Below are 461,373 nucleotides of genomic sequence, written 5' to 3'. Positions count from 1 at the left end.
GATATCCGAATTCAACATGGCGCTACGCAGTTGGCTTTCCAGTTGCTGAATCTCTGAGATGTGATTCATGGTTATTCCTAAGGCCTAATGAGTGACGGCAAAGAGGTAAGGAGGTCTAAAAAATACTGACTTTGGCACACTTGCCACAGTACCAGGAGTTCTGCCATTGATTCAGTGCCGCCTGGTATTGCTGCATCGACTTTCGCCCTCCCAAGTAGTTTTTCCACAGCCAATCGGCGCTCAGGATCAGAGTAAAACAGGAGACAAAAAAGCACAGCACCCCCAGCCAAAAACTGCTCCAGTTGCTGCCTGCCTGAAACCCCAGGTAGCCGCCCAAGAGTAGTCCGGGGAAAGCCGCCAGAAATAGCACCAAGGGCTGAGGGTCAGATGGCGGCGAGCAGCGCTTGGCCAGTTCGGTTCGCAGTTGGGCGCTACCTTCGATTTTTTGTTTTCCATGCACTGAGAAGGGTTGGTTGTTCCACACGGGTTTGGCCGAGGCGCTGACTGAAACTTCTGTTGTGCCTTCGGCATGAATGGCTTTGAAGTGTCTGATATTGTCTGAGCCGCAATGTCTGCAACGCATTGATTGTTCTCCTTAACTTGGGCTAACTGGATCCCTGATTCTTCTCGTCCAAACAACAGCCTTCGGGTAACAAGCCTTTGCTGGTCGCCGAGTCATGGTAAAGCTTTTAGCCTCGGCGGTGAACCCGAAAACCAGCTACAGGCACTCTTTTTATCCGTATTCGCAGCGTTTGGGTAAACTCATATAAATTAACTTCTATGCACTTATGATGAAAATATATTCATTGGATGCTGGAAGTGTGAAAGATAGTTCATCTGCGGACGGCCAATTTCATATTGATCGATTGGATTGCCAATACAAATTTCGCCGGAATGTTTGCTAAAGCAGAGCGGTTTCAATATTTGAGCCGTATTTGGCTTAACTTAGTCTATACATCTGCCGAGGTAGACTTTATCTATTTACAATAATCATACAGGTTTGGCCCCATATTTAACTCATTGAGATTAATGAAAATACATTAGGAATTTATATTCCTTGAATATTAAATGGTTCAAAAAATAAATAAAAAATAATTGAACCAGGGGGCGTAATGACAGCAGCAATATCGGCAGTAGAAATCACCAGGGGCTCGGCACAGTGGAAGGCGGCAACCCGCTTCGACAGCACGGACTGGGGCTGGGTGATCATCAGTATAGGCATGGCCATTGGCGCGGGGATAGTATTTCTGCCCATTCAAATAGGCTTGATGGGACTTTGGGTATTCCTGCTATCGGCCATTATTGGCTATCCAGCCATGTATATGTTTCAGAAACTATTTATTAATACCTTGGTGGAATCTCCCAAATGCCGGGATTATCCGGATGTGATTTCCGGTTATCTGGGGAAAAACTGGGGAATATTACTGGGTGTGCTCTATTTCTTGATGTTGGTGATTTGGGTATTGGTTTATTCGACCGCAATTACCAATGACAGCGCTTCTTTCCTGCAGAGTTTTGGCCTCACCAAACAGCTGTTGTCCGATAATCCTTTCTACGGGTTGGCACTGGTTTGCATCCTGGTGAGTCTGGCATCCAGAGGCGAGGCGCTGCTATTCAAGGTTTCATCCTTTATGGTACTCACCAAATTGAGCGTGATAGCGATACTGGGTTTCATGATGATAGAGCAGTGGGATCTGAATAACATAGGTGCGGTTCCCACTCCCCAGAGTGGCTTCAAAGACACTATCGTCATGCTGCCATTTACCCTGTCATCGATTCTGTTTGTGACCAACCTGAGCCCTTTGGTGATCTCCTATCGCGCCAGGGAAAAGTCGATAGAGGTGGCGCGCTACAAGGCTCAGAGAGCGATGAAGTTGGCCTTTGGCATTTTGTTTGTGGTGGTATTTTTCTATGCCGTGTCTTTCAGCCTGGCCATGGGGCATGACCAGGCGCTAAAAGCCTACGATGAGAATATCTCCGCCCTGGCCATGGTGGCTCAGGGAATCCCCGGAGACACCATCAAGCTGTTCAGCCTGATCCTGAATATTTTTGCCGTTATGACAGCCTTCTTTGCGGTTTACATGGGGTTTCGTGAAGCCTGTTATGGCCTGACCATGAACTTGCTGAGGCGCACCACTGCGGAAGAGAAGATCAATACCAAGTATGTCAATCGCGGCATTATTTTGTTCACCATACTGCTTGCCTGGGGCGCCATCTGTTTCAATGCGCCTGTGCTCAGCTTTACCAGCATCAGCAGCCCGATCTTCGGCCTGGTGGGATGTTTGATCCCGGCTTACCTGGTCTATCGGGTGCCTGCGCTGCATAAATATAAGGGCTTGTCTCTCTACATAGTTATCGCGACCGGCGCCTTGCTGTGTCTGTCCCCCTTGCTGACATTCAGTTGAAGCCTTGTCGTAAGGCCTTGAGCAGGTTGGAGTTCCTGCTCAAGGCATACCCAGCTTCACCCCTAGGTTTTGGGACGTAATCCATCACGCAATTCACTCTATCTCTGGTCGTTTAAGGAATCCTATGCACGAGTATTTGCTGTTTTCCCTGGGCGTATTACCGCTCTTGGTCATGATCCTGCTGATCCTGAAAATCAAGATGCCGATACATCAGGCGGTGTTAATCACTCTGTTACTGACCCTGGCCGAGGCAACCATTTTCTGGCATACCCCGGCACAGACATTGGGCTCGGCCATGGCTTATGGGGTTATCAAAGGCTTGTGGCCAATAGTGATAGTGATCCTGGGGGCCATCTTCAGCTATAACCTGATGCTTCAAACCCGCAGCATGGAGGTACTGAAAAACCTTCTCGCCGGGATCAGCGACGATAAGCGGATCCAGGTGTTACTGATCTCCTGGTGTTTTGGCGGATTTCTCGAGGCCGCCGCCGGATACGGTACTGCAGTGGCGATTCCTATCGGGATATTGATTGCTTTGGGTTTCAAGCCGCTGAAGGCGGCGATTGCTTCTCTGGTGGCCAACACAGTGCCTACGGCGTTTGGTGCCGTGGGGATCCCTGTGTCGATTCTGGCTGAGCAGGTAAACCTGCCTGTGACTGAGCTGAGCGGCACAGTTATCGCGCAGCTGGCACTGTTTACCTTGCTGCTGCCTTTTGTGATTGTCGCCATCATAGGGGATGGACTCAAGGCGATACGGGGAGTGTTTGGTATTTCGCTGGTATGCGGAATTGCAACACTGCTGCCGCAGTACTTTGTCGCCATTCATCTGGGGGCTGAGTTGCCCGCCTTTGCCGGCAGTTTGGTCAGTTTGCTGGTGGTGGCCTTGATGGCTAAAAAACGCCAAAAGCCCACCCCGGCCGCTTATCGTATCGACAATGACCAGTGCCGCATCACCGGCCACTACAGTAGCGGACAAATCTTCAAAGCCTGCGCCATCTATCTGCTGATCTTTGTGTTTATTCTGCTGTGCTCGCCGCTGTTTCCGGAAATCAAGAGCCTGCTGACTCAGGTGTCTTCCAAGCCGGTATTTCCGCTGGCCAATGGGGTGGAGCTGAGTTTGACCATTGACTGGATTGCCACGCCGGGTGTCTTGATCATTCTGGCGACCTTTATCGGCGGTACCCTTCAGGGAGCCTCATTGGCCAGCATGTTAAAGGTGTTCAGCGCGACGTTAAAGCAGCTGAAAACCTCCATCATAGCCATCACCGCCATAGTGGCGATGGCAACCGTGATGGATGTCAGCGGTCTGATAACAGATATGGCCCATACCCTGGTGAATATTACCGGAGGGGCATATCTGTTTATCGCCCCCTTGATTGGCGCGTTGGGGACTTTTGTCACCGGCAGCGATACCAACTCCAATGTGCTGTTTGGTAAGTTGCAAACAGTGGCTGCGGAAAAGCTGCAGGTGGATCCGCTGTGGCTGGCTGCCGCCAATACCTCCGGAGCTACGGGCGGGAAAATGATCTCGCCCCAGAGCATAGCCATTGCCGTGTCGGCGACCCGGATGGAGGGCCAGGGCAGCGCTATCATGTCCGGTACCATCAAATACTGTATGGCTTACATCCTGATCCTGGGGCTTAAGGTGGGCCTGGTGTATTACCTGTTTATGAGCTGATTTCGGAGAATTTCTTCGACGAGGAGTTTACGCGAGGAGTTATTGTCTCGCGTACTCTTTGTGCAAAGAGAGCTTGCCGCTAACAGGCCAGAGTAATGGCAGTATGCTTGTTACTTGCCCGCCTGCTTACAGCCAGCCCTTTTGTTTGGCGATACGGGCGGCATCGATACGATTGGAGGCTCCCAGCTTGTTGATGGCTTCCGACAGATAGTTGCGTACCGTGCCTTCACTGATGAAGAGTGCGGCGGCAATCTCGCCACTGCTCTTGCCCTCGGCGGCCAGTCGCAGGGCGCGGCGTTCTTTGTCGGATAGCGGGTCTTGCTCCCCAAGAGCCAGCATGGCCAGTTCGGGGGCAATGACTTTTTTACCCTGCATCACCTTGGCTATGGCCTCGACCAGTTCCTCCACCGGAGCATCCTTTAGCAGGAAGCCGCAGACACCGGCCTCCAGCGCCCGTTTGATATAGCCGGCGCGGCCAAAGGTGGTGATGATAATGGTCTTCAGCGCAGGTTGCTCTCGGGCGACCCAGGCAGCCAGCTCCAGCCCTGAAGTGCCGGGCATTTCGATATCTGTCAGCAGCAGTTGAAAATCCTCGGTCTTGAGCAGTGCCAATGCCTGGTCGCCATCCGTGGCCTGAGTGACGCTGAAGTCCCCGGAGAGTTGCAGCAGGCCGGCAAGCGCGCCGCGAACCATGGCTTGATCTTCCGCCAGCAATATCTTCATACCTGGCCCTCCAGAGGATTTTTGTGTTGCTCTTGGGCGAGCTTGTCCATGTTCTCGGTAATCTCGGTCTTCACTGTGCTCTTTGCTTTCTCAATGCCCTCTCCCTGGGCCGATAACAGCTGTTGTCTGGGCAGCAGTAAAAGAGCGCTGAAACCCTTTGCTGTATCGATTTGCAGCTCGCCACCCAAGAGGGCAAGCCGCTCGGCTATGCCTTTGAGGCCGTTCCCCAGAGTGGGTTTGAACCTTATCGTGCCGTTGTCTCTCAGGCAAATAGTAAGTTGAGGCTCCAGGGTAAAGCTCAAGTGTGCCTCTGTGGCATCACTGTGCCTGAGAATATTGCTCACCAGTTCGGTCAGGATCAGTATCAGTTGGCTTTCTGCCAGTGGCGACAGCACAGGCAGTTCCCCCTCCAGGCTGACCGCCAAGCCTTTTTCGCGCAAGCGCCGACAGAGTTGGGCGCAGCAGCTATCAAGCCCCTGATGCCGATAGTCGGCCACAGCACGGCGAATTTGGCTCAGGCTGTCACGGGCAATCTGCGCCAGTTCAGTGAGTTGTTCTCGACTGGCTTGCAGATCATTTTTTTGCAGCAGCTTGTTCGCCAGCTCGGCCTTGAGGGCGATGGAAGAGAGTTGATGTCCCATGAGGTCGTGCAGATCTCTGCCGATACGCTCCCGCTCCAACATGGTCGCCAGGGCACGGATCTCCTCTTCGCTACGGCGGGCTTGTCGTTTGGCCTGTTGGCGTTTGCGCTCGGCGACCCCAAGCAGAGAGATAGCGGCTGTCAGGCCGCAGCCATAATAGACAAAATAGAGGCCGTTAAAACCCAGCAACTGATTCAATGCCAGTAGCACCAGGGCAATCAGCAATAATGCCGGCAAGAGCAGCCTGAGAGGATAAAAAAAGCCGATAAAGAAGGCGGCGAAGGTAAACAGCGACAAAGAACCCGGGTTGGCGGGGGTGATCAAAATAGCCAGTAGGATGATCCCCAGAATTGGCCAGTGCATTTTAGCCCTATCGGCGCCATAGGCGCGAAAATAACAGTAGATAAAGGGCGGCAAAACCAGCAGGCTGGCGAGCCATTGCCAGGGTGACACCGGCATAATAAACAGTGGGATAAAGTAAAAGGCCAGATTGACAAGATAGTATTTGGCCAGTTTGAGTTCGGTTTGAGTCTGTGGATCCTGCATCGGTTGTCCTCGCATCTCCAGCGCAAATAATGGCGTGTATCGGTGCACAAGTAAACCGGATCCCCGGGCGGAGATCCGGTCAAGACCTTAAGGTGGTGCGAATAAGCCCCAGTGGCGCTCTGGTTCGCACCTTCCCTTATTGCTGCGTTTGTTTTGACAGAAGAAAACCCGCCCAGGCGTAGTCAGGATCCAGTGCCAGCGCTTGTTGCCAACTCTGGCTGGCGGCTTTGGATTGCCCCTGCTGTTGCTGTATCACTCCCCGCCAGGTGTAGGCTTCGGCGTGACCCCAGCAGATATCGCTGCAGGGATTGGCATAGAGTTTCAGGGCGCGTTCAATTTCCTGCAGGGCTCTGTCGCTGCTGCCACCATACTCGACTGGCGTATAGAAACTGGAGATGGCGCCAATGAGCGCGACTCTGGGGCTGTTGGGCGCCAGTTGTCTGGCATCTTGCAGAGACTTGCCTGCAGCTTTCCCCAGAGTTGCCGACTGGCTTGGATTGGCGGTTATCTGCATACCATAAACAGCAGACAGAAGTGCCAGAGCTTCGCCGTCCTTGTTGAAGTTCGGTTGAGCCAGGCTTTCGGCCGCAGTGGCCAAGGCCAGATCCCGGGTCTGAAGCTGGCCAAGTACATTGGCGCTGACAGCCAAACGATAGTTAGCGTAGGCCTGTTGATATCCCTGACTGTTGTCGGCGTAGAGGCTCAAGGTGTCAATGTCGATTTGATTTGCAGCGGCATCGATTTCATCAATGGTGGCTGCCTGGGTTGAGAGGGCCAGACTCAGGCCCAATAACAGTGTGAGTTTACGCATCATTCGCTCCTTGGATGAACAGACTCGAATCTGAGTCGGGTTTAGTATTCCCGAGAGCCTGAATTGGCGGTATTCACAAAGGTCATAAGTTGCAGGTGACAAATGTCATCAGTCTCCCCGAAGGGTTTACTTGATAGCCGCCGGAGCTCGGCTTGGTCGATACAGATACCTGCATAAGGTAAGTGGTTTGTGTTTGTTTGAACGCCTTTACAACCAGTGTCTTACTGATTTTTCCACAGAGAAAAACATCCAACAGCCGAGTAACTTACTCTCCAAAAAACTAACTTCAAGTTGTGAGCACCTGCATAGTTAAATTGATTAACCTGAGTAGAATCCGCGCGCCAATAACATATGCGTAAACACTATTTGGGGAGATTATTGATGAAGTTGAGTAAAGTCGGCCTGGGGGCCACTCTGTTGATCTGCTCGCAACTGGCGGGTTGTATGGGGCAGATGGGGCTGTCAGGCATGCTGACTAAAGGCAATTTGAGTGCGGTGGACAACCGTTACGGCCGCGCCGGTTTGTACCTGTTGTTGGCGCCCGTCTATGGCATTACAGCCACCGCCGATCTGTTTATTTTCAATAGCATTGAATTCTGGACCGGCAAGAATCCCATTACCGGCAAGTCACCGGCCTTGGTGGATATGCCGGCCGATGCCGTTTTCAAGATCAATCATAAGCTGGATAAGGATCTGACCACGGCGCCGGTAAAACTGAGCCGTGCCAGCATGTCAGCCATAGATGACAATACCCTGGCGATGACGCTGAGCTATGAAGATGGCACCGAGCAGGTAATGCTAGGGCGCAAGCAGGGGGAGATGGTGGACTTCTACCTGGATCAGCAATTCATTGCCAGTGTTAGCATAGCTGAAATGGAGAGTTATGTAGCGGCTCGCTCCTGAGCGCTTTTGGGGCTGCTAGAGTCCTTAACTTGATGATATCCCGGGTTTTGACTATCCATTCTTGACGTCAAAGCCCGGTTTTTTTTATGCTACTGCGGCTTGGCAACAAAGTTCTTCAGAAGCATTCCGTTGCCAGTCCCGTACTCAGATTCAGGCGCTGGCGTGGGTAACCAGATAGCCCATATAGCCGCAGTAACCCAGCAATAATATGGCGCCTTCGCGACGACCGATACGAAAACCGCTCCAGGCAAAGGGCAACACCAACAGTGCCAGGGTTAGCATCACGCTGAAGTCCAGGTTGCTAAAACCGGCTGAGCTGATAGGATGCACCAAGGCCGTGACCCCGAGGATCCCCAGCAGGTTGAACAGGTTGGAGCCAACCACATTACCTATGGCGATATCGCTCTGGCCCTTGAGTGCGGCCAGAATCGAGGTCACCAATTCCGGCATGCTGGTGCCTATGGCAATAATGGTCAGGCCGATCACTACTTCGCTGATGCCGAAGGTACGGGCCAACTCGACCGCGCCATCGACAAACAGTATGCCGCCGCCCACCAACATGCCGATACCGGCGATGATAAACAGCAACGACAACAGAGGGTTCTTGGGGCCTTCAATAGGTTCATCAGTCTCTTCGCCCTTGCTGCTGAAATAGCTGAGCAACAGATAGCCTACCAGTAAGCTGGTCAGTACGGCGCCGTCAATCAGGCTCAGTTCACCGTCGAGTACCAGCAGCCACATCAAAATAGAGGCGCCTATCATCAGCGGAATGTCGCGTCTGACCATTTGTGACTGTACCCCTATCGGGCGGATCAGCGCGGTCAGTGCCAGGATCAGACCGATATTGGCGATATTGGAGCCCACCACGTTACCCAGGGCAATACCCGGACTGCCGGCCAGTGCTGACTTAACGCTCACTGCCAGCTCGGGCGCGCTGGTGCCGAAGGCGACGATCGTCAGGCCGATCACCAGCGGGGTGATCCCCAGACGCAGGGCGATGACGCTGGCGCCGCGAACCAAGGCTTCTGCTCCCAGAGTCAGGATCAAGAAGCCGCCGAGAATAGAGAGTGCAATCAACATTAAAAACCGCTTTTCCTGTCAGTAAGGTGCCATGCAGAACGGCACCGATGAATGTGTTTGGGCTGCCAGCATAAGGTTTTTCCCCCCGAAGGCAACCTCTTTTTGACAGAATATGTCACAAAAATCCCGGCCGAAGCCGGGATAATCAGATAAACCAAGGAGCGTCGGCTCTAGATTTCATCTTCCCAGACAACCTTGGCACCGCGAATGCCTTCCATCCGGCTGGCGTATCTGCTCTCCAACACATGGCGCTTGATTTTCAGCGTCGGAGTCAGCACGTCGTTTTCTATGGTCCAGGGCTCCTTGACCACCAGAACCGCTTCCACGGTTTCATGGGATTCCAGGTTGGGGTTAACCGCATCCACAGTGGCCTTGAGCGAGGCGCGCACCTCTTCTCTGGCTTGCAGCGCCGCCCCTTCAGAGAGTTGCACCAAAGCCACAGGGTGAGGCAGTCCCAGGCCGATGACACAGATAAGTTCCACATGGGGATCCTGCGCCAACTTACGTTCAATCGGCACTGGCGCCACATACTTGCCCTTGGCGGTCTTGAAGTTATCCTTGACCCGGCCTGTGATGCTGACGCAACCGTCGGCATCTATGGCGCAGAGATCGCCGGTGAGGAAAAAGCCCTCTTCATCGAAGGCGGCGGCTGTGGCTTCCGGCGCCTTGTAGTATTCACGCATCAATCCCGGGCTCTTCACCAGCAGTTCGCCATTGGCAGCCTGCTTAACTTCGCAGCCGATCACCGGCTTGCCTACTGTGCCTATCTTACTGGCATCGAAGGGGAAGTTGATGATTGAGTAGGCGCAGTTTTCTGTCATGCCCCAGGCTTCGCAGATATCCAAACCTATGCTGTGATACCACTCCACCAGTGACGGAGGTATCGGCGCCGAACCTGAACCGAGCAAACGACACTTGTCCAGCCCTAGGCCCTTATGGATCTTGCGTTTGACCAGATGGCTGATGAGGGGGATCTTCAGCAGCAGATTGAGCCTGGCGTAGCCGACCTTATCGATAATGTTCTTCTGGAACAGGGTCCACAGGCGAGGTACCGAGAAGAACACGGTTGGCCGCATTCGCTGCACATCGGCAACAAAGCTGTCGAGGCTTTCGACAAAGGCAACGCAGGAGCCGGAATAGAAGGAGGAACCCTCTATCGCCACCCGCTCTGTGATATGGGCCAGCGGCAGGTAGGATAGCAGTCTGTCTTTACCATCTGTCTTGAGATCGCGCACCACGGCATTACAGGTCCAGCCGTAGCTGCCGAAGGTTTGGATGGCACCCTTGGGCTTGCCGGTGGAACCTGAGGTGTAGATCAGCGTCATCACCTGCTCGGCTTCGGGATAAGGGGCATCCACCAGAGGTGTACCGAGATTCAACAGCTGCTGCCAGTGATATTGAGCCGGCATGGTGTCATAAGGCATTGCCAGGCGCAGAATATCACCGCCGACACCGGCTTCCTGATCGGCCCAGTGATCCAGCTTACCCAGCATGATGGCCTTACAGCCACTGTGTTCCAGCACGTAGCGTATGGTATCAGCATTGGCAGTGGGGTAAATGGGCACACTGATATAGCCGCCGTGCATCAGCGCCAGATCGGTAATGAACCATTCGGCGCAGTTTTTCGACAGCACGGCTATCTTGTCGCCGGGTTGCAGCCCCAAGTGACGCAGGCCGCCGCAGAGTTGTTGCACCTTGGCCTGTACCTGACGCCAGGTCAGATCCTGATATTGGCCGTTGATCGGCTGCCTGAGATAGATCTCATCGCCTTGAGTCTCTACCCAGTGGTCGAGCATTTCCACCGGGCTCTTGAATGATGCTTCCATGGGGTGTCCCCTTTAACTGTTCTTGTTATCTGCGTAGCTGCAGCTTCCCCCACGGCGGCTGCAACGATCTGATTATCTGTTAGTTTCGCTATGCAGTGGCCAAACCAGTATGGCGACAATTGTGATCTGGCGCAATATTTAATCGGTTGTTTGAAAAGCTTCACAGTTCGGGGATGGGTTCACGCATCCGCTGCCACCAGTCGGCAGCGGCGACTATCTGGCCCTGCGTGTCTATGGCCGGGTAGGGAATGCCTTTGCGCCGACAGGCTTTGGCATAAATGGGGTGGCCTTGCTCAAACAACATGGTCTGGCAATAGTCATTGTCCAGCTTGCGGGCGCCATAGAGCCCGGCCTCCTGCCGCTGACGCTGCGCCTCATACAATAGCAGCGCCGACGCCACCGAGACATTGAGGGATTGCACCATGCCGACCATGGGGATCACTACCTGCTCGTCGGCTAGTGCCAGGGCTTCGGCGCTTATACCATCACGTTCATTGCCGACAATAAAGGCGGTGGGGCGGCGGTAATCCAGCTCCCTAAAGTCACGGGCCTGAGGGCCGAAATGGGTGGCGACCAGCTGCATCCCGCGCGCCTTGCAGGCCTTGGCAGCCGAGGCGAAGTCATAGTGTTTAATGGTTTTGACCCACTGCTGGCTGCCGGAGGCGGTATTGCCGGACAGGCGCATATCGGCATCGGGCCAGACTGCATGAATTTCGTGGATACCCACAGCATCGGCACTGCGCAGCGCGGCGGAAATATTGTTGCTCTTGTGGACTTTGTCCAGGATCAGGCTCAGATCCGGCTGGCGCATATCCAGCATTTGGTTGATGCGAGCGAAGCGTTCGGGGCTCATTGGCGGGGGATCCTATATGAAAAAGGGCGCCGTAGCGCCCTGTATTGGGGATGGAACTCAGAGTTCCATCACACCGTCCATTTCGACCAGAGAACCCTTTGGCAGCTCTTTCACGCCGATGGCGGCGCGGGCCGGGTAAGGCTGGTTGAAGTAACGGCTCATGATTTCGTTGACCGTGGCAAAGTTGCCCAGATCCAGCATATAGATATTCAGTTTGACGATATCGGCCATGGAACCGCCGGCGGCTTCACAGACGGCCTTGAGGTTGTCGAATACCCGTACAACCTGGGTTTCAAAGTCGTCACCGGCCAGTGCCATGGTGGCTGGGTCCAGCGGGATCTGCCCGGACAGGTAGACTGTGCTGCCCACTTTGACTGCCTGGGAGTAGGTGCCGATAGCGGCGGGAGCCTTGTCTGTTGCTATGATGATCTTCTCTGCCATAACGCTCTCTCTTTTTTCTGTTATCAACGGTTACGGGATGTACGCAGAACCTCGGGCAGTACCCTGATTCGGCGCATAACATTTGCCATGTGGATCCGGTCGCGAACCGAGATGCGCAGGTTGATCAGATAGACGCGGCCATCGCGCTCTTCGGTGCTGAGATTGTGAATATTGGAGCCTTCGGCGGCAATGATATTGGTGATCTTCGCCAGCGCGCCCTGATGGTTGACGATTTCGACCCTCAGGTTGGCCTGGAATTCGACGCCATCGACGGCATCCCACTGCACCGGAATATACTTGTCCGGCTCGCCCTGATAGCCGCGGATGTTGGCGCAGTTTTCCATGTGCACCACCAGGCCCTTGCCCGGGCTCACGTGAGCAATCACGGCATCCCCAGGAATGGGGCGGCAGCAATTGGCGAAGGTAACCAACATGCCTTCGGCGCCGCGGATCGGCATCAGCTTGTGCTCGTCATGTTGCTTCTGCGGCTCTATCTTGTCGCCCTTGAGGCGTTGGGCTATGACTATGCTCATGGCATTGCCAAGACCTATGTCGGCCAGCAGTGATTGCAGATCGGCGTGTTTGGTGTCTTTGACTACCTTGTCTATCTGAGCCGGATCTATCTGTTCCAGCTTGGTTTCGCCCAGTGCATGGTTCAGCAGACGCCTACCCAGGGTGCTGGCTTCGTCCTGCTTGAGGCTCTTGAGCACCTGACGGATTTTGGCGCGGGCCTTGCCGGTAACCACGAAGTTGAGCCAGGCGGCGTTGGGGCGGGCGCCCTTGGCGGTGATGATCTCGACCGTTTGCCCGGAAATCAGCGGCTGACTCAACGGATAGGCCTGGCGGTTGACCCGGGCGCCGACACAGGTGTTACCCACATCCGTGTGCACCTCATAGGCGAAATCCACTGCGGTGGCGCCTACCGGCAGTTCCAGAATGCGGCCCTCGGGAGTGAACACATAGATCTCTTCCGGGAACAGCTCTGTCTTGACGTTTTCAACAAATTCAAACGAGGTGGAAGCACTCTGCTGCAGTTCCAGCAGGCTTTGCATCCATTTGCGGGCGCGCAGCTGGGTAGTGGTACCCGAGGCGCCGGTCTGGCCACTCTTGTACATCCAGTGGGCCGCAACCCCTTTATCGGCCATCTGATCCATGTCTTCGGTACGGATCTGAATTTCCACCGGTACCGCATGGGGACCAAACAGCGAGGTATGCAACGACTGATAGCCGTTGGCCTTGGGAATGGCGATATAGTCTTTAAATCTGCCCGGACGCGGCTTGTAGAGGCCGTGCATTACTCCGAGCACCCGATAACAGGTATCTATGGAGTCCACTATCAGGCGGAAGGCATAGATATCCATCACTTCCTGGAATTGCAGCTCTTTGCTGCGCATCTTGTTGTAGATGGAATAGAGGTTCTTTTCCCTGCCCTTGACCTTGCCCTTGATACCCACATCTTCCAGGCGGGTACGAATGGCGGTTTCTATGCTCTGGATCAGTTCCTTGCGGTTACCGCGGGCGGCACGAACCACCTCTTTGAGTACCCGATAGCGCATGGGGTAATAGGCCTGAAAGCCGAGATCTTCCAACTCTGTCTTGATATTGTGAATACCCAGACGGTTGGCAATGGGGGCGTAAATTTCCAGGGTTTCGCGGGCAATGCGGCGACGTTTGTCGGGCCGCAGGGCGCCCAGGGTGCGCATATTGTGGGTGCGGTCGGCCAGTTTGATGAGGATCACCCGGATATCCTGGGTCATGGCCATCATCATTTTGCGGAAGTTTTCCGCCTGGGCCTCTTTCTTGTCGCGGAATTTGATCTTGTCTAGCTTGGAGACACCTTCCACCAGCTCCGCCACCGAGGCGCCGAACAGTTCGGCCAGATCCTGATGGGTAACTTGGGTGTCTTCTATGGTGTCGTGCAGCAGGGCGGCCATCAGCGTCTCGTGGTCGAGACGCATTTCGGCCAGGATGCGGGCAACCGCAACCGGATGGGTAATATAGGGTTCGCCACTGGTGCGCATCTGCCCTTCATGGGCATCACGCGCCACCTGATAGGCCTGCTTGAGTAATTCTACCTGCTCCGGCTCCAGATAACTGGCGGCAGACTCCTTGAGACCTTCAAACAGATACAAGTGGCTGTTCTCCTAAGAATATGCCTTAGAGTGAAGAGTTACCTTCTGCAATCGCTGCCACGGCAGCAATTTCAGCTGCTTCGCGCTCACGTACGCTCTGGCGCTCATCGGCATCCAGAGTCGCTGAGTTAACCAGTCCCTGTTCGATTTCGCGCAGTGCGATAACAGTGGGTTTGTCGTTTTGCTCTTCAACCAAAGGATCTTTACCCTGGACGGCGATCTGACGGGCACGACGCGCCGCAACCATGATCATATCAAAACGGTTGCCGATTTGTTTAACGGCGTCTTCTACAGTAACGCGAGCCATGTGTTGAAACTCCAGTGATTTGAATGGAAAAAATGACGCAAAATTGTACACGAAGGCAATTAATCTGCCAACAGACCCTTAAGCATATCATTGTGAGTATTAATTTGACTAGCACGAGTCAGGCGTTGCGAGCGAATGATCGCGCTCAGATCCCCCAGTGCAGTCTCAAAATCGTCGTTGACTATGATGAAATCATACTCTTTATAGTGCGACATTTCTGACACCGCCTGTGCCATGCGGGAGGCGATGACTTCGCTGCTATCCTGACCGCGCCCGGTCAGACGGCGCTCCAGTTCTTCGCGGGACGGTGGCAGAATAAAGATGCCGATGGCCTTGGGCATCAGTTTCTTCACTTGCTGGGCACCCTGCCAGTCGATATCCAGGAACACATCTATGCCCCGTTCAAGCGTCTCTTCAATGACCTTGCGGGAAGTGCCATAAAAGTTACCGAAGACTTCGGCCCACTCGAAGAAGGCTTCTTCGGCAATCAGCGCCTTGAACTCCTCCACCGACACATAATGATAGTGCTGGCCGTGAACCTCTCCCGGACGGGGCTGGCGGGTGGTGTGCGATACGGAAACTTGTTTGTCGGCCGGTTTATTGGCCAGCAGGGCTGCAATCAGTGACGATTTGCCCGCTCCACTGGGGGCCGAGACAATAAAAAGGTTTCCGCGTGCACTCATAATATTTGGGTTCCAAGTCTTTGGCTGTAAAAAAGCCGGTGGCTGATGAGGGAAGCTGCGAACTATGCGCTGTCGGCACTCTGGCTTGCGCCAGCTACAGGTGTTCAAGGCAGCTTCCTTAAGGGCAGCTATTATATAGGCAGGCAATGCTGCCATGCCAGTGGCGCTGACAATTGCCATCAAATTCGTTAGGCTGCCATCAATAAGTCGGTCGATTTTTTAAGGGGTTCTGTGCTGTATAAATCGCTCATCTGTATTCAGGGTTACGACAATGGTCTGCGACACGCGGCCATCAGTGGCGCCGTCTATCTTTTGTTACTCGTGCTGGGGGGGCTTTTTGGCGGCGGCAGTTTCATCTGGGTGCCCGGGATTTTACTGGCGCCCGTACTACTGCTCAGTTGCCGTCGTCGCTTTGGTGATGGCGGCCGTAACCCCTGGTTGTCACTGATAGCCCTGCTGCCTTGGCTCATTCTGCTGTTGGCCCTGAGTACCGACCAGGATGGCAGTTATCTGATAGGTGCCCTGGTGCTGGCTTTGGCGCTGCATGCAGGTTTGGCGCTGTTGCCTGGTGGGAATCGCGGCCGCGGCGCCCGCAGTAAGCGAGACTATGTGCAGGGATACTGTGGCCCTGTGCCTTTGAGCGCCGAGCGTAAGAGCAAGATAAGACGGGTCGAGCCAACCCTGGGCAGTGATGTTCATGGCTATGCAGATAACCACGCTCAAGGCTATTCAGATGATCACGTTTATCAGAGTAGCGACCAAGACGATAACCAACCGCATCATAGCGGTGCCGGGTATAGTGCCGCGGGGCAGCAGCCTGAGCACCCTCTTAGCCAAGCGCCTGAGCCGGCAAGCTTTGCTGCTGCCAATAGCGACCATGACATCAGTCATGACGCCATATCCTATGGACCTGGCCGCAGCCGTTATTTCGACTCGGCGCCGACCGAGGTCGATACCTCAGCGATAGATACAGAGCCTGGCTGGCATACAGATAAGCAAGCCCGCCATAAGGTCAATAGCGCTGAGCCTGGGGTTGATGATGAGGTCGACCGCACCGGCTCCTTGTCTGTGTTGCTGCTCTCCTGGCGCGATGCCATATTGCAACTTTGGCAGCGGCTGGGCGGCCTCTCGGCCGCCCAGCGTAAGGGCCTTGCCATAGCCGCGCTGGTCACAGCGCTGTTTGGCTTGGGATTGATCATATGGCTGCTGTGGCCTCAGGCTAAGCCTAATGACGCATCAGGCCGTGAGACTACTGAGATTGCGGCCGAAACTTCCGACAGGGTGACTGTGCGCCTGCCGGACAGCTTCAACCTGTCGCTCGATGGCGACTTGCTGCGTATGAGCTGGCTTGGCGATACCGACGCCCCTGGCCCCTTGTGGGATCTGGCTACCGCCAAGGGCGATCGCCGCTGCGCCGAGCTGGTGTTCAACAATGGCATTGGCTATCGGCCCATGTCGGTCGTTATCGGCGATAACGGCAAGGTCGAAGCGGCCTTCAGCCCTCTGGATAGTCAGGTGATTGTTCAGGATATGGCGCGGCGGGGCTCGGTTAAGCTCTGCGGCTATGACTTCAGCCTCAAGGGCAGTCAGGCGGCATTGGGTTCTGTTCCTGCCTTCCGGCAGCTTATTGAATAGGGCGCATGTTGGTGCACGGTTAACCACAGCTTTGGTTCATCAGAGCTGTGATTCTGTTATACTGCCTCGCTTCTTTCGGCTCGGCTTTCTTCGCGGCATATTCGACAGTTTATGGATACAAAATTAACTCTGGTGATTATGGCCGCCGGGCTGGGAAGCCGTTTTGGCGGTGATAAACAGTTGGCGGCATTGGGGCCCAATGGGGAAACCATGCTGCAATTGGCGCTAAGCTCAGCCATCAAGGCCGGGTTTGCCCGCGCCGTGCTGGTTATCCGCCCTGAGCTTGAAAGCGAGATCTGTCGCCAGTTAAGCGGTTTCCTGCCTTCCGGGTTTGAGTGGCACCTTTGTTATCAGACGCTGGACGATCTGCCACAGCCGATATCGGCAAGGCAGACAGGGGATATCACAAAGCGCCACAGTAACAGGCAAAAACCCTGGGGCACGGCGCATGCCCTCTGGAGTGCCAGGCATCTGGTCGATGGCCCCATGGCAGTGATCACCGCAGATGATTATTATGGCGATCATGCCTTTGTGCAGTTGGCTGAGGGGCTTAGGCAACATCCCAATGAATGGATGATGGTGGCCTGGCCGCTGGGACTGACCTTGTCCGAGCATGGCGGGGTGAATCGTGGCCTGTGTGAGGTCAATGGGAAGGGTTACCTGACTTCGGTGCAGGAGTGGCTCGATATTCGTCAAGGCACCCATGGCCTTGAGGGAGAGCTTCAGGGTGAACGCCGGCCGATAGCCGCCGATGCCTTGGTATCCATGACCTGCTGGGGCTTTTCGGCGAATATATTTGCCGCACTGGAGCTGGGGCTCAGACGCTTTTTGGCAACCCATGGCGATGATCTTAAAGCCGAGTGTTATCTGCCTGCGATAGTGCAAAATGCAATTGAGCAGCCAGACCCAGAGCCGTGCCAACAACAGCAAAACCTTGCCACCCGTAGTGTCAGGGTGGAAACCGCCCGCGAGGCCTGGTTGGGAGTGACATATCCCCAGGACGCCGCCCGGGTGAAACAGCAATTACAGGAGTTAATGGGTGCTTGAGCTTATCCGGCAGCAGGTGCTGCCTCACTTCGGGATCCCTGACAATGCCAAAATCAGCCCACTGGGCAATGGCCATATCAACGACACTTTTCTGATCCGCAGCGCCGATAGCGAACTTGTGCTGCAAAAGATCAACACTCAGGTATTTCGTGCGCCCAACGCCTTGGTCAATAATGCGGCCAAGGTCAGCGAGCATTTGAGTCAGTGTGCTGCGCAAGGCGGCTATCAACTGCAGCTGATAAGGCCTGTGATGACCCGCGAGCAGCAGTTGGCGGTGGATCTCGGTGAACAGGGATTCTGGCGCGCCATCAGTTATCTGCCTTTCAGTCAGAGCATCGAAGTGGTGCGCTCTGAGGCCGAGGCCGAACAGGCGGCGCGGGCCTTTGGCCATTTCGCCCGCGCCCTGAGCCAAGTAGACCCCCATGAACTGGAAGATGTGATCCCTCTGTTTCACCATCTGCCGGGCAGAATCGAAGCGCTTTCCAAGGCGGTTGCCGAGGACCCGCTTGGGCGCCTGCAGCACTGTCGGCAGTGGGCAGAGTTGGCCTTGTCCCAGCAATCGTTGCTTGCGGAGCTTGAAGATACCTGTGCCGGTTTGCCGCTGCGGATTTGCCACAACGACACCAAGATCAACAACATGCTGTTCGACAAGCGTGATATGTCCAGCATGGCCATCATAGATCTCGACACCTGCATGAAGGGTTTCCTGATGTATGACTTCGGCGACATGGTGCGCACCTTCTGCTCGCCCGAGGCTGAAGATTCCACTGCACTCGATAAGGTTAGAGTCAGGCCCGAAGTGTTTGCCGCCATCTGCCGGGGTTACCTGGCAGAGCTGGGCGAGGTGTTGACGCCACTGGAGCGCCAGAGCCTATGGCTGGGTGCCCGGGTGATTTGTCTTATGATAGGTGTGCGTTTCCTCACCGACTATCTGTTGGGGGATAAGTATTTCCATATCCATCGCGAAGGCCACAACCTGGACAGAGCCGCCAACCAGTTCACCCTCTATCTCAGCTTATTGCAGCAGAGCGAGGCCCTTAAGGCGTGTTTGGTTTGATGAAAGTAAGCGAGACTGAGTGACCTCTTGGGTTATTCTTGCTCATTTTTCCGTGGTTTTTTAAACACGAACTCCCTATGGAAATTCAGATATTTTAACTGCTTAGGGTGCAGCTGCCCGATGTTACAAGGGTATTTTATGTGCCATTTTTGCAAGATTGGCTTCAGCCTCTCAGGGGCCGCCAGCAACATTTCGCCTTTGCAAGAAAAGCTAATATCCCCATTGTTAAAGAGTATATCCACATGGGGTGAAAGCAATAGGCCGTTATAAGGATCCAGGCGTTCTTTATTGTCGGCTACGGCCCATGGTTTGATATGGCTAGCGATGAGATAATGAGGCTCTGATACTCCAGTAACTCTGCACCCTTGCTCGACTCGCTCTAATTGCCTTCTATAGGTTCCATGGCCTCTTCTAGCATCAATTAACTGTTGTTTAGTGGTCTCTGATCCACTAGAGCTATTAATGGATTCTATGTCTAGGTCTCTAAAGAGGCGATCAATATCAGATCTGCGGGTATAGTCCCATTCATGTTTAAGGCACAGACTCAGCAGTTGCCTAGCAAATGAATTGCTGATCTCTGCCAGGTAGCAACATTGGTTACCATTTCCATTCGCCTGAAGAGGTGAATACTTAGAGGGAAAATGAGGAGCGAGGTCTTGCAGAAAATCTTTTGGCCGTAAAGGGTTAGAAAGCCTTTGCCAACGAATCAAGACCAACCATCCTTCATCGCTCCACTGACTTCCTGAACTTCCAAAGTCAGGTTTAGGGGCTGTTTGACACGTTTGGGTGACTGAGCCTATGGCTTGTAGTTTTGCGTTGGCGTAGGAGAAAACAATATCACCAACTTGAGTTCTAGGTAGATTGTCGTAGCTGTAATTTCTTTGTCCATTCGTTTTACATTTGGGAGACCAAATGTAACCATCATCAATCTCTTGCTTGAAGGTTTGTTTGTGATTAACCCACCAATACATCCTTGTACACCAGCCCTACCTATTTAAGTTGAAATCAGGCTAAGTGATTGTTTTTATTTTTACAAGTACCTGATTGAATGCTTGTCAGACATTGTGATGGTTGTATCTCTAATAGACGATGAGTTTGGGTACTCATTTTTAATCAGTCTTTACTACAAGAAATCGAGGCAGGCATTGCGCTTTGGATGAATGCAGTAGATATCGTGTTGTAGTGATGTTTGAGGGGATGTGGCGCTGCAGGCCTCTTTGGTCGCGCGTTTTACCTTGGCCTCGACCACACTGCGGTTTCGGCGGTCATTGGGGCAGAAGTCTGACTCGTTGCCGCAGAGAGAGGTAAGGCGCCTTTAATCACAAATGGCAGCAGGGGACGATTAATTCTTTGCTGTGCTTAAGATCAAATGCTTATCTAAAACTCTTGCCATTCGGGTAAAGGCAATTTCTTTTCCAGTCTAATTCAGGCAGAATTTCGCACTTGAATTTGAAGGGCTTTTGTCTTTAGCCCAATAGGATAGGACGTCTTTGTCTGCCCCTCATTCGTTGGCGGCGGGCAAGAGAACAAGGACTGGAAATGGAACTCCCATTACAGGTAGTGCAGGACCTGGCCCCGGATCAGTCATCTCTGGGGGCTGCCAAAAAGCTGCTCAATACATCCAAGTGGCCCATGTTGGGCGTAGCCTCTGAACTCAATAGTATTTGGGGGCAGTGCCAGGGATCGGGTGCCAATCCCTACCTCACCATGGCAGATGTGGTCGACCATGGCTACAAGTGTACCTGCCCATCTAGAAAATTCCCGTGTAAACATGTGCTTGCATTGATGTGGATCTTCAGTGAAAGCCAAGACAGCTTCAATGAGTCAACCCCGCCCGATTGGGTTGGGGAATGGTTGTCCCGTCGTCGTCGCAGTTCTGCCACCGCAACTGAGGATAACAAGCCCTCGGTGGCGAAGAATATCGCCACCGCCGGTGATGAAGAGCCAATGCTCAGCCCGGAGCAACTCGCCAAGAATGCCGCGCAAAAGCAAAAGCGGGCTTTGGCGGCGCAGCAAGCCAGCGAGCAAAGCATACGCGAAGGGTTGGCTGAGCTTGAGCTGTGGATCCGCGATCAACAGCGAACCGGTCTTTCCGGACTGCTTAAGGATTTACGCCCCAGGGTTCGACGCATTGCCGCAAGGTTGGTGGATGCTAAAGCGAGTGCCTTGGCATCCCGAGTCGATGAATTACCGTCCTTGTTGGCTGGACTGCCGTTTGAGCGGCAACTGGCCCGGCTGATAGAAGAACTGGGGATCTGGGTCTTGCTTTCCCGGGCCTGGCGAATCAATCCGCAGGATCCCGATGTTCGGCGGGCGCTGGTTGGGGCGGAAAATCGAGAACAGCTGCTGGCCAATGTCGCAACCGGGGTCAGTGGCCGCTGGTTATGCCTTGGTGAGCGTATCGAAACCCGACGGGACGGTTTGGTTAGCCATGCGACCTGGCTTTGGCCACTGGATGGCCAGTGTAGCTCAGGCGCCATGTTGCTCGACTATTATCCAGCCACGGCAGGCAAACGTGAGGCCAGCCTCAGGGCCGGTACCTTGCTTGAAGGGGAACTGGTCTTTTATCCCTCCAGGGCGCCGCAGCGCGCCATATTGACCCGGTACCAGATTCTGGCACCAGAAGCCGTATCCTGGCCCGCAGCCTCGGCTATGACACCAGAGCAAGCCTTGTTTACGCTGCGGCGCACCTTGCCATGGGAAACTTCAGTGCCCTTGGTGTTGGGCCCATGCAGTTTGCAGCAGACAGAGGACGGCGGTTATTGGCTCAGTGTCGAGGAGCAGCTAATTCCGGTGAAGGGCAGAGACTTGCCACCCTTGGCACAGGGAGACTTGCAAGGGGCCTTTGTCTGCTGGCGTGGTGATGGAGCCGAACTTCTGTCTGTTTGTACCAGTGCCTGGGGGGTGATCTCATGCTAAATGCTGAAACCCTACAACAGGATCTGGCACAGATTGACGAACTCAAGCAGCGTTGGTTGATAGGTGATGGCGGCGCGCCGATTTTGCTTCCTGAGCATTGGACCGTGCCCGCCGATGCCGACGATGACGAGCGCACCCTGATGGCGCTGGCTTATTGCAGCCAGTATCCCCTGTTGCAACAACCCCATCCCCCCGGGCCGCGTAAAACCTTGCCCGGCTTGCCGCAACTGAGTCTGTCCCTATTACCCGGCCAATGTCGCCCGGCATTCAGGCAGTTACTGGCGCTGACCACCACATCCGGCAGTCAATATCAGGCGCTGTTGGCGCTGCTGGTGAGTCGTGGTTTTTCCCCTCATCCCGAAGACTGGCTGCCCGGTCGACAGGATGCAGAGCTGCCGCCTGAGTTTGAACCTTGGGTTTGCTGGGTTACCGATGCCAGGGATGAACCGCTTACCGAAGAGAGCTGGCCCGATAAAAGCCCGGCACAGAGGCTGGCTGCGCTTAAGCTGCTGCGGCGCCGGTCGCCGGATGCCGCTCGTGATTTGCTGGCAAGCATGGCCGCCTCGGAAGCCGCCGATAAACGCCTGAATCTCTATCAGGTATTGGCAGATGGACTGAGCTCGGCAGACTTGCCCTTATTGGTATCTCTGGAAAAAGACAGATCCCAGAAAGTGAAGGAACTGGCCAATCAATTGCAGATGCGCTTAGGTCAGGGCAACCAGCAAGCGGAGGATGAGACACTCACAGAGCTGGTAACTTGGCTGTCACTGAAACCTCGGGGGCTGCTACGGCGCGAAACTGTGTTGCTTGCTCCTGTGCTGAAAAACAGTGTCCAGAATCGTGACCGCTGCGCCGCACTGAAGAGCGTTTCCTTGCCTTTGCTGGCAACTGGGCTGGGCATGAGTCTGGAGCAGCTTTTGTGCCAGTGGTCCTTTGCCGACAACGCCGGTAAGGGGCTCAATAGCCCCAATCAGGCCTTGCTGCTGAATGTTGCTGCCAGTTTGCCCGAGGAACAGGTGTTGTTGGTGGCCAATCGGCTGCTCGATTGGGCCGTTGAGGAAAATGAAAATCCCATGGCTGAACTGGGTTTATTGGTATCCAGGTTAAACGAGCAAGCCAAGGTCAACCTGGCTCAGACGCTACTGTCCAAGGCTCCCGGCGATCTGCTCCCCAATGCTCCGTACGCACTATTTAGCAGTGAATGGCACTGGCTGAGTGTCGCTGAGTTCAGCCGTTGCAAGGCCACGGCTGAACTGCTTAAACAACTTAAAACCCTGGTACAAGCCAAGGATGCGGACGAGGTGGAACGGCAACTCTCTTGGGTGATGCAACAATTGGGTTTGTGCCTGAACCTCGAGTGTGCTCAGTGGCTGCTGGCCGAGACAAAGACGCTGGGGATATCGCCCATGCACCCAATACTCGACTATTTGAAATTTAACGTAAGTTTGCAACTAGAAGGATGAAAAGATGAGTGACGTATTAAGGCAACCGGCGGAAGTCATTTATCAAGCCGAGCTGGATGCTCTGAAAGAAGAAGATCATGGCCAAAAGCCTGAGAATTGGCAACTGACGCCTAAAAGTGTGGTCAAGTATCTACTCGGTGGCACTACGGATTCCGGGGTGTCTATCAGCCCCAAATACATAGGCAATCGTCGCCTTATCGAAACAGCGGTTGCGACTTTGGCCACTGACAGGGCGCTGTTGCTCCTTGGGGTACCGGGTACTGCCAAGTCCTGGGTGTCCGAGCATCTGGCTGCGGCTATTTCGGGCAACAGTACCCAGGTGATCCAATGCACTGCAGGCACAGATGAAAACCAAATTCGTTACGGTTGGAACTATGCTCAGCTGCTTGCCAAAGGCCCCAGTAAGGACGCCTTGGTGCCGACACCACTGTTCCGGGCCATGGAGTCTGGTACCTTGTGCCGTCTGGAGGAATTGACCCGCATGGGTTCGGATGTCCAGGATACCCTGATAACCGTATTGTCTGAAAAAATGTTGCCGGTGCCCGAGCTGAACGATGCTGTGTTTGCCAAGCGAGGTTTCAATATCATAGCTACCGCCAATAACCGCGATAAAGGTGTGAATGAGCTGTCTTCGGCACTCAAGCGGCGCTTCAACGTAGTAGTGTTGCCGCTACCCGATGATATGGAGCAAGAAGTAGAGATCATTCGTCGCCGGGTGGTCGAGATGGGTCAAAGCCTGTCACTGCCGGTGCCCGCCAGTGCCAGCAGTGAAATTGAGAAAGTGGTAACTATCTTCCGCGAACTGAGAAGCGGCGCTACCTTGGATGGCAAGATGGCGCTCAAGGTGCCTTCGGGGAATCTGTCCACTGCCGAGGCTATTGCCGTGATGGTTGGCGGCTTGAGTCAGGCAGCCTGGTTCGGCGATGGTCAACTGGGAGCTGCTGACGTGGGAGCCAATCTGGTGGGCGCCATAGTGAAAGACCCTGTGCAGGACAAGTTGGTACTTGAGGAGTATCTCGAGACTGTGCTGAAAAAACGCAGTGATTACAGCTCCTATTACCACAGCATCAATGAACTGCTGTGAGCCGTGACCGCCAGAGAACACTTGCCCATGAAAAATATCCATTATTTTGGCATTCGCCACCATGGTCCGGGCTCGGCCCGGCGGCTGGTGGCGGCGCTGGAGCGGTTGAACCCGGCGTTGGTTCTGATAGAAGGACCGGCTGATTGCAGTGAACTGGTGCCATTTTTGGCCAGTGACGAGATGAAACCGCCGGTGGCTCTCTTGTCATTTGTCACCGATGAAACAGGCCACAGCCTCTATTATCCCTTTGCTGAATACTCGCCCGAGTATCAGGCGTGCCGCTGGGCATTGAACACCAATACCGAGGTACGTTTTATTGATTTGCCTGTATCTGTACAGTTGGCATCCAGGCTGCAGGATATTGAGCCTGAGTCGGAAGATGACGACGATACAGCGACAGAAGCTGACGATACAGATTCAGCCTCTCTTCCTGAAGATTCCACCGCGCCTTACGAGGGCCGGCTGCGTCAGGATCCTGTCTCAGCACTGGCCTTGCTTGCCGGTTATGAGGACGGTGAAAGTTGGTGGAATCATGTCATAGAACAGGGCAGTGATGACGATCCTGAGCTGTTTGATGCGTTGGCCCAGGCCATGGCCGAGCTCAGGAGTGCCATGCCCAACGACAGCTTGAGAGAAGCCCAGCGAGAAGCCTTTATGCGGCTGCAAATTGCCGAGGCAGCCAAACAAAACGCGGGACCAATCGCTGTGGTTTGCGGTGCCTGGCATCTGCCGGGGCTGAAGACCAAGGTTAGCCAGAAAGAAGATAAGGCACAATTGAAAAGCCTCCCGGCAAAACTGGCGCCCAAGCGGGTGAGTTCAACCTGGATCCCCTGGACCAGCCCAAGGCTCGCCAGTGAGTCTGGCTATGGGGCCGGGGTGGCCGCGCCCATGTGGTACAGCCACCTGTGGCAACACGGTTATGACGAGGTCTCTTTGACTCGTTGGCTAACCCAGGTTGCCGACATGTTGAGAGCGGCCGGGCTAATGGTTTCAACCGCCGCTGTGATTGAGACCCTGCGCCTGTGTCATAGTCTGGCGGCCATTCGCGCTCGTCCCAGTCCTGGATTCGAAGAGGCGCGGGATGCATCTATAGCCACTATGTGCGGCGGAGAAGCCAGGTGGTGGCAACAGATTTCGCAGCAACTCCTGCTCGGCTCCCGGGTGGGTGAAATACCCGCAGATGTGCCTTTGGCCCCCCTCTTGGATGACTTGCAGCGTTGGCAAAAGAAAACCCGTCTCAAGAGCGAGGCTTTGCCGCGGGAGCTTTCTCTCGACTTGCGCAGTGAGTCGGGCCAGCTGAAATCCTGGTTTTTGCATCGCCTGAGGCTGCTCGATGTGCCTTGGGGCGAGCAGGGCAGTGCCGGCGCCAGCCGAGGAACTTTCCGTGAGCGTTGGGTGATCGCCTGGCAACCTGAGTTTGCGGTGCAACTGGTTGAAAATCAAATCTATGGCAGTTCACTGGTACAGGCGGCAGCCGAACGTACTATCCAGCGCATGCGGGAGCAAAGACAACTGGGTGAGCTGGCAAACCTGGTGTTGGAGGCCTTGGAGGCTGAATTGCCCCGAGCGGTAGAGCTGGGCTTCGAACTGTTGGCCGAGCGTGCAGCACACACAGTCGAGGGCTTGGATCTGCTGGATTGTTTGCCTCCTCTGGTGGATATCAGCCGCTACGGTACCTCGAGAAACCTATCGCTGGCGCATGTCAATGAGTTGATTGAACGCTTGGCGGTGCAGGCATCTTTATCCTTGCCCATTGCTGTTCGCCAGTTGAATGAGGACGAAAGTAATCATTACCGGCTGGCCGTAGGCAGAGCACATGCCCAGTTGGAGTTGGCACAAGTGGCAGATTCTGTCATGGAGGGCTGGTGGCAGGCGCTAATCGAAGTGGTCAATACCGGCCTATGTGATGCGGGAGTCCGCGGGCTTTGCTGTCGCCTGCTGTATCAGGCCAAACGCCTGGATGAAGACTACCTGGCGCAATTAATGGCGAAAATGTTGTCACCGGCCAATCCGATTGCCGAAGCCAAGGGGTTCTTCGAGGGCTTCTTCAGCGGGGCTGCCGAACGCTTGCTTTACGACCCCAGATTGCGACAGTCGGTGGACAATTGGCTGCTGTCGCTTGAGGAAGAGGCGTTTGTCGAGAGTCTGCCGTTGCTGCGGCGGGTATTTGCCGAGTTGGATGCCATGGAGCGTCGCCGACTGCTGGATAGTCTCAATGCCAAAGCTGTGGCAAAAGGCACTGAGTATTCCGTTAATGATGCCTTGGTACCGCTCTGGTCTGCCCATCTGGAAGGGCTGGGCAAGTTGCTTGCAGGAGACAATCAATGGATGAATTGATGAGACAGCGTCGCTGGCAACTGGCCCTTGGCGCAGAATTGGAACAGGCGCCCCTCAATGGCAGCGACAAACGTTTGAATGAGGCGTTGTCGGCACTCTATGGTGACGGCAAACATTCAGAGGCACGTCGCGGGGGCTTGGGCGGCTCAGCACCCAGGGTGGCGCGTTGGCTTGGGGATATTCGCGAATTTTTCCCTGCTTCTGTGGTGCAGTTGGTGCAGCGGGATGCCTTCGAGCGCTTGGGCCTGAAACAGATGCTGATGGAGCCCGAGTTCCTGCAAGCTATGGAGGCCGATGTGCACTTGGTTGCGGATCTCGTCAGCCTCGGGGGCATGATGCCGGCGCAAACCATGGAAACGGCGCGGCAGGTCATTCGCAAGGTGGTAGATGAACTCCTGGCCAGGCTGGAACAAAAAACTGCCGAGGCTATTCGTGGTGCCGTGGATAAAAGCAAACGCAGTTTTCGTCCCCGTCATGCCGACATCGACTGGCACAGAACCATCAGTGCCAATTTACGCCACTACCAACCTGAGCTTGGCACTGTGATGCCGGAAAAACTGGTGGGCTATACCCGCAAGCAGCGGCGACAGGTGGATCTGGACGAGGTGATCCTTTGCGTCGATCAGTCCGGTTCCATGGCGACATCTGTGGTGTACAGTTCCATTTTTGCGGCTGTGATGGCCTCCATTCCAGCGGTGAAAACCCGGTTGGTGTGTTTTGATACTGCGGTAGTGGACCTTACTGATGAATTGGCCGACCCGGTGCAAGTGTTGTTTGGCGTGCAACTGGGTGGTGGCACAGATATTAACCAAGCGGTAGCTTACTGCGCCGACAAAATTGAGCGCCCATCCAAGACTCACCTTATCCTGATCACGGATCTCTATGAAGGGGGCAATGAAAAGGAGCTTAAGGCTCGGGTTGCTGAACTGCTGCGCCGCGAAGTGAATGTGATCACCCTGTTGGCGTTGAGCGACGATGGGCGTCCGGCTTATGACAACCAAATGGCTGCGGATTTTGCCGCAATCGGCAGCCCGGTGTTTGCCTGTACGCCGGACAAATTTCCCGAGTTGATGGCTACGGCGCTAAAAAGGGAGGATGTGCTGCAATGGGCGGCAGACGCCGGCATAGCCACGGTTAGAGCGACTGAGTAATACCATGAAGAAGCAGGCTGATGCCTGCTTTTTTAATCCAAAGGTTCAGGCCGAAGCTTTCCCTTATCTCACATCACAGCCAAGAGCACGCTGGGCGCTGCTCGTGGATCCGTCACCTGCGCCTCGGACAAGGCCACTGTCTTTCATGCTGCCATCACGGTAGCTTCGCGGTTAAAAAATCTATCATGGCGCTGACCTTGGCCGGCAAGTGCTTGCGCCTGGGGTAGACGCAGTAAATAGCGTGTCGGGGCAGCCGATACTCGGGCATCAGGGCGACCAGGCGGCCCTTGGCGATATCACCTCTTACAATAAAGTCCGGCATGTTGGCTATCCCCAGGCCTTGGAGAATCGCGCTGTGAATCGCATCGCTGTTATTGACCTCGAAGTTGCCCTTGGGCTCAATTCTGACTTCGCCGCCCGATTGCTGCTGGGGGCTTTGAAAGCGCCATTCGCTGCCACCGCGAAACAGCGAATAGAACAAACAGTTGTGTTGGCCGAGCTGCTCCGGCGTTTGCGGCGTGCCGTGGCGCTTTAGGTACTCGGGAGAGGCCACCAGGAAGCTCTCGCATGGCGCGATGCGCTTGGCAACCAGGCTGGAATCTGCCAGTTCACCAATGCGCAGCGCCAGATCAAAACCTTCGGCAATCAGATCGGTATGGCTGTCGCTCAACTCAAGTTGCAGGCGAATATCAGGAAAACGCTGCAGAAATTCAGCCATCAGCGGCGCGACATAGCGGCGGCCATACACCATGGGCACAGACATCCTCAGCAGCCCCTTGGGGCTGTGTTGCAGCTCGCCTATGGCATCTTCCGCCTCCCTGGCGAAACGCACCGCATGGCGCACAGAGTCATAGTAGCGCTCGCCTGCTTCCGTCAGGCTGAGCGAACGTGTGGTGCGGTACAGGAGTTGCACCCCGAGGCGCGTTTCGAGCTGGCTTATCCGCTTGCTGATCGCCGACTTACTGCTGCCGAGCTGCTTGGCAGCGGCCGAGAAGCTGCCGGACTCCACCACAGCGACAAACACCGGCAGGGCATTGAAGTGATCCATCTTGATAGTTGAGTTTTTGGAAACTGTATTGCGACATTATCGGTAATTATCCTAAATGGCAAAACAATGTAGAGTGGCGTCTGCTTGAAGGACGGCGACAGACGCCCTGTCGAGCCCGAATAATGCCCGCCATTGGCTGGCCAAGATTGATTCGCACACGCCGGAGAAGAGAGATGCAAGGCAGCCGCAACCGAGAATCCAATATGCCGCTATCCTGGGGAGCCGCCCTGGTGGCATTCGTTGCCGGTGGCTTACTGGCGCTGATGATCCAGCTTAACAGCCAGTTGGCCTCGGCCGGCTCACCCCTGCTGGCTTCCTGGATAGCCCATGGTACCGGGGCGTTGACCGCCCTGTTGTTATGGCTATTTATGGGAAGGCGAAAGGCAGCCCCATCGCCAGGGGGGCCTGAGCAGAATAAGCAGCCAAAGCGCACCTTGCCACTTTGGGCCTGGCTTGGCGGTCTGCCCGGCGCCATGACTGTGATTTTGGCGGCCATCTGTGTCAACTCTCCCCTGGGGCTGGGCGGAACCCTGGCACTCCTGCTGCTGGGGCAGTTACTGTTCGGCGCCATCAGTGATTCTCGAGGCTGGTGGTTGTTGCCAAAGCGGCAACTGCATCCACTCGAGTGGCCGGCATTACTGCTGGTACTGGCCGGGGCGCTGTTGCTGATATTTTCCGCTCACGCTTAATTTTTACCTGGGGATAAGATGATGTTGTCACTGTTTTTGTTGTTGGCGCTGGCCAACGGCGTCATGGTCAGCCTGAGCCGCAGTTTTAACGGTGCACTGGCGGCAAATAAAGGCGCGCTGCAGGCATCGTTGCTGAACCACCTATTGGGTTTTTTACTGCTGACCTTGGTATTGGCGGTTTATACCCTGTTTCAGGGCGGCGCAGTATGGCAGCTGCAGGCTACGCCGGCTTACACTTGGCTCGGCGGCGTGATAGGCGCCTTGTTTGTCGCGACCAGCAGCTGGGCTCTGGCCAGGCTTGGCGCCATGGCCTGTGCCCTGTTGGTGATTTCCGGACAGATGCTGACCGGTGTCTGGCTCGACAGCCTTTCCCGTGAGTTGGGCTGGCAGGCCTGGCTGGGGGCGGCGCTGATCCTGGCTGGTGTGATACTGCAGCGCCTGGCGGCCAAGGCGCAAACCCGTCGAGTCGGCAGCGGGTTGGACGCCGCCGACGTCAAGGCGTAAAATTCGCAACTTGTGTCCTGCATAACGCTATGTTTTCGGGCTATGGCTTTTGGTTTAAAGAAGAATGGGGAAACAGGAGAGAAGAATGCCGTACTCTAATAGTCAGGCTTATCAGTGGGTATTGTTCGATGCCGATGAAACCCTGTTTCAGTTCGATGCGCCGCGTGGGCTCAAGCTGATGTTTTCCCGTCAGGGGGTGGATTTCAGCGATGCCGACTATGCCGAGTATCAGCAAACCAATGCGCCGCTGTGGGTGGCCTACCAGGACGGCAAGATCAGCGCCAGCGAGTTGCAGCTGACCCGTTTCAGCCATTGGGCCAAACGTCTCGGGCGCACACCTTTTGAACTCAACAGCGCCTTTATGACGGCAATGGCCGATATCTGTGAGCCGCTTCCCGGTGCTGCCGAGCTGCTTGATAGCCTCAAGGGCCGTGCCCGCTTGGGGATTATCACCAATGGTTTTACCGAGCTGCAGCAGGTGCGGTTGCAAAAGACCGGTTTTGCCGAACACTTTGATCTGTTGGTTATTTCAGAAGAGGTCGGCTTGGCCAAGCCGGATCCGGGTATCTTCGAGCATGCGCTGGCCAAGATGCAGCAACCCGAGCGTAAGCGGGTATTGATGGTGGGTGACAACCCCCATTCGGATATTCTCGGCGGCCTTCAAGCCGGTCTGGATACCTGTTGGCTCAACGTTAAGGGCGAGGCGGCGCCCGAAGGGATTAAGCCGCATATCGAGGTGCGTTCACTGAGTGAACTGCAAAGGCAACTCTGTAGCTGATCCGCATCTTACTTAAAGTATTTTTAAACCCAAGGCCCGCCATTATGCGGGCCTTGGGCATTTCTGCACTGCCGAGAAAAACCGCCGTCCACCAGTTAATACCTTTAGGGGATGCTGATACACCTTTAGAGCGGCTGTTAAAAACATGATCTAAGTCAATTGATAATTATTCTCATTCGTATAATATTACGCAACTTTGTTGATTTGGGGAGATATCTGAGTGAAACCGACTTATCTGGCAGTTGTTTTGGCGGCCCTGTTGAGCCCGCAGTTGATGGCGGCAGAAACAGAAGAAGCGCAGGAGCCGGCTGCAGAAAACATGGAGCGCTTGAGTGTGGTAGGGGTTAGGCAGCGGCTGGAGCAAGCCGGCACCCTGGCCAACACCATAATGAAGACAGAGGTGATAGACGCCAGCATCATAGAAAACAAGAATGCCGTTAACCTGTCGGAAGCTATAGATAACTCTCCCGGGGTAAAAGTCTCCAACGAATGCTCCATGTGTGGTGTGAAACGCATCATGCTCAACGGCATGAAAGGGGAGCAAACCACAATTCTGGTGGATGGTTTGCCGGTGCATACCATGATTTCCGGTTATTACGCCGTCGATGCCATTCCTACCACAGGGATTGAACGCATCGAAGTGGCCCGCGGCGCCGGGGCTTCACTGATTGCCCCTGAGGCGATTGGCGGCACCATCAACATCATCAGCTATGAGCCGACCGAAAACGGTGCCGAGCTGGATATCGCCGCCGGTGAAAATGGCTATCGCAAAGTGGGCTTCCTTGGCAAGGGCGTCAGTGAAGATGGTCGCACCCGGGCGACGCTGGTGGCTCAGTATGACGACAGAGATCAGTTCGACGCCGATGACAACAAGGTCAACGAGGCGCCATTGCAGGAAAACCGCAGCGTAACCGCCAGAATTTCCCAGGATATCGGCGACTTTGACAACCTGGTGTTGCGAATTGCCAATATCCAGTCGGAGATCTTCGGTGGCCCCATGCTGGGCAGCAACTTTGCCGATGGCACAGCTTCCAGCATAGGCAGTGTACTCTCAGGTTTTGATGATAAGCCCAGTGAGCCGCAGCAGCTGTTTGAAGACGGTGATATCCGCAAGCGCTACAAGGGCAAGGCCTGGGAAACTACCGAATGGATCAAGACAGAGCGCAACGAGGCATCGCTTGCCTGGCTGAAGGAGTTCAGTGACGACTGGAACATGCACCTGGCGGTAAGTTATGCCGAGCACAAGCAGGATTCCTTCTACGAGGGGTTCGATTATACCGCCGATGACAAGATGTGGTTCTTCGACGCCAGATTCAACTACCTGCTCAACGACAGCCATTTGTTGACCTTTGGTGCCGATCTGCGTACCGAAGAGATGCGCTCCCACTCCCGCGCCGGCAGCGCCAACCCTGACTATGTCTCCGACTCTTTTGACTATGATGTCAAGGGCCTGTACCTGCAGGATACCTGGCAGGTGACCGATGATCTCGAAGTCGCCATGGCGCTGCGTTACGACAGCATCACTGCCGACTTTACCGACCCCAGCAAGCCGGGCACAGAGTTGGACGAGTCGATACTCTCGCCCAGAGTGGATATCCGCCTGCGTCACAATGAGCTGTGGACTTCGCGTCTGTCTGCCGGCCGTGGCTATCGGGCGCCGTTGTCATTCTTCGAGACTGATCACGGCATTCTGGATGGCTCATTGGGGTTTGATATCGACATCGACGAGCTGGAACGTTCCAACTCGGTGAACTATGCCCTGAGCTATGAGGGTGACAGACTCACCTCCACCGCCTCTGTGGCCTGGACCGAAGTCGAGCATCTGGCGGCGCTGACCACCAACGACCAAGGGATTCCGCTGCTGACTCAACTGGATGAGAAGGCCAGCGTGGTGACCACAGACATCGCCCTGGGCTATCGTTTGACCGATGACCTGACGGTTAACCTTACCGGCGAGCACTTCGACTATGACTCGGTATTCAAGTCTTCCTATGCCGTGGCACCGGTCGAGGAACGGGTGACCCTGAGCGTGGATTGGGACGTCAACGACTGGGAATTTTTCGCCAACCTGGTGTGGATTGGCGGCCGAGATCTGTCGCAGTACGGTTATGAAGGTTACAACCGCCTGGATGCCAACGGTAAGGTGGATCCCGACTCGAAGAAGCGTACCGATGCGCCGTCCTACTTTACCCTGGACTTGCGTGCCAGCTATCAGTTCAACGACAACCTGTCCTTCTATACCGGGGTCAGCAACCTGTTTGACTATACCCAGGCCGGTGACGAGGAAAGCCCCTTGTTCTATGACGCCGAAGGCGCCTTCGATGTGGGTTACATCTATGGTCCGCTGCGTGGCAGAGAGATCTATGCCGGCATGAAACTGGTGTTCTGATTATGAAGCGCCTGGCCCTGGGATTATTGCTGCTGTGTGCCATGCCGTTGCAGGCCTCACAGCTGACTCGTGACTATCAGTTTCAGCCCCTTCGCGGGCAAGAGCAGCAGACGCTGGCACATCTCGAGGGCCAGAGTGCTGTGTTGATGTTCTTTGAGCCCGAGTGCCCCTGGTGTGTTAAGCAGGCGGCGGTGCTGAAAAAGTTACATCAGCTGTGCCCTGGTCATCTGCAGCCGGTGGCGCTCGGCGTCAATGGTAATCAACTCGCCCTGAAACGGGCGCTGTTCCGCCTCAACTTTCCGTTTGAGGCCTATAGAGCGCCACTGGAGTTGGTCAGAGACATGGGCGGCATTCCGGCAACACCTATCTTGTTATTGCTGGACAGTAAGGGCAGGCTGATTAAGGGTTATCGTGGTTTGACCGGGGAAACAGAACTGCAGGCGCAGCTCTGCCCGGCGGCCTGAGTGAGCCAAATTCAAACCTGACCCCATCGAGATAAAAATGCCCGGCATCGAGCCGGGCATTTTGTTGTCAATCTTAAACCCCTCCCATGGAGGTGGTGATTTATGGTGGCTGTTTGGGTGCCCAATTTCAGGGGTGCCAAAATCAGGCGCTTGGGTTGTTAATCCTTGACCGTCAGCAACTCTCTTACTTGGGCGCCGACATCGCGCTGGAACTCATCGGCCTGATCGAACACTCCCAACATCTTGATAAAGCCGTGAATCGTGCCCGGGTAGCGCTGATAGTGCACGGCTACGCCGGAAGTCGCCAACTTGTCGGCGTACAGACAGCTGTCGTCGCACAGGGGGTCGCATTCGGCGCAGTAGAGTAAGGTAGTGGGCAGCTTGCTGTGGTCGGTTGCCAGCAAAGGGGAACAATAGGGATGAATGGCATCGGCTGGGCTGCGTAGATAGTGGTTCCAGTAGTACTTCATGCTGTCCTTGTGCAGCAAAAAACCTCTGGCGTATCTCTCCGCCGAGGCCGTGTGCCAGCCGTACTGCACCGGCGGGTAAACCAGCACCTGGCAGGCGAGATCCGCCGAGTCTTCATCGCGGCACCTCAATGCCACTGCAGCGGCGAGATTGGCACCGGCGCTGTCGCCGAAGATACCGATTCGCTTGGGATCCAGTCCCAGTCTCTCGGCGTGTTTGAATACCCACAGGGTCGCCGCGTAACAGTCATCCATGGGGATGGGGAACTTGTGCTCCGGCGCCTTTTGATAATTGACGGCAATCACCACTACGCCGCAATTCTTGGCCAGTGCCCGGCTGAAAGGGTCGTTGATTTCTATGTTGGATACCATCCAGCCGCTGCCGTGAAAGTAGATCAGCGCCGGTTGGGGTTGTTCGCTGTGTTTGGGGCGGTAAATCCTAACCGGCAGGTCGGCGGTAGGGCCGGGAATAAATCTGTGTTCAACGGCGGCCATCTCTTCCGGTGGCCTGGCCGGGGGAATATCGCTGTGTTCCTGATGACGACCGGCGTCGGGCGGCAGATCTTCATAGGGCGTGAAGCCTGCGGCATAGGTTTGCTGCAGGAAGGTTTCAACCTGGGGATTGAGTGGCATACGGGTACTCCATTCAGCAAGGGGATCAGGCCTTGTAGGTCACCTCTGTGACCCCTTTGAGCCTGGGACGGTTGGCTTCGGCTTGTGTCAGCGGCCTCACTTCCCGAAGGGAGTTGTGGCAGCGCGGCACCAGCGCCTGATATTCCAGGGTATTGAGGTGTTTCCAGTGCAGATCTTGCTCTGTGACATCGCGGATATATCGGGCGGGAGAGCCTGCCAGTAACTGCCGCGGTTGGCCTTTAAAGCCGGCTTTGATAAAGCTCATGGCGCCGACTATGGTGTCTGGCCCAATCTCAGCGCCATCCATGATCACACTGTTCATGCCTATCAGGGCATTGCGGCCTATGATGCAGCCGTGCAGCACGGCGCCATGGCCGATATGGCCATCTTCGGCGACTATAGTGTCTTGATCGCAATAGCCGTGCATGATGCAGCCATCCTGCAGGTTACTGCCGGCCTTGAGGATCAGCCGACCATAATCACCGCGAAGGGAAGCGTGGGGGCCAACGTAGACATTGGCGCCGACTATCACATCGCCTATCAGTACGGCACTGGGATGAACAAAGGCGCTGGGGTCGACAACAGGGATCAGACCTTCAAATGCATAACAGCTCATGGCATTTTCCTGTTTGGCTTGAGGGTGGGACATCCTTGTCCCGGTTGGCGTGCTTTCCTTAAATCATTTGCCTTTCCAGACAGGATCGCGTTTTTCGGCAAAGGCCTGCGGCCCTTCCAGCGCGTCTTCTGAGTGCAATACGGATGGATAGTGTTTCAGCTGGCCGCTGCGGATAAAGCGATAGGCTTCTTCCACCGGCATTTCGCTGGTGGTGCGATAAACCTCTTTCAGGGCGGCGATGGCCAGAGGAGCACTCTGGGTGATCTCCTGCGCCAACTCTCGGGCGGTTTCCATCAGTTGGCTGTTGTCCACTACCCGGTTGACTATGCCCCAGCGCAGCGCTTCCTGGGCATCCATGCGGCGGCCGGTCATCATCATCTCGTTGACGATCGCAGGCGGGATCAGCTTGGGCAGGCGCAGCATGCCGCCGCTATCCGGTACTATGCCCAGTTTGGCTTCCGGCAGGGCGAAGCTGGCGTTGTCACTGCAGACTATCATGTCGGCGGCCAGGGCCAGCTCGAAACCACCACCGAAGGCATAACCATTGACGGCGGCGATAACTGGCTTGTCCAGATCGAACAGCTCGGTCAGACCGGCAAAACCGCCCGGACCAAAGTCGGCATCCGGGGCTTCACCCTCGGCGGCGGCTTTCAGGTCCCAGCCGGCAGAGAAGAAGCGCTCACCGGCCCCTGTGATAATTGCTACCCGCAGTTCCGGATCGTCACGGAAAGCGATAAAGGCTTCACCCATGGCAAAACTGGTCTTGGCATCTATGGCGTTGGCCTTGGGGCGATCCAGGGTGATTTCCAGAATATGGCCATTGCGGCGTATGTGTAACGATTCGTTCATGCTAATACTCCATCTGGATAAAAATTAAAATATCACTGAGTATGTGCGAAATACAGTTAACGCTTATCACCAGCCTAAGGCCATAACTATTTATGGTTTAAGCAGATATTACCCAGCTACGACAATTTTGGTAATAAAGGCATTACCAATTACTTTCTTGGTTTTTACGGTTTGCTTTTTAAGCCTTCGATATTTAGAAGGCTTAAATTTAAAACTTGATAGTTCGATTAACTATTTGTCAGCAAAGACTCTTCTTTTTTATTTTCCCCGAACAGGTTCTTGGTAAGCTTTTTCTTATCTCAAGGAAAGAAGGCACCTTGAATTTAGCCATGTGTTCTTCACAATATTCGAAGAACTCTTCTTCGGTAATCGTCTGGTTTTCATGCAAGACAATAAAGGCCTTGATGGCTTGATCTCGAATGGAATCCTTTACCCCAATAATGGCGACATCGGCAATTTTGGGGTGCTCTGAAATAATGTTTTCCAGTTCGACACAGGAGATATTTTCGCCACAACGTTTGATCATGTTGCAGCTGCGATCGATAAAGTAGAAAAAGCCTTCCTCATCGACGTATCCTGAGTCACCTGTGTGCAGCCAACCGTCGGCGGAGAGTGTCTTGGCGGTCTCTTCCGGCAATTTGTAGTATTCACGAAACAGTGTCTTACCCGGTTCGCCCTTGATGCAGATCTCCCCGGTTTCACCGGTAGGTAAGGGGCGCCCCTGTTGATCGCGGATCTCCACTTGATAGCCCATGCCGACCCGGCCGATGGAGGGCCAGCGCCGCTTGTCACCTGGGCGGTCGCCTATGACGCCGACTATGGTCTCTGTCATGCCGTATGAGGTAAACAGGCGCACGTTAAAGCGCTCGACGAAGGCGTCTTTTTCCTGATCAGACAGATTGAGGTAGAACAATACCTCACGCAGGCAATGCTGTTTCTCCCAGGGCATTGTAGGCTGCATCATCAGGGTGCGGATCATCAGCGGGATACACTCAGTGACAGTGGCACGATACTTACATATCTGACCCCAGAAGGCACGGGCGCTGAATTTTTCCAGCATCACAAAGGTGGCTCCCGCCGAAAAGGCCGCCATGGCTGCGGTGCACTGGCAGTCGATATGATAGGCGGGCATGGGAGTCAGGTAGATATCATCGTCCCTGAGGGCACATTGCCAGGCGGTGTAGTAACCGGCGAATCTGAGGTTGTAGTGGGTAATTACCACCCCCTTGGGGCGGGAAGTGGTACCCGAGGTAAACAGGATTTCGGCAACATCGCTGCTGCTCAATGGCACTCTGTGTTGCAGTTCATCGGGTTGTGCCAGCCTTAGGCGGTGGAAATTGAGAATGCTGGCCGGTGCAGTGGCCGACTCGTCGGCTATCAGCAGTATCTGCTGCAGCGGTGAACCGGGATCTTGCTGCAAGCCGCTGTAGAGTGATTGATACTCACTGCTGGTAACCACCAGAGAGATAGCGCACTTGTCCAGAATATAGGCGGTTTCTTCCTGCAGCAGATGGGTGTTTATCGGCACCATGATGGCGCCTATCTTGGCCAGACCGAACCAACAGAAGATGAATTCGGCACAGTTGTTGATATGCAGCGCCACCTTGTCGCCCTTGGCGACGCCCAGCGAATGAAACAGGTTGGCGGTGCGGTTGATCTCTTTATTGAGCCCGGCATAACTGTATTCCTGGGCCAGCCCTTGAAGGTTTTCGACGATAAGCGCCGTTTTCTCTCCATAGTTGAGGGCCAGATCATCCCAGGTCTGACGTAAATCTTGTCCAGCTATTATATCCATTTGACACCTTGCTCAATAAAACGGGTTATGCAGCGAAGGCCTGTAAATACCGGCCTTCGCACGACTTCAGGAGTTATTTTTCTCCCTTGATTTTGGCCAGCCCTTTATTCACCAACTCCTGGATAGCAGCTTCGTCATAACCGATATCTTTGAGAATGGCATCGGTATCCATGCCGTGGCTTGGCATGCCGCGCCAGATCTGGCCTGGGTTGTTTTTGAATTTGGGCATCACATTGGGACCCTTGCAGGTACGGCCGTCCATGGTTTGCCACTGGGTGATAGACTCACGGGCGATGTACTGAGGATTGGACTCGAGATCTTCGGCGCTGAGTACCTTGGCACAGGCAATTTTCAGCTCGGCGAAGCGCTCGCGCACTTGTTCTATGGTGCGTTGGCCTATGTAACGCTCCAGTGCATCTTCAATTTCCTGCCCATGTGGGCATTCGATGCGGTGGATAAGCTGGGTGCCTTCCGGTACCGCTTCCGTGTGCAGCAGGTGGCCAAGACCTATGTCTTTGAACAGCTCTTCAATCTGGGTGACGCCGACCATTTCCATCACTATGTAGCCGTCTTCACACTTGTACAGACCACAACCGGCATAGTAAGGGTCACGGCCCTTGTACTGACGTGGTGCCATCTTGCCGCCGTTGAAGTAGTCCATCATGAAGTACTGGCCCATGCGTAACATAACTTCATACATGGCCACGTCGATGCTTTCGCCAACACCCGTTTGCTGCGCCTTGTAAAGGGCTGCCAGCGCAGATGTGGTTACTGTCATGCCTGAAAAATAATCAGCCGTATAAGGGAAGGCCGCCATGGGTTGGTCGACATCGCCGTTTTGCATCAGATAGCCACTGAAGGCCTGGGCTATGGTGTTATACGCGGCCAGGTGAGTGTATTCCTCGGTGCCGTACTGACCAAAGCCTGATAAGTGAGCGATAACTAACTTTTTGTTGCGTTCCCACAAGACTTCATCCGTGATGCCACGACGGGCGAAGGCCGGACCCTTGCTGGCTTCGATAAAGATGTCTGTGGTTTCCATCAGCTTGAGGAAGGCTTCGCGCCCTTCATCCTTGAAGATATTCAGCGACAAGGCATGCAGGTTACGGCGTGACAGCTCAGGATAGTTGGGTTGCACCCGGATAGTGTCTGTGTAAGCCACGTTTTCAATCCAGATAACTTCGGCGCCCCATTCGGCAAACAGCTGCCCGGCAAATGGGCCGGCAATCTCTATGCCGGAGAACACGACTCTGACACCCGAGAGAGGGCCAAATGTTGGCATAGCTAAATGATGTGACATGATCTGTTCCTTCTATCGATTCTTGGCATTGATGGCGCAGATGGTGCTGCGCCATACCGACCGGCCGGTTTCACCGGGAGCAGGGAGATAGGCAAACCCGGCCGGTACTCATGGGCAACTACCTGTTGCGATACTCTTTCAGCACAGCACGACCCAGAGTCAGGATCTGCATCTCGTCTGAACCGCCGGAAACTCTGTCTACCCGCAGATCGCGCCAGAAGCGGCTGATGCGGTGCTCACCGGCAATGGCGTAACCCCCGAAGACCTGCATGGCATGGTCAACCACCCGGAAGGCGGCATTGGCGCAGTAGTATTTACACATGGCTGCGTCACCTGAAGTCATGATGCCGTTGTCGGCTTTCCAGGCGGTGTGATAGATCATGTTGCGCATGTTGTTCAGCTCGATGGCCATATGGGCAAACTTCTCCTGGATCAGCTGGGTACGGCCGATGGCCTCGCCGAACTGTACCCTTTGGTTGGCGTACTTGGCGGCATCTTCGAAGGCGCAGTAAGCCGTGCCATAGTTGGTGCAGGCCACCAGGAAACGTTCGTCATCGAATTCTTCTTTCACCCGCAGGAAACCGTTGCCTTCGGTGCCGAAGAAGTCTTTCTCTTCCAGCTCAACATCGATGAATTGCACTTCGCAGCAGCTGTCCATCTTCAGGCCGAGTTTGGGAAGCTTGCTGACCTTGATGCCAGGTTTGGTCATGTCGACAAAGAACTCGGAGAACACAGGTTTCTCGGAAGCTGAGTCTTTGGCCATCACCACCAGGAAGGGGCAACCGGCGGCACTGGTGATAAAGCACTTGGTACCATTGAGGTAAATCTTGCCGTCGCGGCGGGTATAGGTGGTTTGCAGGCTGCCAACATCGGAACCGGCTGAAGGCTCGGTGATGGCGGAGTTCCACATCTGTTTGCCGGTACCCAGGAAAGCCATAATCTTGTCGATCTGCTCTTGGGTGCCGTGTTTCAGTACTGTGGTAAAGCCGGCCAGTTGGAACAGGACATAGGTGGGGGCACCGAGGCGGCCCAGCTCTTCCCAGATAACCGCCAGGGTCATCAGTCCGGCTTCGAAGCCACCAAACTCTTCCGGCAATAACAGACTATCTATGCCCATTTCTGCCAGTTCTTTTACAAATCTTTCTGGATATTGACTATTTTCGTCACACTCGGAGAAATATTGTTCCCAGTTTTCTCTCTCCATTAAGTCACGAACACCTTTAACAAATAATTCCTGCTCATCAGTTAAACGATAATCCATGAAAAGTCCCCTATATAAATACATTTGTTCAAAGTAAGGTGTGAGGTGAATCTATAATCCGATCAACTCTTCCAGTTATTTTTTCGTGAATCTTTCAAGAATGAGATAATGATCATTATGTTCACGAAAACGAGAGGTGCACCGCCGGCAATAATGGCTGTTTGCAGTGGTTTTAATCCGCCCAAAGCCAACAAAACAATACCGATAACACCGACCAATACAGACCAACCTACACGAACCCAAACCGGTGGTTCATTATCCGCATCAACCCCTTTACAGGTAGACATGGCCAAGGTGTAAGAACAGGCGTTAATTAATGTTACTGTTGCCAGGAAACACAGAATAAAGAACATCCACATGGTAATGGTGCTCATAGGCAAAGCGGCCCAGGTTTCAATAATGGCCCTGGCGGCACCATACTGTTCAATCAGGGCAGGCATATTGACGATATTTTCGTTCATCAAATTAAGTGTGTTACTGCCGAGTATGGTCCACAGCAACCAGGTAGAAGCTGTCAGACCACCTACCATGGCCAGACACAGCTGACGCACGGTTCTGCCGCGGGAGATCTTGGCCAGGAAGATACACATCTGGATGCCGTAAACTACCCACCAGGCCCAGTAGAACACTGTCCAGTCCTGAGGGAAGCTGCTGTCACTGACAGAGGCTGTGTAGAACAGCATGCGGCCCATGTTCATCAGCAATACCCCGATGGAATCGGTGAAGTAGTTCACTGTGAACGTGGTGGCACCAATGATGAGTACCCAGGCGAGGATGATGATGCTCAGGTAGCTGCGCAGGTCACTGGCAATCTTGATCCCTTTTTGCAGACCAAAGGCCACACAAATGGCGTTGAAGATGATCCAGGCTGAAATAATGGTGGCATCCACTTCTATGGTGCGCGGAATACCGAACAGATACTGAATACATTCGGTAACCAGAGGTGTCGCCAGACCCAGACTGGTACCCATGGCCAGGATCAGCGCGACGACATAGATGTTGTCTATTATGGTGCCTATGATGCCTTCACACTTCTTGCCCATGATGGGATAGAGGGTGCCGCTTGGGCGTACCACGTCCATCTTCTTCACGAACAGGAAGTAACCCAGAGCCACGGAGAAGAAGGCGTAACCGGCCCATGGCAGCGGTCCCCAGTGGAACAGACTGTAAGCCAGTCCAAGTTCTTTGGCCTGTACCGACAAAGGTTCCAGTTCAAATGGGGGATAGCTGACATAGTAGTAGATCTCCAACGAGCCCCAGAACAGCACTGCGGCTGAAGTACAGGAGGCAAACATCAGGAAGATCCAGCTTCCGGTACTGAATTCAGGTTCTTCATTACCGAGGCGGTTGTTGGCATAAGGACCAAACAGTAACCAGAGCCAGCCGGCCAACATGACTATCATGTACCATTCAAATGCCCAACCCCAGCTGTGGGTTAAGTAATGGAAGACTGCGCTGATTACTTCATTGGCGGCATCAAGGTCTCTCACAGTAAAGTAGGAGAGAAGGATCACTACCAATAGTGAAGGGAAAAATATCTTCGCTTCAATACCAGCCTTTTTGATCTTTTTATTTTCACTCATCAAAATTCTCCATACCCAAAAGTCTTTAACTGATTTTCAGGAAAGGTGAGCCCGTGAGGTTTAATTAAAAACCCCAGATTAATAAAAAATGATTTGGGTTTGAGCTACTGGCTAAATAGCTCAGTTATTAAAACCAATACTGCAAGTGAATGTTGAATCGACCATTCCACTCCTTATCGCTGTCTTTCAGGCCCAGACTATTGTCACCCAGCCACACAACGTTTTTGGCATGATAATAATCGACGTACACAAAGAATTGTTTGTAAGAAAGTGAGACCCCAGTGCTATTCAGTACTGAGTCGTCAAAGTTGGATTCATCTGGTGTCAAAATACTGAAGTCGTTGTAGAAGGTGAATTGGCCACCCCATTGGGTATCGACTACTTTTGACAGGTTGAATGTCATGATGTCGCCTTTGGCTGCTACTTCATAGAAGCCATTAACTGCACCAACACCAATTTTTGAAGTATCTATTTGACCATCATCATATTGATCAAAGTCATACTTCAAATATTGAAGTTGTACACCCCAGCCACGATATTTTGCATCCAGGTGTACGGCATAGTTGAGGTTGTCTCCTGATTCATCGGCCACCGGATTATAAAGTTGGCCGTATTCAACGGAGGCTCCCAAGAGCACCTGCCAGTTGTCATTTTCCCATCTGTAGCTTTCGCGCAAGCTGACAGTGTTGTATTCCTTGTTGTTATAGGTTGTGCCGTCTATGGTGCCCGAACCTATGGTACCAGCGAAGTTACGATAGTCGCTGCCCTTGTAGAGAGAGCTCTGGATGAAGGAAAAGTCTGTTTCGAAGTTATTGAATTTATGGTTGATATTGAATCCAACACCATAGTCATCTTCGAAGCCAAGGTAGTAGTTGAGACTGTACCACCAGTTATGGGAAGCAAAGTTCTTGTTACCGAATGCCTTGCTGACCACACCGAGCTGTAGGGTCAGATCTTCATTGGCATTCCAATAGGCATAACCGTTTTTAAGATAGTCGTAACCATCGGCAAAGCGATATTCGGCGACAAAACCATAGTTTTCAAAATCCTGGGAGAGTTTTATTCCCAAGGTGTTGAAATCGAAATCACCACCCGTAGCTTTTGAAGCGTCACTAAAATCTTTAATGCTGTAGTTCGCTCTTATTGAACCACTGATGTCCACCGCCAAACTTGGCGCACTAAGCGTTAATCCTAATAACATCAAGCTTAGATTTTTTAGCTTAAACTTATTCATTAACCACCCTCCGTTTTTAATTTGAACCGATTATGGTTTCGGTCATGAATAAAAAAACATTCCCGCATCACACTTTTGGTCAATGGATTGTTACCTTGCTCGGAAATGTGTGATGCAAATCAATAAAAACGGTAAAAATGAACCATTGAAGGTCGTTATATAATCAGGTTTTGTTTAATTTGGTTGAAAAATTGGATGTTGCTCACAAAAAGTGGCTCAACAAACGAATTTGTTTGGTCTTAATTGAAAATAGCTTGTATTAATAAAATGACGCTGATGGATTGTGAGAGGTTTATTTAATTAATCTGATAATCAATTAAGCAACTCTAAATTTGGTTAAGGTGAACTAATCTATTATCCATACATATTGATATCTAAATGGATGTGGACTTTTATTCCCTTTCGTTACCCAGGAGGGTGCGACTTTGTGTGATGCAAGCCTGAAATTTTATTAATTATGGGTTTCAGATCACCAATGTTGAGGAATGTAAACCAGTAGAGACGAATGTTTATAGTGATACTTAGACTGGAGATAAGATGAAGATCATTGCATGTTATAAGCTTGTCCCGGAAGAGCAGGATATCAAAGTCATTCCCAACCTTCCTGTAGATACAAGTAATGTAAACAAAAAGATAGGCCAATTCGATCTGTGTGCCGTTGAAGCTGCGGTACAAATCAAGGCAACCCAGAGCGATTGCAGCATTACGGCGTTGAGTATAGGCGCAGATGCACTGGCCGCCCCCAAAGCTTGCAAAGATATCCTCTCAAGAGGCCCGGACGCGCTGACCCTGGTTTGCGATCCCAAGCTGGAGCAGGCGCTGCCCCATCAAACTGCCCGAGTCTTGGCTGCTGCTGCCAAGCAGGAAGGGTTTGAGCTGATCCTCTGCGGTGACGGTTCGGGTGACCTCTACGCCCAGCAGGTAGGTTTGCTGCTTGGTGAATTGCTGCAAGTACCTTGCATCAATGGTGTCAGCAAAATTCTGGAAGTCGCCAACGGTATGGTCAGGGTTGAGCGCGAGCTGGACGACGAAGTTGAAGAGTTGGAGTTGTCGCTCCCTGCCGTGTTGGCCGTTTCTGCCGATATCAACGAACCTCAAATCCCTTCAATGAAAGCCATTCTGGCGGCGGGCAAAAAGCCGGTCAACAAGTTGGCTTATGCCGAACTGGCGCTGGAAGAGATCCCGCAGCTCGTGGAGCTGGTGTCTATTACTGCGCCTGAACAGAAGGCCCGCAAGCAGATCATTATCGAGGGTGATGATGAAGGCCAGGTTGCCGAGTTTGTCGGCCATATTGGCAATGTGTTGAATTGAGGGGGATGAAATGAACAAGCTAGCAAATGTTTGGGTTTTCAGCAGCGAGGCTGCTCGTCTGCCCGAAGTCATGGCCGCCGGTCTGCAACTGGGTGACAGTGTTTCTGTATTCGTCTTGGGTGGTGCCGATGAGGTTGCCAGGGCTGCAGCATTGGGCGCAAGCAAGGTGTATCACCTGGGCGAGAAGGACTCAAACCGCATAGTGGAAGAGTACGCCTTGACCATGGCCAAGGCGATTGAAGCCGAAGCGCAGGCGTCCCTGGTCTTGTTGCCAGCCAGCCGCCGCGGCAAGGCGTTGGCCGCCAAGCTGGGTGTGCGCCTGAGTGCCGGGGTTTTCAATGATGCCGCCGAACTCACAATCGATGGCGAAGGCCATGTCGGTGCCAAGCATCTGGTCTACGGTGGCCTGGCCATCGGCGAAGAGAAGATCACCTCTCAAATTGCTGTGGTGACTCTGTCCGCCGGCGCCTTCAAGGAGTTGCCAGCCGAAGAAGCGGGCCGCAGCGCCGAAACGATCACTCTGGAATTTGTTGCCCCTGCCAATGGCATTCGTTGCCTGGCACGTCGGCCAAAGGAAAAATCCAATATCGACCTGGGTAAGGCCAAGCGCGTTATCGGTGTGGGCAATGGCATAGGTTCGCAGGATAACCTGAAGCTGATTGAACAGCTGGCCGCCAAGGTTGGTGCCGAACTGGGCTGCAGCCGTCCGATTGCCGAAACTGAAAAGTGGATGGAGCGTGAGCGCTACATTGGGGTTTCAGGTGTGATGATCAAGCCTGATGTCTATATGGCCATAGGGATTTCCGGTCAGATCCAGCACATGGTTGGCGTCAACGACTCCCTGACCATTATTGCTGTCAACAAAGACAAGAATGCCCCCATCTTCCAGTATGCGGATTACGGCATTGTCGGTGATATCAACAAGATAGTTCCAGCCCTGCTGAACAGCTTCAAAGGCTAACTATCTGGCCCGGCTACCGGCTCAAGGGGCCGGTAGTCTCGAATTCAAGAGAGGATCAGCATGTCAGAAGATGCATTTGACGCAATCATAGTGGGAGGCGGGCTCGCCGGCTGCGTTGCTGCCTATGTCCTGGCCAGTCAGGGCGCCGATGTTCTGGTGATTGAACGCGGCAACTATGCCGGGGCCAAGAATATGACTGGCGGTAGACTCTACGCCCACAGCCTGGAAAAGATTATGCCCGATTTTGCCAAACGGGCGCCGCTGGAGCGTAAGGTTACCAAGGAAAAAGTATCGTTTCTCACTGATGATACTGCAGTAACCCTGGACTATCACAACGGCCGTGGTCAGGAGTCGGTAGAGGAATCTTATACTCTGCTCAGGGGCACTTTCGATCAGTGGCTGGCCGAACAAGCCGAGGAAGCCGGTGCTCAGTTTATTACCGGTATTCGGGTTGAAAAAATCCTCAAGGAAGACGGTAAGGTCATAGGGGTGGAGGCCGATGGCGACTCACTGCTGGCCAAGACAGTGATTCTGGCTGAAGGGGTCAACCCTCTTCTGGGGGAACAGCTAGGCATGGTTAAGCCCAAGGTGCAATCCAGTGCCATGGCGGTCGGAGCCAAGGAGCTTATCGCCCTGTCAGAGCAGCAGATACGGGATCGCTTTAATGTCAGCGGTGATGAAGGCGTTGCCTGGCTGTTTGCCGGTTCACCCTCCAATGGTCTCTTGGGCGGGGGCTTCCTTTACACCAATAAAGACACTGTTTCTTTGGGGATTGTTTGTGGCTTGCACCACATAGAAACCTCTTCCAAGACAGTGCCGCAGATGTTGGAAGACTTCAAGAATCATCCGGCGATCAAGCCTTTGATTGAAGGCGGCAAGTTGCTTGAGTACTCAGGCCACGTGGTTCCCGAGGCCGGACTGAACATGCTGCCCAAGCTGGTGGATGACGGTGTCTTGATTGCCGGGGATGCGGCAGGCTTCTGTCTCAACGTGGGCTATACGGTCCGCGGAATGGACTTGGCTATCGCATCCGGTGAGGCCGCCGCCAGAGCCGTACTTGCCGCCAAGGCCAAGAATGATTTCAGTGCCGCCGGACTCGGTGCCTATCAAACACTGTTGGACAACAGCTTCATCATGAAAGATCTCAAGCTGTACCAGAAATTACCCGCCTTTATGGAGAACCCAAGGATCTTCAATCAGTACCCCAAGCTGGTCGCCGACATTATGCAGGAGATGTTCACCATAGATGGCAGCGCCTCGCAACCTCTGCGCAAGACCCTGATGAAGCATGCCAAAGAAGTGGGTTATATGAATCTGATTAAAGATGGTATTAAGGGGATGACAGCGATATGAGCGAGCCAGTCAATGTTGATGTGAAATTGGGGGTGAACAAGTTCTATGTCGATGAGGGACATCCACATATTGAGCTTGTTGAAAACCCGGATATCAATGAATTCCGTAAGTTGGTTAACGCCTGCCCAGCAGGACTCTATAAAATTCAGGACGACGGCAGCCTTAAATTTGACTCTGCCGGTTGTTTGGAATGTGGCACCTGTAAAATGCTTTGCGGTGAAACCATTATCAAGAAATGGGAATATCCCAGAGGTACATTCGGTATTGAATATCGTTATGGCTAGTGCCGCTTGAAAACCTTAAATCTGAATTTAAGTTAGTTTTCTAACGAGCTCGATTGTGCAAAATGAGAGCATGCACTTTTAATGTTGTTAGGCCTGTTGAATAAACAGATTTTGATAATGCTTAACTTGAAGCGCTGTGCTCTTATTTGTTTTAACTTTTAACCTGTTTAAAGATTTGTCTGCGACTTATGTAGTTTGCTAACTGTAACCGTTTTCTCACTTTTGAGCTTCAGATTTGTTTTAGTCCCATTTTTTATTCAGTATTTCTCGACTGAGAAATCAGGCTGAAGATTAATGGCACATTTTGTGAACGAATAAATCAACCATGTTTATTGGTTTAATATAAGAGATTAGCATATGAAAGCTAAAAAGTTCGATGAAATGGAGTTTACGCCATTACATAAGAAAATCATGTTTTGGGGCAGTGGTGGTCCCTTCCTCGACGGTTATATTCTGGTCATTATTGGCCTGGCGCTTGAGCAACTGATCCCTGAAATGCAGTTGGATGCCAACTGGATAGGCCTGGTTGGGGCATCTACCCTGGTGGGCCTATTTGTCGGTACCGCACTCTTTGGTTACATCGCCGACCTATTCGGTCGTAAGTTAATGTTTCTAATAGATATCATAGCGATAGCCGTGTTATCTGTCGCCACTATGTTCGTTTCATCGCCGATAGAGTTAGTGGTGATGCGCTTCCTTATCGGGGTAGTGATAGGGGCCGATTACCCCATTGCCACCTCCATGGTGGCCGAGTTTTCCCCAACCAAGAAGCGGGCCTTTACCATGGGCTTCATAGCCTTGATGTGGTATGTGGGCGCTACTGCGGCCAATGCGGTAGGTTATCTGCTTTATGAAGTTGAAGGTGGCTGGCGCTGGATGCTCGGCAGCGGCCTGATCCCTTGTCTGGTAATCCTGCTTGGGCGTTTCCATCTACCCGAGTCGCCACGCTGGCTGCTGCGCAAGGGCCGTATCGCCGAGTACAAACAAGTTATGCAGCAGTACTTTGGCGGCAATATTCATATTGAAGCGGAAGAGAAGATCGATACCCAGTATCGTAAGCTGTTCGAAAAACGCAACTTCACCATGATCATCTTTATCGGCACAATTTGGACCTGCCAGATCATTCCCATGTTTGCCATCTACACCTTTGGGCCGCAGATAGTCGGGGCCTTGGGTTTTTACGATGGCAAAGACTCGGCGCTTGGCAACATTATTATCAGTACCTTCTTTATCATAGGTTGTATTCCGGCCATGTATTGGCTGGATTCCATGGGCCGTCGACCACTGCTTATCATCAGCTTTGCCATGATGACCTTGTCACTGGCCATGCTGGGACTGGTTTCCTCGCCTGGTATCTGGGTAGTGATTGCGGCCTTTGGCATGTACGCCTTCTGCTCCGGAGGCCCTGGGATCTTGCAGTGGCTCTACCCCAATGAGTTGTTCCCTACCGATATCCGCGCTTCGGCCGTGGGTGCCGTGATGTCTTTCAGCCGTATAGGCACCATACTCTCGACCTATGCCTTGCCTGTGTTTATGAACGCTTATGGCGTTTCCTGGACCATGATGGCCGGTGCCGGTATTTCACTGTTGGGCTTGGTGGTTTCCATCTTGCTGGCACCGGAAACCCGTGGCATGACCCTGGCGGACACCAGTGTTGCAGGATTTGTAAAGCACTGACTTATCAAATACTAAGAAATCGCCGCCTCATGGGAGGCGGCAACGGCTTCAACGGTCGGCGACATAAGGGTTGTGGCGCCGCTCTTCAGCAAAAGTGGACATGGGGCCATGACCGGGAATAAAGCAGGTATCTCCCCCCAGTGGCCAGAGTTTGTTCTTGATGGAATCCAGCAGCGCCGCGTGATTCCCGCCGGGAAAATCGCAGCGGCCTATGGAGTGTCTGAATAGCACATCGCCAACCCAGGCCAACTTGGCCGCCGGGGCAAAGAATACCAGGTGGCCTGGTGTATGGCCCGGGCAATGAATCACCTGAAGTTGTAACTCGCCGACCCAAATAGTGTCATCCTGCTCAAGAAAACGGTCTGGATAAAAGACATCACAGTGGGGAAATTGATATAGACGACATTCCTCCGGCAACATATCAAACAGAAAAGTATCATCCTTATGAGGGCCGAGTATTTCGGCCGATGAACTCTTAGCCAATAATCTGGCCGCGCCGATATGATCTATATGACCATGGGTCAGGAGTATCTTATCCAGCTCCAGTTTATTGTCTTCAATAAAGCTTGTTATCTTTTCTACTTCACCACCTGGATCTATTACAGCGGCCTTGTTGCAACCATCTTGCCAAACAATACAAGCATTTTGTTTGTAATGAGTTACAGGAATAATTTTGAAATTTACATTTTGAGTCATTTATATCTCCACAATTATATAACTATAAACTGAGTTTACTTGTCGATAGATTCTATTGATTGATATTGCTCAATAAATCAAAAATTATTTTCTGTGATTTTATATTTAAATTAATTAAATGGATTGCTTCAGGCTTTAAATTTATACCTTATTGTTCAATAATCTATTTCACTTGGATTATTGTGAAATGGCTCAAAGGGATTGCGGGCTAATTTCTATAATATTGACCATGTTCCAGCATTTCTCTCTGGATTGACTCGAATATGCCTGGGGTTATACTGCCGTAGGTACCTGTCGCAGAGTTTAGACAGGCGTCCTGCTTACTGATGAAAACTTGCTGAGGTATCGATGAACTATCGACTGACAAACGAACAAGAAGCATTTATTGCAGGAGTAAGAGACCTGATGTCACAGGAGGACTGGGAGCGCTATTTCTCCGCCTGCGACGACAACAATGAATATCCTGAACGTTTTGTCAAAGAGCTGGCCAAGCTGGGGCTGGACAGTTTGCTGCTTCCGGAAGAATACGGCGGCAGCGATGCCGGTCTGGTGACTCTGGCCTTGATCTGGGAAGAACTGGGGCGCCTCGGTGCGCCAACCTATGTGCTTTATCAGATGGCGGGTTTTCCCACTATATTGCAGGAAGGTACCCAGGAGCAGATCGACAAGATCATGGCCTATATAGGTACCGGCAAACAGGTGTGGAACTCGGCGGTCACCGAGCCGGATGCCGGCTCGGATGTACGCAGCCTGCAGACCACTTATACCCGAAAGAAGGGCAAGGTCTACCTCAATGGCACCAAATGCTATATCACCAGTGCCGCCGAGACCCCTTACCTGGTGGTGATGGCCAAAGATTCCGCCAGCTTCGAGCCAGTTTTCTCCGAGTTTTTTGTCGACATGAGTAAACCGGGGATCTCTGTCAGCCACTTGCCCAAGCTGGGACTGAAGATGGACAGTTGCTGTGTGGTGGAGTTCGACAATGTAGAGCTGGAGGAAAAGGACTTTTTCGGTACCGAAGGCAACGGGTTTGCCAGGGTGAAGAAGGAGTTTGATCTGGAGCGTTTCCTCATAGCCTGCAGCAACTATGGTTGCGCCTATTGCGCCTTCGAAGATGCCGCCCGTTATGCCAACAAGCGGGTACAGTTTGACTTGCCGATCGCCAAGACACAGCTGATCCAGGAAAAGTTTGCCTATATGTCGGTGCAGCTCACCAACATGAAGAACATGATTTATCACACCGCCTGGAAGGCCGACAACGGCCAGATGACCCCGGGCGATGCCGCTAAGTGTAAGCTCTACTGCTCCAAGGCGGCCTTCGATGTGGTTGACAATGCCATGCAGGTGTTTGGCGGCCAGGGGATCACCGGCGAGCATCGCATCAGCCGCTTCTGGCGCGATCTGCGGGTCGATAGAGTTTCCGGCGGCTCGGAAGAGATGCAGGTGCTGACGCTGGGTCGGGAAGTGCTCCGGGAGTATGTCTAGTCTTTAGGTAAAGACAGATACCGCCCACAATGTGGCCGAGTTGGCCTTCCTGTTGGCCAAGCTGCAACCGTTACCTATCTGAAGTCTTACTGTAGTTGGTACTGGATAACTCCGTCCTGGGTCAGGCGGAAGATCCACAGGGAGTCGCCTTCGCGGTAATACCAGCTGTTGGCCAGGCCTTCTTCGGCTTTTAACTGAGAAGTGAACTCGCTCATTGCCGCGGCGGGCAGACGGAAACTGCCGCTGGAGCTGTTGTTGTCCAGATCATTGTTGACCTTTATCTCCGTGGCCGAGGGCGGCAATATCGGTGGCAGCCAGCCTCGCTCGAATACTCCTTCAGCCCGTGCTTCGGCCTCGGTGGGGTATTGTTCGCTGATGACATCGCTGCAACCCCAGAGTAAGGCGGTTAATGTCAGCATGGAGCTGATGGAAAGGGAACGCATCAGTGGTTTCATCTTGGGCTCCTTGTCAGTGAAATGGCGTTTTACTGTAACAAAGGCGGCCTGTACCTAGTCTGAAGCCAAGTGAATTGATGGGTGAGCACTGAACTCAGTGTCCACCCATCGGCTGGTTAATGCTTACCACAGCTTGGATGTATAACACCTTCAGTGTTGTTGCCAAGCCCGAGGAAATCGAGGATATGTGGGGTCACGCCATCGACCTGCGTCATGGCGGTTTGGCTTAAATCTCCCTGGCAATAGGGGCTAATGCCCGGGTTATCCAGGCTGTTGTTGAGGATCAGAAAGGTATTGCGCTCGCCGGTACTCTGGCCGCCATGACCGGTTCCCAAACCGCCGTGATCTGAAGTCACCAGAATCAACCACTCTTCGTCCTGATAGTTGGGCCTTGAGGTCAGCGCTTGCAGCACTTGGGCTATCTGCTGATCTTCGTCGCGTATCTTTTGCTGATAGGTGGGATGCAGTGGTGCATAGGCATGGGTATGAATATCTGTGTTATGCAGATAGTAGAAGATGGCCGTGGGTGGGTTTTGCCAGCCCAGCCACTGTTTGACCGTGTCTGTAGCCTGTTGTGAGTTCTTGTTGGCATTGCTGACCACGAGATCGGCCTTGGCGGGTTTCAGGTTGTGGGTCAGATTGAACCAATCGGCAACCAGCGCCGTGGTTGCGGTAGGGTAGGCCTGCTTTATCAGATCAAAGACATGAGGTTTTTGCAGCACAAGGCTACTGTCGTTGGAGTGGACGCCGTGTTTATCGGCCCAGAATCCGGTGAAGACGCTGGACCAACCTGGCCCACTGAAGGTGGACTGGTGTCCACCGGCCAGCAGATTGTTGTGAAAGGCGCCTGTTGCAATCAGGCTATCCAGTGCCGGCGTCTCGGCGCAATCCTCACATTGGATGGCATCGCCCCTCAAACCGTCCAGTCCTATCACCAGAATGTGTTTATTACCGGGTATCGGGTTCTTGATGCCGTGGCTGTCGAAGCGCTCATAGTAGTCCATCGGCTGTTGCCCCTTATTGAGCTGCAGGCCACCTACGTCGGCGGCTCTCTGGCTGCTGAGGCTGCAATTACCGCTTTGGGTGTGGTAGTTGAATGACTGACACCAATAGCTTCTCTGATCATCGACACAGGCATCGGCACAGGCCTCTGCGCTCAGGCCGGGCAGCTGTTCGCTGTTGTACCCGGGTAAAAAGGCTTGCTCCACATGAACAAACTGTTCGAGTGAACTTGGCTCTAAGCTGTAATGGGCATAGGGGTTACCGGGATAATCTGTCTTGAGTCCACCGACATCGGCCGCGCGTTTGTCGCTGAGATCGCAGGATTGATTCTGTTTGTGATAATCAAAAGAGACGCACCAACTGCGTCCTTCCTCAAGACAGGCACTGGCACATTGAGCCGCGGTTACCCCGGACAACTTCTCTGAGTTGTAACCGGAAATCGCAGCATTGTCTGTCATCTCAAACCTGGACAGCGGATTGTCGCTCGCCTGGGCGCCGGCCGCGGCCAGCAGCAATAGGCTGAGACTCAGGGGTGAAGTTTTCATTGTTAGCTCCTTGCTTTATAGGGAAGGCAAGTGGGTATCTGCCTCTTCCCCGGTTATGGGTTCCCGGTTTATTTCAGTGAAAGCTAATGACGGGGCTGTGAATCCTGATTCAGTTTTAGTTAATTACGGCTAGGCAAAAGCAAGCCCCGGGTCACCCGAGTGTCATTGCCTCTGTTGAGAATGGCTGCATTCGAACACAGACGAGGACCTATGAAATGCGCTCCACCTTAGCTTGCCTGTTGCTGCCCATAATGGCGGCGACTCCAGCCCTGGCCGAAGAATCGGCTCCGTTGCAATTTACTCTGAATACTGATGGCGGCATCAAGGTCGCCAATCACGACAAATCGGCCACTTTTCAGTTGGGTGGTCGCTTGCAATTCGACTATGACGCCACCGAATCAAAAGATAACCAGCTCGATACCGAGGACTTCGATGTGCGCCGGGCACGTTTGTATGTCAAAGGGCATGTCGGTGACTGGGGTTACAAGGCGCAGTTCAACATTGCCGAGAGTGACGGCGGCAAGGGAGGCAATGCCGAAGATCTCTATCTGAGCTACCTGGGATTTGGCAAACAGGCGCAGATCACCATAGGTAAACAGGCCGAGCCTTTCGGCCTGGAACGCCTGATGAGCTCCAAGGATATTTCAGCCCTCGAACGCAGTGCCATGACTGAACTGCACAGTCCGGGCCGGGCGCTCGGGGTCAAACTGCACGGTGTCGGAAGCAACTGGACCTATGCCCTGGGGGTATTTGAGTCAGATGGCGACGGTGGCAACGACTTCGAACATAAGGCGATGACAGGTCGCTTTACTTATACCCCCTACCAAGTAGGTGATGCCGTTATTCACTTAGGCGCCAGCTACACCCAGCGTGATGCCGATGTCAGCGAAGATGAGGTCAAGGGCTATGGCCTGGAACTGGCGGCCAGTAGCGGCCCTTTGCATTTGCAGGCGGAATACTTCGGCAGCGAGTTCGGCGATGAAGATCTCGACGGTTTCTATGTTCAGGGCGGCTGGGTGATTACCGGGGAATCCCGTCCTTACAAGCAAGGCAACTTCGGCCGGGTCAAACCGGGCAATGCCTATGGTGCCTGGGAGCTGGTATTGAGGTTCGAACAGGGCGACGGCAATTATGGTGATATTGGCCTGGACAAGAGCACTCAAGTGTACGACGGCAATATGTACACCCTGGGGGTGAACTACTACGCAGATAAAAATGTCCGTTTGGGCCTCAACTACTCCAAGGGTGAAGCCGAGGACCTGCTGGGGAACGAGTTCAGCGGCAGTGAACTGCGGGCCAGGTTCCAGTACGCCTTTTAATTCAATGGCTGCGCCTGGGGTTGTCACAGTTCTGTCTTGATATGACGTAATAATGACGTTTCTGTTACGCCGGCAGGCGCAGGTTTAATAGCACAGCGAGGAAAACAAGATGAACAAGCTCAATCAACTGCTGCTCACTCTGAGCCTTACCGGGGCGGCTATTTTCAGCCAAAGTGCGCTGGCATTGGAGTCGCTGAAAATAGCCTTGATCCCATCGGAAGATTCCCGCGCCATGATCAAACAGTCACAGGCGCTGATGGATGAACTGGGTAAACAATTGGGGATTAAGGTCGAAGGCTTTGTTGCTACCGACTACAACGGGGTGATAGAAGCGCTGAGAGCCAAGCATATTGATATCGCCTATCTGGGTCCCTTCTCTTATGTCAAGGCGACTCAGGTCACGGATGTTGAGGCCTTTGTGGTGGCCGAAACCAAGAAGAAGGGCGCTGTGGCCTATCACAGCCAGATCATCGCCAGAGCCGATTCAGATATCAAAGATATTCAGGATCTTAAGGGTAAAGACTTCGCCTTTGTCGACCCTACTTCCACCTCAGGTTATGTGTTTCCTATGGTGGGATTGAAGCATGCCGGTATTGAACCCAAAGACGACTTTGCCAACCTCATCTACACAGGGGCTCACGATGCCAACATACTGGCAGTGAAAAATCGCCGGGTGGATGCTGCGACTGTGGCCGACAGGATCCTCAGTGCCGCCGTCGACAAAGGCATGATCGGCAGTGAGGAATACCGTGTGGTTTGGCGCTCGCCGGCTATCCCCGAGTCTCCCATGGTTTGGCGTAAAGACCTGGCCGAAGAAGACAAGCAGAAGATCCGCACTGCCTTCCTGAGCCTGAAGAATCTGCAGTTTGGCGATCAGGGTGAGGTCAATCGCTATGTGGCTACAGATGATGCCGCATACGATGTTGTCCGCGAAGCTGCCAAGTTGGCACGGCAGTAATGGCAGGGTCAGAAAGATGATTGAAGTCAGAAACTTGAGTAAAGCATACGGCGAGACCCGGGTATTGGAAGATATCAACTTCAAGGTCGAAGCCGGTGAGTTTGTCGTGGTACTCGGCCCCTCGGGGGCGGGAAAGTCCACGCTGCTGCGCTGCATCAACCGCCTGACGCCGCCTTCCAGCGGTGAGGTGTTGATCGACGGCGAGTCCTATCCGGTGGGAGACAAGCATGCCTACCGAATATTATCTCAGCGAATTGCGATGGTGTTTCAGCATCATAATCTTGTTGATCGTTTATCTGTAATCAAAAACGTGCTCACCGGGCGCATGGCCAAGATCCCCTTCTGGGCCTGTCTGTTGCAGCTGTTTCCCAAACAGGATGTGGAGGCGGCATTGAACGCCATCGCCCAGGTTGGACTGGAGGAGAAGGCCTGGAATCGCGCCGATAACCTCAGCGGCGGCCAGCAGCAAAGGGTTGGCATCGCCAGGGCGCTGGCCCAGGAGCCTGACCTTATATTGGCCGACGAGCCAGTGGCCAGTCTCGATCCCAAGACCTCAAGGCAGATCCTGGGGTATATCCGCGAAGTGAGCCGCAAGAACAACATCGCCGTGCTCTGCAACCTGCACCAGATAGATTACGCCATGGAATTCGGCCAAAGGATCATAGGGATCTCCGGCGGCCACATAGTCTTCAACGGCAAGCCCGAGGAGCTGACCCCCGAGATAGTGGCGCAGATCTATCCCGGCCTGGAAGATGAAGGCATTGCCAAGTTGGTCAGTCGCACCGCCGAGGAACTGCGGCGCAAGAAGGCCGGCGCACCGGTGTTGAAGGAGGCCCTATGTTGAAACAGTATCGATTTGTGGCCAATGCGCCACGTGGCCCCATGGGCTGGTGGGTGTTGCTGCCCATAGCTTTGGTCTCGCTGGCCACACTCAGCTGGACGGTGACAGGCACAGACACTGAAATTGGCAAATTAGTGCAGGGACTGCCCTGGATAGCCGACTTTATCGGCCGCATGTTGCCTCCCAATCTAAGCTATATCACTGACAACCTGATAGACCCGGCGCTGCAGACCTTGCAAATTGCGCTGTTGGGGACTTTGTTGTCCATAGTGTTGGCCGTGCCGGTCAGCTTACTGGCTGCCCGTAATCTGTCACCCAACGCCTGGCTCTATCACAGCAGTCGTCAGGTGCTGAACGTGCTCAGGGGCATAAATGAAATTATTCTGGCACTGATCTTCGTAGCCGCCGTTGGCCTTGGGCCCTTTGCCGGTGTGCTGGCGTTGGCAGTGCATGGTGCAGGCATGGTGGGCAAGTTCTTCTCTGAAGCGATTGAAGAGATAGATCAGGGCCCGATAGAGGCGATGCGCGCCTCAGGTTGCTCGACGCCGAAAATCGTGCTGTTCGGCATACTGCCACAGGTATTGCCGGCATGGATCGGGGTGGTGCTGTACCGCCTGGAAGCCAATATCCGTATCTCCACTATTCTGGGAATGGTCGGCGCCGGAGGCATAGGCTTTGAGCTGATGACCACCATGAAGTTATTCGAGTATGAGAATACCGCCGCTTGTGTGCTGGTTATCCTCTTGCTGGTGTTTGCTACCGACATCATCTCCGCCAGATTACGCAGTTTTATTCGCTGATTTCAGGACCACAACAAGATGTACAGATATCACAATCCTGTAGAGATAATTACAGGGCTGGGGGCCCTGCGCGCCCTTGAATCCCGGGTGGCACAACAAGACTACGTGCTGCTGACCCACCCAGGGCAGACGTTTACGACCATGGCAGAGCGGGTGATTGCCGCAGCCGGTAGGCCTCCACGGGCTTGCTTGACCGATGTGGAAGACAATCCTTCACTGGCCAACCTGCAGCGTCTGTGTCGGCAATTACAGGCCCTGCCAGCCAAGCCAGCGCTGCTGTTGGCGTTGGGCGGTGGCTCGGTGATAGATGCCTGCAAGGTACTTTGTGCCACAGGGGGCGATTTTGACCGCCTGAGAGCCATGCTCAATGGAGCCGAGCCCGTGGCGCCCTTGCCCTATATCGCGATTCCCACCACCTCGGGTACCGGCAGCGAAGTGACCTGCTGGGCCACGGTTTGGGATCCCGAGATGCAGCGTAAGCACTCCTTGGCGCACCCGGCGCTTTATGCCCGGAGCGCTTTGTTGGAGCCCGAGTTGACCTTGAGTTTGCCACTGAATCTCAGCATTTCTACCGCACTCGATGCCCTGTCTCATGCGCTGGAAAGCCTGTGGAATCACAACCGGAATCCGCTGAGCAGCCAATATGCAGTGAGAGCAGCACAGATGATTTTATCTCAGCTACCTAGGCTTAAGCTTTGCAGTCATGAACTGGCACTACGGGAGACACTGCAGCTGGCCTCCCTGTTTGCCGGATTGGCGTTTTCCAATACCAAGACCTCACTGGCACATAACATCTCCTACCGGGTGACGTTGGAAAAAGGGGTCAGCCACGGCCAAGCATGCAGCTTTACTCTGCCGATGATCATCCGCGCCATGAGTGGCGATACCCAGGTACAGCCGCTGTTGGAGCAGATTTTTGGTTGCCAGCCACTATTGGCCGCAGAGCGGTTGGAACAGCTACTGCTCAGGCTGGGTATCGATGTTGACCCCAGACGTTATGGTTATCGGCCCCAGCAGTGGCTGGCACTGGTAGCCGAAGCGGCCGATGGTCAGCGAGGGCGCAACTTCAGCGGCGACCCGCAGCGCCTGTTGGCGCTCTATCAACAAAGTTTTCAGATGGATGAGGTAATTTCATGTCAAAAGTAGCGGGTGTGATATTCGATTGGGCCGGAACCACAGTGGACTTTGGTTCCTTTGCACCGACCAGTATCTTTGTCGAGGCCTTTGCCCAGGCCTACGATTTCGAACTTTCACTCAAGGAAGCCCGTGGCCCCATGGGGTTGGGTAAGTGGGACCATATTCGCGCTCTGGGTGATACTCCAGCCATCGCTGAACGCTGGCTGGCGCAATTCGGCCGTCCTATGAGTGAGGAGGATGTCGATGTTATCTACCGGCGTTTTATGCCGTTGCAAATTGCCAAGGTCGGCGAGTTTGCCGACCTTATCCCGGGGACGCTGGAGACAGTAGCCTGGCTCAGGCAGCAAGAGATCAAAATAGGTTCTTGCAGCGGTTATCCTAGGGAAGTGATGGCTGAGTTGTTGCCGGCGGCCAAGGCGCGCGGCTTTGTTCCCGACTCTGTGGTCGCTACCGGTGAACTCAGTGCCGGTGGCCGTCCAGGCCCTTGGATGGCGCTGCAAAACGTGCTCAATCTGGGGATTGCCGATGTTGGACATTGCCTCAAGGTGGATGATTCGGCGCCTGGCATTCACGAAGGGCGCAGTGCCGGCATGTGGACTGTAGGTCTGAGTCTTTCCGGTAACGAATCCGGTATGACACTGGCAGACTTTCTGGCTGCTACAGAGGCCGACAAGGTGTTTGCCCGCCGTACCGCTTCTGTCAATCTGGCTGCTGCAGGGGCGCACTACATCATTGATACTATTGCGCAGTTGCCTGAGGTAGTGCTGGATATCAACGCCAGATTGGCACGGGGTGAGCGGCCCTGATATTCAAGCAAAATCACTGTTAAGCAGCCCTTATTCTCCAGCAGGAAAGGGCTGCTTTTTTGTATGGCTGGATTGCGTTTAACCAGTGCCGGCAAGCCGGGATCAAACATTTATCTGGGTATCCTTGTGCTGGGCGACTAGGGCTATCAGGGTCTTTATCATGGGGGAGTTGAGCTGTTTATTGTGTACCACCAGGCTGCTGCTGGCCTTGAGCTGGTCACTGACAATCCGCTTGGTTACTATCTGTTCGTGGGGCGTATGCTCATCCTCGGCCACCACAGAGATACCCAGGCCCTGGGCGACAGCTTCGCGCACCGATTCGCGGCTGCCCAGTTCATAGGCAAGCTGAGGGACAATGCCCGCGTTTTTCAGCGCGCCAAGAAACAGCTTGCGGGTCAGGGAACCTGGCTCGCGGATCAATAGCTCCTCATTGGCAAAGTCTTCTATGCTCAGGGTGTCCTTACGACACAGCCGATGGTCTCTTGGCAAAATCGCCATCAGCTTATAGCGATAATAATGGAAAGCCTGCAGCCCTGGCTGACTCTGTGGCAGGACAAAGAAACCGGCATCCACAGCTTCTGTCTCCAGCAGTTGCAATACCTTGTTGGAGGCGGCAAAGGTGATATTGACCTTGATGTTGGGGTAAATAAGCCGAAACTCGCGCACTATGGCCGACAGTCTGACAGGGTTGACGGCGGCGATATGCAGCTCGCCGGTTTGGCTTATGCTGTGGGAAAGCAAAATAAACTCGGCTTCTTTCAGCTGGCTGAGTATTGCCCTGAATGAAGGCAACAGTGCCACCCCGAGCTGGGTCAGGCGATTATTTTCCCGCTGGCGCAGAAATAGCTTGGCGCCATAGGCTTCTTCCAAAGAGGCTATCTGATTGATGATAGAGGGTTGCGATACTTGCAGGTGTTCGGCGGCCTCTTTAAAACTGCGCTGCTGCGCCAGAGCACAGAAGGCGCGGATCTGAGCGAGTGAAATTTGAGGCTTGGACATCTTTTCACGAGTAAACAGGGGCTGATGGCATAATTTTGCTACCAATTTATGACGCCACTATGACATGACCTGGATACAACCAGGATATAAGAGCAGAGATCAGAGCTGTTGCAGGCTGGCCAGCAAACGGTCCATCGCCCGATAACCCAGGGCCTGGGCCAGATGGCGTCGCTCGACCATGGGGCTGAGCTGCAGATCGGCTATGGTGCGCGCCACTCGTTGCAGCCGATGAAAGCTGCGCACCGATAATCCCAGCTGATTGACACTCTGTTCGAGAAACGCCAGATCGCCGGGTTTGAAACCTGCCTGCTTCAATGCCTTACTGCCCAACTGGCTATTGAGTACGCCGGCGCGGCTGAGTTGTAGTTCCCGCGCTGCCGCTACTCTGGCGGCTATCTGCTCACTGGTTTCACCTTGCGCCGCATCTGAAGTCAAGGCGCCTGGCGGGAGTTTTGGCACCTCAATGGTGAGGTCGAATCTGTCAATGAAAGGGCCTGACAGCCGGGCCAGGTAACGGCGGATCTGCTCTGGGCTGGCGCGGCTTCCCGGGCCGGCATCTCCACATGGGCTGGGATTCATGGCGGCGATGAGTTGAAAACGGGCATCGAAGCGCAGTTTGGCTGCGGCGCGGGAGATGATGACATGGCCGGTTTCCATGGGTTCACGCAAGCAGTCGAGTACCTTGCGGGGAAACTCGGCAATTTCATCGAGAAACAGCACTCCCAGGTGAGCCAGTGAAATCTCGCCGGGTTTGGGAATCGAGCCGCCACCCACCAATGAGATGGCGGAGCTGGTGTGGTGCGGAGCACGAAACGGGCGGCGATAAAACTCCCCCGGCTCAGTAGCCATACCGGCCACTGAATGAATCGCAGCCACTTCCAGCGCCTCTTCATAACTCATGGGGGGCAGGAGTGAGATTATCCGGCTGGCCAGCATGGTTTTGCCTGTGCCAGGTGGCCCCAGCATCAGCAGGTTATGCCCGCCGGCGGCAGCGATTTCCAGCGCTTGTTTGGCTTGATATTGGCCTATGACCTCCGACAGGCAGTCACTCGAGTTCGGCTTGGACTGTTCCAGCCATTCGGTTCCCGGTACTATCCCCGGCAGGGTTTGCTGTCCATGCAGATAGGCGGCGATATGTTGCAGGTGCTGGGCCAGGCAACACTGTTGATAGCCCACCAAATCCGCCTCACTGCGGTTATCCTGTGGCAACACCAGTTTGATGCCTCTTTGACGGGCGGCGATGATCACCGGCAGGATACCAGTGCAGTGCCTGACCTCACCGGACAGCCCAAGCTCACCGACAAATTCATGATCGTCCAGAGATTTCAGTGGCAGTTGCCCGGATGCTGCCAGAATACCAATGGCAATAGGAAGGTCGTAACGTCCACCTTGCTTGGGCAGATCGGCCGGTGCCAGATTGATGGTTATCCTGCGCATGGGGAATTCAAAACCCGCATTGATTATGGCGCTGCGGACTCTTTCTCTGGCTTCCTTGACCGAAGCTTCCGGCAACCCCACCAGATTGAAGGCCGGCAGGCCGTTGGAGAGGTGAGCTTCGACCAGTACCTGAGGCGCCTCCACACCTTTGGCGGCTCGGGTGGCAACTCTGGCTATGGGCATAACAGTTCCTTTGTAGTGCGCTTCCCTGATTCAGTAGAGTGTAGCAGTTGCCTGGATTTACAGTGGCTTGAGGGAATAGCGGTTCTGGCCTTATCGACAGAGGTTTCCAGAACCCGGGAATGGACTGCACCAATAGCTATCACCCTGGAAGGCGGGATTAGATGACTTTCTTCATACACCTTAGACTGGTGTCTGTTTCATTGGAGAAGCAGAAAATTTGGTCGACCAAAGTGTAGTGCCACACCACTTTATAGTCAGTCGCCAGCAAGAGCTTCAACAGTGACAGTGCAGGGTTGGCAAACAAGACTTCCAGCGAATCGGCTGAGACAGGGTAGACTTTAACCTGTTCGACCTGAACTGCATTGTCGTGCAGTACCAGCCTGGAGACCTTGCCGGAAAAGAGTATTTTCCCATCCGTTTTTTCTTTGTTGTCACTCAGTTGCAACAGCCCCCAGAAGCTTTCTGAATCAATATCTATGTAGAGGGAAAAAGTGATGCGCTTGACCTGCTTATCAGGGCCTTCTACTTCCTTGATCATCTGGTACATGCCATCTATGTCCTGAACCTCGTGATAGTCATATAGAAGGTTAATGATGATGGAACTCAGCAAGAGGGCTAGAGGGATGGTGATTGGCAGCAGTTTCTTTAACTTTGGCATACAGTTCCATCCTTCAGCTTATTGAGTATTGAGGCATCTGCATAACTGACATAGGTATTAATACTGTTATGCGATTTATTAATGCAGTCGATCGAAAATAAACCTGATCTATGGCTCAAGATAATAGTGTCTCTGTTATCCTTTATTGTTCTCCCAATTTCATAGAAGTCTACAGTGCCAATGAGTTGATAGTTTAGTTCTTCAATGACTGAGTTTATGGCTTGCTTGTCTATTGTGTTCTTGATCCTTGATATAGTAATTATCTTATTTATTCCGTTGGTGTATATTTTTATTCTGGGTGGTGTGTGTGTCAGCGCTTTTGTTATTGCGAATGGTACAAAGAATAATGCCAATGATATGCTTGTGATATACAGAATTCGTCTTAAGCTGAAGTTGGTCTTTTGTGGGGTAGGCGTTACCGCTTCGGTATAAACGGGATTGATGTTGTCATTGATGAACTCCAGCTGGATATTGCCCTGAAGTGTATCAAGGCCGTAACCAAAACCTTTCTTGGTGAATATAATGTTGTTGCCGGAAATCTCTCTGAATATTCTTCTCAGATTGGCAATGGCAACTGGAATGGAATTTGGGGAAACAATTCTTCCATGCCAGCCGGCATCCAAGAGTTTATCTCTGCTTACTGCTTGGCCTCGACTGAGGTATAGCTCTTTTAATATATAAAATTCTGGAATTGAACATTTATATCCTTTGGTGTCTGTTTTGATAATTGGGTTGTCGTTGTTTTGGCGAGCTGTGATTATTTTCCTACCTTTAGTGATGTCCATTTTTATTCCTATTGTTTTTGTTTTTAATTTAAGTTTCTACATGTTTTACGTCCTAATAATAAGTAATAAAAAATCCTGTTGTTGAGATAATGTTTCATTAATCAATAGAGTGTTAATTTTGCAAGTTATTGATTCTTAAGCTCAATGCTTGTGTTGTCAATAGTGGGTATCCCTTAGGCTCCATTTATTAGTTTTTATAACTGCGGGATTAACTCCACTGGTGAGAATCTCTGCCTTGATCCCGCAAAATGCATAGTGTTAACCGAATGCTGGTCTGTTTGTCGGGTTGTTGCTGTTCAGTGCTATCAAGGGGGAAACATGCTTACGCAGCAGAGATGTGACAATACGGATTCCGGCAATGAGCCGGGCAGCATAGGCAAGCTGTTTAATGAGTACAATAACGCACCATTAACTGAAGCTCATTTTCAGGAGATAGTTGCCAGAAAAATAAGCGGCTGTGCCCAAGAGGTGGCTTATGAAGTATTATTCAGGCCTGGAAAGCTATGCTTAAGTGTGGAAGGCTTCTATGCCAATCTGCATCAAAAAGAGCTATTGAATTTATCTCTGGAGCAGTTGCATCAATTGGCGGCTATTGATTACAGGCATCTCGATGTTTTGGCCCTGGCTGGCCACAAAATTGCACGGCTGTTTATCAATATAGAAGCTAGAATCATCTCATCTTTAGAGGCTGAATTGGTTTGGCTAAAAGAAACATTGAAACAACAAGAGGTGGAGTTGGTTGTTGAAATTACGGAACGTTTGTCAGCCAAGATTGCTACAACTGCTTTTGCCAGTATCGCCAAGTTACATGATTTTGGTGTTAAATTTGCTTTGGATGACTTTGAGCCTAAAGGTGATTTGAGACGGCATTGGATTAATACTGCTTGCGTCGATTATATCAAATTGATCCTTCCCCGCGGTTTTGAAAAATCAGAAAAAGTCAGGCTGGATTTTATTGACTATATATATCAATTAAAAAATCAGGCTCAGGTTAAGGTGATTGTTGAAAAGGTAGAGACGCTGGAGCAATTTTTGGTGATGGAGTTGGTACCCTATGATGGTTTGCAGGGATACCTGTTTTCCCAGCCGGAAAAGCTGGCGCAAATAGAGTTGCACCAGCATGCCTTTGGGTGACATCGCAGGCGCGAATTCACTTGTTTAACGGATAAAAAAGGTCACTGTCACGGCAAAAATTTCTCGTTATCTGAATGTAAAATCTACTGGTAGATTGTGTGAGACTTCTCTGTGCTGCCCCATGGGATGGCACTTTACTCACACAAGGAAACAAGATGAAAAGCTTAACTCTGCTGCTGGCCGGTATGTTACTCAGTGGTGCTGCCCTGGCAGCCGATGAAGAAAACGCCCTGCCTCAAGCCAGTGAAACCGATATTCAACAACTGCAGCAAGCCTGTTTGCAAATGGCCGATGAAGACGCGGTGCCAGCCGAAGAACGTCAGGAATATCTGCTGACCTGCGTTAATGATCAACTCAACGAAATGGGTTATCAGCTTCTGGAAAGTTTGCCAGAGGTTAATTAATCTCCACAAGGGCAGCCCATCTGTGTTTTAATTCTCCGGTATACGATATGCATTGTTTGCTGGGGGATGGATGCCTTGCTGTTGAGTCTATTTAATACGTGGTGGGGTGATTTATTCACTCCACCACGTAAACTCCTTTCCCTTTTTCTGCTTTTGCTGATGGTTTTTCTAAACTACCCGACCAAGGTATTGGCTCAAGCTCATCCGTTACGGGTTAGCTTTATTAATCCAGGCTCTGCTCAGGAGAGTTTCTGGGGCGATATAGATAAGCTGATGTTGGTGGCGGCGGCCGAGCTCAACATTGAGTTGGAAATACTGCATGCCAACAGGGATCATTTCAGGATGATAGCCCTGGCACAAGAGTTGGCGGCTCGCGAGCAATTGCCCCGGTATGTCATTTTGGTCAATGAAAAAAATGTTGCCGCAAAAATGCTGGCAGCCTTTGAAGGGCTCCCCTTTAAAACGCTACTGCTGCTCAATGATATTGAGCCCAAGGCGCGTCATTCATTGTTGCAGGAGCCTTATTGGCAGCAGCATTTGCTGCCACCATTGGTTCCGGACAATGAACGAATAGGTTTTCTGACCGCCCAGGCGCTGTTAATGCAAATGGGGAATAAGCGGCAGGGCAAGGTATTATTGATCTCAGGTGACAAGGGGACACCGGCGTCTATCGAACGGACTCAAGGAGCTTTAAACGGTTTTCGGCAGGCGGGGATAGAACCGCTGCAACTCGTCTATGGTCACTGGCAAGAGCAGAGAGCTAGGGTGCAGACCCAGGTGTTGCTGAATCGTTACCCCGGGCTGGAAGGGATTTGGACCGCCAACGATCATATGGCCTTTGGTGCCATTGCGGCATTGGAGGACAAGGGGCTCAGGCCTGGAGAGGATATTTTCATCGCCAGTATCAACACTTCCTCCAAGGTACTTGATTGGCGTAGTCAGGGGCACATCAGTGTCTTGGGCGGCGGTCATTTGCTGGCGGGGGCAGAGGCGCTCATGCGCATCCGTGACGACAGCGAGGCCAGGCCATGGAATGAGAAGGTTCCCCCAATGTTCAGGCTTCTGGTGCCGGGCACTGAGCCTTTCAATCTGCTCGAGCAACGAAATTGGCGGGCACTGCTCGCCTGGTACCAACAGACATCGGAAGTAACGCATTGAAACAAAGCTCCGTCATCAGTCACAAGATGACCCTGGTTATCATAGGTGTCAGTTCATTTTTTGCCTTGGTGACCATGGCGGCCCAGCTGTTCTGGAACTATCAGGATGGCGTTGAAGGCAGCAATCGCAGGTTACATGAATATGTCGAGGCAAATCTGCCCGGCATGGCGCAGGCCATTTGGGATGTGGACCATAAGCTGCTGCGGGACATACTGATTGGCATAGGCATGCAGCCCTATGTTTCCGGCGCGTCTTTGTCCAGTGCCGACGGGATTGCCCTGCAGGTGGGAAATAATCAGGCCCAGGATAATGAGACCTTTCTATTTCCAATCATCTACCGTCAGCAACAGATAGGTGAGCTCAAGGTTCAGCGCAGCCGCAACCAACTCTATTATGAGTTGTGGCGACAGATGATTCTGATCGTCGTGGGTAATGGCTTGAAAACCCTGCTGATGATCTATGTGATCCTGACGCTGGTACGTAGCCTGGTTACCGGAAGATTGGCGGCACTGGCCGCATACGTCAACCGCATAGATTTGGGGCAACCGCGAAAAGTGCCCTTGCCCGATGCGGTTGGTGCGGCGAATCAGGATGAAATTGGCAGTGTCGCCCGCGCCATAGAGCAGATGTATCGACGTATTAGAACCGATTTTGCCCGCAAACGTTGGCAACAGAGACATCTGGCCCGGGGGCAAAGGCAGTTGTCTGAGTTGGTAGAGCTAAGCCATAAGGAGCTGGCTTGGCAGGCCAGAGCCAATGAGTTGTTGGCGGATCTGTCATTACAATTTTTGAAGTTGCAGCCGGGAGAAGTCAATCAGGCCCTGGCCGATGTTGGTCGTCAGATTGCCGAATTGTTTGCTGTCGAACGGGTTGCCTTGTTGGAGATAAAGGAGCAGCAACTCTGCTACCGCAGTGTCTGGAGCCGCCGGGGTGACCCTCAGGCTTCACGCTACATAGATATCAGTGAGTTGAATCGTTTTTCAGAGCAGCTCAACTCCCGCCAGATGATGGTGGTGGAAGATGTGGAAACCCTGAGGCCAGAGGCGGATGCGGAATATCGTCTGCTCAAGCAGTTGCAGTTACGTTCCCTGGCACTGTTTGCCATTACCGATGGTCACGATCTGTTGGGGGTATTGTCGCTGAGTAATGGTCAATCACCTCAGCCGTGGCCGCAGTCCCGCCGTGCCATGCTGACCCAGTTTGCCGCTGCGCTCAATGAACTCTTGGTCAGGGAGCGCAGGGATTTGCAGATGCTGGGGCTGCAGCGGGAGCTGTTGGGGCTGAATCACAAGCTCAAGCAGCTGTCGGAAACCGATGAACTTACCGGGTTGGCCAATCGCCGCCCCTTTACCGAATCCCTGGCGCGGCTGCTGGCCTCGGAAGAAGCCGGTGCACTGATCATGCTGGATGTGGATCACTTCAAGGCCTTCAACGACAGTTTCGGTCATCCGGCCGGTGACGGTGTGCTGCAGCGCCTGGCGCAGACCATGCAAAAAGCGCTTCCTGAATCAGCCTTGTTGGCCAGGGTCGGCGGCGAGGAATTTGCTTTGGTCTTGCCGGGAGTCGACCGCCGGCAAGCCAAGGATTTGGCTGAAACCCTGTTGAATCGAGTCAGGGCGTTGCAGATCTCTCACGCAGCATCGCCAGCAGGCATAGTCACCATAAGTCTTGGGCTGGCACTTCTGCCCCGGGATGAACAGGATTTGAGTGAGGTTATTCGAGTGGCAGACAAGGCGCTTTATCAGGCCAAGCATTTGGGACGCAACACTTGGTTTCTGGCGGAATAACACTTGGTTTCTGAAGGAGTAACACGGGGGATCAGTGGCCGGTGAATGTTTGCAGTAACAGCTGCAGTTCGCCGCTTTTTTCCAATTGGGTTACACCGGTATTGAACTCTTCCAGCAGCGCCATCTTGTGTGGGCTTTGCCTGGAAACCAGCATATAGAAGGGTTCTGGCCGAGTGTTGGGAATGGCTTGCGTTGCCAGCCCTATGACCTGTGGATCGCGATCCATCAGTTTCAAGGTGCCGCTGAAAATCTCCAGTCGTGCCAGAAAGAAGTCACACCGGCCCCGGATCAATAATTCGGGGATCAACGGCAGATCTTTGCTCAGGGACAATGGCTGAGAGTTGTCCCAACCGAAGTTACGATAATTGAAACCACGAATGCCGCAAACTGTGCCAAGCTGTGCCAGCTCGGTCAGTGAGTTGAACCTCAAGCCCTGCGGGAAACGACGCTTGAGAAAGACCACCCCTGGGGTGAGATAGTAATAGGAGCGCGACAGCAGGAACTTTCGCCGTCGCTCGGGATTGGCCGAGGCGCTCATGGCTGCGTCTATCTTGCCCTGTTCCACTTCCAGCATGCACCTTGGCCAGGGAAGGGTGATGATTTGCAGCTGCCAGCGTGGTGGCGTAAACAGCCGATAAAGCAGCTGAATGTCATAGCCGTCACTATCGTGGGTCTTGTAACCATCGACTCTGGAAAAGTAATTGAAGGGGGGAAATTCAGACTCTTCGACACATATCCTTAACTTAATGCCGTTAGAGTCTTCTTCAGCCATTGAAACCGGTGAGATAAGCATCACTGTCAAAAATGCCGCAAACGGATATAATGTGAACTTCATTCCGGTAAAAGAGGCCTGCAATGGGTTTCTTGGAGTATAGCAAAGCCACTCAATTCGCCATGTAATTGTCCATACCGGTAACCAGTTCGCCTTTCTGACCTCCCAGTCATTCCATTTTCGGGCCTGGATAAGGGCACGGCATAGAAGCGCTTTGTAACTAACCTAAGGTGTTGTATGAGTTTATTCGATAATTTGGTGATTATCTTTTGCCTGATCGGAACCAGCTGCTTTTTTTCCATGTCTGAAATTGCTCTGGCCGCATCCCGTAAAATCCGTTTACGGCAGATGGCCGAGGAGGGAGACTTGCGCGCCGAAAAAGTATTGGCGTTGCAAACCACTCCGGGCAGTTTTTTCACCGTAGTGCAGATTGGTCTCAATGCCGTCGCCATCATGGGCGGTATTGTCGGTGAGTCTGCTTTTACCCCTTACTTCGCAGCAGCTTTGGCCCATGTGATCCCTCAGGCTTGGGTCGGACAGCTAAGCTTTGTGTTGTCCTTCGTGCTGGTGACCAGCCTGTTTATTCTGATTGCCGACCTGATGCCCAAACGGGTCGCCATGGCCTTACCGGAGAAAGTGGCGGTTAACTTGGTGAACCCCATGCTGATATGCATCACCCTACTGCGCCCCTTTGTGTGGATCTTCAACGGCATGGCCAACGGTATCTTCAAGCTATTGCAGATCCCCACTGCCCGCAATGATGAGATCACCCCGGACGATATCTACGCCATCATGGATGCCGGCGCCGAGGCCGGTGTGTTGGATAAGGGCGAGCAGCAGATGATAGAGAATGTGTTCGAGATGCAATCTGTCAGTGTTACCTCGGCGATGACCGCCCGTGAGAGCCTGGTGTATTTTCTGCTGCAGGACGACGAAGACACTATCAAGAAAAAAATCGCCGAAGATCCGCACAACAAGTTTTTGGTCTGTGATGGTCAGCTGGACAATATTAAAGGGGTGGTAGACGCCAAGGAGCTGCTGATCCGGGTGATCAACGGTCGCAAGATAGATTTGAAAGATACCTCGTTAGTGCGCAGCAGCCTGATCATTCCCGACACCCTGAGCCTGTCGGAAGCCATGGAGTACTTCCGTCATCACAGGGCCGACTTTGCCGTGGTGATGAATGAATACGCCCTGGTGGTGGGGATAGTGACTACTGACGATCTGCAAAGCGCGGTAATGGGCGCCTGGTCGCTGCATGAAAGTGAAGAGCAGATAGTGCCCCGCGACGCCAACTCCTGGCTGGTGGACGGGGTGACGCCGATAACCGACGTGATGCGTGCCTTTGGTATTGAGGAGTTCCCGCAAAACCAAAACTATGAAACCATCGCCGGTTTTATGATGTATACGTTACGCAAGATCCCCAAGCGCACAGATTCGGTTAACTACGCAGGTTATAAGTTTGAGGTGGTGGACATAGATGCCTACAAGGTAGACCAACTGCTGGTCACCCGGCTCTTGCCTCAGGAAGATCAACTGCCCAAGGATGAAGAGTCACTCGATATTTAAGGTAAGCTCGAAGGGCGTGGCATGCAGACCATCGACTGAGTTATGCATCTTGCAGAGGGCTCAGTCATAGGCGGTAAAGCACGCCCGACTTTCAAAGCCGCGAGCTCGGGACGAGTACTCCAGTGACTCGTCCGCCGCTTAAGCTAAATCACTTCCAGAAACGCACTCACCAAGGGATCCTGGCGCCGCTTGGCCTTGCAGCAGCACCCCAGTTCAAAGGGGGCTATCTCGGCCGGTGAGGCCAGGGTTTTTATCCTCTCGCCCAGTGGACTATTGGCTACCACGACATCCGGAGTGATGCTGACACCGCAGCCCAGAGCCACCATGGGCACTATCGCCTCGTGGCCCGATACCTGGGCATAGATATTGGCCTTGATCCCCATCGCCTTGAACCAGCGTTCGGCCCGTAAACGCCCGGGGCCGTGGTCGGGCACGATAAAGGGCAGTTGCTCCCAGGGAATAGGGTTTTGCGCCAGCAGCGACTGCAATTGACAGTTGATGGTGGGCGCGATAATCGATAGTGGCACCTCTCCTATGGGGGCAAAGTGCAGGCTCGGCGGAAAGTCCTGCGGCAGAGCGGCGATGGCGATATCCGCCCTCTGCTGCTGAATTTCCTGCACCGCATCTGCGGCATCACCTGTGGTGAGTTTGATATCGACCAGGGGCTGCTGGCGGCGAAACTTATCCAATAGGGCCGGCAGGTGGCTGTAGGCGGCTGTGACTGAGCAATAGAGTTGCAATGTGCCCCTCAGCAGCTTTTGCTGCGGATCCAGCTCGCGGCGCAGCTCCTGCCACTGAGTCAATGTCTGGCTGGCGAAGCGGCGAAAGGCTTCGCCTGCGTGGGTCAGGGTAACGCTGCGGTTGTCCCGCTCCAGCAGCTTGCTGCCCACTTCATCTTCCAGCCTTTGCAAGGTGCGGCTTAAGGTTGAAGGGCTGACATGCATCCGGGTGGCGGTGCGGGAAAAATGCAGGGTGTCGCAGAGATCCAGATAGAGTTTTATCGCCCGAATATCCATGCCGTTTTGCCTCTCTTATTGTTGCGTTTTGTGCAACATGACATGCCGAATATATCATTTCAAGCAATTTAAACCATGGGCTATAGTGATTTGCATCACTAAGCCGTTTCGGCTTGGTCCCAGGAATTCGGTTAAACAGGTGGCTAAGATGGCAAATTACTTCAATACCCTGAATCTGCGGCAACAGTTGGCACAGCTGAGCCAGTGCCGTTTTATGGAGCGCAGCGAGTTTGAAAACGGCTGTGACTATATCAAGGACTGGAATATTGTCATCCTTGGCTGTGGTGCCCAGGGGTTAAATCAGGGGTTGAACATGCGTGACTCAGGGCTGAACATCGCCTATGCCCTGCGTAGCGAAGCCATCGCCGAGAAACGCGCCTCCTGGCAGCGAGCCACCGAAAACGGTTTCAAGGTGGGCACCTTCGAAGAGCTGATCCCCGGGGCCGATCTGGTACTGAACCTGACACCTGACAAGCAGCACACTCCAGTGGTCAATGCGGTAATGCCCTTGATGAAGCAAGGTGCGACCCTGTCCTATTCCCATGGCTTCAACATAGTGGAAGAGGGGATGCAGGTGCGCCCGGACATTACTGTCATCATGGTGGCGCCCAAGTGCCCCGGTACTGAAGTGCGTGAGGAATACAAGCGTGGCTTTGGGGTACCGACACTGATCGCAGTGCATCCTGAGAATGATCCCAATGGCGACGGCCTGGAGATAGCCAAGGCCTATGCCAGTGCTACCGGCGGCGATCGCGCCGGCGTGCTGCACTCCTCGTTTATCGCCGAGGTGAAGTCGGATCTGATGGGCGAGCAGACCATTCTCTGCGGCATGCTGCAGACGGGAGCGATTCTGGGTTATGACAAGATGGTGGCCGATGGCGTTGAGCCGGGTTATGCCGCCAAGCTTATCCAGCAGGGCTGGGAAACCATCACAGAGGCGCTCAAGCATGGCGGTATCACCAATATGATGGATCGCCTGTCCAACCCGGCCAAGATCAAGGCGTTTGAGATTGCCGAAGAGCTTAAGGTGTTGCTGACTCCGCTGTTTGAAAAACATATGGACGACATCATCAGCGGCGAGTTTTCCGCCACTATGATGGCCGACTGGGCCAATGACGACGCCAATTTGCTGCGCTGGCGTGAAGATACCAATAACACCGGCTTTGAAAAGGCGCCGACCTGCGCCGAGCAGATAGATGAGCAGACCTATTTCGACAAGGGGATCTTCCTGGTGGCCATGATCAAGGCCGGGGTGGAACTGGCGTTCGATACCATGGTGGATGCCGGGATCATCGAAGAGTCGGCCTATTACGAGTCGCTGCATGAGACGCCGCTGATTGCCAACACCATAGCCCGTAAACGCCTCTATGAGATGAACGTAGTGATCTCGGATACCGCCGAATATGGTTGTTACTTGTTCAACCATGCCGCCGTGCCGCTGCTGCGTGACTATGTCAACGCCCTCTCCCCCGAGGTCCTGGGCGCCGGTCTCAAGGATTCGGGCAATGGGGTTGATAATCTGCGTCTGATCGAGGTCAACGAAGCGATTCGCCATACGGCCGTCGAATATGTCGGTGCCGAACTTCGCGGTTACATGACTGAAATGAAAAGGATAAACCTGCAAGATTGACGTAAGCGTTAGCTTGATTGCCGCCGGCGGCAATCAAGCTGTTTAGGCGAGCCATTGGCGAGGGTGCCATAGCCAAGCCAAGTTGGAAGATTTTCAGGTTGTGAATTTTTTTGTTGTGTTCTGAAAACACTTTATGGTAATGGTTAATAAGTGCGCTGCCAAAGGGCTCGCCAAGCAGATAAATTGAATACAGGAAACTGTCTGAGAAATGTTTAACTTAAGCGCCAAGCTCCTCCTCGTGATTATTACCGTCGTGATTATTCCATCACAGCGGGGGCGGCTCGTGGCGCGACGACAGACCAGATAGGGTCAGAAATTGCAAACAAACCCCCCGCTCCGAAAGGACCGGGGGGTTTGTCGTTTCAGGGCCATTGAAAACTTAAACAGCAGCAAAAATAGGCGAGATAACAAGATGGAACAAGGGCAGAAGATCAGCGGCAGTGAAGCGGTTATCAAGGTATTGGCCGCCCATGGGGTGAACACGGTTTTTGGTTATCCCGGCGGCGCCATCATGCCTATCTACGATGCTCTCTACGACAGCCAGGTCGAACATCTGCTCTCCCGTCATGAACAGGGCGCCGCCTTCGCCGCCGTCGGTTATGCCCGCTCAAGCGGCAAGACGGGCGTCTGCCTGGCCACCTCGGGTCCGGGGGCTACCAATCTGATCACCGCCTTGGCCGATGCGCTGTTGGACTCAGTGCCGCTGGTGGCCATCACAGGCCAGGTTTCCACCTCCGTGATAGGCACAGATGCCTTTCAGGAGATGGACGTGCTGGGCATGAGCCTGTCATGTACCAAACACAGTTTTATGGTGACCCGCGCCGATGAACTGGTTGCTACCCTGTACCGCGCCTTCGAAATCGCCGCCTCCGGCCGTCCCGGTCCTGTGCTGGTGGATATCCCCAAAGACATCCAGCTTGCCCAAGTGGAATACAAGGCGCCGTTGCAGGCGGTGCCCGATGAGCCGGAGCTGGACCGGGCGGCTTTGGCGGAAGCCAACGCCTTGCTGGCGGCCGCGCGCCAACCCATGTTGTACGTCGGTGGTGGCGTCGGTATGGCGGGCGCAGTGGAGCCGCTGCGGGCTTTTATTCAGCGTAGCGGTATTCCTTCGGTGGCAACGCTTAAGGGGCTGGGCGCCATAGCCCACGGCACTCAAGGTTACCTGGGGATGCTGGGGATGCACGGCAACAAGGCCGCCAATCTGGCGGTGCAGCAGTGCGATCTGCTGCTGGTGGTCGGTGCCCGTTTCGATGACAGGGTCACGGGTAGGCTGGAGAGCTTTGCCAGCAAGGCCAAGGTGATCCACCTGGATATCGACGCCGCCGAACTTGGCAAACTGCGCCAGCCGGATGTGGCCATGGATGGGGACTTAAGAAGCATATTGACGCAACTGGCGCCGCAAGCGCTGCAGATAGCGCCCTGGCAGGCGGAAGTCGAGCACCTGCGGGCGCAGCACCAGTGGGATTACGCCCATCCTGGTTCACTCATCTATGCGCCGGCCATGTTGCGTCGTCTGGCCAACAAGCTGCCGAGCGACTCTGTGGTGAGCTGTGATGTCGGCCAGCACCAGATGTGGGTTGCCCAGCATATGCATTTTCGCCGCCCGGAAGATCATCTTTCCAGTGCCGGGCTTGGCACCATGGGCTTTGGCTTGCCGGCGGCCATAGGCGCGCAGATGGCCCGGCCGGATGCCACTGTGGTCACGGTTTCCGGCGACGGCTCTTTCATGATGAATGTGCAGGAGCTGACCACCATCAAGCGTCGTAAACTGCCGGTGAAGATACTTTTGATAGATAACCAGAAGTTGGGCATGGTGAAGCAGTGGCAACAGCTGTTTTTTGAAGAGAGATACAGCGAAACCGACCTGTCCGATAACCCCGACTTTGTTACCCTGGCGTCCTCCTTCGATATCCCCGGACGCACCATCTACTCGGCCGATGAGGTTGAGCAGGCACTGGATGAGATGCTCAGTGCCAAAGGCCCCTTCCTGCTGCACGTCGCCATAGACGATGCCTTTAATGTCTGGCCGCTGGTTCCCCCCGGCGCCTCCAACTGTGAAATGATGGAACAAACGGAGAAGCGATCATGATCCATAATCTGGAATTGACCCTGGAACAACGCCCCGAAGTACTGGAACGTGTATTGCGGGTAACCCGCCACCGCGGCTTTACCGTCCGCGATATGCATATGACACTGGCCGAGGATCAGCGCCTGCAGCTGGCAATGGCGGTCGACAGTGACAGAGCCATAGAGCTGCTGAGTCGTCAGTTGACTAAGCTGGTAGACGTGGCCCGCTGCACTGTGCGGCCCGCAAGCAGCCTTTCCCGTACCGTCAACGGCTAACCAAGAATCATCAGAATAAGCGTAAGGAATTGAGCAATGCCCAAACTCAGATCAGCAACCAGTACCGAAGGTCGCAACATGGCCGGAGCCCGAGCCCTTTGGCGTGCCACAGGGGTCAAGGAAGGCGACTTCGGTAAGCCCATTATCGCCATTGCCAATTCCTTCACTCAGTTTGTTCCCGGTCATGTGCATCTGAAAGACATGGGCTCCCTGGTGGCATCGGCCATCGAAGAGGCCGGCGGCATCGCCAAAGAGTTCAACACCATAGCGGTCGATGACGGCATCGCCATGGGCCATGGCGGCATGCTCTATTCCCTGCCTTCCCGTGAACTGATTGCCGACAGCGTCGAATATATGGTCAATGCCCACTGCGCCGATGCTCTGGTGTGTATCTCCAACTGCGACAAGATCACCCCCGGCATGTTGATGGCGGCGCTGCGGCTCAATATCCCCGTGGTATTTGTCTCCGGCGGGCCTATGGAAGCGGGCAAGACCAAACTGTCCGATAAACTTATCAAGCTGGATCTGGTGGATGCCATGGTGGCGGCGGCCGATGACAGGGTATCCGATGCCGACAGCGAGAAAATCGAACGCAGCGCCTGCCCAACCTGTGGCAGCTGCTCCGGCATGTTTACAGCCAACTCGATGAACTGCCTGACCGAGGCGTTGGGGCTGTCGCTGCCGGGCAACGGCTCCATGTTGGCGACCCACAGTGATCGACGCGAACTGTTTCTGGAGGCGGGCAGAAGAGTGATGGCGCTGGCCAAGCGTTACTACTCGGATGATGATGCCTCGGTATTGCCGCGCAATATCGCCAACTTCAAGGCGTTCGAGAATGCCATGACCTTGGATATCGCCATGGGCGGTTCTTCCAACACTGTGCTGCACCTGTTGGCGGCGGCTCAGGAAGCCGAAGTGGATTTCACCATGACGGATATCGACCGTCTCAGCCGCAAGGTGCCGCACCTTTGCAAGGTGGCACCTTCGACCGCTAAATACCATATGGAAGATGTCCACAGAGCCGGTGGCGTAATGGGGATCTTGGGTGAGCTGGAACGCGCCGGTTTATTGCATACTGATGTTAACCATGTGGCTTCCGATGATGGCTCGCTTGAGTCTGTGCTGGCCAATTATGATGTGATGCGCACCGAGTCTGCGAAGGTAAAAGACTTCTTCCGCGCCGGTCCCGCGGGGATCCCTACTACCCAGGCCTTCAGCCAGGATTGCCGCTGGACATCACTGGATACAGATCGCCGCGAAGGTTGTATCCGCAGCCGCGAGTTTGCTTTCAGTCAGGAAGGGGGCTTGGCGGTACTGTCCGGTAATCTGGCCGAGCATGGCTGCATAGTGAAAACCGCCGGGGTGGATGAATCCAACCTGAGGTTCAAAGGCGTGGCTAGGGTATATGAGAGCCAGGACGAGGCCGTTGCCGGGATCCTCGGCGGTGAAGTGGTCGCCGGGGATGTGGTGGTTATTCGCTACGAAGGCCCCAAAGGTGGCCCTGGCATGCAGGAGATGCTTTATCCCACCAGTTACCTCAAGTCCCGCGGTTTGGGCAAGGCCTGCGCCTTAATCACAGATGGCCGCTTCTCCGGCGGTACGTCCGGGCTGTCCATAGGCCATGTGTCACCGGAAGCCGCCTCAGGGGGCACTATCGCCTTGATTGAAAATGGCGATGCCATTGAAATCGATATCCCGGCCCGCAGCATCACGCTTAAGCTGAGCGATGCTGAGCTCGCCCGGCGCCGTGAGGCGATGCAGGCCAAGGGGCCTTTGGCCTGGAAGCCGTTGGCACGGGTGCGCCCTGTGTCGCTGGCGCTCAAGGCTTATGCCATGTTGGCCACCAGTGCCGACAAGGGCGCCGTGCGCGATCGCACTAAGTTGGAGGGCTAGTATGTTGGCGCTGGCATCCAAGAGTCAGCTGTCGCTGGCCAACTATTATCTACAGAAGATCCTCTTGTCCCATGTCTATGATGTGGCGCGGGTTACCCCGCTGTCGAGTCTGAACAAGCTGTCGGCCCGTTTGGGCTGCCAGGTGTTTCTCAAGCGCGAGGATATGCAACCGGTACACTCGTTCAAGCTGCGCGGCGCCTATAATCGTATCGCCGCCTTGAGCCCCGCTGAGTGCGAAAACGGAGTGGTATGTGCCTCGGCCGGTAATCACGCCCAGGGTGTTGCCATGTCGGCTTCGAGTCGCGGGGTCGACGCCGTGATAGTGATGCCTACTACCACCCCGGACATCAAGATAGATGCGGTGCGCCGCCTCGGCGGCAATGTGGTGCTTCATGGGCAGTCGTTCGATCAGGCCAATCAGTATGCCATGGCGTTGGCCCAGGATGAGGGGCGGGTGTTTATTCCCCCCTTCGATGATGAGGCGGTGATCGCCGGGCAGGGCACGGTTGCCCAGGAGATGCTGCAGCAGCAAAGAGATCTTGAAGTGGTGTTTGTGCCAGTGGGTGGCGGTGGCTTAATCGCCGGAATTGCCGCTTACTACAAAGCCGTAATGCCTGAGGTGAAGATCATCGGCGTCGAGCCGGAAGATGCCGCCTGTCTCAAGGCGGCGCTGGAAGCCGATGAACCTGTGACGCTGGAGCAGGTGGGATTGTTTGCCGATGGGGTGGCGGTTAAGCGTATAGGTCAAGAGCCTTTTCGATTGGCGCGGGAATATGTCGATGAAGTGGTGACTGTCAGCTCAGATGAAATCTGCGCCGCGGTCAAGGATATCTTTGAGGATACCCGCGCCATTGCCGAACCGGCCGGTGCTTTGTCGCTGGCCGGGCTAAAAAAGTATGTCGGTGACAAGGGCAAGGGCGAGAAATTGGCGGCGATTCTCAGCGGGGCTAATGTGAATTTTCACAGCCTGAGATATGTGTCTGAGCGCTGCGAACTGGGCGAGCATAAAGAGGCGGTGCTGGCAGTGACCATTCCGGAAAGGCCTGGCTCCTTCCTGCATTTTTGTGAACTGCTGGAGCGGCGGGTGATGACAGAGTTCAACTACCGTTTCAGCGGGCGCGATCGCGCCGTGGTCTTTGCCGGGATCCGTCTTAGCGAAGGTGTCAGCGAGCTGCAGGCGATTATCTCATCTCTGGAGAGTGCCGGTTTTGCGGTGCAGGATCTTTCTGCCGATGAAGCGGCCAAACTGCATGTGCGTTATATGGTGGGCGGCTTGCCACCCGAGCCTTTGGAGGAAAAACTGCTCAGCTTTGAATTCCCGGAGCATCCGGGGGCATTGCTGCAGTTTCTCACGACGTTGAAGAGCAAGTGGAACATCAGTCTATTTCACTATCGCAACCATGGCGCCGCCTTTGGGCGGGTGCTGGCCGGCTTTGAAGTGCCCAAGGCCGATGAAGCCGCCTTTGGTCGGTTTCTGGATGAGTTGGGGTTTGTCTGTCAGGACGAGACGGATAACCCCGCCTACCGGCTGTTTCTGGCGCGCCCAGGCCAGTGAGATCCTGAAAGGGAAAAGGTCGACTGTCTTCGCCAAAAGCAGGGGCAGTCCGGCGGTCAGTTTTATGCTATGGTCTTGAGTTATTATTCTAATCCGTACCCTGAAACCTCTTGTAAGGAGAGCCAAGATGTTTGCTGCACCCTCGGTTAGCGCTTTCAACCCTCCCCGCCGGATCCTGATGGGCCCCGGCCCTTCGGATGTCTATCCTCAGGTATTGGCGGCGCAGTCGCGGCCGACGGTCGGGCATCTGGATCCTCTGTTTGTGGCCATGATGGATGAGCTCAAGAGCCTCATTCAATATGCGTTTCAAACCCGCAACGAGATGACTATAGCGGTATCTGCCCCGGGCAGCGCCGGTATGGAGACCTGCTTCGTCAACCTGGTGGAGCCGGGCGAAAAGGTGATTGTCTGCCGTAATGGGGTGTTTGGCGACAGAATGCGCCAGAACGTCGAGCGGATTGGCGCCGAGGCGGTGATGCTGGATTTCGAATGGGGTACAGCGGTTGACCCAGAAGTGGTGGAAGCTGCGCTGAAGGCGCATCCCGATGCCGCCTTCCTGGCCTTTGTGCACGCCGAAACCTCCACCGGCGCGCTTTCCGACGCCAAAACACTGTGCGCCTTGGCGCGTGAGCACAGCTGTCTGTCGATTGTCGATGCCGTAACTTCCCTCGGAGGCGTCGAGCTCAGAGTCGATGATTGGGGCATAGATGCCATCTATTCCGGCAGTCAAAAGTGCCTCTCCTGTGTGCCTGGGTTGTCTCCCGTGTCTTTCTCACCGGCCGCTGTGGCCAAACTCAAGGCGCGCAAGAGCCCGGTGCAGAGCTGGTTCCTGGACCAGTCCCTGGTGATGGGTTATTGGAGCGGTGATGGCAAGCGCAGTTATCACCACACGGCGCCTGTTAATGCTCTGTACTCACTGCACGAAGCGCTGCGGTTACTGGCCGAAGAGGGGCTGGAAAATGCCTGGCAGCGCCACCGGGATATGCACCTTTTGCTGCGTCAGGGGCTTGAGTCCATGGGGCTTGAATTTGTGGTGGCCGAGCAGAGCCGCTTGCCGCAACTCAACGCGGTTTATATCCCGCAAGGTGTCGATGATGGCGCCGTGAGAAAGCAGCTGTTGGATAACTATAATCTGGAGATAGGTGCCGGCCTCGGCGCCTTGGCCGGAAAGGCTTGGCGTATCGGCCTGATGGGTTACGGTGCCAGACGGGAAAATGTTGCCTTGTGCCTGCGGGCCCTGGCCGAAGTGCTCAACTGATCCTATAGATAAACGCCCCGTTCAATGACGGGGCGTTTTCGTTTCAGCCTTTACTCACAGCCCCTGTGAACCAAGGTTCCAGGCGGCGATAGCTGTGGCTGCCGACATAGATAGCCAGGGCCGACAGCAGCCCCCCCAGCAGGGTCGAGGTCAATACATCGACACTCCAGTGCATTCCCAGCAACATGCGGCTCAGCCCCATCAGCAGCGCCCAGCAGATAAGCAGCGCCGGAAGCCAGAGATTATTGTGCCTTAGCAGAAAGAAACTGCTGCACATAGTCAGGGTCACGGCAAAAATGGTATGGCCGGAGGGAAAGGAAAACCCAGTTTCTATCTGCCAGTGGCGCTGGATCTGTGCCGAGATGGGCATATCCAGCGGTGATACCCCGGGAAGAACCTGTGCCAGCAGTTCCCTGCGGGCGTACTTGTCTATGCTGTAGAACTCCTTGATATCCAGATGCTGCTGGTGGGACAGCCATTCGATATAGGGCCGGGATTCTGCAAATACCAGCTTGAGCTGTTCATTGAGCAGCAAACACAGCACCAAGCCCAGCGAAGTGCAGAACATCATCTTCAGCCAGCTGCCCCTTGGCAGGATAAAAAAGCTGATGGCAAACACCAACAACACGGTGCTTACGCCCCAGGGCGCCGAACCGGACACGGTTAACCAGTACCAAAACTGAGCGGCGGCGCTATCGAGATTGAGCCAAGGGAAGAGCGGCTCTGACAGGGAAAACAGCGCCAGCGGCAAGCTGAGCAGAAACAGCCAACAAATGGCCAGAGAGGTCAAAGGGACGGCTGCATATTTCATTAATACACCCTTATCGGAACGGACAAACCGCCATTGTGCCAGAGGGGAGGAACGCGGCAAGCATTAATGGCGTCCTCCGTCGAAGTAGGCCCTTTGGGCGGCAGTTTGTCAGCACACTTGTAAAAAAACGGCTGCCCAAGTGTGGCAGCCGTTGGTTGGCAGTAAATACTACTCTTCAATTTGTTGGTGACGGGTGAGGTACATTAGCACCAGCATGATCAGTACCAACAGTCCGGTTCCCATCAAGAGGGCGTAATCTTCCAACTGGAGTATGGAGTAGAGTACGCCGTAGAGACTCGCCAGCATGGCCGCAACTATAGCTCCTTGGCGTCGACTGCCACTGGCACTGGCGACATAAAGTGGAATGCTGAGCAGGGGAACCGCCGCGGCCACCAGATAAGCGGTTAAAAACAGCAGGTGTTCTGACAGCGACAGCAGCAATAGATAGAAGAGGCACATGGCGCCACCCACCATCAGATACTGTACTGCGCTGAGGCGTGACTTGTTGCCCAGCTCGAAGATCAGCAGCAGTATGTAGGTCAGTAAGATAAAGAGTATGCCGTACTTGAGTGACCTTTCTATCTTGCCGTAGTGAGTCACGGGTTCGAACAGGGTAACACTGGCACTGATCTCGGTAAGATCCCGGCCATCACTGGCGCGGAATACCTGAGGGAAGTTACGACTCAGATGGCTTATCTGCCAGTTGGCATCAAAACCTTCAGTGCTGAGATTACGGCTGGCGGGCAGGTAACCCTGGAAGCTGGGATGCGGCCAATCGGCATGGATATCTATCTGGCTCAGTTCCGCCAGCGGTAGTACCTCCAAGCCTTCAGAACCCCTGAGGCTGAGCTGGAAGGTCAGTTGATATTCACCTTGGCTCGGATCCAGCGCTATGGTGCGATGAAAGCCGCGGCCAAGGCCGCCTGTGTTATCCAGGCCTGTACCTGACATCAAGCTGGGCATGCCCTGCTCTCCAGCCAGATTAAAACGGCTGACAGTCTCAATAGCCTGGTTGGCTGAAACGCCGAACACCAGCCGGGCCTGGTTATAATCAAAGCCGAGTAAGCCTGGGATATTGACCTTGGGCAGTTCGAAGTTGGCCTGACCCTTGACTTGTCCCAGATATACGAGTGACTGATAGATACCGCGATGGCGGAATTCGTGCTGCAGACCGGCATCCAGTGTCATGCCTTTGGGCAGGATCAAGAGTTCATCGCTGTAAACCTGGCGACTGCGGTGCTGTTTGCCGTCGATATTGCTGTCGGAGATCACTTCATAGCGAAACGGCAGTACCAAAACCGGACCGGCCAAGGTTTGGGAATCGCCCCAGGTGTGGCCTATCTCGCGCACCACTTGGCGATAGAGGCTTTCTCTGTCCTGGCTGAGATCCTGGATCATCCCAAGCGGTATCAATGACAACAGGCCCACCATGGCCACAGCAAAGAGTTTGAGCGTTAATTTGGATTTGAATTGAGGCAGCGCCGCTTGGCCGTTTTGTTTCTTCATCACGCTTTTCAGCAGCAGATAAGCCCCGAAACCCATGGCACCAAGAAAGGCCAGCGCTACCACCAGGACGATAATTTCAAACATGAGGTATGTTCCTTTAACCTATAGTGGCAGTATTAGAACAGATTTGACCTGACATATCATGACAAGTCACTGATCAATAATGGCGAAATTATGGCACGGCCCTTTTTGCCCCGGTCTGATTTGGCTTCTTGGATGTTATGCTCAAGGGATTCTGCTGTTACTGTCACATTTATTATGACAATGTGGTCGTGATTGAATCATCTATAATGAGTGTGAATCAATGCTGCAGTCATTTAAAATAACCGCCTATACAATCTGCTGTGAAGATACCTATGAAGAACTTTTCCAAAATCTGTTGGTTGCCGTTTTTTTTCAGTTTGCCCCTGCATGCTGAACTGGCCGATTTTGATGACTATGGGCCGCTGCGGGTCTATGCCCAGTCTCCCCTGCAATCCAGTAGCCTGGCCCCCATGTTGCGCTCGGGCTTTTCCATGGCTGAGGGACAAAAAGAATGGTATCTGACCGGTAACATCGCCAGTGTGTGGGCCGAGACGGACGATTATCTGGCCGATTACTATCACAACTCCTTAACTGGTGGTCTCAAGTGGCAAATCGATGACCGTTGGATGCTGGACGCCAATTACACTTGGCGTTTCAGTGGCAATAACCACTTGGATTCGCTGACCATGTGGTTCCACGATTCCTTCGGTTTCGATCAGAACGGTCGTGAGCATCAGCCGCGAAACCAGAATCAGATTTACTCCAAGCAACACGGTATCGATCTCAGTGATTTTGGCGGCAAGACGATGAATAACGCCTTCAACGTCTATCTGGGGTATCAACTGCTGCAAAATGAGCACCACGGCCTGTCTGTGGGGGGCAGCCTGTATTACAACTATGTGGGCTCGGGGCCTTTTGCCAATGAGAACTTTGAACAGGCGTTGCAGCTTAATTACAGCTATCGCAACGGACGGCACAACTTCCATTCAACACTTGGTCTGAGCTTTCGTCAGGACGAAGAGGTGTTGTCGGATGTACCCTATAAGTCCAACGCTTTGATGGTCGGCCTGGGCTATGAATACCGTGTCGGGCGTCATGGCTGGATGCTGGAGTACCACAGATACGAGGGAATGGCCGAGTCGGATGACGACTTCTCTGAAGCCTCAAATGAAGCCTTGCTGGGCTACCGTTATTATCTGGATCGCAGCGCCATAGAGTTCACTGTGATTGAAAACTTCCTCAACATGGATAACAGCACGGATATCGCCTTTACTCTGGGCTATCGGCATATGCTCTAATTTAGCCGTGTTAAAACATAAGGCCGCTCATGAGCGGCCTTATCCATTTTGGGGTGAGAGGTATTACTCTGCCTGTTCAGCCTTGGCTTCCAGTGCCTCGACTCTGGCTTGCAGGGCTTCCAGCTTTTCGCGGGTCTTGAGCAATACATGCTGCTGCACTTCAAACTCTTCCCGGGAGACCAGATCCAGTTTCAGCAACTGGTGTTGCAGTACTTGCTTGCTGCGCTCTTCAAACTCGCCGGCAAATTGCTTCAGCCCTGAAGGCAGGTTTTCGCTCAGCTGTTTGGCCATTTCTTCAATTTTCTTGGGGTTGATCATCTCTTTAATCCACTGGCAAGGTTTTAACTGATTGTAACTTATAGGCCGTACTGAACCCAAGGTTAACCTAAGGAAGGTGCGAACAAGTCCCATGTGTGCTCTGCGTCGGCTTACAGGCCGGATGCAAGGCGTGGTTCGCAGCAAATGGCCCTAGTCCTTTGCAAGAAGCACTTCCCTAAGGGGATTTTGGGGCTGCCTCCGGCACTGATTCTGGTATGATCTCAGCCTCTAAACCTTCCTTGTGTGAGATATCGATAACCCATGAAGCTCAATCCTGCCCAGAATGAAGCCGTCCATTATGTTTCCGGTCCCTGCCTGGTATTGGCTGGAGCCGGCAGTGGCAAAACACGGGTTATCATCAACAAGATAGCCCATTTGGTGCAGAAGTGTGGTTATCAGGCCAAGCATATCGCCGCTGTGACTTTTACCAACAAGGCAGCACGGGAGATGAAAGAGCGGGTGGCTCAATCCATGGGCCGTAAAGAAGCAAGGGGGTTGTGGATCTCTACCTTCCATACCCTGGGGTTGGAAATCATCAAGCGTGAACACAAGACTTTGGGCCTAAAGGCCGGGTTCTCTCTGTTTGACGATCAGGACACCTTGGCTCTGCTTAAAGAGCTGACCCAGGACGAGCTACAGGAGGACAAAGATCTGCTGCGGGCGCTGGCGACCATGATCTCCAATTGGAAGGGGGGCTTGGTGATCCCGGATCATGCCCGCAAGATAGCCAAGGGTGAACAGGAACAACTGTTCGCGCTCCTTTATCAGCGTTACGCCCAGCATATGAAGGCATACAATGCGCTGGATTTTGACGACCTTATCCTGCTGCCGACCCTGTTGCTGCGGCATAACGCCGATGTCAGAGTCCGTTGGCAGGCGAGGATCCGTTACCTGTTGGTAGATGAATATCAGGATACCAACACCAGCCAGTATGAACTGGTTAAATTACTGGTGGGAGAGCGGGCACGTTTTACTGTGGTGGGCGATGATGACCAGTCCATCTACTCCTGGCGCGGTGCCAAGCCACAAAACCTGGTGCTGCTGGGCAAAGACTTTCCCGAGCTCAAGCTCATTAAGCTGGAACAAAACTATCGCTCCAGTCAGCGAATATTGCGGGCGGCCAATATTCTGATCGCCAACAATCCCCATGTGTATGATAAGTCGCTGTTCAGTGAGTTGGCCTATGGCGAGCCGCTGCGGGTACTGTTTGCCTCCAACGAAGAGCAGGAAGCGGAACGGGTGGTGGCCGAAATTATTCGCCACAAGTTTATGGGCAAGACCAGTTATGGCGAGTACGCCATTCTCTATCGGGGAAATCACCAATCCCGTTTGTTGGAGCGGGCGCTGATGACCAACCGTATTCCCTACAAGCTCAGTGGTGGTACCTCATTCTTTGCCAGAGCCGAAATCAAGGACATCATGGCCTATCTGCGCTTGGTGGTGAACCCGGATGACGACAATGCCTTCCTGCGTATCGTCAACCTCCCTAAACGCGGAATTGGTCCGGCAACTTTGGAAAAACTGGGGAATTTTGCCAATCAGAAGCATATCTCCATGTTTGAGGCGATTTTCGACGCTGAATTGAACCATCATCTGCCATCGGCGGCTATGGGCTCACTGTATGAGTTTGGTCGTTTCATTGTCGATACCGGTGAAATCGCTCAGCGTGGTGAAGGGGTTGATGCCATCAAGCAGTTGATCCGCAAAATCAACTATGAAGACTATCTCTACGAAACCAGTGCCAGCGCCAAGGCGGCCGAGATGCGGATGAAAAATATCTCCGAGCTGTATCGCTGGGTGACAGAGATGCTGGCCGGTGACGATCTGGATGAGCCCATGAGCCTACCCGAAGTGGTCAATAGGCTGACGCTCAGGGACATGATGGAAAGAAACAATGAGGATGAGGGCGGCGATCAGGTGCAGTTGATGACACTGCACGCCTCCAAGGGGCTGGAGTTTCCCTATGTGTTTATGGTGGGAGTGGAAGAGCGGATTCTGCCGCATCAAACCAGCATAGATGAAGACAATGTCGATGAAGAGCGGCGTCTGGCTTATGTTGGCATCACCCGGGCCCAGAAAGAGCTGTGGTTTATGCTTTGCCGTGAGCGGCGCCAATTCGGCGAAACCATGCGTTGCGAACCCAGCCGCTTTTTGATGGAACTGCCTCAGGACGACCTTATCTGGGAAAACCGCAAGCCGCAGCAGAGTGAGCAGCAACGGATGGAAACCGGCAAGGCCAATATTGCCAACCTGCGGGATATGTTCAAGAAGTAAGCCTTGGCTTCAAGACCCGACTCAGGCGCAAACCTGGGTTGCCGTATCTATGACCTCGGTGTTGTTGCTGTCAGCGGCGCTCAAGCGACTCCCCAAGGCTTGTCCCTGGCCTGAGTTAAAGCCCATTTGCGCCAGTTGCTGTTTCTGCTCTTGGGTATTGACGCCATCCAATACCAATTCAAGCTCCAGCGCGCCGGCACTCAAGCGTATCGCTTTGAGCAAGCGTCTGTGGTGGGGGCTTTGCAGATGTGACACCAGGCAGGCATCCAGTCTCAGCACATTGACAGGCAGGAAGGATAGGCTGATCAAGGGGCTGTAACCACTGCCGTAGCCTGTGATCCCCAGAGTGACCTGCAAGCGTTTGAGCACTTCAAAGCCGTTGATATGGTTTTCCAGATCCCGTGACAAGGATTGCTCGTTGAAAAACAAGCAGAGGTCGTTAAGCGGGAAGCGGCAGTTTCTCAGACAGTTTTTCAGACTGCGCAGCGCGTGTTTATGTTTGAGGTGCTGGCTACAGATGGCCAGATGCAACTTGGTACCTGCGGCCAGTTGCAGCTTGGGAAGTTCGCTGTTCAGCGCCTCTATCGCATACCTGTCCAGTTCCAGCTGTAAGTTGGCTTGCTCTGCCAAATTGGCGAGTTGTTGCTGTTTGATTTTGCCGTGTTGTGGATGAGGCCAATACAGGCGTACATCCAGTGCCTGTAGCTGCCCGGTCTCAAGATCCTGCACCGGGAAGTAACTGAGCCGAATTTGCTGGGTATCCAGGGCGTTTCTCAGTTCATTTTCCAGGCTCACATCCTGCATCAGTTGCTGATGCGATTTCTCATCGAATACCACATAGCAACCCTTGCCTCGGGTCTTGGCCATATACATGGCGGTGTCGGCATCCCGCAGAATGGACTCGCTGGTGTCATCTCTGTGAGGACCACTGACGGCTATACCGATACTGGCGCCTGAGTTGAACTGTTTATCGGCCAACTCGTAGGGGCGTGACAGCTCTTTGAGGATCCGCTCGGCGACTTCCTTGGCATCGTCGGCCGTGCGTAACCCGTCCAGCAAAATCACAAACTCATCGCCACCGAGACGGGCGAGGGTGTCGTTGTCGCGAATACAAAACTTGAGGCGGATGGCTGTCTCAACCAGAAACTTGTCGCCTTCCAGGTGCCCCAGGGTGTCGTTAATCAGCTTGAAACGGTCGAGATCGACGAACAGCAGAGCGAATTTGTCCTGCATGTGTCGGCGATTATGCTTAACGGCCTGGCTCAAACGCTCCATAAACATCAGCCGATTGGGCAAGCCTGTCAGGGCGTCGTGTTTGGCATCATGCAGCAGTTGTTGCTCTGCCTTTCGGCGCTGGGAGATCTCTTTTTGTAACTCTTGGTTGGTGGTGGCCAGCTCGCGGGTGCGCTCCAGGATCTTTTCTTCCAACTCTTCGTTGCTGCGTTTCAGTGCCTCGGTGGCCAGCTTACGCTCTATGGCCGTAGCTATATGCTGCGACACAAAGGTCAGCAGCTCAAGATCCTTGAACTGATAGTTCTGGTGCATGCTGAAGCTATAGATAGTCAGGGCGCCGGCAATTCTGTCCTGAATAAACAGTGGCACACCAATCCACTGGTGCATGCTCTGGGTGTGATTGAGCTCAGGAGCCTTGCTGTATATCTCTTTGGCGCACACCAAAGATTGGATATCACTCTGATCCAGTAATACGGGACGTTTCAATCTGAGCAGGTATTCCACCAGTCCGTCCATTAAGGGACGGCATTTGGGTGGCTGGTCACTTAGCTGGGAAACATAGAAGGGAAAGTGCAGCTCAGTTGCCGTGTCGTCCAGCAGGGCTATGTAACAGTTATTGGCGGGCAACAGATGACTGAGGACCCGGTGCAGCTCGGTATAAAACTCGCTGTCATCCAGGTTGGAGGAGGAGAGTTCGGCGATTTCAAACAGAGACTTTTGCAGTCTCTCGGCGCGGCGCCTCTCATAGACTTCCTGTTTCAGCTTATCGTAGGCCTGGCTCAGCTCCTGGGTTCTCTGGGTGATGGCTTGTTCCAGTTGTTCATGATGCCGTAATCGCTCCATGGCCCCGGCTATGTGGTGGCTGATGAAGGCCATCAGCTCAAACTCCATCTCGCCGTAGGAACTGGCAGGATTGTAGCTCTGTACCACCAAGACACCGATTGCTCTGTCATTTTGCATTATCGGCACGCCGAGCCACTGATGACAGGGAGAGCCGAGGGACATGATTTCCCCGGCGGCGGCCAGCTCTTCAGCTTTGCGCTCATCACACAACAGGGGCTTGGCCGTTCGCAGCACATAACCGGTGAGACCCTGCATCAGAATTTCAGATAGCTCCTGTTCCGGATAGAGCTCAGAAGGGTGGGAGTCTTTTTCATCGGAGAAAAACGGCAGTTCCAGATGTTGCCTCTGGGCATCGAGCAGGGAGATATAAAAGTTGTCGGCAGGGATCAGTTGCTGAAGGTGCAAGTGCATGCCTTGGTAGAAGCTCTCCATTGAGGTTGCCTTATTGGCAATATTGGAGATCTCCAGCAGCGCGTTCTGAGTGGCTTCGGCTCTTTTGTATTTGGCCGCCAGTCGTCTGAGTCTGGCAACCCTTTTTTCTAAACTCGAGACTTCCTGAGCCGAATGCTGATGGAGAGTTTCATCCCTAAACATGTTATCCGCCAAGGAATAATTGCAATATAATTGTTGTGTGGTTTTCAATCAAAGGATAGGAATAGCATGAAATACGGTATTATCCAAGTCAATTTTTTGGCTGGTGTCGGATAATTGTTGTGCTATTTAAGTCAAAACTTGAGCAAACAGCCGAAAAAAAGCAAATCAGGTGTAGACGCGGGGAGTAAATCCTCCTACTATATGCGGCGCTGACACGGCGGGCGCCCATAGCTCAGCTGGATAGAGCGCACCCCTCCGGAGGGTGAGGCCGAGGGTTCGAATCCTTCTGGGCGCACCAGTTTGATTCAACTGCTGTGCCAGTCAGTGAAAGAAATATCAGTGGTGATTGTAGCTCAGTTGGTAGAGCCCCGGATTGTGATTCCGGTTGTCGTGGGTTCAAGTCCCATCAGTCACCCCACTTCTTTCGTGAAGCGAGTCAGCTTCAAATCTTACGGTGATTAGCGCAATTGATAGCGCCTCCCGGTTTGGAAACCAGAGTGGAGCAGAGGGTGACCCTCTTCCTTTCAAGGTGTCCAATAAAACAATATTTCGGTGATTAGCGCAGCCTGGTAGCGCATCTGCTTTGGGAGCAGAGGGTCAGAGGTTCGAATCCTCTATCACCGACCAAATTTGATTTATCTGACTTAAAGTCGGGTAAAAGCTGGAAAGTATTTCGGTGATTAGCGCAGCCTGGTAGCGCATCTGCTTTGGGAGCAGAGGGTCAGAGGTTCGAATCCTCTATCACCGACCAAAACACTTAAGCCCCTGAGAAATCAGGGGCTTTTTGTTTTTATCTTGATAGTTTCGAACTTGTGATGACCTTAAAGATATTCTCATGGGTACAAGTGGAGTTCAGTGATTAGCGCGGTCTGGTAGCGTATCCTGACTTGGAAACCAGAGTGGAGCAGAGGGTCAGAGGTTCGAATCCTCTATCACCGACCAAAACATTTAAGCCCCTGAGAAATCAGGGGCTTTTTTGTTGATTTCTTAGTACTCAACGCCTTCCTTTTTTCATCTTCTAGATGCTTAAGTGTCTTGGGTCTTCGCTGTCTCTAGCAGCTTCTGGTAAAGGAAAGGCCCCCCGAAGGGAGCCTTATATCAGTTACGCAACATTCACCGGCGGTGAAATAAAGCCTTGGTATGCTTGGGTCTTGAGTGGCGTAAAGCGCTCCAACTGACCTTTCTCCTGAATACCTGTGACTATCACATCGATTTCCAGTCCTCGGGCCACGTTCACCAGTGCCCGGCACAGTTCGCTGTTGTGCTGGTTTTCATCATATTGTGCAAAGGATTGATCCAGCTTGACGTAAGCCGGCCGCAGGCTTTGCAAATAAGACATGGAGCCGAACTGACGGCCGAAGTGGTCTATCCCTATGCTGGCGCCATTGTCGCGGATAACGGTACACAGCGCCTGGCAGGCATCGATATCGGTATAGATGGCGGCTTCCGGTAATTCAAAGGCCAACCGGCTTGCATGGCGACTGTTACGCAGGAAGTGATTGAGCCATTCGTGGAACTTGGGATCGCTGATGCTGTGATGGGTGAGGTTAACCGCAACTGCTTCGGCATTTTTCTCCAACAACTCATCTTCGCTGATCTTTTCAATCAGGCAGCGGTCGAGCAGGCTACCCAAGGACAATAGCTCGACATAAGGCATGAACTGGCCGGCGTGTACCAGTTTGTCACCTATCTGCAGCTGACAGAAAAGCTCCCGCTGCAGTACGTTGTCTGAGTCCTGATAGTGCACTGGCTGCCAACGGAAACGGAACTGCTTACGGTTAATTGCTTCGGTAAGCTTGTCGCGCCATTGTTCGCGACTGAACAACTGCTGCTCATTGGTCTCCAACCAGTGATAAACCTTGCCTTCCTTGAGGGCGATTTGCAGGGCATTGTCCGAGCGTGCCAGCAGTTCTGAGCTGTTCATCTGTCCTATGCGCTCGGCAATACCTATGGCGTAGTCTTCATTGGGTTTGCAACCCGCCTTGACCATTTCCTGGTTGATGGTGCGGATCAACGTCTGCAGATACTTACTTAACTGTTCACGCTCAACATTGGTGACCAGGAAAGCAAATTCATAGGCGGCGATACGGGCAATGACAGATTCACAGATTTCGCCCAGCTCATGCTGCAGTTTTTCCGAGAGTAGCTTGATAGTTTCGTCTCTTACCTGATAGCCATACTTGCTATGCACTTCTTCGAGCCAATCGAACTTGGTCATCATCAGGGCACCGCTGCCGGGTTCACCGAGCCAACCACCAATTCGGCCCATCATATATTGACGGTTGGGTAGGTTGGATACCTGATCCACCAGATTCTTCTTCCTGAGTGCGGTAACTTCTTCGTCCAGAGAGCTGAAGATCTTCTTCAACTGGGCCGACATGCTGTTGAAGGCGTTAACCACATCCCTGAGTTCCAGGGTTTTGGGGAGCGGCATATCCGGGCCGAATTCCCGTTTGGCAATGCTCTTGGCGTGTTCGGCAATGGCATGCAGTGGACTGAGGATCCAGGTCAGGCCCAGACGGGCGAATAGAATGGCGACCAAAAACAGGATTGAAAAGGCTATCAGGGTGTGGCTCATAATGCGCCACAGTTCATGGTAGCCGAAACCCGGGTGCGCGGTAATTTCCAACTTGGCCAACTGCAACCAACCCGAAGTGATGGTGCTTTCCTTGCGTAACGGGGTGAAGATCCCCAGATCGATAAACCATTGGGGCACATCTTCGATGCGGATATTGTTATTCCAGACCTGCTGTTTACCGTCGACCAACCAGGTGAGTTTCACCTCTTGGTAATAGCCACCCTCGAAGATGACATTCACCATGGTTTCTGCGGTGGCGAGATCACCGGCCTCCAGCGATGGAACCAACATCAATCCCAATGAATGGCTGACATTATTGAGGTCCGACTCCATCTGCTCGGTCAGAAAGTTCTGGGTCTCATTGAATTGCACATAGCCCACACTGGCTACAACCAAGAGAAACAGCCCAAACAGTAACGAGTATATCTGTCGAAACAGTGTCATTGCTGTAGCTACTCCAGTTTTAATTTTGGCTGACGTAAGCGATCAGCCCCTAATCTGTGTCTCAGGTCATTCCACTTTTCCAAGCGAGCGGATGAGCCTGCCAATACACCGCGTCCTTTCTCTTTGTTTAGCCACAATTGCTTACCGTTAAAGCTGTACACAGGGATCAGGTCTCTGCGTTGAGTTGCCGGTTTGAGCTCGCGATCCAGGTTGTCCAGAATAAGAGGAACAGAGGAGGGCGTCTCATAATAGGCCAGCACCATATGGTACTGATTAACACTGGTTGCCTTAACCATGGTGATGCGCATCTTGTCTTCAGGTATGCCCAACTGCAGCAGAGTGAAGTATTTGGCGATGGAGAAGTCTTCACAGTCACCACCATTTACTCCGATAAACTCTAAAGGGGTGGCCCAGTAGTTGGCCATCCCCCAGAGCTTGATATCATCTACAAAGCGAAACAGGTTAAAGAAGTTGTTTACCTTGGTGATTTTCCCCATATCGTCCAACCCTTGCGCCTCGTCCAATATCTTGAACCAAGCTCTGGCTCTGAGGCCTGCCCGCTCGCCATAACGAGCTTCCAGTGTCCTGGTAATGCTGTTGGGGTCGAGCTGTTGGGTTGAAGCGGCGTACAGGCATGACACTGCTAGAGTCGATGCCAGTACTGTGTAATGGCAGACCCGTCTGAGCAGTGAATACTGGTTGAGCCTGCCTGTCATATGGGGATATCAAGGTCCTATTTCACTTCTTGATCCACAGTGTAGATGTTCCACTTCATATCGGCCATAGTGTCTTCGCCTGTTACTTCGGCGATCACTCGGCGGTTACGTTTGTGGGCCAATTGCGTATCTGTTGGATCTACTGGTCTATCGTAACTGTAACCTATGGCTGTCAGTCTATCGGCAGTGATACCGAATTGATCTTCAAGCACTTTGGTTACGGCGTTTGCCCGATTCTGTGACAGCTCGAGGTTATGCTCATAGCTGCCGGTACGGCTACAGTGTCCTTCAATCGTCACCTTGGTGCTGGGATATTGCTTCATAAAGTCAGCAATAACACCAATTTGATCATAGTACTGAGGATCTATGTAGAAGGAGTCGTTGGCAAAGAGTATTTTCAACTCGGAACGCTCATTGATAGGCTTGATCTTACCACAACCATAGTTATCAATGTTGGCACCTTCAACGGTACCTGAGCAGCGCTCACGGGCTTCGATAACACCGTCTCTGTCATTATCATTGAGATCGTTGACTTGAGCTGTCGGCTGATCCATGGAAACAGTGTCACGCATTGAGCAGCCCGCCAGTATGGCGACGCTAAGCAGGGTGATAAAGAGTTTCATTATTTAACTCCTCCTTCATATTCACGCTCCCCTTTCCATACATCGGGGCGGGTGACTCTAAGCGAGTCTAGTAGTTGACCTGTGGCATTGAGTACGCGGTATTTGGCAATCACTTCGTCGTACTCGGCGGTCAGATAGTCTTTTCTGGCTTCAAACAGCTCATTCTCGGTATCCAGCAAGTCGAGCAGGGTGCGCTGACCCAGGTTGAACTGCTGTGAGTAGGCGACTTGAGTGTCTTTGGCGGCAATGACATGCTCGCGAATATACTGCTTCTGTGGCCCCAGGAACTCATAAGCGTTCCAGGCAAGGTTGGCGCCTTCAACCACTTCACGATAGGCGCGCTCACGGATCTCTTTAGCTTCACCTATCTTGTAGCTGGCCTCTTTCTCGCGAGCCAAGTCGCGGCCACCGGCGAACAGGTTATAACGAACCCTGACCATGGCCAGAATGTCATTGTTGTAGCCGCCGACATTTTGGCTGGCGATACGGCTAAAACCGTCTTCACCGTCCAGGTTGTTGTTCAGGTTGCCTTCCACTTCCAACGTGATCTTGGGGTAGTAGTTGGACTGAGCCGACGACTTCTCATACTCGGCGGCGCGAATATCACTGGCGGCCGACTTGAGAATAGGATGGTACTCCTGAGCCATCTTGATGCTGGCATCTATATCTGCCGGCAACATATCGGCATCCGGAACCGGTACTATCAGGTCTTCCGGCTGCTGATGGGTGATGCGGAAAAACTGACTCTTGGCATCGAGGAAGTTATTGCGCGCCGACACTACGTTGGCGTTGGCACGGGCCAGACGACCTGTGATTTGCGACAGATCCGCGGTAGAACCCAGGCCCGAATCAGTACGCTGCTTGATCTGCTCGTAGATATCCTGGTGGCTCTTGAGGTTCTTCTCTGCCAGTGTCAGCACCTGCTCGGTACGTATGTAGTTGATATAGACCTTGGCAACATCCAGCGCCATATCTTCGGCAGCGGCAAACAGCGCCCATTGATCGGCACTGGCTTCAAAGCTGTATCTGTCGACTTCACTGCTGGTAAAGAAGCCGTCGAACAGCATCTGCTTGATGCTGACACCGAATTCGCCTCGTTTGAGTTCAATTTCATCATCCAGGGTGCCGGCCAAACGACGCCGAGTGGCCGGACTGTCTGTGTATTCATAGCCGTAGCCACCGGTAATATCTACCGTTGGCATATAACCGGCTATGGCCTGGTTCACCTGCTCTTCACGAGCCTTGAAGCGGTTAAAGGCGAGCCGTAGTTCCGGGTTGGTATCCAATGTCTGCGCTACGGCTTGTTCCAGGGTCTGACCAAACCCTGCCGTGGGCAACATCAGCCCGGTAATCGCCAGTGCCAAGGCACTGGGTTTCACCAGCCGAGTAACTTTCTTGTTCATGCTAAACCCTCCAGGTTTATTGTGACTTTGAGCCTAGCGTTCTCTTAACGCTGTTTCTTTGGCCCTTAGAATGGGATTAAGTATGTACTCAAGGACAGTTCTTTTCCCGGTAATTACGTCAACAGAGGTCAACATGCCGGGAATAATGGGCATCTCAGTGCCATCGTCTTTAATTAAACTGGACTCTTCGGTCCGCACTTTTACCAAATAAAAGCTGTTGCCTTCTTCATCCTGAGTAGTGTCTGCACTTATCTGTTCCACTGTGCCTTTCAACCCGCCGTAACGGGTAAAATCATAGGCGGTAACCTTAACTATGGCGGGCAGCCCCGGATGCAGGAAGGCGATATCCTTTGGTAAAATTCGGGTTTCGATCAGCAGTTGGTCTTCGGAAGGAACTATCTCCATGATATCGATACCCGGTTGAACAACTCCACCCAATGTATTGATATTTATGGTTTTAATGGTTCCATTGACCGGTGAGGTTATGACGGCTTTGCTGACTTTATCCTTGGTTCCCACTTGGGCCTCATTCATTCTTGCCAGTTTGGCCTGCATCTCATTCAGTTGTGCGCGGGAGTCGGCGGCGTAAACCAATACCGCTTCCCGGCGTTTGAGTATGGCCTCATCCATGTTGGCCTTGAGCTTGGGACGCATTACCCTGAGGGTCGCCAGTTCGCCCTGAATGTCGTTCACTGTACGTTCTAGCTTCAAGAGTTCCACCTCGGGCACTATGCCTTTCTGTGCCAGAGGTTTGGTCAGTTCCAGCTCGCGGCTGACCAAGCGATAACTGGTGCTCAGGGTGCCGATTTTTGAGGTTAACTCTTCGGTTTCCTGCTGCCGCTGCTGGATTTGCCTTGCCTGGATTTCGACCTGGTTGCTGAGGTTGTCCAGACGGCCGGCGTATTCATCCTGTTGGCGCTTGACCAATTCAGGCTCCTTCTCGGCCAGTTCGGCAGGAAATACCAGCGGGATCTTGGTGATCTTGAGCTGTTCCCGCCAATCGTTGGCCATGTCTGAGATAAAGATGCTGTTCAGCTCGGCCTGCAGGCGAATAACGTTGGCCTGCAGGCTGTAGACCTCTTGCTCCTGCTGGGCGGCATCGGAACGGAAACGTGTGTCATCGATGCGAACCAAGGGCTCACCCTGTTTGACCAGCATGCCTTCTTGAACGTACATCTCTTTCAAAATACCGCCATCCAGACTTTGAATGACCTGTACCTGGGAAGAGGGGATCACTTTACCCGTGCCCTTGGTAACTCGGTCGAGAGAAGCGAAATAGGCCCAGGTCAGGAAGCAGAGCATCATTGTCGCCAGCGACCAGATAATCAATCTGTGGCTGGTGGGAGCATCTGTCATCATGGCGCCGTAGACATCGTCTACCATTTCCAAGTCATCAGAAGTCAGGTGCTTATTCATATTACTTGCCTCCTGCCATCAGCCCTTGGTTGAGCTTTTCGAGCACCTTATCCTTAGGACCGTCGGCAATGATGTGGCCTCTATCCATCACTATGATGCGATCCACCAGATTCAGCAGGTGCATCTTGTGAGTGATGATCAGCAAGGTTCTGTCTCGGCTGACATTATGCATTGAGCGCATGAATTGCTTCTCGGCTCTGGCATCCAGGCTGGCTGTGGGTTCATCCATCAACAGCACGGGTGGGTCATTGAGTATGGCTCTGGCCAAGGCCACGGTTTGCCGTTGGCCCCTGGACAGAGAGTGGCCGCCTTCACCTACCTGTTGATCCAGGCCTTCCGATTCCATATCGGTAAACAGGTTGACCCCGGAAAGCTGTACCGCTCGGATCAACTGGTGCTCGGTGACCTGACGGGTGCCGAAGAGAATATTGTCTCTGACCGAACCGTGGAACAGGGTGACATCCTGTGGTAGATAACCGAAGTTACGGCGTAGATCGCTGGGGTGGATCTGGGCACTGTCTATGCCATCGTATCTTAGGCTGCCGTTACTGGGTTTGAATAACCCTACCAGCAGCTTGGCCAAGGTGCTCTTGCCGCTGCCATTACGGCCAATAATGGCTATCCGCTCGCCCGGGCGGATCCTCAAGGCGAAGGGATGCAATACAGGTTTTTCCGAACCAGGGTAACTGAAGCTGAGGTCGTCGGCTTCTATCTTGCCCATCAGGCGCTGTTTGCTGACCAGGTGGCCTTTGTTTTCAAACTCGTCTTCCTGGGTCATTATCTGATCCAGCTGTCTCAGCGCGCTGGCAGTCTGGTTGGCTCTAGTCATCAAGCCGGCCAGTTGCGCCATGGGCGCAACTGCTCTGCTGGCAAGCATCACAGCGGCAATGATCCCACCCATGGAAATATCATTGTCGGCAACCCGGTAGACGCCGAGAATGACGACACTGACGACGGTCAACTGCACCACAAAGTTGGCAACGTTGGCCACTGAGTTGGAGAGCTTTTTCGATCTCAACTGCCAGTTGGCAGTGTGGCCTATCATCTGCTGCCAGGCTTTTTGTACCAGGCCTTCCGCGCCGTATGACTTGATGGACTCCAGAGAGGCCAGACTTTCGATCAGATGGCCGTGTTTGAGGCTGGCAAATTTATTGCTTTCCTCAATGGCAGTCTTGAGCCTGGGCTGAATGATCAGGGTATAGCTGATGATGATTAAGCTGGCGACTAATGGGATCAGTGCCAGATCGCCGGCGACCAGATAGATGATCAACATAAACAGCAGGGCGAAGGGCAGGTCGACCAAGGTGGTGATGGTCGCCGAAGTAAGGATCTCCCTGATGCTGTCAAACTCACCTAATTGACGCGCCATGCCGCCGACACTGGCCGAGCGGTTTTCGAGGGGAATGCCGATTGCCTTATAAAACAGTCGCGACGAGACTATGATGTCGACTTTCTTACCGGCAACATCGATAAGGTAACTTCTCAGCTGCCTCATGACCAAATCAAACAGATAAGCAATACCGGCTCCGATGGCCAGTACCCACAGTGATTCGAATGCCAGGTTGGGCACCACTTTATCGTAGACGTTCATGATAAACAGCGGTGAAACCAGGGCAAACAAGTTCACCAGGATTGAGGCAATCAGGGCATCACGATAGATGGGGGCCGAGTCTTTGATGGTTTGCAGTAACCAGTGTTTACTGTGGTCGTGATGATAAACATCAAACCCCATATCGCCACGGTACTGCTGTTTAACCAGAAACAGATAGCCTACATAGAGGGTTTCCAGCTCCTCCATGGACAGGCGTTGTTCGCCGCCGGTTTCTGGTAATTGGATCACGGCATGCTGTTGCTCCAGATCCAGCTCGCGAAGAATGCAGGCTTTCTTGTCTTTCAAAAGCAAGATACAGGGAAGCTGAATAGCAGTAACCTGATTCAAGCCTTTACGGGAAAGCTTGGCGGTTAGGCCGGCCCTTGCAGCTGCCTGAGGCACCAGTTCCGGGGACAGAATAGCCGAAGACAGGGGCAGGCCTGCCGCCAGAGACTCACTGGAACAGGGGCTGCCAAAGTATTCCGTCAATAGAACCAGACTGTCGAGCAGGGGATCCACAGTGACTCGCTGGGAAGCCGAGATAGTCCATTGCTCAGGTTTAGGTGAAGCGGATGCGGTCACAGAACGACTTATCCTTTCGTTTTATATGATTAATTCTAGTATCAGCCATGCTAGCCCATATTGCGAATTGCAATATGGGCTAGCATTCAAACAACAGAGCTTTTAAAACACTGAATCCAGCGTTTTTTGCTCATCCAGCCCACTGGAGCTGGTTTGACTGACATAGGAGGAACCAGGGTTACCCGATTGAGTGTCGACAATCAGAGGACCATCGCCGCTGTTCCCCAGTAAGCCATTGATAATGTCGCTTTCATCACTGCCGTATGTCGCAAACAGGTCGACACCGTCGAGCACTATGTGCTGATCGAATTCACCATCCAGATCCGCATCGATCGAGATAGTGGTATTGCCATCAGCAACACTGAATTCGAAATATTGCTCCAGTGAGTTGTGCTCTTCACCCAACAGCAGATCACTGAGGTTCAGCTGATCTTTGTTGAGCTCAAAGTCAGTGATATGGTCGGTGCCGGTTTCACCCGCTTTCCAGCTGAAGGTATCTACGCCTTGGCCACCGGTGAGCCAATCATCACCATTGCCGCCAACCAGCAGGTCGTTGCCATTACCACCGAACAGCATGTCATTACCATTGCCGCCGTAGAGTTCATCATTACCGCCTTGGCCAAACAGAATATCGCTTCCGTCACCGCCGCGGATGATATCACCCTTGTCGTTGGCACTTGACTTATCAAAGAGGTTTGGATGCTCGCTGATATAGTTGTGAATTTCAGCATCGGTCACATCACTTTGGCCCAACTCGCCGGCAATAAAGGCTTTGAGCGCGCTGTAACCCTGACCTTGAATGCCATCAAAGCGAATCACGTCACCGAAGATGATGTCATTACCCGCACCGCCATCCAAGGTATCTGAGCCAGGCATATTGGTGATTTCATTGCCGAGAATCGCGTCGGCAAGTTCATCGGCATCGATGTTGGTCTGGACGTTGCCATCTGTATCGTAAGACTGCAGGTCATCCTCATCGATATTGGAGCCCATTCCTATGGCTTCAACCGTGACACCCAGGCCAGAGAGTAGAGCAAAACCAGCTTCGGAATTCGCCGTAGTGTCCGAATTGGTACTGCTGCCGGTACCAGCCAAGGCATAGTAATCATAGTTACCTTGGGCATCGGGTCGCATGGCTCCAACAGGGCTTCTGCTCACGTTGTTAAAGTCTTCTACACTGAACACGTTACCGCTTTCGTCAATTACTACATGTCCGTTAACGGTATAGACTTGGCCGAATACGTAGGCTGCGCCAATGACTTGTGACAAGCTACGATCATTACCACTCCACCACGTGTCGTAGATCTTCGGGTTCCCACCGGCATTGGCGTTGTAGTAAGTTGGTTTGCCGTCAGTGATAAAGAAGGCCAGGTTAGTGGCACCGCTATTATCTTGAGCATCGCCATTGGCGAACCAGTTGGCTGTGGTGGTGAAGACATCCTCATAGTTGGTGCCGCCACCGCTGCTCATGTCATTCAGGGCATTCTGAAGAGTGCTCAATGCATTGGGGTCATTGAGATCTACACTGATGCTGCCCTTGGCATGAGTATCAAAATCGACCAAGAATATTTTCACGGTGCCGCTTTGCTCACCACCTGCACTGTCTTTGAGAGTTTCAAATACCTGTGCCAACTGGGACTTCATGGTATTAAGTGTGCTGGTGTTGATACTCCCCGAGCTATCGACCATAAAGGCGATATTGTAATCCTGCCCGGGAACCACGACTGTGCCATCCAGGTCGCCGATAACGATATCTTCGGCGTTACCCAAATTGACCGTTTGATCGCCTGGACCCGCTTCAGTGACCTGATAGTTAAATACAGGCACCACCGCAATATTGCCGGTGTAAGAGTCACCATCGGCATCGGTTACCGTTACTGCAAAGTCCAGGTCGCCGTCTTCGGTGCCCTGCATGGTCTGGTACTGATAGAAGTCCCAGTGGCCTGTACCTGGGGTGAATTCCAGCTTAAAGACCAAGTCGCCCGAGTCTGTTTGGCCCAGCAAAGTATTGCCTGAAAGGGTCACTTCAACGGCTTCCCCGCTGGCGGTAACCAGGGACGTGTCGGTCACACCTGCCAATGCAAGGCTGCCTTGGCCATCAGCGCCCCATTGGGCCGTTACTTCACCGGAAGCATAGGCGATTGCCGGGGCATTGCCTGTACCAGTGAATTCTATGGAGGAAATAGTGAAGTCACTGTTGTCTCCATGGCTGGGGGCTGTGCCGTTGTCGGTTGCCTTGATAACAACTCTATCAAAGCCACCATCCTGCACGTTAAAGTCAGCCGCATAGTCACCGTTGCTGGCATCAGAGCTGAAGGTTTGGGTCGATATAAGTTGGCCATCACGCCAGAACTCAACCACACCGCTTTCAAGCTCACCTCCGAAGATGTTGGCAAACTCTATCTTCATGCCGAACGCCAGGGTGTTGGGATCCAGATCTATGATGACTTCTTCAGAAACGCCGGTGCCATCAGCAAATTCACGGAAATCTACTTCGTTGGCTATGTTGTGGTATGGCGAGCCAACACTGGCAACCCCTATGCCTGAACTGCTGCCGTTAATATTTGCCGAGGTCAGAGTGTGGTCGGTAGATGAGGTAAAACCTCTGGCAGTGATGGTGAAACCATTAAAGTCCAGTTCCCCTCTATTACCTGTGTAACCGGTCAGATCGAAGGCGCCTATGAGAGTATCCGGAATATCGGTTGCCGTAGCCGTTACCGGAGCTGTATCAGGCATGTAAGGCGCATCATCTTCGACGCTGACCACGAAGCTACCGGAGACAGTACCGCCATTGCCGTCATTAACACTGACACCAAATGTCAGATCTTTAACATCTTCAATGCTGGTATCGGGGTGATCTATTGGTCCCAACAGATTGACCTGATAGTCCCAATCACCACTGCCATTACCCGCTGGCGGTGTCAGTACCACAGTCATTACTGCAAGGTTACCTACAGAGCCTGTCAGGGTGTGAGTCGCAACGTCCCACTGCCAGGTAACAGCCTGGCCACCTGAGGTGATACCACTTGGTGGTGTCAGGCTAACAGTCAGTGCATCACCATCCACATCCTGAAGCTGGATAGTGCCATTTGCAGTGGCACTGTCAGTGGTATCACTGCTGCCGTTTGAATCCGGCAGGCCATTGGTCAAGCCTTCCTCAGAGACAACAGCATTGGTAGTGGTAACGATAGTCGGTGCGTCGTTGACACTGTTGACCTTGATGGTCAGGGTTGCAGTATCACCATTGTTGGTCACATAGGTGATAACGGGCACAGTACCGTTCCAGTTGGCTTCCGGAGTAAAGGTATAACTACCATCCAGATTGATAACCAGAGTGCCACCCTCAACAGCGACATCTTCTCCTGCGCTGTAGACCTGGCTATCCCCGGCTACGGTAAAGCTGGCCAGTTCAATGTCTTGGCCATCGCTGAACTCACCTGTGTCATTGTCAAAAATGTTGCCGGTTGCCAGCTGATCTTCATTGATTTCTTGATAATCATCCACAGCAGACGTGTACTTCTCGACTTTAACATCCAGAGTCGATACTGCGGTTTGGTTGTTGTTATCTGTACCAACAATCTCAATACCTGAAATCTTCAGAGAGTCGACATCTATGTTGTGGGGGAGATTCCCTATCAGCTCAGCGTTGACTATGATATTGCCTTCACTGCCTGCCGCTATGGCAGACCAATCCAGACTGATCTTCAATACGTCTTTATTTGGACCATTACCCGGCATTGAAGCTATCAGGTACTCACCCTCAAGGCGCCAGCTCAATGGGAAGTTTTCTCTTATCCCTTCCACTGTAATACCGCTGAAGTCACCATTTTGATAGTTGAAGCCGAAGTCTGAAAGTTCACTGTCACCAGCCTTGAAGCGCAGTGACTGTTGATCGGTATCCAGGTTGTCATCCTGCAAACCAAATTCATCCAGACTGGCCAGTGCATAGGAGGTAATAGCGACTGGAGCGCCTCCTGGAGCATCCAGGTGAATATCCAGATTGCCGTTGGCCTGATCGCCGTCACTGTCAGTGACCACTACACCAAAGTCCAGATCCAGAGGCTCTGTGGAGCTGACGATCTCTTGAGCGGTTGTGCCGGTCAGTTGGAACTTGGCACCGTCAGGCGTTACAGCACTCAGCTCGATATAGGCGATAGCGCCCAAATCACTGATAACTTCGTTGGGGCCGATTTCGCCCTCACCCAGCAGTTGACCGTTGGCATCATAGGCCTTGTAGTGCACCAGCACAGGGTCGTTATTACCGACGTTGAAGTTAAAGCTGGCACTGGCTACTGTGTCTGCATAGTCAACGATAAGGGTCTCACCACCTGAAACCCAAGGGTTAGCCACCCCAAAGCCGTTGTCTGTACCATTGACATCGGCCAAGTCTCCGTTGCCATCACGGCCATAAAGCGTGAAAGCAACTTCGGCATCAGAGGGCACTTTGCTTGGATCGTTGTATATGTTGTAGGCACCGGTAGCGTTGTCATAAGTGACATACACGGTACCGCTGATGCCTCCTTTACCTCCGTCCAACGCGCCAATGTCTATCTCTTCCAGCTTGTCTATGCTCTGCAATATATCCAGCTGATAGCTGTCGCTGTTTGGATCTGTGTTGAGGGTAAAGATCAGCGTCTGATCAGGGTTAGACGCATCATAGGCCGTAGCAGGGCTTTCATCGCTTGTATAAGCGAACAGTTGATCCGGGTTGTTTGGATCGACAAAGAAGAAGACTGTTTTGCCTCCGGCCGTGATATCAGAAGCACCAAAGTAGGTTTGAGAACCAGCATCCCAGCCGTTTACGTTGCCGCTGAGATCGGCACTATAGTCTTTATCTGCTCCTGATGTGTTCATGACCCCAGTATAGGTGCCAACAGTGTTGACCCCATCCAGGATAGGTTCAACATCGACAACAGGTGAGTCGTCTTCAACTGTAACCTGGAATGAACTTGAGTCTGTCGCTCCTGAACCATCCGCGACATCAATGCCAAAGTTCAAATTGAGCACATCTTCAACATTGGCTACAGGATGATCCAGCGGAGCATGCAGTGTGACCTCATAACCCCAAGTACCACTGCTGTTACCCGCAGGAGCCGTGAGCGATATGGTCATCACCACAGTTGAACCGGCAGAGCCTGTCAAAGTCTGAGTACTGGCATCCCAACTCCAGGTTACATCGACGCCTCCGGAGGTTATACCTGATGGGCCGCTAAGCGTAACTTCCAGCTCATCGTTGTCAGGATCTTGCAGCTCAATGGTACCGTTGGCTATCACTGCATCTGTTGTATCTGTGTCGCCTACATCATCCGGCGCACCATCGGTCAGCCCCTCTTCAGATACGGCAACATTGGTGATGTTACCTATGCTTGGTGGGTTCTGGGCATCAAGAATGGTGGTGTCGGCGCTGTTGTTGGCACCAATGCTGGCATCGGCACCGCTGACACTGTCGATGGTGACGGTGAAGTCTTCGGCGCCTTCATAAATACCGTCGTTAATGGTGCTGATATCCAGCGGCACACTGGTGCTGCCGGCCGGAATGGTGACACTGGCGACGCCGGTGAAGTCGCTGCCGTCCTCGGCCACGCCGGAGTAGGTGAAGTTGACTACCACATCCTCGTCGGCGACCTGGTCGATGCTGACGGTGAAGGCGGCAGTCTCACTCTCGGTGACGCTGCTTTGATCGGCGACGATGCCGACCACAGGCGCATCCTGGGCATCGAGAATGGTGGTGTCGGCGCTGTTGTTGGCACCAATGCCGGCATCGGCACCGCTGACACTGTTAATGGTGACGGTGAAGTCTTCGGCGCCTTCATAGATACCGTCGTTAATGGTGCTGATATCCAGCGGCACACTGGTGCTGCCGGCCGGAATGGTGACACTGGCAACGCCGGTGAAGTCGGTACCGTCCTCGGCCACGCCGGAGTAGGTGAAGTTGACCACCACATCCTCGTCGGCCACCTGGTCGATGCTGACGGTGAAGGCAGCAGTCTCCCCCTCGGTGACGCTGCTTTGATCGGCGACGATGCCGACCACAGGCGCATCCTGGGCATCGAGAATGGTGGTGTCGGCGCTGTTGTTGGTAGGACTGATAGTCGCATCGGCACCGCTGACACTGTCGATGGTGACGGTGAAGTCTTCGGCGCCTTCATAGATACCGTCGTTAATGGTGCTGATATCCAGCGGCACACTGGTGCTGCCGGCGGGAATGGTGACACTGGCGACGCCGGTGAAGTCGGTGCCGTCCTCGGCCACGCCGGAGTAGGTGAAGTTGACTACCACATCCTCGTCGGCGACCTGGTCGATGCTGACGGTGAAGGCGGCGGTCTCACCCTCGGTGACACTGCTTTGCTCGGCGACGATGCCGACCACAGGCGCATCCTGGGCATCAAGAATGGTGGTGTCGGCGCTGTTGTTGGCACCAATGCCGGCATCGGCACCGCTGACACTGTTAATGGTGACGGTGAAGTCTTCGGCGCCTTCATAAATACCGTCGTTAATGGTGCTGATATCCAGCGGCACACTGGTGCTGCCGGCCGGAATGGTGACACTGGCAACGCCGGTGAAGTCGGTACCGTCCTCGGCCACGCCGGAGTAGGTGAAGTTGACCACCACATCCTCGTCGGCGACCTGGTCGATGCTGACGGTGAAGGCGGCGGTCTCACCCTCGGTGACACTGCTTTGATCGGCGACGATGCCGACCACAGGCGCATCCTGGGCATCGAGAATGGTGGTGTCGGCGCTGTTGTTGGCACCAATGCTGGCATCGGCACCGCTGACACTGTTAATGGTGACGGTGAAGTCTTCGGCGCCTTCATAGATACCGTCGTTAATGGTGCTGATATCCAGCGGCACACTGGTGCTGCCGGCCGGAATGGTGACACTGGCGACGCCGGTGAAGTCGGTACCGTCCTCGGCCACGCCGGAGTAGGTGAAGTTGACCACCACATCCTCGTCGGCCACCTGGTCGATGCTGACGGTGAAGGCAGCAGTCTCCCCCTCGGTGACGCTGCTTTGATCGGCGACGATGCCGACCACAGGCGCATCCTGGGCATCGAGAATGGTGGTGTCGGCGCTGTTGTTGGCACCAATGCCGGCATCGGCACCGCTGACACTGTCGATGGTGACGGTGAAGTCTTCGGCGCCTTCATAGATACCGTCGTTAATGGTGCTGATATCCAGCGGCACACTGGTGCTGCCGGCCGGAATGGTGACACTGGCGACGCCGGTGAAGTCGGTGCCGTCCTCGGCCACGCCGGAGTAGGTGAAGTTGACTACCACATCCTCGTCGGCGACCTGGTCGATGCTGACGGTGAAGGCGGCGGTCTCACCCTCGGTGACACTGCTTTGATCGGCGACGATGCCGACCACAGGCGCATCCTGGGCATCGAGAATGGTGGTGTCGGCGCTGTTGTTGGCACCAATGCCGGCATCGGCACCGCTGACACTGTCGATGGTGACGGTGAAGTCTTCGGCGCCTTCATAGATACCGTCGTTAATGGTGCTGATATCCAGCGGCACACTGGTGCTGCCGGCCGGAATGGTGACACTGGCGACGCCGGTGAAGTCGGTGCCGTCCTCGGCCACGCCGGAGTAGGTGAAGTTGACTACCACATCCTCGTCGGCGACCTGGTCGATGCTGACGGTGAAGGCGGCGGTCTCACCCTCGGTGACACTGCTTTGATCGGCGACGATGCCGACCACAGGCGCATCCTGGGCATCGAGAATGGTGGTGTCGGCGCTGTTGTTGGCACCAATGCCGGCATCGGCACCGCTGACACTGTTAATGGTGACGGTGAAGTCTTCGGCGCCTTCATAAATACCGTCGTTAATGGTGCTGATATCCAGCGGCACACTGGTGCTGCCGGCCGGAATGGTGACACTGGCAACGCCGGTGAAGTCGGTACCGTCCTCGGCCACGCCGGAGTAGGTGAAGTTGACCACCACATCCTCGTCGGCCACCTGGTCGATGCTGACGGTGAAGGCGGCGGTTTCACCCTCGGTGACACTGCTTTGATCGGCGACGATGCCGACCACAGGCGCATCCTGGGCATCGAGAATGGTGGTGTCGGCGCTGTTGTTGGTAGGACTGATAGTCGCATCGGCACCGCTGACACTGTCGATGGTGACGGTGAAGTCTTCGGCGCCTTCATAGATACCGTCGTTAATGGTGCTGATATCCAGCGGCACACTGGTGCTGCCGGCGGGAATGGTGACACTGGCGACGCCGGTGAAGTCGGTGCCGTCCTCGGCCACGCCGGAGTAGGTGAAGTTGACTACCACATCCTCGTCGGCGACCTGGTCGATGCTGACGGTGAAGGCGGCGGTCTCACCCTCGGTGACACTGCTTTGCTCGGCGACGATGCCGACCACAGGCGCATCCTGGGCATCAAGAATGGTGGTGTCGGCGCTGTTGTTGGCACCAATGCCGGCATCGGCACCGCTGACACTGTTAATGGTGACGGTGAAGTCTTCGGCGCCTTCATAAATACCGTCGTTAATGGTGCTGATATCCAGCGGCACACTGGTGCTGCCGGCCGGAATGGTGACACTGGCAACGCCGGTGAAGTCGGTACCGTCCTCGGCCACGCCGGAGTAGGTGAAGTTGACCACCACATCCTCGTCGGCGACCTGGTCGATGCTGACGGTGAAGGCGGCGGTCTCACCCTCGGTGACACTGCTTTGATCGGCGACGATGCCGACCACAGGCGCATCCTGGGCATCGAGAATGGTGGTGTCGGCGCTGTTGTTGGCACCAATGCTGGCATCGGCACCGCTGACACTGTTAATGGTGACGGTGAAGTCTTCGGCGCCTTCATAGATACCGTCGTTAATGGTGCTGATATCCAGCGGCACACTGGTGCTGCCGGCCGGAATGGTGACACTGGCGACGCCGGTGAAGTCGGTACCGTCCTCGGCCACGCCGGAGTAGGTGAAGTTGACTACCACATCCTCGTCGGCGACCTGGTCGATGCTGACGGTGAAGGCGGCGGTCTCACCCTCGGTGACACTGCTTTGCTCGGCGACGATGCCGACCACAGGCGCATCCTGGGCATCAAGAATGGTGGTGTCGGCGCTGTTGTTGGCACCAATGCCGGCATCGGCACCGCTGACACTGTTAATGGTGACGGTGAAGTCTTCGGCGCCTTCATAGATACCGTCGTTAATGGTGCTGATATCCAGCGGCACACTGGTGCTGCCGGCCGGAATGGTGACACTGGCGACGCCGGTGAAGTCGGTGCCGTCCTCGGCCACGCCGGAGTAGGTGAAGTTGACTACCACATCCTCGTCGGCGACCTGGTCGATGCTGACGGTGAAGGCGGCGGTCTCACCCTCGGTGACACTGCTTTGATCGGCGACGATGCCGACCACAGGCGCATCCTGGGCATCGAGAATGGTGGTGTCGGCGCTGTTGTTGGCACCGATGCCGGCATCGGCACCGCTGACACTGTCGATGGTGACGGTGAAGTCTTCGGCGCCTTCATAGATACCGTCGTTAATGGTGCTGATATCCAGCGGCACACTGGTGCTGCCGGCCGGAATGGTGACACTGGCGACGCCGGTGAAGTCGGTGCCGTCCTCGGCCACGCCGGAGTAGGTGAAGTTGACTACCACATCCTCGTCGGCGACCTGGTCGATGCTGACGGTGAAGGCGGCGGTCTCACCCTCGGTGACACTGCTTTGATCGGCGACGATGCCGACCACAGGCGCATCCTGGGCATCGAGAATGGTGGTGTCGGCGCTGTTGTTGGCACCAATGCCGGCATCGGCACCGCTGACACTGTTAATGGTGACGGTGAAGTCTTCGGCGCCTTCATAAATACCGTCGTTAATGGTGCTGATATCCAGCGGCACACTGGTGCTGCCGGCCGGAATGGTGACACTGGCGACGCCGGTGAAGTCGGTGCCGTCCTCGGCCACGCCGGAGTAGGTGAAGTTGACTACCACATCCTCGTCGGCGACCTGGTCGATGCTGACGGTGAAGGCGGCGGTCTCACCCTCGGTGACGCTGCTTTGATCGGCGACGATGCCGACCACAGGCGCATCCTGGGCATCGAGAATGGTGGTGTCGGCGCTGTTGTTGGTACCGATGCCGGCATCGGCACCGCTGACACTGTCGATGGTGACGGTGAAGTCTTCGGCGCCTTCATAGATACCGTCGTTAATGGTGCTGATATCCAGCGGCACACTGGTGCTGCCGGCCGGAATGGTGACACTGGCGACGCCGGTGAAGTCGGTGCCGTCCTCGGCCACGCCGGAGTAGGTGAAGTTGACCACCACATCCTCGTCGGCGACCTGGTCGATGCTGACGGTGAAGGCGGCGGTCTCACCCTCGGTGACACTGCTTTGATCGGCGACGATGCCGACCACAGGCGCATCCTGGGCATCGAGAATGGTGGTGTCGGCGCTGTTGTTGGCACCAATGCCGGCATCGGCACCGCTGACACTGTCAATGGTGACGGTGAAGTCTTCGGCGCCTTCATAGATACCGTCGTTAATGGTGCTGATATCCAGCGGCACACTGGTGCTGCCGGCGGGAATGGTGACACTGGCGACGCCGGTGAAGTCGGTACCGTCCTCGGCCACGCCGGAGTAGGTGAAGTTGACCACCACATCCTCGTCGGCCACCTGGTCGATGCTGACGGTGAAGGCGGCGGTTTCACCCTCGGTGACACTGCTTTGATCGGCGACGATGCCGACCACAGGCGCATCCTGGGCATCGAGAATGGTGGTGTCGGCGCTGTTGTTGGCACCAATGCCGGCATCGGCACCGCTGACACTGTTAATGGTGACGGTGAAGTCTTCGGCGCCTTCATAAATACCGTCGTTAATGGTGCTGATATCCAGCGGCACACTGGTGCTGCCGGCCGGAATGGTGACACTGGCAACGCCGGTGAAGTCGGTACCGTCCTCGGCCACGCCGGAGTAGGTGAAGTTGACCACCACATCCTCGTCGGCCACCTGGTCGATGCTGACGGTGAAGGCGGCGGTTTCACCCTCGGTGACACTGCTTTGATCGGCGACGATGCCGACCACAGGCGCATCCTGGGCATCGAGAATGGTGGTGTCGGCGCTGTTGTTGGCACCGATGCCGGCATCGGCACCGCTGACACTGTCGATGGTGACGGTGAAGTCTTCGGCGCCTTCATAGATACCGTCGTTAATGGTGCTGATATCCAGCGGCACACTGGTGCTGCCGGCCGGAATGGTGACACTGGCGACGCCGGTGAAGTCGGTGCCGTCCTCGGCCACGCCGGAGTAGGTGAAGTTGACTACCACATCCTCGTCGGCGACCTGGTCGATGCTGACGGTGAAGGCGGCGGTCTCACCCTCGGTGACACTGCTTTGATCGGCGACGATGCCGACCACAGGCGCATCCTGGGCATCGAGAATGGTGGTGTCGGCGCTGTTGTTGGCACCAATGCCGGCATCGGCACCGCTGACACTGTTAATGGTGACGGTGAAGTCTTCGGCGCCTTCATAAATACCGTCGTTAATGGTGCTGATATCCAGCGGCACACTGGTGCTGCCGGCCGGAATGGTGACACTGGCGACGCCGGTGAAGTCGGTGCCGTCCTCGGCCACGCCGGAGTAGGTGAAGTTGACTACCACATCCTCGTCGGCGACCTGGTCGATGCTGACGGTGAAGGCGGCGGTCTCACCCTCGGTGACGCTGCTTTGATCGGCGACGATGCCGACCACAGGCGCATCCTGGGCATCGAGAATGGTGGTGTCGGCGCTGTTGTTGGCACCAATGCCGGCATCGGCTCCGCTGACACTGTCAATGGTGACGGTGAAGTCTTCGGCGCCTTCATAGATACCGTCGTTAATGGTGCTGATATCCAGCGGCACACTGGTGCTGCCGGCCGGAATGGTGACACTGGCGACGCCGGTGAAGTCGGTGCCGTCCTCGGCCACGCCGGAGTAGGTGAAGTTGACTACCACATCCTCGTCGGCGACCTGGTCGATGCTGACGGTGAAGGCGGCGGTCTCACCCTCGGTGACACTGCTTTGATCGGCGACGATACCGACCACAGGCGCATCCTGGGCATCAAGAATGGTGGTGTCGGCGCTGTTGTTGGTACCGATGCCGGCATCGGCTCCGCTGACACTGTCAATGGTGACGGTGAAGTCTTCGGCGCCTTCATAGATACCGTCGTTAATGGTGCTGATATCCAGCGGCACACTGGTGCTGCCGGCCGGAATGGTGACACTGGCGACGCCGGTGAAGTCGGTACCGTCCTCGGCCACGCCGGAGTAGGTGAAGTTGACCACCACATCCTCGTCGGCCACCTGGTCGATGCTGACGGTGAAGGCAGCAGTCTCCCCCTCGGTGACGCTGCTTTGATCGGCGACGATGCCGACCACAGGCGCATCCTGGGCATCGAGAATGGTGGTGTCGGCGCTGTTGTTGCTGCCTATCTCCAGTTGTTCAAGGCTATTATCGACGTCAGTAACACCACTAATGACGACGCTTAGATTTTCGCTATTTTCATAGACACCATCGTTAATGGTATTAACCGTAAAGCTTTGCTGGCTATCACCGGTAATGGTCACGCTTGGAGGTAAATTATCAACATCTGCCGCAGATGCTGTACCACTCCAATCAAGTGCAAGGGTAACCGAAGCACCACTAGGAAGGGTTACCGGGTTACCGTTGGCATCGACCAAAGTCACTGTATAAGTGATTTCACCACCTTCAGCGACACTGGTTTTGTCTACGCTGATCTGGGCAAAAACGGTGTCGGTAGTGTCATTTACCAGTGTGGAAGCTGTGTCACTGGTATCCAGGTTTTCAAAATTACCACCTTGTGCACTATCTATACCTACGGTCAGAGTTTCCGCATCAACAAATACATCATCGCTGGGAGCGTCAACGGTTACAGTGCCGGAGGTTTGACCGGCTGCAATGGTGATGCTGGCGCCGTTGGACAGGGTCAGTACCAGGTCGGTTTCAGGGGCATTATTGACCGTGGCGGTATAGGTGATCTGGCCGCCTTCATTCACTTCAGCCGGGGCGGTCAGGGTGACCGCGGTGGTATCTATGGTGTCATTGACCTGTGTATCGACACTATTGCCGAGGTTCAGGTCTTCATAGTTGCCGCCCTGGGCGTCGGTGATGCCGACCGTGAGGATTTCACCGTCCTGATAGACATCATCAGTCGGTGCATCAACGGTGACAGTGCCTTCGGTCTGACCGGCCGCAATGGTGATGCTGGCGCCGTTGGACAGGGTCAGTACCAGGTCGGTTTCAGGGGCATTGTTGACCGTGGCGGTATAGGTGATCTGGCCGCCTTCATTCACTTCAGCCGGGGCGGTCAGGGTGACCGTGGTGGTATCTATGGTGTCATTGACCTGAGTATCGACACTATTGCCGAGGTCCAAGTTTTCATAGTTGCCGCCCTGGGCACCGGTGACATTGACCGTGAGGGTTTCACCGTCCTGATAGACATCATCAGTCGGTGCATCAACGGTCACGGTGCCGGACGTCTGACCTGCCGCGATGGTGATGCTGGCGCCGTTGGACAGGGTCAGTACCAAGTCAGTTTCGGGGGCATTATTGACCGTGGCGGTATAGGTGATCTGGCCGCCTTCATTCACTTCAGCCGGGGCAGTCAGGGTTACCGTGGTGGTATCTATGGTGTCATTGACCTGAGTATCGACACTATTGCCGAGGTCCAAGTTTTCATAGTTGCCGCCCTGGGACTCAGTGACACCGACATTCAGTACTTCACTGTCCAAGTAGACATCATCGCTGGGGGCGTCGACGGTAACACTGCCTGAAGTTTGGCCAACAGGGATCACTATCGTTGCGCCGTTGGACAAGGTCAGAACCAAATCACTTTCCAGAGGAGCATTGTCTACAACAGCAGTGTAGGTAATGCTGCCACCCTCGTTGACTTGGGTTGGCGCCAACAAGGTTACAGTGCTGGGAGCAACTTGAGTCAACTCGAAGGTGTTTTGTGACAAGCCATCTTGCAGTGTAATGGCATCAGCTTCGACGCCCGCTGAATCGTAGCCACTGGCAGCCAGAGTTTCTGCCCCACTTCTTGCCAAGGAAACAAAGCCGGACGTCCCCTCATTCCCTTGAGCTCCACCGGCAGCAGTATCAGGCAATGAAGCGGTTGGATCTTCTCCCGCAGCGATAAGGGCCTGTAGCTGAGCAATTTCAGAATCTGTTGCAGAATCGGCACTTTGCAACGCTTCCTGAGGGACTTCAGCTTCACTTCCAAGACTGCTTCCGTCACTGAGCGAGAGCTCTATTTGTGCATCATTATCGACAAAAACTTCGCTTCCCTGCGCGACGAAGTCGCCCTGTTGTAGTGGCACTTGCTGGCCATTTGACATGACATAAGCCTTGCCATTCAAAGTCTTAACTTGACCATCTTGTGTAGTGATAAGTGCTTTCATGTCCCGCCCCCGGCGCTTGCAATATCCGTATCAATAAAGTTGCAGCCCAATAGGTTTGGGTTGCAAGTTGGCAAATAGTGTAAATCTCTTGGGTGCGATTTTAGATTAATTAGTTTCAAAGGTCAATTTTTTGACGCTATTTGCAAATTTGTTAATTTGCTGATTTAAAAGAAATATTTTTTGCTGTTGATTAATAAAAAAACAGGAGCCTGCGGCTCCTGTTGATTCTATTGAAAAAATTATTGCTTAAGGTTAGGGAATTAATTGTTCCTCGGATGAATAAGTATAGTTAGGCTCTGGAAGAGAAGCCTGAACAACAGGTTGAGTGACCAACAATGCACCGTCGGAGATAAGGGATTGAATAATCACACCTTCATCTGTAGTTCCATACTCTGTGGATAGATCCACACCATTGAGAACTATGGTGACACTGTCCCCTCCGGCACCTGTTGTGTCGACACTTATGATGGTGTTGCCACCCACAAAGCTGAAGTCCAGGTAATCATCCAAAACCCCGTTTTCTTCATTGACCAAGATGTCTGATAAATCCAGTGCATCAGTGTTAGGGTCGAAGTTATAGACTTCATCAGTGCTGCCATCTGCAGACCCTGCATCCCAGATCAATATATCTCTGTCATTGTCTATACCTGCATCCAAGCGATCACTGCCGGGGCCGCCAACCAGATAGTCGGCACCTGTACCGCCAAAGATGTAGTCATTGCCGGCGCCACCCAGTAGTTGGTCATCACCTTCCAGACCATAGATGGTGTCATTTCCTTCGCGACCGACTATTTCATCGCTTTGGTTTGCCCCGGTGAGCGAGTCACTTTGAGTGCTACCAAAGATGAGATTATCTATGTCGTCGGTTCCTGTTACCGTAATGGCATCATCAGGTAGCAGCTCGTGAGTAAATACAGCTTGTACATACCTGGCCTGATAACTGCCTCCATCATTGTCGAAGTAAGTAATTGTCCATAGATCGCCTGCTTGGGCCGGATTCAAAGTCAGGTAGTCGGCGAGAGTTACTGAGTTATCCGATTCTTGCACTATCTGATCGTAGCCAATACTGGCCTTCATCAAGCCTGAATCCGCATCATAGAACCAAGTCTGTTCGACGCTATCGACGGGATCTGCCAACAGCACTATGAAGGTTATGCCGTTAATGGTAAGCCTGACTGAGACCTCTGTTTCCCGCTTACTGCCCGCGGTAGTGTCAATGTCTCTCTCATCTCCGGGAATTGGAATGGCAAAGGGCGATTTCTGGTAATCGGTAAACAGATCCAGGCTACCATTGGCTGGATCTAAATTAATGGCATCGGCGAATCCGCCACTGATACTGAGGACAGCATCCTGATCATTCCCTGAGGTCAAAGGCGATGAACCATCACCTATGGTGACACTTTCCCCTCCCAAGCTGTTACCCGGCACAGCATGGATGATGAAGTCGCCATCAACCTGATCTGTACCTGAGTTGACTGTGAAGGTCAGAGAAATATCCAGTTGTTCCTCTATGTCACCGTTATCCCCCGGCATATAGACCAGACTGCCCAACTCTGTGGCAGATAAGGCCTCAGGATTGTTAAAGTCATACTGCACCAGCATCTGGATGTCTTCATCCCAATACCAAATGGAGCCTATCTCGGCGGTTTCCCCCGGATCGATAAACTCAAGGCTCAAGTTTGTTATGCTAATGTCATCCGTGGCATCTACATCGGTTGGAACATCAATATTCAGCGGATAACCGGCAAGATAAGGATCCGAGAGTTGCAATAGGGAGGCCGGAACCCAGATCTCTTTGGCAAATTCGCCTTCAACCGGGTCGTTGGTACCATTGATGGTGATTGTCACGGTTTCAGTATCGGTGCCGCCGTTGCCGTCATCGACCGTGACATCAAAGCTCAAGGTGATGGTCTCGCCGACGGCGAGGAACTGCACCAGGCTGTTGGCGATGTCATAGATCCAGCCGGAGTTATCGACACTGAAGCCGGCCGCCAGCGCATCCTGGGTGGCCTGATCCAGGGCGCCGCCGCTCCAGAGTACATCGCCGTTATAACTGCTGCCGACGCTGTGGCTGTCGTTGATGTCGACATCGGTGAAGCTGAGGACGCCGCTGTCGCTGAGCATCCCGGCTACGACATCGACATCCTCGGTGACCGCGCCGCTCATATCGATGCTCAGCACCGGTGCATCATTGGTGCCGGTGATGGTCACTGTGACGGTGTCGGTATCGGTGCCGCCGTTGCCGTCATCGACCGTGACATCAAAGCTCAGGGTGATGGTCTCGCCGACGGCGAGAAACTGCACCAGGCTGTTGGCAATGTCATAGCTCCAACCGGAGTTGTCGACACTGAAGCCTGCCGCCAGGGCATCCTGGGTGGCTTGATCCAGGGCGCCGCCGCTCCAGAGTACATCGCCGTTATAGCTGCTGCCGACGCTGTGGCTGTCGTTGATGTCGACATCGGTGAAGCTCAAATCGCCGCTGTCGCTGAGCATCCCGGCTACGACATCGACATCCTCGGTGACCGCGCCGCTCATATCGATGCTCAGCACCGGTGCATCATTGGTGCCGGTGATGGTCACTGTGACGGTGTCGGTATCGGTGCCGCCGTTGCCGTCATCGACCGTGACATCAAAGCTCAGGGTGATGGTCTCGCCGACGGCGAGAAACTGCACCAGGCTGTTGGCAATGTCATAGCTCCAGCCGGAGTTATCGACACTGAAGCCGGCCGCCAGTGCATCCTGGGTGGCTTGATCCAGGGCGCCGCCGCTCCAGAGTACATCGCCGTTATAACTGCTGCCGACGCTGTGGCTGTCGTTGATGTCGACATCGGTGAAGCTGAGGACGCCGCTGTCGCTGAGCATCCCGGCTACGACATCGACATCCTCGGTGACCGCGTCGCTCATATCGATGCTCAGCACCGGTGCATCATTGGTGCCGGTGATGGTCACTGTGACGGTGTCGGTATCGGTGCCGCCGTTGCCGTCATCGACCGTGACATCAAAGCTCAGGGTGATGGTCTCGCCGACGGCGAGAAACTGCACCAGGCTGTTGGCAATGTCATAGCTCCAGCCGGAGTTGTCGGCACTGAAGCCGGCCGCCAGTGCATCCTGGGTGGCTTGATCCAGGGCGCCGCCGCTCCAGAGTACATCGCCGTTATAGCTGCTGCCGACGCTGTGGCTGTCGTTGATGTCGACATCGGTGAAGCTGAGGACGCCGCTGTCGCTGAGCATCCCGGCTACGACATCGACATCCTCGGTGACCGCGCCGCTCATATCGATGCTCAGCACCGGTGCATCATTGGTGCCGGTGATGGTCACTGTGACGGTGTCGGTATCGGTGCCGCCGTTGCCGTCATCGACCGTGACATCAAAGCTCAGGGTGATGGTCTCGCCGACGGCGAGAAACTGCACCAGGCTGTTGGCAATGTCATAGCTCCAACCGGAGTTGTCGACACTGAAGCCTGCCGCCAGCGCATCCTGGGTGGCTTGATCCAGGGCGCCGCCGCTCCAGAGTACATCGCCGTTATAACTGCTGCCGACGCTGTGGCTGTCGTTGATGTCGACATCGGTGAAGCTCAAATCGCCGCTGTCGCTGAGCATCCCGGCCAGCACATCGACATCCTCGGTGACCGCGCCGCTCATGTCGATGCTCAGCACCGGCGCATCATTGGTGCCGGTGATGGTCACTGTGACGGTGTCGGTATCGGTGCCGCCGTTGCCGTCATCGACCGTGACATCAAAGCTCAGGGTGATGGTCTCGCCGACGGCGAGAAACTGCACCAGGCTGTTGGCGATATCATAGCTCCAGCCGGAGTTGTCGGCACTGAAGCCAGCAGCCAGGGCATCCTGGGTGGCTTGATCCAGGGCGCCGCCGCTCCAGAGTACATCGCCGTTATAACTGCTGCCGACGCTGTGGCTGTCGTTGATGTCGACATCGGTGAAGCTCAAATCGCCGCTGTCGCTGAGCATCCCGGCTACGACATCGACATCCTCGGTGACCGCGCCGCTCATATCGATGCTCAGCACCGGTGCATCATTGGTGCCGGTGATGGTCACTGTGACGGTGTCGGTATCGGTGCCGCCGTTGCCGTCATCGACCGTGACATCAAAGCTCAGGGTGATGGTCTCGCCGACGGCGAGAAACTGCACCAGGCTGTTGGCAATGTCATAGCTCCAGCCGGAGTTATCGACACTGAAGCCGGCCGCCAGTGCATCCTGGGTGGCTTGATCCAGGGCGCCGCCGCTCCAGAGTACATCGCCGTTATAACTGCTGCCGACGCTGTGGCTGTCGTTGATATCGACATCGGTGAAGCTCAAATCGCCGCTGTCGCTGAGCATCCCGGCCAGCACATCGACATCCTCGGTGACCGCGCCGCTCATGTCGATGCTCAGCACCGGCGCATCATTGGTGCCGGTGATGGTCACTGTGACGGTGTCGGTATCGGTGCCGCCGTTGCCGTCATCGACCGTGACATCAAAGCTCAGGGTGATGGTCTCGCCGACGGCGAGAAACTGCACCAGGCTGTTGGCGATATCATAGCTCCAGCCGGAGTTGTCGGCACTGAAGCCAGCAGCCAGGGCATCCTGGGTGGCTTGATCCAGGGCGCCGCCGCTCCAGAGTACATCGCCGTTATAACTGCTGCCGACGCTGTGGCTGTCGTTGATGTCGACATCGGTGAAGCTGAGGACGCCGCTGTCGCTGAGCATCCCGGCTACGACATCGACATCCTCGGTGACCGCGCCGCTCATATCGATGCTCAGCACCGGTGCATCATTGGTGCCGGTGATGGTCACTGTGACGGTGTCGGTATCGGTGCCGCCGTTGCCGTCATCGACCGTGACATCAAAGCTCAGGGTGATGGTCTCGCCGACGGCGAGAAACTGCACCAGGCTGTTGGCAATGTCATAGCTCCAGCCGGAGTTGTCGGCACTGAAGCCGGCCGCCAGTGCATCCTGGGTGGCTTGATCCAGGGCGCCGCCGCTCCAGAGTACATCGCCGTTATAGCTGCTGCCGACGCTGTGGCTGTCGTTGATGTCGACATCGGTGAAGCTGAGGACGCCGCTGTCGCTGAGCATCCCGGCTACGACATCGACATCCTCGGTGACCGCGCCGCTCATATCGATGCTCAGCACCGGTGCATCATTGGTGCCGGTGATGGTCACTGTGACGGTGTCGGTATCGGTGCCGCCGTTGCCGTCATCGACCGTGACATCAAAGCTCAGGGTGATGGTCTCGCCGACGGCGAGAAACTGCACCAGGCTGTTGGCAATGTCATAGCTCCAACCGGAGTTGTCGACACTGAAGCCTGCCGCCAGCGCATCCTGGGTGGCTTGATCCAGGGCGCCGCCGCTCCAGAGTACATCGCCGTTATAACTGCTGCCGACGCTGTGGCTGTCGTTGATATCGACATCGGTGAAGCTCAAATCGCCGCTGTCGCTGAGCATCCCGGCCAGCACATCGACATCCTCGGTGACCGCGCCGCTCATGTCGATGCTCAGCACCGGCGCATCATTGGTGCCGGTGATGGTCACTGTGACGGTGTCGGTATCGGTGCCGCCGTTGCCGTCATCGACCGTGACATCAAAGCTCAGGGTGATGGTCTCGCCGACGGCGAGAAACTGCACCAGGCTGTTGGCGATATCATAGCTCCAGCCGGAGTTGTCGGCACTGAAGCCAGCAGCCAGGGCATCCTGGGTGGCTTGATCCAGGGCGCCGCCGCTCCAGAGTACATCGCCGTTATAACTGCTGCCGACGCTGTGGCTGTCGTTGATGTCGACATCGGTGAAGCTGAGGACGCCGCTGTCGCTGAGCATCCCGGCTACGACATCGACATCCTCGGTGACCGCGCCGCTCATATCGATGCTCAGCACCGGTGCATCATTGGTGCCGGTGATGGTCACTGTGACGGTGTCGGTATCGGTGCCGCCGTTGCCGTCATCGACCGTGACATCAAAGCTCAGGGTGATGGTCTCGCCGACGGCGAGAAACTGCACCAGGCTGTTGGCAATGTCATAGCTCCAGCCGGAGTTGTCGACACTGAAGCCTGCCGCCAGCGCATCCTGGGTGGCTTGATCCAGGGCGCCGCCGCTCCAGAGTACATCGCCGTTATAACTGCTGCCGACGCTGTGGCTGTCGTTGATGTCGACATCGGTGAAGCTGAGGACGCCGCTGTCGCTGAGCATCCCGGCTACGACATCGACATCCTCGGTGACCGCGCCGCTCATATCGATGCTCAGCACCGGTGCATCATTGGTGCCGGTGATGGTCAAAGTGACGGGTTGTGAATCACTGGCGCCAAAGGCATCGGTGACTGTTAGTGTGAAGCTCAAGGTGATGGTTTCGCCGACGGCGAGGAACTGCACCAGGCTGTTGGCGATATCATAGCTCCAGCCGGAGTTATCGGCACTGAAGCCGGCCGCCAGCGCATCCTGGGTGGCTTGATCCAGGGCACCGCCGCTCCAGCTCGCATCGCCATTGTAGCTGCTGCTGACAACATGGCTGTCACCAATATCCACATCGGTGAAGCTCAGGCTGCCGCTGTCACTGAGCATACCATTGATGACATCAAGATCTTCAATGAAGGCACCACTTGCGTCAGCGCTGAGAATAGGTGCGTCATTGGTGCCTATGATGGTAATAGTGACCAGTTGCTCGGCGCTGGCGCCATACTCATCTGTCACCGTGACAGTGAAGGTTTCAGTGCGAATCTCGCCTTCCAGTAAACCATCAACGGCGGCGTTATCGAGCTGATAATTCCAGGCGCCGGTGGCGGCATCAACACTGAAGCTGCCAAGTGGGCTGTCGGCACTACCGGACCAAGTCAGATCTGCACCGTTGTCCACATCGCTGGCGCTGAGTTGGCCACTGACACCCGGAGTTCCGGGATCGACGCTGCTATCGTCAAATTGACCGGCTTCACGCACAGTGCCGTCGGCATCGCCCTCGCCAGGAGGGTTAATTATCGGGCCATCATTGGTGCCGGTGATGGTCAGAGTGACTAGCTGTGAATCAGTGGCGCCAAAGGCGTCTGTGACCGTCAGCGTGAAGCTCAAGGTGATGGTCTCACCGACAGCGAGAAACTGTACCAAGCTGTTGGCGATATCATAGCTCCAGCCGGAGTTGTCGGCACTGAAGCCGGCAGCCAGCGCATCCTGTGTGGCTTGATCCAGTGCGCCGCCGCTCCAGCTGACATCGCCATTGTAGCTGCTGTTGACAACATGACTGTCACCAATATCCACATCGGTGAAGCTTAAGCTGCCGCTGTCGCTGAGAATACCATTGATAACATCAACATCTTCAGTAATGCTGCCGCTGCTATCGGCGCTGAGAATGGGGGCGTCATTGGTACCTATGATGGTAATAGTGACCAGTTGCTCGGCACTGGCGCCAAGCTCATCCGTTACAGTAACAGAGAAGGTTTCGGTGCGAATTTCGCCTTCCAGCAGGCCGTCGGCTGCAGCGTTATCGAGCTGATAATTCCAGGCGCCAGTGGCGGCATCAACACTGAAGCTGCCAAGTGGGCTGTCGGCACTACCGGACCAAATAAGCACGGCACCATTATCCACATCGCTGGCGCTGAGTTGGCCACTGACACCCGGGGTACCTGGGTCTATGCTGCCGTCATCGAACTGGCCGGCTTCTCGCACAGCGCCATCGGCCTCACCCGGCTGAGGCGTGCTGATCACAGGCACATCGTTGGTGCCAGTGATAGTGATAGTCAAGGTCTGGACGCTGGTATCACCATCGGCATCGGTCAGCAGATAGGAGAAGACTTCCGTCAGGGATTCTCCCTGAGCGAGCGCCTGAACCGCTTGTGCTGCAGAATTGATTTGATAGTTGTAACTGCCATCGGCATTGAGGGTCAGCAGGCCGTAGCTGCCTGAAACCTGGCTTTGATTGGATACGGCATTATCAAGGTTGCCGCCACTGCCAGCGGCTGTTACCTGTGCGGTATCGCCGCCCTGAACATCGTTGTCGAGCAGATTGCCACTAATGGCCAGTAGCGAGTCTTCATCTACACTGTTTACGTCATCCTGGCCGCTTGGAGCGTCATCCAGTACCGAGATGGTAAGGGTATTACCGACACTGTTTCCTTCTAGATCGGTCAATATCAGGTTGAAAGCCTGGGAGAAGTCATCACTTGAACTGTGGTCAACCGCGGAATTGAGGGTAAAGCTGTAGCTGATATTGCCGTTTATCAGGTCAATGGCGTTGATGGTGAGCACGCCGTATTCGGTATTGATACTGACAGGGCCATTAAAAACTCCGCCTGAGACAATGGCAACCCCATCCAGGGTCAAGCTTGCCACGCCAGCCGCGGCACTAAAGCTCAAGTTACCGGTTTGGGTCAAGGCGGCGGGTGATGGAGTGGTCCCTGTTGGCAGGTTGGCATCTGAGAGTGTGGCTGCGCCGCTATTGAGCGTGGGGCCTGTCAGGGGAAGGTCCTCAAGCAGTATTTCTTCTTGAGTGGTAATGGCGGTTTGGTCAAAGCCACTGGTGTCGTAGCCTGCGCTGGCCAATAACTCTGACCCGTCCCTGTCTACGGCAACATAGCCGAAATCACCTTGGTTACCGGTTGTTCCGGCCCCGGCTGCGGTAGCAGGCAGATTTGCCGTAGGGTCGTCACCTGCAAGTATCTGAGCCTGCAGTGCGGCTATCTCGGCATCGACTCCACTGTTGGCGAATTGGGCGACATCTGCGGCCGCTGTATCCGGCTGAGGTTGAGCGCTGGGCTGCGCATTTTTCTCTGTCAGCCTTGTACCATCGGCATATTCGATAGTGAAGGTATCGTTTGTGGTGAAGATGATCTCTTCACCATTGCGGATGAGATCCCCGATACTCAAATCGCGGATATTGCCATTTTCGTCCTTGGCCTTGAGTTGTCCAACCAAATTGGTGACAACCGCGTCTTGCTTACTGATTGCGACGCCCATAACTCATACTCCTTTGCACGCAAATACTGACGGCAAGGTCACTCTGTGCCCACGAGCGTCAGCTAAAGGTATTAATTATTAAGTCTGAGGTTGAAACTGAGGCTGTCAAATATGTGACATTGATCGCGGTTAGGAGGTTGTTAAGAGACAATTTGTCCGCTTTGGAGAATCTATCTCGCATTCATGCGGTTACGGTATGCGTGCAGATAATCTTGTGATGGCTAATAAAAAAGCCACTAAATAAGTGGCTTTTTTATTACGAAAAGGTCTAGCGATTAGTCGCTCTTGGCGGCTTGCTTGTAGCTATTGAAAGCCCCTTGATGATCGGCCAACTGCTCTTGAAGTCTGGCCAAGGCCAGCCAGTATTCCTTGCGGGGCAGTAAGTGACACAAGCGTTCCCATGCGGCTCGGGCCAGACTGAATTCACGGCAGAGTTCATGAATTTGGGCCATGCAGTGTTGGTAGTCGGCATGGTTCTCTAGCTTGGGTTCCAAGTTCTTCAGCAGTTTCAGGGTTTCACTGTCCTGGGCTTCAAAAACCTTCGGCAAAACTTCAAGTACAGAGGCGCAAGGTTCCTTCTTTAGCGCCTTGTTCAGTAGTTTCAGGGCTTCGTCACGGCGGTTGAAGCTGGCAAGCCCCAAGGCATATTGTGCCATATTGGCTTGTTGGCTGCGTTCCTGGCGGCTAAGCCAGTGCCAACACTTTTCCAGTTCCTGCTCGCTGCGAAGGGCTGCCTGGGCCAGCAAAGCATTATTTACCCTCTGGTTCAGGAGCTCGTATTCCTCATTATCCAGGATCTGCTTTTTGCGCAGCGCCGGCAGTAACAGTTTCAGAGCCTGCCAGTCAAGCTGGCTCTGGTAAAGCTCCAGTGCCAGTTGCAGTACCGGAGCCTTGCTCTTGCTGCTGGGTTGCAGTTTGTCCAGCTGCTCGCGGGCCTTTTCCAGCTCGCCTTGCTGCATGTAGTAGCGCACTCTGGTGGTGGTTACCGCCTGGGTCGCCAGTGGCAACTGGGCGGCCTTATTCAGGTAGTCGTCCCGCTCTTCATTCTTGAACTGTCTTTGGGCCGCTCTGGCGGCAGCCAGATAATTGAGAGCCGGCAGTTCACCGGCTTCGGCGCCTTTTTGCATCGCTTTTTCGGCCGCTGGCCAATCCTCTTCTGCCAACGCCAGTGCGCCGGTGAGCGTGTACTTGCGGGCGGCATTGCGGCGCCAGCGCCGCGGCAGGTAACGACTGCTTAATACCAAATTCAGCACAGTGACCAGTAGCCATTCCAGCAACTGCAGTAGAGCAAAGAAGATGATGAGTGCCATAACGGCAAACAGCAGATTGGTTTCCAGCTGCCAGTCCAGAAAGGCGATATAGACATAGCCTGTTTTGCCGGCAAAAAGTGGACTCAGACAGGCACCAGCCAGAATAATCACCAGATAGATGAGTACTCTTATCATAGTTCAGCCCCCGGCATGAGTTCGCCATAGGTGACCAACTGTTTGAGTTGAGCGCTGGATTCAAATTTTGTCAGATTGATAGGATCCAGTTGCAGACTGGACAAAGCATTGATTGCAGTCAGCACCTCTTCAGTGCGTGGATCGTCGAGATCGAAATATTGCTGGATCCACTTGCGGGCCATGGCCAATGACTGGCGGTAGTTGAGCTCATCATATTGATAGAGGGCCAGTTGCGACTGCAGCAGCTTATTGCGGATATTCTCGAATAAATACCATTCCTGCTGGGGAGACAGCAGCGGAGTGATATCCGAGCTTATCTTGCGAATAGTGAAGAAATCTTCCTTCAGTGCGCTCCAGGTCTTGGACAGGTTGCTCTGCCAATCACCTATGGAGTCAGACATCTTGTTTTCTGCTTCCTGCTCCATTTGCTGGCTGCCGACACGATTGAGTGGCAACTTGTCCAACTTGGTGATAATACCATCGAGGGTGAACACTGTACCTGCGATATCGGTATTCTTGATGGCGCTGACCGCCGCCATATCGTTGGCGAGGGCACGACGCAGAGGCATGAGTGAAGGCTCCTGCATGGCAGCAATTCGCTCATCGGCAGCCTGTAACAGGCCGGTTGCCGTTTGCGGATCTTTCTCCAACCACAGTTTACGTCCCGCCATCCGCACCAGATATTCGGCTTCTGCCGCCATCCAATGGTTGGGGTTACGCTGTGCCAGAGTGGCGATACGGGTTTGCATCTGCTGCTGGGCATCGCTCAGTTGTTCTATGGCACCTTGCTGCTGTTGATTTTGCTGCCGGTCGCTTCTCAGTTGCTGCTCCAGTGCCTGCAATCTGGCCTCTGGAGCTTGTTTGACTTGTTCTAGAGTGGTTGCCAGTTGCGCATTGGCGGCTTGCTGTTGCTGCAGTTGCCAAAAGAGATAAGCACCTATGGCGCAGGCCAGCAGTGCCAGCAATAGGCTCAATAGCAGCGTCAGTCTCAGGGGCCATGAGCTGCGCTTGGCTGTCGCCGCTGGGGTTTCTTGCTCTGTGGTACCCAAGGGTTGGGTAGGCAGTGCGGGGGTATCGCTCCCGACTTCTGGCTTACTGTTATCCATTAATGCAGTCCTTTAACGCGACAATAGGGCTGGAAATCGGGAGGGGGGAAAACTAGAGCCTCAATGCCTTGAGTACGGCTTTACTGTTGGCTGCCGTGGCATCGGTCACTTGAGTTAATCCGGCGACCACGGCCTTATCTACCACCCGAATACTGGGAACTATAATATGACATGCTTGCAGCCAAGCAAAATACTCTTTTGGCAGCAGTCGGATAAGGTTCATCAGGCTCTCGGCGCTGCTGAGTACTATGGTATCTATTCCAAAGTCTTGCCATTCCTTGACCAGTTGTACTGCATCATAGGCAGGACAAGTGCGGCGGTAGACTTCCCAGAATTGAACCGACGCCCCATATTGCTGGAGTGTTTGTCCCAGTACTTCCCGGCCACCGTTGCCGCGAATAATGACCACTTTCTTGTGTTTTACCGCTTCGGGTTGCAAACCCGGCAGGGTTAACAGGCCTTCGGTCTGTTGATTGTCATCCGGCGCTTTATGACCCTGAATGTCATACTGTGCAAAGGCCTCGAAAGTGGCTTCGCCGACGGCAAAATATTGAATGTGTGACGGCCAGGGAGCATTGAGAGCCTGAGTACCGAAATGCACCGCATTGGTGCTGACAAACACAATGATGTCGGCATCAAGGACCTCGGCAGGAGAGATACCTTTATCCTCCATGGCCTCAACAGCCAAGAGAGGGGTTACCATAAAAGGTATGCCCCTTTCTGTCAGCGCCTGTTCCATGGCGTGATTGCGCCCCTCGGGGCGCGTCAACAACACTCTCATGGTGCCGCCTTGTTATTTGCCGTAAACGGCATCCAATATGGTTTTGGCGCCTTTGCTCAGCAGTTCTTCTGCCAGGGCGTTACCCAGGGCTACGGCCTCGTCTTGGTGACCGCTGACTTGACCTGTGATCACCTCGGAGCCATCCGGATTACCTACCAAGCCTCTGAGGCTCAGTTGTTCGCCCTGGATTTCGGCATAGGCACCAATGGGTACCTGGCAACCCCCTTCCAAACGTGTGTTCATTGCCCGTTCTGCCAGTACGCGATAGCGGGTTTCTTTATGCTCAAGCGGTGCCAACAAGGCTTTTACCCGCTCATCGTCGGTGCGACATTCGATGCCCACAGCACCCTGGCCGTTGGCCGGCAATGATTCTTCGGCGCTGATAAAGCTGGCGATACGCTCTGATAATTTCAAGCGGATAAGCCCGGCAGCAGCCAGAATGATGGCATCATATTCACCGGCATCCAGTTTACCCAGACGGGTTCCCACGTTGCCGCGCAGATCTTTGATGATAAGATCCGGGCGACGGGCTCTGAGCTGACACTGACGACGCAGGCTTGAAGTACCCACAACCGCGCCTTGAGGCAGTTCATCTATACTCTTGTAGCTGTTGGAAACGAAGGCATCACGGGGATCTTCACGTTCGCAGATCACTTCTAGCCCCAGCCCTTCGGGAAACTCAACCGGCACATCTTTCATGGAATGCACAGCGATATCCGCCTGGTCTTCCAGCATGGCGACTTCCAGCTCTTTAACGAACAGCCCCTTGCCGCCCACTTTGGCCAGAGGAGTATCCAGGATGACATCACCCTTGGTGCTCATTGGCAGCAGTTCTACTGTCAGCCCGGGGTGAATGCGTTCCAGCTCGGCTTTGACAAATTCTGCCTGCCACATGGCGAGAGGGCTTTTACGTGTTGCTATGCGAATGCGATTTTCTGACATGCCAATCTTTTCCGTGAGAGTACGTTAAATGCGCCAATGCTAACATTGCCCATTGGAGAATGGCACCGAACGCTGCTCAATCTTTGAAGTGGGCACGTTAAATTTTCGCCAAATAGTGTGATCTTGATCTCATTACTTGCCTGCTACCTTAAAAGTGTTAGCATGATCATCTAACTGGTTCAGGGATAGTGAAATTCGGATGATCGAGCGTCAGCGACAATACGCCGAATACGCCGAGCGCCTCAATCGAGTGCGTTTGGCCCGTGCTCAGGCGCTGTTTTCCCCACTGCAAAGGCATCTGTTTAACCTGATCCCTCTGTTGTTGCATCAGCATCACAACCGCTTGCCCGGATACAACGGCCCCATGACGCCCTGCGGTATCAAGGGGTTCCAACACTCAGTCGAGCTCAAAGAATCGCTCGCTACTCTCAAGTTGCCACTGCTCGAAGACTCACAGCATGCCAGTCCTGTACTGGAAGGGGTTTACGTAATGGGCAGCACCGCCAGTTTTGGCCAGAACCCCAAGAGTGATGTAGATGTCTGGTTGGTCTATGACGCCGGGCTAACCCAGGAGGAAGTGGAACTGCTGCGGGAGAAGAGCCTAAAACTCACCCGCTGGTTTGCCGGCTTTCAATTCGAGGTGAACTTTTATCTGGTACACCCGCGGCAGTTTTGCCGTGATGACACTTGCTATCAGGACGCCGAATGGGAGCTATTGGGGCATGAACACAGCGGCAGCGCCCAGCATTGGTTGCTGTTGGAAGAGTTCTATCGCAGCCATATCCGCCTGGCCGGCAAGACAGTCGCCTGGTGGCCCAATGCCCAACCCTGTAATGACTTTCTGTTCCTTGGTGATGTGCACCAACTGCCGGCCAATGAGTATTTTGGTGCCTCTTTATGGCAGCTCTATAAAGGTCTGGACAAGCCGCACAAGGCCCTGCTCAAGGTGCTGCTGCTGGAAGCCTATGCCAGTAATTATCCACAAACCAATCTGGTCAGCGAATGGGTGTGGTTGAGAACTCTGGCCGGTGACTTTTCCAACGCCAACGATGCCTATCTGCTCCTGTATCAATATATCGAATCTTATCTGCTTAAAGTGGGAGACGAGCGTCGGCTGGAGATAGTGCGCCGCTGCTTTTACCTCAAATGTGGTATCAGGCTCAGTGATGTCGAGCAGTGTCACGATTGGCGCTACCACAAGCTCAAGCAGTTGGTTGAACAGTGGGAATGGCCCCAGAGCCTGCTGACCACCCTGGATGATTGTGAACACTGGCACAGTGGCCAGTTGCAGTGGTTCAACGCCCAGCTCAACGAGTTGATGTTGGCCAGCTACCAGACCCTGCTGCATTTCGCTTCGACCCACAGGCTGAGCGAGTACTTTAAAGTGGAAGATTTGGGGCTGCTGACCCGTAAGCTGCACACCTATTTCAGTGAGGACAAGCAGCAGATACTGCGGCTCAACCGGCTTTGGAGTCAGTCGCTGGCAGAGCCGAATCTGACTATAGTCCGCAGCGAGCAGGATGGTCGTTGTCATCTCTATCGTCTGTCACCGGAGCCGCGGCAGTTTATGGGCGAAGTGGCCATCTATCAGGCAGATAATGCCGCCTCTTTGATGATTTGGGCTTGTCTCAATGGGGTGGCCACTGTCAATAGCCGCTGGTTTGAATACGGCGCGGGTCGTCTAAGGTGCCGGCGTCTTAACCAGGTGGCCGAACGGCTACTGCCTTATACCGAAGACAAGAAGTGGCGGGTGTCGAAACTGGATCTGTGCCAGCCTTGGCACTATCGCAAGTTGGTGTGGATTCTCAATCTGGAGCAGGACCCCAGCGAGCATTGGCAGGGCCAGACCTTGATGCTGGAACTCATGGGCAGCAACCTGCTGGCGACAGGAAAACCGGCAGCCAGTTTACTGGGGTCGGTGCAACTGATGAGCCTCAACTCCTGGGGGGAATGGCATTGTCACAGCTTTGTCGGTGAGCAGGCGCTATTGGAGGCCATTGCCTTTGCCACTCCAGGTATGAGAAGGGCGCCACAACAGGTGGCCTTCGATGTCGTCAGTGCTTCGCAAAAGCTGCAGTCCCAGCTGGAACAAACTGTCGTGGATATTCTCAAGCAGGTGCACCGACTGATAAAAGATGCCTGTCCGTCAAAGACCCTGGTGCAGCCACTGCAACTTGGTGAAAAGAAATATGGCCTGTTTTTCGATGCCAAGGGCATGAGTTACCGGGATCTCAGCGATGTGAAGTCCCTCTATCGTCAGTTGGCCAGGGGCGAGTTACAGAGTTTGCCAAGACCCGAGCTTGCCGACGACCCTTGGGTCAAGGTGCCTGAGGTTATCCAAAATTATGCGGTGAAAGGGGTGATACAGTATTTTCTGCGCAGCCGGGAAGACGAGTTGGACGTGTTTGTATTGGATGAAGGAAATGGCTTGAGCCACTATGTGCACAGCAATCCGGATGTCAGTGAATTGGTGAATACTGTTACCCAGCATTACGCCTTTGGCGAAGTCCTGAGCCTTAAAAATCACTTCAACTTTCCGCAGTTTTTCCGCTTGGTGCGCCAGAGCGGTAATCTGGATGTGGTGCCTTTCGGGGTCACGGCAAGGGCGGCGCAGACAGAGTTCTGACCGCCCCTAAATCATCAGAACGACAGCTCTATTCCGCCCTGGCGGCTGATGGACTCTCTGACGAAGGGCATAAACTCGCCGCCATTGCGCTCATCTATCCATTTACCGTCGACATAGCCAAAGTGATAACCACCGAAACGGGTTGCTACCCAGATCTGGTGCAGCGGCTCCTGCTTGTTGATCACGATTTTGGAGCTGTCGGCGAACTCGAGTTGCAGCACATTGCCTGAAGCGTCGATATCAACATCGGCATCCTGCTCATCGATTGCATTCTCAATTGCGGTTTCTATCCGGTCGAACATTTCATCGGCGAGCTGATGATATTCGGTATCTGTCATTGCCATGGAATATCTGTCCTTTGCTTTCATCAAGATGAATGCGATTATAAGGCTAATGTAATCCTGCTGCCCAGATGTTGAGTAAAATGAGACTGTTTTTATCCCTGATGCTTGCTAGCCTGTTGCTGCTTGGTTGTGGTCAAAAAGGCGCGCTATACAAGAGCCCGGATCTGCCGGACAACCAATCCCAGGCGGAACAAACCGAGCAACCCCAGCAATCGACAGAGGAAAACTAATTGGATCATTTTCAGTATCAAGCTCAGGCTCTGTATGCCGAAGACTGTGCCGTGGCCGATTTGGCGGCTCAATATGGTACGCCTTTGTATGTCTATTCGCGGGCGACACTGGAGCGCCATTGGCATGCCTTTGACAGAGCCGTGGCCTCTCATCCGCACCTTATCTGCTATGCGGTCAAGGCCAACTCCAATCTGGCGGTGCTCAATGTGTTGGCGCGCCTTGGCAGTGGCTTTGATATTGTCTCAGGCGGAGAACTGACCCGGGTAATCACCGCAGGTGGCGATCCGGCCAAGGTGGTGTTTTCCGGTGTTGGCAAGACAGCGGCGGAAATGAAACTGGCACTGGAGCTTGGGATATATTGCTTCAATGTTGAATCCCGCGCCGAGCTTGAACTGCTCAACGAAGTGGCAGGCTCTTTGGGTAAACAGGCGCCGGTTTCCTTGCGGATCAACCCGGATGTGGATGCCGGTACTCACCCCTATATCTCTACCGGCCTGAAAGAAAACAAGTTCGGTATCGCCATGGATGAAGCCGAGGAAGCCTTCCTGCAGGTGCAATCCTTGCCGCACCTGGCCATCAAGGGCGCCGACTGCCATATCGGCTCACAGCTTACTGAACTCAGGCCGTTTCTTGATGCCATGGACAGAATGCTGGCATTGATTGATAGGCTGGCAGAAAAAGGCATAGTGATTGAGCATCTGGACGTGGGCGGTGGCCTGGGGGTCACTTATGATGAAGAAACCCCGCCACAACCGGACAAGTATGCCGCCGCGTTGCTCGAGCGTCTGGGTGAACGACCACTGAAGCTAATTTTCGAACCGGGCAGGGCGATTGCCGCCAATGCCGGGATCTTTGTCACCCAGGTGCTGTTCCAGAAAGAGAATGCCGGCAAGTATTTTGCGATAGTGGACGGTGCCATGAATGACCTTATCCGCCCGTCACTCTACAGCGCCTGGCAGCAGATTATCCCGGTGCAGCCAAGAGAGGGTGAAAGCCGGGAATACGACATAGTCGGCCCAGTGTGTGAAACCGGGGATTTTCTGGGTAAATCACGCGCCTTGGTGCTGCAAGCCCACGACCTGCTGGCGGTGCGTTCCAGCGGTGCTTATGGCTTTGTGATGTCCTCCAACTACAACACCCGTCCGCGAGCGGCTGAAGTCATGGTCGATGGCAGTGAACATTATCTGGTGCGTGAACGGGAAAAGCTGGAACAACTGTGGCAAGGTGAGCACTTGCTGCCGTAAACTAGTGTGAGTACTTTCCCGCTGTAGGCGTTGGAACCTAGGAGTAATCTTGATCCACTTCACTAAGATGCATGGTCTGGGCAACGACTTTATGGTCGTCGATGGCGTGACTCAGAATGTGTACTTTTCGCCGGAGCAGATCCGGCGCCTGGCCGACCGCAACTTCGGTATCGGTTTCGATCAACTGCTGCTGGTCGAGCCGCCCTATGATCCGGATCTGGACTTTCATTATCGTATCTTCAATGCCGATGGCAGCGAGGTCGAACAGTGTGGCAACGGCGCCCGCTGCTTTGCCCGCTTTGTTCGCAACAAGGGCCTGACCCAGAAATACAAGATCAAGGTCAGCACCTCATCCGGCAAGATGACCCTGCGCCTGGAGCGCGATGGCAATGTCACCGTCAATATGGGCGTACCTATCTTGGATCCGGCGCGGATCCCCTTCAAGGCCAAAAAGGCCGAAAAGACCTACCTGTTGCCTACCGAAGGGCAAACCTTCCTCTGCGGTGCAGTCTCCATGGGTAACCCCCACTGCGTGCTGGAAGTCGAGGATGTGGCTGCCACAGATGTCGATGTTATTGGCGCGCAACTTACCAATCACGAACGCTTCCCCAAAGGGGTCAATGTCGGCTTTATGCAGGTGCTCAACAAGGGCCATATCAAGCTCAGGGTTTATGAGCGCGGCGCCGCTGAAACCCTGGCCTGTGGCAGCGGTGCCTGCGCGGCTGCTGTGGTTGGCCAATTGCAGGGCAAGCTGGGCAACACTGTGCGGGTCGACCTGCCCGGCGGCACCCTGACAATCAAATGGGAAGGTGAGGGCAAGCCGCTGTGGATGACGGGCCCGGCCGAACAGGTATACGACGGACAGATACAGATATGACAGACGCCAAAGCTAAGCTCAATCCACCTTTTGATGAGCAGATCATCCGTGAATATCTGTTGGATAATCCGGAGTTTTTCTGCCGTCACCCCGAGCTGCTGCTGGCTATGCGTCTGCCCCACGGCGAGCGTGGCACAGTTTCTCTGGTAGAGCGGCGGCAAGAGCTGCTGCGCAGCCGGGTACAACAGCTGGAAGAGGAGATCACCGCGCTGCTTGGCATGGCCAGCCGCAATGAGAAAATCTTCCGCTTCAATACCCAGCTTTCATTGAAGTTACTCGATTGCGAAGATATGGGTGAGCTTAGACAGGTGCTGTGCGCCGAGCTTAAAGAAGCCTTTAACTTCAGCCATGTCCGCCTGATTACCGTGCATGATATCGACTCAGAACTCTCGGCCATCTGGCGTAAGCGCCTGCAGCACGGCTATTACTTTGGTCGCCTGACCAAGGAGGAGTCCAAGCGTTTGTTCGGCTCCGAAGTCGGCTCAGTGTCACTGGCACGGTTGTCGGAACAAAATGGCCAGGTGATCTTTGCTATCGCCAGTGCCGATGTGACTCACTTCCATCCGGAGATGGACAATATGCTGCTGGATCAGTTGCGGCAGCTGTTGGACCATCTGCTGCCCAAGCTCTGATGGCCGTTAAACAGGATTCTCCCTGGCTTGGCCGCTTCGAGCGCCATCTCAGTGCCGAGCGGCAGCTGTCTCCTTACACAGCCCGCAACTATCTGCGCGAACTGCAACGGGTTGCCGGGCTGCTGCCGCAGGATATTGACTGGGACCAGGTAACTGATCCCCAGTTGAGTGCTGTGTTGGCCAAGTTACATCGTCAGGGGCTCAGCCCCCGCTCTTTGTCTCTGTGCCTGTCGGCGGTCAAGCAGTTCTACGAATTTCTGCTGCTTGAAGAGTTGGTCAAGAGTAATCCCGCCCGACAACTGAGCGCCCCGAAACAGAATAAGCCGCTGCCCAAGAATCTCGACGCCGACAGCATCAGTCATCTGCTGGATATTGAGGTGACAGATCCCCTCAGTGCCCGTGACAAGGCGATGATGGAGCTGTGTTACTCCTCCGGGCTGCGTCTGGCCGAGTTGGCCTCGTTGGATGTGCCGCAACTGGATTTCGCCCAGCAGCAAATCAAGGTGATGGGTAAAGGTGGCAAGGAACGGCTGCTGCCTGTGGGCTCGGTCGCCATTGCCGCATTGCAACAATGGCTGGATTACCGCCGGGATATTCCCTGTGAAGATCAGGCGCTGTTCGTGACCGCCAAGGGCAAGCGCTTGGCGCATCGCAGTATTCAGGCGCGCATGGCGCGCTGGGGGCGGGAGCAGGTATTATCCGCCAGGGTGCATCCCCACAAGCTCAGGCATTCCTTCGCGACCCATATGCTGGAATCCAGCGGCGACTTGCGGGCAGTGCAGGAGCTGCTGGGACACGCCAATCTGGCGACCACCCAAATATATACCAGTCTGGACTTTCAGCATCTGGCCAAGGTGTATGACGGCGCTCACCCCAGAGCTAAAAAGGACAAGTGATGCAGGTGTTTCTTCGCCCCGGCGCTATCGAAGCCATCAGTTTTGATCTTGACGATACCCTCTATGATAACCGGCCAATTATCGCCGCCGCCGAAGGCGCATTGCTCGAGTGGCTGGCCAAAGAATACCCACTGAGCGGCAATTGGCAGGCCGCAGACTGGCGGGCATTGAAGCGCCAGCTCTTGTTGCAGCAAGCCGAGCTGACCCATGACACCAGTGCCGCGCGATTGGCGCTATTGCAAACCGGGCTGGAGATGCTGGGATATGATAAGCACAAGGCAAAGCTTGGCGCGAAAGCGGGTCTGGCCTTGTTCCTTGAGCGGCGCAGTGACTTTAAGGTGTCAAAGGAAGTGCTCGCCTTACTTTCGCAATTGGCTGAGCGTTTTCGCCTGGTCGGGATCACCAATGGCAATGTGGATGCCGACAAAATTGGCCTGGGAGAGATGTTTGAGTTTGTGCTGCATCCGGGCAATGGTATCAGACGTAAACCCTGGCGGGATATGTTCCAGTTGGCCGCTGAGCGCCTGGCTTTACCCTCTGAGGCGCTGCTGCATGTCGGCGACCACCCGCTGACAGATGTCGAAGGTGCCCGTAAGGCCGGCTGTCAGGCTGCCTGGCTCAATCCGGCGTTTGCCGGTGATAACTGCAGAGCAGCCAACACCCTGCTGCCTCACATTCGGCTCCATTCTCTGAGTGAATTGGCACTTCTATTGTGATTTTGTTGCGTTTTTGTGTTTTCTGAGTAGATTGGCTGCGCCCGGCCGGGCTGTAACCATCTCTATGGATAAGAAGAAAATGACAAAACGACTCGCCATACTACTGCTTACATCTTTTTTGGGGCTCAGTGCTTGCTCCATCAAACAACAGGTCGATCCTGTGGAACTGCATCAAGATGCAGGCCTCTGTATTCTGGAAAACCCAAAGGTCAGGGAAGGTTTCTTGCAGGAAGTGGAGAAGGTGCTGCGTGAAAAACAGATACGCTATCGACTGGTTCAAGAGTTAAACGCCGCCGATCAATGTGATTGGACTGCAACCTACAGTGCGAATTGGGCATGGGACTTGGCGCTTTATATGGTATACGCCGAGATTAAGGTGTACCACCAGGGTAGACTCGATGGTCAGGCTATCTATGATGCTCGGATGGGTGGAGCCAATATGAACAAGTTCATTGATGCCGAACCTAAGATCCGTGAACTGATCAATCAATTGATCCAACAGAAACAGGCGCGTGTTTCCTGGGCACAGCCACTGACTCTGGCTCCCTGAAACAATTTCTCACCATTAAAGCGTGCATCAAAGCGCGCTTTTTTAGTTTCTTATCATTTTTTTAACATCGACTTGGTGCTAGTGTATAGCTCCTTGCCGTTGTGCTCTGAGGTTTAACCTATGCCATCCCGAATAATCATGCTGTTGTTGTTGCTGTTGAGCCTGCCGGTCTCAGCACACGAGCTGCATGTGGATGGTGGTTTCTGGGATGGTTTCAATCACCCTGTATTGGGGTTCGATCATCTATTGGCCATGCTCAGTGTTGGTATTCTCAGTACCCAGTTGGGGCGCAGTGCCATCTGGTCTGTACCTTTGGCATTTCTGTTTTTCATGACCCTGGGCGCGGTTGCCGGTATGTCACTCATGCCGATCCCTTTTGTTGAATCGGGTATTGCCCTGTCGGTATTGCTGCTGGGGCTTGCCATTGCGCTCAACCGTGAGATGCCCATCTCTTTTGCCATGGCCTTTGTCGGCGTCTTTGCCTTGTTTCACGGTCATGCTCACGGCGTTGAAATGCCTGAGTTGGCCAGGCCAAGCATTTATGCCATGGGCTTTTTGTTGGGAACGGCGGCCATTCATGTTGCCGGGGTGATCATCGGCAGTTTGATAAACCCGGATGGCAAGCGCAAACGTGTGGTGCAACTCATGGGCTCGGCTATCGCCCTGGTGGGAAGCTATTTGACTCTGGAACTCTGGCTGGCTTGAATACTGTGTCTCTGTTTGCGTCTTAGCATGCGTTTCACCTGCGCCGGACTGGCGCGCATATCGGCATCTCCGACCCTGATATAGGTGCCGCCAATCGCTTCTGTCCCCAGATAGACGGGCTGCTGACTGTAGTCGGCTTGGGGAACCCGAAAGCGGATCAACTGCTTACCGGCCAGTTCTATCAGCTGAATGTCGGCCGGGCCAAGAATATTGGCGCTGATCTTTTGTGAATTGTTGAGTATCTTCCAGGCTTCATCGATAAGGGGCCTGGGTTCGGCTATTCCTTCGATAAAAAACTCGCCCTTTTCCTCCCTGACACCAAGAATGATCTCGCCGCCATTGGTATTGGCAAAGGCGCTGTAGCTTTCCCACAGCGCCAGCGGTAGCGCACCCTTGCCATGGCGTCCGGCGGCGAGCTTGAACTCCACCGCGGCGGACTCACGCAGATTTTCAATATCGTCCAGAATGAAACCTGTAGCCGGCATGACTGACTCCTTGTTTACTGCTGTTACTGCAGTTGTAGCAAGTCAGCCGGGATTTGAACAGCCCTCAGTCCACCAGTGCCAGGGCTTTGGGAAACAAGAGGTTATTTTCCAGGTGGATGTGGCGGTGCAGATCGGCTTCAAACTCGGCCAGGGTGGCATAACAGACCCGCCAGGTAGTGCAGGCATGCTCAGGGGCCTGGTAGTGATTGGTCAACTGCTGCAGCTTGGCCAGAATTTGCCCCGCCTCATCATGCTCATATTCCATTGCCCGGATAGGATTGCCTATATGGCCGAAACAGGCGTTGAACTCTTGCCCTTGACTCAGGGCACGAATGGCCGGAAACAGTATCTGTTCCTCTTTTTGCAGGTGGGGCAAGAGGTCATCCATCAGGGCGCGGATCCAACCGGCCAAGGGTTTGATCTCTTCATAATGCTCACCGTGGGCTCGCACCATCTTCTGGGCATATTCCAGCAGCAGCGGTGCGGTATCGCGTATGTACTTGTGGTGGGTCGCTTCGATATGGTCGATAAGCTCACCAAGTGGCAATTTGGCCAAGGCATCGTCCGGCGTGCCCTCTGCGGCCAGTTGGCTCAGGGCGTGCAACACCTGGGTGGGCTCGGCGCCGGCTCGCTCGCAGGCCGATGCCAGTGAACGGCCACCGCCACAGCAAAAGTCGATACCAAAACGGCTGAAAACATGGGCGTTACGGAAGTCTTCGGCGACCAGTTCGCCGACTCTGCGTTCGAGGGAGATTTGCGCTGACATAGGATGCTCTCTGTATTATCAATTTACATGCATAATAAAAGCATCTTTAATTTTAGCCAAGCTTAGGCCAATAAAACTTGACTGTTTTGCTTGGTTAATCACATTTTGCAGCAAACCTGATAGAGCCTCAGGGGGCGTCCGTGAGGTAGTTTATCTGATTCAGCCACTGAGCCGCCGTCGTCTGGTACTCTCCCTGGTTGATCGCTTTAAGCAAGGTTTTGGCTTGTTGTAACTGCCCGGCTTCGTAGTGGCTCAGGGCCAGCAACAGCTGCCAGTAGCGGTTATCTGCATCTTGCTGCCGTAGCTGTGACAACAGTTGTTGTGCCAGCGGCCATTGCCCCAGGCTGTAAGCCAATTGTGCCCGCAGCGGCAGGGATTTTTGTCCTTGGGTTTGGCTTGATTTCTGCAGCAGGCTCAGCGCCTTGTCTCTTTGACGCGACAACAAATAGGCCTTAGATAACAGCGGCTTATAGCTGGAGTGTTGTGCCAGTGCCTCGCTGTGTTGCTCCAGCAGATCTGCCGCTCGGCCGGGGGCCTGATGCAGCATCAATAACTGTGCCAGCAGTGGAATGCTGCGAGTGGGCAACTGCCCGGCCTTGTAGGCCGAGCTGAGGACATTGAGCGATTCCTGCTCTTGCCCCTGTTGCTGCAGGTTATGGCCCAGACGTTCCCAATAGAGGGGGCGATCCGGATAGGCGGCGATCATCTGCCTCAGCAGTTGCTCTTCTTCCGCCAAACGCTGCTGCCTTTGATACAGGGACTGCAGAAAGTGTTGCCGGGTTTCGGTGACTTCCCAATCCAGTGCCAGACGCATCTGCTCAGTGGCCTTTGGCAGGTGCTGCAACTGAAATTCGGCGTAGGAGGCCAGCGAGTGCATGGTGGCAAATTCAGTGGCGCCGGGTTTAAGTTCTTGTTCCTGTTGTTGCTCTTGGAGATTGGCCGCCAGTTGCAGCCACTGCTTACTGTATTCGAGGCTTTGGCGGTATTCGCTTTGCTGATAGTTCAACTGGGCACCCAGCTTATAGAGATCCCGTTGCTGCAATGCCGTGACGGGTAAAGCCAGCAACAGCCGGGTTTGCTGCGCGGCGCACTGATAGTTCTTGAGACTGATGCAGGCCTGCAGATGCAGGTAGGCCGCCATCTGCTGCTCACTGTCGCTGCCTTCGGCATACTGACGCTGAAAGCTTTCAATCGCCTTGAGCGCCGCAGCAGGATCCCGCTGCAATTGAAACTGCAGTTGTTGGTAACGTTGCAGTGCATTGCTCGCCAGCAGCGGCGCGCTGAACAGAATGCAGCAAAACAACAAGCTATTTTTCAAGTTCATATCTGATCACTATCCGTTGCCATTGGGTCTGCTTGGGCGCCGCGAAGCGCCACCTGAGCACGGCTCTGGAAGCCGAGCGGTAAAACACGCCGCTGGGGGTTTCATCCACCAACTTGATATCTTCCACTCTGCCCTCCGGGTTGATCGCCAAATCCAAGGTCACCTGTCCTTCAATGCCCCGCTGTTTGGCCTGCAGCGGGTATTCGGGCGGCATTTGAAATACCACCTGCGCCATGGCGATACTGGCCTGCATGGTACTGCCGGGAGCGCTGCCGTTTTGGCTGAAATTCAGCGTAGGTGGCTGGATTTGCTGAATATCATCCGGCGTCGGCCACAGGGGATCCGGCACAGGAATACCTGTGTTGGCATCCAGCGCGCTGAGATCCAGTGTCATGGGCGGAGGTGGTGGCGAGGAAGTCAGCGGCGCCGAGCTGAGGCGCACCTCAGGCAAGGGCTCTTGCGGTTTGCTATCCTGCCGCTCGGGAAAGTAGACTCCGCCCAATGTGACCCGTTTAACTGGTGCTGTGCTTTGGCTCAGAGTCAGGGCATAGATCAGGCTGGCCAACGCCAGATTGATCAGTATGGCACTGGTGAAAATCAGTCCTGTTTGGCTAGCTGGGGTCTTGGGTTGCGACGGCCACATTATTGACTCCTGCGATGCGTACTTTGTCGACCACTTCGATGAGCTTGCCGCTGGTGACATGCTTATCCACTTCGATAATGGCCGAACTCTGTTCTGAACTTGCCAGCGTGTGTTTCAGCCTGGCGGGCAGTTCAACCGCTTTGACGGCTTGCTGCTCCAGCCAGATCACATTGTGTTTGTCTATGCTGATTAAGATGGCGCGCTTATCCTGATTGTCTTGCACCTGAGCTGTGGGGCGTTCCAGCTCCAGCGACTGGGTCTTCTGAAATGACGCCGATAAAATAAAGAAGATCAATAGAATAAATACCACGTCAATCAAGGGAGTGAGATCGACATTGGCTTCTGTGCCCTGATCATCTGTATGTTTGAATTGCATCTTTTACTCCGAAAATGTCCGGCGCAGCTCCGCCAGCAACCGCTGATTGCTCTGCTTGAGCTGATAGGCCAGATAGAGTCCGGAAAGAGAGGTCACCAAACCGGCCAATGTGGTCAGCAGTGCCGAGCTGATCCCGGATGACAGCTGTTTTTGGACATCGAGTTGCCCAAGCTCGGCAAAACTGCTGATCATCCCATCGACAGTGCCCAAGAGCCCCAGCAGCGGCAGTATCTTTATCAGTGAATCTATCCAGTCGATTCCGCCGCTTAAATTCAGGGCGGCGCGGCTGAGAAAGGCTTGTTGCAGCTGCGCCTTTTGCCAGAGGTCATAGCGCGCTAGCTTGGGATTCAAGTGTCGGGCATCATCCAGCCAGCGGGGGCTCAGCCGGTGAATACGGCTAAAGCCCTTAAGCAGCAGATACCACATCAGGCAAGAGAGCAGCAGTATCAGCCAAACAATGACGCCGGCCTGCAGCACAAAGTCATAGAAAGTGCTCATTGCCCGGGGTTACCTGTGTCACCAAAGCGCTGCAATACCACCAGGGCGGCCGCTTCCTGCTCAAGCATCTGGGTCAGTTGCCGACTCTGGCTCTTGACTGCGCAGTGCAGCAACAGCAGCGGAATGGCTGTCATCAGTCCCAGCTGGGTGGTCAGCAGTGCCTCGGCAATGCCACCCGAGAGCAGCTCTGTGTTGTTGCTGCCGAAACGGGTGATCACATCGAAAGTTTCAATCATGCCGCCAACCGTGCCCAGAAGCCCCAGCAGCGGCGGGATCCCCGCCAATACCGCCAGGGTGCCAGTACCACGGGTCAGGCGGGGGACTTCGCTGAGTACGGCGGCGTTGAGCCGCGCTTCGAGTTGCTCCTCGGGGCAATCGGTTGCCGCCAACATCACCCGGCCGAGGGCATTGTCACTCTGCACTTGCTGACTGGCCTGCTGTTGGGTCAGCCGCCGTTTTTCGCGGCGCAGTATCCACAGGCGGTTCAGGGCTATGCCTAAGGCTATCAGGGCTATCAGGCCGATAAAGACGCCGACTATTCCTGCCGGTTTGAGCTTGTCGAACCAGCCGTTACCGTTTGCCGCCTGTTGCAGCAACTTGCCAAATGAGGGGTCGAGCCAGACACTCCCCTGGGTGGGCGATAGCTTTGGCTGCTCTGCCAGCAGTTGCCAGCTTTGCTGCGCCGGCAAGTAGCGTACCCAGCCTTTGTCGCTGAGGGCATTGAAAGGCCCATATTCGGTGACATTCAATAGCACTGGGGTGCCATCGGCATTGAGGCCTTCGCTGCTTTGCACTATGGGTTTGGCTGCCAATACGCTTTGTTCTGTCAATGCGGTCCAAAGCGCCTGCAGTCGCTGCAGGCCAAGTTGGTCAGTGGGTATCTCGGCAAGGCCGCTGCTGTCGTGGCGCCAGAGGTTGTGGGGTGCCACTGTGGTGAGCAGCAACTGCTCATGTTCCTGGATGGCGCGAAACACCCCGTCGAGACTGGCTTTCTCGGCGTTGAGCTGCGCCTGTTTGTCCTTGAGGCTTTGCTGCAGCGCCAGCAGTTGGTCTTCAAGTTCCAGGTTATTTGCCTGAGTACGGGTGAGTTGCTGCTGCAGTTTCTTATGGTTGCTGCGTACCTGCTCCAGGCTCTGACGACTCAGGTTCTCTTGCCGCTCGGCGGCCGCTTGTTCCTGGCGACTGCCACTGCGAACCTGTTCCAACACCTGTTGCAGACTCTCGGCCTGGCAGGGGAGGGACAATGAGAGCGACAACATCGATAGCGACCACAGTAATGCGGGACGCATCATGCTCTGGCGAGTGAGGGAAGACAAAAAGCTCATGATGCCTCCGCTATCAGAGGCAGTTGCAGCAGTGTCGGTATGCCATCTCCGGAGGCGACTCGGATGGCTGCGGCGACATTGCCAAGCTGCTCAGGCGCCAGCGCCTGCCAATTATCTCTCTGCCAGCGGCCACCGGCCTTGCCATCCAGGGTGAGGAAAAAGTACCCCAGGCGTCCGGCGCGCAGAAAATTCACCAGCCGACCGTCGCCGAGTTTGCCCTGCCAGCTCTCTACACTGTAGCCATAGCTGAGCTCCACCTGGTAGGCGTCCAACAGCCGGGTCAGTTTCTCGCCCTGGTTCAATTCGGCGCTTTGCAGCAGGAGCTGCAAGTTATCGAGACGCTGCTGCCTTTCCTGCTGCTGAAATGGCAGATCGGCCCGCACCAGTTGCGTGAGCGACAGCAGCATTTCGTCCATCATCGGGGCCAGCTGCATCCGGGTCTGGCGCAGTTGCCGGCGCTGCTCGCCAAGCTCCTCCAGAGAAGATTGCAGCTGCCCTATCTGCTGTTGCAACTGCTTTTGGTAGTGGCTGGCCAGTTGGATTTCATGCTTGAGTTGGCGGCTTTCCTGGATCAGGGATTGCTGCTCATCATCGAGTTTTTCTATGGCTTGCTGGGCTTGTTGGCTGGCCTTTAATCCCTGACGATCGGCCCTGTGGATCTCGTTGAGGTCACTCGGCGTGGCCGCCACCTGTAATACCCAGGCGGCCAAGACAGATACTGCTGTTTTAGTAAACATCTGAATGAAAATATTTTTTGTCTGGAATGCTGTGGTTTTGCGCACATCATCACCAGAATGTTGACATGATTTGAGACATTATCAGCAAATAGTAATGATAACAATTGTCATTTGTATTTGATCGGGTTATTTTGGCCAACCTCACACTTTAGTGGTGCGGGTTCAGCACCGGCATCGCTGTTTTTTAACAATAAAGGGATTGAGGATGAAGAAACACGCGGCTGTAGTCTGTGGTCTGGCATTAGTGCCGGTAGCTCAGGCGCAACAGGTTGATGTGGCTGATCAACAGGAGATAATCGTCAGAGAGCAGGCCGACAATGGCCTGACCCAACATGAAACCCTGACCCGGGAAGATATCAAAAAACGCCCAACCGGTGACGGTAACCTGACCGACTTGCTCAGGTCCAATCCGGCGGTGCAGTTTTCCAACAGCGCCAACAGCAGTCTGAATCAGGGGGAGATCAAACCCGCCGACATTTCCATTCACGGCAGCAATGCCTATCAAAATGCCTTCCTGCTCGATGGCATGAGCATCAACAACGACCTGGATCCGGTCGATGGCAGCGTGGTCACCAATGCCCGTCTGTCCAGCGACGAGCAGGGTTTGTATGTCGACAGCCGCCTGATAGACAGCGTGACCCTTTATGATGCCAATATTCCGGTGGAATTCGGTGGCTTTACCGGCGGGGTAGTGGATGCCACAACCCGCAGTTGGCAAGGGGAAACTGCCGCCAGCGTCTATTTCCGCCAAACGGATGCCAGTTGGAACAAGGTGCATATAGATGACAAATTGCAGTTTGACTCGGCCAATAATGACCTGTCACAACCGGCCAGATTCCAGACAGATTACAGCAAGCGCAACTATGGCCTGAGCTTTGAAACCGGCATTACCGACGACTTGGGTTTTGTGGCTTCGGTTTCCCGGCGTGAGTCGAAAATCCCCATGATGAATGTACCTGCTACCGCAGTGGGACTGGATGCCAACGGTGAGCTGGTGGCCTTCAAGACAGGCGGCGGCCTCAAGCATCAACGGCGCACCTCAGACAATCTGTTCAGCAAGTTTACCTGGTACGCTTCACCACGCACCACGGCGCATCTGTCGCTGGCCTATTCGGCCTATGAGGCGGACATGTTCTTCAACGGGGTGGCCAATTCAGACTACCGCGATGAACACAAAGGCTACAGTTCTACCCTGGAGATAGAGCACGGCTTTGACGCTTCGACACTGGAGTTGTCGCTCAACTATAACCGCATGACAGACAAGCGTGCCGGCGAGCAGACTTACTGGGTGCAATTGATGGACTGGCAGAGCAATCGCTCCTACTCCTCCGGAGGCCCGGGCGATCTGGACTCTACCCAGGAAACCAGTACCGCCAAGTTGAAGTGGAAATGGGATCCCCTCAAATGGGCCGGTATGAGTCACACCTTTACCCTCGGGGGCGAAGCCAGTTACACCGACGCCGAGTTCAACCGGGACAAGACTTACTACCGCAACAACTACGACGGCAGCCTGGAGATGATGGGCTGGTCACAACTGCGTCTCGATGCCTTCCTTGAAGGCAGATACAAGAGCACTCACAGCCAGTATGCCCTCTATGTTGAAGATGTGATCAACTGGGGCGATTTTAGCTTCAGGCCTGGTCTGCGGCTGGATCACGACGGCTTTGTCAATCGCAATAATCTGGCTCCGAGACTCAGCAGCAGCTGGAACCTGTTTGGCAACGGCAACACCCTGCTGACCGCCGGGGCCAACCGTTACTATGGTCGCTCCATGTTGACTTATGCTCTCTACAGCGGCCAAAACGGTGGCCTGGTGCATTGCTACTTTGACTGTAAACCCAACTCTGCCGACAACGACTGGATGCCGACCCGGGATTATGAGGGGATGGAAGAGCTGCAAACGCCCTATAACGACGAGTTTACCGCCGGCGTTCAACAGATTTGGGGCAACAGCATCTGGAAGCTGAACTATGTGCACCGCAACGGCCGTGATGAAGTGCGCAGCCGTTATAAGTATCCCGGCACTGATGACTATGAGCAGCGCGCCATTCGCACCTTCGACAACAGCGGCAGCACCAGCCATGACAGCGTGATCTTCACCCTGATGAATCGGGAAACCCTTCAATTTTGGGGCGCAAACCACCAGGCCAAGTTCTCGGTCGCCTGGCAGGAAACCAAGAGCAACACCCCAAAAGATGAGGGTTACAGCTATTTCGAATCCGGTCTCAATGTGGATGCCGATAAGGTTTGGTATGACGGCAAGGTCATTGCTGCGGCCGATTTACCGGCCACCGACTTCAATGCGCCCTGGAAGATAGATCTGGAGCTGACCCACGAGTTCGATGACTACGGCCTTACCTGGTATAACCTGCTGCATTGGACCTCCAGCCGTGAGCAGGCCAGTCGCGATCAGAACGGTTATTTCCGCGATCCCGAGACCGGCAAGGATCTGGTTAAGTATGCCAAAGTAGACTACGCCTCGACCTTCCGTTGGGATACCAAGTTGCAATGGCAGCCCGAGTTTGCCAAGGGCGCTTCTGTGTCGGTGGAGATCTACAACCTGCTCAACCGCAAAAATGCCAACGACTCCTTTGTTTACCAGGATCAGCTCTATTTCAACTATGAGCCGGGACGTCAGTTCTGGTTGCAGTTGAACTACGAATACTAAGCTGACTCTTCGGCGGGCGGCCCAGCGGCCGCCCGTTGCTATTGATGGATTTTCCGATATGAAACATCTGGCCATGTTCTGGCATTTGATAAAACCCTTTTGGTGTAATCGGCAACGGCTGCCGGCGTTGGCATTGCTGCTGGTGGTGTTGACCTTAAGCCTCTCTTCGGTCTGGTTCAGCGTGCAGCTCAACCAGTGGAACGGCGACTTCTTCAACGCGCTGCAGCAGTTGGATGGCAGTCTGATTTACCCCCTGTTGCAGCAGTTTATGCTGATCATAGTCGCCTTGGTGTTGGTGTTGGTGTACGCCGACTACCTGAAGAAAAAGCTAATTATTCAGTGGCGTGAATGGATGACCCGGGATCTCTGTAGCCGCTGGCTGTCGCCGGACAGTCGCCATTACCGAATCCAGCTGGGGCAGCAGGAGCCTGACAACCCGGATCAACGCATCGCCGAGGACGTTTTCCTGCTGGTGGACACTTCGCTGGATCTGCTGTTGTCCTTCCTGCGTTCTGTACTCACCATAGGCTCCTTTGTGGTGATCCTCTGGACGCTGTCCGGCGAGATCAGCATTCCCTTGGGCGATGCCGAGTTGACCATTCCCGGCTACATGGTGTGGGTCTGCCTGCTCTACACCCTGATAGGCACCCTGATCACCCACAAGGTGGGCAAACCATTGCACCGGCTTAACTTTCAGCAGCAAAAGCGTGAGGCGGATTTCCGTATCGCCCTGGTGCAGCGCCGTAACCACAGTGAAGCCATTGCCGGTCAGCGAGGTGAGGACTGCGAGCAGCAGGCGCTGGCGCAAAGCTTCTCCCGGGTAGCCGGAAACTGGTACGCCTTGATGTCCAAGGAGCGTAATCTGGCCTTCTTCACAACAGGGTACAGCCAGGTCACCATGTTGGCGCCGATATTCTTTGCTCTGCCCAAGTTTCTTGCCGGGGCAATTCAGCTCGGCGGTTTAATGCAGATAAAGATGGCCTTCACCCAGGTGGCCAGTGCCCTCAGCTGGTTTATCTACGCCTATAAAGACCTGGCGCGCTGGAGCGCTACGGTCGAGCGTCTGAGTCATTTTGAAGCCAGTTTGTTTGCCGATACGCCGCGGCCCGAGGCGGCAGTCGCCGCCAAGCCCTCAGCTGCAACCGATAGTGCCCCAGATAAAAGTGTCAATGTGCTTGAACCTCAGGCAGTGCCGCTGTTGCAGGCCAGTCTGGATCTCTTGTTGCCGGATGGTCGGCCGCTGCTGCAAAGACTGCGCCTTTCACTCACACCGGGAAAGCTGCTGGTACTGCACGGCCGCTCCGGTATCGGGAAAACCAGTTTACTGCGAACTCTGGCAGGCTTCTGGGATGGCTATTACGGGGAGCTGGCGACTCGGGTCAGTCCCTGCTGGATATCCCAGCGCCTTTATCTGCCGGAAGGTTCACTCAAGTCGCTCATCTGTTATCCGGCTGTCACCCAGAGGTTTAGCGACGAACGTTGCCGCCAAGTGTTGCAACAGGTGGGTTTAGGGGAGCTGCAGGACACGCTCGAACACACAGATAACTGGCTGCAGCGGCTATCGGGCGGCGAGCAGCAAAGAGTAATGTTTGCCCGGTTGCTACTCAACGCCCCTGAGCTGATCCTGCTGGATGAAACCACCTCGGCACTGGACATAGCCGCCGCCACTTCGCTGCTGCAACTCTTGCGTGCCGAGTTGCCCAAGGCCTGCATAGTGTTGGTCAGCCATCAATTGCCACTGCATCAGCTGGCCGATGAGATTATTTCCCTGGAACAGGATGAACAATGTCAACCTGCCAACATCACCCGCCTGAGGGAGGCCTGAAATGAAACCCTTGATAGTATGTTTGCTGGCCGGTTTGCTGCTGGCTTGCCAAAGCACTACTGAGCCGAAACCACAGTCACAACTAAAGTCAACTTCACAGCAACCACTCGCCGAGGGCAGCTTGCCACTGAGGCCAGATCTGCAAACTTATACCTTGGCCAACGGTTTACAGGTGATGCTGCTGCCCAGGAAAGATCCGCGGCAAAATGTGGAACTCAGGCTGCTGGTCAAGGCCGGCTCGCTGCAGGAAACTGACGCCCAGCAAGGCTTGGCCCATTTTGTTGAACACATGGCGTTCAAGGGCACAGAGGCGTTTGCGGATCAGCAAAGCTTTAAACAACTGGAGCAGCAGGGGATCAGCCTTGGTAGTCATGTCAATGCGGTAACCAGCTTTGCTTCCACCGTCTATAAGTTGTCTTTACCCGCCCCCGATGAGCAGCAAGTGGCGTTGGGACTGAAAATCTTATCCCAGTGGGGCCATAAGCTGACATTCGATCCCCAGGCGTTTGAGCGCGAGCGGGAAGTGATCATCGAAGAGTGGCGTCTGCGTCAGGGGCTAGGGCAGAGGATTAACAGCGCCCTGGAGCAACTGCGTTATCAAGGCAGCGAACTGGCCGAGCGTAATCCCATAGGCCTGCCCGAAGTGATCCGCAATGCGCCTGTGACCCTGGCCAAGCAGTATTATCAGGACTGGTATCAGCCGCAGAATATGGTGCTGATGATGGCCGGTGAATTCGATGTCGAAGACGCTCGGCAGCATATCGAGCATTTCTTCGGGCCTATGGCGAAGGGCGACAGCAAAGTCGCCGCCGACTGGGGCTGTTTCGATTCCTCTGCTGCCGAGGTGCAACTGCAAACTGTGTTGGATCCCGAGCAATCGCAGCGTTTTATCCAACTCATGCTGCAACAGCCCTTGCCCGCGCCGCTCAATAGTGTCAACGGCCAATGGCGGGATCTGCTCGACAGGCTCTGGCTGGCGGTACTGAATCGTCGTCTCGGCCTGATGGTGGATGAACAGCTGTTTGCCAAGGCGCAGCTCGGCGATCAGAGTGCGGTGCTGTCGCCCTCGCGAATTCAGCATCTGGCGATTCTGCACCCGCTCGATGCCGACTATGGCACAGCGTTGCAGCGCTTTGCCACCGAACTCAAACGTTTGGCGAGCCAAGGGGTGAGCCAAGCTGAGCTGGATGCCGTCAAGGCGCCCTTGCTGGCGCGCTTGCAACAGCAGGCGCTGAGCGAGTCGCGCTATGACAGCGGTTATCTGCTTGAGCAACTGACCAATGCCGTCAGCTTTCAAATGCCTATGCTGAACAAGCAGCAAGAGTGGCAGATGACCCAGACCTTCCTCGCCGAGGTCACACCCGAGCATCTGCAGGCGGCGGTGCAGTCTTTGCTGCAACAGGCCGAGGTCAAAATTGCCCTCATAGGGCCGGACACAGACGCCGAAAAGCTCAATAAAAATAGCCTGCTGACCGCCTGGCAGCAAGGGCTGGCGAGCACGCCAGGCGCCTTTGCGCTCAAACCCAGGCAACTGACACTGGACTTAACGCCGCCTGCGATGAATAAGGTCGTGGATAGAGCATTACTGCCGGCGCTTGGCGCCTTGCCCAAGGTTCGCAGCGAGCGCTGGCAACTGGCCAATGGCCTGACCTTGCTGCTGCACAGCGATCCTATGCTGACCGATAACATTCAGCTGGATCTGCGCCTTCCCGGTGGTCGCTCTCTGGAGAACCACAACACCAAGGGCTATGTCAGCCAGGCGCTTTACCTGCCATCCTCCTGCGGTATCGGCGAATATTCGGGCCGGGATCTGCTGGCCTTGCAGAAGCAATACGGCATCAGCATCACCCCCTATGCCGAGCTGCTGCATCATGGCCTGCGTGGTCAGGCATCCGCCGATACCCTGGCGCCGCTGCTCAAGTTATTTGCCCTGCGTTTGACTCAACCCAAGTATTGCCAGGAGGCCTTGAGCAGGCAGCTTGAGGCCATTCAGCAACAGCGGAATCATATGCCCGCCGAGCGGCGCTTTATGGATGCCATCACACAAGCCGCCTTTGAGAACGGAGAGCTGCTCTTGATGCAGGGCAGTGACCCTGCATCAGAGCTGGCAAGGCTTGAGCAATTAGATAGGCAACTGTTGGATGACCCGGGCACCATGGTGCTGAGCATCAGCGGCAATCTGCCGCTCAAGCAATTGGGCGAGCAGGCCAACCTCTGGTTCGGTTATCTTGCCAAACAGGAAGGCAAAACAGCGCAGAGCTGGACTGATCGCAACATTCGCCCCAAGGCCGAGTCTATGGAGCGCCGTTACCCCTGGAGCAGCAGCCCGAAAACCATGGTGCAAATCCAATACAGTCAGGATGCGAAGTGGAGTGCGGCAAACAGCATGGCGATGCAACTGATAGAACAGGTGCTGAACCAAAGGCTGCGGCAGAAACTGCGCACCGAGGCTTCCGGTGTTTATGTGATCCAGATGTCGCAGCTATTGGCGCGTGACCCGGCGGCTTATTATCTGGGACGGCTCAACTTCACCGCGGCGCCTGAGCGGGCCGAGGCGCTGGCCGCAGACGCCGATACTGTAGTGCAGCATCTGGTGCGCGAAGGCATGAGTGTGGCCGAGTTCAAACAGGCCAGGCAAACCCTGGCCGTGTTGCAGCATCAACAGCGCCAAAGCGCCGCTTTTTGGAGCGCCGCTCTGGCACAGACCATGGCCGATGAAGGGCGACTTCAGGAGCTGGCTGAGACTGATAACACGCTGAATAAGCTGACGTTGGAACAGACCAATCAGTTGCTGCAACAACTCTTGGGACAGCATAAGAAGGTCTTTATGTTGGAGCCGGCAGCAACACAAGCTTAGCGAGAAAGCTTATCGATTGGCTCATGCCAAGGCTTAAGCCTTGGTCTTACACTCTGAATGGAAAAGGCTGGTCGGAAACGATCAGCCTTTTGTTTGCGTGTCGCAGAAATGAGCCTTGCCACCAAGGGAGAGGGCTCAAGGCAGCATATCTACTCGAAGTAGTCTGCTGGCGCTGCGGCCTTTGTCGTCGCTGACCGATAACTGGAAGCGTCCTGCTCTGGGCGGGCGCCATTCCAGGGTTTGGCCCGGCAGGCTCTGGCCGAGCAGGCTGTTACCGGCAAACCAGTAGAGTATTTGGCTGTCGGAGGCGGCGTCGGCCTTGAGGGCTATGTGTTCATTGGCCACGCTTTGGCGCAGGCTGTAGGTGACGCCCTTCAAGGGGGAGCGGATAAGCGGGGCCGAGTAGCTGACCGCGACTCTTTGGCTGCAGGCGACCGGAAGCTCCGGCGGCCTCCTGCGGGGTAAACCTGCCTGCTCGAACAGGGCCGCCAAGTCTGATGGCCAGAAGGCAAACACCTCCTGGTGGTGAATTGCCGAGTCGTAGGGCGGGCAGACGGCGGCGCCGGTTTTGTTATCCAGCCACACGGGGCGATGCAAGTTGGAGATCTTGATGGGGGAAACTCCCGGGATATACCAGCCATCGACCAATTTGGGGCACCAAGGGTTGGGCAGCTCGCCGGAGGCGGCGCAGAAGGCTACCTTTTTCACCGTATCCGGTGGCGTATTGGCCATGTCGGCCGTGCCGGGCAGCGCGCCCTGCAAGGCATCGCTGAGGGCGAAGAACAGGGGCCCGGCGGTACGGACGCCGACAAAGGCCGGGTTGGGGGTGGCATCGAAGTTACCCACCCAGACCACCAACACATAGGGGCCTGTGATACCGGCGCTCCAGGCATCGCGATACCCCCAGGAGGTGCCTGTTTTCCAGGCCACTGTCCAGTTGCTGCCGGGCAGGCCGTCGGCGCGGGGGTTGTCCTTGAGTATGTCCCGCACCATAAAGGCAGCGGCCGGGCTCAGCAACCTCTTTCCTTGCGGGTTGATGGGCTGGCTTTGTTGATCCCGCAGCGGGTAGTCATGGCCCTGGCTCGCCAGCATCAGGTACAGCCGCGCCAGCTCCGCCATGGTCAGCTCACCGCCGCCCAGCGCCAGGGATAAACCATAATGACTTTCACCCCTGAGCCCCTGAATACCGGCCTGGCGCAGGAAGCCGTAGAGATTGGGTTGGTTCACTTGTCCTGCTAGCCACACGGCCGGTAGATTGCGGCTCTTGACCAGGGCGTCGTGGGCGCTGATGGGGCCGGTAAATCTGTGGTCAAAGTTCTCCGGTTGGAAACTGCCAAAGGCGGTGGGCGCATCCTTGAGTATGCTCAGCGGATGTATGAGCCCCTGATCTATGCCCAGGCCAAACAGAAATGGCTTCAGGGTTGAACCCGGCGAGCGGCGGGCGGTGACGCCGTCCACCTGGCCTTGGATATCGGTATCGAAGAAGTCTGCCGAGCCTATCCAGGCTTTGATGCTCTGATCGCGGCTGTCCACCAGGATTGCGGCGGCATTCTTGACCCCCAGATGGCGCTGGCTTTCGATATACAGCCCAAGGCGCCGCTCCAGCAAGGTCTGCAGGCTGACGTCCAGAGTGCTGTGAATTTGGGTGTCACTATTATCCCGCAGCAGGCGGCGGCTGAAATGCGGCGCTAGAAATGGCCGCTCAGTGCGATCATGGCCGATGGCGGTGAGGGTCAACAGGCCGTTGTTGCGGGGATCGTCGCGATAGCTTTGCTGCCAGAGCAACGCCAGACGGTCGCGGGCATCCTGAAAGTCGGCACCGAAACGGGCGCGGCGCGCCGGGCTTTGCGGCATGACCGCCAGGCTGAGGGCTTCACTGAGTGAAAGTTGACCGGCGTCTTTATGAAAGTAGATGCGGCTGGCAGCGCCAACACCTTCAATATTGCCGCCCATGGGCGCCAGATTGAGATAGGCCTCGAGAATATCATGCTTGGAGTAACGCAGCTCCAACCAGAGCGCCGCCAGCATCTGCTGCAATTTCCCGGCAACCTGGCGGCTGTTGATGTTGTAAACCCGCCGGGCCAGCTGCATGGTCAGGGTCGAAGCGCCCTGGCGATCATCCTTAAGATAGGTAGCGACTGTCGCCCTGGCGGTGGCCGCCGGGTTGATGCCGGGGTGGAAGTAAAAATAGCGGTCTTCCTTGAGCAAGATGGCTTGCACCATGTTGTCTGAAACCCCTTCCAGGGGTTGCCAGAGCCGATACTGGCCATCACTGGCCAGCGTCAACCGCAGCAGACTGCCATCGGCGGCCAACACCATGCGGGAACTGGGCGCCAGCTTTGAAAAAGGTTGTGCCTGCCAGAGTCTCAGCCCCAGCAGCAAGGCTGCCAGGGCCAGCAGGCACAAATAGCGGCGTTTCATGGCGCTTCAATCACCAACTCACCACTTGGGCCCTGAGCCTGAACCAGGGGATCATACAGCCCCTCGGCATAGGCGGGCGGCACCTGGAACTGGCCGACATTGGTGGCCCGTACCTTGTAGACAAAGGTTTTGGCATCGCGCCAGGCGGTACCGTAGAGTACCAGGCGGTCTTCACGAACATTGAGCCACTGTGGCGACCAGTCGCTGTGCTGAGCCATCCCCACAGGCGGCTGCCAGCCGTCGAAGCTGTCACCCTTGTCACGATAAACCGGCTCCACGCCGCCGGGCAGCAGATCTATTAGAACCACCTGCTGCAACTTGTCCATATCTGTGGCGCGCAGCCGCAGCCTGACCAGGAATTCATCCCCGACCTTGACCTTGCCAAGAGGTTGCTGTTCCAGGGTCAGATAGTCGCGGCTCACCTCCAGCCCCTGGCTGAAAGGCTTGGCCGGGCTTTGGTCAAATCCCTGCTGGCTGAGAAGATAGAAGGCATCATTAGTGCCGGTTTTCTGGTATTTCACCTCTTCACTGCCGAGGGGCAGCTGGGCCTTGGGTAGACTCAGTGCCTGCCAGGCCTTATCGACCAGGGCTTGCATGGCCAGCCCCTGATCGCCACGGGAGTTATCCAGAGCGGTCAGCGCCCGCACCAGAGTACCGGCAGACAGCGAGCTGTAACGCTGCTCGCTGAGCCACTGACCCATGCGCGGCAGCAGCTGTTTCGGCAGGTCATCCAGGCGCTGTGGCGCCTGACGGGCGATGAGTGTCAGCAGCTGGGCATCGTGCACCATGGGATCCAGGTAGAGGCCTAGGCGCTGGGGCTTATCCTCAAGCAGCTGCCACTTCTGCGCCTGCCACAGCGGCTCGGCCAATTGTTGCTGCTGCATCAGGGTAAAGCTGGCGGCCAGCCAGGCACTGGCGATGTCTGCTTGCCAATCCTTGGGATAGTAGCGCTGCAAACGCTCGCGGATGTCGGCCAGGGCGCCGCTTACCTGCACCCCCTGGCGGGCCAGCAGATACGCGCCATAGGCACGCTCGCGCAGCTCATCCAGGCCGCTGCTGGGGCCGGAGCTCACGCTCGACAGATAGCTGTTGGCCTTGTCCAGTAGATCCTGGGGCACGGGGTAACCCTGGGCCTTGGCGTCCAGCAGCATGTCTACCACATACAAGGCCACCATAGGCTCGACTATCGGGTTGGCGGCCCAGAGACCGAAGCCGCCGCTGCTGTTCTGGCGGCTACGCAACTGGCCAATGAGTTGGTTAAAGTCATTGAGATTATCCTGAGGCTTGCCCAGTAGTAGCGCAGGTACGGCTTTGGATACCAACTGCTCGGTACAGGCGTGAGGATAGTTGTCCAGATAGTGGCTCAGCCCCTGAGCCCACACCAGCGGGCTGTTGCCAAGGGCCGCTTCCACCTTGCTGAACGGCGTAAACAGCTGACGGTCAAGTTTGAGCTTGGCTTCGGAGCGGTCGAGCACAGCCGTGGCCAGGGTTAAACGGTGGGGCGTTAACGGCCGCACCGAGATGCTCTCGCTGATCTTGAGCTCGCCTTCGCTGGTGGCGAGTTTCCAGTGGAGCTCCCCTTGACCCAGATTTTCGCCTGCCTTGACGGCAAAGTGCGCCGTGGCCTCTCGGCCCGGTTCGATATGGAACTGCTGCGGTTGCAAGTCGCTGCGAAGGGCGCCGCTCAGGCTGAGGGTCAGGGTAACATCTTGCGCTTCGGCTTCTGTGTTATAGAGTCCCACAGTCACATCGGCGCTGTCGCCGGGTGCCAGGAAAGCCGGCACATTGGGGCTCATCACCACAGGCGCCTTAACCGCGACACTGGCCTCGCTGGTGCCTATGCCGCCTTCGGTGGCACTGACGGCAAAGAAGCGGATACTGCCGTTGAAGCTGTCGGGCACAGTATATTGCAGCCGCTGCTCTCCGGCAGCCAACTCACGAATACCCGACCAGTAGACCACAGGCTTGGCGCGTTTGCGCTTGAAGGGGTTGAGGTTGGCTGCCAGCAGCGCTGCGGCGTCACCTCCGGGTGCGGCCTGGCGCATCAGCACCTTGAGATCCGGCAGCAGTAGGTCGAGAATTTGGCTCGAATCTACGCTAAGAGCCTTCTTGTCGAAGAAGTGCGCCAGTGGATCCGGCGCTTCATAGCGGGCCACCTGCAAAATACCGGCATCAACCCCGAATACCACGACTCTGGCTTTGCTTGGCAGCTTGAGGTCGATATCCAGTTGCGTCCCGGGTTTAACCTTTTCCGGCAGGCTCAGGGCGATGGCCTGACGCCGCTCACCGAGATCCACCTTAAAGGGTTTCACGGCATAGGACAGCGGGCTCATAAAGACTTCTTCCGAGTCCGGTGCCCGCAGGAACTGCACATTGATATAGGCATTGCCCTCAATGCCTTGCGGCAGGGTAATGCTTTGCAACGAACGGGTGCTGTCGGCCTTGAACCATTTGAAGGCGTAGACCTTGTCTCTCTCTATGGTGATGAGTCCGGCGCCGCTGTAAGGGGCCTGAATCGCTACCTGAATGCTTTCACCCGGCAGATATTCTGCTTTGTTTAGCGTCAGTTCCAGCTCGGCGTTGCGCTCCAGCGTGCGACTGGCGTTGCCGCTGCCGGCAACGCTGTAATCTATTTGGTTCAACTGGCGGCCGTTTTCATCCAGCAGTCGCAGGCGGTAATCACCCGGCTCCCTGGTGTCGAGTTCCAATTGGCCACCGCTTGCGGCCAGACTCAGGGCAGTGCTGCCCAGCAGTTTGTCTTTGCGGCGTGATTCATAGCGGTAGGTGCCGTCATTCTGTTTCACCAACACAGACACCCAGCGCCTGGCGATACGCTCGACTTTGAGCTCAGTAGCCACACCTTGAAGGTCCTGGCCAACGGCTTGCAGGTTCAGCACACGCTTGCCGTCTTTGCTGATGAAGTCCAGATCGCCATCGCTCTTGTAGCCCAGTAACCAGTCGGCATCGGATACCAGTAGCTGGTTTTGGGCGCTGACACCGTGGCCTGAGCCGGCTTCAAATACCCGAGCCAGCAAGTGCAGCTTGTAAGTGCTGCCGGCAAAGCGGTCCAGCGCCAAGTCCAGGCTGGCCTTGCCTTCGCCGTCTGTGGTGGTTTCGCTCAAGTCTTCGCGGAACGATTCCTTGAGCTTGCCCAATACCCCAAAGCGATAGCCGGGCCAGGCTTTGAAGCTAATATCTGTTGGTGACAGCACCATCTCGCCGCTGACTCGGCGATCGCTCGCCGGGCCACCGAAGAGTTGCTCGGCCAAGACCTCGGCCTTGAGTTGCTGCGGCTTGCGCCAGCCTTCAAACTGCTTGTCGGTGCCCAGAGAGACCCGCACCTTAATGCGATCCGGCTCGAAGTCGCGCACCTTGAAGGTGACATCCCCAAGACGCGTGAGGCGGTATCTGTCTTTGATGAGGGACAGAGTGGCGAGATAGTCACCGGCAACCGCGGTTTCACCGGCGCTGAAATCCAGGCTGTCAAAGCCGCTGCCATCGAGTTTGAAGGTGCGATCCAGCACGGTTACACCGCGGGGGTCGGTGATCTGCATTTTCACCGGCAGGCCACCCAGGGCGGTACTCCAGTCCTGACCCCGCACCAAACTGGCGATATGGGCCGTCTCACCGGGGCGATACAGCCCGCGGTCGGTGAAGATGTAGGCTCTCAGGGCGCCGGGATCGTCGCTCTCGTAGCTGCCGCCGGTATCGAAACGGGACAGATTGAGCTGGCGACGCCAATCAGCCAGCGGCAAGAAGGAGAGATCGCCATCCTTTTCGACCCGATAGTAGAGCGGGGTCTTTTCCCGGCGCAGATCGCCAAGCTTGGCAAAGCTTGCATGACCGCGTTCATCGGTCAAAGCCTCGGCTACCGCTAAACCGTTGCGGCCGATGACGGCCACCCGGGCTCCTGCCACCGGAGTCCCCTTGCCGAGTGATTGCACGAACAGATCCTGGCTGCCATCACGGCTGCGTTTGGCGAGTATGCCCAGATCTGTCACGACCACAAAGCGCAGATCGTGGGCCTCGGTTTGGTAATAGTCGAAGGTTTGGCTGTCTCTTTCATCGGCCGGAGTAAGCTTGACCACAAAGATGCCGCGCTTGTCCTTGAAGAAGGGCTTAAGGTCGACGCTGCCGTATAGCGTCTTACTGGGATCGCGCCCGGCAAGCTGTTGCTTGAACACCTGACGGGTGACCAAACGGTCGAAATCTGTATTGTTGAGGTAGGGCTCGGCAAAGCTGCCCGAGCTTTGATCTATCAGGGCATTGAGCTGGTCAGGCAGTAGCTGGGCGACCTCAATTTGCACCTTTTGCACACCACGGGCCAGATAGCCGAGGCGCTGATCTTCGTCCAGCGTCAGCAAGGAGCCTTCGCCGAGGAAATTGAGCGCCTTGGGATATTGCGGCATTCGCAGCACAGTCAGCACGGCATCGCGGGACAGATAACCCCCTTGGCCTTCGACTTCCTTATCCACCATTACCGCCACGTAGCGATCGACCGGAGCTTTCAGCTTGAAGCTGTGCAACTGGTTGAGGCCTTCGGCACCGGGGATCTGGGTCAAGGTCAGTTTGTCGGCCTTGGCCAGTACCTGTTCGGTGACATTTTCCTGATACCAGTGACGGCTTCCCTTGGGATTTTTCACCGGCAGCAACCAGGCATGTACCTTGCCTTGAAGCGCTTCGTCGTTGACCGGACGTGAGCTTTCCATCGTCAGCACCGGCTCGGGTTCATCCTTGTCGTTGTAGGCGAAGTTGACCTGAGCCTGTTTAAAGCTCAGCTGATAACGGCCGGGAACCTCTACTTGCCATTGGCTCTTGCCTGCCTTGTTGCCGCCGCTGGCCGCCTGGATCCCTTTGCTGACTTCCAGGGTTACAGTGCTCTGCTCAAGTGGCGTGGCGAGCGCAGGAGAATGTATGTAAGCGAACAGATGCTTGTCGTCGAAGGTGACTTCGGTATCGCCATTGCCGCTGTAGGTCAAGCCGGGGCTCAGCAATATCGCCAGTTGGGGTTTGACCGAAGCCGTATCCACCGGGTGGCTGAAGGCCAGGGTGGCGACCAGCTTTTGAATACTCGGCTGGGCCGGATCCTGGTACAGGCGCCCCTCAGAGATGGTGGCCGTGAAGGCGGCTGTGCTGAATTCGCTCTGGTATTTATCCAGTAAGATATGGTCTGCCAGCAGCTGTTTCTTATCCAGGCTGACTGCGAACTTTTCCGCAATCGGCCAGTCGTTATCCGGAGTAAATTGCAGATGCTTGTCACTGGCCCAGCGCCACTGCCCGGCGAGTTGGGGGCTGAGGCTGACGCCCTTGGAGACGGGTTTGCCTATGACATCCAAAGGTGCGACCGAACCACTGAAGGTCAGGGTCAAGGGAGCGACCTGAGGTTTGGCCTGGTGGTAATCGGTCAGCCGCGGCGCCTTGAGCGTATAGTGCAGGGTATAGGGCTTGGGTAAATGCTGATACCAATACCAGCCGCCCCAGCAAAGCACAGTCAATACAGATAGCAGCAGTAAACTTCCCAAGGCTTTAAAGGGATGCTTTATGCACCAATGCATCCAGGGCGGAGCCTGCCAGTGACCAAAAACGGCAGCGAGAACTCGCCAAACTACCGAGAAGAAATTTCCTATAAGCTGTCTCATCAGTCCATGTCCTTGCTGTGTCTCGTAGCGCTATCGCCAAGTTGGGTGACGTTTTAAAGATGTCAGTCGCCGATGTCAATCAGACCGGGCCGATGCTGTGATGCCTTATTCGATATCGCCTCTGCAACTGAGACTCCATGGTACAACAATCGGGCTGATTTTTATCCGTGTTACTTTGATAAGTCGGTGGCGATCAACAATATAGTGTCTTTATGGAGGGTAAAACAAAAAAGGCTTACCGTTTTATGGGTAAACCTTTTTAGTTACAGCACCTAGCGAACTGGTTATCAGTTCATGCCGTATTTTTTCAGCTTCTTGCGCAGTGTGCCGCGGTTGATGCCCAGCATGTTGGCGGCGCGGGTCTGGTTGCCACGAGTGTGCTGCATAATGATATCAAGCAGAGGTGCTTCAACTTCGCATAGCACCATTTCATAAACTTCCTGAGCTTCTTGACCGTCCAACTGAGCGAAGAAGTTGCTGACAGCGCGCTTTACAGCGTCGCGCAGTAACTGGGGCTTGATGGTGCCGTTAGCGGTTTCGATTTTGCCTACGGTAAGCTGATGAGCTTCTGTGTGAGTTGTCTGATCAAACATTCGTATTCTGCTCTTTATTTATCTAGTACACATTCATCAAAAAAACGTTCCACCATGGAACATTGTTCTGCAGCGGTTTCCAGCCGGTTAAAGTCGGCACGGAACTGGCGCTGTTCTTCCTGGTCCAGGTACCATCCCATATGTTTTCTGGCGAAGCGGACGCCCTTTACTTCCCCATATAAATCATACAGTTTGGTTAGGTGTTCCAGCATCACTTGACGCTGCTCTGCCATCCCTATGGGCGCTAGCTTGCTACCTGTGTCCAGGTAATGCTGGATCTCTCTGAAAATCCAAGGCCTTCCCTGGGCACCCCGTCCTATCATCAGGGCATCGACACCTGTGTAATCCAGCACGAAACGCGCCTTCTCCGGACTATCGATGTCCCCGTTGGCGACAACAGGAATCGAGACATTCTGTTTGATTGCCTTGATGGTGTCGTACTCGGCATGACCCTTGTACATGCATTGGCGGGTGCGGCCATGAACCGCGAGCGCCGTAATGCCACTCTCTTCGGCAATCCGGGCTATTTGAACACCATTTCTGTGTTCTGGGGCCCAGCCCGTGCGAATCTTCAGCGTTACCGGCACATCCACTGCGGCAACCACGGCATCCAGTATTTTCTTTACCAGTTCCGGCGATTGCAGCAGGGCAGAACCCGCGAGCTTTTTATTCACTTTTTTTGCCGGACAACCCATGTTGATATCTATGATTTGGGCGCCTTGCTCCACATTGTAGCGGGCGGCCCAAGCCATATTATCGGGGTCAGCCCCGGCGATTTGTACTGAGCGTATGCCTTCTTCACCCGAGTGCGTCATTCTCTGGCGGCTCTTGTCTGTGTCCCAAAGGTCGGGATTGGACGAAAGCATCTCTGACACTGCCATGGCAGCACCATAACGGATACAGAGATTGCGAAAGGCCTGATCGGTGACACCTGCCATTGGTGCCACGATCAGCTGATTCTTCAGTTGATAGGGTCCAATCTGCATTTTGCTGTTTCACCTTGCTCTTCAAAGGGGCGCTATAGTACGCCTTTTTGACAGCGGTGAAAAGGTCAATAAATGACCTGAGCAAAACTTTTTTACTTGACTTTTGATTGGTTGGAAGTCAGCGCCAGTGCGCTCTGGCGCCGCCTTTACCGCTATTTGCGTACTCCTGTCAAGCGGCTCCAATCTTCTTTGTGAACGGCTTCGTCCATCTCGAACCATTGAGCGTAAAATTCGCGGATCTCTTCTGCTTGTTCCTGCAGTAAACCGGACAGCGCCAGTTTGCCACCCGGACGAACCAACTCGGCGATCAGGGGGGCCAGTTCCCGCAGCGGTCCGGCCAGAATATTGGCTACCAACACATCGGCCTGAATACCTTTGGGTTGATCTTCAGGTAGATAGAGGCTGAGTCTGTCATCTACGCCGTTGCGCTTGGCATTGTCGCGGGAAGCGTCTATCGCCTGGTAGTCTATGTCTATGCCTATGGCGTTGGTTGCGCCCAGCTTGAGACCGGCGACTGCCAGAATGCCGGAACCGCAGCCGAAGTCGACCAGCTGTTTACCTTGCAGATCCAGGCCATCGAGCCACTCCAGGCACAGGGCCGTTGTGGGATGAGTGCCTGTGCCAAAGGCCAGGCCGGGATCCAGGATAACGTTGACGGCTTCGGGCTCCGGGATTTCACGCCAGCTGGGACAGATCCACAGGCGCTTGCCGAACTGAATAGGGTGGAAGCTGTCCATCCATTCGCGGACCCAGTCTTTATCTTCTATCTGCTCTATCTTGTAGTTCAGCTTGCCTTCGAGGAAGGGCAGTTGCTTGAGCATCTCGACTGTGGGAGTCAAATCTGTGCCGGCATCGAACAAGGCGACCACCACAGTGTCGGCCCACAGCGGGGTTTCGCCCAGTTTGGGCTCAAAAATCGGCGTATCTTTACCATCTTCAAAGGTGATGGACACGCTGCCTTCCTCCAGCAACAGGTCGCTGAGTGTCTCGGCGTGCTCGCTGCTGCTGTGGATGCGTAACTGGATCCAGGGCATGGAATCTTCTCTCGTGGGGGACAATAAAGCGCTATTGTAAGCCATAGGCTGCCGGCCTTGCCAGCACACCGGGGTAAAGAGGGCGGAGTGAAACCCGGTTTCAGGTTTGTTCGGTCAGCGGTTGGATTTACGGTAATTTGCTGTCTTTTTTGTTTTAAAGTTTCAAATAAGCGTTTGATTTGTAGTGGATAATTGGTATTACCTCTGTTTTGCCGCAAGTGGTTTATTTGTGAGCGTGATCAGATAATCCTCCACTTTCGATTGAGGCAGGTCACATTCAGACTCCTTGGGCATTGGCGCAGTTTGGCTGTGAGTTATGTTGTAGATCCCAAGGATCTGTACCCAAAAAACATGCTGACAAAATATCACATCCCCGAGCGCTGGCTCGGTCATGCCAACAGCCACCACTGGTCGGCCAGAGCCGATCGCCTGCAGAGTGCCAGCGGCATTTTGCTGGGCATGTTTCTGTTGGCGCATCTTCACTTTGAATCCAGCATCATGCTGGGTAAAGAGGCTTTCTATAAGGTAGTGCAGGTGCTGGAAGGCGGTTGGTTCAGTGCCAGTGGCCACGGTTACCCACTGCTGACGCAACTCTTCTCTGTGTTTATTCTGCTGGTGGTGATACTGCATGCCGCCATGGCGCTCAGGCGCTTTCCGGCGCAGCTCGGCCAATGGCGGGCGCTGCGCAGCCATCTGCATCTGATCAAACACCGCGACAGCCACGCCTGGTTCTGGCAGTTGGCTACCGGCTTTATCCTGTTCTTCCTGGTGCCCATGCACCTGGTCACCATGATAGCCAATCCGGAAATCGGCCCCAATATGTCGGCCTACCGAGTCTGGCACGACAACACCTGGCTGCTGTATATCCTGCTGCTGCCTGCGGTGGTGATCCACGCCATGATAGGCCTGTATCGGGTGGCGGTGAAATGGGGCCTCAGCTTTAACCGCACTGGCCTGAGAAAAATAGCCAAGCTATTGATTGTATACCTTATTTTGCTTGGTTTAGGCAGTTTGGTGACCTATATGCTGCTAGGTAATGAGCTGAGCCTGCCGCTGCAGCCGTTCGTTCCCGGTTAACTCAATATCAGTTAAAGGTAAATTAACCGGCAGAAGTTTGATCTGCCTCAGGGTTCGTTCGCCCTTTGTGATCCACATTGGTTTTACTATCTTTAAGCGGTTAAGCCATTGGATGACAGGGAGAATACGCATGATACGACTGAGTGAGCGCTGGGGCGGCTGGTTGGATCTGGGGCAGAGTGCTTCAGGCGTGTTGTTGGCGCTGTTTTTGTGGACTCACCTGTTGCTGGTGTCTTCAATATTGCTGGGGGCGCCGGCAATGGAATGGGTGGCCCGCAACATGGAGCTGAGTTTTCTCAGTGACGATGGCCACGGCTATCCCTGGGTGGTGAGCCTGATAGCCATAGCCGTTGCCGGGTTGGCGTTGTTGCATGTGTTGGTGGCCTTGCACAAGTTGCCTCTGTCGCTCAGGCAGCAAAAGGCTCTGAAACAGCAACTAGTGCAAATTGATCATGGCGATACCCGCTTGTGGGTGTGGCAGGCTGCTACCGGAGTGGTGATTTTGCTGTTGCTTCCTGTGCATCTTTGGTTGGTGGGTTCGGCCCCGGAAACCATAGGGCCACAGGGCTCGGCCGACAGGATTTGGAACCAGTATGCCTGGGCCTTGTACCTGCCACTGCTGCTGACAGTGGAGTTACATGCCGCCATAGGACTGTACCGGGTGGCATTGAAATGGGGCGCGGCGCGGGATCTCAACAGCCGGGCGCGCCTTAGAAAAATTAAAACCATACTCAGTGTGGCGTTTGTCGCCGTAGGTCTGGCGTCCTTGCTGGCTTTTTGGCCCCACGCGAGCTGAGTATCGATAACCCAAACAGATAGCTTTAGGGCAAACGGCATTGGGCCGTCCCATAAGGAGTGTGCGTGAAACTCATCTATACGGATTCGTTGGTTGTCGGCGCCGGATTGGCGGGTCTGCGGGTAGCCATCGCTTCCAAAGAGCGTGGCCTGGATACCCTGGTACTGTCGCTGATCCCTGCCAAGCGTTCCCACTCGGCCGCGGCCCAGGGCGGCATGCAGGCCAGTCTCGGCAATACCGTCAAGGGCATGGGCGACAGCGAAGATGTGCATTTTCAGGACACGGTCAAAGGCTCAGACTGGGGCTGCGATCAGCAGGTGGCACGAATGTTCGCCCACTGTGCTCCCAAGGCGGTGCGTGAGCTGGCCAACTGGGGCGTACCCTGGACCAGGGTGACTGCCGGGCCGCGTCAAGTAGTGGTCAATGCCGAAAAAGTAACTCTGGAAGAAGCCGCCGAGGCTCACGGGCTGATCAACGCCCGCGACTTTGGCGGCACCAAGAAATGGCGCACCTGTTACACCGCCGATGGTACCGGCCACTCGCTGCTGTATGCGGTGGACAATAAGGCGATCTCCATGGATATCCCGGTGCATGAGCGGGTCGAGGCGCTGAAACTCATTCACGACGGCAGCCGCTGCCATGGGGTCATTGCCCGCTGTTTGATCACCGGTGAACTCAGGGCCTATATCGCCCGGGCCACCACCATAGCCACAGGTGGCTATGGCCGTATCTATGAGGTGTCCACCAATGCGGTGATCTGTGAGGGCATAGGCCAGGCGCTGGCGCTGGAAACCGGGGTTGCGACCCTTGGCAATATGGAAGCCGTACAGTTCCACCCCACGGCCATAGTGCCCGTGGGCATTCTGACCACAGAGGGTTGCCGTGGAGACGGTGGCTTGCTGCGGGATAAAGACGGCTACCGCTTTATGCCCGACTATGAGCCGGAGAAGAAAGAGCTGGCCTCCCGTGACGTGGTATCACGGCGGATGACAGAACATATGCGTAAGGGCAAGGGAGTCGACAGCCCCTATGGCCCGCACCTGTGGCTGGATATCACCCTGCTGGGGCGCAAGCATGTGGAAACCAACCTGCGGGAAGTCAAAGAGATCTGCGAGAACTTCCTCGGCATAGATCCGGCCGAAGAGTGGATCCCGGTGCGGCCGACCCAGCACTATTCCATGGGCGGCATTCGCACCAATCACACAGGAGAGAGCCCGCAGCTCAAGGGGTTGTTCAGTGTCGGTGAGGCGGCCTGTTGGGACATGCATGGTTTTAACCGTCTGGGCGGGAATTCGCTGGCGGAAACTGTGGTCGGCGGCATGATCATAGGCAAATATGTGGCCGACTTCTGTGAGCAGGAGGAGCTGGTGCTGGATACGGCGCTGGTGCAGCGTTTCCGTGATGAGCTCAACCAGGAGATAGACGAGCTGCTGGCTCGGGAGCAGGGCGAGAGCCCGTTTGAGCTCAAGCGCCTGATGCAAAGAGTGATGATGGACTATGTCGGCATCTTCCGTAACGGCCCTGAGCTGGAAAAGGCGGTGGCCGAACTCAAGGATTTGCTGGCCCGCTCGCGCAATATTGTTGTCACCTGCAAGAAGCGCCACGCCAACCCCGAGTTGGTCGAGGCCCTACGGGTCAGGCGTATGCTTAAGGTGGCGCTGACTGTGGCCTGCGGCGCCCTGGCGCGCACCGAGAGCCGTGGTGCCCATGCCCGCGAGGATTACCCGCAGCGTAACGACAAAGACTGGCTCAGCCGTACCCTGGCCAGCTGGCCGGACGCCGATGCGCTGGAGCCTGTGCTCAGCTACGAGGCGCTGGATGTGATGCAGATGGAACTGCCGCCCGGCTATCGCGGCTATGGTGCCGACAATGCCATTGCCCATCCGGATACCGCCAAACGCGAGCAGGAGATTGCTGCCATTCTCGCGTCTTTGGGGCCGGATGCCGGCGCTGAAGACAAGCAGCGGGCACTGATGCCGTTCGAACTGCCGGAAAGCCTGCGCCCCGGCAACGAGCGCCTGAGCGACCGCCTGGCTTGCCCACAGACTTCAATTCCTTCTCAGCCTAACCCTGCCGGAGATGACAACGCATGAGTGGCCGCACTTTAACCTTCAGGATCTTCCGTTACGACCCACAGCAAGCGGGAGACAAGCCACAAATGGTGGACTATCAGCTGCAAGAAACTCCGGGGATGACGGTATTTATCGCCCTCAATCGCCTCAGGGAGGAGCAGGACCCATCGCTGCAGTTCGACTTTGTCTGTCGCGCCGGGATTTGCGGCAGCTGCGCCATGGTGATCAACGGCTTTCCTACCTTGGCTTGCCGCACCTTGACCGCCAAATATCCAGATGGACTGATCACCCTGATGCCGCTGCCAGGCTTTGAGCTGATAGGGGATCTGTCGGTCAACACAGGCAAGTTTATGCGTGAGCTGGCTGAAAGGCTCAAGCTGTGGCTGCGCCCCAAGCCGGATCAGCAGGATATCCACCATCTGGAAGCCCCGATGGACCCGGAGGAAGCCGCCAGACTCTATGAACTGGAGCGCTGTGTAGAGTGCGGTGTCTGTGTCTCGGCCTGCGCCACCAAGCAGATGCGCGACACCTTTGTTGGCGCCGTCGGCATGATGAAAATCGCCCGCTTCGAGCTGGATAGCCGTGATGCCCGCAGCGCCGAGGACTTCTACCATGTGATAGGCAATCAGGATGGGGTATTCGGTTGTATGACCCTGCTGGGATGTCAGGATAATTGTCCTAAAGACTTGCCCCATATGCAGCAGATAGCCTACCTGCGCCGCAAGATGGCCAGTACCTTGCTTTAAAGTGACTACGCCTTCAGGGAACTATGCCCTCAGAGAACTAAGCCCTTAAAGAGCTAAGCTGAGGTTCAAACAGAAAAGCCCGAAAAATCCCGGGCTTTTTTGTTGACTGTTGAGTCTGGCTAACTGAGTGAAAGCCGTTATGCCTGCTCGCGGGCAATGGCGCGATAGCCTATGTCGGTTCTGAAGTAGACATCGTCCCAATGGACTTCATCCACCAAGGCATAAGCGGCCTGTTGGGCCTCGGTCACTGTGTTGCCCAAAGCGGTGGCGCACAATACCCGGCCGCCATTGGTGACTACATGGCCATCGACCATCTTGGTACCGGCGTGGAACACCTTGGCTTCATTATTGCCGAGTGACAGCCCTTCGATAACATCACCCTTGCGGTAATCATCCGGATAACCCCCGGCGGCCATGACCACACCGACGGCGGCACGCTGATCATATTCGGCGCTGACCTTGTCCAGCTCACCACGGCAGGCGGCCAGGCAGAGCTCCACCAGATCCGACTTGAGGCGCATCATGATAGGTTGAGTCTCGGGGTCGCCAAAGCGGCAGTTGTATTCCAGCACCTTGGCGCTGCCATCGGTGGCAACCATCAAGCCGGCATAGAGGAAGCCGGTGTAGACATTGCCTTCGGCGGCCATGCCGTCAACCGTTGGCCGGATAACATTGGCCATGACCCAATCATGCACTGTTTGGGTGACGACCGGCGCCGGGGAGTAAGCACCCATGCCGCCTGTGTTGGGGCCGTTGTCGGCGTTGTCACGGGCCTTGTGATCCTGGCTGGTGGCCATGGGCAGAATATTGTTGCCGTCGACCATCACGATAAAGCTGGCTTCTTCGCCGCGCAGAAACTCTTCCACGACCACTCTGGAGCCGGCTTCGCCGAACTTGTTGCCTGCCAGCATATCATCGATGGCGGCATCGGCCTCGGTTTGATCCTGGGCGATGATCACCCCTTTACCTGCGGCCAGACCATCGGCCTTGATCACCACAGGGAAACCTGTGCGACCGGCAAGTTCGGTAACATAGGCCTTGGCCGGGGCAATTTCAGTGAAGTTCTGGTAGTCGGCGGTTGGGATCCGGTGGCGGGCAAGAAAGTCTTTGGTAAAGGCCTTGGAGCCTTCCAGTTGCGCTGCCGCTTCGGTGGGGCCAAAGATATTCAGGCCTTCGGTGCGGAAGGCATCGACCACTCCCAGTACCAGAGGGGCCTCTGGGCCGACTATGGTGAGGGCTATCTGTTGTTGCTTGGCAAAGGCCAGCAACGCAGGGATATCCGTGGCTTCTATCGCCAGGTTTTCCAGCTTGGGCTCCAGCGCCGTGCCGGCATTCCCCGGAGCAACAAATACGGTTTCCACGGCGGCAGATTGCGCTGCCTTCCAGGCCAGGGCATGTTCACGACCACCACCACCAATCACGAGTACTTGCATCTTCTTATCCTTTTTCGCTTAACGCCTTGCGGGCAGGTTCAGGCCGGGCAGGGCTTTGTTACGGCGAATCGCCGGAGGTCATTCCGGCGATAAGTTCATTGCATCAGTGCAGGCCGGTTTGGGCCTGCTGACTATCAGTGACGGAAGTGGCGCATATTGGTAAATACCATGGCCATTCCATGCTCGTCTGCAGCGGCAATCACCTCTTCATCGCGGATGGAGCCACCGGGTTGAATGATGCAGCTGATACCGGCAGCAGCAGCGGCATCGATACCGTCACGGAAGGGGAAGAAGGCATCGGATGCCATCACTGAACCTTCCACGACCAAGCCTTCATCGGCGGCCTTGATACCGGCGATTTTGGCGCTATAGACCCGGCTCATTTGACCTGCGCCCACCCCTATGGTCATGCCGTCTTTGGCATAAACAATGGCGTTGGACTTAACGAACTTGGCGACCTTCCAACAGAACAGCAGATCTTTGATTTCTTCGGCAGTAGGTTGACGCTTGCTGACCACCTTGAGGTCGGCCTCGGTCACCATGCCCTGATCTCTGTCCTGGATCAGCAGACCACCGTTGACCCGCTTGTAATCCAGGCCCTTGGTCCGGCCTTGCCACTGACCACATTCAAGCAGACGGACATTGGCTTTCTTGGCAACCAGCTCGCGGGCTTGCTCGCTGACCTTAGGAGCGATGATCACTTCAACAAACTGACGCTCGACAATGGCCGCCGCGGTGGCGCCGTCCAGCTCACGGTTGAAGGCGATGATGCCGCCGAAGGCCGAGGTAGGGTCTGTCTTGAAGGCGCGGTTGTAAGCGTCCAGTAGATCGCTGCCCAAGGCGACACCACAGGGGTTGGCGTGCTTGACGATAACGCAGGCGGGTTGCTCAAATTCCTTGACGCATTCCAGTGCGGCGTCGGTGTCGGCGATATTGTTGTAAGACAGCGCCTTACCCTGCAGCTGCACGGCAGTGGCGACCGAGGCTTCGTCTGTGTTGAGGTCAACATAGAAGGCGGCACTCTGGTGGCTGTTCTCGCCGTAACGCAGATCTTGTTTCTTCAGCAACTGAGTGTTGAAGGTGCGCGGGAACTTGGAATCCTGATGACACTCGTCCTTGCTGTGGGCCGGAACCTGAGTGCCGAAGTAGTTGGCTATCATGCCATCATAGGCGGCCGTATGTTCAAAGGCGGCAATGGCCAGATCGAAACGGGTTGCCAGAGTGGTTGAACCCTGGTGGGCCGCCATTTCTGCCAGTACGCGTTGATAGTCAGAGGCGTTAACCACTATGGTGACATCTTTGTGGTTCTTGGCCGCGGCGCGCACCATGGTCGGGCCGCCGATATCGATATTCTCGATGGCATCTTCCAGGGTACAACCCGGCTTGGCAACGGTTTCGGCGAAGGGGTAGAGGTTAACGGCCACCAGGTCAATCGGGCCTATGCCGTTGGCTTCCATGACGGCTTCGTCCTGGCCACGACGGGCGAGAATACCGCCATGCACTTTGGGATGCAGTGTCTTGACCCGGCCATCCATGATCTCTGGGTGACCTGTGTAGTCTGAAACTTCAATGACAGGTACAGCGTTATCCGCCAGCAAGCGGGCGGTGCCTCCGGTGGACAGCAGTTCAACGCCCTGGGCATGCAGCGCTTTGGCGAACTCCAGGATTCCGGTCTTATCAGATACGCTCAAGAGCGCGCGACGTATGGGTCTGGCATTATTCATTTGGGTACAGTATTCCACTTTTTTATATTCAAGGATCTTTCGGAAAACCAGGCAGTGCTGATTTGCATTGTTTTCCAAAAGTCCCTCGAATGGTCCGGGAACCCTCAAGGCGCGCCGTATTTTAACGTAAAACGATTTGCCGCGGTGTTTTTTCTACGCGTTTCACAATATTGCTCTGCGAACAAGCCAAAACCCCGAAGCGGGATAAAAAACACTTGACCTTGGATTAAGCTCTAAGCTTTATACTTGAATAGGAATTATTAGCAGGAACTGCATATGTACAGGATAGGTGAACTGGCCAAGCGCTTTGATATCAAGGCCGATACCCTGAGGTTTTACGAGAAACACGGCCTGCTGGCACCCTCTATGCGCACCGACTCCGGTTACCGGGTCTACAGCGACAGGGACGCTGAGCGGCTGAAGTTTATTCTCAGGGCCAAGGCGGTGGGTTTTACCCTGGGGGAGATAGCCGAGCTTTTGTCCATTGAACTGGATAAGTCCAACCGTGCCTGCAGCGATGTCAAAGGCATGGTGGACGACAAGTTGGATAAGGTGCAACAGAAAATTGCCGAGCTTAACCAGTTCCGCCAGTCTTTGCAGTTACTGTCGGACACTTGCTGTGGCGGCCCTGAAAGTGCCGAGCATTGTTCGATTTTGGAGGCGTTGGAGTCCTGTGACGATGAGCTGTCCCCCAGAGTCGAAACCGGCAAGGGTCACAATCACAGTCATGCCAATAGCCGTGTAAGTAGGGGCGCAAAATCATGTTGATGGATAATTTTATTGAGCTGTTTCTCGAGTCGGCACCCTGGCTGCTATTGGGGCTGGTGCTGGCGGGGCTGCTGAAGGTTTTTGTTCCCATGAGCTGGATGCAAAAACAATTGGGGGGCCATGGCCTCAAGACCACGGTCAAGGCGGCCCTGCTGGGCGCGCCTTTGCCGCTGTGTTCCTGCGGCGTTATCCCGGCCGCCGTTGGCCTGAGACGCAGCGGCGCCTCTAAGGCGGCCACCACCTCTTTTCTGGTATCGACCCCTGAAACCGGTGTCGATTCGGTCACTGTGTCCTATGTTCTGCTCGGCCCCTTTATGGCGATTGTCAGACCTATTGCCGCAGTGTGCAGTGCCATAGTGGCGGGTTTGCTGGTTGGCCGCGATGATGAGCCGGTTTTGCCCTCTGAGGCAGTGAAGAAGAGCGAGCCGGAGAAGGCTCAAGCCAAAACAGTGGCTCAGTTCAAGCCGGTAGCCGCCGCCAACTACAGTCCTCTCAAGACCGCGCCGACACAAGTTCAGAGTTCCTGTTGTGCCACGGCCAAGGTGCAAGAGGCAGACAGCTGCAGTACGGCCAAGGTCAGTACCGCTAAGGCCAGCACCACCGCCGCGTCTTGTTGCTCTTCAGTCAAGGAAGAAGCCTCTCAGTCCTGCTGCTCTCAACCTAAGGTAGAGACGGCTTCATGTTGTTCATCATCGCAATCGGCCTCAAGCTGCTGTGACAGTGACGACATGGCAGCTGAACTCAAGTCGAAGTCTGTCTTGCATAGAGTGTTGGCCGGTCTCAAGTATGCCGCCACGGATCTGGTGCGTGACACCGCCATCTGGTTGCTGGTGGGGTTATTCTTTGCCGCGCTGGTACAGACCTATGTGCCGGGAGACTTCCTGGCCCAATGGGGCGGCGGTATTCTGGCCATGCTGGTGATGGTTCTCATCTCCATCCCCATGTATATCTGTGCCACTGCTTCGACGCCGATAGCGGCAGGTTTGCTGCTGGCCGGGGTTTCCCCGGGCGCCGTGTTGGTGTTTATGCTGGCGGGACCAGCTACCAACATAGCCACCCTAGGCGTAGTCGCCAAAGAGATGGGTAAACGGGCGCTTTACGGCTATCTTGGCGGGGTACTCGGGGTGGCGCTGCTGGCCGGAATGCTGGTGAACCTGCTGGTGGCGAACTTTGGTTTTGAAGTGATGCCGCAGATAGGGGAAGAGCACCAGTTACTGCCACAGGCTGTGGTCAACTGGTCGGGGATTATTCTGGCGCTGCTGATGGCCAAGGTGATTTACGACAAGATCCCCAGGCGTTGGCTGCGGCGGGATTGCTGCTCCGGCTGACACTCCACTGCACAAGGGAAAGGCGCTCGATTGAGCGCCTTTCGTTTTATCTATTGCCAAACTGGGGCTGTGAAGGGAGAGGGTCATTTGCCTTGTTTGATATTCTCCACAGGATTGAGTTTGGCCTGCTTCTTGGCCATTTTGGCGGCCCGCTTCTCCTTGGCAGAGTGCATGGGTTTCTTCTTTTGCTCTTTGCTGTTTCTGTGCTCTTTCATGGTGTTGATTCCATTGATAGCGAAAGCCTGGCTGGGGTTTATCTCCCCGCTTCCTGCAATTTAAGATCCACTTACAGCTGGCATACCGGTCAGTCAGACACCGGCGTGATTCAACCAGTTGGTCGGCCAGGGCCGACTCGGATATTTTACGCCTGTTACCGAAATACTGCTGTCGGCTTCAATAGAATATTTGAGAATAAGTTTTTGTTTTTGAGATGGTATTTGACTAAGGAGCGCGAACAAGTTTTATCTGTGCTCTGCGTCGGCTTGCGTGCCTATATGCAAGGCGTGTTTCGCAGCCAATAGCCCTGGTCCTTTGCGGGAATTTCCTAAGAGTATTTCACTACAAAGTGGCCAGGGCCGTGCGAAAGATTGTGTGAGAGAGTGAGTGAAAGCCTGGGCGAATCAGTCGCTGCCACAACCCTTCTTTAAAGTGCTTCCGCCTTGAGCATGGCTCTTGGGCGTCTGGCACGATACTGCACCAGGCTGACCCCGGTCAGCACCAAGGCACCGCCGACATAGTGAGGGACTCCCAACTGCTCACCCAGTAACGTGGATGCCAGCACGGCGGTGAAGATTGGCATCAGGTTCATAAAGATGGCGGTTCTCTCTGTGCCCAGCAGGGCAATCGCCTTGATCCAGGCCCAGGGCGCCAGAATCGAGGCACAGATAGCGGCATAGGCTATCAAGGGCAGTGAAGCCTGGGTGATGCTGATACTGCTGGCAAAGAGCAGCAGAGGCGACAGCATGAACACGGCGAACAGTATCTGCATATACAGCAGGTCCCAGGTCGGCAGTTGCAGCGACCAGCGTTTTAATAGCACGCCGTAGAGGGCGTAGACCACGGCGGCCAGCAGTAACAAGAGATCGCCGGGTACCACTGAGGTAGACAGCCTGGCCAAGTCGCCTTGGCTGAGCATAAACAGTAAACCGCTGAAAGAGATAAAGGCGCCCAGCAGTGCCAATTTGGAAAGCCTCACCCCGAGCAAAGGCACCGCCAGTAACAGGCTGAGAACCGGCACCAGAGAGGTGATCAATGCCATATTAGTGGCGCTGGTGGTCGCGGCGGCAAAATACGCCAGGCTTTGGTTCAGCACCATTCCCAGGCTTGCCAGCACGGCGAGTTTGCCAAGATGGGGACGGATCATGGCGCGGCGGCGCCAAACCCCGGGGAGCAGCACTGGGGTCAAGAGCAAAAGTGCAAAAGCCCAACGGTAGAAAGAGATGGCTTCCGGCGCTATGACACCGGCGGAAAGTTTATTGACCAGACTATTGCCGGCCCAGATGGCTACGGCCAACAAGGGAAACAGATACAAAACAGGGCTCCTCAGAACTACGGGCAAGGCTCAACAGACAAACCTGGGTTGGATAATACGGGGCAGATTATTCCACGTCTTATGTGATATACATATCTGTTATCAGACAAAGTCAACCCGCCTTCGGACATTTGTATATGGCCAATATCTATCATCCACCTGAGCAGCATCCCGGTGACGGTTCGCAGGTATTCTTCTACTACCAGCAATTTTCACCCGATACGCTGACGCCCATGCACAGTCATGTCTGGGGGCAACTGCAACTGAGCCGCGGCGGTTTGATGGAACTGGTGGCTCAAGGACGGCGCTTTATGTCGTTGTCGCAGTGCGGTATCTGGATCCCGGCCGGAGTAAAGCATGAGAGCTACATGCGCCGCTGCGTGCAGTACAGTTCAATGAATCTGCCACTGGAACTGGCTGCCAGGCTGCCCAAGCATATCTGCCTGCTGGAGTTGAGCCCGATAGCGGAAGCTATTTTGATGGACTTGAACTCAAGAGGTGTAGAGCTGGCACATACACCTGAGGATCAAAGACTGCTAAAGGTGCTGTTGGATCAGCTGAGTCAGGCCAGGGAAGTACAACCCTTTTTACCGGTAACCGACCATCCCATGTTGCAGGCCATAGCTGCCGAGCTGGAAGCCGAGCCTGAGGGCGGGCGCAGTTTTGCCGCCTGGGCCAATACCTTAGGTACCACAGAACGCACTTTGGCGCGCTTGTGCCAGGCAAGGCTTGGAATGAACTATACCGAGTGGCGGCAACGCTATCGCTTTATCCACAGTTTGCAGCTGCTGCGACAAGCGATTTCAGTGAAGGAGGTGGCACTGACGCTGGGTTACCACCAGACTTCGCCTTTCATCAGCCTGTTTCGCAAGTACGCAGGTTGTACACCACAGGCCTACAGGCAACAGCTGGCCCAAGGAAGTGCGCTTGTCTTGCCTTGAAAAAAGGGGCGCCCTAAGGCGCCCAAAAGGTGGCTCGAAACTAAGGAAGGTGCGAACAAGTCCTCGTGGCACTCTCTTTTGTAGAGAGTGGCTTACACAGCAATTGGCGTTCAAGGCATCTGACTGAAGGCATGCCGGGGCCTGTCGAAGTCGGATAACGCAGAGAGCCCGTTGCTGTGAAAGCCCCGAAGGGCGTGGCTTACAGGCCTGCCTGCTGTGTTGTGTTTCTTGCAAAGGACTAGGCCATTTGCTGCGAACCACGCCTTGCATTCAGGCCTGTAAGCCGACGCAGAGCACACATGGGACTTATTTTCACCTTCCCTAAGGAGTAGTTTGGGATTACTCCTGATCTGCGCGTTTTTCGCGTTTTTCCCGTCGTTTTTCTTTCAGGGATTTAGTCGGTTTTTTCTTTGCTTTTTCTTTACTCATGAGCGTATCTCCTCTTCAATGACCTCTCTCTACGCCGCCGCTTTGCCAGAGAGAGGGCTGTTTCCCCTTCGACCGACCGGGAAAGAGGCGGTGGCCGTCGAGGATTAAGCCAAACCCCGGATCATCCTGTCCGGGCCATTCACGGCTGAGTTAAACACTTCAAGGCACTGTCTCCTCTTTTTAAGCGTCAATAAGCATGCAATCAGGCCGGCAGGCAGGGCCTTGGCTGGTTCAGGGACAGGATCTGAAACAGCACAGGGCCACCCGGTACATCCACTTCAATCAGATCATCCAGCGTACATCCGAGCAGGGCCTCACCCAGATCGGACAATACAGAGTAGCGGCCGGAGTCGGGATCATGTTGTTGTGGATAAACCAACTCCACCTCCAGAAACTCGCCGGTTTTCAGGTTTTGCAGACGCGCCTTGGTTCCCGGGTGCACCACACCGCCGCCGGGACAGGGCTGTGCCAGCCTGGCGATCACCGATGCCAGGGTCAGTGGCCTCAACGACACATTGAACGAGTTTTGCAGATAGAGCTGCGATGTTTTGAATGAAAATAGATCTGCCAGTGCAGACAAAGATTTATACACCACCACAACCTCACAGGCTGAAACGGAAAATGAATAGAAAACTTTGCTACTGCCGGATGCGTGGCCGCACCCGGCTTACACTGGAAATGTCAGTGAAGTGCTCTTGAGAGGTAAAGTGTGACTGTACATAATGAGACTCCGCAACATCAATGCAAGTGCAAGCACTTAAAAATAAGGGAAAAAATCTAACTGGCCCTCACCATAGCCCAAGGAGATCGGAAAAGCAAACCCTCATTGGTCACAGCAGATATTGGTCGGGGTCATCTGGGCCAAATTCTCCGGGGGAATGACATAGGGAGGGATGTCCAGTACCAGACTGCCCCAGCGCTGAAATAGCGCCTCATAAAAGTATTCAACAAAGGTGCGGCACTTTCTCGGTAGATAGGCACGCTTGGGGTAGATGAGATTGATGGTGACATGTTCCATGGGAAAGTCCTGCAGTATCGGCAACAAGTCACCCCGTTGCAGCGCATCATGGGCGATCATCATAGGTAGGCTGGCGATCCCAAGGCCATCTATAGCGGCTTCTCTGGCCAGGGTGATATTGTTGACCTGCAAGCGACAGTCGGGGACTATCTCTTGCCACTGCTTGCCATCAAAAATCCGCCAATTGCCATCTATGTAGGGCGATGCCAGGCGTATTCCTCTGTGGTTAAGCAGTTCATCGGGTGTCGTTGGCGTGCCGAACCTCTCTAGATATTCCGGGCTGGCCATCAACACCTTGTGGGCATGTACCAGGCGAAAGTGTTCCAGTCTGGGGTCATCCAATCCCTGGACATGAAACATCACATCGACACCTTCTTCGACCATATCCACCTTGCGGTTGGTCAGCTCGGCTTCTATCTGCATTTGCGGATAGTCTTCCAGAAACCTGGCGATCACAGGACCGAGTGCCTGTTGGCCAAACTCTATCGGGCAAACGATACGCAAATTACCACGGATTGTCTGTTGGCTGGCGCTGAGTTGATCTTCGGCGCTGCGTAAATCTGTGAGTATTTTATTGACTTTGTTGAAGTAAATTGAACCTGCCTCAGTCAGTTTCAGGCTGCGGGTGGTGCGCAACAACAGCTGTACCCCTGTGCTGTGCTCCAACTCGGCTATCTTACGGCTGACGGTCGCTTTGGTGATGCCCATCGCCTTGGCTGCGGCAGTAAAGCTTCCTTTATCAACAACTTGCGCAAAAATCTGTACCCGATTGAGATCCATATTATTGTTACACCTGTGAAACAGTGGGTTGAGTGTATGGCATCTAATAAATCTGCTGAGACAGTTGTAAAATACCACTCCAAAATTCAGGAGTCTAATTATGTTGAAGCCCAAGATGCTGATTGGGGGATCTGTGCTGCTGGTGGCCATCTTGGGCGGCGGTTGGTACTGGTATCAGCAACTCAGATTTATCGAAACCACAGACAACGCTTATGTTGAAACCGACATTTCTCACCTGAGTGTAAAGGTGCCGGGTTATGTGGTTAAAACCGATATTACAGACAACCAGCACGTAGAAGCAGGGCAGTTGTTGGCACAACTTGAAGACAGCCAGTATCAGGCCAAGTTGTCGCAGGAGCAGGCGGCACTGGACAGTGCCAGAGCCGAATTGACCACTTTGGCTGCCAAGGTCGATCTGCAGCAGGCATTGATCACTCAGGCCAAGGCAGGAGTGGTCGCCGCCGAGTCAGATTTGCATCGTGCCCGTCAGCAGTTGGAGCGCTCCGAAAAACTCAGACAGAAAAATTACAGTTCCCAGGATGATGTGGATCAGCTGACGGCCGCTGCCGATTCTGCCGCGGCTCGTCTGGATGAAGCCAAAGCCGCACTCAATGCCAAAGAGCGGGAACTGGCAGTGTTTAATGCCCAATTAACCCAGGCCGAGGCCAAGAGTCAGGAAGCGGGTGCCAGTTTGGAACTGGCTAAAATTCAACTGGCTGATACTCAGGTGCGGGCTCCATTTTCTGGAGTTGTGGGCAAACGCGGCGCCATGGTGGGGCAATACGTCCAGCCGGGGCAGTCGCTGTTCAGTTTGGTGCCGGATGGGGCCGTATGGATCACGGCGAACTTCAAAGAGACCCAGATCCAGCATATGCAGCCCGGTCAGCCGGTGCAGGTAAAGCTCGATGCGTTTCCCGACAAAACCTTTACTGGTGTTATCGATAGCCTGTCACCGGCCTCCGGCGCCAAATTCAGTCTGTTACCGGCGGAAAATGCCACGGGTAACTTTACCAAGATAGTTCAGAGGATCCCGGTAAGGATCCGCCTGCAGTTGGCAGAAGAAGATGCCAGAGTGATGCCCGGACTCAGTGCCGTTGTCAGTGTTGATACCGAGACCGGTGGCCCCCTTGATGCCATCGCCCGCCGCTGAAGCTTGAACTCAGATGACTCAAGTTGCAATCACAGCAGCCACTGCCGCGTCGCAGGATGACAGCTATGGACCCGGCTCACGCCGCGCCTGGATAGCCGTATTCGGCGGCCTGATTGGCGCCTTTATGGCGATTCTGGATATTCAGATCACCAATGCGTCGATGAAGGAGATCCAGGGTAGTCTGGGGGCCACGTTGGAAGAGGGATCCTGGATCTCGACTGCCTATCTGGTGGCCGAGATGATAGCTATTCCCCTGTCCGGCTGGTTGAGCACAGGTCTGTCGGTGCGGCGCTATCTGCTTTGGAACGCGCTGGCCTTTATTGTGGCTTCGCTGCTCTGTTCATTTGCCTGGAATTTGGAGGCGATGATCGCCTTTCGGGCACTGCAGGGCTTCTTTGGTGGCGCCCTTATTCCCCTGGCGTTTCGCTTGATTCTCGAATGCTTGCCCACTGAAAAACGCGCCGTCGGTATGGCATTGTTTGGGGTAACGGCAACTTTTGCGCCTTCCATTGGCCCCACTCTGGGCGGCTGGTTGACCGAACACCTCAGCTGGCACTATCTGTTTTACATTAATCTTCCCCCTGGCTTGGTAGTGATGGCCATGTTGGCTTACGGTTTGGAGAAGAAGCCGATTCTCTGGGACAAACTCAGCAACGCCGACTATTCAGGGATAGTGACTATGGCGCTGGGGATGGGATGCCTGGAAGTGGTGTTGGAGGAGGGTAATCGCAAGGATTGGTTTGGCTCGGATCTGATCCGTAATCTGGCCATCATAGCGGCAATCAATATCTGCCTGTTTATCTGGATTCAGCTGCGCAAGTCTGCACCTTTGGTGAATTTAAGGCTTCTTGGGCAGAGAGACTTTGCTATTTCTACCTTAGCCTATTTCCTATTGGGGGCGGCGCTGTTTGGTGCCATCTATATGATCCCGCTGTTTCTGTCGCAGCTACATGACTACAGCCCGTTGGAAATCGGTGAGGTCATTATGTGGATGGGATTTCCACAGCTCCTGGTGTTGCCACTGGTGCCGAGACTAATGCAGAAAGTTGACGGCCGTTACCTGGCGGCGTTCGGTTTTGCCATGTTGGCGCTCAGCTATTACATGAACAGCCATATGACCATGGATTATGCCGGACCGCAAATGATAGCGTCGCAGGTGGTTCGAGCCTTGGGACAGCCCTTTATCATGGTGCCGATTGGGATCCTGGCGACAATGCATCTCAAGCCTGAGCAAACGCCATCTGCGTCGACCGTGCTCAATGTCGTGCGCAACCTGGGCGGCGCCTTTGGGATTGCGCTGGTGGCGACTCTGACAGACAACCTTTCCAGAATGCATCTGGCGCATATCAAGGAAACCGTGCCCGCCGTGAGTGCCGGAGCCTATGAGGCGCTCAACGCCAACGCGGCGCTGTTGCAGGCAGCCGGCTCAGATCCGGTCACGGCTTCGGCACAAGCCAAGGCCTTATTAGCGCAGACCATGACCCAACAAGCCTATGTACAGGCCTACAACGATGTGTTTTTTATCATGGGCTGCCTGTTGGTTCTTGCCGTGGTGGCCGTGCTGTCTATCCGTAAGGCAGCACCTCAGGCGTAATCCGAAACATTTTCTTCATACCCTTTGGCCCGCCCTGTTGCGGGCATTTTTTTGCGCCGAATTTCAGACTGGTGTAGGCTGAGTTCCCGATAAATAACAGAGTACTATCCGTGCAGTGGCAATTATTACCCTTTGCTGAGTTAACCTTGGACACCCTCTATGAATTGATGAAACTCAGGGTGGATATCTTTGTGGTAGAGCAAAATTGTCCCTACCCAGAGTTGGATGAAAAAGACAGAGCGGCTGGGGCCATGCACCTGCTTGGCCGCAGCAGTTCCGGGGAGCTGTTGGCCTATGCCAGGCTGCTGCCTGCCGGGGTCAGTTATTCCCAGGTCAGTATCGGCCGGGTGGCCGTTGCGGCCAAGGCCCGAGGTGGTGGCCGTGCCAGACAGCTGATGCAGGAAGCGATTGGCGGCTGCCATAAGCTGTGGCCCGCTGAAGATATCAAGATTGGTGCGCAGGAGTATCTGCGGGCGTTTTATCAGAGTTTGGGGTTTGAAGCGGTTTCAGAGGTCTATCTGGAAGATGGCATTCCCCATCTGGATATGTTGTTGCACTCTCAAAAGAAGGACACTTGAATGTCGTTATATCGTATAAACCAGCGTCAAATCGTTTGTGTGGCCAGCTTTCTGGCCAAGCCGGGTAAGGAGCAGGCCTTGATTGAGGCTCTGGGAGCGCTGATCCCGGACACCCGCAAGGAGGATGGCTGCATTCGCTACGAACTGAATCAGAGTCGCGATGAGCCGCGCAGAATCACTTTCGTTGAGAAGTTTGTCGACATCGAATCTTTCGACCAGCACTGCGCCAAAGACGCCATCCAGCACTATTTCCATCAGCAGATGCCTGAGCTGGTAGAGTCCCATCATGTAGAGACTTATCAGGAAATCATCGTCTGATATTTCTGGTATGAGTTGAAAACAGCTGCAACTAAAAATGCCCCGTTAGGGGCATTTTTCAGGCTCGGAGACGAATGTCCGGCTGCAGGTCCAGCTCACCTGCCGAGGAGATGGTCGCCAGCTGCGCATGCTGAGCTATGATGGCCAAGGGGCCACTGAGCAGGTTACGTACAAACAGCAAGCGATAACCATATCCCTGTAAGCGATAGAAGGCGAGTTGTTGCTCGGCAGTCATGGCATGCCAATGAATGCTATTGCTGACCTGGTCGGCATCCGGCTTTCGTCTGTCAGGTACTTGTGTGGCGATCATAGTGACTCTTACCCCAGGTTGGCACTCGCGGACTATAAGGCGCTGCAGTTGTTACGTATTCGGCTAATATAACAGGCTTGCACGGGGTAAAATATGACTTTGGGCAAAAAATATGCAAATTAGTGTTTTGGGATTAGCATCAGGGCTTAAGCCTGCCGCCTCCGACAACAGGGGCAAAATCGATTGAGTCATAAACAAGGAGCAGCATGTTGTCATATATTGAACCTGTGTTTCGGCCGCCATCGGAGTGGAAATCTCTCATACTGCAGGTGACCAATGGTTGCAGCTGGAATCGCTGCGCCTTTTGCGACATGTATACCCAGGAGCAGAAGCGCTTCAGGGCGTTCAAGTTGGAAAAGGTGGAAGCAGACCTGCGCCGGGTAGCGGCTTCCGGCGCCGAGGTGAACCGGGTGTTTCTGGCCGATGGTGATGCCATGACCCTGCCGTTTGCCAGGCTTGAACAGATTTGTGAGCTTATTCATCACTACTTGCCCAATGTCAGTCGCATCAGTAGCTATTGTTTGCCGCGCAACCTAGACAACAAGAGTGTGGAGCAGTTGCAGCTATTGCGGCAACTCAAGTTGTCCTTGCTGTACGTCGGTTGCGAGAGTGGTGATGATCAGGTGCTGACCCGTATCGGCAAGGGTGAGAGTTACGCCTCCTCGCTGGCGGCGCTGGAGAAAATTCGTGCCGCCGGAATAAAGTCATCTGTGATGATACTCAATGGTCTGGGTGGCGTGGCTTTATCGAAGCAACACGCACTTAATTCGGCGCGACTGATGAATGCGGCGCAGCCGGATTATCTCAGCACCCTGGTGGTGACTCTGCCACTTGGCAAGGAAAGAATGGATAGTGCGTTTGATGGCGACTTTCAAATGCCGGACCAAAGACAACTGTTGCAGGAGATGCGTTATTTGCTGCAGGCGCTGGAGTTAGAGCAGACCATTTTCCGCTCGGATCATGCTTCCAATTACTTGGTGTTGAAAGGCATACTTGGGCGGGACAAGACCAGGTTGTTGGCGACGGTTGAGGAGGCGCTCGCAGGACGCTTCGCCCTGCGAGCCGAGTGGCAAAGAGGCTTGTGATCAGTCCTCTTGCCGCTCAGTGATCCTTATGTCCCGTGCCGGGCAAGGGATCTGGATCCCTGCTTGTTGCAGACCTTGCCAGATTTGCAGATTTATTTGGTACTTATCCTGAAAATAGCTGGCGGTTGGGACCCAATAGCGCACACCTATATCTATGCCTGTGCTGTTGAAACCATTGATACCCACCTGTGATGGGGAGTTGGCATCGACACTGGGATGGCTGCCGAGCACCGCCTGAGCTATGGCTATCGCCTGCTGGGGATCGGCTTTATAGTCGATGTTGAAGTGGGTTTCTACCAATTTGTTGGCAAAGGAGTTGTGCAGTATCTCGCCGATAATGTGTTTGTTGGGAATACTGATCTGCTCGCCCTCCTCGTTGGTGAGTATGGTCAGCCCCAGGCGAATATCCTTCACCAGGCCTGTGACTCCTTTGACCGTGATGGTATTGCCCACGATAAAGGGACGGGTGACTATAATGGTCACCCCGGCGGCATAGTTGGACAGCATGCCCTGAATTGCCAAACCGGCGCCCAGTGACGCGGCACCTATGGCTGCCACCATGGGGGTGACGCTGATCCCCAGTTTGCCCAAGGCGATGATGGCAATCATTATGATGATCAGTATCCGCACCAAATGAGTGACAAAAGTGGCCAGAGTGACGTCGACATTGTGTTTTTCCAACTGGCGGCTGACTGTGTTGGCTACCTTGGCGGCCAGCCACAGTCCCAGCAGAAAGATGATCAGTGCTCCCAAGAGTTGGAAGCTGTATTTCACCAAAAACTCGGTTATCAGATCATAGACATTTTGCAGCTGTGCCAACTCCAGCTCCAACCCGGTATTCTTCATTGCTTGGCTCCTTTCCTGAAATGCCGCAAGATATGGAAACAATATTCCTGAGTCATGTCACTCACTTGTATTCAATAACAGGGTATTCTGCCTCTTTGTTGTGGCAAATTAAAAGGGAACTATATGAGGTCTTTTGCAATACTGCTCTCTCTGTGTCTGACCATGCTGGCCAGCCCTATGATCCAGGCTTCCGAATATGCCGTGGGTGACACGCTGAAACCGATTTCACTGCAGGATCAGCATGAAGCCGCCATGGTGTTGGACACTTCAGCCAAGTATCTATTGTTTGGCCGCAGCATGAAAGGTGGTGAGATCATCAAAACCGCACTCGAAGGCCGCGATAACCAGGCGTTGCAGCAGGCGGGTATCTTTTATCTGGCCGATATCAGCGGTATGCCATCCTTGATTGCCAAATTTGTTGCCATCCCACAGATGCGGGATCTGAGTTTCAGTATTGCCCTGGACAAAGAGGGTGAGATCAGCAAATTACTGCCCGCCGCCAAGGATGCCGCCAGCCTGATCTCTCTGGACCAGTTGACCATCACCAAACTGCAATACTTTGATGACGCCGAAGCCCTGAAGCAGGCTCTCAAAGACGCCGGGCTGCAAGACTGAGCCCTTCGCAGCTCAAGCCTCAGCCGAGCTGCAGACTCAACATACTGATAGCCCCCATCTCCAGGCTGTTGTTGAACAGCAGCCTGCGCTCTCCCGGGAAGGCGCTTCCCAACAAATAAAACAGTGGCTGCAGATGCTCATCTGTTGGATGACACAGCTCGGCCGTGCCGGTATCGACCAAAGTTTTGTAGTCCAGCAGCGCCTGATCTTCTTCAGCTATTAAACCCTCGGTAACCGCCTGGTTAAACCGGGATGCCCAAGGCAATGGTGGGCTGCCTGGTGCCAAGGCGCGCAGATTGTGGACCACATTGCCTGAACCTATGATCAGTACGCCTTGCTCGCGCCAGCGCCTTAACTCGCGTCCAACTTGGAACTGCTGCTGCGCTCTGAGGTTTTGATCCAGACTCAATTGAAATACCGGAATATCGGCCTCGGGATAAAGGTGGACCAAGGCCGACCAACTGCCATGATCCAACCCTTGCGAGTCGATACGAGTGACAGGAATGCTCAGACTGGCAGCAATCTGCTCCGCCAACTCCGCCAACTCCGCCAACTCCGGCGCGCCGGCGGCCGGGTACTGCATGGCAAAGAGCTCGGCGGGAAAACCGCCGAAATCATGTATGGTTTGCGGCCGGCTTGCAGTGGAAATTGCGGTGCCCCGTGTCAGCCAATGGGCCGAAATTAACAATATCGCTCTGGGCCTGGGAAGTGTTTGTCCCAGCTCTTGCCACTGCTTTGTGGTGGTGTTGTTTTGCAAGGCGTTCATCGGGCTGCCATGGCCCAGAAACAGCGCCGGCATTATCTGTGTCGCGGACATAGAGTCTCCAAATCAGCGGTAGGATGCAGTATGCAGTTCCTGACATATCTGCATTCAGCTTACCCGGATGCTCGATTGAAAATAATCGCAAAATACTCGCCATACTCTTCCATTAAATCGAATATCCCCTGCTCTCTTGCTTGCCGCTATGCTTTAGGTAGTTCCAGTAGCCGTTTGCTTTGAAGCGCCTTCAAGCGAGCAGCAATCATGGTTTGTATTTGAGGGTGAAAGTAGTAATTGCATGATTCTTAATGCTTTTATTTTGTAGTCGCTGCGACTTGGATTTGTGGAATAAAAAATTGATTTTAATGTATAAAAATTCATTGCATGAGGGGCGGAAATAGCGTTTACTGCGCTGGATTTTAACCCGCTTCGGCGAGGCTGTTCGCCGCACTTGAATGTCGAGGAGACACAGGGCTAATGAGCCAATTTCAATCTATTGATGTTGCTGATTACTATGACAATGAAACCTTTGAGCGTATCAAAGCTTTTGCCAGTGATAAGGTGACACCTTTTGTGGTGATAGATACCAAGATCATCGCGAAACAGTATGATGGTATGGTACAGAGCTTTCCCTTTGCCAGCGTTTATTATGCAGTGAAGGCCAACCCGGCACCTGAGATCCTCAGCTTGCTGCGAGATAAGGGGGCCAATTTTGACATAGCTTCCATCTATGAGCTGGATATGGTGATGGAGTTGGGTGTTTCCCCTGAGCGGATAAGCTATGGCAACACCATTAAAAAACGCAAGGATGTCAGAGCCTTCTACCAGCGTGGCGTGACTATGTTTGCCTCCGACTCAGAGGCCGATCTGCGGATGATTGCCGAAGAAGCCCCTGGGGCCAAGGTCTATGTGCGGATCCTTACCGAAGGTACAGAAACCGCCGATTGGCCGTTGTCGCGTAAGTTCGGCTGTCAGAACGAGATGGCCTATGAGCTTTTGGTGCTGGCCAAGGAGTTGGGGTTAAAGCCCTACGGCTTGTCGTTCCACGTGGGTTCACAGCAGCGGGACATAGGAGCTTGGGATGCGGCAATCGGTAAGGTTAAGGTGATCTTTGACAGGCTCAAAGAGGAACATGGCATAGTGCTGGAGATGATCAATATGGGCGGCGGCTTTCCGGCCAACTATATCGACAAGACCAATAGTCTCACCACTTACGCCGAGCAGATCATTCACTTCCTCAAAGAGGATTTTGGTGAGCAGTTGCCCAAGATAGTGCTGGAACCCGGGCGCTCCTTGATTGCCAATGCCGGTGTGCTGGTCTCTGAGGTGGTATTGATCAGCCGCAAGTCCAACACGGCACTGGAGCGCTGGGTATTTACCGATGTCGGTAAGTTTTCCGGGCTGATTGAGACTATGGACGAAGCGATTAAGTTTCCGATTTACACCGAGGCTCAAGGGGAGCTGCAACCTTGCGTTATTGCCGGGCCTACCTGTGATAGCGCCGATATCATGTATGAACAGTACAGTTACGGTTTGCCAGAGGATCTGGCCATAGGTGACAGGCTCTATTGGTTGACCACAGGCGCTTATACCACCACATATTCGGCGGTGTGCTTCAATGGTTTCCCACCCTTGCAAGACTACTATTTGTAATCTCGGCCAAGAGTGAGGTTTTTGCTGAGATTGATTTAAACAGGGCGCCAAGTGGCGCCCTGTCTGTTTTGGATTAACCGTTAGCTTTGAGAATGTCGTAAAGCTGTTCTTTCAGCTCCAGTTTGCGCTTTTTCATCTCTTTGACTTCTTGGGTATATTCACTGGAAAGCTGCTGCTCCTTATTCTTTATCTCTTTATCCAGCAGATTGTGTTCATCAAAAAGCTTCTGAAAATGGCTATCGCTGCTCTTGAGATTGGTGATCAGATCGCGGTATTCCGGAAACATTGGCGCACTCCTGTTGGCTGGGGGATTATTGTTAACCCTAACCTGTTTGGGATGACGAATATGTGACCTTGATCAATGGAAAGATTAACCGTTTGGTGGAGGTGAGTGAGGCCTTTTACTGCTATGCTTTCGAACAATCTGTTGTAAAACCAGTCAGACAATCGTAGCAAACTTGGTAACTCTGTTACGGCTGATTATTTAATTATTGCCGTAAAATCTGTGATCAAGTTAATCTTATCCGCTTCCATACTGGGATAGAGTCTCGGTAAGACGAATTTTATAATCAAAATTGAAAGGGGTTTTCACTATGGCTGATGTATTTCACTTGGGTTTGACCAAGCAGATGTTGGATGGCGCCACACTGGCTATCGTGCCTGGCGATCCTGAACGAGTTAAACGTATCGCTGAACTGATGGACAAGCCGACTTTCCTGGCCAGCCATCGTGAGTACACCAGCTATCTGGCTTATCTTGATGGTAAGCCGGTAGTGATTTGCTCTACCGGTATTGGTGGTCCTTCGACCTCTATCGCAGTGGAAGAGCTGGCGCAACTGGGGGTTAATACTTTCTTGCGTGTTGGCACCACAGGTGCGATTCAGCCCCACGTGAATGTCGGGGATGTGATTGTGACTCAGGCTTCTGTACGTCTCGATGGTGCCAGTTTGCACTTTGCGCCAATGGAGTTCCCTGCGGTGGCTAACTTCGAATGTACCACTGCCATGGTTGCCGCCTGTCGTGATGCCGGTATTGAACCACACATTGGGGTTACTGCCTCATCTGATACCTTCTACCCGGGTCAGGAACGCTATGATACCGTTAGTGGCCGGGTAACCCGCCGTTTTGCCGGTTCAATGAAAGAGTGGCAGGAAATGGGCGTACTCAATTATGAAATGGAGTCTGCGACTCTGTTCACCATGTGTGCCTCTCAAGGCTGGCGCGCCGCTTGTGTCGCCGGTGTGATTGTCAACCGTACCCAGCAAGAGATCCCCAATGAGGCAACAATGAAACAAACTGAAGTCAGTGCGGTTTCCATTGTGGTCAACGCCGCCAGAAAACTGCTGGCCTGATTAGGTAAAAATGGAAAAGGCGCTCACTGAGCGCCTTTTTAATGAACCATGACCCGGCTCAGAAATGATATTGAGCTATCACCGAATAGGTGTTCTGGTCGACACCGTCCACACCATACTTGTTCTGCCAGTAATCATACTCGATACCTACCAGAAACTTATCCTTCTTGGCTTCGCCAAAAAGCACTGCGCCCAGGTCGTATTTGATCTGGGGGTTGATATGGATATTTTCTTTATAGCCGTCTTCATCGGCGGCAAATACCCAGTCGATAAAGCCATCGAAGACAATCTTGCTGTTGCCCACGGGAATGTCCATGCGGAACACTGGAGTCAACTGCCAGCCATCGCTGATATTGGCGCTGTTTTGGGCATCACGGCGATAGGTGTTCAGCTGGAAATAGGTGAAGTAGGGCAGCTTGAGGTCCATACCTATACCGTAGAGCAGTGTTTCCACCGGGCCTTCGCCCTCTTCGAGTGTCAGCGCCAGTGACAGATCTGTCACTGGGCCAAAACCCACAGGTTTGCCGAGAATTTTACCGGCGCTGAAGCGAGTAGAGATCTCGCCATAGGTGGTGCTGTCCTTACCGCCATTGTGGCCGTTGAAATTGATAAAGTCTTGAAACACAAACCAATCGCCGTATTTCCAACCGCCGGCGGTTTCCAGGGTAAAAGTGGTTTGCTTATCCGATGGTGCCAGGTCGTAATCCTGGCCATAGAGCGCAGTGATATTGACATCCCACCATTGCACCAGAGGTTCGCTGAATGCTTGAGGTGAGAGTAACAGAGCTGCGCACAGGCAGATTTTTTTCATCTTAGAGTATCCCTTTGGTAGAGTCAGAAGCAGTTTGCTGTTGTGCCGGCGGCTATCTGTTGGCAAAACGTTTTACCAAGGCTGAATTCTGTGATTCGATTGCCGGTCAAAAAGCCATGGCAATATAGGGAAAAACGGCGTCGGACTCAAAGCTTTTTTAACCTGTTGAAACGGTCGTTGAATAATGACATTTTTTGATTTAATTCAATTGATTGGAAAGGTAAATCAAATAATTTCCAACAGCTTTGACTCACAAAGATGTAAAGAAAAGTTGAATTTTGTGAGCTGAAAGTCATTTGGTCAGCGAATCCTGAAGGTATCAATTGATTCAAGTTGACATATTATGTCGCCAAGGGATGCAACTGCTGATATAGTGCCAAGATGGACACTTGATTTCTGGGGGAGGGATATATGGCGTCTTCGGATCCCATGCTTTATTGGGCCTTAATCGGTATAGTGCTGATGCTGGCTGAACTGATACTGCCTGGCGGGATAGTGGTATTTCTCGGTGCAGCCTGTTTATTGGTAGCCGGGGCTATCTGGGTGGGTTTGGTCGAGGGCTGGGCACAAAGCCTGACCCTGTGGTTTATCTCCTCAATCGTCTTGCTGTTGAGCTTCAGGCAACTGACTCAACGTTTGGTGGGAGGCGACTCTCACATTGGCAATACCGACGAGGAGCTGGATCTGTTTAATCTGCCGGCCCGGGTCAAGGAAACCATTGGGCCGGGTGAAAAAACCGGTCGCATCGAATTTCAGGGGGCGGATTGGCCCGCACTGGGAGACGGCTCGGAGATCCCGGTCGGCACCAGAGTGAAGGTTATCTGTCGCGATAATATTGCTCTGGTAGTGGAACCACTCGACGACTCTGAATAATCAATCAAGCAGGAAGGACTCTATGTTTGCATTTACCATTTTTATACTTTTTGTTCTGTTCATTCTCTATAAGCTGATGTTGATTGTGCCCATGCGTGAGGTGCATGTCATTGAACGTCTGGGGAAATTCCGTACTGTACTGCAGCCGGGCTTTCACTTTTTAATTCCCTTCTTCGATCGAGTCGCTTATCGACACGATACCCGTGAGCAGGTGCTTGATGTACCGCCGCAGAGCTGTATTTCCAAGGATAATATCCAGCTGGAAGTCGACGGCCTGGTTTATCTAAAGGTGATGGACGGCAAGCTGGCCAGCTATGGTATTGAAGATTATCGTCTGGCGGCGGTAAACCTGGCACAAACCACAATGCGTTCCGAGATAGGTAAACTGACTCTGAGCCAGACCTTTTCCGAGCGTGATGCGCTCAACGAGGCGATTGTCCGCGAAATCGACAAGGCGTCCGATCCCTGGGGGATCAAGATGCTCAGATATGAGATCAAAAATATCAGCCCATCCAGGCATGTGATCCACACCCTGGAGAAGCAGATGGAAGCCGAGCGCCGCAAGCGCGCCGAAATCACCCTGGCCAGCGCCGAGAAAGAGGCGATGATCAACCTGTCTCAGGGTGAGCGTCAGGAAGCGATTAACATCTCAGAGGGCCAGAAACAGAAGCGCATCAATGAGGCTCAGGGTACGGCGCAGGAGATTGCGATTGTTGCCAACGCCCAGGCCGAGAGTATGGCCATGGTTGCCAAGGCGCTGGCGGTCAACGGCGGTAATGAGGCGATGAACATGCAGCTGAAGGAACAGTTTATCGAACAGGTCGGTGAGATATTGCAGAAGGCAGATATCTCTGTGGTTCCTACTGAACTGGCAAAGATGGAAGGTTTTTTCGAGGGTATTCAGCAAGTCAGCAATACTGCTGCCGGTAGCAAAGGAGCGCGCAAATGAATCTGGGACAGATAGATACCGACATGATAGTACTGGGGATCTGGGGGCTTATCTTCCTGATCTTTATCGTCAAGCTGTTTCAGTCGATTCGCTTGGTGCCAACTAAATCTGCCTATATCGTGGAGCGCTTGGGTAAATACCATATGACTCTGGATGCCGGCTTCCACGCTTTGTTGCCTTTTATCGATAAGGTCGCCTATATCCATGACCTTAAAGAAGAAACCATAGATGTGCCACCTCAGGAGTGCTTCTCCAGTGACGAGGTGAATGTCGAGGTGGATGGGGTTATCTATATTTCTGTGGTGGATCCGGTCAAGGCCAGCTACGGGGTAACCGATTATCGCTATGCGGCCATTCAACTGGCGCAGACAACCACCCGCTCTGTGATAGGCACTCTGGAGCTGGACCGCACCTTTGAAGAGCGCGACTTGATTAGTGCCAAGGTGGTAGAGGTACTGGATCAGGCCGGCGCCTCCTGGGGTATTCGGGTGCATAGATATGAGATCAAGAATATTACTCCGCCGGAAACCGTGAAAAACGCCATGGAGATGCAGGTCAATGCCGAGCGTGAACGCCGGGCATTGCTGGCCAAGAGCGAAGGTGATAAGCAGAGCAAGATCAATCGTTCCGAGGGTTTGAAGCAGGAGATGATCAACCACTCAGAGGGTGAGATGCAACGCCGAATCAACGAGGCCGAAGGTAAGGCCGAGGAGATACTGGCGATTGCCCGCGCTACTGCAGATTCGATAGAGAAGTTGGCCGAAGTTATCGCTGCGCCCGGTGGCAAAAACGCGCTGCGGATGCAACTGGGTGAGCAGTATCTGGCGCAGCTCAGCGGTCTGAGTAAGCCTGGCAGCAAGATAGTCCTGCCGGGGAATATGGTGGACTTTGAATCCTGGATGGCCTCAATTGGGCTGACGGAAGAGAAGGCTCCTGACGCTTGATAAGCTAATTGGATCAAAAAAGCCGCTCTTGGAGCGGCTTTTTTTATGGTTTACTAGTCAGTCGATCAAGACTTGGTGCGTTTCATCGCAGTGAAGAACTCTTCATTGGTCTTGGTCATTGCCAGCTTATCGATCAAGAATTCCATCGCGCTGACTTCATCCATAGGATTGAGGATCTTACGCAGGATCCACATCTTCTGCAGCTCATCCGGTGTAGTCAGTTTCTCTTCACGGCGGGTACCACTGCGGTTGAAGTCAATGGCAGGGAACACCCGCTTCTCGGCGGCCTTGCGTGACAGATGCAGTTCCTGGTTACCTGTACCCTTGAACTCTTCGTAAATTACTTCGTCCATCTTGGAGCCGGTATCGATAAGCGCAGTGGCGATAATGGTCAGACTGCCGCCATTTTCGATATTACGGGCTGCACCGAAGAAACGCTTGGGTCTGTGCAGTGCGTTGGCATCTACACCACCTGTCAGTACCTTGCCTGATGAAGGCACAACTGTGTTGTAAGCACGAGCCAGACGGGTGATAGAGTCCAGCAGGATCACTACGTCTTTCTTGTGCTCAACCAGGCGTTTGGCCTTTTCAATAACCATCTCTGCAACTTGTACGTGACGGCTTGCAGGCTCATCGAAGGTGGAAGCGATCACTTCGCCCTGAACCAGACGCTGCATTTCTGTCACTTCTTCAGGACGTTCGTCGATCAGCAGCACCATCAACACCACTTCAGGGTTGTTGTAGGTGATGGACTGGGCAATATTCTGCAGCAGCAGAGTCTTACCGGCTTTTGGTGGAGCAACAATCAGACCACGTTGGCCCTTACCCACGGGTGAGCAGAGGTCCAGAATTCGGGCGGTGATATCTTCGGTGGAACCGTTACCGCGTTCCATACGCAGACGTTCTTCTGCATGCAGTGGGGTAAGGTTTTCAAACAGGATCTTGTTGCGGGAGTTTTCAGGCTTGTCGAAGTTAACTTCGTTGACTTTCAGCAGAGCAAAATAGCGTTCGCCTTCTTTGGGGGGACGTATCTTGCCAAAAATAGTGTCACCCGTTCGCATGTTGAAACGACGGATCTGGCTTGGAGAGACATAAATATCATCGGGACCGGCCAGATACGAACCATCGGCACTGCGCAGGAAACCAAAACCATCCTGAAGTATCTCCAGAACGCCTCCACCGAAGATGTCTTCACCACTCTTGGCGTGGGCTTTCAATATAGAGAAGATGATATCCTGCTTGCGGGCACGAGCCATATTCTCCAGCTTCATTTCTTCGGCCAGTGCGACTAAGTCTGCAATAGACTTGTTTTTTAATTCAGTTAAATTCATTTTTGGTGGGTCTTGTTTCACGCGACAAAGCTTACGCGCTCAATCTCTCAAATTGGACTTGATGGATGTTGATTGAACAGCGAGAAGTGGGTTAGTAGAAAGAATCTGGTTATTAAAGTAGCACTATCAGGACAGGGCGTCCAGAAGTTTAACTGAACCCGGCACATTTTTATTTCGGGGCGTGCCGGGTGTCACTTATTTGATTTGAGTGATCAAATCTGGGCGTCGATGAACTCTTTCAACTGAGTCTTGGACAGGGCGCCAACCTGATTGGCAACCAGTTCACCGTTTTTGAACAACAGCAGAGTTGGGATACTGCGAACACCGTATTTAACAGGTGAAGCGTTGTTCTGATCTATGTTCAATTTGGCGATGGTCAGTTTGCCGGCGTATTCTTCGGCAACATCGTCCAGGATTGGAGCGATCATCTTGCATGGGCCACACCACTCGGCCCAGAAGTCTACCAATACAGGCAGTTCTGATTTCAGGACGTCATTTTCAAAGCTGTCGTCGCTCAGGTACACAATTTTATCGCTCATGATGTTCTCCAGTTGGGTTGCCATTGCTGGTCTGTTAATGGCTTAACCTGTATATTGGGTTGGATTAACGGCAATTCAAGTCACCGTTTTTTTCTTGTCGCTATTTCAAACGATCGAGTATCTTATTGCAACCCTAACTGGTATGCTTGCGCTATGAGCGAAACACATTTATCCCAACAAAAATTTGCCGAACTGCCACTCCATCCTGAAGTAATTCAGGCACTTGCAGAAAACGGTTTCGAATATTGTACGCCTATTCAGGCGCTTTCCCTGCCGGTACTTTTGCAGGGTAAAGATATCGCCGGTCAGGCGCAGACAGGTACGGGCAAGACCCTGGCCTTTCTGGTAGCAACTTTTAACCACTTACTTTCCACCGACATCCCCGCAGAACGCCAACTTAATCAGCCCAGAGCCATCATCATGGCACCAACCCGGGAATTGGCGATTCAGATAGCCAAAGATGCCACCTTGCTGTCCAAACACACCAAACTCAAGGTGGGGATTGTCTATGGCGGCGAAGGCTATGATGCCCAGCGCAAAGTGCTGGACAAGGGCGTGGATATCCTGATTGGTACTACAGGACGCATCATAGATTACGTGCGTCAAGGGGTTATCAACCTCAGCGCTATTCAGGCCGTAGTGTTGGATGAAGCGGATCGCATGTTCGATCTCGGCTTTATCAAAGACATTCGCTTCCTGTTTCGCCGCATGCCGGATGCCAAAGACAGGCTCAACATGCTGTTCTCGGCAACCCTGTCGATGAAGGTGCAGGAGCTGGCTTATGATCATATGAATGATCCGGTCAAAGTCGAAATTGCACCGGAAGAGAAGACCTCAAAAAACATCAAGGAAGAGCTGTTCTATCCTTCGATGAAGGACAAGATCCCACTGCTGCTTACCCTGATTGAAGAAGATTGGCCGGATAAGGCGATAGTCTTTGCCAACACCAAGCATCAGTGTGAGAACCTCTGGGGCTGGCTCGAAGGTGATGGTCACAGAGTCGGTCTGCTGACCGGTGATGTGCCGCAGAAGAAACGTCTTAAGATCCTGGAGTTGTTCACCAAGGGTGATCTGGATATTTTGGTGGCCACAGATGTAGCGGCCCGTGGCCTGCATATTTCTGATGTGTCCCATGTCTATAACTTCGACCTGCCTGATGACTGTGAAGACTATGTTCACCGTATCGGTCGTACCGGCCGTGCCGGTGCCAAAGGGGTTTCAGTCAGCTTTGCCTGTGAAGAATACGCCCTCAACCTGCCGGCTATCGAAGATTATATCAAGCACTCGATTCCGGTAACCTCTTACGATGCCGAAGCTTTGCTCGATGATATTCCAGCACCGGTTCGTATTCATCGTAAGCATGCCGGACCACGTAATACCCGTGATCGCGGCCAGGGACGTCCTCAGGGAGCCCATCGTAGTGGCGGTCGTCCGCCTCGTCACGACAGGACCCGCAGACATTCCTGAATGCCGAAACCCACCTACGCAGCCATAACCCTTGGCTCCAATAGCTTCAATATGCTGGTTGCCCGCACTGTCGGCAGCCAGCCCAAGGTCCTTGCCAAATACAAACGTAAGGTGAGGTTGGCCGAGGGAATCGAGGCCGATGGCAGTCTCAACCTGGCGGCATTCGAACGTGGCCTCGATTGCCTGGGCATGTTCGCCAATATGCTCGTGGAGCATCAAGTCGATGATGCCAATGTGGCCGTTATTGCTACCGCAACCCTCCGCTGTATCAGCAATGCGGATGAATTCAATCGTCGTGCTTTGCAAATATTAGGTCACCCGATAGAGATCATCTGTGGTATGCGCGAAGCCGAACTTATCTATCAAGGCATGGTGGCGACCACTCATGGTGAAGGGCGGCGCCTGGTGATAGATATAGGTGGCGCCAGTACCGAGTTTATTGTGGGTGACGGTGAAAAGGTACTGTTTAAAACCAGCCTGCCCATAGGCTGTGTCACCTACAATCAATGCTTTTTCACCTCAGCTCCACTGCAACCGCTGGACTTTGACGATGTGCGAGACAGGGTGGATCAGACCTTGGCTGAACACAAATCGACTTTGAAAGCGCTGGGCTGGCATTCGGTGGTCGGCGCTTCCGGAGCAGTGCAGTCAGTGGTTGAAGTGTTGCAACACAGGCAGGAATCGGAAACTCTGACCCTGACGGTGTTGGAATCACTGAAGCAGGAGTTGTTGGCTCAGGAGAGCCTGACTCTGAATGGGATCAGCGGCCTGTGTCCCGAGCGGGCACCGACCTTTGCATCCGGTATCGCTATTCTGCTGGCGCTGTTTGAACTGCTGGGTATTGAACGCCTGCATTTATCCGGCGGCGCTTTGCGCGAAGGGGTGTTGCAGATGTTGGCCAAAAGGCAGTCTTTAGCACCGGCACAGTAAAAAGGACCTTCACCAGGTCCTTTTCTCATTTTTGGCTGCTACGGCCCGAGTGCACCATAGGTTACCCGGCATAGTGGCTTGAAAGATTACTTGAGGATCTTGGCCAGATCCTGCTCCAGAGAGACTTCCGGGCGTTCAACGATACGGCCAATCTCTTTGCCATCCTGAAGCACAATAAAGGTTGGGATCCGCTGGAAGTCATATTGGGCGGCCAGGCCCTCCGGATCCTTTTTCTGGCGATCTACCCCGATATAACGCACCTGGATATTAGGGTTGGCCACTTGCTCCATGATACGGATAAAGCGTGGTGTTTCTCTGTGGCAGTCCGGGCACCAGGTACCTATGATGACTACAATTTCTGTAGCTTTATCGACGGCTTTTATTGGAGCTAAGGCATCTGTCTCTACCTGATAACTCTGGTAGCCACTGCTGAATTCGGGTAATTCTGTCACCAGTTTCTGCGCTTCGACTGCGCCCGTTAAGATCACTTCCTGTTTCTCCTCGCTGCAGGTGGCGATAAAGCCTTCCTGTTTGTCTTCGAAACCACAACCGCCATTGGCCATAACCTGGCAACTGAAGAATAACGCGGTGGTGGCGAGTAACGCTTTTACATTCTGGTGCATCATACTACCTCGGGTGGGGTGACTCCATACCCTGATTCAACCATTGGTGAGGGATATGGCAAAGAGACAAACACTATGTATGTTAGCAAGATCACTAAATAATTTTGATCTGAACCAACAGGGGAGTCAGCGGGGGAATTAACTCATGCCGGGAATGGGACAAATACAAAAAAGCCGCCTTGAAGGCGGCTTTGGAGTTCAATTTACTTGGCGTCTTTCAGCCATTGGGCGGCCTGCTTGGCAAAGTAAGTGAGAATGCCATCGGCGCCTGCGCGTTTGAAGCACAACAGAGATTCCATCACTATGGCTTTTTCTGCCAGCCAGCCGTTTTGAATTGCTGCCATATGCATGGCGTATTCACCGCTGACCTGATAGGCAAAAGTCGGCACACCCAGCTCGGTTTTGACTCTGCGCACTATATCCAGATAAGGCATGCCTGGCTTCACCATTACCATATCGGCACCTTCCTGGATATCCAGGGCGACTTCATGCAATGCTTCGTCCGAGTTGGCCGGATCCATTTGATAACTGTGTTTGTTGCCGCCTTTGAGGTTGCCGGCAGAGCCGACCGCATCGCGGAAGGGGCCATAATAGTTAGAAGAATACTTGGCGCTGTAGGCCATGATCTGGGTGTTGACATGGCCGGCGGCTTCGAGTGCCTGACGTATGGCGCCTATGCGACCATCCATCATGTCTGAAGGAGCCACCATATCGGCACCGGCAGCGGCGTGGGACAGCGCCTGCTTCACCAGAATTTCAGTGGTGACGTCATTGATAATATAACCGGTCTCATCGATGATGCCGTCCTGTCCATGGGTGGTGTAGGGGTCCAGCGCGACATCTGTCATCACGCCCAGCTGAGGGAACTCTGCCTTGAGCTCACGCACGGCTCTTTGCACTAAACCATCGGGATTGTAGGCTTCTTCGGCCATCAGGGACTTTTTCTCCGCCGGTGTGACGGGGAATAGGGCAATCAAGGGGATCCCCAGCTCTACCAGCTCTTCGGCTTCCTTGAGCAGCAGATCTATGCTGTAACGCTCAACGCCCGGCATGGAGGCCACCGACTCGGTACGTTTGTTGCCTTCGAGCACAAACATGGGGTAGATGAGGTCATTGACCGTCAACTGGTTTTCAGCCATCAGGCGGCGGCTGAACTCATGCTTGCGCATACGGCGCATACGACGCTGTGGGTAGGCACTGGTAATTATGTTCACTTTGGGCTCCTGGCTGGATCTGAAAGGGTATCTTGCTCGGGATCGAAGGCGTAGACCCGATCCCTGCCTGAATTCTTGGCACGATACAGCGCCTTGTCGGCTTGCTCCAGCAACTGGGTGATGTGCATGTCCGACTCTATGATGGCGACGCTGACGCCGATACTTGCCGTCAGAGGGATAGTCTGTTTGTCCCAACTGACATCCAAGGCCGAGATGGCGTGACGTATCTGTTCTGCCACTCTCAAGGCCCCGCTAGTATCAGTATTGGGCAATATAATAGCAAACTCCTCACCGCCAAAACGTGATACCAGATCACTTGGACGCCTGAGGATATTCTTGAGGGTATCGGCAATACTCTTAAGGGTTTGATCGCCGGCCAGATGACCATGTTTGTCGTTAATGGTCTTGAACCTGTCTATGTCCAGCATCAGCAGTGCCAGCGGTGTCTGTTGCCGGCGGCTGATGCGCCCTTCGGCCTGCAGACGCTTGTCGAAGGTGGAACGATTTTTAACTCCGGTAAGACTGTCTATTGTGGCCTGCTCGGTGAGCTTCTGGTTGGCTTCGTTCAGTTCTCTGAGCGCGATTTCCAGCTCCAGAGTACGCTCTTGCACCATACGCTCCAGCTTTTCGTTGCTCTCGGCTTCCATCCTCAGGGTTTCTTCCCTGGCTTCGCGGATCCGCTCTGCCTGTTTCAGCGCTTCCTGCTGAATTCTTTGCTTGGCCTTGCGCTCATCGTTGTAGCGTATTGCCAGCACTGCTGCCATAAACACCACCTCGAAAGTGAGCCCTAATAACACTGGCGTTTGTGGCATCAAGGGCAGTTTGATAAGACCCAGATACATGAGACAGGAGACGAAGATCCCCAGTGTCATTCCACTCCAGGAGACGGTGTAGAGCTTGGCGAGTTTATTGCCACGCACCGCTTGCAGGGTACTGAAAATCAGCAACATCAAACTCACTGACATCACTGAGATGATCTCGATATAGATGGCGAGTGCATAATCGATAAGCACAGTCGCGAACATCAGCAGTATGGCGCAGGCCGCCGTGTAGCGACAGGCCCTCAACATGCGAATGCTGTGATACTTGAGCTGTAATACCTTCTCGGTAAAGAGGATCCCAAAGGCGATAACCAGGGGAACCAACAAAGGGATCACATACTGTTGCAACTGTGGCACATTGGGCCATAGGTAGCGAAATGCCGTGCCATTGATGCAGGCAACCAATAGGGTCATTGTGAGCACATAACCGGCGTAATAGCTGTAACTGAAGGAGCGGGTAGTCACTGCAATGAACAGCGCAAACAAGCCTATAGCGGCCAGGGCGCCTAACTGTATGCCATTGAGCATATTGCGGGTTTCATGGCTTTGCAGTAGCGCGTATGGCTCCCAGAGGTGAATAGGCAGATAGCTGCTGCCGGCCGTGGTCAGCTTCAACCAAAATTGGTGCTGTTCCTGCTGCCTGATGTCAAAGGCGTAGAGGAAGTCGGTACTCAATATGCTTCTGTGGCCAAAGGGTTGGGTATCTCCCAGAGTCAATTGACGTTTGAGACGACCATTGACGTAGTGGTAAACCTCCAGCCTATCCATACTGGGGTTATTGAAGGCCAATATTCTGTTGAAACTGCCGGGCTCATCGGCGTAGAGTCTAAAGTTGAACCAGAGACCATCGGTTCCCATGTCGACAAAGCTGTAGTCATTCGCTGGGTGCCAGGCCGAATCCGGCAGGTTGAGCACCTGGCTGAGGCGACTATCTGGGCCTTGCTCTGTTACTCGGGTACTGGGGCGTAAATCCGAATCCAGCCCCTTTGAGGCTGAAACTTCGACGCTGGGCTCGGCGTTAACCGCCAGAGACAGCAAACTACAGAAGAGCAGCAGTACAGAGTAAGCATTAGCCATGGGTGCTCTCCAGCTTAAAGAAACGCAAGCTGTTGCTATAGCACTGGCGTGCAAGACTGTCCAGCGACTGACCGCGGATGTCGGCGACAGCCTGGGCGATATAAGGCAGATATTTGGGCTCATTGCGGCCGGATTTGGGCTTGGGTCTCATGCTGCGTGGCAGTAGATAGGGACTGTCGGTTTCCAGCAATAATCTGTTATCCGGGATCAAGGGCAGGGCGCTTACCAAGTCCTGTCCCCGGCGTTCATCACAAACCCAACCTGTCACGCCCAGGTACAGATCTCTGGCAATATAGTCCTCGGCCTGTTTGGGGCCGTCGGTAAAGCAGTGCAGTAGCGCCGCCGGTAGTGCTTCCAGATAGTCGTCCAAAATAGCCAAAAAGTCATCATGGGCATCGCGCTGGTGCATCAGTACCGGGTATTGTAGTTCTGCCGCCAGTGTCAACTGGGCCTCAAAAGCCTGGCGCTGCTGCCGGCGCGGCGAAAAGTCCCTGTTGTAGTCCAGGCCGCATTCCCCTATGGCAACGACTCCAGGTTGCCTGGCCAGTTGCCTCAGTTCGGCGGCGCTCTCCGTCTGCCACTGGCTGGCATGATGGGGGTGGACACCAGCTGTGGTGTAGATTTTTTTGGGGTATTGTCGGCAAACCTGGATGCAACTTCGGCTTTCATCCAGATGGCTGCCAATAAGGATAAGCGGCGAGACACCTTGGTCCGCCGCTTCATTGATAACTCGATTGAGATCTTGTTCCAGGTGGCTGCCAATCAGATTGACAGCGATATCCAGGTATTGATTCACTGCAGACGCTTGACCCTGATAGTGCTGTTGCGCCCTTCAGTTCCCAACAGGAATGAGCCTAAGGCGGCTTTTTCGATATAAACTTTCTGCCCGGATTCCAGGCGGAAATTGCGGCTGTCGGTTTGTTTCCAAACCTGACCGTTACTGAAGCTGATCTTGAGGGCACCATAGGGGTCTTTACCGACCTCGCTGATGGTCAGGAAAATCTTCGCAACTTCGTTTTTCTTGCTGGCCTGGATAGTGGATTCCAGGTTGTCGGCACCGAAGTCGGCCACAGGATCGGCCTGGACACTCTTGGCCACAGGCGCAGCGGCAACCACTGCAGCCTCTGTAGGGGTGACTTTTGCATGGGTGACTTTGGCAGCCAGCTCATCGTAACAGATGAGCCGGTCAAGCTTGTCAGATAGGGAGGCACACTGAGCCAATTGCTGTTCTATTCCGGCCTGAGCCTGAAAACAAAGCAGTGCAGCAGTAGAGGCAGCAATCCAGGTTAAACGCATGAATATCATCCTTCTTTTATTCTTGTTTTTACCCTTGCTGCCCGCTGATTACGCTTGCTTTTCTTCGGTCTCGTCCTCGTCTGATTCATCCGAAGCCTTGCTGTAAAAACGGGCAGCCAAGAGTCCGCCCTCAAACAATAACAGCATTGGCACGGCCAGCATAGTCTGAGAAATAACATCCGGAGGTGTCAGTAACATGCCCACCACAAAAGCGCCGACAACGATATAGGGGCGTTTGGCTCTCAGGTCTTCCGGAGTGGTGACACCGGCCCAGCACAGCAAAATCACGGCGACCGGGATCTCGAATGCCAAACCAAAGGCAAAGAACAGCTTCAGAATAAAGCTCAAATAACTGCTGATATCGGTCGCAACCTGAACCCCTTCCGGAGCCACACTGGTAAAGAAGCCGAATACAACCGGGAACACCACATAGTAGGCAAAGGCGATCCCCAAATAAAATAGCAGAGTACTGCTGAACAATAGCGGGACTACCAGACGTTTTTCATGTTTATACAGTCCGGGCGCAACAAAGGACCAGATCTGATACAGCACATAGGGCACAGCAATGAAAAAAGACAGTACCAGCGTCAGTTTAAAGGGAGCGAAAAACGGTGCGGCCACATCCGTTGCAATCATGCTGCCGGTATCCGGCAGTGACTGCATCAATGGGATCGCCATGTAGTGATAGATGTCGTTTGCCCAGTAAACCAGGGCGATAAACACGATGAGCACACTTGCTATAGCTCTGAGCAGTTTAGTGCGCAGTTCCAGCAAGTGGCTGATTAATGGCTGCTGTTGCGACATGCTTTACCCATTATTTAGTGTCAGTACCTGTCGGCTTGGGAGCCGTCTCGGTGGCAGGTGTCTTCTCCTCGACAGCGGCTTCTGCCTTGGGTGCTTCCTGGGCTGGAGATTTGCTGTCTTCAACCTGATAGGGACGGTTGACCGATTGGGCCGCCTCTCTCAGTTGGTCGATAGACTCCTGCAGTTCGGGAGACAGATTGCTGAGGCCCTTGCTCTCGGCCTTTTTCAGGTCTGCATGTAACTGCTCGATCTTGAGCTCCTGCTCAAGTTCATCTTTGACCGAATTGGCCATGCGTTTCATGGCACGGATCCAACCGGTAATTGAACGTACCGCTACCGGGAGACGTTCGGGGCCGAGAACGACCAGCCCCAATACCCCGATGAGCAGCAGCTCCATAAAGCCGATACCATCGAACATAGGGAATTACGCCTGTTCTTTGTCCTTGGACTCTGGCTTCTTATCAGCCGCCTGTGCTTTGGGGTCTGCTTGAGTGTTCTGTGCAGAAGTGTCCTCGATGGCCTTCTTGTCATCGTCACTGGACATGGCGTTCTTGAATCCCTTGACTGCTCCGCCGAGGTCGCCGCCCAGTGAACGCAGCTTCTTGGTGCCGAACAGCAGCACTACAATTAACGCGATGATGAGAAGTTGCCAAATACTGATACCACCCATGAAGGTTTCCTCTTAGATAATCTTGGTTCAATTATGAACCTTTAATTAAAATGTACTAATTAAAATTTCTTAATTTTGGGCCTGGATCGCCATCCAATAAACCACAGGATTGCTCCGGCTCCCATACTGACATAGGAAGGCCACAGTGTAGCGTCCTGACTGAGTGAAATCGTGCCACAGATCAACAAAATTGCGGATGTGATTAACAAATAATTGCTCTTGTGCGCTTTCTGCTGGTGCTTCAGATATTTGTCCAACATCTGCTGCTGAGCTCCAAGGAGATTTCGCCCCAGCTTCAGATTGTCATATATCAGCTCCGGAAACTCTGGAAGTTTATCAGACCAGAAGGGCAATTGTGTTTGCACTTTTTTGAACATTGCCTTTGGACCGACCTGTTCGGCCATCCACTGTTCGAGGAAAGGCTTGGCCGTTTGCCACAGATCCAACTGAGGATAGAGCTGACGTCCCAAGCCTTCGATATAGAGCAAGGTCTTTTCCAGCAAGACCAACTGTGGCTGTACCACTATGTGGAAGCGGCGAGCGGTACGGAACAGTTCCAGCAGCACATGGCCGAAGGAGATCTCATCCAGCGGCTTGTTGAACATAGGTTCACACACCACTTTGACAGCTTGCTCGAAGGCCTGAATGTCGGTATCGGCCGAAACCCAACCGGATTCCACATACAGCTGGGCGATACGGCGGTAATCACGATTGAAGAAGGCAAGGAAGTTTTCCGCCAGATAGCGTTTATCCGTGTCGTTGAGCGTTCCCATGATGCCGCAGTCCAGACCAATATAGAAAGGATCTTCCGGATGCTCGCGGGAAATAAAGATGTTGCCCGGGTGCATGTCGGCGTGGAAAAAGTTATCGCGAAATACCTGGGTAAAGAAGAGTTCCACCCCACGCTCGGCCAGTAGCTTGAGGTTGGTACCCTGGGCCTTGAGCGCGGCAACGTCCGAAACCGGGATCCCCTCGATGCGCTCCATCACCATCAGCCTTGGATAGCACAGCTCTTCATAAACATAGGGAATATAGAGGGCGTTGGAGTCGATAAAATTGTTGCGCAGCTTGACCGTGTTGAGCGCTTCCAGTTTTAGGTTGAGCTCTCCCAGAATGGTAGTGCGGTAGTCTTCCACCACTTCGGCCGGGCGCAGGCGATTATCCGGGCCGAGAATGGTTTCCAGCAGATTGGCACTCTGGCTCATCAGTTGCAAGTCGGCGAGAATGTTTTGCTCTACATTGGGGCGTAATACCTTGAGAACCACAGGCTTGCCGTTGGACTTGAGCGTTGCCGTGTGCACTTGGGAAATAGATGCCGAGGCCAGCGGGGTATCGTCAAAGTCGTCAAACAGGGTTTCTATGGGGGCCTTGAGTTCGGCTTCAATGGCTTCCCGCGCCAGCTTGGAGTCAAATGGCGGGACTCTGTCCTGCAACATGGCCAATTCATGGGCCCATTCATCGCTGAGTAGATCGCGACGGGTGGAGAGCATCTGGCCGAACTTGATATAAACCGGCCCCAACTCTTGCATGGCCAGTTTCAGCCGTTCACCACCGGCCTTGGATTTATGTTTGTTGCGCAGCCAGAACAGACTGCGGCGCCAGAGTTTGAAGTACCAAGGGGTCAACTTTTTCGGCAACAGCTCGTCCAAACCATAATGCAGGGCAATGCTGATAACCTGATATCCTCTCTTGATACTGGCGAAACTCATGGGCTTTTCTTGTCCTTCAAATTGGCGAGTCGTTGTTCCAGAGCGTCCGTGGCGGCCACAAGCTCGTCAATTTTGTCGCAATGGTGAATAAATTCAAGCCGATGAGGGGCTAATCTGTACTCTTCGGTGGTTAATTGCGCCAGATGGGATTGGGTCTTGTTAAAAACCCGGCTTAAATCTGCCTTGGCTCGCTGCAGACCACTTAACAAGATATGAGTCGGGGCATCGCCCAGATACCGGGACAAAGGCTCGGCAAAGTCAAACCTGACCTGCTGCAGAAAATGGCTGAATGTTTGCAGCAAGGCGAGTTCCCCTTCGATTACCAGCTTATCTTGTTTGATAAGCTCGGTGAGGCTTTCGCCTTCGCCCAGGCGGTAGAGGGCGGTGGCATCGGCCTTGACGGTAACCGCTGCCTCACCTTCATAGCTGGAAAGCACCTGAATTTTTTTGGCAAACACTAAATAAAGTGGCCAGTTCAGTTGACTGAGTTGCAGACACAGGACTTTACCGTGCAGCGATTTCAACCGGGCATATTCGCCCTCGGCTTGGTCGGTGACTTTCTCTAGCGCCATCTCCAGAGCGGTGCAGCACAGCAGCCGCCACTGGGATGTCAGGCTCAGCTCATTCATCTCAGAACTTATAGCCTCGGTGCAGAGCCACTACGCCGTCGGTCATATTGATGTAATCCACCTGCTCCAGGCCGGCATCTTGCATCATCTGTTTCAGGGTTTCCTGATCCGGGTGCATACGGATGGACTCGGCCAGGTATTCGTAGCTGTCGGCATCTTTGGCAACCAGCTGACCCATCTTGGGCAGGATCTTGAATGAATACAGATCGTAGGCCTTACGCATGATCTCATGCTGTGGCTTGGAAAACTCCAATACCAACAACTTACCGCCTGGCTTGAGCACACGTTGCATGGAGCGCAGCGCCGCGTCTTTGTCGGTCACATTACGCAGGCCAAAGGCGATGGTGATGATATCGAAGTGATTGTCCGGGAAGGGCAGTGCTTCGGCGTTGGCCTGTACATAACTGACGTTGCCCACTATGCCCTTGTCGCGCAGCTTGCTGCGACCGACTTTGAGCATGGAATCATTGATATCCGCCAGGATAACCTGACCCTTGTCACCCACCAGGTGAGAGAACTTGGCGGTCAAATCACCGGTACCACCGGCCAGATCCAATACCTTCATTCCCGGACGGGCACCGGCGCACTCAATGGTGAAGCGTTTCCAGAATCTATGGATACCAAAGGAAGCGACATCGTTCATGATGTCGTATTTAGTGGCAACGGAATGGAAGACTCCGGCTACCAGGTCGGCCTTCTTATCGGCTTCGACAGTTTTATACCCGAAATGTGTACTCTTTGGTGAGTCTTCAGACATCAGTGTATTCCTATGACTAGCTCGTATTGCAGCGAGTGTAAGCTATTGGTACAGCTTGCTGAATCTTTGCGCGGCCAAGCTGTGATCGCCGCAGTAAAAAATGCTGTTGGCCCCAGGCCAGACTGCGCATTAGACCACAATATCCGCCGGGGGTGAATAGCCCCAGCCGCCATAGCATTCCCTATTGCGGCTGAACTTCGCTTAGCCGTCCTGCCTATTTGAGCACGGGCAAGCTTGGCGGTGCTACAGCGAAAAGAGTGTGGCAGTGTTCAGACCTGTTTGGCCTGTAGATAGGCGTAAATCAGTTCGGCAAGGCACTGACCTACGGCCTTGTAACCGGCGGCTAAACCTGCGTCGTGGCATGCCGGGGCGCCTTCGGCCAGATGCAGATAAACACTTGGGGTGTGGCGCGCCATATGGCTGACGTAATGTGCCGCATCCAACAATGGAATACCGGCAATGGTTGAGGCACTGGAAGGCATCCGGGTTATAGCATCCAGATCCAGCTCTATGGCGACCGGTAGACCTGTATGACGCAGCTGGCGGGCAATGTCGCTCAGTGCCTGTTCTAAACTCAGCTCACGGCGTACCCAAATCTGTTGCAGGCTGTGCCAACTGCCTCCGAAGGCCGTAAGTTGTTCCAGATTGGCTTCACTGTTTTTCAGTTCATGCAGCCCGAGCACGTGATAATGCCCCAGGGCGCCGTTGGCCGCGGCATAACTGAAACCATTGCCACTGTGGCGGCCTTCACGCAACCTGAAGTCTGAATGAGGATCCAGATTGACCGCCGCCAGCGGCTTGGATAATGCCGCCCGGGCGGCGCTGAGTAAGCCAAAGGCGTTGTTGTGGCCACCGCCGATGACGATGGGCTCAAGCCCGGCGGCAAAAACCGGAGTCAGGGCTTCGATGACCTGCTGATCCAGAGACTCCACCTCTTGTCTGAGTTGCTGACAATCATTGGCAGCATTGGCAACCGGGGTGATTTCCCCCAGCAGCAGGCATTCTTCACCACTTAAAAAGCGGTTGGACTGCAGATTAAGCAGCGCCGGCAACATGGCGGCAAAGGCCTGGTTGGCACCGCCTTGCCCTAGATTAGCCCTGGGCCCAAGGTCCTCCTTGATTCCGATAATGGCAAAACGGGCGCCTGCGGCTTTGGCCTGGGTCAGCGCATCCATATAGCTTGCCGCGCCTGGCAGCAGGCGCACTTTCTGACCCAGACGGGTTTCACCTTCTCTGGGGCTGAAAGATTGAGCCAGCTTGGCTTGCGTGATGGGGGAGAGCGGCAGTTCCATAGAATATCCCTTTCTCTGACGGGGCAAGAATAGCCTCTATTCTGGCCGAGGCTGAGCAAAAGGCAACAAAAAAGCCGGCAGAGGCCGGCTTTTGTGCAGAGGTCGTTATCAGTCGATATCCAAAGGCTCGGGAGAAAGAATCACCCCAGTGTTATCGGCATAGATATGATCGCCAGGCAGGAAGGTGACGCCACCGAAGTTCACCGGAATGTCCACTTCACCAATGGCATTGCCATCGGCACCAACAGGAATGGAGGCCAAAGCCTGGATACCTATATCCAGCTCTTCGAGGGCATCGACATCGCGCACGCTACCGTAAACGATAATGCCTTCCCAGTTGTTGTTGACCGCAACCTCGGCAATCGAGGCATCGATCAGCGCCCGGCGCAGAGAACCACCACCGTCTACCAGCAGAACCTTTCCTTCGCCATCGTCCTGCAATACATCGAGAATGAGGCCGTTGTCTTCGAAACACTTGATGGTGCTAATGGAGCCGCCAAATGAACTACAGCCACCGTAGTTGCTGAACATGGGCTCGACGACATCGACAACATCCAGGTACATGTCACAAAGTTCTGAGGTGTTGTATTCCATATTTACACTCCTGTTGAACCGCAGGGTCTGACAAGACCGCGGGATAACGCACTAAGTGCCAGTATATAAGGGATTCTTGAAAAGAAAAGTGTTATCAATCACGGTATTGCTGGATTTTATCTCCGTTAACATTTGCGTGGTAATATTTCGTAACTCCTGTCTATATATGCAGCGTTTTTTGATGCAGCTCATTAAATAACGTATTTTTATTACAACTCTGTTGTGACTTTTGTTAGCATTGGCACCATTCAAACTTACTTAACTTTAACCTGCTTTAGGGGCACGGATCCCCCGTCAGGCTTATGGACGGCAGAGGGCCTTAATGAGGTGCCTTATGGAAGCTCTTAACACAGTTGAAATCGTTGGCTATTTTGCCTCCATCATGGTGGCTATTTCACTGATGATGAAGGATATTATCTGGCTGCGTTGGATCAACTTTACCGGTTGTACCCTGTTTGTGATTTACGGTGCAGCTATTTCTGCCTGGCCGGTAGCGGGGATGAACGCCTTTGTGGCTTGTATCAACATCTATCATTTGATCAAAATCTATCGTGGCCGGGCTACTGTCACTGCCTGATGTCATAAAAGCTTAGGGCAGGTGTCACCTGTCCGTCACACCCCTTGACTAGGCTCTTTACTGCTACACAGAACGGAGCCCTTGACCCGGCTCCTTACTGTCCACAGAAGGAGCCTCAGCCATGTTTACCTACCTTGCTGAACTCGATCTTCGAACCTTTCGCGCGCTGACACAATTTGGCCGCAAACATGATCTGGAAGCCAGCGCCCTCAAGTTTTCTGCATCGGGTAATGGTCCGCTTTACCTGTGTCTGGCGCTGCTTATGTTGCTGGAGCAGGATGGACAGCGCTTCTTCGCTTTGTTGCTGTTGGCGTATGCAGTGGAATTGCCTTTGTACCTGTTACTCAAAAATGCCATTCGACGTAAACGCCCATGTCATCAGGTTCTGGTGGGCTTCAGGGCCAGCTTTGAGCCCTCTGACAAATTCAGTCTGCCGTCCGGCCATACGGCGGGTGCCTTCGTGTTCGCCAGTGCGGTATGGCAAATTTACCCGCAGCTGGCAGTGCCGGCATTTATCTGGGCTGGCCTGGTTGGGGTTTCCAGGGTGTTTCTCGGTGTTCACTACCCTCTCGATATCTTGGCCGGTGCCCTTTTGGGCTGCAGTGCCACTCTCATAGCAGTAGTTTGGATATAAGGACTATCAATGCGGATACTTTACGGCGTTCAGGGCACAGGGAATGGCCATTTGAGTCGCGCCAGAGTAGTAGCCAAAGCCTTGGCAAAGCACGATATTCAGGTTGATTATTTCTTCAGTGGTCGCCAGCCGGAGCAGTTTTTTGATATGCAGGCCTTCGGCGATTACCGGGTCTGTGCCGGGCTGACCTTTGTGACTCAAAAGGGACGGGTCAGCATCCCCAAGACACTGATGCACAATTCCGCCATTGAGCTTTGGCGAGACATTCGCGAGTTGGATCTCAGTGGCTATGATCTCTTGCTCAATGACTTTGAGCCTGTTTCGGCCTGGGCCGCCAGGCGTCAGGGAGTGCCCAGCATAGGCATTAGTCATCAGGCTTCCCTCAAATACCCTGTGCCCAAAGTAGGAAACTCCTGGTTCAACGACTGGTTGCTGGAAAACTTCGCTCCCGTGGATCAGGCATTGGGGTGTCACTGGCATCACTTTGGTTATCCGATATTGCCGCCCTTTGTCGATGTCAGCCGCTGCGCCGTGGAACATTCGCACGATATTTTGGTGTATCTACCGTTTGAGAGCCCACAAGCTATCGCCGAATTGTTGCACCCTTTCCATGACTACCGTTTTATGGTGTATCACAGCCAGGCGGCGCCAGTTGCTTTACCTGAGCATATTCTGTGGCATGGTTTTGATCGTGAAGGCTTCAAGGCCGATCTCGCCAGCTGCGGTGGGGTGATAGCCAATGCCGGATTTGAACTGGCCAGTGAAGCCCTGACCCTGGGTAAAAAGCTCTTGGTTAAACCCTTGCTTGGGCAGTTTGAACAGCTGTCGAATGTGGCCGCCCTGGAGCTGCTGGCAGCGGCCGACAGCATGATGACGCTGGAGCCGCAAACGGTGAAACGTTGGCTCAAACGGGGTAGCCCTGAGCCGATTAACTACCCGGATGTGGGCGACCTGCTGGTGCCTTGGCTGTTGGCCGGCAATTGGCAGGACAGCCAATCGCTGTGCCGGGAGCTGTGGCAGCAGGTGACATTACCCGACACCTGGTTTTCCAAGCAGGATGCCAGGGCGCTCAGCGGGCTGCCTTTGGGCTCGCTGATCCGCTAGCAAAGGTACGAATAAGTCCTCGTGGAATTTGTTCGCACCTTCCTCAGTTATATTTGATATTCATGCTGATCAGGGCTTCACGGCTGCCCTTTTCGGCACGCAGCCTAGCCAGATATTGTTCCCAGAGTTCGGTGTGTTGGGTGCAGAGCTGGTGCAGTATCTGCCAGGAATAGAGGCCGGTATCATGGCCGTCGTCGAAGACCAGCTTCACCGCATAATTGCCGACCGGCTCAATGGCGCTGATGTTGACCTCTTTCTTGTGAGTCACCAGCTTGGGGTTGCCATGGCCGTGTACTTCGGCCGATGGAGAATGAACCCGCAGAAATTCGCAGCTCAGCTGATACTGACTGCCATCATCGAAGCCTATCTCGAGCAGTTTGGATTTACGCTTCAGTTTCAGTGATGTGACTTGAGGATGACTCATGGGAACTCCATTGTGTCCGGGGTTTCTGTGTATCTGTTTATTCTATGTCAGAGCGCTGGGACTGTGCACCCCGGTGGATGAGAGCTGACACACATTAATGGTGGCAAAAAAATAGCGGCCGCTGGCAGCGGCCATTATTAGATAAAGATGAAGACAGTTATTTGATAAAGGCGAAGGCATCGCCGTAGAGGTGGGCTTCATCCAGTCCCATCTCGCGGAACAGCTCCCGCGCGGCACCGACCATGTCGAAACGACCGGCAATATAGATGTCATAGCCCACCAAGCTGACAAAGTCCGAGCGTATCTGCGCCAGTAGATTGGCCTGTTTCCCCTGCCAGTCGGCCTCGGCCTGTTCTACTACCGGCACGAAGTGCAGCCAAGGGTGCGCTTGATGCCACTCTCTGGCGATGGCTTCGTAGTACATGGCTTCAGGATTGCGGCAGCCCCAATAGAGCAGGGTTTCAACCTTTTGCCCCAGGGCGATTTGCTGCTCTACCAGGCTCTTGATATAGGAGAAGCCTGTACCACCGGCAACCAGCAGTCTGGGCCTGATACTCTGGTGTCTGAGGAAGGCTTCACCGCCCGGAGCTTCGATATCGATATGGCTGTTGTTTCTCAGCCGCTCGACCACTTGCATGGGATAGCTCTCGCTGACGGCTGCGCCTATGTGAAGTTCTATGAGTTCGCTGCCGGGAGCCGAAGCTATGGAGAAGGGACGCTTGTCTTTCTCACCCATTACCACACACAGGTATTGACCTGCCTTGAACTCCAGCGGTTTTTCGGGGCGCAGCAATACTTGGTACACAGCGTCATTGAATGGGGCAACTTTCTCTATCTTACAGCGGATGCTATTCATCGAACTTCCTTTTTACCTCTCTGTTGAAGGCTTATTTTAATAATGGCTAAAGCAGTTATTGCGGATTATAGGGTAGCTTGGTCTTCTATGCCCAACTGCTCCCAAATCTCGTCCACTCGCTGTTTAACCTCTTGGTCCATCACTATTGGGGTGCCCCATTCGCGGGTGGTCTCACCTTCCCACTTATTGGTGGCATCCAGGCCCATCTTGGATCCCAGTCCCGCCACGGGTGACGCAAAATCCAGATAGTCAATGGGTGTGTTGTCTATCATCACAGTGTCGCGGCTGGGATCCATCCGGGTGGTTATGGCCCAGATAACGTCCTGCCAGTCGCGGCAATTCACGTCTTCGTCGACTATGACAATAAACTTGGTATACATAAACTGACGCAGGAAAGACCAGGCTCCCATCATCACCCGCTTGGCATGGCCGGGATATTGTTTGCGGATGGAGATCACCGCCATCCGGTAAGAACAACCCTCCGGTGGCAGGTAAAAGTCGACGATTTCCGGGTACTGCTTGCGCAGGATAGGAACGAAGACCTCATTGAGGGCAACCCCGAGCATGGCCGGTTCATCCGGTGGTCTTCCCGTGTAGGTGCTGTGGTAGATGGCATCTTTTCTGTGACTGATATGGGTCACGGTAAACACAGGGAAACTGTCGGTTTCATTGTAATAACCTGTGTGGTCACCGTAGGGGCCTTCCACCGCCATCTCTTCGGGATCGATATAACCTTCGAGAATGATCTCACTGGTGGCCGGCACTTCCAGATCGCAACTCAAGGCCTTGACCACTTCGGTGCGCTCACCGCGCAGCAGTCCGGCAAAAGCATATTCACTCATGGCATCGGGCACTGGAGTGACGGCGCCGAGAATAGTGACAGGGTCGCTGCCCAGCGCCACTACCACAGGATATTTTTCACCTGGGTGCTGCTGCTTGAAGTCGGCAAAGTCCAATGCCCCGCCTCTGTGTGACAGCCAGCGCATGATCAGCTTGTTTTTGCCCAGCAGTTGTTGCCGGTAGATCCCCAGATTCTGGCGTTTCTGTCTCGGCCCTTTGGTGATGGTCAAACCCCAGGTTACCAGCGGTGCAACATCGCCGGGCCAGCAGTGCTGAATGGGCAGGGCGGTCAGGTCGACCTGATCGCCTTGCAACACCACCTCCTGGCAAGGGGCGTTACGCACTGTCTTGGGCGGCATGTTCAGTGCTTGCTTGAACATGGGGATCTTGGCAATGGCATCCTTGAAGCCCCTGGGTGGCTCGGGCTCCTTGAGAAACGCCAGCAGTTCGCCCACGTCCCTCAGTGCCATGGGATCATCCTTGCCCAGCGCCATGGCGACCCGCTTCGGAGTACCGAAGAGATTCACCAGCACGGGCATCTGTTTGCCCTTGGGATTTTCAAACAACAGGGCCGGGCCACCGGCACGCAGCACCCGATCGGCTATTTCGGTCATTTCAAGATAAGGATCAACCGGATAGCTGATACGCTTGAGCTCACCCTGACTCTCGAGGTGATCGATAAAACTGCGTAAATCCTTAAAACTCATGTGGAAATAGCCTCGCTGCCGAATGCATTAATGGCGCGCACTATAGCATTAATCCAGGCAGCGGTTAACTGCTGTCGCATGGGGGAGCAGAGACAAACAGGCGACCCTTGGCTGAATGCCCGCTGAGTCATCTTTATTTCTCCTGCGATTCACTGATGAATCCGGGCGCCAGCCGTAGTAGCATGAAAGCTGCGGGCCTTGAAGCCTGGAGGCTATATGAAACGAGCATTTTTCCTGAGTCTGATACTGATGAGTTTGCCACTGGTGGCTGCTGCCAGGGATAACTCCCATGCCGAGCGCCACTATCAGGGTGATATTCATAGAGGAGATGACAACCGCCGGCATAACCATGGCTCACGAAGTCATTGGGGCCTGTATTGGGGCGTTAACAATCCCTGGCTATCGCCCTGGCGCTACGACCCGTGGAATCGTTGGCAGTGGGATGATCCTTGGTACAGAGATCGCTGGCAGCGCCCCTATGTATATCGCAGGCAACCCAAGCCGGAGCCTGTGGTAGTGGCGCCACCGCAGCGAGTAACGACTCACTTTGAAACCTTGGCCGATACAGGGAGTCGTGCCAGCCTACCGGCCAATGCCAGGGTGATACAACAAGGTAATCGCACCTTGTATCAATGGCAGGGCAAGACCTATCAATTTGACTGGCAAAGCCAAACCTATCGGCCTCTGCCACAGTCCCCATCTAAAGTCGGAGAGCAAAGCAAATGAAATTGATCACCGGGGCCAGCAGTGGCTTGGGGGCAGCGCTGGCGAGGCGTTATCATGCTGAAGGAGCGTCCTTGTTGTTAACCGGCCGCAGCGAACAGAGGTTGCAACAACTGGCGGCAGAGTTGCCCGGTGTCAGTTGCCAAGCCACAGATTTAACCAATCCGCAAGCGATTGAGGCTCTGCTCGATACCTTGGGCGAGGCCCCCGAAATGCTGCTGCACTGTGCCGGCAGCGGCCGCTTCGGTAACCTGGAAACTCAGTCACCGGTCGAGATAAAGACCCTTATCGACAATAACTTATTGTCTACTCTGTTGCTGCTCAGAGCCATGTTGGCTCGTTGGCGGCAAGAGTCCATGACACTGGTGATTGTCATGTCTACCGCGGCGCTGCAACCCAAGGCCGGAGAGAGCAGTTACTGCGCGGTAAAATGGGCTGTCAGAGGCATGCTGGAATCCTTACGCTTGGAACTCAAGGGCAGCAAGATAAAGCTGATAGCCGTCTACCCCGGCGGAATGGCAACCGGGTTCTGGCCCAGTAGCGGTAAATTGGTGGATACGTCGAGCTTTATGACTGCCGACGAAGCCGCCGCCATGCTTAGTCAGGCCTTGCAAAGTTGTGCCCACGGTTATGTTTCGGATATCACCTTGACCCGGGGCTAGGGGGCAACGTTAAGAGTTAAAAAAGGATTTTGACCGTGATTCCACTCAGCCAAGAGGCAATTACAGCCAAGGGAGGCGCCATGATATCTCAATGGCACAGTACTAACTCAGGAGCTGGCTTTGGGCGTCATTCATGCATGATTATATGTCTGTTGCTGCTGGGTAGTTTGCTGTCTTTGGGATTGGCGCAGGCCAGCACAAGCGGCAATCTGTGTATTCCCTATACTGCCAGCGAAAAGGTTACACTCGCCTATATCAATGATGGCGATACCCTCACACTCAAAGATGGCCGCCTGATACGCTTGATAGGTGTCAATGCCCCCGAGATAGATCATCAGTATCCCAGTCTCTCCCAGCGCTACAGTCTGGAGGCCAGGGCCTTTGTCGCCTCTAAGCTCAAAGCGGGGGACGAACTGGCGCTGATGTTTGGCCCAACCAAGCTGGATCCCTATGGTCGCACTCTGGCCTATGTCTTTACTCCGGATGGTTTATTGTTGCAGCAGGAACTGCTGCAACAGGGTTTTGCCATGGCCAGGGTCTATCAGGAACATCCGTTTTGGGAATGCTTTGCCAAGCTGGAGCAGCAAGCACGAACTCAGAGTACAGGTTTGTGGGTGTTTGATGACTATGCCCCCAAGGCGGTTTCGGCTATCGGCCAGCAGGATTTAAATCAGTATCGGCTGGTCAGAGGTGTGGTGACAGATTTTGAAAGAAAGGGACAGTATTTGTGGCTTATTCTGGATAATAACTTCTATGTCGGCATACCTCAGACCGGATCTGGTAATTTTAGCAACCTTTTAGCGCTGAACTCGCTTAAAAGAGCCGTTATAGTGCGGGGTAAGTTGTATTTTTCCTACAAAAAATGGCAGATGATCGCCACTCATCCATCACAGATAAGTTTAGAAAATCCCCCTTAGAAGCAAAATGCCTGACTTAAGCGGAAAATTTCTATCTCACTGTTTTAAAACAGTGCCTTTTCGCGTATCTTTAGCGCCTTGTGATTTGAGTCACTGTAGAGGAAGTTCTGCAGTGATCCAGACCTGTGTTTGTACGGTTTTTACTTAATATCATTCCGCATTTCAGGATTTAAAAATGACAGATTTCCGTCAAAAAGCGCTCGATTACCATGAGTTCCCCGTTCCAGGCAAAACCGCAGTGACGCTGACCAAGCCCGCCGAGACCAGTATGGATTTGGCGCTGGCGTACAGCCCGGGGGTGGCAGAGCCGGTACGTGAAATCGCTTCCAATCCTGCCAATGCGTACAGATACACCAATAAGGGCAACACGGTTGCCGTGATTTCCAACGGTACCGCCATTCTGGGGCTGGGTAACCTTGGCCCCTTGCCATCCAAGCCGGTAATGGAAGGAAAGGCTTTGCTGTTCAAGCACTTTGCCAATATCGACGCCACAGATATCGAAGTAAAACACCGCACAGCTGAAGAGTTTATTCATACAGTCGAAGCGATTGCCGACACTTTTGGCGGTATCAACCTGGAAGACATCAAGGCGCCTGAGTGCTTTGAAATCGAGCGTGAGCTGATCGAGCGCTGCCAGGTTCCTGTGTTTCACGACGACCAGCACGGCACGGCAATCGTTACTGCCGCCGGGATGATCAATGCCCTCGAGATCCAGGGCAAGAAACTGGAAGAGGCTGTGTTTGTCTGTATGGGCGCAGGCGCAGCGGCCATCGCCTGTATGAGCATGCTGGTCAAGTGTGGAGCCCAGCGTGAAAACGTCTACATGCTGGATAGAAAGGGCGTTATCCATACCCGTCGTGAAGATCTCAACGAGTACAAGGCGCTGTTTGCCAACAACACAGACAAGCGCACGCTGCAGGATGTGATCAAGGGGGCCGACGTGTTCCTGGGGCTGTCTGGGCCTGATGTTCTCGGTGCCGAGGAAGTGGCTATGATGGCCGAGAAGCCGGTGATCTTCGCTTGCTCCAACCCGGATCCTGAGATCAAGCCTGAACTGGCTCATGAGATACGTAGCGATTTGATCATGGGAACCGGTCGCAGCGACTATCCCAACCAGGTCAACAATGTGCTCTGTTTCCCATTCATTTTCCGTGGCGCTTTGGATGTGCGTGCCAGCCGCATTAATGATGAGATGAAGATAGCCGCGGTTTATGCCATTGCTGAACTGGCCAAGGAGCCTGTGCCAGCATCTGTGTTGGCGGCTTACCCCAATGTCAGCGAGTTGAGTTTCGGCCCGCAATATGTGCTGCCCAAGCCTATGGACCCTAGATTGTTGCCCAAAGTCGCCAAGGCTGTGGCGCAAGCAGCCATAGACTCGCAGGTTGCTCAGATAGACACACTGCCGCAATACCCGGAAGTCTGATAGCAGCTTTACTCCCAAGGGGCCTTGTTTGGCCCCTTTGTTGTTTCTGCAAGGCAAACGGGGCATTTGCCGTGCTGTGCAGCTTGTCGGTTGCCTTTTGCGTACGGCTGCTGAATAATCAACAGACTGAGTTCCCGCAGTGAGGCGGCTCAACACTTAGAAGAATAAGAAGACTGGCAGGATCGCCCTCGATGAAACTCACCCGAATTCTCACAAAAAAACTCACCAGTTTTTGGCTCTTGTCGCTGACGACAGTGGCGTTTGTGTTTCTGCTCTGTGCCATGATGAGTTTCCTGCAGCTGACCTACAAGTTCCAGCAACAGAAGGTCACGGAGCTGGAAACCATGCTGACCAACCAGTACCAACCCAGCAGCAATTGGGAACTGGAGTCCTGGCTGCCTCCCATGTTAATTGCTTACAACGCCGCCAGCTTTAAGCTCTGGCATTACGACAAGTTATTGTTTGAATATAAAGGCAATATAGGCACAGAAAACCTGGTGCGTTATCAGTCACAGCTGAAGAACAACCCAGGTATCCGCATGGAGCTGGAATTGCCGCAGCCGTTTTCCCAGCACAGACCAGGTTGGTACGAAGTCTTGATCATTCTGGTCGGCGTGGGTGCCGTGCTGGCGTTTGTCCGTTTCGGCTATCTCTGGTATTCGCGGCAACTGGAGGGGATTGAAGAGCTGGCACAGCGCAGCCGTTTAATCCTCTTGGGTGAGCATGAAAAAGCGCTGGCGATGCCGGGCAAGGGTAAACCCAGATTGATTAACCGCGCCCTAAGTCGCTTGCTGGAAGAGCTGGCCGATGCCCAGAAAGAGCGGGCCAGATTTGACAAGTTTATCCGCAGCAATACTTTCCTGGATCCCGACACCCGCATAGGTAACCGCCTGTTTCTCAAGAATCGCCTCGATGCTCTGAGCAATGAACAGGGCATGATAGCCCATGGGGTGCTTTATCTGTTGGAGCTGGAGGACCTGGATCTGCTGCAGCAACAGCTGGGAGACAGCCTGACGCTGGAGCTGCTAAGACAAAACGTCAACGGCATCAGCCAGATACTGCAGTCTCAGCCCAACAGTTTCTTTGCCCGCCGCTCCCATAACCAGTTTGCAATAGTGGTGACCCAGATTTCCCTGGCGGAGGCCGATCAACTGGCGATCCGACTGCTGAAAGTCTGCCAAAGCCAGGTGTTGCCCAAGCTGGACAACGCCGACAACTTCTATCATCTCGGCGGAGCTTACTTCAAGGTGGGCGATGGTCAGCAACAGTTGCTGGAAGAGGCGGAAATGGCCCTGAGAGCGGCTCAGCTGCAGGGGATCAATACCTGGTTTATGTATGACAAGGGTGCGGTGGATCAGGAGTTTGCCAAGGGCTCGGTGCGCTGGCGCAGCTTTCTGGAAATGGCCTTGGTCAACAAGCGTTTTCTGGCTTATACCCAGCCAGTGATGGATTGTGACGGCAAACTGCACCATAGAGAGGTGTTCACCCGTGCCAGAGATCCCGAGGGCAATCTGGTGCGGGCGACCCTGTTTCTGCCTATGGCAGTTAAATGTGGGCTGATGCCGCAAATTGAGCGCCAGACTCTGGAAAGAGTCTTGTTTGAGTTGCTGCCGAGTGAGCCGGACAAGAAGGTTTGTTTCAGCATCAACCTGAGTCTGGATTCGCTGATGAGCCGCGCCTTTATCCGTTGGCTGCGTACCACCTTGCTGGAATACCGGGATCTGACCGGCAGGTTGATCTTCGAGGTCAGTGAGGATATCGCGGCGCCCAATCAGGAGAAGATAGCCTCCAGGCTGCAAATGATCCGCAAAATGGGCGCGCGCCTGTGTGTCGATCATGTGGGGCAGCAGGTGATCAGCACCCAGTATATTCAGGACACGGGGTTCGAGCTGATTAAACTGCACAGATCCATAGTGCGGCAGATCCATTTACGGCCCGAAAATCAGCTGTTTGTTCGCAGCCTGATAGGTGGACTCTACCGCACCGAAGTACAGGTTTGTGCCGAAGGCGTGGAGCTGTTCGAAGAGTGGCAGACTTTGAGAATACTCGGCGTCAGCGCCGCTCAGGGCAGCTGGTTCAGCGAGCCTATGCCGGCCAGCGCCTGAGCTAGAGTACAAGCCTTGTATTCGTTTGACTTGTTTATCAGCATGGGTGAGCCTATCTTTAGAGCAGTTCTCAGTTTGAGAATATTTGCCTATAAAATGAAGTGATTAGTGTTTAGAATGGATACGCCAAAATATTGACTTAATTTTTAAGGTTGCAGCAAGTTGTTAACCTTAAGGCCGAGGTCAGGCCAACCACTTTCACAGGGACTCAGGGTTACCTATGACGAACAAGTCACTCATCAGTCGTCTTTTTAGCTTTGGCTCGTCCGAATCCGGCGTCGCTACCGGCATTTTCCTCGCGGCCAATCACGCCTGGGTCTTTCGCCCCGGCAGTGACAACCAAGGTGCACTCTGCCACAGCTATCCACTGCAAAAAGATGATTGGAATGCACTGTTTTCCGCTATCTATGCCGACTTTGGCCCCTCAAAATTGCAGTTGGCGTTGGGCTTTGGCCATTATCAACTTCTGAGCGCCGACCGGCCCAAGGTAGAAGCCGATGAGATGGCTCAAGCGCTGGTTTGGGCGGTCAAGGACATGGTCAGCCCGCCGCCGGCCGATATCCATCTGGACTACTTCGAATCACCGATTAAAAGCAGTGACAAACTCAATGTGGTGGTTTGCTCCCGCAGCAGCCTATCTGCTTTGGCCCAGGGAATAGACAAGGCCGGTATGGAGTTGGTGGGGATCAGCATCGAAGAGTTACTGCCCACTAACCTCTTTGGCCAAGACCCTATGGCCAGGCTGGTGATCAGCCAAATTCCCGGGCAGGAGTTACTGCTCACTGTGGTGCGCGAGGGTGAACTCTACATGCAGCGGCGCATTCGCGGATTTGCCGAACTGCACCAGACCGATGCCGAATCCTTGGGGTTCGGCGTTGCCGATACCCTCAGCCTGGAGATCCAGCGCTCGATGGACTTTTTTGAAAGCCAGCTCAGACAAGCGCCGGTAGCCTCGATTGAAATCATGGTTCAGGGGCAAACCGATGCTCTGGCGCAACTTGTGTCCAGTAACTTTAACCAGCAGGTGCGTCCGGTCAATGGCATGGATGTCGGTATGAAAATGGCTGAGCTCAGCTATCTGGAACTGGAGCGGGGTAGCAAATGAGCAAGACCCGGATCAATCTCTATTCATCTTCACTCTTGCCTCCCAGGCTAAGGCTCAGTTTTGTTCGTTTACTGGTTGTTGCTGGTGTGTTCTTGTTACTGGGACTCTCACTTATCGGCTTGGGATGGTGGCAGCAAACGCAAGTGTCCAGGCAGTTGCTTGAGGTCGAGTCGCAGCGACAGGCCTTGGAGAGCCAAAAACAACAACTGGAAGCCGAATTGGCCAAGCGTCAGCCTAGTGCCGAGCTGGTCATTGAGCTGGAGCGTCGTACTCAGGAGCGAGAGCTCAAGGGTTTACTGCTGACCGAGCTTGGGCAGCGGGAGCGCATGACGTCCAAGGGCTTTGCGCCTGTGCTGCAGGAGTTGGCCCAAGTGTCCGATGGCAGCGTGTGGTTGAGCCGCATCAAACTTGAAGAAGACAAGCTGGAGTTTGAAGGTTTCGGCCAATATCCGCAGAGTCTGCCGCGCTGGATAGACAGGCTCAAACAAACCGAGAGTCTGAGAGGGCGCTCGTTTGCTTCCATGACCATGGCTCGGGAGCCAGGCCAGCCACTGGCCTTCGTCCTGACCAGTGAAGCCCGGGAGGTGAAGAAATGAATTTCCTTCGGCGTCTGGGCCAAGCCTTTGATGGTTTGAGTCAAAGAGAGAGGATCATGGTGGCGGGAGTCAGCCTGTTATTGCTGCTGTTTCTGCTGTATCTGCCGCTGGAGTCTTTCTGGCTGGAGCGCCAGAGCAATCTGCAACGCCTGCATGCCGGCCAGAGTAGCATCAAACTCAGTCAGCAACAGCTGGAGCTCTATCGCCAACGCCTGGCGGAAGACCCTGATACGCCGCTCAAGGCCCGCTTGGGGCAAGTCAATCGTGATATCGCTGCGTTGGATCAACAACTGGACCGCCAGATGGTCGACATGGTGCCCGCCAGCTATATGCCATCATTGCTTACCGCCTTGCTGGAACGGGTGCAAGGAATACAGCTGACCGGCTTCAAGTCTGTCGCCCCAACACCTTTGCTGGTGGTAGGCAAAGCTGATGAACAACAGATGAATCTCTATAGTCACGGCATAGTGCTGGAGTTTGAAGGCGACTATTTCGCCGTGCTCAAGTTTGTGCAAGCGGTGGAAAACATGCCGGACAAGCTCTATTGGAAGCGCCTGGATTACCGGGTGTCTGAGTATCCCAAGGCCAGTGTGCAACTTGAGTTATACACGCTCAGCATCAATGAGGACTTTATCAGTGTGGCATCATCCAGCTAAGTGCTTAATCTTATTGGCGATGCTCTGCAGCCAGGGTCTGGCAGCAGCCAGCCTGCGGGACCCTACCATGCCGGCACAGGGAGTAAATTTGCCAGCCAAGGAGCAGGGAGGGCAGGGCCTGATACTGAGCAGCCTGCTCAGCGGACCTCAGGGCAGGCGGGCCGTGATTAATAACCAAATTTACCGCCAGGGAGACAGGATTCAAGGAGTGGTGTTAAGCCGTATCGATCAGGACAGTGTTTTACTGGCCGATGGTCGCCGACTCTATCTGTTTCAAGCGATTACCGAGCGCAAGGAAAAACATTAATGAAAACCAGACTCGCCTATATGCTGCCGTTGCTGGCTCTGGGCCTGGCGGCCTGCCAAACCACGGATAGGCCCAACCCAGCCGCCTCCAAAGAGGCGCTGCGCGATTCCATGGCGCAGCAAAATGCCATGGCAGCAGTGCCTCCTCCGGCCAGCTTGCCTCCCGGTGTGCAGCAAGAGTTGAATGCCGATGGTCTTCTGGCCGGGCTGGCCGCACCTGTGCAGACCGAGCGGCGTTTTGATGTCTCGGCCAATGATGTCGATGCCAGGGTGTTTTTCCCGAGTCTGGTGGAAGGCACTCCCTTCAGCGTGGCTGTGCACCCGCAAGTGAGCGGCAATATCTCTTTGTCGCTCAAGGGCGTGACCCTGAGTGAAGCCTTGCAGGTAGTACAGGACATTTACGGCTATGAGATCAGCCGGGAAGGACGGATCCTGAGGGTCTATCCGGCAGGCCTGAGAACCGAGACTTTCCCGGTCAATTACCTCTATATGGAGCGTATCGGTCTGTCGCTGACTTCGGTCAGCTCGGGAAGGATCTCTGACAACAATAACAACAACAGCAATAACAACCTCAACAATAATGGCCTGAACAACGGCAATAACAGCAATTTCAGCAATAACCGTAGTAACAACAACGGCAACGACCAGAACAGCAATAACACCAACGGCACCTTCATCAGTTCCCGCACCAAGACAGATTTCTGGGGCGAGCTGCAAAAGACCCTGGAATCGATTCTCGGCAGCAGTGGCGACGGCCGCTCTGTAGTGGTCACTCCCCAGGCTGGCTTGGTTACCGTCAGAGCCAATCCGGACGAGCTGCGGCAGATCCGCAGTTTCCTCTCCACCGCCGAGAGCCATTTGCAGCGGCAGGTTATTCTGGAAGCAAAGATCCTCGAAGTGACCCTCTCCGATGGTTACCAGCAGGGGATCCAGTGGCAGGATGTGCTTGGCAGCGCTTTGGCCGACGGTAACACCAAGGTTAACTTTGGCACCAGCGAGGGCTCGTTTGGCGATCAGATCACCGAGGCCATAGGAGGGGTGACCTCTTTGTCACTCAAAGGAACGGATTTCACCGCCATGATCACTCTGCTGGATACCCAAGGCGATGTCGATGTGCTCTCCAGCCCCAGGGTGACAGCGTCCAATAACCAGAAGGCGGTGATCAAAGTTGGCCGTGACGAATACTTTGTCACAGATGTCTCCTCTACCACAGTGGCCAGCACTACACCGGTGACATCGCCTGAGGTGGAGCTGACACCCTTCTTCTCGGGAATCGCTCTGGATGTAACGCCCCAAATAGACAAAGACGGCAGTGTCTTGCTGCATGTACATCCTTCGGTCACAGATGTGAAAGAGCAGAAAAAGAGCATCAAGATAAGTGACTCTTCGTTGGATCTGCCCTTGGCCCAGAGTGAAATCCGTGAGTCCGACACTGTCATCAAGGCGCTTTCCGGTGATGTGGTGGTGATTGGCGGCCTGATGAAGAGCGAGAATACCGAAGTGGTATCCAAGGTACCGCTGCTGGGCGATATACCCTTTATCGGTGAAGCCTTTACCAACCGCAGTAAGTTAAAGCGCAAGACAGAGCTGGTGATTTTGCTCAAGCCGACTGTGGTAGTTGATGGCACCTGGCAAAAAGAACTGCAACGCTCTCAGAGCTTGCTCGACCGCTGGTATCCACAGGAATAGCCGCTTCTATGTATCTGCAGCATTTTGGCATGCAGAGCATGCCTTTTGCCCTGACCCCCAACACAGGATTTTTCCTGGGGTTGGCTCCCCATGTGGAGGCCTTGCAGGTGCTGCAGGTGGCGCTGCAAACCGGTGAAGGTTTTATCAAGGTCACCGGCGAAGTGGGAACCGGCAAAACATTGCTGTGCCGCAAACTGCTCAACGAGTTACCGCAGCAGTTTCGCTGCGCCTGGTTGCCCAATCCTTATCTGACCCCGGCAGAACTCAGGCTGGCGATTGCCGAGGAGCTGGGGATTGCCGTGAATGATATTAAAGATCAGCAGCAACTCAGTGGTCTTATCCAGCAGCAGCTGCTGGCGCTCAGTGCCCAGGGGCTCAATATTGTTTTGTTGCTTGATGAAGCCCAGGCCTTGCCGGATGAGAGCCTTGAAGCCTTGCGGCTGTTGACCAATCTGGAAACCGAGAGCCGCAAGTTGCTGCAGGTGGTGATCTTCGGCCAACCCGAACTGGACTCGCGCCTGGCGCAGCAAGCGTTTCGACAGTTACGCCAGAGGATCACCTTCAGCTATCGCTTGCGGCCGCTGACCCGGGATGAAGTCTATGCCTATCTGCGCCACAGATTGGCGGTGGCCGGCTATCAGGGGCCGGCGTTATTCAGCGCCGCAGACAGTAAACGTATCGCCGTGGCTGCCAGAGGGATCCCCAGATTGGTGAATATTTTGGCGCACAAGGCGCTGCTGCTCTGTTTCGGTGAAGGCAAACAGCAAGTGAAAACGGCGCATATCAAGGGCGCCATCAAGGATACCGAAGATGCTTCCCGTACTTCGAACTGGCGCTGGCTTTGGCCGACTCTGGCACTGCTCCTTACTTCAGTCGGCGCCTCGGTCGGGGTTTATGCCATGAAGGGAGTCTGGTTATGAGTGTGGTCAATCAGATGCTCAAGGACCTGGATAAACGCCAGCAGCCCCACAACTTAGCTCATGTGCCGGCGGGGCAGGCCAGTCAAGCGGCGACCAATCCCTGGTGGTTGCTGCTCGGTGGCACGCTGTTTGGCATCTCTCTATTGGCGCTGGGGTTATGGCTGGGTGGTTATTTAGGAAGTGGCAGTCAAAGCGCTTCTCAAACCCAAAACCAAGCTGCAAACCAAAGCGGAAGCCGAGCAGAGCCATCGCAGACAGTGCCGTATGAGCCGGGACCCACGGGCCGTAATCGGCCGCAGCCTAAGGCAGTCTCAAGCACTGCCGATGGCAGCGATAGATTAAGTTTGGAGCCTGAGGCGCAGAACTCGGCGCTGCAACTTCCCAGCAAGAGCCTGGCTCCAAGTGAACAATCCAAAGCTCCTGATGCGGGCTTGAATGCTCAAGGCTCAGCCTTTGAAACAAAAAGCTCTGAAACGAACGACTTTGAAACAAAAAGCCCGGAAATGTATGGCTCAGAAACAGGTAACTTAAAATCAAGCCGGGCCGATGACAGCCTTGAAACCAGTGCAGTTGCCGAACGTTTGGCAGCCAAGGAAGAGCCGCTCGGGCTGGAGGCTGGACAAGAGCCGGCTCAGTCAGTGCAAATAGAAAGACCTGGTCGCGATGAAAAATCAGGCTTGGATCAGAAGCCCAGCCCCAATGAGAGCGGCTGGATAACCCAATCCACATCTGGGGCTGCCAAGCCAAGCCAGGCGAAAATGAGCGTGACTCAGGTATCTCTGACCCCGGCAGAGCTGTCGCAGAAAAAGTTGCAACAGGGACAACAGGCCAAGGAGCTGGGGCAGTTGGACAAGGCAATGTCGGCCTATGCCGAAGCCTTGCGTTTGAATGATGCCAATCACAACGCCCGCCAGGAGCTGGCGGCGCTGTTTTATGGCCGCGGCGAATTGGACAAGGCGGCAGTACTGCTGCGTCAAGGTGCCGAAAGCTATCCGCAGCAACCGACCTTTTGGTTGTTGCTGGCCCGGGTGCAGAAGGCTCGCAGCGAGTTACCTCTGGCGCTCGCCAGTTTGCAACAGATAGCCGATGGCAGCGAGCTTGGGCGCGAGAAATGGCTGCTGCAGGCGGAAATTGGCCAAAGCCTCAAGGATTGGCCCTTGGTACAACAAAGTTATCTTAGCCTGATCCGGCAGGATGCCTCCCAGGGACGCTGGTGGTTGGGGCTGGCCTATGCCCAGGATGCGAGTGGTGATTATGACGCTGCCAAGGCCAGTTACCAGGAAGCACTCAAGCGCCAGGGCTTGTCCGCGGATGCCCGTGATTACATAGAAAACCGACTCGCCCAGATAGGAGGCCGCCAGTGAAACCCAAGTTGAAAATGCGCCTCGGTGATCTCCTGGTACAGGAGCAGATTATCAGCGAGGTGCAGCTGCAAAACGCGCTGTCACAACAAAAGCAAACCGGCCGCAAGCTGGGACGCACCCTGATAGACATGGACTTTATCAGCGAGGAGCAGCTGCTGCAGTTTCTCTCGCATCAGTTGAATATTCCCTTTATCGATATCAGCAAACGCCCCATTCCTACCGAGGTGGTCAACCTCTTGTCCGAAGTGCAGGCGCGGCGTTTTCGGGCGCTGGTAATTGAAGCCGATAGCGATTCCGTGCTGGTGGCCATGAGCGATCCTGCCGATCTGCAGGCGCTGGATGAATTGGATGTGCTATTGGCACCAAGACGCCTGAAACTGGCGGTGGTGAAGGAACAGCAGCTGTTCGATGCTTTTGATAACCTCTATCGCCGCACCGGCCACATTGCCCAGATGGCTGGCAAGCTGGAGGAGGAATATGCCGCCGATGATCAGTTCGATCTCGCCAGTCTGACCGAAGGTGACAGCGACAACGAAACCACAGTGGTTAAGCTGTTGCAGTCGATTTTCGAGGATGCGGTACAGATCCGCGCCTCGGACATTCACATTGAACCCGGCGACAAGTCGCTCAGGATCCGCCAGCGGGTGGATGGTCTGTTGCAGGAAAATGTGCTCAAAGAGGTCAATATTGCCGCAGCGCTGGTGCTCAGGCTCAAGCTGATGGCCGGCTTGGATATCTCGGAAAAACGTTTGCCCCAGGATGGCCGTTTTCATATTGAAATCAAAGGCCATCAGATAGATGTGCGTATGTCTACCATGCCCATCTATCACGGCGAGTCTGTGGTGATGCGGCTGTTGGACCAATCGGCAGGGCTCTTGACCCTGAATGAAACCGGAATGCCGCCGCATATTCTCGAGCGGGTACGGCGGCAGATAAAACGCCCCCACGGCATGTTGTTGGTCACGGGCCCTACAGGTTCGGGTAAGACAACCACTCTTTACGGCATTCTCAGTGAGCTGAACAAGGCTGAGAGTAAGATCATTACCGTGGAAGATCCGGTGGAATATCAACTGCCGCGGATCAACCAGGTGCAGGTCAATCACAAGATAGGCCTGGATTTTTCCAATGTACTGCGCACCACCTTGCGCCAGGATCCCGACATCATAATGGTGGGGGAGATGCGGGATCAGGAAACCGTCGAAATCGGCTTGCGCGGTGCCCTGACAGGTCACTTCGTGCTCTCGACCCTGCACACCAATGATGCCATTACCAGTGCCTTGCGTTTGCTTGATATGGGGGCGGCCAGTTATTTGGTGGCCAGTGCCCTCAGGGTCATCATAGCCCAGCGCCTGGTGCGGCGGGTGTGTAAGAACTGCGCCACCGATTATCAGCTCACGCCGCAGGACAGGGTCTGGCTCCAGAGTATCAGCAAGCGCGACTTTTCCGATGCCAGGCTCAGAGTGGGCACAGGGTGTCAGAGCTGCTCCGGCACAGGTTATCGCGGTCGTATCGGGGTGTTTGAGATCCTCGAACTGGATGAAACCATGATAGAGGCGATGCGCAGCGGTAATCCCCATGAGTTTGCCCGTGCCGCTTACGCCAGCGAACAGTTTACCCCGCTGGCTGAATCGGCTCTGGAATATTTACGCAGCGGCCTGACGACCATAGAAGAGGTCGCCAAGCTGGTGGAAGATGTCTCCGAGTCTCAAGTGCCGTTGGCGGCCGAGATGATGGAACGGGATGAGGTCTGATTATGCCGCTCTATAGCTACCGGGGCCGGGATGCCCGCGGTGAACAGGTCAAGGGACAATTGGATGCTGCCTCAGAGAGCGTGGCGGCCGATCTGTTGCTGGCCAGAGCCGTGATCCCGTTGGAGCTTGTTGAGCTCAAGCCTGGCCCGGATCTCAGTCTCAAAGGTTTGCTCAAGCGTAGGGTTGGCCTGGATGAGCTGCAGATATTTACCCGGCAGATGTACTCCCTGACCCGCTCCGGCATTCCTATTCTGCGAGCCATTGCCGGGCTGTCGGAAACCACCCATTCCAAACGGATGAAAGAGGCATTGCAGGATGTCTCTGAACAGTTGACCGCCGGACGGCCGCTGTCGTCGGCAATGAACCACCATCCGGATGTGTTCGACGCCTTGTTCGTCTCCATGGTTCATGTGGGAGAGAACACGGGCAAACTGGAAGATGCTTTTCTGCAGTTGTCCGGTTATATCGAGCGGGAGCAGGAAACCCGCAGACGGATCAAGTCTGCCATGCGTTATCCCATGTTTGTTCTGTTGGCGGTGGCACTGGCACTGGTGATCCTCAATATTATGGTGATCCCCAAGTTCGCTGAAATGTTTTCCCGCTTCGGTGCCGAATTGCCTTGGGCGACCCGGCTGCTTATCGGTACCTCCAACCTGTTTGTCAATTACTGGCCCTTGATGCTGGTGGGGTTGGTAGTAACTGTACTCGGGGTGCGTTATTGGCATAGAACCGAGAAGGGCGAAAAACAGTGGGATCGCTGGAAACTGCATATTCCAGCGGTGGGTTCCATAATCGAACGCTCGACTCTGGCCCGTTATTGCCGCAGTTTTGCCATGATGCTGGGGGCCGGAGTGCCCATGACTCAGGCGCTCAGCTTGGTGGCCGATGCCGTAGACAACAGCTACATGCACGACAGAATCGTCAACATGCGCCGCGGGGTCGAAGCGGGGGAATCCATGCTGAGGGTTTCCAATCAGAGCCAGCTGTTTACGCCCCTGGTGTTGCAGATGGTTGCTGTTGGGGAAGAAACCGGCCGTATAGATCAACTGCTCAATGATGCCGCCGATTTTTACGAAGGTGAGGTAGATTATGACCTCAAGAACCTCACTGCGAGGCTGGAACCTATTTTGATCGGCATAGTGGCCATTGTGGTGCTGATCCTGGCCCTGGGTATCTATCTACCTATGTGGGACATGCTCAATGTGGTCAAGGGAGGCCGCTGATGCCAAGCCAGCATCAGGCCGAGGAAGATCTGCTGCGAACCTTCGCCAGACTGGCCGCACTGCTGCTGTTGTTGGTCATTCTGGCGGTGTTGGGAGTACGTTATTTTTCAGCCGTGGATCAGGTGTCGGCCAGAGGGTTGCAGCTTGAACACCACAGGTTGCTGAATGTATTGGCCATGGTGAGATCCCAGTGGCTGAGCCTGGGACGCCCTGAACAGATGCAACTGGATTGGCAGACGCTGGAACGACCAGAGCCTCCAGGTCAATTGGCTATGAATAAGGCCGGTTGGCCACAGGCGCCCAGCCGGGATGACAGCGGCTGTGTGGCTCTTTGGCAACAGCTTCTGGGAGGCATGCCGGATAGGGCTGTTATCCGGGTGCAGTTTCTCGGCCAGGATCAAAGCTGCCGCTATATGAGCCCTGCCGGTGAGAGCCTGAGTTATCAAATGGACACCGGCAGGGTCATTTTTTTGACAGCTGATACAGATTATTGACCGAGTTGGTTTTTTATCTTAACGGAACTGCTAAAATCAGTGGCGAACAGGTGGAGGAAACCTAGATGAAACGACAGATGCAAGGCTTCTCGTTAATCGAGCTGGTGATAGTGATAGTGATCCTGGGCCTGCTGGCTGCAACCGCTATTCCGCGTTTTTTGAATGTGACAGATGATGCCGAGGATGCCAGTCTCGAAGGTGTAACAGGTGGCCTCGCCACTGCAGTCAGTTTTGTGCGCTCCCAATGGGAGGTCGATGGTCGCCGTAACAACTCGGTGATCCTCGATGGTACGACAGTGTCTCTGGATACCCGCTTCGGCTATCCGACCGGTACTGGCAATACCTCGGCCACTTCCATGGATGATGCCAGTTGCCAGCAAGTGTTCAATACCGTGTTGCAGAGTGCACCCAAGAATGTGCTTTACAGTGCCGATGCCAGAGAACAACGCTATACCGTCAGGGCCTTGGAAGGAGCAGGTGCAAGCGCTACAGCCATTGACGGCACTGTGGTAACCGGGCTGGATCTCTGCGTCTACCATCAGGTGGCATCTCTGGTGCTGGATCAAAGCTCAGGGGTGGCGACACCGGCGCCGGATCTCAACACCACAGGCGCCAAGGGAATTACCTATAACCCGGGTACCGGCCAGGTATTGAGTTTTAGCAACTGATTGAATTGAATTTTTTGAACTAAAGGAAAGCGCTATGCAAAGGCAACAAGGTTTCACCCTGATTGAACTGGTGGTGGTGATCATAATTCTCGGTATTCTGGCGGTGGTCGCTGCGCCCAAGTTTATCAATCTGCAATCCGATGCCAGGGTGTCTACCCTTCAGGGAATGAAGGCGGCACTTCAGGGGGCCAATGCCATGGTGTATTCCAAGGCTGTTATTGCCGGTCAAGGTAAAACTACGGGTGAGAGTGTTGTCATTGGCAAGAGCGGTAACAGTGATATTAGTGTTACTGTGGATTATGGATATTTGGACAGTGCGGCCAATTCCACCACAGTGAAAACCAATCTGGAAAAAGCTATGGACAATACTTTCGAGGCTATTACCGGAACAGATACCGTTGCAACTGAAGACTTTGGGGTGATCTATGTCAGTGACACTTCTTTCATTATTGTCCCCAAGGGTAAGAAAGGCAGTGAGGCCTGTCGTATTAACTATACCCCAGCCACAGCAACTTCGTTGCCACAGTATGTGGTAACTGGTACAGATTGCTAATTTGAAAGGAATAGAAAATGAAAAAACAACAGGGTTTTACGCTGATTGAATTAGTGGTGGTGATTATCATTTTGGGGATACTGGCCGTCACTGCAGCGCCTAAGTTTTTGAATCTGCAATCAGATGCAACCAAGTCAACTCTTTCTGGTATGAAAGCAGCGTTACAGGGCGGTAATTCCTTGCTCTATTCGAAAGCTGCTATTCAAGGTAAAGAAAAAGACGACGGTAGCAATGGTGACAATGTTGATCTTACAGGGGATGATAGTGCGGATATCACTGCTGTATATGGATATGTGAAGGCTGATGCAACCAATATTCTCAAGATTCTGGAAGCAGATACCACCTCCAGCGGGGACTGGGTTATCGCAGCTCCCAGCGCAGCCAATGTCAGTGCTGCTGATGTGATCATTTATCGTAAGGGAACAACGCCTTCAGACACCTATAAATGCTTTGTTGAGTATTCGGAAGCTACCAGTAACTCATTGCCCGTATATGAGATCGTGGATACCAACTGCTAATAGCCTGTAGCTGAAAAGGCCTGCCAAGCAGGCCTTTTTTACGTCAGGATTCAAACTATTGGGCTTATTTGCCATACTTGACTGAGTATGGAATTGGCGGGAAATCATATGGCTGTGACCAAGGGGACAGGCACCCGGGGATTTACTCTGGTGGAGTTGGTAGTGACTATCATGTTGCTGGCCATACTTTCCGTCGTGGTGCTGCCAAAATTGGTATCCTCCAGCAGTTACAGCGCCTGGACGCTGCGACAGGAATTGATTGCCGAGTTGCAAAAGACTCAGATGTTGGCACTCAATAATCCCGACCGTTGCTATCGGCTCTCCATCAGCAGCGGCGCTTATCAACTCAGCCATTTGACCCAGGACTGTACGAGCGTCATCCGCAACAATAGCGCCGAAAGTCTGCCGCGTAATACCCGGATACTGCTTCAAAGTAACGGTGCTGACAGTTTTCAGATCCAGTTCGATGCTTTGGGCCGCACCAACCTTGCCTGCAGTGGCGCCTGCCTCTCTGTGGTCGCCGATGAAACCCTGACTATCGCCATAGAGTCCGAGGGCTATATCCATGAGGGCTGAAGCGCGGGGATTCACCCTGATAGAGCTGGTGATCGGCATGTTGGTGCTCGGTATCGCCCTGGTGCTGTTGACCAGCGTGCTGTTTCCCCAAAGTGATCACGCGGCGCAGACCCTGCATAGAGTGCGCAGCGCCGAGTTGGCTCAGGCTGTGATCAATGAAATCTGGGGCAAGCGTTATGATGAGCATAGCGGCGCCAACGGTGGCCTGCCCGCCTGTGACGGTTTGGGCGGTGTCAGTTGTACCCAGGTTAGCGATTATGGCCCGGATGGTGAGAGTCGGGATCAGTTTGACGATATCGACGATTACCATGGCCTTAACGAGCAGAGCCTGATGCTTAATTCCAGCCTGAGTTACCTGAGTCACTACCCTGGGTACAGTCTCAGCGTCCAGGTATCCCAGTATCAAGCCAACAGCAAGTTGGTGACTGTCACGGTAACTACCCCTGCGGGCGAGGCTATCCGTTACGACGTGCTGAGGAGTAATTTCTGATGCGCAGCAGGCAGGGTAAGAGATTCATACAGCTCAAAGGACAAGGTTTCGCCAAGGGCTTTACCTTGGTGGAGTTGGTCACAGTGATCCTTATCCTGGGGATTCTGGTGGTGGGTGTCAGCAGCTTTATTATCTTTGGTACCCGTATTTTTGTGGATTCTACCGCCGTCGACAGAGTGCTGGGCAGCAGTCGTTTCGTGATGGAGCGACTGAGCCGGGAGCTGCGTAATGCCGTGCCTTCCAGTCTCAGGTTGCAGTCCAGCTCTCAGCTGCAGTGTTTGGAGTTTCTGCCCATCAGTGCCAGCGGCAGCTATCTGTCATTGCCTCTGGCGCCGGATGTCCAGGCGGACACTGCCACAGTGTTTGCGCCGGCAACGGCTATTTCGGCCGGTGAACAGCTGTTGGTATACCCGCTGACCAATGCGGAGATTTATGGCAGTGGCAGCAACAAGCGCCACGCCATAGATAAGGTGGTGCTCAATGGCTCACAGCTGACGCTGCAGTTTGCCGCTGCGGTTAATTTTGCCGAAGCCTCACCGGCGAAGCGTTTTTATGTGGCCGGGCAACCTGTCAGCTACTGCTTTTCTTCGGTGGATGGCAGCATTCGCCGTTATAGCAACTATGGTTATCATGCCGGTCAACCTCTGCCCGATACTATGGGCTCTGGAGCCTTGATGGCCGAAGGCTTGAGCAATGATATTGCCACCAACCCGGCGGTGCAGCTGTTGCCTGCCACTCTGGTCAACAACGCCATAGTGCAATTGCGGCCAGAGTTCTCGGTCGTCGGAGAGCATTTTCAGTATCAACATCAAGTGCAGGTGATCAATGTTCCCTAGTCGAAATTATCACTGTTATGCGCAAAAGCATCAGGGCGGCAGCGCCTTGGTGATAGCCATCTTTGTAATATTGGTGATGTCGCTGTTGGCGGTGACTCTGTTGCGGGTTGGCGGCGACGCCGATGAAAGCGTCAACCTGGAAGTCTGGGGCTTAAGGGCGCTCAACGCTGCCAACAGCGGCGCCGATGCGGCCCTGGCCAGGCTGTTTCCCTTAAGCGGCGGCACTGCCGGCTGCGCCGCCGTGGGCTCAAGCTGGACAGCGCCGGATGTGACCGGGTTTCACGGCTGCAATGTACAGCTCAGTTGCGAGACTTTGAGCCAGGACACCAGCCCGGGCAGTGCCAAGTTGTATCGTATCCGCAGCACGGCTGTATGCGAGAGCGGCAGTTGTGGTGTGGGCGCGGCAGATGACAGTCAATGCCTGAGAGTGAGCCGGGTTGTGGAGGTGGAAGCCCGTGAATAGTCGCATATTACTCTTGCTCGGGATATTGCTTGGCGGCCTGCCTGCGCTGGCACTGGCTGTGCCTCAGTGCAGTGATATATTTACCGACCCTCCGACAGGGAACCATTTCAATGATGGTTTTGTGCCGCCTGCCAATCTGCCTCCTAGCCTTGGTGGGCTCTACTGCCCAGGTAATTCACGCTACTGCAATCAGTCATTGGCTGCCGGTGATTTTAACTTTAACTATGGTTATTTTTTCCATGGCAGTTATCTGTATCCCACTACGACCACTACCAGGCTCTATTTCGATAGTCTAACTCTCAATAAGGCGACCCTGAACCCAGGGGGAAAACCGGAAAACCTGATCATCTATGTGCGTGGCTCATTGGATATCACAGGTCAAAACACAGTGAATGCCATCCTTTATGTGGCGGGCTCGGTCAAAATAGCGGGCGGCTCATCGCTGGACGGCGCCCTGGCTTCCGGCGGTGCCTTGGATGTTACCGGTAACTCGGATGTGGATATCGATCTCGGTGCAGTCGATGATGCCGATTTTGGCGGCATGTGCAGTAATGACCAAACGCCAGTGCTGGGGTGTTTCAGCGATGACTTCAGTTCGGCTTCCCTATCGGCAGATGATTGGGCCATCAAGGTGCTGGGCAATTCAGTGCCGCCCAGCATAGTGGGTGGGCGTCTGCGTTTGACTCCTGCCCGGGGCAATCAGGCAACCTCCAGTACCTATCAGCGCTTGTTTCCAGCCGAAGGCAACCTGGTAACAGTTGAATTTGATTATTACGCCTGGTCGCCCCAGAGTGGCACCGGCGGTGATGGGGTGGCGGTGATCCTTTCTGATGCGGCCGTGACGCCGCAGCCGGGCAGTTTTGGTGGCGCCTTGGGTTATGCCCAGCGTAATGATGGTACCCCGGGTTTTGCCGGTGGCTGGTTGGGGGTGGCACTGGATGAATACGGCAACTTTTCCAATCCCACAGAAGGGCGTGTCGGAGGCCCGGGATTTCGCCGCCAAGCCGTGTCTATTCGGGGTGCTCAGGCCGGTTCCTATCGATACCTGACAGGTACAGTTGCCAATATTTATCCCAAGATAGACGTGCGCAGCAGCTATTACCCGGCTCCTGGGCACAGGTATAAGATTACCGTAGATTCCCGCCAGGCCAACATGGCCATGGTGTCTGTTGAGCGGGATACAGGTGCCGGTTACCAAACTCTGGTGAGCCCATTCAATGCCCGGAGTTTTATTGGCCAAGGGAGTGTGCCGACAGATTTTTACCTGTCGCTTACCGGCTCTACCGGCGGTTCCAACAACAACCATGAGATAGACAATTTCCAGGTTTGCGCTTTGGACTCCAAGGCCGTGGGTGAGCAGGTTCATCATTTTGAGTTTGATTACAGCAGCGCGCCTTTTACCTGTCGTGCCGAACCCATCACCTTGAGGGCCTGTAAAAATGCCAGCTGCTCAGAGCTCTTCACTGGTACTGTCACCGCCAATCTGAGCCCTAACCCCGTCAGTAACGGCCGTTGGTTGCCGGCAAGTTCGGTGACTTTCAACGGTGGCAGTACCCAAATTCAACTGCAAAAGTTTGATCAAACGCCGCTGACACTGGGGGTTTCCTCCTCGACTCCGGCCACCCGCCCAGGCAGTGACACCCTTTGCCGAAGTGGCAGCGGTCCCTTGAGTACGGCCGCCTGTCGCCTGAGTTTTGCCGATAGTGGTTTCATTTTTGATGTGGCAGATAAGCTGGCCAACAAGCCAGAGACAGGAGTGCTTGTTAAGGCTATGAAGTCAGATGGCACAGCCCAGTGTGTACCGGCCTTTGCCAGTACCAACAAGACGCTTTCGCTCTGGAGTGAGGCGCTGTCGGCAGTTGCCGGTTCACCCAAGGTGCAACTGAAACCGACAGGCGCCCTGAGCTGGCAGGATATAGGCAGCAATCAAGCTGCCGCCACACCGCTGACCTTGGCCTTCGATAGTCAAGGCCAAAGCCGAATCGATATCAATTATGCAGATGCCGGTCGGGTCGAGCTAAATACCCTCTATACGGGAACGACCAGCGAAGGGGATGCCGGGCTGGTGATGCACGGCGCCGATGATTTTGTCAGCTTCCCGTTGGGATTCTGTGTCGAGGTAGAGCAATACTGCCAGGCCGCGGATGCCTCCTGTGCGCCTTTTCGGCGAGCACAGGAAAATTTCCCACTCAGCATCAGTGCCAAAGCCTGGGCGGATAATGGTAATGCCGATCTCTGTAAAAACCTCACCACACCTTCCTATCAGCAGGCAGATCTCTCTTTATGGCATAAGCTGATTGCACCGGCTTCAGGTCAACCCGGTGAACTGCAGCTGCAGCAGTATGATCATCTGCACCAGCAAACGCCTGAGAATAACCGGCTCGCTCAGGCGGTCAGTGAGGTTGGGGTGTTTGAATTCGGCGTCACGGCGCCTTTGCCCTACGAGGGCAGTGTGGCCTTCCCGAGCCTAGTGGGCAGCGCTTATTGGCAGGGACCTAGCGGCAAAACCATAATGCCAGTCGGGCGTTTTGTGCCGGCCTTTTTCCGAGTCGATGAACCCAGTTTGCTGCCGGCCTGTAATGGTTTCAGTTACATGGATCAGCCATTTGAAGTCAGTTATAAAGTCAGCGCTTTGGCACTGGATAGACAAGTGACTCAAAATTATGTCGGTGATTTTGCCAAGGCTTACAGTCATTATCAGGCAGCCAATCAATTCGACGGAGTCGCGTTGGACAGCCGGATTTCGGGGGGCGAGATTACTTCAGCTACCTGGGTGGATGGGCTGGCTGAGTTCCAAGGGCAACTCAAGTTTGCCCGCAAGGACCCGGTTGCAACAGACGGGCCTTTCCCGCTTTTGGATATAGGCCTGGAAATTCAGGATCCGGACAAGATTGCCGAGCTGCTGGACAGCAATATGCAAAGCGATTTCAGCGGTGACTGCTCTGTGGCAGGCAGCTGCAGCGCCGTGCGTCTTGGTAGCCAAAAGATGCGCCATGGGCGTTTGCTGTTGGACAATACCTTTGGCCCGGAAACCCAAATTTTGAGCATGGCGGCGAGGACAGAGTATTGGGATGGCCGTGGCTGGCGTTTGAACGAGCTGGATAACTGCAGTGTGTTCAACACGCCACTTGAATATCAACAGGATCAACTCACCCTGGGTTACCACTATGAACCTGCGCTCAGCGCCGGGCAGAGTATTAGCCGCTCCGCCAGCGGCGGCAACACAGTCACAGCCTTTGGCGGCGAGTTTGAACTCTTGTGGCGTGCGCTCGGAAGCTCCGGCTATCGCGGCAAGGTGACGGCGCCGCTCAAGACGCCTGAATGGTTGCAGTGGTACTGGAATTGGAATGGCCTCAACGACGGCACACTTAGCGACCCCAGAGCCAGCGCCTTCTTTGGCCGTTATCGCGGCAACGACAGGATCATCAGTTGGCGGGAAGTTAACTGAAGCCGAATAACAACAGTGTGAAGCAAATCACTAAAGCGCCAAGATGTAGATAATTTAACTTTGTCTTCAACTCACATTGAGCATAATCGACAGCCTCTGCTGTATTTGGCTGATTAAATTATGTTGGAAGCGCTTGCGGGTTTGGGGTGGATCTGGTCTTTGGGACTGATCCTGGCTGTACTTTTTGTGTTGGCATACGAGTTTATCAATGGCTTCCACGACACCGCCAATGCGGTAGCCACTGTGATTTATACCAATGCCATGCCGGCCAGAGGTGCAGTGCTGGCCTCGGCGCTGTTCAACTTTGCTGGGGTGTTGCTGGGGGGGCTCGGTGTGGCTTACGCCATAGTGCATCTGCTGCCGGTCGGGCTCTTGCTGGACATGGATTCCTCCCAAGGCCTGTTGCTGGTGTTCTCCCTGCTGTTTTCTGCCATCGTCTGGAACCTGGGTACCTGGTTCTTCGGTATTCCCGCCTCCAGCTCCCACACTCTGATCGGCTCCATCATGGGTGTCGGTGGTGCCTATGCCTGGCTCAACGGCCAATCGCCGCTGGATGGAGTCAATACCGGCAAGGCGATAGATATCATGCTCTCCTTGCTCTTGTCTCCAACCCTGGGCTTTATTCTGGCGGCGATTTTGCTGTTGGTGATGAAACGTATCTGGCGTAAGCCCAAACTGCATCGCACTCCGGCGGAGCAGGTGGCGGTCAACGGTAAGAAGCATCCGCCATTTTGGGCCCGGATTACCTTGATAGCCTCAGCCATGGGGGTCAGTTTCGCCCATGGCTCCAACGATGGTCAGAAGGGCATAGGTCTGGTGATGTTGGTACTTATCTGCATGGCGCCGGGTTATTTTGCCCTGGACTTGAACAGTCAAAGCTTCGATATGGACAGGACTCAGGATGCCAACCGGCGCATCATGGCTCTGTATGAGCGCAACCCGCAACTGGTGGCTAACCTGGGTGAGCACGCCGCCGACAGTCGCTGTCAGGACTCGGCCATAGCTTCGATGCAGAGCCTGGATAGGCTCCTTGAGCAAGGGAGTACAGTAACAGAGTTGACCCAGGAACAGCGCCGGCAAGCACGGCAGTTGATCCTTTGTATCGATGACAGCACCCGTAAGTTGGCCAAGCAGCCCTTGCCTGGCGCCGAGGCTACTCAATTGAAGCACTGGCGTGGTCAGCTTAACGCCATGACCGAATATGCGCCGCTATGGGTCATAGTAGCCGTTGCCCTGGCTCTGGGTTGCGGCACCATGGTGGGCTGGCGCCGGATTGTACATACGGTTGGCGAGAAAATCGGTAACGGTGGCATGACCTACAGTCAGGGGATAGCCGCGCAGTTGACCGCCGCCGGTTCTATCGGTATCGCCAGTATGACAGGCATGCCGGTATCCACCACCCATATCCTGTCTTCAGCCGTGGCCGGCACCATGGTGGCTAATGGCTCCGGGCTGCAAAAAAATACTATTAAACAGATCCTGTTAACCTGGGTACTGACATTGCCTATGACCATAGTTTTGTCTGCCGGACTCTTTATGCTGGTGCAAACCCTTTTTGCTTAATAAGCACACAAATCATGTCAAGGGATTGGCATGATCCAAGCTTTTGGCAACTTTATCTCAGCGCATTGCGACAGCTTTTACAGATATATGCTAAAAACCCTCACGGATTAGCGAATGTTAACCCCGCGAGTCTTGTGGAATGCCGGAGGCATTGATAAAGTTAGCTGATTTTCATTTCTTCTGACTCCACAGAATACAGGCTAGTTACATGTTCAAGAAGCTGCGTGGCATTTTTTCTAACGATCTGTCGATCGATTTGGGTACAGCTAACACTCTCATTTATGTTCGTGAAGAAGGCATTGTATTGAATGAGCCTTCCGTGGTCGCCATCCGTGGCGAACGAAGCAGCTCTGGACAGAAATCCGTGGCCGCAGTCGGTACTGAGGCGAAGCAGATGCTGGGACGTACCCCCGGCAATATTCAGGCCATCCGCCCAATGAAAGATGGGGTTATCGCCGACTTCTACGTGACCGAGAAGATGCTGCAGCACTTTATCAAGCAAGTGCACAACAACAGCTTTTTCCGCCCAAGCCCTCGGGTACTCGTGTGTGTGCCTGTAGGTGCCACTCAGGTTGAACGCCGCGCGATCAAGGAGTCAGCGATGGGCGCCGGCGCCCGTGAGGTTTACCTGATTGAAGAGCCAATGGCAGCCGCCATAGGGGCCGGACTGCCGGTTTCCGAAGCCACAGGCTCCATGGTGGTGGATATCGGTGGTGGTACCACTGAAGTGGCCATCATCTCGCTCAACGGCGTGGTTTACTCCTCTTCCGTGCGTATCGGTGGTGACAAGTTTGACGATGCCATCATCAACTATGTGCGCCGCAACTACGGCAGCCTGATTGGTGAAGCCACAGCCGAACGCATCAAGCACACAATCGGCACGGCTTATCCAGGCGATGAAGTACTGGAGATTGAAGTGCGCGGCCGTAATCTGGCCGAAGGGGTACCGAGAAGCTTTACCCTGAACAGCAATGAGATACTCGAAGCGCTGCAAGAGCCGCTGTCGGGCATTGTCAGTGCCGTGATGGTAGCTCTGGAGCAGTCGCCTCCAGAGTTGGCGTCCGACATCTCTGAGCGCGGTATGGTGCTCACAGGTGGTGGTGCCTTGCTGCGGGATCTGGACCGTCTGCTGATGCAGGAAACCGGGATCCCTGTGATGGTCGCCGAAGATCCGCTTACCTGTGTGGCCCGCGGCGGCGGTAAAGCACTGGAGATGATCGATATGCACGGCGGTGACCTGTTCTCAGAAGAAAACTAATACTTTCCAGCACAGGCGGTATCTTACCGCCTTAGCTTTTCTATGAAGCCTATTTTTGTTCGCGGTATTTCAAATCAGTTCAGGTTGACACTGGCAGTGGTCATGTCGGTGATCCTGCTGGTTGCCAATGATCGTCTCGAACCTGCGAGACAGTCGCTGGCATCCTTACTGAGCCCTCTACAGTACCTGGTCAATGTGCCCGGTGAGCTGCTGGATTGGTCTGCCCAGAGTCTGGCGACCCGTGACATGCTGGAGCAGCAAAACAAAGAACTCTTGCGCCAGCAACTGCTGATGAGTGAAAGACTGCAGCGTTTTGAACACCTGCGCCAGGAAAACCAACGCTTGCGTGAACTGCTGGGCTCGCCGGTGCATATGGACTCGCGCAAGATGGTGGCCGAGGTGATGGAAGTGGCCAGCGACCCCTTCCATCATTATGTGGTGATCAACCACGGCAGCCGCAACGGCGTGTTTGTCGGTCAGCCGGTGGTGGATGCCCAGGGGGTTGTCGGCCAAGTGGTACAAGTCAGCGAACTCACCGCCAGGGTGTTGCTGCTCTCCGACCCCAAACACGGCTTGCCGGTGCGTATTACCCGCAACGATGTGCGCCTGATAGCCAACGGCATAGGCGAGCTCGATGAGATAGAACTCAGACACGTGGCCAAGAGTACCGACATCAAGGTCGGCGATTTGCTGGTGACTTCCGGGCTGGGCAACCGCTTCCCGGAAGGTTATCCGGTGGCACGGGTGATTTCGGTTTCCCGGGACGATGGCCAGAGTTACCTCAAGGTCACGGCGCAGCCGCTGGCGGCGCTGGACCGAATCCGTTATCTGCTGCTTATCTGGCCTGAAGACCATCCCGGCGCCAAGCCTGAGTCACAAGAGCCGGCTGCAACCGACGCCAACAGTGGAGCCGAATCATGAGTCTGGAAAATGCCAATGGCCGTTTGGCGGTATGGCTGACCCTGCTGCTGGGTATGCTGCTGCAGATCATGCCGGTACCGGAAATGTTCAGCGCTTGGCGCCCCGATTGGTTGGTGCTGGTGATGATCTATTGGGCCGTGGCACTGCCCCACAGATACAATATTCTCACCGCCTGGGTGTTGGGGGTGCTGCTGGACATTCTATTGGGGGCTACCCTGGGGATCCGCGCACTGGCCATTTCCCTGGTGATCTATGTGGTGGTACTGCACTTTCAGAAACTGCGTAACTTCCCCATGTGGCAGCAGTCTTTGGTTATCGCCAGCCTGATCTGCTTCTATCATCTGATTATTTTCTGGGCCCAGTTTGTGGTATCAGGGGCGCATTTCACCATGGAGCTATTCCTGCCTTCCCTGTCCAGCCTGGTCATTTGGCCCTGGGTCTTCTGGATACTGCGCCGCATCAGGCGCCACTACAAGGTACGTTAATATGCCGCTGATTTTGGCCTCAGCCTCCCCCAGACGCCGCGAGCTTTTGGCACAGCTGGCGCTGGGAAATCCGAACTTTGGTTTTGAGATCCTGCCCGCCGATATCGACGAGAGTCATCAAGCCGGGGAAACCCCGGAGCAGTTTGTCAGCCGCTTGGCCGAAGAGAAGGCGGCTGCAGGTTTAGCCCTGTGGCGCGGGAACCCTGAACATCAGGAAGGGTCTGATACTCTAGTGCTGGGCTCAGATACTATAGTGGTATTGGGCGACAGAATTTTGGGTAAACCCGTGGACAAGGCCGATGCCTGCGCCATGCTCAAGAGCCTGAGTGGCCGCAGTCATCAGGTGATGACCGCCGTGGCCTTGACCGATGGCAAGCGCACAGAGGCGGCTCTGGTGGTCACCCAGGTGTACTTCTGCGACTTGAGTGATGCCGATATTCAGGCCTATGTTGCCTCGGGCGAGCCCATGGACAAGGCGGGAGCCTATGGCATTCAAGGGCTGGGTGGCAGCTTTGTCGCCAAGATTGAAGGCAGTTATTCGGCGGTAGTGGGCCTGCCCATGGCTGAAACCCGGTCGCTGTTGCACAAGGCCGGTTGTTTGTAAGCTCGCTTACACAAACTGACGAATTTTTAGCAGCTTTAACGCCCGCCAGCCGATAAAATCAATGAATTAACATCCAACAAGGGTAAATCGTGAATACCAGTCGCACAGTCAATAGCAAGGCTCCGCGGAAGATGGGGTCAGAACTGCTGATCAATGTGACGCCCACGGAAGCGCGAGTCGCATTGGTAGAACACGGTGTCCTGCAGGAAGTGCATATCGAGCGGCGTATGAAGCGCGGCCTGGTGGGCAATATCTACAAGGGCAAGATCAGTCGGGTTTTGCCTGGGATGCAGGCGGCATTCGTCGATATCGGCCTGGAAAAGGCGGCCTTTCTGCATGCCTCGGACATAGTGCCGCACACAGAGTGTGTTGCCGATGTGGAAAAGGGCAACTTCGTGGTGCGTGATATTGCCGAGCTGGTACGTCAGGGCCAGGACATCATGGTGCAGGTGGTCAAAGACCCCCTTGGCACCAAAGGCGCGCGGCTGACCACAGACATTACCCTGCCTTCCCGTTACCTGGTGTTTATGCCGGGCTCAAGCCATGTGGGCGTTTCTCAGCGAATAGACTCCGAAGAGGAGCGGGCGCGGCTGAAGAAGATTACCCTGCCTTTTGTCGACGATGACGGCGGCTTTATTATTCGCACCGCGGCCGAAGGCATAGGTGAGGATGAACTGGCGCAGGATGCTGCTTTCCTGCGGCGGGTGTGGGCCAAGGTCAGCGAACGGCGCAAAAGGCCCAAGGCCACGCTGTTGTATCAGGACTTGGCCTTGCCGGTGCGAATTGTCAGGGACTTTGTCGGTGCCGAGCTCGATCGCATTCAGGTGGACTCGGGCCACACCTTCGAGGAGCTGCTGCATTTCGCCCAGGAGTTCATGCCGGAAATTGCCGATAAGATAGAACACTACAGTGGCCCGGCGCCGATTTTCGATCTCTACGATGTGGAGAATGAGATTCAGCGGGCGCTGGAGCGTAAGGTGGAACTCAAATCCGGCGGCTATTTGATCATCGACCAGACAGAAGCCATGACCACTGTGGACATTAACACAGGAGCCTTTGTCGGCCACCGTAACCTCGAAGAAACCATATTCAACACCAATCTGGAAGCGACCCAGGCGATTGCCCGTCAGCTGCGGCTGCGTAATCTGGGCGGCATCATCATTATCGATTTTATCGATATGCTGCAGGATGAGCATAAACAAAGGGTGCTCAACAGCCTGGCCACGGCACTGGCCAATGACAGGGTCAAGACCAATATCTCAGGTTTCTCCGGCCTCGGCCTGGTGGAAATGACCCGCAAGCGCACCCGCGAGAGCCTGGAGCATGTGCTTTGTGGCGAGTGTCCTGCCTGCCGTGGTACCGGCTCGATGAAAACAGTGGATACCGTTTCCTTTGAGATCTTCCGCGAGATCATCCGCCTCAACCGCACCTATGATGCCGATGAATTCCTGATTTACTGTGCCCCTGCGGTACACGCCTGCCTGTCCGATGACGAGAACCACCTGGTGGCCGAGCTCGAAGTCTATATCGGCAAGCGTATTCGCATTCACTGCGAGCCCATGTATGTGCAGAGTAAATATGATGTGGTGATGGTCTAGTGCGGCTGTCTTTTTGCCCTCGAACCTTCGGCCGCTATTGCTGGCGCACCCTGGCCGTGACCTTGGTACTGTTCGCCTTGATGGTGAGTCTCATCCGCGGGCTGTTGCCGCAACTGGATGAAGCCAAGCAGCAACTGGCCGACTATGTTGAGCGCGAATATGGCGTCGAGGTCAAGATAGGCAATCTGTCGGCCCGTTGGCAGGCTTTCGGCCCGGCGCTGACGGTTGAGGACTTGGTGTTACCGCCGCAGGAGCGTTTGCCGGTGACACTCATGGTCGACAAGGTCGATGTCAAACTGGATTTCTGGCAGAGCCTGATGACCGCCAGCCCGCAAGTGGAAGACGTGATCTTCGACGGGGTGCAATTGGCGCTGGATCTGGACCATCTGGGGCAGAAATCGACCGGCGCTGCCGAGGCAGTGAGCAAGCCAGCTCCTGCCACCAATATCGACTGGCTCTATGCCTTGCTGCTGGAGCAGTTGGACCGTTTCTCTATCCGCGATGCCAGTGTGCAGCTGTTGTCCAGCAGCCATGATTATCGCCCCATTCATCTACGAGACCTCAGTTGGCGCAATAGTGGCAAGTTGCACCAGGGCCGCGGCGCTCTCTACCTGGATGAACAGGCAACGGCGACCGAACAACTCACTCTCAGGCTGGATCTCAAGGGCGATGGCTACAAGCCGGGCAGCATCAAGGGCCAGGCCTATCTGCAGGCGCAGTCGCTGGATCTCGGCAAGTGGGCCTCGCGCCAACCCAACCCTTATAACCCACAGGCCAAGTTGCCGCTGGAGGGTGTGGTCAACCTGGAGGCCTGGGTAGGCTTTGCCAACCGCGGCCTGGAATCCGGGGTGATCAAGCTGTTGCCCAGCTGGCTGCGCTGGTCACTCAGAGATGAGCCGCAGAAATTTGCCATAGATGGCGGTGTGATTGCCTGGCAGCCCATAGCCGACGGCTGGCGCCTGGACAGCAGTGAGCTCAAACTGGCAACCAATGACAAGCCTTGGCCCAAGCTGGAGTTCCATGCCATGGAAACCGCCGGGGTGCTTTACGGTAAACTGAATGAACTGCAACTCGATAGCCTGTTGCCGCTGTTGCCGCTTATTCCCGGCATGCCTTTGGAAGGCCTTTATAGCTGGCAGCAACTCAAGCCTCAGGGCAAGCTCGGGCCTCTGGCTATCTATCGCCCCAAGGACGGTGAACTGCAGGCCAAAGTGGCGCTGGAGCGGGTTAGCTGGCAGCCAGCCGAGTCCATTCCCGGCAGCACGCCAATCGATCTCTCCCTGGGATGGCGGAACAACTTTCTCAGTGCAGTCTTGCCTAGCCAGGATTATAAACTGGACTTTGGCGATGGTTTCAAGGCGCCGCTCAGTTTTCGCGCCGATGCCTTTGAGCTGGGCTTCTCGCTCGACAGTCAGGCGCTGATGGTGCCGGCATTGCATCTGGGCAATGACGACATCAGCCTGGACGCCTCTATGCGTTTGCTGCTGGCCGACAAGCCACACCTGGCGCTGTCTTCCCGGGTCAAACTGCTCAACGCCGCCAATGCCGGGCGTTATTTCCCGCGCCATGCCATGGGCGAGTCGCTGGCCGCTTATCTGGAAGGCGCCATCAAGGCCGGTCGCAGCGATGATGCCACCGTGGTCTGGCACGGTGAGTTGGCCGGATTTCCCTATCAGGATCATTCCGGGGTATTTCAGGCTGGTTTCAATCTGACCCATGCCGAATATGCCTTCCAGCCGGATTGGCCGGCGGTGACAGATTTAAGTCTCAAGGCGCTGTTTGAAAATGCCCGGATGGATCTCTGGGTCAACAAGGGCAAACTGTTGAATGTGGCCGCCGATGGCGCCCATGTCTATATCCCCAAGATGGATCACCGGAATCTGCTGCGGGTCGAGGCGCAACTGGCGACTCAAGGCAAGGATGCTACTGAGGTGTTGCAGCGCTCGCCGCTTAAAGACAGTGTCGGTATCACCCTGGATGTAGTGCAGGTTCAGGGGCCTGTCAGTGGCAAGCTGGATCTCAGTATTCCGCTCTATGAAGGCGAAGAGGAGCAGATCCTGGGCGAAGTCCAGTTTGCCGGGGTGCCGGTTTATATCCGTGAGCCCGGGGTGCTGCTCGATAAGGTCAGCGGCAAGGTGAGTTTTCATAACGAGGTGGTCAAGGGCGAAGGCTTGAGTGCCAGCCTGTTCGGCCAGCCGTTGCAGTTTGGTTTTGATACCGGCAAGGTCAACCAGAATATGGGGCTCAATGCCAGGCTCAAGGGCCAGTGGAACCTCGCCAACTTACCGTCCGAGCTGGACAATCCTTTAAGCGATTTTTATCAGGGCGCGTTGGATTGGCAGGGGAATCTTAAGCTGATCTTTGATGAGATAGGCTATCGAATTCAAGCCAATGTTAATGCCAATCTCAAGCAGACAGAGTTGCTGTTGCCGCCGCCTTATCAAAAGGCATCTGGGCAGGCGCTGACGCTCAAGGCCGAGCTGCTCGGTGACAACAAGACCAGCTCCCTGGGCGTGCGTCTGGGGGATAAGGCCGAATTCTGGGGTGGCTTTGACGCCGATTCAGGTAAGGGCCTGAAACACTATGACCTGCTGCTGGGGCGCCTCTATCGCAGCGGCGATCAGTTGCAAAAACAGGATGGTCACTTACGGCTGGCCCTGGATGAGGTGGATTTTGCCCAGTGGCAGCCGCTGATCAACGCCTTTATCGGCGGTGGCAATCATGACAAAAAGGCAGCTACCGAGAGCCAAACAGCAGTTCAAGCCGTGACTCAAGCTAAGACCCAGGCAGAGACTCAAACCGAGAGCACGGCCGACACCACAAGCATTGCAGCCGACAAGGCCTTCTTCCCTCCGCTCAAGGGGATAGAGGCCAGAGTGAAACAGCTTGAGCTACTGGGGCAGCGCTTTACCGAGTTGCAACTCAGTGCCCGCCCCGGAGAGCATGCCTGGCAGATAGAGGGACTGTCGCCGGAGTTTTCCGGTCGGGTAGAGATCTACCCGGATTGGTACAGCCAGGGATTGAAGCTGGTGGCATCGCGCCTGTATCTAAATCCGATAGCGGCAGCAGCGGCTGAGCCCGATTCCAAAGCGCAATCCGAGCCCGAGCCTGAAACCCGTCTGCCTCAGGGCAGTGACCTGCCTCAGGGCAGTGACCTGCCGCCGCTGGCGGTGGAGGTGGATGATTTCCGCTATCAGGATATGGCGCTGGGGCGTTTGTTGTTGCAAGCCAACCCGTCGGCGACGGGCTATCAGATCCAGACCTTGGCGCTCAGCAGCGATGATGCCAGTTTGCAGGGCAAGGGTGAATGGCTGAGCCGTGACGGTAACAACCGGACCCAGGTTGAACTCAATCTCAAGGGAGATAAATTTGATCTGTTGGCTACTCGCTTGGGACTGGATCCCGGCGTGAAAGACTCGCCGCTGGAGGTCAGGGCCGAGCTCAACTGGCTGGGTGCACCGCTGGCGTTTAATCTGGAGAGCCTCAGCGGTAAAGTTCGTTTCGATCTCGGCAAGGGGCATATCGAACAGCTCAGTGACAAGGGGGCGCGGATCTTCTCCCTGTTCAGTCTGGACTCGCTTTTACGCAAGTTGTCACTGGACTTTACCGATGTGTTTGGCAAGGGCCTGTATTACAACTCCTTTGGCGGCGATCTGACCCTGGAGAACGGGGTGCTCAAGACCACCAATACCGAGATGGACGCCATTGCCGGTAACATGAAGGTGCGCGGCTATACCGATCTGGTTACCGAGAGCCTCAACTATGATATTCGCTTTGTGCCGCAACTGGCCTCCAGCGTGCCGACTGTTGTGCTGCTCAGTACCAGCGCCTGGACCATGGGCCTGGGGGCTTTTGCCCTGACCAAGGTGCTGGAACCCGTGATTGAGATTATTTCAGAGATACGTTTCCGCTTGACCGGCACCATGTCAGAGCCCAAGCTGGAAGAGTTGGAGCGAAAGAGCAAAGAGATAGAGATCCCTGAGTCTGTACTGCCACGGCAACCCAAGTCGGCGCCTGGGAAAGGACAGACTCAAGTGCAGGACGATGAGCCTGCGGCCACGGATGCAGGCCAAGGCGATCAAGCCAAGGACAACAAAGCCAAAGTGCTTAACAGCGACCAAGAGAGGGCTGTTGAAGAGGGTGGCGCTGAGACCGAAAAACCTTTGCCTCAAGCCGATAAAGTCACGCCGCTGCCGCTCAAATCGCCGAGTGAACCCAAGACAGAAGTGCCAGTGAAACAGGAAGTCGAACATGCAAGTCAGTCTGCTACAGTGTCAGAGTTGCCGCGAGCCGGAACAGAACCTGCAATTTATCGTCTCGCAGCTTGAGACTCTTCCCCGCCAAGATAATGAACCCCAACTCGTGGTGCTGCCCGAGTGCAGCCTGCTGTTCGGCGGCCATGAGAGCATGCAGTTGGCCTGGGCCGGTGAGCCTGGGCAAAGCCCGCTCAAACGGCAACTGGCCGAACTTGCCACCCAATTTCAGGTATTCCTGCTGGCCGGCTCTATTCCGGTAGCCAGTGGCGATGGGCGGGTTTACAGCCGCTGTTATCTGTTTAATGATCAGGGGCAGGTACTCGGCGACTACGACAAACTGCATCTGTTTGACGCGGAAGTGACCGACGGTACAGGCCAATACCGCGAGAGCGATACCTTTTGCCCGGGTGAGCGGATAAGCGTGGTGGATACCCCTTTTGGCCGCATCGGCCTGGCTATCTGTTATGATCTGCGTTTCCCGGATCTGTTTCGGGCGCTGCGTCTGCAAGGTGCCGAGATCATCGCCTTGCCCTCGGCCTTTACCAAGGTGACAGGCGAGGCGCACTGGGAAGTGCTGCTCAGAGCCAGGGCGATAGAAACCCAGTGTTTTATACTGGCGGCGGCGCAATGGGGCCAGCATAATCAAGGAAGCCGCGAGACCTGGGGCCAGAGCATGATAGTCGACCCTTGGGGACGCATTCTGGCGCAGAAGGCCGAAGGCACAGGCTGGGTGCAGGCGCGTTTGGACAAGGCCGAGTTAGCGCGGGTGCGCAGCGCCATGCCCGTAGAGACACACAATAGATTTTTGCCGCCGCAACTGGGCGACGGCAAGCGGAACTAACCAACAAGGCCACAGGGCCGGATTGAGAGAGACCCAATGCCATTTTTAACCCAAGTGGGACAGAGTTTACTGCAAGAGGGACTGCACCTCGACGATCTGCAAACTTACCTGGAGCGAATCCACCAACACCAGGTGGATTTTTCCGATCTCTATTTTCAGGGCAGCCGTCATGAAACCTGGGTGCTGGAAGATGGCATAGTCAAGGAAGGCAGTTTTCATATTGAGCGCGGTGTCGGTGTCCGAGCCATCAGTGGTGAAAAGACAGGTTTCGCCTACGCCGATGAGATAACCCCCAAGGCCTTGGCCGCCGCCGCCGATGCCGCCAGAGGCATAGCCCAGACTGGGGGCAGCTATCAAACTCAGGCCTGGAAGCGCCGCGGCGCCAAGGCGCTGTATCTGAGTGAAGATCCGATAGCGGCACTGGAAGAGGGCCGTAAAATTGCCCTGCTCAAGGAAGCGGATGCCTATATCCGCAGCCTGGATAGTCGCATCATTCAAGTGGTGGTCAGCTTGGCCGGAGTGCATGAAGAGATACTGGTAGCTGCCAGCGATGGTACTCTGGCGGCGGATATCCGGCCGCTGGTACGCTTCAACTGCTCTGTGATCCTCGAAGAAAACGGTCGCCGTGAACGGGGCGGTGCCGGTGGCGGTGGTCGTCACCACTATCAAACCCTGATGGCTGCCGCTGATGACGGCTTGCCCATGTGTTTTGCCTTTGCCCGCGAGGCCGTGCGTCAGGCACAGGTCAACCTGCAGGCGATAGACGCCCCTGCCGGTGAAATGCCTGTGGTACTGGGCGCTGGTTGGCCTGGAGTCTTGTTGCATGAAGCGGTTGGCCACGGCCTGGAAGGTGACTTCAACCGTAAGGGCAGCAGCGCCTTCAGCGGTAAGATTGGCCAGCAGGTGGCCTCCAAGTTGGTCACTGTGGTGGACGATGGCACGCTGGAAAACCGCCGTGGCTCGCTGACCATAGATGATGAAGGTACCCCGGCGCACAAGACAGTGTTGATTGAGAACGGCATTCTCAAGGGTTATATGCAGGACAAACTCAATGCCCGCCTGATGGGGCAAAAGCCCACCGGGAATGGCCGCCGCGAATCATACGCTCACTTGCCTATGCCGCGGATGACCAACACCTATATGCTGGCCGGTGAGTCGGCGCCCGCCGATATTATCAAGTCGGTGAAAAAAGGCCTCTACGCCCCCAACTTCGGTGGCGGTCAGGTGGATATCACCTCGGGTAAGTTTGTGTTCTCGGCCTCTGAAGCCTACCTGATTGAAAACGGCGAGATCACCAGTCCGGTGAAGGGCGCGACCCTGATAGGCAACGGCCCGGAAGCCATGGGGCAGATCTCCATGGTGGGCACAGATCTTGAACTCGACAAAGGCGTCGGCGTCTGCGGTAAAGACGGCCAGAGTGTCCCGGTCGGGGTTGGGCAGCCAACGCTTAAACTGGACCGTCTGACGGTCGGTGGTACAGCCTGAGAAATGCTGCCGAATCCCTGATTCGGCAGCTGAATTTAGCGCTGGTTCCTGCATTGCTCTTGGCAAAGTGATAGCCGCTGTGGCGGCAGAAAGTCTTGGAGCAAATGCATCCCTATTAATCTAAATCGTTTGTGATCTTTGCAGAAACAGGCTTAAGCCTGCCGCAGGCAGGCCTGGCAAGGACAATTCTGCATGAACCTCCGAAAGTGAGCGTCTCAGAGAGTCTCATTTCCAAAAATCCGTCGTTATTTATCAGAGACTGACACCTTGCAGCGGGCTTTCTTGCAGCTCAGAAAGTGTTTAGGATGCCCTGTATATTGTGACTGAATTGAATAAAAAGGGAATTATCTGGGGATTCCTTAGAACAGGGCGTTATGTGAAAATTCTCCTGAAGCCGTTGTTAGCTCTAAGTAAAGGTATTAGATAGTGAAAGATACAATGCTCAAATTAGCGTACTTTACGCAGCATATAACTTTGAATAAAAATGATTACGAATACATAGGGGAAGACGAGCTTAGCGTTGTCTTTCGCTACAATAATAGTGTCCTTTGCCGCCCCTATATTTATTTTCGACCAATAAATATGAGTGGTTCTTTTTTGAACGAACGTGAATTTATAGAGACCATATTCGAATGCTACGAGGGGCATGTTGATATTGTCTCTCAAACTTTTACCGAGCTTGAAGACAGATTTCAGGTAGTTACACGTTATTGTATGGTTCTTGACGATAGCAATAATGGTGAATTTTCGGGATGTGAGTTTACTTATACGCAAGATAGCGACAACATTTTTAAGTACCAAGTCGAAAACTCCATAGCGCCTGAAAATGAATGTTGTACACCTTTGAACCAGCTTAAACTCTCCGTAAATGGAACGCTAGAGTGTGAGGTTGTGGAAGAACCGTTAGTAGGTTCTTTTCTCTGCCCATCGAAAAGATAGCGAAAAGATAGGACAGCCATATCTTTTTGATGTTTCACACAGCCTAGACTAGGTTTTGAATACCCATCAAAGCTCAGTCGAGGTTGGCCATGACCACAGCCCGTCGTCAGTTGATAGACGCTGAAAGTACGCCCTTTTACCACGTGATTAACCGTTGCGTTAGAAGGGCATTTTTGTGTGGTGAAGATGCACTCTCGGGGCAAAAGACAGGACAGTCAAATCTTTCTCAATACAACCTCCGGGTAATGGCATATCATGATAGCCGGGTTTAACACCATCAGAAGCCTGGTATGGTAATAAGGTGCAGCCCGTTAGACTTAAACCAATCAATGCCAATCAGCTTGCCAGCAAACAGTTAACCCGCATCAAATGACTAATCCGGTAATTGTTTGCAAAGGTCATCAAATAGCGCAAAACTTTCTGTTAGCACAGTTTGTAATTGTGTTTCGTTATAGCACCATGGCTGGTGTTGTGTACGCCAGTCTTTATCCCAATCTATCTTTTCACCTCGCGCTAACCGCTCCGCCACGGCAATCTGTTGATAAGTGCCGCCACCAATTCGCTTATCTTCACGCCACAAGTCAAAGTTGAACACTACCCACTGCAGCATCTCCATCATAAGCCTCATATGGGGGTAGGCGAACTTTTTGGCATTTAGCTTGTAATATCCCCCCTCGCTTTTGTAAAAGCGAATCGGGTAAGGGAACTGGGCAACCAATGCCTGTCGACGCTCCGTCGGCACCTTAGGATTAAAATCGCCAGGGAGTTTAGGAAAGCGCACCAACATGGAGGCATAGCGCTCGGCAAAATCGACCTCGCGGGCAATGGTAATCACGGGTTGTGATACTTCACTCAGAATAAATTTGTGTTGTTGCTCTGTTAACATATCATTACTCATCTCGACTGTTTATGGTTTCCAACCAACAGGGGCTCGGCCCTAAATCTTAGCTCCCCCCTTGGGTGCAGCAATGGCCTTGTAGATCAAATCAATCCCAGATAAGCAGGTTCCATCAGGGTTTGTGCTGTTAATTGAGCCGCTGGTAAAGAAAGACAAGACAGCCAGATCTTTTTGATGTTTCACACACCCTCGACTAAACAGAGAAGAAGACCAAGGAAGACAGGACAGCCAAGGAAGACAGGACAGCCATATCTTTTTGATGTTTCGCCCACAAGGAAGACAGGACAGCCATATCTTTTTGATGTTTCGCCCAGGCTTGACTAGGCTTTGAAATACCCATCAAAGCTCAGTCGAGGTTGGTTATGACCACCGCCCGTCGCCAGTTGATAGATGCTGAAAGTACGCCCTTTTACCACGTGATTAACCGTTGCGTGAGAAGGGCATTTTTGTGTGGTGAAGATGCACTGTCGGGGCGCAGTTACGAGCATAGACGTGGCTGGATAGTGGATAAAATCAGGCAGTTGTCGTCAATATTCTGCATCGACGTTTGCGCTTATGCGGTTATGAGTAATCACTACCATTTGGTGCTCAAAATCGACCTTGCAGCGCAACAATCGTTGTCGCCATTTGAAGTCATTGAGCGTTGGACCGGGCTCTTTAGTGGCAATCCTGTGGCGGCAAAGTTCCTCAAGGGCGATAGTCTCTCGGAAGGCGAGCGAATACTGTTGGATACGCTGACTAGCGATTGGCAGGAACGCCTTGGCAGTATCAGTTGGTTTATGCGCTGTTTAAACGAAGATATCGCCCGCAAGGCCAATCGAGAAGATGGCTGCAAGGGCGTATTCTGGGAAGGACGCTTTAAGTCGCAGGCGCTGCTCGATGAACAGGCGCTGCTGGCCTGCATGATGTATGTGGATTTAAATCCTATTCGCGCAGGTATTGCAGATTCGCTGCAAACTTCTGACTACACCTCCATTCAGGAGCGCATAGAAGAAGTTGCTGAGCCTGCATCTGCCAACACTTCACTTAAGCCACTGCTGCAATTTGATGGTGCAACCACTGCCGCCGAACAAAGCGGCATTCCATTTCACTTTGCCGACTATCTGGAGCTGATTGATTGGACAGGCCGGGCGGTGCGGGAAGACAAGCGTGGCTTTATTGCCTCTTCCAGGCCCAAACTGCTGCTTGAGCTTGGTATCAGTGACGATGCCTGGATAACTTCCGCCAAGGAGTTTCGCCGTCAGTACAGTGGCATGAGTGGCCGATGGGATGCAATGTGTGCCATGAAGGCCAAATGTGGCGGTAAATGGTGCCGGGGTAAGCAACAAAGCAAAGCAATACACCCCCATTAACCCTAAACCCTTGGTGATTTTGCAGCAACAGGCTTAAGCCTGCCGAAAGCATGCCTGGCAACTGCAATTCTGCATAAATCTTCGAAAGTGAGCGTCTCAGAGAGTCTCATTTCCAAAAAACTGTCGTTATTTATCAGAGACTGCCCCCTGCAACGACCTTCCTTGCTGCTCAGAAAGTGTTTAGGATGTCCTGTATATTCCTGCTGTATATTCCTGTATATTTTCCTGTCAGTAGGTGAAAATGGCGAGACGAAGGTAAGTGTGGCAACAAAAGAGTTTCGTTTATTAAGTGATAACGCCCTTAAGTCGGAGGTAGTCAGTATGCTTTCAGAGGCTGGAATCGAGGCTGGCCCAAACAATGTAAATATTCAAAATGTCGAGGTTGTAACTACAATTGCGCCTGATGATGGCTCGTTTAAGTCAAATGATGCAGTTAAAATGAGAGAGCAAGTGGAGGCTTCAAAATGATTATTGATTCATTCTATGAGGATTTTGATGCTAAAAGTTGGAGCACTGAGCCTGATTTTGATTGCTATGGGGATGAGCTAGCGTTTTACACTGAAGGGACGATCCTCTTTGAAGGTGAAGACAGTGACTTTTATATTAACATCTACTTGTTAGAGTTTATAGTTGAAGTAGACATAATGTTGAGGCGAAGGCTTGGTCAGCGTTTCTTTGAGGAATGTCTTAGTCTTCAACTCTCTGGCGAATCCCTATCTTTTTCACGCAGTGAAAGTGAATTATTCGTATCAATGGCACGCCAAAATAAGATTGTTGCCTATGATTGGGCTAGATTTATTGAGCTTTTTCTTTCTGTAAAAATGCAGTTCAAAAAGAAATTAAACGAGCACTATCCTAATATATCTAAGTTTATAGAATTTAAACTGCTGTTGGACTAATAACCAGAAAAAGACAGGAAAAAGACAGGACAGCCAGATCTTTTTGATGTTTCGCACAGGCTTGACTAAATAGCTTATATGGACACCTCTCCGATGCAAGCACCGGCAGGTCTCTTTCTGACAAAGTAGCCACACACATATATCCGGCTTCGTGAGCCCTGATGAACATCCGTACTCTCTGTCCTCATTAGTGCCATGGCTTTTAGCAGCCCAGCTATTTGTCAGGTTCACAGAGAGTCGGTTCTACCTGTCAGCACATCAACTCTTTGGACTTATTAAAATCAGTTAGTTACTTAACGATATACTCTGTTTTTTTGGTTTATTAGCGCCCACGCTATTCGGGCATTTTTGTTAGCCAGCGCCACTACAGCTTTGTTTACGCCACTTCGGGCAATAATACCTTTCAGCCACCGCTGGAGACCTCCACATCGTTCTTCCGGAAGGTTGATGACCCGGTAAACCACTGAGCGGGCGCCATGAATAAGCAGTCCTCGCAGATAACCATCTCCGCGTTTTGTTATCCCGAGTAGTCTGACTTTACCACCACTGCTGTGCTCCTTCGGAACCAGCCCCAGATAGCTGGCAAAATGCCGGCCATTCTGAAAATCAGCGCTGTCGCCCAGAGCTACCGTCAAGGCTGAAGCCCCTAATGGCCCGATACCAGGTATGCTTTTCAGTCTGAGGGTATCCTCATTTTGCTGGCTGATAAGCGCAAGGCGCAGATCCAGAGTTTTAATCCGCTGCTGATTGTCCTGAAGTTCCTGCAACATCTCATGGAACAGCTCCCGGCTGAGCGTGGTGAGCTCATTTTCTGCATCCTCCAGGTGCTCAGGCAGGTGGGCCATAATTTTATGAGCCCCTTCCGGTATGGCGATACCGTATTCCAGGCCTAGCCCCCGTATCTGGTTAATCAGCGCGGTTTTGTTTTTCATCAGCCGCTGGCGAACCCGGTGCAGACACTGAATATCCTGCTGTTCAATAGACTTCTCCGGCACATAGCGCATACCCGGGCGACTGTCAGCTTCGACAATTGCAGCTGCATCATTTTTGTCATTTTTACTGCCCATTCTGAAGGGGGCAACATACTGTGGACTGATTTGTTTAACTTCATGTCCGTATTGCCTGAACTGGCGTGACCAGTAATTTGCACTGCCGCACGCTTCCATCACAATACGGGACGGAGGCTGCTGAACAATAAACGCCGTCAATTTTTCACGGGTGATCATTTTATTCGCTTTCTTCTCACCCTGCGCAGATACGATATTCACCTGAAAAACTCGCTTTGCCAGATCAATTCCGATAATTTGTTCCATGGGACACCTCTTCATATTGCTGTTGGTTTGCACTTACAGCATGGCTCACTGAAGTCTTTGTGGGGAGGTGTCCATTTCATTAGCTCCGAATACTGCTACATTTTCGCGATGCCGTGTCCGTTGCCGGGGAAAGGCGAAACGGTTTCCATAAGGAGTAAAGTTTTTAGCAAAGAAAAACAAGCTCTTGTGGAGATGGCTAAAATGGACAAGAAGAATGGTGGTGTGACGCAAGGTGATATGGATGCATATGCCGAATTAAATGCTGAGCTATCAGACCCCTTCCCATCAAATCAAGTCAGGGGACTGGAAACTCATCCAGATAGGGCTAATGGGAGTGAGCCTCATGGTCACGTTGGCCCAGTAAACCATATACCAGAAAAGAAAATCGAAGATTAAAGGCTTAGTATGTATAAGAAACTGCTTGATTTTTGGATAAAAGTATCTAGTGAACTAAATTTGGACATTGATATTGGACATAAGGTCACATTGGATTCAGGGGAAGTAATCGAGTCGCTACTTTTGGTTAAAGGATTTGGTGCCAAAATGGGGATGTTAATCTTTAGCAAAGATATTGATATTACCCAAGTAAGAAAAGAGTTGAACGAACTTGGTTATGGGTACTCACATATGTACCCACCACTAGAGAATGAACAATTTGACATTGATGATTATGTTGAACTTTTAGAAGATTGGGGGTGGACGGGTAAGCTATCAGAAAAACCTTTTTAAGTTCAATTATGCTAAATAATTTAAAGACTCTGACAAGTCTTGAGTAGGTCTGAGAAGCGTGGTCAGTTTTCAGCGGAAAGCTGGCCAACTGTTTTAGAAAAAGACAGGACAAAAACGGAAAATACAGCGAAATACAGGACAGCCGAAAAAAGGCAGGACAGCCAAATCTTTTTGATGTTTCGCACAGCCTCGACTCAGGGCAACCGCATGAATGTTCAGCTTATGCTAGTACAGCTTATGCGGTCACGGGTAATCACTACCATTTGGTGCTGGCATCCAAATTCATCCACGGATAAGGTCTGCTCACCATCCTTGGCTCACATAAGCCCACTCGCCGCTGGCCACTTTATTTGCGCCAACAGGCTCTCGGCAACGCCCAAGTGCAGTGCAATTCTGTAATTCTAAATTCGTGAGTTTAGGATGTGTGTCTATTCCTCGGTGCAGGTTTGCACCTTCCTTAGTTTCAATACAGCTTAAAAAAGACTAGGATCCAGTGGCTTGTCTGTTTTTTTACCCAGGTTTCGACAGGCCTTGGAGGCCTCGCGCCGCCGCGCAGCAAGGTTAACTGGTGGCCGACAAGCGAGGATGATATCCTTTTTGCTCAGGAATTAGAGTTTTTACTCTAGGGGTGTAGATGAAATTGACCAAATTTGCCTGGTTGCTGTTGTGGCCGCTGGCGGCTCAGCCTGCGCTTGCCGCAGACTATAGTTTTGCCTCGGCCTGGCAACAGTTGCTGGAGGTGAGCGATAAGCTGGCCGCCGAAGGCCAGGAAGTCAGCCGCGCCGAGGCGCAGCAAGAGGCCGGGCGCGACCTTAACCTGCCATCGCTCAACATCAACGGCAGCTATACCAGGCTGGAAAAACCGATAGAGCTGGATCTGCGCGCTCTCAATCCACTCGCCTCTATGGATCCCGCCACTCTGCCGCCAGCCATAGGTGGCATTATTGGTTCTTTGCCTGGCTCGCTGTTTGTGACTCCTTTCACCGAGCAGGATGTGTTCCGAGCCAGCTTACAGGCGATGTGGCCGATTTATACCGGTGGCCAGATCTCTGCCGCTCAAGGCATTCAGGCGGCTCAGGTGGCTGAGAAGAAGCAGCAACTGGAGTTGGCGCGGCGTGAGCTATTTACCACTCTGGTAGACAGATACTATGCCGTCACTGTGACCCAGGCTTTGGTGCAGACCCAGGCTCAGCTGGTGGCATCGCTGGAAAAGCATTACAGCCACGCTGAAAAACTGGAACAACAGGGGCAGATCGCCAGAGTCGAGCGCCTCAATGCCCAGGTGGCACTGGATCAGGCCAAGGTCGACCTCGGCAGTGCCAAACGCCGCCATGAGATGGCGCTGATAGCCTTGTCACGCCTGCTGCACCAGACTGATATCGCCACCAAGTCACCGCTGTTTATGGCGCCAAACTCCCCTTCATTGCCGCAGTTGACTGAGCTGACGCTGAAGCAGCATCCAGCCTTGCGCTTGTTGGAGGCGAAAGAGACCCAGGCTCAGGGCCTGGTCGATATGGAAAAGGGAAAATACTTCCCCACGGTTTTCCTCTACGGTAACTACACCCTCTATGAAGACGACAGCCTGTTTTCCAAGGTCGAACCCGACTGGATGGTAGGCGTCGGGGTCAAGGTGCCGCTGCTTTCTCGTGATGGTCGCAGTGGCAAGGTGCAGGCGGCCAAGAGCGCCCTGCTGCAGGCCAGATACACCAAGGCACAAACCCGTCAGGATCTCAGTCTGTTGGTGGATCAGAGCTATCGCCAACTGCTGCAGGCCGAAGAGGAGGTTAACGCCTTGAACAGTTCTCTGGCGCTGGCAGAGGAAAACCTCAAGCTGCGGGAACTGGCTTTCAATCAAGGGCTGTCTACCTCCATCGACAGGGTGGATGCCGAGCTCAAACTCAGTGCGGTACGCACCAAGCAGTTGGCGGCTCAATATCGTTATGTTCAGGCCTATGCCCGCTTGATGGCGGTCAGTGGCCAGTTGGATGAATTTATCGGACGCAGTGACAAGCAGGAGATACAGGATGCGGGTTAATCCTTTGGTGGCCATAGTGGCCCTGGTAACCATAGTGGCGGCGCTGGTATATGGGCTGATCCTGGCTTACTCCCCCAAGCCACAGCTGTTGCAGGGGCAGATAGAGGCCAGGGAATACAATGTGTCTTCCAAGGTGCCGGGCCGGGTAGAGCAGGTGTTGGTGCGCCGCGGAGACAGTGTCAGTGAAGGGGATCTGCTGTTTGCCATCGACAGCCCCGAGCTCAATGCCAAGCTGATGCAGGCCGAGGGTGGCCGCGATGCCGCCAAGGCGATGCAGCAGGAAGCCGACAGCGGTGCCCGTAAGCAGCAGGTGGCCGCCTCCCGCGAGCAATGGCTCAAGGCCAAGGCCGCCAGTGAACTGGCCAAGACCACCTTCGACCGGGTGGAAAACCTGTTCCGCGATGGCGTACTTGCCCGGCAAAAGCGTGATGAAGCCTTTACCCAATATCAGGCCGCCAAGTATACCGAGCAGGCCGCCTATGCCATGTATCAAATGACCGAAGAGGGCGCCCGGGAAGAAACCAAGGCCGCCGCTGCCGGTAATGCCCGGATGGCCGAAGGTGCGGTGAAAGAGGTCAGTGCCATACTCGCCGACAGCCAGATGCGCGCGCCCAAGGGCGGTGAAATCACCGAGGTGCTGTTGCAGGTGGGCGAGCTGGCACCCAGTGGCTTCCCTGTGGTCAGTTTGGTGGATATGACAGATGCCTGGGCCGTGTTTCAGGTGCGTGAGGATCAACTCAAGCAGTTCAAGAAGGGCGAGCGTATGACCCTGACACTGCCGGCGCTGCAACGCAGTGTCGAGTTTGAGGTCAGCCACATCAGTGTGCTGGGCGACTTCGCCACCTGGCGGGCGACCGAGAGTGGCCACGACTTTGATATGCGTACCTTTGAAGTGGAGCTCAGGCCGCTGGAGCCGGTGGCCGATCTGCGGGTGGGTATGTCAGTATTACTTGAAAAGTCTTGATTATGAAGAAGTTGCTTCGGCGAGAGTGGCAGGCTGTCTGGCGCGATCCCTGGCAGCTGGCACTGATAAGCTATCTGCCGCTTATCGGTGTGCTCTGTCTTTGGTGGTTGTTTTCCGCCGGGTTGCCCAGGCAGTTGCCGGTGGCGCTGGTGGATCAGGACAACTCCAGCCTCAGTCGTGAGCTGGGGCGTCATCTTGAAGCTAATCCTGTCATCGCCCCCAGGCGTTATCTGGCGCTGGACGAGGCGGTCGAGGCGATGCGCCGCGGCGAGGTCTATGCCTTGGTCATCTTGCCCTATGGTCTGAAGCAGGAACTGCTGACCGGGCACACTCCCACCATAGATTTACGTTACAACGGCCAGTTTTTGCTGGTGGGCAAGCTGCTGGCCAGTCAGTTGCAACTGACCCTGGCCGATGGTTTGCAGCAGGTGGCCAGGCTCAAGCAACTGGCGGCAGGCGTCAACCCGTCCCAGGTTGAGGTGCACCTCAGCCCTGTAAGCACCCAAACCACGGCGCTGTTCAACCGCAATAACAACTATGTCGGCTTCCTGGTGCCGCCTGTGCTGATAGCTCTGTGGCAACTGCTGGCCATGTTGGCCTTTGCCGGCAGTCTCAACCGTGAGCTGCGCCAGGATACCTTGGGCGAATGCTTCCGCCTGGGTATGCCCTCAGTGCTTTTGAGTAAATTTGTGGTCAACGGCGCCTTTATGCTGCTGCACGGCGGTTTTATTTTGGTGCTGTTGTATCAACTGCTGGGGCTGCCGATAGCCGGGCAACTCCTGTGGCTGCTGCCGATGCAGATCTTAATGTTGATGGCGGTCTGGCTCTGGGTGCAGGGGATTTTCTTTATGCTGGCCGACAGCGCCAGGGTGATCAGCTTTTGCACTGCGCTGTTTGCACCCGCCTTTGCCTTTATGGGCATTACCTTCCCGACCGGAGAAATGCCGCTGCTGGCGCAGTGGTGGCGTTTGTTGATGCCATCAAGCCACTATATAGAGTCTCATGTTGCGTTGGTGAGCTATGGCGCCGGGCCGGCCAGCTTACTGCCTCAGGCGCTGGGTTATCTCGGCTTTCTGCTGCTGTTGATCCCCAGTTGGTTCTTTGCCCGTCGTTATGCCAGGGTGCTGCAGTCGCAGTTGCCGCTTGAGGAGACGTTATGACAGCCAAGCCCCTCTCGTTATGGCAGTTGATCTGGCTGGATTTACGCGCCTTGGTGCGTGACAAGGCGATCTCTTTGACCCTGTTTGGCGGCGTGCTCTTCTATGCGGTGCTCTATCCCTTGCCTTATCTGCATCAGGTGCCCACAGAGCAGCAGTTGGTGGTGGTGGATCACGATAACTCTTCGCTGTCACGGCGGCTTATCCGTCACGCCGATGCCAGTGCCCGTATCCAGGTCGTCGGTCGGGTCGGCTCCATCGACGAAGCCAAGGCCTGGGTCACCGATGGCCGCGCCCATGGTTTATTGGTGATCCCGTTTGATTTTCGCCGCGATCTGTTGCTGGGACGGGGCGCGACTTTGAGCTTCGGCGGTGATGCCAGTTACTTCCTGATCTATTCCGCTGTGGTAGAAGGTTTGGTGAGTGCCGGTATGGATGCCGGCAAGCAGATCCAGCTCAAGGGACTATTGGCCTCGGGCCAGAGCCCTGAGGCCGCGGCCCAGAGTCTGGCGCCGATTAAACTCAATGCCGTGCCCGCATTCAATAAAGGTTTGGGTTATACCCCCTATGTGGTGCCAGGCTTGTTTCTGCTGATTTTGCACCAGACCTTGTTGATAGGCACAGGCATACTCGGCGCCGGTCAGTGGCGCCAGCCGGGCTATTGGAACCGGGTCAGCCCCTTGATGCTGGTCAGTGCCCGGGTGTTGGCCTTCGGCTTGCTCTATTGCCTGTTCAGTGCGCTCTATATTGGCTGGTGTTATTACTTCTATCAGGTGAGTCTGCAGGCGAGTCTTGGTCAGGTATTGTTGCTGATGTTGCCTTTCCTGCTGACCACCGCCAGCGCCGGGGTAGCGCTCAGCTGTCTGTTTGTGCGGCGCGAGTTGCCGACTCAGATCCTGCTGCTGGTATCCATGCCTATCCTGTTTGTCAGTGGCTTTGTCTGGCCCTTGGCATTGATCCCTGAGCCCTTGGTATGGCTGTCGCAGGTGATCCCGGCTGTGCCGGCGATTATGGGAATGTTGCAGCTGAACCAGATGGGAGCCGATTGGGCGGTTATTGCCCCCAAATGGTTACAGCTGTGGGGGCTATTGTTGCTGTTCTTCCCTCTGGCGGTTTGGGGCGTTAGTTGGCGTCGGCGTCAGCTGGCAGCAGCGGCGCACTGACTCTTTCCAGCACGCCACTGGCCTTGGCCAACACCAGTCCATAGTTGGTGATGGCGACGCCGCGGCGGCGACATTCGAGAATGCGCCGCTGCATCTCCGCCCGCCCCAACATACAGGCGCCGCAGTGCACTACCAGTTTGTAGTGTTCCAAATCGGCCGGAAAGTCATGACCGGCACAGACGCTGAACTGCAACTGTTTGCCGGTCAATTTGACGATGGCCGCCGGGATCTTCACTCTGCCTATATCTTCATCCTGCACCTCATGGCTACAGGCCTCGGCGATCAGTACCCGATCGCCATCCTCGAGCCTTTCGAGCATCTCGGCGCCTTGCAGCTGCGCCGGTAGATCGCCCTTGGCCCGGGCAAACAGGGTGGAGAAGGTGGTCAGAGGAATGCTGTTGGGTACCTGAGCGGCCACTTGTCTCACCGCCTGGGCATCGGTCACAACCAGCGCCGGTGGCGTGGGCATGGCGGCCAAGGCCGTGGCCAACTCAGACTCACGGCAGATGCTGGCGATGGCACCGTTATCCAGCGCTTCTCTGAGAACCTGCACCTGAGGCAAAATCAATCTGCCCTTGGGGGCCGCCGAATCTATCGGGGCGACCAGCAGCAGTTGTTCTCCTATGCGGTAACAGTCGGCGGCCAGCACGGGGTCGCAACGAAAATCCGCCGGTACCAGTTGAACCAGCTGCTCGACCAAGTCTTCCCGGTGTTTTGCCTCTTGGGTCGACAGGCATAAGAACTTGATGCCTTGGTCGTTGAGCCAGTGCTGATGCTCCGTGGGCAAAGGGGCCAGATCTTGCTTGTTCGCTACCACCAGGATCGGCAGCTGCCAGCTTTGCAGCAGTAACAGCCAGTCGCGATCAAACTCATCCAACCCCTGTTCATCCAGCACATAGACGGCGATATCGGCCTGTTGCAGCGCCCGGCGACTGGCGGCTATTCGCTGAAGCCCCAGGGCGCCGGTATCGTCCAGTCCGGCGGTATCTATCAGGGTAGCGGGGCCGACCGGATGCAGTTCAAAGGGCTTGCGCACCGCATCTGTAGTGGTGCCCTTGGTCTCAGAGACTATGGCACTCTGTTGGTTGGATAAGTAATTGAGCAGGGAGGACTTCCCGGCGTTGCGACGACCACACAATACTATGTGCAGTCTGACCCCGCGGGGGGCAGCATTGGGGGCCGAATTACACATTAATTTGTCTCCTGGCGTTGCCTCTGTCCGCAGAGCAATACAAGCCGCGGGCTTTAAGGCTGAGTCTGATATCGGCGAGACGCTGCTCCAGCGGGCAGCCGGAGGCATTCTTGCCGGGGTAAATAAGGTATTTGCTGCTGTCTTTCTGTGGCGTGAACGAGGGCATAAGCACATTGCAGCCGCGGCTCAGAGATTCGAGCCTGGCGCCTTTTTGCAAGGCATCCAGGGCGCTGGTGGCAGGAATGTTGGCACCGGGATTGAGTAGCCTGAGTATGGCGCTGGCTCGCTGGCACTCAAGCACATTGCCGTTGGCCGTGTTTGCCAGCGGGGTTTGTGGATGACAGACAAAGGGACCAACCGCCAACATCTCCAGTTCCATGGCTGAGAGCGCCAACAGGGCGTCAGCCAGGGCATCGCTCTTGCTGCCCGGCAGGCCACAGATAATGCCACTGCCGGTCTCATAACCCAGGCTCTTGAGGGTTTCCAGTAGCCTTAGGCGTTTGTCCAGCACTCTTCCCGGGCGCAGGCGGCTATAGAGCTCGGCATCCAGGGTTTCCAGTTTCAACAGATAGCGGTCGGCGCCGGCTTCGCGCCAGAGCGCCAGTTCACTGTGGCTGCGTTCACCCAAAGATAGCGTGATGGCCAACTGGGTTTGCTGTTTGATGGTGCTGAGGATGTGGCTTATGCCGTCCTGGCGAAAGCGGCTGTCTTCACCGGATTGCAGCACCAGGGTGCCGATGCCGGCTTTATCTACTTTGAGGGCCGAGTCGATGATTTCCTGGTGGCTGAGCCGGTAACGCTCAATGTCGCGATTGGCGGCTCTCAGGCCACAGTAGTGACAGTCACAGCGGCAATAGCTGGAAAACTCCACTATGCCTCTGAGCCAGATCTCCTTGCCAAAGTACTGGCGCTTGACCGCATCGGCGCGGGCAAACAGCCAGTCATCGGCTTCGCCGCAGAGCAAGGCTCTGATTTCTGCTGAACCCAGATTTTCGGCCGGTTTCATGCTTGGGATCCCGCCTGTTTCAACACCTGCGCCAGCTCATCTGCGTAGCGATACAAGGCCTGTTGCCAGGGCGTGGCAGCGACCTTGGTGCGGCCTTGCATCCGTTGCCATAGGCCCGCTGGTGGCAGCCCCAGCTCGCGGCTGTCCAACTTGAGCCACAATCCCAAAGGCGCCAGATGTGGGCTATGGGCATAGTGGCCGACAAACAGTTGATCATCGAGCAATAACAGTGGCGCGCTGGCGGCCAGTTTACTGCTGAGCGCCGTCACCTGCTCGGGCCAGGAGGCGGCGAGTTGATTGCTCCAATGCTGAGACACCCGGTATTCCTCGAGGATTTCCGCCTCGGTGGATTCCGGGCGCAACATTTTGCCAAACGCCAGCCCGGCTTCGCTTTGTAACTCTTGTGTCACTATCAACAGCTGCGACAGCTGGCTGCTTTGCAGTCTTTGCCGCAGCAACTGATCTATCGCCCCTTCGCTGAAATTGGCATAGTGGCCGGCATGCAGGGCCACTCGCCGGGCACGGCTCAATGCCGATTTCAGCTGTTGTTTTGGCAGCCCGGCATAGAGACGGCATCCGGGTGCCAGTACCAGAGTCTTGCCTTTCACAGATAGATGTCCCTCTCGCCCGCATCTGTGCGCGTGAGGCAGGCCTTGATATTACGTCTTCTGGCGGGGCTGAGTTTATCCAGCTCGGCGGCTATCAGTGCCTCACCGGCTTTGCGGGTCTGCTCGCTGGCGTAGTCGTTGAGGTATTCCTTGAAGGTGATCAGGGCGTTGGGTTGGCAGAACTTGCCGATAAACTGCTGCTTGGCCAGGCCGATAAAGTGATCGCCGGTGCGGCCCTTGCGGTAACAACCGGTGCAGAATGAGGGGATGGAATGGCTATGCTTGACCAGATCCAATACCACTTCATCCATGCTGCGGTGATCGCCCAGGCTGAATTGAGCCGCATCGTCTTCCTGGTTGTAGCCACCAGGGGTGGTACGTGAGCCGGCGCTGATCTGTGATACCCCCAGGCTCAGGAGTTCACGTCTGAGTTCGGCACTTTCACGGGTGCTCATAATCAGCCCAGTGTAGGGCACTGCCAGGCGGCTAATGGCCACCAGGCGCTTAAAGGTGGCGTCATCGACGACATAGGGTGGCCGCTCCGACAGGCTGGAGCCATCGGCGGGCTCAATCCGCGGGAAGGAGATGGTATGTGGACCTATGCCGCAATCCTGTTCCAGTTGCTGTACATGGGCGAGCATGGCCAGCAGTTCGAACCTGTGGTCATAGAGACCGAACAGCACGCCAATGCCCACATCGTCGATACCGGCTTCCATGGCTCTGTGCATGGCGTAGAGACGATAGAGGAAGTCTTTCTTGCGGCCTTTGAGGTGCACCTGTTCGTAGGTCGTTCTGTGGTAGCTTTCCTGAAAACACTGATAAGTGCCTATGGCGGCCGTCTTCAGCAGCTTGAAGTCTTCTGTGTCCATGGGAGCGCAGTTGACATTGATGCGGCGGATCTCACCGCCTTTGCCTTTGCGCACGCTATACATGGTCTTGATGGAGTCGACTATGGCTCGGGCGTTATTGCGCGGGTGTTCACCGTAGACCGCTAGGATCCTTTTGTGGCCCATATCTTCCAGGGTTTCCACCTCGGCGATCAGCTCCTGCTCGCTCAGGGTCTTGCGTGGCAGGTCATGGTTGTCGGCGCTGAAGCCGCAATAGCTGCAGGCGTTGGCGCAGTAGTTGGAAACATACAGGGGGGCGAACAGTACTATGCGATTGCCATAGATGGCGTCCTTGATGCTACGGGCAACGGCAAATAGCTCTTCGTCCAGGGAGGCATCCTGGTTTTGCAGTAAAACCGCCACTTCCTCCAGCGTCAGCCCCTGCAAGCGGCGGGCTTTTTCCAGCACCTGGCGCACGGTATCCGGGCTGGGTTGCCGGTTGTTATTGAGCAAGCCCCAGATGGCGTCATCATCGATAAAATTTACGGCGGGGTTATAGTCTTTGACTTGAATCGTTTCTGTATGGCCCGATACAAGCGGGTCTGATATCAAAGGGCCTGACATCTGTAGTGGCTCTCCTGTAGATAAGGAGCGCAGTCAAACTGCGCTCCTTGGAAAATGGAACTTATGGCGTTACTCGGCGCGTTTGGCGGCAACCGGAACGACCTCCTCCTGCACCCATAGTGGCGTGTACTCGGCTGCGTCATGGTAGGGCACCTTGCCGTGCAGCATCATCGCCTTGAAATCGTCGAAGCGATAAACCGCCAGGAACAGATGCACGGGCAAAAACGCCGTCAGCAGCAGGCCACAACCCAGGTGGATCATCCCCAGCAACCAGGCGGTATCGCGTGGGATTGCATAGGGAACCAGCCACAGCGCCAAGCCTGTAATGATCAGTGCAGTACCACCGAGCAGGACACAAACCCCGAACAGCTTCTGTCCAGAGTTGTACTTGCGCATAGGAGGCACGGCGACCTTCTTGCCCAACAGAAACTTCTGTGGATAGCCGCCAAGTACCTTGAACCAACCCACATCGTTGCCACCGAAGGTGAATACTCTGTTGGTGAACAGTACGACACGGTCGAATGCCATCAGGGTGAAGGCCACCGCATCCAGCGCCATGATGACACCGGCAACAATATGAATGTCATAGGTCAGCCCCATGGCACTGTCGCTCAAGGGTTTGAAGAACAACAACAGCCCGGTTGCCGCCAGTGGCAGGAAGCTCAGCAGCAAGATGTAGTGGAACACCCGAACATTCAGCGGGTGCTTGAGAATGGGACGATTGTCCTGATGCATAGCCGACTCCTTAGGATTTCAGTTGAGTGCGATCGACAAAATGGGTGTGCAGCAACTCGTGCGACAGATGCCCCAGCGGCTCACCGCCAAATTCGCTGTAATAGCGGGCAATGGCCGGGTTGGCATGGCTGACACGGTACTTGGCAATGGCATCATCCATATAGAGGGCATCGGCCCTGGCCTTGATGTATTCGTTGCGCTTGGCGATACGGTTGCCGAGCCAGCCCACAGGCAGGGCCAGTAGCGCCAGAATCGCAGCGCCCACGGCCATGAAACGGCGCCGTGACAACAGAAAACCATCTTCGGTAAATTGATACTTGTCTGTCATGAGCAATTCCTTACAGTTGGGCAACCCAGGATGTGCCTGAGCCGTTGATAGGTTGACCGCCACCGTTGACGCAACCACCGGCGCAGTTCATCACTTCGATAAAGTGGTAGGGGGACGTGCCGGCCATCACCTGTTCCAGCAAGGGGCGGATATTGCGACCCATGTCGTGCACCACGGCGACTTTCAGCTGCACATCTCGTTTGAGTTGTTGGTCATGAATGGTGAGTTCGGCTTCCTTGACGCCTTCCAGACCGCGCACAGGTGCCAGTTCCAGCTTGGCCAGTTCTTCACCTGTGAGCACCTTGTGCGCAGTACGCACCGCGGCTTCCATCACGCCGCCAGTGTTACCGAAAATGGTGCCGGCCCCTGTATATTGGGCAAACAGGCTGTCGCCTTGGTATTCGGCCACATCCGGCAGATGGATATCGAGGCGCTTGAGCAGCTCGGCCATCTCGCGGGTGGTCAGCACTGCATCCACATCGGCGTAAGGGGCGGAATCGCTGCCGTGTTGCTGATGGAAGCGCCAGGCAGAGTTGAATTCAGGGCGCGAGGCCTCGAGTTTTTTCGAGGTGCAGGGCATAACTGCCACTGTGAAGATCTTTTCCGGAGCCATCTCATACACCTTGGCGCCGTAGGTCTTGGCCACAGTCCCGGCCATCTGCTGTGGCGACTTGGCGGTGGAAAGATGTGGCAGCAGGCTGGGGTATTCGTTTTCCAGGAAGCGAACCCAGCCCGGGCAGCAGGAGGTGAATTGCGGCAGCTTGCCGGCGCCTGGCTCCTGGCGCACATTGGCATGCAGCCTGTGAATGAACTCAGAGCCTTCTTCCATAATGGTCAGGTCGGCGGCGAAGTTGCAGTCGAAGATCCTGAATCCGGCCTGGTGCATGGCGCCGTAGAGTTTGTTGGTCAGCAGTTGCCCCTTGGGCAGGTTGAAAGCTTCACCTATGGCAACCCGTACCGCCGGAGCCAGAATACCGACCACCTGAGTATCGGGATCCTTGAGCTTGGTCAGCACAGTATCCAAGGCACTCTGGGTTTCATGAATGGCGCCGAACGGGCAGTTGATCAGACACTGGCCGCAGCTCAGGCAACGCTCTTCATCAATCTTATGGGGGGCACCGGATGCGCCCTCAATAGCATGGGTGGGACAGAACTGTTTGCAGGCGTCACACCCTTTGCATTTGAGCGCATCTATCTGGATCAGTCCGCGGATCTCTCCCGGCTGATAGCTGGTTGCTGTCATGGCAATGCGTTCCTTTTTACGTGATAATATTCTTATTTTCTAATTGCTTATGTAAAAGCTATACCCCTTGGGAAAGGGCGGAGGGATTATAGGGAATGGCTTGTCGCTATCTGTGATCCAAAGCAGATCAGCCTTGAGATTTCACAAGTTTTTACATGAAATATGATGAAATTAGCCGGTGAAACAGGGGCATGGGACTTTTTGACTTAGGCGCAGCTTCAGCCAATTTCACAGATGTGGTGCGGGATAACACGGACACATCTAGCTGGGTTGAGCGTTAGAAATAGAGGTTTTCGACGGCTTTACCGTCAACCAGGATTTCGCACTTGTCGCCGTTGCTGGATTTTGAGGATTGCACCGCGCTGGCAATAATGCCAAAGGCGCCGCCCTGACTACCGAGCACGGAGCCGAAGTAGCACTTGCCGTCGATCTCCATCTCTTTATAGCGACCACCCAGGTTTTGGGTTGGAGTATATGGGGGGAAGGTGCCGCGCATTATGGGGTCACCGTTGACTGTCAGTTCCAGTTTCTTTTTATCGGAAAAATAGCGTCCACCGAGCTTCAGCGTTTGGCCTTTCACTTCGACGGTTTTTTCCTGGGCTATGATGGGTTGTGGGGTTGAGCTACAGCCTGCCAGCAGTGCGCCGGTACAAGCCAGTGAGGCAAGAGTCAATTTACGCATTAATCCGTCCTTTATTGGATGCGATATCTGTGGGGTATTACTTTTCCGTGTTATCCGCGCCGGATTATAACGTCTTGGCAACAAAAAACGCCAGCATCAAGGCCGGCGTTTTTACGGTATGGAAGATTGAATCAGTCTTCCAGTTCACTGCGCAAATACTTGAACAGCTCGGCAGAGGACTTGGACTGAGGCCCCTTGGCCAGCTCTTTGTTGGTCTGACGCACCAGTTGCCTGAGTTTTTGTCTGTCCAGTTGCGGGTGCTCCTCCAGCAGGGATTGCACTTCGGCATCGCCACCACTGAGCAAACGGTCACGCAACTTCTCAAATACCTGAGCCTTGGCGGCCGCTTCGTTGTTCTTGTTCAGTACCCGCTCAAGCGAGGTCTGAATCGCCTCGAGATCTTCGTTGCGCATCAGCTTGCCGATAAACTGCAACTGACGACGGAAGGCCTCGGTATTGGGCTTGATGTTCTTGGTTTGCATGATGGCATCAAACAGGGACTCACCCAGCTCAATTTTGGCCAACTGACTCTTGCTCAGCGCTGCCAGCTGTTTGCCCAGATCCTGAGCCTCTTCACTGTCGCGTTTGAGCGAGGTCTTGCTGATATAGTCCTCGTCCTCATCATAAGGCTGTTTAAAATGCTCTGAATCGCCAACTATTTTCATAAAGTCTTTCCTCTGATACTGGCGCTGATTGTAGCATCCCCCTTGGCGCTTCGTCTTCTACGGCAGCAAAATTGATCTGTCGTGGTTATGTGAATAAAGCCGGCTTTTGTTATGCTAGGGGCAGTTTAGCCAATTCAAGAGTAAACCTGTGTCTGCAAATTTTATTGATAGTGAACTGAGTGCGTTGAAAGACGCGGTGGCAATGGCGCTGGAGTATGCCAATAGCCTGGGCACCAGTGCTGCCGAGGTGGCCATCAGCAAGCAACAGGGTCTGAGTGTTTCCACTCGCCTCAAAGAGGTGGAAACCGTCGAATTCAACAAGGATGGCGCGCTGGGGATCACCCTGTATCGCGATGGACACAAGGGCAGTTCTTCCACTTCGGATCTGTCGCCGGAGGCGATTCGCCAGGCGGTTAAGGCCGCCGATGGTATCGCCCGCTATACCAGTGAAGACCCTGCCAGCGGGTTGGCCGACTCTGAGTTGATGGCGAAAGATTTTCCCGATCTGGATCTCTATCATCCCCGTCACACCAGCCCGGAAGAGTTGGCCGAGTTGGCCATTCGCGCCGAAGCTGCAGCGCTGGACAGAGACCCGAGGATCAAGAATTCGGATGGTGCCAGTGCCAACGCCCACAACAGCGTCAAGGTCTATGGCAACAGCCATGGTTTCCTGCAGGGTTACTGCAGCTCGCGCTACAGCCTGAGCTGTGTGGTGATTGGCGCCGAAGAAAACGGCGATATGCAGCGCGACTATGACTATGGTATCAACCGCCGCTTCGACGCCTTGTTGAGCCCGGAGCAGGTGGGGATTAAGGCCGCCGATAAGACGATTGCCCGTCTCGGTGCCCGCAAACTGGCAACCGGCAAAATGTCCGTGCTATTTGCGCCCGAAGTGGCCACAGGTCTGGTGGGGCATCTGGTCAGCGCCATCAGTGGCTCAAGCCTGTATCGCAAGTCCAGCTTTCTGCAGGATGCTATCCACACCCGGATTTTCCCCGAATGGTTCAGCATTGCCGAGCAGCCGCATCTTAAAGGTGCCCTGGCCAGTGCCAACTATGACAGCGAAGGGGTCGCGACCCGTGAGCGGGACATAGTCCGTGACGGCATACTGGAGAGTTATCTGCTGACCAGTTACTCGGCGCGCAAGCTGGGACTGGTCAATACCGGCCATGCCGGCGGCATCTATAACTGGACGCTGGCCGATACCGGCCACAGTTTTGATGAGTTGGTGCGTTCCATGAGCCGCGGGATCATAGTCACTGAGGTGATGGGCCAGGGCGTGAATATGGTCACCGGCGACTATTCCCGCGGCGCCGCCGGCTTCTATGTCGAGAATGGCGAAATCCAGTTCCCGGTCGAGGAGATCACCATAGCCGGCAACCTGAAGCAGATGTACCGCTCCATGCAGGCGGTTTCCAGCGACAGGGATTTGCGCTCCAGCATCCGTACCGGGGCAATCTTGCTCGATGAGATGAAGATAGCCGGTAACTAAGCCTGCCAAAGACTGAAAGCTCGCAGTTAAAGCGGGCTTTTTTATCAACTTGGATTACTGTTTTTGAGGGATTACTGCGCCATGCTTGGCTGTTTTGCGGACGGCTTATTTGCGGACGACTTGGGAAGCAGTTCACTGGTGTAACGTTCAATGACCAGGCTAAAGGGCTTGTCATCGGCTCGCAAAAGCAGCGCCTTGTGTTGCAATACAAATGGCGGCAGCACCTTGCTCCCTTGCCACAGCTTCAGGCTCTGGAGGTTTTCTCTCCTGAAGTCCAGCGCCTTGACGGCGGTGCCGAACGGGGTTTTTGTATGCTGTAACTGTTGATTCATCTCCTGGGTAAGGAGCTCGGGCACATACCAGTTGTCAGCGACAGATAACACTCTATCGCCACAGATAAGACGCACCTTGCGATGGCCTAGTCGGCTTCCCGGCGCCACTTTAAGCTGACGGTAGACCTCCTTGGGAGCATCATGAATAAAATGCTTTTCTCCTTCGGCGCGAATGCTGGCGTCTGTGGCCAGTTGATATTCATCACACCAGTCGCTCAAGGTTTTGGTTGCGCTACGGCTGGCGAGCAGCCGCTGATCCAGTTGTAACAACAACTCGGATGTGCTCTGGTCGGGAGTGACTTGGGGCGGTTTGCTCTGGGCCTTGGAAGCGGGAAGTAGCGCCAAGCCACAAAGCAGCATTAAACCGGCCGATATTGTTCTTCGCAGTGGGCATTGTCCTGAATGGCGGGCTGTAGGCATTGGCTGAGTTCTCTTAGGTTATTGCAGATGCTGTTGGCTCTTTGCTCGTCTCCCTGATGCAGCATGGTGAACAGATGTTGCAGTGCCATGGCATTGAGATAGTCCTGATGAACCGGCGGGAAGATATCGGCATCGATTTTGGCCCGTTGCAGGCGCTTTGTTATCGCTTGCTGACTGCTGTGCAGTACCAGCTCTAGGGCGTTATGCAGGCGCTGCTCCTCCTCGGCCATCAAGGTCATGGCCAAGTCCAGCTGTGCCTGTGGCGTCAACGGCTTGCGGGAAAACATATTACAACTCTTTGCGACCCAAAAGCAGCAGTGTACCCATTAGATGCTGGACTCAGGCTGAATTGATCCAAAATGTATCAATGGAATAGGAGGCAATACTCCTTGTATGAACAGGAGGATTAGGGCACAGCCGCCGCTTGTGATACCTGCTGCATATAGTATTGATAACGCCGCTCGGTTTCACCGCTTTCGGCCATGTCTTGCAAGGCCTGCTGCAGTGCGTAGGCTAGGCTGTCCGGCTGCAACTCCCAAGGGCTGTTGTCAATGGATATCGGCCTGTCGGCAATATAATTTGGATTGGTTCCGGCACTGAAATAACGGCTCTTGCGTGAGAAGCCCAGGTGTCCTTGTCGCCTGTGATCGCAGCAGTAGGGATGCAGTTTCAGCCCGTGCTGAGGATGGGTTTTCAGCCAATATCTCAGGGTTGATTCATCGTAGACATAGAAATCACCCTGATGCTGTTTGAGAAAGGCTATCGCCGAGTCTGTGCTCATGTCCGGTGGCTTGCGCACTATCAATTTGTCCGGTAAACCACCCAACTGATAGCTGCCGGGGGAGATAAGCAGCACCAGTTGCTTATCCACCAATTGCTGCAACGAGGTGATGTCACTCAAGTCGGCGCGGCTGACGCCGATATAGCGTTCAGACAGGCCGTTGGCGATGAAATGCGCGTAGTCGTGGCGCTCTTTGGAGAAGGCCAGCCCGGGATAGAAGTCGATATTGCCCTTGGCAATTTCCCAGAGAATACGCTTTTTCGGCGCTCGCACTACCTTGAGACTACAACCTATTCTTGCCGCCGCGTCTTGATACAGGCTGAGATAGAGGCCACTGTTATCCGGTGCTTCAGCAATATAGGGGGCCCTGGCATTGGTGCGATACCCCATGGTCAGCTCACAGGTTTCTGCGGCAAGCAGCTGTGGTGAACAAGCGAGTGCCAGCAGCGCCAGACAACAGAACCTGAATATCACAGAACAAACCCTCCCGGATTGACTGAAACAGACTGAATAGTGATTGTTTTTAATAACATGAATAAGGCGAAACGCGACATTGTACTTTGGGCCAAGATTAAGATATTTGGTTATTGGTACAAAAGGGAGTAGTATTTGCGCGATTTTTGTCCGGTATGGTCGGGCAAGTCTCATTCCACTGAAATAAGGAGCCGATATGGCCAAATATATTAAGCAGACCGCACTGCTGGAACATGAATCCGGTCGTGGACAGATCAAAGATAACGCCCTCAAGGCCGTGGTGACCAGTTCACTGTTTCGCTGTCGCAGCGAGAAGCCGAAGAAGGGCAAAGGATCATACAGTCGTAAAGGACGCAATGGAAAGGGGCAACAGGGTGTTGCCCCTTTTGATTTTATGACTCTAATCTTTTCACCCTGCTGACACCTCAAGAAAGATTTCTCCAAGGTGTTGGGAGAGTTTAATCCGGCATCTGCACCAGTTCGGCCCACAGATCGTGCTCATCAGAATGAGTGATCAGTGCGCGCACCATGTCCCCTGGGCTCAGTTCCACTTCTCCGTTTAAGAATACCATGCCGTCGATTTCAGGTGCATCGGCATAGCAGCGGCCAATGGCGCCTTCCTCGTCCACATCATCGATAAGGACATCCAGCTCACGGCCTACCAGGCGCGCCAGCCGCTCGGCACTGATCTCGGCCTGCACCTGCATGAAACGCTCATAGCGGTCCTGCTTGACCTCTTCACTGATAAGCTCTGCTAAGGTGTTGGCCACGGCGCCATCGACTTCCGAGTACTTGAAGCAGCCTACGCGGTCCAGCCTTGCTTCACGCAGGAAGTCCAGCAGGATTTCGAAATCCTCTTCGGTTTCACCGGGGAAGCCAACGATAAAGGTTGAGCGGATCACCAGATCCGGGCAGATTTCTCGCCATTTCTTGATGGCGTCCAACTGGCGGTCGACCCGGCCGGGGCGCTTCATCATCTTGAGCACACGAGGGCTGGCGTGCTGCAGTGGCAGATCCAGATAGGGCAGGATCAGTCCTTCGGCCATCAGCGGGATCAGCTCATCGACCCAAGGGTAAGGGTAGACATAGTGCAGGCGTACCCACACACCCATCTTGCCCAGATGGCGGGCCAGGGTAGTGATATCTTGCTTCACCGGCATGCCGTTCCAGAAGTCGGTGCGGCCGCCCTTGTCTTTGCCGTAGGCCGAGGTGTCCTGGCTGACGACCAGAATTTCCTGAACGCCGCTTTCCACCAGGCGTTTGGCTTCATCCAGCACGCTGCCGACACTGCGGCTGTCCAGATCGCCCCTCAGCGCCGGAATGATGCAGAAGGTACAGCGGTTGTCGCAGCCTTCGGAAATCTTCAGGTAGGCATAATGCTTGGGGGTCAGCTTAACGCCGGCTTGCGGGATCAGCGAGGTGAAGGGGTTGTGCTCCGGCTTGGGCACATATTTGTGCACATGGTTCAGCACGGCTTCATAGCTGTGGGGGCCGGTGATCTCCAGTACATCCGGATGCACTTCGCGGATCTGGTTTTCCTTGGCGCCCAGGCAGCCGGTGACTATCACCTTGCCGTTTTCTTCCAACGCTTCACGCACGGCATCCAGCGACTCTTCCACCGCGGCATCAATAAAGCCACAGGTGTTGACTATTACCAGGTCGGCATTGTCATAGCTGTTGGTAACCTCATAGCCGTCGATGCGCAGTTGGGTGAGGATCCGCTCGGAATCCACCAGGTTCTTGGGGCAGCCCAGGCTGACAAAGCCGATGCGATTGCCGCTGGTTTGGGCCTCGGCAGGGCTGTTTTCCTGTGCCAGAGTCTTGGCCGGAGTGTCCAGAGTTGTGGTCTGCTTGGGATCAAAAATGTCGACTGATTTCTTCAAGAGCTGTTTTCCGCAATGCTAAAGCTGATGGAGCACGCTTGGGTGCCGGTAAAATTGGCGGCGATTATACCTCAGCCATAGAAAAGGTACAGTTGGGCTGGTTAATTTATGTTCTATGTTGCCATCTCGGTTGCCGCTTCAAAACCTCGTTGAAAAATTTTTTGATTTTTTTAACCCTTTTGTCAGCTGGCTGCGTTTCTATGGTCAACGAAAGCGAACTTTTTGGAGAACCAAGATGAAAAAATCTCTGCTGAATCTGGCGCTGATAGGCGCACTGTTACCCGCTACTCTGATGAGCCACTCGGTACTGGCTCAGGATAGACCTCTGCTGGAAACTACAGGCGTCAGCCAGATACAGGTTGAGCCGGATATGGCTGAAATCCATGTTGAAGTGTCATTAAGCGAATCTGATGCCAAGGCGGCCAAGGCCGCATCCGACAAGGCGGTGGCCGCTTTTATCGAGCGCCTGCTCAAGGCTGGGGTCGCCAAGGAGTCGATTGCAGCCGCCAATCTGAATCTGCAACCTGAGTATGTTTACCTCAAGGACAAGGCGCCCGAGCTCAAGGGGTATCGCGCCAGTCGCAGTGTGACCGTGTTGGTGAAACAGTTGGATCAGCTCAACCCCATACTGGACTCGGCGCTAATAGGCGGGATCAACAAGGTGAACCAGATCAACCTTAAGTCCAGTAAAGAAGCCGAGATGCGCAAGCAGGCGCGGCAGGCGGCCATTGAAGATGCCAAGCAAAAGGCCAGTGAGCTGGCAGCCGGATTCGGCGAGAAACTCGATGGCGTCTGGTCGATTCGTTATTTCGACCAAGGCCCGGTGCGCCCTGTGATGTACAAGGCCGCCATGATGGCTGAAGGCGCTATCAACCAGAGCTATGAGTATGGCCAGGTAACTTTCTCCGACAGGGTCGAGGTCAGCTACAAGCTGCGTGACTAAACCCAAGTTATCCTGTCTGACAGTTATGATGCGGGCACCCTGGTGGTGCCCGCAATGTTTGTTTTCCAGCCGGTAATCCAAGCCATTTCTCTTATTGCTGATTACTTAAGATTAGGTGCTTACAGGAAACGCCAAAGAGACAATCCAGCGGCACTTGTTTGCCATTAGAGCGACTAGGTTTTATTTACCTTCCAAACCTGCGATCAACTTCTTGGTGTACTCAATGACAAACTGCTGACAGTGGATAGCGGTTTGTGGCTCAAACTCTTCGCCGTGCAGGTCGGTATTGGAGAGTACCCGAATCCCGATAAAAGGGATCGCATAGGCCTTGGCAACCAGGGCGGCCGCAGCGGTTTCCATCTCTTCGGCCGAGGTTTGATAAGTTTGGTGCAGCCACTCGATGCGGTCGACTTCGCGGTTCCACTCATCGGCACTGCCGATCACGCCGGTCACTACCTTGCCATGGCGATAAGCTGACGCCAGTTGTTGTCCCAGAGCCAGCAGCTTGGGATCGGCATCAAAGCGCTTGTGTTCCACCAGCTTGCCATCCTGACGCAAACGCATGGTGACATCGAAGTTATGCCAGCGTTTGGGATCTATGCCCTGGCCTTTGGGGTGTAGAACGCTGCGATAGGAACCCATATTGAAGCTGTATTTCCCCAATACTATGTCGCCGCGGTGCAGCGCCGGGTCGTGGCCGCCGGAGGTGCCCTGGTTGATAATAAAACCGGGTTGAAATTTTTCTATCGCCAGTGTGGTGGAGGCGGCGGCATTGGCCATACCTATTTCAGTACGGGACACTATGACAGGATAGCCATCCACAGTGCCTTGCCAGAAAGTCCAGGAACCAAGAGTTGTCTGTTTGGGGTCTTTCAGGGCCTGAACCAGGGTGTCGACTTCGACATCCATGGCGCCTTGCAGCAGTATAGGTGACCGGGTGGGCGTTGCCATGGAATGGCTGGAGAACAAGGCACAGAGTGCCACACAAAAACGTTGTAACAGAGTCATTTGCACACCTTTAATTGTTATTTCAGTGTCGCGGTAGGGGAGGGCGATCCTAGGTGTAGCTGTGGTTGCCGTCAACAGCCGGAGTTGGCATTTGCGAGCCCAGACATGAGTCACTTGCCAAAGGCTTAATGCCAACCGGGAGGGATATTTACCGCCAGAGGCACAATCTGGCTTGCTATTGGGGCCGTGATAGTTAGAATGCCAGTCGAATACCTTTGAGTAGAGGCGCGCTGCCTAAGAGTAACCGGGAAGAGGGTGATGCCTTTGAGGCCCGGGGAAAGGAGTCGGTGCCGAAGTAGCCAGGCCATCAAACCTAGCTGCTGGTTCTGTATCTAACAGGTGCAGGACTGCCATAGTCATCCACTATGGAGCGCTACCTGAAGGAACTGAGAAGTTTCTGCCCTCCTTGGTCTGAGTTTCTTCGATCCTATCGGTAGATCTCCACCTTAGTTGTTTTAGGTGTAAAGAGATCATGAATATCATGCATTTTGCGGACTCTCCCTGGTCCATAGTTCCTCCTCTGCTGGCGGTTGCGCTGGCGATCATCACCCGTAGAGTACTGCTCTCCCTCGGGGTTGGCATAGTCGCCGGCAGCCTGATGTTACAGCAGTTTTCACCGCTGCAATCGCTGCGCTACCTGTTTGACAGTGTGCTGAAAATCTTCTGGGTCGATGGTGCTCCCAACAGCGATAACCTGAATATGCTGCTATTTATGCTGCTGCTGGGTGGGCTTATCAGCTTGATGACCGCCTCGGGGGCGACCCGGGCCTTCGCCGAATGGGCCGCCAGGCGCTGCCAGAGCCGCAAGAGCGCCAAGTCGCTCACCGGCTTGATGGTGTTTGCCTTCTTTATTGACGACTTCTTCCACAGTCTGTCGGTGGGGCCCATTTGCCGCCCTGTGACCGACAGATTCCAGATCTCCCGCGCTAAGTTGGCCTATCTGCTGGACTCAACCGCGGCACCCGTGTGCGTATTGATGCCCATCTCCTCCTGGGGGGCCTATATCATCGCCCTGGTGGGCGGCATACTCGTGGCCCATGGGGTGACAGAGCAGAGCCCGATCGCCGCCTTTGTGCAGATGATCCCCATGAATCTCTATGCGGTATTTACCCTGATCATGGTGGTGGTAGTCATCGCCTTCCAACTGGATATTGGGCCGATGCGACAGCATGAGCAACGGGCGCTCGAAGGCAAGCTCTGGGATGAATCCAAGGGCCGGCCAATAGGGCTGGATATGGAAGCCCCGGCCGACAGCCGCGGCGGCATGCTGGATATGGTGTTGCCGATAGTGACACTGACGGCGGCGAGTATCTATTTCATGCTGGACTCCGGGGCTCAGGTATTGGCCGCCAATGGTCAGGCCTTCAGTGTGCTGGGCGCCTTTGAACATACCAATGTGGGTTCGTCTTTGGTTTATGGCGCCCTTTGCAGCCTGGCGGTGTCCGGCCTGTTGGCTCTGCGTCTCGGTCTTGGGATATCCACTTGGCTGCGCGCCGCCCCCAGAGGCGTTATGGCCATGTTGCCGGCGATCAACATACTGCTGTTTGCCTGGACCATAGGCGCCGTGGTGCGTGACATGGAAACCGGCAAATATCTCGCCAGCCTGGCCAACGGCAACCTGCCCACAGGGCTGCTGCCTGTGGTGGTGTTTGTGCTCTCCTGTGCAATGGCTTTTGCCACAGGCACCAGCTGGGGCACTTTCGGTATCATGTTGCCACTCGCCGGTGATATGGCCGCCGCCAGCGATATCCAACTCCTGCTGCCCATGTTGTCGGCTGTGCTGGCCGGCGCTGTGTTTGGCGATCACAGCTCGCCCATCTCCAGTACCAGTATTTTGTCGGCCACCGGCGCCGGCTGTCACCATATAGATCATGTGCTGACCCAGTTGCCTTATGCCCTGACCGTCGCCTTCGGGGCGGCGCTGGGGTATCTGGCCATGGGGCTGCTGCATTCCACTCTGGCCGGTTTCCTGGTGAGTGCCGCTTGGTTTGCACTCTTCTGCCTCTATCACGCCAGGCGCTTCCAGGCGGCTCCCGAGGCCGCCATCGGCTGAGGCTGAGATGGGATACAAAAAAGCCCCGGGAGTGTTCCCGGGGCTTTTTACTCTTGCCAAAGGCTTGCGCGTCGATAAGGAATATCAGTGATCCAGATAGAGGTAGTTCTGCCAGCTTTTCATCCTTATCAATACCTTACGCATGATTGACACATGCTCAAAGCTGTCGGAATAGATGGCGATCTCCACATTGGTGCCCAGTGGCAAATGATACTGACTCAGATCATCCAGCGGCTTGAGTTTTACCAGTGGCCGGCCGTTGAGGCGAATTTGTGACGAGCCATAGAGCTGCCCCTGCGCCTGCACCTGAGATTCACCTATGGCCGGCAGCACTTCGACCACTTCAGCTTGAAACACCTTGCCCGGCAGGGCGCGGAAGATCAGCTCGGCCTTGAAACCGGGTTTCAGCCGCAGCAGCGAGTTTTGCCTAAAGGCGCCGACAAAAAAGCGCTCCTCTTGATGGACAAAGGTCATCACAGGCCTGAGGGGCATGGGCACCACCATCATTCCCGGTCTCAGGGTCAACTGGGTCACATAACCGTCTGAGGGGGCGCGCATGCTGGTTTCTTCCAGATTGAATCTGGCTTTTTCCAACATGGCGGCAATTTCGGCCACCTGGGTGTTTTGCCCCTGATACTCGGCTTCCAGTGCCAGCTTGGCGCGCCGGGCTTCGGCCTCGGCCGCCTCTACTGAGGCCTGGGCGCCGAGATAGTACTGACGACGGTTGTCGACATCGGCGCGGGTAAAGGCGCCTTTTTCAAAACCGCTGCGGTAGCGCTCATATTCCAGTTGGGTTCTGTCCCGTTCGGCTTCGGCCTTGATGCGACTGGCCTCGGCGGCCTTATAGGCGGCGTCCAGCCCCAATACCGCCTGTTTGGCCTGCTCCAGGCTGGCCTCCAGCCGGGTGACTTCTGTCTGATAAGGAGTCGGATCGACCCGGAACAGCAGCTCGCCCTCCTTCAGCAGTTTGTTGGGGATGACGGGCACTTCTATGACCTTGCCGCGCACCGAGGGGATCAGCGGGGTGGTGACATACATCTGGCTGCCCATGGCGGTATGGGGATGGTTGTAGTTCATCAACAAAATCAAGGTGCCTATCAGTACTACTCCGCCGAGCACGGCAGTAGGCACGCTCCACTTGTTGAGCGGGATGCGGAAAATCTTGAAGATGGCGACGCAGATGGCGGTATAAGTGAGGATAAGCAAGAGATCCATTTATCTGTTCTCCTCATTCTTGTTATTGCTCTGGCTCTGATTATCTGTAGCTGGAATGTCGGCCGAGTCTGTTGCCGTATCCAAGTTCACGCCGCTGGTGGGTTTGGGGTCGGCTGGGGGCTCTTCTGAAGATGTTTGGACTTGGGTTGGGGCTTGGCTTTGGACTTGGACACTCGGCGCTGCAAGAGCCTCTGCGGCATGTTTTTGGGCTTCCAGGGCGGCGACTTTTTCACTCAATAGCTCCAACTGCTGCGCCAGAAGTACGGTTTCATGGTGCAGTGATTGCTGCTCCTGTTGAATTTTGTCAAAGCCCCAACCCCGGTCCTCGCGCCAGAGTGTGGCCCAGATCCACAGAAACGGCCACAGCACATGCAGGGTAAACAGGCTCACCCAGCCGGCGTAGTGAATGGCGTCCTGATGGGGGTGGTTACGTTTCTTGGCCAGCTCGTAGGGGATGTCGTGGATCACTATCACCCCGTAGAAGATCACCAGGGCGACAAAGAGCAGCAGCCCCAGTGCGATATAATCCAGTGTCATCTAATCGGGTTCCCTTATTCGTAAATACGCTTGAATAAGTGTAGATGGCCGCTGGCGGATTGCCCGGGAATGATGAATTTTTTCAGGGGCATAAGACGAAAATCGACTCGCGCCAGAATAGAGTTAGTTCTCTTTGGGCTCGGCAGGTCCCGGCAGCATAAGCTGATAAAACGCCAAATCCAGCCAGCGACCGAACTTATAGCCCACCTGGGGTAGGGTGCCTGAGTGTTTGAACCCCAACTTCAGGTGCAGGGCGATACTGGCCTGGTTTCCGGCATCTATGGCGCCCACCATGGTGCGCATGCCGCGCTCCCGGGCCTGGGTTATCAAATGCTGCATCAGAAAGCGCGCCACCCCTTTGCCTCTATGCTCCGGGTGCACATACACAGAGTGTTCCACCGAGTAGAGGTTGGCCGGATAGCCGCGAAAGGGGCCTAAGCTGGCAAATCCCAACAGTTGTCCCTGCTCATCCTCGGCGCCCAGAATCGGCCAGTTGCCTTGCTGTTTGGCGCCGAACCAGTCGCGGATCTGCTGCTCGCTCCTTGGCTGGTATTCATAAAGGGCTGTGGTATGGGCAATGGCATGGTTGAAGATGGCGCGTATCGCCTCGCCATGTTGCTCAAGTTGGCAGTGACACAGATGCATCTTAGGCTCCCAAGGTGGTTTCGCCTGAGTATGCCACAAGCCGGTCGATGCGCCATTACTTCAATGGGAACATATGAATTGGAGCAGGTAGCCATTCAGTGTGTTGTATTGCAGTCGAGAGGTGGGTGCTGTACTTGCTAGAGATGGTTAACATTAGCCAAAGTAACAGTTATTTTGATTGTATTAGGTCAATAAAAGGATGTGACAAATGAAAGTGGAGCAAAGGAGTCGTAAAGCCAGAGAAGTACATGCGGAAACCTTAATTAAAATAAGTACTAATCTGTTGACTGCTTTTGGTGTAACCATATTGATCTTGCCCTTGTCCGGTTTGGCCGGTATCGCGATCAAGAGCGGTGATACCGCTGAGCTTTGGGATCTGTTCCTTAAGTTGTTTGGCTCTTGGTATGGTGTTGTGGTGATTGCACTGGAGTTGCTGATAGGTTACATCGTGCTTTCTTTCCGTGATAGGGCGCTGGATGTCTATGATGAGCTTTATCCAGACGCCTGTGCCTCGGAAGTTGTCAAGGAGACGATAACCACTCCTGATATCAATCCGCCGAAAACGACTCCAAAGGCAGGTGAGCAAGCTTGAGCCTTTGTCAGTCGCGGCTCTCTTTGGGCGCTTGAAACTCGGTCAGGCTCATATCGGCATGCAGTACGGCTATCCGCTGGGGGGCGCCGTTTTCTGCCAGTTCCAGGAGGCCGATACCGCTTTGGTTGACCAGGCGTTTGCTGCGTTCCCCATTGGGGCGGCGGCCGCGGATCGACATACGTTTGCGTTTGGTCAGCAGATTGAGCGGCGAGAAATGACCATAGAGCCAGCCGTTGAGCTTATCAAACACAGGCAGCAGCTTTTCCGGGAACTGATTTTTGATGCCGCTGGCGGTGATCTGGTAGATGTTGGGACTGGCACGGCGAAAGCGGATCCCTATGTCATAAGCAAAGGAGTAATGCACATCGCCGGAGAGGATCACAAACTCCTGCGGGGTACGTCTGTGCATGAAGATCGACAACAGGGCGTTGGCGGCGCCAGGGTGCGCCATCCAGTTTTCGGCGTCCACCAGCAGCGAAGCTCCGATCAGGGTGGCCGTGCGCTGCACCGCCTCAATCAGTTTGACCCCGAAAATCGGTGCCGCCGACACTATGATGACCTTATCCTGCCCCAGCAGTGCCTGCTGAAGATCCATCAGCGCCTCCCAATCCATCAACCCGGAAGGCTTGGCCAGGTTGGATTCGCTGCGCCAGCGGCGGGTACGGGTATCCAGTACCACCATTCTGGGTTGAGTATCCAGGGTGTAGTGCCAGTTCTCACACTTGAGCAGCTTGTCTATCAGGGCATCCTGGCGCTCACTGTCGGCCAGATAGAGGCCGCTCAGCTCTTCGAAAAAGTCGGTAAACCTCTTGGGTTGATTGCCGAGAGCCTGAAACAGGGTGTAACCCAGCAAGGCATTGCCTATGATGCGCTTGGAGAAGGCGTGGCCATAGGCGGCCTCTTCCCAGCGGGCCGTCAGGTTCCAGTCGTCGGTAATGTCATGATCGTCGAAAATCATATAGGTAGGCAGATGCGCCAAAAGGCGCCTAACCTTGCCAAGGCCAGCCTTGAACTCCAACAGATGTTGCCACTGGGCCTGCCACTCCTGTGCCCGTTTACCGCTCAGCCCGGGCAACTGTTGCGGCAGTTCCAGTTGCTGCCACAGTTCCGGCGACCAGATTAAAAGATACAGGGCAGTAACTTCGGCGAAGCTCAGCAGATGGTTTTCTGCCATCGAGGAGGTAAAGATGGGGTGGTTGATATACCAGCGCCAGAGTGCAGTCTTGGCCGGATACTGGGTACGGGGCAAGAGCTGTTTCGGCCGCAGGTAGAGGGAGTCTGGGCCATAATCTATCTGCGCCGAGTCTTTGAGCGGGGCGTCACTAAAGTTCTCCTGTTTCAGCCCCAGCAGCGCTATTACCTGGGCAATAGCCACCAGGGTGGGGCCAGCCACGTCATCGACATAGAGCTGATCGCCGCTCAACATCAGCAGCGCCGGTCGCTCTGCCGGGGCATTGTTTTGCTCCAGCTGAGTATCGGCCGCCACCAGTGCGTCGCCGCTGTGATGATGCGGGTTGCGACAAGAGCCGTGCAGCAAACGATCCAGCCTGGGCTGCAGCACCAGTTCGGGGGTGGATTTATCCGGATAACACAGGCCTTCGATATCGGCGAACAGCGACTGACCATCGGCATCTTCCAAGCTGTAACCCACGGCTTGCCCTTGGGGCAGCAATCCGGGAACCTCCAGGTGCAGCAGATACTGCCAGGCATGTTCACCCAGTTGTACTCTGTGCACTTGTTCTTCATTCAGCGGCAAGGGCGCCGATTTGTGACTCAACTTAAGCGTCAATTGCGGGCTCAACGGCTTGCTGCTGACCCACCAGAGGGTGAAATGGTCCCGGTCGCAGTGGCGCAATATCGGGCCGGCCAGGATCAGCGGCAAAGAAGAGGAAGTGGTCATCGGCGGGTTCTGCAGCCTCTCAGGAATGAAAAAAGGTGAATCCACAGGGTAAACAAGTGCTTTGGCTTTGAAAAGTCCCTAAAATGTGAAGCCTTGTTAATGATGTAAAGCAGCTGTGCCAAGGCGATAGCGGCAGGCATTGATATCCCTGAGTCTTGTGACACCACAGCCAACTTGGCATATCTGCCGCCTCAATGCCTTTGCAGGTTTTCGGATAATAGACGAATGAAAAGCACCCGGATGGGAATGGATGGCATATTTGGTCGAACCGGTGGCCTGGCGGCGGCCGATCAACTGGCGTTGCTGCGGGTTTTGGGGTTGCTGCTGCAACTGGGGCTGACCCTGCTCGGCAGCGATGCCTTTGGCCTGACGCTGCAGCCTGAACCCTTGTGGTGGGTGTTTGGGCTGGAAAGCGCCTATCTGGCCTTGACCCTGTGGCTGCGTCATCCCCTCTATCGCCAGAGTGCCGGTATCTTTATCGCCCTGTTGCTGGATACCCTGTTTTGGATCTCCTGGCTGTGGTTTTCCGGTGGGGCCACAAATGCCTTTATTTCGCTGCTGCTGGTGCCGATTGCGCTGGCGGCGGTCACCTTGCCCGCCTGGGGCAGTTGGAGCCTGGCGGCGCTGTCGACCCTGGCCTACAGCCTGATGATCTTGAGCTTGCCGGAAGGGCATATGCGCCATCACGGCATGGATATGAGCTCTCACTTCCTGGGGATGTGGCTTAACTTTGTGGTATCGGCACTGGTGTTGACCACCAGTGTCGCTCTGATAAGCCGTCGTCTGCGGCGCCAGGATACCGAGCTTGGTTGGCTGAGGGAAAATCAGCTGCGGCAGGAACAACTGCTGGCGTTGGGCACAGCTTCGGCGCAGATGGCACACCAGTTGGCAACGCCGCTGGCGAGCCTGAGATTACTGCTGGATGAAGCCATGGAAGAGGGCCTGGATGCCGAGGCGCAGGCGCAAATGGGCCAGGCGCTGTCCCGCTGTGAAGTCACTCTCAATGAACTGCGCCGCGCCACCGAATCGATTCGTGAACGTCGCCGCCAGGCCGTGACATTGGCGGCACTGGGGCAAAATATGCGCCAGCAACTCATGCTGTTGATGCCCGAGGTGGATTTCAGTCTCACCCTGCCTGCTGGCCTGACTGAACGTGAAATTATCACAGATGCCAGTCTATTGCCGGCGCTGCTGGCGCTGGTGGATAACGCCGCCAAGGCCAGCCTCAACAATACAGGCGAGCCCAAGGTTGAAATTGGCTTCGACTCCCTAGGTGACACTCGGCTTGAAATTAACATCAAGGATTATGGCCGCGGCATAGAGGCGCATCTCTTGGGCGAGCTTGGGCTGATGCCGGTGGCGAGCCGCACAGGTATGGGGGTTGCCGTGCTCTTGAGTCACGCCAGCCTGGAGAAGCTGGGGGGCGAGCTGGTGTTGCACAACGGCCCACAGGGCTGTGAGGCGCGTATCAGTCTGCCCTTATTGCCGGTTTCTGCCGGTAAAGGAGATGCGGCATGAAGCGGTTATTGATAGTTGAAGATGACCTGGCGCTGGCAGCCATTCTGAAGCGGCGTATGCAGCGGCATGATTTCGAGTGCTGCCATGCCGAAGATGCCAGCCAAGCACTGCTCAGCGCCCGTAGCTGGCAACCGAGCCATGTGCTGCTGGATATGAAATTGGCGCAAAGCAACGGCCTCAACCTGATAGTGCCGCTGCGAGCCAGCTTGCCCAAGGCCTGTATTGTGCTGCTAACAGGCTTTGCCAGCATAGCCACTGCGGTGGAGGCGGTGAAACTGGGGGCAGACAACTATCTGGCCAAGCCGGCCGACACCCGAACACTGCTGGCGGCACTCAAAGTCGAGCCTAAATCCCACACGGCTTCATCCCTACCTGATGAAACCCCGCTGCACCCCAAGCGCTTGGAGTGGGAACATATTCAGCAGGTACTCAATGCCAATAAGGGCAATGTCTCGGCCACCGCCCGCCAATTGGGAATGCATCGCCGCACCCTGCAACGCAAGCTGGCCAAGAAGCCTGTTGCTTAAAAAAATCCCGGCCTTTCGAGACGAGAAAAGGCCGGGGCAGGTTCAATTGCAGTGGAAATCTCAACGGCCTGCGGGAGCACGGTGAGGATGAACCCTTAAGCGGGCAACCGGGGCGCCCTTAAAAACGGTACTCGCCCATGACCCAGGCGTTGAGACCGGGTTGTGGCAAGCGCTCGCCTACCGCGATATCACCGCCCATTACCCTGTTATAACCGGCGAGATGATCGACATATTCTCTGTCCAGCAGGTTATCGACCCCGGCCTTGAGCATAAAGCTGTCACCGCGGTAACCGGCCGCCAGATTCACCAAGCCGTAGCCTGCAGTTTCCTGCTCCAGCTGAGTGGCCGACACCTTATCCTGGGCGGCAACTGCTACTGTCTCCAGGCGGGCAAACCAGCTGCCCTGATCCCAGTTGAGTCCTAGAGTCAGGTTGGGCGGGGCGATACGGTAAAGCTTGTCTTCCACGTCGCGGCGCTCACCATAGGTATAGGCCGCCTGCAGATCCAGGCTCCACTGTTCATGCAACTGCCAGTGGGCGTTGACATCCATGCCGTAGAGCAGGGCATCGGTGTTACTGAATACCAAGGTGTTGGCATCGCCGGCGGCGATAACGGCAGGATCATCCGTGGGCAGGCCCTGAATATAGTTGTCTATCCTTTGGACAAATACCCTAGGGGTCAGGTTGAAATCCTGACGGTGTAAATCCAGCCCCAGCTCCAGTTGCCAGGCGGTTTCCAGCTCCAAGTCCATCTGGCCCACATAGGTTCGGCCATCGGCCAGGCCACCGGTGGACTGCATCGGCACCCAGAGATAGCGCTGTTGATAGCTGGCACTGGCCTGTTTACGCGCCAGGCCGATTATGGCATCCAGCTCACTGTCGATTTCAAAGCGGCCGTTGATCACCAAGTCCAGCCCGGTATCGTTTTGGCTGCGATCGGCCTGATTGAATCTGTCCATCAGGGTCTTGATTGCCGGTTTCATCGCCGCCATAGAGTGACTCACGGGATCGGCATCAAACCTGTAGTGTTTCACCCGGCTACCCAGTTGCCAGCTCCACCGGCCAAAATCCTGCTGCCATTGGGCGTAGAGGCTGTAAACACTGTCGTTGACACCGTTGAAGTTATCCACCCGGAACTTGCTGTTGCTGGGGTCTGTCACCACAGTGTCGTGTTCGGCATGGCGCCAATCCAAGCCAAATTCCCAGCTGTCTTTCGCCATTTGCCAATGGCCGTCGAAACTCTTGGAGTCGGCTATGGTGTAGCGCGGTGCCATGGTAGGCATTTTCATCCGTAGGCTGAAGTTGTCCATGCCGTGGCGGGCATCGCTGTAGCCCAGATGCCAGCGCGTTTGCCAATCGGCCAGCAGGTGCTCACCACTGAGCTTGAATCTGTCGGTGCGGATATAGTCGATATCCATCGGCAGCGCCGGGGTGGCGGCATCTTTGGTTTCCAGATGCTGGAACGAGAAGGCTATCGACTCATCATCGTCGTTGCTGTCGGCCAGGTTGAACCTGTATTCACCACCGAACACCTGCTTGTCGTAGACCCCTGGCAGCAGTCGGTGGTTATCGCCGCTCTCGGGCGCATCATTGCCCTTGAACAAGTCGCCATACAGCATGAGTGCCTGCCGCTCGCCGCCGAAGTTGCTCTTGACGCCGATGCGGCTCTGCTCGCCATTGTGCTGGTATTGGCCGCTGACCAGGCCGCTGACTTCATCGAAACGTGCCTGGGACTCCACTACCCGGATGCTGCCACCCAAGGTATCGACGCCGCTGGCGACCGGGGCTATGCCGCGATCCAGCTCTAACTGCTCAGTGATCACAGGTACGGCATAGCTCAAGGGGGTATCCATGGCGTTGGGACCTGCACCGGCCATGCTCATGCCGCCGACCTGGGTTTCGACTCTATCGCCAAAGAGGCCGCGATACTGGGCTATGCCGGTTAGTGGACCGTTACTGTTGACGTTGGCGCCGGGCAGTGACTTGAGCAGACCACTGATATCGGCCTTGGGCGCGGTGGCTTCTGGCGAGGTCTGCAGCACGCTGCTCTGTACGCTGCCGTGTACCACCAGCACTTCCATGGGAGAATCACTGGCTTTGGCGGCTGAGCCCAGACCGATTATTGGCAGTAAAGCCAGAGCGAGAGGAGAAGGTGAAAAGCGCATATCTTATTGATTTTGGTTGTTTTGAATGACCCATTTTGGGTCTTGTGCGCGGATGGGGCAAAGCTAAACAGCCAAAGTGCGACAAGCTGTCGCACCCGGGAGAGGGTCAAACCAAGGGGGTGAACTTAATCAGTTCGGCAATACTGTGAACACCAAGCTTTTTCATGATCTTGGCGCGATGTACTTCTATGGTTCGCAGTGACAGATAGAGAGCTTCGGACATCTGTTTATTGGTCATTCCCTGCACCAGCAGCTGCAATACCTGCTGCTCCCGCTCGGTCAGGGTGGCGTATTTCTGCTGCAGTTGCTGCTGTTCATGGGTCTTGAGGCTGTAGTCGAAGGCTTTTTCGATGGCGGCGGCCAGCGCCTTGCCGGCAACCGGTTTCTGGAAAAAGTCGCAGGCTCCCTGACGAAAGGCATCAACGGCCATCGGCAGATCGCCATGGCCGGTGAGAAAGATGATCCCCAAGGGGCTGTTGGCCTCCAATAATCTCTGCTGTACCTGTTGGCCGGTGAGTTCCGGCATGCGGCTGTCGAGGATTACGCAGCCAGGTGCCTCCAACTCGGCGGCCTGGAGAAATGCCTGGCCGCTGTCAAAGGTTTGCAGCCGGTAACCGAATTGGCTCAGCATAAAGCCGAGTGAATCCCGGACGGCGGCATCGTCGTCCACCAAATAAAGCGCTGTGTCAGTCACATACTTGCCTCTCTCGGGTGAATAAGCCAATCCTAATCTTTGTCGCGACTGGGCTCAAACCCGGTTGTTGGCTTTTAGAGCCAGATCACTGAGGTGTTGGCCGACATTTGCCCTCCATCAAGTTATTTTTTTGCTGTCTGTATTAGCTTATCTTCATGGATGAAAGGGGAGTAGGAATGGCCAGAATATTAATCTTGATACTGTTGTTGGGGGCCGGGTGTGCTTCGGCTTCGGCGCAACTGTATGAACCGGCGACCGATGCCGAAATGGGTGACGAGCCCATAGAGGCTGTGTTTCGGGTCGGGGTACTGGCCAATCACGGGGTTGCCCAGGCAAAAGAGAGATGGCGCCCCATGATGCGTTATCTCAGCCAACAGCTGCCCGGCAATCGTTTCGAGGTGGAGCCGCTGACCTTTGATCAAATGAGCCAGCAACTGCTGGAGCACAGGATCCACTTTATTGTGACCAACCCGGGGCAGTATCTTAGCCTCAGCAGCAAGTTGCCCCTGTCCTGGCTGGCCACCATGCGCAGTCGCAAGCATCAGGGAACCACCTTTGCCATCAGCTCGGCGATCATAGTGCGGGCCGACAGCCCGGTGCGCAATATTGAGGAGCTACGTGGTGCCACTGTGGTGGCCAGCGATCCTCAGGCACTGGGGGGATATCAGGCGACTGTAGGCTTGCTGAATAAGCGTGGCTTTGCCGCCAAGCGTTTTTTCGGCGAGGTGCGTTTTCTGGGGTTTCCGCTGGAGCCTCTGGTTTACCAGGTGCGTGACCGCACAGTGGATGCCGCTATCACCCCCTTCTGTACCCTGGAAGAGATGGTGGAAACCGGCTTGGTGCAGCGCCAGGACTATCGGGTGATCAACGGCGTCAAGCCCGAGGGCTATGACTGTGAAACCAGCAGTGCCCTCTATCCCAACTGGTCATTTGCCGCCTCTGACCTGGTGCCCAGCCATATCACCCAGTCGGTGACCCGGGCGCTGTTCGACTTGCCTTCCGACTCTGAAGCGGCGATCAAGGCCGACACCATGGGCTGGACAGCTCCTATCAGTCAGCTCAAGGTGATCAAGCTGTATGAGGAGCTGGATCTCCACGGCGGCCCACCCCCTTTGTATGAAGCCGCCATCGACTGGGTACGCAAGAACAAAGAGTGGGGCGGAGCGCTGCTGTTACTGTTCCTGATCTCCACTCTCTACCACCTGTGGCTGGAGTACAAGTTCCGCCAGAAGAGCGAATTCTTGCTGGCAACAGAGCGACAACTGCGGGATAAAGAGTTGCAACTGGAACGAATGCAGAGTGCCGCTATTCTGGGCGAAATTGGTGCCGGGCTGGCGCATGAACTCAACCAGCCGATTGCCGCCATTACCCAATACAGCGAAGGCGCCATGATGGTGCTGGAGCAGCGCGCCGCCGAGGGCTGTGGTGAGCGCGCCGATGCCATGCGTGAGGTGCTGACCAAGATCAATAATCAGTCTATCCGCGCAGGAGCCGTGGTGCATCGTATTCGCGGCTTGTTGCGTCGGCGCCGGGCCGAATCTGAGCCTGTGGTGATAGAGTCGCTGCTCAGGGATGCACTGGCGCTGTTTCAGCGGCCGATGGAGCAGCAGGGGGTTGAGCTCAAAATAAGTCGTCGCGGGCCGGAGCGGCCATTGCTGGGAGATGCAGTGGGGCTGAGTCAGATGCTGGTTAACCTGCTGAAAAATGCCATGGATGCCCTGGATGCGGTATCGGGTAAACGGGAGATCCAACTCAAACTCGACTATCAGGCCGCGCCCCCAGCCGCCGGGACCAAGGGAGAGTGGTTGCTGTTGGAACTCTTGGATACAGGCACGGGGTTGAGCGCCTCGGCGGCGGAATTAATGCTGTCTTTCGCCACCACCAAGGAGGATGGTTTGGGGCTGGGATTGGCTATCTGCCGCGACGTGGTGACCCAGCATAATGGTCATCTGGAGCTGGAAAACCGCCGCGAGTACCGCGGCTGCCGAGTGCGAGTGTGGCTGCCTCTGGGGGCAACAGCCCTGAGCGAGAAAAAAGCCCTGAGCGAATAGAAAGCCCGGCGCTAATCCCGGCAACGTTGCGCAAGAATGGGCTAGGTTCAAATCAACGGAAAGCGCCGCTCAAATGTCTGAAACCTGTCGGCCAGAAAATCTATCACCCGCCGCACCTTGAAGCTGGGGTAGTCGGTATGCAGGTACAGGATTTGCAGCGGCACAGTTTCGCATTGCTGGGGCGAAAAAAGGTTAATCAGTCGTCCGGCATGCACATCTTCGGCGACATCCAACCAGCTCTTGAAGGCGATACCCTGGCCCTCCAGGGCCCAGTCGCGAATGACGGCGCCATCATTGGCTATTCGCCTGCCTTTCACCTCGACGGCCAATGGGTTACCGGCTTCCGTGAAGCCCCAGCGTTGCCAAGGTTCACCGCCACGATTGAGGATCAGCACCTTATGCTGGCTCAGTTCATGGGGCGTCTTGGGCCGACCATATTGGGCCAGATACTCAGGCGAGGCCACCGCCACCCTGTGCACATACAATAGATGCCGCCGCATCAGGCTTGAGTCGCTCAAATGGCCGTACCTCAGCGCCAGGTGAACATTCTGGCCGATGAGATCTGTCAGCTGATCGCCGAAGAAATACTGCAGTGACAACTCGGGCGCCCCGGCCATCAGTTGGTCCAGCCAGGGACGTATTAGGCTGCGGCCCAAGTCCGAAGGCAGTGCCAACCTGACTTCCCCTTTGAGCTCACCGCGGCTTTCCGCCAACGCCATGGCGGCGTTGTCCAAAAGCCCCATCGCCTGACGGGCGGCATCGACAAACACTTGTCCCTCTTCGGTGAGCTGCAGTCGCCGGGTTGAGCGGGCAAACAACTGGCTGCCCAGCTTCTTTTCCAGCCGCTGCAGCGCGGCACTGGCGGCGGCCGGGGTCATGCCCAGCTCGCGTCCGGCGGCAGACAGGCTCTGAAGTTCGGCCACCCGTAAGGCCAGTTGCAGATCATTGAGATGATACATTCAAAAATTATTTGAAAATAAGTTAAGTAATAGCCCAATTATCAATCAAGTTCGAAAGATAGACAATGAGCCTGTGAAGTGTTCCGGCGAGCTCGCCATTCAGTCATCAGGAGTTTCATATGTCACTGTTCGTTCCATATTCCCTCAAGGGATTGTATCTGTCCAATCGGGTGGTCATGGCCCCCATGACGCGTTCGCGCACCAGTCAACCGGGCAATATTCCCAATGCCATGATGGCGGAATACTACCGTCAGCGCGCCTCGGCAGGGCTTATCATCACAGAAGCCACCCAGATTTCCGACGACAGCCAGGGCTATTCCTTTACACCCGGGATCTACACCCAAGAGCAGCTGCAGGGGTGGCGTTTGGTTACCCGCGCCGTGCATGACGCCGGGGGACGAATCTTCAATCAGCTTTGGCATGTTGGCAGGGTGTCTCACCCCGTGTTCCAGAAGGGAGAAGCGCCGATAGCCCCTTCGGCCATAGCACCGACGGCGACTCAGGTGTGGGTTTCAAACGGCAGTGATGGCGGCCAGATGGTGGATTGTCCGGAACCCAGAGCCATGACCCAGGCTGATATTGACCGGGTTGTGAATGATTTTGCCAATGCCGCAGTCAATGCCGTTGAAGCGGGTTTTGATGGCATTGAGGTACATGGTGGCAACGGTTATCTGATCGATCAGTTTCTGCGGACCAACTCCAATAAGCGTAACGATGCTTACGGCGGCACTAAGGCCAACAGAGTGCGTTTCCTGCTGCAGGTGGTAGATGCCATCGCCGAACGCATAGGCCCGGAGCGGGTGGGGATTCGCCTGGCGCCCTATGTCACCTTTAAGGATATGGCTTGCCCGGAAATCGTCGACACCATACTCCTGGCGGCGGCCGAGCTTAACAAGCGAGGAGTCGCTTATCTGCACTTGTCTGAAGCCGATTGGGACGATGCGCCTGAGATTCCCGAAAGCTTTCGTCGCAGCCTGCGTCATGCCTTTCCAGGCTGCATCATAGTGGCCGGTCGCTACGATCTTGAGCGCGCCGAGACAGTATTGGAGCAAGGCTATGCCGATCTGGTGGCCTTTGGTCGCCCCTTTATCTCCAACCCGGATCTGCCCAAACGTTTACAGCTCGGTAAGCCGCTGGCGCCGCTCGGCACTGGCCCACTGTTTGGAGGCGGCGCCGAGGGATACACAGATTATCCGGCGTTGCAGCCTCTTGAGGTGGGTCAATGAAGCGGGAAAGCCCGGCGCTCAATGCGTCTCGGGCCTTGAGCCGCGCCGCTATTTGGCCGGCCTTGCTCTGTAGCGCTTTGGCCTTAAGTGCTGCATCAGTAGTGGCCAGACCGGCTGCTTTGGCAACAAACCTGCCTGTGCCCAAGGTTCTGGTGACAGATGGCAGTCAGGCTGAGGCCGAGATTGTTCAGGCGGCCCGTCTTTACGCCGCATTTTGGAACAGTGGCGATCCGGCCTTTGCCCGTGCAGCCCTGAGTGAACACTTTGTCGATCGTACGCTGCCAAGCGGGCGATCCCAGGGACTCGGCGGGGTATTACAGGCATCAGAGGGCTTCAGACAGGCGGTGCCGGATCTCAGTGCTGAGATTGAGCATCTCCTGGTGGCCGATGACTATGTCACTGTGCGTCTGAGGTTTCGTGGTCATTTCAGTGGCCAATTTGGCGAACAGCAGGGTCAGGGGCAGGCGATAAATTTTCAGGCGGTGGATCTCTACCGGGTTAAGCAAGGCCGTATTACAGACAACTGGCATCTGGAAGACTATCAGAGTCTTTTCTCCCAGATGAATCTCAAGCCTTAAGGAGCAAAGAGTATGCATTCACGCAGACAATTTTTAATGGCCGGTGGCGCTCTGGCTGCCGGTTTGGGTCTAAGTCAAACCGCCGTGGCCGCTGGTGGTATGAGCACGCCCATGTTGCTTCCAGGGGCAGCGGCCGCTGATGGCAAAAATAACCCAGCAGGCAAGCGCCATTTCTGGCCCAATGGTGAGCGCCTGGTTATCTCCATCTCAATGCAGTTTGAAGCGGGAGCCCAAGGGGCAAATGCCGAAGGGCCGTTTCCCCCCATGGAGCCGGGTTATGTTGATACCATCACGCCGACTTGGTACGCCTACGGCATGAATGAGGGGATCCCCCGGCTTTTGCGACTGTGGGACAAACACGGTATCAAGGTGACGTCGCACATGGTGGGGCGGGCTGCTGAACTGGCTCCTGAGCTTGCCAGAGCCGTGGCCGAGCATGGTCATGAGATCTCCGGCCATGGTCAGAGTTGGACGCCGCAGTACAGCATGAGTGAAGCCGAAGAGCGCGGCTCCTATGAGCAGAGTATTGCCACTCTGGAGCGGATCACCGGCCAGCGGCCGTTGGGGTTCAACGCCTTTTGGATGCGGCATACCCCCAAGACGCTGGAGATACTGCAGCAGCTCGGTTTTATCTATCACATAGATGATCTGGGCCGCGACGAGCCGTCGCTGATCCCTGTCAAAGGAAAGCCGTTTGCCGTGGTGCCCTATAGCCTGCGCAACAACGATATAGGCCGCTTCGGCGGCAATACAGCCATGACAGCCGCGGCCTTCCTGCAGGAACTCAAGGATGAATTTGACTGCCTTTATCTCGAAGGGGCAGACCGCAGACGCATGATGTCCATCAGTGTTCACGACAGGATAGGCGGTGCCCCCGGAATCGTCAGCGCACTCAATTCCTTCCTCGAGTATGCCAAGTCTCATGCAGATGTCGGTTTTATGCGTAAGGATGAGATTGCCAGGTGGGCCTTGAGCCAAAACGATGTGCCGCTTAATCCGCCGCGACGCTTCCCGGCAGGCTAGGTGGCCCTGCAGATAACGCCTGCCATCGACTCTAAAGCCACCATCCCGGGCTCAGTTTGAACCGGGATGGTGGCTTTGTGGATTGAGATCAGCGCAGTGCGCTTAGGGTTTGCCACTGACGGCGGCCGAATTCCAGCACCACACCTACAGCCAGACCGGCGGCGGCATTGACGGCCAGGCTCACCACAGCGGTCGCCAGGATAACAAAGATACAGAAAGGCTTACCGTCCAAGAGGCGTTTGGACCAGGCCAACTGCAAGCCGGCGGTGGACAGCAGACTACCGAGAATAGCCAGCGGAATAAGGCTCAGCAGCCAGGCCACGTTTTCCCCCCAGGAGAGGGCTATTAGCAGGCAACTGCCGCCGAAGATCAGCGGCGCCCACAGGCGGCGGGCACCGAAATGGTATTGCACCGCCAACCCACCGGCACCGTGGCACATGGCCGAAGCACCGAAGGGGCTCAGCAACAGATTGGCCAGGCCAGAGCTGGTGGCAAAGGCCTTGGGGCTGAAACGCTTGCTGTCTTCGGGGAACTTCTCTTTGGCCATTACTGAGGTGGCGATAACGGCATTGGTCAAAGTCAACGCCAGTTGCGGCAGCACCAACAGGGTCGCCGCGGCGCCCCAGTCATTTAACTCGGGCCAGCTCAAGTGCCAAGGCGTGTTGTTGAACACAAAGCTGCTGTCGCTGCCGCCTTGCTGGTATTGCCACAGCATGCCGAGGGCGATCACCAAGGGCATGGCCAGATAGCGCAGCGGGATAAAGCGGGCAAAGAAAATCAGTGCGAAGGCGCCGAATCCCAGCACAGGCTCGTCGGCCATCATCTTGAAACCCATCCACAACAGCTGCAGCCCTATGGCCAGTTGGATACCGACACTGACAGCCTGGGATATTTGCCGCGACAGCCAACTGATGGCGCCGGAGGCCGCCAGTACCAGCAGTATTACTCCCATCAGCATGGCGCTGGCTTGCATCATGCCGGGTGTCAGCCCCTGGGCGATGACCAGGGCGGCAATCACCTTCATGGGTTGCACGGGAATGGGGCGGCGATAAAACAGGGCGGTGGCCAGGGCAAAGAGACCGAAACCGAGAAAAATGCCTTGGGGAGAAAACTGATTCAGGGCGATCAGCCCAAGCACCAGAGGGAGAAAGGTTCCCAGATCGGCAAAGGCGCCGCTGAGCTCACCCAGGGAGCGGTTTAATGAGGAAAAAGTCTTGCCGTTTGTTGTCATTGCACTTGCCACAGAAAAGGATGCCCAGACAACGCAAGAAAAATGCCATTTTTTGTAGGGAGTTGCATCACCAATGACCCGAATTTACCGTCATAGTCTAATTCAGTGTAGTGCCGCTTGGACACTTTGGCCCGATTCTGGGTCTAAATGTCTTTTTTGGGGATAAGTGGCATCTCGTTTGGATAGTAACAGATGAGAGTGACCGGCTCCCGGGAGGCAGGGAGATACGGGAGCCGGTCTTCAGGGCTTGCCTGAATCTGCTCAGCGGGCGTGGCGGACGCCGCCTTTGTGCTTCATGGGGTCGCCCTCATAGCCCAGCGCCTGCCAGTCGAGGCGGTCACCGCCGTTGTGGCAGTCAGCGCACTTGAGCGCTTCACTCTTGGGCGAGACCATGTGGTTGATACGCCACCACATTTCGGTTTGGGCAAAGCCGTACTGGCCGCTGTAGCTGATGCCCTTGGCCTGCATGGGCTCACTGGCGGCCATCCCTAAGCGAATCGCCTTATCCCAGTCAAACTCAGACCAGAAACCGCCCTTGCCATAGGTCTTGGGATTGAGCAGCACCTTGTTGACCTTGTCGTACACCTGCTTGCCTGTGTGCACCTTGAAGGGGTAGATCTTCGCCTTGGGATCCTGAATGTCACCCAGGGGGAAGGTCAGACGGGTGACCTGCTCGGGATCCATCTTGTCACCGGCCATATAGGCATCGGCACGGCCGTTGTACCAGGCGTAGCTGGGCTTGACCATCTTGCCCCAAACGAAGCTGCCCTTTTTCTTGGCGTAGCTGTGACGACCATATTGATCCAGGCTCTCTTCCCTGTCTTCACCGGCAGTTGACCAGTCCCAGTGCAGCTTGGTGGGTTCATGGCGGGCAAAGAAGGGAATGTGGCAGGTCTGACAGGCCACAGTGGCTGCGTGCTTGTTCAACTGTTTGTTGCCATGTGGTGCACCGTCGTGGCAATTGTCACAGCCGATATGATCTTCACCACCTGGGGACACACCCATGGCGTTACCGCTGATCATATGCTTCTGGGTGGTGTGGCAGTCCTGACACTGGAAGTCGTTGCCATCGCTGTCCATATGCACATCCGTGGCCTTGTCCGGGTAGGCCATGGAAGAGTCGAGGTCGCCATGCTTGACCGCATCTCCGCCGCCACCATAGAAGTGGCAGCTGCCGCAGTTATCCCGCACCGGCTTGCCGACATTCTGGGCGACCCGCAGCAGATCCACCGTCTTGAATACCTCTCCGGCCGCGACGGGATCTTTAACATAGGTGCCCGTGGTGTCATGGCACACCAGGCAGTCCACCTTGGTCTTGTCCTTGAAGTCGAAGCTGTTGTCTTTCCAGCCGTAACCGGCATGGCAGCCGGTACAGCGTGGTTCGTTACCGGCGATGGAAACACAGAAGTTGTTGATGGAGTTTTTCTTGCCCCGTTTGACTGTGCGTCCGGGCAGTTCCTGCCCCAGCTCCCAGGTCCAGTGGGATGACAGCATAAAGTCATCGGCGTCCTTTTCATGGCACTCAAGACAGGCCTGGGTCACTTCCGAGCCTGTGTTGAAGGGGCCCTTGAGCACCTCTTTGTGGGGGCCGCCGGCCTGGGCTGGGCTCAGGAGGCCGAGCCAGAGTGCCGTGGCTATAAATGGCAGATAAAATGTTTTCATCTGTGTTCCTCCCTAGAAATTCACTGTCAGTGAGGCGTTGATATCCAGCGCCGTATCCACCACGGGCAATAGCGAATAGGCGCTGCCGTCCAGCACATCATCCACCTTCACAGGTGCACCCACGGGCGTGCCGGAACCTGTGTATTCATAGTCGTAGTAGAGCCCCGCCAGCTTGATAAACATCCTGGGGTTGATGTCGAAGATGTAGTAGGCCTCGGCCACATGGCCGCGGGTGGCCAGCTTGCTGCCGACCGGGTCGTCCTGGGCCTGGGTGAAGGGCGTCCAGTACTTGGAGCCATAGTTGTATTCCAGACCGAACTTGCCGTAAGGCGCCGGGATCTGCATGCCGATATAGATGCCGTAACCATCGTGGGAGGCATCGGACTCGGCGCTGGATGGCACCATCAGCAGTTCATCGCCACTGCTGTTGAGCTCTGCCTGGAACACGGCGTCGGTCAACATGCCGCCGAACATGCCGGCGTTGCCGTTGCTCTCGCCGCGGGTCCAGCCGAAGGAGGCAAACAGCTTGAGATCGTCATCGGACTCATAGGCATAGCCCAGGCCGCCCAGGTACATGTCGCCTATGACCCCGCTGGGTTGCACCCGGGTAACAAAGTTGAAGTTGTCGAATTTCTGCAGATCGCTGTAGAGGGTGGGGGCGAAAATCCCGGCCAACTCGTTGGGGAAGGCCATGGTGCCCTTGAAGCCGTCGTTGATGTCCCGCGCGGCAAACAGGGTCAGTTGCAGGAAGTGGTTACCGTCGTTGATCACATCAATGTTGAAACCGCCCAGATGGGTGTCCTTGCTGACGGTATCGCCATAAAGCTCGCCATTGCCCCATTGGGACTCAAAGCCTTGACCGTAACAGAAACGCACCACTTGGCCTTCTATCCCGGTGAGCTCTCCAAGCTTGTAGCCCAGAGTGGCGCCGTCAAAGTTGAAGTTGACCAGGTGCCCGGAAGGGGTGCCGCCACGTTTTTCATTTTCCCGGTAGTGGCTCGGCGGGCCATAGGTGGAGGGACGACGGCCGACAGACAGATAAAACTCGCTGCCGCCGATGTTTTTCCAGTCAAAGTAGGCGCGCTCGACCCGCAGCCAGTCGCCGCTGGGGTTGCCTGAGTTGGTGCCGTCCATGGTGAAAGAGCGCCAGGAATCAAACACCTGCACACCGGTGGAATCGCCCCAGTCCTTGAACATGGTCAGGCGTCCGGCAAAGCTGACGTTGTCCCATACCTTGGCCTTGATATCGAGCCGCAGCCGGGTGGTGTAGAAGATGTCATTGTCTATGTCGCCACTGCTATAAGGCGCCAGCACATAGGGCATAACGCCCTGCAGTTGTCCCTGGGCAAAGGCGTTGGCCAGCTCAGGGTTGGCGGCCATCATCTTGCCAAGGGGCGAGGTGGGATCCATGGGGTTGCCCAGTTCGCCGGCCATGGCTTTGGCGCCGAAGTCGTTGAAGTCCATCTTGATCGCCGGATGCCAGGTGACATTGCCATAGTGCAGCGAGTGGGCTCGGGTACGAAAGTCGCCGCTGATCTCCAGCCGATCGAGCGCCGTGTGCCGCTCTGTCTTGTCCACCCGGCTGTTGAGTATATCCAGCTCTTCGGTGATCTCCTGCAGTTGCTGTTTAAGCTCGCGGATCTTGGTGCTGTCATCCAGTTCCCCGGCCTGGAGCTGGGGGCTGCCGAGCAGAGCCAAACCCAGAGCCTGGGCCACCGCCAGTGCGATAAGAGTACGCATAGTTGATTCTCCTGACCGGCCTTGCCGGTCGTTTTCAGGCAGCAAGCAGCCCTGGGGTAACCCCATACTTGGCTTACTGACTGTTAATGAGTTAAGTGATTACGCGCTATCAACCGCAGGTCTGGGGTTGATCCGAGTCGGCGGCATGGTCGTACAGGAACTGTTGAATATCCTTGAGTTCCTGCTCAGTTAAAGGCTGAAACGCCTCGGGTTTGGCTTTGTGTTTGTCTCTGGCGAAGAATCTGTCCCATTGGCTCATGGTCTTGCTCATGGGAGTCAGTTCGCCGCCTATGCCTGCTTTGCTGTGACACTCTTTACAGACTTTCTTGTACAGGTGTTTGCCTTTCTTGGGGTTGCCGCCGTCGGCTGCGGTGGCGCCTGTGGCCAATGCACAGGCTAAAAGCAGAAGGCCGAGTTTGCTGCTGGTGTTCATCATCTATTCCTCTGGGGTGACCGCCCGCTCCGTTAATGGGCTGTTATTTTATGTGTCCTTGCGGTTGTCAATTTAGCAATCCTGAGGTGCGTCAGCTTTGAACTGGATCACCTTCATAAAAATAATCTAATTGATAAAAATATCATTGAAATAAATCTAATGAATTGGGTGGTTTTATACTTGCAATGTATTGATTTGTTTTGTTTTTAATCTTTATCTGTTGACCTATTAGAGAAGCCGTGAGTGGGATTTATAGCGGTTTTTTAGGCGTGATCAGCTTAACGTTTGTGAATATTTGTCGCGGCTAAAGTTGCATTTGTTAACTCTTGGAGTGCATCTACAGACTCTTTTCTCATCAATCTGGGGCAGGATTCCCTTCACACTTTCACGCCCTTTCCGGCGTCTTTGCGGGGGCTGGATCACACTCGCTCCCCCTATGTGGTTTACCACAATACCCACAGAAATTTAATGGGTAAACAATGAGCTCAAGCCGCTGTAGTCAAGCGGAATCCAATTCAAACAATAACCTGTGTGAGCGACCTTTTCCCAAGGGGGAGAGGATGGAGGTAACCATGATAGAGCTTGATAGGCGCACCTTTCTGAAAGGGGCTGGAGCCGGAGGGGCAACCTGTGCCCTGGCCGGGGTTCTGCCCGGTTCGCTGGCGGCTTTGGGGCGTAGCCCACTGACCGGCAGTGCCACTGAAATTGCCAGTATGTGTGAGATGTGTTCAACCCGTTGCCCGATTTCGGCACGGATTGTTGATGGCAAAAACGTCTTTATCAGCGGTAACAAAGAAGCCAAATCATTCGGCGGCAAGGTCTGTGCCCGTGGTGGCGCCGGTCATAGTCTGCTGTACGATCCACAAAGGATTGTCAAACCACTCAAGCGCGTCGGTGAGCGCGGTGAAGGCAAGTGGGCCGAAATCAGCTGGCAGGAAGCCTATCAAACCATCGCCAGCAAGCTGAATCAAATCAAGGCCGAGCATGGCCCTGAAGCCGTGGCGTTTTCCTCCAAGTCAGGCTCGCTGTCCGGACACCTGTTCTATTTGGGGCAGGCTTACGGCAGCCCCAACTCCTTTACCCACAACACCACTTGCCCGGGCGGTTATGTGGTCGCCGCCAAGGCGATGTTCGGTACCAAGGTGAAGCGGGATCTCTCCAACTCCAAGTACATCATCAACTTCGGTCATAACCTCTATGAGGGGATCAATATGTCCGAGACCCGAGGTCTGATGAAGGCCCAGGCCGACAAAGGCGCCAAGTTGGTGGTGTTTGAACCCAGGTTCTCTGTGGTGGCCGATAAGGCCGATGAGTGGTATGCCATTCGTCCAGGCTCGGATGTGGCCGTGGCCCTGGCGCTGTGCCATGTGCTGATTGCCGACAACCTTTATGACAAGGCCTTTATCGAGCGCTATGTTGAAGGTTTTGAGGCCTTTGCCGCCGAGGTTAAAGCCTACACCCCTGATTGGGCTGAGAAAATTTCCGACGTACCCGCCGCAGATATCCGCCGTATTGCTCATGAGTATGCCGCCGCTGCGCCCCATGCCGTGGTCGACTTTGGCCACAGATCTACCTTCACTCCGGAAGAGTTCGATATGCGCCGGGCGCTGTACGCCGCCAACGTGCTGATCGGCAACCTGGAGCGTAAGGGTGGCCTCTACATGGGTAAGAAGGCCGGCAGCTACAACAAGTTTGCCGGTGAGGCTGTGGCCCCTGAGCTGGGTAAGCCGGGCGTCAAACTGCCCAAACCGCAAGCCAAACGCATCGACCAGATGGATGAGCAGTTTGCCATGGCCTGGTCCGGCGGTGGTATCTATCAATCAATCATAGATGCGACTCTGGAAGCCAAGCCTTACCAACTGCGAGCCTGGGTCATGAGCCGCACCAACCCCATGCAGACCATGACCGACCGCGCCAAGGTGGTTGAGAGCCTGAAGAAGATGGAGTTTGTGGTTTCCTGTGATGTTTATATCAGTGAAACCGCTGCATGGGCCGACATCATACTGCCCGAATGCACTTACCTGGAGCGGGATGAAGAGGTGGCCGACAAGTCCGGCAAGAACCCGGCCTACTACCTGCGTCAGCAAGTGGTGGATGTGATTGGCGATGCCAAGCCTTCCTGGCAAATTTTCCGTGAACTGGGCATAGAGATGGGCCTGGAGCAGTACTATCCCTGGGAAAACATGGAAACCCTGCAATTCCTGCAGGTGAATAAAGACGCCAAGTTGCTGCAGCACATCAAGGACAAGGGCTTTGTCAGCTACGGCAAGCCGCTGATGCTGCGCGAACCCAAGATGGTGGCCGATTTTGTCGCCGCCTACCCCAACGCCAGAGCCATGGATGAAGACGGTACCTACGGCAGCGCGCTCAAGTTCAAGACCCCCAGCGGCAAGATTGAACTGACCTCCGCCAAGGTGGAAGGCATGGCGCCTGGACGCGGCACTATCGCCTATCGTGAAGTGACCCTGAAACAGCCGGACGAGCTCTACTTTATTCAGGGCAAGGTGGCGGTGCATACCAATGGCGCGACCCACAATGTGCCTATGCTGGCCAACCTGATGTCCGACAACGCCGTCTGGATCCACCCGGACACCGCCGCCAAGCATGGCATTGAGAATGGGGATGCCATTCGCCTCACTTCCAGTGTCGGCAGTGAAGAGGGCCATGCGCTGGTGACCAAGGGCATACGTCCCGACACTGTTTTCGCCTACATGGGCTTTGGCTCCAAGAACAAGGAGCTGGCACGGGCGACCGGCAAGGGCGTGCACTGCGGCAACCTGCTGCCCAACGTGACTGCACCTGTGTGCGGTATGAACGTACACACCACAGGTGTGAAGTTGGAAAAGGCATAAGGGGAGGCGAAGATGACTAAAAGATATGTGATGGTGCACGACGAGAATAAGTGCATCGGCTGTCAGGCCTGTAACGTCGCCTGCCGCAGCGAAAACGGTGTACCTGAGAGCGTAACTCGCCTGCAGGTACGGGTAGAAGGTCCATTCGGGGATGCGCCGCATCTGCACTTCAAGTATCACAGGGTGTCCTGTCAGCAGTGTGAAGATGCCCCTTGCGTCAAGGTCTGCCCTACCGGAGCGGCCTATGTGGGTGAGGATGGCATAGTCTCCATCAAGGCGGAAAAGTGTGTCGGTTGTATGTACTGTGTGGCAGCTTGCCCCTACAAAGTGCGCTTTATGAACCCGGAAACCAAGGTGGCCGACAAGTGCAACTTCTGTAAGGACACCCGACTGGCGCGCGGCGAACAACCCGCTTGTGTGACAGTATGTCCCACAGACGCCCTGGTGTTCGGTGATGCCAACGAGGCCGGCAGCGAGGTGGCGACTCTGCTCAACACCCGCGTGACTTATCAGGACAAGACCCATCTGGGAACCAAACCCAGAATCTACCGTATTCCTGTCAAGAGAGGGGGGATCCAATCATGAACAATACTTGGGGCGATATGACGCAATACGACCCTGTCACCTGGCACTGGGTCATAGCCGTTTACCTCTTCTTGGCGGGGTTGTCGGCAGGCAGTCTGCTGATTGGGATCGGGCTGCGTTGGGTGCAAAACAAGACAGAGGGTGACAGCGGCATTCTCAAGGCCGCAGCCTTGATAGCGCCAGTGGCTATCTGTCTGGGGATGCTGTGTCTGGTGTTTGACCTGACCAAGCCATTCCACTTCTGGCTGATTCTGATCAACTATAACCTGACCTCTGTCATGTCCATCGGGGTGTTGGCGCTGTTGGTTTACATTCCGCTGACCTTTGCCTATGCGCTGGTCGTGCTGAAAGATGATCTCGGCAACTGGGGCCTGGGTTTCCTCAAGGGGATTGCGGAATCACTGACTGGCCTGCGCAAGACCATGGAAGTGCTGCTGTTCGTGCTGGCAATTGTCGTGGGTGCCTATACCGGCTTCCTGATCTCCGCCATGAACGCCTACCCCATGCTGAACACTGCCGTCTTACCGGCACTGTTCCTGGTGTCCGGCTTGTCGGCCGGTGCGGCAGCCAACGCGGTAGTAGCGCTGCTGCTGTTCAAGACAGACAAGCACTGCTCACAGCTGGGACGGATGCACGGTTTGGAATTGCCGGTAATGGTGGCAGAAATCCTGTTCCTGTTTATGCTGTTCTGCGCGCTCTACTTCAAGGGTGGCGCTGCTGCCGCCGCGCTGGCATCACTGACAAGCGGCGTCTGGGCCAGCGTGTTCTGGATTGGGGTTGTGGGTATAGGTTTTGGTATCCCGCTGCTTTCCATGCTGTTGCTGCCGGCGAGTACCCGTCACAGCAAGGGAGCCATGCTGGCGGTAGCCTGCTGCAGCCTGACCGGCGTGCTGGCACTTAGACACTTTATTCTCTATGCAGGTCAGAGCTATCTTGGTTAACAAGCACTTCTGAACCTGTTTGAGCCTCAGCCCGTATCATTTGGTACGGGCTTTTTTGTGTTTGATGCCATAGTTTCATCGAGATTTGGACTATCTTTAACCCAGGTAACCGCGTGTGTCAGGTTACAGATAAAAGCAAGAGGGTGATGAGATGAAACTGAGTCTTTTGACACTGCTTACCACGGGACTTGCCAGCACATTGGCACTGGCAGGTCAGGATGTTTATGAGGCCCGCTCAGATGCCATGGGCGGGGTTGCCGTGGCAGCCGGTAATCGTGAGGCGGCGGCCTTTTCCAATCCGGCACTGCTGGCTTTGCCTTCGCGCCGCAGCAATGACTTCAGTTTACTCATTCCAACCATCGGCGCCGATGGCGCCGATAAAGATCAGATGATCGATAAGTTTGATGCCCTGCAGGATAACTATGACGCCCTGGTTAATGCCATAGACGCCGCCGACACAGCGGCTATCGATGACTACCGAAAGCGCCTCAGTGGTGACTTGAAATCGCTGCAGGGCAATAGCGCTTACGTCAGTGCCGGTATCAATATGGCTTTGGTCATGCCCTCGGATGGTTTTAATTATGCCTTTGTATTCAAGAGTTATCTCGATGCCTTGGGAATAGCCGAAATCGCCGCCGCGGATATTGATGCCCTGGATAATCTGGACCCCAATAATCCGCCGGAAATCCAAGATTTGACCTCCCAGGGGCGAGTGGTGGCCGGGGCGGTTTCCGAGCTAGGGGTTGCCGTGAGCTATCCGCTATCTATCGTCAATATGCCGGTGACAGTGGGAGTTACCCCCAAGTTGCAACGGTTGGACAGTTTTAACTATGCCGTCAGCGCCAACAACTTTGATGCCGATGACTTCAACGATGATGATTATCGAAGCGATGACACTGGCTTTAACCTGGATATCGGTCTGGCATTCCAGCCATTGGATGGTTTGGTTATCGGTGTCAGTGGTCGCAACCTCATCAAGCGGGACTTAAGCAGCATAGAGGCCGGCGGCGTGCAGCTTACCTATCAGGTGAAACCTATGGTTACCGCAGGGGTGGCCTATGACTGGGCAGCCTTTTCACTCAGCAGCGACTTGGATCTTACCGACAACGACAAGTTTGCCGAGCTTGAGGGCAGCCGCTATTGGCGTTTAGGCGGTGAATACCGGCCTGCTGACTGGGTTGCTTTACGGCTCGGTTATCGCCAGGATCTCAATGATCACACCGCCGATCTTTATTCACTCGGGACAGGGTTCGCCATAGGCAACAGTTTCCGGCTGGATCTCACCGGCATGTTCGGCAGCGATGACGCCATAGGCGGCGTACTGCAAACCAGCTATCACTTCTAAAATTAACCGTTGATGAGCGCCAGGCTTGATTTGATGGTCAGCAACAGGGCGCTCAGCGCGCACAGCGCCAGCGTCAGGACTCGGGTCTTCTCTTTATCCACACGGCCCACCAAGCGGCCAGCCACCAGAAAACCGAGAAATACCGAAGGCAGCAGCAACAGCGAAAGCCATAGGTGTCTCAAGGTCAAGAGGCCAAAACAGCCGAGAATAATCAAGGCTATCAATGAGCTGAAGATGAAGAAGGCCGACAGCGCTGCGCGGAACTGACTGGCATCCTTACCCGCCAGCAGCAGGGCCATCGGCGGTCCGCCTATGGCGGCCACGGTACCGAAGATCCCGGAAAATATCCCGGCGATAAACAGGCTGAGGCGGTTGATCTTGATGCTGTATTTTCTAAGGCTGAGGAATACGGCTACGGCCACAATCAGGGCTATGGTCAAGCCCAGAATAGGCTGCGGCGCCAGCAACAGCAGGGTGGCGCCAATCAGGCCGCCGGGGAGCCTCCCCAACAAGGCATATTGCAGGCCGTTGAATTCCAGGTGGCCACGCTCGCGCACCAGTGTCAGCAGGGCGATGGAAAACCCCATGGCGATAACCGGGGCAGGAACCAGTTCCGGATCGACGATATACAGCAAAGGTGTGGCTACCACGGCCAAGCCAAAGCCTATCAACGACTGGGTCAGGGCGCCGGTAAATATGATCAGGGACGCCAGTAGCAGGGTGACGGGATCTATCAGTGACAACATTCGCAAGCCCCAAAAAAGACAAGGATCGCACCGCGATCCTTGTTCAACTATAAGGTAATTCTGAGGGACAACACACTTACTCCATGTCTTCCCATTCTATGCCCATGGCATCCATCATGCGCTTGGCCTCTTCCGGGATGCTGTCGGGTTTGTCTTTGGACAAATCCCCATCGTTGGGCAGTGGCTGGCCGGTATAGGCATGCAGGAAGGCTTCGCACAGCAGTTCGCTGTTTGTGGCGTGCCGCAGGTTGTTTACCTGGCGCCGGGTGCGCTCATCGGTCAATACTTTCAGCACCTTCAACGGAATAGAGACAGTGATTTTTTTCACTTGCTCGTTCTTCTTGCCGTGTTCGGCATAAGGGCTGATGTATTCGCCATTCCATTCAGTCATTGATTCACCTGTGATCTCACTAATTCGCAGCAGATTTTAAACCCTTACAGGATACAGTCAAATGATTGCCTGCAAAATCTGTGCAATATGAACAGAAATCCATACATTTGGACGTCCAAACGTCTTGATGCCTATTGACGGCTGGATGGTCATTGGTTAGATTTAGACGTCCAGACATCTTTATGGTGTCGAACCTCAGCATTCAGGAGTCGATTATGACAGAGCGGCGATTAGCAACCACAGCGGTCCGGCAGGGCATCGAATCAGACAGCCAGCACGGGGCCGTGGTGCCCCCCATCTATCTGTCGACCAACTATGCCTTTGATGGCCACACTCAGCCAAGAGCCTTTGATTACAGCCGCTCGGGTAATCCTACCCGCTCCATTCTGGGGGATGCCTTGGGGGAGCTGGAACAGGGCTGCAGTGCGGCAATCACAGCGACCGGCATGGCGGCCATTACTCTGGTGGTCAACCTGCTGGGGCCGGATGACCTCTTGTTGGTGCCCCATGACTGTTATGGCGGTAGCTATAGGCTGTTCACCAATCTGGCTGCCAAGGGTCAGTTTCGCTTGCAGGTTTTGGATCAAACCGACCCGCAAGCACTCGCCGCTGCCATGGCGCAAAAGCCGCGCATGGTGTGGCTCGAGACTCCGTCCAATCCGCTGCTGCGGGTAGTGGATATTGCCGCTATTGCCGAGGCGGCCCACCAGCAGGGGGCATTGGTGGTGGTCGACAACACCTTTTTATCGCCGGCGCTGCAACAGCCTTTGCTGTTGGGGGCCGACATAGTGGTGCACTCGACCACTAAATACATCAATGGCCACAGCGATGTGGTAGGCGGCGCCGTGATTGCCAAAGATCCTGAACTGGCAGAGCAATTGCACTGGTGGTCCAACACGCTTGGGCTGAGCGGTGGCGCCTTCGACAGCTACCTGACCCTGCGTGGCCTGCGTACTCTGGCGCTGAGGATCCGCGAGCATCAGGCCAATGCCGAGCGCATAGTGGCGCTGCTGAGCCAGAGTCCCGTGGTCGACAAAGTTTACTATCCGGGGCTTAAGAGCCACCCAGGTCATGAGATTGCCGCCAGGCAGCAGAGTGGCTTTGGCGCTATGCTGAGTTTTGAACTCAAGGGTGATGAGGCGCAGGTGGTTGCCTTCCTCGGCGCGCTCAAGCTGTTTTCCGTGGCCGAGAGCCTGGGAGGGGTTGAGAGCCTGGTGGCCGTGCCCGCCACCATGACCCACAGAGCCATGGCGTGTGATGCTCGCGCCGAAGCCGGTATTAAAGACACGCTTATCCGCTTGTCTGTGGGCATAGAAGATGGCCGGGATCTGCTGGATGATATCGCCGCCGGATTGGCTGCAGCCGCAAACTGTTGAATTGAAGGAGCTTGAGATGGCACGTTGTCACCTACATAAGTTTGGCGGTTCCAGTCTCGCCGATGCCGATTGTTACCGACGGGTCGCCCATATTTTGCTGACCCATGGTCATGCCGATGATCTTGTAGTGGTTTCCGCCGCCGGCAAGAGTACCAATTTTCTCTATAAACTGCTGAACCTGAAGGAGTCTGGCGCTCTGTGGCAAGAAGAGCTGCAGGTGCTTGTCGGTTATCAGCAGAATCTGATTGAACAGCTGCTGGGCAATGAACAGGCACGTCAACTGCGGGAGCGTCTGTCTACAGATAAGGCGCAACTGGCCAGTTTGTTGTCCTTGCCTGAACTCAGCGAATACCAATGCAATCAGGTGGTGGGTTTCGGTGAACGCTGGTCGGCCAGACTGATGGCGGCGCTACTGAGGGAGTCCGGTGTCGCCGCTTCCCATGTGGATGCCCGCAGTTTGTTGATTGCCGATGAGGGCGCAGTTCCCAGGATTCGCCTCGATGAGTCCCGTGAAAGGGTGCAGCGGCTGCTGGCCGAGCATCCCGATGAGCGCCTGGTGATCACCGGCTTTATCTGCGCCAATAGCCAAGGCGAAACTCTGTTGCTTGGTCGCAACGGCTCCGACTTCAGTGCCACCCTGATAGCCAGCCTGGCCGATATCGACAGGGTGACTATCTGGACAGATGTTGAAGGGGTGTTCAATGCCGATCCCAACAAGATTGCCGATGCCAAACTGCTGAGTAGCATGTCGCTGGCTGAGGCCGACCGCCTGGCGCGGCTCGGCTCCCCGGTACTGCATTGCCGAACCCTGCAACCGCTGTTTGATACCGAGGTCAGCCTGGCGGTGCGTTCGAGCTACGCCTCGCATACCGACTTTACCCTGATAGCCCCCAAGAGTGATGCCGCAAGCGCTCCTGTGGTGACCAATCTCAATCAGGTGTCCCTCTTGAGCCTGGAGTTCAATGGCACCCAGGCTCAGACTCAGACGCTTGATGCGCTCAATGAGGTGGGGTTGACCCCGCTGGCCTACTGGTCTCAAGGGCAACACAAACTTGAGCTGGCCTATACTCCCGAATTATCCCGCCAAGTCTGGCAGCTACTGGAAGCGCAGACATCCGAGCTCAAAATTCAAAGCATTACCGAGGACAGAGAGCTTGGGCTGGTAGCCCTGGTAAGCAGTGGCGCCGGCAGTTATCGCCGCAGCTTTGCCCGCTTGCTGAGCCGTGAAGCGCGGCCTCTGTATCAGGACCAACTCAGCCTGGTCACCCTGGTGCCCAAATCGCAGGTGAACCTGCTGACCCAGAAGGTGCACAGGCGCTGCGCCGGCCCCCGCAAACGCATAGGCGTTATTCTGCTGGGGGTGGGTAACATAGGCGAAGCCTGGGTGGAGTTGTTCGGCCGAGCCCGCGACGGCCTCAAACGTGAGCTGGAGGCCAGTGTTGAACTCCTGGGCTTGGCGAGTTCGAGCCGTGCCTGGATCTGCAATGAAGGGATCTTTGGGGAAGACTGGCAGGCAAGGTTTGAAGCCGAAGCTACCCCTTGGCAGTATGAACATCTGTTCGAACAGCTTGCGTTGCTACAAGCCGATGAACTGGTGGCGCTGGATATCAGTGCCAGCGCCGGACTGACACTACAGTATCCTGAGTTTTTTGCCCGTGGCATTCATATGGTCAGTGCCAACAAGTTGGCCGGCTCCGGGCCATTGCCTTTCTACCGTGAGCTGAAACAGCAACTGGGTAACCGCCGACTGTTCTGGCGTTACAACGCCAGTTGCGGCGCCGGGCTGCCGGTGCAGCACGCGCTCAATGATTTGCACAACAGCGGCGACAGGGTAGAGGCTGTCGGCGGTATCTTCTCCGGCACGCTCTGCTGGCTGTTTGAGCATTTCGATGGCGTCAAACCTTTCTCCGAGCTGGTGTTGCAGGCCAAAGAGCTGGGGATCACTGAGCCGGATCCCAGGGACGATCTTTCCGGGCGTGACATGCAGCGCAAGCTGTTGATTTTGGCTCGTGAAATAGGTCTGGAACTGGAGCTTGAAGATATTCGCTTAAGCTCTCTGGTGCCTGAGGCGCTGGCCGACATTCCGCTGGATGAGTTCTTGCAGCGGATCCCCGAATTGGATGCCACTCTCGCGCAGCAGTTTGCCGCCGCGGCCGAGCAAAACAAGGTGCTGCGCTATGTGGCTTCATTGGAGCAGCAAGATGGCCAGGTTAATGCCGAAGTCTCTCTGCAATGGGTCGAGCGTCAGCATCCATACGCCAATCTGACCCCGGGAGATAATGTGTTTGTCATCCGCTCGGCCTTCTACCAGGGTAATCCGCTGATCATTCGCGGCCCAGGTGCCGGCAGGGAAGTGACTGCCGCGGCAGTACAGTCGGATCTGGTGCAGATCTGTCGCGATCTGCTGCAGGAGTAGGACTGGTATTAGCGTCATATTTGAAGCTGGTGGGCTCTTGGCTAGGAAAAGCCTGTGTGAGTGGCCGTTCTCGGACGTGCTGTCCTTCACGGTATTCGGGCTTTCAGTCTATCCGCACCGCGGGTGACGGGCTTGCGGTTTAGCTGGAAGCTGAGATCAAGTTTATTGGTGAGCTTTGGCTTAAAGCCATGCTAGCCGCTGTGCCAGCGGCCTAAAGTCGTGGAGCTTCGCCCCACACCCGAGGAAAGGGGGCTGTATCGACTCGCCCCCTTTCCAAACCCCCAGCGACCCGCGACGCAGCGGAAAACCCCTTGTGCTTATGATGCCAATTCGCTATCGCGCCAGACGCTCATCCCTGATTCGACTGGCGCTGCTTCTGCATCCATGCCTCGCTACGCGATGGTCATCAACGCCCTGCGGCCGCTTCGAGCGGGATTCGGTGTAATTCTGTGAAAATGGAGTAGCTTGAAATATTTGAGCGATTTGCAGACATACGCCTATTTTCCAGGCACTGGCGGAACTGTGACCGTCGAAAACAGGGACGTTTTCGTCGAGGCTACAAGGACGTATTCACGCCGTGTCACAGGATCGCCTGTGCATAAGCCTGCGGCAGGCAATGAGTAACATCCGTCGCCGGAAGCTCGGCCAATACTAACTTAGATACTCTTAGCTGGAAGCTATGATAGCCGCTGTACCAGCGGCCTAAAGTCGTGGAGCTTCGCCCCACACCCGAGGAAAGGGGGCTGTATCGACTCGCCCCCTTTCCAAACCCCCTGCGACCCGCGACGCAGCGGACAACCCCTTGTGCTTATGATGCCAATTCGCTATCGCGCCAGACGCTCGGAGTCACATCCATGTGACTCTTATCCAGCTTAACATCCTGTCTCGCGCTCGTTAGCTTGTCGCTAAGCGACACTCGCCCCTGATTCGACTGTCGCTGCTTCGGCATCCATGCCTCAGCCACGTTATTTGCGCCACCGGCTTTCGGCGACACCGAGGGGGAATAGGTGCAACTCTGTTAGTCCTGAGTAGCTTGAAACATCTGAAGTATTTGCAGACATACACCTATTTCCAGGCACAGGCGGGACAGTGACCGTCGAAAACAAGGATGTTTTCGTCGAGGCTACATGGACGTATTCACGCCGTGTCACAGGCTCGCCTGTGCATAAGCCTGCGGCAGGCAATGGGAGACATCCGTTGCTGGAAGTTCAATCTATGTTATTTGGCTATTTTGAGCTGAAAACAATGATAGCCGCTGTTCCAGCGGCGTAAAGTCGTGGAGCTTCGCCCCACACCCGAGGAAAGGGGGCTGTATCGACTCGCCCCCTTTCCAAACCCCCTGCGACCCGCGACGCAGCGGAAACCCCCTTGTGCTTATGATGCCAATTCGCTATCGCGCCAGACGCTCAGAGTCACATCCATGTGACTCTTACCCCGCTCAACATCCTGTCTCGCGCTCGTGAGCTCGTCGCTAAGCGACACTCGCCCCTGATTCGACTGAGCTGCGTCAGCATCTGCCGGAAAGGAGTCCCAATGCCGTGAAGGGCAGGACGCCCGTGAACGGCCATGCCTCGCTACGCGATTGTCATCAACGCCCTGCGGCCGCTTCGAGCGGGAGTCGGTGTAATTCTGTGATGATTGAGTTGTTCTAAGTTACCTATATACCCAAAGATATACGCTCATTTTCCAGGCACAGGATCACCTGTGCGAGAGCTCTCCCTAGGCGTAAAGCCGAGGCTTTGCAGAAACACTCATTAGTGGCTTTTATACTGATTAAGATAAATACACCTTTGAAACCATCTTTGGGCTTGACTTCAATGACAGTTTCTCTAGTATGTGGACATATAGACGTCCAAACGTCCGGATAGACAGTTGAGGGAATTTTCAATGGCTTTTCATCACGCACAACATGCGCACTCGCTGAACCAGAGCTTGTCCGAGCTCAACGGCGACATCAATGTTTCTTTCGAGTTCTTTCCGCCCTCAACGCCTGAGATGGAAACCTTGTTGTGGAACTCAATTCAGCGCCTGGAGCCACTGAATCCCAAGTTTGTTTCTGTCACCTATGGTGCCAACTCAGGAGTGCGGGATCGCACTCACAGCGTGATCGAGAGGATCCAGCAGGAAACCGAGCTGGTGGCGGCGCCGCACCTGACGCTGGTGGATGCCAGTGATGAAGAGTTACTGGAGTTGGCGCGTCACTACTGGAACAGCGGTATTCGTAACATAGTGGCGCTGCGGGGCGATCTGCCGGAAGGCAGCCCCAAGCCGACACGTTTTGCCTCGGATCTGGTGCGTTTGCTGCGCTCGGTCGCCGACTTTGATATTTCGGTGGCCGCCTATCCTGAGGTGCACCCGGATGCGGCCAATGCCCAGGCTGACCTTATCAACCTGAAGCGCAAGATTGAGGCCGGTGCCAGCCGTGCCATCACCCAGTTTTTCTTCGATGTGGAGTCTTATCTCAGGTTCCGCGACCGTTGTGTGGCCGCCGGCATTGATGTGGAAATTGTTCCTGGGATATTGCCTGTGGGCAACTTCAACCAGCTCAAGCGTTTCGCCGCCATGACCAATGTGTCTTTGCCGGGATGGCTGCACCGCCAGTTTGAAGGTTTGGATAACGATCCCGGTACCCGGGCGTTGGTGGGCGCCAACGTGGCCATCGACATGGTCAAGGTGCTTTCCCGTGAAGGGGTGAAAGATTTCCACTTCTATACCCTGAACCGCGCCGAGCTCACCTATGCCATCTGCCATACTCTGGGAGTGCGTCCCGGCAAGTGATGGCCTCTCAGTGAACCTTTGATAAAAGGAAGCCCACCAATCGGTGGGCTTGTCTTTAGTGAGTTAAACCTTGAATTGGCTGACCAACTGCTTGAGGCGTACCGACAGCTGCGCCAGCTCTTCACCGGCGACGGCTATCTGGGCGGCACTTTCACTGCCCTGAGCCACGCCATCATTGATATTGTTGAGATTGCGATTGATCTCGGCCGAGACGGCGCACTGCTCATTGGCGGCGCTGGCTATCTGGATATTCATCTGGGTGATGGCGGAAACCGCGGCGCGGATCTCATTGAGAGCCGCATCGGCGTTTTGCACTTCGGCAACACACTTATCCATGGTTTGATTACTGCTTTGCATCACACCGACGGCTGATTGCGCCCCTTGTTGCAGGGTTTCAATCATCTGCTGAATTTCGGTTGTCGATGCCTGAGTGCGGCTCGCCAGGGTGCGTACTTCATCGGCCACCACGGCAAAACCCCGCCCCTGCTCGCCGGCCCTGGCCGCTTCAATGGCGGCATTGAGTGCCAGCAGATTGGTCTGATCGGCAATATTGCGGATCACTTCCAACACTGAGTCTATCGCCTGACTGTCCTGCTCTAGCTTGTCGATAGCAGCCGCGGCGCCGCGGATCTCTGACTCCAGCCCGGCCATCAACTCAACCACACTGTTGACCACCTGTTTACCTGAATCTGTGGCGGCATCGGCTTGCTCTGCCGAGTCGGCGGCAACAGTGGCATTTTGGGCGACCTCCTGAACCGTGGCAGCCATCTCGTTCATGGCGGTAGCCACTTGTTCGGTTTCCCTTTGCTGCTGCTCGGCGCTGTGGCGGCTGTCGCTGGTGATGCCGGACATCTCTTCGGCCGAGGTTGCCAGTGAGTCCGTGGCTTGAGTCACCTGCTGAATAGTTTGCTGGATTTTGGCGACAAACAGATTGAATGCCCGCGCCAGATCGGCAATTTCATCCTTGCTGCTCACTTCGATACGCTTGGTCAGGTCGCCTTCCCCTTGAGCGATATCTTCCATAGCGCTGGTGGTTTGCGCTATAGGGCGGGTGATGCTGCGGGCGATAAAGAAGGCGATAACGGCGCCCGCCAACAGTGCTATGGCACCAATGGCCACCAACTTGAGTTTGATATACCAGAGGCTGGCTTCCGAGTGGCTGCGATCCATGGCGATCGCCAGTACGCCAATGGGATTATCGGAAAAGTCAGTCACCTGATGCAGGTAGAGGACATGACTATTGTTATTCAGATTTATCAAAGATTTGTCAGCATTTCCCTGTTGTACTTTCTGCAGCAGCGCCGCGTCTTTGAAAGCCGCGGTTTCAAAGGTTCCGCCAAAACGGCGGTAACCGCTGCTGTCAGGTGTCAGCAGGGCAATTTCGGCCTGGTAATTCTGTTTGAAGGCATCGAAGAAAGGCTGGCCGAATGACATACCAAACTCAACTGAACCTGTGTGTTGTCCCTGATAAGTCATTGGAGCCAGGCCGCGGATCCCGAGGCCGGCCACACCCTTCTCGAGCCCCATTATCGGCTGCTTGCTGTTGTTGGTCTGCACTACGGTTTGGCGAAACCCTGAGAGATCGTCACCGAACTTTTCCGGTTTATGTACCCTGAGGAAAGAGGTGGCCGGTGGCAGATGGAACTGAAACTGCTGCACGGCAAAATCCCGTTTCAATGGGGTGAACAGTTGTTGGCTGCGGTTGTTGAGTGAGTCCCTGTCGCCGAAGGCGAATTCCTGCTGCATTTCCGGGGTGTTGGCCACCACTGTGGCCAGCGCCTCGGCCAATCTGCCTGAAGAGTCAATTTCAGCAATCGCAGTTTGATACAGCTTATGCAGTTCACGCTGCTCGGCATTGTCAATTTGGCCGGAAAATTCCGACAGTACCAAGGGCATGATAAAGCTCATCATGGCGATAAGCACGGCGCAGATCCCCAGCACGATTCGAGTGCCGATTTTCAAATGTGAGAACAAGTTAGCCTCCAGGCATGGGAGTGATTAAAACGAGGGCGCAGGATCTCAATAGCCTTGTAATAGCCACCGACCTTGCGCTGGGCTCATTGTACCTTCACCGGGTCAAACAAGGTTGGAAAATTATAGTGGCCCTTGTGTTAACTGATTGCGACGTATGACAAATTTTTGTCTCGATCCGTTTACTTACTGAACAGATGTGCGAGGCAGATCGGGTTTATTTTCGATCGGCTATTTACTTAGCAGGCTAAATAAATAAAATACTTAGCCTGCTAATTAATCAGTTAATCAAGATGCACAGATATATAGAACAGCTGACCGAGACTTCTCTGGGAGAGCGCTTGGGGCGTTTACACAGGTTGTGGCGCATGGTCGCCGATAACGAGTTGGCGCCTCTGGGGCTGACCCATCCTCGCTGGACCGCGCTGTGGAAGCTGAGACGCATGGGCGACCACATCAGTCAGAAGCAGCTGGCCGAGTCTCTGGAGATAGAGCTGCCTTCTTTGATGCGTACTCTGGGGCAGTTGGAGCAGCAGGGGTTGATCACCCGCCACAGCTGCGAGCACGACAAAAGGGCTCGCATCGTTTCCATGACGGCCCAAGGAGAGGAAGTTATTCGCTCCATGGAAGCCAGAATCATCCAGGTGAGGGCCAAGCTGCTGGTGGGTATAGATCCGGATGAGCTGGCCCATTTTGAAGCCGTGATCACCAGGATTTGCGATAACGCCCAGCATCAGCTGCAGCAAGAACAAGATAAATGAGAGAGACTTTATGACGCCAGATCAACAATTTGCCAGACTCGTTAAAATTTCCATGGCAGGCTTTGTGCTGGTCTTTGCCTATTTCATGTTGGCGGATCTGGAGATGCCGCTGACGCCGCAGGCGATGGCGACCCGCACTGTGGTCAAGATAGCTCCTCAAGTGAGCGGCCCGGTGCAATCTGTGGCCGTGGCCAACAATCAACATGTAGAGGCCGGTCAGTTGCTCTTCGCCATAGATCCGGCCCCCTTTGAGCTCGCGCTTGAGCAAGCCAAATTGGCGCTGGAGCAAGCGATGCAGGATAACGCCGAGCTGGATGCCGCCATAGAGGCTGCCAGAGCCGATGTCAGCGCCAATGAGGCCATGTTGCAACAAAAACAACGTGAGGCCAGGCGCCTGGATGCACTCTATGCCAGCAATGGTGTGTCACGCCAACTCAAGGATCAGGCAGATACCGATGCCAGTTCGGCGCTAGCCAAGTTGGCAGCCTCCAAGGCGCAGTTGGCCAAACTCAAGGTTTCCCGGGGAACAGCCGGGACAGAGAATCTCAAGTTGCGCCAGGCCCGCAGCCGTTTGGCTCAGGCGGAATTGGATCTGAGTTACACCAAGGTGCTGGCAGAAAACGAAGGCATAGTGACCAATCTGCAACTGGCCAGTGGCAGCATGGCCAACAAGGGCCAACCTGTATTAGCCCTGGTGTCGGAACAGCTGGACATCATTGCCGATTTTCGCGAGAAAACCCTCAGGGGAGTCGAACCGGGCACTGAAGCCTGGGTGGCGTTCGATGCCGAGCCAGGCAGACTCTACCCCGCCAGGGTCAGCAGCCGCGATGCTGGTGTCAGCGCCGGACAATTCGACGCCAATGGCATGTTGGCGACACCGACCGAGTCGGATCGTTGGGTGCGGGATGCCCAGCGTCTGCGTTTGCACTTTGAACTCCTGGGTGAAGAACACCCCATGTTGGCCGCCGGCTCCCGTGCTACGGTACAACTACTGCCGGACAATAGTTTCTACCGTTTCATGGCCAAGCTGCAGATCAAGGCAATCAGCCTGCTGCACTACATCTATTGAGGTGGCCGATGATCCTGCGTCACCACCCCTTGACTCAGAATGAGCTGCGCCAGTGCCTGCGCATAGCCACCGGCGCCAGCCTGGGCTTTCTGATCTGTAAGCTGATGAATTGGAATTACGGGGTGTTTTACACTGTCACCCCCATGTTGTTGCTGGGACTGGTACCTGTTATGAACGGCCATGCGGCGCGTCAGTTGCTGGCCGCTGCGGCCATCTGTGGGATTGAGGTTGGCATCATAGGCGGTTTGCTTGGCAGCCATCCGGCACTGATGACCTTGATTGTCTTCGTACTGTTTCTGTATCGCTTTGCCTGTATGTCCCGTGGCGCTCTGTTTCTATTTGGTGCCAATGGGGTGATCAGCCTCAGCATCATGCTGCATTTTGCCAGCTATCCGGATACCGATCTTAACGATCTCATCTTCGGTAACTTTTGGGCCAGTGTACTGTCTGTGTTGATAGCTTATTTGATGACAGTGTTGATCCCGGATGTTGAACCTCGCAGCGCTTATGTGCCCGGGCCCAAGCAGCCCCACAGAATGCGCCATGAAGCGCTGATGGGGGCCAGTGTTGCAACCCTGTCCTTTCTGATATTCCAGGCTTTTGATCTGCGCGACTCCATGTCGGCTCAGGCAACTACCTTACTGTTGCTGTTCCCCATGCATTGGAATGGGGCTCTCGACTACGCCCGCAAACGGGCAATGGGCACTGTACTCGGGGTGGTATACGGGATGGCGGTGCAGCTGTTTCTGTATGATTGGTCCGGTGTGCTTTTGTTGGTCGTACCCATGCTCTGGTTCGGTACCCTGTTGTTTGCCCAGGCCCATGTCAAAGAGGCCAGTGGCTCGGCGGTGGGCTTTGGTGCCATGACCACCTTGGGAATACTGTTCGGCCAATACCTGACTCCGGGGAATGATCTGATCTTCAGTGCCCTGTATCGGGTGAGCAGCATTCTGGTGGCCATAGTCGGTACTTTACTGGCCTGTTACCTGTTACATCATTTTCTCAACAGTTTTGAGGCGACCCGCTTTGGAGAGTAATTACTTCTAAACGAGAATCGTTATCCAATACATTGTTAGAAAAGGGTTTTTTATAAAACTCAAATCGTAAGCAAATATTTCAAAGCCTGGGATTCATATGAGCTGCAAACCTTATGGCATCTGGATTGTGCCCGGTTACCCTGGTTTTTTGATATTTATCGCAAACTTCTCATATATGTGATTTGGATCTATGCTATAGCCCTTACTCATAATGGGGGATAACAGATGAAATCAATCACGCTCGCCGCAGGTGGCCTGCTGCTGCTGGCTCAGTCCATAGGAACCGCTATGGCAGCACAACCGGCTATGCCACCACAGGCCGCGCTTTGTGGCAGTTGCCACGGCCCTCAGGGACAGGGCGTAGAGCCGCTGGGCCCAAGGCTCGCCGGACTTTCCAGCCAATATATTCAACAACAGATCAAGCTGTTCCAGGCGGGGACCCGCCAAAACGCCACTATGATGCCCATGGCAATGACTCTGCAGGGTGATGAGGTTATCGGCCAGGTGGCGGATTACTTCTCTGCCCAGAGCGTCGCCGAGGTCAAACCCAAGCTCAGAGGTGAGCAAGTGGTATTTGCCGATCCGACTGAAAAACTGGTGTATCAGGGCGACTGGACCCGGAACCTACCCGCCTGTGTAACATGTCATGGCCCGTCAGGCCTGGGTGGCGGCACTTTTCCAAGGCTTGCCGGTCAGCAGGCCAGCTACATCAAGACTCAACTGCACGCCTGGCAGGATGGCACCCGTAAAGGTGATGTCGATGGCATGATGGAGCATGTTGCCAAACAGCTCGATAGCGCCGAAATCGACGCTATCGCCAGTTATTTTGCCAATCTCAAGTAAGGACGCAGCATGAAAAAATCTACTCTGTTTATCATGGGTGCTGTGGCCGCAATGACAGCTCAGGCCCAGGCCGAGAACCTTCCCGATCGCCAGGCGCAATTGCCTTCTTCTCCCAAGGTGGAGGGACAGGAGTATCTGATCCCCAGACCGCTGGATGCCATTCCGGCCGGTGCCTTTGGTGACAAGGTGCGCAAGGGCTATCAGCTGTTCGTCAATACTCAGCAACTGCGGGATAAATACGTCGGCAATGAGCTGAACTGTGTCAACTGCCACATGGATGCCGGCCGTAAGCCTAATGCTTCTCCTATCTGGGGTGCCTATTTCGCTTATCCTGCTTATCGGAAGAAGAATGATAAGGTCAACAGCTTCGAAGAGCGTATCCAGGGCTGTTTTACCTATTCAATGAACGGCAAGGCGCCAAAGAGCGGCAGCCCTGAGTTGGTGGCCTTGTCTGCCTATGCCTATTGGCTTGGGGTCGGTGGCTTGATGGATCAATACGGCGTCAAAGGCGAAGTGCCTGAACTGGCCGATGCCGAGCTTATCAAGGGCGGCAAACGGGAAGACTTCCCTATTCCTGAAGCCATTAAGCAGCAATTGACGGTAGAGCAACGCGCCAATCTGCCGGGCCGGGGTTACCCTTCAATCCCCAAACCTGAGCAGGCCTATGACCCTGCCCGTGGTGAGCAGGTTTATCAGGCCCATTGTCAGGCATGTCATGGTGCCGATGGCCAAGGTCAGGCGATAGCCGGTGTATATGCCTTGCCACCTCTTTGGGGGCCTCAGAGCTTTAACTGGGGCGCCGGAATGCACAGGGTTAACACGGCTGCCTTCTTTATTCACGAGAATATGCCACTGGGCAAGAGTATGCAGCTAACCACTCAGCAAGCCTGGGATGTGGCTGCCTATATCAACTCCCATGAGCGTCCTCAGGATCCCCGCTTCAAAGGAAAGCTCGAGGAAACCCAAGGCAAGTATCACAAGCATGCCGGTTACTATGGTAAAGAAGTAAAGGGTATCTTGCTGGGCAAAGAGGCTTATCCAGTCTTCCCCAAGAAGCAGTAAGCTCAGAGCCTTAATCTATTCAGCGCGCCCATAGGCGCGCTTTTTTATACCTGGCTGCAAGGAGTAGGGATTGCAGCTCTGCTGGCTATAGACCACCGAGGGGACAGGCATTAAATAGCCGGGAGGGCATAGAAATAAATAGAAAGGCCGGTCTCAGGGGAATGACCGGCCTTGGATACTAATGGGCTCAAACGGAGATGAACCCAGGCATCATGCTCTGCTTAGATGATCAGAGGTTGTTTTCCAGGTACTGGCGGATAGCTGTGTCGTTAAAGACACAGGCGTGGTTGCCGCCGAAACCGACTTCGAGTGCGAAAACGCCATCGCCGATACGCATGTTCTTGGCTTCTTCGGCATTGTCGTTGATGTTCTTGATATGCAGGGTCTTGATCTGCGCAACAATCTCTTCCTTGGCGTCCTGGTCGTTGGCGAGTTCTCTGAACGCGGATTTGACACGATCCAGTGCATAGGTGGGCACGTACATGATCTCTTTGGCGCTGTCGAAGCTGTCCCAGTCAAAGGTTACGTCCAGGTCGGCATCCAGAATGCTTTTTATGTCCTGCTTGAACTCAACCACATACTGCTCTTCGATAGAGCGCTTCCATTGTTTTTCTTGTAAACCCATTATTTCCTTCTCTATAAGTTGAGGAGAGCGCGTACTGGCTATTCAAGCAACCGATTTACGCCCCCAAATCATATCCCTTGGTTTGTTTCCAAGGAGGTAAACCGGGGCCAGTCTACCTATTTTGTGGCATGGGATCCATAGGGTTATAACCGAAAAATGCTTCCTTAAAAATAAATTAAAAACTCAGCTAATCAATGAGGTTGGTTGTTTCTGTCCGGTGACAGGCTATTTGTTCGCGAATAGAAACACTCGTTGGCAACTCTCTAGCGGCGATGACAAATCCTCGCTGTTATAGGGGCGGTAAGCAGCTTGGCCGCTATGCTTAGCGTCATACTGAGGCAGTGGTCGCCGCGCCTTATCACTGACTCCTGGGGGGGGGAATTCGGCATTGACTTGAGCTGGGGCGTAGTAGATGTGGGCCGCAGTTTGCTCCATTATGATAGGGAGTCTTGGCTATTGGCTGCAGCAATATCGGGGGAAATGCTTACTCTTTGTTGGGAAGATTACTTTCTTTAGCTTGGCAGTTCAGCTTCTGTCTATTGGCAAGGGTTTTTCCCTGGGGCAAGATGAATTCAGCCGTATGCCGTTTTGCTCGAATTTTCAGCATAAGCTTGCCCGTTCAATCAGGATTACAGGGATTGTCATGACTCAGACTCACTATATTGCCCGTTGCCATTGTGGCGGGGTTCAGTTGGCGCTCACTTTTCCCGAAGGAGTGAACAATGTTCGCCGTTGTGATTGCTCCATGTGTCGCCGCCGCGGTGCGCCGGTAGCTTCTGTGTCCTTGGCCAATCTCAAGCTGGTGAGCGGCGCAGAGCTGCTCAGCTGTTATCAGTTCAATACTCATACCGCCAAACATTATTTCTGTAGTCGCTGCGGTATCTATACTCACCATCAAAGGCGCTCGAATCCAGAGGAGTATGGCGTTAATCTGGGGTGCATCGACGACTTGGATCCTTTTACCTTCAAGGATGCTCCCGTGATGGATGGCATCAATCATCCCGCTGACAGGGAGGCTTCATGACCGAAAAGTCTGCTGCTCGTTGCCCTGTATGTCAACAAGCCAACCAATGCGCCATGGCGGCCGGGACAGATCCTGCGCTTTGCTGGTGCATGAAGGCTGATTTTAGTTACCTGGAACTGACCCTGCGGGATATTCCCAAGCACAGTTGTATCTGCCGACACTGCTTAATCAATATAAAGAAAAATGCCGCTCACTATGAGTGAGCGGCATTTTTACCGAGTTGATTTAATCCGCTGGATCAGCTGCGGTCATCACGACGACGGGGCTTACGATCCGGACGGCGTTCGCCCGAGTGCTTGCGAGGGCGACGAGCCGGGCGCTGTTCACCTTCGAAGCTCTGGCTGCCGGCTTCACGGATATTGATAGGTTTGCCACATACCCGTACTTTCTTCAGGTGTGCCAGTACGTCTTTAGGCATGCCGGCGGGCAGATCGACTGTAGTCAGAGAGTCAAACAGTTGGATTTGGCCTATGTAACGGCTGTCTATGCTGGCTTCATTGGCGATGGCACCCACGATATTGCCCACACCCACGCCGTGTTCACGACCCACATCCAGTACATAACGGCACATCTGCAGATCCGGGTTATCCTTCAGGGAATCGGCCTTGCCGAGATCTCCGGGAACCGGACGAGAGTCACGACGGCGCGAACCACGATCTTCCCGTGAACCACGATCGTCGCGTGAGCTACGATCATCACGGCTGTCACGCTGACGCTCCTGGATCGGAGGCAACTGCAGCGGACGCTCCTGCTGTACTTGTTGCAGCAGTGCGGCCGCCAGAATATCTGTGTCCACTTCCAACTGCTGACACAGCTGAGCCACGGCGCCCTTCATAAAGTCCAGCTCTTCGTTGGCTATGGTGGCAGCTACCTGATCGCCCAAACGTGACAGACGGCGCTCGGCCACAGTCTCAGGGCTTGGAACCTTCATTGGAGAAATACGGCTGTTGGTGGCACGCTCAATGGTGCGCAGCATGCGCATCTCTCTGTGAGTCACAAACAGAATCGCCATCCCGGTACGACCGGCGCGGCCGGTACGACCGATACGGTGTACATAGGCTTCGGTATCGTAAGGGATGTCATAGTTGACCACGTGACCGATACGCTCAACGTCCAGACCACGGGCAGCAACGTCGGTGGCAATCAAAATGTCCAGCTTACCGGACTTGAGTTGATCCACGGCGCGCTCACGGGCCTGTTGATTCATATCACCGTGCAGTGGTGATGAGGCGTAACCGCGGGCTTCCAGCTTCTCGGCCAGTTCCACACAGGAGTTACGGGTACGCACGAAGATGATGATACCTTCGGTGTTTTCCACTTCGAGCACACGTACCAGGGCTTCCAGTTTATTGTGCTGAGACACCTGTACAAAACGCTGTTCAATGGAGTCAACCGTGGTGTGGCTGGCGGCAATGCTGATGGTGGCAGGGTTGTTCAGGTGCTTGTTGGCAACCCGCTTGATCTGCTCAGGCATAGTGGCAGAGAACAGTGCCAGCTGACGCTCGGCCGGAGTATGATCCAAGATCCACTCGATATCGTCGATAAAGCCCATTTTCAGCATTTCATCGGCTTCATCCAGCACCAGAGCTTTGAGGCTATCGAGCTTGAGGGTGCCACGGCGCATATGGTCCATGACTCGGCCTGGAGTACCAACGACTACCTGAGGGCCGCGACGCAGCGCCTGCAGCTGTTGGTGCATGCTTTGACCGCCATAGATAGGCAGTACATGGAAACCTTTCATGAATTTGGCGTAGCTTGAGAAAGCTTCAGCTACCTGTACCGCCAGTTCGCGGGTTGGTGCCAGCACCAGAATTTGCGGTGCGTTGAGGTTATGATCTGTTGCATTAAGCAGAGGCAGAGCAAAGGCGCCGGTTTTACCCGTACCTGTCTGTGCCTGGCCGAGAATATCCTGGCCCGCCATCAGGGGGGCGATACTCGCAGCTTGAATTGGGGTCGGGTTCTCGTAGCCGAGCTCGTCTAGAGCACGCAGCAACGCCTCGGAGAGGCCGAGTTCTCGGAAAGTTTTTTCACTGGATGACATGGGTTGTAGCCTTGTGGACGCGTCCGGATGACGCAGAAAGTTTCACAGACAGAAAATCAACCCCGTGTCGATTTCCCGCACCGAAAACGCCAGATTATAACAGCGAAATCTGCTTCTTTCCACGGCTAAAGGAATTTTTATGGCAAATTTAAAGCAAATAGTAGGCCAACTATCGGTTTTGTAACTGCTTAGTTGGCAGTCGCAGCAACTGTTCCGCCGCCTCGGCCACGGCGCCGATGAAAGGATAATCCAGTCTGTCTGCCGTGTCGTCACGGGTATGGTACTGGGCGTGGGCTGGAACGCCGAAATAGAGCCAGGGGATCCCAGCCTGGTGGAAGGGATAATGATCCGAGGCCCTGAGCCAATCGGTACGCTGCACGCTGCGACCAATAGGGCGCGGATGACTGGGACGAATGCACAGCCCTGTGCCCGCCATCAGTGCGGCGCTGAAGTCATCATAGTGGTGGAAATAGCGGCTGCCTTCGAGGTAGATGGCATAGGGAAGCCCGGGCCTGCCTATCATATCCAGATTGACCGCCAGCGAGATGTGCTCGGCAAAACCGCTCTGTTGCAATGCGCTCACCAAGGCCTTGCTGCCATAGAGTCCCGGCTCTTCGGCGTCACTGGCAATAAACAGCAGGTTGTAGCGACTGGGCGCTTGTTTGACTCTTCGGGCTATGGCCAACAAGGCCGCCACGCCAGAGGCGTTGTCGTCGGCTCCCGGATAAAAGCCCGGGCCGCGATCGCCCAGATGATCATAGTGGGCAATCAGCAGGCGCCACTCAGTGGTCGGCTGGGCAGCCGGCAGCCAGCCCAGCAGGTTGATGCCCCGAGCGTCGGCAAAGCCATCGACATAGTTGAATGAGTGTTGAAAGCCGCTCAGAGTCTCGGCCAGGGGCGGAAATACCGAAGTGGGTGGCTGCAGGCCGATTTGTTCAAAGCGTTCCGTGAGGTACTCACGGCTGAACGACGCCCCTTGGGTGCCGGTGCGCCGACCTTGCAGCCTGGGCGAGGCCAGCACTTCGACATCCTGTTGCAACTGCTTCGTCTCGGCCCAGCTCAGCAGAATCTCACCGCCGCAGCGTTCGGGCGAGCTGCTGCAACCGGCAGCAAGCGCCGGCAATATCAATAGGAGTGCCCACAGCGGGGGAGGGATAGAGAGTCCCCACATCTGCGGGCGGATAAAGAGTGTCATCGGCATCCTGCCTCCGGCAACGGCAATCAACTCAAGCTATGTTGCAGTTTATACCATTCCCCAAGACGGCTTTGCCTGCTTATTTGGCGAGTTGTGCCATGCCGCCCTGATAGCCGGGCGGTGGGGTGTTGCCGCCGCGGCTGGCCGAAGGTGTCTCGGTTTCCGCTCGGCCCTTGAGCTTGAACACCTCAATACCCGATACCAAATGGCGCTTGGCGCCTATGGTGACCAGAGTCGCCGGGGGCAGGGCACTGGGTTCAACCAGCGCCGTGCGGCCATCGGGTAGGGCAACCGTAGTGCCGTCCGGGCCGGAATGCACTACTTCACCCAAATAGCGTTTGCAGTTACCCACCAAGGGATCAAAAGCCGCCAGCAATAAACCCGCCATACAGATAACCAGGGCCAATAACAGCAGTCTGTTGCCTGTCACAGTCACCTCACAGCATAGGTTTAAGGAAGCGGGCGGTATGGGACTCTGGATGCTCGGCTACCTGCTCTGGGGTACCGGCCACCAGAATGGTACCGCCACCCGAACCGCCTTCCGGCCCCAGATCCACTATCCAGTCAGCGGTTTTGATCACATCCAGATTGTGTTCAATCACCACTATGGTGTTGCCCTGGGACTTGAGTCTGTGCAGTACATCCAGCAGTAGTTGGATATCGGCAAAGTGCAGCCCTGTGGTGGGTTCATCCAGAATATAGAGGGTCTTGCCGGTATCCCGCTTCGACAGCTCTTTAGCCAGTTTGACCCGCTGAGCCTCGCCGCCGGAAAGGGTAGTGGCGCTCTGGCCCAAACGTATATAAGACAGACCAACATCCATCAGGGTTTGCAGTTTACGGGCAATGGCCGGCACCGCATCGAAGAACACACGGGCTTCCTCGACCGTCATTTGCAGCACTTCGTGAATGTTCTTGCCCTTGTACTTCACTTCCAGCGTTTCACGGTTGTAGCGCTTGCCCTTACAGACATCGCAAGGCACGTACACATCCGGCAGGAAGTGCATCTCTACCTTAATAAGGCCGTCACCCTGACAGGCCTCACAGCGGCCGCCCTTGACGTTGAAGGAGAAACGCCCCGGCTGATAGCCGCGGGTACGGGATTCCTGAGTCGCCGAAAATAGCTCGCGGATCGGGGTAAATATGCCGGTATAGGTGGCCGGGTTGGAGCGCGGCGTGCGGCCTATGGGGCTCTGATCTATATCCACCACCTTGTCGCACAGTTCCATGCCCTCGATACGCTCATAAGGCGCCGGCTCTTCGGCGGTGGCGCCGTTGAGCATGCGATGGGCAATCTTGAAGAAGGTGTCGTTGATCAGGGTGGATTTACCCGAGCCGGATACCCCGGTGACACAGGTCAGCAGCCCGACAGGGATCTCCAGATCTACCTGCTTGAGGTTGTTGCCACTGGCACCGAACAGCTTGATCATCTTGCCGGGATCGCAGGGCACCCGACCTCCGGCCACGGTGATCTTTTTCTTGCCGGACATATATTGGCCGGTGACAGACTCTTCACAGGCCATGATGGCGTTGATGTCACCGTCACAGATCACTTCACCACCATGAACCCCGGCGCCTGGGCCGATATCGATAATATGATCCGCCATGCGGATGGCGTCTTCATCGTGTTCAACCACAATCACAGTGTTGCCCAAGTCCCGCAGGTGAGTGAGGGTGTTGAGCAGGCGCTCGTTGTCGCGCTGATGCAAACCAATCGAAGGTTCATCGAGTACATACATCACCCCGACCAGACCGGCGCCAATTTGGCTGGCCAGACGGATCCGCTGCGCCTCGCCACCTGAGAGGGTTTCTGCCGAACGAGACAAACTCAGGTAGTTGAGGCCGACATTGACCAAAAAGCCCAGGCGATCGCCCACTTCCTTGAGGATCTTCTCGGCTATCTGTGCCTTTTGCCCCTCGAAGCTCAGGGTGGCGAAGTAGTCGCTGGCCTCGCCAATGGACCAGGTGGTCAACTCCGGCAGATTGATATTGCCGATAAACACATTGCGGGCCTCTTCGCGCAGGCGTGAGCCGCCACAACTGGAACAGGCCTGATTGCTGATGTACTTGGCCAGCTCTTCACGCACCGAGTTGGACTCTGTCTCCCGGTAGCGTCTGTCCATGTTATTGAGGATGCCCTCGAACGGGTGGTTGCGAACCACTACATCGCCGCGGTCGTTGATATAACGGAAGGCGACATTCTCTTTGCCTGAGCCATAGAGCACTATCTTCTTCACCTTGGCGGGGAGATCGCCAAAGGGTGTTTCCACATCGAAGCCGTAATGCTCGGCCAGTGAGGTGAGCATCTGGAAATAGTAGAAGTTGCGTCTGTCCCAGCCTCGAATGGCGCCGCCGGCCAGCGACAGTTCGTCGTTGGTGATTACCCGATCGGGATCGAAAAACTGCTGCACCCCGAGGCCGTCACAGGTCGGGCAGGCACCCGCGGGGTTGTTGAAGGAAAACAGCCTGGGTTCCAACTCGGCCATGGAGTAACCACAGTGAGGGCAGGCGAAGTTGGCGGAGAACAGCAACTCTTCATTGCTGCCTTCCTCCATGCTGGCCACAGTGGCCACACCGCCGGACAGCTCCAGTGCGGTTTCGAAGGATTCCGCCAGCCGCTGCTGCAGATCCTCGCGTACCTTGAAGCGGTCAACCACCACATCGATATTGTGTTTTACGTGCAGATCCAGTGGCGGCGGGTCGGACAGATCGCACACCTCGCCATCGATACGGGCGCGAATATAGCCCTGGGCCGCCAGGTTCTCCAGTAATTTGACATGTTCACCCTTGCGGCCCTGCACTACGGGGGCCAACAACATCAGGCGCTCGCCTTCGGGGCGTTCCAGTACCTTGTCTACCATCTGGCTGACGGTTTGTGCCGCCAGCGGCTGGCCGTGAACCGGGCAACGAGGCTCACCCACACGGGCAAACAGTAATCTGAGATAGTCGTAGATTTCGGTAATGGTTCCCACGGTAGAACGGGGGTTGTGGGAAGTGGACTTCTGTTCAATCGAGATCGCCGGGCTCAGGCCTTCGATATGATCCACATCCGGTTTTTCCATCAGGCTCAAAAATTGGCGGGCATAGGCCGACAGGGATTCCACATAGCGCCGCTGACCTTCGGCGTAGAGGGTATCGAAGGCGAGAGAAGATTTACCCGAACCAGATAAGCCTGTAATAACAATGAGTTTGTCTCGGGGAATGGTCAGATTGATGTTCTTGAGATTGTGGGTTCTGGCACCGCGAATGTCTATCTTGTCCATCAGTCTCTACTTTGGCTAATCACTGGAGAAAAAGAGCACAAGTATCACATATTTTGCGCTGTGCCGATAGCGGCGGCGCATTTGTCCTACTGACACCTTACTGTCAGTAGCAAGCCCTCAGCCGTGGGCTGAGGGCGACTTGGGTTTTTCTCTTTGAGCTGTTCAAAACCTTCGTGGTAACATGCGCTCCCTTAAAAAATTCTTAATCCAGGGCAAAAACTATGGCCAACGGTGGACTTTCCGGCACAGAAAGAAAAGTCGCGTTCTCATTAGCCAGTGTATTTGGGCTGCGCATGATGGGCTTGTTCATGATCATGCCTGTCTTCGCGCTCTATGGACAAGATCTCAAAGGCTTCTCACCTCTGTGGGTGGGTATTGCCATCGGCGCCTATGGTCTGACTCAAGCGATACTGCAGATCCCCATGGGGATACTGTCAGACAGAATTGGCCGCAAGCCGGTGATCCTCGGTGGCCTGTTGGTGTTTGCCCTCGGCAGTGTCCTGGCGGCTATGTCCGACAGCATTTATGGCGTTGTCGCCGGCCGCGCCTTGCAGGGTATGGGGGCCATCGCCGCCGCCGTGCTGGCATTGGCGGCAGATCTCACCCGGGATGAGCAACGCACCAAGGTGATGGCCATCATAGGCATGTGCATAGGTTTCTCCTTTGCCTTGTCGCTGCTGGTGGGGCCTGTGGTGGCACAGCATCTTGGGCTATCTGGCTTGTTTGCCCTGACGGCTGGCTTGGCGCTGCTGGGTATGCTGATAGTGCAGCTGCTGGTACCCAACCCTGTGGCTCATGCGCCCAAGGGCGATACCATGGCGGAACCGGGCAAGCTGAAAAATATGCTTAAAGATCCGCAGTTGTTTCGCCTCGATGCCGGTATTTTTATTCTGCATTTGGTACTGACGGCGGTATTCGTGGCATTGCCGCTGGACTTGGTGGACGCCGGCCTTGCCAAAGAAAAGCACTGGATGCTGTACTTCCCGGCCTTTGTCGGCGCTTTCTTTTTGATGGTGCCGCTGATCATCATCGGCGTGAAGCGCAATAATACCAAGGGCATGTTCCAGTTGGCCCTGCTGATCATGTTGGCTGCCTTGCTGGCGATGGCGCTGTTTTCCCATAGTCTTTGGGTGTTGGCGGTAGCCATAGTGGCCTTCTTTACCGGCTTTAACTACTTGGAAGCCTCGCTGCCCAGCCTGATCGCCAAATTTTGTCCTGTGGGCGCCAAAGGTTCGGCCATGGGGGTGTATTCCACCAGTCAGTTTCTCGGTGCCTTCTGTGGCGGTTTGCTCGGTGGGGGCGCCTATCAAATCATGGGCGCTGCCGGGGTATTTACCGTGGCGGTGGTGCTGTTAATTATCTGGCTGGCATTGACCCTGGGAATGAAAAATCCAGTGTTGCTCAAGAGTTACACTCTGGAGGCTCAGGTGAACGGCCGCGAGCATGCGCAGAAGATGGCCGCCGAGCTGTCTGCGCTGCAAGGGGTTGCCGAAGCCATAGTGGTTTTGGAAGAAAAAGTCGCCTACCTCAAGGTGAACGATCAATTCGATTTAAGACAAGCCAGAGCTGTGTTAGGCTCTGTCAATTAAGCTAAGTATTACGTGAAAATCGCAGGAGATTTCGATGGCCAGTCGTGGTGTTAATAAGGTAATTCTGGTGGGCAATCTGGGACAGGACCCAGAGGTGCGCTACATGCCAAACGGCAACGCCGTAGCGAATATCACAGTGGCCACCAGTGAGTCATGGAAAGACCAGCAGGGCCAACAGCAAGAGCGTACCGAATGGCATCGGGTTGTCATGTTCGGCAAGCTGGCTGAAATTGCCGGTGAATATCTGCGCAAAGGCTCGCAAGTGTATCTGGAAGGCAAGCTGCAGACCCGCAAGTGGAAAGATCAGAGCGGTCAGGACAAGTACACCACTGAAGTGGTTGTTGATATGGGCGGTACCATGCAGATGCTGGGTGGCCGTAACCAAAATCAAGGTGGTATGAGCCAAGGCGGCAATCAGGGTGGTATGAACCAAGGTGGTATGAACCAAAGCCAAGGTAGTTACGGTGGTGGTCAGGCACAGTCTCAATCTCAATACAATGCGCCACAGCAGTCCGGCGGCTATCAGCCCAAGCCTGCCCAGCAACCGCAGCAGCCACAACAGCCACAACAGCAGTACAACGCGCCGCAGCAGCAAAGCTATGGTCAGCAGCAGAACTCAGGTTATGCGCCCAAGCCACAGCAGCCAGCGCCGCAACAACAGGCAGCTCCGCAACAGCGGCCGGCACCACAGCCTCAGCCACAACAGCAGAACTACACGCCGGATCTGGATGACGGCTGGGATGATGATATCCCGTTCTGATATCGGCACTTGTGCTTGATACCGCAAAAAGCCACTGCAACTGCAGTGGCTTTTTTGTTGGAGTTAGTTTTTCCTGGCTTGTTCTGTCAGTGCCGGTATCTTCACCAAATATTCCAGCGCCTGCTCGGTGAAGCCCAGCTTTAATAGATGCTCACGGCTGAATGGCGCTTGCTTAAGAGGTGCTCCGGAAAGACTGCGCTTGAGCCAATCCGGGTTGCCTATGGCCGCAGAGCCGATGGCAACCAGTTCGGCACCCAGGTTGAATGCCCGTTCGGCGGTATGGATATCTGTGATAGCTCCGGCAAACATTAACGGAACATGGCCATGATAGCCTTGGCGAATCTGTGTCAGCAACGGGCCTGCCTGTTTGTCTTCATTGGCTTGTTTGAAGCTGTTCCCCATGGAAAAGTGCAAATAGTCGAGCGCCTCTTCGGCCAGTAGGTTGGCGACTTCCAATTGGTTGGCCAGGCGGATGCCGCTCACATTGGCGTAGCTCTCGGGAGACAGGCGTACACCAATCAAAAATGAGCGCGGCAGACGCTGCCGGATACCGCGAATAATATCTATGATGATCCTGGCGCGATTGCGGCTGCTGCCGCCCCAAATATCCTCGCGCCGATTCACCTCTGGGTTAAGAAAATTACACAGCAGGAAATGGTGGGCGGCATGCAGTTCCACACCGTGCAGTCCCGCGGCATAAGCCCGCTCGGCAGAGTTGATAAAAGCTTGAATAAGCTGCCGGATTTCCTCATCCTGCAGCTGTGCTACCCCACTTGGATATCTTGTTCCCTGTGCTATTGCTGAGGGGCCTTTGGGGCCTTCTGCGTTCAACTCGGGGAGGGCCCGCAGGCCGCCATGGTGCAGCTGCACCAACACCTTGGCTTGGTTGGCTTCGGCAGAGCTGGCCACGGGGAGCCAGGATTGCTGCTGCGCCTCAGTCATCAGGGCCGGTTGTCCAGACCAGCAACGTCCACCGGGCAAAACCTGGGTGGCAGGGGTTATCAGCATGCCAAAGCCCCCTTGGATACAGAGCTGCAGCCACTGCAACTCGGCTTGGGATGGGTCGCCATTGGCTGCGCTCATATTGTGGGTCAATGGCGCCAATACCGCACGGTTTTTAAGGCTCACGCCGGCGTTGCCAAAGAGGAACTCGTGTTTCAGTGAAGCTGACATCTCACTTTTCCTTTTGTGTCCAATCTATGCCTCTACTGTACATCTGTCGCTATGGGAAATAATCTGTCATTCAGGAAATGTATTCGCTCCTGGTGGGAATGAATTGGCACTTGAGGGGAACAACAATGGATCATCATAAGCTGGACAACCTTTATCTGATGCGGCTTTTTACCCTGATTGTCCGTCTGGGTTCCTTTGCGGCCGCCGCCCGCCAGCTACAAATCACTGCCGGTAAAGTTTCCAAGGATATTCACTTTCTGGAACAGCGACTGCAAACCCGGTTGTTGCACCGCACAACTCGCAGCCTGACGTTGACCGATGACGGTGAGCTGTATTTTCAACAGGCCGAGCGGATCCTCGAGCTCAATGAGCAGCTGCTCGATAGCCTCAGTCGGCGCAGGCATGAACTGGCCGGCGAACTGAGGATTACTGCCCCGGAACTCTGGGGCGAGCTGGTGTTGACTCCCGTGCTGCTCGGCTTCAAGGCCAGGCATCCGCAGGTAAGCATAGTGGCCGAGTTTTCCAATCGAGCGGTAGACCTGCTGCAAGATGGGTTTCATATCGCTTTTCGCAGCACCCAGCTCTCGTCAGAGCCCTATATTGCCAGGGAACTGGGGCAGGACGAGTCGGTTCTCTGCGCTGCACCGGCTTACTTGGCATCACGCCTTGCTCCGGCTCAACCCGGCGACTTGTTGCAGCATGAGTTGGTCACTTTGGCGCAGGGAAACAGCCGAAATGAACTTTGGTGTTTTGAACATTCCGCAGGCCAACAGCAGCTTGAGGTTCGGGGCTCTTTGGTGTTCAACAACAAGAAAGCTATCCATGCCGCGGTTTGTCATGGGTTTGGTATAGCCAGATTGCCCAGGTATCTGGCCGAGCCCAGTCTGAAACAGGGAAAGCTGCAAACCGTATTGCCCGAATACAGGCTCAAGAGCGCCACTTTTTATGCGCTCTATACGCAGCGCCGCCGAGAGTCGGCACTGATCCGGGCCTTTATTGATGCGGTAGAACAGGCTCTGTCATTGCAAGCGCTCGCTTGATATGAAGCTGGCGGGAATTTATCGCGGCATCTTTCGCCCGAAAAGTTCCCTCTAGCCCCATAGCCGTGGGATATTTTTCAGCTGAAATTGGCAATCTTTACATTTGTAATCTGTTTGTGCCCTGCCTTGGTGGTGGGCGTTTTTCGGGCAGTGGGTCAATTTGACTTGATGACGGTTATTCTGTTTCCCCGGCTGTCCATTGCAGATAGTGTGAAAGTGTTACTGATGTAATACTTTGTTTTATCTGTTATATTCCTGCGTTCTGTTATTTCCCCTTGTGCTTGTTGCCGGCTTTTTTAGCGCAACCCTTTTCTATTTCCCGTCGATTGAGCCTCAGTTAATGGTGCTTTATCCTGCCTTTTTCGCTGTTGGGACAAAATTTACCTATATGTTTGGACAAAATGTCTTTCAGTGTATTTTTTGTTCATTTTGGTTTTATAAACTGCTTTTTGTTTGTTTGTTGGCTTTTTATTCTGGCTGGTTTTGTTTTTGTGGTTCAATTTGTCATAGCTATTCCTTTGTGATCTCTGTCTCGTGTCATTATTTGTTATCCTGAGTTTCTTTAAGGATAATCTTACACAGAGTGTGGTCTTTGGTTCGACTGCACTTGGCAGGTCGCAGCCAAGGGCTGCGACCCCAATCAAAACTCATAACGACAAGAGTGTGAGGACGCTATGAACAGACGTCAGTTTTTCAAACTGTGCGCTGCCGGGGCGGCAACTTCAGCCATATCTGCGCTGGGGTTGTTGTCCGAGAAGGCTTATGCCGCAGTTCGGGAATTCAAACTACTCAGAGCTAAAGAGACCCGCAACAACTGCCCGTATTGCTCGGTGGGTTGTGGCTTGCTTATGTATAGCCAAGGCAGCGGTGGCAAAAACTCTGAACATGCCATTTTTCATATTGAAGGTGATGCCGATCATCCGGTAAACCGCGGGGCGCTCTGCCCTAAAGGCGCAGGCCTGGTGGACTATGTTAACAGTCCGCACCGTCTGCAGTACCCTGAGTATCGCGCTCCGGGCACCAATGAATGGAAGCGCATCAGCTGGGGCGAAGCTTACAAGCGTATTGCCCGTTTGATGAAAGACGACCGTGATGCCAACCTGATTGAGAAAAACGCCGATGGCGTTACAGTCAACCGTTGGTTGACCACAGGGATGATGACCTCATCCGGTATGGCGAACGAGAGTGGTCTTGCGACTCAGAAGTTTGCTCGTTCTCTCGGCCTAGTCGCCATCGATACCATTGCACGTAACTGACACTCCCCAACGGTAGCAAGTCTTGCTCCAACATTTGGGCGCGGTGCCATGACCAACCATTGGATCGACATCAAGAACTCTAATGTAGTGATAATTATGGGCGGTAATGCTGCAGAAGCGCACCCTGTCGGTTTCGGCTGGGTCACAGAAGCTATGCAACATAACAATGCCAAATTGATTGTGGTTGACCCTCGCTTCAACCGTAGTGCCGCTTTGGCCGATCACTATGCTCCTATCCGCTCAGGCACAGATATTGCCTTCTTGCTGGGTGTGATCCGCTATCTGATCTCCACCAACCAGATCAACTTCGACTATGTGAAGGCCTATACCAACGCCAGCTATCTGGTGCGGGAAGACTTTGAATTCCACGAAGGTCTGTTCTCCGGTTTCGATGAAGAGAAGGGCGACTACAACAAAGAATCCTGGTTCTATCAACTCGACGAAGACGGCTATGCCAAGGTGGATGAATCCCTTGAGCACCCACGTTGTGTGTGGAACCTGCTGAAAGAGCACGTAGAACGTTACGACTTTGCCACTGTCAGCAACATCACAGGGACGCCGGTAGATGACTACCAGGTGGTCTGTGAGGCGATTGGCAGCACTTATACCAAAGACAGGGTTGCGACCTTTATGTATGCCCTGGGTTGGACTCACCATAGTAAGGGTGCGCAGAACATTCGCACCATGGCCATGGTGCAGTTGCTGCTGGGCAATATTGGTCAGTTGGGTGGTGGGGTTAACGCCTTGCGTGGTCACGCCAACGTTCAGGGCTCAACCGATATGGGTCTGCTGGCGCAGAGTCTGCCTGGCTACGTTAAACTGCCCAACGACAATGAACCCACTTTGGCCGCTCACCTAGCAGCGCATACGCCCAAGCCTTTGCGTCCGGGTCAAACCAACTACTGGCAAAACTATCCCAAGTTCTATGTCTCTTTGCTGAAAGCGTTCTGGGGCGATAACGCGACCCCTGAAAACGACTTCGGTTACGACTGGTTGCCGAAATGGGATCAGATGTATGACTTTGGCCGCTACCTCGACATGATGTATCGCGGTCAGATCAACGGTTGTATCGTGCAAGGGGTTAACGCGATTAACTCTATGCCCAACCGTAACAAGAACCTCAAGGCGCTGAGCAAGCTCAAGTACTTGGTCGTGCTGGACAACTTGTCATCTGAAACCGCAACCTTCTGGCAAAACGAACCCGGCTTCAACGAAGTCGATACCGCCAGTATCCAAACGGAAGTGTTCCGTCTGCCCACAACCTGTTTTGCCGAGGAAGAAGGTTCCATCGTCAACTCGGGTCGCTGGATGCAGTGGCACTATAAAGGCGCCAATGCTCCCGGCGAAGCCATGGCCGACTCGGAAATCGTTGCCGGCATCTTGCTGGAGCTGAAAAAGCTGTATCGCGAAGAGGGCGGTAAACTGCCTGAGCCTGTGGCTGCGGTTAACTGGGAATACACAGATGCCCATAACCCGAGCTCTGTTGAGCTGACCAAAGAGTTGAACGGATACGATGTTAACACCGGCCGTCAACTGAGCAGCTTTACTGAACTCAAGGCCGATGGCAGCACCGCCTGTGCCTGTTGGATCTATGCCGGTTCCTGGACCGAGCAAGGCAACCAGATGGCACGCCGCGACAACCACGATCCGTCAGGTAAAGGTATTACCCCTGGATGGGCATTTGCTTGGCCTGCCAACCGTCGGGTGCTCTACAACCGTGCCTCTTGTGATGTCAACGGTAAGCCATGGGATCCAAACCGCACCATAGTCGAGTGGAAAGATGGCAAGTGGGAAGGCATAGACGTGCCTGACTTCAACGCCAAGCTCAATCCACAGGACAGTGCACACCCATTCATCATGCAGCCGGAAGGGGCGGGCCGTTTGTTCGCGCTGAAACTGCTGAAAGAAGGGCCGTTCCCTGAACACTATGAGCCGGTGGAATCACCAATCGGTACCAACCCGTTGCATCCGAAAGTGGTGCACAGCCCAGTGCTGCGTTGGTTTGAGGGTGTGAAAGAAACCATAGGTACCAAAGAGGAGTTCCCATACGCCTGTACCACTTACTCGCTCACAGAACACTTTAACTTCTGGACGACTCACTGCCGTTTGGCGGCGATATCCATGCCAGAGACCTTTGTGGAAATGAACGAGCAGTTGGCGGCAGAAAAAGGCATCAAGAATGGCGACTGGGTGAAAGTGAGCTCCAAGCGTGGCCACATTCTTACCAAAGCCTTGGTGACCAAGCGTTTGCGTCCACTGCAGGTCAATGGTCAAACGGTACACACTCTGGGTATTCCACGTCACGGTAGCCATAACGCCCTCACCAAGAAGGCTTATAGCTGTAACGTGCTGACTACCGAAATGGGTGATGCCAACACGGGTGTTCCTGAGTACAAAGCGTTCCTGGTGAACGTTGAGAAGGCGGAGGTCTGATAATGGCAACACAAGATATTATTCGACGCTCCGGCACCTCAGCGGCAACGCCGGCATCGCAAACTCGGATTGGTGACGTCAAGCAGGTCGCAAAACTGTTTGATGCGACCAAGTGTAACGGCTGTAAGGCCTGTCAGGTGGCGTGCTCCGAATGGAACGATCTGCGCGAAGAAGTGGGCAGTTTCGAGGGAAGTTATCAAAACCCGATGAAACTCTCAGGCCAGGTCTGGACCCTGATGGAGTACAACGAGGTGATGGACGAGCGCAATAAGCTGCGCTGGCAGTTCACTCACTCTGCTTGTATGCACTGTGCCGATCCCGCCTGTCTCAAGGCGTGTTCGACCGCAGGCGCCATTGTGCAGCATGTCAATGGGGTGGTGGACTTCGATTCAGACAAGTGTATCGGTTGCGGTTATTGCGCCAGCGCTTGTCCGTTCGATATCCCCAAAATCGATCCCAAGGACAACAAGGCCTACAAGTGCACCATGTGTTCCGACCGTCTGGCGGTCGGGCTGGAGCCTTCCTGTGTCAAGACCTGTACTACAGGCGCGCTGCGTTTCGGTACCCGTGAAGACATGTTGTTCTATGCCGATAAGCGGGTGGCCGAACTCAAGGAACGCGGCTTTGCCAAGGCCGGGCTTTACAACCCTGAGGGTGTGGGTGGCACAGGGATGATGATGATATTGCACGATGTCACTCAGCCTGAAAGCTACAACATGCCGGAAGATCCGCAGATCCCACTGTCTGTCACTCTGTGGCAGGACTGGGTCAAGCCTCTGGGTACAGTTGGGATCCTGGCAACAGCCGCTGTGGCTTGTCTGCACAAGATCACCGTTGGCCGCAACATAGTCGAAGAGGATCAACCCGGTTATCAGCCGCCTGAAGAAGATCAGCAAGCGGCTCAGAAAGAGGAGGACGGCAAATGAGCGAGCATCACAAGCAAGAGATGATAGTGCGTCATAAGCTGTTCGACCGTATCTGCCACTGGTTTATTGTGGCGGCAGGTTTAGTCACTTTCCTGACCGGTTTTTCGTTCTTTTATCCTTCCTTCCAGTGGATGGGGGCTATTGCAGGCACGCCTCAATTGGCGCGCTTTATCCACCCCATTGCCGGGTTGTTTATGTGTCTGCCGCTGATGCTGATGTTGGTGCGTTACTACCATCACAACAAGTGGGAGAAGAACGACCTGAAATGGATGCTGGCCATCAAGGACGTGATGTTTGAGAACGAGGACAAGATCCCGCCTATCGGCCATTACAACCCTGGGCAAAAGGTGCTGTTCCGTGCGTTTGTGGTGACATCTATCGTACTGACTGTCACCGGCTTCATTATGTGGCAGCCCTATTTTGCACCTTACTTCTCAGCCACTACTGTGGGCTGGGCCATTCTGCTGCACGCCGTCTGTGCTCTCATCATGTTGATTTTCGTGATGGTGCACTTCTGGATGGCGACCTGGGTAGAAGGTTCGGTCGCGGGCATGCTCTACGGCAAGGTCTCCAAGGCCTGGTGCCGTAAGCACCACCCCAGAATGCTGGAAGAAGATTCGGAAGCGGAGAAACATTAAATGAGTCATACAGCCGAGATACCCCTGGCCCCCGGCAGCGAGTCGCCGCTGGAGCTCAAACCACTGAAAGCCGCCGACCCTGCCAGCGTCTATCTGCGCAGAGCCAAGCGTTTGGAAGTGTTGGCCAAGGACTCGCCGCTGGCTGATTACCTGGAGCTGTGTCGCCGTTTGGTCGCTGTACAGGCCAAACTGGCGGCGAAGGAAGACTTCGGTCTTCCTCCAGCCTGGGACAAGTCCGAGGGGCAGCCCCTCACCGACTTGGGTCCCAGCGCCGACAGTTACTGGCAGAGCTTGCTGCAGCAGTTGCTCAGTGAACTCCTGCCGCAGGTGGATGAGTCGGTCGCCCGGGTGCTGCGTCTTTTGATGCAACAGGCACCCGAGCAATTGAGTGCCTGGGGGCAGGCGCTGCGTCAGGGCAACCTGAGTGCAGTGCCCGCCAGGTTCAGTCTGTTTCTGTGGGCCGCTATGGGGCTTTATTGGTCTCATTGGGCGCCGGCAGTTATTCAGCGCATGGATCAGCGCAGGGTCGAACAGCAGAGCCTGTGTCCGGTCTGTGGCAGCCATCCGGTTGCCAGCGTGATAGTCGATGAACCCAGAGCCGGTTTGCGTTATCTGCATTGCAGCCTGTGTGAGAGCGAGTGGCACTACATACGTGCCCACTGCACTTGTTGCGGGCATGACAAGGAGATGAACCTCTGGTCTCTGGACGACTATCAGGCCAATGTTCGCATCGAAAGCTGCGAGGCTTGTCATGGTTATACCAAGATGATGTTCCTCGAAAAGGCGCCGCTGATGGATGTGGCCGCCGATGATTTGGCGACCCTGATGCTCGACAGTCAGCTCAATGAGAAAGGCTATGGTGCTACCACAGTCAATCCCTTGTTGCTGGCCCACGAGACAGAAGACAGCGAGTAACCAAGCCAGTAAGAAAGCCGGGAGGGCTCAGGCCCTCCCTTTATTCAGTCAATGATGAAACAGATGATGACCCAAACTGCCGATACTCTCAAAGACCTCTATCGGGCTTTGCCTTCCATGGATAGCCTGCTGGCCGAGCCAGCTCTGGCCCCACTGCTGAGCCGCTTTGGCAAGGCCGCCGTCAAACAGGCGCTGGATGGACAACTTCGGCTGGCAAGAGCCGGGATAGGCAGCGAGCAACGCCTGCCTGAGTGGTGTCACTCACACCAAGCCTTGTATGGCATTTTGGTTGATCAGCTGTCCAGCGATTATCGCCACAGTTTAAGGCCGGTATGGAACCTCACCGGCACCCTACTGCACACCAACCTGGGACGGGCGCAGCAATCCGAGGCGGCCATCGAGGCCGTCACTTCTGTGATGCGTTACCCAACTCCGCTGGAGTTTGAGTTGCAGGCCGGCAAGCGCGGCCACAGAGATAATGCCGTCAGCTCGCTTATTCACCGCCTCACCGGCGCCGATGCCTGCTGTGTGGTCAACAATAATGCCGCCGCCGTGCTGTTGATGCTGTCGGCGGTGGCGGCCGGTAAAGAGGTGATAGTTTCCCGCGGTGAGCTGGTGGAGATAGGCGGCGCCTTCCGGATCCCCGACATCATGCGTCAGGCCGGGGTTACCCTGGTGGAAGTGGGTAGCACCAACCGTACCCACCTCAGGGATTACGAGCAGGCGATAACCGAAAACACCGCTGCCATCATGAAGGTACACACCAGTAACTACCATATTCAGGGCTTTACCGCCTCGGTGGAAGAGTCGCGGCTGGCGACACTGTGCCGCGAGCACGATATTTCGCTGATCTCGGATCTCGGCAGCGGTTCGCTCACCGACTTGCGCCGCTTCGGGCTTAAACAGGAACCCACTCCCCAGGCGATGCTGGCCGATGGGGTCGATTTGGTAAGCTTCTCCGGCGACAAGCTGCTCGGCGGCCCTCAGTCCGGGCTGATTGTCGGCAAACAGTCGCTTATCAACAAGTTGCAAAGCCATCCGCTCAAACGGGCGCTGCGCTGCGACAAGCTGATTTTGGCGGCGCTGGAAGCCACACTGATCCATTATCTCAACCCGGAAACCCTGGATACTGAACTGCCTATGATGGCCAAGTTCGGCCGCAGCCAGCAGCAACTCAAACTGCTAGGCAGCCGTTTGCACCAGGCGTTGCAGCCCCTGTTTGCCCCCGGCTATCAACTGGAGCTGGTGGAGTGCCGCACCCAGGTGGGCAGTGGCTCACAGCCGGATACCTTCCTGCCTTCGGTGGCTCTGGCTTTCAGAGCCAATCCGGGCGCTAGCCTGATTGAGCTTGAGCAACACTTCAAGCAGGCCGAGCGGCCGGTGATTGGCCGGATCAGCAATGAGCAACTGCTGCTGGATCTGCGCGGGGTCGACGATGAAGCCGAGTTACTAGCCGAGCTGAGCACTCTGGGAGTGTCGCTGTGATCCTGGTAACCGCCGGCCATGTAGACCATGGCAAGACCAGCCTGATTCGGGCCCTGACAGGGCAAAATACCGACAGATTGCCGGAAGAGAAACGCCGCGGCATGACCATAGATCTGGGTTATGCCTTTATGCCGTTTGCCGACGGCCAGCGACTGGCCTTTATCGATGTGCCTGGCCATGAAAAGTTTATCAACAACATGCTGGTGGGCGTCAGTCATGCCAGACACGCGCTCTTGGTACTGGCCTGTGACGACGGCGTGATGCCGCAGACCCGTGAACACCTGCAGATTTTAGCCATGTTGCCGCTTAAGAGCCTGACGCTGGTGCTCACCAAGAGTGACCTGGTGGAGCGGGTCCGCATTGATGAAGTGGCTGCAGAGAGTGAGGCGCTGCTCTGTGAGTTTGCCCTCAAGGCCTCCGGTGTGTTTAGCGTTTCGGCCAGCAATGGCCAGGGGATCGATTCACTCAGAGAGCATATTCTGGCGCTGGCATCGAGCGAGCTACAGCTTGAGAAGGCTTGCGTCGCCGCAGACGCGCAGCAGGCCTTTCGCATGACCATGGATCGCGCCTTCAGCGTCAAAGGCGCCGGTTGGGTGGTCACGGGCACAGTGATCAGTGGCAGTGCCAATGTCGGTGATAACCTCTACAGCTCGGGTCAGAAAGACAAGCTGAGGATCCGCGGCATTCACTGCCAGGGGCAGGAGTCGCAGACGGCGCTGCCGGGCACCCGGGTCGCCCTCAATCTCAGTGGTGTTGATAACCACAGAGCGCCGCAGCGCGGCGATTGGCTCAGCAACTTGCCGCAGCCGGACGCCTGTGGCCGCCCTGTGGTGCAGATCCGTGCCTTTGAGCCAGTGACTCACTGGCAGAGCGTACATTGCCACCACGGCGCCGATCATACTCTGGGGCGCATATCCCAACTGACCGAGGCCGATGAGCGCGGCTACTGCCTGGCTGAACTGGTGCTGGATAAGCCACTGATATTGTGCCAGGACGACCCCATAGTGCTGCGCCATGCCAGTGGCAAGCATACCCTGGGTGCCGGCAGAGTACTGGCACTCACAGTGCCCAATCGCAAGAAACGCACCGAAGAGCGGCTCGCTCTTCTTGGCCGTCTCGCCGACGCCGAAACTCCGGCCGCGGCTCTTACCCTTCTAGGCAGGCAGCAGGCCTTGGCCGTGCCTGACTTGGCCTGGCGCTGGCAGTTGACCGAAGCCGGTTTGAGTCGGCTCATCGAAGAATCCGGACTCAGCCGCCATGGCGGTTTCCTGTTGGCACCTGAACTGCTTGAGGCCGAGCAGCAGCACTATCTGTCCTTGCTGGAGCAATACCATCAGCAGCACCCGGATCAATTGGGGCTGGGGCGCAACCGCCTGCTGCGCATGAGTCACAGCAAGTTGCCATCGCCGCTGGCCGGTTTGATCCTGGAGCGCCTCTGTCGCGATCGCCGCATGGTGTTGCGCGGCGCCTTGCTGCAGTTGCCGCAGCACAGAATGACCTTGGATCCCAAAGCCGAAGCCTGTTGGCAGCGTTTATCTCCTTGGCTGGAGCAGCAGGATACCCCTGTGTGGGTCACGGAAATGGCCGAATATCTTGAATTGGAGCCGGGTGAGCTGCGGCCGCTGTGTTTCCAGTTGGTGCAACAGGGATTTATCACCGCCGTGGTGAAAGACAGATATCTGCTCAGCAGTAAGCTGTGCCACTACGCCGATCTTATTCGCGGTCATTTAGAGCTAAAGGGACAACTGGAAACCGCCGAGTTCAAGGCGATGGTAGGTCTTGGCCGCAAGGTAAGTATTCAACTGTTGGAGTTCTTCGATCGCAGCGGTTTTACTCGCAGGAAGTATCGCAGTAACAGTCGGGAGATCCGGGACGCTGAACTTTTCTGGTCCCATGAAGATTGGCGGAAGAACATAGGAGTCGAACCTACCCGGGACTGCTGGCAGCCCCACCCGGATTTGAAGTCCGGACGCCTCACCGGAGACGACGTTCTTCCATCGAAAGACAGAAGGATAATAGAAAATGAATGCAATTGAAGCAACCCTGTTTTTATTTACTTTATGAGTTTGTGATATAGCTCTTATTTTATTTTAAAGTCTGTAAATTTTTATTATTTAGATAGGTTCAGAGGGTACTTATGGATTATTATTCGCATGACGTTGTCACCGAGAAACAAGTTACCCTTATGGAACAAGGGCAGGCTTCGGAATTAACTGACTACTTAGCGAACGAAGTGAGAATCGCCCTGGTATATAACGGCATTGCCCACACGGTAATGTTGGCCAGTCCGCAGGATCTCGAAGCCTTTGCAATCGGCTTTACCTTGTCGGAGCGCATAGTCAGAAACATAAATGAAATCAAGGGTGTTGAACTTGAGTATACCGAAGAAGGTGTGCTGGTTCAGATTGAGATAACCCAAAGATGTTTCATGGAATTAAAGCAACAAAGACGCAATATGGCCGGTAGAACCGGTTGTGGACTTTGCGGTGTTGCCCAACTTGAAGAAGCGGTTAAACCTGTTATTCGAGTTGATGATGGTGCCAAGTTTAATATCAATAATTTAAAGGTTGCTTTGAATTTTGTTAAGGACAATCAACAGCATTTTAAATTAACTGGCGCCACCCATGCTGCCATGGGTTTAAATAAAGATGGGCATATTATTGATGCCTATGAAGATATTGGAAGACATATAGCACTGGATAAGTTAATCGGTGCCTTTTCACAGAAACATGCCGAGCGGCCAATCGCGGTTTTATTGACCAGCAGAGCCAGTTTCGAGATGGTGCAAAAGGCTGCCAGTGCCAATATTCAGATTCTTTTTGCCATGTCCGCCGTGACCTCACTGGCGTTGGAGTTGGCCGAGAAGAGCAACATCACGCTGGTGGGCTTTTGCCGCAACGGTCGTGCGACGCTCTACACCCATGGTCACAGACTGACGGGATTGAGCCGCGATCGCCTGGCCAAAGCCATTTAGGGAAGCTGCGAATAAGGCCTCGAAGTACCGGGCCTCTTCCCTGGCACAGCGCTTACTGTCTGCTCATCATCGTTGTTAAACACTGTTTATGACCGGTCGGAACCCAGTTCCAGCCGGTCTTTAGTGCTTTGATGATGGTAGACAGCCGGTCGTTTGCTGCACTCCAGCGATTTTATCGCCGTAAAGGCATACATAAGATGCGACAGGTCAGTTTCTGCGGGCTGCCTGTTCGCACCTGTAATGGTTGACGGACACGCCTGTGTCCGTTTAGACAAGGTCTCGTTCATTAGGGTAATGACATGACATGGCAACAATTTAAACAACAATATCTGGTCCGTTTCTGGGCTCCCATGCCGGCTGTTATCGCTGCTGGTATTCTCTCCACCTACTATTTTGGTCTTACCGGAACCTTCTGGGCCGTGACCGGCGAATTTACCCGCTGGGGTGGGCATTTACTGCAAATACTTGGTGCCGAGCCGGAAAACTGGGGTTACTTCAAGGTGATAGGTTTGGCCGGTACGCCGCTGGATCGCATCGACGGCATGATGATTATCGGTATGTTCGGTGGCTGTATCGCTGCGGCGCTATGGGCCAACAACGTCAAGCTCAGAATGCCACAGAGCCGGGTGCGCATCATGCAGGCCCTGGTTGGTGGCATCATAGCCGGCTTCGGCGCCCGTTTGGCCATGGGGTGTAACCTGGCGGCCTTCTTTACCGGTATTCCACAGTTCTCGCTGCATGCCTGGTTCTTCGCGCTGGCCACTGCTGCCGGTTCTTACTTTGGCGCCAAGTTCACCTTGCTGCCCATGTTCCGCATTCCGGTGGCGCTGAAGAAGGTCACCAAGGCCAGCTCGGTCAAGCAGGACGAAAACCAGGCCAGAAGGCGTTTTCGGATCGGCATGCTGGTGTTTATCGGCATAGTCGGTTGGGGACTCCTGACCCTGTTCAACGCACCCAAGCTGGGTATTGCCATGCTCTGTGGTGTCGGTTTCGGTCTGCTGATTGAAAGGGCACAGATCTGCTTTACCTCGGCATTTCGCGACATGTGGATCACCGGCCGTACCCATATGGCCAAGGCGATCATCATAGGTATGGCGGTCAGTGCCATAGGGATTTACAGCTATGTGCAACTAGGGGTTTCACCCAAGATCATGTGGGCCGGTCCCAATGCGGTTATCGGCGGCTTGCTGTTCGGTTTCGGTATAGTGCTGGCCGGTGGCTGCGAAACCGGTTGGATGTACCGCGCCGTGGAAGGGCAGGTGCACTTCTGGTGGGTTGGCCTGGGTAATGTTATCGGCTCCACCATTTTGGCCTACTACTGGGACGACTTTGCCGAACCACTGGCCACCAGTTGGGACAAGGTCAACCTGCTTTCCAGCTTGGGGGACAAGGGCGGCTTGCTGGCCACCTACCTGATGTTGGGCCTGGCGTTTGCCGCCATGCTCGCCTGGGAAAAACAATTCTTTGCCCGTAAAGCCAAACGGGATGCACAACTGACTGCGGAGGCCGCGTAATGAGCCAATATACTCCTGATTATCAATTGGATATGGTTGGTGAACCTTGTCCTTATCCCGCCGTTGCCACCCTGGAGGCCATGCCCCAGCTCAAGCCCGGCGAAATTCTGGAAGTGATCAGCGACTGCCCACAGTCGATCAACAATATTCCATTGGATGCCAAGAACCACGGTTACAAGGTGCTGGAGATAGAACAGAACGGCCCGACTATCCGTTATCTGATCCAGCGCTGAGGAGCCGGTTATGCTGACGATTCTCAGTGGTTTGGGCATAGGTCTGGCCATGGGGTTTGTGATGCAGCGGGGGCGTTTCTGCATGGCGGGTGGCATACGTGACACCTTCCTGCAGAAAGACTTCACCATGGTGATCGCCATATTGATCGCCATCAGTATCCAGAGCCTGGGGCTGTTTGCCTTTTATGAGCTGGGCTGGGTCAAGTTGCCGACGGGGCATTTCCCCTGGTTGGCAACTCTGATTGGTGGCGTGCTGTTTGGCCTGGGTATGGCGGCGGCAGGCAGTTGCTCCACCGGAGCCTATTACAGGGCGGCCGAAGGCTTGGCTGCCAGTGTGATGGCAGTGCTGGGCTTTATTGTTGCCAGTAAACTGGTGCGCACGGCCGAGCTCAAGAGCATGCTGGCCCCCATCAAACAGCAACAGTTGGCCGATCAGACCCTGTATCAGAGCCTGGGGGTTTCGCCCTGGTTGGTGAGTATCGCCCTGGCGCTGCTGACTTCCGTACTGGCGATACGCTATCTCAAGCGGCGCAAGCACCCTGTGGCCCTGATGACCCCGAGGCGCAGCGGCCTGGCACATCTGTTGTTTGAAGCCCGTTGGCACCCGTTCGTGAGTGCGCTGATCATCGGCGTGCTGGCTCTGCTGGCCTGGCCTGCGAGCCTGGAAAGCGGTCGGGTCGGTGGCGTTGGTATCAGTGGCCCCAGCGCTCAGCTGTGGGATCTGCTGACCACTGGCAACACCAAGTTCTTCGGCTGGCCGGGATACTTCCTCATCGGCTTGTTTGTCGGGGCCTTTATTGCCGCCCGCGGCAGTTCGGAGCAGCGTTGGCGCTATCCGGGCCACAAGACGGTATTGTTTGGGCTTGTCGGCGGTCTGTTGATGGGCTTTGGCAGCGGTATTGCCGGCGGTTGCATGTTGGGCAATGCGCTTGTGGGTACCGCCTATCTGTCCTGGCAGGGCTGGCTGTTTATTCCGGCCATTCTGCTTGGCAGTTACTGCTTCAGTTACTTTACCCTGATCCGGCCCATGCGACTGGCTCAGATCTGAGTTTTATCCAAGGAGTTGTATATGAAACATGTTCTCGATACTACCGGCAAACTTTGTCCTTTCCCTTTGATAGAGCTGCAGAAGCTGATAAAGGGCATAGAAAAAGGCGACGAAGTGGTACTGGACTATGACTGCGCCCAGGCGACAGAAAACATTCCTCGCTGGGCCGCCGAAGAGGGCCATGAGGTGACTCACTTTGCCCAGAAGGGCGATGCTGCCTGGACCATGACCATCAAGAAGGGCTAACGGTCGTAAAGGTAAAAAAGCGCTGCCGAGGCAGCGCTTTTTTCATCCAAACTGTAACGCTATCAGCGAGCCTGCATCTGGATGCTGACCCCTTCAGCATTGGCACCATCCAGCATCAGATAGTACCAACCTTCGCTTGGCGCCTGCAGCAGTAAACGTTCTGCGTTGCCTTGCTGGGTGGATGCCTGTTGATAACTGTTGGCTGTAGGCCAGCTAGTGCCACCATAGAGGCTGACATCGCCGCTGCCGTGGCCTGTGACAACTTCAATCTCCTGAGTACCTTCGGCAATATAGAAGTAGAAGTCTCCCCGGCCACTGGCGGCGCAGATGGCCGCGCCGGACTGTAACTCGCTGTAACTCTGGGGAGCCTTGGTGGCGCAGGCATTTTCGAGGACACTGGGCTGAGGTTCACCGGCCGTGGCCACTTTCAGGCTCAGGCTGACACCGGCATACTGGTTGTCACTCTCCACCGCCAGGTAACGCCAGCCGCGATTGGCCGTGACTGTCAGTGTCTCGCTGTTGCCTGCGGTCTTGGCGAACGCATCATAGTGAGCTGTACCGGCCCAGGTATCGGCAGCATAGTAGAGATCGGCGTCACCAGTGCCGCCGCCGAGGCTGAAGGTCAGGCGAGTGTTATCTTCCTCGACCCAGACATAGAAGCTGGAACGGCCACCACTGAGGCATTCATTCTTGCCGGCCAGCAACTGGCCATAGTCTGTGCTCGGAGCACCGCAATCCACCGGCTCGCCGCCATCGCCATCACCGCCGCCTTGAGCCGGGTCCGGGTCGGCTTCGACTTCTGTGGTCGACAGCAATAGATCCACGCCGCCAAATTCACCGGCCAGAGTCAGGTAATGCCAGTAGCTGTCGGGGTTGAGGCGCACCTTGATCACCTCGTGATTCCCATTGCCTATACCTAAGCCCTCGTTGTTTTCGGCGCTGGCCCAGCCTTGGGAGCTGAAATAGATATCGGCATCACCCCAGCCGTCACCCACCTTGATCCACAGCTCTTGGTCGGAACGCTGCTCATTGGCAAACACCAGGCTGGCGCGGCCGTTTTTCGAGTCGATACACTCGATTGGCACATCCAGCAGCGGCGTCATGCCTTCCTGATAACGATAAGATTCGTCGCTGACCGTGCAGGGGGCAAAGTCGCGGCTGATATTGCCGCCCGGGCCACTCCAGTTACCTTCACGGCCGCTGGGTGCGGCGTCTATGTCGCTGGGGCCCTTATCCACTATGCCATTGTCGGCCGTGCTCAGGCCGCTTGTCAGCCAGCTGTACCATTCATTGTCATAACGACTGCCTATGCCATCTATCAGGGCTTGATACTCGCTGTAGTTGTCGCTGCGCAGCAGACTGAGGATCTGGCGAACATCATCCATATGGCGCTCGAACATAAAGCGCACCGCCAGATAGCCCCAGCGATAGACTCTGTCTTGTCCCGAGTCATAGGTGTTTTTGAATATTTGCGACAGGGCAAATGCCTTGGTTTCACCAAGTGCTATGGCTGCGGTGTTGGCATCCCGGTAGGAGATGTATTCCGCCAATCCTTCAACCCACCAGATGGTGTCGGCCGACATGCCGCGGGCAAAGTCGCCGTGGAGGTTGAAGCGGCCATCCAGGTAGTGCACATATTCATGCTGCAGGTTCCAGACATGGAAATCGGGGCGGCGCCACTCGGCTTCATAGGCGATAAAACGGGCCTGATTTTTGAGCCCGGCCGGCGAGCCTTCAAGATACATGCCGCCGTTGTCTGTGTTGATGCCGAAGAAGCTGCCGGCGAATGACTGGTAGTCGCCGGAGGAGTTGAAGATCACCAGCTCAAGATCGTCGTTGTTATCTTCGCTCACCGGAGTATTGCTGGTTTCCAGCTTGCTGTGGAAGTAGGCTTCCTGGTCGCTGAGCACTTCGCAGATCCAGCTTGCCTGATCCTGATACAGATCCTGGGCGCGCATCTTCAGGGTATCCGAGCACTTCCAGTTGAAACTCAGGGTGTCCTGCTCCAGTTGGTATTTGAAGCCGCAAATGCCGTAGTAGTCGCACTGGCTGCGGTCATAGTAGTCGGCCATTTCTGCAGCGGCGAGCCAGATGGCGCGGCTGCTGTCCTCTTTACTGCTGCTGTCGATTACCGCCTTGACCAGAGTCGTGACCCTGGGCTTCATCGCCTCTATGTAGTAGAGGCGGGACATCTCACGTACCGCATTGACCAGCAGGTATTCGGCGTTGGTTCCCAGTAGTTGGCGCTGCTCAAGTTGAAACTGATTGAGGGCATCGAGAATGCTCTGATCCCGGGCGAACAGCGCTTGCATTTCGTCGTTCCACTGAGCCCGGAACAGGGTAGTAAACACAGCATTGGCGGCGGCATTCATGCCAAACAGCGCCTGCCAGTCGCTGTCGTATTCGTTGAGAACCTTGATGGTTACCCAGTTGAATTCGGCACCCAGATTGGCCGAATCCACCAGGATCAATGCTTCTTTGAGAACCCCGGCATTGGCCTCGGAAACTGTCCAGCTCTTGGGATTGTTGAACAGACTATCCAGTGCGCCGCTTAACGCCGTGGTTACCGAGGCATCATAGGCGGGCACATCTTCCGGATGATAAAACTGCACATAGAGGGCGGCGCGGACAAAGTTTATCAAGGACTCCAGCCCTTGGGTGTCAGTTCCTGTGTAGCTTTCGGCGCGGCCGTCTATGGCATTGGCTACCGCCAGCACATTGGCCTGGCTGAAGCTGGCGGTGGCCTGACTGCCCACCAGGCTGTAAAAGGCACCGACACAAGCAGGCGTGGCGGCGCTTAATGCATCGACCAGTGCCTGACCATTGAGGCCTGTCAGCTCATCACAGCTGCTGTCGGCCTGCATCTGCAGATCGCCGGCCGCCGAGCGGCTCATCAGGTTGAGGCTTTCGACGGCTTGGCGTTTTTGGGGCGTTTTTTTGTCAACGGCATGTCCTTCAATTACCTGGTTCGCCACCGCCTGACTGCTAAAGGCCTGCGGCGGCGCCGGCAACGAAGCCTTTGTCTGCCTCTCCGCTTGAGAGTTGACCTCGCGCTTAAGCCGCGCGTGAGAGGCCAGTCTCGCCTGCTCGTTGGCTTGAGCGGGCAGTAAGGGATGACCGTGCAGCCTGGCGGCGGGATGAGGTGAGGAAGCTTGGGGGGAGGAGGGCTGTGCAAACGTCTGTTGGCTGAATGCCATGCCGGAAAGCAGGCCGATACTGGCGACCAGTGGGCTGATCTTCATTGGTTTTCTCCATTTTATTTGAGTCTGCTGTTGCAGATCTTTAGTGGTTAAAGTGACCTCCTGCGCCGTTTGCCGATACTGCCTGACTGTGCACAACACTTTATTCAGGGTAAATCAGTGTTTCATCATAGAAGTAAAGGAATAAAATATACAATATAAAATTGTCTATTTTTTATTCCAAAGGAAAACAGCGAGGATTTCCTTGGTCACCGCGAGCTAGGATAGATTTATAACGCAATGAAATTAATAGAATTTACATTTAAATTCGCCGAAGCTGAATTTTGCCTGGCGGCTTTGTTGTGCTTCTGGCAAAAGACAGAAGCCATTTGCTGCGAAGCACGCCTTGCATCCAGGCCTGAAAGCCGATGCAGTGCATAGATGGGACTTGTTCGCATCTTCCTTGGCGCGGGTATGAGCCTGAGACGGCTTCTGCTACTGTGTTGGCTACAGGTATCAGTCTCTGCCAGGCTTGGCCTCTGGATTAACGTCAGAGGCAAATCTTTCGGCAGTGGCTCAGTTATCAAGGAGCAGTGTATGAGACAGGTGACTTTCGACACACCCGGGCAGCCCGAGGTGCTTTATCTGACGGATGTGGAGATCCCCAAACCCGGTCCGGGTCAGGTGTTGATTCGGGTGGCGGCGGCCGGGGTCAATGGCCCGGATCTGGCTCAGCGTAAAGGCAACTATCCGCCGCCGGCAGACGCTTCCCCCGTGCTGGGGTTGGAAGTGGCCGGCGAGATAGTGGCGCTGGGGCAGGGCGTAGCGCAATGGCAGACCGGGCAAGAGGTCTGTGCCCTGGTGCCGGGAGGCGGTTACAGTGAGTATGTGCTCACCTGGGCCGATCATTGTTTGCCTATTCCCAGGGGCTGGAGTCTGGAAGAAGCCGCTGCGATTCCCGAGACTTTCTTTACTGTGTGGGGCAATCTGTTTATGCGAGCCGGGTTGCAGCAAGGCGAGACAGTGCTCATCCACGGCGGCTCGGGGGGGATCGGCAGCAGCGCCATAGCGCTGGCCAAGGCCTTTGGCGCCAGGGTACTGGTGACTTCCGGCAGTCCTGAGAAATGCGCCTGGTGTCAGCAATTGGGGGCCGAACTCGCGATTGACTACCGCCGACAGGACTTTGTCGAGCCTGTGTTGGACTGGACCCTGGGCAAGGGTGTCGATGTGGTGCTGGATATGGCAGGCGGAGACTTTGCCAACAAGAATCTCAAGGTACTCGCCTGTGATGGCCGCATGGTGTCCATTGCCATGCAAAGGGGGGCCAAGGCTGAAGTGGATATCTTTCGCCTGATGGCCAAACGTATTGTTTGGACCGGCTCGACTCTGAGGCCTCAAAGCGTAGCGGCCAAGGCGGCGATTGCTGCCGAGCTTAAGGCCAAGGTCTGGCCGTTATTGAATGAAGGTGCCCTGAAGCCACATATTTTTGCCAGTTTCCCGCTGCAAGAGTGCATTGCGGCACACCACTTGTTGGAATCCGGAAGTCACTCGGGCAAGGTCGTGCTGACACTGAAGTAAGTAGCTACTGACGCTCAACACCCTATGGCTGCTGAACACTCGCTCGGCAGCTTTTTCTCTGTCGCCGCTGTTTGGCTGTAACATGCAGCCTTAAGGCGTTTGCGTGCAAAATTCAACTTGCCCTGATGGAAATTTGGGCTAAAGTCCTTTGTGAGGGCACTCGAGGGTGCTGTCATGAAAAATTAATCGTTATTTAGTTGGAAAAATCACGGTTTGTAGCATTGATTCTCGGAAAGATTCTGTAAGAATACGCACTTGAAAACTCCACCTCCCAAAGGTGGAAACCTATTGTGGCAAAGTGAGCAGTAGTGCGCTTCTTTGGCCGAAAAACTTTAGGGAAGGCGCGAGCAAGTCCAGGCACTATGCGCAGCGACTTATTGGCAACTTCTCTGGTGTATGTGTTGATTTAAGGGTATTGGCATATATGTATAACACTGCAAAGAAACAAGTTTGGTATGGCGAGCTCAGAACCGCACGTGGCAATGCTATCGTCGTCCATGACAATCAGTTACCCGAGGCATCTCCTGGACGTATCTACCTGTTCAACTCTCAGCGTAATGCGATTATTGAATACGTGGAAGATATAGTTAAACCCAACCTGCATGATCTGGGTGAGGATGAAGCCAAGGCTGCCGAGCGTGAGTTCGGTAGTGCATTCAAAGCGGTCCGCAGCGAGTTTATGCAAAAGCAGCAGGCCAGAGTCAATCTGAACAACGTCAAAGACAGCGCTCCCGCGCGTAAGCCCAAGCCGGAACCTGAGGTCGAGGTCGAAGCCGACAACATGGGTGATGATTTCGATGACGATTGGGATGACAGCTTCGACGACTGATATCCCTATGCCCGGCCGTCCGACTTCAGTTCACTGAAGCGATGGTCCGGGTATACCGGAAAGTCGAACGCTGACATTTTAAGACGATGATTTATAAGTTGGAGAATAATGATACCAGATATTAACGAAGAATATTATGTACTGATATGTGGCTCTGGAAAGGTGCCTTCCCCTTATGTTTCCTGCAGTAAAAGTCATTATTTAACTTTTAGACAACCGACTTGCCTTAAAATGCCAATTCAGGTTGAATCTGGGGCAGATGATAATGAGGCTATTCCGCTGATCGAAGCAATGACTGCATTAAGTGATCCATTACTGTCAAACAGAATAAGTAAAGTGCTGGAATACTTTGATCTTTATCAGGTTCAGTTACTCCCAGCTTTATATGCCCATAGTGATGAAAGTGTACATTCATATTCAATTTTAGTCGTAGATAATAATATTGATGCTTATGACTTTGATAATGGAAAATACACTGGGATTTTAGAGGATGGTGAAGTAAGAAACCCAAGGAATTGCCGACTGGACTCTAATAAGTTATCTAAAATACCTCTTGAAAAGAGATGTATTTTCCAAATTCCAGGGATGATGGATTATTTGGTGCATAAGTCAATCGCAGAGCCATTAATCGCCTTGAACGCCAGTGGTTTGCATTTGGTTCCTGTGCTGGAATGGGATCTTAGCTTTGGTATGACAATTTAATAGCTGGATTAAAGATGAATCATTGTCAGATTTTCATCACAGCAAATACTGGCAGAAATTAAACTATACAACCCAAGCCAATATGGGGTGAATGATGTAGGTTTAACCCGATCTTCCTTTATTGATGATGAAATTTTAAATTGAATTTTGATGTCAATGAAATACGACAATCAATATCCGGCGATAGTCGATTATTCTTTATCGAAGCTATCGACTATGATGGCGCCCATAGAGGCCGGCATGGCGATCAGCAGGGTGCGCTTCAGCGCCAGTAAGGGATCGCTCAATAATGGCCATTTATCCAGGGCCAGTAAGACGACACTCACCACCAGCAAGGTCAGGGCATAAGCCAGCAGGATCCGCAGCCAGAACACCCACACCCTGGCCTTGATATTGGCCTGAAACACACTCTGATAAGCAAACAGGGCGATAAAGCTCAGGCTCAATACCACCACCAGCACCAGATTCACCATCGGCAGATTGGCCGCCAGCATCCAGGCCTCCTCGGAAAAAGAGATGGGCACGGACAAGGCAAAGGCGCCTATGCTGATCTGGCCGAGATCCTCGGCGTTGAAATAGAGTTTGGTCATGCCTGGGTATCGAACTCGTAGCGGCTCAAATGGTGATAGACTTGTCCGGGTGTTATCCAGGGATCGCCGTGCAGCTGTGGCTGATTGGCGCCGTCCGGCAGCATTTGCGGCTCAAGACAGACACCCTGCCAGGCCTTCATCGCCTGGCCCTTACGACCCTTGACGCCTTCGAGCCCGGCGCCGGTGTAAAGCTGCACTCCGGGTTGATTGGTATACAGTGTCAGGCCGCGACCCGATAGCGGCGCGCTCAAACGGCCCACACGCCAGAGCTCATCTTTCTGTTGTCGGCTGATAAAGCAGTGATCCAACCCTTGGCCGCCGGCTAGTTCCGGCTGCCCCAGCAGCGTCTTGAGTACCTTGCCCTGACTGAGATCCAACATGCTGCCTTGGGTATTGACTATGCCGCAGGGAATGCCTTCAGAGTCGGTTGCCAGTGCTTTGTTGCTATCGAGTTGCAACTGGTGCTCAGCGATATCCGCCCGGCCATCGAGGTTGAAATAGCTGTGCTGGGTCAGGCTCACAGGGCAGTCTTGGCTGCTTGAGGCCATAAACTCCACAAACAGGTTGTTGCCCGCCAGACGATAGTCCAACTGTACCCGGCATTCACCGGGAAAGCCCATGTCGCCATCCGGGCTTATCAGGCTGAGGCGCACCCCGTCCGGCAGTGTGCCCAGTTGCCACAGGCGCCGATGAAAGCCTTCGCGGCCGCCGTGCAGGCAGTGGCCGTTGAAGTTCTTATCCAGAGAAAAAGCTTTGCCGCGGCAGTTGATTTGACCTTGCTTGATGCGATTGGCGTAGCGCCCCACAGCGGCGCCCAAACAGGCGTCCTGGGCCAGATAATCGGCTGCAGAGTCACAGCCAAGCACGATATTGGTTCGTTCACCGTGGCGATCCGGCGCCCACAGTGAGCGAATAATGCCACCGAGACTGAGCACTTCCAGCGCCAGAATGCCGTTGTCGATTCTGACTCTTTCTATCTGGCCGCCGCGGGGATCTTCCCAACTGTCGAGTGCGCTGAAACGTATCATCTGCTAGTTCCTTTTGGCTTAAGGGCTACAACTCAGTCCAGGCGGCTGGCTCCGTCGCTGGGGCTGCATAGGTACACACTGGCCTCCAGCTCGGTTTTAGCCGGATATTGCTGCTCAACGGCGGCTATCACCTTGTCGGTCAACTCATGTTCCACCAGGGCGATGACGCAGCCGCCAAAGCCCTTGCCTGTCATCCGTACTCCGCCGCGTTCGCCGACGACTTCGGCTATCAGCTCCACCAGGGTATCTATCGCCGGATGGCTGATTTCAAAGTCATCGCGCATCGAGCGGTGTGATTCGGCCATCAGTTTGCTGAGCCTGGCGATATCTCCCTGCTCCAGGGCGCGGCAGGCGCTCTGGGTGCGTTGGTTTTCACTGATCACATGGCGGGCGCGGCGAAAGGCAACCGGGTCCAGTTCATCTTCGGCGCTTTGCAGCGCCCTGAGTGACAAGTGGCGCAGGGTATCCAATCCGAAATGACCGGCCACCTGCTCGCATTGCAAGCGGCGTTCGCCAAACTCTGTGCTGTGGGCGATGGAGGGCAAGCCGGAATTGATGATCAGCAGGCTGAGATCGTCTGGGAAGGGCACGCTCTCGCAGTCCAGATCCAGGCAATCGATCAACAGTGCCGCACCGGCTTCGGCCATGGCACAGGTGATCTGATCCATGATGCCGCAGCCATAGCCGACATAGTGGTTTTCACCCCGCTGCGCCAGTTGTGCAATCGCCAGCGGCGACAAGTGCAGTTGACTGGTGTCATTGATGGCGGTGCCGAAGGCGATTTCCAGCGAGGCCGATGAGGCCAATCCGGCGTTGGCCGGCACATTGCCGATCACTGCCAGGTCCAGGCCGCGAGCCGGCAGGCCACTCTGGGCCATGGCCGAGGTAAAGCCCTTGAGATAACTGACCCAGCCCTCATCCTCGCTCATGCTGCCTTCATCGCCATAGTGCCATTCAAAAATGCCGGGAAAGGCAGCCGATACGGCGCGGAACTTGTCATCGTCACGGCGTTTGACTGCAATTATGGTGTGAAAGTTGATTGCCGCCGGCAGCACCAGACCTTCGTTATAGTCTGTGTGTTCCCCGATAAGGTTGACCCGCCCGGGGGCCTGATACAGGGCATCCGGCTTGGTGCCGAAGGTTTTGACAAAGAGTTTGGTAACGCTGGGGGCAGGATTCGACATGCTCTTATGGATTCCGCAAAAAAACGCTCGAACAGCAACATAAATGACTGCTTTTCTGTTGTTATATCATTTCTGTCACTGAGGTGTAAGTGAGATTTTTATTCGGATTGCGCCCAAGGGCAGATTAAGGAGATATCTATGGGAACAAGAGAAAAGCCTCACTCAGTCCGCTAACGGCGAGTGAGGCTAAATGATGCCGAAAAATATCAGGATACCGCTTCCTTGGCGGGCGATTCATTGACGGTTTCGGCCGCCAGCAGTTCACAGACCACATGCTCAACGAAACCGGCACCGGCGGCCTCGTAGAGGTTATAAACGCTGTGAACGCCGGATTCGCGCAGGGCCACGGCATCATCACCATACTGCACTATGGCGCTGATCTTGCCTTGGTAATCCAGTTTCTTGAGCTGTTCAACCGCAAACATGTTACCCGCATGGTACGGCATCGCCAGTAGCACAAGTTCCAGCGCCGGAGCCCGGTCGAGTTTTTCCCAGAAGTCGGTATCCGAGGCATCGCCCTGTACCACATTACGCCCTTGCTCGCGGTGGAAGTCCACCAACTCCTGTTTATGTTCTATGCCGAGGATCTCACCATCAAACCTGGCCTTGAGTTCATCGTAGGCGCCTGAGCCTATGCGCCCCATACCCAGAATAAGGAAGCGCGGATTGCCCACGGGGATCTGCCTGTCTTCCGGATGCAGTGGGTGCTTCTCGAGCTTGACCAGCTTCTGCTGATACTTCTGGTAGATGCTGCCCACCATGGCGTTGAGCGGCGCCGCCAGCACGAAACTCAGGCTCAGGGCCACAGCAATGATCACCAGCCATTGGGCGGGCAGCCAGCCTTTGCTGGTGGCTACGGCAGCCACAATCAGACCGAACTCGCTGAAGTTACCCAGGTTGAATGAGCCCAGCATTGAGGTACGGGAACGCAGTTTGAAGCGGGTAAGGATATAGACAAACAGCAGAATTTTCAGCGGCACCAGAGTCACCAGCAGCACCGCCAGCATAATATCTGTCATGCTCGGCAGGCCGTTGAGGCCTATGGTGAGGAAGAAGGCCACCAGAAACAGTTCTTTAAAGTAGAACAGCGACTTGGCCAGCTCGGATGCCTTCTTGTGCCCGGCCAGCAGTATGCCGATGATCAGCGCGCCGAGATCCGGTTTCAGCCCCACGGACTCAAACAGCCAGGCACCGACGACCAAAGCCATTACCAGGCCGAAGAGCACCAGGAGTTCACCGTGGCCGACCTTGTCAAAGGCCCTGTATATCAGCGGCTTGGCCAGAGGCAGCAACAGCAGCGCCAAGGCCCATATCGACGGAAACTCGCCCTTGGAAATAGTCAGGAATAATACGGCAAAGATATCCTGCATAATCAGAATACCTATGGCGACCCGGCCGTAGAGAGATTGCATATCGCCTTTGTCTTCCAGCACCTTGACCGCAAACACAGTACTGGAAAAGCTCAGGGCAAAGGCCAGCAGGGTCAGCTGTTCGACCGTGAGATTGGTCAATTGCACCAGACCAATCAAGCCCAGCAGCTTGAGAATGGGGACAAAGATTACCATGGACAACATCAGGTGCAGGCTGGAGCCTGCCCAGACTTCGGCCTTGAACAGGCTGCGGATATCCAGCTTGAGACCTATGGCAAACAGCAGCAGGGTCACACCCAGACTGGCCAATTGGTTGAGCAGCGGCAGGCTTTCATTTTCTATGCCCATGGTATAGAGCACAAAGCCGGCGGCCAGGTAGCCGATAAGCGGTGGTAGATTGATACGGTTGACCAGCATACCGCAGGCCAAGGTAATAACGAGAATTGCAGGTTCCATTTTGCTCTTTCAGGAAGGAGGCTAGCTGTTTAAAGAGTATTCTATAAGAAGAGCATTAAATTTAAATAAAAAAGCGAACTTATCTGCTGATAAATTCGCTTTTTCAGAAATGTCGGCGTGTTGAACGCTAGTTTTTGAGCAAAATATCCAGGTGGGCGGCAAACTCTTTCGGGCCCATGAAACCTGTCACTCTCAACTCATTCTTCAACTGGCCCTGTTCATCAATAAACAACAGTGTCGGCAGCCCCAGCACATCGTAGGCCTCCAGCAGAGCGACATCGGTTTCATCCATGGCGGTCACATCGGCTTGTAGCAGCACCATCTGTTCCATCCGCTGTTTAACCTCGGCATTCTTGAAGGTGATCTGCTCAAACTCCTTACAGGCCACACACCAATCGGCGTAGAGATCCAGCATCACCGGCTTGCCGGCCGCCTCGGCATCCGCCAGTTCGGCCTTGAAGCCCTCAAGCGACTTGATGCGCTTAAAGGCATGATGCTCGGCTTGCTGTTGCCCCATGAAGTGGTAACCCATGGCGCTCATTACCGCCTGGAGGCCATAGGAAAAGCTCGACAGCAGCAGCAGGGTCAGGATCACGCTGCGCACCGTCTGTTTCCAGTTGAACTGGCTCAGCTTGTTCTGGTGCATCAGGTAGCCGACAAAGACGATGGCCCACACAGACCACATGAGATCCGACACCAATCCAGGCCAGATGCGGCCCAGCATTATGATGGACACGGCCACCAGCAGGAAACCGAATACATGCTTGATGATGTTCATCCAGGTGCCGGCGCGCGGCAGCAACTTACCGCCCGAGGTGCCTATCAGCAGCAGCGGCAGACCCATGCCCATGCTGAGAATATAGAGGGTCAAAAAGCCTTGCAGCAGATCGCCGGTTTGCGCCACGTACACAAGTACTGCCGATAAAGGCGCCGTGGTACAGGGTGAGGCCACCAGGCCCGAAAGCACACCCATGACAAATACGCCCAACAGATTGCCACCCTTTTGCTTATTGGAGAGGCTGTTCATCCTCTGCTGCCAACTGGCGGGCAGGCGCAGTTCATAGAGGCCAAACATAGACAGACTGAGTACCACGAACAGCACGGCTATGGTGATAAGCACGGCCGGATGTTGCAGCGCCGCCTGATACTTGAGGCCGGCCGAAGCCACCACCAGCCCCAGCAGCGAATAGGTAATAGCCATACCCTGCACATAAGCCATCGACAGGGTAAAGGCCTTGCCGGTGGAGACTTTCTGCCCCTGACCGACAATGATCCCCGATAGAATGGGATACATGGGGAACACGCAGGGAGTCAGCGCCAGACCTATCCCCAACACGAAGAAGGTCAGATAGTTGAGCAGGGTGCTGTCACCGGAGAGCAGTTTATCCAGCAGGTTATCCTGTTGGGTCACCGCCTGGCCCTTGGGAGCCGCCTGGGCATCTGCGCCCTTGTCGGCATCGGGCAGTATGCCATCATTGGCCGCCACAGGTTTAAGCAGGGCGTCACGGGTGGTGGGCGGGAAGCAGAGCTTGCCCTCGGCGCAGCCCATAAAGGTTACGGATAACTTGGCGGCTTCACCCGCCTCCTTAATGGCAACTGGAATCTCGATAAAGGAGTAGTACACCTGCTGCTCACCGAAATACTCATCTGTGTGACCCTTGCCCTGGGGCAGGGCTATCTCGCCCAGTTCACCGCCATCTATGCTGAACTTGAGTTTGTCGCGGTACATGTAGTAGCCGTCGGCTATTACCCAACTGAGCTTGACCTTATTGCCTTGCTGACTGAAGTCGAAGGCGAAGGCCTGATCCACGGGCATCAGCTCAGGTTCACTCTTGAGAAAATCGAATTGCTTGTTGCCAAAGATCCCATCGGCCTGAACCAGCGGGCTGAGAAGCAACAGGCTGCCTAGCAGCAGGGTAAGTATTTTCTTCATAGCTTAGTGTTGTCTTTTATCCAATCCAGATAGGCGGGCAGCCCATGGCTGATGGGCACAGCAATAATTTCAGGTACTTCATAGGGATGCAGTTCGAGTATTCTCTGCTCCAGCTTGGGGTAGGCGCTGGCCAGACTCTTGAGCTGCAGGCTGACTTCAGTCTCCTGGCAGAGTTCGCCCTGCCAGACATAAAACGAATCCACAGTCTGGCTCACCTGAGCACAGGCCACCAGCGACTCGCGCACCAAGGTTGCGGCCAGGCTCTTGGCACTGTCTGTATCCGGGCAACTGCAAAAAACCAGCAGCGCTTGTTGAGATTTTATGTCCATAATGAGCGGGTTAAATTAAACCTGACTTAAGCCAAGGGGATTAAAATCGAGCGTCTACTTTACGTGTTTTGCCGCAAGCTTGCATTAAGGCTTTGCTGAAACAGTGAGTTCAGGCGTCAAACCCGGGGCAGGCTGCGGACTTGAAATCAGACCGAGTTATCCCCATTTAGTTTTCAACTACTGTAAAAAATGAGGCCTACATGCCATTTCTGATAATGTTTATCATCTTTGTGCTGATCCCTGTCGTCGAACTCTCGGTGCTTATCCGGGTCGGCGAAGTTCTGGGCAGCTGGAACACAGTGGCATTGGTGATCCTCACCGCGGTGGTCGGTGTTTCTCTGGTTCGCAGCCAGGGCTTGAGTACCCTGATGTCGGTACAGAAAAAGTTGGCCGCCGGTGAAGCGCCGGGGCAAGAGATAGTCGAAGGCATGATGCTGGCCATGGCTGGTATTCTGCTGCTTATTCCGGGGTTTGTTACCGACCTTATCGGCCTTATCCTGCTGACTCCAATCACCCGGGCACCGCTGGCGCGTTATTTCTATCAGCGGATGCAGCTCAAGGTGGTTGCCGGTGCTCAGTTCAGAGCCGGTGCCAACCCCTTTGAGCCGCCACATCAAAGAGGCCAGGGCGGTGATGTGTTCGAAGGTGAATTTGAGCGCAAGGCCGACCCTTCCGATAAGCGTCCTGAGAGCCATCAGCTGGGTGGGGAGAGCCATCAGCTGGAAGAAGATAGCCCTCAGCGAAGTGAAAACGGCCCTCAGTCGCAGGATACGGAAAACCAAGACGATGATCGGCCCGGTAGCCGGTGATCAGCACAAACACTGATAAAAAAGACCTTCCGCTCGGAAGGTCTTTTTTTATTCTCATAGCCGGCAAACAGCCTGTTGCCTCAAAAAGTGAAGAGGCTGGCAGCGTATTCTCAACTATCGTCAGCCAAATCTGCGCCCTTGGTTCGCATCCAATCGGCCAGTGAATCCAAGGTAGGTTTCAAAGACTTCCCCAATGGGGTTATTCGATACTCCACACGCGGCGGCACTTCGGCATAAACCTTGCGCTGCACCAGCTTGCGACGTTCAAACAGGCGTAATTGTCGCGTCAGTTCCTTCTGCGTAATGGGGGCTACGGCCCGCTGCAATTCACTGAAGCGTACCGGAGAGTCGATCACTATCAAACGATAGAGAATGGGGATGGCCCATTTACCCGAAATGAGATTGACAAAGCTCACCATAGGACAGGGTTCAGAGCTATCCAATTCATAGGAGGGCGCGGCCGTTAAACTTGTTTTCTGAGAGCTCTCTGCGGCGGACATAGCTATCCAAATGCCTCTTTAGTATCAAAAAGGTGCCTACTATACAATGGATACTATTGTAAATGAAATGCGCCCTCCAACAGCGTAGAGGGAAGTATGCATGAAACGACTGCAAGATAAGTTTGCCTTGGTTACCGGGGGTACCAGTGGTATAGGCCTGGAAACCGCACGACAGTTTCTTGCCGAGGGGGCCAAGGTTGCCATCACTGGGCGCGACATCAATGCCTTCAACCGGGTTCGGGAAGAGTTGGGGGGTAACACCTTGGCCATTTGCTGTGATGCCGGCGATATAAACTCACAACGGGAATTGGCACAAACGCTCAGCCGCCAGTGGCCGCGTTTGGACGTCTTGTATGCCAATGCCGGAGACGTTACTCATCTGCCATTGGCGGATTGGGACGAAACCGCCTGGGATAGATTGATGTCGGTGAATCTCAAAGGGCCGTTTTTTCTTATCCAATCACTCTTGCCCCTATTGGCAAACCCGGCCTCTGTCATCCTCTGTGGTTCAACCAGCGCGCATATCGGCCTGGTGCAAAGCAGTGCCTATGCCGCCAGTAAAGCGGCGCTGCTGTCGCTGGCGCGAACCCTGTCGGCAGAGCTGCTTGAGTCTGGCATCAGAGTCAACTGTTTAAGCCCCGGGCCGACAGAGACTGCGGCTTTGGGTAAGTTGGGTCTGGCTGCTGAAGAGCAAAAGACACTGCAGCAGGAGATTCGGCAACTGGTGCCCATAGGTCGTATGGGAACGCCCTGGGAAATCGCCAAGGCGGCCGTGTTCCTCGCATCCGACGAGTCGCGTTTTGTCATCGGCACCGAATTACTGGTCGATGGTGGCGTTGCCAATCTCTAAGGAAGGTGCGAGCCAGTCCCATGTGTGCTTTGCATCGGCAGAGGCTAGGCCGAAAGGGCTTCGACAGGGGGCTTGGGTTGAATCAGCTTGCCCATCTTGGGCCCTTGCTGCTCGGCAAAGCGCTGTTGAATGTCGAGCAATTCAGCTTCGCAGGCACAAAAGGCTGCCACCAGTTGTGGGTCGAACTGGCCTCCGGCCTCTTTCTTGAGGTAGGCAAAGGCTTCCTGGTTGCTCCAGGCGCTCTTGTAAGGCCGCTCCGAGGTCAGGGCGTCGAACACATCGGCAATGGCGGCTATACGGGCGCTGAGAGGAATGGCATTGCCCTGCAAACCCTCGGGGTAGCCACTGCCATCCCAGCGTTCGTGGTGGCTGCGGGCCACTTCCGCCGCCAGTTGCAGCAAAGGTGAGGCATCATCGCCGAGAATATCGGCGCCTATCTTGGTATGCCCCTGCATGATGCGGTACTCCTCCGGCGTCAGCTTGCCCGGCTTCAAGAGAATATGATCCGGAATACCTATCTTGCCGATATCGTGCATGGGCGCGGCATTGAACAACAGCTCGACCCAGGATTCAGAGGCGCCCAACTGCCGGGCCAATACCCGGCAATAGTGGCTCATGCGCTGCACATGCAGGCCGGTTTCGTTGTCACGATATTCGGCGGCGCGCCCCAGGCGGTTAATGATCTTATGACGGGTCTGTTCCAGCTCCCGGGTGCGCAGCTTCACCAGTTGTTGCAGTTGCCTTGCCTGGTTGGCCAATGCCAGCTGGTTGGCAATACGTACCTTGAGGATAGCCGGACTGATGGGCTTGGAGATGTAATCCACGGCCCCCAACTCAAAGCCGGTTTGCTCGTCGATCACTTCATTCTTGGCGCTGATGAAGATCACCGGGATCTGCGCCGATCTGGGATGCTGTTTCAGGCGGCGACAGGTTTCAAAACCATCTATGCCGGGCATCATCACATCCAGCAGGATAAGATCGGGCTCCAGCCCCTGATCCAGCATGGCCAGGGCCTTTTCACCGGATGTGGTGGCGCGCAGACTATAATCCTTGGCCAGCACTGCATGGATAAGTTGCAGGTTGTCGGCGGTATCGTCCACGGCCAGAATGCAGGCCTTGTCGAAAGTTTGCATATATCTCCTCAGTGCCCAATGGGGCGGTCGAGTTAGTGTCTGAAACTTCCTGTCACCACCTTGTTATATTGAATATCCTGTCACATCCTATTTACTTTTTATGCCATATTCATCTGAAAGGCGCTGAGATTTTGGCACTTTTCAGCAGTTAATGTTGTATCAGTTTGTTTCTTTGGGGTGATCCACTTCACTTTTGGCATCCATCGCGGCTTTCGCGCAAGATATGCGCCTTTTTTAGACAGCTGACGCCCGAATTGAGGCAGTGTCAGCAATCTGACACCCGACTCCGTTTTACTCTGCTTGGCACAAGCACGAAGGAATAAATAATGGGAAAATCCCTGTTGCTGTTTTGTCTGCTGATTTGCTTGAGCCCCTTTGGGTTTTCCAAGGTGGGCGATCTGCCGCTGCAGCTTGATGATGGGGCACAGTTGGAAACGCCCAAAGTGGTTCTCTTATTGGAAGACGGCAGCCCATTTTGGCAGCGGGTGGAACGCTTTACCCGGATGGCGGCGCAGGATCTCAAGCTGGATCTGCAGGTTCGTTTTTGCGATGTCAAGGGGCGGAACCAACTGTCTATCGGGCGCGAAGCGCTGGAGCAGGGGGCATCCGGGCTGATCTTTTCCCCTTTCGGTGAGCAGAGTAAAGAGTTGTTGGCATTGGCAGACAGTTATGGAGTGCCGACAGTTACTATCAAATCTTCCTTTCCCGAGTCGACACACAAGCCCCAGGTAATGCACCGCAACTGGATTGGCAGTGTCACGGCCAACAGCAAGGTGCTGGGCAGCATGCTGGCCCGGCAACTGCTGGAGCAAGCCGATCCTGAGAAACCCGAATTGCAACTGCTGGTGATAGCCGGGCCTGAGTCCGACCCCGAGGTGCAACAGCAACTGGCGGGGATCCGCGCTTATCTGGATATCCTGCCGCAGCCGGTGAAGCTAACGGTGAAATACACCCAATGGCGCGCCAGAGATGCCGAGCGAGCCTTGAAGCAAGCGCTGGAGCAGCAGGGCCTGGACGCAGTATTGGCCATGAATGCGGTGATGGCATTGGCAGTTGCCAAACAAGCCGAGGAAGAGGGGCTGCTGCTGGGTACCAGTAATTGGGATGCCGATATTGCCGAGGCGATGCGCAGAGGCAGAATCCACGCAGGCATAGGCGGGGTGGAGTTTCAAGGTGCCTTTGCCCTGGTGATGCTGGCGGATCACCTGCGCGGCGTGGATCTGTCCGGGCAGGCGTTCAATCAGTATCTCAACCTGATCGCCATTAATGGCGAAAACCTCAATCGTTACTGGCAATTGTTTGATGTCAGCAACTTCAATCCCGACTTTTCCCAGATCTCCATGGCCGCTAACCCCAGGATCATGTCGCTGGATTTTCGACTGGAAAACCTGATCCCGGATCTGGACGTGCACGAATTTATTGCCCGTTTGAGCCCGGAAGAACTGCAGTTTTTGCAACAGCATCAGGTGGTGGATGTCGGGGTTGCACCGGATGCGGCGCCGGTGGACTTTCTCAGCCTGAAGGGCGTACATCAGGGCATGATGGCCGACTTTCTCTACGAGATAGATCGCTTCCTGCCGCTGGTGTTCAATATCCGCAATGAACTCAGCTGGGACAAGAATATCCGGGCGCTGAAGGATACCGAGGTGGACATGCTGAGTCTGGCTTCGCCTTCCAGCGAGCGTCAGGAACATATGTTGTTTACCCGGCCGCTGGCCGAGTTCCCCGGAGTGCTGCTTACCCGTCACGATGCCAAGAAGATCAACGGCCTTAAAGATCTGCAGCAGCAAACTCTGGGCGTACTCAAGGATGATGTCACCGAAGAGGTGATGCGGCGGGACTATCCGCAGATGACATTGCGGCGTTTTCGCTCCATCGAAGCCATGATGCGGGCGGCGGAAAAAGGCCAGGTCGCTGCCGTATTTACCAATCTGCCCACGGCCAATCACTATCTGGGCACTCATCTCAACAGCCCACTCTGGCTCGCCAGCGATACCGAGTATAAGTTCCAGGTGGCGATGGCGGTGCGCAAAGACTGGCCTGAGCTGGCATCTATTCTCGACAAGGCCTTGGCGCAGATCCCAACCTATAAGTCGCAGGAGATCCAGAACCGCTGGATCAACGTCAAGTACGACTTCGGCATACATCACAGTAAGGTGCTCAAGTGGAGCCTGGTGGCCGCGGCGCTGACCATCACCTTGCTGTTGCTGTTTTGGCGCTGGAACCGGCGTCTCAACCGCGAGGTGCAGCAGAGGCTGAGAGTAGAAACCGAGTTGAAGGCCAGTATGCAGAGGTTTCAGGCGTTGTTTGACTCGGCGGTGGATGCCTGTGTGCTGGCCGACAGTCAGGGAACTATCCTCGACTGCAACCAGGCGATGCTGGCACTGCTGGGGCGTGAGGAAAAATCCCCCTTACTGGGGCAAAAGCCGGACTGGTACTACTACCCGGCGCCGGGGAATCGTCAACAGGTGGACCAAAGGCTGAAGCAGGTCTTGAGCCAAGGTAAAGTGTGCTTCGATGGCGACTTGCTCGGGGTTCATGGGCGCAGGGTTCCGGTTGAAGGTACCTTGGTGCGGGTGATGCTGCAGCAACGCTCGCTGATCCTCTGCTCCTACCACGACCTGACCCAGAAGCGGCAGATGCAGCAGTCACTGGCGCGGGAGCGGGACATTCTCAAGAAGGTGCTGGGCAACAGTCCGGTTGGTGTGTGGATTGCCGTTGACGGTGTGCTCAGGTATGTCAACGAGCCTATGACCCGGATGACGGGAATGCGCCTGGGGCAACCGCTGCAGCCCTGGTTCCCCGAGCCGGAGGCCTACACTGAAGCGGTGCAGCGGCTGGAAGGGGAAAACGATGTCGTGACCATAGAGACCCGTATTTTCTCCGACGAGGGCGGCTTTCGGGATGTGCAGCTGAGTCTCTATCGCACCGAGCTGGACGGCCAGGCCGCCAGCCTCTGCTGGGTGGTGGATATCACTCAAAACAAGCAGGTGCAGACTCAAATGGCCCATGCCAAAGAGTTGGCCGAAGCGGCCACCCGGGCCAAGTCCGAGTTTCTGGCCAATATGTCCCATGAGATCCGCACGCCGATGAATGCCATTCTGGGCATGTCCTGGCTGGTGTTGCAGACAGAGCTGGACGGTCGTCAGCGTAACTATCTCGACAAGGTGCATCAGGCGGCGTCGTCGCTTTTGGGGATCCTCAACGACATTCTCGATTTTTCCAAGATAGAGGCCGACAAGCTGGAACTGGAACAGCGGCAGTTGGATCTGTTTGAACTTGTGGGGCAACTGGTGGGGGTGATGGGCTTCAAGGCCGATGAGCAGCAGCTGGCACTGCGAATGGAGCTGCCGCTGGATATGCCGCGCCTGTATCTGGGGGACCCGCTCAGGCTCAATCAGATCTTTACCAATCTGCTGGGCAATGCCCTCAAGTTTACTCCCCAAGGTGGTGAGATCTGCCTGCGGGGCCGTTTACTGCATCGCCAGGGGGACAAGGTGCGGCTGCAGTTTTGTGTTCAGGACACCGGCATAGGTATTCCTGAGGACAAGTTGGCAACCCTGTTCGACTCTTTCGAGCAGGTGGATGCCTCCACCTCCCGCAAGTATGGTGGTACCGGGCTGGGGCTGGCTATCTGCAAGCGCTTGAGCGAGATGATGCATGGCCGCATCTGGTGTCAGAGCCGCGAAGGTGAGGGCAGCCGCTTCTATCTGGAGCTGGAGCTCACCTGCCGGGACGAGTACCACTATCTGGCCGATTACGCGCCACTCAGAGGTCATGAGGTGACTCTGGTCAGCAGTGATGACGGCGAGTACCGACACTGGCATTGGCTGTGTCGCCAGCTCGGCATCAGGCTGCAGCGTTTTCATAGTTTGCAACAGCTTGGCGAATGGTTGGACGGCCTCGAAGCAGACAGTGAAGCCAAGCTCAAAGGCTTGCCGCTGCTGCTGGATATGAGCCGCGAATGCCCGGACTCCCTGGCGGCGCTGCCATTGCCAAGCCATGCCGTAGTCTGGCTGCTGGGGAACCTGAGTCAGGATGAACAGTTAAGCCGTATCGGCGGCGAGCAGAGATTGCTGCGCCCCTACACTCCCTGCGGTCAGTTGACGGCGCTGCGATCTTTGCTGGATCTGTCCGGCGAAACGCCCTGTTGCTCCGATGAGCCGCGAACACATGTGAACATAAGGCAACAACTCAAGGGCGCCCGTATCCTGCTGGTGGAAGATAACCCGCTCAATCAGGAGTTGGCGCTGGCGCTATTGAGTCAGGTGGGGATGCAGGTCAAGCTGGCCCAGCATGGGCAGCAGGCGCTGGAGCTACTGCAGCAGCAAGACTTCGATGCCGTGCTGATGGACTGTCAGATGCCTGTGATGGATGGCTATCAGGCGACCCGGGCTATTCGTGCCAATCCGGCGCTAAAGGGGTTGCCTGTGCTGGCAATGACGGCCAATGCCATGGTGGGGGACAGGGAAAAGGCGCTGGCGGCAGGCATGGTGGAGCATATCACCAAGCCGATTCAGGCCGAGGTGCTCTATGGGGCGCTGGCGCGTTGGGTCAAACCCAGGCTAGAAACTCCGGCAGCGGCATTGCCTGCCGAATCTATGCCTGTGAGTGGCTTACCCGAGTTCCCCGGGCTGGACAATAGCGCCGGGCTCAGGTGTTGCAATGGCAATGAGGCACTTTACCTGCGCTTACTGCAACTCTTTTGCGACACTGGCAAGGGGGTGGCAACTGAATTGGCAGAGGCGATGCAGCGTCAGAACTGGCCGCAGCTGCAGCTTCTGAGTCACAGTATCAAGGGCTCGGCCGCCAATATCGGCGCCATTGAGCTGGCCGAGTGTGCCGGTGCCCTGGAGTTGGCACTGAATAGCCGGATAGCCACAGCACTCGGCTCGCAGTTTGGTCAGCAACAGGAGCAGGATAATCCAACCGATTTGCCGCAGATACAGACTCGGCTGGACAGTCTATTGCAAGCGCTGGAGGCACTGGTTCTCGCCCTGGAGGCCTTGCCCCAGCCGTTATCGCAGCCGTCATCGCAGCCATCATCGCAGCCGTCATTAAAGCCTCAGACGTTTGAGACACTGACTCCAATAGGCAGTTCCAGCTCAAGTGCGTCTGTGGCCACACTTACCGCCGAGTTCGATGCCCTGCATCAGAGCTTGGATGAATACAACACAGAAGCGCTGGAGCAGGTCGATGCCCTGGTTCAGCATTCGGCACTGCAGCCTTGGCGCGAGTCGCTTGAGCGGCTGCAGCGGGCGGTGCGGGCCTTTGATTTCGAGCGCGCCGCCACTGAACTAGCTAGGCTTCGGCAGTTGGCCCGGGTTTGATGGTGCTGCCCCTTCTCAAGCGGCAGCTTGGGTAAAGCCTGCTGCATTAAAGCCGGCTGCACTAAAACCTATCGCCCCAAAACCCTGTGGCGCAGCTAGTGCGGCAGCGCCATAGGGTAGCTTAACAGCAGCAGATGGCAGAAGTTGAGGCAGAAGTGGCACAGCGCCGCCAGCCACAAACGGCCGCTCAGCTGGAATACCAAACCATAGAGGACACCGGCGAGGGCGGCGAACAGCACCAGAGTCCAACCCCCGGCCAGGTGCGCCAGCCCGAATAGCACGCTGGCTACCGTTACCCCAAGCAGGGCGCCGCCGCGCTTGACCAGATACTGTTGCAATGCGCCGCGAAACAACACCTCTTCGGCGACGCAGGTCAGCAGCAGATTATTGAGCGCAAACAGCCACCACCAGCCCGGCAGCTTGGGATCCCAATGAATGGCGCCGCTTAAACTTGCCAGCCCCAGCAGTGCAGGCGTGGCGGCAAACAGCAAGGCCAGCAGGATTATTTTTCGCCTTGGCAGAGGTTTTGGCGTACCCGCAACCAGCGGCCAGGCCAGCAGCAACAGGAACAGGCTCAGCGGCTTATCCAGGTTGAGATACATGCTGAAAGGCGCACTGCCACTGCTGGCCTGCACTTTATCCAGCAGCTTGAGGTTGTCAAAGCCCGGCAGCAGATGCACTGTGAGTGCCACGGCGCTCAGCAGTATCAAGCCTTGGGCGCCATAAACGGCAAACTGCTTGAGCCGTATGTGGCCCTGCTCGTTTGCCTCATTATTCGCCGCCGCACTCTTGGCTGAATTTGCCTGTCGGCAAAACCGCTGGCGCCATTGTGGCAACTTAAATGCCAGCGCCAGCAATAGGCCCACAAGTATCAGAGTCGGCGCCGCAATTCGGCCCAAAAACAGCGCCAGTAGCAGGCTGGTGGCGAGCAGCAAGAGTGCGATGGGAAAACGGCGCAGCAGCGCAAAAGGCACCGCCAGCATCAGTGCTAGCCAGATAAGCAAGTCGACAGAAGGCACAAAGGGCATGGGGAAGGCTCCGAAAAAGCGGCGATTAAAGCTGTATAGAGGATACCGGGCAAGCGCCGCTAACAGAGATCGGACTTGTTCAGCCTTTGTCGAGCAATTGATTAACCCAAGTCTGATAGTCGCCCTGATAGGTGGCTATCTCCATGGTGCTGTAGGGCGCCAGTAAGATGCCGGGAAACTGCCAGCCACGTTCCTGCATCAGTTTCAGAGGCGGCAACATGTCTTCTTTGATGGCATCAAAAGCGATGCGATAGCTGGCGAAATCTCCTTGGCTGAAGCGGGTTATCAGGCGGTCGAACAGTGCCTTCTCCTCCGGCTCAGCGTCTGCCGGGTTTGAATGGAAAAAGCCCTGCCCATACCAGTAGAGCAGCAAGGCTGTGCCGGCATCACAGAGAGGGTGATTGAGTATGGCGGCCGGGCTTTCAAGGCCGTTGTCCCAATTGAGATTGGCGGCCACATAATGCAGCTCTTCCATGCTCTGCAGCTCGGCTATGGTCATTAGGCTATCGGCAGTCTTGGCAAATTCACCGGCAATAGCCGTCAGTGGTGCGCCGATTTCCGGGTCTGCCAATTGTGCCTTTAACTGCTCGGCATCGCAGATGGCGCCGCTCTCGGCGCATTCAAAGGCCCTGAAAAATTGCTCTTGGGTCAGACGTTTGGCCATCCTTGTTTCCTGTCCTTTATCATCCGTCGTTGGGGCAGGGGGATTTGATTTTTTGCGGTTCGCTGATGTTGCTGGCCAGATAATAGCTGGCAATGCCCATGAGTATGTTGGTTACCGGCAGTGCCAGCATCAGGCCTTTTACCCCACCGAGGAAGGCGCCCAGCGCAGCAAGCGGCAGCATCAGCAGGAACAGGCGACACAGATTCAGTACCAGTGAGGCCATAGGCCTGTGATAGGCGTTGAGCGAGGTGGCCACAATAATCACCACGCCCAGCGGGCCATAGGCGGCGGGCAACACCAGAACATAGAAGCTGAGCCATTCCAGCACCTGAGGGTCGGTACTGAACAGGGCGGCAATTTGCGGCGCCAGCAGCGCCAGCGGGATATACAGCAGGGTCTGGAACAGGAGCACAAACTTCAGCGCCAGCAGCAGTGCCTCGCGGGCGCGCTCCTTCTGTCCGGCCCCCAGGTTCTGGGCGATAAAGGGCACCAGGCTGGAAGACAGCCCCATCACCACAATCAGCAGCAAAGACTCCAGCCGGGTTCCGGCACCGAAGGCGGCCACGGCGGCGTGATCTATCCGCGCCAGCATCCCCATAATCGCGGCGTTGGCCAGGGGGTTGATCATATTCATCAGCGCCGCCGGTTGGGCGATATGGGCCAGCTGTTTCCAGTTATCTGCAAAGCGGCTGAAACACCAACCCGCGGCCACCAACATATGGCGTTTGACCACCAACAGATAACTGGACAGCGACAGCGCCACCAACCAGGAGATCAGGGTCGCCACGGCGGCACCTTGAATTTCCAGCCTGGGGAAGGGGCCGATACCAAAGATAAGCAGCGGGTCGAGGATCAGGTTAATCAGCGCCGCCAGTGACAAAATTGCCGCCGGTGAACGGGTATCGCCGGTGGCCCTCAGGCCCTGATTGCCCACCATCAACACCACCAACAGCGGCGCCCCCAGATACCAGAGATTCATATACTCATGCACCAGCGGCAGAATGTCGTCTTTGGCGCCGAGCAGGGAAAACAGCGGGTCGATACACAAGCTGCCCAGCAAGGATAGCCCGGCAGTTAAAATAAAGGTCAGCAGCAGGGCGTCGTGCAGAAACACCTTGGCCTTGGGGGCGTGCCCGGCGCCTATCAGGCGGCCAAGATTGGTGGACACCCCGGCGCCTATGCCTATGGCAATACTGGACACCACCAGGGTAACAGGGAAGGTGAAGCTGATCGCCGCCAGCGCCTCTGTGCCCAGCTTACTGATGAAGTAGGTGTCTACCAGGTTGAAGCCCAGCACGGTGAGTATTCCTAACATGTTGGGAACACTCATATTAAGCAGTACACGACCTATCGGCTGACTGAGCAGCCCGTGTCTGTCTCTCATGGCCCGTATCTGCCTCTTGTGAAATGGATGAAGTAAATCGTGCGGAAGCGCGATTCTAACAGGATTGCCCCGGCTTTAAAAAACGAGGGTCAAAAATTTTCAAAAAATTTTGACCTTTCCCCTTGGAAGTGCCAAATCCGGCCCCATATAAGCCAACATCAAGCGGCTAAAGCCTGTTGGCCTGGCCGTCTTTTACATAAACCATGAACCGCCTCATATTGGGCAAAAATCATTAGGAGAATCCATAGATGAATATTCGTCCATTACATGACCGCGTGATCGTCAAACGCCTGGAAGTTGAAAGCACTTCGGCCGGTGGCATCGTACTGACCGGCAGCGCAGCCGAAAAGTCTACCCGTGGTGAAGTACTGGCTGTTGGCAATGGCCGCATCCTCGAAAACGGTGACATTAAGCCATTGGACGTGAAGGTAGGTGACGTAGTGATCTTCAACGAAGGTTACGGTGTCAAGAAAGAGAAGATTGACGGTGAAGAAGTCCTGATCCTGTCAGAAGCTGACCTGATGGCCGTAGTGGAATAAGCCACTCGAACCATTGAAAACCTTCCAAAGTAATCGAAAAATTTAAGGATAATCAACATGGCAGCTAAAGAAGTAAAATTTGGCAATGACGCTCGCGTAAAAATGCTGGCGGGCGTAAATGTTCTGGCTAACGCAGTAAAAGTGACTCTGGGCCCTAAAGGCCGCAACGTTGTTCTGGAAAAGAGCTTCGGTGCACCACTGATCACCAAAGACGGTGTTTCAGTCGCCAAAGAGATTGAACTGGAAGACAAGTTTGAAAACATGGGCGCGCAAATGGTTAAGGAAGTTGCTTCCAAGGCCAACGACGCTGCCGGTGACGGTACCACTACCGCCACAGTACTGGCCCAGGCTATCGTGACCGAAGGTCTGAAAGCCGTTGCCGCCGGTATGAACCCAATGGATCTGAAGCGCGGTATCGACAAGGCTGTAATCGCCGCCGTTGCCGAGCTGAAAGCCCTGTCTCAGGATTGCTCCGACTCCAAGTCTATCGCTCAGGTAGGTACCATCTCTGCCAACTCTGACGAGTCTATCGGTGAAATCATCGCCACCGCGATGGAAAAAGTGGGCAAAGAAGGCGTGATCACAGTTGAAGAAGGTCAGGCGCTGGAAAACGAACTGGACGTAGTTGAAGGTATGCAGTTCGACCGCGGTTACCTGTCTCCTTACTTCATCAACAAGGCTGAAACCGGCTCTGTTGAACTGGACAACCCATTCATCCTGCTGGTTGACAAGAAGATCTCCAACATCCGTGAGCTGCTGCCTATCCTCGAAGGCCTGGCCAAGACAGGCAAGCCACTGCTGATTGTTGCCGAAGACGTTGAAGGCGAAGCCCTGGCGACTCTGGTTGTCAACAACATGCGCGGTATCGTTAAAGTGGCTGCCGTTAAGGCGCCTGGTTTCGGTGACCGTCGTAAGGCCATGCTGCAGGATATCGCTATCCTGACCGGTGGTACTGTTATCGCCGAAGAAATCGGCCTGGAGCTGGAAAAAGCCACTCTGGAAGACCTGGGTACCGCCAAGCGTGTGGTTATCACCAAAGACAACACCACCATCATTGATGGCAGCGGTGAAGAGTCTCAAATTCAAGCCCGTGTTGCCCAGATCAAGCAACAGGTTGAAGAATCGACTTCCGACTACGACAAAGAAAAACTGCAAGAGCGTATGGCCAAGCTGGCCGGCGGTGTTGCGGTAATCAAAGTCGGTGCCGCTACCGAAGTGGAAATGAAAGAGAAGAAAGCCCGCGTTGAAGATGCGCTGCACGCTACCCGCGCCGCCGTTGAAGAAGGTGTGGTTCCTGGGGGCGGTGTTGCCCTGGTTCGCGTTGCCTCCAAGATTGGTGAGCTGGACGTGAGCAACGAAGATCAGAAGCACGGTGTGGTTATCGCCCTGCGCGCCATGGAAGCCCCACTGCGCCAGATTGCCACCAACGCAGGTGAAGAAGCCTCTGTTGTCGCCAACAACGTCAAGAACGGCAGCGGTAACTATGGTTACAACGCCGGTAACGACACTTACGGCGACATGCTGGAAATGGGTATCCTGGATCCAACCAAGGTTACTCGTTCTGCGCTGCAGTTCGCGGCCTCTGTAGCCGGTCTGATGATCACCACCGAAGCCATGGTAGCCGAGCTGCCAAAGGAAGAGGCTGCGCCTGATATGGGCGGTATGGGTGGTATGGGCGGAATGGGCGGCATGATGTAATTCTAGCTGGTTAAAATCGTCTATAGCGGCGTTATCTTGCCACTCGTTTAGTTCACTAAACGTCGCGGCAAGATGCCTGGCTCTAAAACGATTTTTCCTGCGCTAGACGCAATGTCGGTCAGAAGCTCAGAAGCTTAGCACCTTAAAAAAGAAAGCCCCGATGCCAAAGGTATCGGGGCTTTTGTTTATTCCGGGAAAGGAAAAGGCCCGTGCCTCGAACGCGGGCCTTTTCCATCTCAGTGGTTTCTGCCGAGGGCGGGGGATTGGTTTGGGTTTGGAATGGCTTCCGGCTGATTGTGCCACTCATTGCCTGCCGCAGGCCTTATGCATATGCACCTCAGTGACACGCTGTGAATACACCCTTGTAAGCTCGGCGCCAACATCCATGTTGGCGACGGTCACTGATGCGCATATGCCGGGTGATTTGGTGCAATCTGCGGGTGAAGTGTTTTGGCTGTCCTCACTCTTTCCTTGATGATTTGTTCTTCGGTGTAACGTTTCTTCATGTTGAGATCTCCATTGGCTCTAGTGTATTGGAAATCTCATCAATGTCATGGTCTTAAATTCGGGGGAAAGGTCACTCTAATAATTATTTCGAGTAGTATTGTCTATATACTATTGGGCTCACTTTTGGTCTTTTGCAAAAAGCCTTGTTGATAACATCAATTAGACTGATGATTTCATTTTCAATGAGCCAATAGTCGTTTTTTGGATATTGCTCAATTTCAATTCCAAGTTTTGCAAATGCACTTTTCATTCTCTGCTGATGTTCATGATGTCTGAATGGGCCTTTAGATGCTTTTTGAGCATTGTTGTTCGTTTTGTTAATTTCATCATTAATTTTTTTTAGGCTGGTAATGTACTCATCAGATACCGAAACTGAACCATGAATAGACTCTTTAAATATTAGATTGTACCAGTCAAAAGTATTTATAGAGGAAATATCAATTCTTTCTCTTTTGTTGAGTTCTAACGTTAGATAGTCGGAGAATATCTTAAAGTGAGATATATGTATGTTTAGTGCATTTGTTGAAGATGTATTCTTGAATGTAAGTGCAGCCACAACAATTCCAAGCGCTGTTGCAATAGCACTTAATGTCTGTGCTGATGAAGTGAATAGCGTTAATGTATTCTTGTAGTATTTCCCTGCTCTCTCTATACATTCTTCATTGAAACATAGTTCAGCTTTATAATATCCATTGTCAATATTTGTAAGTATTGCCGATATTATTGTAAGTATTGTTATTATAATGAAACATACTATTACGGCGTATATCAATCTAGAAGTCAGTTTTTGAGTGTTCATCTGGCTTTATATTCTTTAGTTTCTTTCTTATGTATTTTGTAAAGTTAAGGTAATCTTTTTTTCTTGATAGAACATTAAGTCTCTCTTGCAGTCGGAAGTAACGAGTGCGATAACCTTTAGTTTTATACTTTATTCTGTAGTCTTTTATTAGGCGAATAAACATTTGTTTGGCACGTTTTTTGTCTCGTACTGAAGGTAAAGGCAGAATCTTCTGAAGTATGACAAGGAACTCTTTGTGTTTTTCGTGATTTACACGTTTTAGCTTATTTACTCTGCCCATGCAGCGAGCGTAGTCGCTTCGATAATCATGGGTTAAGCGGTAGCCGGGTTGGCTTGCAAGAATCGTCAAATTATGGACGGAAGCTCTAATACGTTTGACTTCATTTGATGGGAACCTTGGTTCTTTAAAATTAACTCTAACACCATGAACAGTTAAAGGCTCTGTAGAAAGGTGGCAAACCTTTGTTTTGGAAGTATTAATTGGTAAGTCTAATTCTTGTAGCATATTTGCTATCAAGTTAGTCGTCATAGAAAAGTCAAAGTTTGATATTTTTGATGACACAGTGATGTCATCCATTAATCTAGTATAAGTTAAATTTTTTCTCGCCAACCTATTGACTAGTTTATGCTCTATATTCCAAAGAATTAAACAGGCGATATAACTTGACGTCAATCCGCCCTGAACTACATGATTTTCTTTGCAACATAGCTTCGCCAGTATATCAGCAACATCATCTCCACATTTAAAGAAGTGAATAAACATACTCCGAACATGATCAATATGGATGTTATCGAAGAAGTCTTTTATGTCCATTTTTAAAAGACTTTTAGCACCACAGTGTTGAGCTGCGCAGGATATATAGTCTTTTCTTTCCACTTCATTATTTTTATTAATGGTATTGGGAAGAGAGCCAAATATATAACTTGGCCATAAAACTATTTTTTTGAATATATTATTGTTTATTCTCCGCTGAGCTCTTCTTATTAATGGGTGTGGTCGATATACCGAACGTAATTCTCCATTTTGTTTAGGAACTTGCTTTACATGGTACTTTTTAGATTCTGGTATTTCTAATGCGGTAGTAATATCTTGTTGAGTAAGGCCTAGGGTTTTTTCGAGAGCTCTGATGGAGGCAATTACGTTGGGTGTGTTTAACGAGGGCTCGATGATGGTCATCATAGTTTATCCAAAGATATTAAAGGCCTGACCATGCTCATACTCCAGAGCACAATATATTGTTGTTACATTCATCGGCTGGTGTTCGGTTACTGCCAACAATATATTAAGGTCAGGCCTAATGAGGTTCTACTCTAGCTTGCGACGAGGAGAACCAATGGGAGGGTGTGGGCCTCCGCACATACCATCTGTTGACAACAGACGGCGCTCCATATTAGAGCTAAGACCGAACACCATCATTTCCAACTGCAGTAAACTAAGCGGAACGCTAGTGCGGTGCAGATGATAATGCAATCAACATTTGGAGTAAAGCACTGATATAAAATAAATCAATTTCTATTCGGTTAATACTTTTTCTGGTCAGTGTTTCTGAAGATAGCATTATTTATCATAGTATTCGCGTTATTGATAGTAGCGGGTAGGGTTAACTCTTTCAAAGTTCGTCTCGTCTCCATCAATACGGCCTAAGGGGATTAGATAAGGGGCTTATCGAAGCAACCCCATTTCCCCGGTGTGGTGTGGAACACCACAATTCTTACCAAACGCAGCTTGGCGCATGGTTGCAATTGGATGGGGATGGCTACCGCAGTGAATTCTAGCTATCCCAGAGCGTACTGAACCTGATTAAATTTCAATAAAAACAACACTAAAGCTATCAATTTGTGGCAGGCAAAACCTTAGTCTGGGTCACAAGTTGCACAGCGGTTAAAGTGGCTTGGGTCAGAGAGGGTTTGAGGTGAGGTGTTGAAAGCTTATCCTTGCCTTTTGCCTGCTCGGGTGAGAGCGGTTGCCATCCCTGATTGTTTTCTTGTACTTTAACTGGCACTTAACTATTGCTTTTCATTGGTTTTTTGTTAAAAGCCCAGCCAATCCTACAATATTGCAGCGGTGAAAAACAAGCTTTACCGCATGGGGTTTTGTTGTGCTGTTTTAGCCCAAGTAGCCCGCTTGTATGTGACAGAGCCATCTTTCCGGCTGTCTCGGCAGCGCCGTCGCCGTGCTTGCTGTGGTGGCAATTCTGCCTGCGGCGATTATCGCCGGTATGTTCCCACAGTAGCTAACAAGGCTATTTCAGTGCCTTAAAAGTGTAACAAACTACACTTTTAAGGTGTTTTCGGCTGGAATGAATGAAAAAGTGTATTTAAGTACACTTTTTCATTGGGCTCGCTAAATCAGCTTTTCAGTGAACTGGCACTCTTGGCAATTGAGAGTGTAAGTCTCGGCCCGCTTTTGTACTCGGGTGTTTTTACTTTGGCACTGAGGGCAGCTTTGTTTCATCGGGGTATTCTTGCTGCACTGGTGACACTTGATGTAGTAGCCAAACTTGCCGTACATAGGAATGTAGTTGCTCGATTCACCACAATGTTTGCAACTTAACCTTGCTGTTAATGCTGCCGCAAGGGGCTGGGCTTGGTAGTCTGCAGCGCGTCTTTCCTGTATCTGTGTATGCCTTTCTTCTATTTCTGCTTGGACTTGCGTCGCAACTGTACTGGTTGATGTTTCAGCGTTGGTTAGGGGAGTGCCGGTTTCCTGCTGAGAGGGGCTACTGATATCCTGCGCTATCAAGAAGTCGCAAATTGATTTGAGTTCATCTTGGCTGAAATCGGGCCGGGTATCGCTGAAGTTTACCAAGCGCATAAAACTGCTTTTGAGGTTCATCACCTCATTGAGTTTGTCGACCAAAAACTCCGTTTTGACCAGCTTTTGTGAGATCTCGCTGGGCATAGTGTCACGGTTGATAATGGCGTCGCTCGAGACTGCGCAGAGATGATCCCAGACGCGTAGCTTAAAGCCCTGCTGTTTGATACCCAGTAATTTCCCGAGAATTTCTCGTTTGTGATGGGTCAGGAGTTGCAGCAACAGCGCCTGTTGCAGTTCCACCTGTTTCAGTGGCGAGGCTATGCCAAACCACTGGTTTTGGTGGCTACGGGTCCATTCGCCCTGTTGGTTGACGTTGACGCGACCCTTAATACTCTTGGATTCAATTAACACGAAGCCATAGGTATAGATGATCAGGTGATCTATCTGGGCGGTTTCGCCGTTAAAGTTGAACTTAAAGTCGTTGATGACCATGACCTGTGGATGGTCTTTGAAGGCACGACGCAAAAAGAAGGCGACGTCCTGTTCCTGCTTTTGCCCGGCGTAGGCTTGGGGAGACTGCGTAACTTGGAGTGATTTACTTTTTAGAATCATTTATCAACTGCATCCATTCACTGCTCAATAATGAGCAACTTGATAATGGCCCAGTGTATCTTATTTGGCCTGAGTGCCAAAGTGTCTGTAATTGAAGTTGAGTGCGGCACTGGTGATTGAGCGTGCTTGGTTTTTCACCGGCTTCAATCAATAATGCGGCCTTTCGTTTTCCCGCAGGGGCGCGGTTATTTGGCCGGCGTTTGAGTTGCCGGGATAAAACTATTTGTAGGGATACAAAATATGAATCAAGAGCTTGGCCCGATTTTGTTTATTGTCACCCCAAAACCACCTCCTATGGAGGTGGTGATCGTCAAGTCGGGGCTCAGCCCGAAGAGTGCCCATGCTGCATACTGACTCGGTTTGTTACCTGCAAATCAAGGAGTAAGCAGTATGAGCCGATATGAAAGTGCATCGCACGTCTTCTATCGCTGTCAGTATCACATTGTATGGAAGCCAAAGTATGGCCGAGTTGGGCAGGAGGTTTGTCGCAGTATTTATATCTATAGCGGCATGAAGAGGTGTCGGATAGTAGAGCTAAATGTCCTGATAGACCATGTTCACTTATTGGTGAGACTTCCGCCAAGCTTGAGTGTCTTCAGTGGGAGCAAACGAAGAGATCATTCGTCGATATGTAAGGTATCAACAGAAAGTAGAGGCAGAGGAATCTATCGGTCAGCTCAAGCTTGGTTTGGATGGGTGATTCTTTTAGCCCCCTTCTAGGGGGCTGTTCAAAGCCACCTGCTATGCAGGTGGATTTTTTACTGTGGTGCTGCTGGCGCTGACCCTGGGAGTTATGTGGCTGGTTGAGACGCGGCGTAAGCCGACCATGATGCAGGGCTGGTTGGATAAGCAGGGCAGCGAGCGCTTGTTTACCTACTGGGATGCGCCCAGCGCGGCAATTTATGCAGAAGGCGAACCACGGCACTATCGGCGTTTGCTTGAGGCTTGGCAAGGGTTGACGCCGCTTGAGGCCTGGTTTCAACATAACCTCAGCCGTATCGGGGTAACGCCTGTGGGATCCACTGTGGGCAGTGCCAAGCGTTGGTGTCTTAGGGCTTGGCAGAAACAGCAGGACCCGGCGGCGGCCTATTATCTGGGGATGATGCAGCTGATGGGGTTGGGAGGCAAACTCGAATACCGCTCGGCGCTTGAGCTGTTTACCGCGGCGGAGCAGGGCGGCATTGCCAACGCCATTACCGCCCGCGGGCTGATGTTGCTGCGAGAACCCACCAATTGCGAAGATTGGCCGATTGAGCCTCCCGAGCAGCAGCGCTTTGCCGAGGCCGTCGCCTGTTTCCGGCAGGGGCTTGAACATGGAGATAAGCTGGCGGCCTTGAATCTGGGCTACTGTTTGGAGCATGGCATAGGCATAGCGGCCGATACCGAGGCTGCCATCGACAGCTATCTGATGGCGGCAAGACAAGGTGAGCCCGCTGCCCAGTATCGTTTGTCCATGCTGTTTGCAGCCAGGGGCGATTTGGCCGAGGCCTATGTCTGGGCCAGTGTTGCCAGCCAGTGCTCCGAATCTGATATTGCCGTGGCGCGCAGCCGCAATATTGAGGCCATGCTGGAGCAGAGCCTGCGCCATCCGGCCCGTCAGAAGGCGGCGTTGTTTACCCTTGAAATCGTGGCGCCGCGAATGCAGGCATTGGCCAAGAATATGGATTTGCTCAAGGTGGTGTAACTGGTAGGCCCAGCTGAGTGGACTCAACCGACTGATCTAAATGAGAGGGGCTAAATGAGAGGGCTAAATGAGAGGAGTCTGCTGAGTGAGCCGCAGTGACAGATAGGAAGCAGGCCCGAGCGCCAATCCCGGCTCCCGGCCTGTTCCTTTACCTAAGCTTTAGTCGAGCGGAATAAACTTTTCGCCTTTAAAGCTTCTTCGCGGATTGCCCCGCTGCAGTTCCCAGTGTTGTTGCCAACGCTGTTGCTCTTCCCGGTTCATCTGCTCTTGCTTCAGCGCCTCCAGCTTTTGAAACAGCAAGGCCGTTGCCAGGCGTTTGTTGGCATGTTGGCTGCGCTCGGTTTCAACCCGCACCGACAGGCCGCTGGCGATATGGGTCGCGCGGATGGCCGAGTCTGTGGTGTTCACGTGCTGCCCTCCGGCGCCCGAGGCGCGGCAGGCCTGAAAGTGGATTTGCTTATCCAGAGCCTTGTCATTGACCTCAAACATCTGGCCGCTGAAGAACCAGTTTTTGCGTTTATGCCCGGGCCTGAAGCGGCTTTGGCAGCTCCAGAGCATGGCTCCCTGCCAAGCCAGCGCCAAGTGCTTGGCCCTGGCTTCGTCATTGGCATTGAGTTGCAGCAAGGCCGACTTGAAGCAGGCGACGCCGGTTTTAGCGTTTGCCTGAGTCACCTCCAACAACTCGCAGCCTATGCCTTGCGCCTGACACTCCCGCTCTATGGTTTGCACCGCCAGGGCCACAGCGCGGCAGCATTCAATCGGGCCGGTTCCGGCCGACAGTTGCAGCAGTATCATCAGCAGCACTCCCCGTTGGTTTTGAAGGTCAGCACAGGGCGCAGCCTGGCAACAACCTCAATCAAACCGGCATCGACCATATCGCCAACCACAGTCGCACATTTTTTGTAGGCCTGGGGCGCTTCGTCATACAGCAGTGTCTTGTTACCGCAGATCACCCGGCTTCCCAGGGCGGTGAGGTAGAGATCTTCACGGCTGAACTTGTGCGCCAGGCGGCCCTGACACTCGCCGCGCTGCCATTTTCTCCCGGCACCATGAGCCAGGGAAAACAGGCTGATGTCGGCGGCATCGCCCGCAGCGGCGCAGGGTTTCACCAGATAGCTGTAGTCGCCGCGGGATCCCGGGATCACCACAACACCCTTATCGCTCGGGGTGGCGCCTTTTCGGTGCAGCCAGCCTTGGGTTCCGTTTATGCACTTGGGGGATACCAGATTGTGGTTCACATCCAACACCGAGCTGCCAGAGCTGTTGATCGCTTCCAGGAAGCGACAGGCTATCAGCTCGCGGTTCAACTCGGCCCAGCGTAGCGCCTCATCGTGTTTGGCCAGATAGTCGCTGAACTCGCTATCTTCCGGACTCAGGCCTTGGTGGCTGTGGCGGCGGATATGTTCCTGCAAAATTGCCTGCCCCAGGCCTCTGGAGCCGGAATGCACCAGCAGTTGCAGATAGCGGCTGTCCAGCCCCAGCTCTTGCAGCGCCGCCTGGTCATAGACAGTTTCTATCGCCTGAAACTCGGCAAAATGGTTACCGGCACCTATGGTGCCAAGCGCCTGGTCAAAGCCTGTGATGGCTATGCTTTTTTCCCGCTTGCGCTCGGCAATTGTTTGCGCCCAGGTTTCATCCAGAGGCTGTTCTATCTGTTTGAACTTGTTCGCCATCTTATCCAGCTTGACCTTGGATAGCTTCAGCGAGCTCTGCCACAGTGACATGCCGCAGCCAATGTCGTTGCCGACCAAGGCGGGATAGATTCTGTTGACGGCAAAAAACGCCGCACCAATGGGATAGCCTCTGCCGGGGTGCAGGTCCGGCATTCCTGCCACGTGCTGCATACAGGCCAATTCAGAGGTTTTTATCAGTTGTTGTATTGCCAGCCCTTCTACCCAGGTTTCTTTGGATGCAATCAGGCTGACGCTTTCAGTAAGTTTTTGGACGGATCTGCCCATAGACCAATTCCTTTAAACAGGATTTAAACGATAAACGTATTGGCAGGCCAGTTGACCGAAGCGATAGCTTTACTTGAAAGCTATGAAATCAGTGGATAGCTTTCTGCTATTTAGCGGACAAGACCTGCAAAGGAGGTTGATGTGTTTTGCATGATGTTTTCTCCTCTACAGTGAATGAATGGTGAGCGATGCGGGCGCATAGTAATCAGTTTGCCACCATAAGGCAAATATAAATTCAATCACTTAGCTTTATTTGCCGCCGAGCGCCCATGGCAAGTGCGCCAGGTTGGGATTGCGGCCGGGGCAGCCGACCGCAGAAAGAGGCTACTGTTTCAGGCCATGATTTAAAGTCATGATTTAACGCCATGATTTGAAACCACACCAAGAATCCGAGATTGAGCTTTTACTTGCCGGGTTAAGGCAGCGGTTGGCGGGGCTTGGCCTTGTCACTTTTGCTGTGTGCCAGTTCAAGCACTTGTTCAAAGTCCAGACCATTAATCTTTTGCCCTATCAGGCCGAAGTCCATCTGGCCGTTGCGATCCGAGTGGTTCAGTGCTGCCAATGGGGTGTCGAACTCAGCCAGTTGGATTGCCAACAAGGCCATGACAAATTCCTGCTTGTCATGGGAGTTCAGCTGCGCCATGAGTCTGATGACATCCTGTTGGGTTGACTCTGCACTGCTGCCGTCGAAGACTATGGTGTTTGGGGTAGTACTGCAGGCCATCAGGCCGGTCAAAACGATAGCGATTATTATATTCTTCATGAGCTAACTTCCGTTTTTTTCGGTGTTCTACTTCCGTGCTGGCTTGTGATCGCCCTGTGGCATTCTCTCGAAGCGCCGCTGGTCTGGGGTACAGTTCCGGCCAACAGCAGTGTCAAGGGCACAGGCTCGGCAGAAGCGAATAATAAATTAAACCGCGACTCTAACAGTTTGAGATCAAAATTTTTTGAGTCGAGTCAAACAATTGACATATAAAGGAAAGGTTTGATTTTTGTGAGGTGTCCCTGTTGCAACAGCCTTGGCCGCCCCTCTTCCTTGAGTCAATCTTTACAAACAGGTTACAGAATACCTCACCCTAAATAGGGCGACAAGTCATAGTGATCATTTATCCAACTTACCCAGATTGCAATCTTCACAAAGTATTTGCATGTTATTAATATCCAGCGCTTTGTGCGGGTACTTGCTGCGGGGCAAAATATGGTCAACATGCAGCACTATATTGTGTTCGGCTTTAGTGCGATTGCACTCTACACATTTGTGTTCGTGAGTTTGCAGCACCTGATATCTGAGTGCCAACCAGGCCCTGGATTGATAAAAGTTATCTATGGTTTTGGGCTCGAACTCGCTGAGCTGCTCCGGATGCTCAAAGGCGCGGTGGCCGAGTTCGGGGGAAAAGAAGCTGGCCTGAATATCGGCCTTGTCCTGATGCTTGCAGAGCCATTTCCAAATGCCGCGCAGGGCACCTTGCTCACTCTTGTAACGCCGGGTTCTTATGCTGTCTCCAGTGCGAAAAGTGACTTGGATTTCCAGTTCCATGGGCTTTTCTCCTGAGGGCAGGCTCTTGGTGGCCTGCCGGTATTGAGGCTTAGTTGAGTTCGTCCAACTGTTTGAGGATCTGCGTTTGTTTTTTGGAGAGCTTGATGACCTTCAACGCCTCCCAGAGGGCGATGGCCGAGCCTATGGCGATCAGCAGATAGCAGTTGATGGGGTTATTGAGCGCCGGGGCGAAGGCATCACCTTCGGCGACAACCAGGCCATAGAGTGCCAGGCCTATAAGCAACATACCGGGGGCCCCAAGCAGTTGAGTGATTACCAAAGAGCGCTTGACCTGAGCCAATTCAGCTTGCAGTTGAGTCTTCATAATGCCTCCTTTGAAGGGAAGGTATAACGCCGGCTGCGACAGCAGAGAAACGGCATTTCGTCAGTTATGCTCTGCTATAGCTGAATCTGCCCTGTTGCAAGCGGGAACTCAAGTGATATTTACCCGCTTGTCGCTTGAGTCTGCCTTTGAACTAATCCGGCAGCACTATGACTCCCAAGGGTTCCAGCAGTTGCTCCTGCTGCCAGGCACAGATCTTGACCCCTTCGAGGTTGACCCGTCTGGGATCGAGCCCATCCAGATCGGCAAAGGTCAGGTCACAGCCCCGCAGGTTTACCTGTTGCCAGCAGTCGCGGGAGAAGGTGCCGCGGCTGAGGTCGGAGCCCATCAAGGAAGCGCCGCTGAGGTTGGCATTGCTCCAGTTGTTTTCAAACAGCTCGCACTTTTCCAGGCATTGGCCGCTCAAATTGGCATAGGCCAGGTTGCAGCCTGAGATATAAGCCGAGCAGAAGTACATCTTATGGCTGATTTGATTGTAAAAACGGGCCCGGGAAAAATTGGCGCCCTTGAGATCGCACTCCCTGAACTCTATGCCAAAGCAGTTGGCACCGCTGAAATTGGCCAAAGACAGGCGGCAGGCCTTGAAACTGGCATCGCGCAGATCGGCATAGCTGAAGTGGCACCCTTCGACGGCGCCGCTTTCAATGAAACTGCAATCCTCGAAACTGGCATCCCTTAGCTGGCAATGGCTGAAGTCACACTGATAAAAGCGGCAGCGGCGAAAACGGCTGTCACTCAAATCCTGGCGTGAGAAATCCTCTTGCTGAAAAACTTTATCAATAATATCCATACGGCTTCCTTTAACCAGGGAGGGCGCTAACTCTCTTTGCTAGCTCTGCCTATGCAGACAAGCAGGGGTTTTGTTGGCGCCTTCCCAAAAACCTTTGCAGGCTAACATCGGCACTCTGGAATATCACTAAAAATAAAACCTTTAAAATCATGGTGTTGATAAGTGCTTAAATCGCGATTTTAAGGGGGGAAATCGACATTTTGAGAGCCTTTAAGTGTGTTCCATGCTCAAGGCGTCGTGAAAAATAATTCAAGCCCTTTACGGGCTGCTGACATGGCTTGCTGAATGCCAGGACTCCCGTTTCGAACGGTTTTTTTAAAAAGCATATTAATACAATAGCTTACTAAGCATTGAAACCCGGGTTTGTATATTGAGCCGCCTTTGACAACACTTAATAGATACTGTTGTCTCGGGGGATAGTTATGCGCTTGCTGTTTCCGCTATTGCTCTATTGTTGCAGCGTTCAGGCTGCCGTGGGGCTTGGTCAACTCAGATATCTCACGGAAGAGTATCCACCCTATAACTTCAGCCTGGATAATGGGGAAGTATCCGGATTTGCCACCGATGTGCTGCGGGCCGTTTGGCGGCGGACAGGTACAGAGCCCCAGACCATAGAACTTCTGCCCTGGGCCCGTGGTTACTATATGTTGGGGAGTCGCGATAACGTGGTGCTGTTTTCCACAACCCGTACTCAGGTGAGGGAACCGCTGTTTCAATGGGCCTGCAGCCTTGGCACCCTGGAGCTGAATCTCTATGCGCTCAAACGCTCAGCGCCTGCGCTGACCAAGTTGGAGGATGCCAAGCATTTGCTGGTGGCAACCGTCAGGGAAGATGTCGGCGAGCAGTTGCTGCTGAGCCAGGGTTTCGATCCGGCTTTTTTGGTACGTACCAGTAGCCTGGAGCAGGCAATCAAGGTGCTCAACAGCGGCCGGGCCAGCTTGCTGTCCAGCAATAGGTTAACCTTACTCAGCACTCTGCGACACGGGGGTTACGACCCCGAGATAATGCAGCCCTTGGTTAAGGTGAGTCACAGGCCCTTGTGCTTTGCCTTCAGTGCCAAGGTGCCGCATGAACTGGTAATGCGCTTTCAAGCTAACCTGGATCAGGTGTTGAACTCTGAAGAGGGCAAAAGTCTCAGAAAACAGTACTTTCACGGCGAGACCTTACTGAGCCTGCCCTAAGGAAGATGCGGGCAAGCCCCATGTGTGCTCTGCGTCGGCTTACAGGCTTGGATGCAAGGCTGTAAGCCGCAAATGGCCTTAGTCCTTTGCAAGAAGCACTTCCCTAAGAATGTGAGTTGCTTTGAAGACCCCTTTGCCAAGCTGAGGTAGACTGCAATTCTGTATTTGCAACGGAGTTGTTATGCAAGTCGTCAGCTTTACCGCCATAGGCCACGCCGAAACCCAGTACACAGAACTGGCCAATATGCCGATTCAGGGCAGCAAGGTCGCCGATAATCAAGGGGTTTTGGTGATCCATCCCGACTATGCCGAAGGGCTGGCGGACCTCGATGGTTTTTCCCATGTTTATGTGCTGTTTCACCTGCATCAATGCAAGCAGGGGGCGCTCAAGGTTAAACCGTTTCTCGATAACCAACTGCGCGGTGTGTTTGCTACCCGTTCCCCCAAGCGCCCCAATCCCATAGGCCTGTCGATACTGGAAATCGACCGGCTGGAGGGTAACCGCATTCATGTTAAGGGAATCGATATGCTCAACGGCACCCCCATCATAGATATCAAGCCTTATATTCAGGCATTTGATTGCGTGCAAAATACCCGTGATGGTTGGTATGAACAGGGCAAAGATCCGCTGCAAACCCTCTCTGACGACAGATTTGCCTGAAGTTATTAGAGCGCACGCTTTTATCGTTCGGCATACTTAATAATGGCTGTGGTTAACATAAAAAATACTTAATTGTCTCGCTTGCATTTCATTTGTAACCAAATGATCTCGGTTGTGGCAAAAATTGTTGTTTTTTATTGAAGTGGTAGTTTGTTGACTATATATTGCCCCCGCTTTTTATGGGGGTTATATGAAACAAACAGTGGTAATTTTGCTGCTTACGGCAGCTTTGTCCGCCTGTGGTGGCGGTGGCGGCGATGATTCGCCTGCTCAGAAGACCAACGACAAGACAATTCACCAAGGGCTCAAGGTGCAGGATCTGCAGCTGAGCTACAGTGCCAATCAAAGGTTGCAAGTCAGTGTGCAGGGTGAGGTGGGGCAGCTCAGCTATCAGTTGAACGAGCCAAATACTGATATCCTGCTGTTGCAGGACAACCAACTCTATATTCAAAATGCCGGTGAAACCGGTGTCACAGTCAAAGACAGTGGTAACGCCACCACGCTGGGAACCGAAAGCCAATTTATGGTGAAAGTACTGCCGGCTGCCCGCGGCCCTTTGCTGGTCAACGATCTGCTGCTGAAACCCGGAGAGGCCGGCAAGCTGAGCATCAGTGGCGTCAAAGGAACCTTGAACTACCAACTGCCTGAATCCCAGTCCAATGTTTCCTTGAATGCCGGTAACGGTGAAGTGAAAGCCTTTGTGCCGGGTGAAGTGACTCTGCAGGTCAGTGATGATGGTGGTCGTAATTATCAGGCCGCCGAGGCGCAACTGAAGATTATTGTTTCCCAGCCCGATGGCGAATTTGCCAAGGTATTACCGCTGGCGCCCAAGCCCTTCGTTGAGGGAGCGCAGCTACAACCTATGCTGCAAGGCGAGCCCTTACCCGAAAGCTGGTTCCGCGTTGCCGATGGTGCGGCGCAGGATGTGGTGCAGTTGAATCCCCGCACCGGGGCCATGGCTGTTATGCATGCCGGCAAGACACGTATCGAACTGATACAGCCGGGTCGTTATAGCGGAGAGGCCGCCAATGTGCAGGGCTTTGATGTGACCATCAACCAGGCACAAAATACGGAATTGGCACTGGAGCAGCAAGAGTGGGCTTATGCGCCTTATGCCGAAGTATCTTTGCTGGCGCGCGGTAACAAGGGCCAGGTCAGTTACCAGCTGTTGGCCGGTGATGATGTTGTCATACTGGAGTCGACCAATGGTGATTTGAAACTCTTGGGTGCCGGTAGCGCCAGTATCCGCGTGCAAGACAGTGGCGATCGTGACTACGGTGCAGCAGAGATCACTTTGCCTTTGACCATACTCAAGGGGACTAGTCAGCAGTTGTCTGTGGCCGATATCTATCACAGCTTTTCCAACGACAGACTGTGCCTGCAAGTTCAGCAGGCCAGAGGCAAGCTCGAATACGCCCTGTCTCCTGGGGCTGCCACCGATGTCATCAGTCTGCAGCAAGATGGTTGCTTCGATATGCTCAAGGCCGGTGAGGTGAGTGTAACCGTGACTGACTCGGGCGATGATAATTATCATCCTGCCAAAACGCAGGCCAATATTCAGATAAGCAAGGCATTGAATACCGAGTTGAAGGCGCAGGCGCTGAATTTTGCCAAGGCTGAGGATCAGTTGTTGGCTCCATTGGTTACAGGCGCCAAAGGCCCGCTGAGCTATAGTTTTGACGCTGGGGTTACTGCATTGAAGCAGGAGGCCGATGGCAGTATCCGCGTGGTGGGTTCCGGTTATGCCGTGGTTAAGGTGCACGATGCCGGGAATGACCAATACCAGGCTGCAGAAACCAGTTTCACCGTCAATGTCGGTGCTATGGATGGCACCCTCAGAGTTGAGCCGGTCACGACTGTGTTTGCGCCAGGTAAGTTGGTACCAGTCAATTTCAGTGGCGTGCTGGGGCAGCTTAGCGGTGGTTTGAGCGCTGGTTCCGCCAATGATGTGGCCGAGTTGAATCTCGCCACTGGGCAGATAAAGGTACTCAATGCGGGGATTACCTATTTCACTGTGACCGACAGCGGCGATGCAACACATAGAGATCGCAGTGTCAGTCTGCGGGTCACTGTCACTAAGGCTCCGGCGAAAATGCTCAGCTTCAGCCAGTCGCAGTTGCTGACCGAATATGGTCAGGCACAGCTCTTGCCTCCGACTCTTGATGGTGTAGTGTCCGGCAGTAGCATCAAGTATTTGCCGGAGCCCTACGCCCAGGATGTGGTTGACCTGAATTCGGTATCGGGCAGTATGCAGGTGAAAAACGCCGGTTCACTCAAGGTCACGGCCACCGCTTCACATCGCAACTATGAAGATGCTATCGCCAGTTTTGATGTGAAGGTGAGTCCTGCCCCCTATCCCGGTGATTATCCACAAGTGGTGAAGGATGAACAGCCGGCCTTCTTCCCGGGTATTAGTGTTGAAAGTGGTCGGGTTAAAGCGCCGTATGGCAAGGTTACCCATGAGATCACTCAGGTCTACAATCCCAAAGAGATGGCGATAACGGCAGATGATAAGTTGCTCTTGGTGGCCCTGCCTGAGTCACATCCTATCTCTATGTCGGTGACAGATGATGGTGACCGTAACTATCTGCCGGGCACCCTGACTTACAGTGTATTTTTGCAAAATCCACAACCGGGTTCAGGTGAGGAGCAGCAACTGAGTTTCAATGGCGCCGAATTGAGTGTCAGCTCTCCGGCAACAGTTGCCAATGGTGATGAAGACAAGAGTTATTTCCTGCTGCAGGAATTCAATAAACGCGCCAAAGCCGTGGAAGGCAAAGACTATAGCCTGTTGTCAGTTCGGGTGAAAAACGACAAAGGTCAGGTAGGTTTGGCTACTCTGAGAGCCAGTCGCAGTGGCAAGTGTGCCGATGGTTCGTTGGCTGGCGGCGCTATCGAAAAACCTTTGCTGAAGTTTGCCAGTTGTCCGGCTCAGGTGACTTTGAGTCTGCATCCGGAAGATGGCTATAACGGCAGTCTGCCGGCGGGCCATTATAGCGCGGCTGAACCTTTGATTTTGGTTCACTATGCACCGGCCTATGAGCCAGGTGCCGTGGTAGCCGCAAACAACAACAGTCCTCGCGCCTGGTGGTTAATCCAAGTGGATCTGACACTCTGATAGTGTCTCATCTGAAGTAAAAAGCAGCGCCCCGGCGCTGCTTTTTGTTTTTATTGAGATAAGTTCCGAAGGGGAAACCTCAAAACCGTAGGTTACAAATTTGTATCAGTGCTGAGAACCAAGGTCGCTATACCCAGAGAAACCTGTCATTGTCGGCTTCGCTTTGCCTGTTGGTTTTTTGGCGAATCATCCATCTTTTGTATTGATTGATAATTGTATAAATTTTGTTTCTTCCCTATTGACTCGCATCACTTTATTGGCGTTCAAGCTTGTCATGGGGCGGCATAATCGTCAGAATTCACCTCTCCACCAAGGAAGCCATATGTGCGGCGCCGGTTGTATCCGGTGTGCCAATAGTCACTATGCTTCTTGCCGAATTTATATCAGCGAGCCCTGGATGGGCCCAGGCCTTAAGGCCATCGAAAAGGATTGTTTTGAAAACTGCTATTGTCGTTCAGTCTCCCACTAGGCTCCTGGTTAATCTAGGCCAAATGCTTCCATCCCCTTTATTTGCTCTGCATACGCACCTGGCAAGCCCCCTTAGCCATGCCAAGTTGGTTTTATGTTTGATGGGTTCCCATCATGCCGCTTCGATTTGCGGGCGCGGCTATCTCTTTACTGTTAACAACAGGAGTCTCAAATGACAGCTGCCAAATGGATTTTACACTCCCCGAAGCAGGCCGGTGCCCCGCAGTTGCAGCTGTTGACGCCGCTGGATGACGGCCGTCAGCAATTGCTTTGGCAGTATGAGTTGCCCCAGGCCGAGGATGAAGTGGTGCTGAGCGCCTTCTACAGAGACAGTGAATTTGTGGTCGCCACCTGCTCAGGACAGATCTATGCCGGTGATATCGAAACCGGGCCTCGGCTGATGGTCAATCTGCCAAATGTTGGCATCTATGGTCATGGTTGGCTGGATAAAGACAGAGGCGAGTTCTGGTATGTGGCCGAGCAGCCAAGAGGGGATGATGAATATCCCTGTCTTCTGGGCTGGTCGCTGGCCGACTGGCGACCGATTAAGGATATCTGGTTGCCTGAATATCTGGATGATCGCCGCCTTGGCAGCACCATGGTGCGGCGCCGAGACGGTTGTTTTTTATTCTATGAGCGTGAATGCGACTCTCTGGCGCAGCGAGAGCATGGCTTCTGGTGCACCAATGTGGTCGACGGCCAGAGCCGATTTCACCGGATTGAGGGCAAACCGCAGCTTGAAGCTAGCCGTTATTCGAGCATACACCTTTGCCCTGAGCGGCAGTTGGCCTTATTGCCGGTTTCTGAGTGTCTGTTGGATGAGAGCGGTGACAGTCCACGCATTGGGTTGCAGTTGCAACTGGTGGCACTCGAATCCCTTGACGTGCTTTGGCAACAGCCGGTGTTTTGGTTTGACAGCCATGATGGCTTGTTGGATCCGGATGAGTTTTCCACTTTGCTTGAATCGCTCAGGAGCGGTGAAGATGCCTGTGATGAAGAAGAACTGACTGACGCGCTCGAAAGCCTGTCTGACGGGCTGATAGGTATCCGCCTTTGCCGGGATGAAGCCGCTTTTTGGCTGAGGTTGCGTAGTGGCGAGCTGATTAAGGGCTATCTGGCGCCAGAGGAACACTTCCGCCTAAAGGCGTTGTCGCCTCGCTATCGCGCCAACGAATGCCCACTCCCCGGCGACGAAGCCAATCCCTTTGCCCTGGTTGCCTTTGACCACTATGACTATCAATTGACCTCACCCACGGCTAATCGTTTGTTGCTGGTGGGGTTCGAGATATATGCACTGGATACCAGTACTGTCACGCCCATGCTGCCAGGGGACGCCGATTGCCAGAGTTTGCCCTGTTACTTCTGGCCTAAACCTGAGTTGGTGATGAGTGAGCAGCAGAGCCTGGCCCATGGTGAGGCGGGGCTCAATATTGTTGAGGCCGATTATCTGGAACTGGGGGAGTGTTTGCTGGCCAGCGCCAAAGAGATGGTCAGCCGTCTGGCCGACTTACCAAACAGCGCCAAGGGTGAGCGCCTGGAGTGGCGCTTTAATGACAGAAATGGCAGTGAATGGACCGAGGCGCAGTTTGTGGCCGCGCTGATAGTTGTGCCGGGCGGCGCCGAGCTGTTGGCCGAAGCCGTTGAGAAGCTGCTGGCCTATCCCGATGCGGCAAGTCTGCGCAGCGGCGCCGACAAGCCGGCCTTGTCGGACACAGTGCTGGCGCTGGCCGGTGATGACATAGCTTATCTGCCTTTGTTGGCCCGTTATTTCAATATGCTGGCTGATGGTCCAGGCGCCGCTTTCCATCAACAGCACTCAGTGCCGCTTATTCAACGGCGTCACGGCCAGGGGCTGCTCAAGCGCCGCCAATATCGCCGTTTTGTCCAGGATTTGCCCTGGCCGATTTCCCCCGCCTGATTGCAAATCACAGGAATAACTTCATGAATGCCAATGTAAGAACCAATATCCGCCTGCAACAGGCCAAGCTGTTTTTTATCGGCCCTGAGCTTATTCAGGTTATCCAGAGCGCTGATGAGGCCGACACCCTGTTGTGGCAATGTGAGTTGCCGGGAACCGAGGATGGCGAGCTGGCCTTGTTGCAATGGCTGGATGACACTCGCTTCCTGGCCTTGGGCCAAAATGGACTGCTTTTTGTCTGCGATTATCAGGCGCGCAGTTGTGAGCAGGTGCTGGATTTACAAATCTCCGGAACCCCCGGGGCCTGGCTAGATAGCCACAAACAGACCCTGTGGGTGGTCGGGCGGGTGGGCGTCGCTGCGCGCCGCGGCCACAGCTTGCTCAAGGTCGATCTCGCGGCCATGGAGCCGGTGCAGCATTGGCCTGTGAGTGCCGAAATCGAGCCTGAGTCACTGATTCTGACCCGGGATGGACGCGTGGCCTTTTATGGTCGCAATGAGCATGGCGGTTATCGCTTCCGCTTTCAGCAACTGGTGTATTTTGACCCGTCAAACGAAACCTGGTCCGAACAGCCTCTGCCGGGGAAACCGGCTCCAGTGCAGGTTTCAACGCAGGATTATTGGTTCCAGAACCGTGCCAACGGCCTTATCACTACCCTGGCCGCCGATGGCGTGAGCTGTCATCAGGCCGAGGGCGAGCCTGTGCGTTACGAAGCCAGGTTGCAGCTGATAGATATGAATCTCGGCCGTCAAATCGATGCCGGGGTGCGTTTGCCGGCCATGGCCGATATCTGTGATGAATATTATGCCGAAGCGGTTCAGGAAGCGCTGGAGCGGATTGCCGCCGGTGAGATATCCCACCAGGATAACGACGAGTGGCAGCAACTGATAAACAGCCTGACTTGCAGCTATTTTTGCGAGCAGGAGCAAGTCTTCTGGCTGGGCTGGAAAGGGGGTGTGGTACAAAAGGTGTCGCCGAAGGGCGAGAGGCTTTCCCCTCTGTACCAACTGGGCAGCCAAGATGCGGCGGGGCTGTGGCGCCCCTTGAGCCACTATGGTGGTGATCTGGTCATGATTAAGGGGGTTAACCAAGGGCGGCTCTGGTTGGCATTCGGTGATCTCGATGAGCCCAGTCACTACTCGGTCGACATCGACTCCTTGGCTGCTGTGCCCCAGAGCCTGCTGGCTGCCGAACAGCAAAAGTGCCCGCTCAATTGCTGCAGCTATCAACCCAAGCCGCTGCAAATTCCCAGCCAACTGCAGGCCGAGCCTTGCCCCAGTGGCAGGGTGACTCTCTATTGTGACGATCTGACATCAAATCAAGGCAGGTTGCAACTCTTGCAGCAGCTACTGGCGGTGCTCCCCAAATTGGAGCAGACCCTGGGGGAGGCGTGCGGAGCGCCCTTAGCCTCAGTAACAGCCAGAGCCCCTGTAGCAACCAGAGTCCCAGTAGCAACCAGAGCCGGCTGGCTTGGCCGCTTGAAGCAGAAAATAACCCATAGTGCAGTTACTGAGCCTGGCAGGCTCTGGTTTGCCTTTGTCGATGGTTTGGGGAATCGGCACAGTGAATACGACTTCTTCCACTATGCCGTGCGTCTGGAGCAGGGGCCTGAGTTGATTGCGGCCATCCTGGCGGCATACTGCCGTCTGCCCCAGGCCAGGTGTTTGCTGGGAGCCAAGGGGCAGCCAGTGCTGGCCGAGGCTGCCTTGGCGCTTAGTGAACACAGGCAGGCTCTGCCGCAACTCGCGGACTATTTCAATGTTCTCAGCGCCTTGCCTGTGCATCCATTTCATATCAATCGCACCTTGAAAGTGATCTTTGCCGAACATCAGGGCTCGCAAGAGCTGGCGGCTTTCCTGGCGGCGGTCCCAAGCCCCTATAACGACCCGGAGTTTAAGCTGGCCGAGAAAGGCGACTATGACGACGATGACGAATTTGACGACGATGATGACTATAAGTAACTGTCATTTATGAGAAAAGGATAAGGATGTATGTCATTCACAAGTTCGCCGGTTGGCGACGGTAAACTCATCTATATTGACCCGGACAATGGCTGCCCTTGCCTGTATCTCTATGAAGCGGCAGACAGTGGCTCTGGCTATCGACTCATTTGGAGCACAGACTTTCCCAAGGCCGAGGGTATTATGCAGGTCAGTGGCTGTTTTCATGGAGTACCCGGGCGTGAGCAGAGCTGCGTTATCTGGGATCAGCAAGGCTGCCTCTATTTGGTGGACCTGGCGCAACGGCAGCAGCAACTACTCGCCGAAACTGGGATAGCAAACCTAAAAGTCGTGGTATTGAGTGATGGCCGAACCCTGGCATTATTGGGTGAAAATAAGTCTAGCTATTGCTACGAAGTCTGTCTCTGGCACTGGCGGGATGGCGATGCTCCCGTGCCCTCAGCCGTTCAGTGTATCAACCATGAGGTGGATAATCAGGGCGGCCCTTGGGCCGAGGTCGACGAGACCGGACTGCCGGACAGAGTGGGGCTGAGTTTTACCGATCGCCTCTTTGCCGGGCCGGATAACAGTTTGATCTTGCACTGTCACCGCAGTGAGCGCGATGAGGTGGAGGCTTGGCAATTCCTGCTGCGGTTGGACCCCATGGCTGTTGTGGGCAGTGATCTTAGCCAAGTTCAATGGCAGGGAAGTTATCCCGAACTCTTGCAATTATCGGCCATGCCTCTGCCCACTCCGCCAGGAAACGAGGCACTCTGGGAGTGTGCCCTGGCTCTGGACAGTGAGCGCGGTGAGCTTATCCTGCCGGCAATGACGTTAAGCCGGGCGCAGGATACTGAAACCGAGGCGCTGGCGTATCAGTTGCAGCGTATCGACTTGCGCTTTGGCCGCGAGATAGGGCGTTTTTGTGTGCGTCATTATACCCACGAGCAACTGGCCGGCGATGCCGACATGCTGTTGGGCCCGGCCGATTTAGACAATTTGGCCTGGCAAAAGGCGCAGGGGCGTTTCTGGCTACAGCTGGATGATATTGCCTACTGCAATGACGAAGCGGCGCTTTGGCTTGGCTGGCATGGCGGCGCGACCCGCAAGGTTTCTCTGGACGGGCAGTGGCGCTCGCCCCTTTATCTCCCCGATGGCAAGCGTGATTTATACCATGCTGATGAAATGAATCTGCTCGGCAGTGGCGCTTTGCTGACCGACTGGGAGTATCTGTGGAGTTTCAACCCCAATCCAGCCTTGGATGCGGCCAGCCAGCTAGATACTGAACCGGCTGCCATGGAAGCAAGCTGCGACATTGCTACAAGCAGCGAATACTGGCGCAGCTTAAATAGTGCAACTGCAGAACCGCAGGAGATCCCCCCTCTACTTGGATATAAACGGATTGAGGTCAGCAATCTGCAATCCGAGAGTGCCAGACTCGAGGCTCTGACGACCTTGATGAGCGAGACCTTGCGTGGTTATGAATCTCTCAAATCAGGCCAAGACCTGCGCTTTGGATTTTATGATGCCGATGAGAGCTGGGATGAAGCGCAATTTTTTAAAGCCGTCGTGACTCAGGAGCCGGCCTGGAATCTGATGTTGCAGTTGCTGCTCTCATTCATACGCGACAAATCATGCCACAACTGCTTTAGTGACCCGGCACTGGGTAAGCCGGCGCTGGCAGATTGTGCGTTGCAACTGGGTTTGAGTCACAGTCGATTTTTGCCTATGGTGGCGCGCTACCTTAAGTGTATCGATCTGGATCATGAGTTGTTTTTCCAGCAGGACGGCCATTTGCAGGACTTGCTGGAGAAGTATGCCGATACCCTGGAGGGTAAGCAGTTTTACGACCTCTTACCTGCCGAGCTTCGCCTCGAGGATGGGGCTTATCTGGACTGAGTTCAATGCAACAACACGCTTTGTGTGGCTCTGTCTCAAGTGTATCGCCCCAGCTTAAAGCCAGAGCCCTATGATCTGAAGAACGAGGAAATATGTCATTCACATGCTCGCCGGTTGGCGACGGGAAACTCATCTACATCGATGCGGACAATGGCTGCCCTTGCCTGTATCTCTATGAAGCGGCAGATACAGGCTCGGGTTATCGGCTCGTCTGGAGCACAGACTTTCCCATGGCCGAGGGCACTATGCAAGTCAGTGGCTGTTTCCATGGGGTGCCGGGGCGTGAGCAGAGCTGCGTTATCTGGGATCAGCAGGGCTGTATCTACTTGGTGGATCTGGCGCGTCGTCAGCAGGAGTTTTTGGCTCATACCGGGATGGAATATCTCAAAGTCGCGGTATTGAGTGATGGCCGAACCCTGGCATCACTGGGCGAAAATGACCGGCGCTGCTGTTATGACTTAACGCTCTGGTACTGGTTGGAGGACAGGGATCTCTCGCCCTCGGCTGCCATGCAGCTGAATGATGAGGTGAATAATCAGGGCAGCCCTTGGGCCGAGGTCGATGAGACCGGACTGCCGGACAGTATGGGGCTGAGTTTTACCGATCGCCTCTATGCCGGGCCGGATAACAGCTTGATCCTGCATTGTCACCGCAGTAGGCGTCGTCGGCCCCAGGCCTGGCAGTTTTTGCTGCGGCTGGACCCCATGGCTGTCGTCGGCAATGATCTTGTGGGCAATGATCTGGTGGGTAGTAACCTCGTGGGCAGTGACCCCGTAGGTAGTAGCATTAACCAAGTTCAATGGCAGGGCCGTTATTCCGAGCCCTTGCAGGTGGCGGCCATGTCTCTGCCCAATCCGCCGGGGAATGAAGCGCTCTGGGAGTGTGCCCTGGCGCTGGACAGTGAGCGCGGTGAGCTTACCCTGCCGGCCATGGAGTTGAGCTGGGCGCAGGATACTGAAACAGAGGCGCTGGCGTATCAGTTGCAGCGCATCGACTTGCGCCTTGGCCGCGAGATAGGCCGTTTTTGCGTGCGTCAATTTACCCGTGAGCAACTGGCCGATGACGCCGACATGCTGTTGGCCCCGGCCGATGTCGACAATCTCGACTGGCAAGAGGCACAGGGGCGTTTCTGGCTACAGCTGGATGATATTGCCTACTGCAATGACGAAGCGGCGCTTTGGCTTGGCTGGCATGGCGGCGCGACCCGCAAGGTTTCTCTGGACGGGCAGTGGCGCTCACCCCTGTATCTCCCGGATGGCGAAGATGACTTATACGACGAGGAGGGCATGAAGCTCCTCAGCAAGGGAGCTTTGCTGACCGACTGGCATTATCTGTGGCGCGTCAATCCCAACCCCACTTTGGATCTGGCCAGCCAGATGAACCAAGCGCCCGCCGCCATGGAGGCGAGCTTTGCTGTGCAATTACAGCAGACAGAATGGAGCAGCTTCCATGCCCAGGCCCAGGTGCAGGATACAGTTCCCCCTTTGCTCGGTTTTTCGCGAATCGAAGTCAGGGATCTGCAGTCAGCGAGTGCGAGGCTTGAGGCCTTGGACAAGCTGGTGCTGCGGGCATTGACAGATTTTGAATCGCTCAAGTCGGGTAAAGACTTGCGCCTCGGTTTTTATGATGCCGACGAAAGCTGGGATGAGGCGCGCTTCTTTGAGGCTGTGGCCCTCCAATTGGAAGGCCGGAACTATATGGCGCGTCTGCTGGGGCTATTCATTGCCAATGAGCGGCTCCATTACTGTTACAGCGATCCACACATCAGCAAGCCGGCGCTGGCCGACTGTGCGTTGCAATTGGGATTGGCCGGCAGCCAATATCTGCCGCTGGTGGCCCAATACCTCAACTGTATCGATGTCGATCATGAGCTGTTTTTCCAACAGGATGGCAATCTGGATACCTTGCTCGGCAAGTATGCCGATACCCCTGATGGCGAGGACTTTAACCGCCGCTTGCCATATGAAATGAGCCGTCAGGATGAAGACGATTATCAATGAAATGATGATTAACCAAAGGTAATTATCATAAATAACAAAGGGTTGTTTTGTGATTGAGATTTTGGATTTTGCCCCGTATCCAGAGAGATACGCCCGGGCCAGCGAATTGGGGCCCAGGTTGCTGAAAGTAAAGTCTGATATAGGTGGCCCGGTTCTCCATCTATTACAGATGCGTCCGTTCGATGAAGGTGGCACCGAACTGCTTTGGGCTGCCGAGTTGAGTTCATCCAAGGGACTCGTGACCCTGAAAGGGCAAACCCGGGATGGCGTCTGTGTTTTTGGCAACCAATTTGGCGCTTTCTATCTGTACGATCCCGCGCAGCAGCAATGCCGTTTACTGCATGATTATCAAAGCAAATTTGGTAGTGTCCAGGGTGTTGTCAACAGTGATGGTGATGCCTTGCTGGTGCTGTTTTATGAGATGGACAAGGATACGGACTTAACCTTGCAACGCCTGCCTCTTATTCCTGAAGTTGGCGCTGTCAGCGAGATTTCAGCCCAGCTGTATGATGAAGATTGTTTTGGCGGTGGTTATGACTATCTGGATGAAGATGGGCCTTACTTTTGTTTGAATAACACCAATCTCAATCAACGTCTTTATGCCGGGCCGGACAACGGCCTGCTTATGCATGTCATAGATGAAGACGAAGAACTGCACTACATGGTTCGTATTGATATCCAGGGAGAAGGGGTGAAGTTCAAGGTATTTCCCCTGGACGATTCAGTGCTTGAATGGGACCCTGAACCTGGGGCGATTGCGGTTTGTCCGCAACGAGCCCTGGCGGCCATCCCAGTGATTCGAGAGACAGATGCGGGTGTTGTCATTGGAGTTGAATGGCTCAATCTCGACAATGGTGAGCGCTCGGAGGCCGGAGTTGTGCGGCTTTGTGAAGACGAAGAGGATGCGCTTTTCCATCTCGAACAGTTGGATACTTCTATCTGGCAGGCCGATGGGCTGTGGCTGAGTTGGTCTGATGGTTTGGTGGTCAGGTTGGCATTGGATCCGCAAACGCCGCCTTTGACCCTCTTGGCAAAGGGGCAACTGCTGCATGTAGGTACAGAGTTGATCTTCTCGGATCGCGAAGAACTGCTGCGCTGCCCTTTCCCTGAGCCTGCACAGTGGCAAGGCAGCCCTATCCCGTTATCCCTGGAGTCCTGTCACTGGCAGCACAACTGGAGGCTGAGTGAGGCGCAGCGCCAGGCGCTGCAATGCTTTGGACATACGCTGATAAAGGTTGCCGATCTCGAAAGTACCGAAGGCCAACTCGACGCGCTGCGCCAACTGCAGTCACGGACTCAGGATTGCAGCAAGCTTTTGCACGGGAAGACCTTGGCCTTTAGGTTTACCGATGGCAAACAGCAATGGGATGAGGCCAGTTTTTTCCAACGTTCAGCCTGTCATGCCGAAGCCTTGCCGCTGATGGCGCAAATTCTGCAGCAGTTTTGCCGCGGTTTTGACGGCAGTGATCAATGTGATGGCGCCAACTGGGGGACGCCGCTGGCCAGTTGTGCCTTGCAGTTGGGATTACAGGATGTGCAGTACCTGCCTCTTATTACCGAATACGGCAATGCACTGGATGTTGACCATGAAAACTTCTTTGGTGGTGAAGGCGATGCCTTGTATCAATTGAGTCTGCGCCATGGCAACAGCCCTGAATGGCAAGCATTTTTGAGCTTGCACTCTGATACCGAGGAGGATGAGGTATGGGATTGAGACAATCGGCCAACAGCATGGCGAGGGTGATTAGCGATCTCTTTGTTCAGCCAGAGTTTGGCGGGGCGGAAAAAGCCCGCGACCGGAGTCGCTATTTTATTGCGCTGCTGCCCATACTGGCTATCCATTATCAGTGGCAACTGGTGTACATGTTCTCACCTTCACTGCTGCTGGCAATCCAAGAGGTCGACTTCTTTATTTCACTGTTGGCTATCTTGGCAACAGGGCTACAACTCAGCATAGGTGCGGGGTTGCTGGCAGCGCATATTGCTATTGGTCGACGGGCGTTCGGGTATTTGGGAGGTGTGCCTCTGGCATTGGTGAACATCCTGTTCGGCTTCTCTTATCCAACGCTACTGAGCATGATCCAGTTTGACAAGACTATGCCTTGGCTTGGCTTGATGTTTGCCTTGGGCTGCGCTGTTGTTTGGCTGGTGGCGCAGTTATTGATTTACCTGTTTCGTCCTCCCTTGGTAAAAGTTGAACCGGAACACCCTTTACTGGCTCATCGTAAGGGGTGCGATCCCGATCGTCAGACGCCGGCGTTGGCTTTCTTTCGCAGCAGCATGATACTGGGGATCTGCAACGGATTGTTTCTCGGATGTCTAATCTTTATGGTGCAAACTTCCGGTTCCCCTTCTTTTGCGTTGCGGTCTCTGCTGCGGCTTGAAGGGCAGGGGACAGGGACGCTCATCATGTTTTGGTTACTGCCCAGCCTCTATTTCGGCTACAGGATTATCAGTCGCAGGGCTCGTAATCTGGGGTGGTCAGTCGCCAAGACGGTATGTTTGATGCTGTTTATTACTCTACTGTTATTACCCGGGAGCGGTGTGGTGATCAGTCTGGCCCTGTCCTTTATGGACTCCTACGCCAGTTATATCCTTATCACACACTCTCTCATGCTGCTTTGGGGAGCTATGCTCTCGACTTCACTGCTGAATATGATGCTGCTTTGGCTGGTGCCAAAGGACCCAAGAAGCAGTCGTGAAACCCAGGCGGCCTGGATGAAGCTGAAGCAGTAGCGAAGCGGCAGACTGACAGCCGGATTCTGCCGGTTGTTGGTACTTTGTCTGTATGGGGGCCCCTGTGACTGTGGGCCCCTTGGCTTTTATGAATGACACCTCCCAGACTGGGCAAACTTGCAATCAAGAGCATAAATCCTTATGGTCTTAGGCGCTTTAATCAGCAACGACTGAGCGATTCAGCAATTCATACAAGCTGGACACAAACATCTCATCATGTAACATCCTATTGATTTACGTCACTTTTCGTACGTTTTCCGGATAAAGATAATCGACTGAATGGCCACTTGCGCCTATTTTATCCGGCATGGGTCCAGCAGCGGCCCCAGCTCCCGAACGGGGACGAACAGAAGAGCAAAAATATGAAAAAACACTTCGAACTCATAGATAAAACCACTTTCTTTGGCGCCCTGGGCTTGCTGCTTGCGGTGGTGATCCCGCTGGCTCTATTTCCTGCAGAAGGCGCCGAATGGATAGCCGTTGCCAAGGCGTTTATGACGGATAAGTTGGGTTTTGCTTACCTGTCGCTCGGCTTGGCGGCATTCTTCTTTATGATTTATATCATCTTCTCGGATATCGGCCAGATCAAGCTCGGCGATGCCGATGAAAAACCTGAGTTTGCCACAGCTTCCTGGGCGGCAATGCTGTTTTGCGGCGGTATAGGCGCCAGCATCCTCTATTGGGGCACGATTGAGTGGGCCTATTACTATCAACACCCGCCGTTCCAGCTTCAAGCCGGCAGTGAAGAAGCCGTGCGCTGGGCAGCCACTTACGGCATATTCCACTGGGGGCCCATCGCCTGGAGCATCTATTTGATCCCGGCCATCCCCATCGCTTACTTCTTTTATGTTCGCAGGCAACCAGTGCTCAAGGTGTCGGCGGCCTTGATGCCAGTCATAGGTGAAGGCCGCAGTCACGGTAAGCTCGGCAAGTTTATCGATATATTGTTTATCTTCGGTCTGCTCGGTGGGGCGGCTACCACTTTGGGGTTGGCGGCGCCACTGATCAACGAAGGCCTGAGTTACCTGTTTGATCTGCCATCGACCACAGGCAGTCAGATAGCCGTATTACTTTTGTGTACAGCGCTGTTTGCCTATTCCTCCTACAAGGGGATGGATGAAGGCATTAAGGTGCTGAGTAATATCAACTTCTGGGGTGCGCTGGCGCTGCTGGCATTTATTCTGTTTGCCGGTCCAACCATCTTTATGCTGGAAACCGGCCTGGACTCTCTGGGGCGGATGCTGAGCAACTTCTTTATCATGGCGACCTGGGCCGAGCCTTTCGGTGGTTTGGGCACCTTTGAGAACACCCACTTCCCTCAGGACTGGACCATCTTCTATTGGGCCTGGTGGTTGGTGTTTGCCCCCAGCATGGGACTGTTTGTGGCGCGGATCTCCCGCGGTCGAACCATCAAACAGATGGTGGCCGGCTCGATTTTCTTCGGCTCCCTGGGCTGTGCCATGTACTTTATGATCTTGGGTAACTTCGGCTTGTCGTTGCAATTATCCGGTGAGCTGGATGTGGTGGCGATCCTCAATGATCAAGGGGCGACCAGGGCGATATTCGCCGTATTGGAGCAGTTGCCGTTCAGCTATCTGGTGATCGCTGTTTTCACCCTCCTGTGTATCATCTTTACCGCTACTACCTTTGATTCCATCTCTTATATTCTGGCGTCTGTGGTGCAAAACAATGTCACCGAGGAACCACTGCGCTGGAACCGCTTGTTCTGGGCCTTTACTCTGTCTTTTATGCCTTCGGTACTGATGTTTATGGGTGGGCTCGCTACCTTGCAGACAGCGGCTATCGTTGGTGGTTTGCCACTCTTGGTGATAGCCGTGATGCTGATGATGTCCGGGGTCAAGGCGGCCATGTTGGACCTGAGTCATCAGGATGGTTACGAGGATCCCGTGATTAATATTTCGGATCTGCCTGAGGTCGATCCCTGGAGCCGTGAAGGCCAGGCGCTGGCCAAGTTTGAGCAATTGCGGGACAGCGCCATTGAAGCCGCCGACGCCGAGCGTGAAGCCCTGGATGCCATCTGGGAGCTGAAAAAGCAGCTGCGCCGTGAAGCCTTGAGCCGCAGTGAGTCGCACCTGGAGTTGGGGGATGCGCCCGATGAGTCACTTGCCGAGTTGCAGCGCCTCACAGATGAAGCCATGGCGGCGAAGGAACGTAAGCTGCAAGCCTCGGAGCAAGCTCAGGCTGCCCGTATTACCTTCAACGAACTAATGCGGCAGAAACAGGAAGAGGAAGCGCAGCAGGCGCAGGAAGAAGCCAAGGCGCAGATTATTGAACGCCTCAACGGCCGCGACTCGTAACCTTATGGCCCGGTTTGCCGCCCGGGCCTAAAACGGCTAGAATTTTCGCCGCATAAATCAATTGAATATAGGATGTTTTACATGAATGGAGCGGGAGGGAGTTCCGGCGGTGTCGGTCAATTTTTTATTGGCCTTATCATGATGTGTGGTGGTGGTTACATGCTGCTCAACGCCATTAGGGTATCCAGCAGCTTTGGTCTGGGCACCCGCTTGTATGGTGTTCCCGCATTTGGCAGCCAATGGGGGATCACAGGTGGTATGATCCTGGTGCCCTTTATTCTGGGGGTTGGGATGATTTTCTATAACGGCAAGAATATTCTTGGCTGGTTATTGGCGATTGGCTCTATCACAGCGATGATCTTCGGGGTGATCTCTACCATTCACTTTAGCCTGCGCAGCATGAGCAGTTTTGATCTCTTGGTGATCCTGGTATTGCTGACAGGTGGCATAGGTTTGTTCCTGCGCTCACTCAAAGGCAGCTGAAACTATCTTAAAGAGGCGTTGCCGCATTGACCGGCAACGCCTCTTTAGCCTTAAAACAACTTGCCCAGCATACGCTTGACGACGCTCGACTCGTCTTGCTTGAATGGCTCTGCGTTTTCTTCGGTCAGACAATCAAACTTGGCGATGATTTCCAGCAGGCGTTTGCGCTCGTCTGCGGTCAGCTGCCTGGACATATCCGGCAGCCGCTGCTGGCTGGCCAAGTGAATAATAAAAGACTCAGGTTGCCGCCCTTCGTGCATGGCAAAATACACAGTGGCCTGTGGCGTCACACCTATCCTATCCAACCAGAGTAGCGCCCAGAACTCCTTGTCGGCTTCAAGTTGCAGGCTCACATCGACATCGCCGATGCTTGAGTGCCCAAGCGCTTCATCCTGCCAACGCTCGGCCATATTCAGATGGCCTTCGGCAACCAAATGGTTGACATAGGCTTCCCTGACACTGGGACAGCCCAACCAGTGCAGCCCTCGTTTCCCAAGACCGCTGAGAAACAGTGCCAGTCGCTCTCCCATCTCGGTAGGCAACAGCCAGACAAAGTCTGCCACGCCAACCTTGCCGCGATAATCGCTGTAGGGATCCCAACCTTGTAGAACCGGCAGTTTCAAGGCTTGTGGTGTCAGGTTTTCCAAGCCTTCGCCGCTTTGCAAATAGGCCTGTAACTTGTCATATACAGCCTTCGCCGCTGCCGGTTTGAGTCTTTGCTCCAGACCACGTTGCAGGCTGAGGTTAAATAGCTCAAAGGCTTGCTGCGGCAAGGGGCGCTCCGGGAAACAGGCCTTGAGATCGGCAATAAACCCCAGCATGGCCGTTTCATCGCAATAGTTTAGGGCATCCAACAGCTTTTGCTGAGCCAGCCAATGGCTGCGGCCTATCATGCTGTTATCTTCGGGATCGCCTTCGGCAAAGCTTGCCAATCGCTCGAGGTAACGTTGCCAGAAGCGCTCGTTGGCCGGCGCATAGCGCGCGATACGCCTGTCTTGCAGCAAAGTATGGGCATCCAGCTGCGCTTCGCTGACTCCCAGTGCCAGCAGTTTTTGATGCAGGCTCTGCTCTGTCTGCGGATCATCTATGGCGGCATATCCCTCATAGTTTGCGTAAAACTGACTGATGCGGCTGATAAGCACCATAGGCGCCAGTTTCAAAAGCAGTTGCCAGTGGCGCTTGGCCAGGATCTGCAGTTCGGTGTGAGCCTGTGGCAGTTGGCTATTTAATAGGAAAAACAGGCTGAGCAGGCCGCACTGGAAACCATCGTCCGGGAAAAACAACCAGTAGGCCGCTTGATGCTGGCTTATCTGGCTTCCGCGGGTTCCGCCATCCTTGTCCAGTAGCGAATCGGCAACGGCGGCCATAGCGCCTGCATCCTGCTGCTCCTTGGCCTCAGTGAGCCAGGCCTTGAGTGTCAAATGCTGCGGATTATTGCTATTGAAGCTGCCACCATGCCGATTGAAGACACGCATATAGGCAGTGAGGAAATGCTGCTCCAGCCAACCAAGCAGAGCCTGGGTTTCTGCCGCTGTGCACTCGGGGCGGGCGAGCCGGTAGGCGGCATAGGCAACGCCTCCCAGGTGGGTCGGCAACTTGTCCAGTGCCGCCGGCAGACGATCGGCAATGGCTGCATCCAACTGTGCGAAGTCACTTTGCTTGCAGGTATGGCTAAGCAGGAAAAAAGGTAGCTCTTCCAAGCTGGGTAGTTGGCTGTCGCCTTGAGTTTGCCCGGAGCTCTTGCCACTTTCCTGCTCTGCCTGGGCGTTGCCGGTATCGGTTTTATCCTGCTGCCAGGGGGCGAGTCTGTCGTCCATCAACCAGGCTTCGGCAACCTGTGCCTTGGGCTCAACGCCGAGCGCATCCTGCAGCGCCAGCGCCTCATCTTCCACCCTGTGCCCCAAGATCAATTGCTTCTTGACCTGATCCCGCCACAGCTCAGTGTCTTCAAGTTCCGCTTCTACCGGCCAGTCGTCCAGGCTGTAGAAGAATTCCAGTATTGGCTGGGTTTCTTCCAGCGTTTGTTCATCGGCATAGGCCAGCAGCGGGGTTTGCTCCAGACGTTTGAGCAGCTGCGCCTTAAACCAGGCGTAATCGTCAGCATGCTCGGTAAAGTGTTCCAGCAGGCTGGGGTTGACTGGATCACCCTCGGCGGTTTGGAAAAAACAGCGGCGGCTCTGTTCGCCATCACAGTGCAGATAGGCGTGGATCAGTTCGCGGCGCCAGCCGAACTCCTCTACCAGTTTGCCCAGCAGTTCCACGGGTGTGTAGCCGCTGTCCAAATCCCAGTAAGGCACTAAAAAGGCGGCCAGATAATGACTCAGTTCGGGATATTGCCTGGCCAGCATGTAGAGGGCTTCCACCCCGAAGACGTTGTAGTCATCGAGAAAGAGATCGCTAAAGTCGTTACGACTGCGGGAGAAGGCCACCATGGCCTTGGCTGTTGCCTTGATCTCGTCCAATAGCTCGGGGAAGTTCAGCGCTGCGGCAAACAGCACGGCTTCAGTGCAATATTTAAAGGTGTGGTGCGCTCGAGCGGCGCTGAGTGCATGCACCAGCAAGTTGCGGTTGCCGCCGGCATCGTCATTGCTGAGTGGCTGCTGTTGCTCGTTGACAAACTCGATGTTGAACAGCAGGGAGCCTTCAAGACGAAAGGCGCTGCCATCGTGCAGGTGTTGCCGGTATTGCTGCAGCGCCTGGGCGATGCTGGCGGGATCTTGTGGCTTGAGGCTGATGCTGAGGGTTTTGTCGAACTGGGACATATTGCTTCCTTGATATTAAATTAATGCTTTTGCCGGTCGCTGCCTGTAAGGCACTTCCTGTTAAACAACCGGCGACCGCGCCATGAGTCAGGGCGCGGCAGTTATCCTGTTATTACTCGTTTATTGGGTTATTCCCAACTGCTGTTTTATCAATGTCTTCCTTAAGAGCCTTGCGCCAAATCTTTGGCCAGTTGCCGGACCGCGGCTGACTCGTCCTGCAGGAAGGAGCTGAAAAGCTCGGCGTCAACCCCGGCTTGTGCCAGCAACTTCAGCAGGCGTACACGTTCGTCTATGGTCAAGAGCTGCGAAGTCTCCGGCAGTCGCCCCTCATCGGCCAAATGTTTGAGGAAGGGCGCCGGGGCGCGGCCTTGGCTTACGGCGAAATAGACAGTGCTTTGCGGCGCTATGCCTATGCTGTCGAGCCAGCAGAGAGCCCAGTTTTCCTTGGCACTCTGAAAGGCTAACCCTGTGTCATAGTCGCTGTGACGCTTGTGTCCCACGCTTTGATCTTCCCAGCGCTGCGCCATCGAGAGACCACCCTCGGCAATGAGGTGGTTGACATAGGCCGTCTCCACACTCGGCCGGTGAAGCCAATACAGGCTTTGGGTTCCAAGGCCTGCGAGAAATAGGGCCAAACCTCGCCCCTGCGCTTCAGGCAGCAGCCAGACAAAGTCGCTAAGCTCAGCCGCATCGGTGGGGTCGTCCGAGCGGCAAGGCGCCCAGTCCTGCAACTCGGCCGCGGTTTGGGGCGTCAAGGGCTCAAGCCCTTCGCCCGATTCCAGATAAGCCTTGAGTTGGCGGCAGAGGTTTTGCGCCTGCTGTTCGGGAAATGATTTGCTGAAGCTTTGCCGCAGGCAAAGATCAAACAGTTCGAAAAACGCCTGCGGCAGAGGAGTCTCGGGGAAGTTGGCCTTGAGATGGCCAAAAAAGTTCAGCCTCGGCAGCTCGCGGCCAGAGTCAAGCGCTTGCAACAGCTGCTGTTGTTGCTGCCAGAGGCGGCGGCCTATCATGCTGTTATCCTCTGGGTCGGCTTCGGCAAACCGGCTCAGCCTGGTGATATAACTTTGCCAGAAGCGTTTATCGGCCGGGCGATAGGCAGCCACTTGTTGTGCTGTCAGCAGGCAATGAGCATCGAGCTGCGCCTCGCTGACACCCAGCTTGAGCAGGTTTTGCCGCAATTCGGCCTCGATATGCTCATCGTCAATGGCCGGATAGAAGGCGTAGTCAGCCCAGCAATAATAAATTTTTTCAATCAGTTGTAGCGGATCCAACGTCAGCCATAGCTGCCAGTGCCTTTGTGCCAGGGTTTTCAATGCCTGCCACTGCGGCGCTTCGAGCTCCGGGGCGCAGAGCAGGAAATACAGCGCCAACAAGCCGTTTTGGAATCCTTTATTGCCATTGGACCATAAGAGTGCAATACGCTTTCCGTCCTTACTGGTATAGAGTATCTCAGAGGCAATTTGAGCCATCTTGGCAACATCGCCCTCGGTGTCTATATCCGCGAGCCAGCTCTTGAGAAGGCGATGTTCACGCCTTTTCTTTTGGTACTCTCCGCCCTCATAGAAGATATGGTGCTGAAACTGTAACGGCAACTGCTGCGCCAGCCAGCGAAGCAGCGCCGCGGCCTCGTTGGCCTTGTCGGCTTCCTGGCTTAAGCTGTTTGGCGAGTTCAGGCGATAGGCGGCATAGGCGCAGGCGCCAAGGCTCTTGGGCAGTTCGGCCAGCGCGCAAAGCATAGCCTCTCCCACTTCGGCATCCAGTTCTTCAAGTTCGACAATCCTGAGGTAGTCTTCCGGCTCTTCCAGGTCATAAAATAGCTCGGCATAGTCAGAGTCCGGCTCGTTATCATACTGATCCCAGTCATAGTCCTCTGCCAGAGCCTGCTCTTCCCCGGTTTGCCATAGAGTATGGCGGTCGTCTTCCCGCCAGGCCTCAGCCACTATTACCAGAGGTTGGCTCTGCTCGCTCAGCTGTGCCAGCAAGGAAAGTGCTTCATCCTCTACCCGGCAACCCAAGATCAATTGCTGCTTGACCCGATCCCGCCACAGTTCAGTGTCGTCAATGTCAGCCTCTACCGGCCAGTCGCCCAGACTGTAGAAGAACTCCAGTACCGGCAGGGTTTGTTCAAGCGGTTGTTCATTGGCATAGGCCAGCAGTGGCGTTTGTTCGAGACGCTTGAGCAGCTGCGCCTTAAACCAGGGGTAATCGTCTGGATGCCGGGCAAAATGTTCCAGTAGGCTGAGGTTGACTGAATTACCCTCTGTGGTCTGGAAAAAGCAGCGGCGATTCTGTTCGCCGTCGCAGTGCAGATAGGCGTGGATCAGTTCGCGGCGCCAGCCGAACTCCTCCACCAGTTTGCCCAGCAGTAACACAGGTTGGTAGAAGCTTTCCAAGTTCCAGTAAGGTACCAGAAAGGCGGCCAGATAATGGCTCAGCTCGGGATATTGCCTGGCCAGCATGTAGAGGGCTTCCACCCCGAAGACGTTGTAGTCATCGATAAAGAGATCGCTGGAGTCGTTGCGGCGGCGGGAGAAGGCCACCATGGCCTCGGCTGTGGCCTTGAGCTCGTCCAATAGCTCGGGAAAGTTCAGCGCTGCGGCAAAGAGTACCGGTTCGGTGTAAAAGCTGAGTCTGTGATCCCGGCGGGCAGCATCTAGGGCGTGTTCCAACAAGGGGCGGTTGGCACCGGCATCGTCACGGTTAAGCGGCCTTTGCTGCTGATTGACGAACTCGATATTGAACAGCAAGGAGCCATTGAGTCGAAAGGCGCTGCCGTCGTTCAGGTGTTGCCGGTATTGCAGCAGTGCCAGGGCGATGCTGGCGGGATCCTCTGGATTGAGGCTGACGCTGAGGGTCTTGTCGAACTGAGACATACTACTTCCTTGAAACTTGAGTCCTGCCCGGGCACAGCTACTCAGTGGAACTTGCAGCTGCAGCCTGGGGCCCGGCTAGTCTAACGACTGAGACCTTGAGGGTAAACGCCTTATCCGCCGCAGCGGCATTTTTGTGAAATTGGACGTGGCTTGAGGCCCAGTGTGGCGTAGCGCCCACTTTCCACCGGCAAGGGGCCTTGGCTGGCCGCAAGGGATTGCCCTTCCCAGAGCAACTGGCTAGGGTTAGGAGCAAATCACCGAGCTAATAAGGAAGCAGCATGGCGCCAAGAGTTTGTTCCAGTGCATTGGAAGCGGTATCCCTGATAGGGAATGATGAATATATCTGGACCCACTCTATGGGAGCCACCCCCAGAGTCTTGCTGGAGGCGCTGGCACAGCATGCCATGACGCGGCAGAATCTGACCCTGCTGCAACTGCATACCGAGGAAGCCGAGGCCTTGAGCGTGCCCGAGCTCAAGGGCCATCTGCGCCATCGCTGTTTCTTTGGCGGCGCCCCGACCCGCGCCCTGTTGGCCAGTGGCGAGGCGGATTATGTGCCTGTCTTTTTATCCGAGGTGCCCAAGCTGTTTCGCTCCGGCGAGCAACCCATAGATACGGCGCTGGTACAGGTGTCGCCGCCGGACAGCCATGGCAACTGTTCGCTGGGGATCAGTGTCGAAGCCAGCCGCGCCGCTTGTGATGTGGCCGGCCGCATCGTAGCCCATATCAACCCGCAAATGCCGCGCACCCATGGCGACAGCTTTGTACCCTATGACCGCTTTGCCGCCGTGTATGAACAGAGTTCGCCTCTGCCCGAACACCCCATGGCCGGAGCCGATGCCATCAGCCAGGCTATCGGCAAGCATGTGGCCTCTCTGGTTGAAGACGGCGATTGCCTGCAGATGGGCATAGGTGCCATTCCGGATGCCGTATTGGGGCAGTTGGCAGACAGACGAAACTTAGGGATCCACACCGAGCTGTTTTCCGACGGCATTCTGGCGCTTTATCGCTCCGGAGCGATTAACAACAGCCGCAAGAAGGTGCATCCGGGGAAGTTGGTCACAGGTTTTGCGCTTGGCAGCCGCGCTCTCTATGACTTTGTCGATGACAATCCCGAAGTGCTGTTTCTGGATATAGAGCAGGTTAATGACACCTCGGTTATTCGCCGCAACCCGCAGGTGATGGCCATCAACTCGGCGCTGCAAGTGGATATTTCCGGCCAGGTGTGCGCCGACTCCATAGGTACCCGAATCTATTCCGGGGTAGGCGGGCAGATGGACTTTATTCGCGGCGCCGGTCTCTCTCCCGGCGGGCGCTCGGTTATCGCCCTGCCGAGCACGGCCGCCAATGGCGCGCTTTCCCGTATCGCGCCCGTGCTGAGCCCAGGTGCCGGGGTAGTGACTACCCGGGCCCATGTGCACTATATTGCCACCGAATATGGTTGTGCCAACCTCAGGGGCCGCAGTATCCGCGAGCGGGCCAGAGCCTTAATCGACATAGCGCATCCGGATTTTCGCGAATCCCTGTGCCGGGAGACATTCGAGCTCTGGGGTTTGAGTATTTGAGTTAACGCTCATTACGTAAAATTTAACGCTGTTATCATGGTGTTAACTTTGTATACCGGGTAAGATGCGGTCAATCTCTTATCGCGGTAGGTTCCATGAGCGACAGCAGCTTCTTTTTGGGTGATTGGCAGGTCGATCCCGGCAGCAATAGTTTGCGGCTGGGAAAGCGCCTGCGGCAGTTGGAACCCAAAGCCATGGATGTGCTGCTGTATCTGTGTCGTCGCAGCGGCGAGGTAGTCAGCAGCGATGAGCTGCTGGATGCCTGCTGGCCCGGCAGCGACACGGGCGATAACCCGCTGCACAAGACCATCAATCAGCTGCGCCGGGCGCTGGACGACAAGGCCGGCGATCCTTCTTTCATCGAAACTATCCGCAAACGCGGCTATCGAGTTGTAGCCGATGTCCGTTTCCCCATCGGCCACGAAGCCAGTTTGCCGTCGCTGGCCTGGAGCCTGGGCTCACCATTTCCCGGGTTAAAACCCTTCAGCGCCGATTATGCCGGGGTGTTTTTCGGCCGCAGCGAACAGATCAACGCCTTACTGGAACGCATAGCCCGGCAGATTAAACATGGCCGCGGTTTTTGCTTGCTGCTTGGCCCCAGTGGCAGCGGTAAGTCATCGCTGATTAACGCAGGCATTTTGCCCAATCTGGCTTCGCCTCAGGGCTTTCACGGCATAGGCCTGGCCTGCTATTCGATACTGGATCTGGCCGATGTCGCCGAAGATCAACTGCTGCTGGAATTGGCCGCCGCCATGCTCGACTGGGAGCTGGACGATGCGCCGGTTTTGGCAGGCTACAGCGCCGAAACGCTGGCTCATGCACTGGAACAGGATATCGACAGCCTCTGCGCCCAACTCTGCCGGGCGCTGCCGTCCCAAAGTTGGGAGAAGCCCAGGTTCGGCCTGTTTGTCGACCGTCTGGAAGTGCTGCTGTCTTCGCCGCGCTTCTCGGCCGCCGCCCGTGAGCAGGGGCTGGCGCTGCTCGACACCCTGGCGCGTTCCGGAGCCGTATTGCTGCTCAGCGCCTGTCGCAATGAATTCTACCCTCAGGTGGTTGCCAGCCCCAGCTTGATGGCGGGCAAGGGCAATGGCGCCCATTTCGACCTCTTGCCGCCCAGCCGTCAGGAACTGTTGCAGATGATACGCTTGCCGGCCGCAGCCGCAGGCTTGAGCTGGGAATTTGACCCTGAATCGGCACTGGGCTTGGATGAGCTGCTGTGCCGTGAGGCCGCCAGTAACCCGGATGCCCTGCCCATGTTGCAGTATATGCTGCAGGCCCTGTATCTGCAGCGCAGTGACGACAACCAGTTGCAACTGGCGGTATATCACCGCCTGGGTGGGCTGGCCGGAGCCATAGGCCAGGCCGCCGAAGATGCCATCGCTTCCTTGTCTAGCTCGCAAAGGGCGGCCCTGCCGCGGGTGCTGTCGCTGCTGGTGACCCTCAGGGAAGATGAGCAGTCGGTCACCAGTCGCAGTGCCAGATATTCCGAATTGGCCACGGATGCCGAGCGCGCCTTGGTTCAGGCCTTGGTCGACAGTCGGCTGTTTGTCTCCCATCTGGAGGACAGCGAACCCGGTTTCAGCATAGCCCATGAAGCCTTGCTCAGACGCTGGTCCAGGGCCAGAGACTGGATAGATAGCCACAGGGAAGGGCTGGCGGCCAAGGCCAGGTTGTTCCATCAGGCCAGGCGCTGGCAGCAACAGCAGTGCAGCCGCGATTTTCTGCTGCCCCAGGGAAAGCCGCTGACCGAAGCGCTGGCGCTGAAAAACGATCCCCTGCTTGAGCTGGATCCTGTCAGCGAAAGCTATGTTGCCGCCTCCAGCGCCAGAGGGCAGCGCCAGCGGCGCCTCAAGGGCGCGACCTTCATGCTTTTATGTCTCTTGACCCTCATCTCGGTATTCATGAGTTATCGCAGCGTTGAAGCCGAGCAGCAGGCGCAGGCCAAGCGCCTGGCGGCAGAAGACTTGCTGGGCTTTATGGTGGGTGACTTTGCCGACAAGCTGCGCAGCATAGGCCGGATGGATCTGCTCGATGGTGTCAGCAACAAGGCGCTGGATTATTTTCGTGAGGCCGACAGCAGCCTGAGTGAGGCGGCGCTGTTTCGCCATGGCCAGACACTGGAAGCCATGGGTGAGGTGGCCTATTCCCGTGGCCGGGTGGATGAAGCGGAAAAGGCGCTGCTGGCCGCCAGAGACAAACTCTTGCCGCTGCTGTCCGGTAGTACAGATCAGCTGGAGCTGTTAAAGACCCTTGGTGCCAATGCCTTTTGGCTTGGGCAACTCAAGTATGACCAGAGCGATTGGCAGGGCACCCGCCCCTGGTTCGAGGCTTATCTGCAACACAGTCTGGCCATGTACCGACTGGCGCCGGACAACAGCGAAGCGCTGATGGAGCTCTCCTACGCCCACAATTCACTGGGGTCTTTATCGATGAAGCTGCAGGACTTCAGCAAGGCGCGCCAGGGCTTTGAAGAATCGCTGCGGCTCAAGCTGATCGCGCTGGCCGAGTCGCCGGATGATCCTCAGCTCTTGGCCGATGTCGCCGATACTCGCTCCTGGCTCGCCAGGTCTTCGAGTGCAGAAGGGGATATTCAAGCAGCCATCGCCATTCATAGGCAGATAGCCGAAGAGTTAAAACGGCATGCTCAGGGAGAACCCTATCAACTATATAGATTATCCGGGAATCTGGAGATCTTGGCTCAGTTGTACAGAGCGGTGCAGCAAACCGAGTTGGCCAGAGAGAGTGCAATTGAAGCCAGTAGGGCTATTGCTGCCGCGCTTGAGGCCGATCCGGAAAATGAGCGCTGGCGAATGCAGCAATCTTTTGTTGAGGTGTTACTGGTTAGCTTGCTACCGGCATCAACAGAAAAAACCGCCATGCTTAATGCCCTCAGAGGGCTTCTGGCCAGTGAGCCGTCAAGCGAAACTTCGACTAAGCAGCTTAAATTGGAGGCTCGTTTTTGGTTGGTTGCTGCCAAAGAGCGGCTCGAACAAGGTGATTATCAGCAAGCTCATAAGCTTGCTCTGTTGGCAGAAGCGTTTTTTACAACATTAGGACAGAAAACGGTTTTGGGCACTGTCGATATGGGAGCCTTGGCCGAGGCTGGGCTTGTAAGCGCCTATAGTGTGTCCATGTTAAATAACGATTTAAGCTTTGCCTATACTCACTGCCAGAAAGTCAGCCGAAGTCTGCAACCATGGGTCACTGTGAATCGTGATGCCCGTATACTCGCGCCTTATGCTATGGCTTTGGATTGCATGGATGACCAACAGGAACTATTGAAAATGAAGGCTAAATTTGAGCCACTTGGTTATCGTTTTCGTCAATTTAAACTCCCCTCAAAAACTAACCTGAAACAAGGATGAAGCTATGTCTGTACCCGTAAAAAATATCATTGTCACCATTACCTTAGATGATAACCGCGTGCCTCAGTTTGCCTATGAGCCGGACGGCCCAGTAGTGGTAGATAAGCCCAATACTCATATTATTTATAAGCTGCAGGACAAGACAGATATGGACTTGGCCTTTGTCGGCGCCTCCTTCGATACCCCCTTCGACGGCATTATCGATGCGGTCAAGACCGAGGCCCCGGATATGCTGATACTGATGGACACCAACTCTGTGGTAGGCAAGACAGGCTTTAGGCTGATCCTCAGTAACAGCAGCAACACTCTGCTGGTTTCAAGCCAGGATCCTCAAGTCGTGAATACCGGAAACGACTGAGCAAGTTTATGTTACTGAAAGGGTGTTCAACCCAAGCTTGATTACATTAACCTGGGTGGCTTCTGTCCTGGAGCCATCCAATAAGTTTGTTATCTCCACATAAGGCATGTGGAGCGAATTAACATGGAGTCGTTATGCGTATTGCTTTGATGGTCAGCGCGCTGCTGGCAAGCTTTCCCCTGGTACTGAGTGCCGCTACTCTGGCCGAGATCGATCTGGCGATGGCACCGGTAAAGAGTGACGCCGAGTTGCAACTCTTGCTGGCCGAGCCTTCGCCGTTGGAGCCCTTGGGGCAGTCTTTACCCGCCTTTATCAATAGCTTGGTGTTTGATAAGCAGGGGCTGGTGAAGCTGGATCGCCGGCTGTTGCAACAACCACTTAGTGCTTCGGAAGTCTATCGGATCCTGGCGCTGTTTGGTTGGCAGTCACGGATGGCCGAGTTTGACCAGGCGGCGCAGCTGAGCCAAACCGACAGCCTATTGTTGAGGCCGCGTTTACCTTACTGTGAGGTCAGTGAGCCCGTGGTGCTGAGTGTTACTCTGGATAACGCCCGGCAGGCGAGCTTTCACTATTCGCAGCAGGGCTTGGAGTGCAGTGGTGATGTGGTGGTCAGTGAACCTGCGGTGATCACCTACCAACTGCTGAACCTGGAAGATTCTCCGGCCGGGCTGAAGTTTGTTGGTGCCGCCTTCACCAATCCCTTCGATGGTCATATCGATCGGGTCGAGGTCAGCGCCGATGGCCTGACACTGCAGCTGCATGACTCTATGCGTAACCCAGGCACAGGCAAGTATCAATTCCTGTTCAGCAGTGAGGAATCGCCGCTCCTGTTGGCCAGCCCGGATCCGGAAATCATTAACAGACCTGACTGATTTTGATCCCAAGATATTTAAACCCAGTTTGATTGCATTAATCGGAGTGGTATCTGTCTCTGCTGCCACTCATTAAGTTGGTCCACATAAGGCATGTGGAGCGAATTGACATGGAGTCGTTATGCGTATTGCTTTTATGGCCAGCGCGCTGCTGGCAAGCTTTCCCCTGGCACTGAGTGCCGCTACTCAGGCCGAGATCGATCTGGCAATGGCACCGGTCAAGAGTGACGCCGAGTTGCAACTCTTGCTGGCCGAGCCTTCGCCGTTGGAGCCCTTGGGGCAGTCTTTACCCGCCTTTATCAATAGCTTGGTGTTTGACAAGCAGGGGTTGGTGAAGCTGGATCGCCGGCTGTTGCAACAACCACTGAGTGCTTCGGAAGTCTATCGGATCCTGGCGCTGTTTGGCTGGCAGTCAAGGATGGCCGAGTTTGACCAGGCGGCGCAGCTGAGCCAAACCGACAGCCTATTGTTGAGGCCGCGTTTACCTTACTGTGAGGTCAGTGAGCCCGTGGTGCTGAGTGTTACTCTGGATAACGCCCGGCAGGCGAGCTTTCACTATTCGCAGCAGGGCTTGGAGTGCAGTGGTGATGTGGTGGTCAGTGAACCTGCGGTGATCACCTACCAACTGCTGAACCTGGAAGATTCTCCGGCCGGGCTGAAATTTGTCGGTGCCGCCTTCACCAATCCCTTCGATGGTCATATCGATCGGGTCGAGGTCAGCGCCGATGGCCTGACACTGCAGCTGCATGACTCTATGCGTAACCCAGGCACAGGCAAGTATCAATTCCTGTTCAGCAGTGAGGAATCGCCACTCCTGTTGGCCAGCCCGGATCCACAGGTTATCAATAAACCGACCAACTGAGTTAACCGCTGAATCAGTTCTCCGGTCTTTAAAGACCGGAGCTTATTTGCCTTCTTCGAGTTTAGTTTTACCTCTCCCCCCGCTCTGTGACTTCGTGTCAGTACTATTCTACTCAGCCGAAGATCTAAATTATTGACTATATTTTTCAATAAATTACATCGTAAGCTTATCAGAAGGTTAGCCTTGTACGTACGCGCTAGAGTTATCCCTGTCGAAATTGAACAACCCGCAGGTCGGGAGGGAGAACAGCATGGCAAGCCCCTACAGCAATGAAGCTGGTTTTAGTCAGTGTGAGTGTGACAGCGAGGCTCTGGCGACCCTGATTGAGTGCATGCAGCAACCTATGGTGCTGGCCGATGGTGAGGGCAAAGTGTTGGCGGTGAACTCTCCGGCGGCCGAGCTGCTGGGCGATCAGAGCGAAACCTTTGCCGGTGAATTCTGGCATACCTGGTTGGCGGCGCCTTACCGTAGCCGCTACGCCAGCATGTTCAGCAGCCAATACGGTCGCCAGGTACCGCTGCAACATGGTCCCTGGGAGGTATTGCTCAGACGTGTCGATGGGGTCGAGCTGCCGGTGAATCTATCGCTTTCCTTTATTCAGGGCTTGCTGCCGCTGTTTGTGATTGGTTTGCATGATCTCAGCGGTCACAGGGATGAGATTAAACGCCTGTCCACCCTGGCGGCGACCGACTATTTGACCGGACTGGCCAATCGCCGCACCTTTACCGAGACACTGGAACGCCAGTGGCAGCAGTGCGTCGATAAGCACAAGCCCATCAGCACCTTGATCATAGATGCCGACCATTTCAAACAGTTCAACGATCAGCATGGTCACCTGATGGGGGACGAATGCCTGAAATTGATGGCCAAGACCATAGCCGCGGCGTTGCCATCGCCCCAGTGTCTGGCGGCGCGTTTTGGCGGTGAGGAGTTTGCCCTGGTGTTGCCCGGATTCAACAGCGCCATGGCCTGGGTGGTGGCCGAGCAGATAGCCGAGGCCATTCGTAGTCTGGACTTCGTCAAATTGGGGCTGAGCCGTGAGGTTTGTGTCAGTGTCAGCCAGGGGATTGCCACTGAGATCAATGGCCAGTACCGCACGGCCGAGGCCATGCTCAGCGCGGCGGACACAGCCCTGTACCGAGCCAAGAGCGATGGCCGCGACAGGATCAAGTTATCCGCCTGAGGAGGAGAGGATGAACTGGTATGTGATGACGCTGATGCCCAGCGCCCGGGAGCGGGCCGACTGGTTTGTCGATATTCAGCTGCGGCGCTACTGCCATTCGCCGAAAAAAGCCGCCCTGAGACTGTGGAAGGGCTACTGCACCGAGCCTTTGGTCAGGCAACTGCTGAACGACTTACAGCAGATAGCCGCGGCTGAGGGGCAACTTCCGGCGGAAGAGCTGCGCTATTTGCAGGCTTTGCTGGCCCACTTCGACTGGTTGGCGAGTCAGCAACAGATGCGTTTGAGCCTCTCCTGAGCCTCACTGTGAAAGTGATAGAGGGCATCCTGAGGTTTGTCCTGACGCCAAAGTGCCTTGTCATCCAGGCCCAGCAACAGGGCGCGCAGGACAATCCCTGTCAGGCCGTGCGACACAAGGATCACCCGCTCCGGGGTTGCCGGATCGGTCAGCCAATGTGCCAGCCGCTGTTGCACCTGGGGGAGTGTTTCTGCGCCCGGGCCCTGCAGATACCAGTCATTGCGCCCGGCAAGCTCGGGTCTGGCGGCGTGGATATCGGCGACCCGGGTCTGCTCCCATTCACCTAAACCGCATTCAATCACCCTGGGCTCGGTAATAATGGCGCCGGGATCCCGGCAAAGCACCTCTGCCACCAGAGCCGCCGTTTCCATGGCCCTTCCCAGCGGGCTGGAAACCAGCTGAAATTCTTGTTGAGGATTTCTTGCCGATTGCAGTCGTTGTTGCAGGACAACACCATAAGCTCTTGCCTGCGCCCTGCCGAGTTCGGTCAGCGGTGAGTTACAGTGTCCCTGCAGCTTACCGGCGGCATTAAACTCAGTCTGGCCGTGGCGTAGTATAAATATTTCCTTTGGCATGGCGGTCAATTCCCGATACTGCTTAAACGGTTGGCTGCGAAAGAGGGTACTCCCCAGCTGGGGAAGGAGCAAGCTGGGGCTGAATACTAGCGGCACACTTGCCATGGGCTTCCTGTCCATCTGCACCGCAGGTGATGGGCAGCAGCTTAGCTGGCAGCTAAAACCAAGTTCATTGGTGAGTTTTTGCCTGAAGCTATGATAGCCGCTGTACCAGCGGCCTAAAGTCGTGGAGCAAGTGCATCCATGCACAAGGGCCAGTTTGCCATCCCTGGCTCTCGCTCGTAGCCACGTTATTTGCACCAACGACTTTCGGCGACACCTAGGGGGAGTGGAGGTGTAATTCTTTCCACACAGAGTCGTTTTAAGCTGCAGACAGACGCCTATTTTCCAAGCACAGGCGGGACTGTGACCTTCCGAGCCAGGGATGGCGAGGCAGAGCTTACAGGGACGTACTCGCAGCGAGTCACAGGATCGCCTGTGCATAAGCCTGCGGCAGGCAATGAGCAACATCCGTCGCCGGAAGCTCGGGCAATATTAGCTTAGATACTTTTAGCTGGAAGCCATGATCGCCGCTGTACCAGCGGCCTAAAGTCGTGGAGCTTCGCCCCACACCCGACCAAGAAGGGAGCAACAGCAATCCCCTCTTGGATCTCCCTTGCCGCCCAACACGGTGTCGAAAGCCCCTCGGCCTAATGGCGCAAATAACTAGCGCTTCAGACGCTCATCCCTGATTCGACTGTCGCTGCTTCGGCATCCAGATCCTTCCATGGATAAAGGCCAGCTCGCCTTCCTTGGCTCGCGCTCATAAGCACACTCGCCACCGGCGAGCATTCGCCCTCAGCCACGTTATTTGCGCCAACGGCTTTCGGCGACACCGAGGGGGAAGTCGGTGCAATTCTTCCTCCAACGGTGTCGTATTTAGCTGCAGATGTACGCCTATTTCCCAGGCACAGGATTGTCTGTGTAAAAAGTTGTTCTTGGCAGCGCCGCTATCGGAGGAGGGAATAACTTGGTTTCCGGCGGTTTTTTTCATCAGCAATGAAAAAGACCCAACTCACGTTGGGTCTTTGGGGACTTTAAATCAACGAGATTTTGTCGCTCAGGTTGGCGGCAAACGCCTTAACCCTGTTGCGGTTCCACTTCCCGATAATGATCTTGCATGGTGTAAGAGCGGGCGTAGAGCGCAAACACCAAGGCGGCCAGCAGGGCGAAGCCGGCGAAGAAGAACATCTGGAAGGCGGTGACACTCAGGCCGGTTTCGGCAATCTGATTGGTCACTGCATCGCTCTTGACGCTGGCGTTGGCCAAGAGCACCCAGAGGTTGCCCACAGTGACCGACAGTGTCCAGAAGCTCATGATGCTGCCTTTCATCGACTTGGGTGCCTGGCTGTAGGCAAACTCCAATCCGGTGGCAGAAACCAGTACTTCACCGAAAGTCAGCAGCGCATAAGGCAGTACTTGCCAGGTGATGGACATGGGGGTGCCGCCGTCCATCATCAGCTGAATGCTGCCTATCACTATCCAGGAAAGGCCGGAGAAGGCGATACCTGCGCCCATTTTACGCAGGGCATTGAGGCGCACGCCGCTGCGCTCCAGCATGGGGTAGAGCACAAAGTTGTTGAAGGGGATCAGTAGCATAACCAGCAGTGGGTTAAGCGCTTGCATCATGGCCGGCTCAAACCAGTCCGGCTTGACCATGTCGTTGGCCTGTAAAATCCAGGTGGAAGCCTTTTGATCGAACAGCGACCAGAAGGGGGTGACCAGAGCAAACAGGATTAAGATGCGGAACACGGCGCGCACACCGTCCACTGCCTCGAGCGGGTGTTGATTGCGGGCCCGCTCCAGTTGCATGGAGGCGCCTATGCCGACAAAGCCCATCAAGAGCACCATTGCCAGACACAAGGCGGTCACCACTCCCAGGCTGTTGTATTGGGTGAGGGAAAACAGCGCCAGCAGTATGCCTATGACACTCAGCAGCAAACCTGTATTGGCCTTGCCGGGCACCGGAGTGAAGATGGCGCTCTTGAGCACTGGCAGGAAGCCGTGTGGATCTTTGGGCTCGGGTTGCTGGTGGACATAACGTTTACGGCCGCCCCAGAAAAATACCGTGGCGATAAACATCAATACCCCCGGGATACCGAAGGCCACTGAAGGGCCAAAGAATTTCAGCAGCAGCGGCATCGACAGCGAGGCGAAGAAGGAGCCGAAGTTGATGGTGAAATAGAACATGTCGAAGGCTTTTTGCGCCAACGACTTATTGCTCTGATCGAACTGATCGCCCATGAAAGAGGATACCAGCGGCTTGATGCCGCCCGATCCCAGGGCTATCAGAAACAGGCCCGAGTAGAAGCCGGTTTTGCTGGTTTCGAAAATCGCCAGGAAGGCATGGCCAATCACATAGACTATGCTGAGCCACAAAATGGTGTGGTATTTACCGAAGAAACGGTCGGCCAGCCAGCCCCCCAGGAGAGGAAAGAAATACACCCCGATCACAAAGGAGTGGAACACATCTTTGGCTTCGCCCTGACGCAGTTCTTCCGGCACAGACAGCAGCAGAGCCGTCATCAGGAAGGGAGTCAGAATATTGCGCATGCCGTAAAAACTGAAGCGCTCGCAGGCTTCACTGGCAATGATAAAGGGGATCTGCCGCGGCCAGCGTGCAGAGGAAGGTGAGCTCATAATGTACCTTGGTTATTGTCGATTCTAATAAAGGTTGCAGCTATATGCGCATAATCCGGCTTTCCATTCAACTCCGGCCATGAACAAAACCGTTTTTTTTGTGAACTGAAGTGCAAATTTGCGTCGAAAGCCATGAAAAGGGCAAACTGATTACTCGTATTGGCAGCGGCATTGAGCTGTCATCATAGCGCCACGCTAAACCAAGGCTATCGGGAGCCGGGCACCATGGATACACCCTTGTATGGACCATTGACCATCGATGAATGGCTCAGGCTCAACCTGCAGCGCCAGGGCTTGTTGCAACCGGCGAACTCGGCGGCGGCCATAATCCGCCAGCTGGGCTATGTGCAGATAGATTCCATTAATGTGGTCGAGCGTGCCCATCACCATGTGCTGCACAGCCGGTTGCCCGGTTATCACCCCGAGCAGCTGCAACAGGCTATTGCCGATAAAGAGGTGTTCGAGTACTGGGCTCACGCCGCGGCCTATCTGCCTATGAGTGACTACAGGTACAGCCTGCAACGCAAACGGCAACTGAGCCAAGGGGATAAACACTGGTTTGAACCGGACGAGCCCTTGATGCGGGAAGTGCTTGCCAGAGTGCGCGCCGAGGGGCCGCTCAAGGCGAGTGATTTTGAACACTCAAGTGATCAACGTGGCAGTTGGTGGGACTGGAAACCGGCCAAGAAGGCGCTGGAACAGCTGTTTATGCGCGGCGAGTTAATGGTGGTGCGGCGCGAGCGGTTTCAAAAGGTTTATGATTTGGCCGAGCGGGTGCTCCCGCCGGGCATAGATACCCGGGTGCCCGACGATGATGAGTTTGGCCGGTATCTGGTGAACCGCTTTCTCAATGCCAATGGTTTTGGCTCAGAGGCCCAGTTTGCCTATCTGCGTAAAGGCATGCGGCCGGTTATCAAGCGGGTGTTGGCCCAAGGGCTGGAGGCCGGCGAGCTACAGCGGTTCAAGGTCGATGGTCAGCAGTATTTCTGCCCGGCAGAGCTGAGTGCGGCGCCCATAATCCCGGAGCGGGTCTGGCTGCTTAATCCCTTCGATAACCTGGTTATTCAACGTAACCGCTTAAAGCAATGGTTTGGCTTTGACTATCAACTGGAAGTGTACCTGCCGCAGGAAAAGCGAATCTACGGCTACTACAGCCTGGCCATCCTCTGGCGCCAGCAGTTTATCGGCCGGGTCGATGTCAAGGCCGACCGGCCGCGCCAATGCCTGCTGTTGCAAAACCTGGTGTTGGAGCCTGAGTATGCCAATCGGCCTTTGGATGATGTGTTGCTGGCCGAACTCGCCAGGGCCATTGCCAACTATGCCCGTTTCAATGCCTGTGAACGCTGGAAACTGGTGCGTAGCAATCACAAGGGGTTGAAGCAGCTCTGGCGTCGCCAGCAATGGCTGTGAATTGGGCTTAAGCCGGCTCGAAAATCTTTTCGGCCAGCACTACCCGATTCCGGCCGGCACGTTTGGCGTGGTAAAGCTGCATATCGGCCTGTTTATAAAGGCTTTCGATACTCCTGCCGTGGCGCCTTGGCATATGGACTATGCCTATGCTGACCGTGATGGGTAGATGGGGCACCTGTTCGTTACCGAAGTTGTGCTCGGCAACTTTGGTACGTATCTCCTCAGCCTTACGCTCGGCATCGGCGGCCGAAACTCCCCGCAGCAGCAAACCAAACTCCTCGCCGCCCAAGCGGCCAAGCAGATCATAGGGCCTGAGCCTGTCTTCCAGCAACTGCACCAGTTGTTGCAGTACGGCATCACCACAGTCGTGGCCGTAGCTGTCATTGGTAGCCTTGAAGTAGTCAATATCGAGCAGCAAAAAGGCAAATTCGCTCAATCCTCTATTGGCTTCGGCCTTGGCGCGGCGCCAGTTTTCGAAGAAGCGGCGCCGGTTCATGGCTCCTGTGAGCGGGTCGGTATTGGCCAGTTTTTCCAGCCGCTTGAAGCTGCGGTGACGGATCCGCTCGCCGGTGTAACCTATACCAACGGCCATGGTGTAGGCAGCAAAGAAGTTCACCACACCAAGACCCGCCAAGCTATCGGCCCCTTGCCACAGATTTTGGTTCAGCGTCAGCATCAGCCAGATACAAGAGGCCAATCCCAGGCTTAACAGCAATCCTCGGCTGCGACCCAATAGTAGAAACGCCAATATGGGCGATAGCAGCAGATAGAGGGTGATTTGATGTTGAGTGCCGAGCAGTAGGCTCATCGCCAGGGCAATGCAGGTGGGCACCAGCACTGTCAGCCACTGGCTGCGGCGCAAATTACCGTAAAACCAGAGGTCGGCCACAATCGCGACATGGGCCGCCAGCCCCAACAGATTGATGACGACAGCGGCATCACTCTTGAATAGCCACAGGTAAAGCAACATGAAAAACAGCGAAGTAGCCGCTGTGGCCAGTAAGCAGGAGAGCAACTGGCCAGCCTGGCATTCCTGGGAGATCTGCCACATGGGATCGGTATCTTGCAGTCGGGTGGCAAACAGTCGGCTAACAGCCGGAGCGTGGATAATCATGATGCGGGTCCAAATGAAGAGGCCCTGAATGGGCCCTGAGATACACAGAACCCAAAAATATGTGGCGCTGTGCCTGTTACATCTGTTGCTAATGGTGCGATTTTCAAAGGTTTTCAGCAAATGACATCGTTGTCTTTTTGAGCCGGAGCAGGTTAAGCAAACAACTGGAACCGAGATCACGCATCTCGCTTTGAAGCAAATTGGCGCTAATGTGTTGTGAGTGAGGGGAATGTGGCATTTTGGTAAACAAATACCCTGCAAGCGGACTTTTGTCCTCAAGGCTTTTTTGGCGCCGCCGGTAGACTCGGGTCAGTTTTTATCCGAGGAACAGCTTATGACAGCACATATCAACGCCGCCAAAGGCGATTTTGCCAAGACAGTTATCATGCCCGGCGATCCTTTGCGGGCCAAATACATTGCCGAGCACTTTCTCGAGGATGCCCGCGAGGTGACTTCGGTGCGCAATATGCTGGGTTATACCGGCAGCTGGCAGGGTAAGCCGGTTTCCGTAATGGGCCACGGCATGGGGATCCCCTCCATGGTGCTTTATGGTCATGAGCTGATCAACGACTTCGGGGTTGAGCGCATCATTCGGGTGGGCAGCCTGGGGGCGACCCAGCGTCAGGTGCAGATGCGTGATGTGATCCTGGCTCAGGCGGCGGGGACAGATTCAGTCACCAACGCCAAGCGCAGCGCAGGGTATCATATGCCGACTTCGGCCAGCTTCCCGCTGCTGCTCAAGGCCTGGGAACAAGCCAAGGCCCAGGGTCTGAGTGTCAGAGTGGGCAATGTGTTCAGCGGCGATCTCTACTATGACCCGGATGAAGATCTGATCCCGGCGCTGGAGCGCTTCGGCATTCTGGGGATCGATATGGAAGTGGCTGGTCTCTATGGCCTGGCGCAGCAGTTCGGCATCGAGGCCTTGGCGATTCTGACCGTATCGGATCATTGCCTCACAGGTGAAGAAACCAGTGCCGAAGAGCGCCAGCTGTCATTTAACCAGATGATCTCGCTGGCGCTGGCCGTGGCCTAAGGAAGGTGCAAACAAGTCCCATGTGTGCTCTGCGTCGGCTTACGGGCCTGGATGTAAGGCGTGGTTCGCAGCAAATGGCCCTAGTCCTTTGCAAGAAGCACAACACAGCAGGCAGGCTTGTAAGCCACGCCCTTCGGGGCTTTCACAGCAACCGGCTCTCTGCGTTATCTGACTTCGACATGCCCCGGCATGCCTTCAGTCAGATGCCTTGAACGCCAATTGCTGTGCAAGCCAGAGTGCAACGAGGACTTATTCGCACCTTCCCTAATACATTGATGGATGATAAAAAATGAATAATAAAATCACACTGACGGCCATCAGTTTTCTGGCCAACTTTATCATGGCGGGTTTCGCCTCTCAGTTCGGTATGTTGATAGAGCCGATAGCCACCCGCTTTGGGGCCGATGTCAACGATGTGGCTTCTATCTTCTCACTGTTGAACGGCGGCGCTCTGGCGGGGACTGTTGTGGCCTTTTTGTTGATTGAAAAGGTCGGTATCAAGCCGATGACACTGCTGAGCTATGCCGTCATCTTCCTGTCGGCGCTGGCGCTGCATTTTGGCTCTTCGCTGACCGTGGTCATGGTGGCCATGACGCTGGTGGGCCTGTGCGGCGGCATCGGCCTGTGTATCGCCGGTACTCTGGTGGTGTCCCTGTGGCAGGAGCGAATCCAGTCCACCATGCTGGTGGTGCAGGATGCCACCTTTAACGTGGCCGGGGTGGTGTTTCCGCTGATCACCACTTATGCGCTGACACACTCACTGGCCTGGAGTTACAGCTATCTGGCGGTAGGCCTGGTGGCCTTGCTGACCCTGGCACTGGCGGCCTTCACCTCTTTCAGCCGGGTACAGGGCCAGGGTGAGCAGGCGCAGTCCGCTCAACGTTCCGAATGGAACTTCGGCATTATCAGCGGTGGTCTGGGACTGTTTCTGGGCATGTTGGCGCTCTATACCTTCCTCACCTGGGCGCCTATGTTTGTGAAGCAGAAGTTTGAGATCCCGTTTGAAGAGGCGGGCAATATCATCACCCAGTACTGGTCGGCGGCGTTGGTGGGCGCCTTGATCTCAACCCTGATAGTGACCCGGATGCAGATCCGCCACTTCCTGTTGATGATCATCTCGTTGGCACTGCTGCTCACCAGCTGGATTGTCAGCTGTGGCGATCTGGAAACCCTGGGATACCTGACCTATGGCTACGGCTTTGTCTGCGCCGCGCTCTATAACGCCTTTATCGCCTATGGGGTTTCCTTTGTGAAACAAGCCAGTAGCCGCAATGTGTCCTTCATTCTGATCAGCGGCAGTGCCGGTGCCATGTTCAGCCCGGCGATTAGCTCGATGGCGGAAAAGATAGTGGGCTTGCAGACCGTCATGTATGCCATCCCTGTGCTCTACGGGGTGATCTTGCTGATGCTGCTGGTGTCCAATTTTTGCTTTAAGCGTCAGGCCGAGGCGGCTTTGGCCTGAGCCACTTCTCAATCAATAGATAGGGGAGCTAAAGCTCCCCTTGCTCGACAAAAGCCTGCAGCGCCTTGAGATCCATAATCTCCAGCTTGCCCTTGCTGCGCCGAACCAACCCGGCATCTTCCAGCGATTGTATCGCCCGGCGGTAGACTCTGGCGGTAGTGCCGAAACGCTCGGCCTCCAGATAGCCCTTGTTGAACCCAGATACCGGCAGATCGTCCAGCTGTTGGTGGTAGAGGTCGTAGGCAATGTTGTAGCTGATGGGGTAGAGCATTCGCCGGGTGAAGATGTCCACTGTGTCCTGATAATCTATGGCGATGGCACTGGCGAAAAACAGCGCCAGCCTGGGGTGCTCGCCCAGGGCTTGTTGCAGCTTGTCGGCGGGAATAATGCCGCAGGTCAGGGTGGTTTCTGCCAGAATATCCAACTGACAGGGATACTGGGTGAAAAACTCCATTTCACCGAATAGCTGCGAGTCGCATTTCAGGGTGCCAAGTTGAAAGTTGCGGCCGTTGCGGGCGCTGTAGCTCATGGCTATTTTGCCACTGGGCACCAATACCAGTTGATTCAGCTTCTGCCCCTGTTGCATCAAGGCCTCTCCCGGCGCAAAGCGGCGCTGCTCGCTGACGCAGCTGAGCAATACTCGCTCCACCAGAGGGTAGTCTGATTGCCACTCCTGGGAGTATCTGCCTTGGGTAAGAGGTTTGAGCTGCATCTTGGGGTCGCAAACTTTGGCTTGGTGGGTTTGATTATCCTGCCAATGGCGTAGATGGCAAGCAAGGATTGGTTGCAGCAGCGGTTTCAGGATTGACCTTTGTCACCAATCATGGAACCCTATCGACATTCTTAAACCATACAGAGCAAAGTGCAGCATGGGGTTTTCACTCGGTGTTAACCGCTTCTCCCTCAAAGACAGGGCGCTGGTGTCATTGATCATCAGTCTGCTGGTGATCCTGCTCTGTTTTGGTCAGCAGCTTTCGCTGTTTGGTTCCTGTCCGCTCAAGGCCCAGCATCAGCTGACACAGTTTGGCCTTGATACTGCGCCGACTCACGCCAATGATGCGGGCAAGGCGCAGCTCAATGAAGAGCCCTGCCATCTGTCTTCCCATATGCTGAATCTGCAACCTGTGGTACTGCAACTGGGACTCACGGCCCTGTTGCTGTTTCTGCTGTTGCTCAACTGGCTCGGCAGTACCCGACCTTTCAGTGTTTATCTCTCCCATCCCATAGTCTCCAAACGAAGGCGACACTCAGTGTTGTGCGTGTATCTGGAATGAAAACATCCTGAACTCTTGCCGGTTAACACCGGGTTCTGATGTTTTGTTTTGGAGCTAATTTCATGTATTTAAAAAAAATATGGCATGCCTTCGCGGTATGTCTGATGCTGCTCAGTCAAGTTGCATTGGCAGAGCCGCTGAGCAGTGGCTGGCTCAAGCACCCGGATCATCCTCCAGTGAAGGTGCAACTGACGCTGGCCGATGTCGATGCCGACCAAGTCGGTGAGCTCAACGCCCTGCTGGATGTGGCCTTGAGCGGCGACTGGAAAACCTACTGGCGCGCGCCGGGGGAAGGCGGGATCCCGCCTTCCCTGGACTGGTCCGCCTCGGAGAATATTGCCGCGGTCGACTGGCACTGGCCCTTGCCGCAGCGCTATGTGTTGCAGGGCATAGAAACTCTGGGTTACAAGGGCGATACCTTGTTTCCACTGACTATTCGCCTCAAGGATCCCGGGCAGCAGTTTCGGCTCAAGGGCACCCTGACCCTGTCTTCCTGCACCAATGTCTGTGTGTTGACCGATTACCCTGTGGAGCTGAGCGGTCAGGCCGCCGGGCTTAAGGCCGATGACGGCTTTTTGCACCAGTGGGGCGAGGCGATGGCCAGGGTGCCACAGGGCAATGGCGGCGCGGTATTGCAGTCGATTGTCTGGGATGAAAAGCAGCAGTTGCTGCAACTGGCCATAGAGGCCGCAAGCCCCTGGCAACAGGCAGATCTGTTTCTGTTCGGCGAGGATGAGACAGTCAGCGAGCTGATCTTCTCCCGGCCGCAGATCCAGACAGATGGCAAACGGCTGACCGCCACTTTCGGGGTCAAACACTGGCTGGGGACACCGGATCTGGAGGGCAAGCCGCTGCTGATCAATCTGGCCGACACACACCTTTCGGCCGAACTGAGCGGTGCCATCGCCACAGGGCATGTTGCCAAGCCGCAGCCAAGCCTGCCGCTGTGGAGCCTGTTTCTGATGGCGCTGGCCGGTGGCCTTATTCTCAACATCATGCCTTGCGTATTGCCTGTGCTGGGCATGAAGGTGCACGGGGTCATGATGAGCAGCCAGGGCAGTCGCAGTCAGGTTCGCGGCCATTTTATGGCTTCGGCACTGGGTATTTTGCTGTCCTTCTGGTTGATTGCAACAGGTCTTAGCTTGCTGAAGTTGTCCGGTCAGTCGCTGGGCTGGGGGATACAGTTCCAGCAGCCCTGGTTTATCGGCTTTATGGTGCTGCTGACCTGGGGCTTCGGCCTCAACCTGCTGGGGGTGTTTGAAATCAACCTGCCTTCCAAGTGGCAGACTCGCCTGGCCGGAGCCGGTGATGATTCGCGCCTCGGCCACTTATTGCAGGGGATGCTGGCCACACTGCTGGCCACGCCGTGTACCGCGCCGTTTCTGGGTACTGCGGTGGCCTTTGCCCTCGGCGCCGACTATCCCATGTTGTTTGCCCTCTTCAGCGCCATGGGGCTGGGAATGGCCTTGCCCTGGCTGATGTTGGCGTTGTGGCCGGCGTTGGCGCAGCGTTTACCCAAGCCCGGGCGCTGGATGAATTGGGTCAAGCCTGTGTTCGCGCTGATGATGCTGGCAACCTGTCTCTGGCTGCTGAGCCTGCTGCAAAGCTTCTTCTCTGTTGCGGCTATCTTGGGGCTGGGCGCCTTGATGTTGTTGCTGACACTGGGACTGCTGGGCAAGCGTTATGGCACTCAGGTAATGGTGTATGCCATTGGCGGCAGTTTTCTGTTTGCCAGCCTGGCGCTCGGGGTAGGTTATCTGACCCGGGATGCCTGGGTTAGCCCTTTGCCTTCGGATCACCATTGGCAACCGCTGAATTTGGTGCAGCTCAAACAGGCAGTCGATGAGGGCAAGACAGTGTTTGTCGATGTCACGGCCGACTGGTGCATTACCTGTCAGGCCAACAAGGTGGGGGTGCTGCTGCAAAACCCTGTCTATGATGCCCTCGGCGATGACAGAGTGCTGCTAATGCGCGGTGACTGGACCAAGCCCAGCGAAGAAATTACCGCCTATCTTAAGGCCAATGGCCGCTTTGGGGTGCCTTTCAATCAGGTCTATGGCCCGGGAACCCCCGCCGGTAACCCATTACCGGTAATCCTCAGCAGCGACGGGGTATTGGCGGCCTTGGCAGAAGCGGAGAGCAGACAATGACCCAGGAAAATAAACTGGCCCACAAGGGGCTTAAATGGCTCAAGACCCTGCTCGGCTATGGGCTATTCATTCTGGTGGTGAGTGTTGCCCTCGATGCCTTTCGCAGCCACGAGATGCCGGAAACCCTGCCGCTGCAAACGGTTCAGAGCCTGGCCGGCAGTCATCTGGATATCGCCGCCATGAGCATGGAGCGCCCGGTGATCCTGTACTACTGGGCCAGCTGGTGTGGCGTCTGCCCCTTGGTGTCCGGCACTGTCGATGGTTTCAGTGACAGCGAGCAGGTGGTGACCGTGGCGCTGCAATCGGGCAATAACACCCAGGTCAAGCAGTACTTGCAAAACAAGGGCTACGGCTTTGAGGTAGTCAACGATCCCAGCGGCGCCTTGGCGCGATCCCTTGGAGTGTCGGCGACACCGACTCTATTGTTTATCTATCAGGGCGAAATCCGCAGCAGCACCACAGGAGTCACAAGTTGGCCGGGGATCTGGCTGCGACTCTGGCTGACAAAAATGAATTTAATTTGAGGAATAACAAGATGAAGTATTGGATAGTATTGAGTGCCTGGCTGCTGGCGGCCAGTGGCAGTTTACAGGCGGCCGAGCAGAAGCTGAGCCAAGAAGAGGAACAGCAACTGGGGCAGATCCGCAGCATTTTGGTCAAGCATCCGGAGATCATTCCCGGCGTGCTCGGCAGCATAGAGTCTTATGTGGAGCAGCGACAGTTGCAGCAGCAAGCGCTGGCCAAGCACAAGGACTGGCTGTTCAACAACCCGCAGATGCCGACCATGGGCAGCAGCAAGCCTGAGTTGCAACTGGTGGTTTTTACCGACTACAACTGCCCCTACTGTAAGCGGATGGAACTGGAATTTGCCAAGCTTTTAAAGGAGTTCCCAAACTTGCAGGTGGTCAATGTGTTTGTGCCATTGAGGCAGATAAAGGCTCAGGGCACTGAGCTTTCGTCCGGCGCCTTTGCCCTCGAGGTTTGGCGGCAGGATCGTAAGGATTTCCCTCGGGTACATGAACTCTTGATGGCCAAGAATGGCATGCACACAGGGAACTCACTGCAGCAGGTCGCCAAGGCCACGGGCACGGAACAATACCTCAAGCCCAGCTCGAGCGCCGACGAGTTGATGCATACCAATGTGAGAGTCTTCTCTGAACTGGGCTTTGGCGGCACGCCGACACTGCTCATAGGTGATGAAGTGATCCCCGGCTATATCGACTATGCCACCCTCAAGGCCGTGGTGCAGCAGGTGCTGGAGCGCCAAGGGTAATTGGCTTGCGGCAGTTATCGCCTTTCTGGGATAATTGCCCGTCGCCGGGGCGCTCGCCCCGGCTTTCCCCGCACAGATGATTAAGAGTCGAGATGAAACACGTAAGCCTGCAGCTGACCGAAGACGGGTCACATACTCTATTTAATGCCGAGCTCAATGAGACCTACCACTCCCACAAGGGGGCGTTGGCCGAATCCCGTTATGTGTTTATCCACGCCGGGCTCGAGCAGGTGTTGCAGGACTTTGACCATCTGGCGATTCTGGAAGTGGGCTTTGGCACCGGGCTCAATGCCCTCATGACCCTGGGTAAGGTGCTGGAGCTGACAAAGGCGCGTCAGCAGAGTGGCTTGGCGCCGCTGCCGGTGCGCTATGTCACCATAGAGCCTTATCCCTTGTCCGCTGAGCTGATTGAAGGGCTGAACTACAAGGGCATGCTGCCCGGCTGGTATGCGCCGCTGTTCGATGCCTTGCACGCCGCCCCCTGGGATCAGGATGTGGAAGTCATGCCGGGTTTTGTGTTGCGTAAGGTCAAGGGCAAACTGGAGCAGCTCGAGTGGCAGGGCGAACCCTTCAACTTGGTGTATTACGATGCCTTCGCCCCCAGCAAGCAGCCGGATGTATGGGCGCTGGATAACTTCAAAAAGTGCTATGGGTTGCTGGAGCAGGGCGGCTTATTGGTGTCTTACTGCGCCAATGGCCAGTTCAAGCGAGATCTCAAGGCCGCCGGTTTTCAGGTTAAAGCTTACCCGGGAGCCCTGGGCAAGCGCGAGATGACCCGCGCCTGGAAGTTAGACCCGCTTTAAGCTGCGACGCAGGCCGGGCAAGGCCTCCAACGAGCACAGCAGCAGCCCGGCCCAGATGAGGGAGAAACTCACCAGTTTCACCTCGTCAAACACCTCACCGAAAATGACCACCGCCAGCAAAAATTGCAGGCTGGGCTCAATGTATTGCAGCAAACCCACCATGGACAGACTCGTGTATCTCAGCGCCAGGCTGAATAGGATCAGCGGCGCCAGCGTCACGGGCGCCGAGCCGATATAGAGCATAATGCCTTCGCTGCCGCCAGCCAGTGCGGCGCTTTGCTCTGTGGCCAGCAGATAACAGAGGTAGCCCAAAGCAAAGGGAGTCAGCAGCAGTGCTTCCAGGGTAACCGAGGTGAAGGAGTCAAAGCGGATAAACTTTTTCAGCAGCCCGTAGAGGGCAAAAAAGCTGCCCATCACCAGAGACAACCAGGGCAGGCTGCCGTATTGATATACCTGCCAGCCAATACCGGCAATGGCCAGCACCACGGCGGCCAGTTGCGCCTTACTCAGCTTGTCGCCGAGGAACAGCACCCCCAGAGCGATGGCAAACAGAGGGTTGATAAAGAATCCCAGGCTGGCCGCCAGCACCTGACCATGGGTCAGGGCCCAGGTGAAGCTGACCCAGGAGATACACATGATAAGCCCGGCGGCAAAGCACAGCAGCAATGAGCGTTTATCGCGCCACAGCGCGCCAAAGGCTGGTAATGGTCGTCTCAACAGGACAAAGACCAGCAGCATAAAGGGCACTGACCAGATGACCCTGAAGGCCAGCAATTCGAAGATGGCCGCATCCGGCAGCAATTGATAGTAGAGGGGTAATATTCCCCAAAGCACGAAAGAGAAGGCCGCCAGAGCGTTTCCCTTGAGAGAGCTGGACATGATTGTCACCGAAACAACACAATACTCGGATATGGCGGCTATTCTGGCATGGCCCTTATAAAAGGGAAGTGAATTAACTCACTGTTTAAAAAATCTTTTCATTCTGTTTAAACCAGTGACGGCGCTGGAGCTGCATTTCCAGTAACTCAGCATCAGAAGCGGGAAAATTATTTGTTTTCGTTTCCGCCAGCTGGCCTCGGGCCACTATCTCAAACCCCAGTGCCTGATAACAGCGGCGGGCCGCGAGATTGTCATGGAACACAGCTAGGCTTAGATGCGTAACCTTGGGATCGGCAAAGGCGCGCTCTATACCCTGACGCATTAACTCCCGCCCCAGCCCCTTGCCTCTATGCTTGGGGGAGCAGATCACCCGGCATAGCCTGATTTCATCGGGTTTTCTGGCCAGCAGTTCCAGATAGCCCAGCAGCGAGTCGCTGTCCAGGCTAGCTTGGTCACTGTCTTCGACTCTTGTCAGCGCCAAAGGGGTGAGGTTTGCCTGGGCTTGATGCTGCTGCAGCTTTGATGGTGACAGCGGCCAACCCAGCCCTGGGCCTGCCCAGCGCAGACAAGCCTCTGCCGACTCTATCCAGGAGAGTAACAAACCGGCCCATTGTGGCTGAAAGGGTTGCAATATGCAGTCGGACATTGCGCGTTTCCTCCTTTGAGTTCAACTTGCCAAGTTAACCCAGGGATGGGGGAGGTGCCAGAACTGTTGGCACCAGAAAGGGGTTGTGCAGCTGGCGCTGCGGTTATCAGGGCTTTGAGCTAAAAGTATCTAAGCCAGTATTGCCTGAGCTTCCGGCGACGGATGTTGCTCATTGCTTGCCGCAGGCTTATGCACAGGCGATCCTGTGACACGCTGCGAGTACGTCCGTGTAAGCTCTGCCTCGCCATCCCTGGCTCGGAAGGTCACAGTTTCACCTGTGCCTGGAATTAGGTGTATATCTGCAGAACTCTGAAATGCTTCCAGCTACTCAGTGTTAATAGAATTGCACCAATTCCCCCTCGGTGTCGCCGAAAGCCGTTGGCGCAAATAACGTGGCTGAGGCATGGATGCCGAAGCAGCGACAGTCGAATCAGGGATGAGCGTCTGCAGCGCTAGTTATTTGCGCCATTAGGCCGAGGGGCTTTCGACACCGTGTGGGGCGGCAAGGGAGATCCAAGAGGGGATTGCTGTTGATCCCCGCTTGGTCGGGTGTGGGGCGGCGAGAGTTGCATAGCGACTGGCTACGAGCGAGAGGCAGGGATGGCGAACCGGCCGTTGTGCATGGATGCATTTGCTCCACGACTTTGGGCCGCTGGCACAGCGGCTATCATGGCTTTAAGCCAAAACTAACCAATAAACTTGCGCTTAGCTGCTAGCTAAACTGCAACCCATCACCTGCGGTGCAGATAGGCAGAAAGCCCACCGCAGGTGCAGGAACGAAATTAGGACCTATTTCGATGGTCACAATTTTATCTGGGGCTGAAAACAGGCGCACAGATTAAACTCATGAGTTTTCGGCGCTGGATAGCTTGATATCGAAGGTGAGCCTCAGAATTGCCATCTGAACTGCACATCCGGTACATGAAGATACCTGAGCTCGTTCACCAGGTTATCTTTTTCATTCAGCAGCTGTTTTTTCTTCTCCAGAGTGCTGGCCTTGTCTGTCATGGACACCAGCTTCTTATCCAGATCGCGGATCTCATAGTCGATCTGACGCAGGCGGTTGCGGATCTCATCGGCGCGTTTATTGAGCTGGTATTGGCGGTAGCCGGCATTGTACTGTTCGACAAAGGCGTTGCTGGAGCAGACCCCGGCATAGCCTTCACCCGCCAGACCGACACGGTAACCATTTTCCGGCTGACAGTAATTTTGCAGCCCCTTTAGATAGCCTTCGCGCCAATCGCTATGATTGACCCGGATACCGAACTCGGCACAATCTTCGGCATAATCATTGATTCTGCTGGCATGAGCTCCATTGTTGCCATCCTGAAGCCCCAGGGAAAACCAATCTGAGTTTTGGCATTGATTGAGGTCGAGTGAACTGCATTGGGTCAGCATGAGCGCGCTCAGTGCCAACAAGATATTTTGGTATTTCATTCTGTAAATTACTGCGTATCAGTTGAAAATGCCGACCATATGGCGGTGAATCGGCATAATACAGCGATTAGCTCTAATACTGATACGTTTTAATACAAATTTACAATTTAACCTCGAAAGGGCCCAACATGTTCGCCGGATTGACCCAAGTATCAAACTCGGCCTCTGTCACCAGTCCTGACTCCAACGCAGCTTGCCTCAGACTAATGCCTCTTTGGTGGGCGTCCTTGGCGATTTGGGCAGCCTTGGCATAGCCTATGTGAGGATTGAGGCTGGTGACCAGCATCAAGGAGCGCTGCAACTGCTTGGCGATCATCTGGCGGTTGGGTTCCAGCCCCGAAGCGCAGCGTTCATCGAAGCTCAGACAGGCATCACCCAGCAATTCGGCACTTTGCAGCAGATTGGCGGCGATGAGCGGCCGAAAGACATTGAGCTGAAATTGGCCGTTGCTGGCACCTATGCTGACGGCAAGATCGTTGCCCATCACCTGAGCCGCCACCATGGTCAGCGCCTCGCACTGAGTCGGGTTAACCTTGCCGGGCATTATGCTGGAGCCGGGTTCGTTGGCAGGCAACTGCAGTTCCCCTATACCGCAACGGGGGCCGCTGGCGAGCATGCGAACATCATTGCCTATCTTCATCAGGCTGACCGCCAGGCGCTTGAAGGCGCCGCTGAGTTCCACCATGGCATCGCTGGCACTCAGTGCCTCGAACTTGTTGGCCGCGCTGACAAACTGCTCACCACTGAATGACGATATCAGTTCGGCAGCGCGCTCGGCATAACCTGCGGGAGAATTGAGCCCAGTACCCACGGCTGTGCCGCCAAGAGCCAATTCACGGCAGTTTGCCAACGCCTGCTCTATGGCGCCTATGCCTTTATCCAACTGAGTCTCCCAGGCGCTGATCTCCTGTCCCAGTGTCAGTGGGGTGGCATCCATAAAGTGGGTGCGGCCGGTCTTGGTAATATCGGCGAACTGTTGTGACTTGCGTTTGAGGGTATCGCGCAGCGCACCTATGGCCGGCAGTGTGTGCCTGCAGGTCTTGAGCACTACAGCGATATGCATGGCGCTGGGGAAGGTATCATTGCTGCTCTGGCTGCGATTGACATCATCGTTCGGGCTCAGGCTGATGGCCTTATTTGCCAGAGCCATGCCTCGATTGGCTATCACCTCATTGAGGTTCATATTGGTTTGGGTGCCGCTGCCGGTCTGCCAAATGACCAGTGGAAAGTGCTGCTCCAGTTGGCCCGCCAAGATTTCATCGCAAACTCTGGCGATGAGCGCCGCCTTGTCCTTGGACAGTTGCCCAAGCTCGGCATTGGTCTGGGCTGCGGCTTTTTTCAACAGGGCGAAGGCGTGGATGATGGCCTTTGGCATACTCGCTTGCGGGCCTATGGGGAAGTTTTCCAGACTGCGCTGGGTCTGGGCGCCCCAGTATTTGTCTGCCTCTACCTTGACCTCGCCCAGAGTGTCTTGCTCAATCCGATATTGCATTGCCGCCTCCTGTCGTCTGTTGCCGTCCTCAGCATAGCATGGCCTTTGGGTCTCTCCTGAAATAATCCGCCGGGTTTCCCGGTCTGGATTGGGCGGCCTGTTTCAGGCCTGGATTATGATTTTTACAAAAGGAGTAAGCATGAGAGTATCGGTTTGGTCTGCGTTATTGCTCTTGGGGACTCAGTTGGGTGCTTTGGGCTCCAGTTCGGTAATGGCGGCTCAGGCAAATGATTTTATTCAAGTATTTGAAGCACTTTCCGGTAAACATCCGGGAGAACGTAAGGGGCATGCCAAGGGAATTTGTACCATTGGCAGTTTCCAGCCAAGTGCAGGGGAGCCCTGGCTCAAGGAGTTACCTCTGTTTGCCACAGAGCAAGCTCTGCCCGCTCAGGTACGTTTTTCCATGGCGGGCGGCGATCCTTTTGTGGCCGATACCAGTCGCAGCCCAAGGGGGATAGGCGTACGCATCGAACTGCCAGATGGGCAGGTGCATCAGTTGGCCGGGCTGACCACGCCAGTGTTTCCGGGTAAAAATCCCGACAGTTTTCTTGGCTTGCTGCGCGCGTCATTGGCTCAGCGTGAGGGGGAAGCCGGCGCGGTTGCACGCTATCTACAGCAGCATCCGGATGCCGCCCGCCAGGGGCAGTGGCTCAAGCAGCACAATCCGCCGGCGGCCTATACATCGGTCAACTACTTTGGCATTCACAGCTTTATCTTTGGTAATGAAGACCAGCAAAAGCGCTTTGGTCGCTGGGAGCTTTGGCCTGTGGACAGAGAGCAGCCTCTGACCGATGCCGAGCTGGCACAATTGCCGGATGATTTTCTGCAGGACAGGTTGATACAGAGGCTGAAAACAGGACCGGCTCAGTTTGAGCTTAAACTGACCCTGGCCGAGGAGGGGGATCCCTTGCTGGACCCTTCACAGCAGTGGCCGGATAACCGGCCCAGAGTCGCCCTCGGGCGCCTGACCATAGACTCGGTTGCGGCTTCGGCCTGTGACAAGCTGAATTTTGATCCCAATGTGCTCAGTAAAGGGATTGCCGCCAGTGATGACCCTGTGCTGCGGCTGAGATCCGCGGCTTATGCTATCTCTTTCGGCAAGCGTCTAAGCGGCCAGTAACGGCAATAAAATGACAGGAACGAACCTTAAAAATGTAGCGCTTTATAGTTGTTATATGTACATTTTTTATCGTTGGGGGCGATAACAGTGTGTCAGGTTCGCTCCTGTCGAAACTTTAACGGATTAGGGTAAACTCCTGGCTCAACTGACGAATGCGCTGCTGCAGTTGCAGCAGTTCTCCCATCAGCCGGGATTGCCTGGGCCTGCTTGTTGTTTCATTCTGTGCCAGCCATTGATAAACCTGTTTGGTGGAGATCCCATGCTGACGGGCAACGTCAAACATGAGCCTGCCGTTTTGGGTCACTTCCTTAATGGCTTGCTGTCGCAGCTTCTGCTCGTTAATTTCCATACTGCCTCCTTGATGGTTCAAGAATGGTTTTCCAGAGCTGTGATTCCACCTCTGCTACTCCACATCCCATTGGCTGTAGCCCAAGTGCTTGAGGCAATGCCAGAGTGAATGCCAACTGCTGCGCATTTTCATCAGTGTTTTCATAATGACTCCTGAACAGTGGAATACTGCTTTATAGGTATGTAAGAAACATGCCAGTTTTTAATCTTCTTTTAACTTGTTGATATAAAAGAAAATTGATTCATTTCATTATTAGGTGTACCTGCCTGGCGCCACCCAATAGAGTGCAGTCTGCTCTATTTTGGGGTTTTACTTGATGTCAGCGCCGTGACACTTGGCTGACAATCCGGGTCAGGAAATGTCGGATTTGACTGAATCTATGCTGAACGCCGTGCGGATTTGCCGCCTCTATGGCCTCCGGGGGATTGTCTGCTTGAGGTGCTGCTATATACTTTGGCGCCAGGTAGGTTCCGCTTAGCTTGGAACAAGCAGACGAAGGAAAAATAACATGAAAAAGCGCGCTTTTCTGACAGCCCCTCTGTTGCTGGCAATGCTGGCAACTGGCTGTACCACTGTGAATCCTTATACCAATGAGCAACAGACTGCCAAGGCGACCAACGGAGCATTGATAGGTGCCGTAGCCGGCGCGGCCATAGGTGTGGCCTCCTCCAGCAAGAGCGACAGGGGCAAGGGTGCCCTGATCGGGGCAGCATCCGGCGCTGCCGTAGGCGGTGGTATCGGCTATTACATGGATGTGCAGGAAACCAAGCTGCGTCAGCAACTGGCGTCTACCGGTGTCAGTGTGACCCGGGTGGGCGATACCATAGTGCTCAACATGCCCAATGAAGTGACTTTCCAGGTCGATAAGACAGATCTCAGTAGCGGCGCCATGCGGGTATTGGACAGCGTAGTGCTGGTGGCCAAGGAATATGACAAGACTCAACTGAATGTAGTGGGTTATACCGACAGCAGTGGCTCTGAGTCCTACAACCTGAGATTGTCACAGGTTCGCGCCAGTGAGGTTGGTAATTACTTGATCCGTAAAGGTGTATCCGGACAGCGGGTATTGACCCAAGGCCGAGGTGAGGCCAGCCCAATCGCTTCCAATGCCACCCCTCAGGGACGGGCACAGAACCGTCGGGTAGAGATTATTCTTAGTCCTCTCGGCTAAGATTTTAAGTTTAAGGGTCGCTTAGGCGGCCCTTTTTGTTGGGTCAAATTGTCCCTTTCTCCGGTTTTCCCTGTCAGGTGGCGTGATCTTGAGGGGAATTTATGACAAGTTTTGCCGTGGTGCGTTGATTTGTGATGCGGTTTGGTTGAGTTTAGCGGCATCTGTATCTTATACACCGGAGAAAAATAAATGAAAAAGAGCGTCTGCTTACTCGCCCTGTTACTGCCCGCCTTCTCTCAGGCGGCGGATCTGGAGTTCAGGGCCGCGGGAAGTTTGAAGACCGCCATGACGGATGTTATCGCCAGTTATCAGGCCGATGGCGGCGTTAAGGTCAATGCCCAGTTTGCCCCTTCAGGCTTGCTCAGAGGCCGAATTGAAGAGGGCGAAAAGGTCGACCTGTTTGCTTCGGCCAATATGAAACACCCACAGAAATTGATGCAGGAAGGCAAGGGCGCGCCTGTGGTGATGTTTGCCCGTAACCGCCTGTGCGCCCTGGCGCAAGATAATGTTCCTCTGACGACAGAGAATATGCTGGATACTTTGCTGGACAGCAAGATCAAGCTGGGCACCTCCACTCCCAAGGCCGACCCTGCCGGTGACTATGCTTTCAAGGTGTTTGACCGCGCCGAAGCTATCAAGCCCGGTAGTCAGGCCAAACTGGCGGCCAAGGCGCTCAAGCTGACCGGTGGCGCCGACAGTGCCAAGGCGCCGAAAGGCAAAAATCCCTATGGCTGGGTGATGGCCAACAAACAGGCGGATGTATTTTTAACCTACTGCACCAATGCCGTATTGGCCAAGAAAGAAGTGCCTGATCTCAAGATAGTGGCGTTGCCCGAGTCGCTGGCAGTGGGTGCCAACTATGGCATGCTGGTGCTGGATAAGGCCGACTCTGCCGCCTGGCCGCTGGCCATGTATATTCTCTCTCCTAAGGGGCAATCCATTCTGGCCTCTTACGGCTTTGAAGCACCGCTTAAGCCCTAAATCTCTATCCGGCGGAAGCGGGTTTTACTCTGGAGATATGCGAGTCAGTTGCTCTGAACTGACTCGCACTCTCTTTATAGGTATTTCACGTTTTTTTGGCCAAATCAGCTTGCACGGGCAATTATTATCCTTCTAAAGTAGGGCATTATGTCCTTGTCAGGGGGGGAGCATGCTCGAAACCAAAGGCTTACCGATAGCGACAGATTATCTCGGCGACGAGGTGAGATTTATCCGCCTTTGTTATGACAGTCAGGGCTTGGATATTGAACTGAGTGTTGAGGGCTGCCGGGCATTGGTGCACTTTGACTCTGTGGTTGGCTTTCGGATGCTGGATGAAGGCGATCTGATGGAGTTCTGGACCGAGTGCAGCCTCTCCAATGGCTGGTTGTTCCGTATCTCCAACGGTGGCTGGTATCGCCAGGAGGCCGAACGCAGCGGCTTTATGGCCAGCGCCAATCTCAAGTTGCAGGAATATCTGCTGGTGAGCCGCAATGAGTGTGTCTCTGTCTTCTGTGAACAGGATGAACCCAAGGTGCACTGGCTTAAAGACTGACCCGCTATCTTCCACCGTCAGAGGGCGAGCCTGGTCGCCCCCTGCTATTTCTGCAATTCATCAAGGCCAGAGCTTCAGCAAGCCTTCAGCCCATTAGAAACATAGCTTCAGCTCATTAAAACGAGAGTCGCCAACCCCAGGAAGGCGAACAGGCCTATTACATCCGTCACAGTCGTCAGCACCATGCCGCCGGCCAGCGCAGGGTCTACATTGAGCTTTTTCAGGATCAGCGGAATACTGGCCCCGGCGAGACCGGCTACCGTCATATTGATCAACATGGCGCCGCCAATAAGGGCGCCGAGTGCCAGATCGCCTTTCCAGATCCACACGGCAGTGAATACCAGCGCCGACCACAACAGGCCATTGAGAAAGCCGATGGCTAATTCCTTGCCGATAAGCCAGCGGGAGTTGCTCTGGCCTATGTGGCCGAGGGCGATACCGCGGATCACCAGCGCCAGTGTCTGGTTGCCGGCAACGCCGCCCATGCTGGGCACTATGGTCATCAGAATTGCTATGGTGGCAAATTTTTCCAGCGTGCCTTCAAACATATTGCTGACCGAGGCGGCCAGCAGGGCGGCAAACAGGTTGAAGGTCAACCATAAAGAGCGGCGAAAGGCGCTCTTGAACACGGGGCCGAAGGTGTCTTCATCATCGTCCATCCCCGCCATACCCATCATGGAGTGTTCGGCGTCTTCACGGATAACGTCCACCACGTCATCAATGGTGATCCGCCCAAGCAGATGGCCTTCACTGTCGACCACTGGCGCCGAAACCCAGTCGTGACGCTCAAACAGTTGGGCCACTTCATTGTCCGGCATGGTGACGGGAATACTCTCAAGCTCGGGATCCATTATGCTGCGGATCCCGGCGGTGGGGTTACAGGTCAGTAGGGTGGAGAGCTTGACGCCACCGAGCAAAATATCGCGTCTATCTACCACGTAGAGGGTATCTGTGGCTTCGGGCAGCTCGCCCCTTTGGCGCAGATAACGCAGCACCACATCGACATTGACGTCAGGCCTCAGGGTCACGGTATCTGTATTCATCAGACTACCGGCGCTGTCTTCCGGATAAGAGAGCGCCTGTTCGACCCTGGCCCTGTCCTGGGCACTCATGGAGTGCAGTACCTGTTTGTAGAGTGTATCCGGCAGGCTTCGCAGCACGTAGGCCAGATCATCGGTATCCATACCCGCGGTCGCTCGTGCCAAACGCTCAGGACTCATCAGGCTGATCAGCTGGTCTTTCATATCTTCACCCAGCTCTTCGAGGATCTCGCCGCTCTGCTCCTGATCCACCAGTTGCCAGAGTACCTGACGGGTACGCGGCGGTGAAGATTCGAGAATAAAGGCGATATCCGAAGCCGTCATTCGCTGCAGCATGTCGCGCACATGCACGAACATACCACTGCTAAGAGCTTGGTTTAGTTGAGTAAGACGTTGTTCTGTCAGCTCTTGGTCGAGCGCTTCTATTGGCATGCAGTTCCCCCTGTGATGCAAAGCGAGGATATGTTACCTCAAGACAGGGGTGTTATAGAAACAAAGAGTGCAGCGCTAAGGCTTTAGCTGGCTTCGTCGAAACGGGCGTTGATCAGGGCGCAGATAGCGTCCATCGCGGGTTCGGCATCCGGGCCTTCGGCGATGAGGCGAATACTCTTGCCTTGACCGGTTTCCAGCATCAAGAGCCCAAGTACACTGGCGGCCGAGGCTTTTTTCTCGCCTTGGATCAGGGTGATATCGGCTTCGAACTCGCTGGCCAGCACCGCCAGCTTAGTGGCGGCGCGGGCGTGCAGGCCCAGCTTATTGACTATGGTGACTTCCCGTTCAACCTTTGCCATTACTCAGCTCCCGGTGACGGGCCTGTACCTTGTGTTTGCTGTTGCCAAAACGCTTGGCGAGCTGCTCAGCGACATAGACAGATCTATGCTGGCCGCCGGTGCAGCCTATGGCTATGGTGAGGTAACTGCGGTTGTTGCGTTCCAGGTGCGGCAGCCAGGTTTCCAATAGATTTTCTATCTGCCAGATAAACTTGTTCACCAGTGGCTGGCGGCTGAGAAACTCCTGCACAGGTTCATCCAGCCCGGTCAGCGGTCTGAGCGCCGGCTCCCAGTGAGGGTTGGGCAGAAAGCGCACATCAAACATGAAGTCGGCTTCCTGGGGCATACCATGCTTAAAGCCGAACGACTCGAAGTTGATCACCAGTTCTTTATCGACACTGCCAAGCAGAATTTCCCGCACTGTGTCACTGAGTTCATAGATGTTCAGCGCCGAGGTGTCTATGTAGTGATCCACCAGTTTCGACATAGGTTCCAGCAGCTTGCCTTCGAGCTTGATGGCGTCCTGTAGTGAGACTTTGCTCTTGGACAGGGGGTGCAGTCTGCGGGTTTCGCTGTAGCGCTTCAGCAGCACTTTATCGGAGGCGTTGAGGAAGAAGCTGGTCAGTTGGGTGTTTTCCGGCAAGGCCGCTAACTGTTGTTCCAGCACTTTTTCCTGATCCGGCATATTGCGCACATCTATGCTGATGGCGACCAGATCATTGCTGCCACGGAGGTTTTCCAACAGGCTGCCTATCATGGGCAGGGGGAGATTATCCACACAGTAGTAACCCAGGTCTTCGAGTACCCTGAGGGCAACGGATTTTCCGGAACCGGAGCGGCCTGAGACTATGGCGAGTTTCATCCTGTGATCACCTGATAGAGTTCTGTTTCGTCGCTGGATTTTCGCAACTGCTTGAGTATCGCCTTATCGCTGAGCTTTTCAGCCATGGCGGACAGGGTACTCAGGTGTTGCTGACATTGATCTGCGGGCACCAGGAGGGCGAACAGTATGTCCACCGGCTGGTTGTCTATGGCATCGAAGGCGATAGGCTCTTCGCATTTGACCAGCACGGCAATCGGCTCTGTAATGTCCGGTAGTCTGCCATGCGGAATCGCAATACCATTTCCTATACCTGTGCTCCCCATCTTTTCGCGGGCCAAAAGGCTTTCAAAAATCGCTTGAGAGGAAAGGGTGGGGTACTGGGCGCTAGCGAGATCGCTAATCAGCTCCAGTACCTTTTTCTTACTGCCCGGAGTGGCACAGGTAGTGCACTCCGGCCGCAGGATGGTACTCAGTTCCATCGTTAGTGTTTTGTCAGCTTTTCTTTGTGTTTAATGACCTGACGATCCAATTTATCAATCAGAACGTCGATGGCGGCATACATGTCGGCATGTTCAGAAGTTGCATAGACTTCGCCGCCTGTGAGGTGGATCTTGGCTTCGGCTATCTGTTGCAGTTTTTGTACATTGAGCACAACGTGCACATTATTGATCTGTTCGAAATGGCGTTCAAGTTTAGAAAACTTACTTTCCACGTAGTCACGCAGTGAGTCGGTGATCTCGATATGATGTCCTGTCAGGTTGATTTGCATAGAAAGATTCCTCCAATTTCCAACTGTGGATTTATAAACTCTTACGCTGGTTCGACGGTGGTATCATCATAGCCTCGCGATACTTGGCTATGGTGCGTCTTGCAACGTTGATTCCCTGTTCTGCCAGAAGTTGCGCCATCTTGCTGTCGCTCAAAGGCTTCTTCTGGTTTTCCGCTGCCACGAGCTTCTTGATAAAAGCCCTGATCGCCGTGGAAGAGCATTCTCCGCCATCTTCGGTGCCGACATGGCTGGAGAAGAAGTACTTCAATTCAAATATTCCCCTGGGGGTATGCATATACTTTTGAGTGGTGACCCTGGAGATGGTCGATTCATGCATCTCGACCGCCTCGGCAATATCGTTGAGCACCATGGGTTTCATGGCTTCTTCACCATATTCAAAAAATCCCTGCTGGAACTGCACTATACAGTTGGCCACCTTGAGCAGGGTGTCGTTGCGGCTCTCCAGGCTCTTGATAAACCATTTGGCTTCCTGAAGATGACCACGAATAAACTGGCTGTCTGATTGACTGCGGGCGCTACGAGCCATGGCAGCATACTGCTGATTGATCCCGAGTTTGGGCATACAGTCCGGGTTGAGTTCTACTACCCAGCGGCCGTTTTTCTTCCAGACGCTGACATCAGGGATCACATATTCCTCGTCCATCGGCTGCACCAGCAAGCCGGGGCGGGGATTGAGACTCTGGATAAGGTTGATGGCGTCACGCAGCTGATCTTCCTTGAGCTTGGTCTTGCGCATCAGGGTGCGGAAATCACGGGCGGCAATGAGATCCAGATGTTCGTCAATCAACAAGCGGGCGTCGGCCAGATGCGGGGTGTCTGCGTTGAACTGTTGCAACTGGATCAGCAGGCATTCGCGCAGATCTCTGGAGGCGATGCCGACAGGATCGAAGTGCTGGATCCGCTTGAGTACTGCCTCGACTTCATCGAGCTCAATCTCAGGGTTGCCCATGGCTTCGAGGATCTCCTCTGTGCTCTGGGTCAGATAGCCCTGCTCGTCGATGGCATCAATAATGGCGGTGGCAATGGCGTCGTCGGTATCGGAAAACGGGGTCAGGTTCTTCTGCCATTCCAGATGTTCATAGAGCCCTTCGCTGGTTTCTCCCTGGAAGGGCATATCATCTTCACGGCCCATGGCCGGCCCCGAGGCGCTGGCGGCGGTAAAGACTTCGTCCCAGGTGGTATCCATAGGTAATTCATCCGGCATAGACTCATTGTTCAATGCCTCTGAGGTTTCTACCGTGGAACCATCTTCCTGCTTGGCGCTCAACTCGCCGGCGTCGTTTTCCTTGTGGTTGTCGTCGATAGCGTCATCCTGGTTGTCCTCGGCCATTTCCAACAGAGGGTTGGCTTCCAAGGCTTCCTGGATTTCCTGCTGCAGCTCAAGGGACGACAGTTGCAGCAGGCGAATAGCCTGTTGCAACTGAGGTGTCATGGTCAACTGTTGACCCAGTTTGAGCTGGAGTGACGCTTTCATTATACCGCTAATCCCTACTCGTTATTTTTCAAGGAAAAAATTCAATAATAACAAACTATAATACCCGGAATTGTCACCGGATGACATGATCCTAACTATAGCCTGAATTGTTCGCCTAAGTACACAGCGCGCACTTGCTGGTTGTCCAAGATTTCAGCGGGTGTGCCCTCGGCGATCAACTGCCCATGGCTGACTATGTAGGCTCGCTCACAAACGTCGAGTGTTTCGCGAACATTGTGGTCTGTGATCAGCACTCCCAAACCGCGGGACTTAAGCTGTTCGATGATTTTCTTGATATCGATAACTGAGATGGGATCCACACCGGCGAATGGCTCATCCAGCAGAATGAACTGTGGATTGGCGGCCAATGCCCGGGCGATTTCCACTCGGCGGCGTTCACCGCCGGAGAGGGACATCCCCAGGCTGTCACGTATGTGGGTAATATGGAATTCTTCCAGCAGCTGTTCGAGCTGTTCCTCGCGCTCGTCGCTGTTGAGTTCTTTGCGGGTTTGCAGCACGGCCATGATGTTGTCATGCACCGACAGCTTGCGGAAAATACTGGCTTCCTGTGGCAGGTAGCCTATGCCTTTACGGGCTCGCAGGTGCATGGGATCCAAGGTCAGCTCGTCGTCGTCAATAAAGATACGGCCCTTGTCACTCTGTACCAGCCCAACCACCATATAGAAGGTGGTGGTCTTGCCAGCCCCGTTGGGGCCCAGCAGCCCCACGATTTGGCCGGTATTGACCGACAGGCTGACGTCTTTGACGACGTTGCGCTTCTTGTAACTCTTTGCCAGATTCTGTGCCGTCAGGGTGCTGGTCATTGCGGCTCCTGCTGCTGTTCTTTCTTGTTGAGATCCTGATAGTTTTCCGGCTGGATAACAGTGGTTACCCTGTCTTGGCCTTTGCCACTGCTTTCCGCTTCCAGCTGCTGTTTGTTGATGTCGTAGACTATCTTCTCGGCGGTCACTTCGCTGCCGTCCTGTTCCACTTTGGCCTGGCCCAGCAGGGTCATGATACGACTGTCTATGTTGTAGTGGATCTCTTTGGCCTTGGCACTGGCCAGACGGCCGTCTTCCAGTTTCTGGGTATAAGTAGCAGGTGAGCCCTTGGCCACCAGGATCCGCTCGCCACTCTTGTCTTCTGTGTAAGCCGTGAGTTCATCGGCCAGCAGTTTCAAACTACCCTGGGTGACTGTGACAGGCCCGCCGTATACCACGCGCTTGTTTTTGATATCGGCAAACTGATTGGCGGCGCTGATCTGTACTTTTTGCAGCAGATCTTCTTCAATGGCCACTGCCGACAGGCTTGTGATGCACAAGAGGGCACCGATAAAAAGCTTACTTGGTTTCATAGGTTCCTTTCACCTGACTGGTCAGCTTCACTTGCTGAGCATTGAGATCGGCGTACAGGCCGGATCCCTTGATATTAAAGTCTTTGCCTTCGATCAGGATCTCGCGATCTGAGGTCATGATCATGGTGTCCAGATCCAGCTCCACATAACTGGTTTTCAGGCTCTGGATCGGTTCATTGGGGCTAATGGCGTCGATGATAACATTATTTTCAAGTACCACTCGGTTACTCTTGCGATTGAGCCTGCCCTCGTTGGCAGACAGACGCCACTGTGCCTCGCCCTTGTCCGGATAGACCAGATAAACCGGTTGGTTGAAGAAGGTCTTTTCACTGGCTTCATAATGTTCCATGTGCGCCGCGGCGACCCTGCTGGCGACATTGCCCTGCTCATCAAAGTTGACCGAGCGCAGGTCATCGGCGACAAAGTCAGGCCGAACCACATCCACAGGCGCCTCACTCTGTTGAGCGTTACGCTTGTTCTGCACCTGCCAGTAAAGGATAAGTGCAGTGGAGAAAAACAAAATAATGGCCAGGGTGACCCTATTCATATACTCATTCCGTGGGCATTTTCAAATTTGTCCTGACTGAGCAGGATAAGATCCGCCAGCTCCCGGAGCGCCCCATGGCCGCCGGCAATCTGAGTGACCATGTGGCAGTGTTGCCTTACCCAAGGATGGCCATCGGCTACGCAAACCGCCAGCCCCACTTGCTTCATCACCGGCAAGTCGACAATGTCGTCACCTATATAGGCCACTTGTTCAGGCTCGAGGTCATAATGCTTAAGCAGCGCCTCATAGGGCTCCAGCTTGTTGTCTATGCCTTGATAAATCTTGTCTACCCCCAGGGCCGTCATGCGGTTTTCGACTATCTGGGACTTGCGGCCGGTGATCACCGCCACCTGAATGCCGCAGGACAGCAGCGAGCGCACCCCATAGCCATCGCGGGTATGGAAGGCCTTCAGCTCTTCGCCGCTGTTGCTCATATAGATGCGGCCATCGGAGAAGACACCGTCGACATCACAGATAAGCAGTTTGATTTTGGCGGCTCTTTGCCAGTTATCTTCGCTTATGGGCCCGTAGAAACCTTGATGACTCATCAGATAACCCCCGCCTTGACCATATCCAGCATATTGAGTGCTCCAATCGGCTCATTGGCGCCATTGATGACAATAAGACCATTGATGTCATTCTCGTCCATCACCTTCAGCGCCTGCGCCGCGAGGATATTGTCACCACTGGTGATGCAATCACGGGTCATGACGTCGCTGATTTTTGTGGTACGAAGGTTGACTCCGGCGTCTATGACACGTCTCAAATCACCATCGGTGAAGATACCCACGAGTTGCTTCTGTTGATTGACCACTGAGGTCATACCCAGGCCCTTCTTGGAGATCTCATACAGGGCGTCGGTTATACAGATATCTTCTGTGACCAGCGGCAGCTCTTCCCCTTTGTGCATCACATCGCTGACCTTAAGCAGCAGCTTGCGCCCTAAAGCGCCGCCGGGATGCGACAGGGCAAAGTCATCTTTGGTAAAGCCCTTGGCCTGCAACAGGGCGACCGCCAGGGCATCACCCATCACCAGGGTGGCCGTGGTGCTGGAGGTCGGCGCCAAGCCCAGCGGGCAGGCTTCTTCCGGCACCTTGATGCACAGATGCAGCTGCGCCAGCTTGGCCATGGTGGATTCGGGCTTACCTGTCATGGAGATCATAGGGATCCCCTGGCGCTTGATGACGGGCATCAGGGTGAGAATTTCGCTGGACTCGCCCGAGTTGGAGATAGCCAATACGATATCGTTTTCACTCAACACCCCCAGGTCGCCGTGGCTGGCTTCGCCCGGGTGAACGAAGAATGCCGGGGTGCCTGTGCTGGCGAGGGTGGCAGAAATCTTGTTACCTATATGGCCCGATTTCCCCATCCCCATCACTATCACCTTGCCGCTGCAGTTGAGGATCAATTCGCAGGCTTGGGCGAACTCGGGGGAATCAACAAACTGGTACAGGTTATCCAATGCTTGTTTCTCGATATCTATTACTCTGCGGCCCCATTGGCGCAGTTGCTTAGCTTCTGCCATAGTTGTCTCTCGTCTTTTTGCCCTTCATCGCTAGTGGGATTGAAACAGGCTGTATTGATAGCCGATGAAGCTTATCAGTAGTAAGGCACCGTGCCAGCGTTTGAGTTCACGTTGTTTGCCTGTGCTCAGCACCAGGAGTGCCAGGGCACAACTGGTGCCCAGAACCATATAAAAGTCGCGTCCGGCCGCCGCGGCATCGATTACGCCCGGGGCGATAAGGCCGGGTATTGCCAGTACCGCCAGTATGTTAAACAGGTTGGAGCCGACAATATTGCCTATGGCCAGGTCGTCCTCTTTCTTGAGCACACCGGCCACACAGGCCGCCAGTTCCGGCAGGCTGGTGCCCACGGCAATGATGGTCAGACCTATAACCAGATCAGACAGTCCAAAAGACTTGGCGATGCCTACGGCACCGTCCACCATCCAATCAGCCGACAGCGGCAAGAGTACCAAGCCTATTATCAACCATAGTACCGCCTTGGCAGTGGGCACATCTTTGGGGATCTCGGCATCGGCTTCGTCGGCGAGTGGATCCTTGTTCTTATTGGTCAGCGCATGCCAGATAAGATAGCCCATCAGGCCGAAGAACAGCGCCAGTAAAATAACCCCTTCGCTGCGGCTAAGATACTCATCGTGCAGGAAGTAACCCGCCAGCACTGTGGCACCCAGCATCATGGGGATCTCCCGCTTCAGGGTCTTGGAGCTGACGGCGATAGCCCCAAGCAGAGCGGTTAACCCCAGGATCAAGCTGACATTGGCGACATTGGAGCCCAGCACATTACCCACGGCCGTATCCGGCATGCCGGCCATGGAGGCGCTGGCGGCAACGAACATCTCTGGGGCCGAACTGCCCATGGCCACTATGGTCAGTCCTATCAACATGGGGGGTAACCCCAGGTTACGGGCAAAAGCCCCGGCGCCATAAACGAATTTATCGGCACTCCAGACCAGGACGGACAAGCCGGCGAGCAGCAAGAAAATATTGAATAACATGCAGTAAACAAAGCTACGGATTCTGGCGTGCATTTTCGCCGTATTTGCTACAAATTGAAAGTATCACGGCGCGATACTATTGATTCAGTTGTGCGCTTATCCTCAATTGCGTACAATTTATCGCTTATCTTTGGCTTGGCCATACGGGTTACCGGGCGCCATTCAGCGTCAATTCAGTAAGCCTGCGGCAGTATCAAGCCTTATAACGGCGGGCCTTATGTGCCATGGTGCTACAGCTGCGCCGTAACTTGAATTCCACTAGACAAGGTCTCCATTTCATTTTGATGCCGGAATCCAACAAGCAGCAAAATCCTTCTCCCCTGGTCGAGGTCAACAATCTCGGCTTCAGTCGTGGCTCGAGGGTGATTTATGAGCAGATAAGCCTCACGATTCCCAGGGGTAAAGTTACTGCCATCATGGGGCCCAGCGGCATAGGCAAGACCACGCTGCTGAAGCTCATTGGTGGGCAGTTGACTCCGGATCACGGCCAGGTGCTGTTCGATGGTCAGGACATTCATAAGCTGAGCCGCCACGAGCTGTTTGAAGCTCGTAAGCGGATGAGCATGTTGTTCCAGAGCGGCGCCCTGTTCACCGACATGAATGTGTTCGATAACGTGGCCTTTGCACTCAGGGAGCACTCAGGGCTGCCGGAAGCTATTATCCGCCGCATAGTGTTAATGAAGCTTGAAGCTGTAGGACTTCGCGGCGCGGCGCAGTTGATGCCAAGCGAACTTTCCGGCGGAATGCAGCGCCGGGCAGCCTTGGCCCGCGCCATAGCACTCGAGCCGGAAATGGTGCTGTATGACGAGCCCTTTGCCGGTCAGGATCCCATCTCCATGGGGGTGCTGGTGAAGCTGATTAAAGAGTTGTCCGATGCTTTGAGCCTCACCTCTGTGGTGGTTTCCCACGATGTCAGTGAAGTGCTGAGTATTGCCGACTATGTGTATGTGATCGCCGATAAGCGCATCATAGCCCAAGGTACACCGGCCGAGCTCAAGCAGGCCGACAATCCACAGCTAAGGCAGTTTATCGACGGTATGCCGGACGGCCCCGTGCCTTTCCACTATCCGGCGCAGGATTATCAGAAGGAGTTGCTCGGTGAGCTTGACTGATTCGATAGCCAATCTTGGCCGCAATGCGCTGAGTCTGGTGACAGGGCTTGGCAAGGCGGGGGTGATGCTTTGGGGCGCCCTGATGCAGCTGCCACGGCCACGCAAAGGCTTGCCACTGCTGATAAAACAGGTTTACGTCGTCGGCGTGCAGTCCATGGTGATCATTTTGGTTTCCGGACTGTTTATCGGCATGGTGCTGGCGCTGCAGGGCTACAACATCCTGGTGGACTTTGGCACCGAAGAGAGCCTGGGCCCCATGGTAGCGTTGAGTTTACTCAGGGAGCTTGGCCCTGTGGTCACAGCCCTGCTGTTTGCCGGCCGCGCCGGTTCGGCCCTGACCGCTGAACTGGGGTTGATGAAATCCACAGAGCAGCTCTCCAGTTTGGAGATGATGGCGATAGATCCGCTACGTCAGGTGATTGCGCCGCGCTTCTGGGCCGGGGTGATCAGCATGCCGCTGTTGGCCTTGATGTTTACCACTGTGGGTATCTATGGCGGTTATCTGGTCGGGGTCGAATGGAAAGGCATAGACAATGGCGCCTTCTGGTCGATTCTGCAGGCCGCGGTGGAGTGGCGGCAGGACATAGTCAACTGCCTGATTAAAAGTTTTGTTTTTGCCATAGTGGTGACCTGGATAGCCCTTTATCGTGGTTATCAGGTGGTGCCTAATCCGGAAGGGATTAGCCGCGCGACCACCCAGACTGTGGTGCAGTCCAGCCTGGCGGTATTGGCGCTGGATTTCTTATTGACGGCGCTGATGTTTGCCCGCTGATTTTGGCGCCGGCGCATAATGGATGATTAACTCTGGTGACTCTATGTTGACACGAAAAATTGAATTTATGGTGGGACTCTTCCTATTGGCGGGTCTGGCAGCTTTTCTGCTGCTGGTATACAAGGTGGCCAATGTGGAGGTGCAGTCCTCTAGCAATACTTACACTCTGACGGCCAAGTTCAGTAATATTGGCGGCCTTAAAGTACGCTCACCGGTAAAAGTTGGCGGCGTGGTTGTCGGTCGGGTCAGTAAGATCACCCTGGATCCCAAGCAGATGGTGCCAGTGGTGACTTTGACCATGGACAAGCGTTACGACCAGTTTCCCGAAACCAGCAGCCTGGCTATCTTGACCTCGGGCTTGCTGGGTGAGCAGTTCCTCGGCCTGACACCAGGGTTTATGGATGACGATATCGCGATTTTGCAAGATGGCGATCGCATCGATGATACCCGTTCGGCGCTGGTGCTGGAGGATCTGATCGGACAGTTTTTATATAGCATGGGTTCAAAGGACAACTAGGAGCACTGAGATGTTTAAAGGGATAATCCGTAATCTGTTGGCCGTCGCCTGTCTGGCGTCTGCAACTGTGGCACAGGCGGCCGATATCGATACCAGCAACCCTTATATCATGGTGGAGCAGGTTGCCGACAAGACATTCGATCGCTTCCATCAGGACAAGAGCATCATCGACAGCAATCCGGATCACCTCAAGGTGATTGTTCAAGAGGAGCTGATGCCTTATGTGGATTACAAGTACGCGGCTTACAAGGTGATGGGCCAATATCTGCAGCAAACCACCAAAGAGCAGCGTGATGCCTTTGTTGATGCTTTTGAGGGCTACCTGGTTTCCACCTATGCCCAGGCCTTTACTGAGTACACCAATCAGAAAGTGGAGTTTGGCCGCGCCATCGACTTCAGCCAGGAAAAGATAGTCGAGGTGAATGTACAGATCATTGAAGCGGGTCGTCCGCCCATCAAGTTGCAGTTCAAGGCGCGTCGTTTGAAGGACGATACCTGGAAGGCCTTCGACCTGGTTGCCGAAGGTGTCAGCCTGCTGGCCTCCAAGCAATCGGAAGTCACTACACTCATTCGTCAAAAGGGCATAGATGCCGTGATTGAGATGCTTAAAGAGCGCACTCAGGCTCACGTCGATCCCAATGGCCCTAAAGGCAAGGATGCGCTATGAAGCTGGAGCCACAGGGCGATAGCTGCAAATTGAGCGGGCGTTTGACTCAAGAAGAGGTCGCCCGCTTGTGGAAGACGCGCAAGACACTGCTGCCGGACGATGTGCGCCGGTTGGATCTCAGCGAGCTGACATATTCGGACAGTGCCGGCATGGCGTTTCTAATGGAGCTTGTCAGTCTCAGAAAGGGGGAGCTGACCCTGGCTTCTCCCTCGCCACAGGTGCGTAAGTTGATCGCCCTGTATGATTTGGATGCCTTCTTTACCACAGAGGGCCAAACTAGGTAAGTTTCCAATGGATACCAAAGAGATAGAACAAATATTAAAGGATTCACTCTCGTTGACGGAAGTCTATGTCAGCGCCGAAGGCAGCCATTTCAAGATAGTGGCCGTGGGTGAATGTTTCGATGGCATGAGCCGTATCAAGCAGCAGCAGGCCATCTATGCGCCCCTGATGGACAAGATCACCAGTGGTGAGATGCATGCGCTCAGTATCAAGACTTTTACGCCTACCCAGTGGCAGCGTGAAAAAATCTTCAACATGCCAGCCTAGAGTATCAATGTGGATAAACTGAAAATTCAGGCAAGCGGTGCGCTTGCCGGTAACGTGGTGATCTCCGGCGCCAAGAATGCTGCCCTGCCTATCCTGATGGCCGGGGTGCTGGCCGAGTCGGAGTTTCTGGTTTCCAATGTGCCCAACCTGAGGGACGTCAGCACCAGCTGTAAGCTGCTGCGCTGTCTCGGCGCAGACGTCACCGAACTGGGGCAGGGCCAGATACGTATCGATGCCAGCGGTATCAATGAGTTTTGCGCCCCTTATGATCTGGTGAAAACCATGCGCGCCTCAATTCTGATCCTGGGGCCCTTGCTGGCACGTTTCGGTAAGGCGGATGTGTCTTTGCCGGGTGGCTGCGCCATAGGTGCCCGGCCGGTGAACCTGCACCTGCATGGCCTTGAGCTGATGGGCGCCAAGATAGAAGTTGATGAAGGCTATATCAAGGCACGGGTCGATGGTCGCCTCAAGGGCGCGCATATCTTTATGGATATGGTCAGTGTTGGTGCCACAGAGAATCTGCTGATGGCCGCGGCCTTGGCCGACGGTGAAACCGTGATTGAAAACGCCGCCCGCGAACCCGAAGTGGTGGACCTGGCCAAGTGTCTTATCGCCATGGGGGCCAAGATTGAGGGCGCCGGAACGGCCACCATACGGATTCAAGGGGTGGAGAAGCTCAATGGTTGCCGTTATCGGGTGATGCCGGACAGAATTGAGACTGGCTCGTTTCTGGTGGCTGCAGCCGTGACCCGTGGCCGGATCCGTTGTCTGGATGCCGATCCCGGATCGCTGGAGGCTGTGTTGGCCAAGCTGGAAGATGCCGGCGCCGAAATCCTTACCGGCAGCGACTGGATAGCCCTGGATATGAAGGGCAAGCGTCCCAAGTCAGTCAATATCAAGACTCTGCCTTACCCCGGTTTCCCAACCGATATGCAGGCGCAGTTCTGTGTGCTCAATGCACTGGCAGAAGGCACAGGCACTATCACGGAAACCATCTTTGAGAACCGCTTTATGCATGTGCCCGAGTTGAATCGTATGGGCGCCAATATGGAGCTGGAAGGCAATACCTGTATCATTCACGGTATTGAGCAGCTCAATGGTGCTCAGGTGATGGCGACCGATCTGCGGGCGTCGGCCAGTTTGGTGATTGCCGGACTGATGGCCGAAGGCACCACAGTGGTGGACCGTATCTATCATCTGGATCGGGGTTATGAGCATATCGAAGATAAGTTCAAGGGCCTAGGTGGTTCGGTAGAGCGTATCTCCTAAGCCGATTGCTCGGTGAGTAAAAACCACCATGAGGGTAATGCCGATCAGTTAAGACAGATAGCTTGAGGATCTAACTGAAAGGATCAAAATCCGATGACTCCATGTCATGGTCTTAAATTCGGGGAAAAGGGCAGCTTATCAACACCATGAATCGTTACCTCACCTCCCATCAACAGGTCAGCCTGAGGCATTGGTCAGAGACCTTGGCCCGAGAGATTGACAGAGTACATTGAGAAACTGGCCAGATTGTTTTGACACTGCAGGCCAAACAAAAACGGAAAGCTGGTCAAAAAAGCCGGAATCTACAGTTGTAGATTCCGCTCCAACGCTGCCAGGATTCTGAAACAGATTGGCCAGTGTTCCGCAGAAAACTGGCCACAATTTACAGACCTACTTATAGATTTTTCAGGGCTTCTGAAAGATTTGAATGTTCCATCTTTTATATTTGCCTTTTATTACTTCATTTTTTTAATATATATGTTAGGTTAAGCTCACCCAAGTGCACAACAAATAGGCAGTAATCTTGAATAATCCGACTAATATTCGTGCATTGTTTGAATCATTAGCAAATCTTTCAGTGCCATTAGAAAGAGTTTTTCATATTGCAATTACTGAAATAAAGAATGATGGCAGCATTTCAGAGAAGTATAAAGAAGAGCTTTTGAACGCTACAAAATCTCTATTATTTAATAGTTTAGAACTTCATGATTATGTAGGTAAAAAAGATGTGAGCTTTAACATAATGAGTGGCGGAGAATCTGAATACAATAAGATTAGAGAAATATACAAAACCGCATTCCCAAGTGAAAAAGATGAGGGCATAAATTTACATCAACACATCGAAAGACTTAGTTCAAAGTAATGCAATAACATTTAGCTAAGTCATCGATAAATTTATTTCTTATTTAAACAATTCTCTAAACATACGATTAGGATTCTTTAAAAAATCTAGTGTTATTTGATAGGCATCTTTTTCTTCATAGTTTATGAGATCAAATCCATCTTCAGATACTCGATAAATAGTAGAATTGGGATAAGAGAGAAGAATTGGGGAATGTGTGGCTATGATAAACTGTGAATTTTTTGAATCAGCTGGTTAATGGTTGCCATGAATGTCATCTGTCTAGTTGGTGACAGTGAAGCTTCAGGTTCGTCTAAAATAAACAAGCTGTTACCTGAAAACCTGTTAAGCACTAAACTCAAGAAAGACTCCCCATGAGACTGTTTATGCAATGACCTTCCTCCATAACTTGGTAACAGTGACTTTAATCCATACATGGTTTCAGTGCGGCAAAGTGGTGCTAAGGTGGGCATGCTCAGTTCTTGTGCGAGAGTTAGGTTTGTCTGGCGATAGCTCTGATCTCTCAAACGGGACTGAGTTCCCTTCCCGTGATCTACTATTTGGAACTGCTATTTAGTCGAGGGTGTGCGAAACATCAAAAAAGATCTGGCTGTCCTGTTTTTCCGTTTTCCGGAAATCGATTTGAGCTGAGAAAAATTTAGCTCAAATATAAACTGACAGTCACCGATTGAAAAATGGATAACTGTCAGATAAAGTCTGCGTTAGTACACTTTAATTCTGGTATACATGAACTTCTTTTGATAGAACTTGTAAATCTAATCCTACTGAAGGATATAATATCGAATAGATAAGATATCCATTTTTGTATTTATGCATTATCTCACTATTAAGATCGCACTTGAGTCCTAGATGTTGCTGTGACCGTATCAATTCTTCCATTGAGCAATTCGTGCTGCTTAACAGCAATAAATCTAAAATTATATTTTGTTCATGAAAACCATCCATGACCATCTGTTCGACTTCAACAAACTTAACAACGAATTCTTTATCCCTCTCACTTAAAAATAGAAGCAAGTTTTTTTTAATTATTTTTAATGACTTGACATCAAAATCATGAAGTGCAGGTGTCACAACTTCAGCTGCATCATTAAGTACAATTTTTATTTCAGTCATATTTTTATCCAATAAAAATTACCAACCTAGATCTTATTCAGATGTTTCAGGCGGTTCAATAGGGATTATTAAATCATCTATTAATTTCTGTTCATTAGGTGTTACATCACGAACTTCGTCACCTTGAGATCGTCGTCCTTCTTTCCAGTCATGTGCATGTGGCTTTTTACCATCATGATGATGGTCAACATCTATATCAGTTTCAGGTTTGCCATCTTGCCCATAAATTCGAATCTGTTTAGCTTTTCCTGTTTTACCATTACAAGTACTAATGCATCCTGGCTCTCCAGTTGTTGGATTAGTCCCTACATTTTTAGTATCAAAAGAACCTTCTGAAATGAGTTTTACCGCCTCATCTACATCAGCATCTCCACTTGCAGCTAATATTGTTAAACCCGTAATAGCTAGCCCTACACCACAGCCAAAGGGCCCAGCAGCACACGCGGCCATAGCTGTTTTTCCGTCTGGATCCACATACTTATACGGATTATTATTGGCATAGGAATACCTATTAAAGCTATGCACATCCCTGAATCCAATCGGATCATTGGCATAGAAGCGGCCTATCAGTGGATCATAGTAGCGTGCCTGCATATAGGTCAGGTTCAAGTCCTCATCCTGCAGGTGGCCAGTGTAACCTATGCCGGCCTTGTCTCCCCCCAATCGTTTGCCAAACGGCTCGTAATGACTGCGACTGGTGATGTTACCGGCACTGTCCGATTCTGCAACGACTGACCCCAGCATATCTGTATGCTGATAACGCACTGTTTCCGATAGAGCTGGATTGGAAAATAATAAAGCGATCAATAAAAATAAATTTTTATGGAAAAATTTCATATCATCAATCCTTGATTACATTGGGTGGAATTCAGGGCCTGATTGGGCACTGTCTGTTGATTTAGATACTGTGACACTTCCTCCCGCTCCGGAGCAAGTTAGTGTTACTGTATAAGAATCGTTGATTGGATAGAGTTTCCAGCCACGCAAACCCGATAACGAACTAACTGTTGCGCCAGAGCCATTCATTACAGAGCCATGACATTCTGAAGCCAGGGCACTTTCCCAAGTTACAGCATATTCTTGGTTTCCTAAGTCCGATGTACAAAACCTCTCACTACAGTCACTACTGCTATACATTTTCTCAATATAAATAGTAACTTTTGGCTCTGCTAATACTTCATTTGCAGCAATGGCTCCATCCACTTCAGCAACTATGGTTTTGCCCAAATATATACTGTCAGTCTTCATGCCGTTTTCAGATACTCGATGTAACAACTGGCCCCCCTGACTGTACACACTGTAACTGTTTTTACCGCTTTCAGTTTTGCGTACCCGACGACTATGGCCATCGTAGCTGTAGTTGATACCTTTGGCTGAGACCATTTGCTGTCCCAGGTTATAACTGAGCGGGTAACGGCCATTATGGATGACATTGCCGCGGGTATCGTACTGATAACCATAAGCGTAGGCACCGCTCAATTTACTCAGTTGATTCAGGTTGTTATAGCTATAACCTATGTTGACGTTATTCAGTGTGCGGCTGAGGATATTCCCCATACCGTCGTAGGTATAACGACCTGTACCCCAGCGGCCATCGGCACTGAGCAAGCGGTCAACACCGTCGTAAACCAGATTGTCGATATCATTGTTTCTGTCCACCCAGTCAATGAGGCGAACCAGGTTATCGTTGCCATCGTAGCTGGGGTCGAGTTTGTTCTTTATCACGCCGCTCTTGCTGTCGGTGAGCAAATCGATTCGGCCACTGGTATCCATCTCGACATTGCGAACAATGCCATTCCCGAATGTAAATTGTTTCACCTGGCCGTTGGGGTGATAAGTCACACCTGTGACATAACTGCCGGCCTTGGTCGCTTGCCCCAAGGCATTGGGAGCAAAATCAACCAATGCACCTGATGGGTACTTCAATGAACTGACGGCTCCCAGATTGTTGTATTCCCAATCCAGTACGAAAGACTTGCCGTCCAGACTCAGGGTTTCTTTATCGATTGCATTTTGGCTGTTGTATAAGTAGCTCCAGCTGATATTACCAGCAGTCAAGGCTCTCAGATTGCCGTTGGCGTCGTAGCTGTAAGTTCTATCCGGTGTAGTATCCGGAAAATTTTCGGTTCGCAATTGTCCCAAATTATCGTAGCCCAGCAACGTTTTGTGGCTGGCCGGGACTGACGCGGCATCACAACTGGTACTGCTGCCATTGGTGCCCAGGGCCCGCCATATCTGTTGACGCTGGGCATTGTAACCATAAGCCGTAATACCGGTTTCGGGGCGAACAGACTTACACAACTGTTGATAGTTGTCGTATAGCCGTTTTTCGGTGATATTGCCCTGACGAATTGAGGTAACTTGTGCAAATTCGTTGTAATCCAGGCTGATATCATCAGTGTTTGGAGCTTCAATCAACAGTGGTTTGTCATAGGTCGGTTGACCATAGGCCAAATAGGTCGTAGTGGTGGTGTTTCCTTCACTGTCCGTAACGGCTACTTTGTTTCCGGTCAAATAGTCGCGACTACTGCTGCTGTTATCACTGGTACGCGTTTGAGTGACTATTCGCCCCAAGACATCATATTCTGTTGCCATTCCCACCCGGCTGGCGGCATTGCTGCTTGGGAAGCTTGCCAAGGTTTGACGGTTTTCATGGTCGTACTCAAAGGCCTGATAGCGCGTTGTTGCCCCATTGGCGATATCCCGCTCCCGGGTAAATACCGGGCGCAACAGTGCATCATGGTAGACCCGTTTTTCGTAATTACCCTGGCTGATACTTTGACGCAAACTGCCCGCAGCTATCCCACTGCCGGAAATACCGTCATTGGCCGTTGTGACCGTTGCATAACTGATAACTTTGTCTGCCCACTTGGGGTCGGCATAGTCGATTTTGGTTAGCCAACCAATAGGGTTGTAACTGTAGGAGGCCTTATTGCCATTAAAGTCTGTTACGCTCTTGGTGGTGCCATCCGCATTGACTTCCAACAGGGCCACCATGGTGTTGGCGGTACTGCCGTTGACCGTCGTGCAACCATTGGTGGTGGCACAGGGAAGCGTTATCTTGCGCGCCTTTCCGCGGTAATAGTTTTCAAACTTCTCGTAGCGGTTTGAACCGTTATAACTGGTTTGGAGTAAATTGCCGTCTGTATGATAAGTGTTTGTGGATATGTGTTTCCCTGCAATCCAACTACGGTAAACTTGGCCGATCCCATTTCCAGACGTGTAAAACTCTTGCCGATTGGCTTCTTTCCAGTTCACGCCATCACGGGAAACCATGACTCCAGCCGGTACGTTAAGCAGATTGATCGCCGTATTATGGTGATATAGTTTTTTATACCAAATACTGTCATTCAGGTTGTTAACTTGCTTATGAATCTCAGGCTCATCATACTGGTTAAACTTTGTATAAGATGTTGTATATTTCCCAATTTCAACTGCGTCATTATATAGAGTTACGCTGTCTGTTTTTTTTAAAATTTTAGAGGATGATGCATCGTCATATTTGAGCATAGATATACCAATGTGTTGCCCTTTGACTACATCACTTCTTGTCCGAGATAAAAGTTCTCCATTAGAGTTATATACATCTTTGAATACTTGCTGGTTGTGTTCCCAACCCCAACGACGATTGAAGAAAAGTCGCTCAAATGAGCCGTCTGGTTTTGTAACCTCAGTTATTTTTAAATCTCCAAGGTCTGTATAATCAAGTGCCATCGTATTTATACCATAGGCTAATTGCTTATTTTCCCCTTTAAAGGCTCCATCATTAGATGAGTAATCATATAACCATTCAAGTTCTTCTCCATTTATATCTAATGTCTTTTTTCTCAATGAATATGTCGAGACACATTTGGGCACATGATAACCCACTAATTTCTGGTTCCACCTATGGGGATTGTCCCTTGGCATTTTCGGTACTTCAGTACGGCCGTGATACTCTTGACTTATAAAAAATTCACCAGAGGCACCATCTGGATGCGTTATCTTGATATAAGGTTCAATCGCAAAACCTCCTTTTAGGCAATCTGTACCCATTGGATAGTTTTCGAGGTAACCTCTACTGGCTTTATTCCAGAAACGGTTTCCAGGCTTTCCATTTGTTTTTTCGCTATAAAATGACCAATGCTTCCCGTCTGGCCGAGTCACCTTGCTTAGTGTTTTTACATTATCTGTATTGTATTGGTAATTTATGGTTTTCCCGTTGTAATTAACGGATGATACATTCCCATTCATATAGTTTATAAGTATACTTCTTCCATCATTTGCATGTATTTTGGTTAGATTGTCCCCTGTATACTCATATGCAACCCAATTTCCATACTTATCTTCAATACGGCTAGGTAACATAAAGGTTGAAACTTTATATAATATTGCTACGCCAGAACCTGTTCCTCCTCCTGGAAGTGTTGGTCCTTCACACATTATAACTACATCATCACAGGTCATTGATGAACTTCTTGGATGAACTTGGATAACCTTGTCATGTTGGACTAGCTTTAATTTGTCAAATGTATATTTATTTCCCTTGTCATCAGTTATTTTAAAACCTTCATATCCGTTAGGACTGTTAAAGCATTGGATTTTCCAACGTTTAAGTGTCACTTTTTCTCTAGCAGTATTTACCAGTATTTTTTCGATACCTATACCCGGAATTGATATTGTTTCCCCTCCCCAGTAATCATCACCGCTCAAGTGGTATTCACCAAAGTCAATGTCAGCAGGATTAATTGGAGATGAGCAGGCCGTGCCAGTTGACCAACCTCCCCTGTGTATTGCATTTGGGCCCCTGACTATAGATGTACGGATATGTGGAAGTTCAAGGCTCCAAGAAGCAAATTCCCGAGTGTCGTTAAACCATCCATCAGGACTGGAAAGAACCCTTACTATTTGAACTGGCAGTTGTGAATTCCCGGGAATATCTACATCCACTTGAGAGAATTTTATGCTGCCAAAGGATGGATCAATAGCATCACCAAATAAGTCAGTGGTGTAAGTGGCAAGATCTTGTGTCACGTTGAGATTATCAAGTACATCTACACCGACTCTGTCCGCGTAAGGCGATAATTCTGATGCAAAACTCAGTACTGGAAGAGTTGATACTATGGCCGAAAGCGCTAGAGTGGAAAACTTATTCATACCTATAAATCCTAACTCCTTGGATACAATTTTCACAATTAATCATGAAAACAAAAAAAATTCAATTAAAAAACACGGTAGAAACATTTTGGATTAAATAACATTTTTCGTTTTCATAATTTAAACAATTTTGAGTTAATTTGTTAACTTTAAGTGTTGTAAGAATAGGCTTCTATCTAAGCACTGAAGGAGCCCCTTATAATTCGGGCTTCCCGGAGGTGTTAACCAGTTTCAGAAATTCACCCTAAGCCCAGCGGAAATGCGATTCTTTGATTGAGAATTCCGGACGTCACATCTCTTACCAAGACTGAGAACAGATAGCACGCTTCTGCTACGTATCATATTGGCTTGAAACCTCAGCGGCCATCCCTGATACCTGTTTGCCAGAGCTATTCACTAAAGCTGGATTTCTGCCAACAAAGCTATCAGCAGCAAAGAGAATAATAGACATACCTAAATAACTGATCCTTTTATTGCGACATTTCTGCTGTGTCGTGTACGCTGCCCGGAAATGGTGAAACCGTTTCCATAAATCGCCATACCCTACAGAGGGGTCCCGCATGGTCTTGCAACTATGATTGCATGTTACCGTTTCATGCAGAGCTAAATTACTGTTCCAAACAGTAGAACACTGCACCGATATCGTCTCCAAGTAGTAACTTGACGCAGTTAAAACACCAAGCCTGATGAGCTGGGCTTCAGGAGCACATGTCCGGAAACTCTTGCGCCACAAGGGGTCAGCAAGATGTAGCACAAATAGGATCAGTGATTTAGCCATAAGCGCTCGTTCCAGCCAGGTAATGTTTACAATTGCAGCCGGGAGTGATAAAGCGCTTCTGTTGTCCTTTGGGCATCCAGTCCGCCCCTATCTTGGGATTCAAGTCGATGTCTACTTCATCCTCATAGAATACCGGGTGCTCTATACTACATTCTTCAAAGGCTTGATTTATAAGCGTCATTTTCTCATTTTTGCAAGGTTCTTTGATACGTAATGTTGGGGCTGCACGGTGCCGGACGATATTTGCTTGGGGTAATCATCGATGGACGGTTGATGCGGCAATGCTGAGCTTAAGCTGTACATTAACCTCCATGACCAGTAACTCGCTGCTTCAGCGGCTAGGCTGATAACCAAAATCCTGCGGACACAGCTGAATTAATAAAGATAGTGCAAGTAGCAAGGACTCAATGGGTTGCATGGTTGGCCGCCCCGGTTTCTCAGAGTTAAGCCCTTCAGAGCCGCATTGGGTGTACCAATCCAGCCATCGACCAATGCTGGAGCGGGCCGCTCCGGTCACGTGATGAGCCTGAGTAATCGAATGCCCTTGATACAACATCAACATTGCATAAGACGTCGAGACAAGTGCTTATCTTTAGTTTTTTGGATCCATTTCTGTATGTGCCTGCTTTCAGCGCGGCAAAGTGTTGCTAAGGTGGGCATGCTCAGTTCTTGTGCGAGAGTTAGGTTTGTCTGGCGATAGCTCTGATCGCTCAAACGGGACTGAGTTCCCTTCCCGTGATCTATTATTTGGAACTAATGAAATGGACACCTCCCCACAAAGACTTCAGTGAGCCATGCTGTAAGTGCAAACCAACAGCAATATGAAGAGGTGTCCCATGGAACAAATTATCGGAATTGATCTGGCAAAGCGAGTTTTTCAGGTGAATATTGTATCTGCGCAGGGTGAGAAGAAAGCGAATAAAATGATCACCCGTGAAAAATTGACGGCGTTTATTGTTCAGCAGCCTCCGTCCCGTATTGTGATGGAAGCGTGCGGCAGTGCAAATTACTGGTCACGCCAGTTCAGGCAATACGGACATGAAGTTAAACAAATCAGTCCACAGTATGTTGCCCCCTTCAGAATGGGCAGTAAAAATGACAAAAATGATGCAGCTGCAATTGTCGAAGCTGACAGTCGCCCGGATATGCGCTATGTGCCGGAGAAGTCTATTGAACAGCAGGATATTCAGTGTCTGCACCGGGTTCGCCAGCGGCTGATGAAAAACAAAACCGCGCTGATTAACCAGATACGGGGGCTAGGCCTGGAATACGGTATCGCCATACCGGAAGGGGCTCATAAAATTATGGCCCACCTGCCTGAGCACCTGGAGGATGCAGAAAATGAGCTCACCACGCTCAGCCGGGAGCTGTTCCATGAGATGTTGCAGGAACTTCAGGACAATCAGCAGCGGATTAAAACTCTGGATCTGCGCCTTGCGCTTATCAGCCAGCAAAATGAGGATACCCTCAGACTGAAAAGCATACCTGGTATCGGGCCATTAGGGGCTTCAGCCTTGACGGTAGCTCTGGGCGACAGCGCTGATTTTCAGAATGGCCGGCATTTTGCCAGCTATCTGGGGCTGGTTCCGAAGGAGCACAGCAGTGGTGGTAAAGTCAGACTACTCGGGATAACAAAACGCGGAGATGGTTATCTGCGAGGACTGCTTATTCATGGCGCCCGCTCAGTGGTTTACCGGGTCATCAACCTTCCGGAAGAACGATGTGGAGGTCTCCAGCGGTGGCTGAAAGGTATTATTGCCCGAAGTGGCGTAAACAAAGCTGTAGTGGCGCTGGCTAACAAAAATGCCCGAATAGCGTGGGCGCTAATAAACCAAAAAAACAGAGTATATCGTTAAGTAACTAACTGATTTTAATAAGTCCAAAGAGTTGATGTGCTGACAGGTAGAACCGACTCTCTGTGAACCTGACAAATAGCTGGGCTGCTAAAAGCCATGGCACTAATGAGGACAGAGAGTACGGATGTTCATCAGGGCTCACGAAGCCGGATATATGTGTGTGGCTACTTTGTCAGAAAGAGACCTGCCGGTGCTTGCATCGGAGAGGTGTCCATATAAGTTATTTAGGTGCTTCTTCAGATGTATCAAATGAGAAAGCCACAATGCTGGTGTTTATCTTTCCTTCCTCGTCCAGGCGTATGAGGGCTTCCAGTAGTTCAATAGAGAAGAATGTTTTCGTCATTCCTATCGGTTTGAATACATGTCTTGTACTTTCGGGAAGTTTGTTGATTTTTTCAGCCGATAAGAAAAACCGGGTGGTAGCGTTGGTTATTTTGATGCTGTTTTCGGTATCGACGGCATCCACCAAGTTGTCTACTGCCAGGATATAACGATCGGTTAAAACACCTGTGCCGGCGCAGGTTAACTTGGAGGGATAGACTTCGACCCCGTAAGGGTCAAAGCTCATGATTAATTCGGCTATCTCCTTGGTAACATTAAAAGCGCCCCCTCTGATTAAGTCCAACGCTTCAATATCGAGGATGTCAGTGTCCTGCCATACAATCTCATTCAGACAACTTGTTGGGATAAAATCATTGTCATCATAAAGTGACGAGCGAATATCGACCGCACTAAATAGTGATTCCCCTTCATTCATGTCTTCGTTTATATAGGCTACTTGCATTCTCAATTCTCTATATTTTTCTCTGGGGCAAAAAAGCCACCTCGAGAGGTGGCTTGGGGAGTATAAACCGGCGTTAGCCCATACGTTTAAGCTTTTCCTTCAACTCTGGGATGGCGCGGGTAAAACCGTCGATATGGTCGGTCAGGCGTGACAGCAGTTTGCGCTTACGCTCTTGGTTACGCCGACCATAAAGTAGGGTCCACACCAGGAGTACTGCACTGACCATGATAAACACTACCAGTGTCAGGTTGTGTCTAAAGAAGGAGGTGCTGTAGATGGGATCCAGCAGCGGGAAGTAGAGCATATCGAACAGCGGATACCAGATATGATCCGGGCCCCAGAAGTTGAAGACCAAGGCGGCAATCGCCAACAAGATCCAGGTGCCTGCGCCGTTGAGCTTGCCGTATTGCTGGAAAGATGTGTTGTTATAACGTTTGCTCTTGGTCAGGTTATAGGCGTACTCACGGTTATAGTCATCAACGCCCAATTTGGCCCTTGAACTGGCGTAAATCATCCAATCGCCCACATCCAGATCCCCCAACAGATCTTCGCCGAAGCGCATCTCCCGCACTTCACCATCGGCCAGTTGCAGCAAGACTTCGCCATCAACGTTGGAGCTGCGGCTGCGATGGCTGCTGGTTTCAGTGTCTGTGGTGCTGTGGGAAAATCTGTTACCCACATAATGGTCTGTGGTGGTGGTTTTAGTGGTGGTGACCGTGAAGTCATCGACACTGGCGCTGGCACTTCTGTCGAGCACTTTGCCCATGATGCAAGAAACGCTGACTTCACCCTTTTCATCGCTGGCCAAGACATGTTTGTGCAGATAGGGCTCACGGTAACTCAGGCTGTATTGCTGCATCATGGCCTCTTCCTCATCGCGGACACTGAGGCTGTTGGCGGCCGTTGCCGGTGCTTGCTGCTGCGAGCTGCCGCATTGAACACAGTAGCCGTGCTCGCCGTCGATGCGACTCTGGCATTTGAAGCAGAAAATATCCGAGTCTTTTCTCGGCCGCTGGGCGATATGGTAGCCCAGCGCTTCTTGGGTGACAGACAACAGGCGTTTCATCGCCAGTTGCAGCGCCTCGTAGCGGCGCAGTTCCCTGGTGTGCTTCTTCTGGTTGCGTTGACGTTCCAGAATGAAACACACCACAGACAGAACCACGGCCACCCCGATAGCGATTTCTGTGGGTTGTTTGGCACCAAAGTACAGCAACAAGGCGCTGGCAATCCCCAGCAGCAGCCACCAGAAGGCGCTGGATTGGCTACCCGGCTCATAGTCGGGCACTATGGTGGAGCGTTGACCGTCGGCTTCATGACTGATAGCGGCCGGAGCCATATGGTTATGGCTGACCAGGCGTTTGGCGTCTTTACCTTCGATGCGGTAATTCAGGGTGTAGTCTGTCGGGTAGAACAAGGTCAGCACATCGCCGCGGCGAAGCTGGTCGTAGAACTTGTTCTCGGCATTGACACTGACCCGCTCTATGTTGCCGTCCTTGTCTTCCAGCTCAAGCCACCAGTAGCTGTAGGTGAGGTTATTGCCACTGTCTACCCGGCGCCGCTTGTAGAGGAAACTGGAGTTGACCCGGCCGGTGAACGTCCTGGCGCCGGAATAGTGGGGTTTAAGATCTTTTAGGATCTCAGGGGCGACATCCTCAATGTTCTTCAGTTTGGGCTGCTCAGGCAGGGACTCTCCGCAGTGACCGCAGAAGTTTTCCTTGGCATAAATGGGTTGATTGCAGTGGTGCATTCAGTTTCCTTGTCAATGGGGTAAAAGACGGATTGTCAGTGTTTGTTCGCCGCCATTCAGGCTGTGCCATTTGCGGTAGGTCTGATAACCGGGGGCGCTTACCAGCACATCGTAGTTGCCCGGTTTAAGCCGGATCCCCGGGTGATACTTGGGGCCGATGTTCATGATCCTGATATTTGCGTTGTTCACATTGGTTTCGACCTTGAGGCGTGTCTCGGTCGGTGCCAGCTCGCTGGCCTTGAGTGGCGTTGGAGTGCTCTTGTGCAGCAAGTCTATCTTGGCCAGTGAATGCGCCAGTGGCGAGAAGGCCTGATAGATACCCGTGTGTTGCTCAAAGCTCAGCCCCAAAGGATGCAGCAGCGGCTGGGCGTGCAGTGTCCAGCGCAGGGCGTAGGCAAAGCCGATATTGCCGGACTGTTCCACCTTGGTGAGGAAGTAGTTCACCGGGCTGGTATCATCCTGGGTGTAGCGGTTTTGCACCAAAAGCACCGGCAAGGTCAGCAGTAACAGGGGCGGCAACAGCTTGGCGGTCAATGCCAGCCAGCGGCGTTTGCCGGACTTGGCACTTTCAGTGGCATTCTCATTTATGCCGGTACTGTCTTCGCTGGCACTTGCTTGACTCGCGCCGGGGCGGAACAGCTGCAGCGTCTTCAGCGGCAGCTTGATAAAGGTCATACAGAGCAAAAACAGGCTGAGTGACATGGAGATGGGCGGAATAATCACAGATCGCAGCGCCTGCTTGCCTTGCTCGGCATAGCGTCCGCCATCGGCAAATTCACGTTCGGATTCGGCCAACATCTGCAGGTAACTCTGGGTACGCTTCTGGATGTTGGGATCCAGCACATGGCGTTTGAAGTTGGCCTGGTTCCAGTCGGCGCGGACGTTCGGCACATAGAGATCGCCCATGCGAGCGGCTATCTTGCGTTGGATCTGCGGATGCAACTGGAAGGCGTTCCAACTTAAGTTGATGGGCAAGTCCAAACCGCGTTTACGCATCTCGCTCTGCCAGCGGGCATCGGCTTCGGCCTTAACCGTCTTGGCCACGCTTTGACTAAACAGCGGACGATTGCTGATATGCCAGCTGTCCGGCAGTTTCAGCCCCTTGGCCTTGAGGGCCCGGCGCAGTTTCACCTGAGTCACAGGATGCACCCTGAAGTCGGCCAGTGACGCTATGTTGAACGGATAGCCGGTTTCCTTTTCAAACATTGCCTGGAATTTGGGATGGGCCAAGAACAGACGCTGGTAATGATCCGGATCGTCTGT

At 54.3% G+C, this 461,373-nt stretch carries 379 protein-coding genes, 5 tRNA genes, 6 pseudogenes and 1 riboswitch (2 of these 391 only partly in view); of the genes and pseudogenes, 212 read left to right on the top strand and 178 right to left on the bottom strand.

What is annotated here, in order from left to right; all coding sequences use genetic code 11:
- Together E1N14_RS20210 and E1N14_RS20205 are read right to left on the bottom strand one after the other, a co-directional pair.
- Nucleotides 1–69, bottom strand: partial view of a nuclear transport factor 2 family protein gene (locus tag E1N14_RS20210; RefSeq protein ID WP_025010123.1) — the beginning only. Its footprint begins 300 nt before the window's first position; only the first 69 of its 369 coding nucleotides appear in the window; it begins with the start codon at nucleotides 67–69; the stop codon falls past the left edge of the window.
- Nucleotides 70–115: 46 nt separating this feature from the next.
- The gene (locus E1N14_RS20205) at nucleotides 116–583 is read right to left on the bottom strand and encodes a hypothetical protein (protein WP_025010122.1); all 468 of its coding nucleotides are present in this window, start codon (nucleotides 581–583) and stop codon (nucleotides 116–118) included.
- 529 nt (nucleotides 584–1,112) lie between these two features.
- Between E1N14_RS20205 and E1N14_RS20200 the strand changes: the two genes are divergently transcribed.
- Nucleotides 1,113–2,405 (top strand): SLC5/6 family protein, encoded by a 1,293-nt coding sequence (locus E1N14_RS20200; protein WP_025010121.1) that lies wholly within the window; start codon nucleotides 1,113–1,115, stop codon nucleotides 2,403–2,405.
- A 124-nt stretch (nucleotides 2,406–2,529) separates the two neighbouring features.
- Nucleotides 2,530–4,083, top strand: coding sequence for an L-lactate permease (locus tag E1N14_RS20195; protein WP_025010120.1), 1,554 nt, complete (start codon nucleotides 2,530–2,532; stop codon nucleotides 4,081–4,083).
- A gap of 126 nt (nucleotides 4,084–4,209) precedes the next feature.
- Here the strand turns inward: E1N14_RS20195 and E1N14_RS20190 are convergent, their stop codons facing one another.
- From E1N14_RS20190 to E1N14_RS20180, 3 genes are all read right to left on the bottom strand, one after another.
- Nucleotides 4,210–4,806: a response regulator transcription factor gene (locus tag E1N14_RS20190; RefSeq protein ID WP_025010119.1), complete on the bottom strand. Its 597-nt coding sequence runs from the start codon at nucleotides 4,804–4,806 to the stop codon at nucleotides 4,210–4,212.
- Nucleotides 4,803–5,993, bottom strand: a complete 1,191-nt coding sequence (locus E1N14_RS20185; RefSeq protein WP_025010118.1) for a sensor histidine kinase — start codon at nucleotides 5,991–5,993, stop codon at nucleotides 4,803–4,805. Before E1N14_RS20185 ends, E1N14_RS20190 begins: the two co-directional genes overlap by 4 nt.
- A 136-nt stretch (nucleotides 5,994–6,129) precedes the next feature.
- Nucleotides 6,130–6,807 carry a tetratricopeptide repeat protein gene (locus E1N14_RS20180; protein WP_144196771.1) on the bottom strand — a complete coding sequence of 226 codons (678 nt, stop codon included), beginning with the start codon at nucleotides 6,805–6,807 and terminating at the stop codon, nucleotides 6,130–6,132.
- Nucleotides 6,808–7,185: 378 nt separating this feature from the next.
- On the opposite strand from E1N14_RS20180, the gene E1N14_RS20175 reads away from it, so the two are divergent.
- A complete protein-coding gene (locus E1N14_RS20175; protein WP_025010116.1) occupies nucleotides 7,186–7,707 on the top strand; it encodes a DUF3332 domain-containing protein in 522 nt (173 codons plus the stop codon).
- 150 nt (nucleotides 7,708–7,857) lie between these two features.
- Here E1N14_RS20175 and E1N14_RS20170 read toward each other — a convergent pair whose 3' ends face one another.
- The 7 genes from E1N14_RS20170 to gmk all read right to left on the bottom strand — a co-directional run bounded on the left by E1N14_RS20170 (nucleotide 7,858) and on the right by gmk (nucleotide 15,029).
- Nucleotides 7,858–8,787 (bottom strand): calcium/sodium antiporter, encoded by a 930-nt coding sequence (locus E1N14_RS20170; RefSeq protein WP_025010115.1) that lies wholly within the window; start codon nucleotides 8,785–8,787, stop codon nucleotides 7,858–7,860.
- Between the two features lie 170 nt (nucleotides 8,788–8,957).
- Nucleotides 8,958–10,613, bottom strand: a complete 1,656-nt coding sequence (locus E1N14_RS20165) for an AMP-binding protein (protein ID WP_044735397.1) — start codon at nucleotides 10,611–10,613, stop codon at nucleotides 8,958–8,960.
- A gap of 160 nt (nucleotides 10,614–10,773) precedes the next feature.
- Nucleotides 10,774–11,466, bottom strand: coding sequence for a tRNA (guanosine(18)-2'-O)-methyltransferase TrmH (trmH, locus tag E1N14_RS20160; RefSeq protein ID WP_025010113.1), 693 nt, complete (start codon nucleotides 11,464–11,466; stop codon nucleotides 10,774–10,776).
- A gap of 57 nt (nucleotides 11,467–11,523) precedes the next feature.
- Nucleotides 11,524–11,907: a RidA family protein gene (locus tag E1N14_RS20155; RefSeq protein ID WP_025888534.1), complete on the bottom strand. Its 384-nt coding sequence runs from the start codon at nucleotides 11,905–11,907 to the stop codon at nucleotides 11,524–11,526.
- A 23-nt stretch (nucleotides 11,908–11,930) separates the two neighbouring features.
- Nucleotides 11,931–14,039 carry a bifunctional GTP diphosphokinase/guanosine-3',5'-bis pyrophosphate 3'-pyrophosphohydrolase gene (gene spoT / locus E1N14_RS20150; protein ID WP_028780077.1) on the bottom strand — a complete coding sequence of 703 codons (2,109 nt, stop codon included), beginning with the start codon at nucleotides 14,037–14,039 and terminating at the stop codon, nucleotides 11,931–11,933.
- Nucleotides 14,040–14,064: 25 nt separating this feature from the next.
- The gene (rpoZ, locus tag E1N14_RS20145; RefSeq protein WP_025010112.1) at nucleotides 14,065–14,346 is read right to left on the bottom strand and encodes a DNA-directed RNA polymerase subunit omega; all 282 of its coding nucleotides are present in this window, start codon (nucleotides 14,344–14,346) and stop codon (nucleotides 14,065–14,067) included.
- Nucleotides 14,347–14,405: 59 nt separating this feature from the next.
- Nucleotides 14,406–15,029 (bottom strand): guanylate kinase, encoded by a 624-nt coding sequence (gene gmk / locus E1N14_RS20140; RefSeq protein ID WP_025010111.1) that lies wholly within the window; start codon nucleotides 15,027–15,029, stop codon nucleotides 14,406–14,408.
- Between the two features lie 231 nt (nucleotides 15,030–15,260).
- On the opposite strand from gmk, the gene E1N14_RS20135 reads away from it, so the two are divergent.
- The 3 genes from E1N14_RS20135 to E1N14_RS20125 all read left to right on the top strand — a co-directional run bounded on the left by E1N14_RS20135 (nucleotide 15,261) and on the right by E1N14_RS20125 (nucleotide 18,768).
- The gene (locus tag E1N14_RS20135) at nucleotides 15,261–16,664 is read left to right on the top strand and encodes a hypothetical protein (protein WP_062793639.1); all 1,404 of its coding nucleotides are present in this window, start codon (nucleotides 15,261–15,263) and stop codon (nucleotides 16,662–16,664) included.
- Nucleotides 16,665–16,775: 111 nt separating this feature from the next.
- Entirely contained in the window at nucleotides 16,776–17,711 is a 936-nt protein-coding gene (locus tag E1N14_RS20130; RefSeq protein WP_025010109.1) for an NTP transferase domain-containing protein, read from the top strand.
- Nucleotides 17,704–18,768 (top strand): phosphotransferase enzyme family protein, encoded by a 1,065-nt coding sequence (locus E1N14_RS20125; RefSeq protein WP_025010108.1) that lies wholly within the window; start codon nucleotides 17,704–17,706, stop codon nucleotides 18,766–18,768. The genes E1N14_RS20130 and E1N14_RS20125 overlap by 8 nt, the downstream gene beginning before the upstream one ends.
- 32 nt (nucleotides 18,769–18,800) lie before the next feature.
- Here the strand turns inward: E1N14_RS20125 and E1N14_RS20120 are convergent, their stop codons facing one another.
- Complete coding sequence (locus E1N14_RS20120; RefSeq protein WP_025010107.1) at nucleotides 18,801–19,739, bottom strand: HNH endonuclease; 939 nt, start codon at nucleotides 19,737–19,739, stop codon at nucleotides 18,801–18,803.
- Nucleotides 19,740–20,307: 568 nt separating this feature from the next.
- Here E1N14_RS20120 and E1N14_RS20115 point away from each other — a divergent pair.
- The 5 genes from E1N14_RS20115 to E1N14_RS20095 are packed head-to-tail and all read left to right on the top strand — an operon-like array spanning nucleotide 20,308 to nucleotide 27,722.
- Nucleotides 20,308–21,687, top strand: a complete 1,380-nt coding sequence (locus tag E1N14_RS20115; RefSeq protein WP_025010106.1) for an SWIM zinc finger family protein — start codon at nucleotides 20,308–20,310, stop codon at nucleotides 21,685–21,687.
- Nucleotides 21,681–23,150: a DUF5691 domain-containing protein gene (locus E1N14_RS20110; RefSeq protein WP_025010105.1), complete on the top strand. Its 1,470-nt coding sequence runs from the start codon at nucleotides 21,681–21,683 to the stop codon at nucleotides 23,148–23,150. The genes E1N14_RS20115 and E1N14_RS20110 overlap by 7 nt, the downstream gene beginning before the upstream one ends.
- Before the next feature lie 4 nt (nucleotides 23,151–23,154).
- Nucleotides 23,155–24,234 carry an ATP-binding protein gene (locus E1N14_RS20105; RefSeq protein ID WP_044735391.1) on the top strand — a complete coding sequence of 360 codons (1,080 nt, stop codon included), beginning with the start codon at nucleotides 23,155–23,157 and terminating at the stop codon, nucleotides 24,232–24,234.
- Between the two features lie 27 nt (nucleotides 24,235–24,261).
- Nucleotides 24,262–26,571 (top strand): DUF5682 family protein, encoded by a 2,310-nt coding sequence (locus tag E1N14_RS20100; protein ID WP_062793638.1) that lies wholly within the window; start codon nucleotides 24,262–24,264, stop codon nucleotides 26,569–26,571.
- The gene (locus E1N14_RS20095) at nucleotides 26,559–27,722 is read left to right on the top strand and encodes a VWA domain-containing protein (protein ID WP_037467560.1); all 1,164 of its coding nucleotides are present in this window, start codon (nucleotides 26,559–26,561) and stop codon (nucleotides 27,720–27,722) included. Before E1N14_RS20100 ends, E1N14_RS20095 begins: the two co-directional genes overlap by 13 nt.
- 154 nt (nucleotides 27,723–27,876) lie before the next feature.
- Here the strand turns inward: E1N14_RS20095 and E1N14_RS20090 are convergent, their stop codons facing one another.
- Nucleotides 27,877–28,770 carry a LysR family transcriptional regulator gene (locus tag E1N14_RS20090; protein WP_062793637.1) on the bottom strand — a complete coding sequence of 298 codons (894 nt, stop codon included), beginning with the start codon at nucleotides 28,768–28,770 and terminating at the stop codon, nucleotides 27,877–27,879.
- A gap of 173 nt (nucleotides 28,771–28,943) precedes the next feature.
- Between E1N14_RS20090 and E1N14_RS20085 the strand changes: the two genes are divergently transcribed.
- The 5 genes from E1N14_RS20085 (at nucleotide 28,944) to E1N14_RS20065 (ending at nucleotide 33,594) form a co-directional block, all read left to right on the top strand.
- Nucleotides 28,944–29,459 (top strand): DMT family transporter, encoded by a 516-nt coding sequence (locus E1N14_RS20085; protein ID WP_243757293.1) that lies wholly within the window; start codon nucleotides 28,944–28,946, stop codon nucleotides 29,457–29,459.
- 18 nt (nucleotides 29,460–29,477) lie between these two features.
- Nucleotides 29,478–29,963 (top strand): DMT family transporter, encoded by a 486-nt coding sequence (locus E1N14_RS20080; protein ID WP_223828871.1) that lies wholly within the window; start codon nucleotides 29,478–29,480, stop codon nucleotides 29,961–29,963.
- 85 nt (nucleotides 29,964–30,048) lie between these two features.
- A complete protein-coding gene (gene yjjG / locus E1N14_RS20075) occupies nucleotides 30,049–30,741 on the top strand; it encodes a pyrimidine 5'-nucleotidase (protein WP_028780088.1) in 693 nt (230 codons plus the stop codon).
- 220 nt (nucleotides 30,742–30,961) lie between these two features.
- Entirely contained in the window at nucleotides 30,962–33,130 is a 2,169-nt protein-coding gene (locus E1N14_RS20070; protein WP_062793636.1) for a TonB-dependent receptor plug domain-containing protein, read from the top strand.
- 2 nt (nucleotides 33,131–33,132) lie between these two features.
- Nucleotides 33,133–33,594: a TlpA family protein disulfide reductase gene (locus E1N14_RS20065; RefSeq protein WP_025010100.1), complete on the top strand. Its 462-nt coding sequence runs from the start codon at nucleotides 33,133–33,135 to the stop codon at nucleotides 33,592–33,594.
- A gap of 158 nt (nucleotides 33,595–33,752) precedes the next feature.
- Here the strand turns inward: E1N14_RS20065 and E1N14_RS20060 are convergent, their stop codons facing one another.
- The 8 genes from E1N14_RS20060 to E1N14_RS20025 form a co-directional block, all read right to left on the bottom strand.
- Nucleotides 33,753–34,694: an alpha/beta hydrolase gene (locus E1N14_RS20060; protein ID WP_025010099.1), complete on the bottom strand. Its 942-nt coding sequence runs from the start codon at nucleotides 34,692–34,694 to the stop codon at nucleotides 33,753–33,755.
- Nucleotides 34,695–34,719: 25 nt separating this feature from the next.
- A complete protein-coding gene (gene caiE / locus E1N14_RS20055; protein ID WP_272481835.1) occupies nucleotides 34,720–35,343 on the bottom strand; it encodes a carnitine operon protein CaiE in 624 nt (207 codons plus the stop codon).
- Between the two features lie 30 nt (nucleotides 35,344–35,373).
- Complete coding sequence (gene caiD, locus E1N14_RS20050) at nucleotides 35,374–36,159, bottom strand: crotonobetainyl-CoA hydratase (protein WP_025010097.1); 786 nt, start codon at nucleotides 36,157–36,159, stop codon at nucleotides 35,374–35,376.
- Between the two features lie 238 nt (nucleotides 36,160–36,397).
- Nucleotides 36,398–37,954 carry a crotonobetaine/carnitine-CoA ligase gene (gene caiC, locus E1N14_RS20045; RefSeq protein WP_025010096.1) on the bottom strand — a complete coding sequence of 519 codons (1,557 nt, stop codon included), beginning with the start codon at nucleotides 37,952–37,954 and terminating at the stop codon, nucleotides 36,398–36,400.
- Between the two features lie 73 nt (nucleotides 37,955–38,027).
- The gene (gene caiB / locus E1N14_RS20040; protein WP_025010095.1) at nucleotides 38,028–39,254 is read right to left on the bottom strand and encodes an L-carnitine CoA-transferase; all 1,227 of its coding nucleotides are present in this window, start codon (nucleotides 39,252–39,254) and stop codon (nucleotides 38,028–38,030) included.
- Between the two features lie 118 nt (nucleotides 39,255–39,372).
- Nucleotides 39,373–40,515, bottom strand: a complete 1,143-nt coding sequence (gene caiA / locus E1N14_RS20035) for a crotonobetainyl-CoA dehydrogenase (RefSeq protein WP_025010094.1) — start codon at nucleotides 40,513–40,515, stop codon at nucleotides 39,373–39,375.
- A gap of 62 nt (nucleotides 40,516–40,577) precedes the next feature.
- Complete coding sequence (gene caiT, locus E1N14_RS20030; RefSeq protein WP_025010093.1) at nucleotides 40,578–42,098, bottom strand: L-carnitine/gamma-butyrobetaine antiporter; 1,521 nt, start codon at nucleotides 42,096–42,098, stop codon at nucleotides 40,578–40,580.
- A 127-nt stretch (nucleotides 42,099–42,225) separates the two neighbouring features.
- Nucleotides 42,226–43,332, bottom strand: a complete 1,107-nt coding sequence (locus E1N14_RS20025) for a hypothetical protein (RefSeq protein WP_129586084.1) — start codon at nucleotides 43,330–43,332, stop codon at nucleotides 42,226–42,228.
- A 537-nt stretch (nucleotides 43,333–43,869) separates the two neighbouring features.
- Here E1N14_RS20025 and fixA point away from each other — a divergent pair.
- The 5 genes from fixA to E1N14_RS20000 all read left to right on the top strand — a co-directional run bounded on the left by fixA (nucleotide 43,870) and on the right by E1N14_RS20000 (nucleotide 48,918).
- Nucleotides 43,870–44,643, top strand: a complete 774-nt coding sequence (fixA, locus tag E1N14_RS20020) for a putative electron transfer flavoprotein FixA (RefSeq protein ID WP_025010091.1) — start codon at nucleotides 43,870–43,872, stop codon at nucleotides 44,641–44,643.
- 10 nt (nucleotides 44,644–44,653) lie between these two features.
- Entirely contained in the window at nucleotides 44,654–45,604 is a 951-nt protein-coding gene (locus tag E1N14_RS20015) for an FAD-binding protein (protein ID WP_025010090.1), read from the top strand.
- Nucleotides 45,605–45,664: 60 nt separating this feature from the next.
- Complete coding sequence (locus tag E1N14_RS20010; protein ID WP_062793635.1) at nucleotides 45,665–46,957, top strand: FAD-dependent oxidoreductase; 1,293 nt, start codon at nucleotides 45,665–45,667, stop codon at nucleotides 46,955–46,957.
- Nucleotides 46,954–47,241 carry a 4Fe-4S dicluster domain-containing protein gene (locus E1N14_RS20005; RefSeq protein ID WP_025010089.1) on the top strand — a complete coding sequence of 96 codons (288 nt, stop codon included), beginning with the start codon at nucleotides 46,954–46,956 and terminating at the stop codon, nucleotides 47,239–47,241. Before E1N14_RS20010 ends, E1N14_RS20005 begins: the two co-directional genes overlap by 4 nt.
- 357 nt (nucleotides 47,242–47,598) lie before the next feature.
- Nucleotides 47,599–48,918, top strand: a complete 1,320-nt coding sequence (locus E1N14_RS20000) for an MFS transporter (RefSeq protein WP_062793634.1) — start codon at nucleotides 47,599–47,601, stop codon at nucleotides 48,916–48,918.
- A 48-nt stretch (nucleotides 48,919–48,966) separates the two neighbouring features.
- On the opposite strand, the gene E1N14_RS19995 is transcribed toward E1N14_RS20000, so the two are convergent.
- Nucleotides 48,967–49,614 carry an MBL fold metallo-hydrolase gene (locus E1N14_RS19995; RefSeq protein ID WP_025010088.1) on the bottom strand — a complete coding sequence of 216 codons (648 nt, stop codon included), beginning with the start codon at nucleotides 49,612–49,614 and terminating at the stop codon, nucleotides 48,967–48,969.
- 348 nt (nucleotides 49,615–49,962) lie between these two features.
- On the opposite strand from E1N14_RS19995, the gene caiA (E1N14_RS19990) reads away from it, so the two are divergent.
- Entirely contained in the window at nucleotides 49,963–51,099 is a 1,137-nt protein-coding gene (caiA, locus tag E1N14_RS19990) for a crotonobetainyl-CoA dehydrogenase (RefSeq protein ID WP_025010087.1), read from the top strand.
- An 86-nt stretch (nucleotides 51,100–51,185) separates the two neighbouring features.
- Here the strand turns inward: caiA (E1N14_RS19990) and E1N14_RS19985 are convergent, their stop codons facing one another.
- Nucleotides 51,186–51,554, bottom strand: coding sequence for a YbbD-related protein (locus E1N14_RS19985; RefSeq protein ID WP_051541835.1), 369 nt, complete (start codon nucleotides 51,552–51,554; stop codon nucleotides 51,186–51,188).
- A gap of 116 nt (nucleotides 51,555–51,670) precedes the next feature.
- Entirely contained in the window at nucleotides 51,671–53,101 is a 1,431-nt protein-coding gene (locus E1N14_RS19980; protein WP_025010085.1) for a PAN domain-containing protein, read from the bottom strand.
- Nucleotides 53,102–53,316: 215 nt separating this feature from the next.
- Between E1N14_RS19980 and E1N14_RS19975 the strand changes: the two genes are divergently transcribed.
- From E1N14_RS19975 to phnX, 6 genes are all read left to right on the top strand, one after another.
- A complete protein-coding gene (locus tag E1N14_RS19975) occupies nucleotides 53,317–54,420 on the top strand; it encodes an OprO/OprP family phosphate-selective porin (protein ID WP_025010084.1) in 1,104 nt (367 codons plus the stop codon).
- A gap of 109 nt (nucleotides 54,421–54,529) precedes the next feature.
- Nucleotides 54,530–55,378 carry a phosphonate ABC transporter substrate-binding protein gene (gene phnD / locus E1N14_RS19970; RefSeq protein ID WP_062793633.1) on the top strand — a complete coding sequence of 283 codons (849 nt, stop codon included), beginning with the start codon at nucleotides 54,530–54,532 and terminating at the stop codon, nucleotides 55,376–55,378.
- A 16-nt stretch (nucleotides 55,379–55,394) separates the two neighbouring features.
- Nucleotides 55,395–56,222, top strand: a complete 828-nt coding sequence (gene phnC / locus E1N14_RS19965; RefSeq protein ID WP_025010083.1) for a phosphonate ABC transporter ATP-binding protein — start codon at nucleotides 55,395–55,397, stop codon at nucleotides 56,220–56,222.
- A complete protein-coding gene (phnE, locus tag E1N14_RS19960; RefSeq protein WP_045283250.1) occupies nucleotides 56,216–57,019 on the top strand; it encodes a phosphonate ABC transporter, permease protein PhnE in 804 nt (267 codons plus the stop codon). The genes phnC and phnE overlap by 7 nt, the downstream gene beginning before the upstream one ends.
- Nucleotides 57,020–57,037: 18 nt before the next feature.
- Nucleotides 57,038–58,165 (top strand): phosphonoacetaldehyde reductase, encoded by a 1,128-nt coding sequence (locus E1N14_RS19955; RefSeq protein WP_037436805.1) that lies wholly within the window; start codon nucleotides 57,038–57,040, stop codon nucleotides 58,163–58,165.
- Nucleotides 58,153–58,962 carry a phosphonoacetaldehyde hydrolase gene (gene phnX, locus E1N14_RS19950; protein ID WP_025010082.1) on the top strand — a complete coding sequence of 270 codons (810 nt, stop codon included), beginning with the start codon at nucleotides 58,153–58,155 and terminating at the stop codon, nucleotides 58,960–58,962. Before E1N14_RS19955 ends, phnX begins: the two co-directional genes overlap by 13 nt.
- Before the next feature lie 102 nt (nucleotides 58,963–59,064).
- On the opposite strand, the gene E1N14_RS19945 is transcribed toward phnX, so the two are convergent.
- From E1N14_RS19945 to E1N14_RS19930, 4 genes are all read right to left on the bottom strand, one after another.
- The gene (locus tag E1N14_RS19945) at nucleotides 59,065–59,961 is read right to left on the bottom strand and encodes a LysR substrate-binding domain-containing protein (RefSeq protein ID WP_025010081.1); all 897 of its coding nucleotides are present in this window, start codon (nucleotides 59,959–59,961) and stop codon (nucleotides 59,065–59,067) included.
- 99 nt (nucleotides 59,962–60,060) lie between these two features.
- Nucleotides 60,061–61,581 (bottom strand): YifB family Mg chelatase-like AAA ATPase, encoded by a 1,521-nt coding sequence (locus tag E1N14_RS19940; protein WP_025010080.1) that lies wholly within the window; start codon nucleotides 61,579–61,581, stop codon nucleotides 60,061–60,063.
- 157 nt (nucleotides 61,582–61,738) lie between these two features.
- Nucleotides 61,739–62,239 (bottom strand): hypothetical protein, encoded by a 501-nt coding sequence (locus tag E1N14_RS19935; protein WP_025010079.1) that lies wholly within the window; start codon nucleotides 62,237–62,239, stop codon nucleotides 61,739–61,741.
- Nucleotides 62,227–63,024 (bottom strand): winged helix-turn-helix domain-containing protein, encoded by a 798-nt coding sequence (locus E1N14_RS19930; protein WP_025010078.1) that lies wholly within the window; start codon nucleotides 63,022–63,024, stop codon nucleotides 62,227–62,229. Before E1N14_RS19930 ends, E1N14_RS19935 begins: the two co-directional genes overlap by 13 nt.
- 318 nt (nucleotides 63,025–63,342) lie before the next feature.
- Here E1N14_RS19930 and E1N14_RS19925 point away from each other — a divergent pair, with 318 nt between their 5' ends.
- The 4 genes from E1N14_RS19925 to E1N14_RS19910 all read left to right on the top strand — a co-directional run bounded on the left by E1N14_RS19925 (nucleotide 63,343) and on the right by E1N14_RS19910 (nucleotide 67,507).
- Nucleotides 63,343–64,158, top strand: coding sequence for an EAL domain-containing protein (locus E1N14_RS19925; protein WP_025010077.1), 816 nt, complete (start codon nucleotides 63,343–63,345; stop codon nucleotides 64,156–64,158).
- Nucleotides 64,159–64,313: 155 nt separating this feature from the next.
- Complete coding sequence (locus E1N14_RS19920) at nucleotides 64,314–64,562, top strand: hypothetical protein (RefSeq protein ID WP_025010076.1); 249 nt, start codon at nucleotides 64,314–64,316, stop codon at nucleotides 64,560–64,562.
- Between the two features lie 159 nt (nucleotides 64,563–64,721).
- On the top strand, nucleotides 64,722–65,720 hold the full coding sequence (locus tag E1N14_RS19915; protein ID WP_162173425.1) for an ABC transporter substrate-binding protein: 999 nt from the start codon (nucleotides 64,722–64,724) through the stop codon (nucleotides 65,718–65,720).
- Entirely contained in the window at nucleotides 65,717–67,507 is a 1,791-nt protein-coding gene (locus tag E1N14_RS19910) for a sensor domain-containing diguanylate cyclase (RefSeq protein WP_051546934.1), read from the top strand. Before E1N14_RS19915 ends, E1N14_RS19910 begins: the two co-directional genes overlap by 4 nt.
- Nucleotides 67,508–67,538: 31 nt before the next feature.
- On the opposite strand, the gene E1N14_RS19905 is transcribed toward E1N14_RS19910, so the two are convergent.
- Nucleotides 67,539–68,342, bottom strand: coding sequence for a substrate-binding periplasmic protein (locus E1N14_RS19905; RefSeq protein WP_025010073.1), 804 nt, complete (start codon nucleotides 68,340–68,342; stop codon nucleotides 67,539–67,541).
- Nucleotides 68,343–68,516: 174 nt separating this feature from the next.
- Between E1N14_RS19905 and paeA the strand changes: the two genes are divergently transcribed.
- Nucleotides 68,517–69,848, top strand: coding sequence for a polyamine export protein PaeA (paeA, locus tag E1N14_RS19900; RefSeq protein ID WP_025889658.1), 1,332 nt, complete (start codon nucleotides 68,517–68,519; stop codon nucleotides 69,846–69,848).
- A 143-nt stretch (nucleotides 69,849–69,991) separates the two neighbouring features.
- Here the strand turns inward: paeA and ilvY are convergent, their stop codons facing one another.
- A complete protein-coding gene (gene ilvY / locus E1N14_RS19895; RefSeq protein ID WP_025010072.1) occupies nucleotides 69,992–70,864 on the bottom strand; it encodes an HTH-type transcriptional activator IlvY in 873 nt (290 codons plus the stop codon).
- A 148-nt stretch (nucleotides 70,865–71,012) separates the two neighbouring features.
- Here ilvY and ilvC point away from each other — a divergent pair, with 148 nt between their 5' ends.
- The 6 genes from ilvC to E1N14_RS19865 all read left to right on the top strand — a co-directional run bounded on the left by ilvC (nucleotide 71,013) and on the right by E1N14_RS19865 (nucleotide 79,543).
- Entirely contained in the window at nucleotides 71,013–72,494 is a 1,482-nt protein-coding gene (ilvC, locus tag E1N14_RS19890; RefSeq protein WP_062793632.1) for a ketol-acid reductoisomerase, read from the top strand.
- A 412-nt stretch (nucleotides 72,495–72,906) separates the two neighbouring features.
- The gene (gene ilvG / locus E1N14_RS19885) at nucleotides 72,907–74,583 is read left to right on the top strand and encodes an acetolactate synthase 2 catalytic subunit (RefSeq protein WP_025010071.1); all 1,677 of its coding nucleotides are present in this window, start codon (nucleotides 72,907–72,909) and stop codon (nucleotides 74,581–74,583) included.
- Complete coding sequence (ilvM, locus tag E1N14_RS19880) at nucleotides 74,580–74,837, top strand: acetolactate synthase 2 small subunit (protein WP_025010070.1); 258 nt, start codon at nucleotides 74,580–74,582, stop codon at nucleotides 74,835–74,837. Before ilvG ends, ilvM begins: the two co-directional genes overlap by 4 nt.
- A gap of 36 nt (nucleotides 74,838–74,873) precedes the next feature.
- Nucleotides 74,874–76,730, top strand: a complete 1,857-nt coding sequence (ilvD, locus tag E1N14_RS19875) for a dihydroxy-acid dehydratase (protein ID WP_062793631.1) — start codon at nucleotides 74,874–74,876, stop codon at nucleotides 76,728–76,730.
- Between the two features lies 1 nt (nucleotide 76,731).
- A complete protein-coding gene (ilvA, locus tag E1N14_RS19870; protein ID WP_025010069.1) occupies nucleotides 76,732–78,285 on the top strand; it encodes a threonine ammonia-lyase, biosynthetic in 1,554 nt (517 codons plus the stop codon).
- Between the two features lie 127 nt (nucleotides 78,286–78,412).
- Nucleotides 78,413–79,543 carry a pyridoxal-phosphate-dependent aminotransferase family protein gene (locus E1N14_RS19865; RefSeq protein WP_025010068.1) on the top strand — a complete coding sequence of 377 codons (1,131 nt, stop codon included), beginning with the start codon at nucleotides 78,413–78,415 and terminating at the stop codon, nucleotides 79,541–79,543.
- Nucleotides 79,544–79,586: 43 nt separating this feature from the next.
- Here E1N14_RS19865 and E1N14_RS19860 read toward each other — a convergent pair whose 3' ends face one another.
- Both E1N14_RS19860 and creD read right to left on the bottom strand, forming a co-directional pair.
- Nucleotides 79,587–80,354 carry a phosphatase PAP2 family protein gene (locus E1N14_RS19860; RefSeq protein ID WP_025010067.1) on the bottom strand — a complete coding sequence of 256 codons (768 nt, stop codon included), beginning with the start codon at nucleotides 80,352–80,354 and terminating at the stop codon, nucleotides 79,587–79,589.
- Nucleotides 80,355–80,522: 168 nt separating this feature from the next.
- On the bottom strand, nucleotides 80,523–81,944 hold the full coding sequence (gene creD / locus E1N14_RS19855) for a cell envelope integrity protein CreD (protein WP_025010066.1): 1,422 nt from the start codon (nucleotides 81,942–81,944) through the stop codon (nucleotides 80,523–80,525).
- Between the two features lie 272 nt (nucleotides 81,945–82,216).
- Here creD and E1N14_RS19850 point away from each other — a divergent pair, with 272 nt between their 5' ends.
- The gene (locus E1N14_RS19850; protein WP_037436802.1) at nucleotides 82,217–83,182 is read left to right on the top strand and encodes a DUF3187 family protein; all 966 of its coding nucleotides are present in this window, start codon (nucleotides 82,217–82,219) and stop codon (nucleotides 83,180–83,182) included.
- 63 nt (nucleotides 83,183–83,245) lie between these two features.
- On the opposite strand, the gene ubiK is transcribed toward E1N14_RS19850, so the two are convergent.
- Complete coding sequence (gene ubiK / locus E1N14_RS19845; RefSeq protein WP_025010065.1) at nucleotides 83,246–83,500, bottom strand: ubiquinone biosynthesis accessory factor UbiK; 255 nt, start codon at nucleotides 83,498–83,500, stop codon at nucleotides 83,246–83,248.
- A 261-nt stretch (nucleotides 83,501–83,761) separates the two neighbouring features.
- On the opposite strand from ubiK, the gene rep reads away from it, so the two are divergent.
- Nucleotides 83,762–85,774, top strand: a complete 2,013-nt coding sequence (rep, locus tag E1N14_RS19840; RefSeq protein WP_025010064.1) for a DNA helicase Rep — start codon at nucleotides 83,762–83,764, stop codon at nucleotides 85,772–85,774.
- Nucleotides 85,775–85,795: 21 nt separating this feature from the next.
- Here rep and E1N14_RS19835 read toward each other — a convergent pair whose 3' ends face one another.
- The gene (locus tag E1N14_RS19835) at nucleotides 85,796–88,444 is read right to left on the bottom strand and encodes a sensor domain-containing phosphodiesterase (protein WP_062793963.1); all 2,649 of its coding nucleotides are present in this window, start codon (nucleotides 88,442–88,444) and stop codon (nucleotides 85,796–85,798) included.
- A gap of 221 nt (nucleotides 88,445–88,665) precedes the next feature.
- Here E1N14_RS19835 and E1N14_RS19830 point away from each other — a divergent pair.
- The 5 genes and pseudogenes from E1N14_RS19830 (at nucleotide 88,666) to E1N14_RS19810 (ending at nucleotide 89,386) form a co-directional block, all read left to right on the top strand.
- A tRNA-Arg gene (locus E1N14_RS19830) sits at nucleotides 88,666–88,742 on the top strand.
- Between the two features lie 44 nt (nucleotides 88,743–88,786).
- Nucleotides 88,787–88,862: transfer RNA gene (locus E1N14_RS19825), tRNA-His, on the top strand.
- 132 nt (nucleotides 88,863–88,994) lie between these two features.
- Nucleotides 88,995–89,071 (top strand) — tRNA-Pro (locus E1N14_RS19820).
- A gap of 47 nt (nucleotides 89,072–89,118) precedes the next feature.
- Nucleotides 89,119–89,195, top strand: a tRNA-Pro gene (locus E1N14_RS19815).
- A gap of 102 nt (nucleotides 89,196–89,297) precedes the next feature.
- A pseudogene (locus E1N14_RS19810) lies at nucleotides 89,298–89,386 on the top strand.
- Between the two features lie 160 nt (nucleotides 89,387–89,546).
- On the opposite strand, the gene E1N14_RS19805 reads toward E1N14_RS19810, so the two are convergent.
- From E1N14_RS19805 to hemC, 12 genes are all read right to left on the bottom strand, one after another.
- Nucleotides 89,547–91,466 carry a bifunctional diguanylate cyclase/phosphodiesterase gene (locus tag E1N14_RS19805; RefSeq protein ID WP_062793964.1) on the bottom strand — a complete coding sequence of 640 codons (1,920 nt, stop codon included), beginning with the start codon at nucleotides 91,464–91,466 and terminating at the stop codon, nucleotides 89,547–89,549.
- Nucleotides 91,467–91,474: 8 nt separating this feature from the next.
- Nucleotides 91,475–92,182, bottom strand: a complete 708-nt coding sequence (locus E1N14_RS19800; RefSeq protein ID WP_025010063.1) for a transglutaminase-like cysteine peptidase — start codon at nucleotides 92,180–92,182, stop codon at nucleotides 91,475–91,477.
- Between the two features lie 17 nt (nucleotides 92,183–92,199).
- A complete protein-coding gene (locus E1N14_RS19795) occupies nucleotides 92,200–92,805 on the bottom strand; it encodes an OmpA family protein (protein WP_025010062.1) in 606 nt (201 codons plus the stop codon).
- A complete protein-coding gene (locus tag E1N14_RS19790; protein WP_025010061.1) occupies nucleotides 92,805–94,208 on the bottom strand; it encodes a TolC family outer membrane protein in 1,404 nt (467 codons plus the stop codon). The genes E1N14_RS19795 and E1N14_RS19790 overlap by 1 nt, the downstream gene beginning before the upstream one ends.
- A 33-nt stretch (nucleotides 94,209–94,241) precedes the next feature.
- Nucleotides 94,242–95,624: an HlyD family type I secretion periplasmic adaptor subunit gene (locus E1N14_RS19785; RefSeq protein ID WP_025010060.1), complete on the bottom strand. Its 1,383-nt coding sequence runs from the start codon at nucleotides 95,622–95,624 to the stop codon at nucleotides 94,242–94,244.
- Between the two features lies 1 nt (nucleotide 95,625).
- On the bottom strand, nucleotides 95,626–97,797 hold the full coding sequence (locus E1N14_RS19780) for a type I secretion system permease/ATPase (RefSeq protein WP_062793965.1): 2,172 nt from the start codon (nucleotides 97,795–97,797) through the stop codon (nucleotides 95,626–95,628).
- A gap of 102 nt (nucleotides 97,798–97,899) precedes the next feature.
- A complete protein-coding gene (locus E1N14_RS19775) occupies nucleotides 97,900–112,206 on the bottom strand; it encodes an immunoglobulin-like domain-containing protein (RefSeq protein ID WP_208155358.1) in 14,307 nt (4,768 codons plus the stop codon).
- A gap of 252 nt (nucleotides 112,207–112,458) precedes the next feature.
- A complete protein-coding gene (locus E1N14_RS19770; protein ID WP_208155357.1) occupies nucleotides 112,459–121,140 on the bottom strand; it encodes a retention module-containing protein in 8,682 nt (2,893 codons plus the stop codon).
- A gap of 275 nt (nucleotides 121,141–121,415) precedes the next feature.
- On the bottom strand, nucleotides 121,416–122,585 hold the full coding sequence (locus E1N14_RS19765) for a heme biosynthesis HemY N-terminal domain-containing protein (protein WP_025011361.1): 1,170 nt from the start codon (nucleotides 122,583–122,585) through the stop codon (nucleotides 121,416–121,418).
- Entirely contained in the window at nucleotides 122,582–123,691 is a 1,110-nt protein-coding gene (locus tag E1N14_RS19760) for a uroporphyrinogen-III C-methyltransferase (RefSeq protein ID WP_025011360.1), read from the bottom strand. The genes E1N14_RS19765 and E1N14_RS19760 overlap by 4 nt, the downstream gene beginning before the upstream one ends.
- A 52-nt stretch (nucleotides 123,692–123,743) precedes the next feature.
- The gene (locus tag E1N14_RS19755) at nucleotides 123,744–124,472 is read right to left on the bottom strand and encodes a uroporphyrinogen-III synthase (RefSeq protein ID WP_025011359.1); all 729 of its coding nucleotides are present in this window, start codon (nucleotides 124,470–124,472) and stop codon (nucleotides 123,744–123,746) included.
- A gap of 12 nt (nucleotides 124,473–124,484) precedes the next feature.
- Nucleotides 124,485–125,414, bottom strand: a complete 930-nt coding sequence (gene hemC, locus E1N14_RS19750; RefSeq protein WP_025011358.1) for a hydroxymethylbilane synthase — start codon at nucleotides 125,412–125,414, stop codon at nucleotides 124,485–124,487.
- 202 nt (nucleotides 125,415–125,616) lie between these two features.
- Between hemC and E1N14_RS19745 the strand changes: the two genes are divergently transcribed.
- A complete protein-coding gene (locus tag E1N14_RS19745; RefSeq protein WP_025011357.1) occupies nucleotides 125,617–128,040 on the top strand; it encodes a class I adenylate cyclase in 2,424 nt (807 codons plus the stop codon).
- 14 nt (nucleotides 128,041–128,054) lie between these two features.
- Here the strand turns inward: E1N14_RS19745 and cyaY are convergent, their stop codons facing one another.
- On the bottom strand, nucleotides 128,055–128,384 hold the full coding sequence (gene cyaY / locus E1N14_RS19740; RefSeq protein WP_025011356.1) for an iron donor protein CyaY: 330 nt from the start codon (nucleotides 128,382–128,384) through the stop codon (nucleotides 128,055–128,057).
- An 80-nt stretch (nucleotides 128,385–128,464) separates the two neighbouring features.
- Between cyaY and lptM the strand changes: the two genes are divergently transcribed.
- The 8 genes from lptM (at nucleotide 128,465) to E1N14_RS19700 (ending at nucleotide 134,235) form a co-directional block, all read left to right on the top strand.
- Nucleotides 128,465–128,614 (top strand): LPS translocon maturation chaperone LptM, encoded by a 150-nt coding sequence (lptM, locus tag E1N14_RS19735; protein WP_162887842.1) that lies wholly within the window; start codon nucleotides 128,465–128,467, stop codon nucleotides 128,612–128,614.
- Nucleotides 128,615–129,859 (top strand): diaminopimelate decarboxylase, encoded by a 1,245-nt coding sequence (gene lysA, locus E1N14_RS19730; protein WP_062793758.1) that lies wholly within the window; start codon nucleotides 128,615–128,617, stop codon nucleotides 129,857–129,859.
- A gap of 49 nt (nucleotides 129,860–129,908) precedes the next feature.
- The gene (dapF, locus tag E1N14_RS19725; protein WP_062793757.1) at nucleotides 129,909–130,736 is read left to right on the top strand and encodes a diaminopimelate epimerase; all 828 of its coding nucleotides are present in this window, start codon (nucleotides 129,909–129,911) and stop codon (nucleotides 130,734–130,736) included.
- A complete protein-coding gene (locus E1N14_RS19720; RefSeq protein WP_025011355.1) occupies nucleotides 130,733–131,368 on the top strand; it encodes a DUF484 family protein in 636 nt (211 codons plus the stop codon). Before dapF ends, E1N14_RS19720 begins: the two co-directional genes overlap by 4 nt.
- Nucleotides 131,368–132,264, top strand: coding sequence for a tyrosine recombinase XerC (gene xerC / locus E1N14_RS19715; RefSeq protein ID WP_025011354.1), 897 nt, complete (start codon nucleotides 131,368–131,370; stop codon nucleotides 132,262–132,264). The genes E1N14_RS19720 and xerC overlap by 1 nt, the downstream gene beginning before the upstream one ends.
- A complete protein-coding gene (locus tag E1N14_RS19710) occupies nucleotides 132,264–132,980 on the top strand; it encodes an HAD-IA family hydrolase (protein ID WP_062793756.1) in 717 nt (238 codons plus the stop codon). Before xerC ends, E1N14_RS19710 begins: the two co-directional genes overlap by 1 nt.
- 79 nt (nucleotides 132,981–133,059) lie before the next feature.
- On the top strand, nucleotides 133,060–133,530 hold the full coding sequence (locus E1N14_RS19705; protein ID WP_025011352.1) for an Sbal_3080 family lipoprotein: 471 nt from the start codon (nucleotides 133,060–133,062) through the stop codon (nucleotides 133,528–133,530).
- A 120-nt stretch (nucleotides 133,531–133,650) separates the two neighbouring features.
- Nucleotides 133,651–134,235 carry a HupE/UreJ family protein gene (locus E1N14_RS19700; RefSeq protein ID WP_062793755.1) on the top strand — a complete coding sequence of 195 codons (585 nt, stop codon included), beginning with the start codon at nucleotides 133,651–133,653 and terminating at the stop codon, nucleotides 134,233–134,235.
- On the opposite strand, the gene E1N14_RS19695 is transcribed toward E1N14_RS19700, so the two are convergent.
- From E1N14_RS19695 to E1N14_RS19660, 8 genes are all read right to left on the bottom strand, one after another.
- The gene (locus E1N14_RS19695) at nucleotides 134,205–134,720 is read right to left on the bottom strand and encodes an AlbA family DNA-binding domain-containing protein (RefSeq protein ID WP_025011350.1); all 516 of its coding nucleotides are present in this window, start codon (nucleotides 134,718–134,720) and stop codon (nucleotides 134,205–134,207) included. The two genes, E1N14_RS19700 and E1N14_RS19695, sit on opposite strands and share 31 nt — an antisense overlap.
- Before the next feature lie 64 nt (nucleotides 134,721–134,784).
- On the bottom strand, nucleotides 134,785–135,486 hold the full coding sequence (gene ric / locus E1N14_RS19690) for an iron-sulfur cluster repair di-iron protein (protein WP_062793754.1): 702 nt from the start codon (nucleotides 135,484–135,486) through the stop codon (nucleotides 134,785–134,787).
- A 127-nt stretch (nucleotides 135,487–135,613) separates the two neighbouring features.
- Nucleotides 135,614–136,810 carry a tetratricopeptide repeat protein gene (locus E1N14_RS19685; protein WP_062793753.1) on the bottom strand — a complete coding sequence of 399 codons (1,197 nt, stop codon included), beginning with the start codon at nucleotides 136,808–136,810 and terminating at the stop codon, nucleotides 135,614–135,616.
- Nucleotides 136,794–137,453 (bottom strand): energy transducer TonB, encoded by a 660-nt coding sequence (locus E1N14_RS19680; RefSeq protein ID WP_025011348.1) that lies wholly within the window; start codon nucleotides 137,451–137,453, stop codon nucleotides 136,794–136,796. The genes E1N14_RS19685 and E1N14_RS19680 overlap by 17 nt, the downstream gene beginning before the upstream one ends.
- Nucleotides 137,422–137,829 (bottom strand): ExbD/TolR family protein, encoded by a 408-nt coding sequence (locus E1N14_RS19675; RefSeq protein WP_025011347.1) that lies wholly within the window; start codon nucleotides 137,827–137,829, stop codon nucleotides 137,422–137,424. Before E1N14_RS19675 ends, E1N14_RS19680 begins: the two co-directional genes overlap by 32 nt.
- A 3-nt stretch (nucleotides 137,830–137,832) precedes the next feature.
- A complete protein-coding gene (locus E1N14_RS19670; RefSeq protein ID WP_025011346.1) occupies nucleotides 137,833–138,327 on the bottom strand; it encodes a MotA/TolQ/ExbB proton channel family protein in 495 nt (164 codons plus the stop codon).
- The gene (locus E1N14_RS19665; RefSeq protein WP_062793752.1) at nucleotides 138,324–139,652 is read right to left on the bottom strand and encodes a MotA/TolQ/ExbB proton channel family protein; all 1,329 of its coding nucleotides are present in this window, start codon (nucleotides 139,650–139,652) and stop codon (nucleotides 138,324–138,326) included. The genes E1N14_RS19670 and E1N14_RS19665 overlap by 4 nt, the downstream gene beginning before the upstream one ends.
- Complete coding sequence (locus E1N14_RS19660; RefSeq protein WP_082813125.1) at nucleotides 139,649–140,389, bottom strand: DUF3450 domain-containing protein; 741 nt, start codon at nucleotides 140,387–140,389, stop codon at nucleotides 139,649–139,651. The genes E1N14_RS19665 and E1N14_RS19660 overlap by 4 nt, the downstream gene beginning before the upstream one ends.
- Before the next feature lie 205 nt (nucleotides 140,390–140,594).
- Between E1N14_RS19660 and E1N14_RS19655 the strand changes: the two genes are divergently transcribed.
- Genes E1N14_RS19655 through E1N14_RS19645 form a run of 3 tightly spaced genes read left to right on the top strand, consistent with a single transcriptional unit; the run spans nucleotide 140,595 to nucleotide 147,739 of the window.
- Complete coding sequence (locus tag E1N14_RS19655; RefSeq protein WP_025011343.1) at nucleotides 140,595–143,057, top strand: TonB-dependent receptor plug domain-containing protein; 2,463 nt, start codon at nucleotides 140,595–140,597, stop codon at nucleotides 143,055–143,057.
- Nucleotides 143,058–143,115: 58 nt separating this feature from the next.
- Nucleotides 143,116–144,882: an ABC transporter ATP-binding protein/permease gene (locus tag E1N14_RS19650; protein WP_025011342.1), complete on the top strand. Its 1,767-nt coding sequence runs from the start codon at nucleotides 143,116–143,118 to the stop codon at nucleotides 144,880–144,882.
- 1 nt (nucleotide 144,883) lies between these two features.
- Nucleotides 144,884–147,739 carry a M16 family metallopeptidase gene (locus tag E1N14_RS19645; RefSeq protein ID WP_037437348.1) on the top strand — a complete coding sequence of 952 codons (2,856 nt, stop codon included), beginning with the start codon at nucleotides 144,884–144,886 and terminating at the stop codon, nucleotides 147,737–147,739.
- Nucleotides 147,740–147,874: 135 nt separating this feature from the next.
- On the opposite strand, the gene pbpC is transcribed toward E1N14_RS19645, so the two are convergent.
- The 5 genes from pbpC to prmA all read right to left on the bottom strand — a co-directional run bounded on the left by pbpC (nucleotide 147,875) and on the right by prmA (nucleotide 158,412).
- Nucleotides 147,875–150,160, bottom strand: a complete 2,286-nt coding sequence (gene pbpC, locus E1N14_RS19640) for a penicillin-binding protein 1C (protein WP_025011340.1) — start codon at nucleotides 150,158–150,160, stop codon at nucleotides 147,875–147,877.
- Nucleotides 150,157–155,715 (bottom strand): MG2 domain-containing protein, encoded by a 5,559-nt coding sequence (locus tag E1N14_RS19635; RefSeq protein ID WP_247601037.1) that lies wholly within the window; start codon nucleotides 155,713–155,715, stop codon nucleotides 150,157–150,159. Before E1N14_RS19635 ends, pbpC begins: the two co-directional genes overlap by 4 nt.
- A 371-nt stretch (nucleotides 155,716–156,086) precedes the next feature.
- Entirely contained in the window at nucleotides 156,087–156,392 is a 306-nt protein-coding gene (gene fis, locus E1N14_RS19630) for a DNA-binding transcriptional regulator Fis (protein ID WP_025011339.1), read from the bottom strand.
- 14 nt (nucleotides 156,393–156,406) lie between these two features.
- On the bottom strand, nucleotides 156,407–157,378 hold the full coding sequence (gene dusB / locus E1N14_RS19625) for a tRNA dihydrouridine synthase DusB (protein ID WP_025011338.1): 972 nt from the start codon (nucleotides 157,376–157,378) through the stop codon (nucleotides 156,407–156,409).
- Between the two features lie 152 nt (nucleotides 157,379–157,530).
- Nucleotides 157,531–158,412, bottom strand: coding sequence for a 50S ribosomal protein L11 methyltransferase (gene prmA, locus E1N14_RS19620; protein WP_025011337.1), 882 nt, complete (start codon nucleotides 158,410–158,412; stop codon nucleotides 157,531–157,533).
- A gap of 351 nt (nucleotides 158,413–158,763) precedes the next feature.
- On the opposite strand from prmA, the gene E1N14_RS19615 reads away from it, so the two are divergent.
- The 4 genes from E1N14_RS19615 (at nucleotide 158,764) to E1N14_RS19600 (ending at nucleotide 163,103) form a co-directional block, all read left to right on the top strand.
- Complete coding sequence (locus E1N14_RS19615; protein WP_025011336.1) at nucleotides 158,764–159,489, top strand: fumarate reductase cytochrome b subunit; 726 nt, start codon at nucleotides 158,764–158,766, stop codon at nucleotides 159,487–159,489.
- A 130-nt stretch (nucleotides 159,490–159,619) separates the two neighbouring features.
- Nucleotides 159,620–160,285 carry a fumarate reductase cytochrome b subunit gene (locus tag E1N14_RS19610; protein WP_025011335.1) on the top strand — a complete coding sequence of 222 codons (666 nt, stop codon included), beginning with the start codon at nucleotides 159,620–159,622 and terminating at the stop codon, nucleotides 160,283–160,285.
- Between the two features lie 65 nt (nucleotides 160,286–160,350).
- Nucleotides 160,351–162,378, top strand: a complete 2,028-nt coding sequence (locus tag E1N14_RS19605) for a fumarate reductase flavoprotein subunit (RefSeq protein WP_062793750.1) — start codon at nucleotides 160,351–160,353, stop codon at nucleotides 162,376–162,378.
- Nucleotides 162,375–163,103 carry a fumarate reductase iron-sulfur subunit gene (locus E1N14_RS19600; protein WP_025011334.1) on the top strand — a complete coding sequence of 243 codons (729 nt, stop codon included), beginning with the start codon at nucleotides 162,375–162,377 and terminating at the stop codon, nucleotides 163,101–163,103. The genes E1N14_RS19605 and E1N14_RS19600 overlap by 4 nt, the downstream gene beginning before the upstream one ends.
- 137 nt (nucleotides 163,104–163,240) lie before the next feature.
- On the opposite strand, the gene purD is transcribed toward E1N14_RS19600, so the two are convergent.
- A complete protein-coding gene (gene purD / locus E1N14_RS19595) occupies nucleotides 163,241–164,536 on the bottom strand; it encodes a phosphoribosylamine--glycine ligase (RefSeq protein WP_025011333.1) in 1,296 nt (431 codons plus the stop codon).
- Between the two features lie 134 nt (nucleotides 164,537–164,670).
- Nucleotides 164,671–166,260 carry a bifunctional phosphoribosylaminoimidazolecarboxamide formyltransferase/IMP cyclohydrolase gene (gene purH, locus E1N14_RS19590; protein WP_028781381.1) on the bottom strand — a complete coding sequence of 530 codons (1,590 nt, stop codon included), beginning with the start codon at nucleotides 166,258–166,260 and terminating at the stop codon, nucleotides 164,671–164,673.
- A 276-nt stretch (nucleotides 166,261–166,536) separates the two neighbouring features.
- Between purH and zntR the strand changes: the two genes are divergently transcribed.
- Both zntR and E1N14_RS19580 read left to right on the top strand, forming a co-directional pair.
- A complete protein-coding gene (zntR, locus tag E1N14_RS19585) occupies nucleotides 166,537–167,028 on the top strand; it encodes a Zn(2+)-responsive transcriptional regulator (RefSeq protein ID WP_028781380.1) in 492 nt (163 codons plus the stop codon).
- Nucleotides 167,022–168,356, top strand: coding sequence for an SO_0444 family Cu/Zn efflux transporter (locus E1N14_RS19580; RefSeq protein WP_025011332.1), 1,335 nt, complete (start codon nucleotides 167,022–167,024; stop codon nucleotides 168,354–168,356). The genes zntR and E1N14_RS19580 overlap by 7 nt, the downstream gene beginning before the upstream one ends.
- An 83-nt stretch (nucleotides 168,357–168,439) precedes the next feature.
- On the opposite strand, the gene E1N14_RS22165 is transcribed toward E1N14_RS19580, so the two are convergent.
- Both E1N14_RS22165 and E1N14_RS19575 read right to left on the bottom strand, forming a co-directional pair.
- On the bottom strand, nucleotides 168,440–168,571 hold the full coding sequence (locus E1N14_RS22165) for a hypothetical protein (RefSeq protein WP_096141150.1): 132 nt from the start codon (nucleotides 168,569–168,571) through the stop codon (nucleotides 168,440–168,442).
- 428 nt (nucleotides 168,572–168,999) lie between these two features.
- The gene (locus tag E1N14_RS19575) at nucleotides 169,000–169,887 is read right to left on the bottom strand and encodes a DMT family transporter (protein WP_243756802.1); all 888 of its coding nucleotides are present in this window, start codon (nucleotides 169,885–169,887) and stop codon (nucleotides 169,000–169,002) included.
- Nucleotides 169,888–170,024: 137 nt separating this feature from the next.
- Here E1N14_RS19575 and E1N14_RS19570 point away from each other — a divergent pair, with 137 nt between their 5' ends.
- Nucleotides 170,025–170,828 carry an AraC family transcriptional regulator gene (locus E1N14_RS19570; RefSeq protein ID WP_025011331.1) on the top strand — a complete coding sequence of 268 codons (804 nt, stop codon included), beginning with the start codon at nucleotides 170,025–170,027 and terminating at the stop codon, nucleotides 170,826–170,828.
- A gap of 631 nt (nucleotides 170,829–171,459) precedes the next feature.
- Here E1N14_RS19570 and E1N14_RS19565 read toward each other — a convergent pair.
- Entirely contained in the window at nucleotides 171,460–171,849 is a 390-nt protein-coding gene (locus E1N14_RS19565) for a GreA/GreB family elongation factor (protein WP_162173448.1), read from the bottom strand.
- A gap of 231 nt (nucleotides 171,850–172,080) precedes the next feature.
- Nucleotides 172,081–173,055 (bottom strand): LysR family transcriptional regulator, encoded by a 975-nt coding sequence (locus E1N14_RS19560; protein WP_062793672.1) that lies wholly within the window; start codon nucleotides 173,053–173,055, stop codon nucleotides 172,081–172,083.
- A gap of 100 nt (nucleotides 173,056–173,155) precedes the next feature.
- Between E1N14_RS19560 and E1N14_RS19555 the strand changes: the two genes are divergently transcribed.
- The 4 genes from E1N14_RS19555 to E1N14_RS19540 all read left to right on the top strand — a co-directional run bounded on the left by E1N14_RS19555 (nucleotide 173,156) and on the right by E1N14_RS19540 (nucleotide 176,695).
- Nucleotides 173,156–174,205 carry an HlyD family secretion protein gene (locus E1N14_RS19555; protein ID WP_025011546.1) on the top strand — a complete coding sequence of 350 codons (1,050 nt, stop codon included), beginning with the start codon at nucleotides 173,156–173,158 and terminating at the stop codon, nucleotides 174,203–174,205.
- A 13-nt stretch (nucleotides 174,206–174,218) separates the two neighbouring features.
- Entirely contained in the window at nucleotides 174,219–175,799 is a 1,581-nt protein-coding gene (locus E1N14_RS19550; RefSeq protein ID WP_025011547.1) for a DHA2 family efflux MFS transporter permease subunit, read from the top strand.
- 110 nt (nucleotides 175,800–175,909) lie between these two features.
- Nucleotides 175,910–176,377, top strand: a complete 468-nt coding sequence (locus E1N14_RS19545; RefSeq protein WP_025011548.1) for a GNAT family N-acetyltransferase — start codon at nucleotides 175,910–175,912, stop codon at nucleotides 176,375–176,377.
- Nucleotides 176,378–176,695, top strand: coding sequence for a putative quinol monooxygenase (locus E1N14_RS19540; RefSeq protein ID WP_025011549.1), 318 nt, complete (start codon nucleotides 176,378–176,380; stop codon nucleotides 176,693–176,695).
- A 58-nt stretch (nucleotides 176,696–176,753) separates the two neighbouring features.
- Here E1N14_RS19540 and E1N14_RS19535 read toward each other — a convergent pair whose 3' ends face one another.
- On the bottom strand, nucleotides 176,754–177,005 hold the full coding sequence (locus tag E1N14_RS19535; protein WP_025011550.1) for a hypothetical protein: 252 nt from the start codon (nucleotides 177,003–177,005) through the stop codon (nucleotides 176,754–176,756).
- 206 nt (nucleotides 177,006–177,211) lie between these two features.
- Between E1N14_RS19535 and E1N14_RS19530 the strand changes: the two genes are divergently transcribed.
- Nucleotides 177,212–178,090 (top strand): radical SAM protein, encoded by an 879-nt coding sequence (locus tag E1N14_RS19530; protein ID WP_025011551.1) that lies wholly within the window; start codon nucleotides 177,212–177,214, stop codon nucleotides 178,088–178,090.
- On the opposite strand, the gene E1N14_RS19525 is transcribed toward E1N14_RS19530, so the two are convergent.
- Nucleotides 178,091–178,936 (bottom strand): mechanosensitive ion channel family protein, encoded by an 846-nt coding sequence (locus E1N14_RS19525; protein WP_025011552.1) that lies wholly within the window; start codon nucleotides 178,934–178,936, stop codon nucleotides 178,091–178,093.
- Nucleotides 178,937–179,059: 123 nt separating this feature from the next.
- Here E1N14_RS19525 and E1N14_RS19520 point away from each other — a divergent pair, with 123 nt between their 5' ends.
- A complete protein-coding gene (locus E1N14_RS19520; protein ID WP_037437423.1) occupies nucleotides 179,060–179,551 on the top strand; it encodes a hypothetical protein in 492 nt (163 codons plus the stop codon).
- Nucleotides 179,552–179,570: 19 nt separating this feature from the next.
- Here E1N14_RS19520 and ygiD read toward each other — a convergent pair whose 3' ends face one another.
- Complete coding sequence (gene ygiD / locus E1N14_RS19515) at nucleotides 179,571–180,368, bottom strand: 4,5-DOPA-extradiol-dioxygenase (RefSeq protein ID WP_025011554.1); 798 nt, start codon at nucleotides 180,366–180,368, stop codon at nucleotides 179,571–179,573.
- 420 nt (nucleotides 180,369–180,788) lie between these two features.
- Here ygiD and E1N14_RS19510 point away from each other — a divergent pair, with 420 nt between their 5' ends.
- Complete coding sequence (locus E1N14_RS19510) at nucleotides 180,789–181,964, top strand: type III PLP-dependent enzyme (protein WP_025011555.1); 1,176 nt, start codon at nucleotides 180,789–180,791, stop codon at nucleotides 181,962–181,964.
- A 73-nt stretch (nucleotides 181,965–182,037) separates the two neighbouring features.
- Here E1N14_RS19510 and E1N14_RS19505 read toward each other — a convergent pair whose 3' ends face one another.
- A complete protein-coding gene (locus E1N14_RS19505; protein WP_025011556.1) occupies nucleotides 182,038–182,250 on the bottom strand; it encodes an HP1242/YdcH family protein in 213 nt (70 codons plus the stop codon).
- Between the two features lie 307 nt (nucleotides 182,251–182,557).
- On the opposite strand from E1N14_RS19505, the gene udp reads away from it, so the two are divergent.
- On the top strand, nucleotides 182,558–183,316 hold the full coding sequence (gene udp, locus E1N14_RS19500; protein WP_025011557.1) for a uridine phosphorylase: 759 nt from the start codon (nucleotides 182,558–182,560) through the stop codon (nucleotides 183,314–183,316).
- A 58-nt stretch (nucleotides 183,317–183,374) separates the two neighbouring features.
- Here the strand turns inward: udp and E1N14_RS19495 are convergent, their stop codons facing one another.
- Nucleotides 183,375–184,127 (bottom strand): outer membrane protein OmpK, encoded by a 753-nt coding sequence (locus tag E1N14_RS19495; RefSeq protein WP_025011558.1) that lies wholly within the window; start codon nucleotides 184,125–184,127, stop codon nucleotides 183,375–183,377.
- Between the two features lie 411 nt (nucleotides 184,128–184,538).
- On the opposite strand from E1N14_RS19495, the gene E1N14_RS19490 reads away from it, so the two are divergent.
- The 3 genes from E1N14_RS19490 to E1N14_RS19480 are packed head-to-tail and all read left to right on the top strand — an operon-like array spanning nucleotide 184,539 to nucleotide 186,893.
- Nucleotides 184,539–185,000 (top strand): NfeD family protein, encoded by a 462-nt coding sequence (locus tag E1N14_RS19490; protein WP_025011559.1) that lies wholly within the window; start codon nucleotides 184,539–184,541, stop codon nucleotides 184,998–185,000.
- Between the two features lie 22 nt (nucleotides 185,001–185,022).
- Complete coding sequence (locus E1N14_RS19485) at nucleotides 185,023–185,949, top strand: SPFH domain-containing protein (RefSeq protein WP_025011560.1); 927 nt, start codon at nucleotides 185,023–185,025, stop codon at nucleotides 185,947–185,949.
- Nucleotides 185,946–186,893: an SPFH domain-containing protein gene (locus E1N14_RS19480; RefSeq protein WP_025011561.1), complete on the top strand. Its 948-nt coding sequence runs from the start codon at nucleotides 185,946–185,948 to the stop codon at nucleotides 186,891–186,893. Before E1N14_RS19485 ends, E1N14_RS19480 begins: the two co-directional genes overlap by 4 nt.
- Before the next feature lie 65 nt (nucleotides 186,894–186,958).
- Here E1N14_RS19480 and rho read toward each other — a convergent pair whose 3' ends face one another.
- Nucleotides 186,959–188,224 (bottom strand): transcription termination factor Rho, encoded by a 1,266-nt coding sequence (gene rho, locus E1N14_RS19475; RefSeq protein ID WP_025011562.1) that lies wholly within the window; start codon nucleotides 188,222–188,224, stop codon nucleotides 186,959–186,961.
- Between the two features lie 212 nt (nucleotides 188,225–188,436).
- Nucleotides 188,437–188,763, bottom strand: coding sequence for a thioredoxin TrxA (gene trxA / locus E1N14_RS19470; RefSeq protein WP_025011563.1), 327 nt, complete (start codon nucleotides 188,761–188,763; stop codon nucleotides 188,437–188,439).
- Between the two features lie 153 nt (nucleotides 188,764–188,916).
- On the opposite strand from trxA, the gene rhlB reads away from it, so the two are divergent.
- Nucleotides 188,917–190,230 carry an ATP-dependent RNA helicase RhlB gene (gene rhlB / locus E1N14_RS19465; RefSeq protein WP_025011564.1) on the top strand — a complete coding sequence of 438 codons (1,314 nt, stop codon included), beginning with the start codon at nucleotides 188,917–188,919 and terminating at the stop codon, nucleotides 190,228–190,230.
- The gene (locus tag E1N14_RS19460) at nucleotides 190,231–191,160 is read left to right on the top strand and encodes a Ppx/GppA phosphatase family protein (RefSeq protein ID WP_025011565.1); all 930 of its coding nucleotides are present in this window, start codon (nucleotides 190,231–190,233) and stop codon (nucleotides 191,158–191,160) included.
- An 86-nt stretch (nucleotides 191,161–191,246) separates the two neighbouring features.
- Here E1N14_RS19460 and E1N14_RS19455 read toward each other — a convergent pair whose 3' ends face one another.
- The 13 genes from E1N14_RS19455 to rraA form a co-directional block, all read right to left on the bottom strand.
- Nucleotides 191,247–191,783, bottom strand: coding sequence for a thioredoxin family protein (locus tag E1N14_RS19455; RefSeq protein ID WP_028781367.1), 537 nt, complete (start codon nucleotides 191,781–191,783; stop codon nucleotides 191,247–191,249).
- A 203-nt stretch (nucleotides 191,784–191,986) separates the two neighbouring features.
- Nucleotides 191,987–192,997, bottom strand: coding sequence for a porphobilinogen synthase (hemB, locus tag E1N14_RS19450; protein WP_025011566.1), 1,011 nt, complete (start codon nucleotides 192,995–192,997; stop codon nucleotides 191,987–191,989).
- Complete coding sequence (locus tag E1N14_RS19445) at nucleotides 192,994–194,895, bottom strand: sensor domain-containing diguanylate cyclase (protein WP_025011567.1); 1,902 nt, start codon at nucleotides 194,893–194,895, stop codon at nucleotides 192,994–192,996. The genes hemB and E1N14_RS19445 overlap by 4 nt, the downstream gene beginning before the upstream one ends.
- On the bottom strand, nucleotides 194,888–195,691 hold the full coding sequence (locus E1N14_RS19440; RefSeq protein WP_025011568.1) for a TatD family hydrolase: 804 nt from the start codon (nucleotides 195,689–195,691) through the stop codon (nucleotides 194,888–194,890). Before E1N14_RS19440 ends, E1N14_RS19445 begins: the two co-directional genes overlap by 8 nt.
- Entirely contained in the window at nucleotides 195,688–196,191 is a 504-nt protein-coding gene (locus tag E1N14_RS19435) for a hypothetical protein (protein ID WP_025011569.1), read from the bottom strand. Before E1N14_RS19435 ends, E1N14_RS19440 begins: the two co-directional genes overlap by 4 nt.
- Nucleotides 196,192–196,239: 48 nt before the next feature.
- Complete coding sequence (gene tatC / locus E1N14_RS19430) at nucleotides 196,240–196,995, bottom strand: twin-arginine translocase subunit TatC (RefSeq protein ID WP_025011570.1); 756 nt, start codon at nucleotides 196,993–196,995, stop codon at nucleotides 196,240–196,242.
- 10 nt (nucleotides 196,996–197,005) lie between these two features.
- Complete coding sequence (gene tatB, locus E1N14_RS19425; RefSeq protein WP_028781365.1) at nucleotides 197,006–197,413, bottom strand: Sec-independent protein translocase protein TatB; 408 nt, start codon at nucleotides 197,411–197,413, stop codon at nucleotides 197,006–197,008.
- 6 nt (nucleotides 197,414–197,419) lie between these two features.
- Entirely contained in the window at nucleotides 197,420–197,665 is a 246-nt protein-coding gene (tatA, locus tag E1N14_RS19420) for a Sec-independent protein translocase subunit TatA (RefSeq protein WP_028781364.1), read from the bottom strand.
- 59 nt (nucleotides 197,666–197,724) lie between these two features.
- Entirely contained in the window at nucleotides 197,725–199,374 is a 1,650-nt protein-coding gene (ubiB, locus tag E1N14_RS19415) for a ubiquinone biosynthesis regulatory protein kinase UbiB (RefSeq protein ID WP_025011571.1), read from the bottom strand.
- Complete coding sequence (locus E1N14_RS19410; RefSeq protein ID WP_062793673.1) at nucleotides 199,371–200,003, bottom strand: ubiquinone biosynthesis accessory factor UbiJ; 633 nt, start codon at nucleotides 200,001–200,003, stop codon at nucleotides 199,371–199,373. Before E1N14_RS19410 ends, ubiB begins: the two co-directional genes overlap by 4 nt.
- A 1-nt stretch (nucleotide 200,004) precedes the next feature.
- On the bottom strand, nucleotides 200,005–200,760 hold the full coding sequence (gene ubiE / locus E1N14_RS19405; RefSeq protein ID WP_025011572.1) for a bifunctional demethylmenaquinone methyltransferase/2-methoxy-6-polyprenyl-1,4-benzoquinol methylase UbiE: 756 nt from the start codon (nucleotides 200,758–200,760) through the stop codon (nucleotides 200,005–200,007).
- A gap of 269 nt (nucleotides 200,761–201,029) precedes the next feature.
- On the bottom strand, nucleotides 201,030–202,052 hold the full coding sequence (locus tag E1N14_RS19400; RefSeq protein WP_025011573.1) for a formimidoylglutamase: 1,023 nt from the start codon (nucleotides 202,050–202,052) through the stop codon (nucleotides 201,030–201,032).
- Between the two features lie 108 nt (nucleotides 202,053–202,160).
- Nucleotides 202,161–202,646, bottom strand: a complete 486-nt coding sequence (gene rraA / locus E1N14_RS19395) for a ribonuclease E activity regulator RraA (protein ID WP_025011574.1) — start codon at nucleotides 202,644–202,646, stop codon at nucleotides 202,161–202,163.
- Between the two features lie 334 nt (nucleotides 202,647–202,980).
- Here rraA and E1N14_RS19390 point away from each other — a divergent pair, with 334 nt between their 5' ends.
- The 3 genes from E1N14_RS19390 (at nucleotide 202,981) to E1N14_RS19380 (ending at nucleotide 204,961) form a co-directional block, all read left to right on the top strand.
- Nucleotides 202,981–203,223: a YgjV family protein gene (locus E1N14_RS19390; RefSeq protein WP_028781361.1), complete on the top strand. Its 243-nt coding sequence runs from the start codon at nucleotides 202,981–202,983 to the stop codon at nucleotides 203,221–203,223.
- Between the two features lie 121 nt (nucleotides 203,224–203,344).
- Entirely contained in the window at nucleotides 203,345–203,857 is a 513-nt protein-coding gene (locus E1N14_RS19385) for a phosphatase PAP2 family protein (protein WP_025011575.1), read from the top strand.
- Nucleotides 203,858–203,866: 9 nt separating this feature from the next.
- Entirely contained in the window at nucleotides 203,867–204,961 is a 1,095-nt protein-coding gene (locus E1N14_RS19380; RefSeq protein WP_025011576.1) for an MJ1255/VC2487 family glycosyltransferase, read from the top strand.
- Between the two features lie 43 nt (nucleotides 204,962–205,004).
- Here E1N14_RS19380 and E1N14_RS19375 read toward each other — a convergent pair whose 3' ends face one another.
- The 3 genes from E1N14_RS19375 to ubiD all read right to left on the bottom strand — a co-directional run bounded on the left by E1N14_RS19375 (nucleotide 205,005) and on the right by ubiD (nucleotide 207,788).
- The gene (locus E1N14_RS19375) at nucleotides 205,005–205,385 is read right to left on the bottom strand and encodes a gamma-butyrobetaine hydroxylase family protein (protein WP_025011577.1); all 381 of its coding nucleotides are present in this window, start codon (nucleotides 205,383–205,385) and stop codon (nucleotides 205,005–205,007) included.
- 157 nt (nucleotides 205,386–205,542) lie between these two features.
- Nucleotides 205,543–206,241, bottom strand: coding sequence for an NAD(P)H-flavin reductase (gene fre, locus E1N14_RS19370; protein WP_025011578.1), 699 nt, complete (start codon nucleotides 206,239–206,241; stop codon nucleotides 205,543–205,545).
- A gap of 65 nt (nucleotides 206,242–206,306) precedes the next feature.
- The gene (gene ubiD, locus E1N14_RS19365; protein WP_025011579.1) at nucleotides 206,307–207,788 is read right to left on the bottom strand and encodes a 4-hydroxy-3-polyprenylbenzoate decarboxylase; all 1,482 of its coding nucleotides are present in this window, start codon (nucleotides 207,786–207,788) and stop codon (nucleotides 206,307–206,309) included.
- 216 nt (nucleotides 207,789–208,004) lie between these two features.
- Between ubiD and E1N14_RS19360 the strand changes: the two genes are divergently transcribed.
- The 34 genes and pseudogenes from E1N14_RS19360 to E1N14_RS19195 form a co-directional block, all read left to right on the top strand.
- Complete coding sequence (locus E1N14_RS19360; protein WP_025011580.1) at nucleotides 208,005–208,514, top strand: hypothetical protein; 510 nt, start codon at nucleotides 208,005–208,007, stop codon at nucleotides 208,512–208,514.
- Complete coding sequence (locus tag E1N14_RS19355) at nucleotides 208,511–209,173, top strand: SDR family NAD(P)-dependent oxidoreductase (protein WP_025011581.1); 663 nt, start codon at nucleotides 208,511–208,513, stop codon at nucleotides 209,171–209,173. Before E1N14_RS19360 ends, E1N14_RS19355 begins: the two co-directional genes overlap by 4 nt.
- Before the next feature lie 137 nt (nucleotides 209,174–209,310).
- Nucleotides 209,311–210,090, top strand: coding sequence for a thermonuclease family protein (locus E1N14_RS19350; RefSeq protein ID WP_025011582.1), 780 nt, complete (start codon nucleotides 209,311–209,313; stop codon nucleotides 210,088–210,090).
- A gap of 175 nt (nucleotides 210,091–210,265) precedes the next feature.
- Nucleotides 210,266–211,513 carry a malic enzyme-like NAD(P)-binding protein gene (locus E1N14_RS19345; protein WP_025011583.1) on the top strand — a complete coding sequence of 416 codons (1,248 nt, stop codon included), beginning with the start codon at nucleotides 210,266–210,268 and terminating at the stop codon, nucleotides 211,511–211,513.
- Between the two features lie 191 nt (nucleotides 211,514–211,704).
- Entirely contained in the window at nucleotides 211,705–213,618 is a 1,914-nt protein-coding gene (gene csrD / locus E1N14_RS19340; RefSeq protein WP_062793674.1) for an RNase E specificity factor CsrD, read from the top strand.
- Nucleotides 213,619–213,838: 220 nt separating this feature from the next.
- On the top strand, nucleotides 213,839–214,723 hold the full coding sequence (locus E1N14_RS19335; RefSeq protein ID WP_025011838.1) for a hypothetical protein: 885 nt from the start codon (nucleotides 213,839–213,841) through the stop codon (nucleotides 214,721–214,723).
- The gene (locus E1N14_RS19330) at nucleotides 214,720–215,319 is read left to right on the top strand and encodes a PilN domain-containing protein (RefSeq protein WP_025011839.1); all 600 of its coding nucleotides are present in this window, start codon (nucleotides 214,720–214,722) and stop codon (nucleotides 215,317–215,319) included. Before E1N14_RS19335 ends, E1N14_RS19330 begins: the two co-directional genes overlap by 4 nt.
- Nucleotides 215,316–215,975, top strand: coding sequence for an MSHA biogenesis protein MshJ (locus E1N14_RS19325; RefSeq protein WP_025011840.1), 660 nt, complete (start codon nucleotides 215,316–215,318; stop codon nucleotides 215,973–215,975). The genes E1N14_RS19330 and E1N14_RS19325 overlap by 4 nt, the downstream gene beginning before the upstream one ends.
- Before the next feature lie 88 nt (nucleotides 215,976–216,063).
- Nucleotides 216,064–216,282, top strand: coding sequence for a general secretion pathway protein GspB (locus tag E1N14_RS22115; protein ID WP_223828866.1), 219 nt, complete (start codon nucleotides 216,064–216,066; stop codon nucleotides 216,280–216,282).
- Nucleotides 216,282–217,970 carry a pilus (MSHA type) biogenesis protein MshL gene (gene mshL / locus E1N14_RS19315; RefSeq protein ID WP_062793675.1) on the top strand — a complete coding sequence of 563 codons (1,689 nt, stop codon included), beginning with the start codon at nucleotides 216,282–216,284 and terminating at the stop codon, nucleotides 217,968–217,970. The genes E1N14_RS22115 and mshL overlap by 1 nt, the downstream gene beginning before the upstream one ends.
- A gap of 8 nt (nucleotides 217,971–217,978) precedes the next feature.
- Complete coding sequence (locus E1N14_RS19310; RefSeq protein ID WP_025011842.1) at nucleotides 217,979–218,890, top strand: ExeA family protein; 912 nt, start codon at nucleotides 217,979–217,981, stop codon at nucleotides 218,888–218,890.
- Nucleotides 218,887–220,254 carry a tetratricopeptide repeat protein gene (locus E1N14_RS19305; RefSeq protein ID WP_025011843.1) on the top strand — a complete coding sequence of 456 codons (1,368 nt, stop codon included), beginning with the start codon at nucleotides 218,887–218,889 and terminating at the stop codon, nucleotides 220,252–220,254. Before E1N14_RS19310 ends, E1N14_RS19305 begins: the two co-directional genes overlap by 4 nt.
- Nucleotides 220,251–222,005, top strand: a complete 1,755-nt coding sequence (locus E1N14_RS19300; protein WP_025011844.1) for a GspE/PulE family protein — start codon at nucleotides 220,251–220,253, stop codon at nucleotides 222,003–222,005. Before E1N14_RS19305 ends, E1N14_RS19300 begins: the two co-directional genes overlap by 4 nt.
- Before the next feature lie 2 nt (nucleotides 222,006–222,007).
- Nucleotides 222,008–223,228, top strand: a complete 1,221-nt coding sequence (locus E1N14_RS19295) for a type II secretion system F family protein (protein ID WP_025011845.1) — start codon at nucleotides 222,008–222,010, stop codon at nucleotides 223,226–223,228.
- Complete coding sequence (locus E1N14_RS19290; protein WP_025011846.1) at nucleotides 223,228–223,722, top strand: hypothetical protein; 495 nt, start codon at nucleotides 223,228–223,230, stop codon at nucleotides 223,720–223,722. The genes E1N14_RS19295 and E1N14_RS19290 overlap by 1 nt, the downstream gene beginning before the upstream one ends.
- 65 nt (nucleotides 223,723–223,787) lie before the next feature.
- A complete protein-coding gene (locus E1N14_RS19285) occupies nucleotides 223,788–224,390 on the top strand; it encodes a type II secretion system protein (RefSeq protein ID WP_025011847.1) in 603 nt (200 codons plus the stop codon).
- 34 nt (nucleotides 224,391–224,424) lie between these two features.
- The gene (locus E1N14_RS19280; protein ID WP_025011848.1) at nucleotides 224,425–224,943 is read left to right on the top strand and encodes a type II secretion system protein; all 519 of its coding nucleotides are present in this window, start codon (nucleotides 224,425–224,427) and stop codon (nucleotides 224,941–224,943) included.
- A gap of 17 nt (nucleotides 224,944–224,960) precedes the next feature.
- Nucleotides 224,961–225,461: a type II secretion system protein gene (locus E1N14_RS19275; protein ID WP_025011849.1), complete on the top strand. Its 501-nt coding sequence runs from the start codon at nucleotides 224,961–224,963 to the stop codon at nucleotides 225,459–225,461.
- Between the two features lie 108 nt (nucleotides 225,462–225,569).
- Nucleotides 225,570–226,037, top strand: a complete 468-nt coding sequence (locus tag E1N14_RS19270) for a pilus assembly FimT family protein (protein ID WP_044735296.1) — start codon at nucleotides 225,570–225,572, stop codon at nucleotides 226,035–226,037.
- Nucleotides 226,027–226,527, top strand: coding sequence for a type IV pilus modification PilV family protein (locus tag E1N14_RS19265; RefSeq protein ID WP_045282604.1), 501 nt, complete (start codon nucleotides 226,027–226,029; stop codon nucleotides 226,525–226,527). The genes E1N14_RS19270 and E1N14_RS19265 overlap by 11 nt, the downstream gene beginning before the upstream one ends.
- Nucleotides 226,527–227,363 (top strand): PilW family protein, encoded by an 837-nt coding sequence (locus E1N14_RS19260; protein ID WP_062793676.1) that lies wholly within the window; start codon nucleotides 226,527–226,529, stop codon nucleotides 227,361–227,363. The genes E1N14_RS19265 and E1N14_RS19260 overlap by 1 nt, the downstream gene beginning before the upstream one ends.
- Nucleotides 227,353–227,826, top strand: a complete 474-nt coding sequence (locus E1N14_RS19255) for a hypothetical protein (protein WP_025011851.1) — start codon at nucleotides 227,353–227,355, stop codon at nucleotides 227,824–227,826. Before E1N14_RS19260 ends, E1N14_RS19255 begins: the two co-directional genes overlap by 11 nt.
- Nucleotides 227,819–231,274, top strand: coding sequence for a DUF6701 domain-containing protein (locus E1N14_RS19250; RefSeq protein ID WP_025011852.1), 3,456 nt, complete (start codon nucleotides 227,819–227,821; stop codon nucleotides 231,272–231,274). Before E1N14_RS19255 ends, E1N14_RS19250 begins: the two co-directional genes overlap by 8 nt.
- 120 nt (nucleotides 231,275–231,394) lie before the next feature.
- On the top strand, nucleotides 231,395–232,837 hold the full coding sequence (locus E1N14_RS19245; protein ID WP_025011853.1) for an inorganic phosphate transporter: 1,443 nt from the start codon (nucleotides 231,395–231,397) through the stop codon (nucleotides 232,835–232,837).
- Between the two features lie 208 nt (nucleotides 232,838–233,045).
- The gene (locus E1N14_RS19240; RefSeq protein WP_025011854.1) at nucleotides 233,046–234,095 is read left to right on the top strand and encodes a rod shape-determining protein; all 1,050 of its coding nucleotides are present in this window, start codon (nucleotides 233,046–233,048) and stop codon (nucleotides 234,093–234,095) included.
- 42 nt (nucleotides 234,096–234,137) lie between these two features.
- Entirely contained in the window at nucleotides 234,138–235,016 is an 879-nt protein-coding gene (gene mreC / locus E1N14_RS19235; protein ID WP_025011855.1) for a rod shape-determining protein MreC, read from the top strand.
- Entirely contained in the window at nucleotides 235,013–235,501 is a 489-nt protein-coding gene (gene mreD, locus E1N14_RS19230; RefSeq protein ID WP_025011856.1) for a rod shape-determining protein MreD, read from the top strand. Before mreC ends, mreD begins: the two co-directional genes overlap by 4 nt.
- 1 nt (nucleotide 235,502) lies before the next feature.
- A complete protein-coding gene (locus E1N14_RS19225) occupies nucleotides 235,503–236,105 on the top strand; it encodes a Maf family protein (RefSeq protein ID WP_025011857.1) in 603 nt (200 codons plus the stop codon).
- A gap of 131 nt (nucleotides 236,106–236,236) precedes the next feature.
- A complete protein-coding gene (gene rng, locus E1N14_RS19220; RefSeq protein WP_044735291.1) occupies nucleotides 236,237–237,703 on the top strand; it encodes a ribonuclease G in 1,467 nt (488 codons plus the stop codon).
- On the top strand, nucleotides 237,703–242,031 hold the full coding sequence (locus E1N14_RS19215; RefSeq protein ID WP_062793994.1) for a YhdP family protein: 4,329 nt from the start codon (nucleotides 237,703–237,705) through the stop codon (nucleotides 242,029–242,031). Before rng ends, E1N14_RS19215 begins: the two co-directional genes overlap by 1 nt.
- Entirely contained in the window at nucleotides 241,955–242,800 is an 846-nt protein-coding gene (locus E1N14_RS19210) for a carbon-nitrogen hydrolase family protein (protein ID WP_025011858.1), read from the top strand. Before E1N14_RS19215 ends, E1N14_RS19210 begins: the two co-directional genes overlap by 77 nt.
- Nucleotides 242,801–242,836: 36 nt before the next feature.
- Nucleotides 242,837–244,285: a metalloprotease TldD gene (gene tldD / locus E1N14_RS19205; protein WP_028781336.1), complete on the top strand. Its 1,449-nt coding sequence runs from the start codon at nucleotides 242,837–242,839 to the stop codon at nucleotides 244,283–244,285.
- Between the two features lie 426 nt (nucleotides 244,286–244,711).
- A complete protein-coding gene (locus E1N14_RS19200; protein WP_206192029.1) occupies nucleotides 244,712–245,224 on the top strand; it encodes a hypothetical protein in 513 nt (170 codons plus the stop codon).
- 89 nt (nucleotides 245,225–245,313) lie between these two features.
- A pseudogene (locus E1N14_RS19195) lies at nucleotides 245,314–245,427 on the top strand (alpha-amylase family glycosyl hydrolase); the annotation flags it as partial.
- Between the two features lie 170 nt (nucleotides 245,428–245,597).
- Here the strand turns inward: E1N14_RS19195 and E1N14_RS19190 are convergent.
- The gene (locus E1N14_RS19190; RefSeq protein WP_025011860.1) at nucleotides 245,598–246,122 is read right to left on the bottom strand and encodes a hypothetical protein; all 525 of its coding nucleotides are present in this window, start codon (nucleotides 246,120–246,122) and stop codon (nucleotides 245,598–245,600) included.
- A 362-nt stretch (nucleotides 246,123–246,484) separates the two neighbouring features.
- Between E1N14_RS19190 and E1N14_RS19185 the strand changes: the two genes are divergently transcribed.
- From E1N14_RS19185 to E1N14_RS19175, 3 genes are all read left to right on the top strand, one after another.
- Nucleotides 246,485–247,474, top strand: coding sequence for a transposase (locus E1N14_RS19185; RefSeq protein WP_152134836.1), 990 nt, complete (start codon nucleotides 246,485–246,487; stop codon nucleotides 247,472–247,474).
- Between the two features lie 261 nt (nucleotides 247,475–247,735).
- Nucleotides 247,736–247,942 carry a hypothetical protein gene (locus tag E1N14_RS19180; RefSeq protein ID WP_025012166.1) on the top strand — a complete coding sequence of 69 codons (207 nt, stop codon included), beginning with the start codon at nucleotides 247,736–247,738 and terminating at the stop codon, nucleotides 247,940–247,942.
- A complete protein-coding gene (locus tag E1N14_RS19175; protein WP_025012165.1) occupies nucleotides 247,939–248,373 on the top strand; it encodes a hypothetical protein in 435 nt (144 codons plus the stop codon). The genes E1N14_RS19180 and E1N14_RS19175 overlap by 4 nt, the downstream gene beginning before the upstream one ends.
- A gap of 293 nt (nucleotides 248,374–248,666) precedes the next feature.
- On the opposite strand, the gene E1N14_RS19170 is transcribed toward E1N14_RS19175, so the two are convergent.
- Complete coding sequence (locus E1N14_RS19170) at nucleotides 248,667–249,686, bottom strand: IS110 family RNA-guided transposase (protein WP_062794031.1); 1,020 nt, start codon at nucleotides 249,684–249,686, stop codon at nucleotides 248,667–248,669.
- A 201-nt stretch (nucleotides 249,687–249,887) separates the two neighbouring features.
- Between E1N14_RS19170 and E1N14_RS19165 the strand changes: the two genes are divergently transcribed.
- The 6 genes from E1N14_RS19165 to E1N14_RS19140 all read left to right on the top strand — a co-directional run bounded on the left by E1N14_RS19165 (nucleotide 249,888) and on the right by E1N14_RS19140 (nucleotide 255,734).
- Complete coding sequence (locus E1N14_RS19165) at nucleotides 249,888–250,082, top strand: hypothetical protein (protein ID WP_144161401.1); 195 nt, start codon at nucleotides 249,888–249,890, stop codon at nucleotides 250,080–250,082.
- 9 nt (nucleotides 250,083–250,091) lie between these two features.
- Complete coding sequence (locus E1N14_RS19160; RefSeq protein WP_025010228.1) at nucleotides 250,092–250,415, top strand: hypothetical protein; 324 nt, start codon at nucleotides 250,092–250,094, stop codon at nucleotides 250,413–250,415.
- 634 nt (nucleotides 250,416–251,049) lie between these two features.
- Nucleotides 251,050–252,450 (top strand): TolC family protein, encoded by a 1,401-nt coding sequence (locus tag E1N14_RS19155; RefSeq protein WP_025010227.1) that lies wholly within the window; start codon nucleotides 251,050–251,052, stop codon nucleotides 252,448–252,450.
- On the top strand, nucleotides 252,440–253,414 hold the full coding sequence (locus E1N14_RS19150) for an HlyD family secretion protein (RefSeq protein ID WP_028781331.1): 975 nt from the start codon (nucleotides 252,440–252,442) through the stop codon (nucleotides 253,412–253,414). Before E1N14_RS19155 ends, E1N14_RS19150 begins: the two co-directional genes overlap by 11 nt.
- Before the next feature lie 2 nt (nucleotides 253,415–253,416).
- Nucleotides 253,417–254,574 (top strand): ABC transporter permease, encoded by a 1,158-nt coding sequence (locus tag E1N14_RS19145; protein WP_062793876.1) that lies wholly within the window; start codon nucleotides 253,417–253,419, stop codon nucleotides 254,572–254,574.
- Nucleotides 254,571–255,734 carry an ABC transporter permease gene (locus E1N14_RS19140; protein ID WP_062793877.1) on the top strand — a complete coding sequence of 388 codons (1,164 nt, stop codon included), beginning with the start codon at nucleotides 254,571–254,573 and terminating at the stop codon, nucleotides 255,732–255,734. Before E1N14_RS19145 ends, E1N14_RS19140 begins: the two co-directional genes overlap by 4 nt.
- Here E1N14_RS19140 and hydF read toward each other — a convergent pair.
- The 9 genes from hydF to yjgA form a co-directional block, all read right to left on the bottom strand.
- Nucleotides 255,694–256,926 carry a [FeFe] hydrogenase H-cluster maturation GTPase HydF gene (gene hydF / locus E1N14_RS19135; protein WP_025010226.1) on the bottom strand — a complete coding sequence of 411 codons (1,233 nt, stop codon included), beginning with the start codon at nucleotides 256,924–256,926 and terminating at the stop codon, nucleotides 255,694–255,696. The genes E1N14_RS19140 and hydF overlap by 41 nt on opposite strands.
- Nucleotides 256,919–257,932 (bottom strand): [FeFe] hydrogenase H-cluster radical SAM maturase HydE, encoded by a 1,014-nt coding sequence (hydE, locus tag E1N14_RS19130; protein WP_025010225.1) that lies wholly within the window; start codon nucleotides 257,930–257,932, stop codon nucleotides 256,919–256,921. Before hydE ends, hydF begins: the two co-directional genes overlap by 8 nt.
- Nucleotides 257,929–258,540, bottom strand: a complete 612-nt coding sequence (locus tag E1N14_RS19125; protein WP_025010224.1) for a hypothetical protein — start codon at nucleotides 258,538–258,540, stop codon at nucleotides 257,929–257,931. The genes hydE and E1N14_RS19125 overlap by 4 nt, the downstream gene beginning before the upstream one ends.
- Nucleotides 258,537–259,991: a [FeFe] hydrogenase H-cluster radical SAM maturase HydG gene (hydG, locus tag E1N14_RS19120; RefSeq protein WP_025010223.1), complete on the bottom strand. Its 1,455-nt coding sequence runs from the start codon at nucleotides 259,989–259,991 to the stop codon at nucleotides 258,537–258,539. The genes E1N14_RS19125 and hydG overlap by 4 nt, the downstream gene beginning before the upstream one ends.
- A 69-nt stretch (nucleotides 259,992–260,060) precedes the next feature.
- Nucleotides 260,061–260,726, bottom strand: coding sequence for a cytochrome b/b6 domain-containing protein (locus E1N14_RS19115; RefSeq protein WP_025010222.1), 666 nt, complete (start codon nucleotides 260,724–260,726; stop codon nucleotides 260,061–260,063).
- Between the two features lie 10 nt (nucleotides 260,727–260,736).
- Nucleotides 260,737–261,054 carry an iron hydrogenase small subunit gene (locus E1N14_RS19110; RefSeq protein ID WP_025010221.1) on the bottom strand — a complete coding sequence of 106 codons (318 nt, stop codon included), beginning with the start codon at nucleotides 261,052–261,054 and terminating at the stop codon, nucleotides 260,737–260,739.
- A 10-nt stretch (nucleotides 261,055–261,064) separates the two neighbouring features.
- Complete coding sequence (locus E1N14_RS19105) at nucleotides 261,065–262,297, bottom strand: [FeFe] hydrogenase, group A (RefSeq protein ID WP_028781324.1); 1,233 nt, start codon at nucleotides 262,295–262,297, stop codon at nucleotides 261,065–261,067.
- 277 nt (nucleotides 262,298–262,574) lie between these two features.
- Complete coding sequence (locus E1N14_RS19100; RefSeq protein WP_025010220.1) at nucleotides 262,575–262,979, bottom strand: putative periplasmic lipoprotein; 405 nt, start codon at nucleotides 262,977–262,979, stop codon at nucleotides 262,575–262,577.
- A 131-nt stretch (nucleotides 262,980–263,110) separates the two neighbouring features.
- A complete protein-coding gene (yjgA, locus tag E1N14_RS19095; protein ID WP_025010219.1) occupies nucleotides 263,111–263,644 on the bottom strand; it encodes a ribosome biogenesis factor YjgA in 534 nt (177 codons plus the stop codon).
- A 148-nt stretch (nucleotides 263,645–263,792) separates the two neighbouring features.
- On the opposite strand from yjgA, the gene pmbA reads away from it, so the two are divergent.
- Entirely contained in the window at nucleotides 263,793–265,136 is a 1,344-nt protein-coding gene (gene pmbA, locus E1N14_RS19090) for a metalloprotease PmbA (RefSeq protein WP_082813136.1), read from the top strand.
- A gap of 71 nt (nucleotides 265,137–265,207) precedes the next feature.
- On the opposite strand, the gene E1N14_RS19085 is transcribed toward pmbA, so the two are convergent.
- From E1N14_RS19085 to E1N14_RS19075, 3 genes are all read right to left on the bottom strand, one after another.
- A complete protein-coding gene (locus E1N14_RS19085; protein ID WP_025010218.1) occupies nucleotides 265,208–265,828 on the bottom strand; it encodes a hypothetical protein in 621 nt (206 codons plus the stop codon).
- Nucleotides 265,828–266,175 (bottom strand): hypothetical protein, encoded by a 348-nt coding sequence (locus E1N14_RS19080; RefSeq protein WP_025010217.1) that lies wholly within the window; start codon nucleotides 266,173–266,175, stop codon nucleotides 265,828–265,830. Before E1N14_RS19080 ends, E1N14_RS19085 begins: the two co-directional genes overlap by 1 nt.
- A 119-nt stretch (nucleotides 266,176–266,294) precedes the next feature.
- A complete protein-coding gene (locus E1N14_RS19075) occupies nucleotides 266,295–267,143 on the bottom strand; it encodes a substrate-binding periplasmic protein (protein ID WP_025010216.1) in 849 nt (282 codons plus the stop codon).
- Nucleotides 267,144–267,339: 196 nt separating this feature from the next.
- Here E1N14_RS19075 and E1N14_RS19070 point away from each other — a divergent pair, with 196 nt between their 5' ends.
- Nucleotides 267,340–267,564, top strand: a complete 225-nt coding sequence (locus tag E1N14_RS19070; protein ID WP_025010215.1) for a ribosome alternative rescue factor ArfA — start codon at nucleotides 267,340–267,342, stop codon at nucleotides 267,562–267,564.
- A 37-nt stretch (nucleotides 267,565–267,601) separates the two neighbouring features.
- Here E1N14_RS19070 and rimO read toward each other — a convergent pair whose 3' ends face one another.
- Nucleotides 267,602–269,026 carry a 30S ribosomal protein S12 methylthiotransferase RimO gene (gene rimO, locus E1N14_RS19065; RefSeq protein WP_025010214.1) on the bottom strand — a complete coding sequence of 475 codons (1,425 nt, stop codon included), beginning with the start codon at nucleotides 269,024–269,026 and terminating at the stop codon, nucleotides 267,602–267,604.
- A 235-nt stretch (nucleotides 269,027–269,261) separates the two neighbouring features.
- On the opposite strand from rimO, the gene E1N14_RS19060 reads away from it, so the two are divergent.
- Nucleotides 269,262–269,969 carry an oxidative stress defense protein gene (locus tag E1N14_RS19060; protein ID WP_025010213.1) on the top strand — a complete coding sequence of 236 codons (708 nt, stop codon included), beginning with the start codon at nucleotides 269,262–269,264 and terminating at the stop codon, nucleotides 269,967–269,969.
- A gap of 180 nt (nucleotides 269,970–270,149) precedes the next feature.
- On the opposite strand, the gene E1N14_RS19055 is transcribed toward E1N14_RS19060, so the two are convergent.
- Nucleotides 270,150–270,977: a 5'-methylthioadenosine/S-adenosylhomocysteine nucleosidase gene (locus tag E1N14_RS19055; protein WP_025010212.1), complete on the bottom strand. Its 828-nt coding sequence runs from the start codon at nucleotides 270,975–270,977 to the stop codon at nucleotides 270,150–270,152.
- Nucleotides 270,978–271,189: 212 nt separating this feature from the next.
- A riboswitch (Lysine riboswitch) is annotated at nucleotides 271,190–271,361 on the top strand.
- An 88-nt stretch (nucleotides 271,362–271,449) separates the two neighbouring features.
- Between E1N14_RS19055 and E1N14_RS19050 the strand changes: the two genes are divergently transcribed.
- Entirely contained in the window at nucleotides 271,450–273,030 is a 1,581-nt protein-coding gene (locus tag E1N14_RS19050) for a Na+/H+ antiporter NhaC family protein (protein WP_025010211.1), read from the top strand.
- 84 nt (nucleotides 273,031–273,114) lie between these two features.
- On the opposite strand, the gene E1N14_RS19045 is transcribed toward E1N14_RS19050, so the two are convergent.
- The 3 genes and pseudogenes from E1N14_RS19045 to E1N14_RS19035 form a co-directional block, all read right to left on the bottom strand.
- Nucleotides 273,115–274,245, bottom strand: a complete 1,131-nt coding sequence (locus E1N14_RS19045) for an HlyD family secretion protein (RefSeq protein WP_062793878.1) — start codon at nucleotides 274,243–274,245, stop codon at nucleotides 273,115–273,117.
- 302 nt (nucleotides 274,246–274,547) lie between these two features.
- A pseudogene (locus E1N14_RS22110) lies at nucleotides 274,548–274,782 on the bottom strand (DUF3302 domain-containing protein); the annotation flags it as partial.
- A 123-nt stretch (nucleotides 274,783–274,905) separates the two neighbouring features.
- Nucleotides 274,906–275,427, bottom strand: coding sequence for a GNAT family N-acetyltransferase (locus E1N14_RS19035; protein ID WP_025010209.1), 522 nt, complete (start codon nucleotides 275,425–275,427; stop codon nucleotides 274,906–274,908).
- Nucleotides 275,428–275,635: 208 nt separating this feature from the next.
- Between E1N14_RS19035 and E1N14_RS19030 the strand changes: the two genes are divergently transcribed.
- Nucleotides 275,636–276,019, top strand: a complete 384-nt coding sequence (locus E1N14_RS19030; protein WP_025010208.1) for a hypothetical protein — start codon at nucleotides 275,636–275,638, stop codon at nucleotides 276,017–276,019.
- A gap of 7 nt (nucleotides 276,020–276,026) precedes the next feature.
- Here the strand turns inward: E1N14_RS19030 and E1N14_RS19025 are convergent, their stop codons facing one another.
- A complete protein-coding gene (locus tag E1N14_RS19025; RefSeq protein WP_062793879.1) occupies nucleotides 276,027–277,919 on the bottom strand; it encodes an alkaline phosphatase D family protein in 1,893 nt (630 codons plus the stop codon).
- 225 nt (nucleotides 277,920–278,144) lie between these two features.
- Here E1N14_RS19025 and E1N14_RS19020 point away from each other — a divergent pair, with 225 nt between their 5' ends.
- Both E1N14_RS19020 and E1N14_RS19015 read left to right on the top strand, forming a co-directional pair.
- Nucleotides 278,145–279,437 (top strand): ATP-binding protein, encoded by a 1,293-nt coding sequence (locus E1N14_RS19020; protein ID WP_371873755.1) that lies wholly within the window; start codon nucleotides 278,145–278,147, stop codon nucleotides 279,435–279,437.
- Complete coding sequence (locus tag E1N14_RS19015) at nucleotides 279,434–279,964, top strand: response regulator transcription factor (protein ID WP_025010206.1); 531 nt, start codon at nucleotides 279,434–279,436, stop codon at nucleotides 279,962–279,964. Before E1N14_RS19020 ends, E1N14_RS19015 begins: the two co-directional genes overlap by 4 nt.
- Nucleotides 279,965–280,082: 118 nt before the next feature.
- Here E1N14_RS19015 and E1N14_RS19010 read toward each other — a convergent pair whose 3' ends face one another.
- Together E1N14_RS19010 and E1N14_RS19005 are read right to left on the bottom strand one after the other, a co-directional pair.
- Nucleotides 280,083–282,128, bottom strand: a complete 2,046-nt coding sequence (locus E1N14_RS19010) for a TonB-dependent receptor (RefSeq protein ID WP_062793880.1) — start codon at nucleotides 282,126–282,128, stop codon at nucleotides 280,083–280,085.
- A gap of 106 nt (nucleotides 282,129–282,234) precedes the next feature.
- The gene (locus E1N14_RS19005; RefSeq protein ID WP_263858744.1) at nucleotides 282,235–282,852 is read right to left on the bottom strand and encodes a response regulator transcription factor; all 618 of its coding nucleotides are present in this window, start codon (nucleotides 282,850–282,852) and stop codon (nucleotides 282,235–282,237) included.
- A 236-nt stretch (nucleotides 282,853–283,088) separates the two neighbouring features.
- Between E1N14_RS19005 and E1N14_RS19000 the strand changes: the two genes are divergently transcribed.
- Nucleotides 283,089–284,873: a sensor histidine kinase gene (locus E1N14_RS19000; protein ID WP_152134835.1), complete on the top strand. Its 1,785-nt coding sequence runs from the start codon at nucleotides 283,089–283,091 to the stop codon at nucleotides 284,871–284,873.
- A 47-nt stretch (nucleotides 284,874–284,920) separates the two neighbouring features.
- Here the strand turns inward: E1N14_RS19000 and E1N14_RS18995 are convergent, their stop codons facing one another.
- Nucleotides 284,921–285,832, bottom strand: coding sequence for a LysR family transcriptional regulator (locus tag E1N14_RS18995; protein WP_025010203.1), 912 nt, complete (start codon nucleotides 285,830–285,832; stop codon nucleotides 284,921–284,923).
- A 119-nt stretch (nucleotides 285,833–285,951) separates the two neighbouring features.
- Between E1N14_RS18995 and E1N14_RS18990 the strand changes: the two genes are divergently transcribed.
- From E1N14_RS18990 to E1N14_RS18980, 3 genes are read left to right on the top strand one after another with little or no spacing between them, the layout of a single operon-like run.
- Complete coding sequence (locus E1N14_RS18990; RefSeq protein ID WP_044735272.1) at nucleotides 285,952–287,058, top strand: alkene reductase; 1,107 nt, start codon at nucleotides 285,952–285,954, stop codon at nucleotides 287,056–287,058.
- Entirely contained in the window at nucleotides 287,055–287,636 is a 582-nt protein-coding gene (locus tag E1N14_RS18985; protein WP_081782904.1) for an ester cyclase, read from the top strand. Before E1N14_RS18990 ends, E1N14_RS18985 begins: the two co-directional genes overlap by 4 nt.
- A 12-nt stretch (nucleotides 287,637–287,648) precedes the next feature.
- Complete coding sequence (locus E1N14_RS18980) at nucleotides 287,649–288,659, top strand: polysaccharide deacetylase family protein (RefSeq protein WP_025010201.1); 1,011 nt, start codon at nucleotides 287,649–287,651, stop codon at nucleotides 288,657–288,659.
- An 88-nt stretch (nucleotides 288,660–288,747) separates the two neighbouring features.
- On the opposite strand, the gene E1N14_RS18975 is transcribed toward E1N14_RS18980, so the two are convergent.
- The 4 genes from E1N14_RS18975 to E1N14_RS18960 all read right to left on the bottom strand — a co-directional run bounded on the left by E1N14_RS18975 (nucleotide 288,748) and on the right by E1N14_RS18960 (nucleotide 293,728).
- The gene (locus E1N14_RS18975) at nucleotides 288,748–289,890 is read right to left on the bottom strand and encodes a putative sulfate/molybdate transporter (RefSeq protein WP_025010200.1); all 1,143 of its coding nucleotides are present in this window, start codon (nucleotides 289,888–289,890) and stop codon (nucleotides 288,748–288,750) included.
- A 261-nt stretch (nucleotides 289,891–290,151) separates the two neighbouring features.
- Nucleotides 290,152–291,552, bottom strand: a complete 1,401-nt coding sequence (locus tag E1N14_RS18970) for a tetrathionate reductase family octaheme c-type cytochrome (protein ID WP_025010199.1) — start codon at nucleotides 291,550–291,552, stop codon at nucleotides 290,152–290,154.
- A 12-nt stretch (nucleotides 291,553–291,564) separates the two neighbouring features.
- The gene (locus tag E1N14_RS18965) at nucleotides 291,565–293,292 is read right to left on the bottom strand and encodes a DUF3373 domain-containing protein (RefSeq protein WP_025010198.1); all 1,728 of its coding nucleotides are present in this window, start codon (nucleotides 293,290–293,292) and stop codon (nucleotides 291,565–291,567) included.
- 109 nt (nucleotides 293,293–293,401) lie between these two features.
- A complete protein-coding gene (locus E1N14_RS18960; protein ID WP_025010197.1) occupies nucleotides 293,402–293,728 on the bottom strand; it encodes a c-type cytochrome in 327 nt (108 codons plus the stop codon).
- A 569-nt stretch (nucleotides 293,729–294,297) separates the two neighbouring features.
- Between E1N14_RS18960 and phsA the strand changes: the two genes are divergently transcribed.
- From phsA to E1N14_RS18940, 4 genes are all read left to right on the top strand, one after another.
- Nucleotides 294,298–296,577 (top strand): thiosulfate reductase PhsA, encoded by a 2,280-nt coding sequence (gene phsA / locus E1N14_RS18955; protein WP_025010196.1) that lies wholly within the window; start codon nucleotides 294,298–294,300, stop codon nucleotides 296,575–296,577.
- Nucleotides 296,578–296,589: 12 nt separating this feature from the next.
- A complete protein-coding gene (locus E1N14_RS18950) occupies nucleotides 296,590–297,162 on the top strand; it encodes a 4Fe-4S dicluster domain-containing protein (RefSeq protein ID WP_025010195.1) in 573 nt (190 codons plus the stop codon).
- Entirely contained in the window at nucleotides 297,159–298,103 is a 945-nt protein-coding gene (gene nrfD / locus E1N14_RS18945; protein WP_025010194.1) for an NrfD/PsrC family molybdoenzyme membrane anchor subunit, read from the top strand. Before E1N14_RS18950 ends, nrfD begins: the two co-directional genes overlap by 4 nt.
- A 151-nt stretch (nucleotides 298,104–298,254) precedes the next feature.
- Complete coding sequence (locus E1N14_RS18940) at nucleotides 298,255–299,448, top strand: conjugal transfer protein TraF (protein WP_025010193.1); 1,194 nt, start codon at nucleotides 298,255–298,257, stop codon at nucleotides 299,446–299,448.
- A gap of 2 nt (nucleotides 299,449–299,450) precedes the next feature.
- Here the strand turns inward: E1N14_RS18940 and E1N14_RS18935 are convergent, their stop codons facing one another.
- On the bottom strand, nucleotides 299,451–300,194 hold the full coding sequence (locus E1N14_RS18935; RefSeq protein ID WP_025010192.1) for a sulfite exporter TauE/SafE family protein: 744 nt from the start codon (nucleotides 300,192–300,194) through the stop codon (nucleotides 299,451–299,453).
- Nucleotides 300,195–300,270: 76 nt separating this feature from the next.
- The gene (metJ, locus tag E1N14_RS18930) at nucleotides 300,271–300,585 is read right to left on the bottom strand and encodes a met regulon transcriptional regulator MetJ (RefSeq protein ID WP_025889629.1); all 315 of its coding nucleotides are present in this window, start codon (nucleotides 300,583–300,585) and stop codon (nucleotides 300,271–300,273) included.
- Nucleotides 300,586–300,800: 215 nt separating this feature from the next.
- On the opposite strand from metJ, the gene metB reads away from it, so the two are divergent.
- From metB to metF, 3 genes are all read left to right on the top strand, one after another.
- Nucleotides 300,801–301,961 (top strand): cystathionine gamma-synthase, encoded by a 1,161-nt coding sequence (gene metB, locus E1N14_RS18925; protein WP_025010191.1) that lies wholly within the window; start codon nucleotides 300,801–300,803, stop codon nucleotides 301,959–301,961.
- A gap of 16 nt (nucleotides 301,962–301,977) precedes the next feature.
- Nucleotides 301,978–304,377, top strand: coding sequence for a bifunctional aspartate kinase/homoserine dehydrogenase II (locus E1N14_RS18920; RefSeq protein WP_062793962.1), 2,400 nt, complete (start codon nucleotides 301,978–301,980; stop codon nucleotides 304,375–304,377).
- Between the two features lie 1,887 nt (nucleotides 304,378–306,264).
- Nucleotides 306,265–307,155: a methylenetetrahydrofolate reductase gene (metF, locus tag E1N14_RS18915; protein ID WP_025887953.1), complete on the top strand. Its 891-nt coding sequence runs from the start codon at nucleotides 306,265–306,267 to the stop codon at nucleotides 307,153–307,155.
- A gap of 63 nt (nucleotides 307,156–307,218) precedes the next feature.
- Here the strand turns inward: metF and E1N14_RS18910 are convergent, their stop codons facing one another.
- Entirely contained in the window at nucleotides 307,219–309,066 is a 1,848-nt protein-coding gene (locus tag E1N14_RS18910) for a methyl-accepting chemotaxis protein (RefSeq protein ID WP_051546959.1), read from the bottom strand.
- A gap of 353 nt (nucleotides 309,067–309,419) precedes the next feature.
- Between E1N14_RS18910 and slyA the strand changes: the two genes are divergently transcribed.
- From slyA to E1N14_RS18885, 5 genes are all read left to right on the top strand, one after another.
- Nucleotides 309,420–309,887 carry a transcriptional regulator SlyA gene (gene slyA, locus E1N14_RS18905; protein ID WP_025010189.1) on the top strand — a complete coding sequence of 156 codons (468 nt, stop codon included), beginning with the start codon at nucleotides 309,420–309,422 and terminating at the stop codon, nucleotides 309,885–309,887.
- A 10-nt stretch (nucleotides 309,888–309,897) separates the two neighbouring features.
- Nucleotides 309,898–310,956, top strand: coding sequence for an HlyD family secretion protein (locus E1N14_RS18900; protein ID WP_028780629.1), 1,059 nt, complete (start codon nucleotides 309,898–309,900; stop codon nucleotides 310,954–310,956).
- A gap of 8 nt (nucleotides 310,957–310,964) precedes the next feature.
- The gene (locus E1N14_RS18895; RefSeq protein WP_025010188.1) at nucleotides 310,965–311,993 is read left to right on the top strand and encodes a DUF2955 domain-containing protein; all 1,029 of its coding nucleotides are present in this window, start codon (nucleotides 310,965–310,967) and stop codon (nucleotides 311,991–311,993) included.
- Nucleotides 311,994–312,281: 288 nt separating this feature from the next.
- The gene (locus tag E1N14_RS18890; RefSeq protein WP_232785981.1) at nucleotides 312,282–312,836 is read left to right on the top strand and encodes a c-type cytochrome; all 555 of its coding nucleotides are present in this window, start codon (nucleotides 312,282–312,284) and stop codon (nucleotides 312,834–312,836) included.
- A gap of 9 nt (nucleotides 312,837–312,845) precedes the next feature.
- Complete coding sequence (locus E1N14_RS18885) at nucleotides 312,846–313,898, top strand: c-type cytochrome (protein ID WP_062793685.1); 1,053 nt, start codon at nucleotides 312,846–312,848, stop codon at nucleotides 313,896–313,898.
- Nucleotides 313,899–314,127: 229 nt separating this feature from the next.
- Here the strand turns inward: E1N14_RS18885 and E1N14_RS18880 are convergent, their stop codons facing one another.
- Nucleotides 314,128–314,523, bottom strand: coding sequence for a hypothetical protein (locus E1N14_RS18880; protein WP_025010187.1), 396 nt, complete (start codon nucleotides 314,521–314,523; stop codon nucleotides 314,128–314,130).
- Nucleotides 314,524–315,166: 643 nt separating this feature from the next.
- Here E1N14_RS18880 and E1N14_RS18875 point away from each other — a divergent pair.
- Together E1N14_RS18875 and E1N14_RS18870 are read left to right on the top strand one after the other, a co-directional pair.
- Entirely contained in the window at nucleotides 315,167–315,547 is a 381-nt protein-coding gene (locus E1N14_RS18875; protein ID WP_037436873.1) for a GFA family protein, read from the top strand.
- Nucleotides 315,544–315,750 (top strand): cysteine-rich CWC family protein, encoded by a 207-nt coding sequence (locus E1N14_RS18870; RefSeq protein WP_062793687.1) that lies wholly within the window; start codon nucleotides 315,544–315,546, stop codon nucleotides 315,748–315,750. The genes E1N14_RS18875 and E1N14_RS18870 overlap by 4 nt, the downstream gene beginning before the upstream one ends.
- A gap of 35 nt (nucleotides 315,751–315,785) precedes the next feature.
- On the opposite strand, the gene E1N14_RS18865 is transcribed toward E1N14_RS18870, so the two are convergent.
- The 4 genes from E1N14_RS18865 to uvrA all read right to left on the bottom strand — a co-directional run bounded on the left by E1N14_RS18865 (nucleotide 315,786) and on the right by uvrA (nucleotide 322,043).
- Nucleotides 315,786–317,588: a DEAD/DEAH box helicase gene (locus E1N14_RS18865; protein WP_062793688.1), complete on the bottom strand. Its 1,803-nt coding sequence runs from the start codon at nucleotides 317,586–317,588 to the stop codon at nucleotides 315,786–315,788.
- A gap of 169 nt (nucleotides 317,589–317,757) precedes the next feature.
- Nucleotides 317,758–318,789 carry a M20/M25/M40 family metallo-hydrolase gene (locus E1N14_RS18860; RefSeq protein ID WP_052658186.1) on the bottom strand — a complete coding sequence of 344 codons (1,032 nt, stop codon included), beginning with the start codon at nucleotides 318,787–318,789 and terminating at the stop codon, nucleotides 317,758–317,760.
- 73 nt (nucleotides 318,790–318,862) lie between these two features.
- On the bottom strand, nucleotides 318,863–319,213 hold the full coding sequence (locus tag E1N14_RS18855; protein WP_129586019.1) for a hypothetical protein: 351 nt from the start codon (nucleotides 319,211–319,213) through the stop codon (nucleotides 318,863–318,865).
- A gap of 7 nt (nucleotides 319,214–319,220) precedes the next feature.
- Complete coding sequence (gene uvrA, locus E1N14_RS18850; RefSeq protein ID WP_037436858.1) at nucleotides 319,221–322,043, bottom strand: excinuclease ABC subunit UvrA; 2,823 nt, start codon at nucleotides 322,041–322,043, stop codon at nucleotides 319,221–319,223.
- 221 nt (nucleotides 322,044–322,264) lie between these two features.
- Between uvrA and E1N14_RS18845 the strand changes: the two genes are divergently transcribed.
- Both E1N14_RS18845 and ssb read left to right on the top strand, forming a co-directional pair.
- Entirely contained in the window at nucleotides 322,265–323,632 is a 1,368-nt protein-coding gene (locus E1N14_RS18845; RefSeq protein WP_025010184.1) for an MFS transporter, read from the top strand.
- Between the two features lie 34 nt (nucleotides 323,633–323,666).
- On the top strand, nucleotides 323,667–324,392 hold the full coding sequence (gene ssb, locus E1N14_RS18840) for a single-stranded DNA-binding protein (protein WP_025010183.1): 726 nt from the start codon (nucleotides 323,667–323,669) through the stop codon (nucleotides 324,390–324,392).
- A 63-nt stretch (nucleotides 324,393–324,455) separates the two neighbouring features.
- Here the strand turns inward: ssb and E1N14_RS18835 are convergent, their stop codons facing one another.
- Nucleotides 324,456–325,565, bottom strand: a complete 1,110-nt coding sequence (locus E1N14_RS18835) for an oxidoreductase (protein ID WP_025010182.1) — start codon at nucleotides 325,563–325,565, stop codon at nucleotides 324,456–324,458.
- A 125-nt stretch (nucleotides 325,566–325,690) separates the two neighbouring features.
- Here E1N14_RS18835 and E1N14_RS18830 point away from each other — a divergent pair, with 125 nt between their 5' ends.
- The 7 genes and pseudogenes from E1N14_RS18830 to selB form a co-directional block, all read left to right on the top strand.
- Nucleotides 325,691–326,605: a LysR family transcriptional regulator gene (locus tag E1N14_RS18830; protein ID WP_025010181.1), complete on the top strand. Its 915-nt coding sequence runs from the start codon at nucleotides 325,691–325,693 to the stop codon at nucleotides 326,603–326,605.
- 674 nt (nucleotides 326,606–327,279) lie between these two features.
- Complete coding sequence (gene fdnG / locus E1N14_RS18825; RefSeq protein WP_123116983.1) at nucleotides 327,280–330,294, top strand: formate dehydrogenase-N subunit alpha; 3,015 nt, start codon at nucleotides 327,280–327,282, stop codon at nucleotides 330,292–330,294.
- 2 nt (nucleotides 330,295–330,296) lie between these two features.
- A complete protein-coding gene (gene fdxH / locus E1N14_RS18820) occupies nucleotides 330,297–331,220 on the top strand; it encodes a formate dehydrogenase subunit beta (RefSeq protein WP_025010179.1) in 924 nt (307 codons plus the stop codon).
- Complete coding sequence (locus E1N14_RS18815) at nucleotides 331,217–331,858, top strand: formate dehydrogenase subunit gamma (protein ID WP_025010178.1); 642 nt, start codon at nucleotides 331,217–331,219, stop codon at nucleotides 331,856–331,858. Before fdxH ends, E1N14_RS18815 begins: the two co-directional genes overlap by 4 nt.
- Nucleotides 331,859–332,773 (top strand): formate dehydrogenase accessory protein FdhE, encoded by a 915-nt coding sequence (fdhE, locus tag E1N14_RS18810; RefSeq protein ID WP_044735252.1) that lies wholly within the window; start codon nucleotides 331,859–331,861, stop codon nucleotides 332,771–332,773.
- Between the two features lie 63 nt (nucleotides 332,774–332,836).
- Nucleotides 332,837–334,258 (top strand): L-seryl-tRNA(Sec) selenium transferase, encoded by a 1,422-nt coding sequence (gene selA / locus E1N14_RS18805; RefSeq protein WP_062793697.1) that lies wholly within the window; start codon nucleotides 332,837–332,839, stop codon nucleotides 334,256–334,258.
- A pseudogene (gene selB / locus E1N14_RS22245) lies at nucleotides 334,255–336,090 on the top strand (selenocysteine-specific translation elongation factor); the annotation flags it as partial. The gene selA and the pseudogene selB, both read left to right, overlap by 4 nt.
- A gap of 69 nt (nucleotides 336,091–336,159) precedes the next feature.
- On the opposite strand, the gene E1N14_RS18795 reads toward selB, so the two are convergent.
- Nucleotides 336,160–336,254, bottom strand: a tRNA-Sec gene (locus E1N14_RS18795).
- A gap of 141 nt (nucleotides 336,255–336,395) precedes the next feature.
- Here E1N14_RS18795 and fdhD point away from each other — a divergent pair.
- The 5 genes from fdhD (at nucleotide 336,396) to E1N14_RS18770 (ending at nucleotide 340,273) form a co-directional block, all read left to right on the top strand.
- Complete coding sequence (gene fdhD, locus E1N14_RS18790; RefSeq protein WP_025010177.1) at nucleotides 336,396–337,232, top strand: formate dehydrogenase accessory sulfurtransferase FdhD; 837 nt, start codon at nucleotides 336,396–336,398, stop codon at nucleotides 337,230–337,232.
- Between the two features lie 299 nt (nucleotides 337,233–337,531).
- Nucleotides 337,532–338,746 (top strand): selenium metabolism membrane protein YedE/FdhT, encoded by a 1,215-nt coding sequence (gene yedE / locus E1N14_RS18785; RefSeq protein WP_025010176.1) that lies wholly within the window; start codon nucleotides 337,532–337,534, stop codon nucleotides 338,744–338,746.
- A complete protein-coding gene (yedF, locus tag E1N14_RS18780) occupies nucleotides 338,746–338,979 on the top strand; it encodes a sulfurtransferase-like selenium metabolism protein YedF (protein ID WP_025010175.1) in 234 nt (77 codons plus the stop codon). The genes yedE and yedF overlap by 1 nt, the downstream gene beginning before the upstream one ends.
- A 10-nt stretch (nucleotides 338,980–338,989) precedes the next feature.
- Nucleotides 338,990–340,027: a YeeE/YedE family protein gene (locus E1N14_RS18775; protein ID WP_037436854.1), complete on the top strand. Its 1,038-nt coding sequence runs from the start codon at nucleotides 338,990–338,992 to the stop codon at nucleotides 340,025–340,027.
- 21 nt (nucleotides 340,028–340,048) lie between these two features.
- Nucleotides 340,049–340,273: a sulfurtransferase TusA family protein gene (locus tag E1N14_RS18770; RefSeq protein WP_025010173.1), complete on the top strand. Its 225-nt coding sequence runs from the start codon at nucleotides 340,049–340,051 to the stop codon at nucleotides 340,271–340,273.
- Nucleotides 340,274–340,335: 62 nt separating this feature from the next.
- On the opposite strand, the gene E1N14_RS18765 is transcribed toward E1N14_RS18770, so the two are convergent.
- Nucleotides 340,336–343,470 (bottom strand): M9 family metallopeptidase, encoded by a 3,135-nt coding sequence (locus E1N14_RS18765; protein ID WP_082813119.1) that lies wholly within the window; start codon nucleotides 343,468–343,470, stop codon nucleotides 340,336–340,338.
- A gap of 579 nt (nucleotides 343,471–344,049) precedes the next feature.
- Between E1N14_RS18765 and E1N14_RS18760 the strand changes: the two genes are divergently transcribed.
- From E1N14_RS18760 to E1N14_RS18750, 3 genes are all read left to right on the top strand, one after another.
- The gene (locus E1N14_RS18760) at nucleotides 344,050–345,030 is read left to right on the top strand and encodes an NAD(P)H-quinone oxidoreductase (RefSeq protein ID WP_025010166.1); all 981 of its coding nucleotides are present in this window, start codon (nucleotides 344,050–344,052) and stop codon (nucleotides 345,028–345,030) included.
- Nucleotides 345,031–345,454: 424 nt separating this feature from the next.
- Complete coding sequence (locus E1N14_RS18755; protein ID WP_025010165.1) at nucleotides 345,455–345,859, top strand: hypothetical protein; 405 nt, start codon at nucleotides 345,455–345,457, stop codon at nucleotides 345,857–345,859.
- A gap of 108 nt (nucleotides 345,860–345,967) precedes the next feature.
- Nucleotides 345,968–346,561: a hypothetical protein gene (locus E1N14_RS18750; RefSeq protein WP_025010164.1), complete on the top strand. Its 594-nt coding sequence runs from the start codon at nucleotides 345,968–345,970 to the stop codon at nucleotides 346,559–346,561.
- Between the two features lie 191 nt (nucleotides 346,562–346,752).
- Here E1N14_RS18750 and E1N14_RS18745 read toward each other — a convergent pair whose 3' ends face one another.
- The 6 genes from E1N14_RS18745 to cutA all read right to left on the bottom strand — a co-directional run bounded on the left by E1N14_RS18745 (nucleotide 346,753) and on the right by cutA (nucleotide 353,451).
- Nucleotides 346,753–347,151, bottom strand: coding sequence for a DUF2391 family protein (locus E1N14_RS18745; protein ID WP_025010163.1), 399 nt, complete (start codon nucleotides 347,149–347,151; stop codon nucleotides 346,753–346,755).
- Nucleotides 347,148–348,179, bottom strand: coding sequence for an aldose epimerase family protein (locus E1N14_RS18740; protein WP_044735248.1), 1,032 nt, complete (start codon nucleotides 348,177–348,179; stop codon nucleotides 347,148–347,150). The genes E1N14_RS18745 and E1N14_RS18740 overlap by 4 nt, the downstream gene beginning before the upstream one ends.
- Before the next feature lie 32 nt (nucleotides 348,180–348,211).
- Entirely contained in the window at nucleotides 348,212–349,363 is a 1,152-nt protein-coding gene (galK, locus tag E1N14_RS18735) for a galactokinase (protein ID WP_062793691.1), read from the bottom strand.
- A 206-nt stretch (nucleotides 349,364–349,569) separates the two neighbouring features.
- On the bottom strand, nucleotides 349,570–351,189 hold the full coding sequence (locus E1N14_RS18730; protein WP_062793692.1) for a cation:proton antiporter family protein: 1,620 nt from the start codon (nucleotides 351,187–351,189) through the stop codon (nucleotides 349,570–349,572).
- Between the two features lie 127 nt (nucleotides 351,190–351,316).
- The gene (locus tag E1N14_RS18725) at nucleotides 351,317–353,122 is read right to left on the bottom strand and encodes a protein-disulfide reductase DsbD (protein ID WP_062793693.1); all 1,806 of its coding nucleotides are present in this window, start codon (nucleotides 353,120–353,122) and stop codon (nucleotides 351,317–351,319) included.
- Entirely contained in the window at nucleotides 353,119–353,451 is a 333-nt protein-coding gene (gene cutA / locus E1N14_RS18720; RefSeq protein WP_025010162.1) for a divalent-cation tolerance protein CutA, read from the bottom strand. The genes E1N14_RS18725 and cutA overlap by 4 nt, the downstream gene beginning before the upstream one ends.
- A 200-nt stretch (nucleotides 353,452–353,651) precedes the next feature.
- Here cutA and E1N14_RS18715 point away from each other — a divergent pair, with 200 nt between their 5' ends.
- Nucleotides 353,652–354,260, top strand: a complete 609-nt coding sequence (locus E1N14_RS18715; RefSeq protein ID WP_025010161.1) for an FxsA family protein — start codon at nucleotides 353,652–353,654, stop codon at nucleotides 354,258–354,260.
- Nucleotides 354,261–354,370: 110 nt separating this feature from the next.
- Here the strand turns inward: E1N14_RS18715 and E1N14_RS18710 are convergent, their stop codons facing one another.
- Nucleotides 354,371–354,760, bottom strand: a complete 390-nt coding sequence (locus E1N14_RS18710; RefSeq protein WP_025010160.1) for a winged helix-turn-helix transcriptional regulator — start codon at nucleotides 354,758–354,760, stop codon at nucleotides 354,371–354,373.
- Nucleotides 354,761–354,860: 100 nt separating this feature from the next.
- Here E1N14_RS18710 and E1N14_RS18705 point away from each other — a divergent pair, with 100 nt between their 5' ends.
- The gene (locus tag E1N14_RS18705) at nucleotides 354,861–355,610 is read left to right on the top strand and encodes an SDR family oxidoreductase (RefSeq protein WP_025010159.1); all 750 of its coding nucleotides are present in this window, start codon (nucleotides 354,861–354,863) and stop codon (nucleotides 355,608–355,610) included.
- A 44-nt stretch (nucleotides 355,611–355,654) separates the two neighbouring features.
- Here E1N14_RS18705 and E1N14_RS18700 read toward each other — a convergent pair whose 3' ends face one another.
- A complete protein-coding gene (locus E1N14_RS18700) occupies nucleotides 355,655–356,743 on the bottom strand; it encodes an HD-GYP domain-containing protein (protein WP_025010158.1) in 1,089 nt (362 codons plus the stop codon).
- 326 nt (nucleotides 356,744–357,069) lie between these two features.
- On the opposite strand from E1N14_RS18700, the gene E1N14_RS18695 reads away from it, so the two are divergent.
- The gene (locus tag E1N14_RS18695) at nucleotides 357,070–362,073 is read left to right on the top strand and encodes an ATP-binding protein (RefSeq protein WP_062793694.1); all 5,004 of its coding nucleotides are present in this window, start codon (nucleotides 357,070–357,072) and stop codon (nucleotides 362,071–362,073) included.
- Between the two features lie 95 nt (nucleotides 362,074–362,168).
- Here the strand turns inward: E1N14_RS18695 and E1N14_RS18690 are convergent, their stop codons facing one another.
- The 3 genes from E1N14_RS18690 to E1N14_RS18680 all read right to left on the bottom strand — a co-directional run bounded on the left by E1N14_RS18690 (nucleotide 362,169) and on the right by E1N14_RS18680 (nucleotide 365,149).
- Nucleotides 362,169–363,101, bottom strand: a complete 933-nt coding sequence (locus E1N14_RS18690) for a CPBP family intramembrane glutamic endopeptidase (RefSeq protein ID WP_037436850.1) — start codon at nucleotides 363,099–363,101, stop codon at nucleotides 362,169–362,171.
- Nucleotides 363,102–363,180: 79 nt separating this feature from the next.
- Complete coding sequence (locus tag E1N14_RS18685) at nucleotides 363,181–363,765, bottom strand: DUF4274 domain-containing protein (protein WP_025010153.1); 585 nt, start codon at nucleotides 363,763–363,765, stop codon at nucleotides 363,181–363,183.
- Between the two features lie 19 nt (nucleotides 363,766–363,784).
- A complete protein-coding gene (locus tag E1N14_RS18680; protein WP_062793695.1) occupies nucleotides 363,785–365,149 on the bottom strand; it encodes an MATE family efflux transporter in 1,365 nt (454 codons plus the stop codon).
- A 248-nt stretch (nucleotides 365,150–365,397) separates the two neighbouring features.
- Here E1N14_RS18680 and E1N14_RS18675 point away from each other — a divergent pair, with 248 nt between their 5' ends.
- Nucleotides 365,398–365,688 carry a co-chaperone GroES gene (locus tag E1N14_RS18675; protein WP_025010152.1) on the top strand — a complete coding sequence of 97 codons (291 nt, stop codon included), beginning with the start codon at nucleotides 365,398–365,400 and terminating at the stop codon, nucleotides 365,686–365,688.
- Between the two features lie 57 nt (nucleotides 365,689–365,745).
- Nucleotides 365,746–367,386: a chaperonin GroEL gene (groL, locus tag E1N14_RS18670; protein WP_028780602.1), complete on the top strand. Its 1,641-nt coding sequence runs from the start codon at nucleotides 365,746–365,748 to the stop codon at nucleotides 367,384–367,386.
- A 589-nt stretch (nucleotides 367,387–367,975) separates the two neighbouring features.
- Here the strand turns inward: groL and E1N14_RS18665 are convergent.
- The 3 genes from E1N14_RS18665 to E1N14_RS18655 form a co-directional block, all read right to left on the bottom strand.
- Complete coding sequence (locus tag E1N14_RS18665) at nucleotides 367,976–368,692, bottom strand: retron Ec48 family effector membrane protein (RefSeq protein WP_025010151.1); 717 nt, start codon at nucleotides 368,690–368,692, stop codon at nucleotides 367,976–367,978.
- Nucleotides 368,667–369,872, bottom strand: a complete 1,206-nt coding sequence (locus tag E1N14_RS18660; protein ID WP_037436847.1) for a reverse transcriptase family protein — start codon at nucleotides 369,870–369,872, stop codon at nucleotides 368,667–368,669. The genes E1N14_RS18665 and E1N14_RS18660 overlap by 26 nt, the downstream gene beginning before the upstream one ends.
- Nucleotides 369,873–371,036: 1,164 nt before the next feature.
- The gene (locus E1N14_RS18655; protein ID WP_025010149.1) at nucleotides 371,037–372,062 is read right to left on the bottom strand and encodes a nuclease-related domain-containing protein; all 1,026 of its coding nucleotides are present in this window, start codon (nucleotides 372,060–372,062) and stop codon (nucleotides 371,037–371,039) included.
- A 390-nt stretch (nucleotides 372,063–372,452) separates the two neighbouring features.
- Between E1N14_RS18655 and E1N14_RS18650 the strand changes: the two are divergent.
- Both E1N14_RS18650 and E1N14_RS18645 read left to right on the top strand, forming a co-directional pair.
- Nucleotides 372,453–372,762 (top strand): annotated as a pseudogene (locus E1N14_RS18650) (transposase).
- A gap of 63 nt (nucleotides 372,763–372,825) precedes the next feature.
- Entirely contained in the window at nucleotides 372,826–373,746 is a 921-nt protein-coding gene (locus E1N14_RS18645; protein ID WP_152134834.1) for a tetratricopeptide repeat protein, read from the top strand.
- A 159-nt stretch (nucleotides 373,747–373,905) separates the two neighbouring features.
- Here E1N14_RS18645 and prfH read toward each other — a convergent pair whose 3' ends face one another.
- The 6 genes from prfH to E1N14_RS18615 all read right to left on the bottom strand — a co-directional run bounded on the left by prfH (nucleotide 373,906) and on the right by E1N14_RS18615 (nucleotide 378,374).
- Nucleotides 373,906–374,541, bottom strand: coding sequence for a peptide chain release factor H (gene prfH / locus E1N14_RS18640; protein WP_025011791.1), 636 nt, complete (start codon nucleotides 374,539–374,541; stop codon nucleotides 373,906–373,908).
- Nucleotides 374,541–375,704 (bottom strand): RNA ligase RtcB family protein, encoded by a 1,164-nt coding sequence (locus E1N14_RS18635; RefSeq protein ID WP_025011792.1) that lies wholly within the window; start codon nucleotides 375,702–375,704, stop codon nucleotides 374,541–374,543. The genes prfH and E1N14_RS18635 overlap by 1 nt, the downstream gene beginning before the upstream one ends.
- 415 nt (nucleotides 375,705–376,119) lie before the next feature.
- Nucleotides 376,120–376,467 (bottom strand): hypothetical protein, encoded by a 348-nt coding sequence (locus tag E1N14_RS18630; protein WP_025011793.1) that lies wholly within the window; start codon nucleotides 376,465–376,467, stop codon nucleotides 376,120–376,122.
- Between the two features lie 339 nt (nucleotides 376,468–376,806).
- On the bottom strand, nucleotides 376,807–377,241 hold the full coding sequence (locus E1N14_RS18625; protein ID WP_025011794.1) for an HNH endonuclease: 435 nt from the start codon (nucleotides 377,239–377,241) through the stop codon (nucleotides 376,807–376,809).
- Between the two features lie 49 nt (nucleotides 377,242–377,290).
- Nucleotides 377,291–377,566 (bottom strand): hypothetical protein, encoded by a 276-nt coding sequence (locus E1N14_RS18620; RefSeq protein WP_045283442.1) that lies wholly within the window; start codon nucleotides 377,564–377,566, stop codon nucleotides 377,291–377,293.
- Between the two features lie 151 nt (nucleotides 377,567–377,717).
- Nucleotides 377,718–378,374, bottom strand: coding sequence for a quinolone resistance pentapeptide repeat protein QnrA3 (locus E1N14_RS18615; RefSeq protein ID WP_024266192.1), 657 nt, complete (start codon nucleotides 378,372–378,374; stop codon nucleotides 377,718–377,720).
- Nucleotides 378,375–378,796: 422 nt separating this feature from the next.
- Between E1N14_RS18615 and E1N14_RS18610 the strand changes: the two genes are divergently transcribed.
- The 11 genes from E1N14_RS18610 (at nucleotide 378,797) to E1N14_RS18560 (ending at nucleotide 397,096) form a co-directional block, all read left to right on the top strand.
- Complete coding sequence (locus E1N14_RS18610; protein ID WP_025011796.1) at nucleotides 378,797–379,555, top strand: substrate-binding periplasmic protein; 759 nt, start codon at nucleotides 378,797–378,799, stop codon at nucleotides 379,553–379,555.
- A 181-nt stretch (nucleotides 379,556–379,736) separates the two neighbouring features.
- Nucleotides 379,737–380,216: a tRNA (N6-threonylcarbamoyladenosine(37)-N6)-methyltransferase TrmO gene (tsaA, locus tag E1N14_RS18605; RefSeq protein ID WP_020442393.1), complete on the top strand. Its 480-nt coding sequence runs from the start codon at nucleotides 379,737–379,739 to the stop codon at nucleotides 380,214–380,216.
- Nucleotides 380,217–380,406: 190 nt separating this feature from the next.
- Nucleotides 380,407–383,334 (top strand): putative periplasmic lipoprotein, encoded by a 2,928-nt coding sequence (locus E1N14_RS18600; RefSeq protein ID WP_062793849.1) that lies wholly within the window; start codon nucleotides 380,407–380,409, stop codon nucleotides 383,332–383,334.
- 640 nt (nucleotides 383,335–383,974) lie between these two features.
- Nucleotides 383,975–385,720: a hypothetical protein gene (locus tag E1N14_RS18595; RefSeq protein WP_025011799.1), complete on the top strand. Its 1,746-nt coding sequence runs from the start codon at nucleotides 383,975–383,977 to the stop codon at nucleotides 385,718–385,720.
- Nucleotides 385,721–385,743: 23 nt separating this feature from the next.
- Nucleotides 385,744–387,681, top strand: coding sequence for an NHL repeat-containing protein (locus E1N14_RS18590; RefSeq protein ID WP_062793850.1), 1,938 nt, complete (start codon nucleotides 385,744–385,746; stop codon nucleotides 387,679–387,681).
- Between the two features lie 30 nt (nucleotides 387,682–387,711).
- On the top strand, nucleotides 387,712–389,559 hold the full coding sequence (locus E1N14_RS18585) for a hypothetical protein (RefSeq protein WP_062793851.1): 1,848 nt from the start codon (nucleotides 387,712–387,714) through the stop codon (nucleotides 389,557–389,559).
- A 92-nt stretch (nucleotides 389,560–389,651) separates the two neighbouring features.
- Entirely contained in the window at nucleotides 389,652–391,559 is a 1,908-nt protein-coding gene (locus tag E1N14_RS18580; RefSeq protein ID WP_025011804.1) for a hypothetical protein, read from the top strand.
- Nucleotides 391,560–391,608: 49 nt separating this feature from the next.
- Nucleotides 391,609–393,273 carry a hypothetical protein gene (locus E1N14_RS18575; RefSeq protein WP_025011805.1) on the top strand — a complete coding sequence of 555 codons (1,665 nt, stop codon included), beginning with the start codon at nucleotides 391,609–391,611 and terminating at the stop codon, nucleotides 393,271–393,273.
- A complete protein-coding gene (locus tag E1N14_RS18570; protein WP_025011806.1) occupies nucleotides 393,264–394,295 on the top strand; it encodes a hypothetical protein in 1,032 nt (343 codons plus the stop codon). Before E1N14_RS18575 ends, E1N14_RS18570 begins: the two co-directional genes overlap by 10 nt.
- A gap of 362 nt (nucleotides 394,296–394,657) precedes the next feature.
- A complete protein-coding gene (locus E1N14_RS18565; protein WP_062793852.1) occupies nucleotides 394,658–396,613 on the top strand; it encodes a BCCT family transporter in 1,956 nt (651 codons plus the stop codon).
- 81 nt (nucleotides 396,614–396,694) lie between these two features.
- Nucleotides 396,695–397,096 carry a hypothetical protein gene (locus tag E1N14_RS18560; RefSeq protein ID WP_028779543.1) on the top strand — a complete coding sequence of 134 codons (402 nt, stop codon included), beginning with the start codon at nucleotides 396,695–396,697 and terminating at the stop codon, nucleotides 397,094–397,096.
- A 50-nt stretch (nucleotides 397,097–397,146) separates the two neighbouring features.
- On the opposite strand, the gene E1N14_RS18555 is transcribed toward E1N14_RS18560, so the two are convergent.
- Entirely contained in the window at nucleotides 397,147–399,858 is a 2,712-nt protein-coding gene (locus E1N14_RS18555) for a hypothetical protein (RefSeq protein ID WP_062793853.1), read from the bottom strand.
- A 161-nt stretch (nucleotides 399,859–400,019) separates the two neighbouring features.
- Nucleotides 400,020–402,731, bottom strand: coding sequence for a hypothetical protein (locus E1N14_RS18550; protein WP_025011807.1), 2,712 nt, complete (start codon nucleotides 402,729–402,731; stop codon nucleotides 400,020–400,022).
- 278 nt (nucleotides 402,732–403,009) lie between these two features.
- On the opposite strand from E1N14_RS18550, the gene E1N14_RS18545 reads away from it, so the two are divergent.
- The 7 genes from E1N14_RS18545 (at nucleotide 403,010) to E1N14_RS18515 (ending at nucleotide 411,231) form a co-directional block, all read left to right on the top strand.
- On the top strand, nucleotides 403,010–404,296 hold the full coding sequence (locus E1N14_RS18545; protein ID WP_025011808.1) for an acetyl-CoA hydrolase/transferase family protein: 1,287 nt from the start codon (nucleotides 403,010–403,012) through the stop codon (nucleotides 404,294–404,296).
- Nucleotides 404,297–404,391: 95 nt separating this feature from the next.
- Nucleotides 404,392–407,661, top strand: coding sequence for an nSTAND1 domain-containing NTPase (locus tag E1N14_RS18540; protein ID WP_062793854.1), 3,270 nt, complete (start codon nucleotides 404,392–404,394; stop codon nucleotides 407,659–407,661).
- A gap of 4 nt (nucleotides 407,662–407,665) precedes the next feature.
- The gene (locus tag E1N14_RS18535) at nucleotides 407,666–408,019 is read left to right on the top strand and encodes a DP-EP family protein (protein ID WP_025011810.1); all 354 of its coding nucleotides are present in this window, start codon (nucleotides 407,666–407,668) and stop codon (nucleotides 408,017–408,019) included.
- A 134-nt stretch (nucleotides 408,020–408,153) separates the two neighbouring features.
- Nucleotides 408,154–408,891, top strand: a complete 738-nt coding sequence (locus E1N14_RS18530; protein WP_152134833.1) for a DP-EP family protein — start codon at nucleotides 408,154–408,156, stop codon at nucleotides 408,889–408,891.
- A gap of 121 nt (nucleotides 408,892–409,012) precedes the next feature.
- Nucleotides 409,013–409,753 (top strand): DP-EP family protein, encoded by a 741-nt coding sequence (locus E1N14_RS18525; RefSeq protein WP_062793857.1) that lies wholly within the window; start codon nucleotides 409,013–409,015, stop codon nucleotides 409,751–409,753.
- Nucleotides 409,754–410,003: 250 nt separating this feature from the next.
- A complete protein-coding gene (locus E1N14_RS18520; protein WP_025011740.1) occupies nucleotides 410,004–410,936 on the top strand; it encodes a sensor domain-containing diguanylate cyclase in 933 nt (310 codons plus the stop codon).
- A 10-nt stretch (nucleotides 410,937–410,946) separates the two neighbouring features.
- Entirely contained in the window at nucleotides 410,947–411,231 is a 285-nt protein-coding gene (locus E1N14_RS18515; protein WP_025011741.1) for a hypothetical protein, read from the top strand.
- Here E1N14_RS18515 and E1N14_RS18510 read toward each other — a convergent pair.
- Both E1N14_RS18510 and E1N14_RS18505 read right to left on the bottom strand, forming a co-directional pair.
- Nucleotides 411,201–411,806: a histidine phosphatase family protein gene (locus E1N14_RS18510; RefSeq protein WP_025011742.1), complete on the bottom strand. Its 606-nt coding sequence runs from the start codon at nucleotides 411,804–411,806 to the stop codon at nucleotides 411,201–411,203. The genes E1N14_RS18515 and E1N14_RS18510 overlap by 31 nt on opposite strands.
- Before the next feature lie 1,119 nt (nucleotides 411,807–412,925).
- The gene (locus tag E1N14_RS18505; protein WP_062794015.1) at nucleotides 412,926–414,485 is read right to left on the bottom strand and encodes a POT-type proton-dependent oligopeptide transporter; all 1,560 of its coding nucleotides are present in this window, start codon (nucleotides 414,483–414,485) and stop codon (nucleotides 412,926–412,928) included.
- 225 nt (nucleotides 414,486–414,710) lie between these two features.
- Between E1N14_RS18505 and E1N14_RS18500 the strand changes: the two genes are divergently transcribed.
- Nucleotides 414,711–415,895: a winged helix-turn-helix domain-containing protein gene (locus tag E1N14_RS18500; RefSeq protein ID WP_025011743.1), complete on the top strand. Its 1,185-nt coding sequence runs from the start codon at nucleotides 414,711–414,713 to the stop codon at nucleotides 415,893–415,895.
- A gap of 7 nt (nucleotides 415,896–415,902) precedes the next feature.
- Here the strand turns inward: E1N14_RS18500 and E1N14_RS18495 are convergent, their stop codons facing one another.
- Complete coding sequence (locus E1N14_RS18495; protein ID WP_145839184.1) at nucleotides 415,903–417,009, bottom strand: GGDEF domain-containing protein; 1,107 nt, start codon at nucleotides 417,007–417,009, stop codon at nucleotides 415,903–415,905.
- A 334-nt stretch (nucleotides 417,010–417,343) separates the two neighbouring features.
- Between E1N14_RS18495 and deoD the strand changes: the two genes are divergently transcribed.
- Together deoD and tsgA are read left to right on the top strand one after the other, a co-directional pair.
- Nucleotides 417,344–418,042, top strand: coding sequence for a purine-nucleoside phosphorylase (deoD, locus tag E1N14_RS18490; protein WP_025011745.1), 699 nt, complete (start codon nucleotides 417,344–417,346; stop codon nucleotides 418,040–418,042).
- Nucleotides 418,043–418,331: 289 nt separating this feature from the next.
- A complete protein-coding gene (gene tsgA / locus E1N14_RS18485; protein WP_025011746.1) occupies nucleotides 418,332–419,504 on the top strand; it encodes an MFS transporter TsgA in 1,173 nt (390 codons plus the stop codon).
- A 28-nt stretch (nucleotides 419,505–419,532) separates the two neighbouring features.
- Here tsgA and E1N14_RS18480 read toward each other — a convergent pair whose 3' ends face one another.
- Entirely contained in the window at nucleotides 419,533–420,216 is a 684-nt protein-coding gene (locus E1N14_RS18480; protein WP_025011747.1) for a Crp/Fnr family transcriptional regulator, read from the bottom strand.
- A 157-nt stretch (nucleotides 420,217–420,373) separates the two neighbouring features.
- On the opposite strand from E1N14_RS18480, the gene E1N14_RS18475 reads away from it, so the two are divergent.
- The 5 genes from E1N14_RS18475 (at nucleotide 420,374) to mnmC2 (ending at nucleotide 425,004) form a co-directional block, all read left to right on the top strand.
- Nucleotides 420,374–420,778, top strand: a complete 405-nt coding sequence (locus tag E1N14_RS18475) for a hypothetical protein (protein WP_025011748.1) — start codon at nucleotides 420,374–420,376, stop codon at nucleotides 420,776–420,778.
- Nucleotides 420,779–420,882: 104 nt separating this feature from the next.
- Entirely contained in the window at nucleotides 420,883–422,928 is a 2,046-nt protein-coding gene (locus E1N14_RS18470; protein ID WP_247600999.1) for a protein-disulfide reductase DsbD family protein, read from the top strand.
- On the top strand, nucleotides 422,925–423,452 hold the full coding sequence (locus tag E1N14_RS18465; RefSeq protein ID WP_025011749.1) for a protein disulfide oxidoreductase: 528 nt from the start codon (nucleotides 422,925–422,927) through the stop codon (nucleotides 423,450–423,452). The genes E1N14_RS18470 and E1N14_RS18465 overlap by 4 nt, the downstream gene beginning before the upstream one ends.
- Nucleotides 423,453–423,463: 11 nt before the next feature.
- The gene (locus E1N14_RS18460) at nucleotides 423,464–424,201 is read left to right on the top strand and encodes a DsbA family protein (protein ID WP_051547180.1); all 738 of its coding nucleotides are present in this window, start codon (nucleotides 423,464–423,466) and stop codon (nucleotides 424,199–424,201) included.
- A 92-nt stretch (nucleotides 424,202–424,293) separates the two neighbouring features.
- A complete protein-coding gene (gene mnmC2, locus E1N14_RS18455) occupies nucleotides 424,294–425,004 on the top strand; it encodes a tRNA (5-methylaminomethyl-2-thiouridine)(34)-methyltransferase MnmC2 (protein ID WP_062794010.1) in 711 nt (236 codons plus the stop codon).
- Here the strand turns inward: mnmC2 and rarD are convergent.
- The 4 genes from rarD to fumC all read right to left on the bottom strand — a co-directional run bounded on the left by rarD (nucleotide 424,990) and on the right by fumC (nucleotide 429,458).
- Nucleotides 424,990–425,883, bottom strand: coding sequence for an EamA family transporter RarD (gene rarD, locus E1N14_RS18450; protein WP_039034967.1), 894 nt, complete (start codon nucleotides 425,881–425,883; stop codon nucleotides 424,990–424,992). The genes mnmC2 and rarD overlap by 15 nt on opposite strands.
- An 85-nt stretch (nucleotides 425,884–425,968) precedes the next feature.
- Nucleotides 425,969–426,529, bottom strand: a complete 561-nt coding sequence (locus tag E1N14_RS18445; RefSeq protein WP_025011752.1) for a GNAT family N-acetyltransferase — start codon at nucleotides 426,527–426,529, stop codon at nucleotides 425,969–425,971.
- Nucleotides 426,530–427,417: 888 nt separating this feature from the next.
- A complete protein-coding gene (locus tag E1N14_RS18440) occupies nucleotides 427,418–427,966 on the bottom strand; it encodes a DUF2799 domain-containing protein (protein WP_025011753.1) in 549 nt (182 codons plus the stop codon).
- Nucleotides 427,967–428,066: 100 nt separating this feature from the next.
- Nucleotides 428,067–429,458, bottom strand: a complete 1,392-nt coding sequence (gene fumC, locus E1N14_RS18435; protein WP_062793918.1) for a class II fumarate hydratase — start codon at nucleotides 429,456–429,458, stop codon at nucleotides 428,067–428,069.
- Between the two features lie 139 nt (nucleotides 429,459–429,597).
- Between fumC and E1N14_RS18430 the strand changes: the two genes are divergently transcribed.
- Nucleotides 429,598–430,578 carry a catalase family peroxidase gene (locus tag E1N14_RS18430; RefSeq protein ID WP_025011754.1) on the top strand — a complete coding sequence of 327 codons (981 nt, stop codon included), beginning with the start codon at nucleotides 429,598–429,600 and terminating at the stop codon, nucleotides 430,576–430,578.
- A 115-nt stretch (nucleotides 430,579–430,693) separates the two neighbouring features.
- Here the strand turns inward: E1N14_RS18430 and E1N14_RS18425 are convergent, their stop codons facing one another.
- Nucleotides 430,694–430,927 (bottom strand): transposase, encoded by a 234-nt coding sequence (locus E1N14_RS18425; protein WP_025011755.1) that lies wholly within the window; start codon nucleotides 430,925–430,927, stop codon nucleotides 430,694–430,696.
- A 508-nt stretch (nucleotides 430,928–431,435) separates the two neighbouring features.
- Here E1N14_RS18425 and E1N14_RS18420 point away from each other — a divergent pair.
- The 3 genes from E1N14_RS18420 (at nucleotide 431,436) to E1N14_RS18410 (ending at nucleotide 433,632) form a co-directional block, all read left to right on the top strand.
- Nucleotides 431,436–432,098, top strand: a complete 663-nt coding sequence (locus E1N14_RS18420; protein ID WP_025011756.1) for a YiaD family glycine zipper/OmpA-like lipoprotein — start codon at nucleotides 431,436–431,438, stop codon at nucleotides 432,096–432,098.
- Between the two features lie 189 nt (nucleotides 432,099–432,287).
- Nucleotides 432,288–433,079 carry a molybdate ABC transporter substrate-binding protein gene (locus E1N14_RS18415; RefSeq protein ID WP_025011757.1) on the top strand — a complete coding sequence of 264 codons (792 nt, stop codon included), beginning with the start codon at nucleotides 432,288–432,290 and terminating at the stop codon, nucleotides 433,077–433,079.
- A 169-nt stretch (nucleotides 433,080–433,248) separates the two neighbouring features.
- Entirely contained in the window at nucleotides 433,249–433,632 is a 384-nt protein-coding gene (locus E1N14_RS18410; protein WP_025011758.1) for a hypothetical protein, read from the top strand.
- A 107-nt stretch (nucleotides 433,633–433,739) separates the two neighbouring features.
- On the opposite strand, the gene mgtE is transcribed toward E1N14_RS18410, so the two are convergent.
- From mgtE to E1N14_RS18350, 12 genes are all read right to left on the bottom strand, one after another.
- Nucleotides 433,740–435,104, bottom strand: coding sequence for a magnesium transporter (gene mgtE, locus E1N14_RS18405; protein WP_025011759.1), 1,365 nt, complete (start codon nucleotides 435,102–435,104; stop codon nucleotides 433,740–433,742).
- Nucleotides 435,105–435,187: 83 nt separating this feature from the next.
- Nucleotides 435,188–435,463, bottom strand: coding sequence for an HPr family phosphocarrier protein (locus tag E1N14_RS18400; RefSeq protein ID WP_025011760.1), 276 nt, complete (start codon nucleotides 435,461–435,463; stop codon nucleotides 435,188–435,190).
- Nucleotides 435,450–436,304: an RNase adapter RapZ gene (gene rapZ, locus E1N14_RS18395; protein WP_025011761.1), complete on the bottom strand. Its 855-nt coding sequence runs from the start codon at nucleotides 436,302–436,304 to the stop codon at nucleotides 435,450–435,452. Before rapZ ends, E1N14_RS18400 begins: the two co-directional genes overlap by 14 nt.
- Nucleotides 436,301–436,744 carry a PTS IIA-like nitrogen regulatory protein PtsN gene (gene ptsN / locus E1N14_RS18390; protein WP_025011762.1) on the bottom strand — a complete coding sequence of 148 codons (444 nt, stop codon included), beginning with the start codon at nucleotides 436,742–436,744 and terminating at the stop codon, nucleotides 436,301–436,303. The genes rapZ and ptsN overlap by 4 nt, the downstream gene beginning before the upstream one ends.
- A 2-nt stretch (nucleotides 436,745–436,746) precedes the next feature.
- The gene (gene hpf, locus E1N14_RS18385) at nucleotides 436,747–437,034 is read right to left on the bottom strand and encodes a ribosome hibernation promoting factor (protein WP_025011763.1); all 288 of its coding nucleotides are present in this window, start codon (nucleotides 437,032–437,034) and stop codon (nucleotides 436,747–436,749) included.
- A gap of 31 nt (nucleotides 437,035–437,065) precedes the next feature.
- The gene (locus tag E1N14_RS18380; protein WP_062793919.1) at nucleotides 437,066–438,529 is read right to left on the bottom strand and encodes an RNA polymerase factor sigma-54; all 1,464 of its coding nucleotides are present in this window, start codon (nucleotides 438,527–438,529) and stop codon (nucleotides 437,066–437,068) included.
- A 95-nt stretch (nucleotides 438,530–438,624) separates the two neighbouring features.
- Nucleotides 438,625–439,353, bottom strand: coding sequence for an LPS export ABC transporter ATP-binding protein (gene lptB, locus E1N14_RS18375; protein ID WP_025011764.1), 729 nt, complete (start codon nucleotides 439,351–439,353; stop codon nucleotides 438,625–438,627).
- On the bottom strand, nucleotides 439,350–439,883 hold the full coding sequence (gene lptA, locus E1N14_RS18370) for a lipopolysaccharide transport periplasmic protein LptA (RefSeq protein ID WP_025011765.1): 534 nt from the start codon (nucleotides 439,881–439,883) through the stop codon (nucleotides 439,350–439,352). Before lptA ends, lptB begins: the two co-directional genes overlap by 4 nt.
- Nucleotides 439,870–440,430: an LPS export ABC transporter periplasmic protein LptC gene (gene lptC / locus E1N14_RS18365; RefSeq protein WP_025011766.1), complete on the bottom strand. Its 561-nt coding sequence runs from the start codon at nucleotides 440,428–440,430 to the stop codon at nucleotides 439,870–439,872. The genes lptA and lptC overlap by 14 nt, the downstream gene beginning before the upstream one ends.
- Nucleotides 440,427–440,978, bottom strand: coding sequence for a 3-deoxy-manno-octulosonate-8-phosphatase KdsC (gene kdsC, locus E1N14_RS18360; protein ID WP_025011767.1), 552 nt, complete (start codon nucleotides 440,976–440,978; stop codon nucleotides 440,427–440,429). Before kdsC ends, lptC begins: the two co-directional genes overlap by 4 nt.
- Complete coding sequence (locus E1N14_RS18355) at nucleotides 440,978–441,955, bottom strand: KpsF/GutQ family sugar-phosphate isomerase (RefSeq protein ID WP_025011768.1); 978 nt, start codon at nucleotides 441,953–441,955, stop codon at nucleotides 440,978–440,980. Before E1N14_RS18355 ends, kdsC begins: the two co-directional genes overlap by 1 nt.
- Before the next feature lie 30 nt (nucleotides 441,956–441,985).
- Entirely contained in the window at nucleotides 441,986–442,948 is a 963-nt protein-coding gene (locus E1N14_RS18350) for a calcium/sodium antiporter (RefSeq protein WP_025011769.1), read from the bottom strand.
- A 284-nt stretch (nucleotides 442,949–443,232) separates the two neighbouring features.
- Between E1N14_RS18350 and mlaF the strand changes: the two genes are divergently transcribed.
- From mlaF to E1N14_RS18310, 8 genes are all read left to right on the top strand, one after another.
- Entirely contained in the window at nucleotides 443,233–444,060 is an 828-nt protein-coding gene (mlaF, locus tag E1N14_RS18345) for a phospholipid ABC transporter ATP-binding protein MlaF (RefSeq protein WP_062793922.1), read from the top strand.
- On the top strand, nucleotides 444,047–444,832 hold the full coding sequence (gene mlaE, locus E1N14_RS18340; protein WP_028779514.1) for a lipid asymmetry maintenance ABC transporter permease subunit MlaE: 786 nt from the start codon (nucleotides 444,047–444,049) through the stop codon (nucleotides 444,830–444,832). The genes mlaF and mlaE overlap by 14 nt, the downstream gene beginning before the upstream one ends.
- Nucleotides 444,833–444,875: 43 nt before the next feature.
- Nucleotides 444,876–445,349 (top strand): outer membrane lipid asymmetry maintenance protein MlaD, encoded by a 474-nt coding sequence (gene mlaD, locus E1N14_RS18335; protein ID WP_025011770.1) that lies wholly within the window; start codon nucleotides 444,876–444,878, stop codon nucleotides 445,347–445,349.
- 10 nt (nucleotides 445,350–445,359) lie between these two features.
- Nucleotides 445,360–446,016 carry an MlaC/ttg2D family ABC transporter substrate-binding protein gene (locus E1N14_RS18330; protein ID WP_025011771.1) on the top strand — a complete coding sequence of 219 codons (657 nt, stop codon included), beginning with the start codon at nucleotides 445,360–445,362 and terminating at the stop codon, nucleotides 446,014–446,016.
- Entirely contained in the window at nucleotides 446,013–446,300 is a 288-nt protein-coding gene (locus E1N14_RS18325; RefSeq protein ID WP_062793920.1) for an STAS domain-containing protein, read from the top strand. The genes E1N14_RS18330 and E1N14_RS18325 overlap by 4 nt, the downstream gene beginning before the upstream one ends.
- Before the next feature lie 7 nt (nucleotides 446,301–446,307).
- Nucleotides 446,308–446,565, top strand: coding sequence for a BolA family protein (locus tag E1N14_RS18320; protein WP_025012084.1), 258 nt, complete (start codon nucleotides 446,308–446,310; stop codon nucleotides 446,563–446,565).
- A gap of 9 nt (nucleotides 446,566–446,574) precedes the next feature.
- Complete coding sequence (murA, locus tag E1N14_RS18315; RefSeq protein WP_028779511.1) at nucleotides 446,575–447,834, top strand: UDP-N-acetylglucosamine 1-carboxyvinyltransferase; 1,260 nt, start codon at nucleotides 446,575–446,577, stop codon at nucleotides 447,832–447,834.
- A gap of 523 nt (nucleotides 447,835–448,357) precedes the next feature.
- Nucleotides 448,358–448,696, top strand: coding sequence for a hypothetical protein (locus E1N14_RS18310; RefSeq protein WP_144168744.1), 339 nt, complete (start codon nucleotides 448,358–448,360; stop codon nucleotides 448,694–448,696).
- A gap of 711 nt (nucleotides 448,697–449,407) precedes the next feature.
- Here E1N14_RS18310 and E1N14_RS18305 read toward each other — a convergent pair.
- The 4 genes and pseudogenes from E1N14_RS18305 to E1N14_RS18290 all read right to left on the bottom strand — a co-directional run bounded on the left by E1N14_RS18305 (nucleotide 449,408) and on the right by E1N14_RS18290 (nucleotide 456,383).
- A complete protein-coding gene (locus E1N14_RS18305; RefSeq protein ID WP_025012082.1) occupies nucleotides 449,408–449,809 on the bottom strand; it encodes a hypothetical protein in 402 nt (133 codons plus the stop codon).
- 33 nt (nucleotides 449,810–449,842) lie between these two features.
- Nucleotides 449,843–450,646 (bottom strand): RHS repeat domain-containing protein, encoded by an 804-nt coding sequence (locus E1N14_RS18300; RefSeq protein WP_025012081.1) that lies wholly within the window; start codon nucleotides 450,644–450,646, stop codon nucleotides 449,843–449,845.
- Nucleotides 450,647–450,661: 15 nt separating this feature from the next.
- The gene (locus E1N14_RS18295; protein WP_152134831.1) at nucleotides 450,662–454,945 is read right to left on the bottom strand and encodes an RHS repeat domain-containing protein; all 4,284 of its coding nucleotides are present in this window, start codon (nucleotides 454,943–454,945) and stop codon (nucleotides 450,662–450,664) included.
- Nucleotides 454,946–455,415: 470 nt separating this feature from the next.
- Nucleotides 455,416–456,383: pseudogene (locus tag E1N14_RS18290) on the bottom strand (transposase).
- A 176-nt stretch (nucleotides 456,384–456,559) separates the two neighbouring features.
- Here E1N14_RS18290 and E1N14_RS18285 point away from each other — a divergent pair.
- Entirely contained in the window at nucleotides 456,560–457,579 is a 1,020-nt protein-coding gene (locus E1N14_RS18285) for an IS110 family RNA-guided transposase (protein ID WP_208155349.1), read from the top strand.
- Between the two features lie 220 nt (nucleotides 457,580–457,799).
- On the opposite strand, the gene E1N14_RS18280 is transcribed toward E1N14_RS18285, so the two are convergent.
- The 3 genes from E1N14_RS18280 to E1N14_RS18270 all read right to left on the bottom strand — a co-directional run.
- Nucleotides 457,800–458,363, bottom strand: coding sequence for an imm11 family protein (locus tag E1N14_RS18280; protein WP_117199955.1), 564 nt, complete (start codon nucleotides 458,361–458,363; stop codon nucleotides 457,800–457,802).
- Between the two features lie 73 nt (nucleotides 458,364–458,436).
- A complete protein-coding gene (locus E1N14_RS18275) occupies nucleotides 458,437–460,110 on the bottom strand; it encodes a hypothetical protein (protein ID WP_025008863.1) in 1,674 nt (557 codons plus the stop codon).
- 12 nt (nucleotides 460,111–460,122) lie between these two features.
- Nucleotides 460,123–461,373: the 3' portion of a peptidase associated/transthyretin-like domain-containing protein gene (locus E1N14_RS18270; protein WP_025008864.1), read on the bottom strand. Its footprint extends 1,101 nt past the window's final position; 1,251 of the gene's 2,352 nt are visible here — the last part of the coding sequence; its start codon lies beyond the right edge, outside the window; the stop codon is at nucleotides 460,123–460,125.

The organism is Shewanella algae (genome assembly GCF_009183365.2).
Taxonomy (GTDB): Bacteria; Pseudomonadota; Gammaproteobacteria; order Enterobacterales; family Shewanellaceae; genus Shewanella; species Shewanella algae.
The sequence above is the reverse complement of the archived record's forward strand: the minus strand, read 5'-3'. Positions and strand labels throughout refer to the sequence as shown.

What these genes read in the sequence shown, in the direction of transcription:
- E1N14_RS19650 (WP_025011342.1), top strand. Translation starts at nt 143,116, where the DNA reads ATGAAACATCTGGCCATGTTCTGGCATTTGATAAAACCCTTTTGGTGT.
- caiA (WP_025010087.1), top strand. Translation starts at nt 49,963, where the DNA reads ATGAACTATCGACTGACAAACGAACAAGAAGCATTTATTGCAGGAGTA.
- E1N14_RS18680 (WP_062793695.1), bottom strand. Translation starts at nt 365,149, where the DNA reads ATGAGAGACAGACACGGGCTGCTCAGTCAGCCGATAGGTCGTGTACTG.
- slyA (WP_025010189.1), top strand. Translation starts at nt 309,420, where the DNA reads ATGCACAGATATATAGAACAGCTGACCGAGACTTCTCTGGGAGAGCGC.
- E1N14_RS20025 (WP_129586084.1), bottom strand. Translation starts at nt 43,332, where the DNA reads ATGAATAAGTTTAAGCTAAAAAATCTAAGCTTGATGTTATTAGGATTA.
- E1N14_RS20120 (WP_025010107.1), bottom strand. Translation starts at nt 19,739, where the DNA reads ATGTATTGGTGGGTTAATCACAAACAAACCTTCAAGCAAGAGATTGAT.
- E1N14_RS18635 (WP_025011792.1), bottom strand. Translation starts at nt 375,704, where the DNA reads ATGGGCAGATCCGTCCAAAAACTTACTGAAAGCGTCAGCCTGATTGCA.
- E1N14_RS18550 (WP_025011807.1), bottom strand. Translation starts at nt 402,731, where the DNA reads ATGTCTCAGTTCGACAAGACCCTCAGCGTCAGCCTCAATCCAGAGGAT.
- E1N14_RS18600 (WP_062793849.1), top strand. Translation starts at nt 380,407, where the DNA reads ATGAAACAAACAGTGGTAATTTTGCTGCTTACGGCAGCTTTGTCCGCC.
- E1N14_RS19935 (WP_025010079.1), bottom strand. Translation starts at nt 62,239, where the DNA reads ATGCCAAAGTTAAAGAAACTGCTGCCAATCACCATCCCTCTAGCCCTC.
- E1N14_RS18900 (WP_028780629.1), top strand. Translation starts at nt 309,898, where the DNA reads ATGACGCCAGATCAACAATTTGCCAGACTCGTTAAAATTTCCATGGCA.
- E1N14_RS19510 (WP_025011555.1), top strand. Translation starts at nt 180,789, where the DNA reads ATGAGCCAATTTCAATCTATTGATGTTGCTGATTACTATGACAATGAA.
- trxA (WP_025011563.1), bottom strand. Translation starts at nt 188,763, where the DNA reads ATGAGCGATAAAATTGTGTACCTGAGCGACGACAGCTTTGAAAATGAC.
- fdhE (WP_044735252.1), top strand. Translation starts at nt 331,859, where the DNA reads ATGAGTCATACAGCCGAGATACCCCTGGCCCCCGGCAGCGAGTCGCCG.
- rep (WP_025010064.1), top strand. Translation starts at nt 83,762, where the DNA reads ATGAAGCTCAATCCTGCCCAGAATGAAGCCGTCCATTATGTTTCCGGT.
- E1N14_RS19115 (WP_025010222.1), bottom strand. Translation starts at nt 260,726, where the DNA reads ATGCATCAGGACAATCGTCCCATTCTCAAGCACCCGCTGAATGTTCGG.
- E1N14_RS18525 (WP_062793857.1), top strand. Translation starts at nt 409,013, where the DNA reads ATGCGTATTGCTTTTATGGCCAGCGCGCTGCTGGCAAGCTTTCCCCTG.
- E1N14_RS18910 (WP_051546959.1), bottom strand. Translation starts at nt 309,066, where the DNA reads ATGATGAGCTTTATCATGCCCTTGGTACTGTCGGAATTTTCCGGCCAA.
- E1N14_RS18480 (WP_025011747.1), bottom strand. Translation starts at nt 420,216, where the DNA reads ATGCAGCTCAAACCTCTTACCCAAGGCAGATACTCCCAGGAGTGGCAA.
- E1N14_RS18700 (WP_025010158.1), bottom strand. Translation starts at nt 356,743, where the DNA reads ATGCAAACTTTCGACAAGGCCTGCATTCTGGCCGTGGACGATACCGCC.
- E1N14_RS19710 (WP_062793756.1), top strand. Translation starts at nt 132,264, where the DNA reads ATGCAGGTGTTTCTTCGCCCCGGCGCTATCGAAGCCATCAGTTTTGAT.
- uvrA (WP_037436858.1), bottom strand. Translation starts at nt 322,043, where the DNA reads ATGGACAAGATAGACATTCGCGGTGCCAGAACCCACAATCTCAAGAAC.
- E1N14_RS18500 (WP_025011743.1), top strand. Translation starts at nt 414,711, where the DNA reads ATGGATACACCCTTGTATGGACCATTGACCATCGATGAATGGCTCAGG.
- E1N14_RS19865 (WP_025010068.1), top strand. Translation starts at nt 78,413, where the DNA reads ATGTTTGCTGCACCCTCGGTTAGCGCTTTCAACCCTCCCCGCCGGATC.
- E1N14_RS19270 (WP_044735296.1), top strand. Translation starts at nt 225,570, where the DNA reads ATGGCTGTGACCAAGGGGACAGGCACCCGGGGATTTACTCTGGTGGAG.
- E1N14_RS18960 (WP_025010197.1), bottom strand. Translation starts at nt 293,728, where the DNA reads ATGATGAACACCAGCAGCAAACTCGGCCTTCTGCTTTTAGCCTGTGCA.
- E1N14_RS20115 (WP_025010106.1), top strand. Translation starts at nt 20,308, where the DNA reads ATGGAACTCCCATTACAGGTAGTGCAGGACCTGGCCCCGGATCAGTCA.
- E1N14_RS18560 (WP_028779543.1), top strand. Translation starts at nt 396,695, where the DNA reads ATGAATGGAGCGGGAGGGAGTTCCGGCGGTGTCGGTCAATTTTTTATT.
- E1N14_RS18520 (WP_025011740.1), top strand. Translation starts at nt 410,004, where the DNA reads ATGGCAAGCCCCTACAGCAATGAAGCTGGTTTTAGTCAGTGTGAGTGT.
- E1N14_RS18535 (WP_025011810.1), top strand. Translation starts at nt 407,666, where the DNA reads ATGTCTGTACCCGTAAAAAATATCATTGTCACCATTACCTTAGATGAT.
- ubiB (WP_025011571.1), bottom strand. Translation starts at nt 199,374, where the DNA reads ATGAGTTTCGCCAGTATCAAGAGAGGATATCAGGTTATCAGCATTGCC.
- E1N14_RS18830 (WP_025010181.1), top strand. Translation starts at nt 325,691, where the DNA reads ATGGATCATCATAAGCTGGACAACCTTTATCTGATGCGGCTTTTTACC.
- E1N14_RS18760 (WP_025010166.1), top strand. Translation starts at nt 344,050, where the DNA reads ATGAGACAGGTGACTTTCGACACACCCGGGCAGCCCGAGGTGCTTTAT.
- groL (WP_028780602.1), top strand. Translation starts at nt 365,746, where the DNA reads ATGGCAGCTAAAGAAGTAAAATTTGGCAATGACGCTCGCGTAAAAATG.
- lptB (WP_025011764.1), bottom strand. Translation starts at nt 439,353, where the DNA reads ATGACCAGCACCCTGACGGCACAGAATCTGGCAAAGAGTTACAAGAAG.
- E1N14_RS19435 (WP_025011569.1), bottom strand. Translation starts at nt 196,191, where the DNA reads ATGCGTTTAACCTGGATTGCTGCCTCTACTGCTGCACTGCTTTGTTTT.
- E1N14_RS19720 (WP_025011355.1), top strand. Translation starts at nt 130,733, where the DNA reads ATGACAGACGCCAAAGCTAAGCTCAATCCACCTTTTGATGAGCAGATC.
- fis (WP_025011339.1), bottom strand. Translation starts at nt 156,392, where the DNA reads ATGTTTGATCAGACAACTCACACAGAAGCTCATCAGCTTACCGTAGGC.
- E1N14_RS18530 (WP_152134833.1), top strand. Translation starts at nt 408,154, where the DNA reads ATGCGTATTGCTTTGATGGTCAGCGCGCTGCTGGCAAGCTTTCCCCTG.
- E1N14_RS18565 (WP_062793852.1), top strand. Translation starts at nt 394,658, where the DNA reads ATGAAAAAACACTTCGAACTCATAGATAAAACCACTTTCTTTGGCGCC.
- E1N14_RS20065 (WP_025010100.1), top strand. Translation starts at nt 33,133, where the DNA reads ATGAAGCGCCTGGCCCTGGGATTATTGCTGCTGTGTGCCATGCCGTTG.
- E1N14_RS19655 (WP_025011343.1), top strand. Translation starts at nt 140,595, where the DNA reads ATGAAGAAACACGCGGCTGTAGTCTGTGGTCTGGCATTAGTGCCGGTA.
- E1N14_RS18400 (WP_025011760.1), bottom strand. Translation starts at nt 435,463, where the DNA reads ATGGCAAAGGTTGAACGGGAAGTCACCATAGTCAATAAGCTGGGCCTG.
- E1N14_RS19190 (WP_025011860.1), bottom strand. Translation starts at nt 246,122, where the DNA reads ATGAGTAATGATATGTTAACAGAGCAACAACACAAATTTATTCTGAGT.
- E1N14_RS18475 (WP_025011748.1), top strand. Translation starts at nt 420,374, where the DNA reads ATGGGGTTTTCACTCGGTGTTAACCGCTTCTCCCTCAAAGACAGGGCG.
- E1N14_RS19290 (WP_025011846.1), top strand. Translation starts at nt 223,228, where the DNA reads ATGCCAAGCCAGCATCAGGCCGAGGAAGATCTGCTGCGAACCTTCGCC.
- E1N14_RS18300 (WP_025012081.1), bottom strand. Translation starts at nt 450,646, where the DNA reads ATGAAATTTTTCCATAAAAATTTATTTTTATTGATCGCTTTATTATTT.
- E1N14_RS19085 (WP_025010218.1), bottom strand. Translation starts at nt 265,828, where the DNA reads ATGCTGCTTTGTGGCTTGGCGCTACTTCCCGCTTCCAAGGCCCAGAGC.
- phnE (WP_045283250.1), top strand. Translation starts at nt 56,216, where the DNA reads ATGTTGAAACAGTATCGATTTGTGGCCAATGCGCCACGTGGCCCCATG.
- E1N14_RS18610 (WP_025011796.1), top strand. Translation starts at nt 378,797, where the DNA reads ATGCGCTTGCTGTTTCCGCTATTGCTCTATTGTTGCAGCGTTCAGGCT.
- E1N14_RS19985 (WP_051541835.1), bottom strand. Translation starts at nt 51,554, where the DNA reads ATGAAACCACTGATGCGTTCCCTTTCCATCAGCTCCATGCTGACATTA.
- E1N14_RS19645 (WP_037437348.1), top strand. Translation starts at nt 144,884, where the DNA reads ATGAAACCCTTGATAGTATGTTTGCTGGCCGGTTTGCTGCTGGCTTGC.
- E1N14_RS18350 (WP_025011769.1), bottom strand. Translation starts at nt 442,948, where the DNA reads ATGTTATTCAATATTTTCTTGCTGCTCGCCGGCTTGTCCGTCCTGGTC.
- E1N14_RS18695 (WP_062793694.1), top strand. Translation starts at nt 357,070, where the DNA reads ATGGGAAAATCCCTGTTGCTGTTTTGTCTGCTGATTTGCTTGAGCCCC.
- E1N14_RS20080 (WP_223828871.1), top strand. Translation starts at nt 29,478, where the DNA reads ATGATGTTGTCACTGTTTTTGTTGTTGGCGCTGGCCAACGGCGTCATG.
- rraA (WP_025011574.1), bottom strand. Translation starts at nt 202,646, where the DNA reads ATGGAATACAACACCTCAGAACTTTGTGACATGTACCTGGATGTTGTC.
- E1N14_RS18630 (WP_025011793.1), bottom strand. Translation starts at nt 376,467, where the DNA reads ATGAAGAATATAATAATCGCTATCGTTTTGACCGGCCTGATGGCCTGC.
- purH (WP_028781381.1), bottom strand. Translation starts at nt 166,260, where the DNA reads ATGAATAATGCCAGACCCATACGTCGCGCGCTCTTGAGCGTATCTGAT.
- E1N14_RS19930 (WP_025010078.1), bottom strand. Translation starts at nt 63,024, where the DNA reads ATGGACATCACTAAAGGTAGGAAAATAATCACAGCTCGCCAAAACAAC.
- selA (WP_062793697.1), top strand. Translation starts at nt 332,837, where the DNA reads ATGATGACCCAAACTGCCGATACTCTCAAAGACCTCTATCGGGCTTTG.
- E1N14_RS18280 (WP_117199955.1), bottom strand. Translation starts at nt 458,363, where the DNA reads ATGCAAGTAGCCTATATAAACGAAGACATGAATGAAGGGGAATCACTA.
- E1N14_RS19015 (WP_025010206.1), top strand. Translation starts at nt 279,434, where the DNA reads ATGAAGCGGTTATTGATAGTTGAAGATGACCTGGCGCTGGCAGCCATT.
- E1N14_RS18615 (WP_024266192.1), bottom strand. Translation starts at nt 378,374, where the DNA reads ATGGATATTATTGATAAAGTTTTTCAGCAAGAGGATTTCTCACGCCAG.
- E1N14_RS18875 (WP_037436873.1), top strand. Translation starts at nt 315,167, where the DNA reads ATGACTCAGACTCACTATATTGCCCGTTGCCATTGTGGCGGGGTTCAG.
- E1N14_RS18425 (WP_025011755.1), bottom strand. Translation starts at nt 430,927, where the DNA reads ATGGAAATTAACGAGCAGAAGCTGCGACAGCAAGCCATTAAGGAAGTG.
- E1N14_RS19260 (WP_062793676.1), top strand. Translation starts at nt 226,527, where the DNA reads ATGCGCAGCAGGCAGGGTAAGAGATTCATACAGCTCAAAGGACAAGGT.
- E1N14_RS19265 (WP_045282604.1), top strand. Translation starts at nt 226,027, where the DNA reads ATGAGGGCTGAAGCGCGGGGATTCACCCTGATAGAGCTGGTGATCGGC.
- E1N14_RS18725 (WP_062793693.1), bottom strand. Translation starts at nt 353,122, where the DNA reads ATGAAGAAAATACTTACCCTGCTGCTAGGCAGCCTGTTGCTTCTCAGC.
- E1N14_RS18815 (WP_025010178.1), top strand. Translation starts at nt 331,217, where the DNA reads ATGAGCGAGCATCACAAGCAAGAGATGATAGTGCGTCATAAGCTGTTC.
- E1N14_RS19255 (WP_025011851.1), top strand. Translation starts at nt 227,353, where the DNA reads ATGTTCCCTAGTCGAAATTATCACTGTTATGCGCAAAAGCATCAGGGC.
- E1N14_RS18470 (WP_247600999.1), top strand. Translation starts at nt 420,883, where the DNA reads ATGCTGCTCAGTCAAGTTGCATTGGCAGAGCCGCTGAGCAGTGGCTGG.
- rng (WP_044735291.1), top strand. Translation starts at nt 236,237, where the DNA reads ATGGGGTCAGAACTGCTGATCAATGTGACGCCCACGGAAGCGCGAGTC.
- E1N14_RS20180 (WP_144196771.1), bottom strand. Translation starts at nt 6,807, where the DNA reads ATGATGCGTAAACTCACACTGTTATTGGGCCTGAGTCTGGCCCTCTCA.
- E1N14_RS19280 (WP_025011848.1), top strand. Translation starts at nt 224,425, where the DNA reads ATGCAAAGGCAACAAGGTTTCACCCTGATTGAACTGGTGGTGGTGATC.
- E1N14_RS19060 (WP_025010213.1), top strand. Translation starts at nt 269,262, where the DNA reads ATGAAAAAATCTCTGCTGAATCTGGCGCTGATAGGCGCACTGTTACCC.
- E1N14_RS19765 (WP_025011361.1), bottom strand. Translation starts at nt 122,585, where the DNA reads ATGATAAGAGTACTCATCTATCTGGTGATTATTCTGGCTGGTGCCTGT.
- ilvD (WP_062793631.1), top strand. Translation starts at nt 74,874, where the DNA reads ATGCCCAAACTCAGATCAGCAACCAGTACCGAAGGTCGCAACATGGCC.
- E1N14_RS19835 (WP_062793963.1), bottom strand. Translation starts at nt 88,444, where the DNA reads ATGTTTAGGGATGAAACTCTCCATCAGCATTCGGCTCAGGAAGTCTCG.
- ptsN (WP_025011762.1), bottom strand. Translation starts at nt 436,744, where the DNA reads ATGGAACTGAGTACCATCCTGCGGCCGGAGTGCACTACCTGTGCCACT.
- E1N14_RS20200 (WP_025010121.1), top strand. Translation starts at nt 1,113, where the DNA reads ATGACAGCAGCAATATCGGCAGTAGAAATCACCAGGGGCTCGGCACAG.
- ssb (WP_025010183.1), top strand. Translation starts at nt 323,667, where the DNA reads ATGGCCAGTCGTGGTGTTAATAAGGTAATTCTGGTGGGCAATCTGGGA.
- E1N14_RS19615 (WP_025011336.1), top strand. Translation starts at nt 158,764, where the DNA reads ATGCTGACAAAATATCACATCCCCGAGCGCTGGCTCGGTCATGCCAAC.
- ilvY (WP_025010072.1), bottom strand. Translation starts at nt 70,864, where the DNA reads ATGGATATTCGGGCGATAAAACTCTATCTGGATCTCTGCGACACCCTG.
- E1N14_RS18950 (WP_025010195.1), top strand. Translation starts at nt 296,590, where the DNA reads ATGACTAAAAGATATGTGATGGTGCACGACGAGAATAAGTGCATCGGC.
- E1N14_RS19105 (WP_028781324.1), bottom strand. Translation starts at nt 262,297, where the DNA reads ATGACAGCAACCAGCTATCAGCCGGGAGAGATCCGCGGACTGATCCAG.
- E1N14_RS19570 (WP_025011331.1), top strand. Translation starts at nt 170,025, where the DNA reads ATGGCCAATATCTATCATCCACCTGAGCAGCATCCCGGTGACGGTTCG.
- E1N14_RS18690 (WP_037436850.1), bottom strand. Translation starts at nt 363,101, where the DNA reads ATGCCCTTTGTGCCTTCTGTCGACTTGCTTATCTGGCTAGCACTGATG.
- ygiD (WP_025011554.1), bottom strand. Translation starts at nt 180,368, where the DNA reads ATGTCCGCGACACAGATAATGCCGGCGCTGTTTCTGGGCCATGGCAGC.
- E1N14_RS19310 (WP_025011842.1), top strand. Translation starts at nt 217,979, where the DNA reads ATGTATCTGCAGCATTTTGGCATGCAGAGCATGCCTTTTGCCCTGACC.
- caiD (WP_025010097.1), bottom strand. Translation starts at nt 36,159, where the DNA reads ATGAACGAATCGTTACACATACGCCGCAATGGCCATATTCTGGAAATC.
- E1N14_RS19375 (WP_025011577.1), bottom strand. Translation starts at nt 205,385, where the DNA reads ATGAGTCATCCTCAAGTCACATCACTGAAACTGAAGCGTAAATCCAAA.
- E1N14_RS18750 (WP_025010164.1), top strand. Translation starts at nt 345,968, where the DNA reads ATGATACCAGATATTAACGAAGAATATTATGTACTGATATGTGGCTCT.
- rho (WP_025011562.1), bottom strand. Translation starts at nt 188,224, where the DNA reads ATGAATTTAACTGAATTAAAAAACAAGTCTATTGCAGACTTAGTCGCA.
- E1N14_RS19400 (WP_025011573.1), bottom strand. Translation starts at nt 202,052, where the DNA reads ATGGAACTGCCGCTCTCCCCCATCACGCAAGCCAAGCTGGCTCAATCT.
- E1N14_RS19245 (WP_025011853.1), top strand. Translation starts at nt 231,395, where the DNA reads ATGTTGGAAGCGCTTGCGGGTTTGGGGTGGATCTGGTCTTTGGGACTG.
- E1N14_RS18620 (WP_045283442.1), bottom strand. Translation starts at nt 377,566, where the DNA reads ATGAAGACTCAACTGCAAGCTGAATTGGCTCAGGTCAAGCGCTCTTTG.
- E1N14_RS18935 (WP_025010192.1), bottom strand. Translation starts at nt 300,194, where the DNA reads ATGTTGTCACTGATAGATCCCGTCACCCTGCTACTGGCGTCCCTGATC.
- E1N14_RS20205 (WP_025010122.1), bottom strand. Translation starts at nt 583, where the DNA reads ATGCGTTGCAGACATTGCGGCTCAGACAATATCAGACACTTCAAAGCC.
- E1N14_RS19025 (WP_062793879.1), bottom strand. Translation starts at nt 277,919, where the DNA reads ATGACCACTTCCTCTTCTTTGCCGCTGATCCTGGCCGGCCCGATATTG.
- E1N14_RS19170 (WP_062794031.1), bottom strand. Translation starts at nt 249,686, where the DNA reads ATGGAACAAATTATCGGAATTGATCTGGCAAAGCGAGTTTTTCAGGTG.
- E1N14_RS19755 (WP_025011359.1), bottom strand. Translation starts at nt 124,472, where the DNA reads ATGAGAGTGTTGTTGACGCGCCCCGAGGGGCGCAATCACGCCATGGAA.
- hydE (WP_025010225.1), bottom strand. Translation starts at nt 257,932, where the DNA reads ATGAAACCGGCCGAAAATCTGGGTTCAGCAGAAATCAGAGCCTTGCTC.
- E1N14_RS19905 (WP_025010073.1), bottom strand. Translation starts at nt 68,342, where the DNA reads ATGAAGTTCACATTATATCCGTTTGCGGCATTTTTGACAGTGATGCTT.
- E1N14_RS18865 (WP_062793688.1), bottom strand. Translation starts at nt 317,588, where the DNA reads ATGTCATCCAGTGAAAAAACTTTCCGAGAACTCGGCCTCTCCGAGGCG.
- E1N14_RS19600 (WP_025011334.1), top strand. Translation starts at nt 162,375, where the DNA reads ATGAGTGGCCGCACTTTAACCTTCAGGATCTTCCGTTACGACCCACAG.
- E1N14_RS19785 (WP_025010060.1), bottom strand. Translation starts at nt 95,624, where the DNA reads ATGAATAAGCACCTGACTTCTGATGACTTGGAAATGGTAGACGATGTC.
- E1N14_RS19335 (WP_025011838.1), top strand. Translation starts at nt 213,839, where the DNA reads ATGACGAACAAGTCACTCATCAGTCGTCTTTTTAGCTTTGGCTCGTCC.
- metF (WP_025887953.1), top strand. Translation starts at nt 306,265, where the DNA reads ATGGCTTTTCATCACGCACAACATGCGCACTCGCTGAACCAGAGCTTG.
- E1N14_RS19210 (WP_025011858.1), top strand. Translation starts at nt 241,955, where the DNA reads ATGCAAGTCAGTCTGCTACAGTGTCAGAGTTGCCGCGAGCCGGAACAG.
- E1N14_RS19915 (WP_162173425.1), top strand. Translation starts at nt 64,722, where the DNA reads ATGGTTTTTCTAAACTACCCGACCAAGGTATTGGCTCAAGCTCATCCG.
- mlaD (WP_025011770.1), top strand. Translation starts at nt 444,876, where the DNA reads ATGTTGACACGAAAAATTGAATTTATGGTGGGACTCTTCCTATTGGCG.
- E1N14_RS19635 (WP_247601037.1), bottom strand. Translation starts at nt 155,715, where the DNA reads ATGCATTGGTGCATAAAGCATCCCTTTAAAGCCTTGGGAAGTTTACTG.
- E1N14_RS18305 (WP_025012082.1), bottom strand. Translation starts at nt 449,809, where the DNA reads ATGACTGAAATAAAAATTGTACTTAATGATGCAGCTGAAGTTGTGACA.
- E1N14_RS20190 (WP_025010119.1), bottom strand. Translation starts at nt 4,806, where the DNA reads ATGAAGATATTGCTGGCGGAAGATCAAGCCATGGTTCGCGGCGCGCTT.
- zntR (WP_028781380.1), top strand. Translation starts at nt 166,537, where the DNA reads ATGTACAGGATAGGTGAACTGGCCAAGCGCTTTGATATCAAGGCCGAT.
- E1N14_RS18655 (WP_025010149.1), bottom strand. Translation starts at nt 372,062, where the DNA reads ATGATTCTAAAAAGTAAATCACTCCAAGTTACGCAGTCTCCCCAAGCC.
- yjjG (WP_028780088.1), top strand. Translation starts at nt 30,049, where the DNA reads ATGCCGTACTCTAATAGTCAGGCTTATCAGTGGGTATTGTTCGATGCC.
- E1N14_RS19535 (WP_025011550.1), bottom strand. Translation starts at nt 177,005, where the DNA reads ATGATCGCCACACAAGTACCTGACAGACGAAAGCCGGATGCCGACCAG.
- fdxH (WP_025010179.1), top strand. Translation starts at nt 330,297, where the DNA reads ATGGCAACACAAGATATTATTCGACGCTCCGGCACCTCAGCGGCAACG.
- E1N14_RS18515 (WP_025011741.1), top strand. Translation starts at nt 410,947, where the DNA reads ATGAACTGGTATGTGATGACGCTGATGCCCAGCGCCCGGGAGCGGGCC.
- E1N14_RS18940 (WP_025010193.1), top strand. Translation starts at nt 298,255, where the DNA reads ATGAAACTGAGTCTTTTGACACTGCTTACCACGGGACTTGCCAGCACA.
- E1N14_RS18510 (WP_025011742.1), bottom strand. Translation starts at nt 411,806, where the DNA reads ATGCCAAAGGAAATATTTATACTACGCCACGGCCAGACTGAGTTTAAT.
- caiE (WP_272481835.1), bottom strand. Translation starts at nt 35,343, where the DNA reads ATGTCCCACCCTCAAGCCAAACAGGAAAATGCCATGAGCTGTTATGCA.
- galK (WP_062793691.1), bottom strand. Translation starts at nt 349,363, where the DNA reads ATGTCGAATCCTGCCCCCAGCGTTACCAAACTCTTTGTCAAAACCTTC.
- E1N14_RS18755 (WP_025010165.1), top strand. Translation starts at nt 345,455, where the DNA reads ATGTATAACACTGCAAAGAAACAAGTTTGGTATGGCGAGCTCAGAACC.
- E1N14_RS19460 (WP_025011565.1), top strand. Translation starts at nt 190,231, where the DNA reads ATGCCGAAACCCACCTACGCAGCCATAACCCTTGGCTCCAATAGCTTC.
- caiB (WP_025010095.1), bottom strand. Translation starts at nt 39,254, where the DNA reads ATGTCACATCATTTAGCTATGCCAACATTTGGCCCTCTCTCGGGTGTC.
- fixA (WP_025010091.1), top strand. Translation starts at nt 43,870, where the DNA reads ATGAAGATCATTGCATGTTATAAGCTTGTCCCGGAAGAGCAGGATATC.
- fdhD (WP_025010177.1), top strand. Translation starts at nt 336,396, where the DNA reads ATGGATTATTATTCGCATGACGTTGTCACCGAGAAACAAGTTACCCTT.
- E1N14_RS19385 (WP_025011575.1), top strand. Translation starts at nt 203,345, where the DNA reads ATGTTTACCTACCTTGCTGAACTCGATCTTCGAACCTTTCGCGCGCTG.
- E1N14_RS18870 (WP_062793687.1), top strand. Translation starts at nt 315,544, where the DNA reads ATGACCGAAAAGTCTGCTGCTCGTTGCCCTGTATGTCAACAAGCCAAC.
- E1N14_RS18625 (WP_025011794.1), bottom strand. Translation starts at nt 377,241, where the DNA reads ATGGAACTGGAAATCCAAGTCACTTTTCGCACTGGAGACAGCATAAGA.
- E1N14_RS18415 (WP_025011757.1), top strand. Translation starts at nt 432,288, where the DNA reads ATGAAAAAGAGCGTCTGCTTACTCGCCCTGTTACTGCCCGCCTTCTCT.
- E1N14_RS18730 (WP_062793692.1), bottom strand. Translation starts at nt 351,189, where the DNA reads ATGGAACCTGCAATTCTCGTTATTACCTTGGCCTGCGGTATGCTGGTC.
- kdsC (WP_025011767.1), bottom strand. Translation starts at nt 440,978, where the DNA reads ATGAGTCATCAAGGTTTCTACGGGCCCATAAGCGAAGATAACTGGCAA.
- E1N14_RS19850 (WP_037436802.1), top strand. Translation starts at nt 82,217, where the DNA reads ATGAAGAACTTTTCCAAAATCTGTTGGTTGCCGTTTTTTTTCAGTTTG.
- E1N14_RS19035 (WP_025010209.1), bottom strand. Translation starts at nt 275,427, where the DNA reads ATGCATCTGTGTCACTGCCAACTTGAGCAACATGGCGAGGCGATACGC.
- E1N14_RS18275 (WP_025008863.1), bottom strand. Translation starts at nt 460,110, where the DNA reads ATGCACCACTGCAATCAACCCATTTATGCCAAGGAAAACTTCTGCGGT.
- paeA (WP_025889658.1), top strand. Translation starts at nt 68,517, where the DNA reads ATGAGTTTATTCGATAATTTGGTGATTATCTTTTGCCTGATCGGAACC.
- E1N14_RS20085 (WP_243757293.1), top strand. Translation starts at nt 28,944, where the DNA reads ATGCAAGGCAGCCGCAACCGAGAATCCAATATGCCGCTATCCTGGGGA.
- E1N14_RS18295 (WP_152134831.1), bottom strand. Translation starts at nt 454,945, where the DNA reads ATGAATAAGTTTTCCACTCTAGCGCTTTCGGCCATAGTATCAACTCTT.
- E1N14_RS18920 (WP_062793962.1), top strand. Translation starts at nt 301,978, where the DNA reads ATGGCACGTTGTCACCTACATAAGTTTGGCGGTTCCAGTCTCGCCGAT.
- E1N14_RS19860 (WP_025010067.1), bottom strand. Translation starts at nt 80,354, where the DNA reads ATGAAATATGCAGCCGTCCCTTTGACCTCTCTGGCCATTTGTTGGCTG.
- E1N14_RS18845 (WP_025010184.1), top strand. Translation starts at nt 322,265, where the DNA reads ATGGCCAACGGTGGACTTTCCGGCACAGAAAGAAAAGTCGCGTTCTCA.
- E1N14_RS18775 (WP_037436854.1), top strand. Translation starts at nt 338,990, where the DNA reads ATGCTGACGATTCTCAGTGGTTTGGGCATAGGTCTGGCCATGGGGTTT.
- E1N14_RS18885 (WP_062793685.1), top strand. Translation starts at nt 312,846, where the DNA reads ATGAAAAAATCTACTCTGTTTATCATGGGTGCTGTGGCCGCAATGACA.
- dusB (WP_025011338.1), bottom strand. Translation starts at nt 157,378, where the DNA reads ATGCAGATTGGACCCTATCAACTGAAGAATCAGCTGATCGTGGCACCA.
- E1N14_RS20095 (WP_037467560.1), top strand. Translation starts at nt 26,559, where the DNA reads ATGGATGAATTGATGAGACAGCGTCGCTGGCAACTGGCCCTTGGCGCA.
- E1N14_RS19705 (WP_025011352.1), top strand. Translation starts at nt 133,060, where the DNA reads ATGACAAAACGACTCGCCATACTACTGCTTACATCTTTTTTGGGGCTC.
- yjgA (WP_025010219.1), bottom strand. Translation starts at nt 263,644, where the DNA reads ATGAAAATAGTTGGCGATTCAGAGCATTTTAAACAGCCTTATGATGAG.
- yedE (WP_025010176.1), top strand. Translation starts at nt 337,532, where the DNA reads ATGACATGGCAACAATTTAAACAACAATATCTGGTCCGTTTCTGGGCT.
- E1N14_RS18410 (WP_025011758.1), top strand. Translation starts at nt 433,249, where the DNA reads ATGCTCGAAACCAAAGGCTTACCGATAGCGACAGATTATCTCGGCGAC.
- E1N14_RS19360 (WP_025011580.1), top strand. Translation starts at nt 208,005, where the DNA reads ATGAAACGAGCATTTTTCCTGAGTCTGATACTGATGAGTTTGCCACTG.
- E1N14_RS18460 (WP_051547180.1), top strand. Translation starts at nt 423,464, where the DNA reads ATGAAGTATTGGATAGTATTGAGTGCCTGGCTGCTGGCGGCCAGTGGC.
- rarD (WP_039034967.1), bottom strand. Translation starts at nt 425,883, where the DNA reads ATGTCCAGCTCTCTCAAGGGAAACGCTCTGGCGGCCTTCTCTTTCGTG.
- E1N14_RS19010 (WP_062793880.1), bottom strand. Translation starts at nt 282,128, where the DNA reads ATGCGCTTTTCACCTTCTCCTCTCGCTCTGGCTTTACTGCCAATAATC.
- E1N14_RS19020 (WP_371873755.1), top strand. Translation starts at nt 278,145, where the DNA reads ATGAAAAGCACCCGGATGGGAATGGATGGCATATTTGGTCGAACCGGT.
- E1N14_RS19560 (WP_062793672.1), bottom strand. Translation starts at nt 173,055, where the DNA reads ATGGATCTCAATCGGGTACAGATTTTTGCGCAAGTTGTTGATAAAGGA.
- trmH (WP_025010113.1), bottom strand. Translation starts at nt 11,466, where the DNA reads ATGAGCCCCGAACGCTTCGCTCGCATCAACCAAATGCTGGATATGCGC.
- E1N14_RS18570 (WP_025011806.1), top strand. Translation starts at nt 393,264, where the DNA reads ATGGGATTGAGACAATCGGCCAACAGCATGGCGAGGGTGATTAGCGAT.
- udp (WP_025011557.1), top strand. Translation starts at nt 182,558, where the DNA reads ATGGCTGATGTATTTCACTTGGGTTTGACCAAGCAGATGTTGGATGGC.
- lptA (WP_025011765.1), bottom strand. Translation starts at nt 439,883, where the DNA reads ATGAAACCAAGTAAGCTTTTTATCGGTGCCCTCTTGTGCATCACAAGC.
- phsA (WP_025010196.1), top strand. Translation starts at nt 294,298, where the DNA reads ATGATAGAGCTTGATAGGCGCACCTTTCTGAAAGGGGCTGGAGCCGGA.
- E1N14_RS20060 (WP_025010099.1), bottom strand. Translation starts at nt 34,694, where the DNA reads ATGCCACTCAATCCCCAGGTTGAAACCTTCCTGCAGCAAACCTATGCC.
- E1N14_RS19150 (WP_028781331.1), top strand. Translation starts at nt 252,440, where the DNA reads ATGCGGGTTAATCCTTTGGTGGCCATAGTGGCCCTGGTAACCATAGTG.
- E1N14_RS18715 (WP_025010161.1), top strand. Translation starts at nt 353,652, where the DNA reads ATGCCATTTCTGATAATGTTTATCATCTTTGTGCTGATCCCTGTCGTC.
- tatB (WP_028781365.1), bottom strand. Translation starts at nt 197,413, where the DNA reads ATGTTCGATGGTATCGGCTTTATGGAGCTGCTGCTCATCGGGGTATTG.
- E1N14_RS18965 (WP_025010198.1), bottom strand. Translation starts at nt 293,292, where the DNA reads ATGCGTACTCTTATCGCACTGGCGGTGGCCCAGGCTCTGGGTTTGGCT.
- hemC (WP_025011358.1), bottom strand. Translation starts at nt 125,414, where the DNA reads ATGTCAGAAAATCGCATTCGCATAGCAACACGTAAAAGCCCTCTCGCC.
- E1N14_RS19100 (WP_025010220.1), bottom strand. Translation starts at nt 262,979, where the DNA reads ATGCGTAAATTGACTCTTGCCTCACTGGCTTGTACCGGCGCACTGCTG.
- E1N14_RS18325 (WP_062793920.1), top strand. Translation starts at nt 446,013, where the DNA reads ATGAAGCTGGAGCCACAGGGCGATAGCTGCAAATTGAGCGGGCGTTTG.
- caiA (WP_025010094.1), bottom strand. Translation starts at nt 40,515, where the DNA reads ATGGATTATCGTTTAACTGATGAGCAGGAATTATTTGTTAAAGGTGTT.
- E1N14_RS19505 (WP_025011556.1), bottom strand. Translation starts at nt 182,250, where the DNA reads ATGTTTCCGGAATACCGCGATCTGATCACCAATCTCAAGAGCAGCGAT.
- E1N14_RS20010 (WP_062793635.1), top strand. Translation starts at nt 45,665, where the DNA reads ATGTCAGAAGATGCATTTGACGCAATCATAGTGGGAGGCGGGCTCGCC.
- phnX (WP_025010082.1), top strand. Translation starts at nt 58,153, where the DNA reads ATGTCAAAAGTAGCGGGTGTGATATTCGATTGGGCCGGAACCACAGTG.
- E1N14_RS19760 (WP_025011360.1), bottom strand. Translation starts at nt 123,691, where the DNA reads ATGGATAACAGTAAGCCAGAAGTCGGGAGCGATACCCCCGCACTGCCT.
- fre (WP_025011578.1), bottom strand. Translation starts at nt 206,241, where the DNA reads ATGAATAGCATCCGCTGTAAGATAGAGAAAGTTGCCCCATTCAATGAC.
- E1N14_RS20155 (WP_025888534.1), bottom strand. Translation starts at nt 11,907, where the DNA reads ATGGCAGAGAAGATCATCATAGCAACAGACAAGGCTCCCGCCGCTATC.
- E1N14_RS18980 (WP_025010201.1), top strand. Translation starts at nt 287,649, where the DNA reads ATGCATTCACGCAGACAATTTTTAATGGCCGGTGGCGCTCTGGCTGCC.
- E1N14_RS18985 (WP_081782904.1), top strand. Translation starts at nt 287,055, where the DNA reads ATGAAGCGGGAAAGCCCGGCGCTCAATGCGTCTCGGGCCTTGAGCCGC.
- E1N14_RS20110 (WP_025010105.1), top strand. Translation starts at nt 21,681, where the DNA reads ATGCTAAATGCTGAAACCCTACAACAGGATCTGGCACAGATTGACGAA.
- E1N14_RS18545 (WP_025011808.1), top strand. Translation starts at nt 403,010, where the DNA reads ATGGCGCCAAGAGTTTGTTCCAGTGCATTGGAAGCGGTATCCCTGATA.
- cutA (WP_025010162.1), bottom strand. Translation starts at nt 353,451, where the DNA reads ATGGACATAAAATCTCAACAAGCGCTGCTGGTTTTTTGCAGTTGCCCG.
- ilvC (WP_062793632.1), top strand. Translation starts at nt 71,013, where the DNA reads ATGGCAAATTACTTCAATACCCTGAATCTGCGGCAACAGTTGGCACAG.
- E1N14_RS19805 (WP_062793964.1), bottom strand. Translation starts at nt 91,466, where the DNA reads ATGACACTGTTTCGACAGATATACTCGTTACTGTTTGGGCTGTTTCTC.
- E1N14_RS18860 (WP_052658186.1), bottom strand. Translation starts at nt 318,789, where the DNA reads ATGCCGATGACACTCTTTATCCGCCCGCAGATGTGGGGACTCTCTATC.
- E1N14_RS19555 (WP_025011546.1), top strand. Translation starts at nt 173,156, where the DNA reads ATGTTGAAGCCCAAGATGCTGATTGGGGGATCTGTGCTGCTGGTGGCC.
- cyaY (WP_025011356.1), bottom strand. Translation starts at nt 128,384, where the DNA reads ATGGCAATGACAGATACCGAATATCATCAGCTCGCCGATGAAATGTTC.
- lptM (WP_162887842.1), top strand. Translation starts at nt 128,465, where the DNA reads ATGAGACTGTTTTTATCCCTGATGCTTGCTAGCCTGTTGCTGCTTGGT.
- E1N14_RS18430 (WP_025011754.1), top strand. Translation starts at nt 429,598, where the DNA reads ATGAGAGTATCGGTTTGGTCTGCGTTATTGCTCTTGGGGACTCAGTTG.
- E1N14_RS19485 (WP_025011560.1), top strand. Translation starts at nt 185,023, where the DNA reads ATGTTTGCATTTACCATTTTTATACTTTTTGTTCTGTTCATTCTCTAT.
- metB (WP_025010191.1), top strand. Translation starts at nt 300,801, where the DNA reads ATGACAGAGCGGCGATTAGCAACCACAGCGGTCCGGCAGGGCATCGAA.
- E1N14_RS18995 (WP_025010203.1), bottom strand. Translation starts at nt 285,832, where the DNA reads ATGTATCATCTCAATGATCTGCAACTGGCCTTACGGGTGGCCGAACTT.
- ilvA (WP_025010069.1), top strand. Translation starts at nt 76,732, where the DNA reads ATGTTGGCGCTGGCATCCAAGAGTCAGCTGTCGCTGGCCAACTATTAT.
- E1N14_RS19030 (WP_025010208.1), top strand. Translation starts at nt 275,636, where the DNA reads ATGAAAGTGGAGCAAAGGAGTCGTAAAGCCAGAGAAGTACATGCGGAA.
- E1N14_RS18665 (WP_025010151.1), bottom strand. Translation starts at nt 368,692, where the DNA reads ATGAACACTCAAAAACTGACTTCTAGATTGATATACGCCGTAATAGTA.
- E1N14_RS19000 (WP_152134835.1), top strand. Translation starts at nt 283,089, where the DNA reads ATGGGTGACGAGCCCATAGAGGCTGTGTTTCGGGTCGGGGTACTGGCC.
- E1N14_RS18495 (WP_145839184.1), bottom strand. Translation starts at nt 417,009, where the DNA reads ATGATTATCCACGCTCCGGCTGTTAGCCGACTGTTTGCCACCCGACTG.
- E1N14_RS19480 (WP_025011561.1), top strand. Translation starts at nt 185,946, where the DNA reads ATGAATCTGGGACAGATAGATACCGACATGATAGTACTGGGGATCTGG.
- E1N14_RS19185 (WP_152134836.1), top strand. Translation starts at nt 246,485, where the DNA reads ATGACCACCGCCCGTCGCCAGTTGATAGATGCTGAAAGTACGCCCTTT.
- E1N14_RS19920 (WP_025010076.1), top strand. Translation starts at nt 64,314, where the DNA reads ATGAAAAGCTTAACTCTGCTGCTGGCCGGTATGTTACTCAGTGGTGCT.
- E1N14_RS19155 (WP_025010227.1), top strand. Translation starts at nt 251,050, where the DNA reads ATGAAATTGACCAAATTTGCCTGGTTGCTGTTGTGGCCGCTGGCGGCT.
- E1N14_RS19925 (WP_025010077.1), top strand. Translation starts at nt 63,343, where the DNA reads ATGCTTACGCAGCAGAGATGTGACAATACGGATTCCGGCAATGAGCCG.
- E1N14_RS19305 (WP_025011843.1), top strand. Translation starts at nt 218,887, where the DNA reads ATGAGTGTGGTCAATCAGATGCTCAAGGACCTGGATAAACGCCAGCAG.
- E1N14_RS20090 (WP_062793637.1), bottom strand. Translation starts at nt 28,770, where the DNA reads ATGGATCACTTCAATGCCCTGCCGGTGTTTGTCGCTGTGGTGGAGTCC.
- tatC (WP_025011570.1), bottom strand. Translation starts at nt 196,995, where the DNA reads ATGTCGCAACAGCAGCCATTAATCAGCCACTTGCTGGAACTGCGCACT.
- E1N14_RS18355 (WP_025011768.1), bottom strand. Translation starts at nt 441,955, where the DNA reads ATGGCAGAAGCTAAGCAACTGCGCCAATGGGGCCGCAGAGTAATAGAT.
- E1N14_RS18835 (WP_025010182.1), bottom strand. Translation starts at nt 325,565, where the DNA reads ATGTCAGCTTCACTGAAACACGAGTTCCTCTTTGGCAACGCCGGCGTG.
- creD (WP_025010066.1), bottom strand. Translation starts at nt 81,944, where the DNA reads ATGTTTGAAATTATCGTCCTGGTGGTAGCGCTGGCCTTTCTTGGTGCC.
- E1N14_RS20005 (WP_025010089.1), top strand. Translation starts at nt 46,954, where the DNA reads ATGAGCGAGCCAGTCAATGTTGATGTGAAATTGGGGGTGAACAAGTTC.
- E1N14_RS19685 (WP_062793753.1), bottom strand. Translation starts at nt 136,810, where the DNA reads ATGAACTTGAAAAATAGCTTGTTGTTTTGCTGCATTCTGTTCAGCGCG.
- E1N14_RS22165 (WP_096141150.1), bottom strand. Translation starts at nt 168,571, where the DNA reads ATGAAAGAGCACAGAAACAGCAAAGAGCAAAAGAAGAAACCCATGCAC.
- caiC (WP_025010096.1), bottom strand. Translation starts at nt 37,954, where the DNA reads ATGGATATAATAGCTGGACAAGATTTACGTCAGACCTGGGATGATCTG.
- E1N14_RS18580 (WP_025011804.1), top strand. Translation starts at nt 389,652, where the DNA reads ATGTCATTCACATGCTCGCCGGTTGGCGACGGGAAACTCATCTACATC.
- E1N14_RS19350 (WP_025011582.1), top strand. Translation starts at nt 209,311, where the DNA reads ATGATTATATGTCTGTTGCTGCTGGGTAGTTTGCTGTCTTTGGGATTG.
- E1N14_RS19670 (WP_025011346.1), bottom strand. Translation starts at nt 138,327, where the DNA reads ATGAGCACTTTCTATGACTTTGTGCTGCAGGCCGGCGTCATTGTTTGG.
- E1N14_RS18285 (WP_208155349.1), top strand. Translation starts at nt 456,560, where the DNA reads ATGGAACAAATTATCGGAATTGATCTGGCAAAGCGAGTTTTTCAGGTG.
- tsaA (WP_020442393.1), top strand. Translation starts at nt 379,737, where the DNA reads ATGCAAGTCGTCAGCTTTACCGCCATAGGCCACGCCGAAACCCAGTAC.
- E1N14_RS19110 (WP_025010221.1), bottom strand. Translation starts at nt 261,054, where the DNA reads ATGACAGACAAGTATCAATTTACCGAAGATGGTTTTCTGTTGTCACGG.
- E1N14_RS18330 (WP_025011771.1), top strand. Translation starts at nt 445,360, where the DNA reads ATGTTTAAAGGGATAATCCGTAATCTGTTGGCCGTCGCCTGTCTGGCG.
- E1N14_RS18740 (WP_044735248.1), bottom strand. Translation starts at nt 348,179, where the DNA reads ATGATACGTTTCAGCGCACTCGACAGTTGGGAAGATCCCCGCGGCGGC.
- E1N14_RS19495 (WP_025011558.1), bottom strand. Translation starts at nt 184,127, where the DNA reads ATGAAAAAAATCTGCCTGTGCGCAGCTCTGTTACTCTCACCTCAAGCA.
- E1N14_RS19295 (WP_025011845.1), top strand. Translation starts at nt 222,008, where the DNA reads ATGCCGCTCTATAGCTACCGGGGCCGGGATGCCCGCGGTGAACAGGTC.
- prfH (WP_025011791.1), bottom strand. Translation starts at nt 374,541, where the DNA reads ATGATACTGCTGCAACTGTCGGCCGGAACCGGCCCGATTGAATGCTGC.
- E1N14_RS19775 (WP_208155358.1), bottom strand. Translation starts at nt 112,206, where the DNA reads ATGAAAGCACTTATCACTACACAAGATGGTCAAGTTAAGACTTTGAAT.
- E1N14_RS19355 (WP_025011581.1), top strand. Translation starts at nt 208,511, where the DNA reads ATGAAATTGATCACCGGGGCCAGCAGTGGCTTGGGGGCAGCGCTGGCG.
- E1N14_RS19175 (WP_025012165.1), top strand. Translation starts at nt 247,939, where the DNA reads ATGATTATTGATTCATTCTATGAGGATTTTGATGCTAAAAGTTGGAGC.
- E1N14_RS20130 (WP_025010109.1), top strand. Translation starts at nt 16,776, where the DNA reads ATGGATACAAAATTAACTCTGGTGATTATGGCCGCCGGGCTGGGAAGC.
- E1N14_RS19770 (WP_208155357.1), bottom strand. Translation starts at nt 121,140, where the DNA reads ATGGGCGTCGCAATCAGTAAGCAAGACGCGGTTGTCACCAATTTGGTT.
- E1N14_RS19525 (WP_025011552.1), bottom strand. Translation starts at nt 178,936, where the DNA reads ATGAAGAATACCGGGTTGGAGCTGGAGTTGGCACAGCTGCAAAATGTC.
- E1N14_RS18590 (WP_062793850.1), top strand. Translation starts at nt 385,744, where the DNA reads ATGAATGCCAATGTAAGAACCAATATCCGCCTGCAACAGGCCAAGCTG.
- E1N14_RS19045 (WP_062793878.1), bottom strand. Translation starts at nt 274,245, where the DNA reads ATGGATCTCTTGCTTATCCTCACTTATACCGCCATCTGCGTCGCCATC.
- hydF (WP_025010226.1), bottom strand. Translation starts at nt 256,926, where the DNA reads ATGTGTAATTCGGCCCCCAATGCTGCCCCCCGCGGGGTCAGACTGCAC.
- E1N14_RS20015 (WP_025010090.1), top strand. Translation starts at nt 44,654, where the DNA reads ATGAACAAGCTAGCAAATGTTTGGGTTTTCAGCAGCGAGGCTGCTCGT.
- E1N14_RS19160 (WP_025010228.1), top strand. Translation starts at nt 250,092, where the DNA reads ATGTATAAGAAACTGCTTGATTTTTGGATAAAAGTATCTAGTGAACTA.
- E1N14_RS19665 (WP_062793752.1), bottom strand. Translation starts at nt 139,652, where the DNA reads ATGAGCTTTTTGTCTTCCCTCACTCGCCAGAGCATGATGCGTCCCGCA.
- nrfD (WP_025010194.1), top strand. Translation starts at nt 297,159, where the DNA reads ATGAACAATACTTGGGGCGATATGACGCAATACGACCCTGTCACCTGG.
- E1N14_RS18880 (WP_025010187.1), bottom strand. Translation starts at nt 314,523, where the DNA reads ATGGGTTTACAAGAAAAACAATGGAAGCGCTCTATCGAAGAGCAGTAT.
- E1N14_RS18465 (WP_025011749.1), top strand. Translation starts at nt 422,925, where the DNA reads ATGACCCAGGAAAATAAACTGGCCCACAAGGGGCTTAAATGGCTCAAG.
- mreC (WP_025011855.1), top strand. Translation starts at nt 234,138, where the DNA reads ATGAAGCCTATTTTTGTTCGCGGTATTTCAAATCAGTTCAGGTTGACA.
- E1N14_RS20170 (WP_025010115.1), bottom strand. Translation starts at nt 8,787, where the DNA reads ATGTTGATTGCACTCTCTATTCTCGGCGGCTTCTTGATCCTGACTCTG.
- purD (WP_025011333.1), bottom strand. Translation starts at nt 164,536, where the DNA reads ATGCAAGTACTCGTGATTGGTGGTGGTGGTCGTGAACATGCCCTGGCC.
- csrD (WP_062793674.1), top strand. Translation starts at nt 211,705, where the DNA reads ATGAAACTCACCCGAATTCTCACAAAAAAACTCACCAGTTTTTGGCTC.
- E1N14_RS19380 (WP_025011576.1), top strand. Translation starts at nt 203,867, where the DNA reads ATGCGGATACTTTACGGCGTTCAGGGCACAGGGAATGGCCATTTGAGT.
- rhlB (WP_025011564.1), top strand. Translation starts at nt 188,917, where the DNA reads ATGAGCGAAACACATTTATCCCAACAAAAATTTGCCGAACTGCCACTC.
- hpf (WP_025011763.1), bottom strand. Translation starts at nt 437,034, where the DNA reads ATGCAAATCAACCTGACAGGACATCATATCGAGATCACCGACTCACTG.
- E1N14_RS20000 (WP_062793634.1), top strand. Translation starts at nt 47,599, where the DNA reads ATGAAAGCTAAAAAGTTCGATGAAATGGAGTTTACGCCATTACATAAG.
- E1N14_RS19695 (WP_025011350.1), bottom strand. Translation starts at nt 134,720, where the DNA reads ATGCCGGCTACAGGTTTCATTCTGGACGATATTGAAAATCTGCGTGAG.
- E1N14_RS19530 (WP_025011551.1), top strand. Translation starts at nt 177,212, where the DNA reads ATGTTGTCATATATTGAACCTGTGTTTCGGCCGCCATCGGAGTGGAAA.
- mreD (WP_025011856.1), top strand. Translation starts at nt 235,013, where the DNA reads ATGAGTCTGGAAAATGCCAATGGCCGTTTGGCGGTATGGCTGACCCTG.
- yedF (WP_025010175.1), top strand. Translation starts at nt 338,746, where the DNA reads ATGAGCCAATATACTCCTGATTATCAATTGGATATGGTTGGTGAACCT.
- E1N14_RS18595 (WP_025011799.1), top strand. Translation starts at nt 383,975, where the DNA reads ATGACAGCTGCCAAATGGATTTTACACTCCCCGAAGCAGGCCGGTGCC.
- E1N14_RS18585 (WP_062793851.1), top strand. Translation starts at nt 387,712, where the DNA reads ATGTCATTCACAAGTTCGCCGGTTGGCGACGGTAAACTCATCTATATT.
- phnD (WP_062793633.1), top strand. Translation starts at nt 54,530, where the DNA reads ATGAACAAGCTCAATCAACTGCTGCTCACTCTGAGCCTTACCGGGGCG.
- E1N14_RS20185 (WP_025010118.1), bottom strand. Translation starts at nt 5,993, where the DNA reads ATGCAGGATCCACAGACTCAAACCGAACTCAAACTGGCCAAATACTAT.
- E1N14_RS18320 (WP_025012084.1), top strand. Translation starts at nt 446,308, where the DNA reads ATGGATACCAAAGAGATAGAACAAATATTAAAGGATTCACTCTCGTTG.
- E1N14_RS19070 (WP_025010215.1), top strand. Translation starts at nt 267,340, where the DNA reads ATGGCCAAATATATTAAGCAGACCGCACTGCTGGAACATGAATCCGGT.
- E1N14_RS18990 (WP_044735272.1), top strand. Translation starts at nt 285,952, where the DNA reads ATGTCACTGTTCGTTCCATATTCCCTCAAGGGATTGTATCTGTCCAAT.
- ilvM (WP_025010070.1), top strand. Translation starts at nt 74,580, where the DNA reads ATGATCCATAATCTGGAATTGACCCTGGAACAACGCCCCGAAGTACTG.
- E1N14_RS18890 (WP_232785981.1), top strand. Translation starts at nt 312,282, where the DNA reads ATGGCAGCACAACCGGCTATGCCACCACAGGCCGCGCTTTGTGGCAGT.
- lptC (WP_025011766.1), bottom strand. Translation starts at nt 440,430, where the DNA reads ATGAATAGGGTCACCCTGGCCATTATTTTGTTTTTCTCCACTGCACTT.
- ilvG (WP_025010071.1), top strand. Translation starts at nt 72,907, where the DNA reads ATGGAACAAGGGCAGAAGATCAGCGGCAGTGAAGCGGTTATCAAGGTA.
- phnC (WP_025010083.1), top strand. Translation starts at nt 55,395, where the DNA reads ATGATTGAAGTCAGAAACTTGAGTAAAGCATACGGCGAGACCCGGGTA.
- E1N14_RS19955 (WP_037436805.1), top strand. Translation starts at nt 57,038, where the DNA reads ATGTACAGATATCACAATCCTGTAGAGATAATTACAGGGCTGGGGGCC.
- E1N14_RS19675 (WP_025011347.1), bottom strand. Translation starts at nt 137,829, where the DNA reads ATGCAATTCAAACATACAGATGATCAGGGCACAGAAGCCAATGTCGAT.
- rpoZ (WP_025010112.1), bottom strand. Translation starts at nt 14,346, where the DNA reads ATGGCTCGCGTTACTGTAGAAGACGCCGTTAAACAAATCGGCAACCGT.
- E1N14_RS19550 (WP_025011547.1), top strand. Translation starts at nt 174,219, where the DNA reads ATGACTCAAGTTGCAATCACAGCAGCCACTGCCGCGTCGCAGGATGAC.
- E1N14_RS19980 (WP_025010085.1), bottom strand. Translation starts at nt 53,101, where the DNA reads ATGAAAACTTCACCCCTGAGTCTCAGCCTATTGCTGCTGGCCGCGGCC.
- E1N14_RS19140 (WP_062793877.1), top strand. Translation starts at nt 254,571, where the DNA reads ATGACAGCCAAGCCCCTCTCGTTATGGCAGTTGATCTGGCTGGATTTA.
- xerC (WP_025011354.1), top strand. Translation starts at nt 131,368, where the DNA reads ATGGCCGTTAAACAGGATTCTCCCTGGCTTGGCCGCTTCGAGCGCCAT.
- E1N14_RS19975 (WP_025010084.1), top strand. Translation starts at nt 53,317, where the DNA reads ATGCGCTCCACCTTAGCTTGCCTGTTGCTGCCCATAATGGCGGCGACT.
- E1N14_RS19660 (WP_082813125.1), bottom strand. Translation starts at nt 140,389, where the DNA reads ATGTTTACTAAAACAGCAGTATCTGTCTTGGCCGCCTGGGTATTACAG.
- E1N14_RS18505 (WP_062794015.1), bottom strand. Translation starts at nt 414,485, where the DNA reads ATGAGCTCACCTTCCTCTGCACGCTGGCCGCGGCAGATCCCCTTTATC.
- E1N14_RS20175 (WP_025010116.1), top strand. Translation starts at nt 7,186, where the DNA reads ATGAAGTTGAGTAAAGTCGGCCTGGGGGCCACTCTGTTGATCTGCTCG.
- E1N14_RS19285 (WP_025011847.1), top strand. Translation starts at nt 223,788, where the DNA reads ATGAAACGACAGATGCAAGGCTTCTCGTTAATCGAGCTGGTGATAGTG.
- E1N14_RS18770 (WP_025010173.1), top strand. Translation starts at nt 340,049, where the DNA reads ATGAAACATGTTCTCGATACTACCGGCAAACTTTGTCCTTTCCCTTTG.
- rapZ (WP_025011761.1), bottom strand. Translation starts at nt 436,304, where the DNA reads ATGAAACTCGCCATAGTCTCAGGCCGCTCCGGTTCCGGAAAATCCGTT.
- tldD (WP_028781336.1), top strand. Translation starts at nt 242,837, where the DNA reads ATGCCATTTTTAACCCAAGTGGGACAGAGTTTACTGCAAGAGGGACTG.
- E1N14_RS19520 (WP_037437423.1), top strand. Translation starts at nt 179,060, where the DNA reads ATGAGGTCTTTTGCAATACTGCTCTCTCTGTGTCTGACCATGCTGGCC.
- E1N14_RS18675 (WP_025010152.1), top strand. Translation starts at nt 365,398, where the DNA reads ATGAATATTCGTCCATTACATGACCGCGTGATCGTCAAACGCCTGGAA.
- mnmC2 (WP_062794010.1), top strand. Translation starts at nt 424,294, where the DNA reads ATGAAACACGTAAGCCTGCAGCTGACCGAAGACGGGTCACATACTCTA.
- E1N14_RS19345 (WP_025011583.1), top strand. Translation starts at nt 210,266, where the DNA reads ATGACAGATTTCCGTCAAAAAGCGCTCGATTACCATGAGTTCCCCGTT.
- E1N14_RS20195 (WP_025010120.1), top strand. Translation starts at nt 2,530, where the DNA reads ATGCACGAGTATTTGCTGTTTTCCCTGGGCGTATTACCGCTCTTGGTC.
- E1N14_RS18380 (WP_062793919.1), bottom strand. Translation starts at nt 438,529, where the DNA reads ATGAAAGCGTCACTCCAGCTCAAACTGGGTCAACAGTTGACCATGACA.
- mlaF (WP_062793922.1), top strand. Translation starts at nt 443,233, where the DNA reads ATGCCGGAATCCAACAAGCAGCAAAATCCTTCTCCCCTGGTCGAGGTC.
- E1N14_RS18705 (WP_025010159.1), top strand. Translation starts at nt 354,861, where the DNA reads ATGAAACGACTGCAAGATAAGTTTGCCTTGGTTACCGGGGGTACCAGT.
- E1N14_RS19225 (WP_025011857.1), top strand. Translation starts at nt 235,503, where the DNA reads ATGCCGCTGATTTTGGCCTCAGCCTCCCCCAGACGCCGCGAGCTTTTG.
- E1N14_RS19410 (WP_062793673.1), bottom strand. Translation starts at nt 200,003, where the DNA reads ATGAATGAGCTGAGCCTGACATCCCAGTGGCGGCTGCTGTGCTGCACC.
- E1N14_RS19165 (WP_144161401.1), top strand. Translation starts at nt 249,888, where the DNA reads ATGGACAAGAAGAATGGTGGTGTGACGCAAGGTGATATGGATGCATAT.
- mgtE (WP_025011759.1), bottom strand. Translation starts at nt 435,104, where the DNA reads ATGCCAATAGAAGCGCTCGACCAAGAGCTGACAGAACAACGTCTTACT.
- E1N14_RS19330 (WP_025011839.1), top strand. Translation starts at nt 214,720, where the DNA reads ATGAGCAAGACCCGGATCAATCTCTATTCATCTTCACTCTTGCCTCCC.
- E1N14_RS19455 (WP_028781367.1), bottom strand. Translation starts at nt 191,783, where the DNA reads ATGCACCAGAATGTAAAAGCGTTACTCGCCACCACCGCGTTATTCTTC.
- gmk (WP_025010111.1), bottom strand. Translation starts at nt 15,029, where the DNA reads ATGAGTGCACGCGGAAACCTTTTTATTGTCTCGGCCCCCAGTGGAGCG.
- E1N14_RS18685 (WP_025010153.1), bottom strand. Translation starts at nt 363,765, where the DNA reads ATGGCCAAACGTCTGACCCAAGAGCAATTTTTCAGGGCCTTTGAATGC.
- E1N14_RS19080 (WP_025010217.1), bottom strand. Translation starts at nt 266,175, where the DNA reads ATGTTTTCCCGCAAGCCGTTGACGCCACAGGCACAGCTGGACTTGGCC.
- E1N14_RS20100 (WP_062793638.1), top strand. Translation starts at nt 24,262, where the DNA reads ATGAAAAATATCCATTATTTTGGCATTCGCCACCATGGTCCGGGCTCG.
- E1N14_RS20165 (WP_044735397.1), bottom strand. Translation starts at nt 10,613, where the DNA reads ATGGAAGCATCATTCAAGAGCCCGGTGGAAATGCTCGACCACTGGGTA.
- E1N14_RS19325 (WP_025011840.1), top strand. Translation starts at nt 215,316, where the DNA reads ATGAATTTCCTTCGGCGTCTGGGCCAAGCCTTTGATGGTTTGAGTCAA.
- hydG (WP_025010223.1), bottom strand. Translation starts at nt 259,991, where the DNA reads ATGTCAGGCCCTTTGATATCAGACCCGCTTGTATCGGGCCATACAGAA.
- E1N14_RS18745 (WP_025010163.1), bottom strand. Translation starts at nt 347,151, where the DNA reads ATGACCAAACTCTATTTCAACGCCGAGGATCTCGGCCAGATCAGCATA.
- E1N14_RS18555 (WP_062793853.1), bottom strand. Translation starts at nt 399,858, where the DNA reads ATGTCCCAGTTCGACAAAACCCTCAGCATCAGCCTCAAGCCACAAGAT.
- E1N14_RS18975 (WP_025010200.1), bottom strand. Translation starts at nt 289,890, where the DNA reads ATGACAACAAACGGCAAGACTTTTTCCTCATTAAACCGCTCCCTGGGT.
- E1N14_RS19540 (WP_025011549.1), top strand. Translation starts at nt 176,378, where the DNA reads ATGTCGTTATATCGTATAAACCAGCGTCAAATCGTTTGTGTGGCCAGC.
- E1N14_RS19580 (WP_025011332.1), top strand. Translation starts at nt 167,022, where the DNA reads ATGTTGATGGATAATTTTATTGAGCTGTTTCTCGAGTCGGCACCCTGG.
- E1N14_RS19945 (WP_025010081.1), bottom strand. Translation starts at nt 59,961, where the DNA reads ATGTCCAAGCCTCAAATTTCACTCGCTCAGATCCGCGCCTTCTGTGCT.
- E1N14_RS19790 (WP_025010061.1), bottom strand. Translation starts at nt 94,208, where the DNA reads ATGAACAAGAAAGTTACTCGGCTGGTGAAACCCAGTGCCTTGGCACTG.
- ubiE (WP_025011572.1), bottom strand. Translation starts at nt 200,760, where the DNA reads ATGTCTGAAGACTCACCAAAGAGTACACATTTCGGGTATAAAACTGTC.
- E1N14_RS18895 (WP_025010188.1), top strand. Translation starts at nt 310,965, where the DNA reads ATGATCCTGCGTCACCACCCCTTGACTCAGAATGAGCTGCGCCAGTGC.
- E1N14_RS18445 (WP_025011752.1), bottom strand. Translation starts at nt 426,529, where the DNA reads ATGTCCGACTGCATATTGCAACCCTTTCAGCCACAATGGGCCGGTTTG.
- E1N14_RS19795 (WP_025010062.1), bottom strand. Translation starts at nt 92,805, where the DNA reads ATGAAACTCTTTATCACCCTGCTTAGCGTCGCCATACTGGCGGGCTGC.
- E1N14_RS19680 (WP_025011348.1), bottom strand. Translation starts at nt 137,453, where the DNA reads ATGTGGCCGTCGCAACCCAAGACCCCAGCTAGCCAAACAGGACTGATT.
- caiT (WP_025010093.1), bottom strand. Translation starts at nt 42,098, where the DNA reads ATGAGTGAAAATAAAAAGATCAAAAAGGCTGGTATTGAAGCGAAGATA.
- E1N14_RS19610 (WP_025011335.1), top strand. Translation starts at nt 159,620, where the DNA reads ATGATACGACTGAGTGAGCGCTGGGGCGGCTGGTTGGATCTGGGGCAG.
- E1N14_RS18710 (WP_025010160.1), bottom strand. Translation starts at nt 354,760, where the DNA reads ATGTCCGCCGCAGAGAGCTCTCAGAAAACAAGTTTAACGGCCGCGCCC.
- E1N14_RS18970 (WP_025010199.1), bottom strand. Translation starts at nt 291,552, where the DNA reads ATGAAAACATTTTATCTGCCATTTATAGCCACGGCACTCTGGCTCGGC.
- E1N14_RS20105 (WP_044735391.1), top strand. Translation starts at nt 23,155, where the DNA reads ATGAGTGACGTATTAAGGCAACCGGCGGAAGTCATTTATCAAGCCGAG.
- mshL (WP_062793675.1), top strand. Translation starts at nt 216,282, where the DNA reads ATGAAAACCAGACTCGCCTATATGCTGCCGTTGCTGGCTCTGGGCCTG.
- E1N14_RS19800 (WP_025010063.1), bottom strand. Translation starts at nt 92,182, where the DNA reads ATGACAGGCAGGCTCAACCAGTATTCACTGCTCAGACGGGTCTGCCAT.
- E1N14_RS18440 (WP_025011753.1), bottom strand. Translation starts at nt 427,966, where the DNA reads ATGAAATACCAAAATATCTTGTTGGCACTGAGCGCGCTCATGCTGACC.
- E1N14_RS19700 (WP_062793755.1), top strand. Translation starts at nt 133,651, where the DNA reads ATGCCATCCCGAATAATCATGCTGTTGTTGTTGCTGTTGAGCCTGCCG.
- ubiK (WP_025010065.1), bottom strand. Translation starts at nt 83,500, where the DNA reads ATGATCAACCCCAAGAAAATTGAAGAAATGGCCAAACAGCTGAGCGAA.
- prmA (WP_025011337.1), bottom strand. Translation starts at nt 158,412, where the DNA reads ATGCCCTGGATCCAGTTACGCATCCACAGCAGCAGCGAGCACGCCGAG.
- pbpC (WP_025011340.1), bottom strand. Translation starts at nt 150,160, where the DNA reads ATGAAACGCCGCTATTTGTGCCTGCTGGCCCTGGCAGCCTTGCTGCTG.
- E1N14_RS19240 (WP_025011854.1), top strand. Translation starts at nt 233,046, where the DNA reads ATGTTCAAGAAGCTGCGTGGCATTTTTTCTAACGATCTGTCGATCGAT.
- deoD (WP_025011745.1), top strand. Translation starts at nt 417,344, where the DNA reads ATGACAGCACATATCAACGCCGCCAAAGGCGATTTTGCCAAGACAGTT.
- E1N14_RS19490 (WP_025011559.1), top strand. Translation starts at nt 184,539, where the DNA reads ATGGCGTCTTCGGATCCCATGCTTTATTGGGCCTTAATCGGTATAGTG.
- tsgA (WP_025011746.1), top strand. Translation starts at nt 418,332, where the DNA reads ATGAATAATAAAATCACACTGACGGCCATCAGTTTTCTGGCCAACTTT.
- E1N14_RS18540 (WP_062793854.1), top strand. Translation starts at nt 404,392, where the DNA reads ATGAGCGACAGCAGCTTCTTTTTGGGTGATTGGCAGGTCGATCCCGGC.
- E1N14_RS19940 (WP_025010080.1), bottom strand. Translation starts at nt 61,581, where the DNA reads ATGCCCATAGCCAGAGTTGCCACCCGAGCCGCCAAAGGTGTGGAGGCG.
- ubiD (WP_025011579.1), bottom strand. Translation starts at nt 207,788, where the DNA reads ATGAGTTTTAAGGATTTACGCAGTTTTATCGATCACCTCGAGAGTCAG.
- E1N14_RS19145 (WP_062793876.1), top strand. Translation starts at nt 253,417, where the DNA reads ATGAAGAAGTTGCTTCGGCGAGAGTGGCAGGCTGTCTGGCGCGATCCC.
- fumC (WP_062793918.1), bottom strand. Translation starts at nt 429,458, where the DNA reads ATGCAATATCGGATTGAGCAAGACACTCTGGGCGAGGTCAAGGTAGAG.
- E1N14_RS19390 (WP_028781361.1), top strand. Translation starts at nt 202,981, where the DNA reads ATGGAAGCTCTTAACACAGTTGAAATCGTTGGCTATTTTGCCTCCATC.
- metJ (WP_025889629.1), bottom strand. Translation starts at nt 300,585, where the DNA reads ATGACTGAATGGAATGGCGAATACATCAGCCCTTATGCCGAACACGGC.
- E1N14_RS19275 (WP_025011849.1), top strand. Translation starts at nt 224,961, where the DNA reads ATGAAAAAACAACAGGGTTTTACGCTGATTGAATTAGTGGTGGTGATT.
- E1N14_RS19050 (WP_025010211.1), top strand. Translation starts at nt 271,450, where the DNA reads ATGAATATCATGCATTTTGCGGACTCTCCCTGGTCCATAGTTCCTCCT.
- tatA (WP_028781364.1), bottom strand. Translation starts at nt 197,665, where the DNA reads ATGGGTGGTATCAGTATTTGGCAACTTCTCATCATCGCGTTAATTGTA.
- E1N14_RS18420 (WP_025011756.1), top strand. Translation starts at nt 431,436, where the DNA reads ATGAAAAAGCGCGCTTTTCTGACAGCCCCTCTGTTGCTGGCAATGCTG.
- E1N14_RS18765 (WP_082813119.1), bottom strand. Translation starts at nt 343,470, where the DNA reads ATGGCATTCAGCCAACAGACGTTTGCACAGCCCTCCTCCCCCCAAGCT.
- E1N14_RS19055 (WP_025010212.1), bottom strand. Translation starts at nt 270,977, where the DNA reads ATGACTCTGTTACAACGTTTTTGTGTGGCACTCTGTGCCTTGTTCTCC.
- E1N14_RS18660 (WP_037436847.1), bottom strand. Translation starts at nt 369,872, where the DNA reads ATGATGACCATCATCGAGCCCTCGTTAAACACACCCAACGTAATTGCC.
- E1N14_RS19995 (WP_025010088.1), bottom strand. Translation starts at nt 49,614, where the DNA reads ATGACTCAAAATGTAAATTTCAAAATTATTCCTGTAACTCATTACAAA.
- E1N14_RS19445 (WP_025011567.1), bottom strand. Translation starts at nt 194,895, where the DNA reads ATGGCTAATGCTTACTCTGTACTGCTGCTCTTCTGTAGTTTGCTGTCT.
- ric (WP_062793754.1), bottom strand. Translation starts at nt 135,486, where the DNA reads ATGTCAGCGCAAATCTCCCTCGAACGCAGAGTCGGCGAACTGGTCGCC.